This window comes from Bacillus sp. FSL P2-0069 (genome assembly GCF_038593315.1).
GTDB classification, from domain to species: Bacteria; Bacillota; Bacilli; order Bacillales; family Bacillaceae; genus Bacillus; species Bacillus safensis.
This window is the reverse complement of sequence record NZ_CP151984.1, coordinates 1666880-2128252: the sequence shown is the minus strand read 5'-3', so window position 1 is coordinate 2128252 and position 461373 is coordinate 1666880. Positions and strand designations below refer to the sequence as shown.

The following is a 461373-nucleotide window of genomic DNA, read 5'->3' as shown; positions in this document are numbered from 1 at the left end:
ACCTTTCAAGTAGAAGCAAGAAGAGTCTCTCACGGGATTCCAGCTTACGGCTATCGGGTTGTGGAAAAAGATATGCCTGGTTCATTAAAAGCCGAAGACCTAAAAGAAATCGGTGTAAAACCTGGACCTTTGTATCAGAAGTTGAAAAATGGGGAAACCGTGACACTCGAAGATGGAAGAACCATTGATGGAACCGATTATTTGGAACCCCCTAAAAAAGGGAGAATCGTTGCATTTTCAGGAGATACCCGTTTGTGCGAGAATATAACAAGGCTTGCCAAAAATGCGGATGTGTTAGTCCATGAAGCAACATTCGGTAAAGAAGATGCAGATTTAGCCTACAATTATTATCACAGTACAACAGAACAAGCAGCGAAAACAGCAGAGGAAGCAGGCGCAAAAAGGCTCATTTTGACCCATATAAGTGCACGTTACCAAGGAGAAGAGGCACTGAAACAACTGTTGAAAGAAGCCCGCGATATATTCCCGCTGACAGAAGCTGCACATGATTTCTCTTCTTTCCCCATTGAACGCACCCTGTAAAAATTGGATGAATCGTCAAAAAAAGTTGTGTGATTTTTTTGATATTTATGATGACGCTCTTTTTCAGGTAGTGGTAAAATGGTGAAGAAAAAACAAATGACGAATTAAACTATGAAGAATACGGGAGGCACAATCAAAGATGAGCGGTTTTACAGCATTAAGTGAAGCAGAATTGAATGACCTATATGTGGCACTACAAAATGAGTATGAAACTTACAAAAGTAAAAACTTGCACTTAGACATGTCTAGAGGGAAGCCTTCACCAAAACAGCTCGATTTGTCTATGGGCATGCTCGATGTTGTGACATCAAAGGATGCAATGACAGCTGAAGATGGCACAGATGTGCGAAACTATGGCGGCTTGACAGGCCTTCCTGAAACGAAGAAATTTTTTGCAGATGTACTCAATTTAAAGCCAGAACAAATCATCATCGGCGGTAATTCAAGCCTGAATATGATGCATGATACCATTGCACGTGCGATGACTCACGGCGTATGTGACAGCAAAACACCTTGGGGAGAGCTGCCAAAGGTAAAATTCCTTGCACCAAGCCCAGGGTATGATCGTCATTTTGCCATTTGTGAGCTATTTAACATAGAGATGATCACGGTCGATATGAAGGCTGATGGACCTGATATGGATCAGGTAGAAAAATTGGTCGCAGAAGATGAAGCGATTAAAGGCATTTGGTGTGTACCTAAATATAGCAATCCAGACGGTATTACGTATTCAGATGAAGTCGTTGACCGCCTAGCTTCAATGAAAACAAAAGCAGACGACTTCCGCATTTTTTGGGATGATGCATATGCAGTCCACCATCTAACGGATACACCTGATACGTTAAAAGATATTTTTCAAGCAATTGAAGAGGCAGGATACCCGAACCGTGTGTTTATGTTTGCGTCTACGTCTAAAATTACATTCCCAGGCTCAGGTGTTGCACTGATGGCGTCTAGCCCTGACAATGTAAGCTTCACTCAAAAGCAATTATCGATTCAAACGATCGGACCAGACAAAATTAATCAACTAAGACATCTTCGTTTCTTCCAAAATCCAGAAGGTTTGAAGGAACATATGAAAAAGCATGCAGCTATCATTAAGCCAAAATTTGACCTCGTTCTTTCCATTCTTGACGAAAAACTTGGCGGAAAAGATATCGCTGAATGGCACAAGCCAAATGGCGGATATTTCATTAGTTTAAATACACTTGATCATTGTGCAAAAGCTGTTGTGCAAAAAGCAAAAGAAGCAGGTGTCACAATGACAGGTGCAGGTGCAACATACCCATATGGAAAAGATCCGCTTGATCGTAACATTCGCATTGCACCAACATTCCCGACTCTTGAAGAACTAGAGCAAGCGATTGACATCTTTACATTATGTGTTCAGCTTGTCAGTATTGAAAAGCTGCTTTCAGAAAAAAGTCAATCTGCTCCAACGGCATAAATAAAAGAAACTCCTTGACTCATAACGGGTCAAGGAGTTTTTTATTTTAATTAGCAGTTTGATAATAGGAGACAGGTTGTTTGGCTGCGCACCATACATCATAGATAGCAAGCTGTACAATATGCGGTTCATCATGATGAATATAGTGCGAGCTGTTTTGCGCCTGAATCCATCCGCTTTGGGATGACAAAGACAGCATACGTTTATGAAGTCTGAGCCAAGCTTCATGAGCTGGATGAAACAATCGGCTCTTACCTGATGAAATGACAAGAAGCGGCATCATTCCATAATGGGTTTGCTCCTCTTTGATTGTGCTTAGCATTTGCTGAAAGTCCTCATGCGTACATTCTGCTGTAAACTGCGCCATATATGAAGTGCGTTCTTCCTTTGATAAAAGCGGCAGGATCACCTGCTCTTGCTCCTCACTTGCCGGGTCTAACAGCACCATACCAATGACATCATCTCCTCTGCGGCTTGCCCATAACCGGCTGACAAGAGAGCCAAATGAGTGAGCGACAATAAGAAATGGCGGCTGAATATTGGCTTCTTTCAGCAGTGCATCTAAATCATCAGCGAGGTCATGCAAGGTTCTTCCTTCACCGCTCTCACTGCTCTTTCCATTTCCTAAACGGTCGTATAAGAAAACCCCAAGTTCTGGGTCAATATCACGTGCCATATTCGACCACGTATCACTAGAAATGCCGTAGCCTGCTTCAAAGATAATCGTGGCTTGCCTTTTGCCTTGACGATGTTTTGTATAAAAGTGGTGTCCATCTATATGATACATTTTTTCAATCATTGCCGAATTCATTCTTCCATCTCCTCTAAGTGGTTCTTTAGCTAAAAGACGGCACAAAAGGCAGATATGTTTCTCTTAAAAACAAAAAAGATGCCTATTTCGAAAAATAGACACCTTTTTCCTAAGAGCTTTTACCAAGCGCGATCATATTGACGCGGGCTTTCGATGGATGTACGGAGCTCTTGAGCAGCTGTTTTCGGGAAGTATGGATCCCGTAAAAATTCTCTGCCGATAAAGATCAAATCCGCACGCTGATTTTGTAAAATCTCCTCTGCCTGTACACCAGATGTAATCAGACCGACAGCTGCTGTTTGAATGCCAGCTCCTTCTTTTATTTTCTCTGCAAATGTTACTTGGTAGCCGGGGAATGTGTTGATTTTCGCCTGCACGACAGCACCTGAGCTGACATCAATTAAGTCGACACCTTGCTCTTTGAGCCAAGTGGCAATCCCAATATAATCTGCAATATCAAGTCCTTTTGTCGTGTAATCAGAAGCCGACACACGGACAAATAAAGGTCCGTCCCATACGGCGTTGACTGCGTCTACGACTTCTCTTAAGAAACGATAACGGTTCTCTGGTGAACCGCCATAGTCGTCTGTTCGGTGGTTCGCCAGCGGTGAAAGAAATTCATTGATCAAATAGCCATGTGCACCATGAATTTCAATGATGTCAAAACCCGCTTTTTTTGCCCGTACAGCTGCATCCTGAAACGCCTGAACGGTATCTTTGATTTGATCAACAGACATCTCGACAGGGGTTTTAGATGTTTCATCAAATGGGATGCTTGATGGTGCAAGAATGTCTCCATCAAGTTCAGCCTTACGTCCTGCATGGGCTAGCTGGATGGCTGTCTTCGTTCCGTATGCTTTGATTTGTTCGTTTAATGAAGCGAATCCTTCAATGTGCTCATCGCTCCAAATACCGAGGTCTTGATCACTAATTCTTCCTTCAGGAGATACAGCACTTGCTTCCACCATGATGAGACCAGCCTGACCTTGTGCACGGGAAATATAATGTGTGAAGTGGAAAGGCTGTAATTTCCCATCACGGTCATAGGATGAATACATACACATCGGGGACATCACGATGCGGTTTTTCAGTGTAACACCTTTTAATGTCCAAGGTGAAAAGAGTTTTGTTTCCAAATACCTTCGCCTCCTCATGGAATTGTATAGCCGATTATAACAGCCATTCAAACTTTCGTCATAAAAGGTGCTCAAAGAATATAGCTTTTATACGCGTTTTTGTATAATGGAGAGATAGAGACATCAAAGGGGGAGAACGGATGAAATGGCAAACAGAGAGTGAACTAAGGGAGCTCCTGACAGCTCTTATGCAGTATGAAAGCATATCAGGTACAACAGGAGAAGTCGCGTTAGCGGAATATTTATATTATTTGTTAAGGGAGCGGCCTTATTTTGAGCAGAACCCTCATCATTTGGCTTTGCATCCGATGAAAGATGGCCGGTATTATTTAACGGCACTTGTGAAGCGCAGTACGCTGCGGCGTACCGTGCTGCTTCTTAGTCACTTTGATGTAGTCGATACAGAAGATTACGGCGAATTTCAAAACATGGCATGCAAGCCTGAAGAGTTAATGGCTTCCTTTTCACAAAAAAGGGAGCTTCTTCCAAAGAAGGCAAGAGAGGACCTTGCTTCAGGCGACTGGCTGTTTGGAAGAGGGGCCATGGATATGAAAGCAGGTCTCACCGTGCAGCTTTCTATGCTGGAAAGGGCGATGACAGAAACATTTGATGGAAATGTCCTGCTCGTCACAGTTCCTGATGAGGAAGTGAATTCACAAGGAATGCTTGAGGCAGTGCCGAAATTAAAAGAGCTTAAAGAAAAACATGATCTTGACTATAGCGCGTGTTTAAACAGTGAGCCGATGTTTGAAAAGTATCCAGGGGATGAACATCATTATATGTATACAGGCAGTATTGGAAAGGTATTAGCCGGATTTTTCTGTAAAGGGATTGAAACACATGTAGGAGAGCCTTTCTCAGGCTTAAATGCGAATTTTATGGTATCTGAACTAAACAGGCTGTTAGAGCTCAATAGTGATTATTGTGAGGAAGTAGATGGTGAAGTAACGCCGCCTCCAACGAATTTAATGCAAAAGGACTTGAAAGAAGCCTATTCCGTTCAAACACCTCACACAGCCGTATCTTTATTTAATGTGCTCATGATGAAACGTTCAAGTGAAGAACTGCACGGACTTCTCTATGAAACTGCGAAACAAGCAGCAGACCAAATCGAGGCCAATCTTCAGCAGAAAACAGCTGACTTTCAACGCTTTAAACACTTTACTCCAATTGACACTCAGGTGACGGTTCTTACGTATCACGAGCTGTATCAAAAAGCCGCAGAACGCTCTGGAGAACAGGAAGTCGAGCGCATTGTCAATTATGCATTCGCCAACCGAGGTGAACTTGGAGATCGTGATTTTTCAACGAAAATTGTCTCGGAGCTGACGACACTATGTAAGGAAGAAGGACCGCTGATTGTTCTATTTTATAGTCCGCCATTTTACCCTTCGGTGTCCTCAACAGAAGATACGCATATTCAGAAGACATTCAAGAAGATTCAAAAAGAGGCAAAAGAGGTATATGGACTTGAAGTAGAGGAAGTGAAATATTTCCCGGGATTGTCTGATTTAAGTTACTTACAGCTCGAAAAGCAGGAAGTAGGTCATTATACAACCAATATGCCGCTTTACCAAAAAGGCTATTCTTTACCGCAAGGAGAAAAGGAAGCCCTTTACGTTCCAGTCATCAACGTAGGTCCACTAGGAAAGGACCCGCACAAATGGACAGAGCGGCTACACGTCCCGTTCTCTTTTGGCATTTTGCCAGAATTATTAGAATCAACGATTCATGCTTTATTAGAGAAAAGTAAGTAGATGTAATGAAGAGCCCTATCTTAATGATAGGGCTTTTGGTTGTGAATGTTCAGTCTATATTTTCATGGTTATACCAAAAGTTTCATACGTAAATTGTATATAAAACAATAGTCCTTACAAAAAATAGTGAAAATGATTGAAATATTCAGAAAAGTCTATTATAATCAATTATGTAATTAAGTTACAATTTATCTAATTAAAAGGAGGTGATGAAAATGAAGCGTAACGAGTGGATTGCAATCTAATGAATGGAATCAATACTTACTGAAAAGAGTGTTTCGCAGAGAAGTGATTTTCTTAGCTTCTCTGTGAATTTGTATGTGGGATAAAAATAGACGAGAGTTGGGTGAGAGAATTGTCAAATATGAAAAGTTATTATGATGAGCATCCGTCTTTATGGAATTTTCTTTATCCTTTTTTTGGCCAAGCGAGCCAAGAAGGAGCACAATCTCGTGTGACAGAATTCATTCAGAAAGAACGAACATTTCAAAAAGGGAAAAACGCTTTATATTTACATATCCCTTTCTGCGATACGATCTGTTCGTTTTGTCCTTTTATTAAATCTACGAAATATGAGCCCATTATCGGAAAGTATATAGATGCTTTAATCAATGAGATGCGTATCTTATCCCAATCCCCTAATATCCAAAAAATGACGTTTGATGTGGTGTTCGTTGGTGGAGGTACTCCTTCCATAATGCCCCCAGAACTAATCTATCGACTTTCGACCGCTATAAAAGAAAATTTCTCATTATCTGCTGATTATGAATGGACATTTGAATGTGAAGCAAAAACAGCTACACCAGAAAGAGTGGCTGCTATGGCTGAAGGTGGAGCCAACAGAGGGAGCTTTGGTGTCCAAACATTAAATGAACACTATCGGAAAATGTTCAACTTAACGGCTAGTTTTGATCAAATCTCTCAGACTGTAGGCTTAATGAAACGTCATTTCCAATCTTATAACATTGATTTGCTTTATCAGCTGCCTGGACAAACGAAAGAAGAGATGATAGAGGACATAAATGGAGTGATGTCATTAGGAAGCACAAGTATTGATACGTATCCACTAGAATATATTGCTTGTTCGAAGGGATGGTTATCAAAAATTAACAAAGGCAAGGTGCCAATGCCGCCAAATCCTAAAGAAAAATTTGAGTTTAGTGATACATTATATCGTCATTTAAAAAAGAATGGCTGGCATCAAAATTATGTGTATACGTTTATGGCTCCAGAGCATCAGAATAAACGTTTTCAATATGGCGAAGTGATTTACGGGGGATATGAAGATCAATATATTGGTTTGGGAACAGGAGCGATCTCCTACATGCAAGGCATGATATGGTCAAATGAAGGAAATACGCAAAAGTATATCGAAAGCCTGACGAATCAAGAATTACCTATTGTTAAATCTAGAGAATATCATGCTTTTGATAGAAGACTCGTCTTCTTCCCTAAAACAATGAAAATAGAAAAAACGCATCTCAATCGAATGCCAAAGCGTGAGGAAATCTATCGTAAACTACAACTGCTCATAATGAAAGGAGTAGTTGAAGAAGCGGAGCAATATTTTGTAATCAAAGAAGAAGCGAAGCCATGGTATCCGGCGATCTTAGTTGATCTTATACCAGAAAAAGAGAGAGAAAATTATGATCAAGCCGTGGAGTTTATGCAAAAAGAGTTAGGCTGGTACGAGTCGACTGAGGTGCTCCTCTAATGGTTTCAAAGAAAGAAACGACATCTCTTTTCAAAGATCAAAATTTTGTCTGTTTCTTTATTGGGCAAAACTTATCTGCTTTTGGAGATTGGTTTAGAACGATAGCGACGATTGGTTTAATTTATGAGCTTACTGGGAAAGCGACCCATCTAAGCATTCTATTTATTTGTTCCATGCTCCCTCTCATTTTAACATCTATGCTTTTGAGCCCAATTATAGATAAGTTTTCTTACAAAAAAGTTGTGATATTCGCAGATGTGGCACGTTTTATCATTGGACTGGGGTTTGTTTTAGTTGTCACAATGAATGTTACACCGTTTATCCTTTATTTATTATTAGCGTTAAATGGTGCTTTCTCTGGTATATATCTGCCTGCTCGTTCATCTATGATACCTGAAATCCTTGATAAGGAGCAGCTTTCTAAGGGGAATAGTATACTGGCCACATCTTTTAGCGCATCGATGCTCATTGCGACAGGATTAGGCGGGTTGGTGACAGAAATTTGGTCAATTTCCACAATTTATTTAGTAGATGCGCTGACATTTTTATTATCAGCTATGCTGTTAATTCCAATTAAAGCGAAAGAAGCATCTGAAAAAAAAGAGTATGTGTCATATGTTCAAAGTTTTAAAGAAGGAATTAAAGAAATCAAGGGATCACCCAAAATTCAAAGCGCCATATGGATATTGATGTCAAGAGAGTTTGCTTTAAGCATCGTTTATGTTTTATTTAGTCTGTATATTTTAGAAGTGGCAAGAGAAGGGAATTTTGGCTTGGGGCTTGGTCATACAATTAGTGGACTAGGGCAAATTATCGGTGGATTTACACTTGCAGCGTACTTCAAAAAAGTGAAATTCTCCTTTCAATTTTATAAAAGGTGGTCTACATTAGCGGTTATATTGCTTGCGATATTACATGCATTGTCGTATCAACAAACGACTTTTATTGGATTTTTGATTGTTGTTTTATTAGCCAATCTATTATATAGCCCAATCGAAGTTTTGTATTCTACTAATATTATGACATATGCAAGCAGTCATTTAAGAGCCCGTGTGTTTTCAGCAGGTCTTGCATTATCACGCATATTTTATATTAGTGGGTTTATCCTCATGGCATTTATCGGAGATTTGATTCCTATACATGTCATCGCTATAGGGATGGCAGGGCTTGTGATAGTAGCAGGTTTGATGAACAGCTTACTGCTACTAAAAGGAAAGCATCAAGATAAATCAAAAGTAGAAATGCATTCACTGTAAAGGAGACGTTGATTGCGTAATGGAAACTGGGAAATTAACAAAAACAGACATCATCACATCGCTTCAGGAAAGTATGAGTGAACTAGAGAAGATAGTGAAGGCTTGTGATGATTACACACTGGATCAATCTTTGGGGGAGGGGAAGTGGTCAATTAAGCAGCTCGCCGGGCATTTGTATGACACAGAAGAAGTCTGGTCAGAGCGGATAGAGCAAGCGATATCAGATGATCACACGCCCTTTCAATCGTATGATCCTGAAATATACGTGAAAGAAAGAGCGTATGAATGGTATAACGCTGACGATATCAAAGCATTGATCAAACGGATGAAAGAGAGAAGAAACAACACGCTTCGGCTATTAGAAAAAGATATTTGGGAACAATCAGGCCTGCATCCGGAAGAAGGAGTGATGACCGTTCAAATATTAGCTGAAACCATCGCTTTACATGAACAACATCATCTGGATCAAATCAAAGCCATCATGTCAATGAGTGAATCATCTACATGAGGAGGTGCTAAAGTGAAGCATCAAGAATTATTAGTTGATGTGAATTTTTATCAGGCATGTGATTCTTTATTAGAACAAGCCATTTCTAGTAAAGAACAGAAAGAACCGAAGTGTGAATCACGCAATTCACACCCAGTGGCCAGCGAGAAAAAATAGAGGGTCATATGTGAAAAAGCACCTGTCATCAAAACAGGTGCTTTTCAATTTCATTTATACGTGCTTGCTGAAAACATTTCGTTTAATTCTGCTGCGCGTTTAGTGGCTGTTTTGACACAATCGACAACGGCTTCTTCAAATTGATAGGCAGCCAGTGTGTTCAGGCCGGCTTCTGTTGTACCGCCTTCACTTGTAATTTCTTTGCGCAGTTGGGCAGGCTCTTTTCCGCTGTCTTGAAGCATATTGGCGGCGCCTGCAATCATTTGGCAAATGAGTAATTTCGCAGTTGCTTGGTCCATTCCAAGTTCCGAAGCTCCTCGCTCCATTCCTTCAATCAAATGATAAATGAAGGCTGGGCCGCTGCCTGCGATGGCTGTCACAGCATTTAGCTGCGATTCATCTAATACTGTGACATGCCCGATTGTTTCAAACAGCTCGACGGCTTTTTTCTTTTGCCCCTCTGTCACTTCATGACTTACGGCAATACCTGTTGCTGACTGCTGAATCGCCGCTGATGTATTTGGCATCGCACGAACGACTGCTGTCTTTCCGCCAGCATAGTGTTGAATCGTTTCAATGGAAATACCAGCTAAAATAGAAATGATCAGCTGTCCATGTAAATGAGGCTGAACTTCAGAAATTCCGCTTTCTGCATCCTTCGGTTTTAAGGCAAAAACGAGAATATCCGCTTCTTCATAAATAAAGGACCGAGCGAAATCCGTTTTGACCCCATAACGTACCTGTAATTCTTCTAATCGTTTTTCATTCGTTTTGTTTGTAACAATGATATCTTCATTCGACATCATTCCGCTTTTTAATAAACCTTTGATCATAGACTCTGCCATTGAGCCTGCACCGATAAATCCAATTTTACTCATAAGCTGCTCCTCCTTGTAGAAAATAAAAAAACCTCTCGCCTGAAAAGGACGAAAGGTTTTTCGCGGTACCACCCTCAATTAGCATGCAAACCTGCATACTCAGCTCTAGTCCCTTAACGCGGGAAACGTTTAGGTTTGCCTAACAGCTCAAAGGGCAGGTTCAGCAAATAAGAGGATGGTGAAGTCTTTCAGCCGGCGGACCTCACTCTCTTGCATCGTTATTTTGCTTACTAATCCTTATCATCGCGCATCATATATTTGTTGTTCATTATGCAACGATGGACAAGTTTATGTCAATAGGGCAGTTTAAAAAATTGCCCATCTAAACCGCATGACAGTCTGCCTTTTGCAAGATACAATGAAGTATGAAGGCTTAAGTACCCACAATCATGAGTCAAAAAGCAGGAGATGACGTATAAAAGTGAAAGAAAACATCATTCAATTATCCATCCCGACGCCGTTTGCTGTTGGGGATGTGTATGCATATGTATTAAAAGGAGAGGCCGTAACCTTAGTAGATTGCGGGCCGATGACAGAAGAGGCAGAGCATGCTTTTGTCACGCAATTAAAAGAACATCGTTTATCGATAGACGATATTGATCAGGTGGTGCTGACCCATCATCATGCAGATCATGTTGGTCTGTTAAATCTGATGAAACCTCATGTCCGTGTGATCGGACACCAGCTAAATGAGCCGTATATTAGTCAGGATCCAGTGTTTAAGCAGCGCCAAGTGGACTTTATGATTCCTTTTTTTCAGCAGTTAGGTGTCCCGCTTCGGCAAAATGAGTGTGAAAAAATGGTGAAGCAATCTTATACATATTCTTGTACTTCACATGTAGATGAGATCATAAAAGAAGGTGATCGTTTAAGCGGGCATGAACACTTCTTTGTGATGGAAACACCCGGACACGCACAATCTCATCTCTCTTTTTTAGATGAAAGAACGGGGAATTTTATTGGCGGCGACCTGCTTTTGACGACCATTTCTTCAAATCCGTTAATGGAAGCACCGTATGAGGGCGAGGAACGTCAAAAATCACTGCTTCAATATAAAGCATCACTCAATCGGTTATTGCGTCTGCCAATCAAGACGATTTATCCAGGACACGGTCAGCTTATCACGTCCCACCATGAATTGATTGAAGAAAGATTTAAAAAACAAGAGAAACGAGCAAATACGATGTATCAGCTGCTTAAACAAAAAGAAATGACGGCCTTTCATCTTTGCCGCAAGCTATTTCCTGTGATGTATGAAGAGGCCTTGTTTTTAACGATGTCTGAGACAGTCGGGCAGCTGGATGTGCTCTTAGAGGCTGGGCGAATTGAAGAAATGCAAAAAGACGGAATCGTCTATTACAGAGCAAACTAAGGAGTGAGACACATGGGGCGATTGACAGGAAAAAGGATTTGGATTACTGGCGCATCTGGGGGCATTGGTGAAAAAATGGCGTGCTTGGCAGCAGAAGAAGGCGCAGAGGTCATTATTTCAGCAAGACGAGTGGAAAAGCTTACTAGTGTGAAAGAAAAAATTATGAGTGCTGGCGGGGTGTGTCACATCACTCAGCTTGATGTCAGCCAGCTTGAGGACATTGATCGCGCGTATGAAGAAGTGGGGCCGGTCGATATTTTGGTCAACAATGCCGGCTTTGGCGTATTCGATCTCGTCGAAGATGCCTCCATAGAGGAAATGGTGTCGATGTTTGAGGTGAATGTGTTTGGCTTAATCGCCTGCACGAAAAAGGTCATCCCTGAGATGAAACAAAGAGGGCAGGGACATATTATCAATATCGCATCCCAGGCAGGAAAGATTGCGACACCCAAATCAGCGATTTATTCCGCATCAAAGCATGCCGTTCTTGGATTTTCAAACAGCCTCCGAATGGAGCTGGCAGACTCAGGCATTCACTTGACGACGGTCAACCCAGGACCAATTGCCACAGACTTCTTTACCATCGCTGACCGCAGCGGTGAATATGTGAAGAACGTTGATTTTATGATGCTGAGTGCGGACAAGGTGGCAGGGAAGGTCGTATCTGCCATGATGACGAAAAAGAGAGAGATTAATCTGCCCGGCTGGATGAATGCTGGCAGCAAATTGTATCAGTTATTCCCATTTTTATTTGAAAAAGCAGCACGAAAAGCGATGATGAAAAAATAATAAAAAAGAAACCGGTTTTGAACTGGTTTCTTTTTTTGAGGTATGGCTTCATTGTGACACTTTCTATATCCGTCTTGCCGCTTGCTGAAGCGGGTCCCATACACTGTTAAACGGCGGTGCATAGCTAATATCTAAATCTTCAAGATCTGTTATGGTCAGCTCTTGGTAAAGGGCAGCCGCCACGATATCGATCCGTTTATCTACACCGTTTCTGCCGATGATTTGGGCACCAAGCAAGGTATGGTCATCGCTTCTGTAAATCAGTTTCACTTTCATTTTCTGCGCTTCTGGGTAATACTTCGCGTGATCTGTACTATCAATGGTGATGACGGAGAAAGGAATGTCCGCCTCTTTTGCTTCTTTTTCTGATAAGCCTGTTCGTCCCGCTGTCACGTCCATAAATTTCATGACGGCTGTTCCAGTCACGCCTTGAAACGCCCGGTTTGTCCCTGTCATATGAAAGCCTGCGATTCTCCCTTGTTTATTCGCAGTTGTGCCGAGCGGAATATAATCCAGTGATTTTTTGATGCGGTGATAGGTTGCAGCGCAATCACCGGCAGCATAAATGTCTTTTATATTGGTTTGCATGTATTCATTTACTGCAATAGCGCCATTTTGAAGACGCTTGATTCCGGTATTATGTAAAAAGGAGGTTTGCGGAGTGACACCGATGGCCATGATGACCATATCTGTTTGAATGGTTTGTTTGTCTGTGATAACAGCTGTGACATGTGACTTGCCTTCTAATTGCTGTACCGTTTCTCCAAGCGATACGTGAATGCCCTTGGCGTCAGCCTCTTCTTTAAGGTATTTTGCCATATCGGAGTCAAAGCCCGGGCCGAGTGCTGCTCCCCGCTGAATGATATGTACGTTTTTTCCGAGCGCTTTTAAATTTTCAGCCATTTCAAGGCCGATATATCCACCGCCAATGATCGTGACATGTGTGATGTCCTTTTTTAAATGGTCTAAAATGGACAGCGCATGCGGGATGGTTTTTAATACGTGTACGCCTTCTAATGGCTGGCTGTCTAAATCCAGTGTGACAGGGCTTGCTCCTGTCGCAATTAAGAGGCGGTCGTAGCTTTCTGTAAAGGGTTCTTTTGTTTTCGTATGATGACCCGACACTGTTTTTTGCTCTGGGTCAATGGAGGTCACTTCGTGTAAGCATCTGGCGTCAATTCCATATTTCTCACGAAAGGTTTCAGCACTGCGTGCGATCAGCTTTCTGTGATCATCAATGAGACCGCCGATCAAGTAGGGGAGTCCGCACTGTCCATATGAGAAAATCTCTCCTTTTTCAAAAGCAACAATGTATGCATTTGGATCCTCTCTATATATTTGCATAGCGCAGCTCATTCCAGCTGCATCTCCGCCAATCATCACATATTTCATTTAGTGTGCTCCCTTCTATCTATGGTACTGAATACTCTTATTTACCCTCATATTCCTTTTTTTAATGCTTTTTTTTCGCAAAACAAGCAAACTTTCGTTGAAAAATAAAGACAGCGCCTTCATTTTAAGCTACAATCGGATTATCGTCTTTTTGGGTTACGAGTTTAGTGAAGATTGGTGGGAAAGACTTTGAGTGACACGCGACTAGATTTTAATACGCTATACACGCGCCATACGAGAGAGGCCTGGGCAGCTCTTGGAGAATATATGCCGGTATCTGTTTCAGAAGAGGAAGCAAGAGCGCTGCAAGGGTTAAATGACTATTTATCGCTTGAAGAAGTTCGAGATATTTACATACCGCTTATTCGTTTTCTGACATTACATGTCTTTGCAGAAAAACAAAAAAACCAGCATGTGAATGCCTTTTTAAACTACCCGCATCATGCCAAAATTCCCTTTTTAATTGGGATTGCTGGAAGTGTAGCTGTCGGGAAAAGCACAACGGCTCGTATCATTGAAACGCTTTTATCTAGGCTTGGAGATGGGCTGAAGGTGAGTCTTGTGACAACAGATGGCTTTTTATATCCTCAAAAAGAATTAAAGGATCGAGGGCTGATGGAAAAGAAAGGCTTCCCGGAAAGCTATGATGTCAAAGCCCTGCTGTCTTTTTTGAATGAATTAAAATCAGGTAAACAAACTGTGCATGCCCCGGTATATTCGCATCTGACCTATGACCGGCTTGAAGGGGTGTATGAAACAGTAGAGGATGCGGATATTGTCATTATTGAAGGAATCAATGTGCTCCAATCACCAGCGCTGGATGATCTGAAGGATGAACCGCGTGTGTTTGTATCAGATTTCTTTGATTTTTCGATTTATGTAGACGCCGCTGAAACGCAAATTCAATCATGGTATAAAGAACGATTTCGTTTGCTCAGGGAAACAGCCTTCCAAGACCCTGAATCCTTCTTTCATCAATATAAAGATTTGACGGATGAAGAGGCAGATCAAATGGCAAGCACCATTTGGAATACCGTGAACCGCCCAAATTTATATCAAAATATTTTACCGACAAAATATCGGGCTGATCTCATTTTGAAAAAAGGGGATCAGCACAAGGTGGAAGAGATCGCCATCCGCCGGGTATAAAGAAAAAACCGCTCAAACGAAAGAGCGGTTTTTTTAATGATCTCCACTTACTTTAACAGCTATGGCTGCTGCCGATCGCTTTTTTAGACGGTAATATCCAATGAGTAAAAATGGAACGCCTGCGATGGTGATCATTGACAAGACCGTAAAAATGGAGAGGGGATGGGCTGCGCCAAAATAGTCAATGCACAGTCCGCCGACAAATGGTCCGATGACGCTGCCGAGCTGAGAAAATCCCATCGCCCCAAAGTACGATCCCTTCACTTCAGGCTTTGCAATATTGTCTACAAAAAGATCCATCATCGCAAACAGCAGAACCTCCCCAATCGTAAACACGACAATGATGAAAGCAAGCATGCCGAGACTCTGTGAAAAAGCAATGGCAAACAAACTGCCGGCAAGAAGAATATTCCCGGTGGTCAGCGACAAAATGGTGGAGTAGCGCTTCGCAATCATGATGAGCGGATATTGTACAACAATGACAACCACTGCATTTAAAGATAAAAGATATCCAAACAGTTTAGGACCATCCTCAATCATAGGTGACGCTGATAAGTATTGAGGCAGCGTTGAGCTTAAATGCGAATACCCGAACGAACATAAGGTAACGCCGATGAGGATGATGCTAAAGACCGTATCTTTTTGGATAATGGAAAGGGCTTTTTTGACGCTGATTTGTTTCGTACTTTCTGGAGCAGCAACTGGATGCTTCTGAAATTGCCAGGCCAGTGTTAATCCATATAACAAATAAATGAAGGCAGCGACAAGAAATGGAAATGTTGTTTTCGATGATCCTAGATATAAGCCAAGCAGCGGGCCGAAGATCACCCCGATATTAATGGCCGTATACCGTAAATTAAAAACAAACAACCGAATACTTGATGGGGTGACATCGGATAAGAGTGCCTTAGACGTCGGTTCAAACAGTGCCCGGCACAGTCCATTTAAAGCGTTCATGAGAAAGAAGACCCAAATGGCATCTGCAAACGCAAAGCCAACAAAGACAAGTGTCCAGCCGAAGATGGATAGAAGCATGACCTTTTTCCTGCCGATTCGGTCAGAAACATAGCCGCCGTAAAAACTCGCCACGATCCCAATAAGGGAGCTGACGGCAATGATTAACCCAGCTGAAGAAGCTGAAGCCCCTTTGACTTGTGTCAAATAAACGGCCAAAAAAGGAATGCTCATGGACGTCGCCATTCGGCCGAATATGGTGCCGATGATGATCGTCCAACTAAGTGGATGTAAAGTACGTAAGTTATTTTTCATGCTGTTTCTCCCCTGAGTGTTAAGATGTTCCAATCATACATGAAAAATTGTGCAAATTAAATACACAATTTGATGGAGGAGACATCCGCCATAGGACAGAGGAGCCCCAAATAGCTCGCAAATTTGGAGAGCATGTTTTTTTCTGCCGATGCTTCTATGTCTTTTAGATCTTCTGATTCGTATGGTCACTTAAAGACCATTTAATCAAGATCAATCGCGACAATTTGCTGCAAGGACAGGTGGAGAACATCTTCATCATTGACGATTTTTATGCGCTGGGTTTCATAATGAATGGTTTTCACCCAGCCCCAAAACTGCTGTTTCATACCTGCTGCGGCATATGTCACGCAAATCGCTTGGTCCTCTGTAATCGACTGTGTGATCAAAAAATTCATTTCCTCTAGCTGATCAGTACTCAGCGGAGGAGGCGTGTATTCTTTTTTCTTCCGTTTTTGAGCAAGCAGCTGTTCACGGTGCTCTGGGAGCATCATTCGGCTTGATTCCCACATGAGGTTGTATCCAGGTGTTAATTTATTGGGATTCATGGCTGTTCGCCTCCGTTATTTGTAATGTCCACCAATTTTTTCGGCGCGGTGATACGCCTGCCCTGCGCTTGTTAGTGACGAGGCGTGCAAGAGTGCAGCAGGTCCATACTTCATATGGATCGCATCAAATACTTTGCTGAGTCTGTCTTTTTTAAAATGGTGATCAAATAAACTCAGCTGATATTGGCTGTCAGGCTGCAGCTGCGAGAGAGTAATACCTACACTGCGAATGGGCTGGCCGTCCCAGTGCTGCTGGCATAGCTGAATAGCTGCTTCTGCAATATCTGTCCCATACTGTGTGGGTGAATGGAGCTTGATTTGTCTATGAAATCCAGTCGGATGAGAAAAATCAGCACCTCTTACGCCAACAGACACCGTTTGCCCAACATAATGCTTAAAGCGCGCACGTCTTGCCACTTCTTCACTCAATTCAAGAAGGGCGACTTTGATGTCCTCAAAGGACGCATAATCATGGGGAAGGGTCATATGATGCCCAACCGCTTTTTGCTGATCATGTGTGTGAAGAGTGACCGGGGAAGGGTCGTGGCCTAAAGCAGTTCGCTGCAGAAGCTCCCCGTTGATTCCCCAGCGTTTTTTTAGCCGGTCTAACGGATAAGCAGCAAGTGTCCCGATGGTACTGATGCCCATTCGTTTTAAGTGGTGCTCCATCCGTTTGCCGACACCAAATAATTTTCCAATCGGAAGCGGCCATAAATCAGCCGCAACCCGGTCTGCACGAAGTTCATAGATGCCAGATGTGTTTTTTTTAGCAAAATGGTCACAGGCCATTTTAGCGAGCACTTTATTAGGACCAATACCAACACGTGCGTAAATGCCCGTCTGGTTCATAATGGTCGTTTGTATATTTTGAGCGATCTCGCGGGGTGAACCGAGTAGTGTCACACTCCCCGTAATATCGAGAAACTGTTCATCAATTGAATAGGGTTCGACAAGATCTGTGTATTGTTCAAGCAGTTCTGTCATCATGACAGAGACATCAAGGTAGCGCTGCATACGTGGACGTACAACGACGGCTTCAGGGCATTTCTCCTTTGCTTCCCATAATCTTGATGCATTTTGTACGCCCCGTTTTTTAGCGAGCGGGCAGGCCGCAAGTACGACCCCGCTCCGCCGCTCGGGATCTCCTGAAACGATGAGCGGCACATCCTTCAAATGGGGAGCCTCCACTTTTTCGACTGACGCATAAAACGACTGCATATCCACAAGCAGAATGGCTCGTTCATTCATGATTTTCACCTCTTAGAACGTATGTTCTGTATACATTTTAACCGCCAGAAGGTGAAATTGATACTGGTAAATCATTCAAAGAGAAGAGTGTAAATCCATACAAAAAAGACGAAGTGTCTCCACTTCGTCTCATCTGGGTAAAATGAGTCATTTTAAGCATGTGCCAAGTTGTTGGATGTTTGGAGCGGCTCAGAACGCAAACGATAGGCCGTTAGTTTTTTCTTAGGCTTATGGGTAAACTGCCGCACCACATCCACGTGGTCATCGTAATGATACAGATAAAGGGTTACATCATGCTTGCCAAGCTTTGTTTGCATGGTAAGCGGCGCCGGCCCTTCCTGTGGATGAAGAAAACGCTCTTCGTCACCAGGATAAATATAATAGCGTTCAATAAAGATCGCATCATTAAAATGTTGAATAATTTCGGATGTTTGCTGATCATCGAGTGGACGTCCTTGAAACGTCATCGTTGTTTGATCACTTGTTACTTTTGCATGCACCGCATAACGACTAAAAAGGCGTTCAACAACACCCGAAGGCAGCGAAGTGACAAGCAGCTTTAAAAGACTAAACACAACAAGTGAAGTAACAATCCAAACCAATATCATCATCTCCAATAAACATTTGTTACATTTCTTATATGAACAATTTTAACATAACAAAAGAATGGATCTTTCGCATAAAAAGTGAACTTTTTGAAATAAGTGTGAAGATTTAAAAGGAGATGACAGCAAAAGAACGAAGAACCAACAAAACTGAAAGGAAAAAGGCTGTTACATCACCTTTACAAACAATTGATCAGACAGGTAGACTATTGAAACAGTTGATTTTTTGTGAAAAAAGAGCGGTACAGCTAAAAATGAAAAGGGGCGAGGCCATCATGATACGTCAAGTGAAGCCGTCAGATTTTTATGCGGTCACATCCGTCATTCAAAGCTGGTGGGGAGGCAGAGATTTACGCGCGAAATTGCCAAAGCTATTTTTCGAACATTTTCAGCAAACAAGTTTTGTCGTTGTTGAAAAAGGTGAACTGATCGGCTTTTTAGTCGGTTTTTTATCGCAATCGCATTCAGATGAAGCGTATATTCACTTTGTGGGGGTACATCCAGACCACCGGAAATTGAAGATTGGCAAAATTCTCTATCAAGCGTTTTATGAAGCGGCTGAAAAGGAAGGAAGAACAACGATTAAGGCTATTACAGCTCCTGTCAATAAAGTCTCAATTGCTTACCATACAAAGCTCGGTTTTCAGATAGAAAAGGGAGATAAAACAGTGGATGGTATTTCAGTTTTTTCAGATTACGACGGCATTCATGAAGACCGGGTGCTATTTGTGAAAAAGCTGGAGGCGAAAGCATGATCATCAGACTGGATCAAAAAAATGAAGAACAAGCGAAAGAGCTGTTACATATCCAATTGGCTGCATATCAGCGGGAGGCAGAACAAATTGGCTATCAAGATTTACCGCCCTTAAAAGAAACGGTTCAAGACATAATAGAAACAGATGAGATTTTCATAGGCTTTGAAAAAGAGGGGCATTTGTTAGGAATCGCTTCATATGAACTGCATGATGATCGGATCATCCTCAGCCGGTTAGCTGTGCACCCACATCATGTCAATCAAGGAATCGGGACAGCGCTCCTGCAATCCATTATCCAGTATCAAAAAACAGTCGAGCTCACAACAGCAGAGGCAAATACACCAGCAATCAAGCTTTATGAAAAACTAGGGTTTAAACAGAAGGCCCGTTTGCAGGTGGAAAACAAGCTGATGTTAACAAAGATGGAACGTTTGATGCTTCGAAAGGTGGAAGTGATTGAATACCAATCGAGCTGGCCAAAACAATTTCAAGATGAGCATGACAAGCTGAAAAAGATAGTTGGCGACAACTGGGTATATGGCCACCATATTGGCAGTACGTCAGTCATAGGAATGGCGGCTAAGCCAATTATTGATATCTTGCTAGAGGTGAAGCATATCAGCACCTTAGATGAGTGTAACCACCTGTTTCGCCAGCTTGGATATGAACCGCTCGGAGAAAATGGACTCAAGGGAAGACGTTTTTTTAGAAAAGGCGGCTTGAACCGAACACATCACGTTCACGCCTATGAAGCCGGACATGATGATGTAAAAAGGCATTTGGTGTTCCGAGATTATTTAAAAGCTGCACCTGATCGTGCCAAAGCCTATGCAGATAAAAAGCGTCAATTGGCAAAAGCCTATCCTGAAGATATGGCAAGTTATATCAAAGGAAAAGATGAGCTCATTAAAGAAATTGAACAAGAAGCGTACAATTGGTCAGACCAGTTAAAGACAAATGATCAGACATAAGAGCTAACAGGGCGTGAACATGTTTAATTGATGACTGATATGTTACAATGTAACAATCAACGAAAAAAGGATGTTCGGCATGTATATTCATATAACAGAACCAGCAGCAGCGTTCCTTACAAAACAACAAGCAGGGCATGAATCAAAAGAACTGCTCCTTCGATATGATTCAGATGGGTGCGGCTGTGCGGTAAGCGGTGTCCCAATGATTTGGCTTACAGGTGAAAGAACAGGCGAATGGGAAGAACTCAAGCATAATCAGCTCTTTAAGCTGTACATACACACAGCACAAAAGGTCTTTTTTGACGAGGAAATGACGATTGATTTTAACGAAAAAGCCAACACACTTATGTTGAAAAGTCCTCAACAAATACTCAGCCCGAGAATGGGTATACTTGTAAAGTAAGGTGGAAATGTAGTGGATCAAAAGCTAAAAGTGATACAAAATACGGCACAAAATAAAACATGGGTGTCGTTTTTAAATAACAATCATCCCTATAGCCTTTTGCACTGGTCAATAGGTGGAATGGATTCGGTGAAAAAGGACGTTTGGCTTCTTCAAGATGAAGTCACATTTGAAACAGAAGAATTTCCAACGCTCGAATTAGCTGTCAATTGGATCAAAGAGAATATGGACCAAGTAACAGATGTATTATAAAAGCCCTTTTTCGGAAGGGTTTTTTTCGTGCGTTCATCATCTCATCAAACCGCATGGCTGTCTAATCCGGAAAATGATCTTTTGGGAACGGAAAAAGCCGTTTTTCAACAAACAATTCGACAAAATGAGCAAGCTGGAAATAAAAAAATAATGGCTGTAAATGCCGAAAAATAGGCATTTGTAGCGTTAATTGCGGGATACCGAAAACTTTGCGAAAAATGACATTTCATATTTCTTCCATTCGAGGAAATGTGATAGAATACAACATGTATCGTATATGAGAAGGGAGGTGCTAAAGTGAATTGAAGCTCAAGCTGTCATCGCCTCAGGTTGGAATCAAAATAAACGAATGGTATAGGCAGATTTGCGGATTTCATGTAATGAAAGCAGAGAAGCTGAAGGCGGAGATCGAGCAGGAAATCCTGGAGATGGAGCAGGATCAAAACTTGTTATTGTTTTACCAGCTGATGGATTTTCGCCACAAGGTGATGCTTGAATATTTTGAACCGGCAAAGAAAGCCTCGAATGATGAAGAGATTAAGAATTTGCTAGAAACGATTGAACATTCACAAACGAAATTAACGGATATGCTTGAATACTATGTTCATTTTTTCACAGGAATGTTTGAATTTGAACAGAGAAACTATTTAAGTGCCATTGCTTATTACCGCTCAGCAGAAAAAAAGCTCAATCTCATATCAGATGATATAGAAAGAGCAGAATTTTACTTTAAATTAGCAGAAATTTACTACCACATGAAACAAACCCACTTTTCGATGCACTATGCCTTGCAAGCGTTAGATACGTATTCTGCCTACAGAACGTACACGCTGAGAATCATCCACTGTGAATTTGTCATTGGTGCAAACTATGATGATTTGAAATGCTATGAACATGCATTGCCCTACTTTAAAAATGCTCTAAAGCGAGCACGCTCAATTGGAAACCCTCGAGTCATAGGTTCGGCCCTTTTCAACTTAGGTAACTGTTATTATCAAATGAACGATCTTGCGGAAGCAAGCCGTTATCTGAAAGACTCTATTGAAGTGTTTGAAAAGGAGAATTTAACCCATCTTAATCGCTCTCTAGACCCACTATTTATGCTGACACAAATCCTGTTTAAACAAAAACAAATAGAAGAGTCGTTAACCCTCTATCAACAAGGTATTATGAAGGCCTGTGAATTAGAAGATGAGATTTACATCTGCAAATTTCAGTTCTTAAAAGCATTATACGTTGATGCAGACATAACAATCATAGACGATACATTAGACCTGCTCGAGGACAAGCGCTTATACCCAGATATTGAGGAATTGGCACTTGATGCGGCTCATTATTACAATGAGCTTGGACTGTTTGAAGTATCTACCCGGTTTTACGAAAGGAAAATTCAAGCCATATCAAAAATCCAAAATGGGGGTCATTTATATGAAAACGAGTTTGATAGTTCTTTTATTGGCAGCAACTGCAGGATTATCGGTCATGAGTCAGCAGCAATCGGAAGAGAGCCATATGGAGCTTGCGGGCAGACACCATACAACAGTGGTGACTATCGTATAAGTTAGCTCAAAAAGAGGGGACGAACTGCTGTTCATTCTCCTCTTTTATTTTCATTCAATTCAAATCTTTGAAGAAATGCTTGAATTTCTTGCTCATAAGCTTCCTTATTTTCGCTAAAAGACATTGCATGCGCACCGTGTGGCGCAATAAATAACTGTTTGTCACCCTTTTTTCGTGTATATAACTGCTGACTTTGCTCACAGGGGATATAGTCGTCATGGCGGCTATGAATAAAAAGTACAGGTTCTTTCACCTGATCGATCACATCAAGAGGGGAAACTTGCCGGATGCGGTATCCGTCCCGCCATTTTAACACTTGATCACTTAGTGGAAGAATCCATTTTCCTGAAAGGCGAAAATCTGTTTTTAATCGATACAGAAGCTGGTCCTCAAAAGAAGCAAAAGGGCAGTCTGCTATGTAGAAATTGGCGTTTGCTTCCGGCTTTGCAGCATATAACAAGGTCGTGACTGCGCCCATTGATTCTCCGTGTATCCCAATGATGGCACTTTCTCCGAGTTTTTGTCTGAGCCACTTTACGATCTTTGCTAGATCTTCTTTTTCATAATATCCATAACTTGTGGTTTTCCCGCCGCTCATTCCATGTCTTCTATGATCATAAAGCATCACATTCCATCCGAGCTTTTGGAATAATTTCATATACTTAACGGAGTTAATCAAACTGACTGTAACACCGTGGCAAAGGACGATTGTGCGTGTTGTATGGGGATACGGCACAAAATAGCCATGGAGATCATAACCAAATGCTGAAGGAATACACACTTTCTCTTTTTTGAGCTGTTGAAATTCCTCGTGGTGATAATGGCCTCCATCTGATTCTCGTTTGATGAGCTCTTTATCCGTTAATTTTCGAATATACATCATTTTATTGGTGAAAAAAATACCAATTGCAGCGAGTGGACATAATATGAAGGCAAATATAGCGATCCATTTCTTCATCTAGCCGATTCTTCCTTTCCGGGGTTTTTTCTATGACGATCATACCACATCTTGGTAGATTGATGTGCCTCTTGCTCAGAAAATAAAACGGATGATACACTAAGTCAAAAGGAGAGAGGCACAATGAAAAAGACCAATCAGGATCAAGCGAAATTAAAGGACGGCATAAAGGACGATGTCAAACAGCAGCTTCTTCAAATGAAACAGAACCTCGCCGTCGAAACAGAAAAAAGAGAAGAACAAAAACGACAAGACCTCCTTCGGCAGCAGAAAGAAAAAGAAAAAAACAAAAGCTTTTCAGAGCTGCTAGATGAAAGCCATTTAGACTGGAGAAAGTATAAAAGCTAAAAAAGAGGGCGATGATGCTCTCTTTTTTTCTTAAGATAGATCCACAGCAGAAACATAGAAGTGTATAAAGAGAAAAGCACTTCTTCCCCCTTCACATCACTTCATTTCAGAATCGTGACAGTATGATATTTACAGTCAAACGAAACGAAATCCCATAACTTAAGTTTAAGATAGAAGTAAAAAGGTGAGTATTGAATTATTTAAATTCCTTTTTATTGAAAATATGGTTATTAAGACCCTTTTGATAGAGGATCATTCTCCTTATAATGAAGGTGTATTACAAAATTTGGGAATGGAGATGATTCACATGAAATTGAGAAAAACAATGGCTGGAGTCGCTTTATCTTTAGGATTGCTTTTACCTGTTTCTGGACAAGCTCTTGCTACAAATGATTTAACGAATGCTGATTTGAGTACAAAGGCTACTTCAATTGTTGATTGTTCTGTAACCCCTTTTAAAGGCGCAAGTAATCGACTATGTATGTATTCAGATAATGGTTCTTTTGCAAATAGTTTCAGTCGCTTTGGTACTACATTTTATCTTAAAGGCAAATCTGGAAATTATGCATATTATGAAAGTGCAAGATAAGGACAACGGGGCTTTTAGCCCCTCCTCATTTTTAATAGAGAAACACTAGCATCATACATACGCTAAAATAAAAAGATTGTAGAAAAACATGAGTTCTTCTACAATCTGAGAGATCACATCATGTGATCTTTTTTGTTATTTGAACCGGTGCGTTTCATACACAGATGGTTTTGTATAGTAAGTTAATGCTTTGACTTCTTGGTCACTTAATGAACGTGCATTTGCTGCTGCTATATTTTCTTTTAACTGATCCACTGAGCTTGCACCAAATACAACGGAACTGACCGCAGAATGTTTTAGTATATACTGAATGGACAGTTCAGTGAGTGATAGGTCATAAGCGACTTTCTTTAAAGAAGGAATGATCTGCTGAAGCTCTTCAAATGAATATTGAAGATAGCCGTTTTTTTGAATCGCTGCACTTGCTTGAGAAAGTGGCTTTTCAGTTAATAATCCTTTCGCTAAAGGACCTCTTGCGACGACACTAATGCTTTGTTCTTCAAGTAGAGAGAACCATTCTTCTGGGCGGCGGTCGAGTAAACTATATTGCATCATCACGCTTACGATATTGGACTTTTTGGCATATTCTTTAATGACATTTGGACGGATAGATGAAATGCCATAATAGCGAATTACGCCTTCCTCTACCAATTCTTCAAAAGCCTCAATCGTTTCATCAATGGGGTCATCAATCGTGCCTCCGTGCAATTGATATAAATCAATATAATCTGTTTGAAGCCGCTTGAGGCTTTGTTTTACTGCTTCCTTTATGTACGCTTTTGAAGGGTCCCAGTCCCAGCCTGGTTTGCCTTTTTCAAAGCGGTTGCCGCCTTTTGTCGCCAAAATCAAATCCTGACGTCTGTTTTTAATGGCTTCCCCGACAATTTCCTCATTTGTCCCAAAATCATATAAATCGGCTGTATCCAGATAGTTAATTCCGAGATCAATGGCCTCATCTAATAAAGAGAGCGCTTTTTCTTTTTCAGTCCCAAGAGACATGCATCCTAGTGCCGCCTCGCTCACTAAGAGATCTGAGGTGCCAATTCGTCTTTTTTTCAATTCCATCACACTCCTATCCCTTCACATTAAGTGAAAAAAATCAGGAATTCAAGCTAGGTGATTTCAAATGGCGCATTGAAGCAAGCGTTTTGCTTTTCGCTTCTCTTAAATCATCTATGTTAAAATAAATGAAGTAAAAAGTGAAAGTAGAACGAGGAGCTGACAAAATTGAAGGACTTTGAAGAAAAAACATTATCGTCGAAAGAATTATACAACGGAAAAATCATTGATTTGGTTATTGAAGATGTAGAATTGCCTAACGGAAAACAAGGCAAACGCGAAATCATTAAACATCCTGGTGCAGTAGCCGTCATTGCACGTACAGACGAAAATAAAATCATCTTGGTCAAACAATACCGTAAAGCACTAGAGAGAGCCATCGTTGAAATTCCGGCCGGAAAACTAGAAAAAGGGGAAGAGCCGGCACATACAGCATTAAGAGAATTAGAAGAAGAAACAGGATATACAACCCAGCAGCTTCAAAAGCTGACGGCCTTTTATACATCACCTGGTTTTGCAGATGAAATTGTTCACATCTATCTAGCAGATCAGCTAGTTCCGCTTGAAGAAAAAAGAGAGCTGGATGAAGATGAATTTGTCGAAGTAATGGAAGTTTCATTAGAAGAAGCTCTGCACCTCATTGAAAAGCAGCATATTTATGATGCAAAAACAGCCTATGCCATTCAGTACTTACAACTGCAAGAGGTACTTGAGTCAACAAAATGAAGGAATTTTTTGCAGACATCCATATCCATATTGGCAGAACAAGAACAGGCAGAGCTGTCAAAATTACAGGTGCAAGGTCACTGACAATTGATCAAATTCTTATTGAAGCAGCAGAAAGTAAAGGGATGGGGATGATTGGTGTGATTGATGCACAATCTCCAGAAGTCCTAGAAGAATTAATAGAAGGTGTAGAGGAAGGCAGGTACACGGAACTAAATGACGGCGGTTTATCATTTGGACAGACAGTGCTGCTTTTAGGCAGTGAATTAGAAATCAATGATGACCATTCAAAGGGTCCGATTCATGTGCTGGCATTTATGCCCACACTACACAAAATGTCTGAGTTTTCTGCATGGCTTTCGCTTCATATGAAAAATGTGCATTTGAGTTCACAGCGCCTCTATGTTGATGGGAAAATACTTCAGCGCAAGGTTAAGGAGCTGGGAGGATTGTTTATTCCTGCTCATATATTCACGCCGCATAAAAGTCTATACGGCAAAGGGGTCAACACTTCTTTGACGGAAGTATTTGATCCTGACCTTATTGATGCTGTTGAGCTTGGTCTTAGCTGTGATACGTCAATGGCGTCCCAGCTGAGTGAGCTGAACCGGTATCCTTTTTTAACGAATTCAGATGCTCATTCTTTAGGAAAAATCGCGCGGGAATATACAAAAATCAAAATGGATCATGCCTCTTTTGCCGAATTCAAGCTAGCTCTTGAAGAAAAAGATGGCAGAGCCGTCACAGGAAATTATGGACTTGCTCCGCGGCTTGGGAAGTATTATCATACGACCTGCGAGAAATGCGGGGTTAGACCTCACGCACCAGATCAAGAAAAGTGCCATGTATGCGGACATACACGGATGACAAAAGGAGTAAGTGAACGTTTAAAAGAGCTTGCTGACCAAGAAAGTGAAAAAGGAACGAGACCTCCTTATGTTCATCAGCTCCCGCTTCAGTTTATTCCGGGTGTTGGACCAAAAACGCTGGAGAAGCTAAAAGCCGTGTTTCACACAGAGATGAATATTCTACATCAAGCAACAGAACAAGAACTAAAAGCCGTTCTGCCAGAAAAGACAGCGGGCTACATCATCAAAGCAAGGAAGGGCGAAGTCGAACTGATCGCTGGTGGAGGCGGAGTGTACGGTAAGGTGGATATCAATCATGAGTCACATTAAATGGACATGTCAAACGTTTGAACAATTGTCAAAAGAGGATCTTTACTTGATTCTCATGGAAAGAGTCAACGTGTTTGTTGTAGAACAAACATGCCCTTACCCTGAAATTGATCACCGGGACCAAGAGGCGCTTCATCTCATCGCAAAAGAGAACGGCACGATTGTGGCTTATTGCCGAATTTTCCAAAACGGGATCATGTACAAGGAGGCGTCCATCGGCCGCGTGCTTGTGACGCAGGCCGGGCGGAAAAAAGGCTATGGAAAGCTGCTGCTCATCAAGACTTTGGAAAAGCTTAGTGAACTAGGTGAAACAAGTGTCAAAATACAGGCGCAAGCCTACCTGAAGTCATTTTACGAATCATTTGGTTTCAAGGCTGTCTCAGATGTTTATGATGAAGATGGGATTCCGCATCTTGATATGGTGAAAACAGAAAGATAGACGTTTTTACGTCTATCTTTTTTATGTAACATCGTGTATCATAACGTCAACGAAAGGGGTTTTGCCAAATGGGAAAAAGCAAAGCAAAGAAAAAACGAGAGCATATCCAAAGGCAGCAGAGCCGTAATCCAGAACTGTCGAGAGGAAACATGCCGCATTTTAGCACACACGAAAGGAAGACAAAAACAAAACAGGAAGCCTTGCAGCATATGATGAAGAAACATAAAGGACGAAATGCTTATGATCACTATCAAGAGGATCATAAGCATTTTTATTTTGCTTTTTTGTGACAACTAGATCAAATAAATGGAAAAATTTAAAAAATAGGACAAACGGTCGTTTCTTTTTGTCTAAATATGTAGTTAAATGACAAAAAGAAACGAAAGGGAGAGTGAGTATCGTGAACGTCAAGTCATTTGGAGCAGGGCTTTGTATGGCAAGTGTGCTTGTGACATCCGTCATGTTTGGCGCGTCAGATATTTCTGCAAAGGAGCAAACAAAAAAAGAGTACATGATCGGCTTTTCTTCTTCCGTTCAAGACAAAACACAAAAACAGCTTGTAGAAGAAGCTGGCGGGCATGTGAAAGAATCAATAGAGCAAATAGATATGATGAAAGTGTCGCTGAATGAGACTTCGAAAAAGAAACTGAATGAAGCAAAAGAAGTGACCTTTATCGAGGAAGACCAAAAAGCAAAAACAAGCGCTCAAACGATTCCATACGGCGTCAAAAGCATCAAAGCACAAAAGGTACATAAACATGGATACGCTGGACAGAATGTCAAAGTAGCCGTTCTTGACAGCGGCATCGACGGCAAACATGAGGATTTACATGTCACCGGCGGAGTGAGCTTTGTACCGGCAGAGTCTGATCCGTTTGTTGATCCGCATAAACATGGAACGCATGTGGCAGGCACAATTGCAGCATTAGATAATAAGGTAGGTGTCGTGGGTGTTGCACCAAAAGCTTCTATCTATGCTGTCAAGGTGGCAGATGAAAATGGTGACGGCTACTATAGCTGGATCATAAAAGGGATTGAATGGGCCATTGAGAATGACATGGATGTCATCAATATTAGTATGGGGGGAGCAAGTGAATCTGAGGCGCTGAAAGAAGCGGTAGATCGAGCGTATGATAAAGGGATTCTCATTGTGGCTTCTGCAGGGAATGAAGGAAGCTATGGCTCTCTCAATACGATTGACTATCCGGCTAAATACAGTTCAGTGATGGCGGTTGCCTCTGTTGACCAAAAAAAGCAAAGAGCTTTTGATTCATCTGTTGGCGAAGAACTGGAAGTCTCAGCACCAGGCGTTTCAACGCTGAGCACCATTCCTCATAACGAATATGGCTACATGAGCGGAACGTCAATGGCATCACCGCATGTAGCGGGCGCTGCGGCTGTCATTCTATCAAAACATCCGAATCTGACAAACGATGAAGTACGCGAGAGACTGTCAAAAACGGCGACAAAGCTTGGAGAACCTTTTTATTACGGTGCCGGGCTTGTGAACGTACAAAAAGCCGCACGATAAATGAAAAAGAGAAAGCAGTGAGCAGGCTGCTTTCTCTTTTTTCTTTCGAGAAAACTGTCATGTTTCGTAATCTCTCTCATAGAATCTAGTAACCTTACTATTTGGGAGGAAGACACATGCGGAAAAAGTCTTGGAAGGAGCATCTTCTTCAGCACGTAAAAGATCATCTCTCGATTTATTTATTTGTCTCTGTACTCTTTTTAATGGGTGTGATTTTCGGGGCCATCATTGTCAATAGCATGACATTCAGCCAGAAAGAGGATTTATTCTATTATTTAAATCAATTTTTTGGTCAGCTGACAAATGAGAAAGCAGCAGAATCAAAAGAAATGTTTTTACAAAGCTTCCTGCATCATATGAAATATTTAGGCCTTATGTGGATACTTGGAATCTCCATCGTTGGTCTGCCGCTTATCTTTCTCATGATCTTTTTAAAAGGAATTGTTGTTGGGTTTACTGTTGGTTTTCTCGTGAATCAAATGGGGCTGAGTGGATTTTTTCTCTCGTTTGTATCGGTGCTTCCGCAAAACATTTTGCTCATTCCAGCCTATTTAGTGATTGGCACTTGTGCGATTGCGTTTTCCATCCGGCTCATTGGACAGCTCTTCATGAAAAAAACCATCAGTCAAGCACCCGTCCAGTGGTTTGGCCGGTATGCATCTGTTCTGCTGATGATTTTAGCGCTTGCTGCACTGTCGTCTTTTTTTGAATCGTACATATCATTCATGCTGATGAAAAAGCTGGCAGGTGTTCTTTTATAATTGTTATTAATTAATAATCAATTTATTTATCAATTTAAAATGATTATAGTTGGCTCTCAGCACATCATTTGATATAATGATCAAGTAATGTGGCGTAGGAGGGAAAGTCAATGGAAAATAGGATTGATCGAATTAAGAAACAGCTTCATTCTTCCAGCTACAAGCTCACGCCACAGCGTGAAGCCACAGTAAGAGTACTGCTTGAGAATGAAGAAGACCATTTAAGTGCAGAAGATGTATACCTCCTCGTAAAAGAGAAGTCTCCTGAAATTGGTCTTGCTACTGTTTATCGGACGTTAGAATTGCTCACTGAACTGAAAGTTGTTGATAAAATTAACTTTGGAGACGGCGTTTCGCGATATGATCTTCGCAAAGAAGGAGCCGCTCACTTCCATCATCATCTTGTCTGCATGGAATGCGGAACAGTCGATGAGATAGAAGATGATTTATTAGAAGATGTCGAAGAGATTATTGAACGTGACTGGAAATTTAAAATTAAGGATCATAGATTGACATTCCATGGTATTTGCCACCGGTGTCATGATGATGAATCCGGCAAATAATCCGAATTGGAACCTTTTCATTTAAGATGAAGAGGTTTTTTGCATTTTCGCTGTATATTCCTTGTCCCACCTGGCATATGCTGAAGTAATGAGAAGGTGAGAAAGGACTTGAAGTTTATGCGAAAATGGCTCAAAACAACAGGTGAAGTGATCAAAGTATTTATCTTGTTCACTGGTTTTACCGTCCTGTTCTATTATGCTATGATATGGATAAATTCAGAATATGAAAGCTACCATCGTTATGATAAACCAGAGGGTGCAGCAATTAAAGTGATGGAAATGGATCAGCCGAACCAAGACAATTGGCAAGACCGATTGATTTATTTTTATCAAAACGGGGAGTAGAAATCATTGAACGATCAATTATCCGACTTTATTCATTTTATGACCGTAGAGAGAGGACTCTCTGAAAATACCATTGTTTCTTATAAAAGAGATTTACAGAACTACTTGTCTTTTTTAATGACACATGAACAGCTGACGGATATTCGCGATGTCACGCGTCTGCATATCATTCATTATTTAAAGCAGCTAAAAGAGGAAGGGAAATCGAGTAAAACGTCTGTACGGCATCTATCATCGATCCGTTCCTTTCATCAATTTCTGCTTCGGGAAAAAGTGACAACGAATGACCCGTCATGGAACATTGAAACGCAAAAAACAGAGCGGACTTTACCGAAAGTTTTATCATTAGGGGAGGTCGAAAAGCTGCTTGATACACCAAATCAGCACACTCCCTTTGACTACCGAGACAAAGCAATGCTTGAGCTCTTATATGCAACGGGGATTCGCGTCAGTGAAATGCTGGATTTGACCCTTGCCGATGTTCACCTCACAATGGGCTTTGTCCGCTGTTTTGGAAAAGGAAGAAAAGAGCGTATTGTGCCAATAGGTGAAGCTGCTGCAAGCGCAATTGAAGAATATATCGAAAAGGGAAGAAGCAAGCTGTTAAAAAAACAGCCGTCCGATGCCCTATTTCTCAATCATCATGGGAAAAAAATGTCGCGTCAAGGCTTCTGGAAGAACTTGAAAAAACGAGCCATCGAAGCAGGGATTCAAAAGGAACTGACGCCTCATACGCTCAGACATTCATTTGCTACACACCTGCTTGAAAACGGTGCGGACTTAAGAGCTGTACAGGAAATGCTCGGACATGCCGATATCTCAACAACACAAATTTATACACATGTGACGAAAACAAGACTGAAAGATGTGTATCACAAATTCCATCCAAGGGCATAAGTAAAGCATGACACAGTGAACGGGTGTCATGCTTTTTCATGTTTACACCGTTTATGGTTGTCAACTGGCTTGTAAACGGTTTATACTTGAGATGTCTGACCTCTCACTGTTTGTAAGGTCAAAAGACAAGAATATTGAAGGAGGCGCTTTTTAATGCCTGATTATCAGTATAAACGCATTTTCCTCGTCGTCATGGATTCAGTAGGAATTGGGGAAGCACCAGATGCTGCTGATTTTAATGATGTAGGTGCAGATACACTTGGACATATTGCTGAAAAAATGAACGGGCTTCATATGCCGAATATGGCGAAGCTTGGGCTGAGTCATATTAAAGAAATCAAAGGAATTCCAGCGGATGAAAAACCGCTTGCTTATTATGGAAAAATGCAAGAAGCATCAAATGGTAAAGACACAATGACAGGACACTGGGAAATCATGGGTCTTTACATAGACACACCGTTCAAAGTCTTTCCAGAAGGATTCCCAGATGAACTATTAAATGAACTAAAAGAAAAAACAGGCCGAGGTATTATTGGAAATAAACCTGCGTCTGGTACGGAAATTTTAGATGAGCTTGGCGAAGAGCACATGAAAACAGGCGATTTAATTGTTTATACATCTGCGGATTCTGTGCTGCAAATTGCTGCGCACGAAGAAGTTGTGCCATTAGATGAGCTTTACCGTATTTGTGAAATTGCCCGTGAACTCACATTAGATGAAAAATATATGGTTGGCCGGATTATCGCTCGTCCGTTTGTCGGAGAGCCTGGCGCATTTGTTAGAACGCCAAACCGTCATGACTATGCGTTAAAACCATTTGACCGTACAGTCATGAATGAACTGAAAGATGATGGACTCGATGTCATTGCGATCGGAAAAATCTCTGATATTTATGACGGCGAGGGTATCACATCATCTCTTAGAACAAAATCAAACATGGATGGAATGGACAAGCTGGTCGATACACTTAAAACAGACTTTACAGGACTCAGCTTTTTAAACCTTGTTGATTTTGACGCTCTTTACGGACATAGAAGAGATCCAGAGGGTTATGGAAAAGCACTAGAGGAATTTGATGCACGTCTTCCTGAAGTGTTTGACCTGTTGAAAGAGGATGACCTTCTTGTGATCACAGCAGATCATGGTAATGACCCAGTTCATCACGGAACAGATCATACAAGAGAATATGTTCCGCTCATTGCTTACAGCAAAAAGCATCAGGAAGCAAATGAACTGCCAACAGCAAAAACGTTTGCTGATCTTGGGGCAACCGTTGCAGATAATTTCAAGACAACGATGCCAAAATACGGAACAAGCTTTTTATCTAAACTCAAATAGGGGGAAATTTCGTGGGAGCACAGTTTTCAGAAGCGGCGGCATACATTAAACAAGCATCGACATATGTACCAACAGTTGGGCTCATTTTAGGATCAGGACTTGGCATTTTAGCAGAAGAGATTGAAAATCCAATCAAAATAAAATATGAAGATATTCCTGGATTCCCTGTTTCAACAGTAGAGGGACATGCAGGACAGCTCGTGATCGGAACGCTGAAAGGCACTGTCGTTTGCGCTATGCAAGGACGTTTTCATTTCTATGAAGGATATGATATGAAGCAAGTGACGTTTCCTGTCCGTGTGATGAAAGAAATTGGCATTGACACATGCATTGTCACAAATGCAGCCGGCGGTGTGAATACGTCATTACGTCCAGGAGATCTCATGCTGATCACAGATCATATCAATATGATGGGAACCAATCCATTAATTGGCCCAAATGACAGTCAAGGCGTCCGTTTCCCTGATATGTCTGCACCGTACGATAAAGAACTAATGGCACTTGCAGAAGAAACAGCCCAGCGTTTAGGTATATCTGTACAGCAAGGGGTTTATGCAGGGATGACAGGTCCTTCATATGAAACTCCTGCTGAAGTTCGTTTCCTAAGAACACTTGGAGCAGATGCTGTTGGAATGTCGACTGTTCCAGAAGTCATTGTTGCGCGTCATGCAGGAATCAAAGTACTTGGCATTTCATGCATTTCCAATGCGGCATCTGGTATTTTGGATCAGCCGCTGTCTCATGATGAAGTGATCGAAGTAACGGAAAAAGTGAAAGCAAGTTTTCTTGATTTAGTAAAAGACATTGTCAAACAACTTTCATAGCATGTGTCCAGAAGCCTTCTGCTACCCAAGCAGAAGGTTTTTTTTATTTGCAATCATACGATCTCTGAATAAAACAGCCTATATGAGGAAAAAATAGAAAGGATTACGATAATGGAGGTCTGCCACTTGAAACGTCATATATGTGCATTGTTTATTTTAATGATCCTTATCTCAATGGTTTCACCATCAGCGATAGCAAAAGAAAAGATTGAAAAACCAGGAGAAAAACAAACATCAGAATTGGCACACGAAGCCAAATCAGCGATCTTAATAGAACGAGACACGGGAAAGGTGCTTTACAACAAAAACAGCGATGAAAAGCTTGCACCCGCAAGTATGACCAAAATCATGACGATGCTTCTCATCATGGAAGCCATTGATCAGGGTAAACTAAAAATGACAGACAAGGTCAGAACGAGCGACTATGCAGCGTCCATGGGAGGCTCACAAATCTTCCTTGAACCAGGAGAAGAAATGACCGTGAAAGAAATGCTGAAAGGCATTGCGATTGCGTCAGGAAATGATGCTTCAGTTGCCATGGCAGAGCATATTGCAGGATCTGAAGAACAGTTCGTTGAGCAGATGAACAAAAGGGCGAAAGAGCTTGGCCTCACCTCAACGGTCTTTCAAAACCCAACAGGACTTCCTGAAAAAGACCATTACAGCACAGCTCACGATATGGCAAAAATGGCAAAAGAGCTGTTGAAATATGAACAAATCACCAAATTCACAGGTGTCTACGAAGACTATCTAAGGCAAAACACAGATAAAAAATTCTGGCTTGTCAACACAAACCGTCTGATTAAATTTTATCCAGGTGTCGATGGGGTAAAAACCGGTTTTACAGGTGAAGCGAAATACTGTTTAACTGCATCTGCTAAAAAAGGCAACATGCGCGTCATTGCGGTTGTCTTTGGCGCAAGCACGCCGAAAGACAGAAACGCTCAGGTAGTCAAAATGTTAGATTACGCATTTAGTCAATATACGACTCATCCGCTTTACAAACGAGGGCAAGATGTGGCGGAGGTCAAAGTGAGCAAAGGGAAAAAGAAAAACATTCAGCTCGTGACTTCTGAACCGATCTCCCTTTTAACAAAAAAAGGCGAAAATGTGGATCAGATCAAAAAAGAAATCAAATTGTCTCATGATGTCAAAGCTCCATTTTCAAAAGGAACGGAACTTGGTACGATCGTCTTGAAAAAAGACGGAAAAGTGCTGCATGAAAGCCCTGTAGAAGCAAAAGAAGGAATGGAAAAGGCAGGCGTTTGGACTTTCTTCAAACGAGCAATGGCTGATTTTGTGAAATGGAAATAAAAGGCGAAAGGCTGCTGTAATTGGCAGTCTTTTTGCTATGAGGAAAAGAAAAGAACATCTAAATGTGACGAATGGTCACTAGTTTTGTCATGGTGAAGGATTTACTTCATATAAAAGAGAAACATTCTTTATCCGAAATTAGAGCAAGGAGGAATAAAAAAATGAGCCTTGGTATTGATTTTCAAGTAAAAGAGAGCGTACTTTGCATTCGGTTAACAGGAGAGCTCGATCATCACTCCGCAGAAACATTGAGACAAAAGGTGACGAATTATTTGGAAACAGAGGACATTCGCCACATTGTGCTGAATCTGGCTGATTTATCGTTTATGGACAGCTCTGGACTCGGAGTGATTTTAGGAAGATATAAAGAAATTAAGCAGCTTGGCGGGGAAATGGTCGTCTGTGCCATCTCGCCAGCGGTGAACCGGTTATTTGATATGTCTGGTTTGTTTAAAATCATTCGGATGGAGCCTTCTGAGCAAACGGCTTTGCAAACATTGGGGGTGGCATCATGAGAAATGAAATGAACCTGACTTTTTCGGCATTAAGCCAGAATGAATCGTTTGCAAGAGTGACAGTCGCGGCGTTTATCGCTCAGCTTGACCCGACTTTAGATGAATTAACAGAAATCAAGACCGTTGTATCTGAGGCAGTGACAAACTCCATCATCCATGGCTATGATGGGAATCCAGATGGAAAGGTGCATATCCATGTCACGCTAGATGACCATGTCGTTTATCTTACCATTCGTGACGAAGGTATGGGTATTACAGATCTTGAGGAAGCAAGACAGCCGCTTTTTACAACAAAACCAGACTTAGAGCGCTCTGGAATGGGCTTTACCATCATGGAGAATTTTATGGATGATGTCATGGTGGACTCATCACCAGAAATGGGCACGACCATCCGTTTAACAAAGCATCTATCAAAAAGCAAAGCGCTTTGTAATTAAAGGAGCTGCTCATATGGATGTGGAGGTAAAAAAGCAAGCTAAAAAAGCCCAGCTGTCAAATGATGAAGTCAAAGAGCTCATCAAAAAAAGCCAAGACGGTGATCAGCAAGCAAGAGACCTCCTCGTAGAAAAAAACATGCGTCTTGTTTGGTCCGTTGTTCAGCGCTTTTTAAATAGGGGATATGAACCAGATGATCTGTTTCAGATTGGCTGTATTGGACTGCTGAAATCTGTTGATAAATTTGATTTGTCATATGATGTAAAGTTTTCAACGTACGCCGTTCCCATGATCATTGGTGAGATTCAGCGATTCATTCGGGATGATGGAACGGTCAAAGTCAGCCGGTCATTAAAGGAACTCGGAAATAAAATTCGGCGGGCAAGGGATGAATTGTCTAAGTCTCATGGAAGAATGCCGACCGTTCAGGAAATTGCCGAATACCTTGATATCACACCAGAGGATGTCGTCCTCGCCCAAGAAGCGGTACGCTCCCCATCATCCATTCATGAAACGGTGTATGAAAATGATGGGGATCCGATTACATTGCTTGATCAAATTGCCGATCATTCTGAGGAAAGATGGTTTGATAAAATCGCACTGAAAGAAGCGATCAAGGAATTAGAAGAACGGGAAAAACTCATTGTGTATTTAAGGTATTATAAAGATCAGACACAATCTGAGGTTGCAGAAAGACTTGGCATTTCACAAGTACAAGTCTCACGGCTTGAAAAGAAAATTTTAAAACAAATCCAAATGCAAATGGATCAAAAAGACAGCTAGCCAATTCGGCTGGCTTTTTTTGTGTGGTAATTACCGGTAAATCAAGTTCTATCAGTATGAGAACCATTTTTCACCACATACTATTTTTAACCCATCGTATAGGAAGTGACTTGGATGGACGGACAAATCTTTATTCGGCTGCGCCATCGAATCAAAACTGGTATTGATCAGCTCATTTATTTAGAGGATATCGCCCAAATCACTGGTGATGAGTTTGCTGTGCAAAAGCTTAGCAAAATGCCGGTGTATCATGTCAGCAAAAAGGATCGTCACATCGTCGTACTTGATATCATGCATGTCGTCAAAACGATCAAAAAAACGTGGCCGGATATCGACATTCAAACCGTCGGCGGCTCTGAAGCTATTGTTGAAATTGATACAGGCAAACGCCAGCTTTCTCCCGTTTTATTTGTGTTTGTATGGCTCTTATTATTTGTCGGAGCGGCCCTTGCCATTATGAATTTCCACGAGGATGTCAGTATGCGGCTCGTTCATATCCGTCTATATGAAATGATCACTGGAAAAACGGTTGAGCATCCGTATTTATTACAAATTCCATATAGCTTTGGACTCGGCTTTGGCATGATTTTGTTTTTCAATCATGTATTTAAAAAGCGTTTAAATGAAGAACCAAGTCCGCTCGAGGTGGAAATGTTTAAATATCAGCTTGATCTCGATCATTACGTCGCACTCAACGAAAATAAAGAAACATTGAAAGATATCCATGATCGGTAAATGGCTTTTTGTCGTACTCGTTGGACTTGGCGGCGGTTTAACGGTCGGAGCAGGATTTGTGGCATTTCTTACAGTGCTTGGCATCATTCCCCGCTTAATGCAATTAACCAAAACGCAGCGCTTCATACAAGGGTACGAGGCGGCTGTCATTAGCGGTGCGGTCGTTGGCGGCTGGGCCACCTTAAGTCAAATACATCTGCATTTAACCAAATGGCTGGCACTGCCGGTCGGTCTCTTATCAGGTATCTTTGTCGGCATGCTTGCAGCTGCACTCACTGAAGTATTAAATGTACTTCCTATATTAACGAAAAGAATTGGAATGGACGGGAAAATTGTTTTGCTGCTCATGGCCATCGTCTTAGGAAAGGTATTTGGTTCACTATTTCATTGGCTTATTTATATTTAAGAAATTGGAGGGAACAACACGTGTCGAGTTTAAAAGAGAACTATCCATCTAAGGTAAAAACGTATCAGCCCAAACCTCCTTATGTCATCAACTGCATCAAGGCGTTTTTAGTTGGCGGCTTAATCTGTCTGATAGGTGAGGGGCTGCAAAATTTCTATATCCATTTTTTTGATTTTAACGAAAAGACAGCAGGGAATCCGACGGTGGCAACCCTCATTTTAATTTCTTCTCTATTAACGGGTATCGGTATTTACGATAGAATCGGCCAGTTTGCTGGAGCCGGATCGGCCGTACCAGTGACAGGCTTTGCTAACAGTATGACAAGTGCTGCCCTTGAGCATAAAAGTGAAGGGCTTGTTTTAGGTGTTGCCACAAATATGTTTAAACTCGCTGGGAACGTCATTGTGTTTGGTGTCGTTTCCGCATATGTCGTAGGGATCATTCGATACGTCTTTGAAAAGATGTTTTCGTAGGAGGAATGAAAGGTGAAACTAACAGGTAAACAATCTTGGGTATTTGAGCACAAGCTTTATGTCAATGCAGAAGGAACTGCTGCAGGACCGAAAGAAAAAGAAGGCCCGATTGGCCATTTAATTGATAAAACGTATGATGAAATGCACTGTGATCAAAAGAATTGGGAAATGGCTGAAAGGAAGCTCATGGATGATGCGATATCAACCGCTTTATCAAAAGCAAATTTTCAAAAAAGCGATATTGACCTGTTGCTGGCTGGAGATTTACTCAATCAGAACGTCACTGCAAACTATGTGGCAAGAGAGCTGAAGATCCCGTTTCTTTGCTTGTTTGGGGCATGCTCGACTTCAATGGAATCGGTTGCCATTGCGTCAGCGCTCATTGATGGCGGTTTTGCAAATAGAGCCATTGCAGCGACAAGCAGCCATAATGCGACGGCAGAACGCCAATTTCGTAATCCGACAGAATACGGCGGACAAAAGCCCGATACAGCAACAAGTACAGTGACAGGAAGCGGAGCTGTTATTATCAGCCAAGAAATCTCTGACATTCAAATTACAAGCGCAACAGTAGGCAGGGTCATGGATCTTGGCATTACAGATCCATTTGATATGGGATCGGCCATGGCACCGGCAGCGGCAGACACCATCAAGCAGCATTTAGAAGACTTAGGAAGAACAGTAGATGATTACGATCTGATTTTAACTGGTGATTTATCAGGCATTGGTTCACCGATCTTAAAGGATCTTCTGAAAGAAGACGGCATTCAGCTTGGGCGAAAGCACGATGATTGCGGTTTAATTATCTATACACCCGACCAAAACGTATTCGCAGGAGGCAGCGGCTGTGCTTGTTCAGCTATTGTGACATTTAGTCATATTTTTCAAGAAATGAAAGCAGGGAATTTGCAAAGAGTACTTGTTGTGGCAACCGGGGCGTTACTCAGCCCGATGATGGTTCAGCAAAAAGAGACCATTCCAACCATTGCGCACGGTGTCGTATTTGAGCGTGCAGGAGGAGAGAGCTAATGGATTATCTTATCGCTTTTGTGGCAGGCGGACTTATTTGCGTCATTGGCCAGCTTTTACTAGACGTACTTAAACTCACGCCTGCACATGTCATGACTACTTTTGTTGTAGCGGGTACCATTTTAGATGGATTCGGTATTTATGATAAATTTATTGAATTTGCAGGTGCGGGCGCCACCGTACCAATCGTCAGCTTTGGTCATAGCTTGCTTCATGGGGCAATGCATCAGGCAGATGTACATGGATTCATCGGCATCGGTATCGGTATTTTTGAATTAACCTCTGCTGGAATATCAGCTGCGATTTTATTCTCATTTATTGTCGCACTTATCTTTAAACCGAAAGGATAACCGAATATGGGGCAAAGACGGAAAGTCATTTTAGTGACAGACGGAGATATATATGCTGCCAAAACCATAGAGCTTGCTGCTAAAAACGTCGGCGGACGATGTATTTCCAGTTCAAAAGGAAATCCAAGCAAACGGACAGGACCTGAACTTGTTCAGATGATTTTAAAAACGCCGTATGATCCAGTCTTTGTGATGTTTGATGATTCTGGTCTGACAGGTGAAGGAACAGGGGAGACGGCGATGAAACATGTGGCGCGCCACCCTGAAATCGAAGTTATTGGTGCGATCGCAGTTGCATCCAAGACGCATCAAGCAGAATGGACAAAGGTTCATGTCTCGATTGACCGGGAAGGTGAACTGACAGAATATGGTGTCGACAAACACGGTCTTCCCGAAATGGAGCCCCATAAAATGAGCGGGGATACAGTGTATTGCCTTGACTCCCTCAACCTTCCGTTAGTTGTCGGGATTGGAGATATTGGCAAGATGGGACGAAAAGATGATCTGAGCAAGGGATCTCCAATCACGATGAAAGCAGTGGAATTAATACTAGAAAGGAGTGGTTACCATGAAGAAAGACAAGGTAAACGTGTACCGAGACCCGAAGAAAAATGAAGATTACTTCAAGGAAAATGTCGGGATGGGTCTCAGCTTTGACCTTGGTGTTCGGAAAATTTATATACACGATCAGGAAATCCAGCTTTACTATGTAAACGGATTGTGTGATACACAGTATGTCATCTACTTATTAAAAGAGCTAATCGAAATCAATGACAACGAACCTGAATCAGATGATCTTGCACATGTAGTCGAGAACCGCCTTGTCAATCAGCAGGTGTCCAAGGTAGAAACGCTGGATGAAGCAGTGGATCAAGTACTGTCTGGGCTTGTAGCAGTCGTTGTAGAAGGTGAAAACTACGCCTTTATCATTGATGTTAGAAGCTATCCTGGCAGAATGCCTGAGGAGCCGGATACAGAAAAGGTGGTCCGGGGAGCAAGGGACGGCTTTGTTGAAAACATTATTGTAAACACAGCGCTGATTCGAAGAAGAGTACGGGATGAAAAGCTGCGATACAAAATGCTCAAAGTAGGCGAACGTTCAAAAGCGGATGTCTGTGTTTGCTATATTGAAGATATTGCAGACCCTGACTTAGTAGATATTATAGAAAAAGAAGTATCAGGAATCAAAGTGGATGGGCTGACGATGTCTGATAAAACGATTGAAGAATTTATTATTAAGCAAGGATATAATCCCTTTCCGCTAGTGCGTTACACCGAGCGTCCAGATGTCGCCGCTAACCACATATTAGAAGGGCATGTCATCATCATTACGGATACATCCCCTAGTGTCATCATTACACCAACCACTATTTTTCACCACGTTCAGCATGCAGAAGAATACCGCCAGGCACCTGCCGTTGGTACATTCTTAAGATGGGTACGCTTTTTAGGCATTTTATGTTCTACCTTTCTTTTGCCGATTTGGTTTCTTTTTATCCTCGAACCAAATCTCCTGCCAGACAATTTAAGCTATATTGGATTTAACAAACCTTCTCATATCCCTGTGATTCTCCAAGTATTTCTTGCTGATTTCGGGGTGGAATTTTTAAGGATGGCTGCGATTCATACGCCAACCGCATTGTCGACCGCCATGGGGCTGATTGCGGCTGTTTTAATTGGACAAATCGCCATTGATGTTGGTTTATTTACACCAGAGGTCATCTTATACGTCTCGCTGGCAGCGATCGGTACCTTTACAACGCCAAGCTATGAGCTGAGTGTCGCCAATAAGATTGTAAGGCTCATCATCCTAGCACTAGTGGCAATCTTTAAGCTGAATGGACTCATCATTGGTTTTACGTTGTTAATCATTTATTTAACATCCATTCGTTCATTGCAGACGCCTTATATGTGGCCGTTCATTCCTTTTAATGGAAAGGCTTTGTGGCAAGTGCTAATTCGGACGTCTGTTCCTGGCTCAAAAGTAAGGCCGAGCATCGTTCACCCTCAAAACAGATCAAAAATTCCGCCAAATTCTTAACGCTCATTGAAAGTGGCTGAAGATTGTGATATTGTATTTTTAACTTTGAGACACGGCAAAAGGCAGCTCACGCAGCTGCCTTTTTTCAGCCGAAGCGGAGAAAGAGGGAATGACATTGTATTTACACGGCACTTGCAGACAAAATGAACTCGGTCATTTAGAAATTGGTGGTGTTGATGCCGTTTCTTTAGCTGAAACGTATGGGACACCACTTTATGTATATGATGTGGCTTTAATACGGGAGCGCGCAAAAAGCTTTCAAAAAGCGTTTATAGAAGAAGAATTAACGGCGCAGGTAGCATATGCGAGTAAAGCATTTTCCTCCATCGCCATGTTTCAGCTTGCCAAAGAAGAAGGATTATCTCTTGATGTCGTATCAGGCGGTGAGCTTCACACAGCCATTTGCGCTGGATTCCCAGTAGAAAAAATTCATTTCCATGGCAATAATAAAAGCAGAGAAGAATTAAAAATGGCTTTAGAGCATGGGATCGGCTGTATTGTTATAGATAATTTCTATGAAATGAAGCTCATTGAACAGCTTGGTCAAGAGCTGTCAAAAAAAGTCAAAGTATTGCTCCGCATCACGCCTGGTGTCGAAGCGCATACGCATGATTACATTACGACAGGTCAAGAGGATTCAAAATTTGGCTTTGATCTTCACAATGGACAAGCAGATGAAGCGGTGAAACAAGTGCTTGGATCAGAAGTCATCGAGCTTTTAGGAGTCCATTGTCATATCGGTTCACAAATTTTTGATACGGCTGGTTTTGTCCTTGCAGCAGATAAAATCTTTTTGAAGCTGGATGAATGGAGAGAATCATTTGGTTTTATTTCTACAGTATTAAACTTAGGCGGCGGTTTTGGGATTCGTTATACAGAAGAGGATGAACCACTTCCTGCAACAGAATATGTCGAGAAAATTATCCAAGCTGTGAAAGAGAACGTTGCCCGCTATGAGTTTGATATGCCAGAGATTTGGATAGAACCAGGCCGTTCTCTTGTAGGAGATGCAGGGACGACTCTTTATACGATCGGATCATCAAAACATGTACCTGGCATCCGCGATTATGTGGCGATAGATGGCGGAATGAGTGATAACATTCGTCCAGCTTTATATCAAGCGAAATATGAAGCCGCAAGTGCCAACAAAATGAGCCAAACGCATGATCAAACGGTTTCAATTGCCGGTAAATGCTGTGAAAGCGGAGATATGCTCATTTGGGATATCGATCTGCCAGAATTATCACAAGGGGATTTATTAGCTGTCTTTTGTACCGGAGCTTACGGCTATAGTATGTCAAACAACTATAACCGTATCCCGCGCCCAGCTGTTGTTTTTGTAGAAGACGGGGAAGCGCAGCTTGTGGTTGAGCGTGAAACATATGAGGACATTGTCAAACTTGATTTACCGTATCAATCAAAAGTGAAATCATCTACTTAAAAAAGCCGCCTGGTGTTCAGGCAGCTTTTTTTCATGAATTATTTTCCTCCAGTGAATACAGAAACGATCGCATTCCAAATGGAGACAAAGAAATCCCAAATCTTTTGAAGAAGGTTTTTCCCTTCATCCGATTCTATGAATTTAGTAATCTTGTCTTTTGCTTTATCAATTTGAGATCCTACTTGATTCCAATCGATATTGATGTTTTTCATTTTATCAAATAGCGAGACAAGCTGATCTTTTTGATCCTGCGTCAGATTTAAGTTCAAATCAGAAGCAGCCTGATCCACTTTTTCTTCTACTTCTTTTGTGGTTTTAGGAACACCATTTTTTGCAATGTCATCTTTGATTTTTGCAATAAGGGCAGAAGCGTTGTCTTTTCCGATAGAGTCACCCAATTTAGAAGTTGTCACAAGCTCTTCGTTTGCCACCTGCTTCACATCTTCTGGAATGGCTTTGTCGCTTGACACCTCATACGCTTTTAGTAAGCCCGTCAGTGCGGCTGTACCAGATACTTCAAATGGAGCAGTCACGACAACCTTGGCATCTTTGACACCTGCTGTCATTAAAGCATTTAAATACATCTCATCTGTAATGGTCTTGATGTTGTGTGTATCCACAGTCAGACCAGTACCTGATTTTTCAATGGTGATCGATGAAGATGATAATGCTCTCGTCCCGATAGAAGAACGAGGGATATACTTTCCTAAATATTCGTGCTCTTCTTTATTGGTTACTTCAATTTTTGTCGCATTTTCAGGTGGGTTCAACTCGTCAAGCACCTTCTGGCGATCAGCCGGTGTTAGGTCTTGCCCGAGTGTGACGATGACATCGCCGACAGCTGCATCCGCTAAGCTGACTTTTGGCGCACCAATTAGGAAAAGGAGCGCTGCCATCATACCAAGCATCATTTTTTTAAACATGTTGACCTCCTTCAAGTCGAAAGCGTTCCTCTTTCAAGAGAAACTCATCTTTTGAGTACACGTGTTGAAGTGCACTCCATCATATAGACGTAACAAATTGGCTCGACGTTTCAATTTTCTTTTTAAGATGTGTTCCTTTTCCAATAAATGAAGACATGTCATTTAGTCAAATATCATTTTATTAGGAAAAAAGAATCAAGCAACCCTATTTTATCAATCATCAGTTAAGAGGTAAATGACAATCGAAGAGCAGGGGATGTTTAACATCACCGAAAATGTGCTATAATGAGCGTTGTTTAACCTGAAAGGAGAATGTGAAAAATGGCGAAAAAAGGATACATACAATTAACGAATGGAAAGAAAATTGAGTTTGAACTTTACCCAGAGGCTGCTCCAGGTACAGTAGCAAACTTTGAAAAATTAGCGAATGAAGGCTTCTACGATGGATTAAAATTCCACCGTGTGATTCCAGGTTTCGTCAGCCAAGGCGGCGACCCAAACGGTAATGGAACGGGTGGTCCTGGTTACACAATTAAATGTGAAACAGAAGGAAATCCACATCAGCACGAAAGAGGTTCATTATCAATGGCACATGCTGGTAAAGACACAGGCGGCAGCCAATTCTTTATCGTACATGACCCGCAGCCGCACTTAAACGGTGTTCACACTGTTTTTGGCAAGGTAACATCTGGTATCGAGGCTGTACTTGATATGGAGCAAGGCCAAGGCATGGAAAAAGTTGAAGTTGTAGATGCTTAATCTAAAACACCGCTTAATCGCGGTGTTTTTTTATTTTGTTTCTGATTCTACCGTGATTTGTTTCGTTATGCGATAGGTGATGATCCAATACAAAATGGCTAAAGCGCTGATAGAGGCACCAAAAAGACATACTCCGCTCCAGCCATAGGCTGCGTATATGCTGGTTGAAACAATTGAACCGGTCGCACTGCCGATGGAGTAAAAAATCATGTAAGCGGCAGTAAGCCGGCTTCTCGCCTCAGGCCGTACTGTAAAAATCATACTCTGATTGGTCACATGTACTGCCTGCACAGATACGTCAAGAATGATAATGCCAATGACTAATGCAATAAGTGAATATTCAGTCAAACTGATGAAAAACCATGAAATGAATAAGAGGACAAGGGCTATACCGGTTGTGAACTGTCCAAAACCTCGATCAGCAAGGCTGCCAGCCCGAGCAGCTCCTAACGCTCCGGCTGCCCCAGCAAGACCAAATGCGCCAATAGCAGTATGTGAAAGAGAGTATGGCGCTGTACTGAGAGGCAGCACGAGTGAAGTCCATAACGTACCAAAGACAATAAAAATCAGAAGAGCCAGAATCCCACGGATGCGGAGAATTCGTTCTTGTATAAACAATGTAAACATTGAACGAAGCAGATCAGCATAGGATAATGATTCTCTTTTGCTGTTATCATGCGGGAGCACTCGGAACAATACGCCAGTCAGGATAAGCATGATGACGGTAGAAACAAGATAAACAAACCTCCAGCCAGCAAAATCGGTTAATACACTGGCAAAGGTCCGGGCGAGAAGAATACCGATTACAATTCCACTTTGCACCAAGCCGACTATACGGCCGCGCTCTTCTGGAGCAGCCCAACTTGCTGCAAACGCAACGAGTACCTGAGTGACTACAGCGAGCAGTCCGACCACTGCTAATCCTAGAAATAGGACGGCGATGATAGGAGCAATGCCGACTAGAATGAGGGCAAGCACAGATAAAAGCATCTGACCAATGATGAGCCGGCGTCGATTCAACAGATCACCAAGTGGTACTATCAGTAGCAGCCCCGCTGCATAACAAAGCTGAGTAATCGTAATGACAATACCGATGGATGAATACGTGATACCGAACTCGTCTGCCAGTGAATCTAATAACGGTTGTGCGAAGTATATGTTTGCAACAGTCATCCCGCACGATGCTGCAAAAAGTAGTGCCATATAGTGAGTCATTTTTGATCCAGGCTTTATTCGAAAATGAGCCGTTTTCATATCAGGATGATCTCTTGGAGTCATTTTATCTTTAACCATTCATTGCATCCTCTCCTTTTTATACTAAAAAGTATAATATACCGATAAGTATAAATTGATTTCTGTTAAGGATAACCAACAAAATGTTTTAAAGTCAAGAGTTTAATCCAGTTATTCTAAGTTAATTTTGAAAGTAAAAAGGTAGGTTTGACAATTTTACATGAATAAAATAAAATTATAATGTACTGATTGGTAATAAAAAATGATATCCTTACAAATAAATAAATGAATAATTGTTTTGGTGAAATGATTTTATTATTGAAAAGAGGAATTGATGATGGTTCGACAGCGTGAGTTTGATGAGGAAAAAGCGTTGGATGATGCAATGGTGCTTTTTTGGGAAAAGGGATATAGAGCTACAACGTTAAGCGATTTGACTGCAAAAATGGGAATACAGCGGCCAAGCTTATACTCAGCCTTTGGAGATAAAGAGGAGTTATTTGAGGCTGCCTTACGCAAATATACAAAGCAGCATGCAGTCCGTATTCGAACAAAACTTCAAAACAATCAATCTGTAAAGGAAGCATTTCATACATTATTTACAGATGTAGTGGAAGAGGAATACAGGGATGGCCCGAGTAAAGGCTGTTTTTGCATTAATACGATAGTGGAGCTTGCTCCACACGAAGAGAAATTTGAAATTCTGACAAGAGAGCATCAGATGTATCTTTCGGTCATATTTGAAGAAAAGATTGTGCAAGGTATTCGCTCTGGTGAGCTTGAAAGCAGCTTGAATGCTAAAGCCTTAGCACAGACGCTGGTCGTTTCTTTCATCGGGCTTACCGTCCTCATGAAGTCACGTCCAGAGCGTTCATTTGTAGATCATTCTGTAGCGACGATCCTATCCATTTTAAAATAAAATGGACAACACGCTATGACAGCTTCCGTGAAAAAATCATACAGCATAGTGAAAGCGTATTTGATCCATTACATCAAAATACGCTTTTTCTTATAGGGCAGTCATGCACAGAATGTGTTTTTATGATATGATAAGAGAACAAACATTCGTATTCGGGGGGTGCCAGCACATCCAGAATGCAAATGTAGAAAGCGAAAAGAAAGAAGGGGAGACTTTGAAACCACTCACAAAAGAAGAGAGAAATCAAATGACGATGGCTATTCAGCGTTATTTTGCCGAAGAACGAGAAGAAGAGATTGGTGAATTAGCAGCCATTAATATACTAGAATTTATCACAAAAAACCTTGGAAGCTACTACTATAATCAAGGGGTTCGCGACAGCCGCAGCATCGCTGTTCAGCGGTCACAATTGTTAGAGGAAGACTTATTCGCACTCGAAAAAAGAATATAATGAAAAGCTTGCAGTATGGTGTGTTACGAACTAATAAATAGGAAAAAGACCCCCTTAATAAAGAACGCATATTCGTATCATATGTAATGATTAAGAGGTGGAACCAAAGGGCCATCTGAATCGTTATATAAGTAACCATTAATGAAAATATGCTTTTTTGGTTTTATTTCAATAATAGAAGGAATAAAACATACAAATAGGCGAAGTGCAGATGATGGAGGTTCTAAATATGGGGAAAATTAAATTAAAAATTGCGATTTTATTTGTTTTACTGCTTTGTTTAGGCGCAGGTTATTTATACATGAATGGCATGAAAATTGATGATGTGCCAACAGCTATTGGCGAAAGCTTAACAAATAATGATAAAGATTACACCATCTATGAATATACCATTACGAAAATTGATGGAGATGAATATTACGGTCAAGCGAAGAATGGCACAAAAATCATTTTTAATGGTAAGAAATTTGAAGATGATGTGGCCGATCTGAAAAAAGGAGATCGTATTAAAGCCTACTTTAGTAATGAAAAAAGAATAGATGGGCTGATAAAAGTTGTAAAAGTCGTCAATTAACATGTCTCCTTTCCTATAAGGAGGCTTTTTTTGTGAAGAAATCTTGATTGTTGCATTTGACCACAAGGATCGCTATAATAGCCCCTAAGGACAGCTAAATATCGATTGTATCCTTCGGGGCAGGGTGAAAATCCCGACCGACGGTAATAAAGCAAATGCTTTACAGCCCGTGACCCGTTAATTTATTAACGGTTGATTCAGTGAAAAGCTGAAGCCGACAGTGAAAGTCTGGATGGGAGAAGGATAAAGAAAGCTATGAACGAAAAATATTTGTTGATCATAGTCTTATTTCTGATGCAAAAAAACCACAGCCCCGGAATTTTTTCCGGGGCTTTCTGTATGTTTCTGTCTTTAATAGACTGCATACAGTGTTTATTAGGTGATCCCTCATCTACCTTGTATGGACCATAAAAAGCGACGAAGGTGCTCAATCGATCACATGTCCCTAACATCGCTTTTTTTAAAAGTGAGAAATACAAATGAAACGAAAGGGAGGATCACATGTTTACGGGGATAATTGAAGAAGTTGGCACCGTTCAGTCATTAAGTAAAAAGTCAGCAGCTGCCATGGAAATTGTCATTACATGCAGCCGTGTGCTGGAAGATGTTCACCTCGGAGACAGTATCGCCATTAATGGAGTATGTCTCACAGTCACTAGCTTCACAAAAGAACAGTTCGCGGCAGATGTGATGCCAGAGACGGTCAAAGCCACATCGCTGGATCAGCTGACAAAAGGCAGTCCAGTGAATTTAGAGCGAGCCATGTCCTCAAATGGACGATTTGGCGGCCACTTTGTCTCAGGCCATGTTGATGGAACGGCTGTCATTACCCGGATAGAAAAGAAGAGTAATGCCATTTACTATGATTTAAAGATGAACAAGACCCTCACAGATATGCTCACCCAAAAGGGTTCGATCGCAATAGATGGTGTCAGCTTGACCATTTTCGATTTGCGAGATTCACATGTCACAGTCTCTATTATTCCTCACACGCTTGAAGGAACTATTTTCCCGACTAAATCTATGGGGGATATCGTGAATATAGAGTGTGACATGATCGGTAAATACATTTATCGCTTTTTAACAAAAGAGCAGAGCGAAAAACAGCCATCTCGATTGACCCCATCATTTCTAAAAGAGCACGGATTCTAGGAGGCGATTGTATGTATCATTCCGTTGATGAGGCAGTAAATGCCCTTAAACAAGGAGAAATCATTATCGTAGTGGATGATGAAGACAGAGAAAATGAAGGAGACTTTGTGGCACTTGCTGAGCATGCCACACCTGAGGTGATTAACTTCATGGCTTTACATGGAAGAGGCCTCATTTGTACGCCAGTCGATGCGTCGATCGCAAAACACCTGAATCTGCATCCAATGGTTGAACATAATACGGATGCACACCATACAGCATTTACAGTAAGCATCGACCATGTGACAACGACGACTGGTATTAGTGCTTTTGAGCGCTCCACGACCATGCTGGCCATGTTAAATAAAGACGCAAAACCAGACGAATTTGCCCGTCCAGGACATGTTTTTCCGCTTATTGCAAAAGAGGGCGGCGTACTAGAAAGACCGGGTCATACAGAGGCGGCGGTTGATCTTGCTAAACTGGCAGGCTCAGAGCCAGCGGGTGTCATATGTGAAATTATGAATGCAGATGGATCAATGGCGCGCGTCCCTGAACTAAAGGAGATCCAAAAACAGCATGATTTAAAGATGCTGACAATCGAAGCATTACAGACATATTTAAACAACAATCGAACAGCCGCTATTGAAACAAAATAAAAATCACAAAAAAGGATGATCAACATATGAATACAATACAAGGTCATGTAGTAGCAGAAGGACTAAAATTTGCAATCGTTGTAGCGAGATTCAATGATTTTATTACAAGTAAACTGTTAGATGGAGCAGAAGATACATTACTCAGACACGGAGCAAATGGTGATGATATCGATGTTGTGTGGGTACCAGGCGCTTTTGAAATCCCGTACATGGCAAAAAAATTAGCAGAAACCAAAAAATATGATGCAGTCATCACACTTGGAACCGTGATCAGAGGCGCAACGACTCACTATGATTACGTTTGTAATGAAGCTGCTAAAGGAATTGCTCAGAGTGCTATGTCAACAGGGGTACCGATTATCTTTGGTGTACTCACAACAGAATCTATTGAACAAGCCATTGAAAGAGCTGGTACAAAAGCAGGAAATAAAGGCAGCGAATCGGCTGCAGCTGCTATTGAAATGGCGAATCTCAATCGAACGTTCTCTTAATTTAGTGAAAAAGAGTTTAAAAACGGTATAAAAATGTTTATAATGTGTGATGAGCAAATGAATCATAAGACATTTGCTGGAAATTAGGATAATTTGAATATTGAGGGGTATATATGTTAATTCGTTACAAGAGGTCTTTTGAAAAAATTGCCATGGGACTTCTGTCCTTTATGCCGGGTGAGAAAGACGTCAAACAGCTTCAGCAGACGATGAAGTCATATGAAATGGATGAAGATCGGCAGCTGTTCCTATGGAAAGATGGCGAGGATATTGTAGGTGCTATTGGTGTGCTCAAAACAGACGACCAAGTACAAATTGAGCATATTAGTGTGAATCCATCCCATCGTGATCAAGGAATCGGCAAGGAAATGGTTTTAGCCGTGGAAGAAATATTTAAAACCAAAACACTCATTCCAAATGAATTAACGCAAGGCTTCTTTCATAAGTGTCACAGCGAATCAAATTAAATATCACACATGTAAAAGCAGAGGCTACAGTCCTCTGCTTTTTTTACGTTCAATCTGCTTTTTTCGTTCCAGCAAAACTTCTGTCCGGTCACGGAGTCTATGTTTTTCGATTAAAAATGTATGGGATAAGTTGCTTTCCTGTCCAAAGAGCAGTCCTTCTTTTTGGGCCATTTCTTGGCATAAAGAAAGAAGTGCTTCATCTTTGATCGGCAGCATCACACTCTCATAGGGCATATCTTCATCCATTTTCTTTTTCAGCGTTCTCAGAAGCATCAGAAATGCCTCATCATCCAGACCGAGATTCGATAATACTGAACGGTTTGCTTCTAACAAATGAAGACTGTTAGAAATGAGCCGTTTTGCTCCTTTTCCATTTCCCCGTCTTTGATGATACAAGGCAACAGCGAGCTGAATGAGCCCGACCCAATAGTCTTTGCGCTGCTTAGGGGGATCTTCTTTCCAATATTCCTCTAGAATTTCATGACACTCAAAATAATCTCTTGTCGTATGAAATTCGTGTAAAAAAGCCACGTACGCTTCAGGATACACAGCGGTCATCTCCTTTTCCACTCTCAGTCTAACATATCGAAAAGAAAAGAAGAAAGAGCGTCCCTTTAGTGAAAAGGACGCTCTGTTTCTTTAATAAACCCAAGCCGCGCCAACGATGATCAGCAAGATGAAAAGCACGACAATAAGCGCGAATCCTCCGCCGAAGTTATAGCCATCTCCCATAATGATACGGCCTCCTTTTTCATCAGTTCTGATTACAATGGTATTCTATGTATAAATGCCCTTATTGGTATGGGCGGATCCACTGTTTTTCTTGATTTGCCTAAGGCATTATGGCCGAAATTATATTGGACGAGAGCTTTATCCTGTCTTATACTAAAGGTTAGCCGGTGAAACGGTACTTAGAAGACAGTAGAAATGGTGAGAAAAAGATGCTGGAATATCAGGTGAAAATAGATTCGTTCGAGGGTCCTTTGGACTTGCTTTTACATTTAATTAACCGGTTGGAAATTGATATTTATGATATTCCCGTCGCTAAAATTACGGAGCAGTATTTATTATATGTCCACACGATGAGGGAGCTTGAGCTCGATGTTGCGAGCGAATATTTGGTCATGGCTGCAACACTCCTGAGTATTAAAAGCAGAATGCTTCTTCCAAAACAAGAGGAAGAGCTGTTTGATGAAGACCTGCTCGAAGAGGAAGAAGATCCTCGAGAAGAGCTGATTGGCAAATTGATTGAATACCGCAAGTATAAAAATGCAGCACAAGAACTAAAGGAACGCGAAGAAGAAAGGCAAAATGCCTTTACAAAACCACCGAGTGATTTAAGCGAATTTGCAAAAGAATCAGAAGCGAAGGACACAAATTTACACGTAACGGTGTATGATATGTTAGGTGCGTTCCAAAAGGTATTAAATCGAAAGAAAATAACGAAACCAGCACCATCAAAGATTACAAGACAAGAAATCCCGATTGAAGACAAAATGAATGAGATTATGAACCATTTAAGAAAAACAAAAAAGCGGACCAATTTCATGACTCTATTTCAACATGATCAAAAGGAGCACCTTGTCGTGACGTTTCTTGCTGTTCTCGAATTGATGAAAAGTCATCAAATCTTGCTAGAGCAGGAAGGGAACTTTGAAGACATTTATATCATAGGGAGTGAAACGATTCATGACGCTTGATATCGTGAATTGGAAAGCCATCTTAGAAGCGCTGCTGTATGCAGCAGGTGACGAAGGCTTAACAAGAAAACAGCTCATGTCTGTTCTTGAAGTAGATGAGTCGGTATTACTCGACATTATGTCTTCCGTAAAGGAAGAATATCAAAAACAAGAACGAGGGATTGAGCTCATTGAATATGCAGATTCATATATGCTGCTGACGAAAAAAGAATACAGCATGTATTTAAAAAAATTAGTCGAGACACCATCCAAGGGTTTGTCGCAGGCAGCGCTGGAGGTGCTTGCCATTGTTTCTTATAAACAGCCGATTACACGCAGTGAGGTAGAGGAGATTAGAGGAGTCAAATCAGAGCGGGTACTTCATAGCTTAGTAGCCAAAGCACTGCTCTGTGAAGTAGGACGTGCCGATGGTCCGGGACGAGCGATTCTGTATGGGACAACCCCTACCTTTTTAGAGCAATTTGGCTTAAAAGCTTTAGATGAATTACCGCCGCTTCTAGAGAATGTAGAAGCAGATGGAGTACAAGAAGAGGCCGATCTATTTTTTGAAAACTTCAATCAAACATTTGAAGACATAAAATAGTTCAAAAGAATGAAAAATGTATGATAAAATATAAAAAAGATTTTAGGTCTAAAATCTTTTGATGACAGATAAAATGGTGACAAAGCCATGAGGGGAAGGTAAACACGAAACAAATGGCACATATGAATGTAAAGGCTCAAGTTGATCAAGCAGGCGTCTTTTTATCAAAGGTTGCAATTGAAATGAATGGTTTTCTGAACGAAACCACCTTATCAAGCTTGAAACGATTAAACCCCGAAGCGGAAGCCTATTATTGTGACATATTGAGTACATTACGGAAGCTTGCAGTGTACAGCGAGGATGCAGCAGCAGTTTGCAGGAAAATGGGCCAGCAGCAGACATTCCCGCAGCAAGCCGCACAGAAGATGCTCCACCGTATTTATCATCAATGTATTGAAGAATTTTTCACGCCTAAAAAGGATACATGGTATGAAGACAGCCGTTCGGCCTATACAGGAAAAAGCAGCATTGTTTTTCACCATGAAGTATCCGCTGATATGAAACAATTATTTTCTTCATTAGAAAAAGACTTTTTAGCGATGAGAGAAGAGCTGGAATATACGACTTCTCATCAGCAAGTGAAAATGGTATAAGCAATTTGAAGAAGCGCCTCTATATGTAGAGGCGCTTTTTTTTATGGACGAGGCATCATAACTTTTTCAGCTGAGCATACACTTGTACAAAACGGACAAGGACGTGAATGAACATGCCCTATTTAAAAATTGGAACAGCAGTCCTTCTTCTATTTACACTCTTACTGCCTTTTTCCTCACATGCCAAAGCAGACATTTCATTATCAGTGAGTGCAAGAAGCGCCATTTTAATAGATGGACAGTCAGGCAGAGTCCTATTTGGAAAGGACGAGCACGAAAAAAGAAGAATCGCCAGTATTACAAAAATCATGACGGCTGTATTAGCCATTGAATCAGGAAAAATGAAAGATACCGTCAAAGTATCAAAACGTGCGATTCAGGCGGAGGGGTCATCCATTTATTTAAAGGAAGGGCAGAAGGTGAGCTTAGAAGATTTGACATACGGGCTCATGCTGCGTTCTGGAAATGATGCAGCTGTTGCCATTGCAGAGCATGTTGGCGGCAGCTTAGAAGGATTTATCTTTATGATGAATCAAAAGGCGGCTGAACTAGGAATGGAGAATACGAATTTTCAAAATCCGCACGGACTCGATGATCATAAAAATCATTATTCATCAGCCTATGACATGGCGATCCTAACAAAATACGCGATGAAACATAAACAATATCAAAAAATTGCCGGTACAACTTTCTATAAAGCGAAGACAATGGAAGGCTATTGGAAAAATAAAAACAAGCTGCTTACCGGTTTATACGAATATTCCACTGGAGGGAAAACAGGATATACAAAGCTTGCAAAACGAACACTTGTCTCCACCGCTGCAAAGGGTGATGCTCAGCTGATCGCTGTGACCATTAATGCACCTGACGACTGGAAGGATCATATTTCTATGTTTGAATATGCATTTGATCACTATAAAACGTATGTGCTTGCTGAAAAAGGAAGGCTTGCTTCGTTAAAAGGGACCTTTTACGAAAAAAAAGCGTTTATCAAGCGTGATGTGGACTATTTTTTAAATGAAGATGAGAAAAAACTTGTCAAAATTGAAACGGAAATGCTCACCCCTGAAAAGAAGTGGAAAAAAAACGCCGAAGCCATCCCAGATGTTGTAGGAAAAATGACGATTTTGTTAGATGGACAGGTGATCGAGCAATTACCGATTTTTTATGAAAATAAACGAAACCGCATGCCTCAAAAAAGCTTTCAAGAAATGTTTAAGTCTGTCTTTCAGACATCTATAGGCGGATCTTCATGGTCAATCTAATTTGGGTATTTCTCACTGTCATCGGTCTTGTCTATGCGATGTTTAATGGAACGATGCAGGAAGTAAACGAGGCTGTATTTAAAGGCTCAAAAGAAGCGGTTACTATTTCAATTGGTTTGATTAGTGTCCTCGTTTTTTGGCTCGGGCTCATGAAGATTGCCGAAGAGGCAGGGCTGTTAAAATTCTTTAGTAAATTGTGCCGGCCTTTTATTTCAAAGCTATTCCCGGATATTCCGCCTAATCATCCTGCAATGGGGTATATTTTGTCCAATCTCATGGCGAATTTCTTTGGTCTCGGGAATGCCGCTACACCGCTTGGGATTAAGGCGATGGAGCAGATGAAAGCATTAAACGGCGGAAAAAATGAGGCAAGCCGTTCTATGATTACATTTCTAGCAGTCAACACATCCTCTATCACACTTGTGCCAACAACCGTCATAGCAATAAGAATGACCTATGGGGCAGATCAGCCAACAGACATTGTAGGGCCAACCATTTTAGCAACACTCATTTCAGGAATCGGTGCAATTATCATCGATCGTTATTTCCACTATCGCAGAAGCAGGCGGGGGTGATCTTGTGGCATTTATTAACTGGCTGTCACTTGCTTTGATTCCACTGATCATCGCAGGAATTTTGATTGCTGGAACCATTAAAAAGGTACCAACCTATGAAACATTTGTGGAGGGAGGAAAAGAGGGCATTCAAATTGCCTTTTCAATCATTCCCTATTTAGTCGGTATGCTTGTAGCCATTACGATATTCCGTGCATCAGGTGCGCTTGATTTTGTTATGGGACTATTAAAACCAGTCTTTACAGCGATTGGTTTCCCGCCAGAAGTCGTGCCGCTTGCGTTTATTCGCCCGATATCAGGAACGGCTGCACTCGGAATGACATCTGACTTAATAGCGACGTATGGCCCAGATTCTTTTATTGGCCAGCTTGCAGCTGTCATGCAAGGGTCAACAGACACCACCCTTTACATTTTAACGGTCTATTTTGGAGCAGTCGGGATTAAAAAAATGGGAGATGCGCTGAGAGTAGGTTTGCTAGCAGATCTCATTGGTGTCATTGCCTCTGTGATTATCGTCAGTTTGTTATTTAGCGGCGCCTAATCAGGCGCTTTTTTGTATTTCATGGATGGAAAATCGCTTTTTAGCTGAAATTAGACAGACGAAACGCTTATTTTTCCACGAATGCTTGTTTGTTTTAAGTCAAGCAAGTAAGATAGTACATGAGGTGAAAGACAAATGGAACGTTTACAGAAAGTAATTGCACATGCCGGCGTCGCTTCAAGACGAAAGGCTGAAGAATTAATTAAAGAAGGACGAGTTACCGTTAATGGTCAAACAGTGACAGAGCTCGGAGTAAAGGTGGGCTCTTCAGATAAAATTGAAGTCAATGGATTAAAGCTTGAAAGAGAAGAACCGGTTTACTTTATGCTTTATAAACCGCGCGGCGTCATTTCGGCTGCCGAGGATGATAAAGGACGCAAGGTCGTCACAGATTTCTTTGATGATGTCCCGCAGCGCCTTTATCCAATCGGCCGGTTAGATTATGATACGAGCGGTTTGATTTTGATTACAAATGATGGGGAATTTGCCCATAAGCTCATGCACCCGAAATATGAAATTGATAAAACGTATGCAGCGAAGCTAAAAGGCATTCCATCAAAGGAACTGCTTAGAAAGCTAGAAAAAGGGATCATGTTAGATCATAAAAAAACAGCACCTGCTCGTGCGAAAATGCTTTCTATTGATAAACGAAAGCAAACTTGTATTGTTCAATTAACCATTCACGAAGGCAGAAACAGACAGGTGCGCCGCATGTTTGAAGCGATTGGACATGATGTGTTAAAGCTAAAAAGGGAGCAATATTCGTTCCTTCATATTGAAGGTATGAGACCAGGAGACCGCAGAGAATTGTCTCCGCATGAAGTAAAGCGCCTGAGAGCAATTGCCGATCATGGGAAAAGCGCTTTTTAATTTTCACATAAACTTCAAAAAATGAAGAAGCATCAAAAGAAGGAGAATGCTATAATTTACCTGAATGTCTATGGGGAAGGGGTACTTCAGATGAAAAAAAGACGGTTTTTCATACGGACGGGCATTCTCCTCGTGATGCTTGCTGCACTATGTTATACAATGTATAACTCAGTATTTGCCAAACAGGATCGAGTCAAAGAAGGATCTATTGCGCCAAACTTTGTCCTTCAATCTGTCGATGGGGATCGGATTGAGTTAAAGGACTTAAAAGGCAAAGGTGTCTTTCTTAATTTTTGGGGTACATGGTGTGGTCCGTGTAAACAGGAATTTCCTTATATGGCGAATCAATATGAAGTGTTCAAGGATCGCGGTGTGGAAATTGTTGCAGTCAATGTTGCGGAATCCAAGATTGCCGTGAAAAATTTTATGGAGTCCTATGGCGTGAATTTTCCTGTTGCCATGGACAAAGATCGTCAAGTGACAGAGGCATATGATATTACGCCGCTGCCAACCACATTTTTAATCAGTCCTGAAGGCAAGGTAATCAAAGTCATAAAGGGAACGATGACAGAACGTAATGTCTATGAATATATGAATTTGATTAAACCAAAGGGGTCATAGAATGAAAGAGGTAAAGTGCGAGTGTGGACATATTAATCCAATCGGTACTGTTCTATGTGAATCATGCGGGAATCCCATTGCGGCTAAAGAGAAAAACTCTTCAAAGCTGCTTGATATGAGATATGACGGCAGTGCAAGACGCTCGCAAACATACAACAAAACGATTGTTGATAAAGTATGGAACTTTTTTTCTTCCGTTAAAGTGGGTGTGTGGCTGATTGTCATTACACTGCTCGCTTCTTCGCTTGGAACGATTTTTCCGCAGGAGCGATTTATTCCGCCAGGTGCATCTGCTTCCACGTATTATGAAGAGCAATATGGATCGTTTGGCAAGCTGTATTACACACTTGGATTTCATGATCTTTATAATTCTTGGTGGTTTTTAGCTCTTGTCGCATCAATCGGAATCTCCCTTGTCATTTGCAGTCTCGACCGCGTTATTCCTCTTTATCGAGCACTCAAAAACCAAGGGGTTATCAAAAAAGAAGGCTTTATGAGAAGACAGCGTCTGTTTAGCGAGACAGACAAAACATTAGATCAGCATACATATGAAGGCATCATAAGAGCAATGAAACAAAAGCGTTACCGTGTGCGAGAAGAAAATGGGCATATTTTAGCCGAAAAAGGACGTTTTTCACGCTGGGGACCTTACGTCAATCACATTGGACTAATCATCTTTCTCATTGGAGCGATGCTCCGGTTTGTCCCGGGCATGTACGTGGATGAAACGCTTTGGGTCAGAGAAGGGGAAACTGCACCAATTCCAGGTACGGATGGTCAATACTTCTTGAAAAATAATGCGTTTTCAATTGATCGCTATGAAACTGGAAATGAAAAAGAAGTGTTTGAGAATGCCATTGAAAAAGCTGGCGACGGTCAAGTGGTGAAAAGCTATAAAACGGATGCTATTTTATACAAACGTGAAGGAGAAGTTGTATTTGGTGAAAAGCCCAAGCTGAAGCAGGTAACAGAACACGATATCAAAGTGAATGAACCGCTCAAGTTTGACAATTTCTCATTATATCAAGTAGATTTTAAGCAAAATGAACTCGATCAAATGGTCTTTCAGCTGATTCGTAAAGATACAGAAAAATCTTTCGGTACAGTGAAGATTAATCTGCTGGAGCCTAAGTCAGAATATGATCTTGGTAGCGGTTACAAAGTCAAGGTGATGAGCTATCTGCCTGATTTTTATTTTGACGATGATGGAACGCCGAGTACGAAAACAAGGAATCCGAATAATCCTGCTTTCGTGTTTGAAATGATTTCTCCTGAAAAACCTAAAGGTGAAAAAAGCTTTGTCGCCATTCAAGAGACAGTAGAGGGTTCTGATAACAATCTATATAAAATGAAGTTTGATCGGGTTGAAACGAAAAACGTTACAGGGTTAACAGTTAGAAAGGATTTAACACTTGGCGTGCTCATAGTAGGCGGAATCATCTTCATGATTGGTGTCGTGCAGGGGATGTATTGGCAGCATAGAAGAATCTGGCTGTCGGCAAAGGATGGAAAAGTATTGGTGGCAGGACATACAAACAAAAACTGGTTTGGCTTAAAGTCCGATCTTGGTGTGTTACTGAACGGCAGTGGCATCAAACAGCCAGTTGATCAAAAAGAACTGCCTGATACAACAAGTATCAGCAAAAGCAAGGGGGAAGGATTAGATGGCGGCAGTCAGTGAAAATCTGTTATTTGCAGCTTTTCTATTTTATTTAGCGGCAGTTCCTTTTTTTGGTGGTGCCATTAAGGGAAAAAAAGAAGAAGGACCGCGCAGGAATAAGGCGGCACTCATTGGCATTACGCTTACCATCATCGGTTTTTTGAGCCAGTTGGGCTATTTTATTTCAAGATGGATCGCATCTGGCCATGCACCAGTCAGTAATTTGTTTGAGTTCACAACGGCTTTTGGCATGATGCTGGTGCTTGCATTCATCATTTTATATTTTGTGTATCAAGTATCTGTACTTGGTTTATTCACACTTCCAATCGCTTTATTGATTATTGCCTATGCAAGTATGTTCCCATCAGATATTTCACCGCTGATTCCTTCACTTCAAAGTAATTGGCTTTATATTCACGTGACAACAGCAGCACTTGGCCAGGCCATTTTAGCCATCAGCTTTGTGGCAGGTGTCATCTTTCTATTAAAGCATGTGGATCAAACAAAGCCAGGGAAGAAGACGTTTGGTTTAGAGCTTGTCATGTTTATGATTGTGGTCACACTTGCATTTATCGCTGTCACGTCTATCTTTAGAATGACAGGATATGAAGCGACATTTAATTGGATCGATAAAAATAAAGAAAAAAGTGAGATGGTCTATGAGCTCCCAGCTCTTGTCGGACCTCATAAAGGGGAGCTTGTGACGGAAGATCGTTTGGAACCGTTTGTTGAGCTGCCGCCTGTTTTTTCAGGTAGAAAGGTCAATACGGTGTTATGGTCATTTGGCGTAGGGCTGATCATATACGGACTCATTCGATTGATCATTCGCAAACGGCTGAGCGCACTGCTTCAACCGCTAGTGAAACAGGTGAACCTAGATTTAGTTGATGAAATTGGGTATAGGGCTGTTTCGATTGGTTTCCCTGTATTTGCGTTAGGCGGGCTGATCTTTGCCATGATCTGGGCGCAAATTGCATGGACTAGGTTTTGGGGCTGGGACCCGAAGGAAGTATGGGCATTGATTACGTTTCTCTTTTATGCTGCCTATCTTCATCTTCGCTTGTCGCGAGGCTGGCATGGTGAAAAGTCCGCATGGCTTGCTGTGATCGGCTTCGCCATTATTATGTTTAATCTCATCTTTGTCAACCTTGTCATTGCGGGGCTTCATTCTTACGCATAATCACAAGGAAAAGCCAACTTTTATGATTCAATTCGGCTTTTTGTTAAAATGAATGTAACAACGGAGAAAGCAGGAGGACTGTCTAATGGAACACACAACTCAAACGAAAATATTAGTCGTAGATGATGAGGCAAGAATTCGCCGCCTTTTAAAAATGTATTTAGAACGTGAAAATTATGAAATCGATGAAGCGGAAAATGGAGATGAGGCGATTCAAAAAGGGCTTCAAACCGATTACGACCTCATTTTGCTCGATTTAATGATGCCTGGTACAGATGGAATCGAAGTGTGTAATCAAATTCGAGACAAAAAAGCGACTCCAATCATTATGCTGACCGCAAAAGGAGAAGAAGCCAACCGCGTTCAAGGATTTGAGGCAGGAACGGATGACTACATCGTCAAACCTTTCAGCCCGCGTGAAGTGGTTTTACGTGTAAAGGCATTGCTCAGAAGATCGTCTCAAACGTCTTATTTGAATACTGGGACAACAACAAAGGATGTTCTTGTGTTTTCTCATCTTTCTATTGACCATGATGCACATAGAGTGACGGCTGATGGCAAAGAAGTCAGCCTCACGCCGAAGGAATATGAGCTTTTATATTTCCTTGCAAAAACACCAGATAAGGTCTATGACAGAGAAAAGCTGCTAAAAGAAGTATGGCAATATGAATTCTTTGGAGACTTACGAACAGTTGATACTCATGTCAAACGACTTCGTGAAAAACTGAATAAAGTGTCACCAGAAGCAGCGAAAAAAATCGTAACTGTATGGGGTGTCGGGTACAAATTTGAGGTCGGTGCTGAATGAAACTGTGGAAAAGTGTTGTAGGAAAGCTATGGTTAACCATTCTTTTCCTCGTCTTGATCGTTTTATCTATTTTAACTGTGCTTCTTTTAGAGTTCATTGAGAATTATCATGTAGAAGAAGCAAAATCTGATTTAACACAAATGGCAAACAAAGTAGCGGTCATTTTAGAAAGCCATGAGGATCAATCGCTTGCGAGGTCGATTACATCAGAACTCGCTGACAAATTGACGAGTATTGCGATCATCCAAGAGGACGGGCTAGAGTGGTATTCGTCTGAAAAAGACGGGAAGCTTCCTGCGATTACAAAGAAACAAATTGAAGCGGACAACGATTTAAATCAAGCACTGAAAGATCGTAAAAAAATCAGTAAACGTGCAGAACCTGATGCAGGCAATCGAAAAGATGAACGGATTGTAGTCGGTGTTCCATACGAGGCGAACGGAAAAAAAGGCATGGTCTTTCTTTCTCAATCACTCCTCGCTGTAGAACAAACAACGAAACATACGACACGCTACATCTTTTTAGCCGCCGGAATTGCGATTGTACTGACCACTATATTCGCTTTCTTCTTGTCAACACGTGTCACCTATCCTCTCAGAAAGATGAGAGAGGGTGCACAAGATTTGGCGAAAGGGAAATTTGATACAAAGATTCCTATTTTAACGCAAGATGAAATTGGAGAACTGGCAATCGCCTTTAATCAAATGGGGAAGCAGCTTAAATTCCATATCACAGCCTTAAATCAAGAAAAAGAACATTTATCTAATATTTTAAGCAGTATGGCTGATGGCGTCATCACCATCAATATTGATGGAACGATTTTGATGACAAATCCTCCTGCAGAACGATTTTTGCAGGCATGGTATTACGAGCAAAATATGAAGATCAAGGATGGAGATGAACTGCCGCCAGAAGCGCGCGAGCTATTTCATACAGCTGTCAGCACAGAAAAAGAGCAAATGATCGAAGTTACGCTGCAAGGGCGTACCTGGGTTCTTCTCATGTCTCCGCTGTATAATCAGCAGGATGTCAGGGGAGCAGTTGCAGTCCTTCGTGATATGACGGAGGAACGAAGACTTGATAAACTGAGGAAAGACTTCATTGCCAATGTCAGTCATGAACTTCGTACACCAATTGCCATGCTGCAAGGGTACAGTGAGGCAATTGTAGATGATATTGCGGGATCAGAAGAGGAAAAGAAAGAGATTGCGCAAATTATCTATGATGAATCACTTCGAATGGGACGTCTTGTGAATGACCTTCTAGATCTAGCGAGAATGGAAGCAGGTCATATTACACTGAATCTTGAATCAACAGATACGGAAGAGCTGACAGAGAAGATCTACCGTAAGTTTCTCGGGATTGCGAAAGAAAAACAAATCGACCTTACGTATGATATTCAAGTGGATGAACCGCACTTTGTATTCGATCCAGATAAGATTGAGCAAGTGTTTACGAATCTCATTGATAATGCTATTCGTCATACACCAGAGGGCGGCGAGGTTCACTTCTCGGTTCAATCGGTGGAAAACGGACTGAAAATGGATGTAAAAGATTCGGGGAGCGGAATTCCGGAGGAGGATCTGCCCTTTATTTTCGAACGCTTTTATAAAGCCGATAAAGCAAGGACGAGAGGGCGTTCTGGTACTGGACTTGGCCTTGCGATTGTGAAGAACATCATCGAGGCGCATCAAGGCTCTATACATGCTCACAGCAAAGCGGGGGCAGGTACACACTTCACATTCTATATTCCGAGAAAAAAGCAGGAACTCGTCTAATCTTGACGAAGAATCTTGTTACATGAGAAACACTTCTTTTCGTAAAGAAAATGAAGTGTTTTTTCTATTTTAAAATTTTTAAGGAGAAGTTAAACAAAAAGCCCTTTCCAAACTGTCGAACTTGTAATATATTTGTCATAAAGTTGTAATGTAACGTTTTATAAGAGTCACTCGACAAAAATAAGTGAACGGAGGGGTTTCCTATGCATGAAACCTTTCAAAAAATATATGATTCGTACCATCAAGATTTGTACCAGTTTTTATTTTATATGGTTAAAGATAAAAATCAGGCAGAGGATCTCGTACAGGAGGTTTACATTCGGGTACTTCACTCATATAAAACTTTTGAAGGAAGAAGCAGCGAGAAAACATGGCTGTTTTCAATTGCAAGGCATGTGGCGATTGACTGGTTTCGCAAGCAGCAAACCATTAGACAACGGGTACTCGGCACGTTTGATTGGGATAAGCAGGATGTAAAAGACCCAGACTTGCTCCCAGACGAACTGGCTGTACAGGATGAAAATACTAAAGAAATTTATGCCGCGCTTGATCACTGCACGATTGATCAAAGAGCTGTCATCATTTTAAGGTTTATCCAGGGCTACTCAATCATGGAGACGGCAAAGGCGCTAAAGTTCTCGGAAAGCAAAGTCAAAACAACGCAGCACCGAGGCCTGAAAGTGCTCCGAAAACATATGGAGCTTTTGAAGGAGGAGCTAGTGAATGAAAACGAACAGGTCCGATTGGAGCGAAGAACGAATCAAGGTGTTACTAAGTCAGCTTCCAAAGGTGGAGGACAACCGTTCATCTAAGCAGATATACCAGCAGGTGCTGATGGCAAGCGGGAAGAAAAAGAAAAGTGTCAAATGGATCGGTCCAGCGGTGGCAACCGTTGTGGTTTTATTTATGGCGTTTTTAATTTCTCCTCATTTATTTCAGCCGGCTGCTCAAGAACAGCATAAACAGATAAAAATGGACTCAAGTGCTGACAAAGGACAGGCAAATGCCACATTAGAGCCGGTCAAACAGGCAAATGGTACCACACACGTTGTTTCTCATGAAGACAAGCAAAAGTATATGACGGTTGCATACATAGATGAATCAACATCTCAAGTGGTTCCCATTAGTATTGAAAAAGAGAATGAACATGACCATTTGCAGGAAATGATGAACACATATGAACAGGTGCAGCTGCTTGAAATGACAAAGCCACTTCAATCTTATCTTGAGATGGTGGACCTTCGTGAAAATGGGAATACACTTGTTTTTCAGTTAAAAAATGATTTGTCCCTTGATACGATAAAGGAAGCCAATCGATTTAAAGATATGGTAAAAGAAACGCTCAAATGGAGCAGGTATAAACAAGTGGAAGTCAAATCAGTCAAAGGCTCTCATCTTCAATTAGGGGCTAGCAGCATTGGCGCAATATCAATTGATAAACAAACGAAGAAAGCTTATTACGTGTTAGAAAATAAGAGCGGGACTTTTTTGGTGCCCTCCAAAACACATTATTCTTCTTATGAAGAAGCTGTAGAGGCCATGAAACGCACGAGTGATTCTGGACTTGAACCATTAATTAAAGAAGAACCCATTAAAGAAGTGACATCAAAAGGTAAGCATGTAACCATCACGTTTGGAGCATCAGCACAATTATCGGACTCAATTGATCATACTCTACTCATTGAAGGTCTGCTGCTCACAGCGAAAGATTTTGGTTTTACAGATGTCACCATTCAATATGAAGGAACAGATCAAGTAGGACCATATGAATTAAATGAACCAATAGAGGTACCGGCCCTGCCGAATCCAGTTGTCATTAAAGATCGTTAAAGGACGCAAGCATTTCAATGCGTTCTTTTTTGATGTATAGAAAAGGGTCTTCTTGCTGTATACTAAGCTGTCATGAAAAGAACCTCAAAAAAGGGGAGTCACTGATGAAAAGGTATTGCTTCATAGGTGCCAGCTGTTTTTTGCTCTTGATCTTAGCGCCATCTGCCCATGCGCAGAAGACAAACGAATGGGTGGAACCAGTGAAAGGAGAAGTCACTGACTTGTTTGGGACAAGGGGCGGCTCGCATAAGGGATTAGATATAGCTGCGCCAGAAGGAGAATCCATTTTTGCTGCAAGTGAAGGTGTGGTCACGCGTTCGTATGTATCGGCTACATATGGAGAAGTTATATTTATTCAGCATCCAAATGGATACGAAACCGTCTATGCTCATTTACACGAGCGTTTTGTGAAAAAGGGTGACCATGTACAAGCGGGACAGCCGATTGGCATAATTGGCAACACAGGAGCCTCCAGAGGCACTCATTTGCATTTTGAAGTACATCGTGGCAATTGGTCAGTCAGCAAAAAGGATGCGGTAGATCCGCTCAAAATGATTGCTGTGGAACGTTTCCAAGAGCCGGCTCTTCATGTAAATGGACATGAAAAAAATACATATGTCATTAAACAAGGGGATACCCTTTGGTCGATAGCAAAGGCGCATGAAATGACTGTAGAACAATTGAAAAAGATTAATGAGCTGACCACTCACCTCATTCGAACAGGAGACCGTTTAATGGTTTCAACTAAATAAACCTCATGCTTTTGCATGAGGTCAGCGTGTAGACAAACCCTCGCATTCGTTGTCAGGGCTGCGTGCCGGTGCTCACGAATGTCAAATTCGCTCCGCAAAGATAAGCCGCCCTTCCTAGGGCTGCAAAGGTTTTCAATCACGCTGAAAAGAAGACAAAGAGCTAAAATGAAAATCATTTTAGCTCTTTGTCGACAATCTAAAACCTCATGCAAAGCATGAGGTTTATCACTGTTTTTTATAGATCAATCAGGCGGACAGAAAGAATATCCTGCACTTCAGTTAATTTTTTCACAATTTCGTCCTCTAGATGCTTGTCGAAAGAAAGCATCATAATGGCTTCGCCGCCTTTTTCTTTACGTCCCACCTGCATTGTGGCGATGTTGACATCATGGTCGCCTAAAATCTGTCCAACCTTTCCAATCACACCAGGTGCATCTGTATGCTGGATATAGACAAGGTGTCCATCTGGATAAAAATCAATATTAAAACCATTAATAGAAACAACGCGCTCCCCTAGATGCGGGATGTAAGTCGCTTTTAGAGTAAAGGTTGAAAGATCACCTTTGACTTCAATGGAAATACTGTTTTCGTAACCAGATTCGCTGGAAGAAATTTTTTCACTAAAGCTAATGCCTCGTTCTTTTGCGACCATTCCAGCATTTACTTCATTCACAGTCGAATCAACACGCTCTTTTAAAAAGCCTGACAGAAGACTCTTTGTGATAAAGGATGTTTCGAGTTTTGAAATAGAGCCTTCATAAGAAATGCCTACTTCTTTTACAGGTTCTCTCATTGATTGAGAGACAAGACGTCCAAGTTTTCCTGCAAATTGATGATAAGGCTGAATCTTTTTGAACTCGTCTTTTGTCATCGCTGGTAGATTAATAGATGACATGACAGGAAGACCTTTTGCAAATTGAAGGACTTCTTCAGATACTTGCGCCGCTACATTTAATTGTGCTTCTTTTGTAGAGGCACCAAGATGCGGAGTTGCAATGACATGTGGATGATCCACAAGCGGATTATCAGTTGGCGGTTCTACCTCGAATACATCGAGTGCAGCTCCTGCGACATGGCCGCTTTCAAGTGCCTCAAGAAGGTCAGCCTCGTCAATAATGCCGCCGCGCGCACAGTTTACAAGGCGAACACCTTTTTTCGTTTTTGCAATCGTTTCTTTATTGAGAAGTCCTCTTGTTTCTTTTGTTAATGGCGTATGTACAGTAATAATATCTGATACTTCGAGTACTTCATCAAGTGATTTCGCATTGACGCCAATTTTTTCTGCACGTTCCTTTGTGAGAAATGGGTCAAACACGTTGACTGTCATGCCAAATGCTCTTGCACGCTGCGCGATTTCACTTCCGATTCTGCCTAAGCCGACAATCCCAAGAGATTTTCCGTAAAGCTCAGCACCAACATATGCACCTCTGTTCCATTCTTTTGATTTGACAGAAATGTTGGCTTGCGGAATATGACGCATAAGTGATGAAATCATAGCGAACGTATGCTCAGCTGTCGAGATCGTATTACCGTTTGGTGCATTGATCACAATGACGCCGTGTTTGGTCGCTTCATCAATGTCAATATTGTCTACTCCCACACCGGCACGGCCGACAATTTTTAATGAAGTCATTTTTTCATAAAGCTCTTTCGTTACTTTCGTGGCACTTCTGACAAGTAAGGCATCAAACGTGTGTAATTCATCTTCTGCTTCTGCTACATTTTTTTGGACAATTTCAACAAAATCTGATTCTAAAAGTGGTAGAAGACCATCATTGCTCATCTTATCTGAGACTAATACTCGAAACATCGTAAGATTTCCTCCTAAAATAAACGTCATAAATATCTGATAATTTACCATATTCCTTTTCACTGTGTCAATCAAATTAAAGCAGTAAAGTGAAAAAGAAAACACGAACATTTCTTTGTGTCTTTATAAAGAATGAACACCTTTAAACAAAAGATAACCAATTTTTGCGCATTTGTCATTATAATTTTTGTGTTTTTTACGATTTCTTAAAACTGATGAATTTGCTCAGATTTTTATCTGTACAAATGCTCATATATCATATATAATGATGTCGAATTGAATAATGATCAATCTTCGGGGCAGGGTGTAATTCCCTACCGGCGGTGATGAGCATAGTCTCTAAGCCCGCGAGCCTTTTTGGCAGGATTCGGTGTGATTCCGAAGCCGACAGTATAGTCTGGATGGGAGAAGATGGAGGTTCATAAACGTTGAAAACATTGATGTTCACACGTTTATTTGTCTAGCCCAATTTCCCCGCTCCTGTTTTCAAGGGCGGTTTTTTTGTGGCTAAAATGGAACAATCCTCTTTTCGAAAGATTTGATCGAAAAGGAGAGAGAATATTGAATCAAAGTAAAGTAAAGCGTTTAGTTGTAATCAGTATGCTTAGCAGTATTTCATTTGTTTTAATGTTATTAAACTTCCCGTTCCCTGGGCTTCCAGGATATTTGAAAATTGATTTCAGCGATATTCCAGCGATTATTGCGATTTTAATTTATGGGCCGGGTGCAGGGATTGCTGTTGAGGCATTAAAAAATGTACTGCATTATCTCATTCATGGCAGTATGTCTGGTGTTCCTGTTGATCAAGTAGCGAACTTTACAGCAGGTGTATTGTTCATTTTACCAGTGGCCTTCATTTTCAAAAAAATCAAATCGGCAAAGGGCATTGTATGGTCTATGTTCTTGGGCACAGTGCTTATGACTGTGATGATGAGTATTTTAAATTACTTCCTGTTTCTGCCGGCTTACACATGGTTTTTAAATGCGCCTCAACTTTCGGATAATATGCTCAAGGCGACGATAACAGCAGGGATATTGCCTTTTAATCTTATTAAAGGAATCATCATTACCATCGTGTTTAGTCTCATTTTTGTGAAAATGCGTCCATGGTTTGAAAATAAACGCCGACTTCAAAATAGTTAATATAAAAAAAGCCCCTGCATAAGGGGCTTTTATACTATTCATGCTTAAGTGGGTCTCCATCGAAAGATTCGTCCGCAACTTTGATTGAATCTGTTGGACATCCTTCAAATGCATCAAGCATATCTTCTTCAAGCACTTCTGGAACTTCTACAGTCCCTTGGTTGTCATCAAGCGTAACAAATGCAATGCCTTCATCATCATAATCATAAATGTCTGGAGCAGCTGCACCGCATGCGCCGCAAGCAATACATGTGTCTTTGTCTACAATTGTATATTTTGCCATGTTAAAAAAATACCTCCCAGATTGTTCGATGGAACAAATGGTCTAACCTTTTTAGTTTCACCGATAAAAAACAATTTCCTCAAACCTTATTGTAATGATTTTAATTTCACATTTCAACTGTAAAGTGATTGAGAATGCTTATCACATAAGGGTTTGTTCATAACTTTCCCCCACAAATTGAGTTTAAACATTTCTTCTTCTATGAAATCTGTTAAAATAAAGGGAGAAAATATTCGAATTTTGTCAGGAAGACAGGTGCTTTGGCGAATGACTCTTCATTACTTGGATGTCATGTTAATGGACAGCGTACATAAATTGAACGGCGAACGCTCCATAAGTGCTGTCTACCATCTTTTTAAAGGAAAGAAATCATCACAAACCATACAGGATGCCAGTTTGTTTCAGCTTTCAAAGTACTTCGGCTGTTACCCGGGGTTTACGAGGGATCAGCTGAATCGCTCTGCTATAAAGCTTGACGAAAAGCACTACATCGTAAAAACAGGGGAGACATTCACTGTTACAAATGCAGGACAGCGTATGCTAAACCAGTATTTTTCAGAAAAACCGATGCCCGCTTATTTTCATGGTGCCAAATATCATGATAAAGCAAAGGTGCTATGGATGAGGCTTTCGTTACTTGTACAAGTGCTGTCTCACCATCTGGCTGGATCGCATCAATATGTTCCAATACAAAGAGATGTATCTGTACAAAGCTGGACGAAATCCTTCTTAAAACAGCATCACGAGAAGAATAAGCTTTCGGAAGAGCTGCATCATGAACTAGACAAGCTCCTTTCCCGTATAAGTGATCAAGAGGCGCTGATTTTTGTTTACTCATTGACGTCAAATGAAAGAATTGGGCGTACGTATCAGCAAATGGCAGAGTGGCTAAAAGAAGATGTGTGGTATGTGTACCTGCTTTTTTGGAATGTCCTCCATTATTTTATTCATGCTGCCCAAAAAGGTGAAGCGCAGGTCATGCAGCAGCTCGTAGGTGACCTTGAATTCAAACGCGTGCTAACAACCTCTACCCATAAAACGCTCGAGCTTGTGCAAAAAGGCTATGATATTGATCAGATTGCTCACATTCGTTCATTAAAAAAGGCAACGATCGAAGACCATATTGTCGAGCTGTCCATACATGAACCGAGCTTCTCAATAGAGCCGTATGTGAGCGAAGAAGAGCAGCGGGCCATTCATGCAGTAGCCAGGGAGCTTCAAACAAATAAAATGAAGCTGATTAAAGAAAAACTCGAACATCCATTTACTTATTTTCAAATAAGATTGGCTCTGACAAGGATGGTGAAAGCAAATGGATAAGCTTCATCAGACGCTCATGCGATATTTTGGTTACGACTCATTTAAAGCAGGTCAAGAGGACATTATTCAAAGTGTACTGAATCAGAAAGATACGGTTGCCATGCTGCCTACTGGCGGAGGGAAGTCCATCTGCTATCAAATTCCCGGCTATATGACTGAAGGATTAGTTCTCATTATTTCGCCGCTGTTATCGCTTATGGAGGACCAAGTCGAACGAATGAAAATGCGCGGAGAAAAACGAGTGGCGGCACTGAACAGCACATTATCTTTTCAGGAGAGACGGCATATCATTCGGCATTTGCCATCATATAAATTTTTATTCGTCGCGCCTGAGGCATTAATGTCAGAGGTGCTGCTAGAACAGCTCAAATCGATGCATATTGGTCTGTTCGTCGTCGATGAAGCCCATTGTATATCGGAATGGGGGCATGATTTCCGTCCGGAATATTCCAAGCTGGGAGAATGGAGAGAAGCGTTAGGTCATCCTGTTGCCTTAGCACTGACGGCAACTGCAACAAAACAAACGCTAAAAGATACCGTGCAAACGTTAAGATTGCAGCATCCAGACTTTCATATCCATTCTGTCAACCGGCCAAACATCGCATTAGTCAAAGAAGCGCACGAAACGAAAGAAGCAAAAGAGAAACGGGCCATTGAGCTTGTGGAATTCCTGCAAGGCCCTGGCCTGATTTATTGCCCGACCCGGCAAATGACAGAAGATATGGCGCTCATAATGAAACAAAAAACCCATCAGCGTGTAGAGTATTACCATGGCGGAATGGATGCAGGAGACCGCATGCTTATTCAGCAGCAATTTATCAGCGGACAGCTTGACCTCATTTGTTGTACAAGTGCTTTTGGAATGGGAATTGATAAAGCAGATATACGATTTGTTATTCATATGAGCCCGCCGCAGTCTATTGAAGCATTTATGCAGGAAATTGGAAGAGCAGGACGGGACGGGAAAAATAGTGTGAGCATTCTTTTATATACAGAAGAGGACGCGGATATTCAACAGCATTTAATACAAGCAGAGGGCTTTGATGATCCAGAAATTGATTTTTTCTTAGCCAGGCTGACACAAATGCAGACAAATGATGAAAAGAAACTACGTGAACAATTGATGGAATCAGGGCTTCAGGAGACACGTGCAAGAATGCTGATCCATTATTACAGGATGTATCAATCTGACGAGCCGCGTTTGCTCCTGATGAAACTGAAAGAGAAATTGCAGGACAGACAAACTGAAAAACTGAGAAAAGTGTGGCAATTTAAGGAGCGGATCACAGATCATAGCTGCTTTAGACAATCTCTGTTATCATACTTTTACGAACAGCTTGATCAAACGGAGAGCGCATCCTCTGGCAGCTGCTGCTCTTCTTGCGGACTTGACCTGTCTGATTATAAAAAAAAAGATCAACCATTGGAGCTGAATGAAATGAAACACTGGAAGACCGTGCTGGACCGTATGTTTCATCTGACAAAAGAGGCGCAGCATTGATTGAACAACATCGCCGAATCATCGAAAAATTAACCGATCGACAAGTTGTAGAACAGCTGTATTTCACGCAGCTGCTGATGCTGATCATTTCTTTTTTACTAGGTATATTTATGTTCAATCATTGGACAGATTTTACATCCCTTTGGGAGATCCAAGATGCGCAGATACTGACTTATGGAATTGGCGGCGCTGCGGTTGTGATCATTGTGGATGCGATTGTTATGAAGGTGTTTCCTGCTCATATGTATGATGATGGCGGATTAAATGAAAAAATGTTCAAAAATCGCAGCATCCCGCATATTGTTTGGTTAACACTGCTCATCGCCTTTTCAGAGGAAATTCTATTCCGAGGGATCGTCCAGCAGCAATTTGGATTGGAAATTGCCAGTATTGTGTTTGCGCTCCTTCACTTTCGCTACTTATCAAAAATACTCTTGTTTATCCTTGTGGTTTCAATTAGTATTTTTTTAGGACTTTTATACGAGTGGACTGGGAATTTATTTGTTCCTGTCATGACCCATTTTGTCATTGACTTAGTCTTTGCTTGTCAAATTCGTTTGAAATATAGGGGGAGGGATGAACATGGAAGAAATGTCGAGAATGAAGAGAAAGAAGGAGCAGCTGACAAACATCCATGACGATGATGCAGAGAAAATTTTTGAAGAAGAAGTAGAGCCTTCAGATGACTCTCACTTTCCTACACGAGAAGATTTTCATGAATATAAAAAGCAGCGCACGAAAAAGGTGCGTAATCCATTGTTTACAACACTTGCTATTATCTTTCCTATTATCGTCGTCACAGTGTTCTTCCTTTTGATCTACTACACATCAAAGGAAATCAACCATAATAATAATCAAGATGTATATAATATTGATTCTACATCAAGTGCTGACACAGACCCAGTCCCGTCAGCACTTGTCGAAACGAAAAATGACTCAAGCGTTGATAAAGCGGATGCGTCTGATGATGAGAAGCAAAAGAAAGAGAAAGAAAAACAGCGATTGAAAGAAAAAGCTGAACAGCAGAAAAAAGAAAAAGCTGCTAAAGAGAAAGAAGAGCGTGAACAAGCAGCGAAAGAAAAAGAACGCGCGAGAGCCGAAGCTGCCAAAAAGCGTGAACAGCAGCAGCTAGCCTTGCAAAAGCAACAGGAAGAGAAAAAACGAAAAGAGGCCGAAGAGAAAAAGAAGCAGGAAGAAAAACCAGTTCGTGTCGTGCAGCACACCGTTGGTCCAGAGGAAAACCTGTATCGAATTTCAATGAAGTATTACAAAAACCGTTCGGGTGAAGAGAAAATTAGAGCCTATAATCATTTGAAAGGTAACAGCGTGTATAGTGGTCAAGTGCTGAATATTCCACTAGAAAACTAATCACCTGACATGAATGAAGAAGCACGCACATACATATGTAGAAAAAAGGGACAGGGTGTATGTGATGACATTGCACGCAATCAGCCGATATATGGATCAGCCGACACGGAAAATGATGGAAACATTGATCAAAAGAAAGCATAAATATGAGGGCTTTGCCAAGCAGTGCAAAAGATGGCAATGGACAGCCCTTCTATCGCTTGCCATTCTTTTGTTTTATTTTGTGATCACGGCAAATGCGGGAGGCGGTTCGCTTCAGCCGGAAGCCATGATTGCAACACTGCTTGGTCATGAAGTTTTTCTGTTTTGGATCATGGCTGAAGTCTTTGCTTTTTACGCCTCTTATTACTATAAGAAAAAAGAAGAAAAGGCTGAGGATGAATATCATCGGCTTCGATGTGAAATTATACAAAAAAGCACAGATTTATGGCCGCAATCAAATCAGTGGAAAGAGCGCGAGACGGTTTTTCACTATATGCAGAAGCAATACGACATTAATCTCTATTATGAAAGTAAATAAATGAGAAAAAAAGACGTTTAACAATTGAAACGTCTTTTTTCATTCAAGCGTCTTATGAAAGAAAGATATGTAAGGGAGCCATTTGTGATGAAATATGCCATCGGATTTACTGCCGCCATTGCGGCTGTTACAACAGGTGTGTGTGTAACGGCAAAAATGGTGAAAACGGCAAAACAAAACAACATCAAAAAGCATTACTTTACAATAGAAGCACTTCAAACAGACCGGCCTGCTGTCATTTTCTTTATTTCTGATACACACAGACGTCTCATCAGTGACACTTTATTAGCAGAAATCAGACAGGAAGAGCCAGATGTGATTATGATTGGCGGAGATTTAGCTGAAAAAGGTGTACCCTATGCAAGGATTGAAGAAAATGTGAAACGTTTATCAAGAATTGCGCCGGTTTATTTTGTCTGGGGAAATAATGATCATGAGCTGCACCAGCAAAGGTTTAAAGAAATTCTTCATGCATACGATGTCACGACTTTGCAAAATGAAACGGCTGTATGGAATTTTGAAGGGCAGCGAATCAAAATTGGAGGAATTGATGATATTCGGCTTGAAAAAGCAGATTATGAAGCCATACGGCCTGAGTTTGTGAAAGATGATGTCAATATTCTCTTATCACACAATCCAGATGTACATCATTTGATGAGTGAAGAAGAAGGAATCGATCTTGTCCTGAGCGGTCATACGCATGGGGGACAGATCCGAATTGGGAAATTTGGACCGTATGAAAAAGGAAGAACAGGCCAGGTCAAAGGTGCGTTCTTTCTCATTAGTAATGGCTACGGAACAACAAAAATTCCCTTGCGTCTCGGAGCAGAACCAGAAACCCATCTGATCTATTTAATGCCTCTAAAAACGCGTTAACTTGCGGCACCCTCAATATTTTCCATAAAAGTCACCGTAAGCGTAGCTTCGTGCTTGTCTTCCGTCTTGACACAGTGTAAACTGAATACAAAATTAAGAACCTATGACTCATCATCTCATATACTACAGTATGATGTGTGTTTAGAAGAGGCAGGAGGGAACGTTATGCGACTGGAGCGTCTGAATTATAATAAAATCAAAATTTTTCTCACACTAGATGACCTGACAGACCGAGGTCTTACGAAAGAAGACCTTTGGAAAGATTCGTTCAAAGTCCATCAGCTGTTTAAAGACATGATGAACGAAGCGAATCAGGAGCTCGGTTTTGAAGCGAATGGACCGATTGCTGTTGAAGTATTTTCTCTTCAGGCGCAGGGGATGGTCGTCATTGTCACAAAGAGTCAGCAGGAAGATGCTGATGATGAGTTTGATGAAGATTACATTGAGATGCAAGTCAAGCTCGACGAGAGTAAGCATGTGCTCTATCAATTTGCCTCGTTTGAAGATGTGATTCAACTGTCCCATAGTTTAAGTCGTATTGGACTTTTAGGGGGTACAGTTTACCATTATGAAGGTCAATATTACCTCAGCCTGGATGATGTTGGAGAATTATCTGCTGATACAGTCATTTCGATTTTAGCAGAGTTTGGTTCACCTACGACACTCACCATTCACCGGCTAAAAGAATATGGAAAAGTGATCATGCAAGAAGATGCTGTGAAAACGATTCAAATGTATTTTTAATCACTTTTTTCTATTATATTTAATACTGTTGTGATGAAACAACAGTATTTTTTTATATCCTTTTTTATATTTATAAACGCTGATATTTTATTTTGATAAAAAACGCTTTTTACCTTTGCTTTACCAGTACGAAGGTGTATACTATTGCTTGAAAGGGAGCAGTAGATCATGAAAGATTTCTAGGGGGTTTATTTTAATGGCAGCCGATCAAAACGCCGCTCATAACGCAGAAGATAAGCTAGATGTTTTAAAGTCAACTCAAACCGTCATACATAAAGCGCTAGACAAATTAGGGTATCCGCAGGAAGTGTATGAATTGCTGAAGGAGCCAATTCGTCTATTAACGGTCAAAATTCCAGTACGTATGGATGATGGATCGGTGAAAATTTTCACTGGTTACCGCGCACAGCACAATGATGCTGTCGGTCCAACAAAAGGCGGAATCCGTTTCCACCCGAACGTTACGGAAAAAGAAGTAAAAGCGCTTTCAATTTGGATGAGTTTAAAATGTGGAATTGTGGATCTTCCTTATGGCGGAGGAAAAGGCGGTATTATCTGTGATCCAAGAGAAATGTCATTCAGAGAGCTTGAAAAACTAAGCCGCGGCTATGTTCGCGCCATCAGTCAAATCGTTGGACCAACAAAAGATGTTCCAGCACCAGACGTGTTTACGAACTCTCAAATTATGGCATGGATGATGGATGAATATTCTAGAATTGATGAATTTAACTCGCCAGGATTTATTACAGGAAAACCAATTGTTCTTGGAGGATCACACGGACGTGATACTGCAACAGCAAAAGGTGTGACGATCTGCATCAAAGAAGCGGCGAAGAAAAAAGGAATTGACATTAACGGGGCTCGTGTTGTCGTACAGGGATTCGGAAATGCAGGAAGCTACTTAGCTAAATTCATGTATGATGCTGGAGCAAAAATCGTAGGAATTTCAGATGCGTACGGCGGATTATACGATGAAGATGGTCTAGACATTGACTACTTGCTTGACCGACGTGACAGCTTTGGAACCGTCACTAAACTATTTAACGATACAATTACAAACCAAGAGCTGCTTGAGCTGGATTGTGATATCTTAGTACCTGCAGCCATTGAAAACCAAATCACAGAAGATAATGCGGCAAACATTAAAGCCGAAATTGTCGTAGAAGCAGCAAATGGCCCAACGACACTGGAAGGAACCAAAATTCTTTCAGATCGTGGTGTACTGCTTGTTCCAGACGTACTTGCGAGTGCGGGTGGTGTAACTGTTTCTTACTTTGAATGGGTTCAGAATAACCAAGGGTTCTACTGGACAGAAGAAGAAGTTGAAACTCGTTTAGAAGATATGATGGTGAAATCATTTAATAATATTTATGAAATGGCGCAAAACCGCCGAATTGATATGCGTCTTGCTGCATATATGGTCGGTGTACGTAAAATGGCTGAAGCTTCTCGATTCAGAGGCTGGATTTAAGCGGCTGATTTGCATCGCGCCTTAAAATCTCCTATCCTTAAATAGGAGATTTTTTTATGGAATGGAACAAAGAATCAAACAGCCCAGCAATTGTTATTGCAGTGAAATGACAGGAGTGGAACAAATGAAACAAGAAAAAGCGATCATAATAGGAGGCGGCCCATGCGGGTTATCAGCTGCCATTGCATTCAAGCAAATTGGGATTGATGCACTTGTGATTGAAAAGGGGAATGTCGTGAACAGTATTTATCATTACCCAACACATCAAACCTTTTTTAGTACAAGTGAAAAGCTTGAAATCGGTGATGTTGCTTTTATTACTGAAAACCGTAAGCCCGTTCGTATTCAGGCGCTTTCCTATTACCGAGAGGTCGTCAAACGAAAAAAACTGCGTGTGCATGCTTTTGAAAAAGTAAACGCCGTGACGAAACAAGATGGCCGTTTTACGGTGAATACATCAAAAGACGACTATGCATGTGATTACGTCGTCATTGCGACTGGCTACTATGATCATCCAAACTATATGAACGTCAAAGGAGAAGACCTTCCCCACGTATATCACTATTTTAAAGAAGGACATCCATATTTTGATAAAGATGTGACGGTGATCGGCGGGAAGAACTCCAGTGTTGATGCTGCGTTAGAACTTGTGAAATGCGGAAGCAGAGTCACTGTGCTGTATAGAGGAACTGAATATTCATCCAGCATCAAGCCTTGGATTTTACCAGAGTTTGAAGCGCTTGTCCGTAATGGAACGATTCGAATGGAGTTTGGTGCGCAGGTGAAAGAAATCACAGAAGAAGATGTGATCTTCACAAACCAGCAAAATCAAACGGATCGAGTGAAAAGTGACTATGTATTTGCCATGACTGGCTATCACCCAGATCATTCTTTCTTAGAAAAAATGGGTGTCACGATTGACCAAGAATCAGGCCGTCCAGCATTTGATGAAGAGACGATGGAAACGAATGTTGAAGGCATTTTCATTGCAGGAGTCATTGCAGCTGGAAATAATGCCAATGAAATTTTTATCGAAAATGGAAGATTTCATGGCGGACTCATTGCAGAAGAAATCAAAAAAAGAATTAACGGATAAAAAAAGAACTGAATCCTTCAAAGGGGTTCGGTTCTTTTTTTATAAATTGGGATTATATAGAAAGGTATTTTTAGAAAAATGGGCCCGAGTCATATAAAAAAAGGGTAAATCATGGTACGATAATGAAGGATAATGTAGGGAAAGAGGTCTGGTTATGATCGCAATCATCTCAGCAGGTTTAGCTCCCGGCATCGCACTTTTAAGTTATTTTTATTTGAAAGATCAGTACGACAATGAGCCGGTTCACATGGTCATCAGATCTTTTATGCTAGGTGTCATACTTGTGTTTCCAACCATGTTTATTCAATATGTCCTTCAAGAGGAAAATATTGCAACAAATCCTATCTTGATTTCATTTGTGACGTCGGGCTTTTTAGAAGAATCATTAAAATGGTTTATTTTAATGGTCAGCGTTTATGCACATGCCCAGTTTGACGAACACTATGACGGAATTGTGTATGGAACGAGTGTCTCACTTGGTTTTGCAACACTTGAAAATATCCTTTACTTAGTCGGCCACGGGGTCGAATATGCGTTTACCCGTGCTTTATTACCTGTATCAAGTCACGCATTATTTGGTGTTGTGATGGGATTTTATATCGGAAAAGCCCGCTTCTCTGATAAAAAAGAGCAGCGCAAATGGCTGATCCTTTCTTTAACGCTCCCTGTACTGTTTCACGGCCTGTATGATTTCATTCTATTAGGGATGAAAAACTGGGGATATATCATGGTGCCGTTCATGATTTTTTTATGGTGGTTTGGTTTAAGGAAAGCAAAAAAAGCCCGTGCGGTAAAAATGGTGCAAATTTAATTTGGAAAACGTCCTATTTGTTTATAGGGCGTTTTTTTGTCTTTTCCATCCAATTCTCTCCTGTGTTGAATGTATAAAAATAGGGATCGGAAGAAACATATATTCAAACATCAAAAGTACAGGAGGATCAAATATGGATAAAGCTCGTTTCATGAAACAAATTGTTCTTATCTTCTCAATCGTTCTTCTTGCGTCTTCACTTTTGACAGCCAGTAAAAGTGAAGCATTCACCGGCCAAGTCATCCAGCGCGGGGCAACAGGAGAAGATGTAGTCGAGCTGCAAGCGCGGCTCCAATACAATGGGTTTTACAATGGCAAAATCGATGGCGTCTATGGCTGGGGGACGTACTGGGCCGTTCGCAACTTTCAAAGCCAATTTGGCATGAAGAAGGTCGATGGACTTGTAGGTGAGAAAACAAAAAACTTATTAGTTCAAAAGACGAAATACTACAAAGAGTTTGTTCAAAAACAGCTGCAGCAAGGGAACCAGTTTACCCATTATGGCGGAAAGCCTCTTGATCAGCAAACAAAGGCTCCTGCGCAAAAAAGCTCGCAAAAAAAGACAGCCCAAGGTACAAAAGAAAATCAAAAAAGTCAAAGTGGATCATCTGGGAAGTCCGGCAATCAGTCAGGCAGCCAGCAGGGAAATCAAACACCAAAACAAACAGCAGCCAACATGCCTGGTGGTTTTTCTAGTAATGACATTCAGCTCTTGTCGCAAGCTGTTTACAGTGAAGCAAGAGGTGAGCCGTATGAAGGACAGGTGGCCATCGCGTCCGTTATCTTAAACCGCTTGAACAATCCGACCTTTCCAAATACGATCGCAGGAGTCATTTTTGAACCGCTTGCGTTTACTGCTGTAGCAGATGGGCAATTTTATATGACGCCAGATGAAACGGCAAAAAAAGCTGTATTTGATGCAATCAATGGCTGGGATCCATCTGAAAGCGCCATCTATTACTTTAATCCTGATACAGCAACAAGTCCATGGATTTGGGGAAGACCACAAATTAAACGAATCGGGAAACATATATTCTGCGAATAAAAAGGGGTGTAAATAAATGATCAGAGGAATATTGATTGCTATTTTAGGAATTGCTGTCATCTCAACAGGTTACTGGGGCTATAAAGAACATCAAGAAAAAGACGCCGTCCTGCTTCATGCTGAGAACAACTACCAAAGAGCCTTCCACGATTTAACGTATCAGGTGGATCAGCTGCATGACAAACTGGGCGCAACACTTGCGATGAACAGCCAAACATCCATCTCACCAGCACTTGCAGATGTATGGAGAATGTCATCAGAAGCGCATAACAATGTCAGCCAGCTCCCGCTTACATTGATGCCTTTTAATAAAACGGAAGAATTTCTGGCGAATGTCGGAGACTTTAGCTACAAATCATCAGTCAAATCTTTATCAGATGAACCATTAAATAAAGATACACACAAAACCATTACAGCTCTATATAATCAAGCGTCAGATATCCAAAACGAACTTAGACAAGTGCAGCACCTCGTACTTAATAAAAACTTAAAATGGATGGATGTTGAAATGGCGCTCGCTGACGGCGATCGAAAGAACGACAACACCATCATTGACGGGCTGAAAACAGTCGAGAGAAATGCAGATGCATTTGCAGATGTCGATCTTGGTCCTACAAATGTGTCCACAGAAAAAGAAACACAAGGATACAATCATTTAAAAGGCGATAAGATTTCAAAAAAAGAAGCGATCCGCATTGCACAGCAATTCACACCTGACCATAATCAACATTTTAAAGTGAGAAAAAGCGGCAGCAAAACCAATCGCGACGTGTACAGCTTATCGATGTCTGATCCAGACAGCCATGCAAACTTTTATTTAGACTTAACTGAAAAAGGAGGACACCCAGTTTACCTTCTTCAGAATCGTGACGTGAAAAAACAGAAAATCAGTTTAAATGATGCATCAGAAAAAGCACTCAGCTTTTTAAAGAAGCAAGGGTTTGATACAGAATCGTTCCATTTAGATGAAAGTGCACAATTTGATAATATCGGTGTATTTACCTATGTTCCTCTTCAGAAAAATGTTCTGCTTTATCCAGATAGCATACGCATGAAAGTCGCATTGGACGATGGTGAGGTTGTTGGGTTTTCAGCGAAGGATTATTTAACGAATCATAAAACACGTGACATTAAATCACCTAAAATCTCGCAAAAAGAAGCGAAGAAAACATTAAATCAGCATGTAAAGATCGAAGATACTCATTTAGCGATTGTGCAAAATGATATGTCAGAGGAAGTTCTGTGCTATGAGTTCCTTGGAACGATAAAAAACGATACGTATCGCATGTTCATTAATGCAGATACTGGAAAAGAAGAACGAGTAGATAAACTAAAAAACGCAGAACCTATATATAAAGACCTATAGAAAAGGAAACAAGGAAAAGGCTAATAAGTCTTTTCCTTTTGTTTTAGACATGGTTTAATATAGGAGAGGATACGATTTCACAGATGAAAAGAGTGATGAGGAATGTTACAAATAGGGGATGCAATCACAATTGAATATGTCAATGAGAACAAAGAAGTGAAAACAGCAAAATCGAAGGTTTTGGAAAATAATAACGATGATATTTGCATTAATTATCCAGCTGATAAAGAAACGGGACGCACCATCTACTTAAACCAGCAAACAGAAATCACCGTCTTCTTTTTTGACGAAAACCAAATTCCATACAAATGTACAAGCGAAGTCATCGGAAAAAGAAAAGAAGATATCCCGATGATTGTTATTTCCATTCCGCCAAAAGAAGAAATGATTCGGCTTCAGCGAAGAGAATATCTGAGAGTGGATACGATGGTCAAAGCCACCATTATGCAAACGGATGAAGAGGCCTTTGAAACGTTTATTGTGAATATGAGTGCTGGCGGCGTAGCAATCTCTGTTCCTGAGGGCGTGTCATTGAAAGAATATGGAGAAGTGGTCACAGAGTTTGAACTTCCCCTAAAAGAGCCCGTGAAAATAAAAGCGGTTGCAGAGATGAATCGAGTATATCAAGATGAACAGTCTGGCAAAACAAGAGCGATCATGGAGTTTTCAGAGATCACAAATGATCACCAGCAGCACATCATGAAATACTGCTTCCAGCAGCAGCTTTTAACACGTGTGAAAAAAGCATAAGAATAAAGGGTGTAAAAAGCTTCCATACTAGAGAGGAAAGAATCTAGCGTGGAGGCTTTTTGTATGAAGACAATGGAAAGATGGTTATTGAAAGTGGTGCTCATTCAGCTTGTTTTATTGCTAACTGTTCAGATTACACTTCATTTGACGAAAGGAGAGCTTTTTTTGTCAAAAGTCGTGCAGTATGAGGGTGTGAATAACATGAGTATTGAAGAATGGATTGAAACGTTTAAGCAGAAGGATTGATAGAAAATTCCCCCGTTTGAGCGGTGATCGTGTTACAATTCATAAGGGAGATTCAATCAAGGAGAGGTATTATGAAAAAGAAATTATCTATAGCAATTGACGGTCCTGCAGCAGCAGGCAAAAGCACTGTGGCAAAAATTGTCGCAGCCAAAAAATCATATATTTATATTGATACAGGTGCTATGTACCGCGCGATTACACTTGCGGCACTCAATCAAGGTGTAGACCTTGAAGACGAACAGGCACTTGATTCATTACTGAAAAAAACGGTCATTGAACTAGTCACAACAGACGAGGGTCAAAAAGTCCATCTAAACAATACGGATGTCACAGAGGATATTCGCACAGACCGCGTAAGCAACCAGGTATCGGTTGTTGCAAAGCACAGAGCTGTTCGGGAAGAAATGGTCCGCAGGCAGCAAGAGCTTGGCAAACGAGGCGGCGTCGTTATGGACGGAAGAGACATAGGTACTCATGTACTTCCAGATGCTGAAGTGAAAATTTTCTTGCTTGCATCAGTAGAAGAAAGAGCAAAACGCCGCTTTGAAGAGAATCAGAAAAAAGGCTACGATGTCAATTACGATCAGCTGATCGAAGAGATTGCAAGACGCGATAAGCTTGATTCTGAGCGCGAAGTTTCACCTTTGAAGAAAGCGGATGACGCCATTGAAATTGACACCACTTCCCTTTCTATTCAAGAGGTGGCAGGGAAAATTTTAGATGCAGCAGACCGCGTGGAGAAACAGTAAGAAATTTTAGAAAACTTTTATAAGTTAGAGGTTTATCTCTTGACAAACAAGGTCTTTTATTAGAAGTTTATACTAATACTATTTTTATTGATCATTCAAGCAATTATATTGATTTGAATGTTTCTATAATACATATTCGGCTGGCAATCATCATGCTTAAGACACATATTCGCCCAGTCGTTTTAACTAAGCTGTGTAGGTTTGGACCAAGGAGGTTATCGAAATGACAGAGGAAATGAATCAAATCGATGTTCAGGTACCAGAGGTTGGAGATGTAGTGAAAGGGATTGTTTCTAAAGTTGAGGACAAGCATGTTAATGTAGATATCGTCAATGTGAAACAACCTGGTATCATCCCAATCAGTGAATTATCAAGTCTTCACGTTGAAAAAGCATCAGATGTCGTGAAAGATGGCGACGAGTTAGAGCTTAAAGTAACAAAGGTCGAAGACGATGCTTTGATTTTATCTAAACGTGCTGTTGATGCAGACCGCGCTTGGGAAGACCTAGAGAAAAAGTTTGAAACAAAAGAAGTATTTGAAGCTGAAGTAAAAGACGTTGTAAAAGGTGGTCTTGTCGTTGACATTGGTGTGCGCGGATTTATTCCTGCATCTCTTGTAGAAGCACACTATGTAGAAGACTTCACAGATTACAAAGGGAAAACACTCTCACTTGTCGTGGTAGAACTTGACCGCGAAAAAAACCGCGTGATTCTCTCACACCGTGCAGTCGTTGAGCAAGAGCAATTAGACAAAAAGCAAGACTTCCTGCAAAAGCTTGAAGTAGGCAGTGTGATTGATGGTAAAGTGCAGCGGCTTACTGATTTTGGTGCATTTGTTGACATTGGCGGCATTGACGGATTAGTTCACATTTCTCAACTATCCCATGCGCATGTTGAAAAGCCATCTGACGTAGTAGAAGAAGGACAGGAAGTCAAGGTCAAAGTACTTGCTGTTGATCGTGATAACGAACGTATCTCACTATCTATTAAAGAAACATTACCAGGACCTTGGAGCCAAATTGGTGAAAAGGTAAAACAAGGTGATGTGCTTGAAGGAACCGTTCAACGTCTTGTGAGCTTTGGTGCATTTGTTGAAATTCTGCCAGGTGTAGAAGGACTTGTGCATATTTCCCAAATCTCTCATAAACATATCGGCACGCCGCAAGAAGTCCTTGAAGAAGGGCAGACTGTGAAAGTGAAAGTGCTTGATGTGAATGAAGACGAAGAGCGCATTTCACTAAGCATCCGTGATTTAGAAGAAAATCCTGAAAAACAAATCGAAGAAGATTATCGTCAATATCAGGCGAAAGAAGAAAACACAAGCGGATTCCAGCTTGGTGACCTGATCGGCGATAAACTCAATAAACTAAAATAATTTGGTGATCAAAATTGACGCGAGCAGAAAGAAAGAAGCAGCATATTGAGCATGCGTTGTCCACTGGCCAGCATGCAGCAACAGGTTTAGATGATGTTTCCTTCGTTCACGCCAGTTTACCAGATCTTGCGACATCACAAATTGATACACAAACGACAATTGGCGGACTGACTTTCGGTTCGCCAATTTTTATCAATGCAATGACTGGCGGAGGCGGAGAATCCACCTATGAGATCAACCGCTCTTTATCGATCGCAGCGAAGGAGACCAATATCCCAGTAGCAGTTGGATCACAAATGGCTGCACTGAAAGATAAAGAAGAAAGACGAACATATGAAGTCGTTCGTAAAGTCAATCCGGATGGAATTGTATTTGCGAATTTAGGCAGTGAAGCGACAATGAAGCAAGCTCAAGAAGCAGTCAACATGCTCGAGGCGAATATGCTCCAAATTCATCTGAATGTCATCCAAGAGATTGTCATGCCTGAAGGCGATCGCGATTTCAGGGGGGCACTTGAGCGGATTGCAGCGATCGTTGAATCTGTTGGTGTGCCTGTTGTTGTAAAAGAAGTCGGGTTTGGCATGAGCAAGGAGACGGCAGGAAAGTTATTTCATGCTGGGGTTGCAGCCGTTGATGTAGGCGGATTTGGTGGAACGAACTTCTCCAAGATTGAAAATCTCCGACGCCAAAAAGCACTTCGTTATTTTGATCAATGGGGAATTCCAACTGCAGCGAGTCTTGCTGAAGTACATACAGCCTTTCAGAGTCAAACGATTTTAGCCTCCGGAGGTATTCAAGATGCTCTTGATGTAACCAAATCAATGGCTCTTGGCGCATCTGCTGCTGGTCTAGCTGGATTTTTCTTAAAATCATTGACCAGTGGAGGAGAAAGCGGCCTCATCGAAGATATCATGGAACTTCAAGAAGATATCAAGATGATGATGACAGTGCTTGGCGTGAAGACGATTGAAGAACTGAGACAGGCTCAAGTTGTGATCTCAGGGGAAACAAGTCATTGGCTCAAAGAAAGAGGCGTTGACACAACGTACTATAGTCAGAGAGGCATGTGATATCACATGCCTCAGCGCGTAGACAAACCCTCGCATTCGGTGTCAATTCTGCGTGCCGGTGCTCACGAATGTCAAATTCGCTCCGCCCCGGTACTCGCCCTTCCTAGGGCTGCAAAGGTTTTCTATCACGCTGAAAAGAAGACAAAGATCCAAAATAAAGAACATTTTAGCCCTTTGTCAACAAATCTAAGGCATGTGATCATCACATGCCTTTTTTTATTGATTTCTTTTTCGAGCGCTTTCTGGACCTTCTAATGCTGTTGCACCTTTATGATGAATGGATTGATCGCGGTCAGATTCCACTCTTTTTGACGCCTTTAAACGTTTTTCCTGTCTATCTTTTCCCATCATGTATCCCTCCTCAGGTTATTAGGGTGTCACCTCTTGTTTATTTCATACAGAGCCGGTAACGATCCGCATGTTTAAAAATTGGAGATTTTCCCATAATGTAATTGAGGTGATGAGGCGTTGGAGGCTTTGTACTATTATTGGTCTATATGGTTCGTTTGGATTATGGTGACATTTATCATGGAAAAAAGTTTGTGGCGCAGCGTGCTGGGCATCTGTGTACTTGTCCATATTATATTCAGTCATATCATGATATCCGTTTTAGATATGAGCATCAATGCGGGATTCTTGATGACTTTTTTATATGCATGTGCTGCTTTCGTCATATATAGGCCTAGTTACCGAATGATGAGAATCATGCAATTGGGCTCGATGGTGAGCGCGTATGCCTTTTTTATGATGTTTGCATTATATGACCCTGTTTGGTTCACGATAATAAAGGTGGATTGGGTCGTATTTATCCTGCTGATCTTAATGTGTATGACATATGGACAGCCGTTAACGGAAAGAATCACCTTATGGATGATGTCAGTATGTCTCGGCGAAGCCCTTTATGCGCTGACGATTCACCGCCTCACATCATCAATTGTCCTAGGAGATCTCTCTTTTCTTTCCTTCGTTGTACAAGGAGCGGTCTTCCTATTAGGTGTCGATCAGCTTGAAAAGCTCTTAAACGCCCGTTCATCAAGAAAATCAGTAAAAGGGGCTGCAAAATCAACATGACAGACTATACGTTTCCTGTGATTATTGGTGTCATCTTTGGGATGGCGGCCAGACTTTACATGTTAAGAACGGATTACCGGCAATACCCAACGTATATTCATGGACAAGTGATTCACATTGCACTTGGTTTTATTGCGTCAGGATTAGGTGCGATCATTATGCCTGCACTAATTCAGGAGGAATTTACAGCGATTACCTTTCTCACTTTGGCAGCCACACAATTTCGAGATGTCCGAAATATGGAAAGAAATACGTTAACCCAAATGGATTCGTATGAGCTTGTCTCACGAGGCAGTACATATATAGAAGGCATTGCTATTGCCTTTGAAAGTCGAAATTATATTGCCATTCTCACTGCACTTATTACAACGACAGCCTGTATTTTCTTCTCGCTTGTTGTTGGAACAGTAGTCGGTATTCTTTGTTTTTTCATGGCAAAGCTATTAATGTCAGGCAGTCAATTAAAGGATATCGTCAGCATTCAAAAAGGGGAACTTCGCTTTGATGGGGCAGGGCTTTATGTGAATGATATATACATTATGAATATCGGGCTGCCTGAAAAGCAAAAACTCATTTTAGAGCATGGGATGGGCTTTATTTTGACGCCGAAAAATTTCAACTCTGCTACAACGATTGCCAACCTTGGACAGCGGCAAGCCATTTTATTTGATTTATCAAACGTGCTTGGCGTGTACCGCGATTCTGGTGAACCATCGCTCTGTCCGCTCGCAAAACGTGATCTGAATACCGGTACACTTGGTGTGTTCATTTTACCGCAATGGCAGCGTGAAGATTTGGCTGTACGTGTATTAGAAGAGGTGCCTATTTTAGAAAATGCCATAAGAATGCCGACAGATTTCATTAAAAAGAAAGTGAGGTAATAGGGCATGGCGAACACCATTGAACAATTTATATTGGCTGTGGCAACAACTAATAAAGAGCGGGTCATTGGCGGAACAGCGGTTTTTTTCTGTGAAAATAAAGAAGAGCTCGACATGTATGCCATGAATTTAGAGGCCATTTTAGATGGAATTGCACACGGCATTGGAGAAGATCTTTACTTGATTGTCAAACATTTTTAAGTTATTCATTGTGGTCTGATTAAAAATTGATATAATATATAAGTTGAACCCTTCATGTTTGAAGGGTTTATTTCATAAATCTGAATGAAAATTATAAATCCCGGTTGAAACATGATGATGAACATATTGAATCGCGGCTGGATTGAAAGGAAGGGTACTATGGGTAAACCTGTCGTAGCCATTGTTGGAAGGCCCAACGTTGGAAAATCTACAATTTTTAATCGAATCGCAGGCGAAAGAATATCGATTGTAGAAGACACACCTGGTGTAACAAGAGATCGAATCTATAGCTCTGCTGAATGGTTAAATTATGACTTTAATTTAATAGATACTGGTGGAATTGATATTGGAGATGAGCCATTCTTGGCGCAAATTCGCCATCAGGCAGAAATCGCAATGGATGAAGCGGATGTCATTATCTTTATGGTGAATGGTCGAGATGGCGTGACATCTGCGGATGAAGAAGTCGCAAAAATTTTATATCGTACGAAAAAGCCAGTTGTACTTGCTGTCAATAAACTGGACAACCCTGAAATGAGAAGCGATGTGTATGACTTTTATGCACTCGGATTTGGCGAGCCGTTTCCGATTTCTGGAACGCACGGATTAGGTCTTGGTGATCTGCTTGATGCAGTGGCAGAACACTTTAAGAACTTACCGGATACGCAATATGCTGAAGAAGTTGTTCAGTTTTGCTTAATTGGCCGCCCGAATGTAGGGAAATCTTCTTTAGTGAATGCGATGCTCGGAGAAGACCGCGTCATTGTCAGCAACATTGCTGGTACAACAAGAGATGCTGTCGATACGATGTTTACGTACAATCAGCGTGACTTTGTCATTGTCGATACAGCAGGTATGAGGAAAAAAGGGAAAGTATATGAAACAACAGAGAAATACAGTGTACTTCGTGCATTAAAAGCCATTGACCGCTCTGATGTTGTCGCTGTTGTACTTGACGGCGAGGAAGGCATTATTGAGCAGGATAAACGAATTGCGGGCTATGCACACGAAGCTGGTAAAGCTGTTGTCATCATTGTGAACAAATGGGATGCTGTTGAAAAAGATGAGCGCACGATGAAGGAATTTGAGCAAAACATCCGCGAACATTTTCAATTCCTTGATTATGCACCTGTCTTGTTTATGTCAGCTCTTACGAAAAAGAGAATTCATACATTAATGCCGTCCATTATCACAGCAAGCGAAAACCATGCAATGCGCGTTCAAACCAATATTTTAAATGATATCATCATGGATGCGGTGGCGATGAATCCAACGCCGACCCATAACGGACAGCGCCTAAAGATTTACTATGCAACACAGGTGGCCATTAAGCCTCCGTCCTTCGTTGTGTTTGTCAACGATCCAGAGCTTATGCACTTTTCTTATGAGCGTTTCCTAGAAAACCGCATTCGAGATGCATTTGGTTTTGAAGGAACACCGATTAAAATATTTGCGAGAGCGAGAAAATAAAAAGGGTGAGCAGGATGAAGAAAATTTCAGTACTTGGAGCAGGCAGCTGGGGAACAGCTCTTGCGCTTGTATTAGCTGATAATCATCATGATGTACACATGTGGGGACATAGACAAGAGCTCATTGATCAAATCAATGAGAAACATGAAAATCATGATTACTTGCCAAATGTCGAACTGCCAGCGTCTATTCAGGCGACAACCGATATGAAGCAGGCTTTAGAGGGGACAGAGGCGGTTATTGTCGCTGTGCCAACAAAGGCCATTCGTGAGGTATTGAAGCAGGCAAATGAGCTGATCTCATCGAAGGTGCCATTTGTCCATGTCAGTAAGGGAATTGAACCAGATACACTTCTTAGAATTTCTCAAATGATTGAACAAGAAGTCCCATCTGAGAAAAGAGAGGCTGTCGTTGTCCTATCAGGGCCGAGCCATGCAGAAGAAGTAGGTCTGCGTCATCCGACAACTGTCACTGTCTCGTCAGAAAATATTGAAGCAGCTCAATTTGTTCAAGATTTATTCATGAACAATCATTTTAGAGTGTACACAAACCCTGATGTGATTGGGGTGGAAATTGGCGGCGCATTGAAAAATATCATTGCTCTAGCCGCTGGTATCACAGACGGACTTGGATATGGTGACAATGCAAAAGCGGCGCTTATCACAAGAGGACTTGCTGAAATCGCACGTCTTGGCACAAAAATGGGAGGGAATCCCCTTACATTTGCTGGATTGACAGGCGTTGGCGATTTAATTGTGACATGTACAAGTGTTCATTCGCGTAACTGGCGCTGCGGGAATTTACTCGGTAAAGGATATAAGCTCGAAGAAGTGCTTGAAAAAATGGGCATGGTTGTCGAAGGCGTCCGCACAACAAAAGGCGCTTATCAGCTCTCCAAAGAATACAAGGTCAGCATGCCGATCACAGAGGCTCTTTACGGCGTCCTGTTTGAAGGGAAAAAGGTGGACGATGCTGTAGAATCATTGATGGCACGTGTGAAAACACATGAGATGGAAGACCTTGTGAACATGTTTGAAAACCAAACAAAATAAAAGGAAAGACTGAACTTAGGCATGTAGAGGATGCAAGAAGGGGAAGACTTGCATAACATAGCAATGAAGTTTGAATAGAGCTTTGCCTCTACAGAATGAGGAAAATAGTCGATCAATGACTGAAGCAGAGTCCCCCTCTTTGCTTCAGTTTTTTTATGCGCTTTTTTCTGAATGATTGGAAAAATGATTGATATTTACCTTATTTTTGGTTTAAAATGAAATATAAACGCTTACAATTCGTTCGTTTTGAAGGGGGACAGGCACGATGAGTTTTGCTTTAATCAAGATGTGGTTTGCGCTTGGTTCAATGGGGCTCATGTTTTTAGCCGTAGTAACCATTTATCTCAGCAGGTTTAAGCTGAAAAGCAAATTTCTTAAAATAACGGCCTCGACCGTTGCATACAGCTTGATGCTGATATCAGGTATCATTGTGTTTTTAGTTGTCTTTAGCGGACCGGTCAATGAATAAAGAAAAAGGAAGAATGTGATGATCAAAGCAAAAGTCAGTGTCACACTGTTAGCACTTATTTTATTAACAGGATGTCTGTATCCAGAAAATCGCAAAGCTGAGAACCGGGTGCCATACGAAGAGCAGCTGCAAAGTGTACAGACAGCGATTGAGGAATTTCAAAAAGCAACAAATGGTCTTTTGCCTATAGAAACGAAAGAAGCAGACACGCCGGTTTATCAGAAATATGTCATCGACTTTAAGCGCTTGTCACCAAGATATTTACACGATGTACCGTCTACATCTTATGAAGGCGGGGGCGAATATATTTATGTCCTCACAGACGTCGAAAAGAAACCCACTGTGAAACTGCTTGATGTCAAAATGACGCAGACCATCAATGAATTACGGCTTAGAATCAAGATGTATCAAGATGAACATACATATCCGCCATACGGCAAAGTCGTATCAGCCAATTTATATACGTTAAATGAAAAAAAACTAGGATTAAAATCGCCGCCTGCGGTGATAAGTCCTGTGACAGGGAATTCCCTCCCACTACTGATTTCATCAAACGGTGACATCTATGTGGACTACCGCAGTGATTTTGCTCACATTTTGAAGAATACGAAGCAAAAGCTGAAACCAGGTGAAAACATTCAAGATGTATATTGGCAGGAAACCCCGTTTGTACCCGCGTTTTCTGTCCCATATACCATCAACAAAAAAGGTGAGCCTGCCTTTTTAGAAAAAAAGACGTCATAAACAAGAATGAACCTTTTTCCTCTGCATATAAATGAGGAGAAAGGTTTTTTTATGGCTAAACTTACTCTCAAAACAAAAAGGTGTCATATTCAAATAGGACAACGTCATACACATATATTGTCCAGACACCTTTCAAGCACAGTTTGATTGAAGAATAGAGTATTAATTTGAAAACGAGGATAGCAAGTCCGGGAGGGGATCACTTGGAAAAAGTCGATATTTTCAAGGATATCGCTGAACGAACAGGAGGCGATATATATTTAGGAGTCGTTGGCGCTGTTCGTACAGGGAAATCTACGTTTATTAAAAAGTTTATGGAGCTCGTGGTGCTCCCGAATATCAATAATGAGGCAGATCGTGCAAGAGCACAGGATGAATTGCCGCAAAGCGCAGCAGGAAAAACCATTATGACCACAGAGCCAAAATTTGTACCGAATCAAGCAGCATCAATTCACGTGAGTGACGGCCTTGATGTCAACATCAGACTTGTCGATTGTGTGGGATACACTGTCCCTGGTGCGCGCGGGTATGAAGATGAAAATGGCCCAAGAATGATCAATACGCCGTGGTATGAAGAGCCAATCCCGTTTCATGAAGCAGCGGAAATTGGTACACGCAAGGTTATTCAAGAGCATTCAACAATAGGTGTAGTGATTACAACAGATGGTTCCATTGGAGAAATTCCAAGACATGATTATATTGAATCTGAAGAACGTGTAATTGATGAACTCAAAGAGGTTGGAAAGCCGTTTATTATGGTCATTAACTCTGTGAGGCCATATCATCCTGAAACAGAAGCGCTCCGGCAGGAACTTAGCCAAAAGTATGATATTCCAGTACTCGCCATGAGCGTAGAAAGTATGAGAGAGCAAGACGTACTCAGCGTTCTTCGTGAAGCATTATATGAATTCCCAGTTCTAGAGGTGAATGTGAACCTGCCAAGCTGGGTGATGGTGCTAAAAGAAGATCACTGGCTGAGAGAGAGCTATCAGGATTCAGTAAAGGAAACTGTAAAGGATATTAAAAGATTAAGAGATGTCGACCGTGTCGTTGGTCAATTCAGTGAATTTGATTTTATCGAAAGAGCGGGTTTAGCAGGAATTGAAATGGGTCAGGGGATTGCGGAGATTGACCTGTATGCGCCAGATGATCTATATGATCATATTTTAAAAGAAGTGGTTGGTGTAGAAATTAGAGGAAAAGACCATCTTCTAGAGCTCATGCAAGACTTTGCTCATGCTAAGACAGAATATGATCAAGTATCAGACGCATTAAAAATGGTGAAGCAGACTGGTTACGGGATTGCAGCGCCAGCGCTATCAGATATGAGTTTAGATGAGCCAGAAATCATTAGGCAGGGATCAAGATTCGGCGTGAGATTAAAAGCGGTCGCTCCATCTATTCATATGATCAAAGTAGATGTAGAGAGCGAATTTGCACCGATTATCGGAACAGAAAAACAAAGTGAAGAGCTCGTCCGCTACTTAATGCAAGACTTTGAAGATGATCCGCTTTCGATCTGGAATTCAGATATATTTGGCCGTTCCCTCAGCTCCCTTGTCAGAGAAGGCATTCAAGCAAAGCTGTCTCTCATGCCGGAAAACGCAAGATATAAGCTGAAGGAAACGCTTGAAAGAATCATTAACGAAGGATCAGGCGGTTTGATCGCGATTATTTTATAGTAAGTGAGACCTCTCATTGATGGGGTCTTTTTTTGCGTGTAGAATGAGTCATAAAAAGACAATTGTATAAAGATTAGTCAGATTCAGGCTGAAATTAGGAATATTCGTTCGCAAAAGTGCCCTTAATCCTTGACGAATAAGGATTCTTCCCTTTAAAATGCTTGATATGGTATTTCATATGTGTTAATCTACTTACAGAAAATCTTCACTTTGTTGGACAAACATTCCTTCAAAGAGATGTTTTCTAATGAAAAGCCATGTATAACGCTTTCTAGACGCTCTTTTTTTCTGAAAAAGGGTATAGAAAGAAGATGAATTGTGAAGAAATGATAACAATCTACTGAATGCATATTTTTGGGAGGAGGTGAAAGGCATGAACAAGACAGAACTTATTAACGCGGTTGCTGAAGCAAGCGAGTTATCTAAAAAAGACGCGACAAAAGCAGTTGATTCTGTTTTTGATACAATTTTAGATGCACTTAAAAATGGTGACAAAATCCAACTTATTGGTTTTGGTAACTTTGAAGTACGTGAGCGTTCAGCTCGTAAAGGACGTAACCCACAAACTGGTGCAGAGATCGAAATCCCTGCAAGCAAAGTACCTGCTTTCAAACCAGGTAAAGCACTTAAAGACGCGGTGGCAGGTAAATAATCGTTATGTGTAATGATCCTGTTGAAGGAGTTATACATATACAGTTTCACACTGGTCTAGAAAAGCCCCTTTCATAAGGGGCTTTTCCTTTTGAATCAAAAGGTTCGTTTAGAACGCTCTCCTTTGCTTTTAGGATCTGAAGTGTGCTAGAATCTGAATGAAATGTAATCGCCTTTGGAGGATATAATACATGAGTGAAATAAATAAAGAATTAATTGAACACGCGGTACGCGATATATTAAAAGCAATCGGAGAAGATCCGGATCGTGAAGGACTTCTTGATACCCCAAAACGAGTCGCAAAAATGTATGAAGAAGTGTTCTCGGGATTAAATGAAGATCCAAAAGAACATTTTAAAACCATTTTTGGCGAAGACCACGAAGAACTCGTCCTTGTAAAAGATATTGCTTTCCATTCAATGTGTGAACACCACCTTGTGCCTTTCTACGGGAAAGCCCATGTTGCTTATATTCCGCGCGGAGGAAAAGTAACGGGACTTAGTAAGCTGGCAAGAGCTGTAGAAGCCGTGGCTAAACGCCCGCAGCTTCAGGAACGCATTACATCAACCATTGCAGATAGTATGGTGGAAACACTTAATCCGCATGGCGTGATGATTGTCGTTGAAGCAGAGCATATGTGTATGACGATGCGCGGAGTGAAAAAGCCAGGCGCTAAAACAGTCACATCAGCCGTCCGCGGCACATTTGCAAATGATGCAGCCGCAAGAGCAGAAGTGCTTTCCTTTATTAAAAACGACTAATTCAATAGATGGAAGGTGAACAAAATGAGTGAAAATAAAGCATCTGATTTTGTGGTGATTAAAGCCATTGATAATGGTGTAAACGTCATCGGCCTAACAAGAGGCTCTGATACAAGATTTCACCATTCCGAGAAACTCGATAAAGGTGAAGTGATCATTGCACAATTTACTGAGCATACGTCAGCGATCAAAGTAAGAGGCGATGCTGTCATTCAAACAAGCTTCGGCGAAATTCAAAGCGAAGCAAAGAAATAAAGAACTTGTAGCACTTGATAGCATAAAAGTGAGAGCTGATATGGTATAATAAATCTCTATACAATGTGCAGGTCTACATATGAAACTGTAATTTTTGGGACAAGGGTGATATCTTTGCAAGACATCTACGGAATTTTATCTAATCTAAATATAAAATTAAATAAAAAGCTTTCTCATCCTTATTTGGCGAAGCATTTACGCGCACCACTCATCGATGAAGATAAGCTCCTTCTTTTTCATGCAATGTTTGAAGAAGCTCAAATTGATGCAGAGAAAAAAGAAAATTATATTTTAACGGCGATGCTTGTGCAAATTGCCCTTGATACCCATGACGAAGTCACAACTGCTGCAGCCATCAAGCAAGACGAATTCAAAAATCGTCAGCTGACCATCCTGGCAGGAGACTATTTCAGCGGTCTCTATTATTCTCTTCTCTCTGACATGAAAGACATTTATATGATCCGCACGCTCGCTACGGCGATCAAAGAGATCAATGAACATAAAATTAGACTGTATGACCGGTCCATTCAAGATGCAGCGCACTTTTACAAAAGTGTAGCTACAGTTGAATCTGCGCTTTTCCAAAGGATTTCTGAGCATTTTCAATTAACGCATTGGAATGAGATTGCAAGTCGTTTTCTTGTTTATAAACGTTTCATGAAACAAGCAGAAAATGACAAACATTTAAAACTTTTTTTGAACGATCGTTATACAGACGCCTATTCGTGCTTTGACAATTTTGAGAATGAAGGCTATGAAAAGGCCAAACGAACGATCAAGGAGCATCTTGTTTCATCTCCGGTCGTTCAAAAAGAGCTATTAAATCGCTTGGATCATATGAAAAATGAGCCTGCGTACCATCAGAAAGTGGAAGAAGGGTAAGTCATGCAGCAATCAAAAGAACAGCGAGTACACGGTGTATTTGAAAAAATTTATAAAAACTATGATCAAATGAACTCTGTCATCAGCTTTAAACAGCATAAAAAATGGCGCGATAAAACAATGAAACTTATGAATGTGCAAAAAGGGTCTAAAGCATTAGATGTATGCTGCGGGACAGCCGATTGGACAATTGCTCTTGCAGATGCTGTTGGAGAAAAAGGCGAGGTCAAAGGCCTTGATTTCAGTAAAAACATGCTGAGTGTTGGAGAAACGAAGGTGAAGACTGGGGGCTACAAACAAATTGAATTGCTTCATGGCAATGCGATGGAGCTCCCTTTTGAGGACAACTCATTTGATTATGTCACCATCGGTTTTGGACTTAGAAACGTTCCTGATTATTTAACGGTGCTCAAGGAAATGGCAAGAGTAGTGAAGCCTGGCGGAATGGTTGTCTGTCTCGAGACTTCACAGCCTGAGATGATCGGCTTTAAACAGGGCTACTACATCTATTTCAAATACATTATGCCGCTCTTTGGTAAATTGTTTGCCAAAAGCTATCAGGAGTATTCATGGCTTCAAGAATCAGCCAAAACGTTCCCTGGCATGAAAGAGCTGGCGGCTCTGTTCGAAGAGGCCGGGTTGTCTGATGTCTCGTATCATCCATTTACAGGCGGTGTAGCAGCAACACATATCGGAAAGAAGCTTTGAATAAACGATATTTGGGTGAAGATAATGAAATTAAAAGCAATGATCTCTTTTTTAAATCATGATATCGATATAATTGAAAAAGAGCTTGAACAAACAGTTCGCTCTGATTATGCATTATTAAGTGAAGCAGGTCTTCATTTGCTGCAAGCGGGCGGAAAACGAATCCGCCCCGTTTTTGTTCTCCTTTCAGGCATGTTTGGTGACTATGACATTAATAAAATTAAATATGTTGCCGTTGCCCTCGAGCTGATTCATATGGCATCACTTGTTCACGATGATGTCATTGATGATGCAGAGCTGAGAAGAGGCAAACCAACGATAAAGGCAAAATGGGATAACAGAATTGCCATGTACACAGGGGATTATATGTTTGCGAGATCACTTGAATACATGACAAAAATCAATCACCCAATGGCACATGAAATTTTGTCAAAAATGGTCGTCGAGCTTTGTCTTGGTGAGATAGAGCAAGTGAAAGATAAATATAATATGGATCAAAACCTCCGTACATATTTAAGAAGAATCAAACGAAAAACAGCCTTGCTCATTGCAGGCAGCTGTCAATTAGGCGCCATTGCAGCAGGTACAGATGAAAAAACACATAAAGCCCTCTATTGGTTTGGATACTATGTCGGCATGTCCTATCAAATCATTGATGATGTCCTTGATTTCACATCAACTGAAGAAGAGCTGGGCAAGCCTGTCGGAGGAGACCTTTTACAAGGGAATGTCACACTCCCAGTCTTATATGCACTGAAAAATCCGACACTAGAAGGTCAATTGAAGCTGATCAATAGTGAAACGACGGAGAAGCAGCTAGAGCCTGTCATTGAAAGCCTCAAACAAACAGATGCGATCGACCGCTCGATTCGAGTGAGTGAAATGTATTTGAAAAAAGCTTTTGAACAGCTCGACAAACTTCCTCGAGGACGTGCGAGAACGTCACTCGCCTCCATTGCAAAATATATTGGGAAACGAAAATTCTAATCAACGTGATGTTGATTGGTTTTTTTGTGAAATTTTTTGTCAAAAATTGATTATTATAAAAAAAAATGATACGATCACTTTGTAACAATGTAAGCCTATACATACATAACGACGGGGTGGAAAACGTATATGGACAAAACATTTCTTATGGTCAAACCTGATGGTGTGGAAAGACAATTAATCGGTGACATTGTGTCAAGATTCGAAAAAAAGGGGCTTCAGCTTGTTGGTGCAAAACTAATGAGTATTCCAAAGGAAGTAGCAGAAACCCATTACGGAGAGCATAAAGAAAAACCGTTTTTCGGGGAATTGGTGGACTTTATTACGTCAGGACCTGTATTTGCAATGGTATGGCAAGGTGAACAGGTAGTAGACGTAACAAGACAGATTATCGGCAAAACAAATCCAAAGGAAGCGCTTCCAGGCACAATAAGAGGAGACTATGGATTGACTGTTGGGAAAAACATTATCCATGGGTCAGACTCACCAGAAAGTGCTGAAAGAGAAATTAACTTATTCTTCAAACAAGAAGAACTCACAAGCTGGGATCAAACCATCTCAAGCTGGATTTATTAAGTTTCAAGCCAAGGTGTTCATCTAATGAACACTTTGGCTTTTTTTATATTGAACTTTCTACACGAAATTTCTCGTGAGAAGATACAAATTTTCGATAAAAACAGCTATACTAGGACAAAGATAGATGAGACAGGAGAGGACATTGATGGATCCATATCAAGTATTTGTTGGAAAATGGAAAAAACTAACCGGGGTTGATCTAAATTTATATAAAGAAGCACAAATGAAACGTAGATTAACCTCACTTTATGATAAAAAAGGATATAAAGATTTTGAAGCATTCGCGGCCGCGCTTGAAAAGGACAAAGCATTATTAGATGAGACGATGGACCGCATGACGATAAATGTGTCAGAATTTTACCGAAACTATCAGCGCTGGGAAGTACTTGATCAAAAAATCCTGCCGCTGCTTTCGAAAAATGGCGGCACCCTAAAGATTTGGAGTGCAGCATGTTCGACAGGAGAGGAGCCATATACACTCTCCATGCTGCTGTCAAGTCATCCTCTTGTGAAAGACTTCCAAATTATTGCAACTGATATTGATGATAAAGTTCTGCAGTCAGCTCAAAAAGGCAGATATCATGAACGCTCTCTGCAAGAGGTGCCAGATCATATCAAGCAAAAATATTTCACAAAAGAAGATTCTTCATTTTACACTGTGAAGGATGAGGTTCGAAAGCATATTCAATTTAAGAAGCACAACCTTTTAGCAGATCCATATGAAAAACAGCTTGACCTCATCGTCTGCCGAAATGTACTGATTTACTTTACTGAAGAGGCAAAAGAAGAAATTTACTTAAAAATGAGCAGCAGTTTAAAACAAAATGGCGTATTATTTGTTGGTTCTACAGAGCAAATTTTTCACCCAGAAAAGTTTGGACTGACATCTGCTGATACTTTCTTTTATCAAAAGAAGGGTATGTAGCTGACTTTTTAGTAGCAAGTGTGTTATTATATTTTTACTTAAAAGCGTTAATGCGATGAAGGGAGATTGAGTCATGAGGTACTTAACAGCAGGTGAATCACATGGTCCACAACTGACCACAATTATTGAAGGAGTTCCAGCGGGACTTTACATAGAGCAGGATGACATCAATTATGAATTGGCTAGAAGACAAAAAGGTCATGGTCGCGGAAGAAGAATGCAGATTGAAAAAGACCAGGCGAAAGTGTTAAGTGGTGTTCGCCACGGGAGAACATTAGGTTCCCCAATCGCACTTGTTGTTGAAAACAACGATTGGAAGCATTGGACAAAGGTGATGGGGGCAGAGCCGATCACGGAAGAAGAAGAAAGTGAAATGAAGCGTCAAATCTCTCGTCCAAGACCAGGACATGCGGATTTAAATGGGGCGATCAAATATGGACACCGTGATATGAGAAACGTATTAGAGCGCTCATCAGCCCGCGAGACAACTGTTCGCGTAGCAGCGGGCGCAGTTGCCAAACAAATCTTGGCTCATCTAGGGATTAAAGTAGCTGGCCACGTTCTTGAAATTGGCGGAGTGAAAGCAGCTCATACAGCATATGAGTCTATTGAAGATTTGCAGAAGGTAACAGAAGAATCACCTGTTCGCTGCTATGACAGTGAAGCAGGTCAGAAAATGATGGATGCAATTGATGAAGCGAAGAAAAACGGCGATTCAATTGGCGGAATTGTTGAAGTCATCGTTGAAGGGATGCCGGTTGGGGTTGGCAGCTATGTTCATTACGACCGTAAATTGGACAGCAAGCTTGCTGGCGCTGTACTTAGTATCAACGCTTTTAAAGGGGTTGAATTCGGTATTGGCTTCGAGGCAGCCTCTAAAAATGGCAGTGAGGTCCATGATGAAATCATCTGGGATGAAGAAAAGGGCTATACGAGAAAAACAAATCGCCTAGGTGGTCTTGAAGGCGGAATGTCAACGGGTATGCCAATTGTCGTAAGAGGGGTTATGAAACCAATCCCAACGCTTTATAAGCCGCTTCAAAGCGTTGACATTGAAACAAAAGAACCTTTCTCTGCAAGTATTGAACGATCTGACAGCTGTGCTGTTCCTGCTGCAAGTGTTGTTGCAGAAGCAGTCGTTGCATGGGAAATTGCCAATGCAGTTGTGGAGCAGTTTGGCCTTGACCAAATCGACCGCATTAAAGAAAATGTTGAGAAAATGCGCCAGCTTCAGAGGGAATTTTAATGAAAACACTGGAAGTTAAGACGTCTTCAGCCACTTATCCTGTATTTATCGGTGATGGGATTAAACGCAATATCGTCGACTTGATAACTTCCACTGGGCATTCCTATACGAAGCTTTTAATCGTCACAGATGCAGCTGTTGATGCCATTTATGGTGATGAGATGGTTCGCTTACTTCAGCAGAAGTGGCCTGTGAACAAAGTGGTTGTGCCGAGCGGAGAGCAGTCAAAATCCTTTGCCGAATTTGAGCATATTCATACGAAAGCCATTCAATTTCAGCTTGATCGTTCCTCCTGCATCATTGCGCTGGGAGGCGGCGTAATTGGAGATTTGGCTGGCTTTGCTGCTGCCACTTATATGAGAGGCATTGATTTTATCCAAGTGCCGACCACACTGCTGGCACATGATAGTGCAGTTGGCGGGAAAACAGGGATCAACCATCCGCTCGGTAAAAATTTAATCGGTGCGTTTCATCAGCCGAAAGCTGTGATCTATGATACTAGTATGCTTGAGACACTATCTCAAATTGAACGAAGATCAGGTTTTGCAGAAGTCATCAAACATGCACTGATTTCAAGTGAAGAATTTTTATCAGAACTCATGGCCATTCGTTCTTTGACGGATTTATCAAAAAGCGAGCTGGCACATATGCTGTATCAAGGCATTCAAGTCAAAGCGTCTATCGTTCAAGAAGATGAAAAAGAACAAGGTGTGCGTGCATTTTTGAATTTAGGCCATACACTGGGGCATGCCATTGAAGCAGAGTATGGATATGGCGCCATCACACACGGAGATGCCATTGCAATCGGCATGCAGTTTGCGCTGTATGTGAGCGAAAAGCAGCTGGGGCTCAGCCTTAATCGTTTGGAACTAAAAGAATGGATGAAAGATCTCGGTTTCCCGGTCAAAGTCACACAAGATATTTCCACAAAAACTTTTGTTGACCGGATGATTGGAGATAAAAAGGCAAGGGGCGGCAGTGTTCAATTTGTTTTATTAAAACAGGTTGGAGACGTCACCTTGCAGTCTTTCACAAAAGATGAGCTGCACTACTGGCTCGAAGAATGGAAACGGGAGGAGGGATGTCTATGATGTTTCGCGGGATACGTGGGGCTACAACTGTAATAGAAGATACAGAAACAGAAGTGTTAAACAAAACGAAACAGCTGTTAGAAGCGATCATTTCAAGAAACCAAGTAGATCCAGAACGTGTCGTGCAGATTTTGATTTCAGCTACACAAGATATTCACTCCGTTTTTCCGGCAAAAGCACTTCGTCAGTTTGAAGGATGGACATATGTACCAGTTACTTGCATGCAGGAACTGGACATTGATGGCGGTTTAAAGCAATGTATTCGTGTCTTAATGACTGTCCAGACGGATACAAAGCAGGAAGACATACAGCATGTATACTTGGAAGAAGCTGTGACGCTTCGCCCTGATTTACAGTTGACAAAAAACAAGGAATTATAATACGATATGAACAGCCGAAGTTTACACACAGGTGTAAACGGCATTGCCAGCTTAGAGAAGATGAGAATGAGACTAGGGTAGTTGAGATGAGTAGAGTTGAGCAGAGATACGATACTTCTATTTAATCATACTGCCTAAAAGAGCAACCCTCTTTTAGGCTTATTTCGTATACTCATACAAACCCTCTATATGTCCCCTCATTCTCCTTAATCCCATTTAAGGAGTGTGCTTATGAATTCCCAATCAAACCTGACCCAATTTTTAAAGGACAGCGAGTCCTACAAAACGATCCCAATTGTTGAAACCATTACAGTCGATACGCTCTCACCGATTCAAATTGTTGAAAAACTCAAACAAGATATTGTGTATTTGCTAGAAAGCAAAGATGAGTCTTCCAGCTGGTCGAGATATTCCTTCATTGGATTGCACCCGTTTTTAACCTTACACGATGACCAAAACAAATACATTGCACGTGACGCTGCGGGGCAGAAACTCATGCAAAAGCAAGAGCTGAAAGAACTGCTAGATTGGATGAAAGAGCAATATCAAATCAAAACGCCAGATATTGATATCCCATTTACAGGCGGGGCTGTTGGGTACTTAAGCTACGATCTGATCCCAAACATTGAACCCTCTGTCAGGCCTCACCGCAGCGCATCGACGATAGAAAATTGCACATTATTTGTCTGCCAAACGATGATTGCATTTGATCATGAAACAAATCATGTTCATTTTATCCAGTACACGCAGCTAACCGGACATGAAACAGAAGACGAAAAAATACGCGCCTACAAAGAAAAACAAAAGCAGCTTGAACAGATGATTCACAAGCTCCATTCAAAGGTTGATATGAAAGAACTGATTTTATCAGGGAATATGAATGAGCCGCCATCCTTTGAACATGTGACGTCAACCTATGAAAAAGCGCAATTTTTAAAAGACGTAGAAAAAATCAAAGAATACATTCGAGCGGGTGACATTTTTCAAGGCGTACTCTCGCAGCGATTTGATATCCCTGTATCAGTGAGTTCATTTGAGTTATACCGCGTGCTTCGGATTGTGAATCCATCTCCTTATATGTATTTTATGAAATTAAAAGATCGTGATTTAGTCGGCAGCTCACCAGAACGATTAATCCATGCCAAAAATGGGCATTTAGAAATTCATCCTATTGCTGGCACAAGAAAACGAGGAACAACAAGAGAAGAGGATGCTGAACTAGCAAGAGAGCTGCTTGAAGATGAAAAGGAAAAAGCCGAGCATTACATGTTAGTGGATCTTGCCAGAAATGATGTAGGCCGTGTGGCAGAATACGGCAGTGTGTCCGTACCAACCTTTACAAAAGTAGTGAACTTCTCTCATGTCATGCACATCATCTCCATTGTGACAGGAAAGCTAAAGCGGGATACACATCCAGTTGATGCGCTCATGTCCGCATTCCCAGCAGGCACATTAACAGGTGCCCCGAAAATAAGAGCGATGCAATTATTAAATGAAATGGAGCCTGAGCCAAGGGAAACGTATGGCGGCTGTATTGCTTATATTGGATTCGACGGCAATATCGACTCTTGTATTACGATTCGTACGATGAGCGTCAAAAATCATACCGCTTCTATACAAGCAGGCGCCGGCATTGTGGCTGATTCTGTCCCAGAAAATGAATGGGAAGAGACTTGTAACAAGGCAGGAGCACTTCTGAAAGCCATTCAGCTTGCGGAACATATTTTCTCAGAAAAGGAGAGTGTGCAGGATGAATCACCGACTATCAGCTCTTGTTAATGGAGGCTTTCTATCAGAAAATGAAGCAAATAAACTCATGCATGATATGATGAGCGGCTTTTTAACAGATGCTGAAGTCGCTGCTAGTCTCTCGATTTTAGCGCATAGAGGAGAAACCGCTGAAGAAATGACGGGTTTTGTGAAAGCTATGCGGCAAAATGCAGCACCAATGGAACGAGCGCTTGATGTAGTAGATACTTGCGGCACAGGAGGCGATGGACTCTCCACCTTTAATATATCAACTGCCGCTGCCATTGTCGCTTCCGCTGCTGGAGCCAAAATCGCCAAACACGGAAATCGATCAGTTTCTTCTAAAAGCGGGAGTGCCGACGTACTAGAGTGTCTTGGGATTCATATTCAATCCACACCAGAAGAAACAAGAAGACAAATACAAGAGAAAAACATGGGCTTTTTATTTGCACCATTGTATCATTCATCTATGAAACAAGTAGCCGCAGTCCGCAAGCAGCTCGGCTTCCGGACGGTATTTAATCTCTTAGGCCCGCTTTGCCACCCAATGCAAGCCAAAAAGCAAATCATCGGTGTCTACTCAAAGGAAAAGGCAAAATTAATGGCAGAAGCCCTTGCACCGTTAGAGCCAGAACATGTGCTGTTTGTTTGCGGAGAAGATGGACTGGATGAATTAACGATTACAGCAAATTCATATGTGATTGAACTCAAAAAAGATGTCATGACAGAATATACACTCAATCCAGAAGACTTTGGGCTGCAAAAAGGATATTTATCAGAAATTCAGGTCCAATCACCGGAAGAGAGTGCTAAATTGATTCAGAATATATTGAATCATCAAACAGAAGGGGCGCCGCTTCATATTACAGCCCTGAATGCTGGAGCGGCTTTATATGTCGCAGGGAAGTCAGAAAGCCTCATGGCCGGGACATTAAAAGCAATTGAAACGATTAAAAACGGCGCAGCCAAAGAACAATTGGCTCGTTTAAAACAAAAAACGAGAGAGGAAGAGATCTATGCTTAATCAAATCATTGCCCGCAAAAAAGAACATATTCAAACATTGCAGTTACCAGTAGATGGACACTTTGAAAGACGATCATTTAAAGAAGCACTCATGAATCCTCATCGCTCAATTGGTCTCATTGCGGAGGTGAAAAAAGCGTCTCCTTCCAAAGGAATCATTCAACCGAATTTTGATCCTTTACAAACAGCAAAAGCTTACGAAAAATCAAACGCTGATTGCTTATCTGTTTTAACGGATGAACCGTTCTTTCAAGGGAAAAACGAATACTTATCCCTCATTAAAAAACACGTAGATCGTCCAATTTTAAGAAAAGATTTCATCATTGACTCCATACAGGTAGAAGAGTCAAGACGTATAGGGGCAGATGCCATTTTATTAATTGGAGAAGTACTTGAGCCGCAAAAGCTGCAAGAGCTCTATGCTGAAGCGAAAGAGAAAGGCCTTGATGTCCTTGTCGAAGTACATGCAGCAGATACACTGGAAAATATTTTAAAGTTGTTCACTCCTGAAATCATTGGAGTGAACAACCGGAATTTAAATACATTTACAACAACAGTCGAACAAACAAAAGAGATCGCACCCCTTGTTCCAAAAGATGTTTTACTAGTGAGTGAGAGCGGTATTCAAACATTTGATGATCTGGCCTTTGTGAAGAAACATGGAGCGGGTGCAGTTCTTGTAGGAGAATCATTAATGAGAGAACAATCACAAGAAAAAGCTGTTCAGACATTGTTTGGAGAATGAACAGGATGAAGCCTTATGTAAAATATTGCGGGGCAGTGTCACAAGATGATGTGGAATGTATTGCGCAATCTCACGCAGATGCCATTGGATTTATTTTTGCTCCAAGTAAAAGACAAGTCCAGCCAGATCAAGTGAAACAATGGCTCATCCAAACAAAGTGTGAGAAAAAAATTGCCGGTGTATTTGTAAATGAAAAGATCGAAAAAGTGTGTGAGATCACAAAACATATACCTTTAGATATCGTACAGCTTCATGGAGATGAAACGCAGGATGACGCTAAAGAAATCAAACAACAAACAGGGGCTGTCGTTTGGAAAGTGTTCCACCACGCATCCAATATCACAAACACGCTTGAAAAAATGACGGCATTTGCACCTGTTGTCGATGGCTTTCTCATTGATGCGAAAGTAAAAGGGATGAGAGGCGGCTCTGGAACAGCTTTTGCTTGGGAGGCGGTGCCTGCATACGTTCAGCATGCAAAACGGCTGGAGAAAACTTGCATAATTGCAGGCGGCATCACACCAGAAACGATAGCAGAGCTCCTTGCCTATGGTCCAGAAGCGATCGATCTTTCAAGCGGAATAGAAGAAAACGGAAAGAAAAGCAGCGCTAAGATCGAAGCGCTCGAAGAAAGGATGTTAAATGATGTACGCATATCCAAATGAGATTGGCAGATACGGAGAATTCGGAGGGAAATTTGTCCCGGAAACGCTCATGCAGCCACTTGCAGAAATCGAGCAGGCATTTCGTGAATTAAAAGAAGACCCTGCTTTTCAAGCAGAATATGTATCACTACTTCGAAACTATTCAGGCAGACCAACTGCGCTTACATATGCTGACCAATTATCAGCATACCTCGGCGGGGCAAAAATCTATTTAAAAAGAGAAGATTTAAACCACACGGGTGCTCATAAAATTAACAATGCGCTTGGTCAGGCCCTGCTTGCGAAAAAAATGGGGAAATCAAACATCATCGCAGAAACAGGCGCGGGCCAGCACGGAGTAGCTGCTGCAACGGTGGCCGCAAAGTTCGGGTTATCCTGCACGGTATTTATGGGAAAAGAAGATGTGGAAAGACAATCACTCAATGTCTTTCGAATGAAACTGCTGGGCGCTGAAGTCATACCTGTCACAAGCGGAAATGGCACACTAAAAGATGCAACCAACGAAGCCATCCGCTATTGGGTTCAGCACTGCAGTGATCATTTTTATATGATCGGCTCCGTTGTAGGCCCTCATCCGTATCCTCAAATCGTCAGCGAGTTCCAGCGCATGATTGGTGATGAAGCAAAAGAGCAGCTGCTTGAAAAAGAAGGAAGGCTTCCTCATAAAGTCATTGCCTGTGTTGGCGGCGGAAGTAATGCCATTGGAATGTACCGGGCATTTTTAGATGAAGAAGTAGATATCATTGGTGTAGAGGCAGCTGGAAAAGGAATCGATACGCCGCTCCATGCTGCAACCATCACGAAAGGAACCAAAGGTGTGATCCACGGGTCTTTGACATATTTAATTCAAGATGAATTTGGCCAAATTATTGAGCCATATTCTATTTCCGCTGGTTTAGATTATCCGGGAATTGGACCAGAACACGCATATTTACATGCGAGCGGGCGGGTTCAATATGTGAGTGCGACAGATCAAGAAGCACTAGATGCACTAAAGCTGCTGACTGAAAAAGAAGGAATTCTGCCAGCAATTGAATCTGCACATGCGCTAGCCAAAGCGTTTGAGGTAAGCAAGACGATGAATGAAGACGAAATCGTCCTTGTCTGCCTGTCAGGTAGAGGCGATAAGGATGTGCATACATTAATGAACGTGCTCGAAAGTGAGGGGAAAACAAAATGATTAGATTTCAATTAGAGCAAGGCGAAAAATTATTTATCCCATTTATCACAGCTGGCGATCCGTCAGAAGACATCACGATTGATTTAGCTATCTCCCTTCAAGCAGCCGGTGCACATGCGATTGAACTCGGTGTTCCTTATTCCGATCCATTAGCAGACGGTCCTGTCATTCAAAGAGCCTCCAAAAGAGCTCTAAATCATGGCATGAATATCGTAAAAGCGATAGAATTAGCAGGGAAGATGAAAAAAAACGGTGTAAAAATTCCTGTAATTCTATTTACGTATTATAATCCTGTGTTACAATTAGACACAGAATACTTTTTCGCTTTACTGCGCAAAAATCATATTTCGGGACTCTTAACACCCGACTTGCCGTTTGAAGAGAGCAGCGAGCTGCAAAAGAACTGTCAAACACATGACATTTCATATATTTCACTCGTTGCACCAACAAGCAAGGAACGATTAGTAAACATTGTAGAGCAGGCTGAAGGTTTTGTGTATTGTGTTTCATCTCTTGGTGTAACAGGTGTCAGACAATCCTTTGACGCATCAATTACAGATTTTATTCAACAAGTGAAACAGCTGAGTCACATACCGGTTGCGGTCGGTTTTGGCATCTCAACAAGAGAGCAGGTAGACTCAATGAATAAACTGAGTGACGGTGTTGTTGTCGGAAGTGCACTTGTGAAAAAAATTGAAGAGCTTCAAGAACAATTGCTGGCAAGTGATACACGTCAAGAGGCTTTAAGAGAATTTGAAACATATGCAAAAACATTTAGTGCCCTCTATTCATTCAAATGAGGTGAAACATTTTGCAAATCAAAGATCAATTAAAACAGCTAAAACCGTATCAACCTGGGAAACCAATTGAAGAGGTCAAAAAAGAATATCAATTAGACAAAATTGTGAAATTGGCTTCAAATGAAAACCCTTTTGGATGTTCTGTACATGCAAGAGAGGCAATACAAGCTGAGCTCGAACATTTAGCGATTTATCCTGATGGATACAGCGCAAGTTTAAGAACGGAGCTTGCTGAGTTTCTTCAAGTAAGTGAAAAACAATTAATTTTCGGGAACGGCTCAGATGAACTTGTGCAAATTATTGCGAGAGCATTCCTTGACCAACATACAAATACCGTCATCCCATCTCCATCTTTTCCGCAATACCGTCACAATGCAGTGATTGAACATGCTGAAATTCGAGAAGTGCCTCTTTTAGAAGGAGGAGCTCACGATCTGAAGGGCATGCTGGATGCGATCGATGAAAACACGAAGGTTGTCTGGGTATGTAATCCAAATAACCCGACAGGAAATCATTTGTCAGAATCTGAGATTGTGGCGTTTTTAGACGAAGTGCCAGCTCACGTGCTTGTTGTTCTAGATGAAGCGTATTTTGAATACGTTCGTGCGGAAGATTTTCCAAACAGTTTATCTTTATTACACAATTATCAAAATGTCATTGTCCTTCGAACGTTTTCTAAAGCATATGGACTTGCAGCGCTTCGAGTAGGCTACGGAATTGCATCAGAAGAGCTGATTACTGCCATTGAACCAGCGAGAGAGCCGTTTAATACCAGCCGTATCGCTCAGGCAGCTGCTCGTGCAGCGATCAAAGATCAAGATTTCATACAATCATGCAGACAAAAAAACGAAGCAGGTCTCAAGCAATATCAAGATTTTGCAGACCGTTTTGGACTATATATCTATCCATCTCAAACAAACTTTGTGCTGATTGATTTTAAAAGAGATGCAGATGAATTGTTCAATGCATTATTGAAAAAAGGTTACATTGTTCGTTCCGGTAAAGCACTTGGTTTTCCGACTTCTTTACGTATTACCGTCGGAACAAAAGAGCAAAATGAAGACATTCTAAGCACACTTGCCGATTTACTGCAAGGCATTCGTGCGTAGCATAACCATAAAGTCATATCCTAAGGCAGGATATGGCTTTCATTGTACCAACCTCAATACATATAAGCTGTTGAAATAGGTTGTTTAATTTTCGCGAAAAATCAGGTGATGAATATGAATGATGCAAACGAAACAATATTAATCGCTGGACTCGGTTTAATTGGGGGATCCATTGCACTCTCGATTAAAAAAGAGTATCCTCATAAAAAAATTGTAGGATTTGATGTTTCCAAAGAGCAAATGGTTGCTGCAACAAAGCTGGGAATTATTGATGCAACAGCTGATTCGTTTCTGGCTGGTTTAGAAGAATCTTCGACCATTATTTTGGCAACACCTGTCCAGCAAACAGTAAAGATGCTTAGTGATATTGCAGACTCTGGAATTGAAAGAGAGCTCACAATCACTGATGTTGGTAGCACAAAGCAAAAGGTCGTCCATTTTGCTGAAAAAGCGCTGCCTGAGCAGTACCAATTTATTGGTGGACATCCAATGGCAGGCTCTCATAAGTCAGGTGTTATTGCAGCAAAAGACTTCTTATTTGAAAATGCGTTCTACATTTTAACGCCTGCAAAGGAAACAAACCGCCAAGCTGTTGATCGGTTGATGGATTTGTTAAAGGGGACAAATGCTCATTTCATCGAGATGACACCAGAAGAACATGATGCTGTGACAAGTGTAATTAGCCATTTTCCTCACATTGTTGCAGCCAGCCTTGTGCATCAAGCACATCATTTTGAAGAACAATTCCCACTTGTTAAACGGTTTGCTGCTGGAGGCTTTCGTGATATCACACGAATTGCTTCAAGCAATCCTGCAATGTGGAGGGATATCCTGCTGCACAATAAACACAAGATTTTAGACCGATTCCATGAATGGAAAAAAGAGATTAACCGCATTGAAACCTTCGTAGAGCAAGAAGATGCTGAAGGATTGTTCTCTTATTTTCAAGATGCAAAGGAATATCGTGATGGACTGCCTCTAAGGAAAAAAGGAGCCATTCCTGCTTTTTATGATCTGTATGTCGATGTTCCGGATCACCCTGGGGTTATTTCGGAGATTACAGGGCATCTAGCAAGTGAAAACATTAGTATTACAAATATCCGTATTATTGAGACGCGGGAAGACATTAATGGGATTTTACGCATTAGTTTTCAAACAGACGACGACCGCAAGCGTGCAGAAATCTGTATAAAAAATAGAGCGAATTACGATACATTTTATGCTGACTGAGGTGATAAACATGAAAATTCATAAAAATGCTCCTATGAATGGAGCAATTCATATCCCAGGTGATAAATCTATTTCACATAGATCAGTGATGTTTGGTGCAATTGCTGAAGGGACCACAGTAGTGAAAAACTTTCTTCCTGGAGCTGACTGTTTAAGTACGATTGATTGCTTTAGAAAGATGGGCGTTGAAATTGAACAACAAGGGACAGATGTTGTCATTCATGGTAAAGGACTGAAAGAGCTCAAGGAGCCGTCTGACATTCTCGATGTTGGCAATTCTGGTACAACCATTCGATTAATGATGGGAATATTAGCTGGTTGTGAGTTTCACAGTACACTAATTGGTGATGAGAGTATTGCCAAAAGACCAATGAAACGTGTGACGGGTCCGCTGAAACAACTAGGAGCCAAAATAGACGGCAGAGCAAATGGCGAGTATACACCACTGTCTATTCGTGGCGGTCATTTAAAAGGCATCTCTTATGAGTCTCCGGTGGCAAGTGCACAAATTAAGTCGGCTGTCCTTTTAGCTGGGCTGCAAGCAGAGGGTACAACAACATTAACTGAACCACATAAATCAAGAGATCATACAGAAAGAATGCTCTCTATGTTTGGTGTAAAACTAGATGAAGATGAACAAAGTGTTTCCATTGAAGGCGGCCAGACATTAACAGCAACAGATATATTTGTTCCTGGAGACATCTCTTCAGCTGCATTTTTCCTTGTAGCTGGATCAATCGTTCCTAACAGCCGGATTGTCTTAAAAAATGTCGGACTAAACAAAACAAGAACAGGTATTATTGATGTGCTGAAACTTATGGGTGCAAACCTTGAGATCAATGAAGTAGATGCCAAAGGCGGAGAACCGTATGGTGATTTAACGATTTCTACTTCATCATTAAAAGGGATTGAAATTTCTGGTGACATGATTTCAAGACTCATCGATGAAATTCCGATTATTGCGCTTCTTGCGACCCAAGCAGAAGGAACAACGATCATTAAAGATGCTGCTGAGTTAAAAGTTAAAGAAACCAATCGAATTGATACAGTCGTATCAGAACTTAAAAAACTCGGTGCTGATATTGAAGCAACAGATGATGGTATGAAGATTCATGGTAAAACTACGCTTCAAGGCGGCGCAGTCGTCTCAAGCTACGGAGATCACCGTATCGGTATGATGCTGGGAATTGCCGCATGTGTGACAAAGCAAGCAATTGAGATTGAAGATACAGATGCTGTTCGTGTCTCATACCCGAATTTCTTTGAACACATTGAATATTTAACGAAAACAGTCTGAGGAGGTCCTCAGGCTTTTTCTTTCCTTTTGCATATTTGTCAGAAATATAGCATAGCTTGTCTCAAGGTGAAACCTTGAAAAAAAACATTTTGTCCGATAAAAATAGTGTCTGCAGTTTACAAATCATCAGTTTCGTATAGGATGAAATGAAAAACAGTCTTTAAAACACAAAAATGGGTTCATTTTAAAAGAGCAACATATTTGCTGGATGTGTACCTGTCGATTATGATATGAAGTAACAATAGTTTAGGTTTTTGGAAACAGAAAGGAACGGTTTGATTTGAATAGTTCATTACAAGAAGCCATAAAATTAGTTGAGGCGGGTGAGACTGAAAAAGGACTCCAAACACTTGCTCAAGCAGAGAAGCATTTGCATGATGAAGAAAAGGCGCAAGCGGCTCAATTATATTATGATTGGGGAGATATCGATAAAGCACGGAATCTCATCAGTGATTTACATGATTTATATCCAGAGGAAACAGGTTTAACGTGTTTTTATGCAGAGCTGTTGATTGACTCTGATGAAGAAGAGAAGGCGATTTCAGTATTAGAAACGATTCCTGAAGATGATGATGCGTACCCAGAGAGTTTATTGTTAATGGCAGATTTGTATCAAATGCAAGGACTATTTGAAGTCAGTGAACAAAAGCTTTTAAAAGCGAAAGAACTACTTCCGAATGAAGCCATCATCGATTTTGCATTAGGTGAGTTGTATTTTTCTCAAGGCCTTTCAAAAAAAGCGGCCGATTATTTCTACAAAGTGGCAGATCAGCAGCATGAGGTTGGCGGTGTCAATGTGTATCAGCGGCTCGCTGAATCGCTCAGCACAGCTGGAGAATTTGAGGATGCACTTGAATGGTACGAAAAGGCAGTAAAAGATCAGGCAGACCCAAATACTCTTTTTGGCTACGGATTTACAGCAATGAGGGCTGGCAGAACGAAAACAGCCATTCAGCAGCTTACAGAACTGAAAGATATTGATCCGTCCTATTCGTCACTTTATATGCCTTTAGCGAAAAGTTATGAGGAAGAAGGACTATATCACGAGGCTTTAGAAGTAGTAAAAGAGGGTATTAAAGTTGATGAGTATAACAAAGAATTATATTTATATGGTGCTAAGATTGATTTGAAAAATGGGGATTCAGAAGATGCGAAAAAACTGCTTCAAGAAGCACTTGCTCTCGATCCGGGTTATATTGAAGCAGTTCAAACATTGCTGGCGATCTATTTAAATGAAGAGCTGTTTGATGAAATTCTGGATGTTATTAAAGAGGTTAAAAGCTTTGGGGAAGATGATCCAAAATGGAATTGGTATGCTGCATCTGCTTCTGTTGGGCGAGAAGAATACAAAGAAGCTGCCGAGTATTTCAAGCTTGCCCTGCCTGATTTTGATGAGGAACGTGACTTTTTATATGAATACGCCTCGTTCCTTTTAGAAGAGGGCAGACAAAAAGAAGCATTGCCGTTATTACGCAAAGTTCTAGAGAAAGATGGCACGAATGAAGAAATTGAAGAAACGATTTTAAGAATTGAAGACGAAATTTCCTTATAGTTTGCAGGAATGAAGAACTGGTTTGTTGAATAATTCATGTATAGCAATTTAATTTACGATAGAGGAGGGAATAACATGCAGACCCCTGTTTCTGTCAATGAAAAAAAGGAATTTATCCGGTGGTTCTTAAACCATTATCAGCTAAAGCGAAGAGAGTGTGTTTGGATATTAAATTATTTAATGAGTCACGACTCTTTGATGGAAAAGGTTCATTTTGTAGAGCAAGCAGAATTTTGCCCAAGGGGAATCATCATGTCAACACACTGTGTGGATGAAGTTCCCTTTAGATTTTATAAAGAAAACATCATGACGACAGATGCTGAAAAGTCATTTCATGATATTCGTTTGAATAAACAGCAGGATTTGTTTATTCAATTGAATTTCCGTTCTGCTTATCGTTCGCCGGAATATGCAGCTGTTCTTGAAACAAATCCTCATATTCCAAAGGATCTTTATGAGAACGAAAAAGATAAGGATCTTGCTGAGAAAGTGCTTGAGCACTCAATCGCAACTTTCCAAAAAGAACGGCTCATGAAAGAGATAGATGAAGCACTTGACCGTCATGATCAAGAAACATTTAATAAGCTGGCAAAAGAATTAAGCCTATTGTCATAAACTGAGCGAATAAGCCTTGCCCTATACAGGCAGGGCTTATGTCATGAAAGAGGGGAAATTGATGAAGTTTCAAGCAGAGGACGCGGATCGCTTTTTGCAATCTAAAGCTTACATTGATACCGCTATCATTCCATTAGTTGGGATTGATGCCGATCAAATGAAACAAACCGTGTCTTTAGGAGAGTTTACTATTCTTGTAGCAGATGAACTTGAAAGACAGTTAAAAGGGCGGGTTTTTCTTTTTCCGCCACATACATATTTGGAAGTGAGTGACCGGAAACAAGAAGACATACTCACAATGAAGCAGTCGCTCAAAGATCATTTTCAGCATGTCGTATTGATCACATCTGATCACCAGTGGAAAGAGCATACTGAGATCAGTGAATCGCTATTTTTGCTCAAGCCGGTTCCGCTGGAGCATTTGAAGGTTGAATTAAAGCAAAAAGTGATTCAAGACAGTGTAGAACAAATTTTGAACTTTTTGTTACAAAAATGGAACCCTTCATAAAAACCCTTACATTTGCATTGTACATAGCTTTTTAGGATGTTGACCTTGTGAATAGATTGATATATTATGAGGGTGTCCTAGTTTTATGAAATTTTTTCTAATTCAGTTATAAAGTAGCTGACGACCTGAGGGGGGGAGAAAAAAATGAGCGAGAAGAGACATGGAGTGTCCAGGCGTCAATTTTTGAATTACACGTTGACCGGCGTGGGGGGATTTATGGCCGCTGGAATGCTCATGCCTATGGTTCGCTTTGCGCTTGACCCTGTGCTAAAAGGAACAGAGGATCAGGATATGGTTCAAGTTGTCAGTGTAGATGAACTGACAAAGGAACCGAAGCGCTTTGACTTTAAAATTGATCAAGTAGATGCATGGTACGAGTCAAAGGAATCTAGGTCAGCATGGGTGTACAAAGAAGGGGATGAAATTGTCGCTTTATCGCCAATCTGTAAACATTTAGGATGTACAGTGAACTGGAACAGTGATCCGAAAAATCCAAACAAATTTTTCTGCCCGTGCCATTATGGGCTGTACGACAAGGATGGTACAAACGTACCCGGAACTCCACCGCTTGCACCGCTTGACCATTATAAGCAGCAAGTGAAGGACGGATACCTCTATCTTGGAAAAGCTGTGCCGAAAGGGGAAGGGTAACGATGCTTAACAAGATTTACGATTGGGTAGATGAGCGGCTGGACATTACACCAATATGGAGAGATATTGCGGATCACGAGGTGCCAGAGCACGTCAACCCAGCACATCATTTCTCCGCTTTTGTGTATTGTTTTGGCGGTTTAACGTTTTTTGTGACAGTCATTCAAGTCCTTTCGGGCATGTTTTTAACGATGTATTACGTGCCGGATATTAAAAATGCCTGGGAATCTGTCTATTATTTGCAAAATGAAGTGGCATTTGGCCAGATTGTCAGAGGGATGCACCACTGGGGTGCGAGTTTAGTTATTGTGATGATGTTTTTACATACGCTAAGGGTCTTTTTCCAAGGGGCGTATAAAAAGCCTAGAGAGCTGAACTGGATTGTTGGTGTGCTCATTTTCTTTGTGATGCTTGGACTTGGTTTTACAGGTTATCTTTTACCATGGGATATGAAGGCGCTGTTTGCGACTAAGGTTGGTCTTCAAATAGCAGAAGCAACACCTTTCATTGGTAAAGAGATCAAAACGCTGCTTGCAGGTCATCCTGACATTGTAGGGGCACAAACGCTGACGAGATTTTTCGCTATCCATGTCTTTTTCTTGCCAGCGGCATTATTTGGGCTGATGGCTGCCCACTTTATTATGATTCGTAAGCAAGGAATTTCTGGACCGCTATAAAATGCTGCGTTTGATGAATGTTCAATGAGGAGGGGATGACTTTGCATAGGGGAAAAGGGATGAAGTTTGTCGGAGATTCCAGAATACCGGCAGAAAGAAAACCTAACATACCTAAAGACTATTCCGAATATCCGGGAAAAACAGAAGCCTTTTGGCCGAACTTTCTTTTAAAGGAATGGCTTGTAGGTGCCGTTTTTTTAATTGGCTTTCTTGTCCTAACTGTTGTTCATGCGCCTCCGCTTGAGCGGATGGCTGACCCAACAGATACTGGCTATATTCCGCTGCCAGACTGGTATTTCCTATTTTTGTACCAGTTATTAAAATATGAATTTGCTGCAGGAAACTTCACTGTCGTCGGCGCGATGATTATGCCTGGAATTGCGTTTGGTGCACTTTTGCTCGCACCATTTCTTGATTCAGGTCCAGAACGCAGACCGTATAGAAGACCAATTGCAGTCGGGATGATGATTCTTGCAGTCGGCGCAGCAACATATTTAACGTGGGAGTCTGTTGCAACTCATGATTGGGAAGCAGCGGCAAAACAAGGTGAGATTAAGAAAGAAGCAGAGATTGATACTTCAGCTGAAGAATATAAAATTTATCAAGAGCAGACATGTATCTCCTGCCACGGGGATAACATGCAGGGCGGAGCAGCTGGACCGTCACTCGTTGACAACGGTCTTTCGCCTGAGGAGATCGCTAAAATCGCTGTAGAAGGAAAAGGCAACATGCCGAAGGGTGTCTTTAAAGGCAGTGATGAAGAACTTGAGAAGCTCTCTAAATATTTATCTGAGGTCAAATCAAAATAATTCAGTTGTTTAAATGCAAGTACAAGGATATACTCAAAAGAGAAAAAGCTGGCGCTGTCAGCTTTTTTCTGATTTTAACAGATCGTGAGTGAAGAGACATATGAGATGGATTCAATATTTGCTAGCGACGCGCTACATGCTTGTGCTGGTGCTTATGATCAATTTCCTTGGCACTGTGTACGGCTACTATTGGTATATTCCGCAGCTCGTAGAGACACCGGCTGTCTTTTTAGCTTTTGTACCAGACAGTCCAACGGCCAGCTTTTTCTTTTTATTTGTATTACTTGCGTTTTTGATGAAACGAAATGCTCCTTATTTTGAAGCACTTGCTCTTGTGACCTTGATTAAATATGGGTTATGGGCGGTAGGAATGAATATCTTTGTGCTTTTATCTGTTGATGATTTTCCGTGGGAAGGATACATGCTGATTGGGTCTCACTTTGCGATGGCGGTTCAGGCTGTATTGTTTGCGCCATATTATCGTTTTCAAATGCGTCATCTCGTGGTAGCAGGCATTTGGATATTACATAATGATGTAATTGATTATGTATTTGGTATGATGCCCCGTTATTCTATGCTGTCTGCTTACTCAAACGAGATCGGCTACGTGACGTTTTGGCTAAGTATTGCGGTTCTTCTTGTTTCGTATTATCTTGTTCTATCGAAAAAATCGGTCAAGCTGGAACTCCCTTAACAATGTTGGTCTAACCTTGTCCTTTTCTTCATACGCTGTAAGGAGAAGGGCTAGGAGGGACTTGCATGAAACGAAAGCCAATCGCGATGATTCTATTATTTTTTCTCGTATTACAGCCAGCAGTTGTCAAAGGTGAGGAAACAGCTGCTAACACGCTGCAAGAATTAACGGAACTATCAGATTCCATCTTTCAATTAACGAGACAAGCTAAATATGATGAGGCGTTACAAGTCGCATTGTATGTTGAAAAGACATTTAAAGCTGAGAATTGGCGTGGAACTTTGACGAATACGCAGATTCGGCAAATTACACTTGGCTATCAAGATATGATAAAAGGGCTGCCGCAAGAAGAATTGAATGAGCGCGAAAAGCTTCGTTATGCCTCTCAATTTAGAATGCTGCTTGATGCGATCCAGTCGAATTCTGAGCCTCTTTGGGGTTCGCTGGAGAAGCCCATTATGGGGTCTTTTCCTACTTTGAAAAAAGAAGTAAAAGATCCAGAATCGACGACATTTTATGAAACTTGGAATGAGCTGGTTTCTTTATACGATATGATCTATCCAAGTTTAACCATTGATATTTCGTCTGAAAAGTTGCAGACAATTAAGCAGCACATGGAAGTAATTGAGCAAGGTGAGTTTTTAAAAGCATCAAGTGGGACAAAGATTGAACGTCTCACGAAGCTGGAAGAGGATTTATCGAGTGTGTTTGCTCACGTCGATGAAGATGAAGCTGATCCATCGCTTTTATGGGTCATCCTAACAACCGGGAGTATCATTTTATTAACGTTAACGTATGTTGGATTTCGGAAATATCGTGCCGAAAAAGAAAAGAAACAAAAACGTCAGGCTGATTATCCTAAATCATAAAAAAAGAAGCCCAAAACTGGTGCTTCTTTTTTAATGCGGATTGAGCGGCTTTTTGTGTTCATCTAATGTAAAGCCTTCACCGAGTACATCATGCACGTCACTGACAGATACAAACGCATGAGGATCGACTGAGGTCACGACGCTTTTAAGGTGGACAAGCTCGTTTTTCGGAACGACGCAATAAAGGACGTTGCGCTCCTGTTTCGTATAGGAACCGACCCCTTTTAGGATGGTGACACCGCGCTCCATTTCATCTGTGATTTTCTTTTGAATGATGTCATCTTTTTCAGAGATAATCATGGCGCCTTTGGCAGCGTAAGCGCCTTCCTGCATGAAGTCAATGACCTTCGCAGCAACAAACACTGCGACAAGTGTATACATCGCTTCTTTATAATTTAAGTAGGTCAGAGAGATGGTAATGACGCATGCGTCGAAGATGAACATCGTTCGTCCCATGGCCACCTGATAATGCTTGTTGATCAGCCTTGCAATGATGTCCACACCGCCTGTTGTACCGCCGAATTTAAAGATGATCCCGAGGCCTGTTCCGATAAATACACCTGCAAAGAGGGCGGCTAAGGCTAAATCGTGCTGGAGAGGCATATGTATTTGAAAGCGCTGGAAGATGGCAAGAAAGACAGAAAGACTCACTGTTCCTACAATTGTATAAGTAAACATCGTTCTGCCAAGCATTTTCCAACCTATAAAAAAGATCGGAATGTTTAAGACAAGGTTTGAAATAGATGGGTCAATGTGAAATAGAAAATATAAAAGCAGTGTAATACCTGTAAATCCGCCTTCCGCCAAATTGTTCTGCATATTAAAATGAACAAGACCGAAAGAAAAAATCGCAGATCCTATTAAAATAAATACGATATTTTTAAGACGAATTTCTTTTAGCAAGAGACCACTCCTTTTTTTGCTTAGACAGCGATAATATTATATGGTATGGGAGAGAAACAAGCAAACTGAGTCTTAAACATTTGTCAAATATTTATGATTTCGCTAACATGTAAGAGATGGATAGGAGGATGAGCTTCATGACGAAAGAAAAAACGCTGCGTCACGTGCAGCAAGAAGTAGATGATTACATAGGACAATTTAAAGAAGGCTATTTCAGCCCGCTTGCGATGATGGCCCGCCTGACAGAAGAATTAGGGGAGCTGGCAAGAGAGGTTAACCATTACTATGGAGAAAAGCCGAAAAAAACAACGGAAACAGAAAAAAGCATGGAAGAAGAAATTGGCGATGTTTTGTTTGTGTTAACATGCCTCGCTAATTCACTTGATATTTCACTAGAAGAAGCACATGATCGTGTGATGCATAAATTCAATACAAGAGATAAAGACCGCTGGACGAAAAAAGAAGGGAAGTAGAGACGATGACGAACGAAACCATCAAAGTAGTAATCGCTGGAGCAAGAGGAAGAATGGGGATAGAGGCTGTGAAGCTGGCGGATGAAACAGGCCATTTTGAGCTGGTGGCCGCACTTGATCACACGCATGAAGGAAAAAAATTATCTGATGTGATTCATACAACATCTAATGCACCGATTTATACGGATATTGATGTGTGTCTTTCAGAAACAGCACCAGATGTATTAATTGATCTGACAACACCTGAAATCGGGAAAGTACATACAAAAAAAGCACTTGAACATGGCGTGCGTCCAGTCGTAGGAACAACTGGATTTTCAGAAGATGACCTAAAAGAGCTTCAGCAATTAACAGAAGAAAAGGGCATAGGCTGTATTATTGCACCAAACTTTGCTGTCGGTGCGGTCTTAATGATGAAATTTGCTAAAATGGCCGCGAATTATTTCCCTGACGTTGAAATCATTGAGCTTCACCACGATAAAAAACTAGATGCCCCAAGCGGTACGGGCTTAAAAACGGCTGAAATGATTGCAGAAGTAAGAGAAAGCAAAAAGCAGGGACATCCAGAAGAGAAAGAATTAATCGAAGGGGCACGAGGAGCCGATTATGATGGTATCCGTCTGCACAGCGTGAGACTTCCTGGTATGATTGCACATCAAGAAGTGCTGTTTGGAATGGACGGACAGACGCTCACCATTCGTCATGATTCTTATAACCGTGCATCCTTTATGTCAGGCGTGAAGCTTTCAGTAGAGCAGGTCATGCACATTGATCAGCTCGTTTATGGTTTAGAAAATATCATCGACTAATAAGGAGTGGATTCCTGATGAACATTGCTTTAATCGCTCATGATAAGAAAAAAAGTGACATGATTCAGTTTGCCACCGCGTATCGTGATATTTTGGCAGATCATACACTTTACGCAACAGGGACAACAGGTTTGAGAGTGAAAGAAGCGACGGGGCTTCCCATTCATCGTTTCCAATCAGGACCACTTGGGGGAGATCAGCAGATCGGTGCTTTAATTGCTGATAATGCAATGGATCTTGTGCTCTTTTTTAGAGACCCGCTAACTGCGCAGCCGCATGAACCGGATGTATCTGCACTCATCCGGCTTTGCGATGTGTATACCATTCCATTAGCCACCAATATGGGAACTGCTGAAATTTTAGTCAGGAATTTAAATAAAGGTACGTTTGATTTTCGAGATGTAGCAAAAAACGGAGGAACAAATGAAACGACTTGATATCCTTGCATTCGGTGCCCATAGCGATGATGTAGAGATCGGAATGGGCGGAACGATTGCAAAATACGTAAAAAAAGGGGCGCGCGTCGGGATTTGCGACTTGACCCAGGCCGAATTATCTTCAAATGGAACAGTCGAGAGCCGCAAAGAAGAAGCAAAAGCCGCCGCCGCTATTTTAGGTGTCAGAGCGAGAATCCAGCTTACACTGCCAGATAGAGGGCTTTATCTAAACGACGAAGCGATGAAGGAAATTGCGGGCGTGATTCGAACATACAAACCGAAACTGATTTTCGCTCCGTACCACCAAGATCGGCATCCAGATCATGGCCATGCGGGCTCACTTGTAGAAGAGGCCGCTTTTTCTGCAGGTATACATAAATTTGAAGATTCATACAAGCAGCCAGCGCATAAAATAAGCCAAATGTATTATTACATGATTAATGGGCACCATCGTCCAGATTTTGTGATCGATATTTCTGAGGAAATGCACCAAAAAATTGATAGCTTGCACGCGTATAAAAGCCAATTTGTTAAATCGGCAAACTCAGTAGAGACACCTCTTGTGAACGGTTATATTGATTTTGTCAAAATGAGAGAGTCTATGTATGGAAGAGAAGTCAACAAAGCTTATGCAGAAGGGTTTATCACAAAGAAACCACTTTTAATAGACGATGACTTACTTGGGGGGTAATTATGAAAAAACTGAAGATCGGAATTACTTGTTATCCAAGTGTCGGCGGCTCAGGCATTATCGCCACGGAGCTTGGAAAACGTTTAGCTGAAAAAGGGCACGATGTTCATTTCATTACCTCTAGCATTCCGTTTAGGCTTAATAAAGTATATCCGAATATTTATTTTCATGAGGTGGATGTGAATCAATATGCAGTTTTTCAATATCCGCCTTATGACCTTGCGCTGGCAAGTAAATTGGCCGAAGTCGCAAAACGAGAAAAGCTTGACATTATTCACGCGCATTATGCAGTCCCGCACGCTGTCTGTGCGTTTCTAGCCAAACAAATGACTGGACACTCTGTGAAAGTCGTTACGACGCTTCATGGAACGGATATTACGGTTTTAGGCTATGATCCATCATTAAAAGAAGTGATCCGGTTCGCCATCGAATCATCGGACCGCGTAACAGCGGTGTCGCATTCATTAGCTGCGCAGACATACGATCTCATCAAACCAGATAAAAAAATTGATACGATTCATAACTTTGTTGATGAACGGGTGTATTTGCGTGAAGATCACGATTTGTTAAAGACACATTATGGTCTTTTACCGAACGAAAAGGTCATCATCCATGTATCAAACTTTCGAAAGGTGAAACGGGTGCATGATGTGATTCATGTGTTTCAAAAGATTTCTGAACAGGTGCAGGCAAAGCTGCTGCTCATTGGTGATGGTCCTGAGAAATCGGTTGTATGTGAACTCGTGAAAAAATTAGGACTGACAGACCGCGTATTGTTTTTAGGCAAGCAAGAGAAGGTTGAGGAGCTTTATTCAATAAGTGATTTGAAGCTGCTTCTTTCGGAGAAGGAGAGCTTTGGGCTTGTGCTTCTTGAAGCAATGGCATGCGGTGTCCCTTGTATCGGTACGGATGTCGGCGGTATTCCAGAGGTCATTACACATGGAGAAACAGGGTTTCTTGTCCCGCTCGGCGATATAGATGGAGCAGCAAAGCACGCAGTGTCTCTGCTGAAAGACGAAGCGCTTCATGAAAAAGTGTCAGCGGCAGCTCAGTCTAGTGTTCAGGCTCATTTCTCCTCTGATAAGATTGTGAGTGAATATGAGAAGCTTTACCTAGAATTGATCGAAGGTGATGATGAAGATGAATGAACCATTCACACATGCGATCCCTATATTACATACACTGCACGAACATGGGCATCAGGCTTACTTTGTCGGCGGAGCGGTGAGAGATGTTCTATTAGGACGGGAAATCGGCGATATCGATATTGCGACAGATGCAACACCTGATAAGGTTGAGTCCTTATTTGAAAAAACAGTAGATGTCGGTAAGGCGCATGGCACTGTCATTGTGTTGCATGATGGTGTCAGCTATGAGGTCACGACGTTTCGAACGGAATCAGAATATGAAGATTTTCGCAGACCGAAAGAAGTGGCGTTTATCACGTCGCTTAAGGAAGATCTTTTAAGAAGAGATTTAACGATTAATGCGATGGCCATGGATATAAATGGGGAAATTATTGATCATGTAGGTGGAAAACAGGATATTAAGCGGAAACGAATTCAAACCGTAGGAGATCCTGCGTGCCGCTTTCAAGAAGATGCGCTTCGCATGATGAGAGCTGTCCGTTTTTTAAGCCAGCTTGGCTTTGAACTCGCTGATGAAACGGCTGAAGCTATGAAAAAGGATAAGCATCTGCTTGCCAACATATCAGTTGAGCGCAAAAAGATTGAAATGGAGAAGCTTTTAAAAGGCCGTCATTGTGAGAAGGCCATTCAAGTACTCATTTCAACCAAATTATATGAAGAATTGCCAGGTCTCAAAGAGGAGCGTCTTCATGAATTCTTTCAAGCCTTTCCATATTACTTACTGGATGGACTAGAAGAGGTATGGGGGGCTTGCATCCATTTGCTAGGTTTAAATGAAGCGGAGGCTGCGGCCTTCTTAAAAGAATGGAAGCTGTCAACGAAGCTTTTGAAAGACGCAGTAGCTATTAGTCAATACGTTGATTGTGACTGGGATGCGGAAAACATGTTTGAAGCTGGTGAACACGTGCTCTTATCTAGTTTGAAGATTACACAGCTAAAACATGAGCGCCGCATTTTCTTTGATGAACTGGAGGCAGCGAAGCGTTCTTATGATGCACTTCCGATTAAAAAGCTCCAAGACCTCGCTGTTTCAGGAAAAGATTTAATGGCCTTTCGGCAAAAGCCGTCTGGGAAATGGATTGCAGAGGAGCTTGATTTTGTGAAAAAAGCCGTTTTGCAAAACCGTTTAGAAAACCGAAAAGAAGCCATAGAGGAGTGGCTTAAAGCATGCGATCCGCAATTAGAAAACGATTAATTGAACTATTTACAGAATCCAGCCATGATTTTGTCTCAAGTCAGCAGATTTGTGATGAGCTTGGCTGCTCCCGAACAGCTGTGTGGAAGCATATGGAGGACTTGCGAAAAGAGGGGTATGAGGTAGAAGCAGTTAGAAGAAAAGGATACCGTCTGCTTCGTAAACCGGACAAAATTAGTGAGGACGAAATTCTGTTTGGTCTGGAAACAGAGAGCTTCGGCAGGCATATTTACTTTCAGAAAGAAGTCGCTTCCACTCAGCTGATTGCCCATGATCTTGTCAATGAAGGTGCGCCCCACGGCACAATCGTTGTCAGCGATCATCAGACAAACGGAAAAGGGCGTCTTCAAAGAACGTGGCATTCACCAAATGGGACAGGCATTTGGATGAGTCTTATTCTCCGGCCTGAGATCCCGCTGCATAAAGCGCCGCAAATGACGCTTTTGGCATCTGTAGCCATCGCAGAAGCGATTGCGCAGCAAACAGGACTCAATCCATCTATTAAATGGCCAAACGATATTTTGTTGAATGGAAAAAAGGTCGTTGGCATTCTGACTGAATTAAAAGCAGAAGCTGACCAGGTTCATGCGGTCATCATTGGGCCGGGCATTAATGTGAACCAAACAGTTGATGACTTCCCGGATGAACTAAAGGATGTCGCCACAAGTCTGCGAATGGAACTGAATGAAAAAGTGGATCGGGCTGCACTCATACAACAGATGATGTCCACTTTTGAAAAAAGGTATGACGATTACATGAAGCAAGGATTTGCGCCGATTAAACAATTATGGGAATCGTTTGCGATGACGATCGGTCAACATATTGTTGCCCGCACCGTCAATGGGCAATATACGGGGAAGGCGCTTGGCATCAATGAAGAAGGTGTTTTATTGCTTAAAACGGAGGACGGTATCCAAAAAATCTACTCCGCAGACATTGAGATCAAGTCAACTTGAGTGGAACACCCGGCGCATTTTTGATATACTTCGTGTGGGCAGTATCTGCAAAGAACTGTACCTGTTAGGAAGAAAAATTCGATAAATTTCTGCCTTGATCCTAAGGGACTTGGACAGAGGGATGATTCGCCGCACATGAGAAATCAAAGCATGTGATGTGAGGCTAGCCATCTCCTCTCCAGAATGAGGAGGAACAAATGAAGACAAAGCTAGATTTTTTCAAAATGAAAGAACAAAACGAACCTATTGTGATGCTGACCGCATACGACTATCCAGCTGCAAAGCAAGCGGAAAAAGCGGAAGTCGACATGATCTTAGTTGGTGATTCACTTGGGATGGTTGTACTTGGACTAGATTCCACAGTTCAAGTCACGATGGATGATATGATCCATCATACAAAAGCAGTGAAAAGAGGCGCAAAGGACACATTTGTTGTGACTGATATGCCATTTATGTCTTACCATTATTCGTTAGAAGAAACAATGAAAAATGCAGCACGCATCATGCAAGAAAGTGGTGCCGATGCCTTAAAGCTAGAAGGCGGAGATGGAGTATTTGAATCCATTCAAGCTCTAACAAGAGGCGGAATTCCTGTCGTCAGTCATTTAGGCCTCACACCTCAATCAGTTGGTGTACTTGGCGGGTATAAAGTGCAAGGAAAAGACCACGAAAGTGCTCAAAAATTGATTGAAGACAGCTTGAAATGTGAGGAAGCCGGTGCAATCGCTCTTGTGCTGGAATGCGTACCTGGCGAACTGACAAAACGAATTACCGACATGCTGAAGATTCCTGTGATCGGAATTGGTGCAGGAGCTGAGGCAGACGGACAAGTTCTCGTTTACCATGATGTAGTAGGATACGGGGTGTCTAGAACACCTAAGTTTGTGAAACAATACGCGCAAATTGATACTGTTTTAGAAGAAGCGCTCATTCAATATACGAAAGAAGTAAAAGCACGCACATTTCCAGAGGACATGCACACGTTTCATATCAAAGAAGAAGTCCTTGATGGCTTATATGGGGGAATCAAAAAATGAACGTTGTCACCCATATTCACGAGCTAAAAGAATTAATCAAGCAGCATCAAGAAAAACAGCATTCCATCGGCTTTGTCCCAACGATGGGTTTTCTTCATGAAGGACATCTGACGCTTGCGAAAGAGGCAAGAGGTCAAAATGACATTGTCGTGATGAGTATTTTCGTCAATCCGTTGCAATTTGGACCAAATGAAGACTTTGAATCCTACCCAAGGGATATGGAAAGAGACCAGCGTCTCGCAGAAGCAGCAGGGGTGGATATTTTATTTACACCTGATGTGAAGGAAATGTACCAAAATGAACCATCTATTACGATGACGGTTCAAAAGCGGACAGATGTCTTATGTGGAAAAAAACGTCCAGGACATTTTGACGGTGTTGTCACTGTGCTCACAAAGCTGTTTCATCTTGTGTCACCAACAAATGTCTACTTTGGACTAAAGGATGCACAGCAAGTCGCTGTGATCGATGCGATGATCAAGGATTTCTTCTTTGATCTTCACCTTGTTTCTGTACCGACAGTCAGAGAAGAAGACGGCTTAGCGAAAAGCTCAAGGAATGTGTACTTGTCAGAAAAAGAAAGACAAGAAGCACCCGCTTTATACCGCGCATTAAAAAAAGGACGGTCAGCTGTTGAAAAAGGTGAACGTGATGTCAGTCGTGTGTACCAGCTGATTGAAGAGGAACTTGTTCAGACGTGCGGAGAAATAGATTATATTGAGATCTATTCATATCCAGAACTTGAGCCGCTTCAGCAGTTAGCAGGTCAAGTCATTATGGCGGTTGCGGTGAAATTCTCACGGGCAAGACTGATTGATAATGTGATTTTCCATGTTCCTGAAAGCGGTGAAAAACATGTATAGAACCTTTATGACATCTAAGCTTCATAAAGCAACGGTAACAGAAGCAAACTTACATTATGTAGGAAGTATCACAATTGACGAAGATTTACTTGATGCGGCAGGTATGATGGCAAATGAGAAAGTACAAATTGTCAATAATCATAATGGCGCGAGACTTGAAACATATATTATTCCCGGCGAAAGAAAGAGCGGTGTCATTTGTCTAAATGGGGCGGCGGCGAGACTCGTTCAGCCAGGGGATGAAGTCATTATTATCGCTTATGGGATGCTGTCAGAAGAAGAAGCTAAGACACATAAACCAAAAGTGGTCGTGTTAAATAAACAAAATCAAATTGAACAAATGATTGGACAAGAGCCTGCGAGAACGATTTTATAACGCAGGCTCCGTGGAAACAGAACAGTTTCAGAAGAGAGGCTGTTCTGTTTCATCTATTTTGTCCAGAGCGTGTTTCACTTTAGGGTGAAACGAGGAATTGAGGTGTCCATTTTATGACCGATCAAAGGTTTGTTGTCGTTGATATTGAAACCACCGGGAATTCACCTAAAAAGGGTGATAAAATCATTCAAATAGCTGCGGTGGTCATTGAAAATGGACAAATTGTCGAACGGTATTCAAAATATGTGAACCCGGGAAAAGCAATCCCAGGATTTATTGAACAGCTGACAGGCATTCAGCAGCACATGGTTGACGATGCGGTGTTTTTTGAGGACATTGCCCAAGAGGTGTATGATCTCATACAGGGTGCTTATTTTGTTGCGCACAATGTTCATTTTGACTTGAATTTTTTAAATGATGAACTAAAAGCATGCGGGAAAAATGAGCTGGATGTGCTAGCAATTGATACAGTTGAGATCTCTAGAATTCTTTATCCTGAGCTTGAAGGTTATAAGCTCACTGAATTAAGTGAAGAGCTCATGCTTCCACATGACCACCCGCATAGGGCGGATAGTGATGCGGAAGTTACTGCCATGTTATTTTTAACTTTATTACATCAATTAAAACATACACCGAAAAATGTGCTGAAGCAGCTGCGCAGATTATCCTCTTATCTCCTAAGTGATATAGGACTTTTAATTAAGCAGCTTGAAACAAGCCATGATAGCTGGGAAGATTCTTTAGTGGAAGTCGGCTCTTTTGCTGTAAAAAATGTCACCAATCCTATCAGTAGGGCGACACATTCAGTAAGTGAAGATGATGAACAGCTGTTTGAGGAAATCAAAAAGAAGCTTCCGCAAACGGTAGAAGGCTATGAGGTAAGAGAAGGCCAGCTTACGATGATGAATAAAGTGAGAGACGTGTTTCATGAAAGAGCCTATGCATTAATTGAAGCGGCGCCGGGTATTGGGAAAACGCTCGCTTACCTCATCCCAGCAGCTCTAGAAGCGAGGAAATCAGGAAAACCTGTCATTATTAGTACATATTCCATACTTTTGCAGCAGCAAATGCTTCAGCGCGATGTGCCGATGTTGAATCAATTGCTTCCGTTTGAGCCTGCTGCCTGTGTATTTAAAGGTCGGGCGCATTACATTTGTTTAGATAAGTTTGAGCATGTGCTTCATGAGGAAGATGATAACTATGATGTCGTCTTAACGAAGGCGCAAATTTTAATGTGGCTCCTTGTAACAGAAACAGGTGATTTATCTGAACTGAATTTACCGTCAGGAGCTGCCAATATAAAAGACCGCATTTCCTGTGTGCATATGCCGTTTACATCGAAAAAGCGCCGTTTTAAAGAGTATTGCTTTTATGAGCGCGCCAAAAAAAGGGCAAGAACAGCTGATTTAATTTTAACGAATCATCGTCTGCTTTTATCACAAACGGAGGCATCGTCTATCTTTCAGCATGCTGACGTATATGTGATAGACGAAGCCCATCAATTTGAGAAAACAGCCAATGAAACACTAGGGGATAGTGCGTCTTATATCCAGCTTCACGCGAAATTAACGCAGCTTGGCTCCTTGCAAGGCGGACTGTTAAAGAAACTGAAAAAGAGATTTCATCATGCAGGGTTACAGACAGACACCTTTATTGAAATGGATGAGTATCTCAATCAGCTTCAAATGGAAAGTGACGCTTTCTTTAGCACCGTCCATTCATTTGTGAAAAGGACAAAACCAAAAGCCGACATCAATCGTCTCATTCATAGAGTACGTCATCATTCAAAGCATGCTCAGTGGAAACGGATTAAAGAAACAGCAAGTAAGCTTTGTTCCTTGTTAATTGCTTGTGAGAAACTGTATGAACAGCAAAAAAATGAGCTTCTTCAAAAAAGTGATCAGCTGACAGAACACTTTGCCTTTGAAGCAGAGGAATACGACCAAGTCATGTCGTTTATGCATACTTTTTGCAGTACACTGTACCGATTTATCTTTGAACCGAAAAACGATGAAACGGTTTGGATTGAAATTGATGCAAAAGGTGCCAAAAACGCAGTCTTTATGCATGCACAGCCGTTAGATACTGGGGAGCTTTTGGCTGATCGTTTCTTTATGAACAAAAAGAGTGTTGTCCTCACATCAGGGACACTCACCATCAATCACCGCTTTGATTATTGCTTGGAACGGTTTGGCCTGCAAGATTTTTACCCTCATCTTGTGCAAATTGATTCACCTTTTGAACTTGAAAAACAGCTTAAGGTCATTGTTCCAGCAGACATGCCGCCGATTACAAACCGTGATGAACGAGATTATGTAAAGCAGGCTGCGCAATATATAAAGGTTATGGAAAAGCAGCAGCATGCAAAAATATTGGTATTGTTTAATTCACATGAGATGTTAAAAGCAGTCTATGAAGAGCTAAAAACAGAAGGGATGCAGTCAGCGCTTTTTGCTCAAGGTTTGACAGGCGGAAGCCCTGTAAAATTAACGAAAATGTTCAAATTAGCAAAACAAGCCATTTTACTTGGTACGGGTAGTTTTTGGGAAGGTGTTGATTTTCCGGGCTCAGAGCTGACAACAGTCATCATGGCACGTCTTCCGTTCAGGCCGCCTGATTCTCCTCTCATTGAAGCCAAATGTGATGCAGCTAAAAAACAAGGGAAGAATCCGTTTAAAGCCGTCGCTTTACCAGAAGCTGTGTTAACCTTTAAGCAAGGAGCTGGACGCTTGCTGCGCTCTGAAAAAGACATAGGCACATTGCTGATTTTAGACCGCCGAGTGAAAACCGCTTCATATGGAAAACTATTTTTAGAATCACTCCCTCATGCGCCGGTTCACGAGATGTCAAAAGAGTCACTTGAGGCGTATATAGAAAACCTTAACAACGAAAAGCCGCTGTCATAAGCGGCCTTTAGCTGGTGTGGGTTTGGAGTTAATTTATCGTAACGGCTTTTTGTGTTCCGTTGTAAAAATAGTATCGGTTCCCGTGCAGAAAAGTATGACTAACAATATTTACGTACCGAGGAGGAATTAGAAGTGGAAAGTAAAATAGAGGTACTTTCAACTGTTCAAATTAAGCATTCAGAAGACCTATACAAAATTGTTGATTTATTGAACAGAACGCTTAAAAGAGAAGATCTCATGTTTGGATTAGCATTAGATCAAGAAGACCAAAATCAAGCGGTATTTACGATATATCGCACATAGGGGAAGCTTGACATGAAAAAAATAGTCTGGATTATTTCATCTGTAGTGGCTCTCGTTCTGCTTATTGGCATCATCAGCTTTACGTGGATTTATCAAATTGCCATGGGACAAAGAGAACAAGGGCATGAAGCAGCGATCGAACGAGCAAAAGAACAAGCAAACATCGTACAAGTGGAGCAAGTGGAAACCTTTGTCGGGAAAGAAAAACAATTTATTGTTGAAGGGAAAAACAAACAGAATGAAACGATCTACGTTTGGGTTCCTGCCAGCAAAAAAGAAAAAGTGATCGCAAAAAAAGCAAAAGAAGGCATTACCTCGAATCAAGCAGTACAAGCCGTTCAAAAGGAGAACACGGTCTCTAAGCTAAAAGAAGTCAAATTAGCGAGAGAAGGTGACGTACTTCTTTGGGAAGTGACATACTTAAATGAAAACAATCAATATAGCTTCAGCTATGTCGACTTCTCGACAGGACACGTGGAAAAAAATTTAACACCGTAGTTTCTCCTGTCTTGCGTTGACCATGCTGATTTAGAACGGTTATAATAAAATGTATGAAAAAAGATTCACACCTGTCTAAAGGTGAGTTTCTTTCTGGCTTTGGAGGGAATTATGTTGAAAACAACGATTAATCAAGTGTTCAAACACGTCGATCAAGAAGTAACCATCGGCGCATGGATTGCCAATAAACGTTCAAGCGGAAAAATTGCATTTTTGCAGCTGCGTGACGGGACAGGCTTTATTCAAGGAGTCGTAGTAAAAGCAGAAGTGGAAGAGGAAGTCTTTAAGCTTGCGAAATCAGTCACTCAAGAAACATCTGTCTATGTAACAGGTCAAGTGACAAAAGATGAGCGTTCACCGCTAGGTTTTGAATTGCAAGTGAAATCCATTGAAGTGATTCATGAAGCGACAGATTATCCAATTACACCAAAAGAGCATGGAACAGAATTCTTAATGGATCACCGTCATTTATGGCTTCGTTCTAAAAAACAGCATGCCATTATGAAAATCCGTAACGAAATTATTCGTGCTACATATGAATACTTCCATCAAGAAGGTTTCGTGAAAGTAGATCCGCCAATTTTAACTGGAAGTGCACCTGAAGGCACAACGGAACTGTTTGCTACGAAATATTTTGATGAAGATGCATACCTTTCTCAAAGTGGTCAGCTTTACATGGAAGCTGCGGCAATGGCACTCGGAAAAGTATTCTCATTTGGCCCAACATTTAGAGCTGAAAAATCTAAAACAAAACGTCATTTAATTGAGTTTTGGATGATCGAGCCTGAGATGGCTTTTGTCGAATTCAATGAAAACCTTGAGTATCAAGAAAATTATGTGTCTCATGTTGTACAAAGTGTACTTGAAAACTGTAAAGTGGAGCTGCATACACTAGGCCGTGATACAGCGAAATTAGAAAACATCAAAGCACCATTCCCGCGCATCACTTACGATGAAGCGATTAAATTCTTGCAGGAAAAAGGATTTGATGATATCGAATGGGGAGATGACTTCGGAGCGCCTCACGAAACAGCGATCGCCGAAAGCTATGATAAACCAGTGTTTATCACTCATTACCCAACATCATTAAAACCGTTTTATATGCAGCCAGCACCGGATCGTGAAGATGTTGTCCTTTGTGCAGACTTGATTGCACCAGAAGGCTACGGAGAGATTATTGGCGGTTCTGAGCGTGTTCATGATTTAGAGCTTCTTGAAGCAAGATTGAAAGAACATGGGCTTGATCAGGAAACTTACAAATGGTATACAGAATTAAGACAATACGGTTCTGTACCGCATTCAGGTTTTGGTCTCGGACTTGAACGTACAGTTGCTTGGATTAGCGGAGCGCCGCATGTGCGTGAAACCATTCCTTTCCCAAGATTATTAAACCGTTTATACCCTTAAGACGTGAAAGCCTCCAACAAATGGAGGCTTTTTCAAACGTCTTTTTAGAGGGGCACGTGAAATAAAACGTGATATACTTAAAATGAAGAGGTGTATCCGATGAATAGACAGCAATTTATTAATATGCAGCAAATGGGGTCGACAAGTTTGCCTAATTTGCTGATTGCTCATTATGAGCAGTTAGGACTGAATGAATCACAGATGATGGTGATGCTTAAAATTAAAATGAATGAAGAACAAGGCGTTTTCTTCCAAACATTTGAAGAGCTTTCTCAAGGCATGACCATTTCAGCGGAAGAGTGTGCGTATATGGTTCAGCATCTCATTCAAAAAGGATTTATCTCGATTCAGCCATTTGAAGACAGGTCTGGTATTCAGCATGACCGCTATTCAGTAGAACCTTTATGGGGCGTGCTATATGACTTTTTAGAAGCAAAACAGGCGAAAGAAGCGCAAAAACATCATGTGCAGGCTGAAAAATCTTTATATGCTTTATTTGAAGATGAATTCGGCAGACCGCTGTCTCCTCTTGAAGGAGAAACACTTTCGATCTGGATGGATCAAGACCATCATGATACTGAGATGATTCGGCTAGCGCTAAGAGAAGCCGTTTTATCAGGGAAATTAAATTTCCGTTATATTGATCGAATTTTATTTGAGTGGAAAAAGAAAGGGCTGAAAACAGCGGAAGAAGCAAAAGAGCATAGCCAGCATTTCCGGTCTCAGCAGAAAACGCCGCCTTCAAAAGAAGAGACGTCCACCTATAAACGACAAGTTCCTTTTTATAATTGGCTGGAACAATAACCAATAAAGGAGAAGGCATGTTAACAAAAAAACAAATCAATGAGTGTTTAGATATTATAGGAGATATGTTTCCAGAGGCTGAGTGTGAGCTTGTTCATGACAATCCATTTGAGCTTGTGATTGCTGTTGCACTCTCTGCTCAATGTACAGACGTGCTTGTAAACAAGGTCACCAAAACGCTTTTTCAAAAATATAAAACACCAGAAGACTATTTAAGTGTACCGCTTGAAGAACTGCAGCAAGATATTCGCTCGATTGGTCTTTATCGAAATAAGGCTAAAAACATTCAAAAGTTGAGCAAAATGCTGATTGAAGAATATGGCGGTGAAGTACCAAAGGACCGGGATGAGCTTGTTAAGCTTCCTGGGGTTGGCCGGAAAACAGCAAATGTCGTCGTTTCGGTCGCTTTTGGTGTACCGGCAATAGCAGTAGATACACACGTAGAACGAGTCAGTAAACGTCTAGGCATCTGCCGCTGGAAAGATTCTGTGCTTGAAGTAGAGCAAACCTTGATGAAAAAGGTGCCAAAAGAAGATTGGTCTGTGACGCATCACCGTCTGATCTTTTTTGGGAGATATCATTGTAAGGCGCAGCGGCCGCAGTGCGAATCGTGTCCGCTTCTTGATATGTGCAGAGAAGGGCAGAAGAGGCTGAAAAAAGGATTGGTGAAGCTGGCATGAGCGGGGCAGCTGTTTTCACCTCATATGTCGAAAAGCTAAAAGAAAAAAAGGTAGAGATTAAAGGTGATCGAGTAGATATACTGAGGGCCAATCCGCTCGCATATGATCTATCTTCAGAACCTTTAACAGACGAGTTTCCATGGCAGGAAACGGAAGAATTTGTTCCTGTGATGTTTGAGCTGTGGGACGAATTAAAAGAAAAAATGCTTCCTCGTTTCCAAACAAGAAAATCCCGCTGTGAAGAAGATGATATGCTGCAAGGAATCGTCAGTATGATTGCGATGTTTTACTGGATCAAAGGGGAGAGTGTCCAAACGTTTGAATGGGAACATATCAAGCAAGAGACATTTCCTGTTGCTCCGATTAATTGGACGGAACGTTTAGAGTTTATTTTGCTAAAACCAACTCAATATCATTGCTTTATTCAATTGGACGAGCTATACACGGAATTAAAAAAGCAGTATGGAAAATATGAAGCACTTAAAAAAATCAAACAGCAGCGTTAAAAAAAGCACTTGCCATAGGAGGCAAGTGCTTTTTCATTATTCATCTTCTTTTCGAGAAGTAGCATTTGATTGCGAATTGGAACTTTGAGAGTTGGCTTTCTCATCATCTTTCTTTTTATCTTTATTATCAGTTTGCGAGTTGCTGTTCCCATTTGTACTGTCTGAGCCATTATCTGAAGAACCATTATTTCCGTTTTCTGTATTTCCACCTTGGTCCTGATCCTTATCCTTATCTTGATCTTTTTTGTCATCAGGCTTTTGCTCATCAGTGCCAGGGGGCTGATTTTTGTTATCGTCTGTTTGGTCTGTCTGCTCGTCGTCAGGCTGCTGCGGTTCTTCTTCTTCTTTATTCTCATCATCCGCTTTTTCTTCCTCATCTGCGTCATCCTTAATGGTGAGGAAGGTAGATGCCGCTTTACTCGTGACATCATCTACAGTGGCTGTCACTTGGAATTTATATGTGGAGCCAGGCTTCACATCAGAGATGACCGCTTCTTTAGCAGAGCTGTTTTGAATCTCTTTATAGCCGCCATTATCAACCGCTTGCTTGACATTAAATGTAGCATCAGCGTCGTCAGAATAGCCCCAAGTCAGTGTGATGGATTTTTTCTCTTCATCATACACCGCTTTTAAATCAGAAGGCTTATCGGCTTCTTTTTTCTCGTATGTGTCAGAGACTTTTGTTGGTACCGTTCCTTTAACAAAGTATTCTGTTGTCTTCTTGTCACTTGGTGTATTTGGTCCGGCTAATTTTGCTGGATCGGATCCTTTTTCAACCGTAGCTTCAACGACACTGTCTGGTTTTTCAAATGAGCCGCTTCCATCATCAATTTGAGAAATCAATCGCTGGAAGACGATTTTGGCAACACGCTGCTCGTAATCATTCAGCCATATCTTTCCGTCTGCATCTTTTGAATTACCGATTCCAGTCCAAACGGCTGCTGTATATTGCGGCGTATAACCGACAAACCATGAATCTTTTGCACCGCCAGAAGGGATATTGTGTTTATTAATAACATCTTGTGTGAAGTTCGTTGTACCTGTTTTACCAGCTACTTGAACGTTCGGTACTTGTGCAAGTGTACCAGTACCAGATTGGACAGCAGTTTTCAGCATATCTGTAATCATAAATGCTGTGTAATCACTCATTGCTGCTTTTGAGTCCGGCGTAAGGTCAAGCTTTGTCCCGTCATTAAATTCAACAGATGTAACAGCGTGCGGTTCATTATAGTATCCGTTATTACCGAATGCACTAAATGCACCTGCCATTTTTAATGAAGACACACCATCTTCAAATCCACCGATGGAATAAGATTCTGGAATATCAGAAGGTAAGTCCATGCCTAAATTATTAGCAAATTGAGCGGCATTGGCTGAACCAGCTTCTTGGAATGCTTTAAGTGCAGGGATGTTACGCGATTGTGCCAAAGCACTTCTCATCGACATTTTACCTAAATGTCTTCTGTCAAAGTTATTAATCGGTGTACCATCTGAGTACGTATACGGCGCATCATCAATTTGCTGATATGTTGACCATTTTTTGTTTTCAATGACTGGGCCGTAATCTAAGATCGGTTTAATTGTGGACCCTGGCTGGCGTTTTGCATCCGTCGCATAGTTAAAGCCGCCGGCTGGTACATCACGTCCACCGCCAATGGCGCGAATTTCACCATTTTTCGTATCAAGCAGGGTCACACCCGCCTGCATCCCTTTCGTAAATCCAACTGAATCTCCATTGATGATATCATCTAAGTGATCCTGTGCTTTTCGATCAAGTGATGTATAGATTTTTAATCCATCAGTTGATGCATCCACTTTGGCTTTTTTCTGTACTTCTTCCATCACTTCTTCAATGTAGGCAGAGTACTTACTAGAGTTTTGGCTCTTATATTTACTAGCTGAAACAACTGTCTTACTGACAGGGGTTGCTTTTGCAGCGTCATATTCTTTTTCAGAAATATAGCCTTGTTTTTTCATAAGGCTTAAAACAATATTACGGCGTTTTTCCGCTGCCTCGGGATGTTTCACCGGGTTATAGGCAGAAGGACTCTGCGGCATACCTGCAAGTGTGGCAGCCTGTGCAACGGTTAGTTTATTTAAATCTGTGACTCCGAAAAATTGTTCAGCTGCTTTCCCCACACCATAAGCATAAGGAGAGAAGAAAATGCGGTTTAAATACATTTCTAAAATTTCATCTTTAGAGTATTTTTGCTCAAGCTGAATCGAGAGCCATACTTCCTGTACTTTCCGTTTTAACGTCTTTTGATTGCTTAGGAGGGAGTTTTTCACAACCTGCTGTGTAATTGTACTTCCGCCTTCAGCACCAAAGCCGTCCTCAACGTTTGCGACAAGTGCACCGCCGATACGGATTGGATCAATCCCGTGGTGCTTATAAAAACGTGCATCTTCAGTCGCAATAAACGCGTCTTTTACCACATCGGGTATATCTTTTATCGAGACATACGTTCTTTTTTCTGCACCAACTTCTGCAAACACTTTCTTGTCTTTATCATAAAGCTTTGAAGAGTATGGTGTTTTAAGCTTACTATCATCAATAGAAGGAGCGCTTGATGCAAAAACGGCAAAAGTTGTGATTCCGGCAACTAAACAAAGTAGACCGATCACGAGTAAAGATAAAAATATTTTTTTAAATAGACCTGCTTTCTTTTTGCCTTTTTTGTTCTTTTGCTTCTTATTGTTTTCTTGACTTGCTTTACGTCGCTGTTCACGACTTGTAAATTGATCAGACATCACATCTCAACCTTTCGTGTTAAACCTTTTTCGAACGTAATTGCTACTTGCTTTCATCCGAAAAATGAAGTGTCTCCACTACTTTAATATAATCAATTCTTGGCGAATATCCAAGTGTCATTATGTGGCCAGCTTCCATTAATTCGTCTTTACTAATGGATTTACGGCCGTTTTTTTTCTGCCGCTCCCAGAAGAAAAAGAGATCTGAAGCGGGCAAATAATAAACGGAGCCAAAAGCGGATATAATAACGAAACAAATACCGCCTTGCTTTTCAACCTGTTTCATATGCTCAATTTGATGGTCGTGGAAATTTTTGAGCGGAAACGAGGTAGTGCTTTTGGTTTCCTTTGCTTCAAAATCGATATAGCGGCCTTTGTAAACCCCGTTATAGTCTGTTGTGGATGATTGTTTAAAATAGGCTTCTTTAATGACAGCAGCACTTCTTTTTGGATAATCCACATTCACAATTTGAACTGGGGTAGGCTTTTTATGAATGACTGCGATCCCGTTGACCAAATAGTATTGGTTTGTTTCATTTAAATCAGCCTCAAGCGTCATCCCGCGGTTACTATAAGAGGATTCGCCGCTGATTCTTTTTTTTGTCCCAATTTGTTGTATGGGCTGATACGATTTTCCGTTTGGATACCGAATCATCAAGTTTCAGCCTCCTTTTAATGCATTTTGTATTGGAGAGATCACCATGTTGTCCCAAGAAGAGCATATCATCACTCAGCAAATTTTACGTGAAACGAAAGCAAAAAATAAAGACAACCTGACGAGGACAAATGCCTACAAGCGCTTTTATGACCGGCATCCAGAGATGAAATGGTCGCTGCTCGCTTCCTTTGTCTCGAGAAATGCTGGGTGGTCCATGACGGATTTAAAAGGCGAGCTCTTCCATCCAGGTTTAACGGATCAGCAGGGGCACCTTTTTTTCACAGCATATGAAAGAGCGAATTGGCTGATCTTTTCGGATGCTTACCCTCAGCTTCTTTTGTACGAATGGTCTAAGCGATGCAGTAAACCTTTGTTTCATCTGCTTCCTTATTTCTCCGTGTCTCGTTTTATGAGCGCTGAGTGGGAACGCTTCTGGCTAAAGCGTGACACAGAGCGTCTGCTTTATGCACTCATCATAAATGAACAATATACTATACAATCTCCTATTATACAAAATCCTCTTCTGAAAAAGAATGTTTTTCACTCGATTCAATATCTTTTCAGCGAGTGGGGACATTTCCAAACCGTTGTTTTTCCAACGGTGGACGGGCATTTGTACGGCTTAACCATACGGAAGTTTTCCAATGTAAAGGATCGCATTACATTAGGTAAAAAACTAGCGAAACTATTATTTCGAGCCGATTTGTTTTCGGATTTTTATCATTTTTTGCATACCGTTCCGCATACGGGGTCTCGGTTTGATTTTGAACCTTTTTTAGGGATCGCTAGAAGGTCAACACCTTTTCTTAGGACGGTTTATCCGGTGATGACACATTCATTAGACGATCAAAGGGAAGATTGGTTTCAAAAGAAATTGAGTCCATCTTTATTTGAGGCAGAGCCGCTGCCAAAGCAGATTGAGCTGACCGACTGGTATTTTCATAAAAAAAGACAGCTTCGTTTTCTTTTCTCATTAGAGCACTATTTTTTGCATAAATAAAAAGCAGGGGGTGCCTGCTTTTTTTACGTAGATGGACGATTAGGACCGCCGAGCTTTTTATCCAGCTGATCTGGACTGTTTTCTTTCCCTTTTGGCTTTTGCTCTTTTGGTGCTGGCTGCTTTTTCATGAAATCTACCTCCTTTTGTCCTTAGAATTTACACAATCGGACGCAATCATACAAAGAAGGACAAGCATCTGTCGAAAAGGAAGAAATAGCGCTCATCTACACTTAGATTGGCGATTTGCTTCTAGTTTTGTCATGTGTGAAGGAGGGGGAGAAAGAAAAGAGAATGTAACGAGAGACAATAAAGGAGGAATCTGATGATGAGCGAATTTGTATCAAAAGAATCCATTATGCAGTTGTTAGAGGAAATCGAGCGAAAAATTGATGCGGTGGAGGAAGAGCTGTCTCTTGCTGTGAAGCAGACGAAACGTGCAGCGATAGAAGAGCAAGAACAAATCATTGACCGGCTTGAATCAGAAGTAAAGGACTGTGAAGTGAAGCTTCATGCAGCCGAGTATAAACTGGCAGCAAGACCGGCATATCACGCCGGATAGCCTTTCTATTTGAGCAATAGGTAAACGTTTGATAGGATGGTTCATAGAGGTGAACACTTTGGATAATCAAACATTACTTGAACATACACAAAACTTGAGAATATGGATCGAAGAAGCGTATGAGCAGTACCAAAAGGGAAAGGCTGAAGAGGAGTACCCATCGTATGATTTTTATACGGATATTCAGCCGGCCGTTGTTACATTTGATCAGAAAATGGAGGAGTGGCTCACCGCTGCCATTTCGTTTATTGAGCAGGCCAAACCTAGATATTTACACCAAGAACAGCTTGAAGCCGTAAAAGAAAATGGAAAAGAGGTTGTCCTGCAATCTTATTTTGGTAAACAGCACGCACCCCGTGTAAAAAATTTAGTTGAGTCAGTGGTTTACACTCTGAACCTTTTAATAGAAGAAATCAAAAAGCGCAGCTAAAGACATGATGCTGCGTTTTTCTTATGGCTTCTTTAGGCACATCTTCTGCTCTTGGTCATAATATATGAGTGTCATCAATATGTGTTGAGAGCGAGAGGAGCGAGATAGATGTTCCCTTATTCAAACCAGCAGCCTTATGAATTCAATCAATTCAAGCAAAGGCCTTTTCCGTATCCAGAGATGCAGCAGCAGCCTCCGCAGCCTCCAGACTATTTCATGCCGCCGTATCAAGGTGGAGGGGGAATGAATCAGGCACCATCTACTGTTTATCAGCCGCCTTATGGATACCAAGAAAACGTGCCGCCTTTACAGCCGCCTGAAGCGATGAACCCACCCCAAATGCAGCCGCCTCCAGGCATGATGCCCATGCAGCCGCCTATGAACCCTTATCCATTGCCAAGGCCGCAAAAACAGCAGCCATCTCAATTTAAAAGTGTGCTGTCACAATTCAAAAAGACGAATGGGCAATACGATTTTAACAAAATGTTTGATACAGCTGGCCAAATGATGAGTACAATGAATCAAGTAGGCTCATTGGCGAAAGGATTTACAAGCATTTTTAAAGCATAGCTAAAACCCAATAGATTGATCTATTGGGTTGTTTGCTTTGGCGCAGACACATGAAGCGATTGATCTTTCCACTCACTCTTCATTTTCGTTTCATCTATTTTTGCCGGCATTAAAATGGTTTTGGTAAAGCTTGAATACGAAGAAGTCGTATCTGTTTTGATTTTTTCCTGTACTGATAAGTGTAAATATTGGGCTTTTACTTCTAGCGCAATGTCTCCTTCGACAAAATGGTCTGGAAATTGAATCTCGATATACACATTCTGTTCATCCTCTGTCACACCGGTCGTAATGGATGCAAGTGAATGCGATGTGGTCATGAGTGCCTCTGCACTATTTAATATCTTGTGAAACGGGGAGGATGCAAAAAATTGTTCAATCGCTTCATATAGCATATCTTCATTTGCCAGCATTTCATGTTTTTTTTCGCCTTCATGTTTCATCTGAATCACCTCTCATCTACAGCCTATGCAGAGGGGGCTCAGGCGGTTATCAATTGATGAGAGGAAAAAATTATGATTAAATAGTGTTGAATGAAGCAAGGTGTATGGGCGTAAAGTTTCATACACGAAATAGATTTAAGAAGCAAAGCTTGAAGGGAGCAAATTGACATTGCTGAAAAAATTATTCGGTTTCGGAAAAAACCAAGATGATGTAAAGGAAGAAGTCATTTATTCTCCAGTTGATGGAGAGTTAATGGATATGACTGATGTACCAGATCCCGTCTTTTCTCAAAAGATGATGGGAGACGGCGTAGCAGTAAAACCAAAAAGTGGGACGATTGTGTCACCAGTAGAGGGTGAAATCATTCAGCTCTTCCATACAAAACATGCAATTGGCATTCGAACACTCTCGGGGCTTGAGCTTCTGATTCATATCGGACTTGAAACAGTTGGGTTAAATGGTGAAGGATTTGAAGCGCACATGAAAGAAGGGGATAAAGTGAAAATCGGTGATCCTCTTATTACATGTGATTTAGAACTGATTGAAGAGAAAGCATCAAGTACAGTGACACCGATTGTGATTATGAATGGTGACCTTATCGAACGACTTGATAAAGAACCAAAAGGCTCTGTAGAAAAGCAGATGTCCAAGCTCTTTACAGTGAAAATGAAATAATCCATGAATAGAAAAAACTACCCACTGATAGGGTAGTTTTTTATTGTGCTGAGGACATTAATCCTCCATCGGAACCCAGCCTTGACTTGCTTCCATGACAGACCACAATCCTTCTGGAATGAGATACTTGTCTTTTTGGCTGCGTTTAATGACGGTTTCAATCTCTTGTTCTCTGCCTTCTTTAATCTTCTTAGCCCAATCTGGGTCGACGATCAGCTCTCGTGCGACAGCGATGAGAGGAATCCCTTGATTGTAAGCATGGAGTGCATCTTCAGCTGTAATGACACTGCCTACTCCAATAAGCGGAAGAGCATCGCCGCAGCGTTCTTTTAGCAGTTCCATACGAGTTTTATTAGAATCTGCGCCTCGTCTTGCTTTAGAGCCAATCTCCATTAAAGAGATATGCAAATAATCGAGGCTTTTTGTTTTGAGAACATCTACTAATGTAAACGTCTCTGTCATTGTTAAACCAGGTGTTTCTGGTTCTTCAGGAGATAACCGGTATCCAAAGATAAACGGTTTAGCCGCATGTTCTTTGATGGCCTCTTTAACTGCATCTACAACAGCAATAGGGAAAGCTAGACGTTTTTCTTCATTTCCTCCCCATTGATCTGTACGCTGATTGCTATGCGGTGAGTAAAATTGTTGTAATAAATAACCGTTTGCTCCGTGAATTTCCACGCCGTCAAACCCTGCTTGAACCGCTCGTCTTGCCGCTTCTTTAAAGGAGTCGATAATATGCGTAATTTCCTCTTCTTTTAAAGCGCGTGCAATTTGTTTTCCATCTTTAAACACATCACTTGGCGCAACCACATCACCGTTTGGAACTAAATGAGGGAGAGCCTGAGAGCCGCCGTGATGAATTTGAATGATGGCTTTTGTTCCTTTCGCCTGGATAGCTGAAGCCAGTTTTTTCAGGCCAGGGATATCTTCATCTCTTGCGATAGAAGGCTGTCCTTCAAATGCCTTCCCATCTGGAGTCACATTCGCACATGCTGTAATCACCATGCCCATTTCACTTGATCTAGCTGTAATGAAGTCAATTTCGTCTTTTGAAATGGTGCCGTCGTCATGAGAACCAAAGTGTGTCATTGGAGCAACCACTAACCGGCCATCAATAGAGGCGCCTCCTGGAAACGTAAATGGTTCAAATAAAGGCTTAAATTCGTTTTTCAATCTGATCATCTTCTTCCTTGATAAAATCATTTCACTTTAGAAGTGTAATAGATACTGTTACAACAGTTCAAAGTATTTGCTCATAAGTCCCCATCAAAAAATTGCCGCCTAGTCATGCAAACAAATATTCGGTACACTAGAATGAGAGGTGGACGCAATATGAAAAAGAAAACAATGAACGAACTGATAGAAGAATTAAAGAAAGACGAACAGGTAGAACATTGGCATGAAATTGAAGCAAAGCCTGCACAGACCTCACCCGTTCCTGAAAGAGTGGACGACAGGCTAAAAAAGGCGCTTGAAAAACGAGGCGTGAAAGAGTTGTATATTCATCAAAAAGAAGCCTTTGAACGAGTAATGAATGGTGAGCATGTAGTAACGGTTACACCAACAGCTTCAGGTAAAACGCTTTGCTACAATCTGCCTGTTCTTCAGTCGATCGCAGAAGACCAGACAAACCGCTCTCTTTATTTATTCCCAACAAAAGCGCTCGCGCAGGATCAAAAGAGTGAACTTAACGAGATCATCCACGAGATGGATGTTCCGATTCATAGTGAAACATATGACGGGGATACCTCCCCGGCCATTCGGCAGCGAGTCAGACAAGCAGGACATATTGTTATCACAAACCCAGATATGCTGCATTCAGCTATTTTGCCTCATCATACGAAATGGGTCAGTTTATTTGAGAATTTGAAGTATATTGTCATTGATGAGCTTCATACATATCGAGGCGTATTTGGCAGTCATGTGGCTAATGTGATTCGCAGGTTAAAACGTATTTGTGCATTTTATGGAAGTGATCCGATTTTCATTTGTACTTCAGCAACGATTGCAAATCCAAAAGAGCTGGCGCAGCAGCTCACAGGGAGCAAAGTGCATCTTATTGAACGAAACGGAGCGCCCAGCGGTAAAAAGAATTTTGTGTTTTATAACCCGCCAGTGGTGAATAAACCATTAAATATTAGACAAAGCGCTGCCACTGTCGTCAACCAATTGGCTAAAACATTTTTAAAAGAAAAAATTCAAACGATCGTTTTTGCTAGAAGCAGAGTACGAGTAGAAGTGATTTTAAGTGATATTCAAGAGCTTGTGAAAAAAGAAATCGGTCCAAAATCGATTCGCGGGTATCGCGGAGGCTATTTGCCAAAAGAGCGGCGCGTGATTGAAAAGGGGTTAAGAGAAGGAGACATTCTAGGTGTCGTCAGCACGAACGCACTAGAATTAGGGGTAGATATAGGTCAGCTAAAGGTATGCATTATGACGGGGTATCCTGGCAGTGTAGCGAGTACATGGCAGCAGGCAGGACGTGCTGGAAGGCGTCATGAGGAGGCGCTTATTATCATGGTGGCAAGCTCCTCACCCCTTGATCAATATATTGTCAGACACCCTGAATATTTCTTTAATAGACCGCCTGAAGCAGCCAGAATCAATCCTGAAAATCTCATTATTTTAGTGGATCATCTAAAATGTGCTTCCTACGAGCTGCCATTTCGGACGGATGAACAGTTTGGCGGCATGGAAGTAGAAGACATTTTGCAATACTTACATGAGGAAGGGGTTCTTCATTTTAGCGGGAACCGGTATTATTGGTCAGATCAATCGTTCCCAGCGCATGGCATCAGCCTGCGGTCTGCAAGTCAGGAAAATGTGGTGATTGTGGATCAATCCGACGTAGCGAATGTCCGGATTATTGGAGAGATGGATCGATTCAGTGCAATGACATTGCTGCATGATGAAGCGATTTATTTACACGAAGGGGTTCAGTATCAAGTAGAAAAGCTAGATTACGAGCATTTGAAGGCTTATGTGAAACAGGTGGATGTAGAATACTATACAGATGCTAATTTAGCTGTTCAGCTCAAGGTGCTTGAAATCGATCAGACGACAGAGAAAGAAGCGGTATCTGTTCACTACGGTGATGTGACTGTCAACGCAATGCCTACGATATTTAAGAAAATCCGTCTGAGTACTGGTGAAAATATCGGGTCTGGACCGATTCACTTACCGGAAGAAGAAATTCATACGAGTGCGGCTTGGTTTGAATTACACGAGGCAGAGCGGAGATTTGAAGAGAAGACACTTGAACAGCTCCTGCTTGGCATCGCAAATGTTCTTCAGCACATTGTACCTGCTTTTGTGATGTGTGACCGCTCAGATATTCATGTTGTTTCACAAATTAAAGCGGCACATACCGGTAAACCGACAGTCTTTTTATATGACCACTACCCTGGCGGAATCGGCTTAAGCAAAGAAGTCCAAGCTCGTTTCGATGAAATAGCAGGTGCAGCCATTCAGCTGATAGAGCGGTGCCGCTGTGAGAACGGCTGTCCATCCTGCATTGGCATGGAAATGAAAGAGGTGAGCGGAAAAAGCAGCATTGTTGAATTGATGTCTGCATTTTAAGAGGAAGGAGGAAGATACCTACTCATGTCTTTAAAAGGGAAATTAAATCGAATGAAGAAGCACCTATCGCACAACCAGCCAAACGAAAAACGGCAAAAAGCAGTGGAAGGGCAGCCTCAGCCTGTGACGGCCGAAAACATTCCATTTTTAAAGGAATGGGAGAAATTAGGTGCAGCTCCTTATCACTTTGAGGATTCCTTTTGTCTCATTCGAGAAGTCACCTATTCATTAGATGATAAGCATGGACTCTACTCGTTTGCGGAACTGCCAAAGATCATCGAGGCATGGAACAAAAGCAGCATCCAGCATTCTCTATCGGCTAAAGGTTACAAGCCGCATGAACTGTTTTTCTTCGATACAGAAACAACTGGATTATCTGGCGGAACGGGAAATATGATTTTCTTGCTAGGACATGCGCGGGTTTTTGCTGACAAAGTAGTGGTGAAACAGCACCTGCTCACAAATCCGGGAAATGAAGCGGCTCTTTATAAAAGCTTTCTCGATGAAGTGAACGTAGAATCACTCGTTACATATAATGGGAAATCATTCGATTGGCCGCAAGTGAAAACGAGACATACTTTGTTGCGAGATCAAATCCCTGCGCTTCCAGAGTTTGGCCACTTTGATCTTCTGCATGGGTCAAGACGATTGTGGAAGCATAAATATGAACGAATGGCACTGTCTGTGGTTGAAAAAGAAGAGCTGCACGTCCACCGGGAAGGCGACACACCGGGTTTTTTAGCACCGATGATCTATTTTCACTTTTTAAAGGAACAAAAACCGAAGCTCATCGAAGGAATTTTGACTCATAATGAATTAGACGTCCTTTCGTTAATCAGCCTTTACATCCATCTATCCAAAAAAATTCTATCTATGGATGCGGTAAAGGAGCATGATGAGAAATACGCGCTGGCTAGGTGGCATCTTGCGCATCGTGATGTACAGGAAGCTACGAAGCATTTGCGGGAATTAACAGGTGCTGATTTTGAACATGCCAATCAGGCGGCTTTTGATCTCTCATTACAATATAAACGGCTAAACGAGTGGGATGAAGCAGTTCGAATTTGGGAAACATTATTTGAATCAAGTGATGTCCATTTGGCATTAAAAGCAGGTATAGAGCTTGCGAAGTGTAAAGAGCATCGCCAAAAAGATGCAAAGTCAGCTCTTTCCATCACGGAATCTTTATTATCTTTCTCATCGTTAAGCGAGCGAGACACAAAAGAGCTTGAGAAGCGAAAAAAACGGCTATTGAGAAAAGCTGGGCAATGAAATATTATTACCCGGGAAAGCGCAAAAAATGACAACGTTCGGCTCTCGGCCGAAAATAAAAATTGTTTAGCACTTTTATTGTAGAAAGTCCGCGAATCCTGTAAAATAACGTTAGATATTGAATGAGGAGCGTATAGCATGTATAAGGGTCTTTTCTACTTGTTTTTTCTTGTGGTCATTTTGGTCGCTTTTGTGTTTTCAAACTATAAAGATATTTTTCTTGCCAACTTTTAAAATAGGTTAATGCATTAGTACATGTACACCTCTTGATTCATACATTGATAATGTAAGAAAATAAAGGAGAGGGGAATGCTACATGTACCATCATCATTGCCATCCGAATGTTACACAGCCAATTGTTCATCCGACGAATCATTGCTGTACACACAGCGAGTCAACAACAATTGTGCCGCATATCCACCCGCAGCATGTGACAAATGTTCACCACCATAATTTCAAACATGTTCACTACTTCCCGCATACGTTTTCTCAGGTGGACCCGACAACACATCAACACTTTAACTGCGGTGGACCTTGCTGTAACAGATAAAGTGAATGGGACTTTTATAAGTCCCATTTTTTAAAAGCAGGTGAAAAAATGAAAATTATTGCTGTCACAGGGTACAAGCCGTTTGAGCTTGGGATATTCAAACAAGACGAGCCTGCACTTCAATACATAAAAGCGGAGCTTCAAAAAAGGCTGACAGCCCTTATCGAAGAAGGTCTGGAATGGGTGCTCATATCAGGGCAGCTTGGGGCAGAAATTTGGACAGCCGAAGTGGTGTTTGAGCTTCAGGAGGAATATCCAGCGTTAAAACTTGCAGTCATTACGCCATTTTATGAACAGGAAGAGCGCTGGAATGAACAAAACAAAGAGTTGTATGAAGGAATTCTTGCACAGGCCGATTTTGTAGAAAGTGTCACGCATAGACCGTACGAAAGTCCGGCACAATTTAAACAAAAGAATCGCTTTTTTATTGAAAAAACAGATGGTCTTCTCGTCTTATATGATCCCGAGCATGAGGGATCGCCGAAGTATATGATCAGGGAGGCGGAAGCCTATACCGATTACCCCATTATGTACATCACGATGGATGATCTAAGAGCACAGGTTGAGGCGGAAGATCCGTTTTTTGATTAAAAGCAAGAGAAAATTTGACAACGTCACGTATTTCTGAAAAAATATACTATGAATTCACGATATGAGGTGAAAAAGATGCTTGCTGATAAAGTAAAGCTTTCTGCGAAAGAAATTTTAGAAAAAGAATTTAAAACAGGTGTCAGAGGGTACAAACAAGAAGAAGTCGATAAATTTTTAGATATGGTCATTAAAGACTATGAGACATTCAACCAAGAAATCGAAAAACTTCAACAAGAAAACCTCCACTTGTCAAAACAGCTTGAAGAAGCTGTTGAACAAGGGAAAAGACAGCCTGCACAGTCTAATACAACAAACTTTGATATTTTAAAAAGACTATCGAACCTTGAGAAACACGTTTTCGGCAGCAAACTTTATGATTGAGTCTTGCTGAAAAAGCTTGTGTCAGATGTCATTGTCGTTTATAATAACGCTTATTGATTAACGTTCGGGTAATCGCTGTAATGCTATTTAGGGCATTGCAGAGGAAAGTCCATGCTCGCACGGTGCTGAGATGCCCGTAGTGTTCGTGCCTGGCGAAAAAATAAGCCAGGGCAGCCTGGGAAAGGCTGACGGCAGGAAAAATGCCTACGTCCTTTTTAGGATATGGCAAAGTATCCTTGAAAGTGCCACAGTGACGAAGTCTCACTAGAAATGGTGAGAGTGGAACGCGGTAAACCCCTCGAGCGAGAAACCCAAACTTGGTAGGGGAACTTTCTCAAAGGAACCAAACGGAGAGAAGGACAGAGAATTCTGTAGATAGATGATTACCACCTGAGTACGAGGCATTTGCCGTTTGCAGTACGATGGAACAAAACATGGCTTACAGAACGTTAAATCCGTTATCATAAACATGATGAAACAAAGCTCTCCTATTTCAACATATGGAGAGCTTTTATCTTGAATACATAAAAGGACGAGAAAACAGGTGATAAATCAATGAAAACCTATACACTCATCGCAACAGCTCCAATGGGAATTGAAGCAATTGTTGCAAAAGAAGTAAGAGACCTTGGCTATGAGTGCACAGTCGACAACGGAAAAGTGATTTTCAAGGGGGATGCTCTTGCCATTTGCCGTGCAAACCTTTGGCTGCGTACAGCAGACCGGATCAAGGTACAAGTTGCTGAATTTTCGGCAAAAACATTTGATGAGCTTTTTGAACAAACGAAAGCGATTGACTGGGCCGCTTTTTTACCAAAAAACAGTACGTTTCCTGTCATCGGGAAATCTGTGAAATCTCAGCTTGCCAGTGTGCCTGACTGCCAGCGCATCGTCAAAAAAGCCATCGCTCAAAAGCTTAAATCCTCCTACAACATTCAGTCTGAATGGCTTGAAGAGACGGGACCTGAATATAAAATCGAGATCGCTCTTTTAAAAGATAAAGCGGTTCTTACGCTTGATACATCTGGTGTAGGTCTTCATAAACGCGGATACCGCATGGATCAAGGCGGAGCACCTATTAAAGAAACGCTTGCTGCTGCGCTCGTCTTATTAACGAACTGGACACCTGACCGTCCGTTTGTTGATCCTTTCTGCGGATCAGGAACAATCGCCATTGAAGCAGCGATGATAGGACAAAACATTGCCCCAGGATTTAACCGGGATTTTGCGTCTGAATCATGGGAATGGATCGGTGAAGACGTATGGAACAAAGCGCGTGTGGAAGTTGAAGAAAAAGCAAACTATGATCAGCCGCTCCGCATTATCGCAAGTGACATCGACCATCGTATGGTGGACATCGCAAAAATGAATGCAGAAGAAGCAGGACTGAGTGAACTGATTGAGTTCAAACAAATGCAAGTAAAAGACTTTCAAACAAAAGAAGAGTACGGTGTGATTGTTGGAAATCCTCCTTATGGTGAACGACTGAGTGATAAACCAGCTGTTGAAAAAATGTATCAAGGAATGGGTGAAGCGTTTAAGAACCTAGATACATGGTCCATTTACATCTTAACGTCACACGAAAAATTCGAAGAGTGCTTCGGAAGAAAAGCGACGAAAAAGAGAAAGCTGTTTAATGGATTTATTAAAACAGACTATTATCAATATTGGGGAAAACGCCCGCCTAGAAAGCAACCAACCGAATCGTAATAAATGGCCGCACCGAAAAAAGGTGCGGCTTTTTTATGCTGAAAAGGTATAACTCCTCGCGTGGCGGAATAAACTGAACTTGATTTTAAAAAAAGAGGTGTCTTCATGATTCATTATGATCAAATTCAGTTAATCCAAAAAGCACTCAATTCGACTGCTCAAGAAATAGAAGGGCATGAAGGTGGACAATCTGCTCAGCTTACGGCAGCCATCGAAGATTTGGCGCTGGCTCAGGCATACATAGAACGTTCTGAGCATGCATTTTTAATGAAGGAAAGCTATCAACATCGCCTGCGCTCATAAAAAAAGATTGTTTTTCCCCAGCGTAAATGGTACTATTGAATGTCTGAATGATTCAAAAGTTGGGGGTTGAAGCAGGTGACAGCATCTCGTTTGCCTTTTTCATTATCAAAAGAACACAATTTTTACGAAGAACTGGGCAACTGGATTGGTGATGTGTTTTATGACATTTTGCCAGAAAAGGGCTTTGATCTTCGAGATGAACAAATATTTATGGCTTTTCAACTAGAAAGAGCCTTTAAAGAAAAAAGTGTGATGTTTGCCGAAGCTGGGGTAGGCACAGGCAAAACCATCGTCTATCTATTATTTGCCGTCACATATGCAAGGTATACAGGGAAGCCTGCGATTATTGCATGTGCAGACGAAACGTTAATTGAACAGCTCGTTAAACAAGAAGGTGATATCTATAAAATTGCTAATCACCTTGATATTCAAATAGATGCGAGATTAAGTAAATCGCATGATCAATATTTATGCTTAAAAAAGCTGGAGAAAACGATGCAGCGTGAAGATGATGAAAAGTGGCTCGATATTTATGAATCACTGCCTTCATTTGTTCATGAATCACATGGCATGCAAACCTTTTATCCGTATGGCGATCGAAAAGAGTATCCGGAGTTATCAAATGATGAATGGTCACGAATTGGCTATGACTCGTTTCAGGACTGTCTGACGTGCGATATGCGTCATCGCTGTGGTTTGAATTTATCAAGAGATCATTACCGGAAAGCGACAGATCTCATCATCTGTTCACATGATTTTTACATGGAGCATGTGTGGACGAAGGAATCCCGGAAACGTGAGGGCCAGCTTCCGCTGCTTCCTGAGCATAGCTCCGTCGTATTTGATGAGGGACATCTTCTCGAGTTTGCCGCACAAAAAGCGTTAACGTACCGAGTGAAGCAATCAACGCTCGAAACATTTTTGGAACGTCTTTTGCAAAACGACATACGCGAAGAATTTGCAGAGCTTGTTGAAGATGCACTTGCAACAAACGATGAGTTCTTTTATCTCTTAAAAACACATGCCAAAGAAGTCAAAGGCTCGCACCGGCTTGAAATTGGGCGTGTGGATGAGGTGAAGCGTTCTGCAAATGAATTGTGTGACTTGCTTGAAAAAATCGGAGAAGCGCTCGTGTTTGAATCTGAGATGTATACAATCGATCAATACGAATTATCTGTTGTGGAAGAATACATTGAACAAATGGCGTATTCTTTATCGCTTTATCAAAAAAATGCCATTAGCTGGCTGGAAAAACAGGAATTAGATACAACATTTGTTGTGATGCCGAAGACGGTTGCAGAGGTGCTTGGCGAAAAAGTATTCTCGCAAAAAAGACCATATATTTTCTCTTCCGCTACATTGTCTGAGAATCAATCCTTTGATTATTTAGCTGAAAGTCTTGGGATTAAAGATTACTTATCAATGAGTGTCGCTTCGCCGTATGATTACGATGAACAAATGAAGATTTATTTCCATGGAATTCAGCAGCTCGCTGAGCAAGAGGCAAAAGCACAGCAAGTGATTACTCAGCTGAAAGAAAATGGAGGACGATCTCTGATATTATTCCCTTCATTTGACGAACTCCATTTCTTTAGAAAGCAGCTTGAAGCAGCAAATGAATCACTGCCGTTTGACGTATATTTTGAAGGAGACGAGGAAATCAGCACGATTGTTCAAAAGTTCCAAGCTGATGAGACATCGGTGTTATGCTCTGTTCATCTGTGGGAAGGGCTTGATATTCCAGGTCAATCATTAACGAATGTGATCATCTGGGGACTTCCTTATCCGCCGCATGATCCGGTATTTGAAGCGAAACGGAATGAAGCAAAGGATGCACATGCTGAAGTTGACCTTCCGTATATGCTGCTTCGCTTACGCCAAGGTATCGGAAGACTGATCCGGACAAGGCAAGACGCAGGAAGCATTCATATTTACTTTGATCGTCAGGAAGATACTGAGCTTCAAAGTAAAATTGAATCCGTCCTGCCAGTGAAGCCCATCATCACATCTTAAATAGCTGAAAACTTGCAAATGAGGAGGATACCACTGTGTATCCTCCTTTTTCATTGACAAAAGAACATTCATTGAAGTAGCCTTGAAACGTACATACATATTTTATTGATTGGGGGAACAAACGCATGAGTCTTGAAGCAACTGAGAAAGCGTTTTATCAATTACTAGGGAAAATCGCCCATTATACAGAGGCGCTCCATTTACTTTACTGGGACTCTAGAACACAAGCACCTAAAAAAAGTGCGGATTTTAGAGCTGAAACGATCGGTCAATTATCAAGTGATATTTTTAATATGAAGACTTCTGACGAAATGAGAGATCTTCTTCACGCATTAAACAAACATCGAGATGAGCTGTCAAAAGATACACAGAAGGCGCTCGAATTATCACAAAAAGAGTATGATGAAAACAGTAAAATTCCGAAAGAAGAATTTAAAGAATACTCGATTTTACAATCAAAAGCGGAGCATGTTTGGGTAGAAGCAAGGGAGAAATCAGACTTTTCACTCTTTGCACCATACTTAAAACAGCTTATTGACTTTAACAAGCGTTTCATCCAATATTGGGGCGTGAAAAAAACGCCTTATGATGTGCTGCTCAATAACTATGAGCCAGATATGACGGTTGAACAGCTTGATCAAAAGTTTGGTGCACTTCGTGACGCTATTGTTCCTCTTGTGAAAAAAATCGAAGCCTCACCTAATAAGCCGGATACTTCATTTTTATCGAAAAGCTTCCCAATCGATAAACAAAAGGAATTGAGTCTCTTTTTCTTAAAAGAATTAGGATATGACTTTGACGCAGGCCGCCTGGATACAACAGTTCATCCATTTGCTGTAACGTTAAGCAGAGGCGATGTACGTGTGACGACCCGTTATGATGAGCATGATTTTCGAATGGCGATCTTTGGAACGATTCATGAATGTGGTCATGCGATCTATGAGCAAAACATTGATGAAGCACTGAGCGGAACACTTTTATGTGATGGGACTTCGATGGGAATCCATGAATCACAGTCTCTTTTCTTTGAGAACTTTATCGGCAGACACGAAGATTTCTGGAAAACGTATTATCAAAAGCTGCAAGAAGCTTCTCCTGAGCAATTTAAAGATGTTTCTTTAGAAGACTTTGTGCATGCAGTGAATGAATCGAAGCCGACTTACATTCGAATTGAAGCCGATGAACTGACATATCCGCTTCACATTATCATCCGCTATGAAATTGAGAAAGCGATTTTCAATGAAGAAGTAGCAGTTGAAGATCTGCCTGCACTTTGGAATGAAAAATATCAAGCGTATCTTGGCATTACGCCTCCTAATGATGCACTCGGTATCTTGCAGGATGTTCACTGGTCTGATGGAAGCTTTGGCTATTTCCCTTCATATGCTCTTGGTTATATGTATGCAGCGCAATTAAAGCAGCAAATGATCAAAGATATACCAAATTTTGATGAGCTTATTCAAAATGGGTCTTTTGCACCGATAAAAGAATGGCTGACGAAACATGTTCACCAGCATGGAAAACGGAAAAAGCCATCTGAAATCATTCAAGATGCAACAGGCGAAGAATTAAATGTTCAATATTTAATCGACTACTTAACAGATAAATATACAAAACTGTATTTATCATAAAAGAAGGGCACCCTTTCATGAGAGGGGTGCTTTTTTGATGCTTGAATATTCTAAAAACGAACATTTTGTTCTGATCTATTATTTAAGTTCGGTATTTTTCTAGAAAAGTGCTTTCCAAGCGTCTGAAATCTTGTTATAATTTGAACACTATAACACTCATATAATCGCGTGATGATGGCACGCAAGTTTCTACCGGACACCGATACGGTCCGACTATGAGTGAGCAAAATGAAACAGCTCTTGTTTGAGCTGAAGATCCATTGATCGTTTTCGCATTGCTTGCTCCTCATGGACAGCAATGCTTTTTTTATGCCAAAAATTGAATGTTTGCCAATTATGCTAGGGGGAAGAATGATGGAATTGTTACGTCAAAAAATTGAGAACGAGGGAATCGTTCTGTCAAATCAAGTGTTAAAAGTAGATGCTTTTTTAAATCACCAAATTGATCCTGTGTTAATGCATGAGATCGGGCAAGAGTTTGCTAGATTATTTAAGCACGATGGCATTACAAAAATCATCACAATCGAATCTTCTGGCATCGCACCTGCTGTGATGGCTGGGCTTGCTCTTCAAGTACCTGTTGTGTTTGCAAGAAAACGTCAATCACTCACATTAACGGATAACCTGTTAACAGCCAGTGTGTACTCTTTTACGAAAAAAGTAGAAAGCACGATTGCTGTCTCAAATACGCATCTTAGTGAAAATGATTGTGTGTTAATCATCGATGACTTTTTAGCGAATGGTGAAGCTGCGAAAGGACTTGCTGCAATTGCAAAGCAGGCGAAGGCAAAAGTAGCCGGATTTGGCATTGTCATCGAAAAATCATTCCAGCCTGGAAGAAATGCGCTTGTGCAAATGGGCTACCGCGTTGAGTCCCTCGCACGTATTGAATCACTTGAGGAAGGGAAAGTCACGTTTGTACGGGAGGTACAATCATGAGTACCGCTAAAAAAGTCAAAACGCTCTCACTGGGTATTCAGCATGTGCTGGCGATGTATGCCGGTGCTGTTCTTGTGCCGCTCATTGTTGGAGATGCGCTCGGGCTCACGCCTGCACAGCTGACTTACTTAATCTCGGCGGATATTTTCATGTGCGGGGCTGCCACATTGCTTCAAGTATGGAAAAACCGCTTCTTTGGGATCGGTCTGCCTGTCGTATTAGGCTGTACATTTACTGCGGTTTCTCCTATGATTGCGATTGGCTCTAAGTATGGCATTTCGTCTATCTATGGAAGTATTATCGCTTCTGGGTGTATCGTCATTCTTCTTTCTTTTTTCTTTGGGAAGCTTGTGAAATTTTTCCCGCCTGTTGTCACAGGTTCTGTCGTCACTATTATTGGTATCACCCTCATTCCTGTAGCGATGAATAATATGGCAGGAGGAGAAGGAAGTGCGGATTATGGTTCTTTTGAAAATCTAGGGCTCGCTTTCCTTGTGCTATTTATCATTGTACTGCTCTATCGGTTCACGAAAGGGTTTATGAAGGCGATCGCCATTTTAATCGGTATTCTTCTTGGGACAGCAGTTGCTGCGTTTATGGGGAAAGTGGAGACAGCTGAGGTGGCAAAAGCCCAGGTTTTCCGCATGATTGAGCCATTTTATTTTGGCATGCCGACCTTTGAATTTGCACCGATCATGACCATGACGTTAGTTGCGATTGTGTCATTAGTCGAATCAACAGGCGTTTATTTCGCACTAGGTGATTTAACAAACCGGTCATTAAAAGAGAAGGATTTGGCTAAAGGCTATCGGGCAGAGGGGATTGCTGTGTTATTAGGCGGAATCTTTAATGCTTTTCCATACACAGCCTACTCGCAAAACGTTGGATTGATCCAGTTAACAGGAGTCAAGAAAAACCAAGTCATTGTTGTAACAGGAGCATTGCTCATGTTATTTGGTCTTTTTCCTAAGATCGCTGCCTTTACGACGATTATTCCAAAGTCAGTCCTTGGCGGTGCAATGGTTGCCATGTTTGGCATGGTCATTGCATACGGTATTAAAATGCTCTCGCGCGTGGACTTTGCAAAGCAGGAGAACTTGCTGATCGTCGCTTGCTCCGTGGGAATCGGCTTAGGAGTTACTGTCGTACCGCAAATGTTTGAGCATCTGCCAGATTCGATTAAATTATTAACAAGTAACGGCATTGTGGCCGGAAGCTTTACCGCTATTTTGCTTCATATTATTTATCACATGATTCCTTTTAAAAAAGAAGCCGGGCATGACCTGGTAGAAGAACCTAAGCAATCTGTTATGTAAACCCCTCTCTTGGAGAGGGGGTTCAGATTATGGACAAAGAGCTAAAATGACCTTTTATTTTAGCTCTTTGTCTTCTTTTTAGCTTGATAAAAAACCTTTGAAGTCCTAGGATCCTAGGAAGGAGCGTGTGAGGGTTTGTCTACAAGCTGAAAGCCCGCATCTTTTGGATACGGGCTTTTTGTGATTAGCACTATTAATGTTGTACCGGCGGCATTGTTTCGTTAATGACTGCAAATGTATAGCCCCTTGCTTTTAGCTGTATAATCAGGCTATCTAAATAGTTTGTGGTAGAGGGTTGATCATGCATTAATATAACTTTTGGTTCCCATGGTTTATTTTTCTCAAACATTTGCAATTGATTCAATACCTCTGGAACATATTGTGAGTTTTTATATCTCCAGTCAAGACTATCAATCGTCCAGTCCCAGTAAATAAAGCCATTTTGGTTTAAACGTACTTTTTGATGATATGTTAAATTTGGAACACTGCCAAAGGGGGTTCTTACAAGACGGCTGTAGACGCCTGTAACAGAGGCAAGAATACGCTGAGCTTCTCTCATTTCATTTGCTGGAGACTCGCTGTTCTGATAAAAGAGGTTTATATCATGCGTCATGCCATGAAGACCTAATTGATGTCCTTCTTGATAAAGTCTTTTCACAGCTGATTGGTGTGCTTGGATTTGCGGTCCAAGCATGAAGAACGTCGCCTTCACGTGATGTGCTTTTAATACATTTAACAGCTGATTTGATGTAGCAGAAGGACCATCATCAAATGTTAAAAAGACTGTTTTATTCGTTGCCTGTTGGTTTGGATTGGTCTTAAAATGTGTATCCAATGTTCTTGTAGACTGATCTTTTGCTTTCAGACTGATGCTTGTGTCACGGAAGTCACTGCTGGCAGCATTTTTTGCTTGCCCATTGGTCGCCTGCAAATGGGGTTTAGACATATCCCAGATAAAAAAGAGAAACAGTGTAAGAAGCACTAAACCAATTACCTTTGAGAGAAGTATCGTGTTGTAGGGTGTCTTTTTTTTGGAAACCTTTTTCATTACAATCACTCCAGTCAATTAAATTTTGAGCCGAACCATGTTGTAGATTCTTTCTTTTTTCACTGTTTTTCCTGGTACTCATATTGATTAAATATATAGTGGAAAAAATCCTTTTTATATAGAAAATTCAAATGAATTAGAAATTTATGGTTGTTACTTTGTGTTGATCAGCAAAAAAAGGTGATCCATTCATGTTTAAATAAAATCATTCTGAATAATGATCGAAACGTTAATATTTATACGCTAAGATAGCAGCAGATTTGACCATTAATTCGAAGCGAAAGGGAGATTCCGTATGAAAGTGTTGTATAAGTAAAGGGGGGGTGTCTACGTTCTGAACACTTCTCTTTTAGAAGTATTTTTTTGCATAAAAAAAGCAGGTTCGCTTGGCTTAGAACGAACCTGTGAAGGAGGAAAACTACATCATGTTTTCACCTATATTATCCAATATTTATCAATTGTCGTCAAGACAAAAAGTTAGCCGGAGGAAAATATTTTGACTGAATTGTGACGTTTTAAGCATGTATATCCTTTTTTCGATAGGGGATATTAATCGAAAAAAGAGGTGAAGCCGATGGCGTACATTCTTTCTGTTGGAACGAGTCTGCCAAAACATCATGTGGGTCAGAAAAAGGCGGCTGATTTTGCTAGATCCCAATTTAAACGATCGTTTAAAGATATCGACCGGCTGCTGAGAGCTTTTCAAAACGGAGAAATCGAGAGCAGACAGTTTGTACAGCCAATTGAATGGTATCAGACGCACCACTCTTTTGAGGAGAAAAACAATCTCTATTTGGAAAAAGCATTGGCTCATGCAAAAGAAGCAGTCATACACTGTCTTCATGAGAAGGCGTTCCTGAAAAAACCGATTCCGTTTGAAGAGATCGATGCATTGTTTTTTATTTCAAGCACCGGACTTTCGACACCAAGTCTTGATGCAAAACTAATGAACGTTCTTCCTTTTTCGCCTTATACGAAACGAGTGCCGATCTGGGGGTTAGGGTGCGGGGGCGGAGCGGCAGGGGTGTCCCGGGCTTACGAATACATACGGGCATTTCCAGAAGCAAAGGTGCTGGTTGTCGCCTGTGAACTGTGCAGTTTAACCTTTCAGCCGCAAGATCAATCAAAAAGCAATTTAATCGGGACATCTTTGTTCGGAGACGGGACAGCAGCGGTACTCTTAACTGGAGAAAAAGGTGTATCTGAATACGCCGATCTAAAAACAGTTCCTAGAGTGATTGGTACACAATCCGTCACAATGAAAGAGTCTGAGGATGTGATGGGCTGGGAATTTACAAGTGACGGCTTTCGGGTTATTTTCTCCCGTGACATTCCTTCCATTATTTCAGGCTGGTTAAAAGAGCAAGTCGATCAATTTTTAGAGCAGCAAGGGTATTCGGCAGAAGACCTATCAGTTTTTCTTGCCCATCCTGGAGGAAAAAAAGTGATTGATGCCTATATTGAAAGTCTATCCTTACAAGAGGATCAGCTTTTTTCATCAAAAGAAGTACTTAAACAACACGGGAATATGTCCTCTGCCACAGTTTTGTATGTGATCAAACATTATCTTGAACATCAATCCGCTGAAGCGGGAGATATGGGTCTTTGCGGAGCGCTTGGTCCGGGCTTTTCCTCAGAGCTGCTGCTCATGAAATGGGAGGAGGTCTTATCATGATCATTTGGCTCGTCATCGGTTTCTTCGTTTGTCAGCGGCTTATTGAAATGCTTGTGGCTAAAAGAAATGAAAAGAAAGTAAAAGCGATCGGTGCCATTGAATTTGGTGCAAGTCATTATCCTTATATGGTCGCTATGCATGCGGGCTTTTTTGTCTCACTTATGGTTGAGGTATGGGGGTTAAACAGGCCGCCGTCGCCCTATTTTCTTGTGGTGCTCATTTTTCTGCTGGCCGCACAGTTGATTCGATACTGGGCATTATGTTCTCTTGGGACGTATTGGAATACAAAGATTTTAGTTGTACCAAATGCGATGATGGTGAAAAAAGGACCTTATCGCTGGTTAAAGCATCCTAACTATGTCGTGGTGGCGATTGAGCTTTTGCTGATCCCGCTTTTGTTTAATGCTTATTTTACCGCCATTTTGTTCACATGTTTAAATGCATGGATGATGGCTGTGAGAATTCAAACAGAAGAGAAAGCGCTCAATCAGTATTTGTTAAATTAATATTGAAAATCATTATCAATTGTGATACACTTTCATTAATGATAAGCATTCTCAATCACGAAGGATGGACGGTGATCACATGACAATGGTTTTCTTACTCGGTACGGTCTGTGTATACAGCCTATTAATTGGCTTCGTATTAAAAGGTGTTTCTAAAAAATCTGCTTCCTGATCGCAGTCAATTGCGACTGATCGGGAAGCAGATTTTTTTTATTTCCTCAGATCAGAAGAAAAATCTCTTCATTTTGTGTAAAATGGTATCACATACATAACTGACTTTTCTAAAAACAAAGGGGTTTATCGTCATGGAAGACTTGTCTATTCGAGATTCGCTCGTTCAAACTACAGGTGCTTTATATCAAAGCCTTCTTAAAAGGGATGATCATGAACGCGCAGCCAAACTTGCATCGATTATCAAAAAGGAAGCAGAAGAAGAAGTGTATATCGCATTTACCGGCCACTATTCAGCTGGAAAGTCATCTCTTGTGAATCATCTGCTTCATGATCACATCCTGCCAACGAGTCCAATTCCAACAAGTGCCAACTTGGTCGTCGTGAGGAAAGGGAAGAGTGAAGTAAAGCTTCACACCTCAGATGGCCGCTTTGCAAAAATGAGCGGTTCTTATGATAAAGAAGCAGTTCAGCGTTTTTGTAAGGATGGAGAACAGATTGAAATGGTGGAAATTAGCGGGGACTATAGAGGACTGGAAGAAAAGGTAGCAGTGATTGATACGCCCGGAATTGATTCAACGGATCATGCTCACTTTTTATCTGCTGCGTCTATTCTTCATCAAGCAGATGCTCTTTTTTATGTCGTTCATTACAACCATGTTCATTCTGAGGAAAACATTCGTTTCATTCGCTCCATTAAAGAGAAAGTGCCAAATCTTTATTTCATCGTCAATCAAGTCGATCGACATGATGAGCATGAGACAGCATTTGAAGACTACAAAAATCAAGTAGTTGATATGCTTCAAAAAGAAGGCATTGAAGAAGAACATCTATACTTTACATCTGTAACCGATGAATCGCATCCAAGAAACGAAATGATTCGTTTAATCGAGAAACTGCAAGAATTACAAACATTGCCGAAAGCATCGCTTCGCGCCTATACCGAGCAGAAAATAGAGCATGTTTTAAAAGAACATATTGACTCATTAAAAGAAGAGCTGCAGGAAGAGGATCTGGATTTACAGCTTCAAGAAAAAAGAAAAGAAGTGAAGGAACTTGAAGCGAGAAGCAGCTTCATTGAAAATGGAGCAAAACAGTTAGAAGATGAAGTGTCTTCTGAAGTCGAGAACATTTTAAAAAATGCAAATCTAACCCCATTTAAAATGAGGGAGCTCGCAAGTGATTATATTGAATCGAAAGCACCTGGCTTTAAGGTAGGTCTGCTGTTCGCTAAAAATAAAACCGAGCAGGAAAAAGAAAAGCGGGCGAACGAGTTCTTAGCAGATGTCAAAGCAAGAATGAAAGCAGAAGTAGACTGGCATATTGCTGAGCTGCTCAAAAAAGAAGTCAAGAAGCATCAGCTTGGTGAAGAATTATTAAATCAAGTGATGGCGTTTGAAACGCCTGTAGAAGAATCACTGCTTGAAAACGTGATCCATCACGGTGCGACATTTTCAAATGAATATGTTTTGCAATATGCAAAAGATGCTGGTGAAGCACTGAAAAGACAGACGAAACAGAAAGCAATACCATTGATTGAACAAATGACCGAGATGCTGAAAACCCAGCTCCTGAATGAAAAGGGAAAGCAGCAAGATAAATGGGCCCAGGCAGCACAGGAGCTCCAAGCGCTGGAGCAATGCATGGAAAAAAATGATCACATCAGAAAAGATATTGAGCATGTATGGGATATATGGCAAAACGGAACAAATGAGCAGATCGAAGAAGATTGGTTTTATGTGAAAAAACACCGGATGCAGCATGACGAGCTAAATCAGAATCAAACATCAACTCATACCGAAGAAAGCGAAAAAGAAAATCAGCAGCAGACAGAGCTTGATCAAATGCGACAATCACAGCATATCTCGACAGCGCAGTCGATTGACCAGTTTGAGCAGCTTTCTCAAATTTTAATGCCATTAAACGCGCTTGGTTCTCAAAGGAAGTCCTTTGAAAAACGAACAAAGCGGCTGCAAGCGAAGGAATTTACACTCGCCTTATTCGGTGCTTTTAGTTCGGGGAAATCTTCGTTTGCCAATGCCCTTGTTGGGAGAAAGGTGCTGCCATCATCTCCTACACCAACGACGGCCACGATCAATAAGCTGACGCGGCCGACAGAAGACCATCCGCATGAAAGTGTGAAAGTGGTGTTCAAAACCGAGCAGGAAATATTAGAGGAGCTCGATCAAATTCTTGGTTATTCTATAACAGAAGAAAAGGGAGATACGTTTCAAGCGAAACTCGAGCGGACGCTGAAAAAAAGAGAGCTTGAACAGGATCACCGCATCATTGTTGACCATTTTTTAAACGCTCATGAAAAGTTCCGTGATTCGATTCAAAAACAAACGCCGCTCAATGTCACCCTGCAAGAATTAAAGCCATATGTGGCTGAAGAGGCTGTTTCTTGTGTGGTGAAGGAAGTGACGGTCTATTTAAGTACACCTTTAACAGATAAAGGACTGACGATTGTTGATACACCAGGCGCCAGCAGTATGAATAAACGTCACACAGAGATTGCCTTTCAATATATGAAGGACGCTGATGCCCTTCTTTATTTAACTTACTACCAGCATTCTTTCTCAAAAGCAGACCGGTCATTTTTACGTAAACTCGGGCTTGTAAAAGATTCATTTAGCATGGATAAAATGTTTTTTATTATCAATGCAGCTGACCTCGCAAAGGATCAAACAGAGCTTGAAACCGTCTTTGACTATGTGAAAAATGAGCTCACAAAAGAAGGTATCCGGCATCCAAACCTTCATCACGTATCGAGTAAGGAAGAGATCGAAGGAAAGGGACAGTCGCCTTATAACCAGTATGCACAGCTTAGAACACAGCTCGACTATTTTATTGAGGAAGAATTAACGAAAGATGCGATTGAGCTTCTGTATTTTGAAGCCAGTACATTATGTAGAACAGTTCACAAGCTGCATGAGACGCTGCATCAGTCGGAAGATGAAAAGCAAGCAGAAAAGAAAAAGATAGACTCATCCTATGAAGCGATCGTTGATCATATGAGTCATATTAAACGATCTAAGCTAGTGACAGAAAGTGTGAAAAAGGACTTGCACGAACAGCTTTACCACATTGTTCAGCGCTTGTCACTTTATGCAAATGATCTGTTAAAGACAGCCTTTTATCCTGGAATATCTCAAGGGGACTTCAGACAGGAGTTGAAAAAAGCGCTTGAACAGGCGCTAAAGGATTATGAATTTGAATTTGTACAGGAGATAAAAGCGCTTGATATTCGAATGGAATCGTTTATCACTCAATATTTCAAAGAGGAGTGGGAGAAAGGATTACAGGCTGCGTGTGCAGAAGATCCTTACTTTTCTCTCCGGCTGTCGCCGCCAGATGAGAAAAATGCCGAGCTGAAACAAATTGAAGTGGAAGCGGACCTGACGCCGTTTGAGCCGCTCTTAAAGAAGCAAAAATCAGCGAAAGCTTTCTTTGAACAGAACGGGAAGGCAGCGTTTATAGAAGCGATTCGAGATGTTCTTTTCCAGTTAACGACGAAATGGGCAGATAAAGAAAAAGAAGAACTACAGAGCAGATACGATATGATGGTGAAGACCTTTACTGAAAGATATGAAACAGAAGCGCTCAAGCAGCTGAGTGAACAAAAACAAACATTTATCATGAGCTTGACGACAGATGCGAAAGAGCAGGCGATGATAGAACAAGTATACAAGCAAACAAATGAATGGAAGAACCAGTTGAAAACCATTTGATTCATGATAGACTATATAAAAAAGAAAGCAGTTGATAAAAAATGACGAGCGTACACGAAGAAATTTCCGCACATTCACAAAAACAGAATGCTCATATCAAATCGTTTCTTGCGCTTGAGCAGAAAAGAGAGCAGGCAATAGAGACTGCTGTTTTCAAGTGTGAGCAAAACGAGCCATTTACAACTGACGAGATCAATGCGATTACTTCGAAGATGAATGAGCTTGCACGAGGCGGAATTGTTCCGCTGCGTAAGCATGTCACGATTGATATGGTCAGGGAGTATGTCGAACGAAAACAGAAGTAAAGAGTAACTTTCTCTTTTTTGGTCATCTTAACAAGTGAACCGAGAAAGGGGAATGATGATGGAAAAAAAACAGCATGCAAAAAAGCAGGATGAGCGTCATCCTAAACAAAAAGAGATGCCGTCCTACGCAGAAGCAGAATCGAAAAAAATGCAATACGGTCAAAAGTAATCCCCAGGTGCCACTTCTTTTCCAAAAGAAGAAGGCGCCTTTTTTATGTCGAATTCTATGTTCTATGATAGAATAGGAGTATTGTTTTGAAAAAGGGAGTTTATAAGAATGAATAAACACGTATTGCTTGTTGATGGCATGGCGCTTCTATTCAGATCGTTTTATGCAACGGCTGTCCATCGAAATTTTATGATAAATGATCACGGTGTCCCGACGAATGGAGTAAATGGCTATTTGAAGCATTTATTAACCGCTGTTCAAACATTTGAGCCAACCCATATTGTTTGCTGCTGGGATATGGGAAGCCAAACATACCGAAATGAATTGTTTCAAGATTATAAAGCAAATCGAGGAGAGGCACCTGTCGAGCTCATTCCGCAATTCGATTTAGCGAAGGAAGCGACAGAAGAACTAGGAATTGTAAACGTTGGTATAAAGGGCTTTGAGGCAGATGATTGTATCGGCACGCTGGCGGCAGTCTATCAGAATGAAGCACGTGTGACTGTCCTAACTGGGGACAGAGATTTGCTGCAAATATTGAATGAACAAGTGACGGTTGCTCTAATGCAAAAAGGAATCGGGAACTATAAACATTATACTAAAGCTTTATTTGAAGAGGAAATGGGCATCTCTCCAAAGGCGCTGATCGAGATGAAAGCACTTATGGGGGATTCAAGTGATAATTACCCAGGCGTCAAAGGAATCGGAGAAAAAACAGCATTAAAATTTATTCAAACATATCAAACCATTGACGGATTATTAGAAAATGTTCATGAACTAACGGCTGCCCAGCAAAAGAAAATGCAAGCAGGATTAGAAGATTTGAAGCTTTCCCGTTTATTGGCAGAGATCAAATGTGATGTCCCGCTGAGCTGTCCAATAGAAGAGACGAAGGTGAACATCAATCAAGAACGGGCTGCTGCCATGCTGCGATACCATCAAATCAAAGGAATTGAACCGATGGTGAATCGGTTAAGTAAAATAGAGATCAGCTAAGCTGATCCCTACATTCATCTTTTTGTATTGCTTTTCTTCGCTCTATTTTCGAGCTGAGATAGTGGCTGCTTATCTTTTGTTTGCGCATCACCTTGAGGCGTTGTCCCATTTGTGACACGACCTTTATTTTCTTTATCCAATCAGTATCACCTCATACATTAGCATAACCGAAAAAAAGCGATTCATCCTTTAGAAAGGTGAATCGCTTTTCTAGCGAGCTGATCAGCTACTTGATTTTCCTTGCTTGGAATCCACTTAATGAAAAATAAATCAAACTGGCTTTGAAGCTCGATCATCTCTTTTATAAAATGCTGAAAGGCTGGATTTTTAGCAAATCCTGCATTGGCTGCACGGTCAACTACCTGTGAATCTGTTCGAAACGAAACGGATCGCAGTCCTTTTTCTACGCAGATTTTCATCCCTTCAATGAGAGCGGAAAATTCTGCTTCGTGATTGCTCATTGATCCAAGAGGAATCGAGAAAGATTCTGCCTTTCCATCATATTTAATGAAAATGCCGATGCCAGAAGGACCCGGATTACCTGCGCTAGCACCATCAATGTATATTTCAGCTGGCAATTTATTTCACCCTTTCATCAAGCGGAACCATTTTTTTCGCTGCATACGCGTATGGTGTCGCAATCGCGGCGACGATAAATTTAATCACATAAGTCGTGATGAAGATCTCGATCCATACATGAAATGGATAGGTGCCAAGAAAGGCAATTGTTGTGAAGATCAGTGTATCAAGCAGCTGGCTGATCATCGTACTTCCAGCGTTGCGCACCCAGAGCGCACCATCGGAAGGAAATATCCGGCGAATAAACGAATATACATAAACATCTAACATTTGACTGATGATATAAGCAGCAAGACTGCCAAGTGCGACCCTTGGCATAAAGCCAAAAATGGTTTCCAGGGATGTTTGAGAAATGTCGGATGGAGCGGGATGGAAAAGTAAAGCCTCCTGCATGACAACGGTTAGTGTTAAAAGAGTGGCAAAACCAATCCAGACAGCTTTTCTCGCTTCATTTTGTCCGTATTTTTCATTCAATACGTCCGTTGCAAAGAATACACTGCCGTATAAAATGTTTCCAAGTGTTGCCGTTAAGCCAAACAATTCAACGGTTTTGACCACTTGTAAATTTGCAGCAACCGTCGCAAAGCCAATCCAGACGAAAAGGCCCATTTTGCCAAATCCTTTATAAAATAGAAGAACAATGATAAAATTAATGATCGCAAATAAGATCCAAATACCTTCATTAAACAAGTGACATGAACTTCCTTTCTCATTGTGAAATGTAACTTTTTGATTATAGCATAACGAACGTTTACCTTAAAAGCACGGGAAGGCGATGTGATCAATGAAATTAAGAGCACACTATACAATGAAAGTGAAATCGATTGGGTCCATTGCTTTTTTCCAAGAAGATTGGATGGAGCTAAAAGAGGCCTTGATTTTAGCCAAACATATCGACAAAAAAGAACCACAGTCACTCCTATCATTTGAAGATGAAAAAGGGGCGATGTGGTCTATTAAAGAACTTGAAAAACTAAATGAAGAACTAAAGCTTGAACCTGATCAGCTTCAGGTCTATTTTGATGCAAGTTTTCACAAAGAAACAGGCGACTCTGGTCTTGGGGTTGTCGTTTACTATAAGCTCGGAGAAGATGCTTATCGTTTGAGAAAAAATCAGCCCTTCCAAGGAATCACCAATAATGAAGCAGAATATGCGGCTTTATTTGAGGCTGTCAAAGCTTTAAAAGATCTTGGAGCAAGCAGAAATTCTGTCACGATTAGAGGCGATTCACTTGTTGTCATGAATCAATTAAAAGGAGAATGGCCTTGTTATGATGATATACATAACAAATGGCTCGACCGGATTGAAGCGGCTTTAAGGGAGCTGAGGCTTACGCCAACATATGAAGTCATCGATCGTAAACAAAATGCAGAGGCGGATCAGCTGGCAAGGCAGATGCTTGCAGACGTTCCAATTGAAAGTAAATTGAAATTAGAAGCAGACGGAGCTGAATAATGTGGATAAAAAAACAGCAGTACAAGAATTGACGGATCTCCAAGACACGTATTGTTCAGATTGTTTGATTAAGAAGCACTTTCGAAAAGAATATGGAAAAAAATACGCCCACTCCTTTTGTATTCAGCAATGCACAGTAGGAGAGAAAATAAAAGAATACGGACAGACGCTGCTTAAAAAGTAAGCGGCTGCCGCCCCGGTTTTCCCTGCTCAAACATCCGCTCATGAAAAAAAACGGATAGAATGTGTAAAAAGAGAACATATTCTGAAAAATGAGCCGATATAACTATAGAAAGTTTTGGTTGAGTTACTTTTTGACTAAGTGACGGATAATAGAGGAAAAGGGGAAGGCCGGCATGGATAATAAGGATTTCGAAACGGTATTACATCGAACATTTCAAGAGGTATACAGCGATCTAGAGCAGCTAGTAGATGTAGCAAAGAAGGGAAGACCTTTTCTCGAAAAAGATATTTCTGAAATTGAACAACGACTGAAGCAAAATATTTTAGCAATTGAAATTCAGCTGAAAATCAAATAAGAGAGGCATATGCCTCTCTTTATTTTGTCGTTTCATCATTGATTTAGTTGATTAGATTTTTGTTACGTTTGCAGCTTGAGGTCCACGATTACCTTCAACGATTTCAAAAGAAACTTCTTGTCCTTCTTCTAAAGACTTGTAGCCGTCACCTTCGATAGCTGTGAAGTGAACGAATACATCGTCTCCGCCTTCAACTTCAATGAAGCCGAAACCTTTTTCATTATTGAACCATTTTACTTTACCGTTTTGCATATTGCTTTTTCCTCCTAGTACTGTAGCACACCTTTTGGCATACTAAAAAAAATTTTCATCACCTAACGACTTTGCAGTTGTTAAATGATGGTTCCACTATACACCATCAAAAGTAAAGCGTCAAGCAGGCGAGCCAAATTTTGAGCAGAATGTTTGATTTTTTTGTTTTTTTGGTGAATAACAATGAAATATAAAACGTTTTCGGAACCTCACGTGCAGCTTGTCCGTATATAAAAAAAAATACAGAAAGAGGTGCAATCATGAATCGTTATACACTTGAAGAATTTGTTCAGAATACGCAGCAAGAAGATAAAGGAGAAGGGGTCTTCGAACTTGAAACACCAAGACTTTTAGAAATTAATTTGACTGACACGATTTGGGCAAAAACGGGTTCCATGGTTTCCTATCGAGGGAAAATCAAATTTGAACGTGAAGGTGTTTTTGAGCACGGCGTCTCCAAGATGTTCAAAAAAATGCTTTCAGGAGAAGGCACCTCACTAATGAAGGCGACAGGTGATGGGAAATTATATGTGGCAGATCAAGGTAAAAAAATCTCGATTCTTCGTTTGGCACAAGGAGAATCCATTTTTGTGAATGGAAACGACCTGCTTGCGTTTGAACCATCTGTCCGCTGGGATATCAAATTGATGAAAAAAGTGTCTGGTATGCTTGCAGGCGGATTATTTAATGTCAAATTAGAAGGGGCAGGCTTAGTTGCAATCACAAGTCATTATGAGCCGCTGACACTCATTGTTCAGCCGGGTGATTCTGTTTATACAGATCCGAATGCGACTGTTGCGTGGTCAGGGGATTTAAAAACTGAATTTGTGACAGATGTTTCCTTTAAAACGTTTATTGGCAGGGGAAGCGGAGAGTCCATTCAAATGAAGTTTACCGGAAGCGGCTTTGTTGTCGTTCAGCCGTTTGAAGAAGTATACACAACAAATGGAAATCAAGGGTGAGGAAAAAGGTGTCCGTCAATGACGGACACCTTTTTATGATAATGCGCGAGCATATGTTTTGTTATTCATGATGAGATCTGACTGCTCAACGATATCTTCCAAAATGGTTTGAGAAGATTGTTTTAAGTGCAGTTTTTTCATGTTTTGTTTCATTGTTTCTAATTTTTCTTCGTCCTGCAGCAAGTTGGTCACAGATTCTAAAATGTCTTCATGTCGGTTAATGACAATGGCAGCGCCATAATCCTCAAAGAAAAGAGCATTTTCCTTTTCTTGTCCAGGGACAGGCTTATAAAGAATGACCGGGACACCGATTGCAGTTGCTTCTGTTAAAGTAATGCCGCCTGGTTTTGTAATCATACAATCTGTTACTCTGAACAATTCATCAATTTGTTCCACATATCCAAGCGCCTTCAATTGATCTGGGTGTGCTTGTTCAAGAACGCTAAGCGATTGTTTCAGCGCGGCGTTCTTTCCGCATACAACAACAATTTGTACTTCACTGTCGAGAAGCAGCGCCTCACATAATTCCTTCACATTTTTTAGTACACCGTGAGCACCGGCCATGATGAGAAGAACTTTTTTATCTGATGATAATCCATATTTCTTATAGATCATCGATTTTGGCACGTCTGCTTCAAACTGTGGTCTAATAGGAATACCTGTCACCTTGACATCGCTTGGATGTGTGCCGATTTCCACTAATTTTTGTTTCACATAATCGGTTGCAACATAGTATCGGTCGATGTTTTCATGTACCCAAATCTTATGGAGACAAAAATCTGTCATGACATTAAAAGTCGGAATCACTTTACCGGTTTTGTTTCGGTATTCTGGTACAACAATCATCGGGAATGTAATAATGATGATGTCCGGATTGTGTAACTGAATTAATTCATCGAGACGCTTATTTCCCATCTTTAAATAAATGTTAAATTTGCGTTTATTGTAAATTTTATCTACACCGTAATAAAACAAGCGATAAAATTGTTTCCCAATGGAAAAGCTCTTCAAGTATAAATATTGAGTCACTTCTGACACAATGGGATTCGATTCTTGATACAAATTAGAAACTACAACATGTTCAAACCCTTGGGATTTGCATTCATCATACAGTGTTTTTGCTACCTGCATATGTCCATTTCCATAATTTGCGGTCAAGATTAATATTTTTTTATTGGTATTCAAGAATATTCACCTCAAATGTAATCAACAACAACAAAACTTCGTACGAAAACTATTAATCTCATAGGTCTACATATACATAAAGATAACATATAAACAGTTAGAGCATATCATTCGTTACGAAAGAATTAAACTAATTTTAAAAAACAAACAGATTCAATTGATAATGGAAGACAGAGCCATTTGTATTTTAACACATTTTGACGATTTATCATCAGACCACAGTCTATTTTATTCCCAAACGTATGGTGTTTCTTGATAAACATAATAATTTAGCCAATTCATAAACAATAAGGTTGCATGGGCTTTCCAGCGATTTACTGGGATTAATGTGTCACCATCTTCTATAAAATAGTGGACAGGTTTTTGGACTGTATCATGTTTCAACAAATCTCTTTCATATTCCTGCATCAATGTATCTGTATCATATTCAGGATGTCCAGTTAAAAATACTTGTTTATCATCATCTGAAACAATTAAACAAACACCCGCTTCTTCAGACATACTCAAGACTTTCAAATTCGGCGTGTTTTTTAATTGTTCTGTATTAATATCTGTATGCCTAGAATGTGGGACATAGTATACTTCATCAAAACCTCTGACTAATCTTTCTTTTTTCTCTTTCACAATATGCTCAAATACACCAAATTTTTTCTCGGGAAGCTTGATTTTTTCAATCCCGTAATGGTGATATAAACCTGCCTGTGCACCCCAGCAAATATGAAGGGTAGACGTTACATTGGTTTTACTCCAGTCCAAAATGTCCTGCAGCTCTTTCCAATAAGAAACTTCTTCAAAAGGTAAGTGCTCAATTGGTGCGCCAGTGATGATCATTCCATCAAATTTTTTATGGCGGATCGATTCAAAGGTCGTATAAAATTCATCTAGATGCTCTCTCGACGTATTCTTCGGTGTATGTGTACTTGGAATCAAAAACGTGAAGTACACTTGTAAAGGAGAATTTCCGAGCATTCTCAGCAGCTGCGTTTCAGTTTGTATTTTTTTTGGCATTAAATTTAAGATCACGATATTCAAAGGACGGATATCTTGCTTGAATGCCCTTGTCTCATCCATGACGAAAATATTTTCGCTCTCTAGTATTTGTTTTGCCGGCAGATGAACTGGTATGTTAATAGGCAACTCGCCACCCCCTGAACCAAAGCTAATTTCACTTCATTATAGGAACTTTCTGGCGATATTTCAATGTTTCAATTATGTTACAATGAAAAATAGAGCAAAAAAGAATGCTGTTTCTGTAAAAAAAGGAGGCCATTTTGTTATGATCACAAAGCATTTATCTGATATTGACATTGCCCAAAAGGCTAAGCTGAGACCGATTCAAGACATCGCAGCAAAGCTGCAAATACATGACGAAGAATTAGAATGCTATGGTTTCACAAAAGCGAAAATATCTTTGACTATTTTTGACCGTTTAAAGAAACAAAAAGAAGGACACGTGATTCTTGTCACTTCGATTAACCCTACGCCAGCAGGTGAGGGGAAATCCACCGTAACTGTCGGCCTTGGTCAAGCCTTTGAAAAAATTGGCAAAAAAGCGATCGTTGCGATGCGTGAGCCATCATTAGGTCCTACAATGGGGATTAAAGGCGGAGCAGCGGGCGGAGGATATTCACAGGTGCTGCCAATGGAAGAAATAAATCTTCATTTCACAGGGGATTTTCATGCCATTACATCTGCACATAACGCCTTATCTGCATTTATTGATAACCATATCCATCACGGAAATGAACTCGGTATCGACACGCGGCGCATTGTGTGGAAGCGGGTGCTTGATTTAAACGATCGTGCATTAAGACAGGTCGTTGTCGGACTTGGCGGTCAGTTAAATGGGTATCCTAGAGAAGACGGATTTGATATTACAGTGGCTTCCGAAATGATGGCGATCCTCTGTTTAGCAGAAGACTTAAACGACTTAAAAAAACGTCTTTCTTCTATTGTTGTTGCCTATAATCAAGAAGGCGAGCCAGTCACAGTGGGAGCACTTGGATATGAAGGTGTTCTGACGCTACTTTTAAAAGACGCACTCAAACCGAACCTTGTTCAAACGATTGAAGGAACCCCAGCCCTTGTCCATGGCGGTCCTTTTGCTAATATTGCACATGGATGCAATAGTTTAATTGCAACCAAAATGGCAGCTAAATTAGCTGATTATGTCGTAACAGAAGCAGGATTCGGAGCAGATCTTGGAGCAGAAAAATTCCTCCACATTAAAACAAGAGCTGGTGATTTCAAACCTGGTGCAGTTGTCATTGTGGCGACAGTGAGAGCATTAAAGATGCATGGCGGAATGAAGAAAACCGAACTCAAAGAAGAGAATGCACACGCCGTAATAGAAGGTATACATAATTTAGAAAAGCATATTGAAACCGTGCAAGCTTTTGGTCTTCCATATATTGTGGCGGTAAACCGGTTTATAACGGATACAAAAGAAGAGATTCAAGCGATAGAAGATTGGTGCGGCAAACATGGCCATCCAGTCAAAGCCGTGAATGTATGGGAAGAAGGAGGCGAAGGCGGAACAGCTCTTGCCGAGGAACTAGCAGCACTCATTGAAAAGAAAAAGAACAACTTTACCTATTTGTATGAAGAGAACGATTCCATCGAAGAAAAGTTATCTAAAGTGGCCAAAGTGGTTTACGGTGCAGATGGGGTCACGCTCACAACTAAAGCAAGAAAGCAGCTGGCTGCCATTGAAGAAAACGGCTGGGCTCATTTGCCGGTTTGTATGGCAAAAACACAATATTCTCTTTCAGATGATCCAGCTTTAATCGGCAGACCTAAAGGCTTTACCATTACGATTCGAGAGTTAAAGCCGTCTGTAGGAGCAGGGTTTATTGTAGCCTTAACCGGAAGCATTTTAACAATGCCTGGCTTACCTAAAAAACCTGCGGCTCTCGAAATGGATATATTAGAAGACGGCAGTGTGACAGGACTCTTTTAAACGGGAGCATAAAAAGCGATTTTCTAAAAGAAGCATGTTACGATAGGAAAAAGTGAATCCTAGGAGGCTATGAGATGTCAATTTATGATATTCAGGTCAAGACCATTAACGGTCAGGAACAATCGATGGCAGATTATAAAGGAAAAGTGCTCATTATTGTAAATACAGCAAGCAAATGTGGGCTGACTCCTCAATTTAAACAATTACAAGAGCTATATGATCAATATCATGAAAAGGGCCTTGAAATTTTAGGATTTCCGTGTAACCAATTTATGAACCAAGAGCCAGAAGGAGAAGAAGCCATTCAAGAATTCTGTTCTTTGAATTATGGAGTGACCTTCCCTATGTTTGCGAAAGTAGATGTCAATGGCGAAGAGGCGCACCCGCTGTTCAAGCATTTAACAAGTCAAGCGAAAGGTGTGCTTGGGACAAAAACAGTGAAATGGAATTTTACAAAATTTATCGTGGACCAAGACGGAGAAGTTATTGAACGATTCTCGCCGAAAACACCACCAAAAGAATTAGAAAGCTCAATCATCGCTCTGCTCAACAAATAAGATGCTGACAGTCATGCAGCGAAAACAATTGGAGGCAGCTGCCTCCTTTGTTTCAGACAGGCTGAAGGATGAACCGACTGGACACGATGCGGCTCATGTTGCTCGTGTGCGCCAGCTTGCCGTCCGTATTGCAAATCAGGAAGGCGGCTCTCTATTTATCATCGAGATGGCAGCGATTGTACATGATGTCATTGATGAAAAGCTGTCAAGTGAATGGAAGGTCACTGAAAAGCAACTTGTGAACCAGCTCCTTTTGTGGGAATTGGACACGCGGGATGTCCGCTATATCATGGACATCATTACAACGATGTCTTTTCGTCATCGGCATAAGCAGTTTAAGCCAATGACGTTAGAGGGGGCCATTGTTCAAGATGCCGATAGGCTGGATGCGATAGGAGCAAGCGGTATCGCTAGAGTGTTTACGTATGCTGGCGCAACAGGTGAGCCCCATTATACAGAGGACATGCAGCAGGGCTCTGTGCTAAAGCATATGGAAGAAAAACTGCTCAAATTAAAAGACTTGATGAACACTCATGCAGGAAAGCAGCTTGCTGATGAGCGGCATGAATTGATGAGTTTATTTATCAAGAAGTGGAAAGAAGAATGCGGCCTTACAGATGAGTAGGGTCTTTATGTGTGTAAGGAGGATATATCAATGAAAATAACAGCTATTGAACCAACGCCAAGTCCGAATACCATGAAGGTGATTTTGACAGAAGCACTTGCTGGCGGTAAAAGCAACAACTACAAAAAGGATCAAAAAGACGAAGCGCCAGAAATGATCAAGCGTATTTTAAGCATTGAAGGTGTAAAAGGGGTTTATCATGTTGCAGATTTCTTAGCGGTTGAGCGAAATGCAAAGTTTGACTGGCAGGGTATTTTACAACAGGTTAGAGAAGCCTTTGGACAAGAAACAGAAGGTCTTCAGGAAGGATCGCAGTCAGGCGATGACACATTTGGTGAAGTGAAAGTGTTTGTCCAAATGTTTAATGGGATTCCAATGCAGGTCAAACTGTCAGACGGTGAAAGAGAAGAGCGGTTTGGCATGCCTGAACGTTTTCAAGCAGCCATTTTAAAGCTTAGAAGCAGCTCAGACAATGTCGTGTTTGAACGTGTGTGGAAAGAACACGGCGTTCGTTTTGGAGAATTTGCTGATATCGGTCAGGAAGTCACAGAGGAGCTGCAAGCAGCCTATGATGATGAGCGTTTAGCCCGCTTAACAGAGGCAGTGAAAGAAGGGCAGGAAGCTGTAGATAGACAGGTGAACCGAAAGGCATATGATGTAACAGAAGACATGCTGCAAGAGGAAGATTGGAAAAAACGTTTTGCCCATTTAGAGCAAATGCAGCCAGAGCTAAAGGATATACCTGTTTTAATGAAAGCAATGGAGGATCCCAAAACGTCTATTCGCAGACAAGCCGTTGTGAATGCTGGCATGATTGAAGATCCTGCCATTCTGCCTATTTTATATAAAGGGCTCGAAGACAAAACAGTGACGGTCCGCAGAACGGCTGGTGACTGTATTTCTGACCTTGGTGACCCGAGTGCTAGCGAAGCCATGATCGCAGCATTAAAGGACCCGAGTAAGCTCGTCCGCTGGCGTGCAGCTATGTTTCTTTATGAAGAAGGGGACGAAACGGCACTTGAAGCATTAAAAGAAGCAGAGCAAGACCCTGAGTTTGAAGTCAGTCTTCAAGTGAAAATGGCGATTGAGCGCATTGAGCATGGAGAAGAAGCAAAAGGCTCTGTATGGAAGCAAATGACAGAAAGTAGAAAGAATGCATCAGAATGATGAGAAAGATGAACAAGCTGCCAATGAAAAGCAGCTTGTTTTTCTAAAAATGATAGACAGAAAAATTTTTTTAGAAAAATTATTTTGAATATTGTTGAAATATGCGAAAAAACTCTATATAGTAGTACCAATATAGAATATTGGAGGTCAGATTTTATGACACGAACCTTGCTGAGCGCTTGCTTCAGCAGCCATGTTAGTCATCGGTCATTCATAGGTGGCTAAATAAACAGAAAATTTGTAAAATAAAATCAACTCAAAATCATGCAGTCAACAAGACTTGTAGTATAGGAGGCTTTTTAAACAGATGGCAGAACTACGCAGTAACATGATTAAACAAGGAATCGACAGAGCACCTCACCGAAGCTTACTAAGAGCGGCGGGGGTAAAGGATGAGGATTTCGGCAAGCCATTTATTGCCGTATGTAATTCCTATATTGATATTGTCCCAGGACATGTCCATCTTCAGGAATTCGGGAAGATTGTGAAGGAAGCCATTCGTGAAGCTGGCGGAGTGCCATTTGAATTCAATACGATTGGCGTCGATGATGGAATTGCCATGGGTCATATCGGGATGAGATATTCATTGCCAAGCCGTGAAATCATTGCGGACTCTGTAGAAACCGTTGTATCTGCTCATTGGTTTGATGGAATGGTTTGTATTCCTAACTGCGATAAAATCACACCAGGAATGATGATGGCAGCGATGCGCGTGAATATCCCGACTGTCTTTGTGAGCGGGGGACCGATGGAAGCGGGTAGAACAAGTGACGGCAGAAAAATTTCTCTTTCTTCTGTGTTTGAAGGCGTTGGTGCATACCAGTCAGGTAAAATCAATGAAGAGGAATTAAATGAATTAGAGCAGTTTGGCTGTCCAACCTGCGGATCTTGTTCAGGTATGTTTACAGCTAACTCAATGAACTGTTTAGCGGAAGCACTCGGGATCGCTCTTCCTGGAAATGGAACGATTTTGGCGACATCACCAGAACGAAGAGAATTTGCGAAGAAGTCTGCAAAACAACTCATGGAGCTCATCAAAAAAGATATTAAACCACGGGATATTGTCACTGAAAAAGCAATTGATAATGCATTTGCATTAGATATGGCACTTGGTGGTTCAACCAATACCGTTCTTCACACATTGGCAATTGCGAATGAAGCAGGTGTTGAATATTCACTTGAACGTATCAATGAAGTAGCAGAACGTGTGCCTCATTTATCAAAACTTGCTCCAGCTTCAGACGTTTATATTGAGGATTTACATGAAGCAGGCGGTGTTACAGCGGCACTAAATGAATTGTCTAAAAAAGAAGGAGCTCTTCATTTAGATACAATGACTGTCACTGCGAAAACGCTTGGCGAGAACATTGCGGGGCATGAGGTAAAAGATTATAACGTCATTTATCCAATTGACAAGCCATTTACTGAAAAAGGCGGCTTAGCCGTTTTATTTGGAAACCTTGCGCCAGATGGAGCCATCATTAAAACGGGCGGGGTACAAGACGGGATCACACGCCACGAGGGGCCTGCGATCGTATTTGAATCCCAGGAAGAAGCCCTTGAAGGTATCATTAATAGAAAAGTAGAAGCAGGACATGTTGTCATCATTCGCTACGAAGGACCTAAAGGCGGACCTGGCATGCCTGAAATGCTTGCACCTACTTCACAAATCGTCGGCATGGGACTTGGACCAAAGGTTGCTTTAATTACAGACGGACGTTTTTCCGGCGCTTCTCGCGGATTGTCTATTGGGCACGTCTCTCCAGAGGCAGCTGAGGGCGGCCCGCTTGCATTTGTTGAAAATGGTGACCATGTCGTTGTCGATATCGAACAGCGCATTTTAAGCGTAGATGTTCCAGAGGAAGAATGGGAAAGAAGAAAAGCAAACTGGAAAGGCTTTGAGCCAAAAGTAAAAACGGGTTATCTTGCTAGATATTCAAAACTTGTGACATCAGCCAATACAGGCGGAATCATGAAAATTTAATCTGATATCGAACATTTGAAAATTGGCTCTCTCTATAGTATCCTTTATTCACAACATAAGGATTATAGAGGGGGCTTTTTTATGTCAATGGCATATGAAGAATACATGCGCCAGCTCGTTGTACCGATGCGTCAAGAGCTGACAAGTGCAGGATTTCAAGAACTAACAACGGAAGAAGAAGTAGAACAAACGATGCAAGAAGCAGAAGGAACGACATTTGTAGTTGTTAATTCTGTATGCGGGTGCGCTGCCGGCTTAGCACGCCCAGCTGCTACTCAAGCTGTGATGAAGGCAGAAAAAACTCCAGATCGAATTGTCACAGTTTTTGCTGGTCAGGACAGGGAAGCAACGGCAAAAATGAGAGAATACTTCACAGGCGAAGAGCCATCGTCTCCATCTATGGCACTTTTAAAAGGAAATGAACTCGTTCATTTTATTCCGCGTGACGAGATTGAAGGTCATGAAATGGAAGACATCATGAACAACGTCTTATCTGCATTTGAAAAACATTGCTAATACACATGTTGAAATGTCCTGTGATCAAGTCAGGGCATTTTTTCTTGATCATGATGGAGGAACCGCATGCTTATCACAACAAGCTTTAGAGCAAATGAACAAACAATTGAAACAGCAAAAGCCCTTGCAGAGGATTTACATGGTGAGTATGTAGAAAGGCGCAAACAATCCGTCAAGCAGCTGGCGATGAAACGAGGAGATGTCCTTGTTGTGGGGAAAGAAAGATTTGAATGGTATCAGCCAAATGGTGAAAAGTTCTTCTTCCATCCAAGCTCAGCGATGTTCAGGGTGAAGCGGCTCATGCGCGGGGAAAAGGATCCTTTAATCGAAGCCACGCAGCTTCAGCCGGGCGATTCCTTTTTAGATTGTACGCTTGGCCTAGGATCAGATGCCATTACAGCAAGCCTGCGAGTAGGTGCGAATGGAAGGGTCGTCGGTATCGAAAAGAATCCGATGACAGCATTGCTAGTGCGAGAAGGACTAAACACATGGGAGACAGGGGTAAGAGAGGCAGATGAAGCGATGAACCGGATATCTGTTGTAAGTGGAGACAGTATCGAGCAGCTAAAAAAGCTCTCTGATGAATCATTTGATGTCGTCTATTTTGACCCGATGTTTGAGGAGACGATTCAAGAATCTGCAAGTATCGCACCGCTCCGTCATGCGGCAGAGCACCACTTTGACCACGAAACAGCCGTCCAAGAAGCACTGAGAGTGGCGAGAAAAAGAGTGGTTTTAAAAGATCATTGGAAAAGCACCCGATTTCTAGCAGACTCCTATCAATTTCACGTTTTAAAACGAAAAACAGCCCAATTTCATTATGGATATATTGAGAAAGAAAAAAGCCCTCGCTAAAGGTTCAGGTGTGCAGACAATTCTTTTTAATTCCTTGTCAATCATCTAAAAAAGCCCTTATTCAGGGCTTTTAATCTGTAATCTCCATATAGACAAAATAAAATAATGTCAGCAAGGAAGCCGTAATAAAAAAACCTTCAAGCATACCCATTCCTCCCAAATTTTAGTCGTCATTACTGCCATTGTAAACGTTTTATTATGAAAAAGAAAGTCTCAAATCGGTGACCAAATTGAATGACTGAAAATTCATTATATGCTAGAATAGCAGTATGATAACTTATGGAAGGAATTAGATATCATGAAGATGTGGATGAGAAAAACGCTTGTTGCGCTCTTTACGATTGCAACTTTTGGTTTAGTCTCTCCTCCGTCGGCTTTGATGACAGACAAGCCCTCTGAACTTTCTTCATCTGATAAAACGCCTTATACAGCTGTTTATGATACATCAGATGAAATGCGCAGCTGGGAACTAACGCAAGAGGAAAGCAAAGAACAGTTAGATCCCTTTGAGCAATATAAGCAAGAGGTGCTGTCAAGTGCAGAAAATCAATCCTTTCTCAAATTTGGCCGTAAAATCACACCTGTCATTGAGGACGAGTACAGAGAAGAGATTCAGCCGAAGATTGAACAAGTGTTAACCGACTATTTAACAAATTTCAAAGATGACGAAAAATTTCAAGATGTTGTTTTAACTGATCAGCCTTCAAGCGGAAATGGCGAAAAAATCTTCCACATTTACAACCGCAAGACCGGAGAAGATTTGCTCCGTTTTCATGTCAGAAGAGATCAGCCGCCTCACAGCGGATATTGGTTTAACTTTCATTACCATACAGCAGAAGATGGATTCCAGACGCATCACGAACTCGGTAATATTTACTGGGACAAAAACACCCCGCCGAGCTGGATGAGCCACTAGAAGGAGATGTCATGCCAATTGAAAAAATATACAATGAACGAAATGGTGCAAATTACAAAACAAATGTTAAACGATCGCGGAGTGAAAATTGAAGATATCGCACACATTGTGCTGAAGCTCCAAGAAAAATATCATCCAAACCTTCCACTTAGTGTCTGTATTGAAAATGTTGAAAAAGTGCTGAATAAAAGAGAAATTGTCCATGCAGTTTTAACAGGACTTGCCCTTGATCAGCTGGCAGAAAAAAAGCTCTTGCCAGAACCTTTACAGCACTTAGTTGAAACAGATGAGCCGCTATATGGAATTGATGAGATTATTCCGCTTTCCATTGTCAATGTATATGGATCAATCGGTTTGACCAACTTCGGTTATTTAGATAAAGAGAAATTTGGTATTATTCGTGAATTAGATGAAGGCCGTCCAGGTGAAGTGCATACTTTCCTTGATGACCTAGTCGCTGCACTTGCCGCCGCAGCTGCAAGCCGCATTGCTCACTCACACCAAGATATTAAGGATGAAGAGCAGGAACGAGTGAATCAAGCATAAAAAGAAAAACATGTCTGCTCATCATGCAGGCATGTTTTTTTGGTTTCAAGAAAAGCCGAAATAAGGTAAACTACAACAAGAACATAAATAAAGGATGAAAAAAATGAAACAATACAAAGAGTTATGCCGTCATGTATTACAGCACGGGGATGAAAAAGGTGACAGAACGGGTACAGGTACAATCAGCACGTTCGGTTACCAGATGAGATTTGATTTACAGGAAGGATTTCCTCTTTTAACCACAAAGAAATTACACCTGAAATCGATCATTCATGAGTTGCTTTGGTTTTTAAAAGGTGATACAAATGTCAAATATCTTCAAGAAAATGGTGTCCGCATTTGGAACGAATGGGCAGATGAAAATGGAGAGCTGGGCCGTGTATACGGTGCACAGTGGAGATCATGGGCGAGCGGAGACGGCGAGACAGTGGATCAGATCACAAAGCTGATTCATGATATTGAGCACAACCCGAATTCAAGACGACTGATCGTCAGCGCTTGGAACCCGGGGGAAATTGATCAAATGGCGCTGCCTCCTTGTCATTGTCTATTTCAATTTTACGTATCAAACGGGAAGCTTTCCTGCCAGCTATATCAAAGATCGGCAGATATCTTTTTAGGCGTGCCATTTAATATTGCTTCATATGCCCTTCTAACGATGATGATTGCCAAAGTCACAAATCTTGAGCCAGGAGAGTTTATTCACACACTCGGAGATGCTCATATTTATCAAAATCATCTTCCACAGGTGAAAATGCAGCTAGAGCGCGAGGAACGCACGCTTCCTACGCTTCGTATTACAAGAGATGTAAAGAGCATTTTTGATTTTACGTTTGATGATTTTGTGCTTGAGAACTATGATCCGCATCCGCATATAAAAGGAGAAGTCAGTGTATGATTTCCATGATTGCGGCGACAGGAGAAGACAGAGTCATTGGTCTAGATAATCAAATGCCTTGGCATTTACCAGCAGATTTAGCGTATTTTAAAAAAGTCACAGGCGGTCATACAATTGTCATGGGCAGAAAAACCTTTGAATCCATTGGACGAGCGCTGCCTAACCGCCGAAATATTGTGCTGACCACAAGTTCTTCTTTTAAAGCAGAAGGATGCGAGGTTGTTCATTCAATTGCTGATATTTTGGCAATTGGGGGAAGCGAGACAGAGTTATTTATCATTGGCGGGTCTAAGCTGTATGAAGAAATGATGCCATATGCTGATCGTCTCTATATCACGCACATTCACCATGCGTTTGAAGGAGACCGCTATTTCCCGTATTACAATGAAGATGAATGGACGATTGTATCACGCGAAAAAGGCCATCGTGACGAAAAGAACCCCTACAATTATGAATTTGTCGTATATGACAAAAAAGGATAAGTGAGTAGGAGGAGTACGGTTGTTTCGTTATTGGTTTTTAACGATTTATGTTGTTGTATCCTTTTTAAAAAGTATGAGGCATTTGTACGATCATGAATTAACGGATCCACGCATTTCCTATACGAAACGAATGCATCTCATTCATGAGCATGCAAAAAGGTTTTCCCGGGGATGTATTGATCAATCAGGATCAGTCATGACCATTCATCAGCAAAAGAAGCTGCCAGATGGCCCGGTTATTTATGTCACAAAAGAGCTGAATCCAGTCACGACGACATTATTGATCGGCCACCTTGAGAAGCCATTTGCTTTCATGGCAAAGCCGAAGCTCTTTCGGTATCCGATTTTAAAACAATGGCTCAAAAAAATGGCGGTTATCCATCAGAATCAAACGGATGAGGTCTTATTAGAAGAAGCAAAGGAAAGAATCGTGTCTGGGCAGAGTCTATTGCTTTCAGAAGCGTATCGTCATATTGCAGAGGCGCTTGCTGAAGAATACGATTGTCCGCTTGTACCAATTGAAACTAGCGGAACGGATCGTCTTTTAACTGGGAAGATCGTGAAAAGACTGCGTCCTGTTAATGTCGATATTCATATTAAAGCTCCTGTCATGATCAGTGATTACGCACAAAAACGTGCATAGAAAAAACCAGCATCCGAATAGTGGATGCTGGTTTTTTCATTCTATGCAGCAGGAATGTTTACGCAATAGAATAAAATACAGAAGAACATCGATGCGCTGCCGCCAAGAACAAAGCTGTGCCAAATCGCATGATGATAGGGAATTTTCCGCCAAATATAAAAGATGGTTCCGACTGAATATAATATGCCGCCTAACAGTAAGAGGCCAAATCCTGCACCTGTTAATTGGATATAAAGCGGTTTGATGGCGATGATGATCATCCAGCCCATTAATAAATAGACAAGGGTAGATACGATAATAAAGCGTTTGACGAAAAAGATTTTAAAGACAATCCCACCAGCAGCAAGCGCCCATACAATGGCAAGGAGCGTATAGCCGAGTGCACCTTTTAGTGGTCCAAGTAAAAAGGGTGTATATGTACCAGCAATCAATACATAAATAGCCGAGTGGTCGAGGATTTCAAAAATATCTTTTGTTTTTTTGTGCCGAATGCTATGAAGCAGGGTTGAGCTTAAATAAAGCAGCAGCATGGATGCACCAAATATCGAAAAGCTGATAATGTCTGTGACAGTGCCGTATTGAACAGCGAATAAGACGAGAAACACAATGGCTGGGATGGATAAAATAACACCAATGCCATGTGTAATGGCGTTCGCAATTTCTTCTTTTACAGTAAACAATGGATGTCCTCCTTTTATTGAACCGGTATATAACCATCAAGCGACTTCAGGAATGAAAGACCTTCAAGTGTAATCTTCGTTCCGGCCCTGCCTTTTCCTTTCGTCACGTATGCTTTTTTCTCAAGATCATCTAAGCGGTTTCGCACCTGCTGAGGGGTCAGCGGGATATCTCCTTGTTTGCTTAATTCAGATAAGATGCGCCTGCTGGCTGCTTCTCCTTTTTCATTGAGAGATTTAATGGCTTCCAGCAAGAAAACAAACTCTTGTTTTTCCATTAGTGTGAGCTGGTGTTCTTCCTTTTTACCTTTCACGGCTGAGGGAAGAGGTGCTAATACAAAGGGCGGTAAATGATGTAAAAATACCGTGTGGCCCTCGAGTATGGACGCAGCGTAATGAACGATATTTTTGAGTTCTTGGACATTTCCTTCAAATGGATACTGCTGCAAGGCTTCCCAAACACTTGGATCAATATCAGGTGCCATGTTCAGCTCTTGAAAGAAAGCATTTGTTAACACAGGAATATCTGTTTTTCGTTCGGCTAAAGCTGGAAGGGCCAAATGAAGAACATTCAGACGATAAAACAGCTCGGGTAAAAAGGTAGAAGAAACCCTGAGTGCCTCTATTGATAAAGACGAAGAAGCGATTACTTTTGTTGCAGGTGACGTTTCTAGAAAGTGAATGACCTGGTGCTGCATAGAAATACTTAATGCACCGATTTCATCTAAATAAAGAATTTGATTGTTTTTTTCTATGAAGGCTTTCTGTAAGGTTTCTTCATTCAAGATGGGGCAATACATGTGTGTCAGTGATGCATGTGGAACAGATACGTTCGCCATTTCTTGGGCGAATAGCGTTTTGCCTGTGCCGATGTCTCCTGTTATCAAGACCGGCTGTTCGTTTTTCGAAAATTGTTTTGCCAGATGAATTGCATGCTTGATATCTTGATGATCACCATAGATAGATGCGAATGATTGAGTGGCCATTGGGTGATTCCTTTCTTTGTGGTTCTAATTGGTTCAATTGTAACACCCAATTAAAACAAATGTACAGGAAAACGAAAAAGTTTATAAAATTTATGATGGATCGTGATCTATTGGTTTATTTTTTGAATATTCATGTTATAATGACAAATTAAATAAGGTTAAAGAGAAAGGATCTTGTACATGAAACCGTTGCTCAAAGAAAATACGCTAATTCAAGTGAAAGACATCTTAAAAGCCCATCAAAATTTGAAGGATGTAGTCATTCATACACCACTTCAAAAAAATGAGCGACTTTCTGAACGATATGAATGCAATGTCTACTTAAAAAGAGAGGATCTTCAAGTAGTTCGTTCCTTTAAATTAAGAGGCGCTTTTAATAAAATGAGCCAGCTTCCAAAAGATAAACTAGAAAATGGCATTGTCTGTGCAAGTGCTGGAAATCATGCGCAGGGTGTTGCCTATTCTTGTAAATATTTAGGCATCCACGGGAAAATCTTTATGCCTGCTACGACGCCAAGGCAAAAAGTATCACAAGTGGAGCTGTTCGGAAAAGAATATGTTGAAATTATCTTAACCGGAGATACGTTTGATGATTCGTATCATGAAGCCGTAAAATGCGGAGATGAAGAGAAGCGCGAATTTATCCATCCGTTTGATGATCTGGATGTGATGGCAGGACAAGGAACGACTGCTGTCGAAATCTTAAATGATATCGAAGTGGAGCCTCACTTTTTATTTGCAAGTGTCGGAGGTGGAGGTCTGTTATCTGGTGTTGGTACATATATCAAAAATATCTCACCAGAAACCGAAATCATTGCAGTCGAACCGCTTGGCGCAGCTTCACTGCATGCCTCGCATGAGAAGGGCGAGGTTGTGACACTTGATTCGATTGATAAGTTTGTAGACGGAGCAGCGGTTCAGCGAATTGGCGAAAAGACGTTTACATCGCTTCAGTCTGTTGTCGATAAAATCAGTCTTGTACCCGAAGGGAAAGTGTGTACAACGATTTTAGAGCTGTATAATCAATGTGCGATTGTAGCAGAACCGGCAGGCGCATTGCCAATCGCAGCATTAGATGCTCATCGCGAGGAGATCAAAGGGAAAAATGTTGTCTGTATTGTCAGTGGAGGAAATAATGACATCGGCAGAATGCAGGAAATCAAAGAACGCTCGATGATCTATGAAGGGCTTCAACATTACTTTATTGTCAATTTTCCGCAAAGAGCAGGAGCGCTTCGTGAATTTTTAGATGAAGTGTTAGGGCCAAATGACGATATCTCACGCTTTGAATATACGAAAAAGAATAACCGAAGCAAAGGTCCTGCGCTAGTCGGCATCGAATTGAAAGAAAGAGATGACTATGCAGCGCTGATTGAGCGGATGGATAGAAAAGGCTTTCACTATGTTGAAGTGAATAAAGATCAAGATTTATTCCACCTATTTATTTAGGCTTAACAGATAATTGGAAAAGAGGATTGATCGTTTGTGCTGCTCAAAACAATATGTTTTAGACGGATGGATGGAGCTCAGATCAAGGTAACAGAAGTCCCTGTTCTAAAGGGAGATGAGACGTATCGTTTCATGCTCACCTTTAGACTTGAAGCTTTCTTGAAAAAAGTCTATGTATCTAAAGGAAAGAGAACTGTGTACTCTTTCAGAGAGGATGTGAAACGTAACGTCAAGTGGAGCACATATGAACAGATCTATCAGGAGCCTACACTGAAACACAATGCGTAAGCAGGAATCTTTGTCAAAGGGGTAAGCAGCCATTTTGAAGTGGCCGCTGCTCAGTTTGGCAAGGATTTTTTTCTTGACAAGAAGAAAATGTGACAATTTCAAAAACGTTAGGTCAGTTGTTTTCAAGTGTGCAGGAAATAAGGTAATATCATAAGTAAAGACTAAGACAGCAAGGATGAGACGATAGTGAAACAAATTAAAATTGTAACAGATTCAACTGTGGACCTTCCGCAAGAAAAAATCAATGATCTTTCCATTCACGTGATTCCGCTCAATATCTCCATTTCCGGAGTTGATTATATTGACCGGGTGAATATACAGCCAGATGAATTTATTGAAAAAATGGAGGCCGCTGAGGAACTGCCGAAAACGTCTCAACCTGCGATCGGTCAATTCGTCGAATTATATGAAAAGCTGACGGCAGATGGAAGCGAAGTGATCAGTATCCATTTAACTGGTGGTATGAGCGGTACTGTTCAAACTGCTGAAAGCGCTTCGAAAATGGTAGATGGAAATATCACGGTGATTGATTCGAATTTTATTTCCTATGGATTAGGATTTCAAGTCATCAAAGCAGCAGAACTAGCCAAAAAGGGTGCAAGCCGTGAAGATATTATCACAGAATTAGATAAAATCCGTCTTCAAACAAAGCTATATGTCACGATCGATACATTAGAGAATCTCGTCAAAGGCGGCAGAATCGGAAGAGGAAAGGCGCTGATCGGCTCACTTCTTCACATCAAACCAATTGCCAGCTTGACAGACGGGGTATATACGCCAGAAGCGAATGTGAGAAGCTACTCTGCGCTTGTCCGCCATCTGACAAAACAGTATGTACAGGCGGTGAAGGGAAAAACAGTTCAAGCCATTGGGATCGCACATGCAGATGCATTAGAACTCGCTGAAAAGCTAAAAAAAGCGCTGCTTGATCACACACCTGAAGCACTGATTGACATCGCCTACACAACACCGATTATTTCGTGTCATACCGGAAAGGGTGCAATAGGCTTTACTTTTTATACCGATTGATAGAAAAAGGGGATGGACATATCATGTATAGAAAAAGGGGAGCCTTACTTGGTGCGCTTATGATGATAAGCGTGCTTCTTTTAGTCTCATGTTCAAATGGGCAAATCAAGGATGCTTTAAATTATCAAATAGAGCCGTTTGAGTTTGAAAATCAAGATGGCCAAAAGGTGTCATTGGATGATTTGAAGGGGAAAGTATGGGTAGCTGATTTTATTTTCACAAGCTGTGAAACGATTTGTCCGCCGATGACTGCTCATATGACAGAGCTGCAAAAACGGTTAAAAGAAGAAAAATTGGATGCGCATATCATTTCCTTTAGCGTGGACCCAGAGGTCGATTCACCGAAAAAGCTAAAGGAATTTGCAAAAGCCTATCCATTGTCCTTTAAAAATTGGGATTTTCTCACTGGGTATTCACAGTCAGAAATTGAAAAATTCGCAATGAAAAGCTTTAAAACCATTGTAAAAAAACCTGAAGATGAAGACCAAGTGATTCATCAGTCCCTGTTTTTTCTTGTCAATCAAGATGGGAAAGTGATGAAAAATTATGATGGCGTGCAAAACACACCTTATGATGATATCATCAAGGACATCAAAACGCTGAACCGAAGCTAGCATAAGGATGTTCAAATGGGCGAAAACATGATACACTTTTTTAATCAGAAAAAGGAGGGACATCATCGTTTGAAGGCTCGTTTGATTTTGATTGTGATGTCTCTAGCTTTTGTTCTTTCTGCATGTTCCGCGCAAGAGGCTGGCATAAAGGATAAACTAGAAGACACACCAAAAGTAAAAGAACATATTACCATCGCAGCGGTTGGAGATTCCTTAACAGAAGGAATCGGAGATCAAGATAAAAAAGGCTATGCAGGCATAACCCGTGACAAGATAGAAGCAGTGGACGGCGTGCAGTCTGTCACATTAAAAAACTATGCCATTAAAGGCAGTAGAACAGTAGATTTATTAAAAAGATTAAAAGAAAAAAAGGTGCAGGACGGACTGAAAGACGCTGACTATATTTTCTTTACGATCGGCGGGAATGATCTCATGCATGTTGTCCGTCAAAATGTGCTTAATTTGACGTTTGCTCCTTTTCAAAAAGAGCAGGGTCCTTTTGAAGAGCGCTTTAAAACCATTCTTGCTCAACTGAGAGAACAGAATGACCATGCGAAAATCATGTATGTCAGCATGTACAATCCTTTTAAATTCAGTTTGTCTGAGCTGCGAGATATTGATGAAGTCGTTCAAGACTGGAATGCCGCTGCCAAAAAGGAACTCAAAAAAGACGGCAATGCGGATATGATCAATGTAGCAGATTTATTTGAAGAAGGTTCTGATGAAAAATTACTGGCAGAAGATGATTTCCACCCAAACCAAAAGGGGTACTCTCTTATGGCAAATCGTTTATTCTCCGAAGTGAAAAAAGAAGGACTGCCGAAGGAATAGGGTGAAACAGATGAAAAAATGGAAAAGCTTATTTTTTATTTTACTTGCAATCAATCTATTGATTGTGATTGGCTGCGGTATTTTGATGCTGCTGCCAGGCGGTCAATCCGCTTCAACCAAAGAAGTGAAAAGCGAATATGCTTTTAATATATCCAGCTCAAAGGAATCACTCACCAGCTTTGTGAATGATTATTTGAAAAATCAAGGATCAAATGATATGCCAGACTTTCATGTAGCAATCGATCAAGATGTGAAAGTAACAGGCGCAATTAAAGCTTTCTCTTCAACGATTGATGCAAACGTCTCATTTACGCCAACTGTTGAAGATAATGGTGATGTGCTTTTGAAAGTGGATGACTTTTCAATTGGACAATTGAGCATTCCGATTAGTTTTGTTTTAAGCTACATGGGTCAGTTCTATGAGCTGCCAGAGTTCGTTCATGTAAAACCGGATCAAAAAACGGTTGAAGTGCGTCTTTCAGAAATGCCGCTGACGAATGATATGTATGTGAAAGCAAATAAAATTGATCTGCAGAACGATGAAATTGAATTCTCATATTATCATCCAAAGCAATAGAACGTGTGAGTCAGGAGTGAAATCATGAAGCGAGTCTATCAATATTTTAGTTTACTGTCGTTTTTATTTGCTGCGTACTTTGGCATAACAGCTGCCAATGCTTTAAAAGCAGAAAATATCGATCAGTTTTACTTAAATATTGCCTACTGTGCATTATTTCTAGGCACGATGATTCTTGCTTTTGATTTTCAAAAGCAAGAAAAAGCTGAAGATGTCTCGTAAGGAGCCTTTTCCACTTTAGGAAAGGCTCTTTTTTATAATTGCCGAGACAAGACCACCTTTGCCATAAGTTCAGGATCTCCGTTAGCAAAACCATGAAGCAGAATCAGGTATGCACGCTTTGTTTGCAGATGAACTTTTGGGATATCAAGCAGTACACTTTGAGTGCCGGCGGCTTTCAATTCAAAATGATATTTGTTCGGGGAGAAATGATGAATGTGGGTGCTGTTTACATAATCAAGCTCCTTCGATATAACCCCATGGTCTCGTTCGTATATATCTATAGAAGGAAGGTCCGGAGACAGCTGTACAAATGTAAGTGCTGACAGGTCTTCTTGTTTGATCAAAGTAGCCTGCTGCTCAGTCAAGAGTGCAAAGCCTGCACGGGCACCTGTGATACATAATGTGTAGACCTCGCCGCTCTTAAATCGAATGCGGGAATGAAGAATTCTCTCATTTGTAGCCAGTTTGAACACTTCTATTTCATACATTCCCTCATCCCACTCCATATAAGCGGTCAAATGGCTGTAAGGCATTGGTTTCATTATCTGCTTCCGGTTCACATAAACAGCGAGCTCACTGAGATCTGGTGCAGCGTGAAATAATCGAATAAAGGCTTTTGATGAAGGGCTGCTTTGAAGATGCTCGTAGGTGTCAGCGAATGGCCGATATGGAAAGTCATGATAAAAGAGCTGCTGCATGTCATCAATCCCTTCTTTCTCATGCAATGGTGTTTTTTGTAGCGTATGCATGAAAAAGACGATCTGTATAGGCAAAAGAAGCATAGAAAAAAGCCTGACGTTTTCCGTCAGGCCGGCATGTTAAGAAGGAGAAGAATATTGATGATATTCAGCTAGTTTAATGAACGTTTTTTCATCCTCAATTAAACCACAAACACCGCACTGGACTTTCATTTGAGGACCTTGATAGCTCAAGTGAAAAGGAGACAGCTGTTCTCCTTCGTATCTTTCAACAACTGCTCCTGTTGCTGGATCAAGCTTTACAGGTTCTGAAAGCTGCTCAATGAGATTAAAGCGCGTTCTGTTTGTTTTACAGTTTGGACAAAGATAAGGGCTTGTCATGGTTTGTTCCACCTCTTTTTATCCGTAGCATGTCCTGAGCGCTAAAATCTATGCTTAATCCTTTTGACTTTTATCCAGCTTTTTAAATAATTTGATCATGGTTTTTAGTTCTTCGTCATCAAATGATTCAAATCGCTCCATAAAGTATTCGGTTTTCTTTTTCTCAAAATGCTCAGTAATTTCCTTACCCTTATCGGTTAAGTGGATTTTGATGATGCGGCGGTCCTCTTTTGAGCGGATACGGGTGATCCAGCCTTTTTCTACGAGTGTGTCAGTCACAGCGGTAATATGACTTGCTGACACTCCAAGAATGGAAGCGAATTCCGTTACTTTTTTTGCACCTTGCTCACGGAGCAGATTTAAAATAAGAAATTCATTCCGAGATAATTCGTTTTCGAGCAGGCTGTTAATTTCATAACGGATCTGCTTAAATACGGTTCTCAGTAAAGTGTCCATTTCGTACATCATTTGTTTTCTTTGTTCCAATCATTAAACCCCCATTATATTTTAAAGATACGACAGAATGCTTTCTTTTATTTTAGGTAGACAAGTCGTATCATTTTCATTATTTTTTATCATGTTATAATATGATGATACCATTTTTTAAATGAAGGGGGCACTAATATGTCTGAAAAACAAGAATTAGCCACATTTGCAGGAGGCTGCTTCTGGTGTATGGTTAAACCTTTTGATGAACAGCCGGGCATTATCAAAGTTGAATCAGGGTATACTGGCGGACATACAGTGAATCCGACCTATGAGGAAGTATGTACAAATACAACGGGACATAGAGAAGCGGTTCAAATCACGTTTGATCCTGACGTGTTCCCGTATGAGAAGCTGCTAGAGCTGTATTGGCAGCAAATAGACCCAACAGACGATGGCGGGCAATTTGGCGATAGAGGGGAATCTTACCGTACAGGTATTTATGTTCATCATGACGAGCAGCGAAAGCTAGCAGAAGCATCGAAAGAGCAGCTGAGCCAAAGCGGGATTTTCAAAAAGCCAATCGTTACAGAAATTTTAGACGCAGGTCCTTTTTATCCAGCAGAGGAATATCATCAGCATTATTATAAGAAAAACAAAATGCACTACGAACGATATCATGTCGGTTCGGGCAGAGCCGGTTTTATTGAGTCCCATTGGAGTGATAAATAATGGCAAATGAAAAAGAAAAGCGTATAAAAGAATTAAACCGCATGCAGTACGAAGTCACGCAAAATAATGGCACGGAACCGCCATTTCAAAATGAATTTTGGGATCATAAAGAAGAAGGTATCTATGTGGATATCATTTCAGGAAAGCCGCTTTTTTCTTCTTTAGATAAGTTTGATGCCCACTGCGGATGGCCAAGTTTTACAAAACCGCTTGAAGAGGAAGAAGTAGCAGAGAAGGTTGATACGAGTCATGGAATGGTGCGGACAGAGGTTCGCAGTAAAACAGCTGATTCTCATCTAGGTCATGTTTTCCCTGATGGCCCAGGGCCAAACGGTCTTCGGTATTGTATTAACTCAGCCGCTTTAAAGTTTATCCCAAAGGATGATCTTGAAAAAGAAGGCTACGGGAATTTGAAACATCTATTTGATTGATCCATCTAAAAATCGTCACATGGAAAGCAGCTGCTTCCGTGTGACGATTTTTTATTTTTTATGATGTGTATGATGTAATTGTTCGATGATGTGGAACAGCTTTTCTTTTGTAATGAGCGGTGCTTCTTTTGAGGTGTAATTCGTTAAGTCGACTTTTTGAAAGGCAGGGTGCAAATGTGGTCTTGGTAAAATGGCATAAAATTGTTCATGTTCAAACAGTGCATCTGCTTCGTGCGGGAATGTGAGCTCCTCGTGAAGCTTTTCGCCAGGTCTTTTTCCGACTACAAGAACATCTGGAGATTTAGCATTGATTTGAGCGGCATATTCGTGAAACGCTTTTAGGAGATCGGCAAGCTGTAAGGACTCCATCTTGAGAATGAAGGTTTCGCCGCCTTTCATCATAATTGCTGCTTGAAGTGTGAGGGAAACAGCCTCTTCAATAGACATAAAAAAACGTGTCATATGAGGATCAGTCACGGTCAAAGGTTTTTCATTTAATAGCTGCTGGAGCATGATCGGAATAACGGAACCTCTAGATCCAAGCACATTGCCAAAGCGTACAGAGCAAAACCTGGTTTTTTGATTCGGAATACTTTCGTTTGCTTGGAAAAATAGTTTTTCTGAAATCAATTTTGTTGCACCCATAGCATTCGTCGGAGAAACCGCTTTGTCAGTTGAAATGTTGACGACATGACTCACTTCATGTTCGAGGGCGGCTTCAATGACGTGCTGTCCGCCGATGATATTCGTTTGAACGGCTTCGAACGGATTATCTTCACAAGTGGGTACTTGTTTTAAGGCCGCTGCATGGAAAATGATATCCACACCCTTGACGAGCTGTCTCACGCGGCTTGCATCCCGGACATCTCCTAAAGCGAATACGACTTCTGGATGTTCTGCGTACTCATTTTTCATCATGTATTGTTTGCTGTCATCTTTACTGAAGACGATTATCTTCTTTGGAGAGCAACTTGTTAATTTATTCACGATTTGTCGGCCGATTGACCCCGTACCGCCTGTAACCAATATCGTTTTGTCACGAAAAAAGGTCTTCAAAGTCGTTTCTATCTGTTTGGACATATCTAATCCCCCAACTCTCATTTCTCTACTTTGCATCATATGTGAAAGAGCGGCATTCGTTTGAGGAAAAGAACCACTTCATGCATAAATTAGGTGAACAAATTATAACCATCTGCTAGTCGTCTTAATAGAATATGGAGAGATAAGAGATCAACTAGAAAAACGAGAGACCTGAATACTTCAGTACTGCGGTCAGCTCGGGAAGAAAATGGTAAGGGAGCTGTGCGCGAGGGGAGAAGAGAAGACATGTATAGGGGAAATCGTATTTTAGCTATGATACCTGCATTTAGAAGTCACGACGGCCAGCATGATGAACACATACGCATATTGGCAGAGAGGCCGCTTATCTATTGGACCATTCAGCCGTTACTGCAAATGATTGAATTAGATGAAGTCATCGTCTCCTCAGAGGATGTCAATACGCAAATCATTTCATCTCACTACGGAGCAAATGTGATTGAACTGCCAAGCACACATGTGACAGAACAAACGCCGTCACTGTTAGCTGTGAAGCATGCGCTTGCTTATTTAGAGCGGGAGGGAAAAACCTTTGATATTGTGCTGTATCTGCATCCATCGTCTCCTCTAAGACAGCCGGCAGATATCGAGAAGTGCTTGCAGCTTTTAGTGGAAGGGGGATATGACTGCACCGCATCTTTTACAGAGGCGTTAGAAAACCCAAATGAAACTTGGACACTGCATGAAAACAATGAAGCTACTTTATATAAGGACAATCATTACTTTTTCATGCCAAAGCATGAGCAGCCATATACGTATGGCCGGCTAAATGGTGCGGTATATGCTTTTCATGCTCATTATGCAAAAGAATGCATTCATTCCTTTTTAGAAGGATCTGTCGGAGCTTATATGATGGATCGCACGCGGTCGCTTGTGGTGAAACAGGAGGCAGACCGGAAAGAGGCAGAGAAAATCTTATTAGCTCACCGAGATGCGGAAGATCATGCATAAGCTGGCATTCAACGAGAAAAAGCGCCCAGTTATAGGGCGCTTTCAGCGTGTAGACAAACCCTCGCATTCGGTGTCAGGTCTGCGCTCCGGTGCTCACGAATGTCAAATTCGCTCCGCTCCGGTACTCGCCCTTCCTACACTGCAAAGGCTTTCTATCACGCTGAAAAGAAGACAAAGGGCTAAAATCAAGAACATTTTAGCCCTTTGTCAACAATTTGAAAGCGCCCAGTTATAGGGCGCTTTTTACAATGTCATAAAGCCTTTGTGGCATCGTATCAAATGTATTCCAGCGAACGGCTTGCTCATAGTTGTTCAGTGCGGCCGCCTTTCTTTCACCGGCATTTGATCCATAGTATTCCACCTGTTTTATCAAATCATCCTCATCTTTGTAAAAAGCAAAGCTTGAAAAAGCAGGCGGCGGAGGTAGATCCGTCAATTGAAAACTCCCAGTTGCAGCAATGTCAAATGCTCTGTTATTGAGGCTCATATTTTGAATCATGGCTTTGTTTTTGTTATACGCAAATTGAGCCGGCCTATGCGGATTCAGGACAATTGCTGTCTGCTGATAGATGTCCGCCATTTGCTGAGGACTCAGCCAATTCGTTATGAGTGTGAAATCACGATAATGTCTCCGTGATTTATTTAAGTGACGGTGCCATTCCTTACCTGCAACGAGAATACGCCATTTGTTTTGCTGCAAGAGTGTATCGATGGCTTTGATGCGGTTGGGATAAGGGTAGCCAATGAGTGCAATGTCATACGTGCACATCTTTTCTGGCGATTCATTTTTCTGAAAGACACGTGTATTTGCCGGAATGGGAAAGTAGTGCGTATGATCAGCGCCTAATTGTTTATAAAATGGCAAAACCCCTTCATCAATCGTTAATATAAGCTGAGCTTCATGTGCGCAAGCAGCTGACACATCTGTATAAAAGGGATCTTCTGTCATCCAAAGAACAATCGGGATTTTTTCTTGTTTGAATTGATGAAGCACATCTTTCGGAACATGATCACCGATCATCATCAAAACAAAATCCGGAGAAAATGTCCGGATTTTGTGCATGTTCGTGGGTAGAGATTCTCTATCAATCTTTACACATGAAAAGGGGGAATCAATGAAGCTTTCTTCTACCCATTGATCAAACATGTGATAGATTCCGCCGTAGCCAGAACTGATATAAAGAAGCTTCATGATGATCCTCTCACATTAAGATGTGAATGTAACACTTTCAACTTTATCTACATCTAATAGAGTCGTTGCTGAGCCTGTAGGTGTGACAGAGCTTTCTTGTGTAACAAATACAACACCTGTTGAAGCATCGAATGATACAAATTGAACTGGCCCAATTAAATCTCCTGAGTCAGTGACAATGCTAATGACTGTTCCTGGTGCAAGTCTTGCAAAGATCCATCTTGCTGGCTGAGATACATCGAGTGTTGTAGCAGAATCTGAAGGTGATGCCTCAGCTGCCACTTCACTTAATAAATCGTTCAATTTTTCTTCCATTTGAACTCCTCCTTCTTCGAGATTAGCTGTTAATGCATGAGTAATTGGTTTGAAAAACACTTTCAATAGTTCCTTTTTTAATTCAGCACGCTTTTCGCTCATTTTTTCCCCATCCTTTCTTCATCAATTCAAACTCACCCCTATGTATATGCCGTTCTTTTTTTTTGGCATAAGCAGAACGCTGATTCCTGATCTTTTTTTCATTTAATCACTTCACACATTTTTAAAAATGTTTTCAAATGCTGAGGCTAAATGAAGTGACGCTCATACTCTAGTAAAGATTAAATGTGAAGAGAGAGGGATTATGAATGGAATTTGAACAATTATTAGATGGTTGGAACGAAGAATTACTAGAGTCGGAAGGAGTGCTTGAAATCATCTTGATTTTACTTCTTCTTCGTCTTTTAGAAGAAAGTGGGGAAGAGAATGTGTCAGACATCAAAGAATTACTTCGTCCATGGCTTGAGCTTGGCATTCCAGTGCCGCGTGTTCATTTGGTCAATGGAGATGTACTTCAAAACGTGGTTGTCGTGCAATTGTTTGATACAGTTGCAGTCTTTAAAAACGCGACAAATCAGCTAAGAGTGAGTGTTCCTTATGTGAACATTGTCAGCTGGGGGGCTTTTTAATCTAATCAAAAAGGATAATGATCATGAAAGTATCGGTGATTTTAACAAGCTACAATAAACCAGATTTCATTGATCGTGTGCTAAAGAGTATGGTAGATCAAACGTATCCGCATTGGGAGCTTTTGATTATGGATGATGGCTCAGAAGAGGGCACCATTCAAAAGATCCAGCCCTATTTAAGTGATGAACGCATTCAGCTGTATTCGCACACAGTTCATCCAGCAAAACGGCTGTTAACCGCACGATATGCGACGCTTATTAATGAAGCATTAACCCGTATAACAGGTGAGCTCATTTGTTATTTAACCGATGATACCATGTACCATAAAGATCGTTTGCTTAAAATGGTGGATGTTTTTCGGTCGAAGCCTCACATAGATATTGTGTATTCCTCGCAGCGGGTCGTGCATGTTGATCAGCATTTAGTGGAAACGATGAGTTTTATTCGAGAAGCAGATCAAATCTTAGAGCATGCGTCCTTTCAAGTGGACCATTGTTCGGTCATGCACAGAAGCTGCTTGCTTCCACTGATCTATGAAAAATACGGACAATATTGGGATGATGAGCCAAAGCACTGGCATCATGCAGATTCTGTATTTTGGATGAGGCTGAATCATTTCGCTGCGTTTTTTCCATTAAAAGATGTACTGGATACAACGTATAAAACGCCCCATTCCTTTCATCATCTGTTTTCGAGTATGCCGTATGATTTAATTGACGGAACGGTCATTGAAAAAGAAGGAGATTATTATCAAATCGCAGACGGGAAACTTCATGGAATTGAAAAACGCTGGATCAATGAAAAGAACAGGCGTGCGATCCGTGTTCCGCTGTTATGTGAGATGAAATATGAAATGAAAGAGAAGCTGGCAGTACCCAATTATACAGTCGTTACCGCAGATAATGGGAAAACGTTCTTTTATATTGAAGATCAGAAAAAAAGACGGTTTGCTTCAAAACGTGACGTGCAATATTTTCAGTTTCACCCTAAGGAGATCTATACGATTTCAAATGATCAGCTTCAGGCATTTGAGGATGGCAGCATCATTCAAGCTTCTCCAGTTTTCAGTCCGCCAAACAGGCGCCTGTTTAAATGGAAACAAGATGTTTATTTACTTGTGCATTATGCCTTTTGCCGTATTGATCCTGAGGTCGTGAAGCGATTTGCTTTTTATCATCAGCCGATTAAGCTGTACCCATCCCAATTTGCGTTTTTTCAGGAAGGAAAGCCGATTGTGCCGCTGTATAGGGAATCGCTGCAAGAATTCGATATGTCTCTTTATCAAACATCCGGACGAAAGCACTCCTCATAAGAGGGGTGCTTTTTTCGCAATGATTGCAGGAAGTAGAAAGGAAAAAGCGAAACATGAAAAGGACAGGAACCTTTAAGAAATGATCAAGCCGCTGAAAACTTGGCAATTGATGCCGGTTTTTTGGCACTGAAAGTGAGGGGGAAAGAATGGGGAAGGTTGTCGAAAGAGCAGATTGGTTTGAATTGATTTTAGAAGCTATTGATGAAGCCATTCACGTTGTAGATGATCGAGGGATGACGATTTTTTACAATCATAATGCCGCTAAGTTTGACTCTTTACAAAAAGAAGAGGTGATTGGCAAGTACATCCTTGATGTGTATCCCTCTTTAACTGAAAAGACAAGTACGCTCATGCATGTGTTGCGAACAGGAAAGCCCATTTATCATTCGCTGCAAACCTATTTGAATAAAAATGGAGAAAGGATTGAAACAGTGAACACGACATTGCCTATTATCGAAGATAACGAGTTAATAGGCGCGGTCGAAGTCGCAAAAGATGTATCAAAGCTGTCGGCTCTTTCCAATCGGTTAGGGCAAAAAAAGCGGACACAAGACGCGGCTGAGGCCGTACAAATGCATGATTTTGCTTCATTTTTAACAAATGATCCGCTTTTAAAAGAAATGCTTGAAAGGGCAAAAAAAGCAGCTGCTTATCCATCATCAGTTGTTGTCTACGGGGAAACAGGGACAGGAAAAGAAGTGCTCGTTCAAGCCATTGTCCATGAATCTGACCGGAAAAATCAAGTGTTCATTCCGCAAAACTGCGCAGCACTCCCAGAATCATTACTTGAAAGTTTATTGTTCGGATCTGTCAAAGGGAGCTATACGGGCGCACTTGATCGCAAGGGACTTTTCGAATTAGCTGATGGGGGCACACTTTTTCTTGATGAGCTGCAAGCGATGCCGCTCACGCTGCAGACGAAATTATTACGTGTGTTAGAGGATGGCGTTGTCCGCCGCATCGGTGACGCAAAATCCATTCAAGTGGATGTTCGGCTCATTACTGCGCTCAATATGGACCCATTCGAAGCAGTGAAAAAGCAAATTTTAAGAGAAGATTTATTTTATAGACTGCATGTATCATCTTTTCATATCTCGCCGCTTCGTGAAAGAAAGCAAGATATCACGCTGCTATCCCGCCACTTCATTCAAACCTATCATCAGCAGTTTTCAAAAAACGTTACACGCCTTTCTGAAGAAACGGAACGATTGTTTATGGCGCACCACTGGCCTGGGAATGTCAGAGAATTAAAACATACGATAGAGCATGCCGTGTTGATGATGCCAAAGGAAGCGGAAGAGATCATCCCTCTATACCTTCCGGCTCATTTATGTGAGCAAAAGCTGGAAAAAGAAACATCTGAATCCTCCTTAAAAAATCAAGTGTCTTCATTTGAACAAACATTGATTCAAGAAGCTTTACATCAGCATAATGGAAATATTAAAAAAACCGCCGCTGCTTTAAAAATCCCTCGACAAACGCTGCAATATAAATTAAAGAAATATGCAGATGCCGAAATATAGGCACAACATCCAATTGAATATGACGGGTAAAAGCTCCTTTTGTAAAGAATAGGGGCATTTTCCCATGTTGGCACATAACTTGCATAGTATAAAGTGAATGCTGATAGGGGGAATGGATATGAATCAGAAATTGTATGAACCGGCACGTCACTGGAAGGACATTGAGCTTTGGAAGGATGTACCTGAGGAAAAGTGGAACGACTGGATTTGGCAGCTGACGCATACCGTGAAAACGCTTGAGGATTTAGAAAAAATCGTAAACTTAACAGAAGAGGAACGAGAAGGGGTGAAGATTTCCACTAAAACCATTCCACTCAACATTACACCCTACTATGCCTCACTGATGAATCCAGACGATCCAAGATGTCCAATACGTATGCAATCTGTGCCAATTGCAGAAGAGCTTCATAAAACAAAATATGATCTGGAAGACCCGCTGCATGAAGATGAGGACTCACCTGTCCCGGGGCTCACGCACCGATATCCAGATCGTGTACTGTTTCTTGTGACAAATCAGTGCTCCATGTACTGCCGTTATTGTACGAGAAGACGTTTTTCCGGCCAGATTGGTATGGGTGTGCCGAAAAAGCAGTTAGATGCTGCAATTGGATATATTAGAGAAACACCTGAGGTGCGGGACGTGTTAATTTCTGGCGGAGATGGGCTTTTAATCAATGATCAAGTGCTTGAATACATTTTGAAAAACTTACGAGATATTCCGCACGTTGAGATCATTCGGATTGGAACCCGCGCGCCGGTTGTCTTTCCGCAGCGTATTACAGATGAGCTGTGCGAGATTTTGAAAAAATATCACCCAGTTTGGCTGAACACCCATTTCAATACAAGTATTGAAATCACAAAAGAAGCAAAAGAAGCGTGCGAACGTCTTGTGAATGCCGGCGTTCCTGTAGGGAATCAGGCCGTCATCCTTGCAGGTATTAACGACAGTGTGCCGATTATGAAGAAGCTGATGCACGATCTTGTGAAGATTCGGGTCAGACCATATTATATTTATCAATGTGATTTATCTGAGGGCATTGGCCACTTTAGAACGCCGGTTTCAAAAGGGCTTGAAATCATTGAGGGCTTAAGAGGACATACGAGTGGTTACGCAGTACCAAGCTTTGTTGTAGATGCGCCAGGAGGCGGAGGGAAAATTGCCTTACAGCCAAATTATTTATTATCGCAAAGCCCTGAGAAAGTCGTCCTTCGTAACTTTGAAGGTGTCATCACCTCTTATCCAGAACCAGAGCATTACGTCGCAGGCCAGGCAGATGCGTATTTTAATGAAATTTATGAAGAGAAACAAGAGCCGGCAATTGGTATTACCGCACTATTTGAGGATGAAGCGAGATCGTTTACGCCTGAGAATTTAAGCCGAATGAAACGTAGAGAAGCATATGAGACAAATCCTGAGCACGACACACTTAAAAACAAACGTGAAAAACGAGATGAATTAAAAGAGAAGAAATATCAAGCGCAGCTCAAAAAAGAACAAACCGTAAAGGAGGAGAAATAGCCTTGCTGACATGTGATTGGTGTGAGGAAAACAAAGCAAATGCGGAGCAGACAACAGTCTATTGGGAACTGATCACGGGCACACAATCAATTGAAATCATCGAAACGCCGTCCATTTCCTGCACGCACTGCGGGATGATCTATCAAAAAGATGAGACGGTCAAAGAGATTGAGGATCAATTAATTTTAGTGGATCAGACAAAACTTCCAGAAAAAATCTCCTACGAGGAATTAATGAGCATGGAGCGGTTATTAAAGCGAAATTACTTTGACTTTTCATCATAAGTTGTACCTCCGCCTATACAAGTCATCAAATTGCTGTATAATATAACAACAAAATAGTGTGTCGCGGAGGGAAAAACAGGTGAAGTCGTTTTACCATTATTTAATGAAGTTCAGACATCCAAAACCGAAAGATGAAATCAGCCATTTCGCAAATGCTGCGTATGAGGATCACAGCTTTCCTAAAGCTTCCACAGATTATCATGAGCTGTGCGCTTATTTAGAATTAAATGGTGATTATTTAAGCTCAATGACAACATTTGACGAAGCGTTTGAGCAATACGAAGTAGAAGTCAAAAAAAAATAACAAACAACCGCTTATCCGAATGGAGAAGCGGTTTTTTCATGAGAAATAAAACGGCGTTTTGCATGGTGTGGTTGCCCATGCAGAATTCCTTGCGCCGGCATACGATACGTTAAGACCAAAAGTCGGGCAAGGGGGAGACAGAATGAAGGCGAAAGCACCAAAATATCAAGTAGGGGATATTGTCGTCGTTGTCATGTACGGCACAGTCGGAACGATTACAAAAGTCCATCAAATTGACCAGCACTATTTATATGAGGTCAATCATAATGAGGTGCTTTATTTTGAAACATCACTCCAGCTTTACGATGAGTATAGCGGAGTGATTGTCGATACAGAAAAGCTGGACATTGAATATGAGTTCCTCATTGGCGATGTTGTATATGTAAAAGATTACGGAAAAGAGCTATTTAAAATCATCGGTCATCGGACTGAAATTTGGCGCTACCTTGAAGATGGCTGGGAAGATGTCATTTACGAACTCACGAGGCTGAAAGACGGAGAGTGGCTGGAAACAGAAGAGGAAGATTTAACGCTTGTCCTAAGAAAATATGAGATGGACCAGTTTGTTCATCAGCTTCTTTTTGTGCATTACGTCGGAGAAACCTCAAAAGAGTTAGAAGAAGATATGGTCCAAACGGCTCTATTGCAGCTAGAAGAGAAACAAGAAAGCGAATCTTCACTTGAATTTCTGGCTGTATCTATAGTGGATGAGCTTCTTGATATTTATAACGATTATAAAATTCTCTATGAATTTTTCAAAGATCCAGAATATAAGGATATGATGGATTTTATTTTGGAAAGTTTACACGAACATTTTGGTTAAAGAAAGACTTGTCCTAACACGAATAAAAAATAAGGCACACAGAAAAATGCAATCACATAAAACCATCCCCTCAAGATACGGCCCATCACCTGATCAAAAGTTTCTCCATCTAATATGCTTAACCATTTCATTCTTTCAAGCCCCTTTTCTTTTTGTTTACTGCATTTATATGTATGGAATGAGCCATTATGACAAACTGTAATAAAAAACAGCCGGCGTTCATACATCATAAAAAAGGAGGCGGAATGCAATGAAAGAAGCAGATTTGGTGATTGATACAGAGGAAATTGCGGAGTTCTTCTACGTGGAGCTGATCAAAAGAGGGTACATACCTGCTGAGCTTGAAACATTTGAGCTGGCTGACATTACATTTGAATATATGCTGAAAAAAGCAATGATAGTTGAAGAAGAGGCGTGGTAGGCACTATACTTTGAAGAGATTCTGAAGAGAGAGGGAGGGGAATCCTTCGCGTGTACATCCTATTTCTTTTCATTTTATTTGGCGCCATTGCTGCGCTCGTGGCATCTGGGGCTTTTCAAGATTTGGACAACCAGATCCTCTTATGGTTTGAAAGCATCAGACTCCCTTTTTTAAATGATGTCATGCTCGCTTTGACGGACTTAGGCATCAGCGCGCTGCTCGTTCCAATCATGCTCATTTTTAGTGTGGTCTTGTTTATGTATAAGCGCTACTACTCTATCATGATGCTTTTTCTACTATATCTCACAGAAAAAACAATCAATCATGAATTAAAGGGGCTGTTTGCTAGAGAGCGTCCGGCCTTTGATCACCTTGTAGTTGAAACGTATTACAGCTTTCCGAGCGGACATTCGATGAATGCAGCCACCATCTACCCTTTTATTGCTTATCTATTAGTTGAAATGAGCCCATCGCTGAAAGAAAGACAAAAAATCGTCTATTTGATCACAGGGCTTTGCGTTCTGGCCATTGGCATCAGCCGGATGTATATCGGGGTGCATTATTTGACAGATGTTGCAGGAGGCTTTGCGATAGGACTCGCTCTATTTCTCATTTGTAAAAAGATTGACGAAAGATTGCCTGTCATTCGACAAAAATAGAAGAAGGAAATTGACAGATCCCAGCCAATTTTATATAAAAGGGGAGGGATTTGAATGCAATTGACGTTGAGATTTTTTCAAAAGAAACCTTCAGCATTTCACTTAACCATTTATCAGACACCTGAATATGGCGCTGCAAGCGGGCATCAGCCTGTGTACCGGACAAAGATTGGCGGCAGAACACACCTTGATGTATTGGAAAAAGCATTCTCGACATTTAATGTACATGATACAGTCCCTAATGATTACAATGCGCGGTTTATCACAACAGGTGATATTGTTGTGATTGATGATAAGAAAAAGGGGAAGTGCTATTATCAGCTCTCTCCGGCAGGGTGGAAACGTAGTGAACGACTAATGACGATAAGTTGAATAGATCATGAATGATGCCAGCTTGAGATCCAGCTGGTATTTTCCTTTTTAAGCTCGATCGTTTATAATAAATAGGATAAAATACATAGTAAACGTAAGTGGAGGCTAAAAAATGAGTGTACATATTGGAGCAGAAAAAGGACAAATTGCAGAAACGGTATTGCTGCCAGGCGATCCGCTTCGTGCGAAATATATTGCAGATACATATTTAGAAGATGTTGAGTGCTATAACGAAGTGCGCGGAATGTATGGTTTTACTGGAACCTATAAAGGGAAACGTGTTTCTGTACAGGGCACTGGAATGGGCGTACCGTCTATTTCAATTTATGTGAATGAACTCATTCAAAGCTATGATGTTCAAAACTTAATTCGCGTTGGATCTTGCGGAGCCATCAAAAGAGATGTTCATGTACGTGACGTCATTTTAGCCCAGACATCATCAACAGATTCACAAATGAATCGTGTGGCATTTGGACCGATTGATTATGCGCCATGTGCTGATTTTGGCCTGCTCAAGAAAGCCTACGACACAGCAGAAGCAAAAAATGTCGCTGTACGTGTCGGAAATGTATTTACAGCAGACCAATTTTACAATGAAAAACCACTTGAGCTCATGGCTCAATATGGTATCCTAGCGATCGAAATGGAGACAACCGCTCTTTATTCTCTTGCAGCAAAATTTGATCGAAAAGCGTTATCAATTTTGACTGTGAGTGACCACGTTCTAACAGGAGAAGAAACAACGGCTGAAGAGCGTCAAACAACGTTTGATGAAATGATCTTAATTGCGCTAGACTCCGTTTTATAATAGTATAAAGGGTGTGCTACAATGTAGCGCATCTTTATTTTTTTAGAAGAGCAAAAGGAAGGTATGTCATGAAGAAAAGCTACAAAATACTCTCAATCGCATCGATTCTTGGTTTGACAGCCGCGCTATCAGGCTGCCAGTTGCTGGATCAAAAAAGCGGTACATCTGAATCAAACAAAACAAACGAACAAAAAAACGCAGCAAGTTCATCTCCCCAGCACAACTCAAACGATAAGGCAGATTCATCGAATCAAGAGCTGACGTTAAAGAGTGAATATTTCAATGACATCAAGGTTGTGAGCGGTCTGAAAACCATTCAAAATCCTGAAAATGTGCTAGCACTTGTCAACAAAGAATATGCATTACCAGGAACCTATAAACCTTCTGATCTCGTTGTACCAAAAGTAGAATTCTCTTTTTCGGAAGATATTGAAAAGCGATATATTCGCAAAGAAGCAGCGGAAGCGCTTGAGAAGTTATTCAAAGGTGCAAAAAAGGAAAACTTCGAGCTTGCTGCAGTATCTGGCTATCGCTCCTATGACCGTCAAAAAGTCATTTTTGATAGTGAGGTCAAATTAAAAGGCAAAGAAAAAGCACAAGAAGCAGTCGCTTTACCAGGCGAAAGTGAACATCAAACAGGTTTAGCCATGGACATTTCCTCAAAAAGTGCCGGTTTTGAGATCTCTGAAAAGTTTGGTGAAACACCAGATGGCAAATGGGTGGCTAAAAACGCCTATAAATATGGCTTTATCATCCGTTATCCAAAAGGAAAAGAAGACATTACGAAATACGAATATGAGCCGTGGCATCTGCGCTATGTGGGAAAAGAAGCCGCAAAAGCGATGCATGATCATGATTTAACATTTGAAGAATACATGAACAAAGTAAAGAAAATCTAAACAAGTTAAAGGCCTCCCAGCTATTCGGGAGGCCTTCTCTTATTCTTCTTTTAAAAAAAGAACAATCCTGCTAATGCGAAGCCGGTAATGAAACCGAGGCCGATGCCATACGCTGCACCCCAGCCATAATATCCGCCCCAATAGCCAAAGCCAAAGCCTCCGCGAGACCCGCCGACTGGACGAATATAAACTTTGCGGTTTGTCACACGCTCAATGCGTCCGACGTGTACTCTGCCATTACGGTCAGTAATTCTAGCGACTTTCCCCATGTGCTGCTGACAAAGCTTGTAGTAGCGCTCCATGTTTTTCCTCCTTATGACAAACTCTTTTCACTCTTATCCTATGCGAGAGACTTTATAGAGTTTGGACAAAACATATAGGAGATTCGCTCATTTTATACGGTACATTCAAATAGAATGTGGCTTAGCTGCTTTCGGTGTGCTTGAATGAGATCGTAGTGTGTTTGCAGTGTCTCGTAAAGAGAAGGCGGTATGTGTTCAGATAATTCCATCTCTGTCGGTTCCTCCTGCACCATATGTTCATCGAATGAAAGAATCTGAATGTCACGGAAGCCTGCTGCTGTTAACTGTTCCTTCCATTCTTCAAGCGACAAGAGCGAGTGAAAGCCGTAAAAATTTCGAACAGCTGCCAGCTCTTCAGGGGTAAGAGGGGCTTTTAACACAGCTTCATTTGCAATCAGTTGACTGCCAGGAGCAAGCACACGTTTGATTTCAGCTAGTGCATCAGGCAGTTTGGTAAAGCTTAAAACAGATTCACTGATGAGTAGAGAGAACGCTTGATCTGGAAAGGGCAGCTGCTCAATGGATGCCTCTAAAGCACGGATCGGCAGTTCCTCCCGTTTGAATCGCAGGTTCGCCTTTTCAATCATCAATGGATGCGTATCAATGGCCTCCACCTGATAACCTATATTTCCTAAATAGGCGGCGGTCTGTCCTGTACCGCATCCAGCGTCCAGTATTCGTGCATGAGGCGGCAGTTTTATATGCTCAATCATCGTTTTTGTTAACTCAATTCCGCCAGGATGGGCACCTGATACGCCAAAATAAGCAAGCATTTCTACATAATCACTCATATAATCCCTTCTTTCCTTATCCTGTTCCTCTCTAAAGATTATGCAATAGAGGGGCAAATGGCTTATCTTTTCAAATAGAAGTTGATCCTTTGGTTGACGGATGAAGCATCGTCCTTGATAATAATGAAAGGAGATAAAGGTGGTGTTTTTTTGAAAAAACAAATGAAGTTCGTGGTAGCCATTCTCGTGACTGCTGCACTGTCCTCAGCGATTACATTTGTGATCACAAAACAAGGTGCTGTCAGCGTCTCAGGAGACGAGAAGTTTAGTAAACTCATGGCTGCGTATACGAAGGTAAAGGATGAGTATTACGAAAAAACGGATGATCAAAAACTAGTAGATGGTGCGATCCAAGGAATGATTGCATCACTTGATGATCCATACTCTACATATATGGATCAGGAGGAAGCCGAAGGATTTAACAATACCATTTCTTCTTCATTTGAAGGAATTGGTGCACAAGTAGAAGAGAAGGATGGACAAATTTTAATTGTCGCGCCGATTAAAGGCTCTCCTGCTGAAAAAGCTGGTTTGAAACCTCATGATCATATTTTAAAAGTGAATGGAAAAAGCACCAAAGGAATGTCGGTCAATAAAGCAGTCTCTCTCATTAGAGGGAAAAAAGGAACGGATGTTAAGCTGCATCTTAACCGTCAAGGAGTCGGCAATGTAGATGTGACCATCACAAGAGACACGATTCCGCTTGAAACGGTGTATGCAAAACTCACAAAAGACAAAATAGGAGAAATCCAAATTACGTCCTTTGCTGAAACCACATCGAAAGAGCTGGATAAAGCAATTGATGACCTTGAGAAAAAAGGGGCAAAAGGTTTTGTCATTGACCTGAGAGATAATCCAGGCGGCATCATGACAGAAGCCATTGAAATGAGCAATGACTTTATTGATAAAGGGAAAGTCATTATGCAGGTTGAAGAAAAAGGGAAGAAACAAGTGTACAAGGCTGAAAAAGAACGCAAAGTCCATCAGCCGGCAGTTGTCCTTGTAAATGGCGGTTCAGCCAGCGCTGCTGAAATCATGGCGGCGGCTCTGCACCAATCTTCAGGCATTCAAATTGTGGGTGAAAAGACGTTTGGCAAAGGAACTGTTCAAAATGCGCAAAACTATAATGATGGTTCTAGTGTCAAGTTAACCATTGCAAAATGGCTGACACCAGACGGTTCTTGGATTCACAAAAAAGGTATCGAACCACAGGTGAAAGCAGCTCTCCCAAGTTATGCAAAGCTGCCGTACTTAAGCCCGAAAAAATCATATGAGCTAAATGACAATGGAGATGAAGTCAAAGCAGCTCAAAAAATGTTCCAAGCGCTTGGCTACAAAGCAAAAGCAAACGGTGAGTACGATCAAGCATTCCAGTCTATCGTCAAAAACTTCCAAACAGACAACGATCTCAAGGCAGACGGTATTCTGACAGGAGATACAACGACCGTTCTGATGACAAAGATCCAAGATAAGCTAAAGAACAACGATACACAAATGAAAAAAGCCATTGAAGTCTTGAAAAAAGAAATGAAATAAAAAAAAGCAGTCCTCATCAGGGGACTGCTTTTTCTTATCCTTACACTTCGTTTGTGATCGCTTCTGTTTTTTCATGATCCTTTTCAAATAGATCATTCATGACAGAATTGGATGTGACCTTGTTTTGGAAGAATGGATTCAAAATCAAGATGACGATGACGTTTGCTAGTAAACCAAGAAAACCTTCATAAAGGCCGAACGTGACTTGTGAGATATTCGCTGTAAAGGTAACGATGATCCCAATGACTAACCCGGCAATCGTTGCTTCTCTCGATTGTTTTTTCCAGAATAAGCTGATGGCAATAGCTGGGAAGATTTGAACCATTCCTGAAACACCAATGAGCTGAAGCGTGACAAGTGCAGTTGGGAACAGCATCCCGAATAAAAGAGCGAGTCCGATGACGATAAACACCATCGAACGTGTAATGATGGTCAATCTTTTAGGTGACACATTCGGATGAATTAAGTCACGGTATAAATTATTGGCAAATAAATTCGATGCGCCAATGGCCATGATGGAGCATGGAATGAGGGAAGCCAGTGCAATCGTAGAATAGGCGAGTCCCTGCATCACGCCGCCATATGATGTTTGAATTAAATGAAGAAGAGCAAATCTCGGATTTGTATCTTCTGGTAAGACTAAAAAAGCAATAAATCCAAGGAAGATGACCAAAATCAATACAATATTATAAAGAGGCAAAAACATGCTGTTTTTACGGATGGCATCTGCGCTTTTGGCTGTAAAAACCCCAGTTGCTGCGTGTGCCCACATAAACAAAGCAAGAGCAGAAACGCCTGAAGCAGTAATAAACCATAAAATGCCTTTAGGACCGCCTTCAGGGATCGTTAGAAGCTGAGGTGCTTCTTTGGCTAACGTATTCATCATCGGTGTCCAGCCGTTAAAATGAATGATCGGCAGTGAAACGACCATAAACAGCATGATCACCCAAACGAGAATATCTTTAATAATGGCTGTATATGTAGGACCTTTAATACCACTGAAAAATGTATAAAGTGCGACTAAAATAAATGAAATAATAACAACTGCATTCACATTAATATAATTAGTTCCAGCGACAGTTAACGTATCTTGAATCCCGCTCAGCTGAAGACAAATATAAGGAATCAGCATAAGTACTCCAACAATCGCAATCAAACTGGATAACAGCTTGCTGTCAAACCGCTCACGTGCATAATCGGCAAGTGTTGTAAGGTTGTGATTTTTCGCAACAGTCCATAGTTTCGGTAAAAAGAAATAAGCAATAAAATAAGCTAGGACGGAATAAGGAATAGCGAAAAAAGCGACGCTTCCAGCTGTATAAGCTGTACTTGTAAGCCCTAAAAAGGTATAAGCTGTATATAAGTCTGCGCCAACGAGGAACCAGACGAGCAGTCCGCCAAATTTTCTTCCGCCGACAGACCATTCTTCTACTGACTGTCTTGATGATTTGTCACGACCAGCGGCAAATCCGATGACCACGACGATGAAAATAATACTTGCAGTAATCAATAAAGCTGTTAAATTTCCTTGCATTAGTCAGTTCCTCCATTTGAATGTTGCATCTTATAAATGATAAATGTGCAAATTGGTGTGAGTACAATCCATAGCAAGAGCCAGAAGTGGAAAAAGGGCAGGCCGATGACAAATGGATGAATGCGATTTGCAAAAGGCAGCAATGCGAGCTGTCCGATGAATGGAATCGCGATAAGTAGTGCCAGCATCAATTTTTTGTTCATGATTTCCTCCTGAATATTTTGTAATTTCATAATAATAGCAGTTGTCAGATTAGATCACAAGACCATTTTCAGAAAAAACAATCATTTTGGTGAATATCATACTAATATAACGCTTTCATTCTTGTCAAAGGAGAAAGAGTGAAGATGTAAAGAGGGGGAAGGTGAAAGAAAGTATGTAGAAATAATATTTAAAGCAAATAAAAAAGCCCCAGCATAAAGGCTGAGGCTTTTCCAATTTTTAAAGGAAATCAGATACTTCTTCGATGTCGAAACGATTGCTTTTATGAGCTTCTTTCGCTGCTTTACCAACTGAAATCAGCATAACCGGCTCGTAGCGGCCGCTTACATTGAATTCTTTGATGTACGCGTCTTTACTGAAACCACCCATTGCACATGTATCATAGCCCATTGCTTTTGCCGCAATCATTAATTGCATAGCAGCTAATGAAGCATTTGAATACGCTGCTTCGCGTGCATATTGCTCGCTTTGGTATGCGCCATTAATTTGAGTCATCAATGTTTCTTTAATGTCTTCAGTAATGAAGCCTTGTTCTGCCAGTTCACTGTAGATTTTTTCGCCATTTTGGTTAGCTTCAAGGTCACCTAGAACTGCAATAACAGCTGATGCCTGTGATACTTGCTTTTGGTTGTAAGCGATTGGAAGTAATTTTGCTTTTGCTTCAGCACTATGGAAAACAGTGAAATGCCAATGCTGAAGGTTCCAAGCAGATGGTGCTTTTGTTGTGATTTCAAGAAGCTCTGTTAACTCTTCTTTTGTCATTTCATGAGAAGTATCATACTCTTTTACTGAAGCTCTTTGTTTTAAGATATCAATTGTTTTTTGATCGGTCGCCATATGGATATTTCCTCCCGTTTTTGCAAATAATATGGTACAATAACTAAAAAGTGAGAAACTTACTTATTGTAACTAGAGTTATTTTAAATTGTACACCGTTAGTTTGTCAAACAATCATGAAAAGAAAGGCTGAAATTTATGGAATTTCAATTATGTCCACACATTCAGCAAGCTTTTTTACTCCTAGGCAAAAGGTGGAACGGTCTCATTATACATGTATTGCTTGATGGACCAAAGCGTTTTAAAGACCTCACAGACACGATCCCGTCGATCAGTCAAAAAATGCTCGCAGAGCGTTTAAAAGAGCTCGAGCAAGAAGGGATTATAGAGCGGACCGTCCTGCCTGAGACGCCTGTCAAAGTCATTTACAGTTTAACTGAAAAAGGGAATGCGTTACATGATGTGTTTCATGAGGTATCTCGGTGGGCAGGGGAGTATACAGACTCTCACGGGAAAAAGGAGCAAGCCTAGTTTTAGGTTTGCCCAAACATTTTGACTCCTGATGAATATGCTGATGTTAGGCACATGACAAAGGAGGAGAAATGCATGTACCCTCATACTCCGTATTTTCGAGGCGGCGCCCCTGGCATTCCGCCATATGAATCCAGAGTCCCTTTGTTTTTTGGTTTTGGCGCTCCTTTAGTCGGCGGACTGCTTGGCGGATTTCTAGGAAGTGCGATTTTTAATTATCCCCGTCCATATTACCCGCCGCCACCACCGCCTGCTCCACCACCTTATGGCGGCGGATATCCACCATATTATTAAGAAAAAAGAGTAAGCCTGCTTCCGTTCTTAAAGCAGGCTTTTTATAATGGAATATCAATTTCAGAAATTCCTGGATCATCATGCTTTAAAAACATAATTTCCAATATACCGTCTTGATACGACGCCTTCGTTCCTTTTCGTTTCACAGCAGCAGGGAGGACGACTTTCTTCTGCGTCCCTTCTTCAGGAAAATGATCAATAAACAGCAGATTGGCTGTATGTTTGATTTTGACTTTTTCTGTGTTCGGACGAGCAATTTCAATTTTGACAAACACATGATCAGTCGTCTCGAACACTTCGACTTCTGGCTCTTTTTCTTTTTCGACATCAGTTTCTCTCGTTTTTTGATTTTGAGAAAGGGGGTCCTGAAATGGGAACTGAGCAGGATAATTGGAGCCGAATACACTTTCCATGACTTGATTGACATACTGCTCAACGTCTTTAGGATCTGAATTCTTTAAGGCTTCTTTTGAGAACTGCTTTTGAAAAGGGAATAATCGGTTCCAGTCGAACATGCGAATCATCCTTTCTAAATGCCCTGAATTAGTATATGCCCATTCGCCTGCGTGCGTGCTATAATATACGTTAGATTTAGAAAGGGATGGTTACATTGAACGAACAGCAATCAAAAGGTGTTCTCTACACGGCAGCATCTTTTACACTCTGGGGTTTATTCCCGTTATATTGGAAGCTGATGGAACATATTTCGTCAGGCGAAATTTTAGCACACAGAATTTTATGGTCATTTGTGTTTATGTGCGGTATTCTTTTGTATTTAAAACAAGTCCGCCCAGCGATGCAGACAGTAAAGGGTCTCATACTGGATGGTAAAGCATTTTTTTCATTACTTTTATCTGCTATTTTAATTTCAGTCAACTGGTATGTCTACATTTGGGCAGTCAATCATGGTCTTATGCTAGAAGCAAGTTTAGGGTATTATATTAATCCGCTTGTATCCGTTCTATTAGGGATTATTTTCTTAAAAGAACGACTAAATAAATGGCAAACCATTGCCATTCTTATTGCCGCATTTGGGGTGATCCTTTCAACAGTTCAATACGGGTCATTTCCTGTCGTTGCTTTCTTATTAGCCCTTAGCTTCGGCTTTTATGGTTTGATCAAAAAAAGGATGAGCTTCACGAGCGCGATTGGTTTGACGATTGAAACGCTGCTTCTCGCACCGGCTGCACTTGTGTACTTATTATTTTTCTTAAAAGAACCTGTGGTGACTATGAATCCTAACAGCTTCGGGTCGCTCGGTCTCTTATTTTTTGCAGGCGTTTTTACAGCCGTGCCGCTTCTTTTATTCTCAGAAGGCGCAAAAAGAATTCCACTTTATCAAGTGGGCATTTTGCAATACATTGCACCGACAATTACGCTGTTTTTAGGGCTGTTTGTCTATCACGAACACTTATCCGCAGCTAAAATTGTGACGTTCCTTTGTATTTGGGTGGCGATTTTACTGTTTACCACCTCTCAATTACGCATGAAAAAAACAGCGAATTCTCATTAAGCCAAACGAGCAGTTTGCTTTTTTTTGCAGGCGGATCATGTCATAATAAGTTGTTAACAAAACTGTAGAGGTGATCATATGTCGTCAGCTCATGAGCTTGCAGCCGCCTATCAATCTTTATGGAAAAATCGTCAGCTTGATGTTGATGATATGTCTTCTTTACACGAGGCCATATGTGATGATTTACTCGATGTACGAACACATCCGCGGGCGAGGAAATCCTTACACCAAAAGTATGTGCTTGCTGTGGAGAGAATTTTAGAAAGTGAGCTTAAGCATGATCATCAGCTGCAGCTGATCAGCTTACATACGAAAAAGCTGCGAGAATTAATTCAAAATGAAGGAAGGAACCACTAATGAAACCAATTCAAACGGAAGATGTCACAACACATCTTGAATCGTTTTTAAATCGTCCAGTCTTCGTTCATCTTGAAACGACAACTGGTTCTTATTCAGCTCATGTAAATGAACAAAATATGACGGTTGTGGCGTATATCCGCAACGCGAAAGTCGTCTATTCACAGGCGAAAATAAAAGGACAAGGTCCATACCGTGTTGGAATGAAAACAGAAGATGGCTGGATTTACGCAGAAGGATTAACCGATTATGAGTTTGATGACCAAGGCCGCCTGCTATTAGCTGGACACTTGCCAGACGGCAAACTAGCGATCTCATTACAAATTAGTGAAACACCATTTCAGGTGTAGAAGAAAGGGTGACAAGTCATGAACGAACATGTACTAGTGATGCTGCCTCACCCCGATGATGAATCCTTTGGGGTTGCTGGTCTCATTGCACAAAGCAGAAAACGCGGAATTCCCGTCACATATGCATGCGGGACACTTGGGGAAATGGGCAGAAATATGGGAAGCCCAACATATGCTAACCGTGAAACACTTCCTGAATTAAGAAAACAGGAATTAATCAATGCCTGCAAAGAAATGGATATCACTGACTTACGTATGCTTGGACTGCGTGATAAAACATTGGAATTTGAAGACGACGAGTATTTGGCAGATGTGATGGAAACCATCATTGATGAAGTCAAACCGACACTCATTGTGACGTTTTATCCAGGACACGGTGTACACCCTGATCATGATGCGACAGGTGAAGCTGTGATTCGTGCTCTATACCGCAAGAAAAAAGAAGACCGTCCTGTCACATACTGCATGGCCATTACGAAAAATAGAGAAGAAGTGCTTGGACATGCGGATATTGTGATTGATATTACAGATGTGGCAGATATCAAATTAAATGCACTGAGAGCGCATAGAACGCAAACAGAGGGCATGCTGAGAGAGCTTGAACAAAAGCTGAAAAACAAAGAACCAGTCGTCCAAAAATGGTTTGATGAAGAAATTTTCTGGACGTATCATTGGAATGATTAATCAAAAAAGCAGCTGATCTATGTCAGCTGCTTTTTTGTGTTGTATTTAGTGATTCGATACATGCCTGAGTTGACGTTTTTGAATCAACTTAAGACGGATAAAGAGGACGATGGCACCTGCGGCAAGCCCGGCAATCAGTCCGATCCAATAACCAAACGCCCCAAAGGAGGTATATGTGCCAATGAGATAACCGGCAGGAAGACCGATGACCCAGTAAGAGACAAAAGCAGCAATGAGCGTATAATTCACATCTTTATAGCCGCGCAGAGCCCCTTGAATGGGTGCAGCAATCGCATCTGACAGCTGGAAAAAGATCGCGTAAATCAAAAAGTGCTGTGTCATTTGTAAAACAGCTGATTCAGCTGTATATAAACCAGCGATCTCTGGTCTGAATAGCAAGATGAGGGCGGCCGTACATAATGAGAATAAAACCGCCGTTCCAATGCCGATATAGCTGTAGCTTTGCGCGTCTTTATACCTCTTAGCCCCCGCTTCAAACCCAACAACGATCGTTAACGCCATTGAGATGCTAAGCGGTAAAATATAAAGAATAGAAGCAAAGTTCATCGCTGCTTGGTGACTGGCGATTGTAATGGTATCAAAGTGACCCATTAATAGCGTCACTGCTGCAAAGATACTCGTTTCAAAAAAGATCGCAAACCCGATAGGAAGGCCAATTTTCAGTATTTGCCTTATACGGGAGATATTCATTCGAGGCAGTTTTTGAAACAAACGAAATGAGGCAAATGGTTCTGCTTTAATGACAATACAAATACTCATGATGAAAATCGCCCAATACGTCATTGCAGATGCAAGACCGGCACCCGCACCGCCAAGCTTTGGAAAGCCCAAATTCCCAAAAATAAATACGTAATTTAAAACAAAGTTAATAGGAAGTGCTGTGAGCGTGATGAACATTGTCACACGTGTTTTCCCTAATGCATCAATAAATGACCGTAGCACCGAATAACCAAACAGCGGGAGGATGCCAAAAGCAAGAAAGCTGAGAAAATGCCGGGCAATATCCTCTACAGAGTGCTCGAGTCCAAGTCCTCCTAGTATGTAAGGAACGCTGATCGTACCAATCACAATCACAGCGATACTTAAAAGAAAGGACAAATAGATCGCCTGAAAGACAGCCCGGGGAACATCTTCTTTATGCCCAGCGCCCATCAGCTGAGCCACAATCGGAGTAACGGCCATCAAAATCCCGGCAAGTCCCGTATAAACAGGTGTCCAAATACTAGAACCGATCGCAACACCCGCAAGGTCTTCTGCACTCACTTTTCCAGACATCACCGTATCTAAAAAGGTAATAAGCGAAAGACCTGCTTGGGTAATTAAAATCGGAATCAAAATGGTTAAAAATAGTGTCAGCTTTGCTCGAATGCTATTCGTTTCTCTCATTATAAGTTCCTCTCTGAACAGAAATAACGAGAGGAATTATACCACGCTATGTAAAAAAATCAATTCTCCGTCGGATTATTTTTCTTAGATGGCTTCGTTTTTTTAAACATTTGGGCATAAATAAAAGAAAGACTGACAACACCTAAAATGCTGCAAGCATATTGGATGATTTTCTGAATGGTCATATTAAGCTCACCTCCATACAAATAGAATGTGCACAATTTGCTATTTTATAACAACAAGCGAAAGAAGGAGGGAAAAGGTCAGATGATCCATCGGACGAACGAAGAAGTGATATTTAAAGCCGGGATGAGAACACATTTGATGAACATTACAAAGGATGCAAGTGACATCATTGATTCTCTTGATGAAACAGAGCAGTGTTTACTTTGTGATCTCGAAGCATTGCATGATCAGTTTAATGAAATGCATGCAGAGGCCTCGTCGTTTTATTTACAAGCGTATATGGAAGAATTCACACCAGGATTTGCTCAATTTTCTTTAGCCATTGAGAATTTATCAAAACAAAAGCATGGAGCACTCATTGTGATTCAAAGACGCGATGAGGTTGAGGATTTTATTCAAAAAGGGACAAACCTTCATGCGAAAATTAGCGCTTCCTTAATAGAAAGCATTTTCTACCCGGGAAATCCACTGCATGACGGTGCTCTTTTAGTCAAAGAAAATACACTTGTTTCTGCTGCAAATGTGCTGCCGCTTACATCGAAAAAAGTGAGTCCTTCGCTTGGCACAAGGCACAGGGCAGCGATCGGACTCTCTGGTATGACAGATGCACTTGTTCTTGTCGTATCAGAAGAAACGGGAAAAATGTCGTTTGCGAAAGAAGGCGTGCTTTACCCGCTTACCGTAAAAGATCCGGAAATAAGAAAATAAAAACGAACGCTGCATTCTTCATTCGGAAGGATGCTTTTTTATTTGCGGAGAAAAATCGACCAATTAAGTAAAAAGTCATTTGATACAGAAAAATTTGTCATGTAGAATAGAACTATGAAACTAGCAGTGTGCTTGTTTTGACAAATTTCTAAACGTCAACTTAAAAATTCCTTAAAAAATGTTTATAAATACAACAAACAGCCGATAGAAACGATATGGCTTTGTTTTTTAGCATTTTGAGTTGGCTGCTTTAGCCTATTTGTTATTGCCCAACGTCTTCATGTCGAGTAATATAATAGAAATAAAGATAAAATAGTGCAAGAGAAGCAGAACCATTAAATGCTAAACTCGAAAATAGTACATAAGTCTTATTGAACAAAATCATGAAAGGCGGAGATTCCTCTATGAAGAAAAAAGTAGTAACCGGCCTCACAGTTTCAGCGATCGCTGGCTCAGCTGTGTTTGCTGCACCGGCAGAAGCACAGACGATCAAGGTGAAAAGCGGTGACTCACTTTGGAAGATTGCCGAACAGTACAATACAAGTATTTCGGAGCTTCAATCTCTTAATCAATTAAAAACGACAATGATTTTTGCAGGACAAAGCTTGAAAATTCCTGGCGAAAAAAGCAAGAAATCCAGTTCATCAACAGGGTCAAAAGCAACGAAATCAAGTGCTTCAAAGACTTCCAGCTATACTGTAAAGCTTGGCGATTCTTTATGGCTGATTGCAAAAAATCATAAAATGTCAGTTGCGAGCTTAAAAAGCCTAAACAGCTTAAACAGCGACCTGATTCGTCCTGGTCAAAAGCTAAAGGTATCTGGCAGCACGAAGACGAGCGGAAACCAGTCATCAAATTCAAACTCATCTTCAAATTCCAGCTCAAGCAATAAGACAACGAATTCAAATAGTTCATCATCAAGTACATACAAGGTTAAATTAGGGGATTCACTTTGGAAAATTGCGAATTCGCTAAATATGTCGATTGGTGAAATCAAAACATTGAACGGATTAAAATCTGATATGATTTATCCGAATCAAGTATTGAAAGTAAAAGGGACGGCTGCATCAAAACCAAGTCAGCCGAAACCTACTAAACCAAGCAATTCAAACAGTAACCAGTCTTCTAGCGGGAAAACAACCTCTTATACTGTAAAATCAGGTGATTCGTTATGGAAAATTGCGAATCAATTCAAAGTACAGGTTCAATCAATCCGCACAGCCAACAACTTAAAAAGTGATGTGCTTAGAATTGGACAAGTATTAAAAATCAATGGTGCAGCTTCCGGTTCAACTGGATCGAATGGTTCTACGTCTAACGGTTCAACAAAGCCAGTCGACAATAACAAAAATGATGTACCAATGAATGCAAAGATCACGACAATGATTCAAGAGGGGAAAAAGCTGACAGGCGTTCCTTACAGATGGGGCGGTAATACACCAGCAGGATTTGACTGCAGCGGCTTTGTTTACTATCTCATTAACAAAGTTTCATCTGTATCCAGATTAAGCACAGCTGGCTACTGGAATATGATGACTCCTGTAAGCACACCACAAGTTGGAGATTTTGTTTATTTTACAACGTACAAAGCAGGCCCTTCTCATATGGGACTATACCTTGGCGGAGGAGATTTCCTTCATGCAAGTGACAATGGAGTAGGAATCTCGAACTTAAGCAACCCATATTGGAAAAAAGCCTACTTAGGTGCAAAACGCTTCTTCTAAAAAAAGCCGATTTTCGGCTTTTTTTGTTTGCCAGCTGCTGTGATTGTCCATACTGATAACAAAAGGGGGCAGTCATAAATGAAAAAGTCAGTGTGGATGATCATGATATGTTTGATCTTTACCGCATCAGCATGTCATGCACCGCCGAAAAAAGAAACGACAGAAGAAACAAGCGAAGTTTCAGCACCTAAACAAGCACCAGTCACGACGCCACTCATAAACGAAAGCGGGCAAAAAATAGGAAGCATTGAAATAAGAGAGTCCTCAGAAAATGGGCTGGATCTGCATGTGAAAGCGAAAGGGCTGCCGCCAGGTCCTCACGGTTTTCATATTCATGAAACAGGAATATGTGAAACGCCAGATTTTGAAACAGCAGGAGCTCACTTTAATCCAACCCATAGAGAGCATGGTTTTGACAATCCAAAGGGGCACCATGCTGGAGATATGCCTAATTTAGAGGTAGGAGCAGATGGACAAATTGATGTGGTTGTGAACGTACCAGATGTGACGTTAAAGGGAGGCCCGAATCAATTAATCGGTCAAAATGGGCGAAGCTTTATCATTCATGCAGAAGCAGATGATTACTTAAGTAACCCTTCTGGTAACTCAGGGAAACGTATCGCTTGCGGAGCGATAACAAAAGAAATGGCAAAATAACAGAAGTCTAACCTTTATGTATTGAGTGCATAAAGGTTTTTTTAGTATACTTGGTGAGGAAAATGATCGAAGAGAGGAATTAATCATACATGTTTAACGAACAATCACTCCCAGAAGAAATTCAAGCAATGATTAAAGCAAAAGCAAAAGTGCTGGAAGAAGAATTTCGTCCACTTATTGGAACAGGCGGCTATGAATCACAGGATACTTCTATCATTCAAGATGCCATGATTGCATTAGCACTAGGAAAAAACGTTCTTTTAAAGGGACCGACCGGCTCAGGTAAAACCAAACTAGCAGAAACATTATCCGCTTTCTTTCAGCAGCCGATGCACAGTGTGAACTGCTCGGTTGATCTTGATGCTGAAAGCTTGATTGGCTATAAAACCATCCACAATGATGGTCAGGTGGCTTCGATTGAATTCATTGAAGGACCTGTGACAAAAGCAATGAAAAAAGGCCATCTTTTATATATTGATGAAATCAACATGGCGAAGCCAGAAACACTGCCTATTTTAAATGGTGTACTCGATTACAGAAAAATGATGACAAACCCATTTACAGGTGAGGTTGTTAAAGCAGAAGAAGGCTTTGGGGTCATTGCGGCAATCAATGAAGGATATGTCGGCACAGTGCCTCTAAATGAAGCGTTAAAAAACCGTTTTGTGGTCATTGACGTTCCATATATCGGCGGCGGTATCCTGAAAGATGTACTGCAATCTCAATCTGTTTTAAAGGATGAGCGGTTAATTGATCAATTCGTTCAGCTCTCATCAGACCTTATTACACAAGCTCATAACGGACAGGTGAGTGAAGAAGCAGCATCCATCCGCGCGCTTCTAGATACTTGTGATCTTGCGCAATACATCCCGCCGCTTCGTGCCGTTGAACGAGGCATTGTTGAAAAGCTGGAAGATGACCGGGAAAAAGCAGCGGTAAGAAATATCGCCCAAACATTATTCGAGTGAGGTTCTAACTTTTGAAATTCATCAAATTTAATGACAGCAGAATCGATTCATTTTTATTTATGGAATTAACGGATTTAGCCAAAACGTTAGCAAAAAGTGATGATGTCGAGCTTGAATACGGTGTGCAGTCCTACTATGAACCGTTTGAAAAGAAAATTTTCATCAGTCATTTTTGGGATGATCGTAAACAAGAAGATATGCTAGCAGGGCTGAAAAGTGATGTGTTCCTTCGTGCAGTAGGCACGGTTTATAGTGATCTTACGGTATTTCAGGAGATCATTCGCTTTGCTCATACATTATCCATTCCTGATGTATGTAAACAATTGTTTATGCTGTTTGAAGATATCCGGATTGAAGAGCGGATTAAGCATGACCGCCCTGGAACAAAAAAGGTATTTAAACGAAGAAGAGAGCTGTACCGGCGTCACTTTAAGACACAATTAACGATTAACCAAGAACGAAGTATTTTAACAGATGCACTCTTTTGTGCGATTTATGTGAAGCTGACAGCTGATTCTCCGCTCGAAGAGATTCCGCCTCTTCATGAGCAGATCAACCCGATGATTCCGTTTATTGAGTCAAGTCTTGAACGTGTATATGATGCGGGTTCAACAGCAGACATCGCAGCTATTGTCAAAGAATTGATGGAAGGGTTCGATGAACTGCTTGAAAAGGATATGCTGAATACGTACTTTTTCTTCCCTGAATTGGACTATGAACAAGCGGCAAAAGAACCGCTGTTCCATGACTTAAAAAGAAAACCTACATTAAGTGAGGACATCAAAGTCGACCGAGAAAAAGAAGGCGATGAAGACATTCACCAAGAGTATATGGAAGTGTGGCATCGAGAAACCGAAGCGCCATCCAAAAGCTTCCTTCAATTTGATTTAGAGCACGGCGGTAAAAGTGATCTTGGTAAGGATGCGGCAAGAGAAGGTGATGACGGAGATCAGGCACTCGGAACTGTCCAAGGCTCTGCAAAGCAAACACACCGAAAAGATTATTCAAAGCTTGAAGCGCTGGAAGAGGCTGAAGGTGAAGAAAGCGGAGCAGATGGTCATGAGAATGGAAAAGAAAACAAATATGCTTTTCCAGTCATGATTTCACCAGATCCTCCTAAGCCAGAACAAATCGATGCATATAAGCAGCATGCGAAGGAAATTGAGCCTTATCAGAAACGCTTAAAGCAAATGATCCAAAAAACACTTGAACATAAAAAATCATGGCCTAAAACAGACCTTCATGCAGGACGTCTCAGCAAAAAGCTGATTCGCTACTTTACAGAGTCTAACCCGCGTCTTTTCTATAAAAAACAGGCACCGTCTTCTCAGATTGATGCTGTTTTCACCTTATTAGTAGACTGTTCAGCGAGCATGTTTGACAAGATGGATGAGACGAAAAAAGGCATTGTTCTCTTTCATGAAGCGTTAAAATCCGTGCAAGTCCCACATCAAATTGTTGGGTTTTGGGAAGATACAAACGACGCAACAGAAACAAGTCAGCCAAACTACTTCAACACAGTTGTGTCGTTCAAAGATTCTCTATTTGACGCAGGGCCTTCTATTATGTCTCTTGAGCCAGAAGAGGATAACCGGGATGGCTATGCGATCCGCCAAATGACAAAGATGATTTTAAAGCGAAGAGAAGAGCAAAAGTTTCTGATTGTCTTTTCAGACGGAGAGCCAGCTGCGTTCAGCTACGAACAAAATGGGATTGTCGATACACATGAAGCAGTTCTTGAAGCGAGGAAAAAGGGCATTGAGGTGATCAATGTGTTTTTATCCAATTCGCCGATAGAAGAAGCACAGATGAAAACCATTCAAGATATGTATGGCAAGTTCAGCATTTTTGTACCAGATGTCGATACATTGCCAGATGTTTTATATCCATTACTGAAGAAACTGCTGCATAAAAGCATTGGGGCATAAGGTTTTGCCCCTTTCTTCAAATTATTTTTCGGAATGATTTAAATTTTTTGTTTTTCTGTGAATTTTTTATCTTTAATTGAACAAAGAATGTAGAAAGTAATCCAAAACAGTGGTAGAATATTATTGGAAGCGTTTTATTACATAAATTTGGTCATTGTGTTCTGGAAGTTATATCGAGATAGTGTTCAATCACTTGATGATCAAAGTTGGGGGTAGTGTTCAAAATGTTTCAAAATGATGTGAAACAACCGTTGAGTTGGGAAGAATTTCATGGTCCGAACCTCGGCTATGTGCTCGAGCTCTACGATCAGTATGTCCAGGATCCTACTAGTGTTGATGAAGATCTAAGAGGCATATTTGATGAACTTGGTGCACCACCGAGTGAAATGAAGGAGGAAATTGGGAAAAAAGAAAATAGCGTAGTTACTTCTGAACAAATCCAAAAGATAGCATCAGTCGTTAAACTGGCAGAAGACATCAGAACGTATGGCCATTTAAATGCTTCCGTCAATCCTCTTCGCAAAGAAAAGGAATTACAAGAGCTGTTTCCTTTAAAGGAGTACGGTTTAACAGAAGAAGATGTCAAGAATATTCCGATATCTATTATTAGTCCGGATGCACCAAAACACATTTCAAACGGCATAGAAGCCATTAACCATTTGAGAAATACGTATAAACGTACCATTTCATTTGAGTTTGATCACGTGCATGACTTCGAAGAGCGAAACTGGCTCTCAAAATCAATTGAATCTGGTGAACTATTTAAGAAAAAACCAGCAGATAAATTAGTTTCTGTTTTCAAGAGATTAACAGAAGTTGAGCAGTTCGAGCAGTTTCTTCATAAAACATTTGTTGGGCAAAAGCGCTTCTCTATAGAAGGTTTAGACGCACTTGTCCCAGTACTTGATGAAATTATTTCAGAGTCTGTTACACAAGGGACTTCAAATATTAACATTGGAATGGCACACAGAGGCCGTTTAAATGTATTAGCACATGTGTTAGGAAAGCCATATGAGATCATTTTCTCAGAATTCCAGCATGCGCCAAATAAAGAGCTCGTTCCATCAGAAGGCTCTATTGGCATCAGCTACGGATGGACAGGGGATGTTAAGTACCATCTTGGAGCTGACCGTCAAATCAAAGACGAAGATACAAAGAGTGCGAGAGTTACGCTTGCTAATAACCCAAGTCACTTGGAGTTCATTGATCCAATCATTGAAGGAAGCACGCGTGCCGCTCAGGAATCACGTACTCAAAAAGGCTATCCAGTTCAAGACGTTGAAAAAGCGTTAGCCATCTTAATTCATGGGGATGCAGCATTCCCTGGAGAAGGAATTGTGGCAGAAACATTAAATTTAAGCCAACTTGTAGGCTATCAAGTAGGCGGAACCATCCATATTATTGCCAACAATATGATCGGGTTTACAACAGAAAGCAATGAATCCCGCTCGACGAAATATGCAAGTGACCTTGCAAAAGGATTTGAGATTCCTATTGTTCATGTCAATGCAGATGATCCAGAAGCGTGTTTAGCGGCTGTTCAGCTAGCAGTAGAATACCGCAAACGCTTCAAGAAGGATTTCCTTATTGACTTGATTGGTTACCGCAGATACGGTCATAACGAAATGGATGAGCCTTCTACAACTCAGCCAATGCTGTACGATGCGGTCAGAAAGCACAAAACGGTCAAGAATATCTTTGCAGATAAACTTGTCTCAGAAGGTCTTTTGACAAAAGAGCAGCGTGAAGAAATCGAGCAGGCTGTGACAGCAAAAATAGAAGAAGCTTATAAAAAGGTGCCTTCAAAGAAAGAGCATACGATTCAAGAAATCGAACTGCCGGAGCCTGTATCAAACGGCTTCCCAGCAGTTGATACATCAGTAGAATTTGATGTACTCAGAAAGCTGAATGAAGAATTGATCAGCTGGCCGAATGATTTCCAAGTATTTGGTAAGCTGAAGCGGATCCTTGAAAAACGTGCAAAAGTGTTTACAGATGACCGTAAAGTAGAATGGTCACTTGGGGAAGCACTCGCATTTGCATCTATATTAAAAGACGGTACGCCAATTCGAATGACCGGACAGGATTCAGAGCGTGGTACTTTTGCTCAAAGAAACCTTGTTCTTCACGACAGTCAAACGGGAGATGAATTTATTGCTCTTCATGAACTAAGTGATGCGAATGCATCGTTTACAGTTCATAACAGTCCACTGTCAGAAGGCTCAGTCATCGGGTTTGAATATGGTTATAATGTCTATTCTCCTGAAACGTTAGTGATTTGGGAAGCTCAATTCGGTGACTTCGCAAATGCGGCTCAAGTGTATTTCGATCAATTTATCTCAGCTGGCCGTGCAAAATGGGGACAAAAATCAGGTTTAGTCATGCTGCTGCCGCATGGATATGAAGGACAAGGTCCTGAGCATTCAAGTGGAAGAACAGAACGCTTCCTGCAATCAGCTGCTGAGAATAACTGGACAGTTGCGAACCTGACTAGTGCAGCGCAATATTTCCATATTCTTAGAAGACAGGCGAAAATGCTGCTTCGTGAAGAGATTCGTCCGCTTGTCATTATGACACCGAAGAGTCTGCTTCGTAACCCGAACACATTGTCTGAAGTCCAAGAATTAACAGATGGACAGTTCCGTCCAGTTCTTGAACAGCCGGGTCTTGTACATGATCACGAAAAAGTATCGCGTCTCGTGCTATCTAGCGGGAAGGTATCCATTGATATTAGTGATCGTTTTACTCAAATGGAAGAGCCGAAAGATTGGCTTCACGTTGCAAGAGTGGAACAGCTATATCCGTTCCCAGCCAAAGATATTAAAGAAATTTTAACAAAGCTGACAAACTTAGAAGAAATCGTATGGGTGCAAGAAGAACCGCAAAATATGGGAGCTTGGGGATACATTGAGCCATATTTACGTGAAATTGCGCCTGAAAAAGTAAAAGTACGTTACATCGGCCGAAGAAGACGTTCAAGTACGGCTGAGGGTGATCCAACTGTGCATAAAAAAGAACAAGAACGAATTGTATCTGATAGCTTGACTCGCAAAAACTAAGGGGGAAATGAAAAATGGCGGAAATTAAAGTACCTGAATTAGCGGAATCAATCTCGGAAGGAACGATTGCTCAATGGCTAAAGCAGCCGGGCGATTATGTGGAGCAGGGGGAGTACCTGCTGGAACTTGAAACAGATAAAGTCAATGTCGAACTGACTGCTGAAGAATCTGGTGTATTAAAAGAAGTACTGAAAGATTCTGGTGACACTGTACAAGTTGGAGAGGTCATCGGAACGATTGCAGCAGGTGAAGCTGGCGGAAGCGAGTCCGCAGCTCCAGCACCTGAGCAAGCTTCTGCACCAGCTTCGAAAGAAGAACCGGCAGCTGCTCAAAAAGAAGAAGCAGTGAAAGAAGAGCCGAAAGCTGGTAATGGCAGAACTATCGCTTCTCCTGCAGCTAGAAAATTAGCGAGAGAGAAGGGGTTAGACTTATCTGAGATTCCAACCGTAGATCCGCTGGGCAGGGTACGAAAGCAGGATGTCGCTTCTTATCAAAAGAATGAAGCACCTGCAAGTGCACCGAAAGCCGCGCCAAAAGCAAATGCTGCGGTGCAAACTGAACAACCAGGAAAGCCTATTGAACGTGAAAGAATGTCACGCCGCAGACAAACAATTGCAAAACGTTTAGTTGAAGTTCAACAAACGGCTGCGATGCTGACGACATTTAATGAAGTCGATATGACAGCTGTGATGGATTTAAGAAAGCGTCGTAAAGATGCCTTCCTAGAACAAAATGATGTCAAGCTTGGCTTCATGTCCTTCTTTACAAAAGCAGTTGTAGCAGCACTGAAGAAGTATCCGCTGCTTAACGCAGAAATTCAAGGTGATGAGCTTGTCTTGAAGAAATTCTATGACATCGGCATCGCTGTTGCTGCAAACGAAGGACTTGTCGTACCGGTTGTCCGTGATGCAGACAGATTGTCATTTGCGGGAATTGAAAAAGAAATTGGTCATCTTGCGAAAAAAGCAAGAGATAACAAATTGTCTCTTAATGAGTTACAAGGTGGATCATTCACGATCACAAACGGCGGAACATTTGGTTCTCTGCTATCAACTCCGATTTTAAACAGTCCGCAAGTTGGAATTTTAGGGATGCATAAAATTCAGCTTCGTCCTGTGGCGATTGATGAAGAACGTTTTGAGAACCGTCCGATGATGTATTTAGCTCTTTCTTATGACCACCGTATTGTCGATGGTAAAGAAGCAGTTGGATTCCTCGTTACGATTAAAAATCTGCTTGAAGATCCTGAGCAGCTATTACTTGAAGGTTAATCTTCAATTATAAAAAGCTAGCACCTGTTAAGGTGCTAGCTTTTTTTCTTTTCACTGTCATGTTGTCCTCGTTTTGACCAATACGTCGCAAGCCAGGAACCAGATAAATTATGCCACACACTAAAAATCGCACTTGGTACGGCTGCGAGCGGTGAGAAGTGTGCTGTTGCTAGCGCTGCACCGAGCCCGGAGTTTTGCATGCCTACTTCGATCGAGATCGCTCTACGAGAAGGGATATCCATTCTGCACCACTTTGCGATCAGGTAACCAAATAAGAGACCAAGTCCATTATGTAATATAACAACGGCAAATATCAGCAATCCAGATTGAAGAATCTGCTCTTTATTTGCACTGACAACCGCTGCAATGATCAACACAATTCCAGCAACAGATACAAGCGGCAATGCTTGAACTGCATAGTTTACTTGTTTTTTGAAAAATACCTTAACGATAACACCTAGGATAATAGGAATTAGCACAACTTGGACAATCGACAAAAATAATGCCTCCGGTGATACAGGTAACCATGATCTTGCAAAAATATAGATAAAGAGAGGCGTTAAAAAGGGAGCAAGAAGGGTCGATATAGTTGTGACCGCTACGGATAATGCCATATTGCCTTTTGCCAAGAAGGTCATGACATTGGATGCTGTACCGCCCGGGCAGCAGCCCACAAGAATAACGCCTACAGCAATTTCAGATGGCAGCCGTAATCCGTAAGCTAATAGAAAGGCGATCAGCGGCATGAGTGTGTACTGCGCCAAAACCCCGATTAACACATAGAGAGGTTTACGAAAAAGCTCCTTAAAATCTTCACCAGATAACGTAAGCCCCATCCCAAACATAATGACACCTAATAAAAAAGGGATATACGGTCCAATCTGAGAAAATACGTCAGGAAAAGTAAATCCAAGACATGCAAAGATAATGACCCAGATTGCAAAGGTTCTTCCTGCAAATTGACTAATGGTTAAAAGAATGTTCATTCATTGCTTCATCTCACTTTCCTCACATATCTTTCCTATTTTAAACGAATTTTCTGAAAAAACAACCCATTCTTTATAAAGGTGTTAATAATAAAATTATGTAAACTAAAAATACCCCATATAAGCATTAGCCTATATGGAGCATCGTTTTAAAAAGGGGTCCATCTCACTTGTTGTGCCTGCTTAAGCCTAGCTTCTGGCTCACGCCAGTCGACCACACTCCACCAACGATCTACGTATTTCGCTTTTTCATTCAGATATTGAAGGTAGTAGGCGTGCTCCCATACATCAAGGACTAGAAGGGGGATCACGTCCCATTGTGACAAAAATTGATGGCGTTCTGCTTGTAAAATCTCTAATCGCTGAGATCTAGGCGCCCATACGAGAATGGCCCAGCCAACACCTTCTACTTGTTTGGCCGCTGCTGAAAATTGAGATTTAAATGCATCATAGCTGTCAAACGATTGTTCAATGAGACGAAGCATTTGTCCAGTGGGCTTTCGTTTTCCTGAAGGACTCATGGAAAACCAAAAAATACAATGTAAATAGTGCCCCGCACCATTGAAGGCAAGCTCCCGTTCCCAATGCTTAATCATTTTAAAATCATTGGTTCTTCTTGCATTTTTTAATGCAAGCTCAGCTTGGTTCAAACCATCTACATATGATTGATGATGCTTCTGGTGATGCAAATACATAATTTCTTTTGAAATAAACGGTTCTAGTGCATCATACCGGTAAGGGAGAGGAGGTAACTTGTGACTTCCAGCTGCTACCTCCCGCATGTCTTCTTGTGGGTTCATGTCCTCAGCAATACGTTCTGCCAGTTCGTACCACTCTTGTTCACTGGAATGTTCATCATCCATTGAGAACCATAAATGGTCTACTTTCTGACGGATGTTGTCATCTTGAATCGCGGGTTGAATGGAGCTAAGCCACTCTTTGAGCTGCAAACGGTACTCTTCCTTATTCATTCTTACGCCTCATTTCTTCTAAAAATGTGGAACAAGCCATCATCGGAAAGACAAATGGGTAGCTATGATAAGTGATGTAAAATTGCTTTGGCAGGCCAATGCCTACTGGATAGTGCAAGGCTTCATTCGTGTGCTGATGATGGATCAAAAATGAGATGGCTTTTAAAATCGTTCTGTCATCTGGCTTCTCATATTGTAAAAGTGCCTCTGCTGCCCAAGCCGTCTGAACCACTGTGCCAAACGGAAGGGGGACATACGTTTTTACCTCTGCACTTTTACACGATTCTCCGAAGCTGCCATCTTCTCGTTGAATCTGCTTTAAAAATCGGCATGCTTTTTGAACAGCAGGATGGGTGGAGGGGATGCCGGCAGCTTTTAGACCTGTTAATGCTGCCCACGTTCCATAAATATAGCAAACACCCCATCTGCCAAACCATGATCCATTTTTCTCTTGATGATCTAGGAGCCACTTGACACATTGGTCTTTTTGCCTGTGAATAGGCGGTGACATGTTTTTCTCTTCAAGACCCATGAGATGAAGCACGCGGCCTGTAATATCAGGAGTGGATGGATCAATTGCTGCATCCTCCGCAGATTCAAGCGGCAGATGTCGAAGCAGGAAGTGATCTTGATTTTTTTCAAAAGCAGAAAACCCGCCATCACGGTTTTGCATGGAAAGAAGCCAATTGAATCCTCGATTCCACTGAACTGGTGCGTACGTTCGAGGAATGGCTTTTAAGACAATTTGCGTATCATCACAATCAGGGTTATTCGTATTGATATCTGAAAAACCAAAGCCTCCCGGAGCAGCATGCCGGTTATGAATCGCCCAGTCTGCTTTCTTCATTTGCTGCCGGTTCAGTAAGTATGAGAAAGACTTTGTGATGACTGGGTCTTCTTGTTTTTTGCCAGCTTTTTGAGAAGCATAACTGACAAGTGCTGTATCCCAAACTGTGGATGTGGAATTTTCTGCATACATTCTGCCCTGACAGTTTGTGACTAGCTTTTTCATGCCTTTGACTGCTTTTAAAATGAGATGATGTCCCGGGGAGTATCCAAGGCTCATCAGTGCATAGACCATAAAAATACTTGCACTTAAATAGCTGTACAGTGTGCCATCTTTTTCGAGGCGGTCAAACATATATCGCTTTGCTGCTTCATATCCGAAAAAGTCCAGCCGGCTGTCGAGTGCTGTATACGATCGCATGTAAGTCAGAAAGTGATGAGTGGAACGTTCTTCTCTTGCCATAAACCAGTCAAATGGATTCTTAGACATGTTTGCATCAAGGTGTGCTAGGCTTGGAAATTTCTCATGAGAAGTATATCGTTTGTTGAGTGCAATCATCATTGGCACAAAGTGAATTCTTGCATATGCACTAAGATGATAGAAGTGAAGCGGAAAGTATGTAGGGATGAGTAAAAAGGAAAGTGGTGCATAGAAGTACGGCCAAGGGTGCATGCCGTTGACGGCGAGCATCCACTTTGTCATAAAGTGAACGTTCTTTAATCCGCCATTTGATCGAATATATTGCGCTGCTTTTTCCATATGAGGCTCATCTTGTTGAAACCTGCCTGAAACGAGCATTCCGCAATAGCCCTGCACAGTGGCTGTTACATGTCCCGTTTGATCATGATACAAAGAAAAAGACCCATCCTCATTTTGCTTTTCGCGTATCGCTTCTGCTAATTGATCAACGAAAACCTGATCCGTATCGCCGACAGCCTTTAACAGCATAATCAAAAAAGCATTTGTCATCATTGGACCTTCAAAGCAGAAAACAAAGGCGCCATCTTCTCGTTGTCTTCGCTGCATCTCTATGTGCAATTCTTCGATAAATTCGTTTACTTTTAATTTAAAATCTTGCATATGCGGCCATGCTCCTTTCCTTTCATACTATATTCAGGAGCCGGCCTGTCACATGCAAACACAAAAAAAGCCGATGACAGGGTCACCGGCTCAGCGTGTAGACAAACCCTCGCATTCGGTGTCAGGTCTGCGCGCTGGTGCTCACGAATGTCAATTCGCTCCGCGCCAGTGCTCGTCCTTCCTAGACTGCAAAGGTTTTCTATCACGCTGAAAAGAAGACAAAGTGCTAAAATAAAAATCATTTTAGCACTTTGTCAACGATCTGAGCCGATGACAGGGTCACGGCTTTCTTGACGTTATTAGTCTTGGAGATTAATCCATACACTTTTGACTTCTGTATAGTTGTTAAGGGCATATGATCCCATTTCTCTGCCAAGACCTGATTGCTTATATCCTCCAAACGGGGAGGCGGCATCAAAGACATTATAGCAGTTGACCCAAATCGTTCCTGCTTCAAGACGTGCAGCGATATCATGGGCATGCTTTAAGTTTTCTGTCCAAAGTCCTGCTGCTAATCCATATTCAGACTGGTTGGCACGTTCGACCACTTCATCAATGGAATCGTAAGGAATGGCAGATAAGACAGGTCCAAAGATTTCCTCTTTAGCAATGGTCATTTCATCTTCTACATCTTTAAAAATAGTAGGGGAGACGAAATAGCCAGCCTCATAAGGGCAATCGCCCCCGACAACGGCTGTTGCCCCTTCGGATTTACCTTTTTCAATATAGCCTAACACGCGTTCGTGCTGTTCTTTACTTACAAGAGGTCCAATTTGCGTATCTTGATGAAGACCAGCGCCTTGCTTGAGGGATCCTGCATATTTGGCCATTTGATCGACCACTTCATCATATTGGCTCCGATGAACAAAGACTCTGGAACCCGCGCAGCATACTTGGCCTTGGTTAAACATGACGCCATTTAAAGCACCTGGAATGGCTTTCTTTAAATCGGCATCAGGTAAAATAATATTCGGTGATTTTCCGCCAAGCTCTAATGTGACCCTCTTAATGGTTTGAGCCGCTTTCTCCATAATTAATTTCCCAACACTTGTTGACCCTGTGAAGGCCAGCTTGTTCACGTCAGGATGATCAGTTAAGGCTTCTCCGGCTGTTTCGCCAAATCCAGGAACGATGTTAATCACGCCTTCTGGGAAGCCGGCTTTGTCCACTAATTCTGCTAAGTAAAGAGCAGAGAGTGGAGTTTGTTCGGCTGGCTTTAAAACGATGGTGCACCCTGTTGCAAGTGCGGCGCCCATTTTCCACATAGCCATGAGCAGAGGGAAGTTCCATGGGATGATTTGTCCTACAACACCAACCGGCTCATGGCGGGTATAATTAAAATATCCTTGACTGACAGGAAGGGTTTGTCCATTCATTTTTGTCGTCCAGCCCGCATAATAACGCATGTGCTCAATGGCGAGGGGGATATCTGCATTTGTTGTTTCATTAATTGGTTTTCCGTTATCTAAAGTTTCTAGCTGTGCAAGCTCTTCCTGATTTTCTTCCATTAAATCAGCAAGCTTGAACATGAGGCGGGCGCGTTCAGCGGCAGACATGGAGCGCCAAGGACCATGAAAGGCTTTTTTTGCAGCTTTTACTGCCTCATCAATATCTTTTGCACCTGCTTCATAAACATCAATAAGGGTTTCGCCTGTGGCTGGGTTAGGAGTAGCAAAGGTTTTGTTATCGTGACTTGTGACAAACTGACCATTAATGTAGAGTTTTTTCGTCCCTTGGAGAAAAGATTCAAGTTTTGAACTAATTTGAAGTGTTGTAGAGCTCATAAATAAACAAACCTCCTTAAAGATATGGATTGTTTTCTGCGAGTTCTAGGTGGGAAAAGCGGACATGCAACGAAACTTTATACGCACAAAGATGTAAACGTATACAATAATCATATTACACGACATGTTTGAAAGCAATCCATAACACTCATTGCATTTCGCGAAAATTTGGCTACAATAAATGTATAGATGAAAAAAGGAGTTTTTAAATCATGATCCATCAAAACTGGCAAACGGCTCAAACGTTAAAACAAGTAAAATGTGTACATACAAACGCGAAAAAATATATGGTCGACCGGGCATTAACGGTTGGAAACACATATGAAGTGAAAAATGAAACAGAGGAATTCCTGTTTGTCGTTGACAATACAGGTAAAGTAGGCGGGTATTACAAGGAGTATTTCGAAGATATTTCAGCTGAATGATTTTGAGGACCATCACTCATACTAAGAAAAACAGTAAAGGGTGATGATGATGAAAAAGCAGCAAAATGACGAGCAGAAAAGTCAACATGCTTGGCATGAACATGAGGACGCTGATATGGCAATTACGCTTGAACAGATTTCCGACGTGTATGCTGAGGGAACGATTGATACACCAAAAGATGAATAGTCATTTAAAAACAGTGATTTGCATAATCACTGTTTTTTTATTGGAATGAAGCAGCATTTTTTCTCGAAAAGAACTGAAACTTTTTTCCTGCTTTAACAGTCTAAATAAGTAGAGGAAAGAGCATCGGATCAAAAAGAAAAAGTTAAATGAAATTTAATCTATTCGTAATGGAATAACGACCATTTATAGCGTATTCTATAAGTGAGAATAAAACGTACCCACAGAGCCGTGTGGCCGTTTTGTCATAAAGGAATTTGATGCAGGAAGAGGGGGTTTACGTGGGTATTTTTTCTGTCAGTAAACAAAATGATAAGAAATTCGAATCCTTATTGATTGAAGGGGAAAGAATTGAGGCTGTTTACAGACTGCGTCACGACCAAATTTGCTTTACCAATAAAAGACTGATCTTTGGCGATAACCGCGTATTTTCTAAGAAGAAAGTCAGGGTCTCCTTGCCGTATCGATCAATTGAAAGTTTTGCCATACAAGAAGCTGGCGTGTTTGATCAGGACACAGGTATGCTGCTTGTCACAAGCTCAAAAGTATTTGAACTCGACTTTTCCAAAGAGACGGATTTGAGTGATGTGCAAGCCATTTTGACAAAACATCTTTGCTGATCAATCTTGCGATTACATAGATCATATGCACTTTTCTCATTCTTCGTTCTTATTTTTATAGATCGCACATTGCTAAGTCCTTCCCATCTGATGGGAAGGGCTTTTTTCTGCTTAAGTGTTTGAATGATAGCAAAAAAGGATAAAGATGAAACAGATACAGAAAGGAGAATGAACAATGAAAGTGTTAGTTGCAGGAGCAAATGGACATACAGGCAGACTTGTCGTTCGTTATTTAAAAGAAAAAGGACATGAGCCGCTTGCTCTCATTCGAGATGAAAAACAAGCTGATGCACTAAAAGAACTTGGTGCAGCACCTGTCATCGGTGATCTTGAAAAAGATGTGACAGATGCTGTGAAACAAGCAGACGCTGTCATCTTTGCAGCTGGTTCAGGCTCAAAAACAGGTGCAGATAAGACCATTGCGGTCGATCAAGAAGGGGCAAAACGCCTCGTTGATACAGCGAAAAAAGAAAACATACAGCATTTTGTTATGCTTAGTGCTTATAATGCAGATGATCCGAATCAAGGAAAAGGGCAAGGAAGTATGGAAACTTATTATGAAGCAAAAAGAAAAGCTGATGAGCACTTAAAACAGTCTGGTCTTTCCTATACGATTGTCCGCCCAGGTGCCCTACTGCATGAGGAGAAGACAGGAAAGATTGAAGCTGCCGAACATATTCCAGATGATCAAAACATCGAGATTTCAAGAGAGGACGTAGCCATTGTTCTAGTGGAGAGCTTAACAGAATCCAATGTGAAAAATAAGTCCTTTGACTTGATGAAAGGCGATAAACCAATCGAAGAAGCACTTCGCCATCTATAAGAAAAGAAAGCTGCTGCCAAAGAGGCGGCGGCTTTTTTGATGTTTTCTTTTTCCTTTCAGCGGGAAGGTAATGAGAAAGGAGTGATTGACCGTGGGCTTAACGAAAGAACAACAAGCTGATTTATACGAAAGATTGATTCAATTAAAAGAAGATGTGAAGGGATCAAAAAAGAAAGAAGAATCGATGCTCGTTGAATCGAGTGAGATTTCAAATGGTGTTGGGAATCATATCGCTGATCATGGGAGCATCTATTTAGACCGCATGACAGAACAAACGCTGGATCAGGTCGATGATCAGCTTGAAGGTGAAATCGATGCAGCACTGAAACGAATGGAAGACGGAACATATGGGATATGTGAGAAAACGGGAAAAGAGATTCCATACGAGCGTTTAAAAGCAGTTCCATATACACGTTATTCAATAGATGCAAAGAAAAGTGAAGAAACCACTCAAGATCCAAACGAATTTGACCGTTCATTCTCCGATCAAATGCGCGATTTAACAAATAGAGAAACAATGGATCAGATGCATTCAGATACGTATGAAAGATTAGAGGAAGAGCAAGATGCTGATGTAGATGAGGAAAAATAGGATCATAAGCGAAGGTTAAATTTTTTCAGAATAATTTTTTCTTATGTACACATGAACAAATAACTTGTATACATGAGTATTTTATAGAAAAAAGATCTCTTGAAATTTAATAAACTTTCGTGTAATATAGTTTAAAGGCTGCGATGCGCGTAATGTTAATTAAGTTTTAACCTTTAAGCTGTAATAGGGAGTTTTATATTGAAGCCGGAATGTCATGCCTCCTTAGCGAGGAAGACAGGAACGTTTCTGCAAACACCCACTTTGAGGAGTGGTGGTTTAAAACTTTCTTACTTAGATTACGGCATCCGCAGCTTTTCCTAGGATGATTCAAGCCATTTTCCATTTTGGAAAATGGCTTTTTATTTTGTGAAAAAACGAAATTGCACAGTCAGCCGGAAGAGGCATGAATGTATGTTAAAATAGACAAAACAAAAGACGGAGAGGGAATTGGATGTTAGAACAAGCAGAAGCACTCCTGAAACAATACTTTGGCTTTGACGCCTTTAGGCAGGGACAGAAGCAAGCCATTGAATCGATTGTAAACAAACAGAAGGATACCGTCTGTATTATGCCGACAGGCGGGGGGAAATCGGTTTGCTACCAGATTCCTGCCCTGATGATGGAAGGAACAACGATCGTTGTATCCCCGCTAATTTCTTTAATGAAAGATCAAGTCGATGCACTAAATGAGATGGGCATACGATCGTCCTTTTTAAACAGCACACTTTCCGCAGCTAAAATGAATAAAAGGCTGAAAAAATGTGAAGATGGGGAATATCAGCTGCTTTATATCACACCTGAACGTTTACAAAATGAACGTTTTTTTCAGCTGCTTGATCGGTTAACGATCCCTTTAATTGCAATTGATGAAGCACACTGTATATCTGAGTGGGGGCATGATTTTAGGCCGAGCTACCGCTTTATTCAAGAATGCTTAAATCGGCTGACAAAAAGGCCAGTGATTGTCGCATTAACGGCTACAGCCACGAAAAAGGTTCACCGAGATATATGTGAACAGCTTGGCATGAACGAAGAAGAAACCATTTTTACTGGTTTTGCTAGAGAAAATTTATCTTTTCAGGTGGTCAAAGGAGAAAATAGTGACCGCTTTATCACACATTATATGAAGAAAAATAAGCTTGAGTCCGGCATTATCTATACTGCTACAAGAAAAGAAGCCGAAAATATTTACAATCGGCTAAAGAAACAAAAGATCAAAGCGGGCATTTATCATGGCGGGTTAGATGATGATGTGAGAGAAGAGCAGCAAAACCTGTTTTTAAATGATGACATCCAGGTTATGGTGGCTACATCTGCATTTGGCATGGGAATTAATAAGTCAAATGTCCGTTTTGTGATACATCATCAAATTCCAAGGGATATTGAAAGCTACTATCAAGAGGCTGGACGCGCCGGCAGAGACGGGCTCCAAAGTGAATGCATTTTACTGTTTTCGCCGCAGGGCGTACGAATGCAGCGATTCCTCATTGAACAGTCAACAGAAGATGAAGTGCGCTTTCAGCATGAGCTGCTTAAACTTAGACAAATGGTCGATTACTGTCACACTGAGCAATGTCTGCAGCAATTTGTGATGGACTACTTTGATCAATCAGCAAGTGCCCCTTGCCAAAAATGCAGTAATTGCCTTGATGAAAGAGAGCGTGAAGAGGTCACTCGAGAAGCGCAAATGGTTTTATCGTGTACGGTTAGAATGAACGAGCGCTTTGGAAAAATGATGATTGCTCAAGTACTGGCAGGCTCTAAAAATAAAAAAGTGCTTGACCTCGGTTTCGACCGTCTTCCTACATACGCTTTAATGAAGCAGCAATCCGCCCAGCAAATCAGTGATTTCATCGAATTTTTAATTACCGAAGAGTATTTGCACATGTCTGAAGGAGCTTATCCAACATTAAAAGTGACACATAAAGGAAAGAAAGTGTTAGTCGGGCAAGAGGCTGTGTATAAAAAGCAGGCAGTTAAAAGAGAGGCGATTCAAGAAAACGATGCATTATTTGAGCAGCTGAGAGCGGTGAGAATGAAGCTGGCAAGAGAGCAGGGCGTTCCGCCATTTGTTGTATTTTCTGATCAAACCTTGAAGGAAATGTCAGCCGTTCAGCCTAAAACAGAAGAAGAACTTCTCCATATTAAGGGAATAGGCGCTCAAAAAAGAGAGAAATACGGGGATGTTTTTTTAGAAGAAATCCGTTTATTTATAGAAAAAGAGAAAAATAAAAAGGTTGAAGAAGAAAAATAAATTTTTTTCGCTGCGTTTGGACACGTTTTCAACAGGAGGTTTCTGATCCTTTCAAAACCTTGATATGGCGGGTAATCGAGCTGTTTTGTGGTCTGATTTACCAATGGAGAGAGATGTTTCATGTAAAGGAACTGTAATCTAAAACATATCGTTTTGTTATTGAATTGACATTTACATATGTTACGATAGCACTCGTTAGCCGCCATAAAAAGCTAACAAGGGAGGATTTACTTTATGAAGAAGACTATTATGTCCTTGGTTGCTGTTGCAGCAATCTCTACAACAGCATTTGGAGCACAGCAAGCTTCTGCAAAGGAAATCACTGTGAAGAAAGGTGATACACTTTGGGGAATCTCTCAAAAAAATGATGTGTCTCTAAAGGACCTAAAGGGTTGGAACAATTTATCTACAGACATGATTTATGTAGGTGATAAATTGACAATCTCTTCAAAAGAGAAAACTCAGGAGCAGTATAAAGTCCAGAAGGGGGACAGCCTCTGGAAAATCGCTCAAAAATTCAATGTGTCAATTAGCGATATTAAGTCTTGGAATAACTTAAACTCAGATATAATTATGATTGGTTCAACACTAAGTGTTGCTGGTCAAAGCTCAGCTCCGGTAAGCTCAGAGCCTGTACAAAAACAGGAGCCTGTCCAAAAAGAGCAAACAACACAAAAAGCTGCTCCTAAACAGGAAGCACCGAAAAAAGCTGCTCCTAAACAGGAAACAGCTAAAGCAGAATCATCTTCTGCTAGTCAAAGTGTACAAAAAGAAATGACTGTAACGGCTACGGCTTATACAGCAAATGATGGTGGCATCTCAGGTATCACTGCAACAGGGGTAAACTTAAACAAAAACCCAAATGCGAAAGTGATTGCAGTAGATCCTAATGTCATTCCATTAGGAAGTAAGGTTTATGTTGAAGGCTACGGTGAAGCCATCGCAGCAGATACTGGCGGCGCAATTAAAGGTAACAAAATTGATGTTCATGTACCAAGCAAATCCCAAGCAAAAAATTGGGGCGTAAAATCAGTCAAAGTGAAAGTACTTAACTAGTAACTTATTGTTTTTTGGAAAGAAAGCATCAGGTGGCGGCCTGATGCTTTTATTGTACCCTTTTTTTGGTCAAAAAAACACACATTTTTCAGAAAAATTTGCATTTTCGACAAAAAACAGCGTATATTCCATCATACACGCTGTTTTTTTGTCGTTAGCTGTCCACCCAATAAATTTCTCCGCTTTGTTCTTTCCAATTGATTTGGACATCAAATTGGTGCTTTTCATAAAAGTGAATCAATCGGTCCACGTGATTCCAATCTCTTTTGACGAGGTCACCTGTGATGACGGGGATGTTCTGCTCTCTTGCGATTTCTTTTAAATGCTTCATACAGATTGAACCGTATCCATTATCGGGAGGTCCTTTAATATCGGCAATATGAATCTTTCCTTCTTCAGGATATTCAGCAATTAAGGAAAAATCAGATTGTCCGCGAAAAGCTTTTTCACAATCGGTCAGCATGATTTTACATGTATCAGCATTTTCAATAGCAGAAACAATCATCCATTCATCTTCTTTCGCCTGATCAATGCCAATGATCTTTGCCTTTTTCGAAATATCTTTCATATTTTCTTGCATTCGATACATTTGGAACTGCAATTGCTGTAATTCTTGCTCTAACGCCTTCACATCTTTGGGTGTTTCCTGTAAGATTGACAAGTCCATTACTCCTTTCATATAAGAAATGATAAAAATCACATAAATTCCAATTTTAAAGGAAGTGGATGAATCTTTCAACCCGTTAGAACGCCAGTAATCGGCAAGTTTGTCTAAAATTCGACGAAGACAGCGAATTCATTGACTTTATAGAGAAAGTTAAATAACATACTCTTAGTCGGAACTAATAAAGAGAGGTTTTCAAACATGAACGAACAGAATCAAAAACCGAAAAATTTCACCGGCATTGTTGTCATTTTAACAATTGCCATAAACGGATTAATCGCTTTATTATTTTTAATGCCAAAAACAGATAAATTTAGTCATCTGGATATTACATTTCTGCCGTTACTGAATGCCGTGATGAACAGCTTTACGTTTATCTTCTTACTTTCAGCACTCATTATGATTAAACAAAAGAACATTAAAGCACATAGACGATTTATTTTTGCTGCATTTTCAACAACACTTGTCTTTTTAATTTCCTATGTGACATATCATTCAATGGCAGCTGATACACACTTCGGAGGAGAAGGGATCATCCGTCCGATTTACTTCTTTATTTTGATTACACATATTGTGCTCTCAGCTATTATTGTACCGCTTGCACTGATTACACTATTTAGAGGCGCACAGATGCAGGTCGAGCGTCACCGTAAAATTGCCCGCTGGACGATGCCGCTTTGGCTCTATGTTAGTCTCACTGGCGTCATTGTCTATATCATGATTTCTCCATATTACAGCTAACGTATGTCCAACTGGACATACGTTCTTTTATTTACAAGATGAAGTGCTTTGGATAGAATGGAAATTGGATATCCGACTAGCACGGTATCTTCCCATCTATAGATTCACATCATTTCTGGCCGTTTGCTCGTTTGGAGATCAACAATTGGACGAAACGGGGGTTATATGATGACTGAACAATTGCAGTATAAACCGGGGCTTGAAGACATTGTGGCAAGCGAAACGTCCATATCATACTTAGATGTGGAGCAAGAGGAAATTGTGATTCGCGGGTACGACCTCATTGAGCTGGCACAAAACAAGACATATTTAGAAACAGCCTATCTGCTTATTTATGGAAGATTACCAGATCAGATGGAATATCACCAATTTCAGCAAGATATATCCTCACAAACGAACTTACATCCAACCATTCAAACCATATTAACGAATCTTCCAAAAACCACTCACCCTATGGATGCGATGAGAACGTGTTTATCTGCTCTTGCAGGGTATGATGACGCATTACATGATCGATCTGAAGCGTGCCAAGAAAGGCGTGCAGTTCGATTACTAGGACAGCTGCCGGCCATTGTTGCTGGAAGCTATTATATTCTCACAAAAGACGCCGCTATTTCTCCAGATCAGACCAAACCCTACACTGAAAACTTTTTATCCATGCTAACTGGACGCACCCCGACACAAGACGAAATTACCGCTTTTGACCAAACACTCACATTATATAGCGAACATGAGCTGCCGAATTCAACGTTTGCGGCTAGAGTGATTGCATCTACGCATTCTGACATGTACGGTGCTTTTACTGGAGCGATCTCTTCATTAAAAGGTGACCTCCACGGAGGAGCAAATGAAGCTGTCATGCACATGCTTCTTGAAGGAAAAACAACAGAAGGATTTCTTGCGCTCATTGAACGAAAATTAGCCGCAAAAGAAAAAATGATGGGCTTTGGCCACAGAGTATACATGAGAAAAATGGACCCGCGAGCCGCTCTTTTAAAACGTTCATTGAAAACGCTTACTGAATCAAAGGGAGATACAACGCTATATGACATGTGTGTAGCAGGAGAGGCATACATGAAAGAGCAGAAAAACCTTTATCCAAATCTTGATTATTATGCTGCACCGATTTATTACGTGCTCGGAATTCCTATATCACTTTATACACCTATTTTCTTTGCTGCAAGAGCTAGCGGATTAGCCGCACATGTTATTGAACAGCATTTGCATAATCGCATTTTTAGACCGAGAGTCCGGTATTTAGGGCCAAGAGGATTAAAGGTTTCAAATGATGGAAAAACGGGGGAATGAACATGAACAAAACAGCAGTCGCCAATCAAACAGATCAGCTATTAGAAGAAATCGCTGCCTATGCAGTAGACGGAGAAATTACAAGCAAAGAGGCCATTGAAACCGCGCGGTATGTGCTCATAGACACGCTCGGTTGCGGAATGCTGGCTCTTAATTTTCCAGAATGTACGAAGCACCTTGGACCTATCGTACCTGGAACAGTCGTACCTAACGGAGCAAGAGTTCCAGGCACTTCGTTTGTGCTAGATCCTGTTCAAGCGGCTTTTGATATCGGCTGTATGATCCGCTGGTTAGATTATAATGACACGTGGCTTGCACAGGAGTGGGGGCATCCTTCAGATAACTTAGGCGGAATATTAGCTGTAAGTGATTATATCAGCAGAACTCGCCTTGCAAACGGAGAAGAGCCGCTAACGATGAATGATGTACTGCATGCAATCGTCAAGGCACATGAAATTCAAGGTGTCCTTGCTTTAGAAAATTGTCTAAATCGAAATGGATTGGACCATGTGTTATTTGTCAAAGTGGCAACAAGTGCAGTTGTGTGTGCAATGCTTGGCGGAACAAAGGAAGAGGTCCAGCATGTTTTATCACAAGCGTTTGTTGATAATTCCCCGCTTAGGACGTATCGCCATGCTCCAAACACAGGATCGAGGAAATCATGGGCAGCGGGGGATGCAACAAGCCGCGGAGTGAGGCTGGCAATGATGACACGTAAAGGGGAAATGGGTTATCAAACGCCTCTCAGTGCAGAGAAGTGGGGCTTTGAAGATGTTCTTATGAAAGGAAAACCACTTACGCTCGCCCAGCCCCTTGGATCATACGTCATAGAAAATGTTCTTTTCAAAATTGCTTATCCTGCTGAGTTTCATGCACAGACAGCTGCAGAGGCGGCTGTGATGCTGCATGACGCTGTAAAAGATCGTTTAGATGAAATTGACCGGGTAGAGATTACGACACATGAGTCAGCGATTCGGATTATTGATAAGAAAGGTCCGCTTTATAATCCGGCAGACCGTGATCATTGCTTGCAGTATATTACAGCTATTGGACTGATCTATGGTGAACTAACAGCTGACCATTATGAAGAAGAAACAGCGCAAAATCCAGCCATTGATCGTCTTCGTGACCGAATGATTGTGAAAGAGGATAAACGTTACACAGAGGATTATTTAGATCCGAAAAAGAGATCGATTGCCAACTGTGTACAAATTTTCTTTAAAGACGGGACGATGACAGACCGAATTGAAATTGAATACCCGCTCGGTCACCGCAGAAGAAGACAGGAAGGCATTCCGCTGCTTGAAAAGAAATGGGTCTATCATTTAAAGACAAGATTTCCACAAAAGCAAGTGGATCAAATTGTGTCACTCTGCCAAAATCCAAATCAATTAAAAACAACAACAGTACCAGCATTTATGGACTTATTCGTCATATAAGGGGGAGCTAGCGTGTGGATCGTGAATGAAGAAAGAAGTCAGGCTGATTTAGCCGCAGCCTTTAAAGAACAAATGAACAAATCAGCTTTATTTCAAATTCCAGGCGTTCACGATGGAATGTCTGCGCTCTATGCGAAAAAAATGGGCTTTCAAGGACTCTATTTATCAGGTGCCGCTTTTTGTGCCAGCAAAGGACTGCCAGACCTCGGCATGATCCATTCAACAGAAATGGCTGAAAAAGCGAAGGAGATTATTCGAGCTTCCCAGCTGCCGCTTTTGGTCGATATGGACACAGGTTATGGCGGTGTTTTAAATGCAGCAAGAGCGGCAAAAGAAATGGTTGAGAGCAAAGTGGCAGCTGTTCAAATTGAAGATCAGCAAATGCCGAAAAAATGCGGGCATTTAAACGGGAAATCACTCGTTCCAGTAGAAGAAATGGTCGCAAAAATCAAAGCCATCAAACAAGCGGCACCAACGCTTTTGGTGATTGCAAGAACCGATGCAAAGTCCGTAAATGGAATGGAGGATGTCATCCGCCGGGCCAATCTTTACGTAGAAGCAGGAGCTGATGCTATTTTTCCTGAGGCACTCATCACAGCAGAGGACTTCACGCATGCGTCAAACCATATTAAAGGTCCGCTCCTTGCAAACATGACGGAGTTTGGCAAGACGCCTTATTATCATGCAGACGAATTTTCTATATTTGGCTTTCAAATGGTCATTTACCCTGTGTCATCACTTAGAGTTGCTGCAAAAGCGTATGAGCGTTTATTTACAGAAATCATGGAAAAGGGAACGCAGCAGGGGATACTTGGGGATATGCAAACGAGAAAAGAGCTGTATGAAACGATTCATTATGATGAATATGAGGAAATGGACCAGCATTTAGCAAAAACGATCCTCCCGGAAATTGGGAAAGAACAGCGATAAAATGAAAAGCACTTCCTTTACGGAAGTGCTTCAGCGTGTAGACAAACCCTCGCATTCTTTGTCAGTCCTGCGCGCTGGTGCTCACGAATGTCAAATTCGCTCCGCGCCAGTGCTCGTCCTTCCTAGACTGCAAAGGTTTTCTATCACGCTGAAAAAAGACAAAGTGCTAAAATAAAGATTATTTTAGCACTTTGACAACAATCTGAAACACTTCCTTGACGGAAGTGCTTTTTTACGATGATGGTGTGGATGAAGAAGCCAATTTCATCTTTTCTTCAACTGTTTTCGTTTTTTCTTTTACTTTTTCAGCGTAAGTGAAGTCGCCGTAGCAATACGGATAGCGGAAGTTATCTTTGTTGCCGCCGCACGTATAGACCTTGGGGTTTCGTTTCACTTGCTTTTTGGAGTATTGCTTTGCCAGTTTCTCGGAATGTTTTCCCCCGTTTTTTGCAACAAAATCAATATAGCCGATTCCCATGTTATAGCTTTGAATAATGGTTTCCAAATCAACGCCTTTTTTCTTCCCATGCTTGTACATAGTCGAAAAATGATGGACTCCTTGTTTAATGCTTTTCTGAGGGTCATTGATTTCATTTCGTTTCAAACCAAGAGATTCAGAGGCCTGCATTGGATCTCCGCCTCTGCCTTTTGATTCTTGATACATCATACCGAGGATTAACCCGGTATACTGATCTAAATCTTGATCTCTTAACTCTGTTTCTACAAGCGGTTTGTAATCATCCAATCTCGACAAAACAATTGATTCCGTATCAATCGGCAGCTTTTTTAACTCCTTTTGATTAAACGAGATGGCAATGGCTGCTAATACGAAAACAAAGAGAAAAATCGTGAAACAGCCTGAAATGGCAAAACATCCTGTTTTTTTCTTTTTCAAGGTCAGTTCACCCCTGTTTTGCCCCGCTTTTAAAAGGGAAGTACAGCCTTTTTATTATGCCATATCCTGTGCAGGATACCAAGTGAAAACCTTATAATCAATCATATCCAAACGTAAATTCAGGTCGTGTTTTCAGCCTGAAGCAGAAATAAACAAAACCGATAATCAGCCACATCATGCCAATGATTAATGCATTTGTGCTGATGCTCGTTAACAGCCAAAGACAAAACGCCGTCCCGCATAGAGGGATCACTGCATATCTCAATGTATTCAGCACACCTCTTTGTTTTTGTCTGACGAAAAAGTACGCAAAAACAGACAAATTCACAAAGGTAAATCCAATTAACGCGCCGAAGCTGATAAAGGAATAAATGACTTCAAGTTCGCCAACGACTGCGGTTAAGGAGAAAGCTCCGATTAATAAAATATTAAAAACAGGGGTTTTTAATCTCGGATGAATATACCCGAAGAAACGCTTCGGTAACGATTGATCTCTTCCCATTGCATATAAAAGCCTTGCTGCACTCGCATGTGACGATAAGGAGGAAGAAATGACAGCCACCATTGTGCCGGCTAAAAAGAACGAGTGGAGAAATGCGCCGCCCACAAATTCTGCAATTTCAAGTGAGGCTGCATCAGGATGCTTGAACTGCTGAAAATTTGGAAACACCTGCTGCAAAAAATAAGACGTCAAAGTAAACAGTACGCCTCCAATCGCAACTGTTAAGAAAATGGCAAGCGGAATCGTCTTTTTTGGTTTAATGGTTTCCTCAGACATAGTGGAAATGGCATCAAATCCTAGAAAGGAGAAACATAAAATGGTCGCTCCTGAAAAAATAAGCGCTGGATCTAAGCTCGCTGAATAAAAAGGCCGGGCTGACAATAACTGTCCACTGCCAGCGTTTTGCGTGAGCCCATAAATAACAAACCCAACAAAGGTGACGGCGACAATGACCTGAAATGTCACAAACAGCGCCGTAATGTTGGCTGTAAGCCGTATACCGATGACATTGACAGTCGTTATGGCGATAGCAAGTATGATGATCCAAATGTAATGAGGTACATCAGGAAAGGCTGCGGTTAAATAAGCACTTCCGATCGCAAAATTCACCATAGGCAGAAATAAATAATCCAGTAAGAGTGTCCAGCCCACAAGGAAGCCGACATGAGGATGAATACTTTTTTGCGCATATGTATAAGCAGATCCTGCTTTTGGAAAAGCCTTCACCATATTCCCATAGCTAAGCGCTGTCAATAGTAATGCCAGCAACGTAAATATATAAGCTGCAGCGACGTGTCCTTTCGTCAGCTGAGCAACAATGCCGTATGAATCAAATACGACAAGTGGATCCATATAAGCAAGCCCGATCACAACAAGTGGAAAGACAGTCAGGCTGCGTTTTAGTCTTGGCTCTTCAGTCAATTTGCCTATCAGCTCCTCTAAAAATGAATAAATAATGCTCATTTTAAAAAGAATGCTACCAAGTGTCAATGCTATTTGAATAAATCTTTTGTTTAAAGTGTGCCCGCTTTGCACGCCGGACGTTTTAGTATATGATGATACATAGAATAAGTCGTGATTTGACTAACAAGAAAGGTGAAGCGAAATGAAGGAAGAACTGAATACAAATCAAGAACAGGAACGGATGGAGCTGGATGAAGAAAGTTTATTTCTTGTCTCCCAAACGTTTAAAGCCTTATCTGATCCGACACGTATTCGTATTCTGCACCTCTTGTCTCAAGGTGAATACTCGGTAAATGATATCGCAGAAACGCTGAATCTCATGCAATCAACAGTTTCTCATCAGCTGCGCTTTTTAAAAAACCTTCGTCTCGTGAAATCTAGACGAGCAGGGACATCGATCTTTTACAGTCCTGAAGATCAGCATGTGATGGAAGTACTTGAACAAATGATTCATCATGCACAGCATGACTAATAAAAACCTTCCTATATGAGTAGGAAGGTTTTTACGCATGATGCATACGTGTTGATCGTTTACCTGCTTTCATCATTTGATAAGAAAAAACGACATAGTAAGCAGCTAACAGAAAAAAGCTGAGCATGGTCATGGCATCATCACTCACAATATGCTGATACAGTTCAACGACACCAATCTTTGTGAGCGAATGGTTCGTCAGCTCACCCAGCTTAAAACTAAGTCGAGATAAAAATAAACATAAAATGAAGCTTTCAATCCATTTACTCGTTTTCACGTAAAGACGGCCATTTTCTTCTTTCATGCGGATCGTCTCATAGGCATGAACGGCCAGACTGCTTCCAAAGAGCATACCAATAGCGGCATAGATGAAAATGCTGTGATTTTGCCAGCCTTCTAATAAGAGAATAAGGGCAGTGAGTCCAAATACATACATTCTCATCAAAAGACTGATCGGGCGCACAAGCTGATAGCGTCTCATTCGATTCATTCGAAAGATGATGCAGATTAGCATAATGCTCCCAATTATGAATAACTGCCACACGTGATGTGTCATGATGCAACCTCCTCCTGCATGTGCAGGGATGTAAACGAATGCTGGCTGTTCCTTATCTTTACCATTCTTTCATTTTTTATCAAATCAAAACCTACATTTATGAAAAAGAGGAAAAGGCATGAAAATCGATCGTATTTTGTCTATTGTGATGCTGCTCATTAGCAAAAAGCAAATACAAGCGAAAGACCTAGCTGAACTTCACGAAGTGAGCGTAAGGACGATTTATCGCGATATTGAGACCATCAATCAAGCCGGGATTCCTATTGTGACAACACAAGGAGCAGGCGGAGGCATTTCGCTTGTTGACGACTATCGTTTAGAGAAAAAATTATTTACCGATGATGACATTGAGCTTATTTTAACTGCCCTTGAAAGCATGACGAGTGCATACTCCTTTAAAGAAAGTGAACATGTACTGAAAAAAATCAAATCTCTCATTCCTCCACAAAGTGATGAAAGCGAGAAACAGCACCATGTCTTTATTGATTTAAGCTCATGGGGGAAAGACAGCCAGGCAGAAAAGAAGCTTCAACTGATCCATTCAGCTGCTTCCGCGCATCAATTCATTCAATTCACTTATCGCAACGCAAAAGGTGAAACACTTCCACGTAAAGTGGAGCCTTATACGCTTGTCTTAAAAGGAAGGCATTGGTACTTGTATGCGTTTTGTTGTGTGAAACATGATTTTCGTCTATTCAAGCTGACCAGAATGACAGACCTCATCACCATTTCAGCATATTTCAGGCCGAAAAGAATCAAAAATGAAGAGAAGCCTTGGAATGACTCTTGGCATGAAGAACCTTCAGTCACAACCCTCACGCTCAGGTTAACGGAAGCATCAGTTGGCAAAGTGAAGGAATGGGTGGATGAGAACGAATTGATCATATGTTCAGACGGGACCTATCTGGCAGCATTGACTGTGCCGCAAGATGATTGGCTGCACAGTTTCCTATTCCATTTAGGACCGGACGTCGACATTGTTTCACCTCAGCACATCAAGGAAGCATTTGATCTCCAATTAAAACAATTTATGAAGCGATTAGAAACTTGACACACTGTTGTCAGGTTTCTTTTTATATGATGGGAGAAAAGGAGATGAGAATGTATGTACGATATCGTCGCATTAGAGAAACAATGGGTCAAAGGGTTGTCTGTTCGAACAACAAATGAAATAGAGAAAACAAAAGAGCGGAAGATTGCACCGCTTTGGCAGGATTTTTTTGCGCAGCAGCTACATGGGGGGCAAGCTCCAGTCATAGGGCTCTATTCAGATTATGAAAAAGATGAACATGGTTCTTATTTATTTACAGCTGGGCAATTCGCGGATCAGCAGATCGAACATGTAAAAGAGATTCCTGCGTCCACCTATGCAAGATTTCAAACGAGAAAAGGACCGATTGAAGAGGTCGTGCTTGAAACATGGCACAAGATTTGGACGTGGGATCAGCGTCAATACCGCACTTATACAGGTGATTTTGAATGGTATGATGAAAGATCTATTGATCCAAAAGAAGCGCAAATTGATATTTATATTGCGGTTGATGAAAAAATGATTGCTAAAACTAATACCATTAGTTAATATAAAACTAACGATATTAGTTTTAGGAGGACAATCATGAGATTAACAACTTTTGACCGTCTGCACCAGCTTACATTGATGCCGCGATTATTTCCGGTAAATTGCTATGTCTTTGAGGAAGAGGAAGGACTCATCTTAATTGATGCTGCTTTAAAAATGGCGGCGAACTCGATCATCGAATTTGCCCGTAAAAAGAACAAACCAATTCATAAGATTATTCTCACTCATAGCCATATGGATCATATCGGCGCATTAGATGAGGTGAAGAAGGCTTTTCCAGAGGCAGTTGTCTATTTATCAAAACGTGATGCACGCCTTTTTGAAGGTGACTTTTCCTTGCTTCCTGATGAACCTCAGCAAAAAATTAAAGGCAGTTTTATGAAAAATATTCATACAAAACCAGATGTACTTGTCGAAGAAGGAGATGAGATTGGGCCGCTCAAAGTGATTGCAACACCAGGGCATACACCCGGCAGCATTTCTTTATACGATGAAAGGTCAGGAGTTGTCATTGCAGGGGATGCACTTGTGACAAAAGGCGGCTTATCGGTTACGGGTGAGTTTCGGTGGAGCTTCCCGTTCCCGGCATTTGCCACATGGGATGCAGAAACCGCATTAAAAAGCGCTGAAAAATTACTAGCGCTGAGCATATCCTGTCTTGCTGCAGGACATGGTGACCTTATCATAGAGCCTCATGAAAAGCTTCAAGCTGCCGTTAAAAAAAGACAGCACCAGCTAAAAAAAGGAGGGCAGTAAACCGTGTCTCCAAGAATGGGAATTACACAAGAAAAAATTATGGATACAGCGGCTGCAATTGTTGATGAAGAGGGCTTCTCCGCTTTGACTATTGCTACATTGTCTAAAAGGCTGAATATTAGGCCGCCTTCTCTTTACAATCACGTATCCGGCCTTCATGAGATTCAGGCAGCACTCGCAGTAAAGGGGCTCTCCATGCTTTGTGAGGAAGGGATGCAAGTCACAGAGGGGCTAGAAAAAGAAGAAGCTGTTTTAGCCTTTGCCAGACAATATGTGCAATTTGTCCGAACACATCCCGGTCTTTATGAAGCTGCCTTTTCACATATGAACGAAAAAGAAGTACGACTTGCAGCAGAGCGCCTTGTTCAGTTTGTTCAATCCATTATGTCACGCTTTGGTGTAAAAGAAGAAGAAATGACACATGTCGTCAGAGGACTGAGAAGCTTACTGCACGGCTTCGGTGATATTTCTAATAAAAAGGGATTTCAACGAAAAGAACAGCTTGAAGAAAGTGTGAGCTATGCGGTTCGGCTCTATATCACAGGTGTATTGCAAAAAGAAGATCTGTCTATTTGACAGGTCTTTTTTTATAGCAAAACGATATCATAAAGGAGTGACCGTCTGGCACAATTTTTTAGCGAGAAAATCGAATAAAGATTTGACAGTTTTGTGAAACATGGTATGCTTATTATGTGAAATAATTCACATAGAGGAGTAGAGGCAGATGAAAAGAAAGCCTGTTTATGTGGAAACAACCATTCATGCACCTTTAGAGAAAGTATGGGAATATACGCAAAATCCAAAGCTTCATGAACAGTGGGATTTGCGCTTTTCAACCATTTCATTAAATGGACCTCAAGATGAACAGCCCCAAACCTTTTTGTATGAAAAGCATCTTGGTTTTGGGGTAAGTGTCACAGGGACAGGAGCATATCGAACTAGAATGATGGATGAACGGAATGAACGGGCATCCTCGCTTAAATTCAAATCGTCACACCCATTGTCTTTTATCAAAGAAGGCGGCGGTTATTGGAAATATGTGAAAACGAACGATCATATTGTGTTTCAAACGCAATTTGATTATGAACCGAAAGAAGGAAAAGGATGGGCGTGGGCAGATCGATTTCTTTTTCGCCCGATGATGGGTTTTATGACGGCCTTTAGTTTTGGCGCACTAAAGACGTGGCTTGAAAAGGGTACGCACCCTCGGTTGTTACTGGAGAGAACACTTGCCCATTATGGAATTTGTTTGCTGTTTGCCATCGTCTGGCTGTGCCAAGCGGTTATCCCTTTTTCACATTCTGCTTTGGATCATAGCACCGGATTTCGGTTGTTTTATGCCCTTATAGGCGTATCATGGCTGATACCTAAGCTATCAAAGAAATATTTGTTCATTCTTCAAAGTGTGTTTCTGCTGCTGATGCTTTGTATCGGGATCCTATCCCCCCAAACGACACTCCATGAGCCGCTTGTGATGAGTGCATTTTTGATCCTATCCATTGCAGGAATGATTAATTTAAAAGATTGTATAGACGTATTTTCGATCAAACGAAAAAGGGGAGGTAGACATGGTCGTTCATCGTCATCAAGTAAAGGATTACGATAAGCTGCACCCAAAATTAAAAGAAAGATACAATCGTGCATTTACCGCTGAAGGCACCATGGAGGAAATAGGCGGCGGAACGAGGCTCATTCGATTTTTCTTCAAAATTGGTCCACTGTTTCGCTGTTTTTTCCCTGAGAGAGGAAAAAACATTCCTTTCCGGATTGTGAATAAACCCTTTATGACAAATAAGGGAGAGGAAGGCATGCACTGGTTTCGTACGTTTTATTTCCCAAAGAAGGAACGGCACTTTGATGCAGATATGATCATTGATCAGAAGAGTCATAAAGTACTAGACTATTTTGGAAAGCCTAGACTTCTTATGTCAGAGCTTCATTTTACAGTAACAAAGCATGGGTTCCTTCGCATTCAATCCGGCCGGCAGAAGCTGTTGATGTTAGGACGTGAGTGGCCGCTGCCTTCATGGCTTTACGGTGTGTCAGATGTCACAGAAGGCTACGACGAGCACGCGGGTGTGTATACCATTGATGTGCATGTGAAAAACCGATTGTTTGGGACCCTTTTTACATATAAAGGCCGGTTTACTGAAAGGGTGATGTCTCATGATGAATAAATGGCATTTGATATCAAGCCTCGTCTTCATGTGCTGTTTTATCGCCACCCGCTTGATGACAGGTCCGGTAGCAGAGTTATTTGTACTGATAGCCATTCTGTTTTTCCTTCCTGCAATTTTAGCCTTTTTTGTGAAGGAAGAGAGGGAGAGTAAGCCGGGGATACTGCTCGGCTTTTTAATGAAAGCCTTTCCATTAGCTGCTCTTTGTGCAACGGCTGCATTCATCTATCATTCTGCTTTGTTTGCATCGGGATGGTTTTTGTATACGATTCTTTTGGCGTTATATGGCTTTACTCGTTTGCTGAAAAGGGGAATCTTTCCGCTTCATGAATTGATCATCGATGGTGCATGGATGTATCTCGCTTTAGGAGGGCTTTGGTTTTGGCTGTACACGGCAGATATACAGGTGATGACCTTTTCACCAATCATCGTGCTTTTGACCGCTATTCATTTTCATTACTCGGCTTTTTTTATCCCGCTTTTCTATGGATTATTAGGGAGACAGCGAGAAAAAGAGACAGCTTTATACAAAGCGGCAGGCTGGGTGATTTTGCTGTCACCTGTGATGATTGCTGTTGGGATTAGCTTCTCCCGTCTATTTGATACGTTCAGCGTCACGCTATATGTCATTGCACTCTACTTGTACGGTATTCTTTGTATGAAAACAAGGTTTCGATCGACTGTGGCAAAAGTGCTGATTGTGTTTTCTAGCTGCGTCTTAATGGGAACGATCGTGCTATCTCTTCTTTATTCCGCTGGCATGCTCATGCGCGTGACCTACATCAGCATTGATCAGATGATTTGGTTTCATGGCAGTATTAATGCCTTTTTTGTTATTTTACCAGGTTTGATTGGATGGCTGATCGAAGGGCCAAAGGATCAATTGAAGCAGAAGGACTTTCCGATATCAAAAGTGCATGGCCGTTTTCATTTGATCTCTTTTCAAAAGGAAGGAATGCATGATCGAGAGAACCTTGGTTTAGTCGATTCACTTGATGATTTAAATGGAACGACATTTTCAGCTGATAGGGTGTCACCTGTGATTCGAAGGTTTTATGAGAACCCGATGGCGTTTACGTTAAAAGCAGCAGTCTGTTTTCATTGGTGGGTGAGGCCGTTTGTTTTTTTACTTCAGCCAGTTTTTAAGAAAATAGGCCAGCTCTATTTGGGGACATCTCGTATCCCGTATGAAATGAAGGGGCGTCTGACTACATTTCAACATCCTAAAGAAGGGCGAAAGAATGTCAGGGCGTGGATCCGTTATAACGAAAAAGGGGAGCAGGTCTTTTTTGCACTTTATGCTCATCATCACGATGCAGCTGCAGGCTATATGAATATTGCGCTGCCGCTTCCATATTCTCAGATGACCGCCATTTTAAAACCTTTTAATGAAAATGAAGACTTTCTCTTAAAAAGTGCATGTCCAAAAGGCAGTACCGGTGACGAAGGATTGTATTTGCATACACCTTTTATCACCATGAAACTGCCAATGGAAGAAAGCTTTCATATGAAGCCGGAGACAGATAAAAGTCTCACAGCAGTTCATCAAATGAAGCTATTCGATATTCCCTTTTTAACGATTCATTATCAAATTGACAGCGGGAAGCCATCCTGTTAGTCAATGATGTCACATGGTTCACCGTGCCGAATGATGTTCACAATCGCTTGCCCATCACTCGGATGATGATCTGCATACTGGACTGGCAGCAGTGCAAAAAATACATAGTAGACAGAGAAGTAAGCAAATTGATAGAAAAATTGATGTTCTGGCAGGATATCATTGGCGATCATTGTATTCAGTATGAGAACACTGAGCAGGTTGCATAATGATCCGCCTAGGTAGACAAGAATATGCGAGAATCGGTTATTTTTCCTCATTTCTTCATAATGGCAAAATGCATCTAGAAAATAGATTCGTCTAATTTCAACAACACCTATTTTCAATACTTTTTTGCCTCTGCCAAGAGCAAAAGAAACCTTTGCGCCAAACATCCATGCGACCATAATATGGCCAAGCTGATGCAAGATGGCAACGATAGGAAGAATGACGAAAAACGACCAGCAAAATGTCCACATATCTGATAATGTAAACAAGTGTTAACCCCTCCCCGATATATTTGGGAGGAAGCAGTAGGATTATTTGCCATTTTACTGAATTCATTTTCAGGATGCAAATATTTAATACATGACGATAAAAACATTATGTAAACTAAAGGGTAGTTTTTGCGATGAATCGGCTTTTTGACTCACTTTTTTTACGAAATGAATGTGCTACAATGAAAAAAACAATAGATAACTCTAGTAAATGAACCTACCCTTGAATGAAGAGGAGAGAATCAGATGGCAGATATTGAACAGTTTTTGGCGTTAGATATTCGTGTTGGGACGATCATTGAAGCAGAATTCTTTGCAGAGGCAAGAGTACCTGCATTAAAACTCAAGATTGATTTTGGTGAAGAGGTTGGTCTAAAGCAATCCAGTGCTCAGCTGACAAAACGTTATACGGCTGAGAGTCTTATTGGCAGACAAATCGTAGCAGTCGTCAATTTTCCGCCAAGAAGAATTGCAGGATTCAAATCAGAAGTGCTTGTCTTAGGGGGCATGCCGTCAAAAGAAGACGTGGTTTTACTAGCCACAGATGAGTCTGTCGAAAATGGAACAAAAATAGGGTAATAAAAAAGACATCTTCCTGAGAAGATGTCTTTTGCGTATTGAGGCGGAATAACCACACGCCACATTCGTGTGTGTCTCAAGGAGACATGTTACCCGACTTACACAATTCAGCTCATCGCTTGATTAATATAGCATGAGGTGATCGGAATTGCAACCATTAAATGCTTCACTTCAGTTTTTCACGTCATTTCAGCAGAAAAATGACAAGAAATCAATTATTTGGATTATTTTTTCAAAAAATATTGAAAAGTCAGATCAGATTTTATAAAATGAATTCATCTTAGTTTGTTTAGTCGATAAACTAAGATGAATTCCAAGTGATGAGCCGGCCATTAAAGGGGATGATTCCGTCATTCAAATCATTTGCTGTGTATGTGGGCTAAGCTGAAAGGATCAGATGTTCAGCTTCATTTTTACAACAAATTGAAAGCGCTTTATATTCTTTGTATTGACTGCTGCTGCCCTCCATCATCTGTTCATTAGAAGAGGCTAAGAGAAGAAGGGAGAAAGCTCATGGTAAGTGAGAATTTAAAAAAGATTCGTATGTCTGAAAAAGTGGGATATGCTTCAGGAGATTTCGCATGTAACTTAATTTATGCAACTGTCTCTACGTATCTATTATTTTTTTATACAGATGTGTATGGTTTATCAGCGGCGGCAGCAGGAACGATGTTTTTAGTTGTCCGCGCCATTGATGCGCTTGCAGATCCGTTTATTGGTGCATTGGTGGATCGAACGAACAGCCGTTTTGGCAGGTTTAGACCTTACTTGTTATTCGGTGCGTTTCCTTTTGTGGTACTTGCTATCCTTTGCTTTACAACACCTGATCTTTCTGAAATGGGTAAACTCGTTTATGCCTACATCACGTATGTTGGTTTATCGCTTACATACACATTCATCAATGTTCCTTATGGTGCTTTAACATCCGCAATGACAAGAAATAACCAAGAGGTTGTCAGTATTACGTCTGTTCGTATGCTTTTTGCTAATCTCGGAGGTCTAGTTGTTGCTTTTTTTGTTCCTTTTCTTGCGACTTTTTTGAGCGATAAAACAGGAAATACAGCTCTCGGCTGGCAGATGACGATGGCTTTTCTCGGCGTTCTTGGCGGTGCATTACTTATTTTCTGTTTTAAAAGCACGAATGAACGTGTCACGCTTCAAAAGCCGGAGGAAAAAATTAAGTTCAGTGATATCTTTGTCCAGTTACGTGTCAATCGTCCGCTTGTTGTATTAAGCATTTTCTTTATTATTATTTTTGGCGTGAACTCGATCAGTAACTCTGTTGGGATTTATTATGTGACGTATAACCTCGGCAGAGAAGATTTAGTGAAATGGTACGGACTCATTGGCAGTCTGCCAGCATTAATGGTGCTGCCGTTTATTCCAAAACTGCACAAGCTGTTAGGAAAGAAAAAGCTGCTGAATTATTCATTATTGCTGAATATCGTAGGTCTTCTTGCATTACTTGTGATACCGCCGAGTCAAATCACTTTAATACTGATTTTTAGACTCGTTGCAGCTGCAGGAAGCATTACAGCCGGTGCTTATATGTGGGCGCTCATTCCTGAAACTGTTGAATATGGCGAATATAAAACAGGGAAAAGGATGGGCGGGCTCATCTATGCCATCATCGGATTCTTCTTTAAATTTGGGATGGCATTAGGCGGGATTGTGCCAGGGCTTGTACTCGATCGCTTTGGCTATGTTGCGAACCAAATGCAATCACCAGAAGCTTTACTGGGCATTTTAATCACGACAACGGTGATTCCTGTATGCTTACTGATTTTAGCGATGGTGGATATTAATTTTTATAACCTAGATGAAGAAAAACATAAAAAAGTCGTACGGGAACTTGAGAATAGAGACAAAGTGTATCTCGATCATATGGACGATTTTAAAATGTAGGTCTCTGAAAGAGGAGGAAATTCAATGAAGATTATCAATCCAGTGCTCAAAGGGTTTAACCCCGATCCAAGTATTTGCCGTGTTGGAGAAGATTATTATATGGCCGTCTCTACATTTGAATGGTTCCCAGGGGTACAAATTTATCATTCGAAGGATCTAGTCCATTGGCGCCTTGCTGCGCGTCCTTTGCAAAAAACGTCGCAGCTGGATATGAAGGGAAATCCTGATTCTGGCGGGGTATGGGCGCCGTGCTTAAGCTATGCCGATGGACAGTTTTGGCTTATTTATTCAGATATCAAAGTAGTGGATGGTCCATTTAAAGACGGTCATAATTATTTGGTCACGGCAAGCGAAGTGGACGGCGATTGGAGTGAACCGATCCGGCTCAACAGCTCCGGCTTTGATCCATCTTTATTCCATGATCACAGCGGGAAGAAATACGTCTTAAATATGCTGTGGGATCATAGGGAAAAGCATCATTCCTTTGCAGGTATTGCCTTGCAGGAATATAGTGTGGCTGAAAAGAAGCTCATCGGTCAAAGGAAGGTCATTTTTAAAGGCACACCGATTAAACTGACAGAAGCGCCGCATCTGTATCATATCGGTGACTACTACTATTTATTAACGGCAGAAGGAGGTACCAGGTATGAGCATGCAGCAACGATCGCCCGCTCCTCGCATATTGAAGGGCCTTATGAGGTTCATCCTGATAACCCGATCTTAAGTGCCTTCCACGCGCCTGAACATCCGCTTCAAAAATGCGGGCATGCTTCAATCGTTCAAACGCATACAAATGAATGGTATCTCGCTCATCTCACTGGCCGTCCGATTCAATCAAACAAGGAATCTATTTTTCAACAGAGAGGTTGGTGTCCTTTAGGAAGAGAAACAGCGATACAAAAGCTTGAATGGAAGGATGGCTGGCCTTATGTTGTAGGCGGAAAGGAGGGGACGCTTGAGGTTGAAGCGCCAAAGATCGAAGAAAAGGTTTTTGCACCAACCTATCATACAGTCGATGAATTTAAAGAATCAACACTAAATAGACACTTCCAAACATTAAGAATTCCGTTTACCGATCAGATTGGTTCGTTAACGGAGAAACCTCAGCATTTAAGGTTATTCGGCCGCGAATCTTTAACGTCTAAGTTTACCCAAGCATTTGTTGCAAGACGCTGGCAAAGCTTTTATTTTGAAGCAGAGACAGCTGTTTCGTTCTTCCCAGAAAACTTTCAGCAATCAGCTGGTCTTGTGAATTATTATAATACGGAAAACTGGACAGCACTCCAGGTGACATATGATGAGGAACTTGGCCGCACGCTTGAACTATCTGTCTGTGAAAACCTTGCCTTTTCTCAGCCATTGGCACATAAAATCATCATTCCTGACGAGGTCACTTATGTCTATTTAAAAGTGACCGTTCGGAAAGAGACATATAAATATTCTTATTCATTTGATCAGAAAGAGTGGAAGGAAATTGATGTACCGCTTGAATCCATCCATTTATCCGATGATTTTATTCGAGGCGGGGGGTTTTTTACAGGGGCATTTGTCGGTATGCAGTGCCAAGATACGAGCGGCGAGCGTCTTCCTGCTGATTTTCACTATTTTCGCTATGAGGAAACAGACGAATAAGAAAGACAACTCGCTACGAGCTGTCTCTTTTTGAAAAACAAATAGGTCATGTTGTGAGGGTGGCATCTTGCAGAAAAGCTTCTATGACAAGAGATGTCATCCCCAATACTGGCGCATTGTGTCCTAATGATGAAGGGAGCAGCTCTACATGTGAGCTGAATTGCGTATCCATTCGCGAGGATACCTCCTCCTCAATCACATGTAGAACCGCCTGATGTGATTCGATCACTTTGTTTCTTAAAATAATGGCTTGCGGGTTAAAGGTATGCAGGACGTTTGTGAGACCGACACCAAGGTAAAAGCCAAAGTTGCGCAGGGCATTGAGCGTTTTCATATCATTTAACTTGGCCAGCTGTTCCAGGTCTTGATGGGAGATGTGCTGATCATCTGTTTGAAGAGACTGAAACAAGGCTTTCTCAGAAGCATACAATTCCCAGCATCCACGGTTCCCGCAGCTGCATGTCGGTCCGTTAAAATCGATTGTCATATGTCCCATTTCACCAGAAAAGCCGTACGCCCCTCTGTATAAATGATGATCGATGATGATTCCGATCCCGATGCCAGTGCCGATGCTTGCATAGATCAAATGGTCATAATGTTTAGCGGCACCAAAGATTTTTTCACCATATGCACCGGCATTTGCTTCATTTTCAATGAAGATCGGTACTTGGAATGTCTCTTGCAGCGTGGTTTTCAGATCAACATTTTTCCATTTGGAATGAGGCGTAAACACGATTTGTTCACCTGCATCCACTAAACCATGTATGCATAGGCCAATGCCAATGAGCCCGTATGGGGAAGAGGGCATTCGTGAGATGAGCTGCTGTATTAATTCAATTAATTTACGTATTGTGACCTCAGGAGAGCTGGGTGGGAGCTTGATCTGCTCTTCGTAAAGAATGGACCCTTCAAGGTCAGTTAATATGCCATTGACATAATCAACGCCGACATCGATTCCGATGGAGCAGCCAGCACGTTTATTAAACATTAGTAAAACCGGTCTTCTCCCGCCGCTAGACTCACCTTGACCGATTTCATAGACAAGATGTTCTTTCATTAATGTACTTACTTGAGAAGAAACAGTCGATTTATTTAATCCAGTGCGTTCAGATAATTTTGCTCTCGAAATGGGCGCATGCTGGAGAATTTCTTTTAATAATAGTTTTTGATTTATTTTTTTTACAAAGTTCTGATCAGCGATATCCACGTTATCCACTCCATTTGTTTCGTCTTTAGATTAAGTTGAGAAGAGCTGCTTTTTTCAGCATGTATTTAGTAAGATAAATGATTTTAACTTTATTATAACGAAAATATTTTTAAAAAACTAAAAAATATAGAAAATTCAAAGTGATTTTTTCATAGATTGATCATTAGTTTGTTGAATCAACTTACAAAGTGTACTCAGGAGGAATGAAGAATGACCAAATCAAATATGAAAACGTTATACAGCTTAGAAGGAATCGGCAAAATTCAATATGAAGGAAAACAATCAAAAAATCCACTCGCCTTTCAATACTATAATCCAAGCGAAGTGATTGGCGGAAAAACAATGAAAGACCACCTGCGTTTTTCAGTCGCTTATTGGCATACATTAACTGCTGATGGAACAGACATGTTTGGAACTGGCACGATGCAAAGAGCGTGGGACTCTTATAGCGGAATGGATTTAGCAAAAGCTAGATTGGAAGTCGCCTTTCAGCTTTTTGACCTATTGGATGTTCCGTATTTTTCATTCCATGATCGTGACATCGCGCCAGAGGGGGAGACGCTTCAAGAGACCAATCAACAATTAGACATCATTTTAGAAAGAATGAAAGAATACATGAAGCAAAGCGGAGTAAAGCTGCTGTGGAACACGGCCAATATGTTCAAGCATCCTAGATTTGTACACGGTGCTGCGACATCTTGTCATGCAGATGTCTTTGCCTATGCGGCCGCACAGGTCAAAAAAGGCATTGAAACCGCCAAAGAACTCGGTGCAGAAAATTATGTTTTCTGGGGTGGACGAGAAGGGTACGATACGCTGCTCAATACAGATATGAAAAGAGAGCTTGATCACATGGCGGCTTTCTTGCATATGGCTGTTGATTATGCAAAAGAAATTGGGTACACTGGCCAATTTTTAATCGAACCAAAACCAAAGGAACCAACCACTCATCAATACGACACAGATGCAGCGACATCCATCGCCTTTTTAAAACAATACGGATTAGATTCCCATTTCAAATTAAATATCGAGGCCAATCATGCGACACTGGCCGGCCATACGTTTGAGCATGAATTACGTGTCGCAAGAATTCATGGGCTGCTCGGTTCTGTTGATGCAAACCAAGGAAATTCGCTTCTTGGGTGGGATACAGATGAATTTCCAACCGATCTGTATGCCACAACTCTTGCCATGTATGAAATTCTGCAAAATGGCGGTCTAGGGTCTGGCGGTCTTAATTTTGATGCAAAAGTGAGAAGAGCTTCCTTTGAACTTGAAGATATTTTATATGCCCATATTGCCGGGATGGATGCATTCGCAAAAGGACTGCGGGTCGCTCATAGACTCATAGAAGACCGTGTGTTTGAAGATGTTATAAAGCACCGGTATCGCAGCTTTTCTGAAGGAATTGGACGTGATATTTCAGAAGGAAAGGCAAACTTTCATACATTAGAAGAATATGCGCTGAAACATCCTTTGATCAGAAACGAATCGGGAAGAGAGGAACAGCTGAAAGCCCGTTTAAATCAATACTTGTTAGAAGATTAATTGAAGGGGCTGACCTGTTTTGAAGGAGTGAAAACATGAAATATGTGATGGGAATTGATCTTGGAACAAGCGGGGTTAAGGCGATATTAGTGGATGAGAGCGGGAAGGTGTGCTGCGAAGCCTCTAAGCCGTACCGGCTCATTCAAGAGAAGCCTGGATATTGTGAGCAGCACCCCGAGGATTGGGTAAAGCAGACAATGGCTGCGATGAAAGAACTGATGGCAAAGCAGCCTGTTCATTCAAGACGAGTTGAAGGCATCAGCTTTTCCGGCCAGATGCATGGATTAGTTCTATTAAATGAATCTCGCGAAGTGCTCCGCCCTGCAATTTTATGGAATGATACACGGACGACAGCACAATGTACGCACATGACAAAAAAGCTGGGAGACCGGCTGCAAAAGATCACAAAAAACCAGGCGTTAGAAGGATTCACACTGCCAAAATTATTATGGGTAAAGGAACATGAACCACATATTGATCAGCAAATCGACATGTTTTTACTCCCAAAAGATTATGTCAGATTTCGTTTAACAGGCGCAGTCCATATGGATTATTCTGATGCGGCTGGCACCTTGCTGTTAAATATCGGTGAACAGACGTGGAGTGAGGAGATTTGTCAGGCGTTTGATATTTCTCCTCACATTTGCCCGCCGCTTGTCACATCAGAGGCGGAGGTTGGTACACTTTTGCCGCACATTGCACGTGAAGTTGGGATGAAAGAAGGCGCAAAGGTTTTTGCCGGCGGGGCAGATAATGCCTGCGGAGCAATTGGTGCTGGCATCTTGTCCTCTGACCGCACGTTATGCAGTATCGGCACATCTGGGGTCATTCTTTCCTATGAAGAGGATCATGAAAGGGAGCTTCAAGGGAATTTGCATTTGTTTCATCATGCAAAAAAAGACGCTTTTTACACAATGGGTGTCACCCTTTCAGCAGGATATAGCCTGAACTGGGCAAAACACTTACTGGCTCCTGAGGAATCGTTTCAGTCACTTTTAGAAGGTGCGGCTCATGTTGCACCAGGAGCGAAAGGATTGCTCTTTACACCCTATTTAGTTGGGGAAAGAACACCTCATGCGGATTCGATCATTCGCGGCAGCTTGATTGGATTAGACAGCAGGCATGAAAGGGCACATGTTGTCAGAGCAGTGTTAGAGGGAATTACCTTTTCGCTAAATGAATCTATCGCATTATTCCGGCAGGCAGGAAAAAACATAGATTCTATTGTATCTATTGGCGGCGGTGCGAGAAGCCGGACATGGCTTCAAATGCAAGCAGACATTTTTCAGGCTGAAGTCATCCAGTTAGACAATGAACAAGGGCCCGCTTTAGGTGCAGCGATGCTTGCCGCAGTTGGCTGCGAATGGTATCCATCACTTGAAGTATGTGCACATCAGTTGATCCATCAAGCTGCTGTTTATGAGCCAAATCAGCCGCACGCAGAAGTATATGCCGATCTATTTCATTTGTATCAAAGGATTTATACACAAACAAAAGACATCCATGCAGGGTTAAATCAGTATCGTTCCATCTAGCAGAAAGGGCTGCATGAAAGGAGGTGATGGGTTTTTCATCTTAGGGATGACAGAACAATACGGATGAAAAAAGGAGAGGGATGGAAAATGAAATTGAAAAGATTGAGGCTGTTGTTTGTGATGTGTATTGGATTTGTGCTGACACTGACGGCTGTGCCAGCTCATGCGGAAACGATTTATGATAATAGGATAGGGACACACAGCGGATACGATTTTGAATTATGGAAGGATTACGGAAATACCTCGATGACACTCAATAACGGCGGGGCATTTAGTGCAAGCTGGAACAATATTGGAAATGCCTTATTTCGAAAAGGAAAGAAGTTTGATTCCACTAAAACTCATCATCAACTTGGCAACATCTCCATCAACTACAACGCAGCCTTTAACCCGGGCGGGAATTCCTATTTATGTGTCTATGGCTGGACACAATCTCCATTAGCTGAATACTACATTGTTGAGTCATGGGGCACATATCGTCCAACAGGAACGTATAAAGGATCATTTTATGCCGATGGAGGCACATATGACATATATGAAACGCTCCGTGTCAATCAGCCTTCTATCATTGGAGACGCTACCTTCAAACAATATTGGAGTGTACGTCAAACAAAACGCACAAGCGGAACTGTCTCCGTCAGTGAGCATTTTAAAAAATGGGAAAGCTTAGGCATGCCAATGGGAAAAATGTATGAAACAGCATTAACTGTAGAAGGCTACCGAAGCAACGGAAGTGCGAATGTCATGACGAATCAGCTGATGATTCGATAAAAGCATATGAAAAAAGCCAGCAAAAAACGGCTGGCTTTTTTCTATGATAATTTTTCAACTTCCACTCTGCCAGAAAAGAACGTCGCGCCGCCGCCCATATCTGCCAATCGATCAGGTGTTAATCCATTCACTAAATGCTTTTTGCCTTTTTGATCTGCCCATAATCCTTGACTGACCACAACACCAGATAATACATTTTGACCGACTGACACGACAAGCTCACACTCTCCTCGGTCGTTTAGCACACGCACCATGTCACCATCTTCAATTTTTCTTTCCTTTGCATCCTGTTCATTCATGTGAAGCTTCGGAAATTTCTCAAGCTTTTGATGCTTTTCATGAAGTGAGAAGGTGGAGTTCAGAAAATTATGGTTCGGTCCCGGTATAAAGGTAAGCGGATAATCGCTTTCCTGATAAAGGGGCACATAGGTTGGAAGTGCTGGATACCCGTCTTTTTTCATTTGTTCAGAATAAAGCTCAATTTTCCCGCTTGGGGTTTGAAGCTTTAATTCCTGGAAAGGTCCACGTTTCGCTTTGATCCATTTCTTTTCTTTTAATGCTTCGTATGAAATGTTCTCATAATGCGGATTTTCTGGATGATGAAGAGCTTGTTCCATCAGTTCAGCATCTGTCTCGCGGAAGGCTTCATCTTCAAAGCCCATCGCATGGGCAAGCAGGCGGAATACTTCAGTATTGGATTTGCTTTCTCCGTAGCGTTCAATTACGGGCTCCTGAATTTGAATATAATGATGCCAGTATGATGTATAGAAATCCTCGTTTTCAAAGGCTGATGTCGCCGGCAGGACAATGTCTGCATACGCCGCTGTTTCTGTCAGGAATAAATCATGAACCACTGTAAATAAGTCCTCTCTCAGCAAACCTTCTCTGACTTTATTCGCTTCAGGTGTTACAACCGCTGGGTTGCACGAGTAGATAAAGAGAGAATCAACGGAAGGCTCTGCGCTTGTCAGCACGCTGCCCAGCTGATTCATATTAAAGGATCTAGGCGTGCGTTCTTTTAATAAATCCGGCCGCTGAAGGGCTGTTTCATTATAGCTGAGAAAAGAAGAGTTTGATTTCATCGCTCCGCCGCCCTTGTGCAGCCATTGACCAGTCAGGGCAGGGAGGCAGGAGATGGTTCTAATACTCATCCCGCCATTATCATGGTGCTGTAAACCATTCCCGATGCGAATGAGAGAGGGTGATGTCTCAGCGTACATTCTCGCAAGTGTAATGATGTCATCCCTCGGGACACCTGTGATGCGCTCAACTGTGTCTGGATCATACTGCTTTACATGCTCGCGCAGCTCCTTATGGCCGACCGTGTAAGCCTCTAAAAAGGCTTCATCTGTACGTTCCTCTTTAAAAAGGACGTGCATGATGCCAAGGGCAAGCGCACTGTCAGTACCAGGCCGAAGCGGAATGAACCAATCTGCCATCCGGCCGGTTTGGTTCTTGTGAACATCAATTACAACAATCTTCGCTCCTTGCTTTCGTGCTTTTTGTGCCAAGGTAATTTGGTGCATATTGGTCGATACGGCATTGATGCCCCAAAAGATAAATAGTTTCGTATGAATGGTGTCTTCAGGATCTGTCCCAATGCTTGCACCCATTGTATATTTATAGCCAGTTGTTCCCGCAGACTGACAGATCGTTCGGTCTAACTGACTTGAACCAAGACGATAAAAAAAGCGGCGGTCCATTCCTTCTGCGTTGAGATTGCCCATGTTTCCATAGAAGCTGTAAGGCAGAATGCTTTCTGGTCCTTTTTCTTCGATCAGCTTTGTCCATTTTTGCCGAATGGTTTCAATGGCTTCTTCCCACGTAATCGGTGCAAACTGACCTTCGCCTTTTTGGCCAACACGTTTTAAAGGAGTGGTCAGTCTTTTTTCATCATATAAACGGGCTGTGACATTACGCACTTTGTTGCATATGTTTCCTTGTGTGACAGGGTGGTCCGGATCTCCCTGCACTTTCACGATCTTTCCATTTTCTTTATGTATTAAAAGACCGCACTGATCCGGGCAATCTAACGAACAAACTGATTTGAATATTCCGTCTTTCATCGCTGTATAATCGGTCATGAGTTTTTGGCTTCCTTTCTTCATTCCGTTATCACTTTGTATGGATTTTATTTTAGCATGTTCGGAGAAGGAAGGTAAGAAAGAGATGATGAATTGAAGAAAATGAAAAAAAGCCCCTGAAAAGGGACTTTTAATAACGGGTGACTTGTACAGGAAATTCTTTTACCCCAAAAACAAACGTGCTTTGTATAGGTTTTAGCTGATCTGTAGCGCAGGTGATGTCTTGAAACGTATGGAGTAAAACGTCAAGCGCAATGTTGCTTTCAAGCCGGGCAAGCGGTGCACCGAGACAAAAATGAATGCCAAACCCAAAGCTCATATGCGGATTTGATTTTCGGTCAAGCCGGAACGTATCTGGATCTTCAAACTTCTGTTCATCTCGATTTGCTGAAGCAACCCAGCTGATGAGGTAGTCTCCTTTTTCAATGTGCGCGCCTGCAATTTCAACATCCTCTGCGGCGATTCGGCCAATGGCTTGAACAGGCGGATAATACCGCAGCGTTTCCTCAGTCAATTGAGGAATAAGAGAGGGGTCCTGCCGAACTGATTCAGCAATATGCGGCTGCTCTGTCAGTAGTCGTACGGTATTGGTTATTAAATTGGTCGTTGTCTCATTGCCTGCAACGAGTAATAGAATACAAAAGCCAAGCAGTTCATTCTCGGTTAAACGCTCTCCATCAATTTCTGCTTGAATGAGAAGCGAGATCAAGTCATTGGCAGGTGTTTCTTTTCTTTTTTTGATCAAATGAGCAAAATAAACGGACAGCTCCTCTTCAGCACGTTTCTGCATATCTACTACAGCCTGAATAGCTTCTTTTGATTCATCCTTAGCACCTGCCACAAGGGCATCAGAATGTTTTTTAATCAGCTCTCTGTCCTGCACCTCTGCACCGAGAAGCTCAGCAATGATCATCACTGGCAGGGGAGCTGCTAAATCTTGCACAATATCAAACGTACGTTGATCCTTGACTTGATTTAATAGATCATGTGTCAGGTCTTTGATCTTATCTTCTAATTGCTTGATCGCTTTTGGGGTGAATGCTTTATTCACAAGCGCTCTCATCTTTGTATGTTTTGGAGGATCCATCGTTAAAATACTTGTTTTAGACGTGCTTCTTCCTCGCTGTGAAGAGAACACTTTAGGCTGCTTTAGAACAGACTGGATATCCGCATATCGAAAGAGATCCCAGCACTTTCTTGTCTCATCATATCTAATATCACTCTCTGCACGCAGCTCATTGTAAATAGGGAATGGGAAAAGAAGGTCATCGGTAGAACGGATTTCTTTCATTGGAATCACATTGACATAGTTTTCTTTCACTTTCATTATGAACGCTCCTTTTTCACATGATTTCTCTTTCACGGTATCACCAGTAAAATATCATTTCAACGGACATATTTTCTAAAATATGTCAATAGTCTAATCGAAAGATTCAAGCACATTCACCATATAGGAAAATAGAAAGTCATTAAAATGAGAGCGCTTTCTAAAAAATAGAATTGAAGTCACCGAAACCAAAAATAAAATGGTGAATCAAGTCGAATGAAAGGGTCCTATGATTCAAATGATCATAGTTCTTTTGATCTAAATTACTGTATTTGAAAAACACGGCTAACATACTTGCAGCAAGCTGTCGGCCATGCATTCGGGACTTTTGAAAAGCGCTGGCTCTTTCTTGACACGATTTCTCATCATGTTACGATTACTAACGTGCGAAAAACACGAACAAAAAGCGAACAAGGGAGAGGATCAATATCATTGATCAAAAGAAAGTTGCTTTCATTGGAGCAGGTTCTATGGCGGAAGGAATGATTGCAGGGATTGTGCGATCAGGACAGATGCCGCTAGGCCAAATTTACGCAACAAACAGACAAAATCAACTTCGATTGAATGAACTAACGAAACGATACGGAATCCAAACAGCCGCAATGGATTCATTTCCTTTTGAAGAAATGGATATGTTGATCCTGGCCATGAAGCCAAAGGATGCTGAAGCAGCACTTGAATCATTAAAACCTCGTATTCAGCCAGATCAGCTCATCATGTCTGTCCTTGCAGGTGTTAAGCTATCGTATATTGAAGACATGCTGCATGAAGGCCAGCCTGTTATGAGGGTTATGCCAAATACCTCAAGTACGATCGGGGCGTCAGCGACTGCTTTATCTGCTGGACGTTACGTGAAAAACGACCATATGAGTATAAGCCAGGCTCTTTTATCTGAAATGGGCGAAGTCTATACCATTCAGGAAGAGCAAATGGATATTTTCACTGGAATTGCTGGAAGCGGGCCCGCCTACTTTTATTTCTTAATGGAAAGAATCGAAGAAGCAGGAGAAGAGGCAGGTTTATCAAAGGAATTGTCTCGCCAAATTGGCGCGCAGACACTCCTCGGTGCGGCAAAAATGCTGCAAGAAACAGAGGAAAATCCTTCTGTCTTAAGAGAGAAAATTACGTCACCAAATGGAACAACTGCTGCAGGACTGAATGCATTAGATGATTTTGGCGGAGGAGAAGCGATCAAGCAGGCTGTCAAACATGCCGCCAATCGATCAAAAGAGATAAGCAATCAGCAAAAACAAAAAGTATCTATATAAATAGAGCCCAGGTACAGGAGTGATTAGGTGTACGCAGATAAAGAGAGAAAACGAATTGTTGTGAAAATCGGAAGCAGCTCTCTTACTAGCTTTCAAGGTGAGATTAGTTTGAAAAAACTAGAAAACCTCGTCAATCAAATTGTGAAACTCAAAGATGAAGGACACGAAGTCATTTTGGTTTCATCTGGTGCGGTTGCAGCTGGTTACCGAAAACTAGGATTTATTGATAGACCCAAAACACTGCCGGAAAAGCAGGCATCTGCCTCAATTGGGCAAGGGCTTTTAATGGAATCATATTCTACTTTATTTTTATCACACGGTTATATTGCCTCACAGCTCTTAATCACAAGAAGTGATTTTTCTGATGAAACGCGCTATCAAAATGTGCGTAACACAATGAACGTGTTATTGGATCGAGGCATCATCCCAATTATTAATGAGAATGATACAGTGACGATCAATCGGTTGAAGTTTGGAGACAACGATACATTGTCTGCAAAAGTAGCTGGACTCATTGATGCGGATTTCCTTGCCATTTTATCTGATATTGATGGCTTGTATGAAGATAATCCTCATACTAATCCAAATGCGAAGAGAATTCTCGAAGTGACAGACATCACAGAAGACATCGAAGCAGCTGCTGGAGACGCAGGCAGCAGCGTAGGTACAGGCGGAATGAAATCAAAGCTCGATGCCTTTAAAATATCAATGGCCGCAGGGATCAACGGCTTTTTAGGAAAAGCAGATACGCCTGGCATTTTAGACAAAGCGATCAATGGGACAGAGGACGGCACTTATTTTACCGCTGACGAAAATGTAGCGCCGCTCAACTATAAGAAGCAGTGGATTGCCTTTCATTCTGGACCAAAGGGTGAGATCGTGGTTCAAGAGAAAACACAGGAATTCCTCATGCACCGAGAGGGAAGCCTTGATTCTGATGGGATTGTCAATGTGAAAGGTTCGTTTAAAAAAGGCGATGTGGTCCGTATTTTAGATCAAGATGGAAGAGAAATAGGGCTTGGTATTGTGAATTATGCGTCAGATGAACTCGCCCGTAAGAGTGACTTGTTACAAGATGAAATCGTGCATGTCGTCGATCTTGAAGCATTTGTTTGTCATTTAGATTTATCGATTCCAGTTTGTTAACCAAAAGGGAGGAATTCCATGACACTGACAGCTGAAGTTGTCACATCGGTCAAAGAAAAAGCGAAAAAAGCAAAGCATGTTTCAAAAAAACTAAGTTTACTTCAAACAGAGGAAAAGAATAACGCGCTTCTTAAAATGGCAGAAGCATTAGAGCAAAACAGCCGTTTCATTTTACAGGAGAATCAAAAGGATTTAGATACTGGGAAAGAAAAGGGCTTCTCAGAGGCACTCATGGATCGATTAATGTTAAATGAAGAAAGAATTCACGAGTTTGCTGAAAGTTTGCGGCTTGTGACGAGATTAACAGATCCTGTTGGAGAAATATTGGATGAATGGACTCTTGATAACGGCTTACACGTGAAAAGCCGAAGAGTACCGCTCGGTGTGATCGGGATGATCTATGAAGCGAGACCGAACGTCACTGTCGATGCAGCAGGCCTTGCCCTTAAGGCAGGCAACTCAGTGATTTTAAAAGGCGGTTCCTCCGCTATTTCTTCCAACAAAGCCATTGTCAGTGTGATCCATGAAGCATTGGATCAAACAAAGATTCCTCGTGATGCGGTGCAATTGATTGAACAAACAGACCGTTCATCGGTTCAGGCGATGTTTCAACTAAAAGAATGGATCGATGTTTTAATTCCGCGAGGCGGAGCTTCCTTAATCAAAACAGTGGTAGAAGAATCCACTATCCCAGTGCTTGAAACAGGGACAGGAAACTGTCATGTCTATATTGATCAAACCGCGAATGTGAAAAAAGCCATTGAGATTGTGATCAATGCGAAAACGAATCGTCCGGCCGTATGTAATGCACTTGAGACGCTGATTATTCATCGCGATTGGCTGAAAGAGAATGCAGCCTCATTAAATGAAGCTTTGCAGGAGCATCGTGTCACTGTACATGGCGACCAGGCAGCAGAGTCTTACTTCTCAAACGCGGTTCCTGCTTTGGAAGTGGATTGGACAGATGAGTATTTAAGTCTGGATCTTGCGGTAAAGGTAGTCGATTCAATTGAGGAAGCGATCAGCCATATCGATCAGTACGGCACAAAGCATTCAGAAGCCATCGTGACAGAAGATGAAAAAAATGCACTCACGTTTCTAAACGAAGTCGATGCGGCGGCTGTTTATCATAACGCATCGACTCGCTTTACAGACGGCGGCGCACTTGGCTATGGAGCTGAAATCGGCATCTCCACGCAAAAGCTGCACGCCAGAGGACCAATGGGACTTCCTGCACTTACGACAACTAAGCTGCTTCTGTGTGGTGACGGTCAGATTAGAAGCTAGAAAGATTCAAGAAACACTACCTTTTTATGAGGTAGTGTTTTTAACTTTATTTAAAAGAAATACACGTTATCCTACGTTTGCACAATTTTTCTTCATGACCTTCTCAAATTTAAAAAATTCAAATTCCTCAGGTGCTAAAGGTTCATTGCCGTGATGTGCTTCATGATGTGCGTTTGGATCTGGATGGTGTAAGTGATAAAATTCAACTATTTGAAAACCGCATTTATTGACATAAAAATGAATGTTGCGTTTTTCAAAGTATGGAGTCACAACCTCCCATACAATCGTTTCTGGATATTGCGCCTCGATGGCTTTCCATGCTGCCTGACCAATGCCCCGGCCGTGAAAGGATGATGAAATGTATAGCAAATCAACCGAGTTGTGATGTGTCTCTTGGTTGATTTTGATCACAACGCCGCCTGCCTTTTCACCATTTAGCATAATATGATAAACAATGTGGTCATTGGAATGAAAAGATTCATCAATCACTTCATCTGGAGGAATCGGTCCATCCTGCGCATCGCCAAATGCGTCGATCACGCCAGCTGTAAAAGCTTTCTGAAGCTCTTTTTTCATAGAAGGGAAGTCCTCTTTATTTGCATGTGCTAATGTCACTTCATGTTGAGTTATTTTGTTCATTTTCTTATCCTTTCCCTGCGTAGTGGTGTTTCTGCATGTTATGATAAAGGATGGAGTTACTCCATAGTCAAGAAAGGAGCCTTCATCATGATCAATGATGTGCAAAAAACGTTTTTCACTGGAGAATTTGCCAAGCTATTTGATGTCAAAAAAGATACGCTTCTGTATTATGATAAAATCGATTTATTTAAGCCGGCTGGTGTGCATAAAAATGGGTACCGTTACTATACACTTGAGCAATTTGACCATTTTATTGCGATTCAATCCTTGCGAGCTGTTCAATTTCCGATCAAAGAGTTAAAACAATATTTCACAGAACCTTCCCGCGAGAGACTGCAAAGCCTAGCGGCCGACCAAATAAAAAAGGTCAAACAAGAGATTGAAAAGCTTCAAGACATCCAGGCTTTTCTTATGCGGGTGATGGAGACGACACTTGAATTAGCAAATGTGAAAATAGGGGAGGTCCTGTTTCAAGAGCTGCCAGAAGAACCCGTTGTACTAAGTGCATCAAACCCGATCGACTTCAATACACCTGTAGAAGAAATATCACGTATTGTAGGGGAATTTTTAAAGGGAGTTGGCATAAAAGGGGCTGCGGCAAATGGTTCTGTCTTAAAAAAGGAGCAGTTCCGTAAGCGGCACTATCATCAGTCAGATCAGCTGTTCTGCCGAATGGATGGCCCGGGGGCAGTCAAAAAACCTGGCGGGCTCTATGCGGTGATGTATGATCAAGGAACATTTGATCAGATCGAATCTGCTTATTCGCATTTGTTAGATGAAATCGAGAAAGAGGGCATGATGCTGGATGGAGATGTATTTGAGGAGTATTTACTTCATTCGCTCATGTCTAAAGATGAAGCAGAGTATATAACGAAGCTCAGTGTAAAAGTGAAGAAGCGAGCAGATGACAATTGAAAAGAGGATAGACAGCATGTGACATGCGTGTCTATCCTCTTTTTTGATGTTATCCCACTTGATTTTCGGCAAATTGACTCATATATAAGTCTGCATAGAAGCCTTTTTGTTTTAAGAGTTCGCTGTGCGATCCTTTTTCAATGATGCTTCCATCCTTCATGACTAAAATAAGGTCTGCATCCTTAATCGTTGAAAGTCTGTGTGCAATCACGAAGCTCGTTCTGCCTTTCATCAATTCATTCATTGCTTTTTGAATATGCATCTCTGTCCGTGTATCCACGCTGCTTGTTGCTTCATCTAATATCAAGATCTTTGGATCAGATAAAATGGCACGGGCGATGGTTAACAGCTGGCGCTGACCTTGTGACAGGTTGCCGGCATCTTCTGTTAAGAGTGTGTCATATCCATCTGGAAGCGTGCGGATGAAATCATCTGCATAGGCATGTTTGGCGGCTTTGATGACATCCTCTTTGGAAACATTCTGCCTGCCATAGGCAATGTTGTCGTAAATCGTTCCTTCAAAGAGCCACGTATCCTGAAGAACCATCGCAAATAAGTCTCGTACTTGCTGACGGCTGAGGTCAGTAGTTTTGACACCGCCAATGCGTATGGAGCCTTGATCTAATTCGTAAAAACGCATTAAAAGATTGATGATGGTTGTTTTTCCCGCGCCTGTTGGTCCGACAATGGCAACAGTCTGTCCTTCTTGCACATCTAAATTCAAATCTTTAATAATCGGATGATCTTTTTCATATCCGAATTGAACTTGTTCAAAGCTCACATCGCCTGAGAGTGATGCAAGATCAATTGCCGCATCTTCTTCGGTACTTTCTTCTTCTTCATCGAGGATTTCAAAGACCCTTTCAGCAGAAGCGATCGCCGATTGAACTAAGTTTGCGACACTTGATGCTTGCACAAGAGGCTGAGACATTTGCTGTGTGTATTGGATAAACGCCTGCACATCCCCGACACGAATATTCCCGTTAATGACTAGAATCCCGCCGGCTACACTGACTGCCACATAGCCAAGGTTCCCGATAAAGGTCATCATTGGCATCATTAAACCAGAAATGAACTGCGCTTTCCTTGAGGATTCATACAGCTTTTCGTTTAATTCATCAAATGTATCGATTGCTTTCTTTTCGTAGCCATACGCACGAACTGTCTGATGTCCTGTGAACATCTCATTAATATGTCCATTGATCGTGCCAAGCTCTTTTTGCTGCGCTTTAAAATGCTTTTGAGAAAATGACGTAATGCCGCGAATCGCAAACAGGCTGAGTGGCAGCGTCAAACAAACAAGCAACGTAAGCAGCGGACTGATGAAGAGCATCATGACGACAATCCCAATGACTGTAATCACAGAAGTGATCACTTGGGTGAGCGCCTGCTGAAGCGATGTATTAATATTATCGATATCATTCATCACACGGCTTAGTGTGTCCCCGTGGGTTGTTTTATCAAAATAACGAAGGGGGAGACGTGTGAGCTTGTCATTTGCTTCCTGCCGTAATTCAGCGATGGTCTGTTGAGAGACACCAGCCATGACATATTGCTGAACGAATGAAAAGAGGGAAGCAACGACGTACAGCACGACAAGCAGCAAAAGAATCCGTGAAATGACATCAAATTGAACGCCTGTTCCATTCGTAAAGCTGTCAAATAAGGAAGAGGTGGCATCCCCAAGCAGCTTTGGACTAATGACGTTAAAGACAGTTGAACCAATCGCTGCAATAAGGACGATGATCAGCTGAAATTTCCTTGGTTTTAAATAGCCTGTCAAACGAAGCAGTGTTTTCTTAAATTCCTTCGGTTTTGCGACTGGCCCTTTAGGGTGGCCGCCTTTATGGCCCATGCCGGAAGACATTTTCTTACTCATCCTCGCTCACCTCCTGACCTTCCTGAGATGCGACAATCTCTTGGTATACAAGATTGTCCTTTATTAATTGTTCATGTGTTCCGATACCTGCAATTTTTCCTTCATCAAGTACAATGATTTTATCACTATGCTTCACTGTGCTGATTCGTTGAGCCACAATGATGAGGGCTGCATGAGCTTTTTCTGCTTCTAATGATGCCCGCAGCTTCGCATCTGTTTTGTAATCAAGTGCTGAAAAGCTATCGTCAAACAGATAGAATGATGGTTTTCTCACTAGCGCCCTTGCAATGGAAAGCCGCTGCTTTTGGCCGCCGGATAGATTGGAACCACCTTGATCAATTTCTGCATCAATTCCGCCATCTTTTTGCAAAACAAATTCTTCGGCCTGCGCAGTTCGCAGCGCCTGCCAGACGTCTTCATCGCTTGCATCCTGCTTGCCAAAGCGTACATTCTCGGCAATGGTTCCGCTGAATAAAACAGCTTTTTGAGAGACATAGCCCATCTGGTTTCTCAGTTTCTCCTGAGGCAGCTCTCTAATGTCTACACCATCTAGTGTAATCCGGCCTTCTGTCACTTCATAAAAGCGCGTCATCAGCTGGAGAAGCGTTGTTTTCCCAGAACCCGTACTTCCGATGATGGCTGTCGTTTCACCAGTTTTGGTTTCAAACGTGATGCCTTGAACGGCCGGTTTCTCAGCATTTGAGTAATAAAATGACACATCCTCAAAGCGAATGGATTGAGCGGGCTCGTGAAGCTCAGTCATAGACTCTTCTTTGTCTTTAATCTTTGGTTCCATGTTTAACACTTCATTCATGCGTTTAGCTGACGCTTGTGCTCTTGGGACCATAATAAAGCTCATCGACAGCATAATAAGTGCCATTAAAATCATCATCGCATATTGAATGAAGGCAATAAGATTCCCAACTTCCATTTCTCCGGCATCAATTCGGTTTGCACCAAGCCAGACAATACCAATATTCGTGAAGTTCATGATGATCAGCATAAATGGAAACAAGTAAGCCATTAATCGGTTGACTTTAAGACCAGTGTCCTTATAGGACGTGTTGGCTTCTTGGAATCGCTCCTTTTCATCATCCACACGGTTAAAGGCACGAATGACCCGGATGCCTGAAAGAGATTCCCGCATAATTAAATTCAGCCGGTCTGTTTTTTTCTGAAGCTGGCCAAATAGAGGGATGGCTTTTCTTGACACCAAATAGATAAATCCGCCAAGAAGGGGGAGGGCTGCTAAAAAGATAAGAGACAGGACAGCATCCCTGGAAACAGCCAAAATAATTCCGCCCACAAGCATGAGCGGGGCCCGCGTCATCATTTGTAAAATCATGATCGTCACATCTTGGACTTGTTTCACATCATTTGTTGATCTCGTAATAAAGGAAGATGTGCCGATCTTTTGAAATTCTTCTAATGAAAATTGTTCGACATGCACAAACAGCTGTCTTCTCATATCACGGCCGAAGCCAAGTGCTGTCTTTGATGACAAGTAAGACTTCCAAATGGTGAGCAAAATGGCGAGTAAAGAACAAGCCACCATCCAGCCGCCAACCTTCCATATGTAAGCAATATCTCCCTGGACGATACCGACATCAACGATATCTGCTGTTAACGTCGGTAAATACAGTTGGAGCATACTGCTTAAAAAGGTGAGAATGACAATGGACACAACGGACAGCCGATACGGCTTTAAAAACGATAAAATTGATTTCATACGAATACCTTTCTTCCATATAGTCTTTTGTTCTGTAACCCATCATATACAAAGTGGGATTATTTCTACAAATGAAATGTCTTGTTTTAGTGAATTATTTATATTGTTCAATTTTAGAAAAGAAATCCTTCACAAACACATAAAAATCATGGGCAGAAGGAGACATTTCGCGCGTTTTAGATGCAATAATTCCAACCGTTCTTCTCACTTGAGGGAAATCGATCGGAATTTTCACTGTAAATCGCGGTGTTGTTTCATAAAAGGCGCTTTCGGGTAATAAGGTAACGCCCATACCTGCAGATACGAGACCTTTAATGGCATCCAAATCTTCTCCTTCAGATGAAATGGTAGGCTCATAGCCTGCCTGCTTGCAAGCATCAACCGCAATTTGTCTCAGCACATATCCTTCAGGAAATAACACGAAATGATCCTTTCTTAAATCACTTAAATGAATACTCCTTTGTCCGCTAAAGGGGTGGCTAACCGGTAAAAGGGCATATATGCTTTCGGAAAATAAAATATTTCCTTCTATTTGAGAATCGTTTGTCGGTACGGGTCCTAAAAAGGCGAGATCGATATCTCGATTTTTGACCGCTTCAATGAGAAATTTATAGGATCCTTGACGAAGTAAAAAATCGACCTCTGGATATTCCTGCTTAAAGGCGGAGATGACAGAAGGGAGTACTTGGCTTGCTAGACTTGTAGGAAAGCCAATATTCACCGTTCCTTTGTGCGGATCTAAGTATTCATCAATTTGCTCTTTCGCATAATCAATGGCTTTGAGTGCAGTTCTGACATGATCTAAAAATTGTCTGCCGATCTTCGTTAATTTGATATTTCGTCCTTCTCGTTCGAATAAGGCCACTCCAAGTTCTTCTTCTAAATTCGCAATCTGCCGGCTGATGGCAGATTGGGCAACATGTAAGTTTTCAGCCGCTTCTGACACGTGTTCACGGTCTGCGACTTCTACAAAATAACGTAACTGACGAAGCTCCATTTTTGCACTTCACACCCATCTATCTCAAAAAGAGATTGTTTTGATCTAAATTATATATTGTTTATATCAATTTGAAAACTTAAAATAAGTTACAGAGTTTGTGAGATTTTATTACTGTGAAAAAACGGATCTTTTAAACGGGGGAGAGAAACGATGACTTATAATCAACTACCACAACCACAAGGTCTCTACCGTCCTGAATTTGAACATGATGCATGTGGAATCGGACTGTACGCCCATTTAAAAGGGGAGGCGACACATAGCATCGTCAAAAAGGGATTACAAATGCTGTGCCAGCTTGATCATCGCGGCGGGCAAGGCAGTGATCCGTATACAGGTGATGGTGCCGGTTTAATGGTACAGCTGCCAGACGCTTTCTTTAGAAAGAACTGCAAAGAATTTGCACTTCCTGAAAAAGGCCGTTACGGGGTAGGAATGGTCTTCTTTTCAAAAGATGATGACGAAAAAACGCGTCAAGCCATCGAACAGAAAATCAACGGGTTCATTAAACAAGAAGGCCAAACATTAATTGGCTGGAGAACGGTTCCTGTCGATGCCGGAAAAATTGGTACTGTCGCAGCGAAGAGCTGTCCGGTTGTGAGACAGGTCTTTATCGGAGCAAACGACAAGATCACAGATCGTTTGTCATTTGAACGAAAATTATATGTCATCCGTAAACAGGCTGAGAACTGGGGAACAAGAGAAGAAAAACAATTTTACTTTGTCAGCCTGTCGAGTCAAACCATCGTATACAAGGGGCTTTTAACATCAGATCAAGTCGATGCTTTTTATCTTGATCTACAGGATGAAACATTTGTTTCTGCATTTTCACTCGTTCATTCAAGATTTAGTACAAATACATTTCCTACATGGGAAAGAGCCCATCCAAACCGTTACTTAATTCACAACGGAGAAATCAACACATTAAGAGGAAACATCAATTGGATGAGAGCAAGAGAACAACAATTCGTATCTGAAGCCTTCGGAGACGATTTAGACAAGATTTTGCCAGTGCTGAATGCAGACGGAAGTGATTCATCCATTTTAGACAATGCCTTTGAATTCTTTGTGCTTGCAGGCCGTACACCTGCTCATACAGCAATGATGCTGATTCCTGAGCCTTGGACGGAAAACACGCACATGTCGAAAGAGAAACGGGCATTTTATGAATACCATAGTTCTCTCATGGAGCCGTGGGATGGACCAACAGCGATTTCCTTTACTGACGGGAAACAAATCGGGGCCATCTTAGACCGAAATGGATTAAGACCGGCAAGATATTATGTCACAAATGATGATCATATTATTTTCTCTTCTGAGGTTGGCGTAATTGACACAAATGAAGAAGATGTGAAGTATAAAGATCGACTTGAGCCTGGTAAAATGCTGCTCATTGATCTAGAAGAAGGACGAATTATTTCTGACGAAGAAGTGAAATCGACCATTGCGAATGAACTGCCTTATCAAAAATGGCTCGATGAAGAAATGGTTCACGTCAATCGCTCGGAAGAAAATTCAGAAAATTCTAGTATAATGGATGATTTATTGACGCGTCAGCGTGCGTTCCATTATACGTATGAAGACATTCAAAAGTATTTAATTCCTTTACTAGAGGAAGGCAAGGACCCAATCGGTTCAATGGGAAGTGACACACCGCTTGCTGTGTTATCAGATCGTGCGCAGTCTCTTTTTCATTATTTTAAGCAGCTGTTTGCACAAGTCACAAACCCGCCGATTGATGCCATTCGTGAGCAGCTCGTGACATCAACCATGACTTGGTTAGGAGCCGAAGGCGATATTTTACATCCGAATGAATATTCATGCCGAAGAATTAAACTTTATACACCGGTCTTAACGAGCGGACAATTTAACGGCTTGAAAACGATTGTTCATAATGCCTTTAAAAGCAAAACAATCCATACACTTTTCACCGATGATTTAAAGCGCGGACTGGATGCGATGTTTGAAGAGGCGGAAAAAGCGATCAGAGAAGGTGTCTCTTTATTAATCCTTTCAGATCGTGAAATGACAGAACAAAAAGTACCGATTCCACCACTTCTTGCGCTAAGTGCACTTCATCAGCATCTTGTGCGTCAAGGCCTGCGGACAAAGGTCAGTCTGATCGTTGAATCTGGAGAGGTGAGAGAGGTCCATCATTTTGCCGCACTAATTGGCTACGGGGCAGATGCGATCCACCCTTACCTTGTCTATGAAACGTATAAACAGCTGATTGCAGACGAAGCGATTTCGATCAGCTTTGATGAAGCTGTTACAAAGTTTGGTAAAAGCGTGACAGAAGGTGTCGTCAAAGTCATGTCCAAAGTGGGGATTTCCACTGTGCAAAGCTATAGAGGCGCGCAAATCTTTGAAGCAGTCGGGATTAGTGAAGACGTCATTCAAGCGTATTTCACAGGAACAGCTTCTCAGCTTGGCGGAATTGATCTTGACACCATTGCTCATGAGGCAAAACTTCGCCATGATGCAGGGTATCAAGCAGCAACTGACCAGACACTTGAATCAGGCAGTGAATTCCAGTGGAGAAAAAATGGAGAGCATCATGCCTTTAATCCAAAAACGATCCATACGCTCCAGTGGGCATGCCGTAATGAAGATTACGATCTATTTAAACAATATACAAAAGCAGCGGATGAAGAAAGAATCGGCTTCCTCAGAAACTTGTTTGCATTTCAGCCAAAACAAAAGCCGGTTCGTCTGGAAGAGGTTGAATCTGCTGAATCCATCGTGCGCCGCTTTAAGACAGGTGCCATGTCATTTGGATCTTTAAGTAAAGAAGCGCATGAGGCACTTGCGATTGCGATGAACCGAATTGGCGGTAAAAGTAACAGCGGAGAAGGCGGAGAAGATCCTGCCCGCTTTACAGTAGATGAACATGGTGATGACCGCAGAAGTGCAATTAAACAAATCGCTTCTGGCCGATTTGGTGTGAAAAGTCATTACTTGGTCAATGCAGATGAACTGCAAATTAAAATGGCGCAAGGAGCAAAACCTGGAGAAGGCGGACAGCTGCCAGGAAATAAAGTGTATCCTTGGGTTGCCGATGTACGTGGTTCTACGCCAGGTGTCGGATTGATTTCACCACCGCCGCATCATGATATTTATTCCATTGAGGATTTGGCACAGCTGATTCATGATTTGAAAAACGCGAACCGTGATGCACGCATCAGTGTCAAGCTTGTATCTAAAGCCGGCGTTGGCACGATTGCAGCAGGTGTAGCAAAAGGAACTGCGGATGTCATTGTCATCAGTGGTTATGACGGCGGTACTGGAGCTTCACCGAAAACGAGTATTAAACACACAGGGCTTCCTTGGGAGCTTGGATTGGCAGAAGCGCATCAAACCCTTGTGTTAAACGGGCTTCGCGAGAGAGTCGTTCTTGAAACAGACGGAAAGTTAATGACTGGCCGCGACGTTGTGATGGCTGCGATTTTAGGAGCAGAAGAGTATGGCTTTGCGACAGCTCCACTTGTCGTGCTGGGCTGTGTGATGATGAGAGCATGTCATTTAGATACTTGCCCAGTCGGTGTAGCCACACAAAATCCAGAGCTCCGCAAAAAATTCATGGGTAACCCCGATCACATTGTGAACTTCATGATGTTTATTGCAGAGGAAGTAAGAGAAATCTTAGCGGAACTCGGCTTTACATCAATGGATGAATTAATCGGACGCACGGACGTCCTAGCGGTCAGTGAACGAGCAAAAGCTCACTGGAAAGCAGGCCAGCTAAACCTTGAAACACTGCTTTATCAGCCAGAAGGAGCGCGGACATTCAGAACACCGCAAAATCATAAAATTGATGAATCGCTGGATATGAATGAAATCCTTCCTTATGTGCAAGAAGCGCTGAATCATCAAACACCGGTTGATCTATCATTGAACATTCGCAATATCAACCGTGTGGCCGGAACCATTACTGGCAGTGAAGTGTCTAAGCGCTACGGGGAAGAGGGCTTGCCAGAGGATACCATCACACTAAGATTCACTGGTTCAGCTGGACAAAGCTTCGGCGCATTTGTGCCAAAGGGCATGTCTCTCTATTTAACAGGTGATTCAAATGACTATATCGGCAAAGGACTCTCAGGAGGCAAAATTGCTGTTAAAACGTCTGATCATTTTGTACAAAATGGACATGAAAACGTCATTGTAGGGAACGTTGCATTTTACGGCGCAACTAGCGGAAAAGCTTATATTAACGGGCGTGCTGGTGAACGATTTGCTGTTCGTAATTCAGGTGTACATGTGGTTGTTGAAGGAATCGGAGATCACGGCTGTGAATACATGACTGGCGGACGTGTCGTTATTTTAGGAGACGTTGGGAAAAACTTTGGTGCAGGTATGTCTGGCGGTGTGGCTTACATCCATACATCGGATGCAAAACAGTTCAAAAGAATGTGCAATATGGAAATGATCATGTTTGAAAAGCTCACAGATCATGAAGAAGAACAAGAAGTGAAACAAATGATCAAGGAACACCTTGATTATACAAACAGCTCAAAAGCAGCAGCACTTCTTGAAAACTGGGAGCAAGAAAAGGATCAATTCATCAAAGTCATTCCGAGAAATTACAAAATGATGCTTCAAAGCATTGAAGAACAAAAACAAGCGGGCCTCAGTCATGAAGAAGCGGTGATGTATGCCTTTGAAGCAAACACAAAACCGAAAAATCAAGAAACGGCAAACGGGCAAAAAGCAGCCCTCGCTCATTAAGAAAGGGGAGAGGACAATGGGCAAAGCAACAGGTTTTATGGATTATAAAAGAGAAAAGCCAAATGAACGTGACCCTCTCACTCGTCAAAATGACTGGAAAGAATATTCAGCTCCTTATACAGATGACGTATTGAAGAAGCAGGGCGCTAGATGTATGGATTGCGGAACACCTTTTTGTCAAATTGGGATGGAGATCAGGGGCGGCGTGTCTGGCTGCCCGATCTACAATTTAATTCCAGAGTGGAATGATCTTGTCTATCGCGGAAGATGGAAAGAAGCTCTCGAAAGACTTCAAAAAACAAATAATTTCCCAGAGTTTACTGGGAGAGTATGTCCGGCACCTTGTGAAGGGTCATGTACAGTCGCTATCAATGATCCAGCTGTTTCGATTAAAAATATCGAACGTACGATCATTGATAAAGGCTTTGAAAATGGATGGATCACACCAAGAATCCCTTCAAGCCGTACAGGGAAGAAAATTGCCATTGTCGGCTCAGGACCAGCAGGACTTGCAAGTGCTGATCAATTAAACCAAGCAGGGCACGCTGTAACAGTGTTCGAGCGTTCTGACCGCCTTGGCGGACTGCTGACATACGGGATTCCGAATATGAAGCTCGATAAAGAAGTGGTCGAGCGAAGAGTCAAACTTCTAAGACAAGAAGGCATTGACTTTGTGACGAACACAGAAATCGGTGTGGATATTACTGCTGATGAACTGAAAGAGCAGTTTGATGCCGTTATCCTTTGTACAGGTGCACAAAAGCAGCGTGATCTATTGATTGAAGGCCGGGAAGCAAAAGGGATTCACCTTGCGATGGATTATTTAACCCTGGCAACGAAAAGCATGCTTGATTCAGGATTTAAAGACAAAAACTTCATTGATGCAAAAGGAAAAGACGTAATTGTGATTGGCGGAGGAGACACAGGTGCAGACTGCGTTGCAACTGCACTTCGCCAAAAAGCAAAAAGTGTTGTTCAATTCGGGAAGCATCCAAAGCTTCCGGATACACGTGTAGGGGATAACATGTGGCCAGAACAGCCTTATGTCTTCTCGCTGGATTATGCTTATGAAGAAGCACAAGCCAAATTCGGAGAAGATCCGCGTCAATATTCAATTCAAACCACAAAAATTGTGGCAGATAAAAATGGGAAATTAAAAGAGCTTCATACCATTCAAATGGAAAAGGTGAAAAACGAACAAGGGAAGTTTGAATTTCATGAGATTCCAGGAACAGAGAAGGTATGGCCTGCTCAGCTCGTCTTTATTGCAATTGGTTTTGAGGGAACTGAACAGCCGCTTGTGAAACACTTTGGCGTGGACAGCAAAAACAATCGCATTGACGCAAAATATGGGGAATATACAACAAATGTAGAAGGCGTATTTGCAGCGGGAGATGCAAGACGCGGGCAAAGCTTGATTGTCTGGGCAATTAATGAAGGCAGACAAGTGGCGCACGAGGTAGACCGTTATTTAATGGGGAGTTCGGTTCTGCCAAAATAGGTCAAACAAAGGGTGTTACAATATAAAGAAAAGCCATGACCAACGTGTGGTCATGGCTTTTTATGATTCAGAAATGGTATGATTGATCAACACTTTTTTACGTTTAAGCTGCGATACGACTAAACAGAGGAAGACAATCAGAACAAAAAGAGAAATGGTCAAAAAGCCAAACGTATATGAGCCAGTCAATTCTTTTAAACTGCCAAGAATATTAGGTAAAAAGAATCCGCCAATGCCTCCAGCAGCCCCAACAATTCCGGTCACAATCCCAATTTCTTTATGAAATACTTGAGGCACCAGCTGAAAAACAGCGCCATTCCCCATCCCAAGACACATCATCCCGGCAAATAAAAGCGCAATGACCACAGGTAAAGCTGGAAGACTGCTCACTCCCCCTAAGCAGATGCCGATGATTCCGAATAATCCAAGCAGTACTTTCATTCCACCTATTTTATCGGCAATGAGACCGCCTACAGGACGAAAGAAGCTGCCTGCCGCCACACAAAGGGTCACAAAATCACCAGCATGAATCTTCGAAACCCCATATTGATCCACAAAGAAAATACTGAGGAAACTAGAAAGCCCGACAAACCCTCCGAATGTGATCGCATAAAGCAGACAGAAAAACCATGTCGATTTCACTTGAAATACTGAAAAGTACGACCGAATCGGCTGAGGAGCGGGCTGATTTGGTGCATCTTTTGCAGTGAAAATAAAGAACAAAAAGACAAGACTTAACGGAATCAGAGCGAGCCCCATTACGGCATGCCACCCGTAAATCTCCGCAAGCCTTGGACCAAATAATGTGGAGATCAGTGTTCCACTATTCCCCGCGCCTGCAATCCCCATAGCTACTCCTTGTAAGTGAGGAGGATACCAGCGGCTTGCCATTGGCAAAGCAACAGCAAAACTTGCTCCTGCTACTCCAAGCAAAATCCCAATCAGTACGAGCTCTGAAAGGGTTGTACCAGCGATAAACCCCCAAATGAGCGGAATGGTCGTTAAGAGCATTCCCATCACTGCAGTCTTTTTAGGTCCTATTCGATCGGTGAATAAACCGAGCACAATCCGAAAAAAAGAACCAGATAGAATTGGAATGGCGACAATCATGCCTTTCTCTACGGTTGATAAAGCAAAATCTTGCGCAATAAAAGCACCCAGCGCCCCTAACAAAACCCAGATCATAAAGCTCACATCAAAATATAAAAAGGAACCAAACAATGTCTTAGGATGACCACTTGATTTTAATTCTGAGAGTTTCATAAAACGCCTCCTCTATTGAATTTTCTGACTTAAAGATAGCGAGTTCACTTATATAATGAAAGTATTATGTGAGAAAAATTGACATGAATAAACACTTTTTTACAAGTGTGTGCCATAATCAATCCATACAAAGTGCTCGAGCCAGAGGCTTAGAAAGGTTGATTTCAGATGACAAAACGCAAACTTGTGTTTATCGGAAACGGCATGGCGAGTATGAAATGTATCGAAGAGATCATTCAAAAGCAGCCAGAACATTACGCCATAACAGTCATTGGAAAAGAGAAGCACTCTGCCTACAATCGAATAAAACTTTCGCCCATTTTACAAAAAAGCGAATCATTAGCTCAAATTGAACTAAAGGATAAAGAATGGTACACAGCGCATGACATCACATTGTACAAAGGAGAATCAGTTATACATATCGATACAAATCGAAAATGTGTCATGACAGATGCGCGCCGGGAAATTCCCTATGACAAGCTCGTCATTGCAACGGGTTCATCGCCGAATTTTCTTCCTATTCAGGGTGTGTCCAAAAAAGGGATATACGCTTTTCGGACAATTGATGATTATGAGGCCATTTGTGCGGATGCGGTGCATTATCAACAAGCAGCAGTGATCGGAGGCGGCGTGCTTGGTGTGGAGGTGGCAGCTGGTCTACAGATGGCGGGGCTGGAAACCACCATCATTCATCATACGGAGCGGCTCATGCAGCGACAATTAGATGAAACAGCCGCCGGATTATTACAGCGACAATTTATACGAAAAGGGATTCAGGTGAAAACAAATGCCCATACCATTGCATGCTTAGGCGGTGAGAGGGTAGAAGGCGTTCTATTGAAAAATGGCGACATCGTGGAGGCTGATCTTGTTGTTTTTACAACAGGTATCCGTCCGAATATACAGCTTGCAGAGAATTATGGCATACACACGAGAAAAGCCATTGTTGTCAATGACGTGATGGAGACAAATATCCCAAATATTTATGCGATTGGAGAATGTGCAGAGCACAAAGGGATGGTGCACGGTCTTGTTCAGCCCATTTATGAACAAGCAAGCGTGCTCGCTAAGCATCTTTTAGGGGAAAAAATCACACATACACCCAAGCCCATTTACTCAACAAAATTAAAAGTACCTGATTTGCCGATTTATTCTGCTGGATGTATTGAACATCATTCTCCGTTTATGTCAGCTGTGACTTATTTAGATGAAGAGCAAGAGGTATATAAAAAATTCGTTTTTGAACGTGAGGCGCTGGCAGGCATTTTATTCGTCGGAGAGCTGGAGCATGCCGATCAGCTTTTGCAAGATGTGAAAGTGGGACGTGATAAAAGTGTGGTCATGAAATCCCTTTATGAAAAGCAAGCATCCCCACTAGATTCATTAAAAATGGAAGATCTCGTCTGCCAATGTCAAACCGTTACAAAAGGGACGATTTTAAAAAGCATTTCGGTTCATCAGCTGACAAACTTAGAAGAGGTGAAAAAACAGACAGGGGCAGCAACCGGGTGCGGCGGGTGTCAAGAGCTCGTCCGTGCTTGCTGCCAGTTATCATCACATGAACAAACGGAATCGCAGGCCTTTTATTGTCCATGTACAGAAGCAGATGAGCAGACCATTTTTTCGTTTATTAAAAAGCAGCAGCCGGTGAATGCTGAAGAAATAAGAAGACATTTTCAATGGAAAACGAATCACGGCTGCGGCATCTGCCGGCCGGCCATTCAATACTATCTCGAGCAATTTCAAGGATCGGTGGAAAAAATCGGCGCTGCTGAGCAGGAAGACATGTTGATTCCTCAATTATATGGAGGCCGGCTTGATTTGGATTTTTTGAAAATCATTACGTCTTTGTTAGAGAACAGGCTGATTGAGCAGGCAGAGCTGACAAAGCATAAACGAATACGGCTTATCGGTGTGTCAAAACAGGCGGCACAAATCGTCAAAAATCATTGGCCAATTATGCCCAATGAGAAAAGAAGACTATCTCATATCCTTTCATGCGACTGCAGTGATCCAGCAGTCACGTCACTTGTGATAGAGCTGGAAAGACAAGTGGAAGATACACTTTTTCCAGCTGTCACCTCCATTCATATCACCGGTGCTTCCTGCACGTGTAAACTTGCTCCAATTGATGACATCTGTCTGAAAAAGCAGCTGGGTGAATGGAACATTTATATAGGAGGCCAGCTTTTTTACACCTTGGCTCATTCAAGTGAGCTTATTCCTTTTTTAAAAGCGCTGCTTGAAGAGTATAGAAAAAATGCTTACTTTCAAGAATCCATTGGTGATTGGCTTTCCCGGCAAGGGAACATTTCTATTCGAGAAAAGTTACTTGATGAGGAAATAAGAGAAGAGCTCTGTGCGCAATTTGACCAAAGCAGACAAGAAAATGTAAGTCATAAGGATGTGAAGGTATGAGTCAATCTTTTTTACAATATGCCCAGCAAAAATCAAAGCAGGAAGAACAAAAGCGAGTGTTCCCAGCCCAATGTCCTTTTTGCAGTATGCAGTGCAAAATGCAATTAATCGAGCAGCATGTGGAAGGGCGAACACGCTACCAAACGATTGGTGTACACAATCCAACTACGCACGGAAGACTTTGTATGAAAGGACAGCATGCCCACCAGCACGCGCTTCATAAAGATCGCCTGAATCACCCACTGATCAAAAGAAACGGACAATTTGTAAAAGCAACATGGCAGGAGGCTCTTGAGGAAATCAAAACAAACATAGAATCTCTTCAGCTGTCACATGGCCATGATGTGATCAGTGTGTACGGAAGCGCATCAATTACAAATGAGGAAGCGTACTTACTCGGGAAATTTGCAAGAGTGGCGCTGAAAACAAAATACATCGATTATAACGGGAGACTATGTATGTCTTCGGCAGCAACTGCCGCAAATCAAACATTCGGACTTGACCGTGGCCTGACCTTTCCTCTCAGCGACATCAAGCATGCACGAGTGTTGATATTGGTTGGAACGAATATAGCGGAATGTCAGCCAACCTTCCTGCCCTACATCGAAGAGGCGAAAAACAATGGCGCATTTCTCATCGTCATTGATCCGCGCAGAACTCCGACAGCCCAATTAGCCGATTTACATGTCAGCCTAAAACCAGGGTCAGATGCCGCACTGGCAAACGGCATATTGCACATCATGATGCATGAGCATTTAATCGATGAATCATTTATTCATCAACGAACGTCAGGTTTCCAAGAACTAAAGGAGCATATCTCACGCATCTCCCTGCCAGACATAGCTGAGCAAACCGGCGTGACGATTGATGTGATGCAGAAAATAGCAAGGAAATTCGCACAAGAAAAGACAGGCATGATTTTTACAGCAAGAGGCATTGAGCAGCAAATAGACGGTACAGCCTCTGTGCGTAATTTCCTGAATATTCTGCTTGTTACTGGGAAGATCGGCCGCTTTGGATGCGGCTATGGCGCAATAACCGGCCAGGGAAATGGCCAGGGAGCAAGAGAGCATGGGCAAAAAGCAGATCAGCTTCCAGGATATCGAGATATCTCAAACCCTGGTCACAGAAAAGAAATGGCTGAACGATGGAACATTGATGAAAAAGAACTCCCAGGAAAGGGTGTGTCTGCTTTTGAGATGTTTGAAAAAATGGAGGCAGGTGAGATCAAAGCGCTCTTTTTAATGTGCTCAAACCCTGTCCAGTCAGGGCCGAACGCGCACCTGATTCAGCAAGCCATCAAGAACTTGTCCTTTTTTGTTGCCGTTGATTTATTTATGTCTGAGACAGCTGCGCTGGCAGATGTAATTTTACCGACTTCGTCATATTTAGAGGATGAAGGTACCGTGACAAACATAGAGGGGCGCGTTACGCTTAGAGAAGCAACATATCCACTTAAACACCAAAGAAAGCACGATTGGCAAATCATTTGTGAAATAGCAGCTGTATTAGGCAAAGGCAGCCATTTTTCCTTTTCATCCGCAGAAGAGATCTTTGAGGAAATAAGAGCCGTTACGAAAGGTGCAAAGGCTGATTATTCAGGCATAACCTATGAAAGGCTGAGGAAGGAACAAGGCATAAGGTGGCCTTGTACTCATTTAGAAGACCCAGGAACTGAAAGATTATTTGAACATGCATTCTCACATTCTGACAGTTTAGCGAAGTTTGCCGTTGTCACACATGGAAAAAAGGCTGCAAAGGAACCCGTCAGTCAAGAATACCCTCTTTATTTAACGACCGGCAGGGTGATGGCTCATTACCAAACAGGCGTTCAAACAAGAAGGAGCACCTCTCTTGTTGCCAGACAGTTTGAAGCATATGCAGAGCTTCACCCTGACACAGCGAAAACGTATGGACTTCAGCACGGGGAGCTCGTGACCATCAAGTCAAAAAGAGGAAGTGTCATCATCAGATGCCGCATATCAGACACCATTCGAAAAGATACCGTATTTGTTCCATTTCACTGGAGCAAACATCAATCAATTAATCAATTAATTGATGACCAACTAGATCCGCACAGTAAAATGCCAGGCTTTAAATATTGTCCTGTACAGCTGTCAGCCTGCGTGAATGAAAAACTATGTGAGAAATTTTAACATGTATTTTCCATCTATGTTTAGATTATGGTACTTTCTAAAAAATGATCACATGAGGGGTGTTTTATCATGAAAGAAAAACTCGTATTAGTGGGGAACGGTATGGCCGGCATTCGAAGCCTTGAAAACATTTTAAAAACAGACAGCGAACGTTTCGACATGACGGTATTTGGGACTGAACCGCATCCTAACTATAACCGAATTCTTTTATCGAAAGTGCTTCAAGGGGATACGAAGGTCGAAGATATTACGTTAAACGATTGGAACTGGTATCAAAAGCATGATATTCAGCTGTTTACAAACGAGACCATTGTGAAGATCGATACAGAGAACCAAACAGTCACCAGTGATCAAGGACGGACCGTATATTATGACCGATTGATTTTAGCAACAGGGTCACTTCCATTTATCCTGCCAATTCCAGGGAGTGATAAAAAAGGCGTGACGGCTTTTCGTACATTGCAAGACACTGAGGAAATGGTCAATGCCTCTACTATGTACAAAAAAGCAGCAGTCATCGGAGGCGGACTCCTTGGGCTTGAAGCAGCACGCGGTCTATTAAACTTAGGCATGGAAGTGAATGTCATTCACCTCGGCTCTCATTTAATGGAACGCCAGCTAGACCCTATTGCAGGACAGCTTCTTCAAAAAGCATTAGAAGAACAGGGGATGAAATTCCTGCTTGGAAAACAGACAAATGAGATTTTAGGAGATACAAGAGTAGAAGGTTTATTATTTTCAGACGGTACTACACTTGAGGCAGACCTAGTTGTCATGGCTGCGGGAATTAAACCGAGTAAAATGCTTGCAGAAATAAGCGGGCTTGAAGTGAACCGTGGGATTATCGTCAATGATTTTATGGAAACCAGTGTCCCAGGCATTTATGCCGTCGGAGAATGTGTGGAACACAGAGGACAAACGTACGGATTAGTTGCTCCTTTATACGATCAAGCGACTGTACTTGCCAAGCATGTATGCGGCTTGAACCCTGCTCCATATGAAGGCTCTGTTCTGTCAACGCAGCTGAAAGTATCAGGAGTTGATGTGTTTTCAGCTGGTGATTTTATTGAAAACGATGAGAAAAAGGCGATTAAAATTTTTGACGAACAAAAAGGCATCTATCAAAAACTCGTCTTCCAGCAAAACCGATTAGTAGGCGCCGTCATGTTTGGAGAAACAAGCGACGGACCTCGTTTATTCTCGTACATTAAAGAAGGAATAGATATGTCGGATATGGAGAAGGTATCTGTCTTAACCTCCAATGATCCGGCGCAAGAAAGCACGATTGACAGCATGGCAAACGACCATATCGTTTGCGGCTGTAATGGCGTGTCAAAAGGGCAGATTGTAGAAGCCATTCAGAAAGAAGGCTTAACAACGTTTCAGGAAGTCAAGCAATGTACAAGTGCCTCACGATCTTGCGGAGGCTGTCAGCCTGTTGTCGAAGAGATTCTTTGGCATACGCTAGGTGAGGATGCAAGCCGGACAGCCCAAAAAGAAACCATCTGCGCCTGCACCACTCTTTCACGAGATGAAGTCATTCATGAAATCAAAGAAAAAGGCTTGCAGCATGTCAAAGAAGTGATGAATGTACTTGACTGGAATACAGAAGAAGGCTGTTCAAAATGCCGACCTGCACTGAATTATTATTTAGGCATGCTTTATCCACTTGAATACAAAGATGAAAAGAGCTCACGCTTTGTAAATGAACGCATGCATGCCAATATTCAAAACGATGGTACCTATTCAGTTGTTCCGCGAATGTACGGCGGCGTCACCAATGCAAATGACTTGAGGAAAATAGCCGATGTCGTCGACAAATATGAAATACCGCTTGTGAAAATGACTGGCGGTCAGCGTATCGATCTTCTAGGTGTCAAAAAAGAAGATTTACCAAAAGTGTGGGCGGATCTAGATATGCCATCGGGTTATGCATATGGGAAATCTTTAAGAACAGTTAAAACATGTGTTGGAGAACAATTTTGCAGGTTCGGCACGCAGGACTCCATGGCTCTTGGAATTGCACTTGAAAAGAAATTTGAAGGTCTTGCGACACCGCATAAAGTAAAAATGGCCGTCTCTGCTTGTCCGAGAAACTGTGCAGAGTCCGGAATTAAAGACCTCGGAATCGTGGGGATAGATGGAGGGTTTGAATTGTACGCCGGCGGAAATGGCGGCACACACCTGCGGGCTGGAGATTTATTAATGAAGGTCAGTACAGCAGAAGAAGTAGAGCAAATGGCCGCAGCATACCTTCAATATTACAGAGAAACGGCAAATTATTTAGAAAGAACCTCTGCTTGGGTTGAGCGACTTGGGTTAGATCATATTCAATCAGTACTCCTGGATGATGAAAAACGAGCAGCCTTAATCGAAAGAATGGACATTGCGCTTTCAACATATGAAGAGCCTTGGCAGGAGCTTCGCGAGAGCCAAAAAGACACGAGACAATTATTTCAAAAAGCGACGGCTTCCGTATAAATCAATTGAAGGGATGAGATCATATGACAGTTTCAGTTGTTAAAGTTCACATTGGCACCCTATCAGATTTTCCGCTCCAGCTAGGGAAAACAGTTGAAGCCGGTACACTTGAATTAGCTGTTTTTCAAACCTCTAATAAGCAGTTCAAAGCCATTGAAAATCGCTGTCCTCATAAAGGCGGCGTTCTGGCTGAAGGCATGGTCAGCGGGAATCACGTTTTCTGTCCAATGCATGATTGGAAAATTGATCTTTCATCAGGAAACGTACAAGCACCAGACCACGGATGCGTTAAAACATATGAAACATTCGTTGAAGGGGATAATGTCTTTATTTTATTGCCTTCATAAATGGTTTAGATCCTTCCTTTCATGTATATGCTGTATATAAATGCAGCAAGAAAGGAAGGAATTTTTGTGCCGTTCGTTAATATTTTGATTGAACTCTTAATCGGATTTTTCGCTTTATTTTTTATTACAAAATTATTAGGGAAAACACAATTTGCACAAATCACACCGTTTGATTTCATTTCTGCACTCATTTTAGGCGAAATGGTCGGAAACGCTATTTTTGATCCGGAAGTCAGGATTCAGCACATTTTATTTGCTGTTGCAGTATGGGGCGTTCTCATTTATACAGTTGAATGGCTTTCACAGCGCTTTAAATCCATTCGCGCTTTTTTAGAAGGAAGACCTACTCTTGTGATTGATAAGGGGAAGATTCACTACAACCGGTTGAAGAAAAATATGCTTGATATCAATCAGCTGCAGACACTGGTTCGCGCAAAAGGCCATTTTGCCCTGAATGAAATTGAATATGCTATTTTGGAAACGGACGGCTCTGTCAGCGTTCTTCCGAAAATGAAATACGCCCCAGCCACAGCCGAAGATGTGAACGTGAAGGGAAAAGAAGTGAAATTGCCTAGAACGTTTATTATTGACGGCGAAATTTTAAAAAAAGATCTTCAAGAAGCCGGCTTTGATGAATCTTGGCTGAATGAGCAATTAAAAAAGCAGCATATTTCCTCTTATCGAGACGTTCTATTTTGTGAATGGATTGAAAATGAAGGGATTTATGCGATGCAATATGAAAAGTCTAAAAAAACATCCACAACATAAAAACGTGGGTGTTTTTTTGTGCGTGTACGGAATAGGATCAAAAAGAATGTTTGATGAAAACGTTCACAAAATGAGGGGGAGATATGTGATGAAATTTAGAAACATATGGATGGTCATGGTCTTGTCTTTCTTTCTTTTTGACCCAGCTTCACTTCAAGCAGCAGAAGCCGGGCATAACCGTGTCCTTGTTGTTGATCAAAAGGGAAGCGGGACATACCGCACCGTTCAGTCTGCCATTGATGCGATTCCAACAAACAATCAACAACCGGCAACGATCTATATTAAAAATGGCGTATATAAAGAAAAAATATTGCTTCCGCAAAATAAACCACACGTATCCTTTATTGGCGAAAACCAGCACAAGACGATCCTTACGTATGATGATACAAATGCAAGCACTGGGAGTACAACAAACAGCTCAAGCACAATGATTCGTGCAAACGATTTTTATGCAGAAAATATCACCTTTCAAAATACAGCTGGCAGACATGCTGGTCAGGCAGTTGCGCTGTATGTGTCTGGCGACCGGGCTGTGTTCAAACAAATACGCGTGTTAGGCTATCAAGATACACTTTATGCAACAGGCACAGGGCGGCAATATTATGAAAACTGCTATATTGAGGGCACGGTTGATTTTATTTTTGGATCAGCCACAGCTGTGTTTAAAAGAGCTGAAATAAAAAGCCTTGGAAATGGGTATATTACTGCAGCATCCACAACAGAAGCGCAAAGGTACGGCTATGTATTCATGGACTCTACGCTGAAAAAGGGGACGGCAGCTGCGCAATCGGTTTATTTAGGACGTCCGTGGAGACCTCATTCGGCTGTAACATTCCTTCATACAAAAATGGATGATCATGTGAAAGCAGAGGGATGGCATAACTGGGATAACCGTGACAATGAAAGAACGGCCAGATATAAAGAATTTGGATCGACAGGAGCGGGAAGCAGTCCAGCAAACCGCGTAAAATGGTCAACCATTTTAACCCAAAATGAAGCAAGTCAAATCACGGTTCAGGCTGTTCTTCGCGGAACCGATGGCTGGAATCCAGAAAAGAGGTAAGGGGCTTGTCAGTTTTCGTCAAAGAAAGCTGACTTTTCTGTTTAAAAAACCTTTGAGAACAAACGTTCTTTTGTGTATAATGAACATATTCTTCTAAAATTGGCTGCAACAAAAAGGAGGGATTGCGTGAAGCGTTTTTCACAGCTCATGTTTTTACAAATATGTATCCTGTCGATTTTATTTCTCCCTTTTTCAGCGAAAGATGAACAACTCAAAGCTCGTGACGATTCACTTCAATGGATGACAGCTTTAGACGAATTCATACGAACAGCACCTGATTTAGAGGGCGCGATCTCTGGCATCAGCGTCCGCGATACTTCTGACACCTCTCTTCTTTATGAACATCAAGCCGATATTCGTCTTACTCCTGCTTCTAATATGAAACTGCTCACATCAGCCATCGCACTTGATATACTTGGAGAAACACACACATTCCTTACAGACATCTGGATGGATGGTTCCATTCAAAAGAAAACGCTACATGGCAGCCTTTATCTTCGTGGCACCGGCGATCCGACTTTATTAGAGGAGGATTTTGCAGCACTTGCCAAACAAGTCAAAAAGGCCGGAATACATACCATTCGCGGGCAGCTTGCGGCAGATGACACTTGGTTTGATGACACGAGATACTCCATTGACCTGCCTTGGAGTGATGAGGATCAATATTACGGGGCACAAATTTCTGCTCTCACGGCTTCACCGAATCAAGATTATGATGCAGGGACCGTGATTCTCGAAGTAAAACCAGGAAAAAAAGCAGGACAGAAAGCCGCATATGATATGATCCCAAAGACGGATGTCGCTCAAGTCATCAATCAAGTGAAAACAGTTCCAGAAGGTGAAAAAAAGAAAATCTCTTTTAAGCGCTCTCACGGAACCAACAAGATTACGTTGACTGGGACTATTCCTGTTAAAGCGAGCTCATCTAAACAATGGGTAGCTTTATGGGATCCGTCCGCCTATGCTTTAGACTTAATGAAACGAGCGTTAAAGGCGGAAGGGATTCAAGTAAAAGGACCGCTGAAATCAAAACAAGTTCCTAAAAAAGCCAAAAAAATTGCCTCCCATACATCGATGCCATTATCAGAGCTGCTTGTTCCTATGATGAAATTAAGCAACAATACCCATGCAGAAATTTTGCTAAAGGAACTAGGGAAAAAAGTGAAGAACAAAGGGAGCTTTGAAGCGGGTCTGGATGTCATGAATGAACGGCTTCCTGCGTTTGGCATCGATCCTTCGCTTGCAGTGCTGCGTGACGGATCGGGCATATCACCTATTAACCTTGTCTCTGCTAACCAGTTCACTTTATTTTTGACAAACATTCAAAAGGAAAAATGGTTTAAAACCTATGAACATGCGCTCCCTTTAGCAGGGGCAAGTGAACGAATGGTGGGGGGAACGTTAAGAAACAGATTGAAGGAACCAGCTACACTAGAAAAAGTACGTGCAAAAACAGGGTCGTTAACAACGGTCAGCACACTTTCTGGATATATTGACACGCAGGGCGGGAAAACGCTCGCTTTTTCCATCTTATTCAATCACCTTGTTGATGACGAAAAAGGGAAAGAGATAGAAGACCGTATTGTCAGCATACTAGCTGAGAATCTTTAGATTTAGAGAGAGAAGGAGAACCATCATGACGTTAGATAATAATCAATCTTTAGTAAAAACCATGTCCATTTTTCTCATCCCGCTTTTGCTAAGTAATATTTTGCAATCGATCGGACAATTAGTGTCTATTGTTCTTGTCGGAAGATGGATTGGAGAGGATGCAGTAGCTGCCATTTCTGCATTCTTTCCGCTTTTCTTTTTACTCGTTTCTTTTTCCATTGGAATTGGATCGGGAAGCTCGATCCTTATTGGACAAGCGTATGGAGCAAAAAATGAACAGAAATTAAAAGAAATTATTGGCACAACGCTTTCATTCACTTTTTTGATCGGAGTATCTTTAGCGATCATTGGAGGTTTTTTCGCAACAGACATCTTAAACCTTATGGGAACACCCGCTAATATCGTGGAGGAAAGTGCGGGCTATGCTAGAATTCTATTCATCTCAATGCCGATCTTATTTCTTTATTTTGTTTATACGACCTTCTTGCGAGGGACAGGGGATTCGAAAACGCCATTTTATTTCTTAATGATTAGTACGGCAACGAATATTTTGATGCTGCCCATTTTATTATTTGGATGGCTGGGACTGCCAGCGTTCGGCTTATACGGCGCTGCGTATGCTTCTGTGATTTCAACAATTGTGACATTTATCATTCTACACATCTACTTATATAAGACAAAGCACCCGCTTCGCATTGATGCATCGGTGAGAAAGCATTTATTGATGAAAGGAGATCTATTAAAAACGTTATTAAAGCTCAGTATCCCATCAAGCATTAATATGATCCTCATTTCTTTATCAGAAATTGCCGTTATTTCTTTCGTCAACGATTATGGATCACAGGCAACAGCTGCCTATGGTGTTGTCAATCAAGTCGTGAGTTATGTGCAGATGCCGGCAGTGAGCCTTGGCATTGCGGTCTCGATCTTTGCAGCTCAATTCATTGGCGCGGGAAATATGAATCGACTGAAAGATGTCATTAAAATTGGGTTAGGTCTTAACTTTGCCATAGGCGGATGTATCATTATTTTCGTTTATATTTTTGCACCGCAGATTTTATCTATTTTTTTAACAGACCCTGGCACGATAGATATTGCCTATAGTTTGGTCGTCATTACATTATGGAGCTATCTCATTTTTGGAACGGCCCAAATTGTTGCAGCCACAATGAGAGCAAGCGGGACGGTTCTTTGGCCGACGATCTTTAGTATTTGTTCCATTTGGCTTGTAGAAGTACCAGTCGCTTATGTGCTATCGCACTATACATCTCTTGGCATTAAAGGAATATGGATTGGCTACCCAGCTGCTTTCTTTGTGAACTTACTCCTCCAATACAGCTACTATCAGCTCGTATGGAAGAAAAAACAAATTATCTCGCTTGTTCAATCATAATGTAAAGGTGTGAGGCAGCATATACATACGAAGATCTCTCACTTTTAAGGAGGCCGAATCTTCTATGTATTTGAATCAAAGAAGTGAACTGAGCTCGTACAATATCGGTGACTTTTCTTATGCCGGGCCAGATTTCCAAGTGTTGACTTGGGGGGAAGGAACGACATTACATATTGGGAAGTTTTGTTCCATTGCAAACGAGGTGAAAATTTTTCTAGGCGGGGAACACCGTACTGATTGGGTCACAACGTATCCGTTTAATCAAATTTTTAAAGAAGCTGCCCATATTAAAGGACATCCCAAATCGAAGGGGGATGTTCATATTGGACATGACGTATGGATTGGATATGGTGCAACGATTATGTCAGGAGTATGTATAGGAAACGGGGCCGTGATCGGGGCAAATAGTGTGATCACAAAAGATGTGCCGCCATATGCAATTGCCGCAGGAAATCCCCAGCAGCTCATGAAATATCGATTTTCATCTGAAATAATCGAAAAACTGCAGTTATTAGAATGGTGGAATTTAGAGTTTTCAATCATCCAATCTATTTTTCATCTTTTGCAATCGTATGATATTGAACAGTGTATAAATGTAATAGAAGACATAAAAAAGAAAGACTGAAAAAGCCTTTCTTTTTTTAGTTTAGCTAAGACGTATGATGGTCAAGGCTGCTCCAGCAGCACCACCTCCGCCAACTAAAATAGCTGTGACAACCGCCCCAAAAAACTGCAGTGAGATGGTATTACCAGCTGTTAAATTAACAATAACAGTGTTGTTGATTAATGAAGTTGAGATAACAGGTGATTGAACAGAACCAGAAATAGTAGTTGTTCCATTTAAAAGCAAACGTGTATTAATCAAAAGAGCTGTAGTGGTGTTGATTTGATACGTAATATAATATTTACCAGTTTGCAGAACGGTAAAAACAGTACTTGTGCCGTTTGCTGTAAAACCAGTAATGTTTTGAAAGTTTGGCAAAGGAATATTCGTTCCTCCTGCTACAGTAACGATGGTAGGGCCAGAACTATTAGCAGCATAAAGTGCTGTATCTGTAAAACCACCTGTTCCAGTAGCCCCAGTGACACCTGTCACGCCAGTAGGACCTGTTGGTCCAGTAATACCCGTGGCCCCGGTAGGTCCGGTAGCTCCAGTGATCCCCGTGGTCCCGGTAGGTCCAGTTAAACCGGTGATCCCCGTAGCACCAGTAGGTCCAGTTGAACCAGTGATGCCCGTGGCGCCAGTAGGTCCAGTAGCTCCAGTAATCCCCGTGGCACCGGTAGAGCCAGTTGATCCAGTAATACCTGTCGCACCAGTAGGTCCAGTTGAACCAGTGATCCCCGTTGCGCCGGTAGAGCCAGTAGCTCCAGTAATCCCCGTGGCACCAGTAGGACCGGTAGCTCCAGTGATCCCCGTCACACCAGTAGGACCTGTTGGTCCAGTGATGCCCGTGGCCCCTGTATCACCAGTAGCTCCGGTAATCCCTGTCGCACCCGTAGGTCCAGTTGATCCAGTGATGCCCGTGGCACCAGTAGGACCGGTAGCTCCAGTGATCCCCGTCACACCAGTAGGACCGGTAGCTCCAGTAATCCCCGTGGCACCAGTAGGACCCGTAGCTCCAGTGATACCCGTTACACCAGTAGGACCCGTAGCTCCGGTAACCCCTGTCGCACCAGTAGGACCGGTAGCTCCAGTGATCCCCGTCACACCAGTAGGACCTGTTGGTCCAGTAATACCAGTGACACCAGTAGGACCGGTAGATCCGGTAATACCGGTGGCACCAGTAGGACCGGTAGATCCGGTAATCCCCGTGGCGCCAGTAGGACCGGTAGCTCCAGTAATCCCCGTGGCGCCAGTAGGACCGGTAGATCCGGTAATACCGGTGGCACCAGTAGGTCCAGTTGATCCAGTGATGCCCGTGGCGCCAGTAGGACCAGTAGCTCCAGTAATCCCCGTGGCACCAGTAGGTCCAGTTGAACCAGTGATGCCCGTGGCACCGGTAGAGCCAGTTGAACCAGTGATCCCTGTCGCGCCGGTAGAGCCAGTTGATCCAGTAATACCTGTCGCACCAGTAGGTCCGGTAGCTCCAGTGATCCCCGTGGTCCCGGTAGGTCCAGTTGAACCGGTGATCCCCGTAGCACCAGTAGGTCCAGTTGAACCAGTGATGCCCGTGGCGCCAGTAGGTCCAGTAGCTCCAGTAATCCCCGTGGCACCGGTAGGTCCAGTGATCCCCGTCACACCAGTAGGACCGGTAGCTCCAGTAATCCCCGTGGCACCAGTAGGTCCGGTAGCTCCAGTGATACCCGTTACACCAGTAGGACCCGTAGCTCCGGTAACCCCTGTCGCACCAGTAGGACCCGTAGCTCCAGTGATCCCCGTCACACCAGTAGGACCTGTTGGTCCAGTAATACCAGTGACACCAGTAGGACCGGTAGATCCGGTAATCCCCGTGGCGCCAGTAGGACCGGTAGCTCCAGTAATCCCCGTGGCGCCAGTAGGACCGGTAGATCCGGTAATACCGGTGGCACCAGTAGGTCCAGTTGATCCAGTGATGCCCGTGGCCCCTGTATCACCAGTAACTCCAGTAATCCCCGTGGCACCAGTAGGACCTGTTGGTCCAGTAATACCAGTGACACCAGTAGGACCGGTAGATCCGGTTGAACCGGTGGCACCAGTAGGTCCAGTTGAACCAGTGATGCCCGTGGCCCCTGTATCACCAGTAGTTCCGGTAATCCCTGTCGCACCCGTAGGACCCGTAGCTCCAGTAATACCCGTCGCACCAGTAGGTCCGGTTGAACCGGTGATCCCCGTGGCACCGGTAGGTCCAGTTGAACCGGTGATCCCCGTGGCACCAGTAGGTCCAGTTGAACCAGTGATGCCCGTGGCGCCAGTAGGACCAGTAGCTCCAGTAATACCCGTCGCACCCGTAGGACCTGTTGGTCCAGTAATACCAGTGACACCAGTAGGACCGGTAGATCCGGTTGAACCGGTGGCACCAGTAGGTCCAGTTGATCCAGTGATACCCGTCGCCCCTGTATCACCCGTAGCTCCGGTAACCCCTGTCGCACCAGTAGGACCCGTAGCTCCAGTGATCCCCGTCACACCAGTAGGACCTGTTGGTCCAGTAATACCAGTGACACCAGTAGGACCGGTAGATCCGGTTGAACCGGTGGCACCAGTAGGACCGGTAGATCCGGTAATCCCCGTGGCGCCAGTAGGACCGGTAGCTCCAGTAATCCCCGTGGCGCCAGTAGGACCGGTAGATCCGGTAATACCGGTGGCACCAGTAGGTCCAGTTGATCCAGTGATGCCCGTGGCCCCTGTATCACCAGTAACTCCAGTAATCCCCGTGGCACCAGTAGGACCTGTTGGTCCAGTAATACCAGTGACACCAGTAGGACCGGTAGATCCGGTTGAACCGGTGGCACCAGTAGGTCCAGTTGAACCAGTGATGCCCGTGGCCCCTGTATCACCAGTAGTTCCGGTAATCCCTGTCGCACCCGTAGGACCCGTAGCTCCAGTAATACCCGTCGCACCCGTAGGACCCGTAGCTCCAGTAATACCCGTCGCACCAGTAGTTCCGGTTGAACCGGTGATCCCCGTGGCACCGGTAGGTCCAGTTGAACCGGTGATCCCCGTGGCACCAGTAGGTCCAGTTGAACCAGTGATGCCCGTGGCGCCAGTAGGACCAGTAGCTCCAGTAATACCCGTCGCACCCGTAGGACCTGTTGGTCCAGTAATACCAGTGACACCAGTAGGACCGGTAGGTCCAGTTGAACCGGTGATCCCCGTGGCACCAGTAGGTCCAGTTGAACCAGTGATGCCCGTGGCGCCAGTAGGACCAGTAGCTCCAGTAATACCCGTCGCACCCGTAGGACCTGTTGGTCCAGTAATACCAGTGACACCAGTAGGACCGGTAGATCCGGTTGAACCGGTGGCACCAGTAGGTCCAGTTGATCCAGTGATACCCGTCGCCCCTGTATCACCCGTAGCTCCGGTAACCCCTGTCGCACCAGTAGGACCCGTAGCTCCAGTGATCCCCGTCACACCAGTAGGACCTGTTGGTCCAGTAATACCAGTGACACCAGTAGGACCGGTAGATCCGGTAATACCGGTGGCACCAGTAGGACCGGTAGATCCGGTAATCCCCGTGGCGCCAGTAGGACCGGTAGCTCCAGTAATCCCCGTGGCGCCAGTAGGACCGGTAGATCCGGTAATACCGGTGGCACCAGTAGGTCCAGTTGATCCAGTGATGCCCGTGGCCCCTGTATCACCAGTAACTCCAGTAATCCCCGTGGCACCAGTAGGACCTGTTGGTCCAGTAATACCAGTGACACCAGTAGGACCGGTAGCTCCGGTTGAACCGGTGGCACCAGTAGGTCCAGTTGAACCAGTGATGCCCGTGGCCCCTGTATCACCAGTAGTTCCGGTAATCCCTGTCGCACCCGTAGGACCAGTAGCTCCAGTAATACCCGTCGCACCCGTAGGACCCGTAGCTCCAGTAATACCCGTCGCACCAGTAGGTCCGGTTGAACCGGTGATCCCCGTGGCACCGGTAGGTCCAGTTGAACCGGTGATCCCCGTGGCACCAGTAGGTCCAGTTGAACCAGTGATGCCCGTGGCGCCAGTAGGACCAGTAGCTCCAGTAATACCCGTCGCACCCGTAGGACCTGTTGGTCCAGTAATACCAGTGACACCAGTAGGACCGGTAGGTCCAGTTGAACCGGTGATCCCCGTGGCACCAGTAGGTCCAGTTGAACCAGTGATGCCCGTGGCGCCAGTAGGACCAGTAGCTCCAGTAATACCCGTCGCACCCGTAGGACCTGTTGGTCCAGTAATACCAGTGACACCAGTAGGACCGGTAGATCCGGTTGAACCGGTGGCACCAGTAGGTCCAGTTGATCCAGTGATGCCCGTGGCCCCTGTATCACCAGTAACTCCAGTAATCCCCGTGGCACCAGTAGGACCTGTTGGTCCAGTAATACCAGTGACACCAGTAGGACCGGTAGCTCCGGTTGAACCGGTGGCACCAGTAGGTCCAGTTGAACCAGTGATGCCCGTGGCCCCTGTATCACCAGTAGTTCCGGTAATCCCTGTCGCACCCGTAGGACCCGTAGCTCCAGTAATACCCGTCGCACCAGTAGGTCCGGTTGAACCGGTGATCCCCGTGGCGCCAGTAGGACCAGTAGCTCCAGTAATACCCGTCGCACCCGTAGGACCTGTTGGTCCAGTAATACCAGTGACACCAGTAGGACCGGTAGCTCCGGTTGAACCGGTGGCACCAGTAGGACCGGTAGATCCGGTAATCCCCGTGGCCCCAGTAGGACCGGTAGCTCCGGTTGAACCGGTGGCACCAGTAGGTCCAGTTGATCCAGTGATGCCCGTGGCCCCTGTATCACCAGTAACTCCAGTAATCCCCGTGGCACCAGTAGGACCTGTTGGTCCAGTAATACCAGTGACACCAGTAGGACCGGTAGCTCCGGTTGAACCGGTGGCACCAGTAGGTCCAGTTGAACCAGTGATGCCCGTGGCCCCTGTATCACCAGTAGTTCCGGTAATCCCTGTCGCACCCGTAGGACCCGTAGCTCCAGTAATACCCGTCGCACCCGTAGGACCCGTAGCTCCAGTAATACCCGTCGCACCAGTAGGTCCGGTTGAACCGGTGATCCCCGTGGCACCGGTAGGACCAGTTGAACCAGTGATGCCCGTGGCGCCAGTAGGTCCAGTTGAACCAGTGATGCCCGTGGCGCCAGTAGGACCAGTAGCTCCAGTAATCCCCGTGGCACCAGTAGGTCCAGTTGAGCCAGTGATGCCCGTGGCACCGGTAGAGCCAGTTGATCCAGTAATACCTGTCGCACCAGTAGGTCCAGTTGATCCAGTGATCCCCGTCGCGCCGGTAGAGCCAGTTGATCCAGTAATACCTGTCGCACCAGTAGGTCCGGTAGCTCCAGTGATCCCCGTCACACCAGTAGGACCTGTTGGTCCAGTGATCCCCGTCACACCAGTAGGACCGGTAGATCCGGTAATACCGGTGGCACCAATAGGACCGGTAGATCCAGTAATCCCCGTGGCACCAGTAGGACCGGTAGATCCGGTAATACCGGTGGCACCAGTAGGTCCAGTTGATCCAGTGATCCCCGTCACACCAGTAGGACCTGTTGGTCCAGTGATCCCCGTCACACCAGTAGGACCGGTAGATCCGGTAATACCGGTGGCACCAATAGGACCGGTAGATCCAGTAATCCCCGTGGCACCAGTAGGACCGGTAGATCCGGTAATACCGGTGGCACCAGTAGGTCCAGTTGATCCAGTGATCCCCGTCACACCAGTAGGACCTGTTGGTCCAGTGATCCCCGTCACACCAGTAGGACCGGTAGATCCGGTAATACCGGTGGCACCAATAGGACCGGTAGATCCAGTAATCCCCGTGGCACCAGTAGGACCGGTAGATCCAGTGATGCCCGTGGCACCGGTAGGTCCGGTAGGTCCAGTGATCCCCGTCACACCAGTAGGACCTGTTGGTCCAGTAATACCAGTGACACCAGTAGGACCGGTAGATCCGGTAATACCGGTGGCACCAGTAGGACCGGTAGCTCCAGTGATACCCGTTGCCCCCGTAGGCCCAGTAGCTCCAGTAATACCCGTGGCCCCGGTAGGACCGGTAGCTCCAGTGATACCCGTTGCCCCCGTAGGCCCAGTAGCTCCAGTAATACCCGTAGCGCCAGTAGGACCGGTAGCTCCAGTGATCCCCGTCACACCAGTAGGACCTGTTGGTCCAGTAATCCCCGTGACACCCGTAGGACCGGTAGCTCCAGTGATCCCCGTCACACCAGTAGGTCCAGTTGAACCAGTGATACCAGTGGCCCCGGTAGGTCCAGTTGATCCAGTGATCCCCGTAGCGCCGGTAGAGCCAGTTGATCCAGTAATACCTGTCGCACCCGTAGGCCCAGTATCTCCAGTGATCCCCGTAGCGCCAGTAGGTCCAGTTGAACCGGTGATCCCGGTGGCACCAGTAGGTCCAGTTGAACCGGTGATCCCCGTAGCGCCTGCAGGCCCAGTTTCACCTGGTGCTGCTAAAAGTGTGTAATCTGACGACGTATCTGGCGTACCTGAAGGTGGTGCAGAATCCACTATATACGTACCACCACCATAAGTGACCACTTGCCCTACTGAATATGTTGTTGCCATAACAGGGTCATAGGCTTCAACACCAATTAATCCGATCCCAGTAGGCCCCGTAGGCCCAGTTTCTCCAGAAGCAGCCAAAAGGGTATAGTCGGGGGAGAGTCCAGGTATTCCTGATGGAGCGTCAACATTGGCAATGTAAGTACTGCCATTAAACGTGACCACTTGCCCTGCATCGTAATCTTGTGATTGTGAGGGATCAAAAGGAAGAGCGCCGGTTAACCCGCCAGCAGGTCCAGTAGGTCCGGTTGGTCCAGGGGGACCTGCTGGGCCTGCCGGGCCTCTTGGTCCAGCTCTTTGATTTGGTTTTGATTGTTTTATTCCTTTTGCAATCTGGCAAGGTTGATTCCCTTGAGATATCTTTTGTGTTGGATATTCTTGTTTAATGAATGGACAGTCTCTTTTTCGAGGACGGTCATGACGTGATCTTTTGTAATGAGGCTGTTCATGGTATTTACCGCAAAAGGGACATTTGTGTTCGAATTGATTGTACAAATTGCCCATCTCCTAGAATTGATATTTCATTCTATGTGCAAATTTTCAAATTGGAAGTAAAACCTAGGAAATCATCATTTCGAAAATCATCGAATCAAATCATTTAAATCTTTCATGGATTTGTGTTATGGTGTTGAAAGTATAAAATAGTATGATTTTTGACAGAAATGGGGACATCATTTATGAGTCAATCAGTTTTACAAGGCAAAGCCTATTCCGTTTTAAATTTATCCTCAGTGACAGAAGGAGGTACCATTAAAGAATCTTTTGATCGTAGTATGGATTTAGCAAAGAAGGCGGAGAAGTGGGGCTATCATAGATACTGGCTGGCAGAACACCATAACATGGAAGGGGTAGCGAGCTCTGCAACGTCTGTTTTAATTGGATATATTGCGGGAGGAACCGAAAAAATCCGAGTAGGATCTGGCGGGATTATGCTGCCAAACCACTCTTCACTTGTCATTGCCGAACAATTTGGCACACTTGAGACATTGTATCCAGGGAGAATTGATTTAGGTCTTGGCAGAGCACCAGGGACGGATCAGTTAACAGCAAGAGCGCTTAGACGTAATCTTCATAACGGAGAAGATTTCCCAGAGCAGCTTGAAGAACTTCGTCAATATTTCAAGCCGACCGGTCAGGTTAAAAAACATGTAAGAGCTGTTCCAGGAGAAGGTCTGGACATTCCGATTTGGCTCCTTGGTTCAAGTGGTTTTAGCGCCAGACTTGCAGGAGAACTTGGATTACCATTTGCCTTTGCAGCACATTTCTCACCTAAAAATACAATTCCTGCGTTAGAGTTGTACAGACAGTCATTTAGACCTTCTGATGTATTAAAAGAGCCTTATGCCATGGTCGGTGTGACGGTTTTTGCTGCAGATGAAACAGAACGGGCTGAATACTTGGCAACCTCTCATTATCAGCGGTTTTTAAGTCTCATTCGCAACACACCAGGAAAACTGAAGGCGCCTGTCGACAGCATGGACGGTCTTTGGAGTCCATATGAAAAGGCGATGGTGGATGAACAATTAAGCTCGACTATCATTGGGGATAAAGAAAAAGTAAAAATAGAATTAGAAGCCTTTATTGAAGCTACACAAGCAGATGAAGTGATGATTAATTCTGATATGTTCGATCATCAAGAAAGAATGCGTTCGTATGAAATCATCGGAGAGATCTTTCAAGAGGCACAAGAAAAATAAACATAAAAAAAGAACTGCACAGAGCAGTTCTTTTTTATTTAAGCTTTTGTAAAAATGCGAAATGGTTGTCCGATTGGCAGAACAATACGGCCAAAATGTGTATTAAGGACAACAGCTGCAGAACCATAAAATGAAAGCAGGGAAATAATCAATTCTGCAATACCAGCCATGGTATGAGTCACATCGTACATCACACCAAAAGTGCTAAGGGAAAGACCAATGAATAAGAAATCAATAAAGACGAAAATCAAAAATAATACTTTATGTGTTTCCATTGCACCAATCGTCATAAACAAGCTGAAAATCAAATAACCAATAAACGCAAAACCTAACTGTTTTGGATCTGCTGCTCCCGCAAGCGTTTTCCCAAAAACGCCGGCTTGAATGAGCCAAGTTGTTCCAACGCCCATCCAGAAAAGACCGAATGCGCCAAAAGCAGTGGCTCCAAAAATATTATGATGCTTTGAATCTTGTATGGACGCGATCAGCTGCGCGATTCCTCCAAGGAAGATAGCCCAAGGTAAAATAAGGGAAGTGCCATCTGTGATTCCTAGTTTTTGTGAGGACGCAACGAGCGTCACCATTGCTAAACCAAACAAACCAAGTGGTGTTGGGTCTGCAATTGATAATCGAATTGCTTGAACATTCTGTTTTTCCATAATGACCTCCTACAATTTGCACTTACAAAAGATACTCGAATTCGATAGAAACGTCAAGCTCTTTTTTAGTAGACACTTGCATCGTCTTCCAAATAAATCTATATTTAATACATATCAAATGTGATAGAAAAAGAGGGATAAAATGAGGAAGGGCTTATCTGGAAAAACGATTGCCATTTGTGGAACGAGAAAAACAGAAGAAATGCGTACACTTGTCGAAAAGCAAGGGGGACAAGCCGTTATTCGTTCTCTTCAAGGAACCGTATTTTTAGCCAAAGAGGAATTAAAGCCAGGCATAGAAACCTTTGTGAAACAAGGGGCCGACTGGGTGATCTTGACAACAGGCATCGGTACAGATACATTGATTGAGAGTGCACAAGAGCTGCAGCTTGGTAAAGAATTTATGAACATTCTATCAAATGCCCATATTGCTTCAAGAGGGTACAAAACCTTTGCTGCTTTGAAAAAACGCGGAATTCAGCCTGAGGTCTCTGATGAAGACGGTACAGTTCGTGACTTGATTTCAAAGCTTGAAGACAAGGAATTTCAAGGCAAACGTGTGATGGTGCAGCTTCATGGTGAAAATGCACCAGCTCTCATTCAGTTTTTACATGAAAAAGAGGCAGATGTTTTGCCGCTTTTACCATATCAGCACACACCTCCTGAACCAGAGGCAGCTGAAACGCTGCTGAAAGAAATGAAAGATGGACAAGTTCATGCCGTTTGTTTTACAACCGCTGTCCAAGTTCACGCCTTTTTCAAACTAGCTGCAGAATGGGGAAGAAAAGAAGAATTGCAAGCATTATTCGAGCAGCACGTGCTTGCAGTAGCCGTCGGGAAAGTCACTGCTGAAGCTTTAAAAGAAGAGGGAATAGACCGAATTCTTGCCCCGTCACTTGAGAGAATGGGTGCAATGATAATAGAGCTATCCCGATATATGGAAAAACAATCAGCACACTCATAAAAAAACGCCTTTCACCAGATCAGTGAAAGGCGTTTTGGTTAGATTGTCCGTTTTCGATTCGTCCGAATTTTTTTGAGTACAAAGTAGAGAACAATCAGGACAATGGCAATGACCATAATAGGGGTTGTATAAGCATGAGCAACACTTTGAATATGATCCCATTTTGTCCCAAGCTGCATGCCAAGATAGATAAATAAGATAGACCAAGGGATGGCAGCTAATCCTGTTAAGAAAACGAATTTCAAAAAAGGCATCTTGGCAATACCCGCTGGAATCGAGATGGCATGACGGACAACAGGGATAAAGCGGGCGGTAAAGACTACACCGGTTCCATACCGGTCAAACCAGCGCTCTGCAGTCGCGATATGATGTTCATGGATGAACAAATACTTTCCATACTTTGTTAAAAAAGGTCTTCCGCCGTACAGACCGATCCAGTAAATAAAACACTGGGCGAGCGTACCACCGATGACGCCGGCAATCACAGCTCCTACAAAACCAATTGTGCCTGTTGACACCATATATCCGCCATAGGCAAGTACAATTTCACTCGGAATGATTTCAATCATCAGCCCTAGTGCTACACCTACATAACCAAGGCTTGTCAGCCAGGTTAAAATTTCATTAAAAAAGGTTCCCATTCATTTCACTCTGCCTTTAAATACGATTTTTCTTCAAGCATCCTTATAAGAGCCTATGCTTGTTTTGCTTTTCTCATGAGTATGCTTTCTATATATGCCAGCATGGCTTGCGGCTCATACAGACACCACTGAACCTGGCTTTTTCATCAAGTCTATGTTAAAAAGCTCTCGTCTAGCAGATTTTATCATACCATATTTGCCGGCATTTAGACGATCTACTTGCTATGTGAAAAATAGTCACCATAAAAGAATAGGCTGCATCCGTTTTTTCAGCAGAACATGATATAATTTGCTAGATGAAACGAACGGGTGGTGCACAAACATGTATTTAACAATTGCAGAAACAGCTGAATACTTGGAAGTATCAGAAGCGTATATTAAAAAATTAATCCAGCAAAAAAAGATCCGTTACGTATTTGACGGGGAATCTTATCTTATTTATCAAGGGCAGTTTCAAACGCATTTAAAGCAGCTCGAACAATATAAAGAGCTCGTCCAAGAGATCTTAAATGAACCGATTCCGGAAGACCCCGATGTAAAGGATGAAGATTAGAATATTGTCATTTTTTCAATTGATTCAACATGGATCAATGTAGAAAGAATAATCTTTATATTAACTTATGCTCAAATGGTTTCCGCTCTTTCTCGAATGACAATCATTAGCAGTAAAAGGAAGTGAAAATGGTGGGGACAACTACTTTATGTGAAGCCTGTCAAAAAAACGAAATGAATGTTGTAGAAGCGTCTGATGAACCGAAACAGCCTTATCACTTAGCCGTTCTCCGTTCTCCATTCTCCTAACCAATTTTTACTGCACGATGATTTTTATGGAGAGGACGGACAGGCTTTCCAATCAGAGAAGGACGTCATCGTCACCAAAAGTGAGAAAGCACCAACATTACACGTCGTTAGGCATGATTTGGCGTCTTTAATAGACTTTTCAATTACTAGATGGTTTCTTGAGGATGATGTCATCGATGCGCTGAAACAGCACGACCGGCAAAAAATCTTGGATTCTGTTCATAGTAGGTTTTATGAAACGGAGCATGCCGAAGTGAAATCACGAATGTTAGAAATCGCAGCTGATGTTCTAGGTACAGTTGCCGCTGAATGGGTAAGAGAACTTTTGGATCAGGCGGACGAAGAATTCCTTTATCCGCTTTTGTGGGCAGCAGCCAGCTGTTTGCCAGAAGATGAGGGATTACACCATATATTGAAAAAAATGAAATCGATCAGTGAAAAAGAATTGCCGTTAGAGGCTTTTATTTGCCTGCACCGTTTCCGTTCTCACAAAATATTGGATTGGATGGAGTCAAATTGCACCCATTTTCACGATCAGTGGGGAAGGCTGGCAGCCGTCAGCTGTCCAACCTGGGAAAGAATGAAATCTTGGCTAAACAAAGGAAGACCTTTCTGCTTCATTGCACTAGATACAATGGCAAACTGTGCAAAAGGGAATGGACCGGCTCTTGTGGAACAATTTTCACCTAAAATCCTTAAAACTGATAAAAATGAAGTAGAGAAGATTTTACATGATGTTAATCAAAAAGATCAGGTTCCACGAGTGAAAATGAAAGTGTCCAAAATCTTGGAGAACAAACAAGACATATTTGAATAAGCCCTTTTATTGGCTGACTCCCGTTTGAACAATTTTCATGCGGCATTTCACTTTTACATCCGCATCAGGATAAATGTCTTGCCATTTTTCTGGTGTCATTGCCTTGTCTTTTGATCTATATCTAAGGCCCAGTCCAAGCGGGTCTATGTTTTGCTTTTTAAAGGACTGTACAAGATCTTCTCCTTGCTGAGTGATACGTTTTTCAACTTCTTTTTCGACTTGGTCCAATATATTCGGTTTATCGATTTTTTTGGACTTCATGAATTCTTTTAATTCGCCTTTTAGTTTGATATCTATCGTGATATGAGGCTTTTTTGTTAGGTTTTTCGTCGGTTTGATCTGGTAAGACACATGTGATTTGATATTTTCAATGACAACATGAGTCTTCGCTCGATCTTGCAATTGAAACTCATAGATGCCATTTTTATGATTTTCAATCATCGCTTTAAATGTGAACGTGTCTTCTCCTGGAATATGACCCACCATTTTTTCTTGATCAAATAGAGCAACGCCCGAGACCTTGATGGCATTGCTTGTTCTTTCAATGTAAGGGAGATAAGCATCGACCCCTTTTGCCATCATCTGATTCATAAAAATATGCTGATTTGTGACTGGCTCATTGCCATTTCGCATATTTTGCGCTAACAGATCAGAGAGATATACACCTATATTTAAGTTCGTTTGATTCATTTTTGTGTATAATAATTCTTCGACTTCTCCGCCAACAATCGCAAACACTTGGCGTGAACCAATAATAGGATCACGATAAATGTAATTCATTAAATCGATCATGCCGACTTCTTTTGCTAACTTTTCACTGACTAAAATAACGAGCACCTGGCCCATAACCACCGGAAAAGGCGATTTTTCTGACACGAGAAATTGGATATTACTAATCGTGTTTGACTTTGCACTTAATATTTGATAGCTGCCTTGCTCTTCACTTTTAAAGACGGGAAAGACAAAAAAGCCCTTCATTTCGCCATCTTCCATTAAATCAAATCCTGCCGCCTGAGAGATATTTAATTCATCTAATAGCCGGGGCTGTGCACAGCTAGTTAACAAAAGACTAAACAACATAAGACCTATGAGTACATACTGTTTCATGTTCGTTTTTTCACCCACCTTTTTTTCAGCATCAGTCCAATGACCATACAGACAATCAATCCATAGATCAGAATGAATCCGCTATATTCCACCCATTGATTAAAGGTTTCAAAAGAAGTTGCACCGGCAAAAAACGAAAACATGATCAGAATGAGAATGCTGAGACCGATTAAATTGACGCGCTGGCTTGTATGAAATACTTGTTTCGCCATTCGGCTCGCAGCCCATAATGGAATCGCGATATTTGGAATAATAAGAAGCAGCCAAAGAGACACTTCAATAAATTCAAAGCGCTGAATGAAGGGAAGTTTCACAATGCTTGTTAACGTCAATGTTGGCCATTTTGTTAATTTAAGCTGAGCACTCGAATAATACGCAATGGATACGAGAAAGACAAGTAAATTTAAGCATGTCGTGAATAATGCTCCCATGTGGGCAAATTTTTGTGACGTTTGTGCTTTTTTAATAAAGGGATAATAGACAAGCAGCGTTCCAAAACCAAACATGGGTAAGGAGGCATCTTTGAGACCCATTACCAGCTGCGAGAATGTATGATCAAACATTGGAAACATAAAGCGAATGTGACTATATTTCATGACGTAAAAGCAAATAAACGTCATCCAATATGTGAGTATAATGCTAAAAAACGCCCATCCTGCAATGGTTCTAAAGCCGCCGGTATGAATGTAATACACTAGCACAAGCAGTACAGCAGCAAACAAAAAACCCGGAATTTCTTTAAACAGCCACACATGGATTACATCCATATAATGGACGAGGACAGTAAGCGACAAACATGAAAAGTATAAGATGTAGAGAATATTGAATAATTGCCCAATCCATTTACCAAATACGAATTTTGTAATATGAACAAATTCATCCGAAGGAGCCTTTTTAAACATCAAGTAAATCAGAAAGATCATCACATTGACACTGATGCCAGAAATTAGAATGGCGATCCATCCGTCATTATTCATGGAACGGACAAGGTTCGTTTGAAAGTTTAAAATGCCGACACCTACTTGATTGGCATTAATGAGAAAAAACACAAAAAAAGGGGATATTTGAAATTTCTCTTTGACAGAAGAAGAGCTCATGCCTTCACTTCCTTATTCATAAAAATCATTTTTCCCCTTCCGGCCTTGCTTAGGCTTTGGCTGGTGAATGGTTCTATTTTGTCCGCGTAAATTATCCGGCCTTTTATTCAAAAAGCGAAGCTGAGGGCGAATCAAACTGCTCTTTAAATCAGCTAGACGAGGTGGATAAATGGGTTCAAGGTATGGCTGCCCAATAGTGGTTAATTTCATCAAATGGGTGATCAGAAAAGCGCCCATCAGTGAAATTCCTAAGGCTCCCCAAACCTGTGCTGCAAATAGAAAAGGGAACCTCAAAAGCCGGATGGCATTTCCCATTTTATAGATCGGGGTGACAAAGGAAGCTAGAGCAGACAATGCCACAATAATCAGCAGGATATTACTTGTTAAGCCCGCTGCCACCGCCGCCTGTCCAATGACGATCCCGCCAACAATCCCGAGTGTTTGTCCTACCTTTGTCGGAAGCCTGGATCCAGCCTCTCTTAGTAATTCAATCGAAATCTCTAAAAATAGTGCCTCAATGATCGGAGGAAATGGCACAAGATAGCGCGAGGACACAATGGTTTCTAATAAATCCTTTGGGATCAGCTCATAATGAAAGGTTAAAACGGCTACATATAAAGGTGTCGCAAAAATGGAAAATATCACAGCAAATATGCGTAACAGCCTAAAGCAAGAAGCCGCAATCCATGACATATTATAGTCTTCCATAGTGGAAAAATACTCAAGTAAAATAGTCGGGGCAAGCAAGACATGAGGCGAACCATCCACTAATATGGCAATTTTCCCTTCTGATAAGCCTGAAGACACGCGGTCGGGTCTTTCTGTATTCAAAAACAACGGAAAGATCGTATTGGACACATCATAAAGCATTTGAGCAAGGTAATTCGCATCTGAAATCTGATCATAATTAACGTCCTCAATTCGCTGAAGAACCGTTTCGATGTTTTCCGGGTTGGCGATTTCTTCAATATATAACACGGCTACTTTTGTTTGAGACAGCGTACCAACCGTCTTTTCCTCAACTTTCAGGTTAGGCGTCGGCAGCCGCCGCCTGACCAAATTTAAATTGGTATCTAAAACCTCCACAAATGCTTCCTGAGCACTGATAATGCCAAATTCAATCTCAGGCGGACCTACTTGTCTGCCTTTCTTTTCTTCAATCGGCAAAAGAAGCGTTTTGCCCCAGTCTGTCTCAAGTCTAATGGCAATGCTGCCCCGGTGAAGGGCTTCTTCCACTTTTTGAAGATCGCTCGTGATGACAGCCTGCTCAATGGGAATTCGTTCTTTCAGCTCTTCAAGAGTGGGTGTCAGATGCAGTTGTTTGAGGGAGGGGAGGATTTGTTCATGTAGAAGATGTCCATTAATTAACGAACGAAAAAAGGAAATCCTATACAGGAAATCTCCATTTCGAGACAGCTCATTTGTAAAATCAGCAGAACGTGATAATGCTTCAAATACTGAATTTGAGTCCTTGTGTTGTTTGTTTTTCTTCAGCATTTGAACCAGCTCCTTCGGCGATTTGCCTCTATTATCTAACCAATTGTCTAAAGATATGCATGAAAAAAAGCGTTCAGCTTGATGGGCTGGACGCTTTTTTTCCATATAGAACGGCTTCTAATAATAAATCAGCTAAATGGACCGCGCGCATGCTCGGCGAGTGCCCTGAGCGTTTGATGCCTGCTGCCATTTGTAGCTGACAGCCTGGATTAGATGTAACGATGGCAGCCGCCTTTGTTTGGCTGGCTTCTGTCATTTTATGATCTAAAATTTGCATTGACATCTTTGGCTGCAAGATGTTGTAAATGCCAGCTGAACCGCAGCACCGGCCCGCATCCTTCATTTCTTTAGATGATACACCCTGAATGGCCTTCATCAGCACCCGTGGCGCATGCTGTACACCCATTCCGTTCCGCAAATGACAAGAATCTTGGTAAGTGATGACTTGCTCTGGCAAAGCAAGCGGCATGCGGCGGTGAAATTCCAGCTCCACTAAAATGTCTGATATATCCGTGATTTTCTTTGAGAAGTCTTCACTTCGCTTTTGAAAATCCGGATCATCGCAAAGCAAATGATCGTAATCACTTAAAAAAGCGCCACAACCGCCCGCATTCATGACAATGGCATCCGCATCTATCTCTTCAAAAGCTTCAATATTCCGCTTTGCTAACTGTTTCGCTTGTTCTTTTTCACCGCTATGGCCATGGAGCGCTCCGCAGCACGTCTGAATAGGAGGAACGAAGACGTCACAGCCTGCCAGCTGCAAAAGCTGGATGGTTGCTTCGTTTGTACTGGAAAAAACCGTGTCCATTAAACAGCCAGTAAAAAAGGCGACCCGTTTTCTCGCTGGGCCGGCGGCTTTGTATTCCGTCAAACGGCTTTTCTGTTGACGCGGCACCTTTGGAAGCGCCTGTTCCATCAGGCGTAAGTGCGGTGGAAGCACCTTCAGCATGCCAGTTTTGCGGGCTGCCGTTTGCAGACCAGATGTTTGATAAAATCGAAGAAGTCCTGCCGCTTTCCGCATTCGGCTCTGTGAAGGAAAGAGACCTTTAAACACTACACGTCTTACAAGTTTGACAGGGATGGATTGTTTTTTGTGCTGCTGAATGATGTCTCTTGCATCTTCAAGTAACCGTCCATATTTAACGCCGGAAGGGCAGACCGGTTCACATGCACGGCAGCCAAGACAAAGATTCAGCGAATGCTCGACATCTTCATCTGGCTCAATGACGCCGTCTCTCACCGCCTTCATTAAAGCAATTCGGCCGCGGGGAGAGTGTGTTTCTTGCTGACCAGATTCAATATAAGTCGGGCAGGAAGGAAGGCAGAATCCGCAGCGCATGCAATTGAGCAGCTCTTTTTCGTCCATTTGCTGCTGAAATGCTTGCTGAATCTCTGTTTGTTTAGAACTCATGAGACCACCACCCGCTTTCTTGCGGCTTTTCCAAACACTTTATCAGGGTTCATGATATTTTCCGGGTCAAGCGCTTGTTTGATCGCTTTCATTGCCGCAATGCCTTCTTTTTTAACCTTTAGTTCTAAGTAAGGGGCTTTCATAAGACCCACGCCATGTTCACCCGTAATGGTGCCGCCAAGTGAGACTGCTTTTTCAAAAATGGCCTGAAAGGCTTCTTCCACCCGTTTCATTTCTTCTTCATTTCTTGCATCTGCTGCACAAGTAGGATGCAAATTGCCATCACCTGCATGACCAAATGTACAGATTTTCACATCGTACTCTCTCGCAATGTCTTCGATCGCCCGCACCATGCTGGCAATTTCAGACCGGGGGACTGTGGCATCTTCTAAAATGGTCGTCGGGCTTAACCGGGCGAGAGCTGATAAAGCAGATCGTCTCGCTGTTAAAAGGGCATTGGCCTCTTCTTCAGAATGTGCGATATTCACTTCTTTTGCACCGTGCTGCTGGCACACTTTTGCGATGCGCTGCATATCACGGGCAACCGCCTCAGGATGGCCGTCTTGTTCGATTAACAGCACCGCTTGAACGTCAGTCGGCAAACCGATTTTTGCAAAGTCTTCAACGACTTCCAAAGTCGGCTGATCCATAAATTCTAATGTGGCGGGGATGATACGCTCTGCAATAATCGCCGACACTGAAGCGGCGGCTTCCTCTAAACTTTCATATAAGCAAAGCATCGTTTGTTTTGTTTCTGGAAGCGGCAAAAGCTTCAGCGTGGCTTCAGTGACAATCCCGAGCGTTCCTTCTGAACCTACGAACAAACGGGTCATATCATACCCAGCCACGTCTTTTGCAAGCTTGCCGCCTGTTTTGATGATATCACCGTTTGGCAGAACGACTTCAAGTCCAAGTACATAATCTCTTGTCACTCCATACTTTAATCCCCGGAGACCACCTGAATTTTCATTAATATTTCCGCCTAATGTAGAGATTTTCATAGAGCTTGGATCAGGTGGATAGAAGAGGCCTTTCGCCTCTACTTGGCGAATGAGTTCCTGTGTGATCAAACCAGGCTGCACCGTTGCTGTCAGGTTTTCTTCATCTATTTCTATTAATTGGTTCATTCTTGTAAACAGCATCACAAGTCCGCCTTGAGTGGGACATGTGCCTGCACAAAGGTTCGTTCCTGATCCTCTTGGCACGATCGGAATGTTATATGAGGAGCAGAGCCGGACAATTTGCTGGATTTCCTCAGCCGCGTGCGGGCTTACGATGACATCTGGCATATGCTGAAAATTTGGTGTTGCATCATAAGAGTAGGCAAGCCGATCGGCTTTACTGTCCTGCATGAAAGACGCACCGACAATCTTTTTTAATTGATTTAAAAATTCAGAATGTAACATACGCATTCAACTCCTATTGATAAGACGTATCGTTTCTTTCAGTATAAAAAAAGAATCGCCTCATGCCTATGGACGATTCTACAAAATATCGGGCTGTTCGCTTCGTTTTTTTGGATCATGATCTAATAACATGAAAGCTAAATAAAAGAGCATTGCATCTTGCATACGCTTTGGATCAAGTGTCGTTAAATCTTGGATGCGTTTTAGCCTGTAATGCAGTGTATTGATATGGACATGCATCGCTTCTGCTGTATATTTCAATGAGCAATCTGATGTCATAAGCACCCGCAATGTTTTCACTAATTCAGGATAGGGGAGAAGAGGGGCGATTGTTCGATCAAGAAACACTTCTTTTGTTTCCTGACTCACTTCCTCCATAAAAAGTTCAAGCGTTAAATCTTCATCAAATACAATCGGTGTATCAGCATGTGCCATTTTTAATGCTCGAAAGGCTTGTTGAAAGGATTGCTTCATCAAATGAGCAGCTGCTGGTTTGCCTGCTCCAATCAAAACCCCCTGTGTGCCCCGCGCCGTAAGGGAGGCATGGATGTGAAACAGGCGCTGCTGCAAGGCTTTACGATCATCTGCTGTTGTCTGCAGCATGAGCAAAAAACGGGCATGCCCCCAGCGGACGATGATCTCCTGACTAGTGAGATGCAGCGTTTCCTTCCATTCTTTGTATTGATTCTGCTTCATAAATGATTCATCCTGACAATCGATCAGAACAACTGCGCGCTCCTTATTGATATCAAGCTGGAGCCGCGACGCTTTTTCAGTGAGATCAATCGCTGTCTCTGGCAGATGAAGCCAGTCGAATACAAACGCTTCGAGCTGACGTTCATCCGTTTCAGTTTCTTGAAAAAATTCATGTTCATGAATAAGCAGCTCGGTCATTTTTCTTAATATTTCGCCAAAAGGAGACACATGTACAGGATCTCCTGTCATTCCAATGACCCCGATGACCTCTTGCTTAAAATAAATAGGCAGATTGATGCCAGCTTTGACACCTTTCATGTGCTGCTGGTCATCCTTTGTGAGAATTCGTTTCTGTCCTTCAAAAGATGTCAGATACGCTCCTTCATGAAATTGTCCAACGCGTTCTGGATCTGTTGCTGCAATGATGGTGCCGTTTGTTTGTGCGATGATGATTTCCTCAGTCAGCACCTTTTTAACCTCGTCTACGATTTTTTCTGCCAGTGTCATTGTGAGCAAAACGTACCCCTCCGAGATGTTTCTTTTGACACTATCATACCATCATATGCTAGGACATATCTTTCTTTTCATGAGTTATGCTAAAATAATAAACACACATGAAGGAGAAGAAAGGAGACATAGCCATGTCACTGCAAAATCGCTTACAAGACTTACTAAAAGAAGGACAGGCGCTGACCGACTTTGAATATGATGAAGCGGCGCGCCGCAATTGGACATTAGAAGGGGCGAGAATAAAAGAAGAAGCCCGTTTTGGCGATGTATATATAGAGCGTGTAGACAAGGAATCAGAGAACATGATTCAAACAGAAAACGTCTCATTTCTAAACACACCGCTTACATATGTGAAAAAACATCAAAAAGAATTCATTTATATCGAATCCAAGTGGTTTGATGTCGTGAAAGTGGATGGCTTGGCCATTGAATGGGATGAAGTGTTTCAAACGTATACCGTCCTATTCGGTTTAAAACGTCCTAAAAAAGACACGAATATTCTAAAGGACATGCTATCGCCATTAAATGGTGCTCAGCTTCAATTTAATGGACAAGATGGCTTATTTGATGTGAATTTGCAGCTTCTTGAGCTTGAGGATATCCACGAAGATACGGCTTTCATTGACGTCATCTCGGCCGTGTATCGATTTTTATTCCGTATGATCATGCAGCTTGAAATCAATGAATCAAAAAACGGCTCAAATTCCTGAGCCGTTTTTTTGTCCATCTATTCATTCGATGAAGGTGTGACAAACCGTACATCATGCTCTTTTCCATATTGAAGATAATCTTCATTTGGCTCCTGATTGGTCACGACGATATCAATCTCGTGCAAATCACAAAACGTGGTCAAGGCGTAATGATCGAATTTGCTATCATCCACTAATAAAAAGGTTTTGGCACTTTTTTGAACAAGCGTCTTTTTAATATCGGTTTCAAGCGGAGACGAATTCGTGACGCCGTGATCAATGGATAAACCAGTTGATGCGATAAAGGCTTTATTGACATTGTAAGCTTTTAAGCGCTCAACACTTTGATAGCCAACGAAAGAATTCGTTTTTCTTTCAAGCATCCCGCCAGTGGAAAAGATGGTGAGATTTTCATAAGGCATCGCCTGTGTAATGAAATCCACATTATTGGTCACAATGGTCACTTGTTTCTCAGTCAAATAGGGGAGCATCTCAAGCGTTGTCGTACCAGAATCAATAAAAATCATATCCCCGTTTTCCACAAAAGCGGCAGCCGTCTGACCGATCAATTGCTTTTTACTGAGCTGACGGATCTTTCGCTCCTGATACACCACTAACGTTGAGTGGTTCACAGCCACTCCGCCATACACTTTTTTGAGCACGCCAGACTCGACCAATGCCTGTACATCTCGGCGTATCGTGTTTTTTGAGACACCAAAATGCGCCACAAGCTCATCAAGTGAGGCAGATTCCCGGTCAAATACATACTCTTTGATTTGTTGAATCCGTTTTGTTTTTATCATACTTCATATCCCCAATCAATCCGAATGTCCTTTTTCCATTATACCAATAAATTCTCTTACTGGGATTAGGTCAATTGATTCTCTTTTCTCCTTTGATATAAAAGCGTATGATAGAAAAAAGAACGAAACTAGAAAGGACTTTCACTTCTATGAATCAATCAAACAACCCATTTTCAAAGCTTGCGAATTTTAGAGAAGTAGGGGGACTTCAAACAACAGATGAGATGGTAATCAAGCAAGGAATGATTTATCGATCCGCAGACTTATCCCGTTTGACGAAACAAGACATCGAGATATTTTCAGCACTTGGGATTCAAACCGTTTGCGACCTCCGTACAGCCTCAGAACGTAAATCACATCCAGCAAAGATCAAGGAACACGACAAAATCGTTCATATTCCGATGCAGCCTGACAGTAAGATGCCGAGTAAATGGACCATGTTTCGTATGCTGGTAGCAGAAGGGAAGTCTCTCTCATTTACACCGATCATGAAAGATTTATATCAAAGCATGCTGACAGAGCGTAAAGAAGAGATTCGGCAGCTGTTCACACTGCTTTCAGATCAAAGCCATTACCCGCTGATGCTTCACTGCACAAGTGGCAAGGACCGTACAGGTTTTTTATCTGCCCTGATTCAGTTAACAGCAGGTGTACCGCTGGCTGTCGTTTTAAGTGAATATATGCGTTCCAATGAAGGCGTGCAAATGCTCGTCAGAAGGCAGGAACGATTTGTCCGATTGATGAGTTTATACCGGGTGTCAAAAGAACAAATTCAGCCGCTTGTCGGTGTGCAGCAAGATTATCTTGAAGATGTGCTGCACGAAATGCTGGAGACATACGGGAGTGCAGAGCAGTATTTAATTGAAGCCTGCAAAGTCCCTGAAGCTCAGCTCAATGAAATGAAAAACATTCTGCTTACACCATCTGCTGGCATTCCATCACAAAAAGCGGAATAAACTTAAGGTGAGGTGATGCAAAACATGCTGAAAAAGATCAGTATGACAGTTTTAACACTGATGTTGATGTTTGTATTTTTATTGATTCCTTCTAGCAGTCTAGCTGCTCGCCTAGTGCCAAAAGGAAAGCTTGAGAGCACAAGAGAGATGCGCGCGGTATGGATTGCATCGGTTTATAACTTAGATTGGCCCTCAAAGAAAGGGCTGCCCGTAGCAGAGCAGAAACAAGAGTTTATTCGTTTGTTAGATGAGATCAAAGCGATGAATATGAATGCCGTCATTATGCAAATTAAACCAACAGCAGATGCCTTTTATCCTTCAGCATACGGGCCGTGGTCAGAATATTTGACTGGAACACAAGGGAAAGATCCGGGGTACGATCCGCTTGAGTTTATGATCGAAGAAGCTCATAAACGCGGCCTTGAATTTCACGCTTGGTTTAACCCTTACCGAATCACAATGAATCATACTGATCTCAGCCGTTTGTCTGCCGATCACCCTGCAAGACAACATCCTGATTGGACGATTGCGTATGGTAATCAGCTTTATTACAATCCTGGTATTCCTGAAACTCAGGACTTCATTATCGGCGGTATAGAAGAAGTTGTGAAAAACTACGATATTGATGCAGTACATATGGATGATTATTTTTATCCATATAAAATAGCCGGTGTCCCGTTTCCAGATCAAGAAACGTATGAAACATATGGAAAAAAAGCATTTACTCATATAGAAGATTGGCGAAGAGATAATGTGAACCAGCTCGTGAAGCAAATCAATGACACCATTAAAAAAGAGAAACCGTATGTGAAATTTGGTATTAGTCCATTCGGGGTATGGCGCAACATAAAAGATGACCCGACTGGTTCAAACACCACAGCAGGAATGACCAACTACGATGATTTGTATGCTGATACAAGAGAGTGGATTCAGCAGCACGATATTGATTATGTTACTCCGCAAATTTACTGGAGCATCGGCTTTCAAGCTGCCGCTTATGATGTGCTGACGAAATGGTGGTCAAATGAGGTGAAAGGGGAGCCGGTTCACCTGTACATCGGTCAGGCGGCATATAAAATTAATCAAAACAGTGATCCTGCTTGGTCTGACCCGGAAGAATATTTTAGGCAGATTGAGCTGAACAGGCAGTCACAGCTCGTGCAGGGAAGCATGCATTTCAGCCTGAAGGATCTCAATCGCAACCCTTTGAATGTAAAGGATCGATTGATAGAAGAGTCATACCGCAAACCAGCTCTCATTCCAGAAATGCCTTGGCTTCATCAGAAAGCACCTAAAAAACCAATCATTCAATCTGTGAAAAAGACATCGGATGGTGCGGCTTTACAAATCAAAAATGATCATTCTACCGTATCCTATTATGCAGTCTATCGATTAACAAATAAAGGAACATATGAATTACTGCAAACATTTAGAAAAGAAAAAGGCGCCATAACAACGATTAAAGACCTCCCAGTCAATCAAAAGAAAATGGATACTTACAAGATTACGGCTCTTAATCGTCTTCATCACGAAAGCAAGCCTTCTACAAAAATAGTGAAATAACAGAAAAAGCATGAATGAGGATTTTTCTTCAATCATGCTTTTTTTCTATTATTTCTTGTTTTAATTTTCTGAATTCAATCAAGCTTGGCATGAAGCAGCTGCTTGATTAATAAATATGATAGAAAAGAGCCAAAGGGGGAAACAAGATGGATTTTGAATTAACGAAAGAACAACAAATGATCCGCCAGATGGTCAAAGATTTCGCCAAAGCAGAAATTGCACCACTCGCTCAAACCATTGATGAACAGGCCGTATTCCCAGCCAAAACGTTTCAAAAAATGGGGGAGCTCGGCTTTATGGGCATCCCCTTTCCAGAGAAATACGGCGGCTCAGGAGGAGATACGATATCGTATGCACTGGCTGTAGAAGAAATCGGAAAACAGTGCGGTAGTACAGGTCTTAGCTATGCTGCAGCCGTCTCCTTAGGCGCAAGCCCGCTTTATTATTTCGGTACAGAGGAGCAAAAGATGGACCACCTTGTCCCGCTGGCTTCTGGAACAGCACTCGGCTCCTTTGGATTAACAGAACCAAACGCAGGATCAGATGCAAAAGGGACAAAAACAAAAGCAGTCAAAGACGGACAAGAATATGTCATCAGCGGGGAGAAGTGCTGGATCACAAACGCCAATTTTGCCAGAACCATTATCGTCACTGCAGTCTCGGATCATGATGAAAACGGCCGCCCAATCATCTCCGCCTTCATTGTGGAGAAAGGGCAAAAAGGGCTGACCATTACAAATCCATATGACAAAATGGGCGTGCGCGGTTCAGATACAGCAGAAATCATTTTAGACGGTGTACGTGTACCAGCCCAGAATATTTTAGGAGACCCAACGAAAGGCTTTAAACAATTTTTATATACATTAGACGGGGGACGCATTTCAATTGCTGCGTTATCAGTTGGTATCGCACAAGCTGCACTAGATGCTTCGCTCTCGCATGCAAAAGAAAGAAAGCAATTTGGGCAGACCCTTTCTTCCTTCCAAGCGATTCAGTTTAAGCTGGCAGATATGGCGATGCAAATAGAGCTTGCCAGACAAATGGTGTGGAAAGCCGCTTGGCTGAAAGATCACGGCAAGCCGTTTACAAAAGAAGCTGCCTATGCCAAACTCTTCGCTTCTGAAATGGCGACAAAAGCAAGTCTTGATGCTGTTCAAATTCACGGGGGAACAGGCTACATGAAAGAATGTGGTGTAGAACGGCTTGTGAGAGATGCCAAGCTAATGGAAATTGGAGAAGGGACCTCTGAAATTCAGCGTCTAGTCATCGCAAGACAACTGTTAGCGTAATCCGATAATGAAAACGCTTACCATCAATGGAGGAGGAAAGCCATGATGTCGATTCATCCACAGACAATCGGCTCGTTATTAAAAGAGAAAAGGGATCAGCATCCAGCACATGAAGCCATTGTGTATCCAGAACGTTCTTTACGTTATTCATATGAAGCGTTTTATCGAGAAGTCAAGGAAACCGGAAAAGGTCTTATGGCATTAGGTGTTCAAAAAGGCGATCATATCGCCATCATGGTGCCCAATGTACCCGAATGGCTCATGCTGCAATTCGCCTGCGCGTCGATTGGAGCCGTTCTCGTCACCGTGAATACAAACTTTCAATCACAAGAACTCGCTTATTTACTCAAGCACTCTGATAGCAGCATGCTGTTTATCGTAGACGGGTTTAAAGAGACATCCTATGTCAAAATGCTTGAAGAACTCATACCGGAGCTTCAAAACGCTCATCAAGGAGAGATCACATCCTCATCTTTTCCTTATTTAAAAAGTGTCGTCTATATAGGTGAGCACACGCCAAAGGGCATGCGCAGCTGGAACAGTATTCACGCAGCTGCTAAAAGAACAGAGGATCATGAGTGGGAGAAACGAATGGATGAGCTTGCACCGGATGACGTCATTAATATGCAATATACCTCAGGCACAACCGGCTATCCAAAAGGAGTCATGCTCAGCCATACAAACATTGTCTGCAATGCCAGCCAAATCGCAGATTGTATGAAGCTCACCCAAAAGGACCGAATGTGTATCCCTGTTCCTTTCTTTCATTGCTTTGGATCCGTCCTTGGCGTGCTTGCATGTCTCACAAAAGGAGGAACGATCATTCCAATTGAATCCTTCCACCCAGAGCGAGTTCTTCAAACCGTAGAAAAAGAGAAGTGCACCGTCCTTCACGGCGTCCCGACAATGTTCATTGCAGAGCTCGACCATCCGAATTTTCACCAATACGATCTGTCCACATTACGAACGGGCATTATGGCAGGATCTCTTTGCCCATCCCATGTGATGAAGGCCGTCATTGAACAAATGGGACTGAAGGAGCTTACGATTGCCTACGGACAGACCGAAAGCTCTCCTGTCATTACCCAAACAAGAACGGATGATTCATTTGAAAGGCGGGTTCAAACGGTCGGCCGGGCGCTTCCTCACATTGAAGTGAAAATCACCGTTCCAGGCACACCGGAGGAAGTACCAAGAGGAGAACAAGGCGAGCTGTGTACAAGAGGTTATCATGTGATGAAAGGCTACTATAAAAATGAAGAAGCCACAGATGAAGTGATTGATCAGGACGGCTGGCTTCATACGGGTGATTTAGCAGAGATGGATGAGGACGGCTATGTGAAAATCACAGGACGGCTGAAAGATATGATCATTAGAGGCGGGGAAAATGTATACCCAAAAGAGATTGAGGACGTTCTTTATACTCATCCGGACATTCTTGATGCACAGGTCGTTGGTATACCTGACGAGACGTATGGAGAAGAAGCCGCCGCATTCATTCGGCTCAAGCAAGGCAGGGCGGTGACGATTGAGACACTCACCAGCTATTGTCAGTCGCAAATGGCACGCTACAAAATTCCTAAATATTTTTTCATCACTGACGAGTATCCAATGACTGCATCAGGGAAGATTCAAAAATTTCGTCTGAAAAAGCAGGCGCTTGATCTAATAAAGGAGTGAAGGCAGCAATGTTTCAAAAAGTACTGATTGCAAATCGAGGCGAAATTGCCCGGCGAATTATTCGAACGTGTAAAAGGCTCGGGATCTACACCGTCGCCGTTTATTCAGAAGCAGATCAACATGCACTTCATGTGCAAGAAGCAGACAGCGCCTATCCGATTGGAGGCGCGAAAGTATCTGAAAGCTATTTAAACATGGAAGCAATCATTAGGGCAGCCAAACAGACAAATACAGATGCCATCCACCCAGGATATGGCCTCTTATCAGAAAATGCAGCCTTTGCAGAACGCTGCCGCAGCGAAGGAATCGCCTTTATTGGCCCATCCGCACAAGTCATTCAGCGAATGGGGAATAAAATTGAAGCAAGAAAAACGATGGCTCAAGCAGGTATCCCCATTGTACCAGGCGTTTCAGCTCCGCTGCATGATGCAGAAGAAGGGGTCAGTCAAGCGCAGTCACTCGGTTATCCGATCATGCTCAAGGCATCAAGCGGGGGCGGAGGAATTGGCATGCAGCTCGTGCAAAATGACGATGAGCTGTACAGGGCTTTTGAAGGGAATCAAAAAAGAGCGCAAAGCTTTTTCAACGATGGGACGCTGTATATGGAAAAGGTCATTGAAAACGCGCGTCACATTGAAATTCAGGTCCTTTTTGATTCCTTCGGCCATGGGGTCCACTTATTTGAGCGCGACTGTTCACTCCAGCGAAGACATCAAAAAATCATTGAAGAAGCACCAGCCGCCTGTCTCGAAGAATCGGTGAGACATCAAATGGGGGAGATGGCCGTCAAAGCAGCCAAAGCGATTGGGTATGAAAATGCAGGAACGATTGAATGTTTAGTCGATCAGCATCAACAATTTTATTTCCTAGAAATGAACACGAGATTACAAGTAGAGCATCCTGTCACAGAAGAAATTACAGGCATTGACCTTGTTGAGGAGCAGCTGAAAATCGCTGCACGTGAGCCGCTTTCCTTTAATCAGGAGGATATTCATCAAATCGGTCATGCCATCGAGGTTAGAATTTATGCGGAAGATCCCGTCACCTTTTATCCATCACCAGGAACAATCACTCGGCTCTCCACACCTGAAGCTCCGTATATCCGTCATGAGTCAAGTGTGACAAATGGAAGCCTCATTACCCCTTTTTACGATCCAATGATTGCGAAAATGATCGTTTACGGTGATACGCGAAAACTTGCAATAGAACGATTAAAAGGGGCATTACAAGCATATGAAATAGAAGGGATCAAAACCAACTTACCGCTTTTAAGGGAAATGGCCGGATCTTCTGCTTTCTTACAAGGCAGCATCACAACCGATTTTCTCATGAAAAAAAGGGAGGGAAACCGTTCATGAAAACTGTCACGATTCAAATGGCCGGAAACTTATGGAAGCTTCTTGTGAAACAAGGCGATGAAGTGCAAAAAGGACAGGAGGTTGCCATCTTAGAATCAATGAAAATGGAGATTCCGATCGTTGCTGAAGAGACCGGAACCATCAGCAAAGTGCATAAGGCAGAGGGAGAGTTTGTCGATGAAGGAGAGGTTCTTCTAGAACTGACAGAATAGGAGGGAGCCAGATGGCATTACCAAAGAGTGTGATTATCAGGGAGGTCGGCCCGCGGGACGGACTGCAAAATGAATCAGTCTGGCTGGACACAGGCGAGAAGCGAACGTGGATTGACCTGCTCGCAGCAGCCCAGCTCCCTTATATTGAAGTCACATCATTTGTTCATCCTAAATGGGTTCCAGCCTTAAAAGATGCCAAAGAACTCACCCAATCCTTTAACAAAAAAGACGACATCACCTATGCAGCACTCATTCCCAATGAAAAAGGCTTAGCTCATTTTTTTGAAGCCAATCTTGACACAGGCGCTATGTTTATCTCTTCGAGTGAAACACATAACAAGAAAAATATGAATCAATCCATCCATGAAACACTTCCTGTTATCAAACAAATGACAGCTGATTTAAAAGCAGCAGGAAAAAACACGCGCGCGTATATTTCCACTGTGTTTGGCTGCCCGTATGAAAAACAAGTGCCAATGGATCAAGTCCTCCGGTTAACGGAGATTTTGCTTTCTTATGGCATTGATGAAATATCTCTCGGTGACACCATCGGTGAAGCCCATCCGCTTCAAGTAGAAAGGCGCTTAGACATTTTACTTGAACGTTTTCCTGCTGATAAAATCGCTCTTCATTTTCATGATACGAAGGGGATGGCTCTTGCCAATATTTATACGGCATTAAAAGCAGGGATTACCATATTTGACTCCTCCAGCGGCGGGCTTGGCGGATGTCCTTATGCACCTGGTTCCAGCGGAAATGTGGCGACAGAAGATGTGGTGCATATGCTTCAAAAACTAGGAATTGAGACAAATATTCACCTTCCTGCATTAATTAAAGCGGCAGAATGGATTGAAGCAAAAGTAGATCGAACCCTGCCTAGTCACTGTTTACGCGCTTTTCACTCTCAGACTACTTCATAAAGGATGAATAACATGACATCATTGGTCCATTTTTCGATACAAGATGAACAGATCGGCATCATGACCTTAAACAGGCCAGAACAAGCGAATTCCCTATCTGCTCTAATGCTGGAGGAGATCAATCAAATCATTCAAGAAATCAAACACGATGAAAGCATTCGCTGTCTGCTCATTACAGGAGCCGGTTCTAAAGTCTTTTGCGCTGGAGCAGATTTAAAAGAACGACGATTGATGACAGAAGCAGAAGCAAAAGGCGCTGTTCTTTCGATTCAGCAAACGTTTATCGAGATTGAATCTATTCCTGTACCTGTCATTGCAGTGATGAACGGACACGCACTAGGCGGAGGACTTGAGCTCGCGCTCGCTTGTGATCTCCGCATTGCACGAGCCGGAGCAAGACTCGGCCTGCCAGAAACAGGACTAGCTATCATACCAGGAGCCGGAGGGACGCAGCGGCTTCCGCGCCTCATTGGACTCGGTAAAGCAAAAGAACTTATTTTCACAGGCGCATCATTACAAGCAGAAGAAGCCATTCAAATTGGGCTGATTGAGCATATCTCTGTAGCAGATTCCCTCATGAACGATGCCATCTCTCTTGCAATACAAATCATCAAAAATGGCCCGCTTGCCTTAAAAGAAGCGAAACAAGCGATTCAATCAAGCCTTGATCACGATTTGCATACAGGTTTGACAAAGGAATACGAAGCCTATCTACGGCTCATTGAGACAGAAGATCGAACGGAAGGTCTTCAAGCCTTCCAAGAAAAACGCACGCCTCAATACAGAGGCAGGTAGCAAGAAAGGGGAATGGGTATGATCGAAGAATATGAACTGAAAAAACAACGGATTGTAAAAGGCGGGGCTGAGCGATACCATCAAAAAAACAAAGAAAAAGGAAAATTGTTCGTCCGTGACCGCCTCCAGTTGTTATTAGATGAAGATTCTTTCATTGAGGATGCCATGTTTGCCGAGTGTCAAGATGAACATTTACCAGCAGATGGTGTTGTCACAGGGACGGGGCGGATGAATGGGCAGACTGTTTGCGTCATGGCAAATGATTCTACCGTCAAGGCAGGATCATGGGGCGTCAAAACGGTAGAAAAAATCATTAGAATCCAGGAAACAGCCGAAAAGCTCAACTGCCCAATGCTGTATTTAGTTGACTCTGCGGGTGCTAGAATCACCGATCAAATCGCCATGTTTCCAGGCAGAAGAGGCGCAGGCCGCATTTTTTATAACCAGGTGAAGCTGTCTGGACGTATTCCGCAAATTTGTTTACTATTTGGTCCTTCGGCAGCCGGAGGTGCTTACATTCCTGCTTTTTGTGACATCGTCGTCATGGTCGAAGGGAATGCCTCAATGTACTTAGGCTCACCGCGAATGGCCGAAATGGTGATTGGAGAGAAAGTATCACTTGAAGAAATGGGCGGGGCAAAAATGCATTGCAGCATTTCTGGATGCGGCGATATTTTAGCAAAAACAGAGGAAGAAGCCATTCAAACCGCCCGCACTTATTTAACTTACATGCCTGCCAACTATACAGAAAAACCAAAACGGGCAGCCGCAATCGCACCTAAACCATCAGAGATCACCCTCCAGGACCTTATCCCTAAGGGGCAGAATACCCCTTTTGATATGTATCAGCTCATTGATTTACTTATTGATGAAGGATCATTTTTTGAAATCAAAAAGCTGTTTGCCGCAGAATTGATCACAGGCTTTGGCCGTATGAATGGTCAGCCTGTCGGTCTTATTGCCAACCAGCCGAGGGTAAAAGGCGGCGTTTTATTCCATGACTCAGCCGACAAAGCCGCTAAGTTTATTCAGCTATGTGACGCCTTTCATATTCCACTCCTTTTCCTTGCCGATATACCGGGGTTTATGATCGGAACAAAAGTGGAACAAGCAGGCATTATCAGGCACGGGGCGAAAATGATTTCCGCCATGTCAGAGGCAACCGTTCCGAAAATATCCGTCATTGTTCGTAAAGCATACGGTGCAGGTTTATATGCAATGGCAGGGCCAGCCTTTGAACCGGACTGCTGTCTCGCACTTCCATCAGCACAAATTGCTGTCATGGGGCCAGAAGCCGCTGTAAATGCTGTCTATGCGAATAAAATTGCCGAACTGCCTGCTGAGGAAAGAGCAGCATTTATTCAAGAGAAACGCAAGGAATACCAGGAAGACATGAATATATATGAGCTTGCCTCTGAAATGATTGTCGATGGTGTCATCCCATTTGACCATTTGCGAGATGAGCTTTGTCATAGATTACAAGCCTATACCTCTAAAGAGATGACATTTACAAGACGAAAACACCCGGTTTATCCGGTCTAAAGGGGGCGGCCTCATGATGAACCTAAAACCAGCGTGGATACCCGAAGAACAGATGATGAAACAAACACGCCTTTACAAATGGATGCATTCACTTGGTTTTTCTACTTATGATGCGTTCTATCAAGCTAGTATCGAGCGGACCGATTGGTTTTGGAGAGAAGCCGAAAAGGCGGTCGGCATCGTGTGGAAGGAGCCCTATGAAGCCGCATTAGGCCAAGATTCATTCATGTGGCCCAATTGGTATAAAGGCGGCCGGCTCAACGTGGTCGAAACGGCTGTTGACAAATGGGCAGAGAATGAAGAAACCCAGCATCAACCAGCTGTGATGTGGAGAAATGAAGCGGGGGAAGAGAGAAGATGGACGTTCCTCGAACTTCAAGAAAAGGTCAATCGTCTCGCTGCTGGTTTTTTGAAGAAGGGAATACAAAAAGGGGATGTAGCGGTCATTTATATGCCGATGCTTCCGGAAACGGCTGCTGTCATGCTTGCCTTTGCAAAGATTGGTGTCATCTTTAGCCCGGTTTTTTCTGGCTATGGAAGCGAGCCTCTTGCCGTACGTATTCGTGCATCAGGTGCAACCATTGTCGTCACAGGCTCAAGCGTGACGCGCCGGGGAAAGACGATCAACATGCGTAAATGTGCGGCAGAAGCGATCGACAAAACCAAGACTGTCCAAACAGTCATTGTACATGCTTCCTCTTCTACTGGATATAAAGAGGATATTCAGCTAAACGATTTGTTAAAAGAGGAACCACTGAGTAAAACGACTTATCTTTCAAATGAAGATCCACTTATGATCTTATACACGTCTGGAACAACCGGTACACCAAAAGGGGCTGTTCATACACACGCAGGCTTTCCTGTAAAAGCGGCTTTTGATGCCGGTCTTTGTATGGACGTTGCAAAAGGAGATCGTTTGTTTTGGCTCACAGACATGGGATGGATGATGGGGCCCTTTCTCGTCTTTGGCGGCTTGATCAATGGAGCTGCAATTGTTTTATATGACGGCGCCCCCGATTATCCAGATGAACAGCACCTTTGGTCATTCATCCACGAGCAAAAAGTCACCCATTTTGGACTTTCACCTACTTTTGTTCGATCTGCGATGCAGCAAAACCTTTCAGACATTGAGCTGCCGCATGTGAAAGCCATCATATCTACAGGTGAACCGTGGAATGAAGCACCATGGCAATGGCTTTTTGACACCATTGGTCAAAAGCACATTCCAATCTTAAATTACTCAGGGGGAACAGAGGTTTCTGGCGGTATTGTAGGAAGTACGCTGCTTCGTCCAATCAAACCGATCCTTTTTAATGCGGCAATCTTAGGAATGGCGGCAGATGTGTATAATGAGGCAGGAGAGAGCGTTCTGAATGAGGTAGGGGAGCTTGTTGTGAAAAAGCCGTGGGTCGGCATGACATGTGGATTTTGGAAAGATCCGGAGCGATATGAAGACACCTATTTTAAACGATTTGATGGGGTGTGGACGCACGGTGATTGGGTGATGCAATCAGAGGATGGCTCATTCCATATCACGGGCAGATCGGATGATGTCATTAATACAGCAGGTAAACGCATTGGTCCAGCTGAAATTGAATCCATTCTTGTCGGGCATCCAGCCGTACATGAGGCTGCTGTGATTGGAGTAAAGGATGAGGTGAAGGGAGAAGCACTAGTTTGTTTCATTGTGGCCAGTTCACAGACTTTTGAAGAAGCAGCACTCATTCAAGAGCTCAAAATACATGTTGGTTCATATGCGGGAAAAGCGCTCACACCAAAGGAAATTCATCTCATTTCAGCTTTACCGAAAACAAGAAACGGAAAAATCGTCCGGCGTTTATTAAAAGGAGCTTATGAACAGCAGCCTTCACCAGATCTTTCGTCTCTAGATAATCCTGATGTGTATAACAGCATTTGCGAATACTTGAAAAGAAAACAAAGTCCATAAAAAAAGACAGGAGAGCATCCTGTCTTTTTTATTGCACATGAAAATTCGTGCCATCTGTTGTTTCTTTTACAATACCTGCCCGAATCACAAAATCACCGAAATGTTCATGCTCCTTGCGTTCTTTTGCATAGCGGGGGAGAAGCGAGCCAAGCTCGTTTAAAATGTCTTCTTCTCCTACATTTTCTCGGTACAGTTTACTTAATCTGCTGCCATCAAACGCAGCGCCAAGATACATGTTGTATTTGCCAGGTGATTTCCCGATAAAGCCAATTTCACCAAGCGCATGACGGGCGCATCCATTTGGACATCCAGTCATACGAATCGTGATTTCTTTATCACTTAAGCCATTTTCTTCGACAATCTCTTCAATTTTGTCAATTAAGCGCGGGAGGTAGCGTTCTGCCTCTGCCATCGCTAAGCCGCATGTCGGAAGAGCAACACAGGCCATTGAACTGCGGCGCAGTGCAGAGTGCTGCTGTCCATCTGACAAACCAAACTCCTGAATGAGCTGCTCGATTTGTTTCTTTTTATGAGATGTGACGTTTCCAATGATCAAATTTTGATTCGCTGTTAAGCGGAAGTCACCTGTGTGAATCTTTGCGATTTCACGAATGCCTGTCATCAGCGGATAATCATCGTAATCCGTGATACGTCCGCCTTCTACAAACATCGTATAATGCCATCTGCCATTGAATCCTTTTACCCAGCCATAGCGGTCACCGTTATGATCGAAGTGATAATCTCTTGCGTCTAATAGGGTAAATCCAAGGCGGCGCTCAAGCTCTTCTTTTACATTCTCAAGACCAAGGCGGTCCACTGTATATTTAAAGCGGGCATTTTTTCTCACCGAACGGTTTCCGTAGTCCCGCTGGATGGTGATCACTTGTTTGGCAATCTCTACAACTTGTTCCGGTGTACAAAAGCCAATTACTTTTGCAAGCTGAGGATAGGTCGCTGTATCACCATGAGTCATGCCCATTCCACCGCCAATCGCGACATTAAAACCGACTAATTGATCATTTTCAATAATCGCAATGAAGCCTAAATCCTGCGAAAAAACATCAATATCGTTAGCAGGAGGGACCGCCACACCAATCTTGAATTTTCTTGGCAAATAAAGTGGACCATACATCGGCTCAACCTCTGTATCAGGCGTTGCTGCTACCTTTTCCTCATCAAGCCAAATTTCATGATACGCTCTTGTTTGCGGAAGCAGGTCATCACTTAATTTTTTGGCGAGCTCGTATACATCATGGTGCACTTCTGATTGATAGGGGTTTGATGTACACATGACATTACGGTTCACATCGCCGCAAGCAGCGATCGTATCAAGCATAGTGGAATGAATGTCTTGAATGGTCTTTTTCATGTTCCATTTTAAAATACCGTGAAGCTGAAAGGTTTCACGAGTTGTCAGCTTTAACGTACCGTTTCCATATTTATGAGCAAGCTTATCCATCACAAGCCACTGTTTGGATGTAGCGATTCCGCCAGGCAGGCGGACGCGCAGCATAAATTGATAGGCAGGCTCAAGCTTTTGTTTTTGCCGTTCATTTCTCAGGTCACGATCATCCTGTAAATAACTGCCGTGATGCTTCATCAGACGGTTATCATCATCAGGAATACCCGCTGAAATCGGATCAAGCATCACTTCTTTTAAAGTACCCCGTAAATAATCACTTTTTTCTTTGATTTCCTCTACGTCGCTCGGAGGTCCATCCGGCGCTGTTAATGCTGTCTTCACCATGTAAGTAAAAGCTCCTTTCTTTCAAGCATTCAATCAATATACGTCACGCTGATAGCGTTTTTGCTGCTGCAAGTTGGCTAGATAGCTTTCTGCTTTCTCTTTGCTCATCGCACCTTCTTCTTGGATGATTGATAGAAGGGTATTATGAACATCATGCGCCATATGTTTTTCATCTCCGCAGACATATACATAGGCACCTTGCTCCAGCCATTCGAATAATTCTTTACTTTGTTTCTTCATTTGGTGCTGGACATATACTTTTTCCTCTGAATCTCTTGAAAAAGCCACATCCATTTTCGTTAACACACCATCTTTTAACCACTTTTGCCATTCGGTTTGATATAAGAAATCCGTCACAAAGTGCTGATCACCGAAGAACAGCCATGACTTTCCGTCTGCACCGACTTCCTCGCGCTCCTGCATAAAGGAACGGAAAGGGGCGATGCCTGTGCCTGGTCCTACCATAATGATCGGTGCTTCAGGGTTTTCAGGAAGCTTAAAGTTTTGATTGTGCTGGATATAAACAGGCAGCTTATCACCTGGCTCTAAGCGCTCCGCACATAAGATTGAGCAGACACCTTGACGTTCTCTTCCGTGAGCATCATATCTCACAGCACCGATCGTCAAATGAACTTCTTCTTCATTTGCTTTCAGGCTGCTTGCAATGGAATAAAGGCGAGCCGGAATTTTTCTTAAAATGGCAGTGAAGTCTGCCGCTGTTCCTTCAAAAGGACCGAAATCACGAGCAGCATCTACTAAATCTCTTCCTGCTATATATGCTTTTAACTTTTCTTCGTTTCCTTCTTTTAAAAGGGCCTGCAAGGCTTCGCTTTTTGTAAAGGACGCCATCTTTTGAAGAAGAGGTTTTGTCAATACGGTAATCTCAAAATGAGAGGTAAGTGCTTCTTTTAAAGGAAGCGTGTCGCCGTTTTTATGAACGGTTACGGCTTCCTCTGCATTCCATCCGCATGTTGTGATCAATTCATCAACAAGCGCAGGATCATTTGTTGGATAAATACCAAGGCTGTCACCCGGCTCATAAACAAGTCCTGATCCTTCAAGAGAAAGCTCCAAATGACGGGTTTCTTTGTTAGAACCGCGGCCATTTAGATTGATATTTTCAAGCACTTCAGCATAAAAAGGATTTGTTCTTGAGTATTCAGATGCAGCTGTTTGAGTGTTTGCTCCCGCTGATTCCTGCGGGGCTGCGGCTCCGCCTTCGTTAAGTGAAGATGCCACCCCTTGAAGCCATTCAGAAAACGGCTCATCATAATCAAGATCACAGTCCACTCGATCTAAAAGACGCGTTCCGCCAAGCTCTTTTAAGCGCTCATCAAATTCTTTACCTGTTTGACAGAAGAATTCGTAAGAGCTGTCACCAAGTGATAGGACAGAAAAGCTTAAATGATCGAGCTTTGGTGCCCGTCTGCCGTGAACATATTCATGGAAAGAAAGGGCATTATCAGGCGGATCTCCCTCGCCATGTGTGCTGACGATAATCAGTAAATTGTTTATTTTTTTCAGACTATTTGGTTTAAAATCTGACATAGAAGAGAGCGTCACTTGAAAACCTTTCTCTTCAAGATGCTGCGCTGTCTTTTTTGCTAACCCTTCAGAATTGCCTGTTTGTGAGCCATAAAGGACGGTCACATCTTTGCTGATAGGCTGCGCTGGTGCTGCGGCAGAAAGAGAAGGGGCTAGGGCAGTATTTTCTGATCCGGCTAAAGCTGCCTGTGCTGATAAATAACCGGTAAGCCAAATTTTTTGCTGATCTGTTAAAGTCGGAAGCAGCTGATTAAGCAGTTCTGCCTGCTCCTGACTAAACGGACTGTTCAATACATGAAGTTGCAACGATATCCACCTCACAAGGAATATAAACATAGATTAATTCGATAGGAATTATATATATAGGTTCAATTTGAACTTTACCGAAAGTTTGCCATTAAGTAAAATATATAATATTGATTGTCATGATTAAGATTTCTAATACCTTTGCAAAGTGACAGAACTTGAAGGTCAATCGCTTAACTGTATAAAGAACCTTAAGAAAAATGGGCCGTTTTGAATGAAGAGACGATCGTAAGGGATTGAAAAGGGGTGTATGAAAGTTGATGCAGATAAAGTTTAAAAATATAAAATGTTTTCGGCTTGTCATCTTGATTTTTCTCATTTTATTAGTAGCGTGCAATTCTCCAAAGGACAATATAAAAGATTCATACAATCAGAATAAAACAACAGCATCTTTTTCAAAAAAAGGCATCCTGCTAAGAAAAGGGGAGACGAATTTACTTCTTATAAACAATAAAACGCCATTAAAAAGCGATGATTCATTGAAAACCCATCTTCTTATTGAAAAGTATAAAAATGATCTCATCGTTATGGATTTAACAAAAGTAGATTCTAAAGAGCTGTCACAGGGTCAAACGATTGAGGTTTGGTTTGATGAGTTACAAGAATCGTTTCCTCCTAAAGCAAAGGTCGAAAAATATAAAATCATGATGGATAAGTAGGGGAGCAGGGGGCAGATTCTTTCTATCATGAAAAAAGGAGAAAAACCTTAGAGTTTTTCTCCTTTTTCAAATTATGCTGTTGGAAGTCCCATCACAGCTTTCACTTCTAAATATTCCTCGATCCCAAAGTCTCCCCATTCTCTTCCGATACCAGATTGCTTAAAGCCGCCAAACGGGGCAAAGTAATCTGTTTCGGCGTTGTTAATGGTAATTTGACCGGCACGAATATGTTCAGCTACATATTTTAGTGTTTTTTCATCTTTTCCAACCACATAGCCAGCAAGACCGTACACTGTATCATTGGCAATCTCAAGGGCATGATCCAAGTCTTGATATGTGATCACACTCATGACGGGTCCGAATATTTCCTCTTGCGCAATGGTCATATCATTTTTCACATTTGTGAAAATAGTATGCTTGGCGAAATATCCTTTGTCTAGTCCGTCCGGCTTACCAGTTCCCCCAGCAAGCAGGTGAGCACCTTCTTCAATTCCTTTTTCAATATAAGACTGCACGGTATCCCATTGCTTTTTGGAGACAAGCGGGCCAGTGGCGTGATCTTCTCTCGGATCACCAACTGTAAACTTCGGCAGGGCATTCAGCAGCGCTTTTTCAAATGCGTCTTTCATTGATTCTGGAATCAGCACACGTGTAGCTGCGGAACACACTTGACCTGTATTCATCGCAATATGATGAACGGCTGTTTCGGCTGCCTCATCCACATCTGCATCATCTAAGACGATAAGAGGGGATTTCCCGCCGAGCTCAAGAGCCACTTTCTTAATATTGTCTGCAGCATTTTCCATTATTTTAGAGCCGACAGCACCTGATCCCGTAAATGAAACAAAGTCAATATCAGGGTGTGAGCTAATGCCGTCACCAATGACATCACCAGTTCCGTTAACTAGGTTGAAGACGCCTTTCGGTACGCCAGCTTCATCAATGATGTCTGCAAGAATCATTGCGGCAAAAGGTGTAATTTCCGCAGGCTTTAAGACAACTGGTGAGCCAGCTGCAATGGCACCCGCGATTTTAAGTGATGTTTGATTTGTTGGGAAATTCCAAGGTGTAATCAATCCGCTGACACCAATCGCTTCTTTTATAATGGTGTGCCCGCCGCGGTCCTCAGTAAATGTATACGATTTAAGTGCTTCCGCTGCTTTAGAAAAATGTTCATGTCCCATTTTGTAATGAACCTCTTCCGATACTTTCAGCGGTGCACCGAGCTCTTGTGTCATGACTTCAATTAGTTCATCCTTACGCTTTTCGTAGCCACGCACAATGTTTTCCAGCATCTTTACGCGTTCATTTCGAGATGTTTTTGAGAAAGAAGGGAAGGCGGCACGAGCAGCTTTGACTGCCTTATCTAAATCTTCTTTTGTTCCTAAACTAATGGTGCCAATGACTTCCTCTGTAGCAGGATTGATGACTTCCGTCGTTTCGTTTCCTGTTGATGCGATCCATTCTCCGTTAATAAAATGTTTCTCTTGATTTCTCATTCTGACATGTCTCCTTTTTATATGTGATTCCATTCAATATTCTGTTTTCAGGTGATATAAAACTGTACCCACTGTGAAAAATCTAAAACGATGCAACTGTAAAAGAAAAAGTTTCTGATATAATACGCAAAGTGGGACATATGTCCTTTTCAACATCAGGGCATCTATCTTTTAATGGAACTAGACTGAAAAAGAAGGAGCATTTGAACGAATGAAAGGTGTTATTTTCGCTTTATTAGGAGGCGCTTGTATTACACTGCAAGGCGTAGCAAACGCAAGGATCAGCCAGGATATCGGCACATGGCAGGCGGCAACCATCACGCAGCTGACCGGCTTTATGATCGCACTGATCATTTTACTGATCGTACGTGACGGACACTTCAGGGAATATCGAAAGGTGAAGCCACTGTATTTAATTGGAGGCGCATTTGCAGCCATTATTATTTTCAATGAAGTGACTGCGATTCAAATGATCGGTGTCACACTGACCATCGCTGCTTTACTCATTGCTCAGCTTGCTTTCACCTTTGCAATCGATGCAAAAGGATGGTTTGGTGTACAGAAGAAGAAAATGAAATGGCAGCATTATGCAGGAATTCTATTGATGATCGCAGGCGTCATCATTTTAAAGCTATAAAGGAGGGCGTCAGATGGAGGAGCTTCATGATGAATCTCTATTTTCCACTTATCTCAAGGCACATGAATTAGAAAACGTCTTTCATCAGAAACTCATATCACACGTCAGCTTATGGCGCTATGAGCAAGGTGAGCTGATTTGTTCAAAGGGAGATCAGAGGGAGCACTTGTACTTGTTAGTAAAAGGAAAATTAAAGATTTTCACCACCACAAAAGAAGGAAAGACCTTCATTCTTTGTTTTAAACATCCTCTTGAAGCGATTGGAGATATTGAATACGTTCAGCAGACTGATATGGTCAATACAGTGGAGGCTGTCACAGAAGTACATATGCTAAGGATTTCTCATCAAGCGCTCATGCGCCATGCGAAGGATGACCCCCGCGTGTTAACCTTTTTACTAAAGGGCATCACAAACAAATTTTATACGAAATCAAACGATTTGAGCTTCCACCTTTTATACCCTGTAGAGGTCAGACTCGCAAGCTACTTATTGTCTGTGTTAACAGGGGATAACAGCGCGAGCGCACTGCGTCTTACTGATGCGGCGAGCTTAATTGGTACAAGCTACCGTCATATTAACCGGGTGATTCAGCAATTTTGTGAAAAAGGGCTGATAGAGAGGCGAAGAGGGAAGATTACGATTCTTGACCGGGAAGGACTCTTAGAAATAGCGGAGCGAAACATTTATGAATAGAAGAAATGAAGGGATTCAGACATGATCATAGGAATAGGATTAGCCATCACGGCTGGCGCACTCGTCAGCTTACAAACCATTTTTAACAGTAAGGTCAATGAGCAGACAGGCTCTTGGTCAACGACCACTCTCGTTCTAGGTATGGGCTTTATTGCTTCACTTTTGATGGGTCTTTTGCTAGAAGGAACCGGCATATTTCAATTAAGACATATGGAAGCGTGGTACTGGATGAGCGGAGCCATTGGAGTAGGGGTGGTCATCTGCCTCGTTCAAAGTATCAAACGTCTTGGTCCGACTTATGGAATCTCGATTGTCCTGATTTCACAGCTCGGTTCTGCGCTTTTGTTCGATTCGCTTGGCTGGCTTGGGTTAGAGAAAGTGGAATTTTCTCCCGCAAAACTACTAGGTGTCATTGTGATTGTTGCGGGGATCCTAGTGTTTAAATTGACCAAATTGGAGTCAGCAGAAGAGGATCAATCAGAAGAAAAAGGGCTGCCACAAGAGTAGCTGCCCTTTAAATCAACCGCCGCCATAGAACGGTGATCGCGGATAAACCATTTAAAAGGAGCCTTTTCATCAAAGGCTTTTTTTTCTGCCCATAGGACTGCGCTTTATAGGCTGTTTTGTCCTTCGCGACAAGTATACTATAGGCAATTTTACGTTCTATTGCCTGAGTAAGTGATAGCGCAAAAGGGGCACTATCAATGACCAAAATTGACTCTGTATTTAAAAAACTAGACCTCGCATCTAAATTATATGTGCCAATAATACTTAAATAATCATCAATGACCATTGATTTCGCATGAATGGAATACGGGCCTTCATATTCGTACAAATGAATGCCTGTTTTCATCAGTTCCTTTTTCGTGCTTAAGTAACCTGCAAAAGCTAACGGATTTGGCGTCGCTGTAAGAGAATTCGTAACAACTGTCGTTTGAATCCCGCTGGCTAAGGGAGTGAGGCCGTCTTTCATGGGTCGTGTCGGGATGACATAAGGCGTCTGTATGAGCACAGAACGCTTTGCCCGGTGGGCTAGATCGTTTAGTTTTTTGAGCACAAGAGGACGCTTATTGAAGCGCTCCACAGGATTTGTAAAAAATGCAATCTGCTTTACTGAGGTGCCATCTGCTGCCCAATTAAAGGACGACATCACAAAAGGTTCTTTCGCATGCACGGCCTCCTGATAGGATCTAAGCAGTTTCTTTCTTAGTTTTAAGCCTTTCTTTGCTTTTTGTTTGGAGAACACAGCTTTTGTTCTTTTCGTAAAGTCATGATTCCATAAATAAACGAAGTATTGCTCCATTTCATCTAATACTTTTCCTTTTTTGTCGTTATAAAGCAGCACATCGCGGTCAAATGCAAAATCTTTCGGGGGCTGATCTGCAAAGTATTTATCACCGATATTTCTTCCGCCCATCACAGCCACTCGGCCATCTGCCAGCAGCAGCTTATCATGAAGGCGGTTATGCCACGTCCATGGCTTAAATAACCGAAAGGGCTCATAAAAACGAATGGCCATGTTCGGGTGATTTGCCACGGCATATCGTAAATGCTTCAGCGGTCCACGCAAACTGTGGCAGATGCCGTCTAAAAGTAGCTGAACTTTCACCCCTCGATCAGCAGCTTCAATTAAAGCACCTAGTACCCATTCGGCTGTTTTTCCCTTTTGAATGGAATAATAACTTAGGCGGATCATCCTCTTTGCCTCACGAATCATTTGGATTCTGGCCTGACCAGACTCAAATCCATCGTCAAGAAGCATCACTTGATTTGTGCCCTGATCGTCTCCTGAGATCGAAGAGGCTTTATAGATACAATGTTCTTTGCATGTTTTTTGGATCGGTAAATAAAACAAAACAAATGCGGTCAAAAAGACATAAACGACATAGAGAAGGATCAGAAAAAACAAAAGATGAAGCATACGGATCAGCTCCTTTCACATAGACACAACTTTTCCTTAGTTTATGTCAAAAATAAAATTCCACTCATTTTCGCCTTTTATCTAAATACATGACAAAAGAATCATCTTGTTTTTATTGGGCATTTAATTATAGTATGAAATGAATAAGGGGGAATCGAATTGAATGAATCATTATTTAACATCCCAAGTGATGTTTATCAAACGTTAAGTGAAACAGAACGATATTTACTCAATTATATTCACCAGCATTTAGAGGATATCTCCACCTTATCCATTGTCACTTTAAGCGAAAGAGCCAATGTATCAACGGCCACGATTGTCAGACTGATGAAAAAAATTGGCTATAACGGCTATACATCCTTTAAATATCGATTGAAACAAGAAAAGAAAATGACAGATGCAAGCGACCAGCTCAAAAATATTGATGAAGACATCAAACTAGCAATTCGGAAAAATGAAGAAGAGGTTTTAAAAACGATACAGCTGCAAAGTATTGGACAAATTGAAGATGCCGTTCAAAAAATACATAATGCAGACAAAATTTATATTTTCGGCAGGGGCTTCTCAGAGATGATCGCCAAAGAGATGACCATCAAATTACAGCTCATCGGGAAAACATGTGAAGTACACGACGATCCGAATATCATTCGGCTGAAATCGCGAGACATTGATAAAAGTGAGCTTGCCATCTTTGTTTCATTAAATGGCGAAACAGCTGAGCTTGTTGAAGCGTGTCAAAACCTCAGCATGAAGCAAGTCACAACTATTACGCTTACGACAAGAATAGATTCTACATTAAGCAAAATATCAGATATGACACTAGTCGGATATAAAGGGGAACAATCTTTCTTCCCAGATTATGAAGTCAGGTCCCGCCTGTCTCTTCATGTCATTGCCCGCATTTTACTTGATGCTTATGTGATCCGGATGAAATAACCAATAAGAAAACCTTCGAGACTTTGATCTGGAAGGCTTTTTCTCATGAAAACCTTTACACATTCTGAAAACATTTTCACTGAATCGTATGAGATACTTTCTTTAGAGAAAAGAAAGAAGGTGAAACCAATTGATTTATACCTGCACCTTAAATCCTGCTATTGACCTATATATTGCATTAAAAGAAATGCGGGCAAATGCAGTCAACCGGACGGAAGATGAAGATTATCAGCCGAATGGAAAAGGCGTGAACGTGTCAATTATGCTAAAGAAATATGGCTTCACCAGCACTGCATTAGGATTTATCGCTGGGTTTTCAGGCTCTTATATTGAACAATCTTTAAAGGATCTCTCCATTCAGACCGATTTTATCTCGGTTGAAGGAATCACACGAATTAATGTTTTTATCAATACGACAGAAGAATACAAGCTCGTGAATCAGGGCCCTGCAATTGAAGAAAAAGCGCTTCACGCCTTTCGTGAGAAAATTGCGGCTATCCCGCAGGGAGGCATCCTCATCATGTCAGGCAGTCTGCCAAAAGGCGTTCCTGCCAGCATTTTTTCAGAAGTAGCAGCTATCTGCCATCAACAGAAGGTCAAGTTCATTTTAGACACAAGCTCAGCAGCAGTTCTTGAGACGCTTCAATACAAGCCGTATTTACTAAAACCGAATGAAGAAGAAATTGCTGCTTTTTTCGGCAAAACACATCCTTTGTCAGAAAAAGAACTCATTCAATCAGGAGAAAAGCTCATTGAGATGGGTGCAGAGCAAGTGCTTATTTCCCGAGGCGAGGAAGGGGCTTTATTCATTACGAAGGACGCAGTGTTTAAAGGAAATGCACCAACAGGCACTGTCGTAAACACAGCTTGTTCTGGAGATGCGATGCTCGCAGCTTTTCTTAGTAAACATCTTGAAGGACACTTACCTGAAGAGTGCTTACGCTACGGGATTGCAACGGGAGCATCCACTGCGTTTTCAAAAGGCTTAAGTGATTTACATGATATTGATTCATTGATTGAGCAAGTACACATTCAGAAGATCTAAGGGGGAATAACACATGAGCCGTAAAAAAATTGTCGCTGCAACCGGCTGTCCAACAGGCATTGCACACACATTCATGGCAGCTGAAGCATTAAAAATCGCTGCTGAGCAGCTAGGGGTCGACATTAAAGTCGAAACGCATGGTCAAGTAGGAATTGAAAACGCTTTAACTGATCAAGACATTATGGAAGCAGATGGGGTCATTGTGGCAGCTGACAAAGATGTAAATACAGATCGTTTTCACGGCAAACCACTCATTGAAGTGCCTGTAGCCAAAGGCATTCGCACGCCGGCTGAGCTGATCCAGAGCATTATAAATGGAGATGCTCCCGTTCATCAAGTGAAAGGAAGAGCTTCTGGAACAGAAAAACCATCTGCTCCTTCATCCTCTCAACAAAAGTCGGCAAATAAATGGATACACACCATCTATAAGCACTTAATGAATGGTGTATCACACATGCTGCCATTTGTCGTTGGAGGCGGGGTCTTAATTGCCCTTTCTTTCTTATTTGGTATCTACTCTGCTGATCCTAAGCACGAAACGTATCATCCGTTTGCTGCCTATTTGAAAAGCATTGGCGGACTTGGCTTCAGCTTAATGGTGCCAATTTTAGCAGCATTTATTGCTGATTCGATCGCAAGACGCCCAGGGATGGTCGTTGGATTTATAGGGGGTCTCCTTGCAAATGATGGAGGTGCTGGTTTCTTAGGCGGTATTATCGCAGGTTTTGCAGCAGGATATATCATTTTATTGCTTCAATTCTTGCTTCAAAAATTACCAGCATCACTTGATGGATTAAAATCGATCTTCATCTATCCTGTCATCGGTATTTTCTTAATCGGGGCTGTCATGACCCCGCTGTTAGTTCCAATCACAGGGCTAAATAATTCCTTAATGGATTTTCTCTCATCTGTACAATCCACAAACCCTCTGCTTTTAGGCTTAATTGTTGGAGCGATGTGTGGATTTGATATGGGAGGACCTTTTAACAAAGCAGCCTATGTCACAGGAACGGCTTTACTTGCAGAAGGTAACCTTTACTTCATGGCAGGTGTGTCAGCAGCATGTATCACACCACCGCTTATCATTGCGATTGCTACAACGATTTTCCGAAAACATTTCACGCCACAAGAACGAAATGCAGGGGCAATCAACTATATTCTAGGAGCGACACATATTACAGAAGGAGCCATCCCATTTGCGGCCAAAAACCCGGTTGTTGTCCTGCCAATTATCATGTTTGGCTCGGCTATCTCTGCTATATTGACGTATCTCTTTGGCGTACAGGTTCCAGCTCCGCATGGCGGGTTCCTTGTCCTCCCAGTTGTCACAGGTGCATTCCAATGGGTGCTTTCCATACTAATCGGATCACTCGTAGGTGCGATTCTCTACGGACTTTACCGTAAAAAAATAGACAAACCAGCAGTTTAAAAGGGAGGAAGAGAAATGATGGAACATATCTATATGAATCTTCACGAAACAGCTTCTTCACAGGCTGGCGTGTTCGCAGCCATTGCAGACATTGCCTATAAAGCAGGTATTTGCACCTCACCAGAGGATGTCAAAAAAGGCTTAGCGGAAAGGGAAGCACTTAGTACAACCGGATTTCAAGATGGATTTGCCATTCCGCATACACAAACAGAAGCCATCACGAAACCAGCACTTGTGATCGTCCGCACGGAAACAGGAATTGAATGGGACGCTTTTGATGGGAAGCCTTGCTTTTTCTTCTTATCCTTACTGATCCCTAAAAGTGAGGCAGGGACGACTCATTTAAAAGCTCTTTCAGCCCTTTCACGAGGCTTAATGGATGAAACGAAACGTCAAAAACTGCTGGAAACAAGAACAAATGAAGACATGCTTGCTGTATTAGAAACGGATATTTTAACTAGAGAGGATGTTTGATCATGCCTTTACTTTCAACAACACCAATGCTTGAGGCTGCGAAAAAAGAAAAATACGGAATTGTGGCATTCAATGTACACTCCTTTGACAGTATCTATTGGGTGCTCGAAACTGCTGCAGAATTAAAGTCACCTGTGATTTTGCAAACAACGGTTGGAACGGTTCAATCTCTTGGAGCAAAAGCGATTGCAGATACAGTGAAGGCGGCGGCTGATCAATATCAAATCCCAATCGGTCTTCACCTGGATCACTGCACAGACTTTGATGTGATTCTCACCTGTATCAGGGCTGGATATACATCCGTTATGATCGATGCATCTATGCACTCATATGAAGAAAATGTACGCCGCACAAAAGAAGTCGTAGATCTTGCCTTAAAAGTCGGTGTAAATGTCGAAGCAGAGCTAGGCAAGGTAGGCGGCGTAGAAGATGATATCGTCGTCGACGAAAAGGATGCTGAAAAAGCCGTTCCATCAGAATGCCGCCAATTTGTAGAAGAAACTGGGGTGCCTACTTTAGCGCCTGCGATTGGTACTGCCCATGGCATTTATAAAGGGGTGCCGGATATTGACTTTGCCCGCATTGAACAAATTGCAGCGCTGGTCGATGTACCACTTGTCCTGCACGGTGGTTCCGCTGTACCAGATGAGGATGTCAAGCGATGCGTTGCACTTGGTATGGCAAAGGTGAATGTCTCAACTGAACTGAAAAATGCATATTCCGAGGCGATACGTGATCATTTCTCAAACGAACCTGAAAGTTTAGATCCGCGTATGTATTTACAAAAAGCAAAACAAGCAGCAAAAGACATGGTCCAATCGAAAATACGAATCGTTGGCAGTGAGGGCAAAGCCCATCCGTTATATCAATAAGAAAAAAAGCAGAGCCGCTATCGCTCTGCTTTTTCCCTTTATTCGTTTTCCTTCATTTCATTAGATGTGCGTACCCGTGCATTTCCCATAAATACGACCGTAATCGCCGCAAGTGCAATCGGGAATAATGCAAGCAAAAATACGTACGTAATACTTTGTGACATCGCATCGATGACTTTATTTAAAATATCAGGCGGAATTTGTGAGCGGGCACCTTCTTGGAAAATAGCCTGTGGATCGCCTACTTGAGAAGGAGCTCCTTTCATTCCGCTAAAGGCATCAGCTAAACGATTTGTCAGCACATTGGTTTGAATCGTCCCGAAAATCGTTACACCGAGCGTCATTCCAAGTGATCTCATAAATGAATTGGTCGAGTTTGCACTGCCTCGGTAGCGCGGCTCAAGATCATTCATTGAAGCTGACGGCAGAAGGGAGAAGCTGAACCCGACGCCAAAGCCTGATATCATCATAAAGAGTGTGAGCCACAGTCTTGCTGTATCTGGTGACATATTGGCAAGCAGCAGCATCCCAGCGAAAAATGAAATGACAGAAATAGTCATAAGACGTCTGAAAGGCACTTTCGTCTGCATCGTTCCGCCAATCATACTGCCAATGACTGATCCAATCATCATCGGTGTTAAAATGAACCCTGCACTTGTCGCAGATTCACCGTACACAGCCTGCACGAAAATAGGAATAAAGACAGCAAGAATAATAAATGTCCCGCCATATAAAAACGCCAAAATTTGAGATGTTGCAAATAATCGATTTTTAAACATCCAAAATGAGATAATCGGTTCCTCAGCTTTACGCTCGACAATAAAGAAGATCGTACCGAACACAAGAAACACAGCAAAAAGTGTGAGGATTTGCACCGAATCCCAAGCATAAGATTTACCGCCAAGCTCAAGCGCGAACATTAAGCTGACAACCGCAACGACAAGTGTAATAGCACCTGACCAGTCGATTTTCTGCTTACGATGTTCAAGCGATTCCTGATAGTATCTGGCGATCAAGAAGACACTGACAATACCAATTGGCACATTAATATAGAAAACCCAATGCCAGCCGATCGAATCCGTAATAATAGCACCTAAAAGCGGTCCGAGTACACTTGATAAACCAAAGACTGCTCCAAACATACCAGACATTTTTCCGCGCTTTTCAGGCGGGAAGATGTCAAAGATAATCGTAAATGCGATCGGAAGAAGTGCACCGCCCCCAAGCCCTTGAATGGCTCGGTAAATAATGAGCTGATCCATCGTTTGCGCGATACCGCACAGCGCTGATCCAATTAAAAAGAAAATAAGTCCAAACAGAAAAAAACGCTTTCGACCATACATATCAGAAAGCTTTCCGTAAATCGGCATTCCCGCCATCACTGCCACCATATAAGAAGCCGTCACCCAAGCAAATTTATCAAAACTGCCTAAATCTGCTACGATGCTTCCCATTGCTGTTGCAACAATGGTATTGTCCATCGCTGCCATAAAAATCCCTAACAGCAAACCGATGACAACAAAGCGAGTGGATGCCTTGCCTTTATCCACATGATTCATTTCATTTACCTCCTGCTTACGTTCTCTCATTATTTTTGCTATGATCAACTTAACCATAAAGTAAGAGAACATTTATCTTGATGATCAAGATAAATTGATTTTAAAGGGAGGAGAACAAGTTGTCAATAAAGAACGAGGCTGAAGACAGAGCAGCCCAGATCATCCATACAATGAGGCGCCTCGCCACACGAACCGTCTTGTTCCACCAAGCGGCCGCTCAATCGCTCGGCCTTTTTCCAACAGATCTCAAATCCGCCGATTTATTAAACGAACTCGGTCCTCTCACAGCAGGAGAATTAAGTGAAAAAACAGGTCTTAGCTCAGGTGCGGTCACAGCTCTTATTGACCGCCTTGTCAAAGCGGGCTACGCCAAAAGAGAAAAAGACCCAAAGGACAAACGAAGAGTCATCATTGTCCCACTAACAGCAGGAAAATCACAAGTGAAAGAACTTTTCCAATCCTTATCAGCATCAACTAAACAGCTTACAAACGAATACAAAGCAGAAGAATTAGATTTAATTATTCAATTTATAACTGAAGCAGCAGATATCATGGAGCAAGAGCTGCAATTGCTGAAGTCTAAATCGTAAAAAGTACACTGATGCGGGTGTGCTTTTTCTAAGTGCATTCCTAATTCATGTAGGGATTGCCTCGACTAGTGACATCTTCCTTACCATGGAAGTGCTCTATAACAATTTTATAATGAAGTAGCTTAAAAAAATATTTATTTAAAAGATGTTCTAAATATCGCATCATAATTATTACTGACAAAAGTGGAGCTAAAGTATTCTATTGAAACATTGTTCATTTACATAATAAGTACTGTTTTTTGTATCAATATTCCTATTTAATGACAAAATTTTTATTGGTAAAATTGACCTTGTCAATGAATAGGAAGGAGTGAATTCTGCTGGGGAAGATACTTGATGCAAAAGCACTAACCAGTGCCATGGACACAAGGGCAAAACACTACCAGGAACTCCGCGAACAAATGGTGGATTTAAAAAAGGCATTACAAGGTGTGGCCAATCTCGGTGATGATTTTACTGGGAAAGGTGCCGATAACATTAAAAGCTTTTATAAAGAGCTCGCTGGAAATGTAGACATGTTTATCAGCTTCATTGATAAGCAAAAAGCCTTTCATGAAGGTGTTTCTGGAACACTGGATGATACAAACTTTGGCGGCGATACCTTTGTAGAAGAACACTTTTTAGACAATGCGGTACATATGGGTATCAAGAATGCCAAAAGCATTGTGAAGGATCAAAAAAAGGCACTCAAAACCATTTTTCAAGACATTGATGACCTCATTTCCCTAGAGGTATTTGATAGCCAAACCTTTGATGAAAAAATAGAAGATGCGGAAGATGAACGAAAAAAGACGGTCAAAGAACTAAGAGAACTTGATCAAAATTTAAAAGATGAATATGCTTTGTCAGAGACGGAGCAACAAGCTACAATGGCATTGTATGCTGAAATGATGAATGCGACAAATGACGGAAAAGCGATTTCACCTATGAATTTTGATAAGAAAGCGTATCAAAATAGCGACATCTACAAGGCAAAAAGCGATATTGAGAAGCAAACTTCTGAATATCTGAAAATCAAAAAAGAACAAGAAGAAGCCCGAAAGATTGCGAAGGAACAAGAAGCCCTCGCCAACCGCCCTTGGTATGAAAAAGCCCTCGATTATGGTGGAAACATCGTGAATGAACTGACCGGCGTGAACGATGCAAAACGTGCCGCAACGGGCGTTGATCCAATCACAGGCGAGGAACTCACCGCAGGACAGCGAGTCGCGGCAGGCGGCATGGCAGCGGCCGGCTACATCCCAATCGTCGGCTGGGCAGGCCGCATTTTCAAAGGCGGAAAAGCTGTCTATAAAACCACCCAAGCCACATCAGCCGCGGTCAGGGCAGTCGACATTTACAAGACATCACAAAAATCCTTTGACGCCCTGAAAACATCGCAAAAAGGCTTATATGGTCTCACCGCCACCAACGGTTTCAGCGAAGCGATCACAGGCCGAGACATGTTTGGAAATAAGATCTCGAAAGAACAGCAGGAAGCGAGTATGAACGCGGCGCTTGGAATGCTTTTGCCGTTTGGGGTGAAAGGGTTTCATGGGAAGATGGGGATTAGGGGTATAGATGATGCTTCTTTAACCAACAAAAGTAATTTATATAGAGGGGATAGTTTACTACACTCTCCAACTAGACCAAATGGAATTGGTAAACCTCATATATCAAGTTCAGGTGATTTAGTACCAGCTAGTAAAGAAGGTTTATATAAAGGACGAGAAGTGACTGTTACAGAGCATATACTTGGAGGTTATAGAAAAGGAGCTAAATCTAATAGCCCTTATACTAGTTTTACAAATAACAAAAATGTTATTGGAAATTATGGAGAAAATGCAATTGAACTAAACATATCAGCTTTAAGGAAAGATATACAGTCTGGAAAGCTAAAAGGTGTTGTTATACTTTCTCCAAAACAAATTCAAAAGTTGATTGAAAGAGATGTTACTTGTTCTGATTTTTGGAAGAAAAGAGCGATTAATTGGACTAAAAGGGATAATGAGTATTTGATTAAAAGGGAAGTTCCAAGCCAATATATTAAGGTTTCACCTAAGGAGTGAGAATTGTGAAATTATACTTTCTAAACGAGTTTTTAGGAGATATACGCGATATTAATGTTGATGGTATGTGGGTTAATGGTGAGATTATCCCTTCAAATAATATAGACAAATTTAATGATTTTTTCGCAGCACTTGTTGATGAAGAAAATGATTTTGTAGAAACAAATTTTAATGAAGAATGGTTAGAGGATAACAATTGGTACATTATTGATGATGAAAATAAAAGAAGGGGGATATATATACCTGCAGTTTATCCTGATAGGGAAATTAGCTGGCGGTGGAGATGATTTACAGAATTTATAGATTATATAAAACCTTGATGGGCTAATGCTTCAAGGTTTTTGGTGTTTATTGGACTCTGGACTCCTATCCGAGAAAAAACCGACCAAAAGGAGAATGGGGATCTTTTTTCCTGTGTGGGTCATCGTATGATAGAGACAAGCAAAACTAGGCACTCACAGCTTTTATGGTGAGTGTTTTTTTGAATGAGGGATACTTCACATCATTTTCTTTGAATATAGGTCTGAAAAAAGTATAGATGTTAAACAGTGCAATAGCCAAGCCATTTTAACGGCGAACTTCTTCATAAGAAAATGAAGTTGGTACAATAAACAGAAAAACATCCTCTAATAATGCATAGAGAATGCTGCTCTGTTTAGAAGGGGGAAATAATTTTAATTTATTTGTTTCATCAGATTCACAAATTCGAGTTCAATATTCCCCTTTAATTTTAAAAAATGACCCACGAATCGTTCCAGCTAGTTTAGACTTCTGCCTAGCAAATTTAAATTTCCCTTCTAATTCCTTTGGTACTTCCATCCCTTCAGAAAGCTTAAAACCAACAGCACGTTTTTTTGGGTCATCGACTGTATACAGGACGTTAATTGCAAGACCATCTTCATAAAAGACGTAGGTCCATTTGATATTTTCTACTTGAAAACTTGCCGTTTCTAAAGGTTTGGCTGCAAACTCTAGTTCACGTTCTTCTTTTAACACTCGGTTCACATAATCAAGGGTCTCCTGACTTTCGCTGGCAGGTAATACTGTAAATTCATGCTTATATTTGTTCATAAAGTAACGAGCCTCATTCGCTCGTAAGCCAGCAAGTGCGTCTGCTACAGGTGAAGACTCTAAACCAATCGTAGACACATTTTTAAAATCAACGATATAGGCCATTTCTATCCCTCCATATCCTTCTTATTTTCGTACAACAGGAATCCACATCTCACCAAGTAATAAGCCGTTTCGCTGCCCCATCTCTACCACTGCATTTGGTCCACCAACATAGGCGAAATTCTTTGCTTCAGGCAAGACTTGACCAAATGCAGTGCCAGTAAGCGTTTGATGCAATTCATCAGCGGTTTTAGCTTCCCCTTTAACGATTAGATATTCCCCTTTAGGAAATTGAATCACTCTGTCCGCTTCTGGTAACGATTTCTCTGTCATGACCCCGACATAATGCATCAGCTTGTTATTTACCGCTTCGTTTACGATAAAAATATAGTCATTTGAGGCAATGGCTTTTAAGGTGTCAAGCTTACCTTCTTGTGTGACTGCTTGCCAAAAGTCTGCTTTTTCCTTCGTTATGCCCGCATAGTCTGTGTAATGACTCTTAAGTTCAGTTCCAATACCTAACACGTGAAAGCTGTCTTTTTGTTCTAGTATATAATCTGCCATATTCAACACTTCCTTTTGAAAAATTGATCAAATGTTTTTTCTTTTCACTTGATAAATATATAATAGGCTTAAATCATGTCAAAAAATGATACTGTTTAGGGGGATCAGATGAAAAAAGTTGAACGGATTAATACCATCATGCGGTATATAAACAACCGCGCCAACTTTACAATTTCTGAAATCATGAGAGAATTTAATATCTCTCGTTCGACAGCAATTAGAGACATCAGAGAAATTGAAGCTATGGGGATGCCGCTTGTCGCAGAAGTCGGAAGGGACGGGGGGTATTTTGTGATGAACAATTCCGTTCTGCCAACTGTTCGTTTTACCGATAATGAGATTAAAGCTCTTTTTATTGCCTTTATGGCCACAAGAAACCAACAACTCCCTTATTTAAAGAGTCGTCAGTCTTTAGCTGAAAAATTACTAGGACTCATCTCAGAAACCCAGCAAGATGACCTTGTTCTGTTAAATCGCCTCTTGCTATTTGAAGGGACTAATCCGAATAATCCTGATCTGCTTGATTTGGCAGATCTCCCTCATCCCATGTTAGAAAAATTAATCCAACTGCTTATTTTGGATCGATATTTACTGATTACCATAAGAGAGGAGAACGTGATAAAGTCCTATCCTATTTACCTCTTGAATCTTTATCGTGAAAAAAGCCTGTGGCTGATCGAAGGCTTTGATTTAAAGGAGGAGAAGAAACGGATTTTGCCTGTCGACCATCTCACAGATGTAGAACCATGCTCTACAAATATTCGATTAAGCAGGAAAAAGATTTTAGAAAAACTAAGTAAACAGGAATAAGTAATTAACCTTGTCCTTGAACTTGGTCCAAAGGCAATTGCACAGTTCAAAAAATACCATCCTTTCAAAATGTCAATTTCTTATACGAATCCTTACCAAACTACAGCCATTTTAAAGACTTTTATCGATGTTAATCATTCAGAAGAAATAACCGAAATAACAAATTGGCTATTTTTCCTAGGCGATGATATCAAGGTCAGGGAAATGCCTGTAGAAATCTTGGAAGGTTTACAAGAGAGACTCCTCCTATATTGTCCATAATCAATGCTGGTTAGACCTCACAGCGATTCCTATGAATTTTGACAAGAAGGTAGTTAAATAAATACATTTAGATAAAGGGGTTCATTTTATTGAATTCTTATGATGAAGATCTAATAAAGGATTTGGAATTAAAAGACCTACTTAAATATGTCAAAGTACATGAAAATCCAGAAATTTATTTAGATTTAATAGAACAAAAATTTGTTTTTGCTGGTTCAAAAATAAATTGGTTACAAACCAATAAACACCATAGTAAGAGCTCAAATAATGAATCGTTACTTTCTGATGCTCTTCTATTTATAACTGAATTAAAAGAAAAATATTTAGCTAATGACTTACAAGTAATTTACATAGGGGATAACCTTACAGAGTTTGGGTACCAGTTTGAATTAAAACATTTAAAAGAGTTACTAGTCTATTTTTTAGATATCCCACAGCATCACTACTTTATATCATTAGAAGGGGATTGGTGTATCTGTCTTTCATTTGAAAACTATTTGGATTTCGGATTTAGTTTAAACAACAAATAATTTTGATCGTCACGTATAGGAAAAATAAAAGATGATAAGAAGTGAAAAAACCTTGAATGGCTTTATACCAATCAAGGTTTTTTGCTTTTATTGCTCCTTAAACACGTAAAAAAGACAAAGGACTCTTTGTATACAAGCCTTATAGTGTGTTTTTCTTAATGAAAAGAGCACACAATCGCTGCACAGCACGTGCTGAAGACATTTGGGCTTCTTTGATGCATGTGAGTTGATTAGACTTATAACCAAAGGGAAGAAGGGAGGAATTCCAACTGTACTTAACCAAAAGGGGCACGACGTTACTATCTATGCTGCTTCATACGACATCTTATCTATCAATAGAAGATTTACAGAATCGAATGAATGTCTCGACTCGAACCGTTTACGCTGAAATCAAACGAATGAACAGCTGGCTGGAAACTCATCAGCTTAGTGGTGTGCAGCGAAAAGGCCAACTTGGCTATTATTTAAACCCTCATGAAAAAGAAGTCATTATTCAAAAAGCTGATACCATTCTTATTGGTCACGATTATGAACCATGTGTAAAGGAACGAAGGGCCATTTTGCTTTTATCCATTGCATGCAGCCAGCATTGCCTAAGAATTGATGATTTTATGAAGATGACAAAGGTGAGCCGAAATACATTGCTCGAGGATATGAAACAGCTAAAAGAAGCGCTTTTAAAGCAGGAGATCACACTCCGCTATCAGGCAGCAAGCGGCTATGTCATTTCAGGAGACGAAAGGGCCATTCGATTGGCACTCAAACCTTATATACATTTCATTCGCACCATGATAAAAAACGAAAAAACGTTTCCGTCGTTTTGGTTAAAGGGACCTATTTCATCCAAACGGGTACACCATCTCCTCCAGCAGTCAGAACAAGAACTTAAGCTTGAATTTGCAGATGAGATGCTGGAACAGCTCTCTTTGGATCTCTTTTTCTACTTCAAGCGGATGAAGCTGGGGCATGCTGTACACATTTCAAACGAAGAAAAGCGAACATTGCAGGAAACAGAGGAATGCTTGGCTGCTATTCGTTTCATGGCGCAGATTCAAAAAGAGGCCAGTCTCATTGTTCATGATGATGAGATCTATTTTCTTAGCACCTTATGGCTCAGTGCCAAAAAACAAAAACTTCCATCAATTAAAAAACCAGAAGAACATCTCATTCGCACGATCGCCAGACAAATGATATTTGACTTTCAGAGATATGCTTGTATTACCTTTCAAGAACCAAAAGCATTGGAGCAAAACTTAACAATGCATTTAATTCCAGCTTATTACAGGCTCATCTATCACATTGGTATCATCAATGAATTGACGGATTCTATAAAAAAGGCACAGCCAGAAGTGTTTGAAATCACTCAAAAAGTTGCTTGTCATTTAGAAAAGGCGGTCTGTTCAAAGTTGAGTGACCATGAAATTGCATATCTCGCCATGCATTTTGGCAGCTGGATGAGAAGAGAAGGAATTTCATCCATTGTCAGGCGTTCTGTATACATTGTCTGCGGAGAAGGAATCGGCACAAGTAACATGCTGAAAACTCAGCTTCTCGAATTAATCGGCTACATTGAAGTACGCGGACTGTTATCAAAGCGTGCATATGAAGAATTAACAGCCGTTGATGCAGATTTCGTTGTGTCCACAACACCTATTTCGTTTAAAGGAAAACCAGTTCATCTCGTTCATCCTATTTTAACTGCCTATGAGAAAAAAACATTACTTCAATACGGGAAAGGCTCAGAAACGAAGATTGAAGAGGGGCATGTAAACGCTTTATTTAACATCATTCAGCAGCATACCATCGTACAAAATAAACAAGCACTGCTTCATGATATTCAGGAGCTGCTTTATCCCACATATGTATCCTATCAGAAAGGGTGGAATCCAGTGTTAAATGATTTATTAACAGAACAAACCATCAAGCTCCACCAAACAGCAGACACATGGCAAGAGGCGATTACAAAAGCGGCGCAGCCTTTACTTGATCAACATGCTATTAAACCAAGTTATGTAGAAGCCATGATACAGTCTGTTCATCAAAATGGTCCTTATATTGTCATTGCACCACAAGTGGCCATTCCACATGCAAGGCCCGAGGACGGCGTGAACAAATTGAGCATGACACTCATGTCATTCAAACAGCCCATTTCGTTTTCAAAGGATGGAAAAAAACAGGTGCGGCTCGTCATAGTGCTAGCGGCTATTGACAGCATGAGCCACCTGAAAGCACTCAAACAGCTGACCATGCTGTTAAGTGAAGAGAAACAGACGAAACAATTGATTGAAGCAGAAGATTTAGCATCGGTTCAAAAACTAATTGATCAATTTTCACAAGTATAAAGGAGGAAAAAGAAAATGAAAAAAATTCTTGTTGTATGTGGAAACGGGTTAGGAAGCAGCTTTATTGTAGAAATGAATGTCAAAAAAGCATTAGAAGAATTAGGTCTTAAAGCTGAAGTGGATCATACCGATCTCAGTACAAGTAAAAATGAACAAGCAGACCTTTATATCGGAGCAGCTGATATTATTGACCAGCTGAATGACGGCACAAGAAATGTGGCTGGCTTAAACAATTTGTTAGACCAGGAAGCCATTAAAGACGTCCTTCGTCAACATATTTAAGTCATGAAAAAGGGGGATTCACATCATGATAGAACTGATCATGAACGATATATTGGGCACACCTGCCATTCTCATCGGTTTGTTTGCACTAGCCGGTTTACTTTTACAGAAAAAATCAGCTGCAGACACTGTGTCAGGCACCTTGAAAACAACCATGGGTTTCTTAATATTAGGGGCGGGCGCTACAGTCGTCTCTGATTCACTCGGGGTTTTTCGAAAGATGTTTGAAGCAGCCTTTCACATTCAAGGGGTTGTCCCAAATACAGATGCTATGGCCGCCATTGCTCAAAAGGAATTCGGTACACAGACAGCACTTATCATGATTTTTGGTATGCTGGTCAATTTGTTACTTGCAAGATTCACACCCTTTAAATACATCTTTTTGACTGGTCACCACACGTTGTATATGGCGGCTATGCTCGCCGTCGTTCTCTCGACAGCCGGCCTGCACGGATGGCTGCTCATCTCTACTGGCTCAATGATATTAGGTGCAGCTATGGTCATTGCACCCGCAATCCTTCAGCCGTTTACGAGGAAAGTCACCGGAAGCAATGATCTCGCGCTCGGACACTTCAGTACTTTCGGGTATTTTACTGCGGGAATGATCGGCAAATGGGTTGGTTCTCCTGAAAAATCAACGGAAACCATTCAAGTGCCTAAATCACTCGGTTTTCTAAGAGATACATCTGTTGCCATTTCGATTACGATGGCTTTACTGTTCTTTGCAATTGCACCGTTTGCAGGAATTCCTTATATAGAACAAATTAGCGGGGGCACGAACTTCGCTGTCTTCATTCTCATTCAGGCGATTACGTTTGCTGCTGGTGTGTACATTATTTTAGCAGGGGTACGGATGGCCATTGGCGAGATCGTGCCTGCATTTAAAGGGATTGCCGATCGATTCGTGAAGGGGGCAAAGCCGGCACTTGATGCGCCAACCGTTTTTCCATTTGCGCCAAATGCGGTCATTATCGGTTTTTTATGCAGCTTTGCAGGAGGCATCGTATCCATTTTTCTTTTACCTTTGTTTGGTTTAACTGTCATTGTCCCTGGTCTTGTCCCGCACTTTTTTTGCGGTGCTACAGCAGGCGTGTATGGCAATGCAACAGGAGGGGTTAGAGGGGCTGTCGCTGGGGCCTTTGTAAATGGATTGCTTCTTTCCTTTTTACCTGCTTGTTTATTACCTGTGTTAGGAACCCTTGGCTTTGAAGGGACAACGTTTGGAGATACAGACTTTGGTATCATCGGAATCTTGATTGGATTGATCAAGTTTTTATTTCAACTGTAAAAAGGAGGAGCCTGAGAATGACAGCCGTTTTTTCACCTTCACTGATGTGCATGGATCTAACGCATTTCCGTGAACAAATTCATCTTCTCAACACGAGAGCAGACCGGTACCATGTCGACGTGATGGATGGGCATTATGTGAAGAATATGACGTTATCACCCTTTTTCATTGAACAGCTTCGGAAACTGACAAATTTACCGATTGATGTTCATCTAATGGCCGAACATCCGCAGGAATTTTTAATCGATGCATGTATTGATGCAGGCGCAACGATGATTTGTTTACACCCAGAAGTCGTGCAAAAAGATGCCTTTCGAATCATACGCCATATTCACCAAAGAAAATGTGAGGTTGGCTTTGTTCTAAATCCCGCCACACCTGTTGCAGCATTAGATTCCTTTATTCATTTAATAGACAGAGTGACGATCATGACGATCGATCCAGGCTTTGCCGGACAGCCTTTTATTAAAGAAATGCTTCAGAAAATTAAACAGGTGAAAGATATCAAAAAACACGAAGGATACTCGTTTTCAATTGAAGTAGACGGCTCTTGTAATGAGAGCACGTTCCGGCTGCTTGCTGAGGCTGGAAATGAGATCTACATCATCGGCACCTCAGGTTTATTTGGACTTCATAAAGAACTCGACACTGCTTGGGAAAGAATGAAGCAAATATTTGCAAAAGAAACAGCCTCAATCGAATCACGTTAGAAAAAGAGAGGATGAAAACCATCCTCTTTTTTTACGCAAATTTTACTAAAACACAATTCATTCACCAAAACTTACCCAAAAACAAAATAAAAATCAAAAATTCATAATTGAAAGCGCTTTATTTATGTGTTATCCTTCAAATATCTTTAGTAAATATTTAGTCAAATAACGATGAGGAGTTTGCCTATGACCACACTCAAAGATATTGCTCATGATGCAAAAGTGTCCGTTTCCACTGTTTCCCGTGTGTTAAATGGCGATCAAACGCTTGCCGTTTCACACACAACGAGACAAAACATCCTCGACATTGCTAAGAAATTAAACTATACCCCAGTGAGAGCAAGAAAAGCCGATCAAGCAGAAGAAAAAAGCCCATCTGAATCCCCAGTCATCGGTGTTGTTGTCGCTCAATCCATTGACGAAGAATTAAATGATCCCTTTTTTTCATCGATTCGAAAAGGAATTGAAAAAGAATATGCCAAACAAGGCCTGTCCACTCTCCATACCTTTCGTCTAAGAAGCATGGATAAAGGGGCGATGCTAAAGGATATTGACGGCTTGATCGTCATTGGACGAATCAGCCCCGATACGGTTGAAAAAATGACAAATCGAATGGAACACATTGTTTTTATCAATCATTATGCAGATGAAGATTTGTATGATTGTGTACATGTGGATTTTGTCAGAGCGGCAGATCGTGCCATTCGTCATCTGCAATCTCTCGGCTATACACATCTAGGCTATATTGGCGGGAAAGAGCGGGAGCATTATTTTGAAGGTAATGCTGTGATTGAGGACGAAAGACAAACGACGTTTATGAAAAGAATGCAGGAGGCGGGCGCTCTTCATATGGAAGACATCCACATTGGTGAATACTCCATGCAAGAAGGCTATACGCTTATGCAGCAAGCGATCAAAAAGGGAAAACTGCCGCAAGCCTTTTTCATTGGAAGTGACTCTATGGCAATCGGCGCAATGCGCGCTCTGCATGAAGCCGGTCTACACGTACCTTCAGATGTATCCATTGTTGGGTTTAATGACATTGAAGCCGCGTCATTTTCAAGTCCGCCGCTTACGACCGTCAAAGTATATACAGAAGAAATGGGGGAAGTCGGTCTGAAGCTTTTGCTTGAGAGAATAAACGGAAGAAAACTTCCTCTAAAAGTCGTCGTGCCAACAACACTCATCGAGCGAGGCAGTACATGTCTCATCCATGAAAGGGGGTGAACCATAGATTTCAGCACACAAAAAAGAGACAAAAAAGCAGAAAGCAAGCTGCTTAGCATGATGGCCAGATCATGCTAAGAACAAGGCAGCCTGCCGGTATGCTCTCTTATCTCTTAGAAAAGAATAGAATTCCAGTATAATGGACTTCCTTTGTTTCCGCAACTGCATGAATTCTACCGATTATCGTCTGAATTTTCAGTGATTAAAAGGAGGAAACCATGAATAAAAAAATCATGCTGCTGACTGCTGCCATGTTCTTGACCATGATTTTGTCTGCTTGCGGTAATAACAGCTCATCTGAAGCAAATGGAAAGGTCACCTTGACGCTATTTTCAACGATGAGTAACAGCGGGGAAAGAAAAGCGTTTGAAGAAGTCATTCGCGAGTTTGAGAAGGAGCATGAGCAGATTCGAATCGATGCTAATTTCCCAGGCAACAGCTATGAAGATATGATCCGCGTCAAAATGGGAGCAAACGATATGCCAGACCTGTTTGATACACATGGCTGGGCCAAACTGCGTTATAGCGAGTATGTGGCTGATTTAAAAGAGATGGATTGGGTCAAACAGCTTGATCCTTCACTCGACCAGATTTTAAAAGACCAAGATGGCAAAGTGTACGCTTATCCGCTGAATCAAGCAAAAGACGGGCTTAGCTTTAATGCCAATCTATTAAAGGAATATGGCATAGAAGTGCCTAGAACACTTGATGAATTAAAATCTGCTTTGCTGACAGTGAAAGAAAAGAGTAAAGGAGATGTTGTGCCGCTCTGGATACCAGGAGGAGATAACTCAAATATTGCCCAAGTCTTTGATGAGCTGGCGACGCCTTTATTAATCACCGATCAAAAGCATCAATACGGAAAAGAACTTGAAAACGGATCATTTGATTGGTCTCTCTATACCCCGCTTGCACAATTCATGAAAGATCTGAAGGATCAAGACCTTTTAAACAAGGATGTCCTGACAGCGAAACTATCTCAAGCGCCTGAACTCATGGCACAAAACAAAATCGCCTTCACCTTTGTCGGAGGATCCTTAGGACCTGAAGCAACAGAGCTGAATTCATCGATCAAAGTAGGCACGATGCCTGTTCCAGCCATTCATAAAGGAGATGAACAAAGCTGGATTGGCGGAGAACGTTTTACTGTTGCTGCTTGGAAAGACTCTAAGCATCTAAAAGAAGCAAAACAATTCATCGATTTTTTAGCAAAACCTGAAAACGCAAAAAAAATCGCAGAGGGCACATCCTCTGAAACAGCTCTAAAACAAGTGAAAGCGAAAAACTATTACTCTACATTTTACGATCAATACAAACAGGTGAAGATTGAACCGTATTTCGATCGAAAATACTTACCAAGCGGAATGTGGGCGGTCATGGCAACAACCGGTCAAGAATTATTAGCAGGCTCCATCACACCAGAACAGTTATCAAAGAAAATGGAAGAGGAATATAAGCGTTTGAAAAAACAATAGCCGATGGATGCTGAAACAGGAGTGAAGCCAATGAATGACATCACAAAAGCAAAGCAGCCAGCCGCATTCACCTCTTTACCAAAAGAAAAGATGCAAAAACAACAGAATTCCTCACTTTGGTGGATGTACATGCCAGCTGTTCTCGTCGTCAGTACCTTTATCATTTATCCTTTTTTGAACGGCATTCAGCTTTCTTTTACGAATTGGAACGGTTTCTCACAAACTTATCAATGGATTGGTCTTGAGCAATATCAAAGACTGCTTCAGGATCAAGCGACATGGCTTGTTGTCAAAAACACGCTTCTCTATGGAATTGGGAGCACCATCTTGCAAAATATCATCGGACTTGGATATGCTCTTTTATTAAATCAAAGCTTAAAGGTGAAAGCCATCACAAGAACGGTCATCTATTTACCTGTCATGATCAGCCCGATTGCGATGGGCTATATTTGGTATTTTGTGTTTGCTTACCAAGGCGGTGCCTTAAATGATGTGGTGACGCTTTTTGGATTCGATCAAATAAATGCGCTCGGCAATCCGGAATTAAACACATGGATCATTGTGCTTGTCAACACATATCAATTTGTGGGGATTGCGATGATCATTTATTTAGCAGGACTTCAAAGTATTCCTAAGGATTATTATGAAGCGGCTCAATTAGACGGCGCATCGAGCTTCCAGCAATTCAGGCGGATTACATTGCCGCTGCTTATGCCGTCGATCACCATTAATGTTGTGCTGAATGTCATTGGAGGGCTCAAGCTCTTTGATGTCATTGTAGCACTCACGGGCGGCGGACCTGGAGATTCCTCGCAATCCATGTCGACCTTTATGTATGATCTGTATTTCAAACGTCAGGATGCAGGCTATGCAGCGACGCAAGGGGTGTTCATGGCGGTCATCATCCTTGTCATTAGTGTCGCAGCGCTGATTTATTTCAAACGAAAGGAGACCGAGGGGTGATGGATAACGCCTATAAACGCAAGAAAAGATGGTACTCTGTCCTCGCACTATTGATCACATTGCTGCACCTCATTCCATTTTATATTTTGGTGACAACATCATTAAAGGGGATAGGAGATTTCAGTTCAAAATGGCTGTTTCCGAAAGCACTGCATCTTGAAAACTTCCGCACAGCATGGACAGAGGCTCAGCTTGGCCAGTCCTTTTTGAATACAGTGATCATTACGTTCAGTTCCGCTGTATTGCTCATTATCTTTGGATCTCTTGCAGCCTATCCGCTTGCAAGAAGGAACACAAAGCTGAATAAAGCAGTCTATGTTTTATTTATTGCCATTATGGTCATTCCACCGCTTACAGCCCTTGTCCCGCTCTATAAAATGGTCGTTCAAATCGGGATGATGAATACCTATCAAATTGCTATTTTAAATAATGTGGCTGCTTTTTTGCCGCTGACAATTTTCTTATACGCAGGCTTTATCCGGTCGACAATTCCAAAGGAGCTTGAAGAAGCTGCTCGTATTGATGGAGCAGGGACACTCAGAGTTTTTTTCACAGTCGTTTTTCCGCTTTTGAAGCCCATTACCGCTTCTGTATTAATCATTGCCTGCGTGTATATTTGGAACGACTATCAATTTGCTATCTTCTTTTTGCAAGATAAAGAGATGCATACACTCACAGTCGCCTTATCCCATTTTTTTGGTCAAAATCAGCATCAGCTTCAGCTCGTTGGGGCAGCTGCACTCATTGCGATGCTGCCAATGGTCACGATGTTTTTACTTTTGCAAAAATATTTTATCGCAGGGCTTTCACAAGGCTCTGTCAAAGGCTAGCCCAATATGGATGTAAAAAGGAGAGTCGTCTATGTCTAAAATTACATTTATCGGTGCAGGGAGTACCGTGTTTGCTAAAAATATATTAGGAGATTGTCTGTTTGTTCCCGCCCTTGCAGGGTATGAATTTGCATTATATGATATCGACCACAACCGGCTGAAAGAATCAGAAACAATGCTGTCGCATTTAAAAGCAAATTACGGTGCAAACGTGACCATCCAGTCCTATCACAACCGCAAAGAAGCCTTAAAGGATGCAAAATATGTCATCAATGCCATCCAAGTTGGAGGCTATCGGCCAAGTACTGTCATTGATTTTGAAATACCTAAAAAATACGGATTAAGACAAACGATTGCGGATACGGTAGGGATTGGCGGCATCTTCCGCTCCCTTCGAACGATTCCTGTCATGCTAGACTTTGCAAAGGATATGGAAGAGGTTTGTCCAAATGCTTTATTATTAAATTACACGAATCCAATGGCCACACTGACTGGTGCGATGCTTCGCTATACTCAGATTCAAACGGTTGGTCTCTGTCATAGTGTGCAGGTGTGTACAAAGGACCTATTTGAATCTCTTGAAATGGAACATGGAGGCATTGAAGAAAAAATCGCCGGCATTAACCATATGGCATGGTTATTAGAAGTAAAACGGGACGGAAAAGACTTGTATCCAGAAATCAAAAGACGAGCAAAAGAAAAGCAGCAATCGCGGCATCATGATATGGTTCGTTTTGAACTGATGGATAAATTCGGCTACTATGTCACAGAATCCTCAGAGCACAATGCCGAATACCATCCATATTTCATCAAATCACGGTACCCTGAACTAATCGGTCAGTTTAACATTCCGCTCGATGAATACCCGAGACGCTGCGAGGAACAAATCAACAATTGGAATACAATGAAGCATGACCTGGTGGGAAACACACAGATCACACATACCCGCTCAAAAGAATATGGTTCACGTATCATTGAAGCGATTGAAACGAACGTTCCCTTTAAATTTGCCGGGAATGTGCTGAACACAGGTGGCCTCATTCACAACCTGCCTGAAAAAGCGTGTGTCGAAGTGCCGTGTGTTGCAGACCGGAGCGGTATCATGCCATGCTATGTCGGAGAAATACCTGAACAACTGGCGGGACTGAACCGGACCAATATCAGTTCACAGCTCATGACCATCGAAGCAGCAATCAGCGGAAAAAAAGAACACATTTATCAAGCGGCATTACTAGATCCACACACAAGTGCTGAACTGTCGATTGATGACATCATCAAATTATGCGATGAACTCATTGAAGAACATGGTGAGATGCTCTCGCATTTTGCAGATCCGAATCAATATGCCGCATCAACCAATTTACAGAAATAAACCAGCCTCTACCTGATGCAATGCGCATCAGGTTTTTTTATGCTGCAAATAGAGGATTGACTGAAAGCGTTTTTAATATTATGATTTTTCTAAAGTTAACCAAAAGTTAATCAAAAACAAATCATGAGTGAATCACATTCCGGAATCATTTCTCACAAACAAATGGCTGGGCGGCAACCTATCACATGTTAGAGCAAGCTTTTATCACAACGTAAACCAAAACAACAATAATATTTGACAAAGAGTGTATACAGATGGGCGCCCGTTAGATGAGACAATGACAACTAAACAAATCCTACATTTTTTCATAAAAAGGAGAGAGGGAACATGACCAAAACAGATGTACAAATGTTGAAAAATTATATTGGCGGACAATGGATTGAGGCAGAAACTAGTCAAACAGAGGAAGTATATAACCCAGCTACTGGCGAGATCATCGCAGAAGTGCCGCTTTCAACAAAAACAGATGTCGAACATGCGGTACAGGCAGCACAAGAAGCATTTGCCACTTGGTCGAAAACTCCCGTTCCCCGCCGTGCACGCATTTTATTTAAATACCAACAGTTACTCGTTGACAAATGGGATGAGCTGGCTGAACTCGTAACGATTGAAAACGGAAAAAGCATCACAGAAGCAAAAGGAGAAGTGCAGCGCGGAATTGAATGTGTCGAATTTGCCGCTGGTGCACCAACCTTAATGATGGGAAAACAATTACCAGATATCGCATCTGGACTCGAATCTGGCATGTACCGCTATCCAATTGGCGTCATCGGCGGAATTACACCATTTAACTTTCCGATGATGGTTCCTTGCTGGATGTTCCCGCTTGCCATTGCCTGCGGAAATACGTTTGTTTTAAAACCTTCAGAGCGCACGCCGATTCTTGCCGCACGATTAGCCGAATTATTTGAAGAAGCTGGTATTCCAAAAGGGGTTCTCAACATTGTCAATGGAGCTCATGATGTCGTCAATGGTCTGCTTGAACACCAAAAGGTCAAAGCCATTTCATTTGTCGGCTCTCAGCCAGTTGCAGAATACGTCTATAAAAAAGGCACAGAGCATGGCAAACGTGTCCAAGCACTTGCAGGAGCAAAAAATCACTCCATTGTCCTCAAAGATGCAGATTTAGACGCGGCAACGAAACAAATCATTGGTGCTGCCTTTGGATCAGCAGGAGAGCGCTGCATGGCCGCGGCCGTTGTCGCAGTGGAAGAAGAAGTGGCAGATGATCTCATTCAAAAATTAGTTGATGAATCGAATGAGCTTGTCATTGGAAACGGAATAAATGAAGAGGTCTTTCTTGGTCCAGTCATTCGAGAGGAACATAAGGAGCGAACGCTTCAATACATTCAGTCAGGGATTGAAGAAGGCGCAAGTCTCATTCGAGATGGCAGGAAAGATCACGAAACAAATGGAAAAGGGTATTTCGTTGGACCAACGATCTTTGACCATGTGACAAATCAAATGAAAATTTGGCAGGACGAGATTTTCGCCCCAGTCTTATCAATAGTTCGTGTCTCTTCACTGACAGAAGCGATCGACCTGTCTAATCAATCAAAATTTGCAAACGGTGCCTGCCTGTACACAGACAGTGCATCAAGCATCAGAGAATTTCGCGAAAATATTGAAGCAGGAATGCTCGGCGTCAATATCGGTGTTCCCGCACCAATGGCATTCTTCCCGTTTTCCGGCTGGAAGGATTCCTTCTACGGAGACTTGCATGCCAATGGAACAGACGGAGTAGAGTTTTACACAAGAAAGAAAATGGTCACCGCTCGTTATATGTAAGCTACATGCAACGAATCATGAAGAAAAAATGCAGCCCCAGCATGGGAGACTGCATTTTTTGTTGTCTTCTAGTCAAAAAGTAAGGGTTTTCATCGTGATTCCAGCAAGGATTTGCACTAGAAATCATTCTTTCTATTCATTCTTCATCAGTATCTATCAACATATTTTGAAATTGGGCCTAAACCCCAATATTAGGAAGATGAAAACAGGAGGAAATGAAACGATGAGGACGAGGATGAAGTGCGGCGTTGGTTTATTGATTTTTGTTTTGGTACTGAGTTGTTTATCGGTATATGATGCGAGTGCGGCAAGCACAACAATTGCAAAACGTGTAGGAAATGCAAACCCGCTCATAGACCACCACTTGGGCGCTGATCCGTTTGCGCTCACCTATAACGGAAGAGTGTACATTTATATGTCGAGTGATGACTATGAATATCACAGCAACGGTACGATTAAAGATAATTCTTTTGCCAATTTGAATAGGGTCTTCGTCATCTCTTCAGCAGATATGGTGAACTGGACAGATCATGGCGCGATTCCAGTAGCCGGTGCAAATGGGGCAAATGGCGGCAAAGGGATTGCTAAATGGGCAGGTGCTTCCTGGGCTCCATCAGCGGCGGTGAAAAAAATCAATGGGAAGGATAAATTTTTCCTTTATTTCGCAAACAGCGGCGGAGGGATTGGGGTTCTGACAGCAGATTCCCCAATCGGTCCATGGACAGATCCTATCGGAAAAGCGCTTGTCACGCCAAATACACCAGGAATGTCCGGGGTTGTATGGCTGTTTGATCCAGCCGTTTTTGTAGATGATGACGGCGCTGGTTATTTATATGCCGGTGGAGGCGTACCAGGCGGTTCTAATCCAACGCAGGGACAATGGGCCAATCCTAAAACAGCAAGAGTCCTAAAACTAGGGCCTGATATGACAAGTGTTGCCAGTAGCGCCTCGACCATTGATGCTCCTTTTATGTTTGAAGACTCAGGGATGCATAAGTATAACGGAACCTATTACTATTCCTATTGCATCAACTTTGGCGGCTCCCACCCAGCAGATAAACCACCTGGTGAGATCGGTTATATGACGAGCTCAAGTCCGATGGGTCCATTTACGTATAGAGGGCATTTCCTGAAAAATCCGGGTGCATTTTTTGGCGGCGGCGGTAACAACCATCATGCGGTGTTCAATTTTAAAAACGAGTGGTATGTCGTGTATCATACCCAAACGGTCAGCTCTGCTTTATACGGGGCAGGAAAAGGCTACAGATCTCCGCATATTAATAAGCTTGTGCATAATGCTGACGGCTCCCTTCGAGAGGTTGCAGCCAATTTTGAAGGGGTCAAACAGCTTTCCAACCTGAATCCTTATCAGCGGGTAGAAGCTGAAACATTTGCATGGAATGGACGCATTTTGACAGAGCCCTCTTCAGCTCCAGGCGGACCGGTCAATAACCAGCATGTCACAAACATTCAAAACGGAGATTGGGTGGCTGCCAGTAACGTCGATTTCGGATCAAACGGCGCAAGAACATTTAAAGCGAATGTAGCATCAAATACAGGCGGAAAAATAGAAGTACGCCTCGGAAGCCCTGACGGCAGACTCGTCGGAACACTAAATGTCCCTTCCACAGGCGGAACAAACAATTGGCGAGAAGTAGAAACGACAGTAAACGGAGCAGCTGGCGTGCACAACGTATTTTTTGTCTTTACTGGAACAGGTGCAAACCTATTTCAGTTTGATTCCTGGCGGTTTACTCAATAACAAAGGATGAGAAAATGATAGGAGAGTGGAAAAATTTGATGTCAATGATCAAAAAAACAATCTGTACTTTATTGATCTGCTTCACCATGCTGTCTGTCATGTTCATCGGACCTGGCGCAACTGAAGTTTCAGCAGCAGATGCCAATATTAATATCAATGCAGAAAGACAAGTGATTCGCGGCTTTGGCGGAATGAACCATCCGGCTTGGATTGGTGATTTGACCGGACCTCAAAGGGAAACCGCCTTTGGCAATGGGCAGAATCAGTTAGGGTTTTCCATTCTAAGAATTTTTGTAGATGAGAACAGAAATAATTGGCACAGAGAGGTCGCCACAGCCAAAAGAGCAATAGAGCATGGAGCTTTAGTGATCGCTTCACCTTGGAATCCTCCAAGCCATATGGTCGAGACTTTCAACCGTAATGGTACAACTGCAAAGCGGCTGAGATACAATCAATACGCTGCATATGCTCAGCATCTGAACGATTTTGTGACGTATATGAAAAATAATGGCGTCAATCTCTATGCGATATCAGTACAAAACGAGCCCGATTATGCACATGAATGGACATGGTGGACTCCTCAGGAAATCCTGCGTTTCATGAGAGAAAATGCCGGCTCTATTAATGCCCGCGTGATTGCGCCAGAATCCTTTCAATACCTTAAAAATATATCAGATCCTATCTTAAATGATCCGCAAGCGCTTAGAAATATGGACATTCTCGGAGCCCATTTGTACGGAACCCAAATCAGCCAGCTTCCATATCCTCTGTTCAAACAAAAAGGAGGGGGGAAGGAGCTTTGGATGACAGAGGTCTACTACCCGAATAGCGATAACAATTCAGCGGACCGCTGGCCTGAGGCATTAGGGGTTTCAGAGCATATTCACCATTCGATGGTAGAAGGGGACTTTCAGGCATATGTTTGGTGGTACATCCGCAGATCCTACGGCCCTATGAAGGAAGATGGCCTGATCAGTAAACGCGGTTACAACATGGCGCATTTCTCCAAGTTTGTACGCCCAGGATACGTCAGAATTGATGCAACGAAAAGTCCTGAACCAAATGTTTTCGTATCTGCCTACAAAGGAAACAATCAGGTTGTCATTGTCGCGATTAACAAAAACAATACAGGAGTCAATCAGCACTTTGTGATGCAAAATGGAACTGCTTCGCAAGCATCAAGATGGATTACAAGCAGCAACAGCAACCTTCAGCCCGGTACAGACTTAAATATATCAGGTAATCAATTTTGGGCTCATCTCCCGGCTCAAAGTGTGACAACATTTGTAGTCAAACGCTAGAATCAATTGAATCACCAAAAGCCAATTTTCTTATTTCAAAAGAAAATTGGCTTTTTTTATGCAAATAGGAAGTTGATTTTTTCACTATGTTCTTACATTGGGTATAATAATGGCAATGACTTCAGGAGAGTGATCAATGTATGCCAAAGCATCAAAGCAAAGTATTAATGATCGATGACGAAAAAGAAATTTTGGAATTAATCAACACAGTATTAACAAGAGAAGGCATTGATCGCGTTATAACAGCTTCAACTGCCCGTGATGGGCTCACGAAATTCCATCAAGAACAGCCTGATCTTGTCATACTTGATATTATGCTGCCAGACGGTGAAGGCTATGATATTTGCAGACAAATCAGAGAGACCTCCCATGTTCCGATTATCTTTTTATCAGCAAAGGGAGAGGAATCAGACAAAATTGTAGGTCTTGCCATCGGCGGGGATGACTACATTACAAAACCGTTCAGTCCAAAGGAAGTCGCCTACCGGGTGAAAGCGCAGCTGAGACGGCTCTCATACTTGCAGTCATCTCAAGCGGATCCCGTCATCAAAAAAGGGCCGTTTGAGTTAAACGAGCAGCAAGCAGAACTGAAGAAAAACGGCGCGGTCATTGAGCTCACACCGAAAGAGCTTCTGCTGATGACCTACTTCTTGCAGCATCCGAACCGCATCATCAGTAAAGAAACGCTTTATCAAACTGTTTGGGGGGAAGACTTCTTCGGTTCTGACAATACGGTAATGGTTCATATCCGAAGACTTCGGGAAAAAATAGAAAATTCCCCGTCCACACCAGAGTTTCTCGTCACAGTCAAAGGGCTTGGCTATAAATTTGTTGTAAAGGATGCGTAAGGATGAAATGGCGATTAACAGGCAGGTATATGGTCTCTGTCATTATCGTGACCATTATCACGGTCTTTATCAACTTATTCGTATTTATGATTTGGCTCGTACTTCAGGCAAACAGCCAGCATAACGAGGAAAATACGCCCGAAACCTTCACAAGATCATTTGAACAATACATCTCTTTTTCTGATCAAGGAATGACCGTAAACAAAGAAGGGCAGAAAGCCTTAAAACAACAGAATGCATGGATTCAAATTTTAGACGAAAATGGCCAAAACGTGTATCATGCGCAAGCACCTAAAGGATTAAAGAACAAATATACACCGATAGAAATCGTGAACTTACATAAATATAAAGATAAGCAATTATTATCGACCATTTATGCTGGCGGAAAAAAAGTAAAGGGCAAAGAATACAGCTACTTTATCGGTTTTAAAGACCCTTCCATCGGAAAATACCTATTCTCGTTTGACACGAAGGATTTAGTAACAAGATTCAATATCGGGACGATGATTTTATTATCAATTGATGCCATCATAGCGTTACTCATTGGTTACTTATTCAGCCGGCAGCTCACAAAACCGCTCGGCCGTGCCATTCATAGCATCCAGCGGCTGGCAAACGGAGATTACACGACAAATCTGCCTGCTAAAGGAATTTATAAAGATGTCTTCTATAATGTCAATCACTTATCAGAGCAGCTCGCTTCAAGCAAAAAAGAAAAAGACAAACTAGAACAAATGCGTGAAGAATGGATCAGCCATATTTCTCATGATATTAAAACGCCATTATCCTCTATTCAAGGCTATGCTGAAATCATGAAGGATCGAAATTATCCTCTTTCAGATCAAGAGATGATGCATTATGCCAGCATCATAGAGAATAAATCACTGTACATTAAAGATGTCATGGAGGATCTAAATTTAACAACAAGGCTGAAAAATAACGACGTGATGCTACATAAAGAGCTTGTGAACATTGTGCCGTTGCTGCGTAAAACGTTAATTGATATCCTAAACGATTCGAGATATGCAGATCAAAGCATTGAGCTGCAAACGAATGTAGACAAGCTCATGCTGAATATTGATACGGTCCTCATACGAAGAGCAGTCACCAATCTCATTTTAAATGCCCTTGTCCACAATGATGCTGATGTGAAAATCATTGTACAGCTTGAGCAAAAAGAACATACCCATATCACAATTAAAGACAACGGCAAAGGAATTGAAGAGGCAGAGCTAGAAAAAGTGTTTGACCGCTACTATAGAGGGACGAATACAGCAGGGACACATGCTGGCTCTGGTCTTGGAATGGCGATTGCAAAAGATATTATCCAAAAACACGGCGGAGATATTACGATACAAAGTATAATTGGAGAAGGAACAACGATTGATATCCAATTACCCACTTGAATAGACATACAAAAAACGGTTCTGCTCAATGACAGAACCGTTTTTTCATCTATTATTATTCTGAAAACACTTTAATGCCTTTCACAATGTTCCAAATGAAGAAGTAAATCGCCACAAGGAATGTCAGAGCATACGTAGCAATTAAGAACGGACCAGCATGACTGATATCGTTCATGCCAAGTAAACCTGAACCGACAATACCAATACCGAAAATCAAATAAGGAATAACATGCGTCCATAGTGACTTTTTCGCATGATATTTCACTTCATCCTTTCCTAAGAAGTAGACGATAATCGGAAACAGAAACGGTGCAAAAAAGATACTGAAGTAACATAATGAAGACAAAATTTTATTTTCTCTCAAAACTTTTCACCTCTATGATTAATTTAGAAGGGAGGAGAATCATTCGACTCATCCCTCACTTCCTTACAAACCCATTGTACAACCTCAACCTTAACCTGTATTAATCCGAACCTTACAGCAACCTTAAAAATGAATAAATAGTGGCATTTCCGTTTCAAAAGGCTAAATTGAAAATCACATATCCATATTTTTGACCTTATTCTTGACCTTGTAGTATACTTCAACCTTTATAATGGAAATATCAACAGGTGACTAACCTATACATGAAAAATACGAACATAGGAATAGAGCTGATGACAAAAGGTGAACTTGCAAAAAGAACAGGAATAAGCGCTGCTGCCATTCGGTACTATGAAGAAAACGGCATTTTACCTGTCCCAATACGCTATTCTAATGGTTATCGATTATATACAGAAGATGACCTATTAAAAATTGAATTCATAAAAGGGGCTAAATCGTTAGTTACTCCCTGAATATGCTGAAAAAAATCAGATGCTGGCTCGTGAAGGAATGGAAGTCATTACAAACATATGGGCTGCTGATAAACACCCAACAGACTCATTGATCAGCCCAATCTACGGAGATTTTAAAGGATTGGGGAAAATCACTCATTTATTGGCACACACGAAGCTTTATATCCAGATGCGATAAAACTTGATGAAAAACTAACAGAGCAAGGAATTGAGATCAACACCTACGTTTATCTGGAAATGCTTCATGTGTTTGTTGTCATGCTAATCCCAGAAGCAAAAGATGCTAAACAAAAAATCATTCAGATCATTAATAGCTAGGTATCGTCCTTTTATGTCACGAAATAAATGAAACACACTCAATTTAATATTTGATGGAAACACCTTTCCCGAATCCTGAAAAAATTAAATCAGTGTACTCCGATAGAATACCGTCACACACTGGCAATTTTAAGTTTTTTATATTCGCCAAGTTGACAAGGCTAAGAACAGATTAGTGATCTTTTTCAATGAATATTCACAAGTAAAGAAAACCTGTAAAAATTGCAGGAAAATGAGACATGCATAAGTTTTCAAGTGTTGTTTGCGTTTTCATGAAGATTGTTGGCGCATACATTGACTTTGCCAAACGAAATCATCATCTTCATAATGAAAAGAGAATGAAGCATAAAGGGGTCATGAACTTTGAAAAAAAATGTTCAAGCTATGCTGAAAGAACTCAATCGTGCCATGAAACAATATGGAGAAGCTATCATTAAAATTAAATCCAATGTATAGCCTTTAATTTTAATAGGTGTCTAGTCTGGTGCAATTGCATCAGGCTTTTTTTCGTGATGAATAGTTAAAATAATGAAAAAATTTCGAAAAACAATTGACTGAAAGCGCTTTTGATATTATGATTATTTCAAAGTTAACCATAAGTTAACCAAAAATATGATTATTTTTTGAAAAACTTATGGTTAACTCTATTTTTCAAGTATTTAGTCATAAAGGAGGCTGACAAACGCGTGACCAACCCGAACTGTATTTCGTGGGGCATTGCTCCGATTGGCTGGAGGAATGATGATATTCCAACGATAGGAGCTGATAATACATTATCTCACTTATTAAGCGATATATGTGTCGCTGGTTTTCAAGGAACTGAAGTAGGTGGTTTTTTCCCCGAACCCAACATTTTAAATAAAGAGCTTCAATTACGTAATCTAAAAATTGCAGGCAAGTGGTTTAGTAGTTACATCATACAAGACGGACTAGAGATGACGAAAAAAAAATTTACTGATCATTGTCGATATTTACAAGAAGTAAATGCAAGTGTAGCGGTTGTATCTGAACAAACGTACTCTATTCAAAAAAAAGAAGTGAGTGTTTACAAAAATCAACCCACTTTTTCGGATAAAGAATGGGACTTACTCTGCACAGGAATAAATGAGTTAGGCAAAATTGCTAACGCTTTCAATCTGAAACTTGTGTACCATCATCACCTTGGCACAGGGGTTCAAACCTTATCAGATATTACTCGTTTATTAGAAGGAACGGACGAAAAATATGTTCATCTTCTATATGATACTGGTCATATTTTCGTATCAGATGGCGATTATATGCCCCTATTGCATACACATATTGACCGCATACATCATGTTCACTTTAAGGATGTTAGAAAAGAAATAATGGACCTTTGTAAGCAAGAAGATTTGCCTTTTCTACAATCCTTTCTTAAAGGTATTTTCACTGTTCCAGGTGACGGATGTATTAATTTTGAAGAAGTATACCGCGTTCTATTAGAAAATGGTTATAACGGATGGATTGTGGTTGAAGCTGAGCAAGATCCTTCAATTGCACATCCACTTGAATATGCGCTGTTGGCTCGTAAGTATATTGATGAGAAATTAGTGATCCATACTTAAAATAGAACAGGAGAAAACGAGCATGAATAAACAAGTCAACCAACACCAAAATCTTAGGGCGATTATTTTAATTTCGACTTTTGGCGGACTTCTTTTCGGATATGATACTGGCGTCTTAAATGGGGCATTACCATATATGTCACAACCAGGGCAGCTCAATTTAACAGCGCTTACACAAGGTTTAGTGACAAGTGCATTACTTTTTGGGGCAGCATTTGGGGCAGTGATATGCGGTCGGTTATCAGACCGTTATGGCAGGCGTAGAACGATTTTTTCTCTCGCAGCGATGTTCTTTTTTTCCACGATCGGTTGTACAGTTTCACCGAATGCAGAAATTATGATTATTTTCCGATTCCTCCTTGGCCTAGCAGTTGGGGGAGCATCTGTTGCAGTGCCAACTTTCTTAGCAGAAATGTCACCTGCGAATCAGCGCGGAAGAATCGTTACACAAAATGAATTGATGATCGTAACAGGTCAATTACTTGCGTTCGTTTTCAATGCTATCATTGGTAACTTATTAGGAGAGAACCCATTTGTATGGCGAATTATGCTACCGATTGCTGCTCTTCCAGCGATCATTTTATTCTTTGGCATGTTGAGAGTCCCTGAAAGCCCAAGGTGGCTTGTCACTAGTGGGAAAAGAGATGAAGCCCTGCAAGTGCTACAAAAGATTCGCTCAAAGGTAGATGCAGAAAGAGAGCTTAGTGAGATTGAAAATGCCTATGAAAAAGAAAAGAACCTTGACAAAGCAACCTTTAAAGATTTCTCTATTTCTTGGGTTAGAAGACTTGTACTCATCGGAGTAGGGATTGCGATTGTCCAACAAATAACTGGTGTCAACTCTATTATGTATTATGGAACCGAGATATTAAGAGGTGCCGGCTTTGATACAAAAGCAGCGTTGATTGGTAACATTGGAAATGGTATTATTTCGGTTATCGCGACAATTGTAGGAATTGTCTTGCTAGGCAAAATCGGACGCCGCCCTATGCTCATTACAGGATTAATCGGTACAACGACAACATTACTTTTTATCGGAATTTTTTCAAATCTTTTTGCTGGGTCAGAATTACTTCCATATATCGTGTTATTATTAACCATTACCTTCCTTGCGTTCCAACAAGGTGCAATTTCTCCAGTGACTTGGCTCATGTTGTCTGAGATATTCCCACTCCGCCTTAGAGGGCTCGGCATGGGTGTCACAGTTTTCTGCCTTTGGATTGTTAATTTCTTAGTCGGTCTAACGTTCCCTATTCTACTATCTCAACTTGGGTTGTCTGTGACATTCTTTATCTTCGTTGGATTCGGTATCTTGTCAATATTGTTTGTTACTAAATTCTTGCCAGAAACGAAAGGGCTTACATTAGAAGAACTTGAAGCGAATTTCCGAAATCATGGTCATTCAGGCGTTGATGTTACATCAAATAATAAAACGATTTCTTAATGAAAGAGGTATATAAATGAAACTTGCATTTAACCAAGCGACAACTCTCAAAAATTCTAATTTATCAAAAGATTTAAACCTTTGCGAAAAACACGGTTATGATTTTATTGAAATTCGAACAATGGATAAATTACCAGAATACCTTGAGACTGCTTCACTTGAGGATCTAAACAACTATTTTCAATCAACCACAATTAAACCACTTGCCTTAAATGCTCTCGTCTTCTTCAATAATCAATCAAAAGAACAATACGAAGCGACAATTCAAACATTTAAAGACATGCTTGAAACGGCCAAAACAATTGGTGCACCTTACATAGTTGCCGTTCCACTTGTAACAAAAGAAAAATTTCTCAAATCAGAGATTCATAAAAGTTGTGTAAGCGTGTTAAAGGAACTTTCTACGCTCGCTTCTCCTTATGAAGTAAAAATCGCTTTAGAATTCGTAGGTCACCCTGAATGTACTGTCAACACATTGTCTCAAGCATACAAAATCATTGAAGAGGTTAATTGTGACAACGTAGGGCTTGTTCTAGACTGTTTTCATTTCCATGCAATGGGCTCACGTTTAGAGGATTTACAAAAGGTTGATATTTCAAAAATTTTTATCGTCCATATCGATGATACAGAGGATTTCCCAATCGGCTTTTTAACAGATGAAGATCGCGTATGGCCAGGTGAAGGCGCCATCGATCTTCAAGGGATTTTCAGCATCTTAAAAGAAAAAGGATATGACGGTGTGGTATCTGTTGAGCTATTTAGACCCGATTATTACAACCTTGATGCAGAAGTAGTCATTAAAAAAGCCAAACAAACGACAAACAACGTACTTACAAAAATGGGGGTCTAATTGCCATGAAGGAGTGTTCATAATGACTGTAACTGATGTGAAATTAGTTTCAATGAAAGAGATGTTAAAAGAAGCGAAGCAAGCAAAATATGCTATTGGGCAGTTTAATATCAATGGATTGCAATGGACGAAAGCCATTCTACTTGCCGCAGAAGAAGAGAACTCTCCTGTCATTGTTGCAGCTTCTGATCGACTTGTTGATTACCTAGGTGGCTTTCAAACGATTGTTGGAATGGTAGAGGGATTGATGAGAGATTTATCGATTACAGTTCCAGTTGCTTTGCACCTTGATCACGGGGCGAGCGTTGCTAGGTGCCAATCAGCCATTGAAGCAGGTTTCAGCTCTGTCATGATTGATGGTTCATCCTTTTCTTTAAAAGAAAACATCCGTATGACAAACGATGTTGTCAGCTATGCGATGAAAAGAGGTGTATCAGTAGAGGCAGAAGTTGGCTCAGTCGGTGGTATGGAAGATGGGATGATTGGCAACATTGTATATGCTAATCCATTAGACTGTCATCGACTTGTACAAGAAACCAATGTAGACGCACTTGCGGCAGCACTTGGTTCAGTACATGGGCCATACCAAGGTGAACCAAAGCTTGGATTTGAAGAAATGAAAGATATTTCTGAACGCACAGATATCCCATTAGTACTCCACGGTGGTTCTGGGATTCCGGTCGAACAAATTCAGCGAGCGATTTCATTAGGGCATGCGAAAATTAATGTCAATACAGAATGTCTACTAGCTTGGAATCAAGCTATACGCTCTAAATTAAAAGAGGATGCTGACATATACGATCCACAAACCATCCTAACGCCAGGTACAGAGGCTATTAAAAGTGTGGTCAAAATGAAAATGAGGGAATTCGGATCTAGCCAGCGCATCAGATAAAAAACCCATCACATCACATGAAGCCGCCTTCCATAAGCCATGATGAAAAGGAAGATCACGATGTTAAAAATGAAAAGAATTCAACAAATCAAAGAATATATCTTGAAAAATCAGTCTGTATCTTTAGACGACCTTGTCGAGACATTTGACGTTTCCAAAAATACCATTCGGCGTGATGTCCAAAAATTAGTAAACGAAGGACATATTCAAAAGGTCTACGGAGGAGTTGCTGCAAATCATGCGAAGCTTGAAGCCTTTCAAGACAGACAAATTAGAAATCAAGCGCAAAAACGTCTGATTGCAAGAGAGGCAGCAAGCTGGGTGAAGGATGGAGATGTGATCTTTATTGATTCTGGTACGACAACACTGGAGCTCATACATTTCATTCACAACAAACAGGTAACAGTTGTGACAAATAACGTGGATTTCATCGTTCAAGCAATGCCTTATAAACAGCTACAAGTGATTTCGACAGGGGGACAATTAGAACGAAAGACGAAATCCTTTTCCAACTATTCTATAGCTGAGGAGTTAAATCTATATAACTTTGATAAAGTATTCATGGCATCTACAGGTGTCTCCATCTCTAATGGTGTCACCAACTCATCACCTGTCGAAACAACTATGAAGGAGCTAGTTGTAAAAAAAGGAAGAGATGTTTTTTTACTTGTCGATCATACGAAGTTCGACAAATATGCAATGGTTACCTACTGCGGTTTGGATGAGATAGACTATTTAATCACTGATGATCCATTAAATACACAGTATGTCAACTTTATTGAACAAAACGATATTAAATTGATTGTAGCGACAGACAAAGAATAAGTATTGACATGATGATTGACACGTTTGAAACAAGCGAGGCTGTTTGAGTAAGAGAGACCCTCTCAAGAGCAGAAATAAATTTATACGATAAGGTAGGGAGTACGATGGAAACAATTAGATTGACAATGAGTCAGGCATTGGTCAAGTTCTTAAATGCCCAATATGTTGAGTTCGATGGAAAGAGAGAACCATTTATTAAAGGAATCTTCACCATTTTTGGTCATGGAAACGTTGTAGGAATTGGTCAAGCACTTCAAGAAAACCCAGGAAGACTCGAAGTCTATCAAGGAAGAAATGAACAGGGAATGGCTCATGCGGCAATGGCTTTTGCAAAGCAAAAACACCGGAAACAAATTATCGCTTGCTCTTCATCCGTTGGCCCGGGCTCAGCCAATATGGTGACAGCGGCAGCAACAGCAACAGCGAACCAAATTCCACTTCTTCTTTTGCCAAGTGACGTCTTTGCTACTCGTCAGCCAGATCCAGTGTTACAACAAATGGAACAAACGCATGATCTGAGCTTATCTACAAATGATACGTTTCGAGCCGTCAGCAAATATTGGGATCGCATTACACGTCCAGAACAGCTGATGAGTGCAATGGTCAGCGCCATGCGCGTGTTAACAAATCAAATGGATACAGGTGCTGTTACCATCTCTTTACCTCAAGATGTACAAGGCGAGGCATGGGATTATCCTATGTCATTCTTTAAAGAACGTACGCATTACTTAGATCGGCAGGCGCCTTCTACCAGAAGCATCGAAGAAGCGGCTGAGCTGATCAAAACGAAGAAAAAACCACTCTTAATTCTTGGCGGAGGCGTTCGCTATTCAGAGGCTGCTGACGAATTCAAACAATTTGCAGAAACGTTCAATATTCCATTTAGTGAAACACAAGCTGGCAAGAGCGGAATTGAAAGCACGCACCCATTAAACGTTGGCGGACTTGGTGTGACAGGAAATAGTTCGGCAAACGAAATCTCACATGATGCTGATCTGATCATCGGTGTAGGCACTCGTTTCACTGACTTTACGACATCATCCAAACGTTTTTACGCAGAAAGAGATGTCCTGACAATTAATCTATCAGACTTCCATGCTTCTAAACTAGAAGCGACAAAAATCATCGCTGATGCGAAACTAGGACTTCGTGCATTAAGAAAAGCGCTAGACGGCTATCAATCTGGTTATACGAACGAGATTAAAGAAGCAAAAGCGAAGTGGGAGCAAGAACTTGAAAGACTCCGCAACATCGAATACTCAGGCGATGACTTTGAGCCAGAGATCAAAGGGCATTTCAAAGAAGAAATGGAAGAATACAAAAAAGAATTAAACACAACACTCCCGCAAACAACCGTTCTTGGTTGCATTAACGAATGGATTCCAAAAGATAGCATCATCACTTGCGCAGCAGGGAGTTTACCAGGTGACTTGCAACGTATGTGGGTCGCAAAAGAGAGAAATACGTACCACTTAGAGTATGGCTATTCTTGTATGGGATACGAAGTCGCATCTGCATTCGGTGCAAAAATGGCTGCACCTGACCAAGAAGTATATGCGATGACTGGAGACGGGAGCTACTTAATGCTACACAGTGAGCTTGTCACGAGTATTCAAGAAGGTTATAAAATCAACATTATGCTTTTTGACAACTCAGGTTTTGGCTGTATCAACAACCTTCAAATGGATAACGGAATCTCCAGCTTTGCAACAGAATTCCGTATGAGAAATAAAAAGACAGGTCAGCTTGATGGCGAGATCATGAAAATCAATTTTGCTCAATCAGCAGCAGCTTACGGTGCAAAAACGTATGAAGTGTATACACTTGATGAGCTAAAAGCAGCGATTGAAGATGCAAAACATCAAACGGTCAGCACATTGATTGATATCAAAGTGCTGCCAAAAACGATGACAGACGGTTACGGTGGTTCATGGTGGCATGTTGGCATCGCAGCTGTATCAGAGCAGGAGTCTGTGCAAAAAGCATTCGAAGCAAAGGAAAATCAACTAAACAAAGCAAGAAGATATTAAAAAGCTAAAAAAACGAAAGGTGTGATCATCATGACTGATCTAATCGTACCAGGACAAAAACGTGATAAAGAGGGAAAGGTGCTGAGCATCACGCCTGAATCTGCAGGTTGGACGTATATTGGATTTGATGTGTATACCCTCTCAAAAGGTGAAACGCTTCATCACGAAACGGGAGACAAAGAGGTTTGTGTTGTCATTCTTTCTGGTAAACTCCACCTTTCAACAACAACAGAAAAATGGGAGAACATCGGAGAGCGCATGGATATTTTTGAAAAGATTCCTCCATATTCTGTATATGTACCAAATGGTGACAAGTTTGATATCAAGGCAACAACAGATGTAGAAATAGCCATTTGCTCTGCTCCAGGAAAAGGCACATACAAAGCGCGCCTCATTACCCCAGAACATATAGGGGTTGAACATAGAGGAGCAGGCAATATTGCAAGGCAGGTTCATAATATTTTACCAGAGCAAGAGCCTGCAGATCATTTGCTTGTAGTCGAAGTATTTACACCAGAAGGAAACTGGTCGAGTTACCCGCCACATAAGCATGATCAAGATCATTTACCATATGAATCTTACTTAGAAGAAACGTATTATCATAAGGTAAAACCAGATCACGGATTTGCGCTCCAAAGGGTGTATACAGATGACCTTTCTTTAGATGAAACAATGGCTGTCAAAGATGGCAGTGCTGTTTTAGTACCAAAAGGGTATCATCCAGTATCAGCGCCCCCTGGTTATGACATTTACTATTTGAATGTGATGGCAGGGCCTGTTCGGACATGGAAGTTTCATAACAGCAAGGAACATGAGTGGATTATGGAACACAAATTAGCTGCGAGCAAGGAGAAGTGACAATGTCCTATTTAACTTTTGAACAAGATAGAAAACTAGACGTCATTGCGATCGGTAGATTATGTATTGATTTAAATGCAAATGAAATCAACTGTCCAATGGAAGAAACAGTGACATTTACTAAATATGTCGGCGGGTCTCCTGCGAATATTTCCATCGGTCTTGCGAGACTTGGCATGAAGTCAGGCTTTATCGGAAAGGTTGCCGATGACCAAATGGGGCGTTTTGCGACACACTATTTGCAAGAAAACAACATTGATACTGAAGGAATTGTCATTGATCGAACAGGCGCGGTGACAGGCCTTGCATTCACTGAAATTAAAAGCCCTGAAGAATGCAGCATTTTAATGTATAGAGACAATGTCGCTGATCTTAAACTTGAAATCAGCGAAGTGTCTGAAGATTACATCAAACAAGCGAAAGCCATTCTTATCTCAGGAACAGCGCTAGCAAAAAGTCCTTCTAGAGAAGCCGTTTTCGTTGCGCTAGATTATGCAAGAAAACATCAAGTGACCATCATTTTTGATGTCGATTATCGTCCATATACTTGGCAGTCCGAAGAGGAAACATCAATTTATTATAACCTTGCTGCTGAAAAATCAGATTTGATCATCGGGACAAGGGAAGAGTTTGACATGATGGAAAAATTGACAGTTGACGGCCCATCAAACGATGAATCCACTGCAAATAAATGGTTTTCACATCATGCAAAAATTGTCATCATTAAACATGGAGGAGAAGGATCAATCGCCTATACAAAAGATGGTCTTTCCCATCGCGGGGGCATTTTTAAAACGAAAGTACTGAAAACATTTGGCGCTGGCGATTCATATGCATCTGCTCTCATTTATGCACTAATGAATGGGTTGACAATTCAAGAAGCAATGCGCTTTGGCAGTGCTTCAGCATCAATTGTTATTTCAAAACATAGTTCATCTGATGCGATGCCATCTGTAGAAGAAATCAAAGCGTTTATGGCAACAGCAGAAGAATTCATTCTAAATCAACCATAACAGTAGTAGAGGAGAGAGAAAAAACATGGCAAAAACAACCTTAAAAACAGTGAAAAATTATATTGGTGGCAAATGGACCGAAGCTGCAACAACGCAAACAGAAAAGGTTTTCAATCCTGCAACCGGTGAAGTAATTGCAGAAGTACCTTTATCAACAATAGAAGACGTAGATCGTGCTGTCCAGTCAGCAAACGAAGCATTCAAAACTTGGTCCAAAACAGCTGTACCAAAACGTGCGCGTATCCTTTTCAAATACCAGCAATTGCTTGTGGAGAAATGGGAAGAATTAGCTGAGCTTGTGACGCTTGAAAACGGAAAGAGCTTAACAGAAGCTAAAGGAGAAGTACAACGCGGCATAGAGTGTGTGGAATTCGCTGCTGGTGCACCAACCCTCATGATGGGGAAACAACTACCTGACATTGCAACAGGACTTGAGTCTGGTATGTATCGCTACCCCATCGGTGTCATTGGCGGGATTACACCGTTTAACTTCCCTATGATGGTTCCTTGCTGGATGTTCCCACTCGCCATTGCTTGTGGAAACACATTTGTCTTAAAGCCATCTGAAAGAACACCAATCCTTGCCGCAAGATTAGCAGAGCTATTTGAAGAAGCTGGTCTCCCAAAAGGCGTACTTAACATTGTGAACGGTGCACATGATGTGGTAAATGGGTTGCTTGAGCACAAAAACGTCAAAGCGATTTCATTTGTTGGCTCTCAGCCAGTGGCAGAGTATGTATACAAAAAAGGAACAGAGCACGGCAAACGCGTTCAAGCGTTAGCTGGAGCGAAAAACCATTCTATCGTCTTAAAGGATGCTGATTTAGATGGGGCAACAAAACAAATCATCGGTGCTGCGTTCGGATCAGCTGGTGAGAGATGTATGGCAGCTGCTGTTGTGGCAGTAGAAGAAGAGATTGCGGATGAATTCATTGAAAAATTAGTAATTGAATCAAATCAAATTGTCATTGGTAATGGCATTGAGGAAGATGTGTTCCTTGGACCTGTCATCCGTGAAGGTCATAAAGAGCGCACGTTACAATACATTCAATCAGGAGTAGACGAAGGCGCATGCCTCATTCGTGATGGAAGAAAAGACAGTGAGACAGAAGGCGAAGGCTACTTCGTTGGACCAACGATTTTTGATCACGTTACAGAAGAAATGAAAATTTGGCAAGACGAAATTTTCGCACCTGTTCTTTCTGTTGTACGTGTGAAATCACTTGGTGAAGCGATTGACATTGCCAACCATTCAAGATTTGCAAACGGTGCTTGCCTTTACACTGACAGTGCATCAAGTGTCCGAGAATTTCGTGAAAACATTGAAGCAGGTATGCTAGGCGTTAACGTGGGTGTCCCAGCTCCAATGGCATTCTTCCCATTCTCCGGTTGGAAAGATTCATTCTACGGTGATCTTCACGCCAACGGGACAGACGGCGTAGAATTCTATACTAGAAAGAAAATGGTTACAGCTCGTTATATGTAAACGAGCGAACAGGCGGCTGTGTCCCTTCTGATCACAGCCTGCCAAATAAATGGATGTGGTCATCGCGAAAGACAAAGTCCTATTTTCTATCATTTCATTTTTCTTTTGGTTTACACAGTTTCTCTATGTCCCGATTTTATCACCTTATTTAAAAACACTTGGTGGACACTATACCTTTATTGGTATCGTGTTAAGTAGTTACGGGCTCATGCAGCTTTTTTGCAGGCTACCTGTGGGGATCTTTTCCGACTTCTTAAACATGAGAAAACCGTTTATTGTCTTCGGCATGATGACGGCCACTTGTAGCTGTCTTTTATTTGCCTTAACGGACGCCTTCATATGGGGGCTTATTGCGAGGTGTCTTGCTGGCTTAGCAGCAGCAACATGGGTTGCCTTCACAATAATGTATGCGAATTATTTCAAAGAAAATGAATCACAGAAGGCAATGAATTACATTTCATTTATCGTTGTCCTCGCGCAGTTGTTAGGTATGAGCTTTAGTGGTTATATCGTCGATATCTTTGGATGGAAAGCACCGTTTTGGATTGGATCCTTCATCGGCTTGATTGGTCTTGTTTTATCACTTTTTATTCTCGAACAAAAAACAGAAAACAAGACCCAATTGAAAATGAAGCAACTCATTAAAGTCGCGAAAGAACCAGCGTTACTAAAGATTTCACTGTTGTCTATTTTAGCGCACAGTATGATTTTTACGACGATGTTTGGATTTACATCAACGTATGCACTCACCATCGGCATGAAACAAAGTGAACTTTTTTACGTTGTCTGTTCTTTTATGATGCCGCACACCTTAGCACCTTTATTACTTGCGAGACTGCTTAAGGAGGCGAATAAAAGAAACATCTTAATCGGTTCATTTACGGTTGCCTCATTTTCGATCTTTATGATTCCTTTTATTCAACAAAAGGTCATCTTTTATATCAACCAAGGAGTAGGTGGACTTGCATTAGGTTTTATTTTTCCAATACTTCTAGGAATGGCCATTGAATCTGTGTCACAAAGTTTTAGAGCGACTGCCATGGGTGCATATCAAGCATTATATGCACTTGGTATTTTCGGTGGTCCGTTTATTGCAGGAATGGTCAATCATGTATTTGGCATCGCATTTGGATTTTATTTTGAAGCCATCTTAGGGGTATGTGCAGTCGGACTTATTATGACAAAGACTTTTGAAAAGATACAAAATCATGATACACACACGATTAAGCGCCATACATAAAGCGCTTTCATTCAGGGGGACTCTCAAATGAAATTAAGAATTGGTGTTATTGGTACTGGAGCAATTGGTCAAGAACATATGAAAAGAATCACAAATACATTGTCAAAAGGAAAAATTGTGGCAGTAACAGATGTGAATCAAGCGCAAGCCCAAGCGATTGTAAACGCATTACATTTAGATGCAACAGTCTACAACGATGGCCATCAACTCATTCAAGCTGATGATGTTGATGCGATTATCGTCACTTCTTGGGGACCAACACATGAAGAGTTTGTATTAGCTGCGATACAAGCAGGAAAACCTGTTTTCTGCGAAAAACCACTTGCGACAACAGCAGAAGGGTGTAAGCGCATTGTGAATGCTGAAATCGAAGCAGGGAAGTTATTCGTGCAGGTTGGATACATGCGCCGTTATGACCCAAGCTATCTAGCATTGAAAGCAACTCTTGATCAAGGAACTGTTGGTGAACCATTAATCATTCATTCTGCACATAGAAACCCAACAGTACCTGAAACTTATACTGGTGATATGTCAATTGTCGATACATTTATCCACGAAATTGATATTCACCGCTGGTTACTAAACGACGACTATGTGTCAGTACAAACAATTGCACCAAAGAAAACAAGTCAAGCAGCCGATCACCTTCAAGATCCAATCATAGTCTTGATGAAAACAAAACGTGGGGCACTCATTAGTGGAGAAATTTTTGTCAATTGTGAGTATGGATATGATATTCAGTGCCAAGTCGTTGGAGAAAAAGGAATTGCCAGTCTTCCTGAGCCTGCTACGGTTGTTTTGCGTACTGATGCAAAACATTCAAAAGATATTTTAGTAGACTGGCAAGCTCGTTTTAAAAGCGCGTATGATGCTGAACTACAAGATTGGATTGATTCTACATTAAAAGGTGAAGTCAATGGTCCAACAGCATGGGATGGTTATGTCGCAGCAGTCACATCTGATGCATGTTTAGAAGCGAAAGTATCTGGTGAAGTCACTCCGATTCACCTTGATGACCGCCCAGCATTTTATGATCAAGCATTAACAACCGTCCAAAAATAAATACTTAGCTGAAAAAGAAAGGGAGATTGAACATGATTTTAGCATACGACCCGTCTCATTACCGTGATCATACAAATTTAAAAGATACAATTGATAACGTTGCAAGACTCGGCTATGAATATGTAGAGCTGTCCCCGCGTAAAGATTTCATTTGGTTTTATGAATATCCAAAAGTTGATAAACATTTGATCAGAGACTTAAAGAGATATTGTCGTGATGCAGGTGTAAAAATTTCTTCTGTACTTCCTGTTCAACAATGGTCTTCACCAAATGAGCAAGAGCGGCAAGCGGCAGTGAGAAACTGGAAAAGATGTATTGAGATCACATCAGAACTTGGTGTTGATCTCATGAACAGTGAATTTAGTGGAGACAAAACACGCCCTTTAGAAAGTGAAGCAGCATTTGTCAGATCAATGGACGAACTGATGCCAATCTTTGAAAAAGAAGGGATTAAGCTAAACCTTCAGTCACATCCACATGACTTTATAGAGTTGAACATTGAAGCGATCCGCATGATTCGTGCACTAGATAAAGAATGGATCAAACTTGTGTATTCTGTTCCCCATGCGTTCTTCTATGACGATGGGATTGGTGATGTAGAGAAGCACCTTGATGAGGCAGGAGATCTGCTTGCACATGTATTAATCGCAGATACACTAAATCATAAAGCAGCTTACGGGCTACGTTATATCGTGAATCCACCAGATGCCAATGTAACCGTTCACCAGCACTTGAATCCTGGTGAAGGAGAAATTAATTTTGAAGCACTTTACCGGAAATTACGCGAAATGAAATTCGATGGAATCGTTACAAATGCAGTCTTTGCATATTCTGATCGCCCAGAATGGTCGAATGAAATCACGTTAAAGTCCATTAAAGAAGGATTAAACATCAAATAATAAAAAAAACCAGCGTTTATTCTCAAATAAGGGAACGCTGGTTTTTCATATGTGTCGATTGCATATTTTCAGTGCTTGTGCTCGATGCAAATGTGTCTTTAACACCACGGTCGCGATGGCGCCATTCGACCTTGAGAAAAGTTCCAATGGATTTGTCAAATCGAATAACACAAAAGTCTTTTATCATAAAAAGTGAGAGGTTAAGCAGCCGGGCTTCCCGATTGCTTTGCTTGTTTATAATTGAAAAAGGAGATGATTAAATGAATTACTATAAATTACTTGTATCAATTTGCACCATAAAGAAGAGGAGATGCATACGATGACGGCATTTCTTTCATCCATAGCGTAAAAGAAGAAATGTTTGCAGGTGATACCGTATCAATGGAACGGTTCAGGTGGGGAATTGAAGTCATTTTGTATGGAATCCAGCAAGAAATCAATTAGAAAGGAGCACGAGCAAAAAGCAGTCAATGGCTGCTTTTTTTACATTTTCTCAACCTTTTCAACATATATAAAAAAATCTATATATTGTTTTTATATATAAAAAATTATATAATCTAGTGGAATAAATAAATGAGGTGCTTAGGCATGGAAAATACGAAGAATTTATTAGAGAGCTATATTCCTTTAGCAAAATCTACGGCAAAAATGTTTGGACCAAATTGTGAAGTAGTGATTCATGATTTAACGAACCCTCAAGCATCTGTCATGTTTACAGTCAATCATCATGTGACGGGAAGAAAAATCGGTCAATCATTTGATCATTTGGTAAAGACTGTTTTACAATCCGGAGATTTTAAAGAAGATTATCTTGCTGGGTATACATTTAAAACAGAAGACAACCGTACCATTCGTTCTTCGACTTCATTAATTCGTGATTCTAAGAAAAAGGTGGTTGGAGCATTCTGTATCAATTTTGATGTTGAAGCATTGAATCAAATGCAGCAATTTATGGATACTCTTCTTTCTACAAAAGTTGAAGTTCAAGAAAATGAATCAACATCAAATGATGAACTTGAAAATGTGGAAGGAATAGTAGATCAATTGATTCAACAGATCATTCAAAACAGTGTCCACCCAGTTATGAAACGTCATGAAAAAATTGAATTAATAAGGTTCATGGATGAAAAGGGAATCTTTTTAATGAAAGGTTCGGTTGAGAAGGTCGCATCTATGTTAGGTATTTCTAAAGTCACCGTCTATAGCTATTTGGATGAAATCAAACATAAATCGAATGAAGGGGAAACGAAATGAAAAGTATCCTTGAGGTAGGGAATCTAAAATCCAACGGACACTATGCATTCGCAACCATTCATCAAAACACGGTCTACGTTTCAGGACAATTTGCCATCAATCCCGAAACGAGAGAAAAAGAATTCGGCCATTGAAGAAGAGACATTGCAAGCGCTTAAGAATGTGGAGATGATTGTAGAAACAGCCGGAAGTAAAAAAGAAAAGATTTTGCGTATGACATTATACATTTCGGATATTGAACTATGGGACAAAGTAGATGCGGTTTATACTGAATTTTTCGGGGAACATCAACCAGCACGTACTGTTGTACCAACGAATGAATTACATTTTGGTTTCAAAATTGAAATTGATGCGATTTCTTATATTTAGAATATTTTTTTGCCCATGTTATATAAAAAAATATATTTCATATAAAAAATTATTTAAAGGGGCTGATGATTGATGAATCAATTGATTTGCAACCATTGCGGGAAAAGGTATGAGATGACACCAACTTTATGGAAATGTGATTGTAACGGCGTATTAAACCTGGTGAAAGATACCCCTAAAATAAATATTGCGGCTTGGGATCACTATCCAAACTCCTTATGGCGTTATGTTGAAACCATGCCATTTTCAAAAGGTTCTAAGACTTGGGAATCTGTGACCATGGGTGAAGGTCAAACTCCGTTAATCGTTTTAGATCCTAATGAGCCAAACACTTATGTAAAAGTTGATTATATGATGCCTACGCTATCCTTTAAAGATCGAGGAGCTGCTGTTTTAATGACAAAGGCAAAGGAATTAGGGGTATCAAAAGTCATTGCGGATAGCAGCGGGAATGCAGGAACGGCGATTGCCGCTTATGCAGCTCGTTGCGAGATTGCATGTGACATCTATCTAAGCGATGAAACTTCACCTAAAAAGATCGCTCAAATAAAAGCCCATGGAGCAACGATTAAAGAAATTCGCGGTACACGAGAGGATATTGCAGCCGCGGCCCAAAAAGCAGTAGACGACGAAAACGTCTTTTATGCAAGCCATGTGTATCATCCTTATTTTTTTGAAGGAACAAAAACATACGCCTATGAAATTTATGAACAAATAAAAGGAGCACCTGATGCTATAATCATTCCGGTTGGAAATGGTACTCTCCTCCTAGGTGCGTATTATGGTTTTAAAGAGTTATTTGAAAATGGTTTGATTCATCAAATACCGAAAATCATTGCCATACAAGCGAAAAACTGTGCACCTCTTGTGAAAGCTTATCAAAATGCGAAAGAATCAGCATCGCCTGTTACGAATACAGGAACCTTGGCAGAAGGGATAGCCATTGCTGCCCCGGCGCGCTCCAAACAAATTCTAGAAGCTGTACAAAATACCAATGGCACATTTATAGATATTGAAGAAGAAGAGATATTGAATGCACGCTCTAAGCTAAGTGAGAAAGGATTTTATGTGGAAGTGACATCTGCAGTCAATTTTGCTGGCTACATGAAATATAAAAAGAAATCAAAAGAAACAATCGTCATACCTCTTTGTGGTGCAGGAATTAAATCAAAATAACCCAAACTTGAAATCGGAGGAATGTTTCATGGGTTTGGATTTTACTCATTGCGAAGCACATTGGTCATACAGTGACTTCCATGGTTTTAGAAAAAGATTAGCTGCTTGTATTGGTATGAATTTAGATGATATGGAGGGGTTTGGTGGGGAAATACCCTTTGAAAACTACCAGGATGACATCATCCCATTGCTGGAACAGCCCGATTCTGATCGTTACTTATCACCAGATGTTTGTCAGACCGTTGCAGCTAGATTGCGTCAACTGATCCGCCATTGGCCAGATGATGATATAGATAAAATGAACGCTCTCTATCTAGCAGAGGGAATGGAACTAGCACATCAACAAAATGAGATATTGGGATTTATATAGGAAGAGGATATGTTGTCATATGCCAGATCTTCAATATATATATGAAGGGTATCTCAAGAGAGATGCTCTTTTTCTTGCCTGAATGTACAATCCCTTTTGCCCAAAAGTACAATTTTACTTCACTATTTCATTGCGTAGAATAAAGAGGTGAATATCATGAATTCGATGAAAAAGGAGTAAGTGAATGGCTAAATTTTTATATAACTTAGGAAACTTTGCTTTTATGAAGCCTAAACGAATGTTAATCGGTTGGTTACTTATTTTAGTAGCTGTAGTTGCAGCAACAATAGGGACAGGCGTTTCATTTAATGGAGATATGTCGATTCCAGGAACAAAATCTGAAAAGGCGATGGATCTCTTGGAAAAGAAGTTCCCAGCAGGTGATGATGGGGGAACAATTCGTCTGATATTTAAAGCACCTAAGGATGAAACATTAGAAGCAAAGAAAGTAAAACATAAAATAAATGAGACGATGAAAGAAATTAAAAAGGATAAAGCAGTTAAGCAGGTGACCGATTTATATCAAAACTTCACGATAAGTAAAGATAAGAAGATAGGATATGCGGATATTACGTATCGAGTGAAAGCGGATAAGGTAAAGGAATCCTCAAAAGAGAAAGTATTAAATAGCATAAAGATTTCAAGAGATGCCGGCATCCAAACGGAATTAGGCGACTCCGTCACATTCTCTGAAATTGAAGTAGGTGGGATTTCTGAAATCATAGGGATTGTCTTCGCCTTCTTGATTTTAGTCTTTACATTTGCTTCACTTTTGGTCGCAGGATTACCAATATTGACGGCTGTGATCGGGTTAGTCATAGGTGTTATGGTCATTTTAATCACCTCAAACTTTGTAGAAATGTCTGCATTTAGTCTCACATTAGCGGTGATGATTGGTCTTGCAGTAGGAATTGATTATGCACTGTTTATCATTTCAAGATATCGACAGCTGTTAGCAGAAGGCTACAATTTGAATGAGGCTGCTGCTAGAGCAGTGGGTACCGCAGGAAGTGCTGTATTATTTGCGGGCGTCACTGTTATTGTTGCATTATGTGGACTTGTATTAGTTGACATACCGTTTCTAGGTATCATGGGCCTTGTGGGAGCCTTTATGGTACTATCTGTTATGCTTGTTTCTCTGACGATTGTTCCAGCTATACTAGGGCTTCTTGGAGATAAGGTGAGTCCTTCCAGACAAAATAAGTTATTTTCTAAATTACAGCCAAAAAAAGAGAAAAAAACAATGGGCTGGGGAAGATTTATTCAAAAGCATCCGGGTAAAATAATGCTAGGTGTCATTTTATTGACAGGATTGGTAAGCTGGCCAGCACTTCATATGGAGCTTGGCCTTCCGGATAACGGTATGAAAGGCAAAGAAACAACTGAACGTAAAGGATACGATCTTTTAGCAGAAGGATTTGGCAAGGGGTTTAATGGACCACTTGTTGTCATCATAGATGCCTCTCAAGCAGATGAAACGAGGAAGTCCAAGTCCATCGAGGAATCATCAAAATTGTTAGAAAAAATGGATGGTATCAAACAAATCACGCCGGCGATCCCTGATCAATCGGGTGAGTACGCAATGTTAACAATCTTACCTAGAAGTGGTCCGGAGGATAAAGAAACGAAGCAATTAGTAAAAGACATTCGAAATGAATCGAGTGTGACTGACACAAAGTTTCTTGTGACTGGTTCTACTGCCGTGAATATAGATATTTCAGATAGACTCAGTCAAGCATTGCCAAAATTTGCAGGAGTCATTATTGGATTTGCTTTTGTGTTAATGATTCTTGTATTTAGATCATTCCTTGTTCCATTAAAGGCTGTACTAGGGTTTTTAATGACATTAACTGCTACATTAGGTTTTGCTGTCTTTGTTTTACAGGATGGACATCTTGCCCCATTGTTTGGAATACCTGCAGCAGGTCCTCTGTTGAACTTTATGCCTGTACTAGTAACAGGAATATTATTTGGTCTTGCAATGGATTATGAAGTATTTTTAGTTAGTAGAATGAGGGAAGAATTTCTTCTATCTCAGGATGCAAAGAAATCTGTTATTTCTGGATTACAGCATAGTGGCAGGGTTGTAACTGCAGCAGGCTTAATTATGATTTTCGTTTTCGCAAGCTTTATTTTTGCTCAAGACTTGATTATTAAAACAATGGGATTAACATTGGCATTTGGGGTTTTATTCGATGCATTTGTTATTAGAATGACCTTTATCCCCGCTTGTATGATGCTATTAGGGCGTGCAAATTGGTACTTACCTAAATGGCTGGCACGATTGCTTCCGCATATTGATATTGAAGGAGAGTCAATTGCCCAAAAAGAAAAGAAGATTATATAATTTATTCTTCTTTAAATGTTAAAATTCTAATACCGCCATTGCCTCTTTCAAAGGCGGGCGGTATTTTTCGTGTTATGATGGGGTTTGGAAGGTGAACGTTTATGGATAAGAAACGGATAGACCCATTTAATGAAATGATCTATTCCCGAATTCCCACGTTATTATGGGGTATTCTTGTGTATGTTGCAGCGATGATTTTTCAGTTTTTAACAGTATCTCTATCGCTTTCAAGTTTGTTTTTTTCTGGCCTTTTTGCAATTCATCTCATTTTTCATTGGTGGTCTTTTTATTGGTTCCAGAAGAAGCCTTGGATTTATTTCTTCATACAAGGAATCGTTATTCTACTTTGTGTTTTAGCTATGCCAGCTGCCTCTCCTGTTATTTTAATTGGTCTTTTACCGGTATTAATTGCTCAGAGCATCGGTGTATACTATCATACATTAAAGATTATTTTGACAGGACTTTGTTTTTATGTGCTTTTTTTTCTAGCTCTTATTTTGGCTAATGATACAGATGATCTGACTGTCTACATTCCGATTTTATTTCTTATCCTTATTGTGGTCGTTGCATACTCTATCTTATTTTTTAGACAAGTAAAAGCTAGAATTCGAACTCAAACGTTTCTAAAGGAACTCGAACTCGCACATCAGCAGGTGGAAGAGTTAACCCTTGCTAATGAGCGTCAAAGAATGGCTAGAGATTTACATGATACCCTTGCACAAGGGCTTGCAGGCATTATTATGCAATTGGAAGCTGTTCAAGCACATTTAGAGAATCAAAATACCCAGCGTGCTCAAAGCATTATCAAGGGCTCAATGAGCCAAGCGCGAAAAACACTAGGTGAGGCACGGATGGTGATTGATGATCTTCGGAAGGATCGTCATGATCAATACGATTTAACCGAAACAGTAAAAAATGAAGTAAATCGATTTACGACAGCAACGAATATCCCAATTCGCACAAAGATCTCTGTACTTCAGAATATGTCGCCTTTTTTTATTGAACATACTGTTTACATAATAAAAGAATGCTTAACGAATGTTTCAAAACATGCCAAAGCAAGCCATGTCGAGTTAGTGATCGTACAACAAGGTGATCACATCCATTTGGAAATAGCAGACAATGGAGTGGGGTTTGATGAGAAAAAACGAGAATCCACTTTTGGACATTACGGCATCATTGGTATGTCAGAACGTGTCCGGCTGCTTGGTGGAGAGATCCATTTGAAAAGTAAAAAAAATGAAGGTACACAAGTAATAGTAAACATACCTTTGAAAAAGGAGTAAATACAGTGTCTTATCGAATTGTGATTGTGGATGATCATTATGTTGTGAGAGAAGGATTAAAATTAATTCTTGAAACAGACGAAAGATTTGAAGTTGTTGGAGAAGCAGAAGATGGAGGAAAGGGGTTAGATGTCATAAAAGAAAAATCCCCAGACCTTGTATTACTTGACCTCAACATGCCTATGATGAGCGGGCTTGATATGCTTAGAGAAATGCAGTCTCTTCAAATAAAAGTTCCCGTACTCATTCTGACTACTTATAATGAAGAGAACTTAATGATTCAAGGGTTACAGCTTGGTGCAAAAGGCTACCTCTTAAAGGATACCAGCAGAGAAAACTTATTTAATACAATTGAAGCAGCCATCAGAGGAGACATTTTACTTCAATCAAATGTGGCCTCAAAGGTGTTTGAATCAACCGCACACAAAGAACCTCAAGAAAAATTGAAAACAGACAACCACTCGCTTACCGAAAAAGAGATGCTCGTTTTGCAAGCAGTAGCTAGAGGGTTCCGGAGTAAGGAAATTGCATTTGATATGGGAATTTCCGAGAGAACTGTAAAAGCACATTTAACAAACATTTATCAAAAACTAAATGTGACATCAAGAGCTGAAGCAATTAAAACATCAATAGAATTAGGAATCATTCATTTTTAGATTTCATTCTCTTCATAGGGGCATAGGGGAAGTCGAATAAGTATAAGATTGTGAAAGTGCAATAAGGATTTACCCGAATGAGCTATATATTGATCTGCAAAACATAACCTCAAGCAGGTACAAGAAAGGAAGGACAAAATGTCCTTCTTTGTTCGCATTGATACAAATTCCAAGTGGTACCGTTGTGCAGCAGCTTCTTAAAAGGCACCCTTCAAGACAAAAACTGGTTTATCGTATCCTCACACTCAATCAGGAACAAACTCTTGGGAGAGAGGGGCCTCGAACCACAAAGCCAAGAACGAAATTGGGTGGATTCTTAAATATCCCACATGGAGAACAGGCTTTTCAAAGTCTTAAGATCAACTTTATATGATTAACAATAAGGAGCCAGCAAAGGCTCTTTTTTTGTGCTCATCAATTGCAACACAAAAACTTCAGCCTCTGTTATGCAACCAGAAAGAGATTTGGTCAAACGGATAGCTCAAATTGTCATCGGAACGAGGAAAGATATAGCACGTTTTGAGAGAAATGAACTTAAAATTAAAAAGGATGTGTTTGAGGAGAAAGATTTGCCAGCCTAACTATTTCATTTTTATTTGTTCTTCCCCCCAATAACAAATCGCATCTAATACAGGTATCAATGATAATCCCTTTTCCGATAAACTATATTCTACTTTTGGAGGCACTTGAGGATATTCTTTACGATTAATTAACTGATCTGCTTCAAGTTCTTTTAGTGTATTGGTTAATGTTTTAAAAGAGATTGCCCCAAGCAATCGCTTCAACTGATTATAGCGAATAGGAGCATTGTTTGCATATAAAGCATACAGTACCGTCATCTTATATTTCCCACCAATTAATGATAAAGTGTACCCAAATCCAGTTTCTTTTAGATCAACATGAGCTGTAAAGGATTCTTCGGTCATTTTACACTCTCCTTTAGGTTAGTATCGCACTTTAATTACCGTACTTGTAGTACGTTATAGCATACAATAAAATGAATGTACATCAAAATATGATGAAAAAAATAATAAAAAAGGGTGAATGAATCATGAAAACAATTGTCTATGCACATCCTTGGGACGGAAGCTATAATCATGCCATTTTGACTTCCATTACAGAAAATCTAGAAACAAAGAGAGAACCATTTCAAGTGATCGATTTATATAAAGATGGGTTCAATCCCGTTTTTTCAGCTGAGGAATTGAAATATTTTCATAAAGGAGAAACGCCTTATCAATTAGTTAAGGATTATCAAAAGAAATTAAGTCAGTCAACTGAATTAATATTTATATTTCCTGTCTGGTGGTGGGATTTACCTGCAATTTTAAAAGGATTTATTGATAAAGTCATGTTAAGAGGTTTCGCATTCTTGGAAGATAAAAACACTGGGGCTTTAAAAGGTTTATTGACAAATATTAAAAAAACAACCGTCATCTCAACATCTACAACAGATAAGGATTATATAGAATCTGAAGGCGGGAATGCGATTCAAAGCGTTTTTATTAACAGAACTCTTGCTGACTTGGGAATTAAAAATGAAGACACCAAATGGATTCATTTTTCGGGAGTTAACTTAACAACTGATGAAAAGAGAAAGCAATTTTTAAAAGAAATATCACAGAATATTTGATTTACAGTACCAACAAATTCGGTAACAAATCAAGGAAGCCCAAAAAGGCCCAACCTCTACGACCGATTTAATTTATTGAGAAGGTCGTAGAGGTTTTTGAAATTTAAAAGAGGTATTTTTAGCTCTGCCAGCTCAAACAGAGTGCTAACAGCAGAATGCCCACTGCCAATTACAGCAACTGTTTTATTCTAATAACGATTTGTTGCGTAATTTATTAATAAAGGCTACTTTAAAATAGCTGAAAATAATTGATATTCATTAAAGAAAATACTTACTCATACCATTTTTAAAGATAGGCAGGGTCTTAGTCACTAGCTCTTCTGATAAAATAGGTCTACCATCCTTATTCCATGTGTATGCAGCTCCGTATATCCCCCAACTTAGCATAGTAGATAGGATTGTTATCAATTGTTTATCCTCTAATTCAATCGTATTTTCAGTTCCTTTTAGCACAAGATCAGCTATGAGCTTCTGTAACTCCTCTTTAATTTTACTTTCTATAATCGTTCCTAAAGAATGATAACCTTTAGGACATAATTCGCTTAGCTCTTTATGGTGATCACACATGGCTAGAAAAATATTTGCAATGACTTTTTCATTGAATCCATCGTGATCATTTAATCTTTTTTTCAATTTGTCTGTAAATGTATTGGTGATTGTAGAATGTAATAAATCAAATTTATCGTCAAAGTGCGCATAAAATGTAGCGCGGTTAATAGTAGCCTTTTCTGTGATATCACGTACCGTTATATTGTTGAAATCTTTTTCACTAGCTAACGAAAGAAAAGAGTCTACAATCAATTGTCTTGTACGAAGTGTTCTTGGATCTTTTTTTGGCATAATCATTTTTTCTTCTCCTTTTAAGGGTTCATATGGTGTTTAAAAACGACAATACAATAGAAGTGTTGCGTAAACAACATATTGGCTATTTTGGTTATTGTTTATTATTCTTTTTCATCTTATTATCAAATTATACAACGCGCGTTGCTTAAATAACACATGTTATTACGAAAAAGTTTTGATCAAGGAAATAATTGTGATCATTCAGAATAACAAAAGGAGATAGAAGACCATGAACATCACTATTTTTGGGGCAACTGGTGCAATCGGTCAACTTTTAACACAGTTTGCATTAGAAAACGGAGATTTCGTTACGGTATATGTTAGAAACCCTGAGAAAATCAAGCAAAAGCATTCGAATTTACGCATTGTAACGGGGGAACTAACGAACAATTCAGCTATTGAAACGGCAGTTTCAGAAGCTGATGTCGTGATAAGCACCTTAGGCCCTGGGATTGATTTGTCGCGAAAACGAAAAGGCACACCGATTGCCGACGGACATAACCGGATTGTCAAAGCGATGAAGAAGTTCACCAAAAAAAGGTTGATTACACTCGCGACGCCAGCCTTGCAATCTGAAGACGATAAGAAAAGCTTATCGACGATACTGCCGAGAATACTGCCTAAACTTTTCATGCCAAATGGTTATGCCGAAATGAAGAAGATAGGAGAACTGATTAAACAATCAAACCTGGATTGGACAGTCGTTCGAATCATTAATCCTAATATCAAATACAAAGGGCAATCTTACGGTTATTCATTCGGCGATCAGCCAGCTAAAATGTCCGTATCAAGGGAGAATGTCGCTAAACTCATGTATGACGCCGCTAGGCAAAGCCAATTAATCGGAAAAATGCCCATTGTCTATAATCATTAATTCAGCTTTTTGTGTGAGGGTGTTGATTCAGCAAAAATTATAGGAATCATACCGAAAATATTGTTTAGATGAAACGTGTAAATTCTTTTAATAAGTATTCAAAAAGTGTTTAGGAACAAAAAACATTCATCAAAATCATAAAGGGGAAATGATCATGTCAAAAGTATTATTTGTTAAAGGAACACCCCAAAGTGAGGAACAATCAAGAAGTACGCAAGTTGCTAGAGCATTTATCAATGAATATAAGGAAGTAAATCCAACGGATGAAATAATAGAAGTAGATGTCTATTATGCAAATGTTCCATTAATTGATGCTGATTTTTTAACTGGACAAAAGAAGTTAAGAAGTAGCGAAGCGCTAACAGATGTTGAAGCACAAAAAATAGAAGCAGTGAATGCTTTCACAAAGCAATTTATGGAAGTAGATAAATACATCATTCAGTCTTCAATGTGGAATTTAGGAATCCAACCATTATTAAAAGCCTATTTTGATACAATCATGAGTGCTGGAAAAACGTTTAAATATACAGCAGAAGGTCCAGAAGGATTGATGAAAGGAAAAAAAGCAATCCATATTCATGGAATGGGAGGATTTTATTCGCAGGCAATTGGAATGGAACATTCCGATTCTTACGTGAGAGGTGCGCTAAAGTTTGTTGGAATTGAAGTGGAACCAACGATTTTTGTTGAAGGTATTGACTATGATCCAACTAAGAAAGAAGAAGTTGTTGCTGCAGCAATTGAAAAGGCAAAAGCGGCAGCACGAACTTTTTAAAAAAGAGCTTTGGTGGGATTAGTTAAAAAGATGTTTATTAACATAATCCCCCTCGCACATTCATCAAAATCATAAAGGGGGAACATATGATGAAAGTAGAAATTTGGTCTGATTTTGTTTGTCCGTTTTGTTATATTGGCAAACGTCAATTTGAAATAGGGTTAGAACAGTTTGAATATAAAGAAGAGGTAGAAGTCTTATTTCGTCATTTTCAATTAGATCCATATGCGAAAAAAAATACAGGAATGGATATCCATCAAGTATTATCCTCCAAGCATGGTGTCCCATATGAAAAAGCAAAAGTACTGAACAATCAATTGAAACAGAAAGCAAAAGATGTTGGATTAGATTATCAATTTGATACAATGATTCCCACGAATTCATATGATGCACTTCGTCTTTCTTATTATGCAAAAGAGAAAGGGAAGATACGGGAGTTTATGGAGCGTATTTTGAAAGCTCATTTCACGGATTCACTAGATATCGGTGATCACGCAACACTTGTTCAACTTACAAGTGAAATAGGTCTTGATGGCAACGAAGCTTTGGATGTTTTAGCAAATGATAAATATAGCGAGAATATTGCAGCTGATAGAGCCGAGGGATCAAAAATTGGGATTCAGGGCGTTCCCTTTTACGTAGTGAATGATAGATATGTCATCTCAGGAGCACAACCTAGCGAAGTATTTTTAGAAACATTACAACAGGTTTGGAAAGAAGAGTACGCGAATGCTAAGGTTGAAGAGCATAAATTAGAGTCGTCGCTCGATGATTATTGTTCAGATGGAACATGTAAATTTTAATGGATAATCAAAAAAGATAGAAATTACAAAAAAATCATATAGTATCTCAAGGCTTAGGTATTGTTGTTCTAAATCTTGTAGTAGTGCCAACATCATCGGTGCTTGTGTTATATAGCTGCATTAAATACTACTTTATAATTAATCGTTTACTTCCAAAAAAATCAAAGGGGTTTAGCGATATGAAAAATACAATTTTTCAAGGCACAATAGAGCATTCAGGATTTGTAGTACCCGATATCGAAGCAGCAGTTGAATTCTTCACTAATATTTTGGGTTTTGAAGTCTTGTTCCGGCCAGGACGGATGCACTTTGAAGACGATAGTTTTAAAAGATACTTTGGGGTTCACGATCATTCAGTTGTAGAAGGGGCGGCATTTTTGCAATACGGCGGTAGAAAGATCGAACTGGTCCAATGGTCGACGCCAGATCAACAGAATGTTCACCTAAAACCGAGTGATATCGGTGTAGCTCATTTAGCTATTACAGTGACCAATATAGAAGAGGCTTTGAAATATTTTGCAGAACAGCCTGATGTTAAAGTTAGAGAGCTGAGCCCTCTTGGATTTTTCTATATCACAACATCATGGGGGATGGAGATTCAAATAATGGAATGACGCTAATATGTATTCTCATTTCCTAGTTTACATAATATATATTCTAGGAAGTTATCCATTAAACGAATTTCTCTTGTCTCATAATTAAGTATACTTATCTTATTGAGACAAAATAGAAAAAATCAAAATCTGCCGTTTATTCGCCAGATTTTGATTCATCAAGATATTTAATGATTTTCGCAGGATTTCCGCCAACCACCACGTTTGCTGGAACACTTTTTGTCACAACGGCACCAGATGCAATGACAGCATTGTCACCAATTGTGACACCTGGATTAATAATAGCACCGCCGCCAATCCATACATGGTTTCCAATGGTGACTGGTTTGCCGAATTCAATGCCCTTTGCACGTTCTATCGGATCAAGCGGGTGTCCAGCCGTATAAATATGTACATTCGGACCTAATAAACAGTGATGTCCAATGGTAATTTTGCAAACGTCTAAAAATACTGCATCAAAATTTGCAAAAAAATGCTCACCAATCTCGATATTGTATCCGTAATCGCACTGCAGTCTTCCTTCAAAAACGACATCATTTCCGCAAGCGCCTAATAATTCCTTTAAAATGGATGTTCTTTTTTCTTGCTGATTGGTTTGCTGATATGCGTATGTCAATTGTCTGGCTCTTTCACGATCTGCGATCAGTGTTTGGTCACTAGATACATAATGTTCTCCTTGGATCATTTTTTCCTTTTCACTTTTCATGTTGATCTCCTCCTCCCTTCTATTTATACCGATGCGATATGATTACATCCTACCGCCCCCTTTATGTTTATTTTACCTTCTCATCATAAGAATTGGGAAGGAATGATTTCTTTTGACTAGAATTGACCTTGTTCCTCCAGCAAGTTATTTACGAATCAGCAAGTCTCATTTATAATCGAGTAGATTTGTTCAATAACATATATATCTTTAAATGTGAGGGATTAGATGGAATTAAAGTGGTATAAAGCAATTATTGTGATCTTTACGATGTCTGGAATCTCCATTTCTACATGGTTTTCACGGACACCGGAAGTGAGAGATTTATTACAAGCAAACACAGGAACAATGGGACTTATTTTACTCGGTTTATCTGTTGGTTCAATTGTTGGGCTTGTTCTTTCAAATGTATTCGTCCGCAAAAAAGGCGGCCGAGTGGCGATTGTGATCAGTGCTTTTTTGATGTTCCTTGGATTCACTACTCTTGCCATTGGTTCAACGCTCTCTTCTATCTTTGTCGTCACTGCCGGTCTTTTTCTTTTTGGCGCAGGCTCTGGCATGTGTAATGTAGCGATGAACTTAGAAGGAACAGAGATTGAATACAGCATCAAGAAAACCATTCTGCCTATATTGCACGCTTCCTTTAGTATTGGGACTTTAATTGGAGCAGGTGCTGGTATTCTTTTTATCCATCTAGGCATCTCTGTATTGATACACCTTCTCGCTATTGCCCTTCTGCTGTTCCTCAGCATATTGATTTGTACACGGTTTATCCCGCATGGGACAGGAAAGGATCAGCATGAGAAGCAGCCCGATACAGTTGAGTCTAGTCAAACGGCATGGCTGAACAAACGAACGATATCTCTTGCGATGATCGCCTTATGTCTTGCATTTGTCGAAGGCTCGGCCAATGATTGGATTCCACTTGCAATGGTAGATGGCTACCAAGTTTCACATTCCATGAGTACAGTCATCTATGCTTTGTTTTTGTGCGGCATGATTAGCGGCAGACTGATCAGCGGACGTTTGATCGATCGCTTTGGCAGAGTGTTATTGCTAAGAGTTGCGATTTTATCAGCAGCTGCCGGCCTATTTTTAGTCATTTTAAAAATTTCACTTGTTGTATATATGATATCGATCTTTTTATGGGGACTTGGCGCATCTTTAGGCTTTCCGCTGACCATTTCTGCAGCTGGCGATGATAGCCGGTACGCTGTCAAACGCGTCAGTATTGTGACCTTATCTGGTTACACAGCCTCCCTTTCCGGTCCTCCTATATTAGGGCTGCTTGCCAATCAAGTAGGACTGCTTCATGCCTTTATCTTTGTTCTATTTGCCATATGTATTGCAGGAATCTTTACTAAAGCTGTAGCAAAACCGCATTCATTACAAACTCACTAAAAGTGTCTGATCCATGATCATGGCACTTTTTTTAAATTTAAAAAATAAAATTGAAACCTTTCATGAAGTGAAACAGTCCTATAGATGTCGTGATGTTTATCGCTTTTTTAAAGAGGGAAAGTAAAAAAATAAGACTTTTCAAATAACTGAAAACGTGGTAAGATCATGAAAATAACCAGGAAGGGGTGAGAAAAATGAAAAAAAATATGCTATTAAAATTAGGTGTTTTATGCATAGCACTTGCAAGTTTTCATTTGTTCTCAATGCCTCATTCCGTTCAGGTATACCATCATGCTAAGGTGGTTGCCGATCAAGAATCACATGAAATGAAAATCGTCCAGACAATGGGCGATGAAAAGAAACAAAAACATGTGAACGCAGTATTTGCCGCATTTACAGCACTGCTGATTATTGGCAGTATGACAGCTGGATTTGCACGCCTCACTCATACTGATCGATTTGACCGGAAAAAGAAGCATTTACTTGCAGTGTTCTATCAATCTTCTTATTTCCGACAAGCTCGTGTTTAACCCAACCATCTAAATCAAAACAAAAATTGGGAGGTTTTACACGATGTTATTTTTCTTAAGAATTTTCATTCTAGGTCTTTTCTCTGTCACTTCACTTTCTCTTTTCGTCTACCAAGGAATTGAAGTAGTGCACGCCATTACAAGCATGTTTGGCAACCACGAGAGCTAAATGACCCGTATATAAAAGAAACCCCCTGCCAGTCGCAGGGGGTTTTCGTTTGCTTATTTATTATCATCTGGTGCAGGTTCAGGTGTCAGAAGGACATGAGTCACTTCTCCCTGCTCTTCCTCATCTACAATAAATGATCCATTGCTATAGCGGTCATTTGCTCTTAAAGTAGAAATATCAAGTGGAATCGTTGTACCTTTTTCGGTATCTATCTCAAGTGTATCGTGCAGCGCTGCAGCGATCACAGCCACAATACGGTGCGGGTTTTTCTTTAATTCTCTCAGCATAAGAACTCCGCGTTTCGCTCTTGATGTTTTATCAAATTCAGAGAGGTTCATTCGCTTTACAGCCCCTCTTTGTGTCGTGAGCACAAGGACATCGTTTTTCGGATCAATGATCTGGCCAGAGACTACCTCGTCCCCTTCCTTCAAGTTGATTCCTTTGACACCGGCCGCTCTCGGTCCAACAACACTTACTTCTTCTTCATCAAACCACAAACCGTAACCATTTTTCGTTGCAATAAACAATTCCTGCTGTCCTGTTGTGACATGAACATCGACGAGTTCATCGTCACCTTTTAGGTTCAAGGCGACAAGCGGTTTCGAATAACGCTGCGCTTTATATTGAAGAAGCTCTGTTTTCTTCACCATTCCGCCTTTCGTAAAGAATAAAAGATATGATGTTTCATCAAATTCTTTTATTGGAATGGCTTTTTGGATTGATTCCTCGCGATCAATCGAAATGATATTCGTAATATGCTGCCCCATGTCTTTCCAGCGAATATCTGGCAGCTGATGAACAGGACAATAAATGTAGCTTCCTTTATTCGTAAACAGCAGAAGAACATCCGTTGTATTCATTTCAAACTGATGAATCAAACGGTCAGTATCCTTCATGCCAAAGTCCTTACCGTTAGAGGCAGCATAGGAGCGCTGGCTTGTTCGCTTGATGTAACCATCCTTCGTGACTGTCACATAAACATCCTCTGATGCGATCATCACTTCAAGGTTAATCTTAATTTCTTCGATTTTTTCCTCAATAACGGATCTTCTCTCATCAGCATATGTCTTTTTGAGCTTTTTCAGGCTGTTTGTAATGACCTTCAGCAGCTTTTTCTCGTTCGCTAAAATGTCTTCAAGCTCTGCTATCCGCACATCTAGCTCTCTTGCTTCGTCTCTTAATTGCGTAATATCTGTATTCGTTAAACGATATAACTGGAGTGAAACAATCGCTTCTGATTGTGCTTCTGTAAAGTCATATTTCGCCATCAAGTTGTTCTTTGCATCACGCTTATCATTAGAGGAGCGGATTGTGGCAATGACTTCATCTAAGATGGAAAGTGCCTTAATTAAACCGTCGACAATATGGTGGCGTTCCTTCGCTTTTCGAAGCTCGTACGCTGAGCGGTTCGTCACCACTTCTTTTTGATGGGCAATATATGCATCTAGTATAGTTGTCAGCGTCATTAAGGTCGGTCTTCGATTATGTATCGCTACCATATTAAAGTTATATGGGATTTGCAGATCTGAGTTTTTATATAAGAAATTCAGCACACCATTTGCATCTGCTTCTTTTTTCAGCTCTACTACGATTCGAAGCCCAGTACGGTCTGTCTCATCTCGGACCTCTGAAATGCCTTCTACTTTTCTTTCAATTCGGAACTCGTCCATCTTTTTGACAAGGTTCGCCTTATTCACTTCGTAAGGAATTTCTGTAATCACGATTTGCTGGCGTCCGCCGCGGATGGTTTCAATCTCCGCTTTGCCTCGAATCATAATCTTTCCTTTTCCTGTTTCATACGCCTTCTTAATACCGTCTACACCTTGAATGATACCGCCTGTTGGGAAATCTGGCCCTTTGATGACCGTCATTAAATCCTCAACCGTACAATGCGGCTGTTCGATTCGTTTAATAACGCCATCAATGACTTCTCCCAAGTGATGCGGAGGGATATCTGTGGCATACCCGGCTGAAATCCCTGTTGATCCGTTTACAAGAAGGTTTGGGAACATCGCTGGTAATACAACGGGCTCTTTACTTGTATCATCAAAGTTTGCGACAAATTCGACCGTTTCCTTGTCTAAGTCCTTTAAAAGCTCTGAAGCAATAGCAGACAGCCTTGCTTCCGTATAACGCATGGCAGCAGGCGGATCTCCATCGATACTCCCGTTATTCCCATGCATCTCAATCAGTACATTCCGTACTTTCCACTCCTGACTCATTCTTACCATCGCTTCATAAACAGATGAGTCCCCGTGCGGGTGATAGTTACCAATCACGTTACCAACTGTTTTAGCGGCTTTACGGAAGTTTTTATCCTGCGTATTTCCTTCTGCATACATCGCATATAAAATTCTTCTTTGTACAGGTTTTAGTCCATCACGTGCATCTGGAAGCGCACGGTCTTGGATAATATATTTACTATAGCGGCCAAAGCGGTCGCCGATTACTTCTTCTAATGGTAAATCATGAAATCGTTCTTGTTGTGCCATGTTTAAACCTCCTCAGCTAGCGACAAGTTTTCATTTTCAAGAATGTTGCTTTCCTCATCAAGTCCAAAGGCGACATTCTTTTCAATCCATTTACGGCGTGGTTCTACTTTGTCACCCATTAGAGTTGTGACGCGGCGTTCCACACGTGCAGCATCATCAATTTTGACCCTGACAAGTGTTCTCGATTCTGGATTCATTGTCGTTTCCCATAGCTGGTCGGCATTCATTTCACCTAAACCTTTGTAGCGCTGAATCGTGTACCCTTTTCCAACTTTCTTCAGTACGTCATCCATTTCTTCATCAGACCATGCGTACTCAATAATCTCTTTTTTCCCTGAGCCTTTGCTGACTTTATATAAAGGCGGGAGTGCAATAAACACTTTGCCATGCTCAATCAGCGGCTTCATATAGCGGTAGAAGAATGTTAAGAGAAGCACTTGAATATGCGCTCCATCCGTATCCGCATCTGTCATGATCACGATTTTGTCATAATTGATGTCTTCTACATTAAAGTCGACTCCGACGCCTCCACCAATTGCATGAATAATGGTGTTGATTTCTTCGTTTTTGAAAATATCAGCAAGCTTTGCTTTTTCTGTATTGATGACCTTTCCGCGCAGCGGCAGCACCGCCTGGAATTTACGGTCGCGCCCCTGTTTTGCTGACCCGCCCGCAGAGTCACCCTCTACTAGATATAGTTCGTTTCTTGCTGGGTTTCTAGATTGAGCAGGTGTTAATTTTCCGCTCAGCGTGGCTTCAGACTTTTTCCTTTTCTTGCCGCTCCTTGCCTCTTCACGGGCTTTTCTAGCAGCCTCTCTTGCCTGCTGCGCTTTAATCGCTTTTTTCACGAGAAGAGTGGCTGTTTCCCGGTTTTCTTCAAGGAAATACGCAAGTTTTTCAGAAATGACAGCATCAACAGCTGAACGTGCCTCACTTGTCCCAAGCTTTCCTTTTGTCTGCCCTTCAAATTGAAGCAGCTCTTCAGGAATTCTGACAGAAATAATAGCTGACAGTCCTTCGCGAATATCAGTGCCTTCTAAATTTTTGTCTTTTTCTTTTAAAAGAGCGACTTTGCGAGCATATTCGTTAAAGGCTCTCGTCATGGCCGTTTTGGCACCAGACTCATGTGTTCCGCCATCTTTTGTTCTGACGTTATTAACGAAAGAAAGGATATTTTCCGAATAGCCATCATTAAATTGAAAAGCAAAATCTACTTCAATGGACTGATGCTCTCCTTCAAATGAGACGACTTCACTCAGAACATCTTTTTCTTCATTTAAATAAGCAACAAAGGCTTCAATGCCTGTCTCATAATAAAACGTTTCTTGTACATCATGCCGTTCATCGATCAGCTCTATTTTTAACCCTTTTAATAAAAAGGCAGATTCTCTTAAACGCTCTGATAATGTATCGAAATTATAGGTCGTAACACTGAACATGGTAGGGTCCGGCTTAAAATGAATCAGTGTCCCCGTTTTTTTCGATTTTCCGATTTTTTCGAGTGATGTGACAGGTTTACCGCCGTTTTCAAACCGCTGATGATAAATAAATCCGTCACGTTCAATTGTGACAGTGAGCCATTCTGACAGCGCGTTCACAACAGATGCCCCAACTCCGTGAAGTCCACCACTTGTTTTATATCCGCCTTGACCAAATTTTCCGCCTGCGTGCAGGACCGTTAAAATGATCTCAGGTGTCGGTTTTCCAAGCTTATGCATACCAGTAGGCATTCCACGCCCTTTATCTTGGACGGAAATGCTGTTATCTTTATGTATTTTGACAATGATATGATCTCCATGGCCAGCGAGCACTTCATCGACAGAGTTGTCTACAATCTCATAGACAAGGTGATGAAGACCGCGCGAATCTGTAGATCCAATATACATCCCTGGACGTTTACGGACCGCTTCAAGCCCCTCTAGCACCTGAATAGAATCATCGTTATAATCTACTTGCTGCTTTTTAACCAAATGCTTAATCCCCTTTCACTAACAAACATAACCGGCTAATCATCAAATGATCTCTCTAGATTTTAATGATGATCATGCTGCTCATTACTGTCCACTTTAATAAGCTGCATCATCATCATGCATGTGTCATTCACCAATACATGCTCTTTTGCACAGCTATGAGAATCATTCTACATTCTGCAATCAGAACTAGAAGTCCATTATAAACAAGACTGTTTCATAAGCCAAATGCAATCATATGATGGTTTTAGCAAAACAGAACAAATGTTCTATATTTATCTTATCGCTCTTTTTCTCGATATGCAAGGCCGCCGATATGTCCCTGTCGCCTTATTTTATCGCTTTCTTTCAGAATCGCAAATATATTTCTGCAACAAAAAAGCAAAAATCCTTGAAAAACCAAGGATTTTTGACGATTTAATGAGTTTTTGTCATCGCATGAGCCACCTTGATACATAAATCCATGATGGCGACCTTGCCATTTTCCTCAATCAGCCTTTTCGCTTCTTCGTGATATATGCCTTGCTGCGCCCAAAAAACAGGTGCGTCTATTTCGAGAAACTCTTCTGCCACCTCTGGTAAAAACTCTGAACGTCTAAAGACATTGACGATATCAACAGGCTCTTTTATATCTTTTAAAGAAGCGACTGCTTTCACACCGAGTGCTTCATCGATCGTTGGATTCACTGGGATCACCTCATACCCGGCATCCTGCATCGCCTTAGACACCATATAAGACGTCCGGTGCGGCTGATCTGATAATCCAACAACAGCAATTCGTTTACTGCTTTTTAATATACGGCCGATTTCTTCTTTCGTAGGATTGTTCATCAAGACACTCCTTTTCCTCCATTTTAGCGAATTTCTGCTTAAAAACAAAGCCGAATCCATCTGCTTTCGATTTTTTCAAAAAAAGTTCCCCATGTTTTTCACAAGATCATGTTAAAATGTAAGACAAGAGGGAGAATATAAAGGAGTTATGCAGATGTTAATTGCTTTGATGTTTATTTTGGCTTATCTTCTCGGCAGTATTCCATCCGGTCTCATTGTCGGGAAAGCTGCAAAGGGTATCGATATCCGTGAACATGGCAGCGGAAACCTAGGTGCGACGAATGCATTTCGTACACTTGGCGTAAAAGCAGGGTCTATTGTGATTACTGCTGATATCCTAAAAGGGACGCTTGCTTCAGCTTTACCGTTTTTCATGCAGCTGGACATCCATCCCTTATTAGCAGGAGTTGCTGCTGTTATCGGTCACAGCTTTCCTGTCTTTGCAAAATTTAAAGGGGGAAAGGCAGTCGCTACATCAGGCGGTGTGCTGCTATTTTATGCCCCATTCCTATTTATCACGATGATCGCTGCTTTTTTCTTATTTTTATACATTAGTAAATATGTTTCACTATCATCTATGCTGACAGGGATCTATACATTCATTTACAGCATATTCACCAAAGACCTATTCTTAATCATTGTTGTTGCCGTTCTTGCTGGCTTTGTGATCTACAGACACATCGCCAACCTCAAACGAATTCTCAACAAAACTGAACCGAAAATCAAATGGCTCTAGCCGTTTCATCCATTTAAATATGTGGTAAAAGTAAAGAAAAGCTGTTTTTGCATCCTGCATTTTAAAAACAGCATGACTTCAAAAAGGGGCGATCACATTGAAATTAACGATAAAAGAAGATGCACTCAATTGGTACAAGGATGAATTAGATTTAGAAAAAGGTGATCAAGTTCGCTTTTTTGTGAGATATGGCGGGTGCAGTAATGTACAAAAAGGCTTTTCTCTCGGCGTCGCAAAAGATGAACCTCAAAATGCCGGCGCAACCGCTGAAATAGAAGGTATTACTTTCTTTATTGAGGAAAGTGATATTTGGTACTTTGACAACCATGATCTGCATATTGATTATAACGAGTCCGTGAAAGAACCAGAATTTCATTATGAATAAACAAAAAAGATACCTCATCCCTCGGGTATCTTTTTTGTTTTACACTTCAATATACAGCCCATACTCCTGAATCTTCCCTAAAGATCGTTCCTTTTGCAGAATTCTTTTTTGCGGCTCACCGATCAAGTCAAAATGAGGAAACCCTTCGCGGTCATGAATCCATTCTTTTTTTAGTCCATGTCTTTCTCCCCACTCAACTAACCGCTTCATATCCTGACAGGCTGCTTTTGTGACAGTATTGGCATTTGGAAAACGGTCATCGAGCCAGTAGTGTGTTAAAAAAGCAACTTTTCCTTGCTGGACAGCTGATTTCCAAGCGTTTAAATCGCTTCGTTTAATACCAAAAGCCATAAATTAAACCTGCTTCTTCGACTGTTCATATACTTTATGCCAGGCAGGAAAGGCTTTTCTAAATTGAATAGGTCTAAAGGTGTCTTTATCCACACATATATGTGAGGTTGTCCCTGTAATCGCTGTTTGTCCATCAGGTTTTTGAATTTCATAGCCATACACCGTTTTGACACCATTATATTCTTCAATCCATGTATGAACGGTTGCTGTTTCACCGTACAGCAATGGTTTTTTATATTGAACCTGCAAGTCTATCACAGGTGCAAGAGCACCATCTGCTTCTAGCTGCGCATAGGAAAACCCTAATTCTTTAATCAATGCTGTTCTGCCGACTTCCATCCAAATTAAATAATTGGCATGATACACGATGCCCATTTGATCTGTTTCTGCATAACGGACTTCTATTTCTTTTTTGGATACATACACGTTTTCATCGCTCTCCTATCAAAACCTAAGGTCTGTCTCTGCCATTTTACCACATTCCAAATGGTTCTTCTAAAAAGAGGCAATAAAATAAACCAGGAATCCCTGGTTTATTCGGTATAGCCATTCTTTCTTGCCGCTTCTTCGTCCTTGATCTCAGAACGCATCGCGTCAATACTCATTTTGCGGTTTTCGTTTTTTTGTTTGATCATTTGCTTTTCTGTCTCTGTCGAAACGGACATCGCTGCTTCAGATTCATCGATATTGTCAAGTGTGTTCTCGATCATATCTTGCAGCTTTTCAACATTATCAGAACGATCATCTGGATTGGATTGATATGACTCGTTATTCATGATGATTCCCCTCCTTATTCGCCCTTCGTCTGTATCACATCAGGCTGTTCATTTGATTTATTATGCATCTTTTTACCTTTATTCCGTTTGTATGCTACAGGTTTTGTCCCTAAATGGTCTGGTGTAAACTGCGCTTGTTTATCATGCTCTCTACCCATTATTCATCCCTCCCTCTTCTTTAGGATGAACGAAAACGGATAATTCATAACTTATTTCTGTCTAAATCGCTCTTCCAACTTTTCTTCAAGCTGGTTTAAAAATTCCTCATTGCTTAATAATTCTTTTTTATTTTCAAGCACAAGCTCTTCAAATGTGCGTCGTTTTCTTCTTCTCATTCCACTCACCTCCATATATGTATGATTACATTTTCGCCAAAACAGTTAGAAAATAAGCAAAAGAGCTGAATCATTATAGATCCAGCTCTTTTTCAATTTCTTTTTTTGTCAGCATTTGATGCTTCACAGACATGATGCGTCCTTTTTCATCTAATATGTATGTCGTTGGGTATGAAAGCACCTGATATCTTGCTTGAATGCCTTTTTGGTCCAATAAAACAGGAAAGCTCACCTTTAATTCTTTTGTGAATGCTGCCACATGATCCACACTCTTTTCAGTGGTCGTTAAATTCACTGCTAGTACTTCAACTTGGTCATTTTCGCTCCTAATCGCGTCTAGATCCGGCATTTCCGTCCTGCACGGCTTACACCATGTCGCCCAGAAATTGACGAGCACCTTTTTCCCTCGGTAATCAGATAACGAGGCGGTTTTGCCATCAAGGGTTTTCAGTTCAAAATCAGGGGCTTGATCACCTTTTTCAAGACCGATTGCGGGCTCTTTTGGCCCAAATAAATTCCACGCAAGTAAACCAATCAACACAAGTAAAACAGCGCTTGCCATTCCTTTTTTCCACATGATTGATCCTCCACTATTTTAAAAAAGAAGAGAAAGCTGTTGGATCGCCTTCTCTTCTTTGCTGTATTAGTTGCTTGCCAATTTTTCGCGAAGTACCATTTGAAGGATACCGCCATGACGATAGTAGTCAATTTCGACTTCACTGTCAAAGCGAACCACCACTTCAAACGTTTTCTCGTTTCCATCTGTGTCAATTGCTTTCACAGTGACGAGATCACGTGGACGAACTGTTTCGTCAACATGAACTTCAAATGTTTCTGTTCCTGTTAGACCATGAGTTTCTGCACTTTCTCCATCTTTAAACTGCAGAGGAAGTACGCCCATGAAGACAAGGTTACTTCTGTGGATACGCTCAAAGCTTTCAGCTAGAACAAATTTAATTCCAAGAAGGTTTGTTCCTTTAGCAGCCCAGTCACGTGAAGAACCCATTCCGTAGTCTTTACCTGCTAAGATCGCAAGACCTGTTCCATCCTCTTTATAACGCATGCATGCATCATAAATCGATGTCACTTCACCAGTTGGCCAGTAAGTTGTATAACCGCCTTCTGTTCCTGGTGCAATTTGGTTCTTAATACGGATGTTTGCAAAAGTCCCTCTCATCATGACATGGTGGTTACCACGGCGGGATCCATATGAGTTAAAGTCTCTAGGCGATACGCCTCTTTCTTGCAAGTATTTGCCCGCCGGTGTGTCCTTACCAATCGCTCCAGCAGGAGAAATATGGTCAGTTGTGACAGAGTCACCGAACTTCGCAACGACGCGCAAGCCTTTAAGCGGTTCAACTTTACCAGGTTCAACTGATAAGTTTTCAAAGAATGGCGGGTTATCAATGTATGTGGAATTTTCATCCCATTTGTACAATGCATCATCCGTCGTTTTAATTTCATTCCATCGTTCATTGTTGTCAAAAACTGTTTCATACTCTGAACGGAATAGCTCAGGTGTGACAGTGCTTTTAACGACGCTGTTGATTTCATCCATTGATGGCCAAATGTCATTGAAATAAACGTTCTCGCCATTTTTATCGACACCGATAGGATCTTTTGTTAAATCAATATTCACCGTACCAGCAAGTGCATAAGCCACAACTAATGGTGGAGATGCAAGATAGTTCCCTTTCACAAGCGGATGAATACGACCTTCAAAGTTACGGTTACCTGATAAAACAGAAGTGATCAGCAGGTCATTTTCAGAGACTGCATCTTCAATTTCTTTCTCAAGCGGTCCAGAGTTTCCGATACATGTTGTACAGCCATATCCAACAATGTTAAATCCGAGGTCTCTTAAATATGGAAGAAGTCCCGAATTCACAAGGTAGCCTGTTACAACTTTAGAACCCGGTGCTAGTGACGTTTTGACGTAGTTTGGCACTTTCATACCGAGCTCACTTGCTTTCTTCGCAACAAGACCTGCTCCGATTAACACGTATGGGTTCGATGTATTCGTACAGCTTGTAATCGCTGCAATCGCAATCGCACCTGTCTTCATCACAGCTTTTTCACCGTTTGCAAGATTAAATTCGATTTGTTTATCAAGCTCTGATTTATCTAAGCCAAACCCTTGGTTACCAGCTGGGCTTTCGATGTGTTGATGGAACGTTTCTTTCATTTGAGAAAGTGGAATCAAATCTTGTGGACGTTTAGGACCAGATAAGTTTGACTCAATTTTAGAAAGATCAATTTCCACAACATCAGTAAAAATTGGTTCTTCTGCATCTGGCGTATAGAATAAGCCATTTGCACGAGAATATTCCTCAACGATATTAATTTGCTCTTCATCACGTCCAGTGAGGCGCAGGTAAGCAAGCGCTTCTTCATCTACTGGGAAGAATCCGCAAGTAGCACCGTATTCTGGCGCCATGTTCGCAATTGTTGCACGATCTGCTAACGGCAATTGTGCAACACCAGGTCCGAAGAACTCAACGAACTTGTTCACTACGCCTTTTTCACGAAGGACTTGTGTGACTTTTAATGCAAGGTCGGTTGCAGTTGTTCCGTTTGGAAGCTCTCCAACTAATTTAGCACCAATCACTTCTGGGACTGGGAAGTATGAAGGCTGACCAAGCATACCAGCTTCCGCTTCGATACCGCCAACGCCCCATCCAAGTACACCGATACCGTTAATCATCGTTGTATGAGAGTCAGTTCCAACTAATGTATCTGGGTAAGTGATGATCTCGCCATCTTCTTCAATCGCATGAACAACACTTGCAAGATACTCTAAGTTCACTTGGTGAACAATTCCTGTTGCAGGCGGAACAGCTTGGTAGTTATTAAACGCTTTCTTTGCCCAGCTAAGGAAGTTATAACGCTCTGCGTTACGTTCGAATTCTAAGTCCATGTTAATGTTTAATGCATCTTCAGTTCCAGCTTTATCAACTTGTACTGAGTGGTCAATAACAAGGTCAACTGGAATTTCAGGGTTGATTTTATCCGGATCCCCGCCTACATCTGCCATTGCTTTTCTTAAAGAAGCAAGGTCAACGACTGCTGGTACACCCGTGAAGTCTTGTAAAATAACTCGAGAAGGTTTAAATGGAACATCAATTTCTTTTACCTCGGCAGTTCCCCATTTTGCCAAGTTTTCAACGTGTTCCTTCTTGATCACTCTACCGTCTACTTGCCGAAGCACTGATTCTAAAAGTACCTTAATGGAATAAGGCAGCTTAGAAACATTTCCAATTCCTTGTTTCTCTAGTGCTTCTAACGAATAATAGTGATACGTTTTCCCATTTGTCGAAAACGTTTTTCTAGATTGAAAAGCGTCTTGTTTAGCGACTTGCTGCTGTTTCGACATGTCCAAAATCCCCCTTTTGATGATCAAGATCAATTTCAATTCTCAGAAAAATCGTCGTATTTCACCACAATTTTCTCACAATTTCATCTTAAAACAAATTCATACATAAGTAAATAACAATGCTTTTATTAAATTCAATAAGTTTAACTTATCATTAGGAAATGATTACTCTTCATAAACGAAGCGGGGCGGGCTCATACTACAAATGAGGTGATAAAACATGACAAAACGCAAAGCGAATCATGTCATGAATGGCATGAACGTAGCCAAAAGCCAGGGTAATGGCGCAGGCTATACGGAAGATGATCAGCTCGTTTTAACAGAAGAACAAAGGCAAAACAATAAAAAACGTAAAAAGAATCAATAAGAAGGAGCCAAACATCATGACGAATAAAAACACAGGGAAAGACATCCGTCAAAACTCTCCTAAGGAGCATCAAGGCGGTCAGCCTGAGCCGTTATCAGGCAGTAAAAAAGTGAAAAACCGCAACCATACAAGACAAAAGCACAATTCTCATCATGATATGTAATGATCCCCCTCTCATCCCGTGACCACACGGGATGTTTTAGGTCTTTCACACATTTCTATTTTCATCATATGATTTATTATGAGATGTGATGGAGGAGTGTTTATGGAGAATGAAAAGCAATCGAATTCCTCTGATTTTATTGAAATAGATGATTGGCTCAATGTTTTAATGGATGATCCATTTGCCTGGTATGATGAACACCTCCCAATTGATCTTTATGAAACAAGCCGTGATTATATTATCGAAATCGATGTCTCCACCTTATCGATCACTGATGTAAAGCTGACCTTCGCTGGACATGAGCTGACGTTGACTTACACAGTACAACATGCAAATGGTGAAGGCGAACAGCCAATTGAAAAAAGCGTGATGCTCCCTTTTTATTTAAACGACAAAGACATTGAAACAGATTATGAAAACCGAGTCATATCGATCAAAATTAAAAAATGTTCCGACCATCCAAACGGTGCATTTTCCTTTCAAATCCCGCACTTCAAACATTAAGAGCCCACCTTTATATAGGTGGGCTCTCTTCCCGTTCGTTTCAAGTCAATACCTTTTGCGAACCACCATGGCCAAATAGTAGAGTCGCTATATGATAATGTATTCTTTTTCTATTAATTGGTTTGGGTCATTCTAGTAAATGGGCGGCTATCAATGAAAAAGGGCATTTATAGAGATCATAGACATACATTTTTGTTATTTTCTTCTATCCTCTCTTCATGTAATATAAAATAGAGAGATAAGGGGTATAAGGAGTGAGAACATGTTAAGCGGCTGGTTTATGTGGTTCATTTTATTTTGGGGTACAGTGATGATCGGATTACTCGCAATCGGTGGCTTTTTTATGTTTCGCAAGTTTTTAAAACGATTGCCAAAGGAAGATGGGAAATCAGAGCTTGATTGGCAGGATGAATATATTCAAAAGAGCCTTCACCTATGGCGGGATGAGGACAAACAGCTGTTAAATGAACTCGTATTACCTGTTCCAGAGCTGTTTAGAGATGTTGCCAAAGAAAAAATTGCAGGTAAAATCGGTGAGCTGGCATTAAAAGAACAGGCTGCCAGCATTAATTTAGACTTAATCATTCGCGGCTACATTATGGCCACACCAAAGCGGGATCATAAGTTTTTACTGAAGCGCCTTCAAGAAAAAAACATTGATCACTCGCCATATGAATCGTTATTAAAATAACCTCCTTTAAAAAAGGAGGTTTAATTCATTTGAATCTGCTGCGGATCTAATTGTTTAGACAGCTTTCTAAACGATAAATACATGGCAACCCGCCAAGGCACGATCATGCCAAAGGCAAGAATCCAAAACATCCCGCTTAATGAACCATAATCAATAGAAGAACTCAAGATGGTCTTCATCCCGATACGAAGGACAAGAAGTCCAATGAGAATGAACACAAATGCTTTTGACCGTTTTAAGTAGATGTCATTACCTCTAATTTCAAACTTAGATGTTTTGATTAAAAATATAGAGAAAAACATCCCCACTGTGATCGCTTCTAGAAATTCAGCTCCAGTTACCCGAAACATAGGAACAAAAAACATCAATGCGCCAGTGCTCATGAAAATAGGAGGTAAAATAATTTTTTTCGCAGTTGCAGGTTTTGCAGATGACTTAATGCGAATAAACATGACGGCCACCGCCATACATACCGCAATTATAGAAGAGATCAAGATCATCATATCAAATCATTCCTTTATTCTTTAAGGTCAGCCTATGTATAATATACTCCAATTGACGAAAAAAAACCATTCGCCTCGCCGCGACTGTAGAAAACGATTTCAAAAGCCTGTAAAGCCGCCAAACAATGATGAGAACATGATGATAATCCATGTCAGAAGATCAAAGAACAGCAAAATCCCTACCACAATCATAATGATTCCGCCAATTCGCATGATGAGCTGCTGACGTTTTCTGATCCAAGCCATTTTCGTAATGAAAAAGGAGAGAATAAAAAACGGGACGGCAAATCCAAAAACATACGCAATCATATACATAACCGCCGACTCAGGATGGTTACTCGCCAGTGTGATGACAGCAGATAAAATAGGTCCTGTACAAGGTGTCCATCCAGCGGCAAAGCCCATTCCGATGAGAATAGATCCAAAAAAACCAGCAGGACGGTTTTTGAACTGGATTCTCTTTTCGCCCATGAGGAAAGAGGGCTTGAATACGCCAAGAGTCATAAAACCAAAGAAAATAATGAGGATGGCTCCAATTTGACGAATCGCTTGATGATAATCATTAAAAAACTTCCCGACAAACGATGTCCCAAAGCCAATCGCAATAAATATAATAGAGAACCCAACTAAAAAGAATAAAGTATGAAGCAGACTTCTTCTTCTCAGCATCACCTTCTCTGATTTCACTTCATCTATACTAACGCCCGTAATATAAGATAAAAACGCTGGATAAAGCGGCAGACAGCACGGTGAAATAAAAGAAAGAAATCCTGCTCCAAATGCTAAAAAGTAATTCAAATCTGTCAAAAGAACACCCCCTTCTTACAATATACAATAAGAGATGACAAAATCATTTCATTTTTTTTACATCATCTCAATAAAGATGGTCTATTCTCTTAAAACCTTATATAATTTAATTTGACATCAAGATAATGAATCCTTTAAATTTGAAAATAAACCTTAAAATGGATATAATAGAATCGATTCTTTTTATCAAGATTTGCATGAAAGGAACATGACTTTGGTAAAAACATCATTATTAACTCAAATCGAAGAAAAAAGAGAAGAGCTGATGAAAGTTGTCTTGCATAATGGGATGACATCAACAGTGACCATCGAACATAGCCAGCAGCTAGATCATCTCCTCTTACAATATCAACGACACTTACACTCAAACTCAGCCAACTAATCATACTTCATGATATCAAACATGCCGCACCATTTTTAGAACAGTTGATATGTGTGACCATAAACGAAACAAAAACCTCTGACATAGGGGTTTTTTGTTTTTCACATACTCTTGACGCCATAATAAAAACCACCTTCCCTGCTTCATTCATGCAAGTACAGTGGTTTTAAGCGTCTGATGAAGGTGAATTGAATAAAGAAAGGACAACGCTTGTCCATTCTTTAAAACCATGTTCCATCTATGATCATAATATCGTACGTATTATTTCGCTTGGTTGTTCATGGCTTTCATCATTTGATTGATTTTCTTCTGGGACGGTTTCATGCCCATTTGCATCATCATCATTCGAAGCATTTGTTCATTAATCGGTGGATTCTTTTTCAAATAGCTCATCATATACTTACGAGCAATAAAGAATCCGAGTGCAACTCCTGCAAGCAGTGCAACAACGCCTACAAGGATGACAACCCATAAATCCATAATTCTTCCTCCTTCATGTTGTCTCGTATAAAGTGTACTAAACAAAAGGCTATTATACAACATTTCACGTTCAATTTTATTTTTTTAAACAAAATTCCTCACTTTTACTGGATTGAGCCATCCGTGTTTCTTTGAACTAAAGTCCATCGCAAGAAAACAAGGGCTGATTTTTCTCAGCACTTCAAAAAACACCGCTTCTGCCTCATAACTGCCAGTGGCAGACATTTGAATATACCGGTCTTTAATAATAAATGCTGCAGTTCCTTTTCCATCTGGTAAGGAAGCGCTGTAAATCGAGCCTATTTGTGTATAGTGAATGTTCGTTAAGTTATTCATTAGACGCTGGTGCATATGAAAAGCAGGGATTCGTTTCGTCACATAATCCACTTGCTTCACAAGCATAACCAACTCATCGTCAGTGCGGTTCGTCCAATGTAACGACTCAAACAAATGAAACAAAATCGATTCTCTGCCAAAATAGTGATGCGCAAATTCATCCTCAATCCAATAAATATAATAATGACGTTCCATGTCTATCCCTTCCTTTCACATTTCGTCAATCTCGTTTATTGCTTGTATTATACAAAAATGTGAAAGAAAGAATTGTCTATATATGAAGCAAGAAGAAACTAGTTTTGTCAAAAAAACAAGAAAAAAGAAAAAAGTTTGCAGAGCGGATGAAAATGCTCTGCAAACAGATAGCAAAAAAGCATGATGCTTGGAGTCCGTTTATTTATTCAGCTTCGCTTTCACACGGCTGACTACATTGCTGACAGTAAAGCCGTATTTCTCGATAATGGTTTCTCCTGGTGCAGAAGCGCCAAATTTATCAATTGCAATCACGTCACCATCAAGACCAGTGTAACGCTCCCAGCCAAGTGAAGCACCCATTTCAATTGCAATACGTGCACGTACTGCTTTAGGAAGAACGGATTCTTTGTATTCGTCTGACTGCTGATCGAAGCGATCCCATGCAGGAAGGCTGACAACAGATGCGCGGATACCTTCTTTTTCAAGTGCCTTTTGCGCTTCAATGGCTAAACCAACCTCAGATCCTGAAGCGAGTAGAAGTGCTTCTGGCTGTGCATCAGCTGCTTCAACCACAACGTATCCACCTTTTTCTACTCCCTCATATGCCTTCTCTGGTGCCTGGTCAATCGTTGGAAGGTTTTGACGAGTAAGAACTAGTGCTGTCGGTTTATCCGTTGAAGATACAGCTAGTTTCCACGCTGCAGCTGTTTCATTTCCATCTGCTGGGCGGATAACGGAAAGGTTAGGCATCGCACGCAGTGAAGCAAGCTGTTCAACCGGTTCATGCGTCGGACCATCTTCACCAACAGCGATACTATCATGAGTAAAGACGTAAGTGACTGGAAGTCCCATTAAGGCAGCAAGACGAATTGCTGGTCTTAAGTAATCTGAGAAAACAAAGAACGTTCCGCCGAATACACGAAGACCGCCGTGAAGTGCCATACCATTGAGCGCTGCACCCATTGCAAACTCTCTGACACCGAACCAAATGTTTTTGCCGGCATAATTATTTTTACCGAAATCATCCGTGTTTTTAATCGTTGTTTTATTTGATCCAGCAAGGTCAGCAGACCCGCCAATAAAGAAAGGTACTTGCTTTGCAATGCCATTTAACACTTCGCCAGAAGATGCGCGGGAGGCAAGGCTTGAACCTGCTTCATAAACAGGAACCTCTTGATCCCAATTTTCAGGAAGCTTTCCTTCAATCGCAAGCTTCAGCTGTGCTGCCAGCTCTGGATATTCTTTTTCGTATTGCGCAAACAGCTCATTCCACGCTGCTTCTTTTTTCTGTCCAGCGTCTTTGACAGCTTCTTTGAAATGATCGTACACTTCAGAAGGTACATGGAAATCTTCTTCAAACGTCCAAGAGTAAGCTTCCTTCGTCAGCTTTGCTTCCTCGCTGCCAAGCGGTGCACCATGCACACCAGACGTTCCCGCACGGTTTGGCGATCCGAAACCGATCGTTGTTTTCACTTCGATTAATGTAGGTCTGTCTGTGCTTTGCTTCGCCTTTTCAATAGCAGCTGTTACTTCTTCGATGTTGTTGCCGTCTTTCACGTAAAGAACTTCCCAGTTCATCGCTTCAAAACGATTCTTCACATTTTCAGAGAATGAACGATCTAAGTCGCCATCTAAAGAAATGTCATTTGAATCGTAAAGAACGATTAAACGGCCTAAGCCTAAATGACCAGCAAGTGAAGCTGCTTCAGAGGAAATTCCCTCCATTAAGTCTCCATCTCCGCAAATGCTGTATGTATAGTGGTCTACAACATGAAAGTTGTCTTTGTTATACGTTTCCGCAAGATGTCTTTCTGCAAGTGCCATTCCTACTGCCATAGCAATTCCCTGGCCTAGTGGACCCGTTGTCGCGTCTACGCCTTCTGTGTGTCCAAATTCAGGATGTCCAGGTGTTTTGCTTCCCCATTGGCGGAATTGTTTTAAATCATCAATGCTCAGATTGTATCCGCTTAAATGAAGCATGCTGTATAGAAGCATAGAACCATGGCCCGCAGATAAAACAAAGCGGTCTCTGTTAAACCAATTTGGATTTTGCGGACTTACGTTTAAGTGATTCGTCCATAAAGCGTACGCCATTGGTGCAGCACCCATCGGCATTCCTGGGTGACCGGAATTCGCTTTTTCAATTGCGTCTATGGAGAGAGTACGTATTGTTGCAATAGATTTCAATTCAATCGTTTCCATATAAATCCCCTTCCGTATCTTGTGTACACCATTATCATAAATCTACTGTCCTTTTTTCACAACTATTTCACGCTGAAAAAGAAGGATTTTGTCACATTTAGTTTATCGATCACCTAAAAAGTTATGCAAATATGAAAAAAGACGAGAATATTCTTCCCATCTTTTCAAAATTCAAGAAATCACAGCCTTAATGAAGGTTCTGATCTTTTTCTCTTTTTAATTTTTCTGGTGTAACATCGTTTCCTTCAGGGTCAACGATTTTAACAGTTTTAAGTGTATTTTTCATAGAAGAACGAAAAGCTTTCAAATACTCTTCTCTCAACTGCTTTTGTTCTGTTTTTTCAGCGTCTGATAAACCGGTCTCTTTCGATTTTTTTGAAAGCTCATTTATTCTTGCAAGCTGTTCTTTAGAAATCATGACAAACTCCTTTAAAGCATTTTCTCTACATACTACTAAATATCAATCATTTTGACAACAAATTACGCTTTAGGTGGTAAAGCCTTTTTCATATTCTTGATACCTTCTATGCACCGTTGCTTTTGAAATGTCAAAACCTAATGCCTGAAGAGTTGCGGCAATTTCGGCGAACGTCATGTTATTTTTTCTTAATCGAACAATTTCTGAAATCGGCACTTCAATACGCTCACGGCCAGGTGCATGGTTCTGCTGCCTTAAATTCAGTTCAGGCTGATATCCGCGCTCAACAGCCCTTTTCATCCCCCGCTTGATTTTCAGGTTATGAATTTTCCGTTGGTACTCTTCGACGACTCCTACAATCTCGATGACCATTTCATCTGCTTCTGAAAGCTCAAGCTCTCCTCTATGAAACACGCTGTATACCTTTACGTTCTCTTTAAATAGACAATGAAGAAGCGCAATTTTTGCTTGTCCTCTTCCAAGACGTGTTTCATCTTGGATAAGAACGGCATCGATCGACTCTTCCTTCAGTGCAGCAAGCATTTCAAACACGCCATCACGATCTAGCTCATATCCACTTGCTTTTTCTTTGATGACTTTGACCACATTCATCTTGTGCATGGCAGCTAAAGCCAGCAGTTCTTCTTCTTGTCTTTTCAGCGAGGTTTCCTGCTCTTCTTTCACAGTGCTTACTCTCGCATAAATGATTGCGTTCATGTCTTCAATCGACCTTTCTACTGTACTGTTGCAAGCTGATATACGACTGGATGCTCTTTTTTCACGGGTATGACAAGAATGTCTCCAGGCTTGATTTCTGTTGAAGCAAGATCATTGTGTTCTGTTACCCAGTCAATAAATGCATTTTTGTCGATTGATTTGCTGTCATTTACTTGATCAGCTAACCCCCACAGAGTATCTCCTGATTGAACCTCTATTTTAACATATTGATTTGAATCATTATGGCTTGTGACTGCAATAAGTGAGAGAAATATGCCAACGATGAATGAGAATACCCCAATAAAAATAATAGATTCTTTTAACCTCATAATGTCATCTCTCCTAATAGAATATGTGTTCGCTCTTTCTGTCTCTCATTATAAATACGAACAAACGTTTCTGTCAAACGTTTTTTCGAACCTATGTTTGTACTGTTAGGAAAAACATGCTATAATTTCTTTAAAATTGACGTTTTGAGGTGCAAAAGATGACGAAGCTATCAAAAAGACAACTCGATATCCTGAAATTCATCAAAGATGAAGTAAAAAGCAAGGGTTATCCCCCATCCGTCCGTGAAATTGGAGAAGCTGTCGGTCTAGCATCCAGTTCAACGGTCCATGGACATTTAGCTAGACTAGAAACAAAGGGCTTAATTAGAAGAGACCCGACAAAACCTAGAGCGATCGAAGTACTAGATGAAGAGGAAATGAATATTCCAAAGAGTGCTGTAATGAACGTTCCAGTCATCGGAAAAGTAACGGCAGGCCTTCCTATCACAGCTGTTGAGAATGTAGAAGAATACTTCCCTCTTCCAGAGACATTTGCTGCACCAGACGAACAAGTGTTTATGCTTGAAATTATGGGAGAAAGTATGATTGATGCAGGTATTTTGGACAAGGACTATGTCATTGTGCGTCAGCAAAGCACTGCTAACAATGGAGATATTGTGGTCGCCATGACAGAGGAAGATGAAGCGACAGTGAAACGTTTTTATAAAGAAGATACACACTTTAGATTACAGCCAGAAAATCCATCAATGGAACCGATTATTTTACAGAATGTGAGTATACTAGGTAAAGTGATTGGCGTTTTTCGAAATATTCATTAAAAAAAGCCGGTATTCATCAGCTGCTGATGAGAACCGGCTTTTTCTTATGCACAAGAATAGGCAAGAATACTTGAGCTTGGGAAGGAACCAAATGTAAAGTTCGGCCATATAAAGCCAGTTGTTCGGCCAAAAGGCTGTGAGGAAAGAACGAACATTAAAAATACTTGGCCGTTTCTCAAAAGCACAATCGTCCATCTTCTATTACAGCCCGCTGCAAAATGAACAGCTTGATGGCCTCCTGCACTTTGCGCAGATATAAGCGACTGCATACTTTGAGGCTGAGAGAGTGCTTGCTGATACTGCGAAATGATATGCTGCGGCGGAGCTGGCGGTGCCGATTGCCCGCCTGACCCTTGACCTGGCCAAGTACCTCCTCCAATCGGAAACCCAGGAAAACCTCCAATTTGAGGAATAGAAATCGATGGCAATCCCTGCATCTGCCTATCATATGAGTAACCATTCCACATATCTTCATACGGTTGATACATACGAAACACCACTTTCTTTAGACTTTCATCACGACAGTATATGTCATAAATAAAAAAGAGTGTTAAACGTCTAAATAGAAATTTTTCCAAAAGACGTTTCGTTCTTCTTTAGAACGGTTAAATAATGATTAAGAAGAAAAATAAAAAAAATGAAAACTTTTTGTCTCCCTCAAACGTTATATAATTAGAAACAAAAGAAATAAAAAACATTTAGATTTAATACTTGTAATATCACTGTAATTATTGTAACATTTGTAACATAAGAAGTTTTCATTGAGAAAAGGAGGCAATCGCCTTGAAAAAATTATTTGTTTTATTAACTGCTATTATGCTTATGATCTCATTACAAACAACAACATTGGCCGCTTCCAAGAAATCAGCCGCTTTGACAAATAAAGAAGCGTTACATATTGCCCTTGATGCAAGAGAACATTTTTGGAGTGCAATGTCAGGCTACAAAATTAAAGACCATTCTAATGTCAAATTAAAATCATTTACCTATAAAGATATGACGTACAACTATCTTTCTAAAACATTTGATACAAAGAAAAAATTAAACAGCTACCTATCTCAAGTTTTCACTCAAGATGCCATCAAACATGGTTTAAAAGATTATCAGTTCATTGTTCATAAAGGCAAAATGGCTGTTCCAGTCGGTGATGGAGACAACATGCTCAATTGGGAAAAAGCCACACCTAAACTTGTTTCTAAAAAACAAACGGTCCGCACATATGAATTTACTGTCCCAACACTTGATGGACGCAAAGTAAAACGAACTGTTACGTACGAAAAAGTACAAAAAAATTGGAAAGTCACACAAATTGACGCTGTCATCTAAATAAAAAACCAGGCCTTTCATCGGCCTGGTTTTTATATTGAAGAAAATTCAGTCATTCGGTCCAGCGCGTGAGCAAGTGATGATGCCGTGCGAAATTCATTAAAAGGAAGCCCAAGCTGCACTGCTGTTTGGGCAATTTCTGGTCTAATCCCTGAAATGGTCGTCTCTACTCCAATTAACCGAAGTGACGTGACAAGATCAAAGATTTGATGAGCCACCATTGTATCAATCATGACGACACCCGATAGATCAATACATAAATGCTGAACACCTTTTTGCGAGCACTGATTTAGCGTATTTTCTAAAATAATCTTGGCTCTCGCTGTGTCAATGTCACCTACTAATGGCAATAACGCAATCTGGCTTTTTAGGACAATTACCGGCGAGCTCAATTCATAAATCATATCTCTTTGAGCCACGAGTTTTTCGGTTGTATTTTTCACATATTGCTGGATAAACACATGGATTGAAATATTAAACGCTTCGGAAATTAAATCATACCAATAAAAGATGCGGTCAATATCAATTTCATCTTGACGCTGTTTGATAAATTCTTTTAAGTAATGCAGAACCACTCTTTGATTGGACATGTATTCTCTCACGACATAATCTAATGGTGTATTTAAATGCTTTGGGTCACTGGCTAATGCCTCAGACCATTTTTTAAATTCAGTATGTAAATACGTCTTATCTTCAATAATAGCTCGTATAAAATGCTGGTAATAATCTTGATTCTGCCGTTTTAGCTCAGCTATGATGCTGGAATCTGTTGAACGATATATGGATTCTGGATCATCGTCCTCAATTGATTCATACCATGTTTCAGTCAGCTTCTCTGCATGCTGCATAAAAAAATCGTATAATGCACGGTTCTTATCCATAAGCAAATGTCCCTTCACATTTTCTTCTTGTCAGTCTTTGTACCTTATAGATTGATTGTACCACTGAATCTTTTGACCCTGCTAGCTCGAATAGGCTCTGATGATAAACAAAAGAGCTCCCCACTCAAGGGAGACTCTTTCCGATTTATTTCACAATGAATAATATTCTTTTCCCATCAGGAAACCCGCTGATTTGATGCCCGACCCATGAGCCTGCCCCCCTATTATCAGATGGACTGACATATTGAACGCTTGCGCCTTTTCCTCCCTCAAGACAAACCGCCATTGGCCATTCATCCCGGTCAAAGCCAGGTTTTGTCGGAATTCCTTTTAATGATTCTTGCCTGCGGGCATCTGCTCCATTTCGGTCAATGGTACACACATCTGAATGCCCTTTTCGAATGGCTTCTTGAATATGACTGCCTGTTTCAGGGTACCTTTCCTTTGGAAATTGAACGACATGATCATATCGATCAGCCCCTTTTGCTGCCTGCTTCTCTCCAAATCCGCCAAACAACGTGCCCATCCATATCACAAAACATAAGGCGACAGCAGCGATCCAGCCTCTTTTCATCTTCAAAAGCGTGTGACCTCCTCATCCATCTTCAGCATCATCTTGACTGAAAGGAAATGTGTCATTTTAATGTATGAGTGGTGCGCAGATGACATGAGAAAAAAATGATGAGGCTCTCAATCTCAAATCTCTCAGGTTAGAAATATGAATCCTATCAAATCGATTCATACAAAAAAGCTTGTCCCCTATGAAGGAAACAAGCTCTATTTTTTATTGCGCTTTCGCATAGTTTATAAACTCAACAAAGGCAGCTGTCGCTTTCGGCCCGCCATTTATCGTTCCGTTTGAATACCCAGCGTTATGAACTCCAACGATTTGCTGGTTCTGATCCAGCATGGCAGAACCTGAATTTCCGCTGAATGTATCAATCGTATAGTATGCTAGATTCGTATCTTCTCTCGTCACAGGACCCGACATCTCCCATTGTGACACCTTGCCAGTCGATCTCATTTTATCACCAGGATATCCTGAGATTTTAATGGTTGTCCCAGTCAAGTTTGTCACCTGACGGATGGATCGGTAGCCGACCGTATTGCCAATGTTCGTATCGGTTTTAATCACGGCAAAGTCATATTGGCTTGCACCAGTATTAATATACCCGCTTGGCACATAGAACTCAGTCATTTTTGCTGAACCGTTCACCGCAGTACTATCATTCATACCAGGATATACAGTCCCTTTCTCACTATAGCTTCTCGATGCCGTATTGTACACACAGTGTCCGTTTGTCAAAATTTTGTTAGGAGCAATGAGTGTTCCCGTACAGCTTGAGCCGCCAAATGTAATATAAGCAATCGAATTGTATGGTGCCACTCTTGTATTTGCTACTTTGGTTCTACCATCGTCTCCAATGACGACTTTCGTTTGAAAATCTTTTAAATATTTTGATAGTGGTTTTACTTTTTCGCCAACAGTAGAAGAAAGATCATCCACTTTGTCAAAGGATGAGGGGGCTTTCGTATCATTGTGGAAATCACTTGAAGAAATCACTTTACCATCAGAAGTCACCATGTCATAATCAGACGTTAGTACTGAATCCGATGCGGCATGGGCAAAACTAGGCACACTTAAAGCACCAAAAACGAGAAGAGAAGGGAGTAACATTTTCACCTTTTTCATCATATTCCTCCTTTATGTCCTATATCAAAAATCATACGATTGTTTCATATTGGAGTAAATGAGAGAATATTCTTATTTTTTACAAAATATTTCATTTCCAAATTAGGTGTTTTGTAACTTCCCAACCTTCATTCTATCGATCTCTTTCTATGAGAATAGAAAAAACCGCCTAATAGGCGGTCTTTCCTCTTTGTCAGCTCCACACATCTTTTACATATCTATTGTCATTTGCGAGGGTTGTCAGCCAATTTTCAGCTGTTTCTCTCGAGCATTGTTTCTCGTTTTGATAAAGATCGATCAGTGTAGCCTCTACATCTGGGGCCATAACTTTTCCGTCTCCGCACACGTACAGATAAGCACCTTGATCAAGCAATTCGATCAGCATGCCGCCGTCTTCTTTCAACAAATGCTGAACATATACTTTTTGCTCATCGTAACGAGAATAAGCACGATGGATATGGACAATGCCGTTTTGCGCTGCAAGCTTCATTTCATCAAAATATAGATCATCTTCCTGAGGGTGACGGCAGCCAAAATATAGGTGGGCTTCGCCTAGCTGCTTCCCTTCCTTCTGCCACACTTCTCTTGCCTGAACAAATCCTCTAAATGGAGCGATTCCTGTACCTGGTCCAATCATAATCATCGGTATGTCTGATGAAGGGGGCAGCTGGAATCCGTCTTGGGCTTCATGCAGGAAGCAGGCTACTTCTTCCCCTTCTTTCAGACCACATAAATAGGTTGATGCGACTCCGGCATATTCTCCGCTGCCGCTCCATGCTTTACCTTTGACAACTGCCACTGTGATACTGACTTTTTCTTCATCTACCTTTGGCGAGCTTGAGATCGAATAATAACGCGGCTTTAAAGCTGGTAAAAGCGCCAAAAAGTGTACAAATGGCAGCTCGCATGCTTCATATTGATCTAATAAATCCAGCATGGTTACTCGTTTCTTTAAGATGGCTTCTTGATATGCTTCACCAGCCATTTGTTCAAGTTCCACGCGGTGAGGCGGACATACCGTATGTGCTGCAAGCTCTCTTAGCTGTGTACGTGTCGCAGGTTCTTGAAGCTCAACATGCGAGGCGAGTAATTCTTTGATTGGAATCGGCTGATCTAATGGTAAATGACTTGCCTCTTTATCAGATGAAAGCTTAATGTGCTGCTCTGGATCTAGTTTAAAGCGGCGGGTCACACGCTCAACGAGTGCATCACTATTTTTCGGCACAATCCCGATATGATCCCCTTCTTTGTATGCTTTGCCAGCAGGCAATTTCAGTTCAATATGCCTTGTCTGCCGCGTGCTTGTTTCTGATTGTAATTCTTCATTTTTCAATACAACAGCTGAAAAGGCATCATATATTTTAGCTACAGGACGCTCCACTAGCTCATTCGTATAAGAAACTGATAGGTTTGGTTTTTCCTTCCCCTTTTCTTGGAAGGTGAGCTTAAATTCTTTTGCAAGTTGTTCGAAGACTGTTTTCTGGAAGATTTCTTTATCCTCATCCATATCACCGCCTGCATCCCCTTCTCCTAAATCAGCTACACGTTTGGCTCCTTTTCTTTCTAGAGCTTCATCAATTAGACGGGGGATCCGCTGGTACGTACTCGCCCAATTTCGATCTCCGCATCCAAAGACAGCAAATGTCACGTTTGATAAATCCTGCTCTTCATCCTGCGCCAGCCAATCCACAAATTGCTTCGCATTGTCAGGCGGATGTCCGTTGTATGAAGCGGTCACGATGAAGACAGCACCTGTGTCTGGCAATTGGCGTGTAAAGTCATCAAGCGGCGCAGTGGTTACATCAAATCCTTTTGCTTTCCCGTCTTCAGCCAGTTCGTTCGCTATTTGCTTTGCCGTACCAAGATTTGATCCGTATAAAACTAGCAGCGGTGTACCGTGACTCGCCACTTTTGACTCACTAGATTTGGTGCTTTTCTTCGATTCTTCTTTCGGCGGTGCCATAAAGAATTGCTGCTTCCTTGGCCGCACTTTGATTTTAAAATCGTTAGGTTTAATTGTGAGAGATTCTTTTAAATCAAGCTCATAAGATGTGTGATCAATTAACTCTAAATTGTGCAGAACCATCGCGAGAACCATCGTAGCTTCATGCAGGGCGAACTGCATACCGATACATGCACGCTGTCCATTCCCAAAAGGCTTGTAGGCATGTTGCGGGATTTTCTCAGGATGTGTAAACCGCTCTGGTTTAAATTCTTCAGCATCCTCGCCCCATACCGCTGGATCACGGTGTAATTTAGGGAGCAGAACAGAGACACTTTGATTTTTTTGAATCGGATATTTTCCCCCGATTACTGTGTCCTCTTTCGCATAAAGAGAGAACGTAGGCGCTGTTGGCCAGAGGCGGAGAGCTTCATTTAACACCATACGAGTGTAGCTTAGCTTTTGCACCTGTTTAAATGCCGGAAGCCCGCCCTGCAGCACCTCATCTGCTTCCTGAACGGCTTTCTTTAATTTCTCTGGATTCTTCAGTAAGAAATAAATCGCAAATGATAGCAGCCCGCTTGTTGTTTCGTGGCCTGCAATTAAGAAGGTGATGATTTGATAACGGATATTTTCATCGGATAAACGTTCACCTGTTTCAGGGTCCTCTGCATGCAGCATAAGAGACAGTAAATCATCGCCCGCTTTATCTTGTTTTCTTCGTTCCTGAATAATGTCATCTACTAATTGCTTCATAAAATCGACATGCTGGTCAAATTCTTTTCTTCTTTTGATCATGAGTTTATCTGCAATTGGCAATCGACTCGACTGCTCCATTGCTTCATTTAAGCCTTTCAGCATGCTGTCGATGAACGGATGTTGATTTTCTTTATAAAAGCTGTTAAAGCGAAAATCAAAACCGCAAAGGCCGATCGTATCTAAAGTCAGCTTTGTCATATCCTCAGCTACTTCAATTTCTTCATCGCGGCCTGTTCTTTGCCATTTTTGAACAAGCTGTGTGGCAATATCGAGCATCATCTCATGATAGCCCTTCATGGCCTGCTGGCTGAATGCAGGCATCAAAATTTGATGAGCCTTTCTCCAGTTCGGTTCTTCTGTCCAGCTTGTAAATAGTCCGTCCCCTGCAAATGCTCTTACTTTACTCAGACTAGTTCCAATAAATTTATCAAAACGACTTTCGTCGCAAACTTCTTTGACAAGTTCATGGCTGGAAACAAAAATACTTGTTGCATTTGAAAATTCAAACTGAAAGATCGGTCCTAATTCATCTGCCAGCCGCCAAAAGGTTTGAGCAAGCTCTCCCTTTTTTATATGGGGAATATTTTTTAAAGGTCCGTATGTTTTTGGTTTTGGAATGATTGATGTTTGCTTCATATGCCCACTCCCTTTATTTCTTTAAGATGCAATGCTAATGGCGCGCCATAAACATTGCTCAATATCCTCTAAAAATTCAATCGTTGGCTCTATTTCTTCTGCAAGAATTTGCTTATGCAGCTGCACAAAAGCACCAAATACAATAGATAAAATGGTTCTGCCTGAGAGGTTTGGGTGAATCCCATCCTTTTTTCCTTCTTCAAAGATAAGGAATAGCTCATGTAACAAATGCTGCATTTTCTCTTTGCTCGTCTCGTCTAAGTAATGGGATCGTTTATCAATCTCTAAGAAATACAGCCCGCTTGGATTCTCCTTTGTAAATAAAACCAAGCAATAAAATACATGCTTAAAGTACGCCCGAATACTTAACTTTGGATCTGGACTGTTTGTGTTCATTTTTTCGATAAATGCTGAGAGGCTGCGCTGGTACAAAATATTGACGAGTGCCTCCTTGCTGTCGAAATAACGGTAAATGGTGCCCGCTCCGACGTTTGCTCTTTTTGAAATCATCGGCATTGTGGTGCCGTCAAAGCCTCGTTCAATAAATAGTTCCAGCGAAGCCTTCATGATCTGTTCTTGTTTATCAGTCACTGCTGGCATTTCATCCCCTCCTTATAAAAATATAGGAATGAACGTTCATTCCGCTTTCGGTATATTATATTAATATTTTAATTCCATCTATTTATACTTAAACATACTTATTTTAATCCGTCATCACATTTTCTGAAAATAATAATAATTGAGAAATGCTACCTAGTCGTATGACACCCAAAGGACTTATAAAGTTTGTCAAATGTGTGTCACACAGGTGTCATCAGCACTACACATTCATTCCTGATCTATTGGAGAATGAATATGGTCGTCATATGTATCAATATATAAGTTTCCATTACTTGAACGAACAGCATAAACAATGTCCTTTAAGGACAGCTGCCTTTTTTTAAGCTCTTCTTCTATCCATTGCTCTGTTAATTGATTTTCTTGTATGTTCTTTTGGATGAGTTTCCCGTCCATGATGACTTCAATCGGCATGTAACGCTCTGCCTCCATGAATAAATGTAGGTCTTTCCGCGTGACTTTTTCAAACGAAGGGTATTTTTTCACTGACATATGCCCATCTGTTTCAATCATCGCAAATTCAACTTCGCTAATATCAAAGATGTCTTTTTCTCTCAGCTGTTGATTTAAATAATCAAGGGTATATCTCATCCCTTTCATATTTCCTTCAAGAATTTTTCCATTTTGTATGACAAGGGTTGGTTTACCAGCCATAAACCCTCTCATCTTCCGGCTTCTTAATGCAAGCAGGGAAATCACATAAATAATCATGACAAGTGACACAAAGGAAATCGTTGTGTGCTGAAGCGGGAGCGTTGTATTAAACGCCAGGTTCGCTGCAATTGAACCTAAGCTGATGGCTGCTATAAAATCAAAAATATTCATTTGCGCAATGGTTTGTTTTCCTAAAAGACGTGCTCCTCCAAATAAAATTGCAAAAGCAAACATCGTCCGAAGAATGACTTCAATATGGTCAGGCATGCAAGTGTCCACCTTTCAATTGCATCAAAAAAAGCCTTTTCCTTAGAAAAGACTCTTTGTTAGACTATGCATTTATCCCACCATTATTCAATTGGGCAGTACCGCTTTGTTCAAATTGTGACCGCAGTTCAATAATTGTGCTATTCCTCACATGATCTGCTTCTTGCTCAAGAAGCCACGTATAGAACCTAGCTTGCTCCGCTGTCTGCAACGCCTGCATAAATTTTTGCGAGGAACGCTTCTCTGCAACGCGCTGCTTCATCCCGCGCATCTGCTTCCAGAATTGATAATAAGGAAGCTTGAGTTTGGTCATAAAGCCGCGAGCATCCTCAATGACATATCCCTCTTCTTTTATTGTGTCATCATGAGAGACCGCCTGATACCATTTATAAAAAGACGTCCAATCATGGAAAACAGCCACTTCCTGCTTACAGGATATTCCCAGCTGTTCACTTAATCTTTTCACTTCAGCGAATGGTGCTTTTTCATAGCTTAACTGCCGCTTCACTATATCGAGTAAAATGAGTTGATCTTGTTCATATGTGATAATATGCGGATCTTTTTCTGGCAAAATGACTTCAAACACAAGAGATACATGGTGGTCACGGACGTATGATTTGATGTAGTCAGCCTGGACATCACTGAAGGTTTTATAAAATAGCTCTTCGACCCAGGAAGCATGCTGATTTTGTTTCACATGTGATGTATACGATTTGGACGTAAACACCAATTCATCTTCCATTTCGTTATACCCAACAGTTCCTAAGTATCCATTTGCTTTATCATATACGGCGACAGGGAATTGAAGATGGTTCACTAAATGCTGCATTCTTGTCTCCGGACGCTCATCAATGTTAAAAAATTTATTATAGCTTCTAGACACAATCTGCTTTGAAACCATATTGACAAACAAACCTCTTGCCTTCACATTCACATCATCCCACTGACGTTCACTAAAAGCCTTTTTCGTAAAATTAAAAGATGAAATATGGTGTGGAAGCTTTAATTCCTGAACGTATTCATGCTGATCTAAATGAGCTAAAAAATCATCCAGTGAAATATCTGATTGAACAGCAGCCAATTGTTTTTTCTCAGAGGCTCTGTAGACTGGATTGTCAATTTCATGAGTCTCAATCCCCTCAGCTGTGATTTTTAACACCCGCAGCTGCCCCCCAAATTCAACCTGGCCTTCTAGGTTATAAGATCTTTCCGCTGCGTGAATAGGCAGTCTGTATAAATTGCGATGCCCGTGAATTTGGATGATATCCAGCCCAGCTGTGTTTTGAACAAATAAGTGATCAATGTCATCTGAATATTCTCCTACGCCGTGAATGAGCTGCTGTGTTGAGACATGAAGAAGCTCTTCCGGCAAATGAGCAAGTCCGCCATGGGTAACAAGAAATGTCTGATCATGGTACGTAAAATAAGTCAGCTGATGAAAGGTTCTGACAAACTTTCGTACTTCCTTCAAATCAAAGTCTGCTGCTTCGATTTCAGGCGCAGTATGCCGGTTAAACATATTGCTTCTGACTTTTTCACCATGTGCAAACCGGTATAAATGCTGATCATGATTGCCTTCAATGACGATGACATTCCGGCATTCTCTATGGGCGAGCATCCATTCTAATACTTCTTTGTTTTCTATTCCCCTATCAAGCAAATCCCCTGTAAAGATATAAAGTTCGTTTTCTTTGATGTCTCCTTGCAAATAGGTGGTAAGTGCGGTGTAACAACCGTGAATATCTCCGAAAACATGAATGGCCTCATATTGATCAAAGGATCGAGGCTGATAGGTCATCACTTGCGGATATTCCTCCGGCTGCAAAACAGTCACCCATGACGGGACCTTTTCTGTTTTTAACCGCTCGTTCATTTGATACAAAACAGATTCCCGCACCACTTTGTGAGATTCACGTGAGCGATTTTGCAAAAGAGCTGTTTCAAGGGGCACCTGCGTGAAATCGACGACATATACCCTGTAACGATACGAAGTCGCTAAAGACTTATATTGAGAAATCGATTTACTTGAAATATGTGTCGCATCAATCACAGTAAAGTCTCCGCGTTCCATACGGGCCGTGAGTAGATCGAATAATAAAGACCAAACTTTGTGGTCATGCTTGCTTGAAATGTCTAGTTTCCCATTGACTGATAGCTGCGGCGGCTGCGTTAACAGCCGGATTTGATCCGCTGATAAAGTGTAAGGCTCTAAGCCTTGTTCTTTGATCCATGTTGATTTACCTACGCCTGGGAGACCTCGTAAAAGGACTAAAGTTCTCATATTGGTTCTCCTTTAATGAGTGATATTTTACCTATTATAGATAAATTATGGATAAATCTCAATCTTTTAATGATTATGGTAATATATAGATAGAAAAGGAGGTTTTACGTATGTCTAATAGAGAGGATATGGCATTCAACATGGGAGATCTTCTATTTCAAATGTTCTCTCTTCTATTCATTGCCTTTATTGTGACAATCATTGTCATCGCGTTTCGCATGATCAGAAGAAAACGAATGGAATTGAAAAAAATCGAGGCAAGATTAAACAAAGTGATTGAAAAAAACGATTTAAAAGAGTAAAAAATCCGGAAGTTAACCGGATTTTTTTGTTTTCATCACGATTCCTTGACGCTGCTGCATCAAAAAGAAAAAGACGCCTAAAAGAACAAGCAGGCCGCCAAGCATTTGAAGCAGAGTGACTTTCTCTCCAAGCAGCCATACAGCAAGGATCGTTGCCCCAACAGGTTCACCAAGAATACTCATTGAAATGGTTGTCGCATTCACATAGGTTAAAAGCCAATTATTAATGACATGAGACATGGTGGGAATGATGGCGAGCAATAAAAAGATTCCCCACTCTTTACCCGGATAGCCTGTGAAAGGGGTTTGCTGAAGCAGGTTGAATAAAATTAAAAAAAGACCGGCAAAACCAAATACACAAAAACTATAAATCCAATGAGATATTTTTCTTACAGCCTGTTGGCCTATTAACAAATAACAAACAACAGCAATCACACTCAAAAAGGATAAAATATCTCCTAAGATGGCTTCCTTGCTATGACCAATATCTCCCCAGCCTATCATGAGGGCACCAACAATCGCTGCACACATCGTCAATAGAGCAGACATTGTTGTTCGTTCACGGAAAATGAGGAATCCGCCTAATAAGGAGACCATCGGCTGAAGGGCGATAATAATGGTAGAGCTTGCCACTGTCGTCAGTTTCAGTGAGCCAAACCACAACACAAAATGGAGCCCTAAAAAGAAGCCTGACATACATAAGAAAAACCAGTCTCTTCGCTTTATCGAGAGAAATTCTTTTTTTCTAGGTAGGATAAACGGCAGCATGAGAGCCGCCGCAAAGATCATTCGATACATACTTAAAATAGCAGCAGGTGCATTTGACCATTTCACAATAATTGCAGAAAACGAAATGGCAATAATTGAAATCACAAGCGGTAGTGCAATTGATTTCGTTTGAGCAGTTGTCTTCATTTCCATTAGCAGCTTCCTTTACATCAGCAGTAGATGAGCAGTTCATCTTGTATGTCGTCATCTTACTATGTCCATTCACCTAGTGGCAAGATGATTTTTTAAAACTGGCGCGAGCTTTCTGGATGAAAAAAAGCTTTCATGACGAAAGCCTTCATTCATCATCTATTAACAGATAAACGGCCTGAACTGGGCCATGAACCCCCACCACTAAATTCATTTCAATATCGGCAGAATTACTTGGACCTGATATAAAATGGATGGCGCCTTTCGCCTGCTCCCCCTCTTCTACTGAGCGATTGAGAGCCGAAACAGCCTGAATCATCCGCGGAACAATTGAGCTTTTCTCTATACACACGATATACATCATCGGTAAAAAATGCAGCGCTCTTCCTTGACCTTGGTGGGATGAAAGGACAACTGTACCTGATTCTGCAAGGGTATAATCACTGAACACAACTGCATATTTCGCTTGTTCTGCCTGCCTTAATTTTTCTTCTCTTGATGCATCTGTATTCCAGCTGGTGATGGAGATTCCTTCCTGTTGCAAGCTGTCAAACATAGGGAGGAAACCATATTGTTCAAAACGCCGATCACGCGATGTCATCACAGCACCCTCACCATATTCTGTTATCAATAATCGTAATACAGAGGGCGCTTCCTCCGGTGTTGTTTCGACCACTCTTGTGTGAATTTGCTGACATTGCTTTTTCAATTGCTCGACTAGCTCTTCTTTAGACAAACTTCCGTTTGTTTCCCACTGGACTTGATGCCTCCATTCCGGACGCTGAATTGCTGCAGTTGGGGAGGAGTTTTTGCCTAATTGCTGCTGGATATGAGATAGAAACGACTCTCGGTGAGATATGGTCCCCTTCATCACTTCTCCTCCCTTTGTCTCTTTTTAAACCAATCCCTGAATCTTTCTTTACTTGGAACTGGCAGGTCACGAATATCTGTCCAATTCTTTAAAGGGCCTATCCCTTTTGAAATTTGTCCGTTTGAAGCCATACGATTCAAGAGCGCAGGGGCTGCTTTTGTTCCAAATTGATACATTCCGGGAGACGATGCCCCCATACCAAACATTTTCATCGCCATCATTTCAGCTTTAGGCGCTCTGCCCTCTTTTTCTACGATCACCTGTCTATGTTTAATCAATAACTCGTGAAGCGGAATCTTCACTGGACAAGCATCCGTGCAGGCTGCGCACAGACTTGATGCAAAGGGGAGCTCTTTATAGTCATCATAGCCGCCAAGAAGCGGCGAAAGAACAGCTCCGATTGGCCCCGGATAAATCGAACCGTACGAATGTCCGCCAACATGCCGGTAAACCGGGCATACATTGATGCAGGCTGCGCACCGGATACATTGGAGAACAGGCTGAAAGGCCGTTCCTAATATATTTGACCGCCCATTGTCCACAATGACCAAGTGAAATTCTTCTGGTCCATCTAGTTCTCCTTCTCCTTTTGGTCCCACGACAGAAATATAACTAGTTAATTTTTGACCGACTGCGCTCCTGCACAAAAGACCCACAAGGACATCCAGTTCCTCCATTGTTGGAACAAGCCGCTCCATTCCCATAACGGCAATATGCGTCTTCGGTATAGCCGTGACAAGATCCGCATTCCCTTCATTTGTCACAAGGCAGATGGACCCTGTGTTGGCCACTGCAAAATTACAGCCGGTCACACCAATATCAGCTTCGAGGAATTTTTCACGCAAGAGGGCTCTCACAAAACTCGTCATTTCTTCAGGTGTGTCTGACATCTCATACCCAAGCCTTTCATGAAATACTTCCCGTATTTGTTCTTTCGTCATATGAAGGGCGGGTGCCACAATATGTGAAGGCGGTTCATGGTCATCCACTTGCAGAATATATTCGCCAAGATCGCTTTCGACCACCTCACAGCCGATCTCTTCAAGCGCTTGATTCATCTCGATTTCTTCTGTGACCATTGATTTTGATTTGACGACCTTTTTGCCTGCTTTCTTCTGTGCCACGTTTTGAATATATGCTGATGCCTCTTCCTTTGTTTTCGCAAAAAAGACATGACCTCCGCGTGCACTTACACTTTCACTTAATTGATATAAGTAATCATCAAGATGCGTCAGCGTATGCTGCCTGATTTCCTCGCCAAGCTCACGCCACTTTTCCCAATTGCCAAGCTCCTCGCTTGCAGTCAGCCTTCTTTTATACAGGCGTTCCTGTGCTGAGGAGACAGCACCTCTCATGACAGCGTCTTCTAAGCCATCCCCGATCCGTTCTTTAAAGGCCTTTTCTCCAATTTTCATACTCATGTGCCGTTCCTCCTCTTAAAGTCCGCGGCTGTTTAATACTTCTGCGATGTGCATGACCTGAATGGGTTTATCAAGACGGTTCAGCCTCCCGCCAATGTTCAGCAGACACCCGCAGTCAGCACCAATGATATATTCGGCGCCTGTCTCCTCTATGCTTTGTACTTTTTCATCAACCATCTGCTCAGAAATAGGGGTCATTTTCACTGAAAAGGTTCCTCCAAATCCGCAGCAATTTTCTGCGCGGGGCAATGGTTTCATCGTCAAATCTTTGACATTTGACAATAGGGTAAAAGGTGCCTCCTTAATGCGCAGCAGTCTCGTCATATGACAAGAGGTGTGATAGGTTGCGTTTCCTTTCAGGCTCGCGCCTACATCTGTCATGTGTAATATATCAACAATAAACTCTGTTAATTCATATGTTTTTGCGGCAAGTGCCTCAGCCTTGGCCGACCACACTCGGTCTTCTCTTAAAAGATGAGGGTATTCTAAAAACATCGCCTTGCACGAACCTGATGGTGTCACAACATATTCAGCTGATTCAAAGGCTTTGATCATGTTTTTCGCTGCTTTGATTGCCTCTTTTGTATAGCCGCTGTTAAAGGCTGGCTGCCCGCAGCACACTTGTGTTTCTGGAAATTCCACTTCAACACCGAGTCTTTCCAATACTTCCACTGTCGCCTTTCCTACATTTGGCTGCATCGTGTCAATTAAACAAGTAACGAATAAATGGGCTTTCATCGGCGAACTTCCCTTCTATTGCTGCATTTTGATTCATCATTCTGGTCATCTGATGACTAAATAACAGACCCTAATTTCATTTTAATCCCAAATTTCTGAAATTTCAACGAAGTGATTTGTCTAAAATTTGTCCTTATGATTCGTGTGACTAAATGAAAAAACGCCCTTTTCATAGGGCGTTTTTGATGTTTATTTTTTGGAATTAATTATAGGTGTTAATGAAAAAGCGCTTTTAAATCCTTATGTTCCCTTTTATGAAGAATGTATCTTTGTTTACTAGTGTTGTAATCAATGTTATTATGTGATTTTTCAAACCAATCACTTTTTAAAATTACTATAAGAATGTGTCAACATATGAAAAACTTCTTCTAAACTAAGAGTATTTCCATTCATTTGACTGTCTTGCAATCTTATTTCCTCTAAGCTACCGGTGGCAATACAATTTCCTTTTTCAATTATTACTAGTCTGTCACATAATTTTTCTGCTACTTCAAGTATATGAGTACTGAAGATGATGGAGTTTCCTTTATGAGTAAAGGCTTTTAAATAATCTTTAATTGCCTTTATGCTTTCTGGATCTAATCCTGTAAATGGTTCATCCATAATCAAGAGAACCGGATTATGAACTAAGGCACCCATTAATATAATTTTTTGACACATACCTTTTGAATAGGTTTTGATTAAGACATCAATTTTTCTTTCAAGAAAGAGTAGTTGGGATAGATCGGATATAAAAAGATCAATTTGATTGGAAGGAACTCCTCTTAATTCACCCATGAAGGTTACGTATTCTCTACCTGTTAAATAATCATATGGACTTAAGTCATCGAATACACAGCCAATCTGTGACTTATATTCATTGGGATCCTCAACCTCATATAAACTTACAAATCCGCTGTCAGGTTTCATTAATCCCGATAATATAGATAAAGTTGTTGTTTTACCCGCACCGTTTGAACCCAATAAGCCTAAAATTTCACCGGAACGTATGTGGAAGCTTATTTCTTTTATCGCAGGTATACTGCCATATGACTTGGAAATATTCACTACATTTAACATATAATCATCCTTACTCACTAAATTCACTTAAAGATGAGAAGTTTTTAAATTCTGAATTAGTTAATTTTTTACAGCACAAATGGAAGAGTATTGAGCTAATCATAAATGCCATGGACGAAAATAATATTACGGTTAACAAAGAATTTTTGGAGAGCATGATGATTAAACTCCCAATGATAATAAACAAACTCGACAAAAATTTACTCATGATACTGGACCTTGTACTAGGCAAATCCAGATAGGTTTCTCTTTCATAATTCGGGAAGGTAATACTGGAGACTAGAGCAATTAGTATTGTAACAACCGTAGTAAATAGATTTAAAGGAAGAATTAATAAGAAATTGACGTCAAATACTAAACAGGTTGCTGAACTAACAATAATTGAAAAAGGCAGTGCAACTCCTAACAAACTAAGCACCTTCGCTAAGCAAATTTCTTCTACTCTCACAGGAGTAAGTAAAAGGTAAACGAAACTTTTTCCTTCAAAGTCAGGCGAAAATCTATTAAAGAGTCTATGGATTACCATGACGGCTCCTGAAAGATGGAGAATAGCAAAGATCGATAAATGATTTCCCTCTATAAAAGAAATATTTTTGGAGGCTAAAAGATAATAAGGTATAAATATCAATATGTATTGAAAGATAATTAATAAAAATGTTTGATTAAATCTATACATCTGGATTCTTTGAAAATGTTTATAATCTTTTTCAACAATTTTCCTTGTTAAAATTGGAATAAATTTAAGGTATTTTAGAACCATGGACAATCTGGACAAATACAAATTAAATAAACTGTTTCTTATCTCTGTTCCAGTGACATTGGAATTATTCCGCTGAAAAAAAACAATATATGTATAGACTTCTAAATGTTTTAAAGATTTACCCATTAACCAACAAATACAAATCCCTATAAAAAAGGAGATAGAGAGAATTGTCCATTCATCACTTATAAAATGAAATGGGTTAAAGAACACTAGTAAAGACTGGATAATATAATGGTTGTAAATTAATAAGTAATTTTCCCTCACCAAGCTACTAGGTATATATTCAATAAAAGGAAAAAGAATAGAAAAAAAGAGTATAGTTATTATTATTTTTGTGAATAAAAGAAACAGGCTATAATTCAATCCAATTCTTTTACTTACTTTAGCCGAAATTATTTTCATCACTATATAGATTTTTAACGTCGCTACAATTAATATTATAGGAGTTATAAAAAGAAATAAAAACATCCCAGTTGCTAAACTAAAGTTCAGCTTTGTGGCTATATGAATGAAAAAGAGCACGAATATTACGAATAGTAGTAAACTTTTAAATAATTCACGCCCAATTAACTTACTGAGTATTATTTTATTAACAGATGGAACAATAGAAGATAGTAACTTAAAGTCTTTAAGTTCTAGCATACGGTACACATTAGAATAAACATTGCTAGTCAGAATGAACAATATTATTAATAAAAATAGTCTATAGGCCCATTCACTTTGCTCTTTTCTAGTTAATGGTTCTAAATTTTCAAGCATAAATTCAACTGTATAAGAAGTAAAAAAATTAATAATAGTCAAAGTAACAGTGATGATGATACTTCCTACAAGAAATGGGAGATAAACACTATGCATTCCCCCATTTTTATGGATATACAAAAATCTGTTTAAGATGCTTCTAAATTTATATTTGTTAATCAAATAAATTTCTCTCATATCCATCTACCTCTAAACATCAAAATGATATTTAAAACTAACATCATATACTTAGGAGTATTATTCCCTCAATCAATGACGCTGTGAATAAAAAAATAATATACATAATAAGTAGGACAACCATATCTATTAAGTCCTGCTTCTGTATAAATTTCCGATTTCCACGAATGGATTCAATCGTTATTTCACCAGGTTTTATAGCAAATGCAGTGACTAGAGCTATAGCAATCATCTCAAAAATCCCATGAAATATTGTGAATGTAATTACAGTTGAAATTGACATTGTTTGAGAGATGCTATAGATGGATACTCCAAGTAAATATCCTTGTAAGGAAACATATATTATTGATAAAAAACCGAGCGAAAAAACTCCAATTAACGCTGGCAGCAAGATAATGAAATTATGCGAAAAAATTGAGAAAACAGCAAATCCATCATTCTCACTATCACTAACCCCTTCCTCCAAATAACTAAGGGGAATGGTAGTCACGTTGATATCATTGTTAATCGATAAGAATAATATAGTACCGAAAAAGCTAATAAAAACAACTAATAAAGCCAACTTCAACACCCGGAAATTTCTCTTTATAAATAGTTTTAGCCAATTATATTTGGAATGGTTCAGTTTAGCCTTCATATAATCACCTTGTTGAATCAATTGGTTTTCTTTATGTTCTCAATTCGTTTTTCAAAAGAGGGGTGACTTTCACGCCATTCAGACTTTCTTCCATAATCTCCTTCTTCTTCTTCAATAAGACTACTTAATTTAATCAAAGTATTGAGATACAGTGTTTTATTCTCAAGATGGGAAACAGCAAAGTTATCAGCCTGAATCTCAAATAACCGGCTGATTTTCTTTGGCAACCATTCCGTAATGAAAATCATGAGAATTACTCCTACTGGGAAAATAAGAACATATTGCCACCATCCGTTAGCAAGCATAACCTGTCTGGCATAATACATACTGATGCCCATAAATAATGTTACGATCAAAGTTAGAAACATGGTATAATGCGCATGTTTTAACTTCGCATGCCCCATTTCATGGTATAAGATAGCACGAATTTCATCTTTATCAAACTTATCTAACAACCCTTCTGTCACATACACATCGACTCTTCTTTTAAATGGAAGTTTAAAAGAATATATCCATGCATTCACATCCTGTTGAGAGTCTTTTTTCACCCAAATATTTACCTTTTGGTTTGTCTTATTCTCAATATCCTTGCGAATATTCATGAATGCTTCCGTATTTAAAAGTTCATATTTGTTTATTATTTTTTGAATGATTGAGTAACCAAAAATAAATAATAGGATTAGGGCGAAGTACCAGCCACAAAATAGAAAAAGGTTATCCATCATCTTCGCTTGAAACGACAAAGGAAGTAATAAATATGATCCGAAATATAACAAAGATAAGGTGGCAGCACCAAACAAAACAACTTGCTCCCTAACATTCATTAAAAACGAATTTCCTGACGCGCCTTCATTTTCTTCTAAATCTTCAGGCGTATCTTTTGTAGTATACTCAAATGAATAAGCTGTCAATAAAATTGACAGGAAACTAGGTACAAGTATAGAGAAAATAATGCTTAATACATAAGATCCTGTTATTGATAGCACATATCCCATTAAGAAATAATAATTTAATCCCAAGGGAAGAAAAATGGCTAAAACAAAGGGAATAAATAATGTGAATAGGTTTTTCATAGATTCATGAAGATTAAAAAATAAAAATAACATAGCTGGAAAAAGAATTCCCATTAACGTAATTAATATAATATATGTGGTATTATGCTTAAAACCTGTTTTGACCTTAGTAGTTTCTGTTAAATTCGTTAGATTGTATTTAGAGAAAAAAGGATTTTGCGATACCTGTTCCATCTTGATTTTATCATCATGAATAGGTACAAAACCTCTTCTTAGAAAAACTGTTGCCTTATCTTTCATTAATTTGTCAGTTTCAATTGTGCTAATTCCATCCCTAGATGGAATCTCCGTGAAATGTATGTGCTTTCCCCCCAATTGAAAGGCTGCTTCTGATCGATCTTTGGAGTGACCTTCTTGATAAGTTAATAAAAAATCACCTTGATAAAGGGAATGGGAGATTAATACTTTTGGATTGTTATCTTTGTTCGAATCAAGTAGAACAAATGGAGAAACAACTGCTGAACGGATACCAACTTCAATCAAAATGACTATTATTGTAATAATGCTTGCAATAAAATAAGAAAGTGAGGCTTTTCGTAACATTTTATCACATCCTACTAACTGATTATAGGGTTAAAACAATTACATAAATGAAGTGAAAATCTCTGGAATTATTTTTAAAATTGTGTTTAGTAAGAAGGTGAAAGCGATAATCATTATGGACATCCACTTACTAGAACCCCTTAACAAAATTTTCACACCTAAATACATGATTATGTACTGCCAAATAACAAAAAAATCTATATTTTTTAAAAAGCTGCTTAAAAGAGAATTATCGGTATCTTTTAATATACCAGAAAATCCTTTAATCTCGTACAATTCTCCAGAAAACATAACTAATAACGAGAAAGAAAACACCTTAATGGCTATAGGAACCCAACTATAACCGATAATACTGGATACCGCTCTGAATTCCCGGTTTTCAGTAGAAAACAGTGATACCATAAAATAGATGACAATTGCTTGAATCAACCACTCTATAAGTAATCCCCCACTTATAATAAAAGTGAAAATACCAATTATAATAGCTGAATTAGACAACTTTTCTTCTAATTCAAACAGGTGAGAAATTTCCTGTATTAAAAATTGTGAGGTGGATAGCACTAAAAATATTCCTATTAGCATAATTAAAATGAACGGATAAAAATTCTTAGGTTTTTCAATTAATTTATTAAATAAAGATATTGGTTCAAATAATACAGATACGAATGATTTGACGCCCTCTACAATTCCTTTCACCACACGGCTCCCCTTATACGTAATTAGTAAAGAAGAAGTAGTTATGAGAATCATAACTACTCTTCATTACTTACCATGTAACAGCTGCTTTTTTACCTTTTCGTTTGATATACCACTTTAATGACATCCTTGCTGCCCAAGCGATAGCCGTTACGGTTCCAAATGAAAAGGCACCTAACACTATAGATATTGCCGAAGCAACGTCAGACCCCGTCATCACCATGTTGACAATTTTGGATGCCTTTTTTTGAGCCTGGTTCCAAGTAGTCTTTTTACTATATTTATTAATGATTTTGGCAAGGTTCACTTCTAATGATGATTTTTCTAAAGTCTGAATATTAGAATTACTAAATTCGTTTTGATTATACTTCACTGGTGACCCAATAGTTCCAAACATCACTAAAATAGATAAAAAGACCATCCCAAAAGCGGCTAGGATTTTAGAATGTTTACTATTAATTTTTCCCACAATTACCACCTCCTTCTATTATTATATAATATTACTATAAATAAAATTAGAGTTCAACATTATCATATGAAAAAAAGATACTTTTTTACTATTTTTTGTTGGTTAAAAGATTGTTAACTCCTACGGGTATAAAGCTGATGTAAGAGTAGAAAAAATAAGAGGGAGATTAACCATTGAGTTGATCTGTTTATATAAAAAAACGTTATATTGACAGGGCTACAGTTGGAGAGGAACTTAATGATGCTTGAAGCATAATCCACATGAGAAAACGCCCTTTTAAGAGCGTTTTCAATGTTTATTTTAAAATCAATTCACGAATTCTTTCTTCAATAGGTGTTAACGGCCGGCCTAGTAATGTTTCGAAATCTTGGCTTTCGATGGCTAAAGCACCATCGCGTATGCCGCTTTGAATGGCTTTGACAAATGGCACTGCTTCTTTTGGTACACCATTTGAAGCTAAAAAGTCTCCAAATGTGTCTACATCTATTTTTTCTACTTTGATTTCTTTTCCACTCACCTTACTAACAATTTGTGCAAGTTCACTATGCGTCCGAAGCGGTCCTGACAGTTCATATATCTCCTGATCATGTACGGCAAGTGTTAACGCATTTGCTGCCGCTTCTGCGTAGTCATTTCTTGTTGCCCAGCCAACCTTTCCTTCGCCAATAGGGCTTAAAAATGGTGCGCCGCTGACTGACGCCAGAATCGTATCTTTTTCGTTTTCAACATACCAGTTGTTTCTTAAAAATACATGAGGAATGCCAGAGGCCACAATGGCTTCTTCTGTTTTAGCATGGTCATTTGCAAGGATAAGCTGACTCTCTCTTGCATTGACAACACTTGTATAAGCAATAAATGCCACATTTGCTGCTTTTGCCGCTTCGATTGCCGCTTTATGCTGCTCGACGCGGTCACCATCCGCTGTTGAAATGATCAACAGACGATCAATGCCCTTAAATGCTGATGTCAGAGTGTCTGGCTGAGTAAAATCTCCACGGCGTACATCCACCCCAGCATCCTTCAAATGTGCTGCTTTTTGCGGATTTCGAACACTGACTGCAATTTGTTCAGCCGGTACTTTTGTGAGCAAATGCTTGACGACGAGCGTCCCAAGTTGTCCTGTTGCACCTGTTACTAATAATTTCATTTGTTTGACCTCCTCATTTTTCGTTCAACGGTGATGTGCATACGTTATAATCAAAATGGTTACAACAAAGGTGTAAAAAAAGCTCCAAAGTACGAGCTTTTTTATTCCGCCTCTGTTAATAATTGCTGAATTGTCACTTGCTTTAGGTGATTCTCAAGTGCAGCTTGTGCTTCTTTTAGTTCATGCCGCAGTCTCGTATCCATCGCTTGACCAATCGGGCATGCGATGACGGGCTGATGAAAGTTAAATAATTCTTCATCCTCGCTTACATCCACAGCACGGTACACATCTAAGAGCGTGATGTCCTCAGCCGGTCTTTTTAAATAAGCACCGCCTACTCCGCGGCGAATTTCAATAAGACCCGCCCGTTTGAGCATTGCCATCATTTTTCGAACAATGGCTGGATTTGAATTCACGCTCTCTGCAATAAAATCACCTGTACACTCTTTTGGAACACCTGCAATAAATGACACAATATGAACAGCAATCGGATACCTGCTGCTAATTTGTTTCACAATCTTTCACCACCGTTGTAATCAATATAGTTACAATGAGTGATTTTGTCAATCAATAAACGGATGTTTCTTTCGATCCCAGTTCTCATATGTCATGATATCGTAGTTGTCTGCTGTATCAAGTTCAAGCGGCGCAATGCATTCAAGCAGATTCTCATCTGGGTCAAGAAAATAGATCGCTGCATGAAATTGCGGCGGATTATCGAGAACTAAAGGCTGCTTTTCTTCTGAAAAACCAAACATTGGGTGAATGCTGATGTCTCTTTCAATCAGCCAAGTCTTAATCTGTTCGATACTGGACGTTGTAATTTGAAAGGCAACGTGCCGAGTCGAGGGATGGTATGGAAAATTGTTTATATCTACTTTCCACAGGCCAAGCCAGCTTTTTCCTTTCTCAATCCATAAAAAAGCAACTCGTTCATTTTCATGAGCAAGTGTCAATTCCAATTTTTCATAAAACGCAATCGATGCCTTCAAATCACTCACAGGTAAATGTGCTTCATACAAACCTTTCATCATCATCAAAATCACTCCTTTTCTACCTTCTATTCTGCGGGAATTGATGAGATTCTGCCTCAGCAAAACGATGTATTTTATCCCCAACATTGGATTGAGAGAACTTGAATGTTTGATCCATTACAGATGGGGGAAGGTGTTCAAATAAAAGAAAGGAGCGTTTCTTATGCCTTGGACAATGAACGATTATCCAGCTTCATTTCAATCATTAGACAACGTCATTCGAAAAAAAGCGCTTGAGATTGCTAATAAAATGATTCAGGAAGGCTATGAGGAAAATAGAGCCATTCCAATTGCAATCAGTCAAGCGAAAGAGTGGAAAAAGAACGCAACGGAGAAAGAGGTAGAAAATTTCTCCTCTCATGGTTCTGTCAAACCTTCTGAGAACAGCAGCTCCGCAAGACCAGAGCTCATGGATCAGGCGCAGCATGTTGTGAAACACGAGGAAGGCTGGGCGGTTCAAACAGAGAAAGCGAAACGAGCAAGTGAGGTCAAAGAAACAAAACAAGAAGCAATTGACCGGGCAAAGGAGATTTCAGCTAATAAAGGAACTTCCGTTGTCATTCACCGAAAAGATGGGACGATCCAGGATGTGTTAAAGCCGCAATAAGACCGCTAGTCAGCGGTCTTTTTTATGCATTCCTTTCTTTTTTCGCTGGTGTTTTTCTTTTCTTAGGTGCTGCTTTTTTCGCTTTGGCTGGTTTTGATCGGTCGATCGAAGCCTGTAGTGCGGCCATTAAATCAGTCACATTGGATGCAGGATCTTTTTTGCCTGTCGTTTCTGGTTGAACGGTATGTTCTCCAGATATTTTATCGCCAATTAAATTCATCAGCTGTTCTCTGTATTCATCTTGATATGCCGCTGGATCGAATGTCGTGGTCAGCTGCTCGATTAAAAGGAGCGCTGTATCTAACTCTTTCTTTACAATGTTCTCCTCTTGGGGGATATTCGGTACATCTGATACTTGTCTAATTTCGTCAGGGAAATGAATGGTTTCCATCAGCAAAATATGTTCATAGCACCTAACGATCGCTAATTGCTCCTTTGAGCGGATCATAATTTTTGCGACACCAATTTTTCCCGATTCCTCTAAAGCTTTTCTTAATAATGAATAAGCCTTTGCTCCGCCAGTATCCGGTGATAAGAAGTAACTTCTTTCATAATAGATGGGATCAATCTCTTCAATCTTCACAAAATCAATGATTTCAACGGCTTTTTCTTCATTTTCTTTTCGCAGTTTTTCCAGCTCTTCATCGTCCAATTCAATAAATTTATTTTTCGCATATTCATACGCCTTGACGATTTGTTCCGGCGCTACCTCTTCACCGCAATTGGCACATACTTTCTTGTAGTTAATGGGCGTGTGACACTCTTTATGCAGCTGTCTTAATTTAATGTCTTTGTTCTCTGTAGCGGTAAACAGCTTGACTGGAATATTGACCAATCCGAAACTAATGCCGCCTTTCCATACTGTATGCATCGCGCTTCCTCCGTTCTTTTCTCCTTACTATGTAATGTTTTCATCAGACTTATGTATGTGATTGAAAATTTCATCCCACTCTAAGAACACATGATATAAGGAAGTGACATGCACAATGAAACCTATGCGATTAACACCTGCACATGATATACCTGCCGGTGCAGACTGGGTGTATGAATTAAAATATGATGGATTTCGGGCTATTCTTGTATGGGAAGAAGACGAGATTCGTTTAGAAAGCAGGACCGGAAAACAGCTGAATAAGCAATTTCCTGAAGTGATGGATCAGTGCGAACAATTAAGAGACCAATTTGCTCCTTTTTTACCGCTGACACTTGACGGAGAATTGGTCTTTTTACTAAGTGAACAGCAAAGTGAGTTTGCGAAGGTTCAGCAAAGAGGCAGGCTGAAAAACAAAGAAGCCATCCAAAGACAGGCTGAACGATTTCCATGTCATTTTATTGCATTCGATCTATTAAGCTGCAAAGGGAAACCTATCGTTGATTCACCGTTGATGGAAAGAAAAAATCAGCTGCAGCAATTATTCCAAGAAGCAAAGCTCCCCTCATCAGTTCGACTTGAGCACCCTTCCCTTTTGCAGGTCATTCATACAGATCCAGACTCTGAATACATGAAAAACGTGATGACGATGTATTTAGCAGAAGGACTAGTAGCGAAAAAAAAGATGAGTAAATGGCATGACAATACTCGTTCAAAAGAATGGCTGAAAATGAAAAACTGGCGGTATGTCTCTGTCATTGTCACCCGTTTTGACAAAGAAAATGGCTATTTCCAAGGTTCCATTTATCAAGATGCGGCTCTCATCGAGGTTGTACAATTCAAGCATGGATTTTCTAAAGAAGAAGAACAAACGCTGCGTACGCTATTTCAGACAAAAGGCCAGTTAACAGGAGGATCATTATACGAAATCCCTCCTTCTATCGTTGCCAGCATTGCTTGTATATCCTTTGATGGATCGGCGTTAAGAGAGCCGCGTTTTTCTTCCTTTTTACTAGATGCTGATCCAGCAGCATGTACATTTCAGCAAATGCTCAAACAGCTGTATCCACTCCCTGCTGCTATAGAAGTCACTCACCCTGAGAAACCGATTGTCCCGGCTCTTCAACTAAACAAGGCAGATTACTTACTTTATTTAAGACAAGCGGCTCCCTACCTTTTGCCCTTTTTACGTGAAAGGCGTCTTACTTTAATTCGGTATCCACACGGCACTGGAGATGAATTCTTTTATCAAAAGTCGACACCTGATTATGCGCCGGATTTTGTTTTGACAGATGAAGTTGATGATATTTCTTATACGGTCTGTAATGATCCTCGTACGCTTCTTTGGCTTGGCAACCAGCTGGCAATGGAATTTCATATCCCTTTTGAAACAAGAGATACGAATCGGCCGACAGAAATCGTCTTTGATCTGGACCCGCCATCTGTAAATGAGTTTCATCTAGCCATAGAAGCGGCTAAACGCATAAAAGCGCTTTTAGACGGGCTTTTCCTCACAGCCTTTATTAAAACAAGCGGAGGTAAAGGGCTTCAAGTCTATATTCCTTTAAAGAAAAACGCCTTCACATACGAAGAAACAAGACAATTCACCGCGTTTATATGCCAATTTTTATGTGAGCAAGCACCGGATCTTTTTACTCTGGAACGTCTTAAGAAAAACCGCGGCAATCGCTTGTATTTAGACTACATTCAGCATGATGCTGGGAAAACAATCATCGCTCCATATTCCCCAAGAGGAAATGAGCTTGGACTTGTTGCGACACCGCTTGAATGGGACGAACTCTATCATGATGAGCTTCATCCTTCTCTTTTTACGATGCCGGCTGTTATAGAGCGTTTAAAGGAAAAGGGCGATCCGTTCCGCCGCATGAGGCACCTTGTGAATGATGATACTTTTAGACAAGTCTTACATCAGCTTGCACACATGTGACCATCTCATCAGATGGACATTCGCGGTCATAAAGCGTTACACTTATTCATTAGAGAGGAAGAAAGGAATGACTATTTTGACCGCACATTCATTTCGAAATACAGCTTTGGTTTTCTTATGTCTTTCCGCAGGAATTGTGGATGTGATTGGCTATTTAAGCCTAGGGCATGTGTTTACAGCCAATATGACAGGTAATATTGTGCTGCTTGGCATTGCAGCAGGAAGCTCCTTGCAGCTAACAGCTCTTCATTCCATCACTGCTCTAAGTGGATTCGTTTTAGGGGTTTTACTGGCAGTTGTAATAGGCGGGAAGCACGAGAAAACGTTTTGGCCAAAAGCCGTAACACGCATTTTTATCATCGAATTGATGATTTTGCTTCTATTTGCTCTCATGACCATTTTCCCTTATACACAAGGTGCTTACTTTATGCTGATCATCCTTTTAAGTATGGCTATGGGCATGCAAACGGCGGCCGCTCGTAAATTGAATGTTGCTGGCATTTCCACAACCGTTCTCACGAGTACACTTGCTAACCTATTTGAAGATGCAGCCCAGCGCATATCATACCGGGAAAAAAGAAAGGCCCCTATCCAGCTTGTAAGCTTGATGCGAATAGGCTCGATTGTCTTCTACTGCCTAGGAGCGGCTTTAGCTGCATATACAGATCGTTACGATCCGTTTATCATCATTTGGCTGCCTATCTTCATCCTAGGCGTCATTGTGATCACTGCTGGATTGAAGCACTTTCACCAATTGAAATAGCCTATCTTTAGATGGCTATTTCAATTATTGTAATCTTACACTAACTAATAACTCCTGACATAAAAACCAGGAGGACGTCCCATGATGAACGTGGAACCATACGGATATCCAGAAAATGTCCCGAATCCCCCATACCCAGGGAAACCGCCTAAGCCAGAGAACACACCAGGGCTCAAATAATACCCGCCGAAGCCGATATGGGAGCCAACCGGCCCAATATGTGCTCCTCCTCCTGTAAATCCGCCTCCATGAAAACCACCATAAACCCGTGGATACATACAATCACCTGCCTTCGAATCAGACCTTATCTCATCATATGCATGACAAATGGGGCGGTGCCCCTGCTTTTTCTTTTTCTATGTACATTAGACTAATTTGATAAAATTTGAATGAAAAGTCCTGCAAAAAATTAAATTAAGCAAAGAAAAGTGACCTTTTTAACTTGTTGCTCTGCCCTATGTTTATTTAGAATAATGGAGCAGGTAATAAATTTGCACACCCCCTTTGTTGCGAATTCTTCTTATTAAACGTTCTTGCAGCGTTTAATAAGAAGAGCCTATTAAAACACAAAAAACCCTTGCTGACGATATCAACAAGGGCGAGAGATAAATGGTATTAACCACCAATGATTTTTTCTGCAACTTCGAATGAACCTGCAACGTTTTGCGTCAGAACAGTCGCAGCGACCGCTAAACCAACAACGAATAATACTTTTAATCCTGTTTTCATCTTAAATCAACCCCATTCTTTTCATATGTAAATCCGCTTCTAAACTTTTGTTCAAGTAAAAAACAGACTGCTCATAAAGTGCTTGCTTTTCACAATATTTTGCTGCAAATTGTGATAGCTCTTTTACTTCATGATATTCATTCTTCTCTTCTAACTTTCTTAATTTCTCATCAATTTGCTTAAATCTTTGCGGTGCATGCGTTAAGTAAAGATCATGTACGATGCCTATTTTTAGCTGAAACACTTCATGAGAAGCATCTTTCATTCTGGCATATGCAGCCTCTATATATTGGCTTGCACGCTGCTTTTCACCAATCACACAGAGTTCCCGGCTGATCAGATACGTAGAATGGAAAAAGAAATCTGAATCATAATACTCTTGATGGGACAGTGCTTTTTCAAGATGACGTATCGATTCCTTCGGTTTGTTCCAAAATGAATATAAAATGGCCACATTGTGATGATGCTGAGCCAGCATAAAATCATCCTGCTCGCTTGTCAAAACCTCTTCTGCCAAACGATAATTCTCAAGCGCCTCTTCATACCGGCCGATCTCTGTTAGATTCGCTGCTATGAGGGAGTATGAAAGGGCCGTTCTTCTTTCATACTGCTTGTGCCGCTTATAGACGTGCAGCGCTCTGCGGATATAGGTTAATGAGAGCATGATATGACTGAGCCGGTAATAAAGCCATGCCACTTTAAAATCGAAATCAGCACGTTCGATCTCACTTGGAATTTTATCTAAGAGCTTTTCAGCACTTTGATACATTTGCAATGCAACCTCATAATTACCTTGATGCTGCTCATACACACCCTCATAAAAATCAAAATAATAGGCAAGACGGTTAGACAGGTCATCTTCTTTTTTTCCATAATGACCCTCTATGCTTTTCGTTGAAACATTGCCCTTTTGCCCTCTTAAATTGTACATAAGAATGTGATGCCTCTTCTCAAGAAGAGAATAGTAAATGAGAATATCCGCATCGTCAATTTCCTCTACCGCTTGTTTCGCTTTGGCAAATAACCGTTCTGCCTCATCTGCATGATCTTTTTTGATTTCCATGTTCCAGTCATTTAATAGTGATGCCAATTCCGCAACAGGAACTTTGCTCATTCTACACCCCCAATCACCTTCAGCTGCAACACATGATTTCACTAAATATGGAACTTCTATTAGCAATTGCTAATTAGTCCATTTGACATCATTTTAATATGAATCACTTGAATCTTCAATAACCGTTTCCATTGAAAGTGCGTTTCTTTCTCCTAGTCAATGATATTTGCGAAAAAATTCCGCCTTTTTTTAAAATAAACATCTTGAGATGAAATGAAAAAAGCCCAATGTCAAGGCTTTCTAATCTGATGATGGTCCATAGCAGCTTTTCATTTATCCAGTTTCTTTATATAATATGATCAATCACTTACACGCCTCAGTAGCTCTAGAAGGGAAGAGCGCCGTAAAACAAATTGTAGCTGGCGGGTCGCAAGGCAAGGGTTTCAGAAGCACCGAAAAGCACATGAGCTGAGACAGGTGAAATTCCTGTCGGTGAAATTCCGTAGGGAAGCGTGTTGCCCCTAGCCTATGCTTACGAAAGGAGTGCGGGTTCGAATCCCGTCTGAGGCTTATGAGGTAGATGGATTGGGAGGATAAAATATTATGCATGTGTTTGAAGAATATATCAGCAAAATCGGTAACCCCGAGCTGAAGCAGCGCACTCAAGCCATCTTACAATGGGTAGAAGACACATTCCCTCAATTAGAGCCAAGAATTGCTTGGAATCAGCCCATGTTCACAGATCACGGCACATTTATTATTGGGTTTAGCGTGGCAAAACATCACATTTCTGTCGCACCAGAAGCAAAAGGAATTGATCAATTTTCAGCTGACATTGTACAAGCTGGGTACGATCATGGGAAAAATCTGTTTCGCATGAAAGAAAGCTTGCCAGTTGATTATCCTCTCCTAAAAAAAATCATCGAATTTAATATCGAAGACAAAGCGGATTGTTCAACGTTTTGGCGAAAATAAACAGTACCCCGATCTCAGCTTTACAGATCGGGGTATTTTGCTGCAACAATATTATTTTGTTCTCTTCCCCACCAATTTTTGTTCAAGCCATTCATAACATGACAAGAGGGCATCAACGCTCTTTTGGCATATCGGCAAATATACAACGGCGACGGCTGTTAAACACGCTATAACAGCTCCTGCTAAGACATCAAATGGATAATGAACACCTACCCAAATCCTTGAAAAACCAACAGCACAGGCAATGATTAGCCAATACATATGGCGTTTGTGAAACAGCCAAAAGATCACGCAAATCGAAAAAATAAAGATGGTATGATCACTCGGAAACGAGTTATTCACTTCCTTTTGAATCAAAAGATTGACGCGGCTCATTTCTGCAAAGGGCTGCTGATTAAAATAAAACCCCCCAGCGATTTTCCCAAGTAACTCGGCGAGTACGAAGGTCAGTCCGGCAGAAACAACCATCGCCCTATTGTACCTGCTGCGATTTTGAAACCATACGAACAGACACACGAGCGCTGCCAGCAGCACTGTATATTCAGCTAGTCCAATAAATATTGGATTCAAGTAACCATGATCGATACTGAGTTCATTCACCCACCTAAATAAATCTTCATTAAGTCCCCGCATCTCATTTCATCCCTTTTTACTTGATTTACGATAAGGATAATTGTAATGAGATGTCTGCCTCCATCGATCGAACGAACAAACCATGGAATCATATGACATGTTTGTCACTTTGCTGTCACCTGAACTCATGTACTAACTAAAAACTCATCAAAAGCTATTAAATCACAGGAACAAAACTGTTATAATAGAACATAAGTTTGCATTTTATCAAAAAGGGGTTACTGCATATGATCAAAACGGTAGACGGCAATATATTAGAGGCAAGCGAAGACATCATTTGTCACCAGGTGAACTGTAAAGGAGTCATGGGAGCTGGATTAGCGAAACAGATCAAAAGCAAATATCCGAATGTGTACAAAGATTATAAACAGTTATGTACAGAACAAGGAGATGACTTGTTAAGCTCCGTTCAACTCATCACAACAAAAGACGGAAAAACAATGGCCAACTTATTTGCCCAAGCTGGATACGGAAGAACAAGACAGCAAACAGACTACGATGCCTTACGCAACTGCTTTCAACACCTAAAGGATACAGTGACACAATCACCTGAAGAGAAAAACCCAACGTCCATCGCCATTCCATACGGGATCGGCTGCGGATTAGCAGGCGGCGATTGGACGATTGTGGAAGAGATGATTGAAGAGGTGCTGGGTGATTGTGAAGTGACGGTTTATCAGTTTAGATAATGGAAATGAGATTTTATGAAACATATATGAGAAATACCCTCCTTAAATTGGAGGGTATTGTGCGTTAGTTATCGTCTTTATTTTTTATATAATTTAATACGGCTTCTTTATCTTCCTCATCTTCAGGGAGATATCCCAAATTTTCATATTCCCAAATAGCCATTCGTTGATAGGTATTGTAATGAGAGTTCAATACATCATCATAATTAAAATCAATGGTAAATCGATTCCTATTCTTGATTTTCAGCGTTAAATTTGTCCAAGTTTTTTGCTCATTAATTTTAAATTCATCTCTGAGTTTCTTAAAAGAATCCTGTAAATTAATTAATAAGTCATCATATATATTTTCACTGACCTCAAATATATCAGGAATATCATGAGAATAAATATATTCTTGTTGTTTGTTTGTATTAAAGAAAAAATAAACTTCACGAGAGTCATCCAGAATTTCCGCATATAGCAAAACATTCTCCCAATCAACAGGTATTATTTCATTTATTGTATTCAAAATTTCTTGATAAACTTCATTCGATGGTTCCATTTCCATTGAATTAACCTCCTGGCTTATTTTCAATCGATACCTTTTTAACTCTCCTAGCTCCAATTTTATACTTAATTTTAAATAAAGTTGGTCGCATAGAATCTCCTTCATATCTAATGCTTTCTATGGAAACTGATACTGTCTGAGGTGGATCTTTCCTCAAGGCTGCCAACCATTCCTGCTCCAACTGATACCATTTCCCACCACTACGATTAATCTGTGAACTCATCGGAACAAGGTTATCAATATCCCCGGAACCTTTAAAAATAGACGCTATCAAATGACCTCCATCATCATCCATTAATCGATCCGGCTTCCCTGAATTGGATTGGGCATATTGGTTTCTTTTAACCTCTCCGTATTTTAAATCACTTGCTTCGACTTTGACAATACGTCCGTAGTGGTCGGTTGTGTAGGTGTAGCCTTGCTTTGTTGAATAAACAACATTTGGTTTTAACACTTTTTTACGTTTCCATCTCACATAGTGATCTCCGTAACTGACAACGGTTGGTGGTGATTTTGGTGCTGGTAAGCGTCTGCCTGTCTTAGAGATGCCGTATCCTGAATTGTTGTCTAGACGCTTCGCCATAGAGAGGAGTTTATTTTTGAGATTTTCTCCGTCAAACACGTTATACGGCAGCTTCGGGCCGCCAGCCATTTGAAATTTTGGTGAGTATGGCAATAGATTCGGAATAGAAACTCTGTCTAATGATTTTGCTCCTTGCTCAAGGCCTTTCTTCACCGTCGTTTTGGCTGCTGTTGTTCCCGTTTTTGTTATGGCACCTGCCCCTTTAGAACCAAAGACGATTTCTGCTAGAGAACCGGTCGCATAGGCAAACCAGTGTGATCGAGAATATGCATCACCATCGATAACTTCTTTTTGGAATGAGTCTGAAATCGACTTTCCAATCGCTTTCGACGTTTCAATTGGATGAGAAACAGCCGTTACGACCGATTCAACGGCACCTCCAGGATCTGTCACAAGATCGTAGATGCCAACTACTGTATCTTTGGCCACATCATACAGACCAACTGCTGCTCCTTTTACAACATCAACGAACCCCTCTGATGCTTCTTCCTGCGCTTTGATCTGGAGAAGCTGGCTGTAATACATTTTTTGATCGTAAGAAAGATTTTCATATCCAATTTCGTCTACAATCTCAAAGTATTTCTCTTCTGATATACACGAAGGATCGTTGAGTTTTTCTTTCAATTCTTTGATTCTTCGTTTCTCTTTTTCTTCTTTTTTCACCTTTAAATATGCTTTCACCTGTGCATCGATTTTATCATGATTCTTGTACACATCTGTCTCATGAAATGCTTTTGCATCGTAATACATGGGCTGCGCATTTTTCCCTTTTCCTGTAGCAGCCATCATTTTTGCATAAAAAGTTGAGAGGTGTTTTTCAATCGCTTCTGATTTTGCGTATTCTGTTTTTAGCTCATGGTCTATTTTATGTAAAGCATCAATTGCCTCTTTTCTTTTTTTGTTCGCATCATCTAAATGTTCATTGACCTCTTTACTTGAAAATACATTCAGTTCTATGAGATCACTGATGTCATCAAAAATAGTGGATAGGGCTTCTTTTTGTTCCTTGACCATATCTTTATTATTCTGAATCCCTTGTTTCAGTTGAGCGTCTAAGAAATGCTCATCAATAAATGTACTCCCGCCTAACGATTCATCATCAAGCTTTCCTTTTACCCCATCTAAAAACGCTTTTTGCATATCGATAAAGTCAAGATAAGTGTCTGTGTAAAGCGCAAGATCCTCATAAAAGGCTTTGATATTGTCTGCACCTTTTCCAGTAAATTCATTACCTAATCCCGACACACTTTTTAATGCTTTTTTCACATGCTGCATTTCGTCTCGAAGCTCCTGATAGACTTTTGACCTTTGTTCGACAGCTGACAGTAAAGATGGAGCATCTAATATTTTCATATAAAAAAGACTCCTTTTATGGCGTATTCTTTTACTAGAATACCATAAGGAGTCTTACACTTTAATCCACTTTATCGTTTTTTAACCAATTATCCTCCAGAGCTCCTTCTTGATGCGACGGTTTGGACATCATCATGTTGAGGTTGAATGAAACCACTTTTTATTTTATAAAAAGAGTGCTCTGAGTTTCTTTAAACTGTTTTTCGTTTAGATAGAACCTTGTCAAGAACTGTGACTCCGACAGCAATAGCAAGAGTAAAAGCCCCAATCCAAGGAAGATAATTCAACAAACCATTTTTGACAGCAATACCGCCGATACCAGCTCCACCTGCCATTCCAAGTTGTCCCAAAGCACTGTGCAAACTAAGCACAATGCTTGCCGCAGCAGGGGCAAGGCTTATTAACTGAAATTGTATTGGCGAGCCGGAAGACCAAGCTGCAAGCGCCCAGAAAATAAGTAATACATAGAAAAGAAAAGCAAACTGACCGATAAACGGGAAGAGCAATAGTGCAATAGCATGGAGTAACATTCCTCCAGTTAATGTACGAAATGCCCCCCACTTATCTGTACTAAAGCCTCCTAATTGAGCTCCAATAGCACTAGCAATCCCAAAAATAAAGAGTGCTGTCGTTACCCCATGATTGCTCATGCCGAATATATCTAGGAAATATGGTGAAATATACGTAAATACAACGGAATATGCACCTAACCATAGAAAAGTTATAAGCAAGTATGCTGCGATACGTGGTCTCATAAAAAATTTAAACTGCTCACGTAAAGGTACGGGTTTTTCAGCAACTGTTTTTGGTATAGCAAACAAAGTTAAGACAGAGAAAAGTAATCCTACTGCCCCAATTCCAATGAATATGACATTCCAATCATAATGTGAAGCCACAACTCTTCCTATAGGTACACCTGCAACCAAAGCAGAACTTTGTCCCATAATAACTGTAGCAATCGCACCTCCTTGCTTTCCTGGAGCTGCTAAAACTGCAGCAAGGGTTAGAACTGTGACTTGCATAACACCAGCACTAAGGGCAGAGATTATTCTAGCTGACATTAGCATTTCATACCCTGTTATTATCGCAATAAGAATATTAATGACAGAGAAAACGGTTAAAGCATAGACAAGAAGTTTTTTTCGGTCCATTCGAGCAAACATAGCAATTAGAAAGGGTGTCCCTGCACCAAAAGCTACTGAAAACACAGTGATTAACTGTCCTGCAGATGAAACTGAAATGTGATTAGCCTCAGCAATTTTGTCTAAGATTCCCGCAATAACATATTCTGATGTACCATTAAGAAAACTAATGGCAGCTAATAAATAAATTTTCCACATATTTGACAAAATAATTCACACCTATTTGTTTTATATTTCGATATTTCTAGAAATACAGATTTATTTTCATAAATTAACCGAGCGCTTGAAAAATTAACTGTAAAGAGCTTAAAGTGTTACGCTTCTTATACTTTTGGAGAACTTGCTTTGACAGCCGTTGTTATACTGGCTTTTACAATGTAGACAGGAACAAGTTCCAATTCAGTTACAGGTTCTGAAAAAGCAGTGGTAGTTGAAAATGTAACTCTCAAACAAGATAAGTAAAAGCTATGGGCGCCTTCCTCGGTAGAGAAAAGCCACTTTTTTGCAGATTTTTACTTGTTCTTAAGATACAGTCCATCCTCAAAAGCATCCCCTGCTTTTTCTCCTATTTTATGGTAATTCCTACTTCCCCTATCAAATACAAGTGGGCTGAATTTATCCAGATTGATTTTACCTTTCTCATCTAGTATATCCTCCTCAACACTGATGTTCACGATTTCAGCAATCATGCGCCATTCTTTTTCATTATAACTTTTCACTTTACACTCTAACGCAAATGGAAGTTCCTCAATCAGTGGTGCATCAACAAAGTCCGCCTTAACTGCATGAAATCCAGCTCTTGCAAATTTATCTGGAACCTCATTTCCAGTTTCATTTCCAAGATAATCACATGCCTCAAGAAAAGACGCATCTGACATGCTTACGGTAAATGCACCATGCAGCATAATATTCTTTAACGTCTTTCGTTCTGAACTAATGCAGATTGAAATTTCATTTTCATTACTAATACCGCCCCATGTAGAAGCCATGGCATTCGGAATTCCATTTTCGTCATACGCTGCAATAATAAAAACTGGTTGTGGTAACACGTAAGATTTTGCTCCAATATTTTTTCTCATTATCTTTCTCCTTTTGGTTTTATTTCGGTATTTCTAGAAATTTAGATTTAATTTCATAAATTAACCGAACGTTTGAAAAATTAGCTGTAAAGAGCTGATTTTTGCATGTAGAAAAAGTGATCTTTACAGTTTCTTTAAAAATGTTTTATAAAGGTGACACCCTTGAATTTAACGCACTTATGATAAAGATAGATGGTTCGCTTTAGCTTTTTTATATAAAGTACTAGTAATGGATCTACTCAAAATTTAGATGAGGATACCTATCGAGTAATTTAGCCATAATCCGGACAAGAAAAATCATACCTCTTATTTCTATATTTCCTTAAGTATAGAAATAAGAAAAATTACTCCATCACATATGGAGCATACTTTCCAATCAACTCACGGTCTAGGCTGTAGTATATATATGTGCCTTCTTTATAAGTACTCATTAGCCCGCAATCAGTTAATTGTTTTAAGTGATGGGATAAAGTTGATCCAGCAATTGATTCAAGTTTTATTCCTATATCTGAACAACATAAATTTGCTTCATTAGCAAGCAAACGAGCAATTTTTAATCGGGTTGGTTCACCGAGTGCTTTATATATTTTTGTCGCCTGCTGTAACTTCGAGTTATTCTCCATCATTATCACCCCCTTTCCTGAATAAATACTTCAAATGAGTACTAGCTAACCTTACAGTTATAAGAATAGATTTATTTCACAGATAACCCCTCTTCATTAGCATGAGCTGACTTAGTGATTTTCCATCCCAATAACATAACAATGAAACCTAAAAGTATAAGAAGATATAATGTTGGAACGAAACTGCCTAGAAAATCATGGAGAAAACCGATGATAAACGGGCCCGTTGCACCAATCATGTATCCAATTGCTTGAGTCATTGCTGACCAAGTACTTGCTTCCATAGGGGACGATGCCTTATCTATCGGTAATAATAAAGTGAGTGAGACAAGACCGCCACTGCCAATCCCTAGACATATACTTGAAACAATAGGTGTCACGTTTGTAAAACATAAAAGAGATAATCCAGTCATTACACTAAGGGTAAAGACTAAAATCCAAAGTCTTCTACTTGGCAGCTTCTTCAAGAGACTAGGCAATAAAAGAGTAGCTGGCAATTGTGCAATCATAGCTATTGTACCTACAAGACCACCAAATGCTGACGTCCATCCTTTTTCCTCTACGATGGCTGGTAGCCAAGCTGCAAAACAATAAAACATAAGAGTGACAAGCCCTACAAAAGAGGTTAATAACCACGCCTTTTTATTTTTTAATGGCAAGGAGGCACTTCTCTTTTGTGATGCTGTATGTGTATGAGAATGTTTAATGACCATAAGCCAAAGTGGAACAGCCATTAGAGCAAGAATACTCCAGAACGCTAATCCGTTTTTCCATGAATTATTGAGCCAGTGTTGAAGTGGTGTCGTCAGCCCAATAGAAATGGATGCTCCAACTACCATTGAAGTAGAATATACGCCTATCATGGAGGCTGCCTTCTCCGGAAAGTAACTTTTGATGAAACCAGAGAGCAAAGGACTTACAATCCCAATTCCCGCACCAATGAATAAAGCCGTTATCAATAGATAGATAGACGAATTTGTAAAGACACGCGAAAGCGTTACAATACCTATAAAAGCGATAAAAAATGTGATGGTTTTCTCTGATTGATAGCGATTTGCTAAACGACCAGCGAATAACGAGCAAAAGCCAAAACATAATAAAGGAATAGATGTAAGTAGACTAGCTGAAGCAGAACTCATGCCTAATTCATTTGATATTCCGTGCAAAACTGGACTAACTGAAGTTATACCAGGCCTAAGATTAAATGCAGCTAATATAAGTGCAAATAGAAATAATATATGACGACTGATCAAATTTGTTACCTCCGATACTTTTCTTGATGTGTAATCCTATTTAATGGTACATGAAGCCACAACATAAATAAAATGCATATTAATCATGCAACACATAAACAAATTGATATGACATTTTTAGTATAAAAGCAAAAAGCTGAAGCCTCCACCGCTGGGAGTCATCAGCTTTTTTGCTTTAATTAGGGCAAAGGATCTATCCTATCTTATAAATCTGGCATCGATAAGATTTTAATGGTTCGGAACCTGATATGGGGTCAATCTCATCGGTACCTATTAATTGATTGACATTTGCACCTTCTACTGAAAATGGATCAAATCCAGCTAATTCAAGTTCATCACACTCATCCCACCAGCCCGCTTGAGTATATATTGTCCCCACGGGTATACTTTCTGTCAGTCGAGCGACTGCCTTCATCCTGCCGAAAGGAGAGGCTAAATAAATCCATTCACCTTCATTTAGCCTATACATTTGAGCTGTTTGGGGATGGATTTCAGCAAAAGGATCGGGATGCAGTTTTCTTAGTCTAGCAATATTACGATGCTGGCTATGACAAAAACTTTTTAATTTAAAAGAAGAAAGAACTAACGGAAAATCATTCGATTGATTCTGATATTGCGGAACAGTTAATGGTTTTTCAAATTGAGGCAGTGGAGCATATCCATGCTCTAACAAAAACTCGGAATAAATCTCCAGCTTTCTTGTCGGAGTAGAAAAACCTTTGACTCTTTCATTCATTTTTTCTCTATATTTACAATATTTTATTTTTAAGGGCACAGACAGACCTTCAGGGTGAGATCGAAGTTGGTCTAATGTGACATTCACTGGTTTAAGATAGTCATTAAACGCTTTCTCAATATTTCCATTCCAAAACTCTTCTTGATAACCCATTTCAACCGCTATTTCCATGATTATTTGTAGATCAGGACGAGCTTCCCCAGGAGCCTTTGACATTGCAGGTTTGTATTGAATATGTTGATCCGTTTGTAAATTCCCTTCAAAGCCTGCCAACAAACTTGGGGACTCCCATGCATGTGCAGCTGGTAATACAATGTCTGCAAACTTCGTCATTGGACTATGAAACATGTCAACGTGTACATGAAATTCTAATTTTTTCAAGGCTTCTATCATATTCTTGGTTCCAGGGTTTTGAGTGACCATATTACCCCCAAAACTTAACAAGCCTCTCATATAATACGGAGATTCGTTTAATACAGCATGAACAAAATCATACCCTGAAGCAGATATTTTGGGAGCACCTAAAGGTCTCTGATCTAATCCTAAACGCTTCTGCTCTTGTGAAGTTGGCAGTAAATCTTGACCTTTTATTAAGTTTACTGGTAAAGACGGGAGGATAATATTCCCCCCTTGCTTATCAAAACAACCGGTCAGACTATAAAGGATACATAATGCTCGATTGGTAGATGAACTATTTACATGCTGTTCTAATCCATTCCATGAATAATAGGTTATCGGATTTTCTTGGCTTAATAATTCCCCAAGTTCCGTTAATTTCTCAGCTGGAATACCCGTTATTTTTTCCACATGTTCCATTCTAAATGAAGATACTTGTTTCAATAATTGAGAAAAAACGGTTTCTGAAGAAACGTCCTCATTTTCGTATTCGCCTGAAAGTAAAATATGTTCTGACCATGTCTCAGGATCTGCCCGAGTATCGATTTTAAATGGCTTCTGTTTTTGATCAAGAACTAAAAATTCATATGGCTGATGATGTGCTGGTCGAAGGAATTTTCCTGTTCGCTTATCCACTAAGAAAGGGGCATTGGTCCATTGGAGAAGAAATTGCTCATCATACGAATGGTTCTCAATCAAAAATTGAAGACACCCTAATATTAAAGCGATATCAGTTCCATGATTCGGAGAAATCCATAAATCTGCTGCGGCAGCTGTCGTTGTTCGGCGTGGATCGATGACTACTAGTTTACTGCCTCTTTTTCTAGCTGCCATGAGCCTTTTCCAAGTCTGAAGATTCGTATCTGCTGGATTGTGCCCCCATATCAATATCAAGCTAGCACGTTCAAAGTCGGGTTGAGGCAATCCAACACCATATGTGTATTTTGATCCCTCGTCCCTTGTCCACTGGCAGACATTGGTATGAGAAATATAGTTGGGGGTGCCGTATAGATTCATCAAGCGCTGTAAATATGGCCCCCAGCTAAAACTTCCGCTTGCACCAACTGTTGGAAAAGTGTAAGAAACTGTTTCTGCCCCTGTTTCAGAACGAATCTGTTTTAGTTTACTTGCAATGGTTTGGATGGCTTCTTCCCATGTGATTTTCTCCCATAGTGGATCTTGCCCCTTTGGGTTAGTTCTCTTTAAAGGAAAAACGATGCGATCAGGATGATTGACGATTTGAGGTGCTGCTGCTCCTTTTGGACAGATTCCCCCATTCGGATGATTTTTATCCGGGAGCACCTTTACTAACTGATTATTTTGTGTAACGGATATCACTCCACATTTTGAAACGCATTGCGAACAAAATCCCGCTCTTCTTTTTTCACTAGTACTCATCATCCTTCTCTCCTTTTTAAGATTGAAGTCATTGGTCAAAAACTAGGAATTTTTTCGGGTGAATGGTGAAGCATACATCTCAAATACGGATTTCTGTCATTTTAAGATAAAGAAAATATCTCTTCTAAATGCTGATCCGTCTTTTCAAATACTTTCTCCATGTCAGGCTTGAGCGCCGAATGATTTGAGAGTGTTTTTAATGGTTTCATCCCTATGAATTGCTGTGCTTTGTGCATTGCAACTAGGACCTCGTCTACTTCCTTCCCCTCAAAGAAAGGCTGCTCTATCGGATTATCGAACACCCATTCACCTGCACCCCAAGTAACAGAAAGCATGTAATGACGTCCTTCTAATAAACCTCCTTCACCATAAATATCTGTCCCTCTATAAAAAATTCCGTGCTCATATACAGTATCCATGTACTTCTTAAATGCAGCAGGATAGTGATACCAATAAACTGGTGTTTGAATAATCACAAAATCAGCCCATTTGAATTTTTCCTGTTCTTCTTTTACATCATAGTGATTTGCAACAATTGTGGTTTTAACATGATAAAGTGGGCTTAGCTTGTCTACCATTCTTTCTACTAATGTCTGGTTTAATTGGCCTTTGGCCATCTCATGGTACTCATGTGCGTTAATGATTAAAATATTTTTCACGTTAATCCTCCTATAAAATTCAAACCCAAAATGATAAGGTTATGATGATCATCACCTTAATGAGTATGATTAGCCTCACTTATTGTCTCGGATTATATCTTGAAGTTCTATTTTCTTTTATGGTACATTAAGTTCCAATATAAATGAAATGCATATTAATCATACAGGAGATAACAAAAACGCTATGAATAGATCGCAAATTCAACTAATTGTCCAAATTTCTGAAACAGGAAGTTTTACAAAAGCCGGTGAGGAATTACATATGACACAGCCGGCTGTAAGTCGAGCCGTAGCTACAATTGAATCGCAACTAGGAACAAAGTTAATTGAAAGAGATAAGAAAAATGGCTTATTTTTCACAGATATAGGAGAACGTATATTAGTTATTTTCAGGAAGGTTCTAAGTGAATTACAAAAAGTAGATGAATTAGTTGCAGCTGAACAAGGGTTAGAGATTGGGAAGATACATATAGGAGCTTACCGAACTGCTTGTACTAGATTTATTCCTAAAATCATACGTGCAATGGAGAATCAATATCCAGGCCTAGAAATCAAACTTTCAGAAGGGAGTGTAGATCAAGTTAAAGAGTGGTTACGTTCTAAATACATTGATGTGGGCATTATTATTCCTCCTGATAAAGATTTTGATACCGTACATTTAATGAAAGATCAACTGATTGTACTGATGCATTCAAGCCATCCTTTATATCAGAAAGAAATAATAAGTATTCCCGACTTACAAGGTGAAGATATACTATTGGGGAAAGGGGGTTATGAGGTACAAGTTCATGATTTATTTAAAAAGTATAACGTAACTCCTCACGTTCGGTTTGAAATGGAGTATATAGAGACAGGATTAAGTATGATACAAGAAGGTTTAGGAATAACCATTACAACTAAAAAAAATATTTGGTCACTGCCAGACCAAGTCGTTTTTCGTGAATTAACACCAGATACGTTCAGAGATATCAATATTGCAGTGCTTGATATGAAAGATATATCCAAAGCAACAGATGCCTTTATTCAAACAGCTCTTAGGCTTTTTGCTACCGAAGATGGTTAACTGTCTCTGGATAATTTTTAGTATTGCAGCATACCAGAAAGTTGATGATTCGACTTTTCGATTTTATCAACGAAGTCTGCAATAGATAAAGACCGCTGCTGTGAGGATTTTATATTAACAAGCATAAGCTGATGGCGGAAGCAAATTAATTGATAGTAGATCAGTAAATCCTGGTCTTCTTCTATTTATTCAATCTTTTGTTCTACCTCAGCTTTCAAAATCTCTGCGTCTGGAACACTGAATTGCCGGATCATTTTATACCATTCATTTATTTTCACACCAACATGTGAAAGAACTGTCTCCATGCCTCACTCTCCTTCCACCAAATCTCCTTATGTGACATTTATTATGACTTGCAGAAATTTACAAATCATCGAACAGAAACCGCAAAAAGGCTCCAGTAAAAGAGCTTTTTTGCGGTTATGGATTTAATATGAAGCTTGTTTATAAAAATACATCATTGAAAATTATTTATAATTGTATTCAATGCTTTCTTTAGCACAACCTTATCATGTTTTGACAAGTTTTGAAGCGCTGTTTTGTTCAGCTCAATTGTTGCTGCTTCAACTTTATCTCTAATGACTAAAGATTTTTGAGTAGCATCTACTAAAATATTTCTTCGATTTTTTGGATCTATTGTGCGTTCAATTAAGTCAGCTTTTTGCATTTTATCTAAAATTCCAGAAACTGTTGAGGCTTCTAAATACACAAGTTCTCCAATTTGTTTGGGAGATAGCTGGCCCTCTCTCCACAAACAGTTCAACACACCATATTGAGCGGGTGTCAAATCACATTCCTCTAAAAGCTTACTAAAGTACTTAAACACTTTATTTTGACTAACACTTAGTAAAAAATTTATGCACTCTGATAATTCCATCGTATCTCCCCCACATTGACTTTACCTATAATATCATGGTAGTTTTTTAATTGAAATACTTTTGCACCGGAAATGTTTTGTCATAATATATTTTTAGAGAGGAAGATAAATAATGGATTCATTTAAAGCGATTCTAGTTACAGAAAAAAATGATCAAGTTAGTTACGATCTTCAAAATGTAAGTGTTAATGATTTATCTGAGGGAGAAGTATTAATTAAAGTTGCATATTCTTCAATCAATTATAAAGATATGCTGGCCGTTCAAAAAAATGGAGGTGTTATTCGTAACTATCCAATGATTCCCGGAATTGATCTAAGTGGAACTATCGTTCATACAACAGATAATCGTTTCGTAGAGGGTCAACAAGTTATTGTCACAGGTTTCGCATTGGGCATGAGCCACACTGGAGGTTTTTCAGAATATGCTAGAGTACCTGCGGATTGGATTGTTCCTTTGCCAAATAACTTGACTTTAAAAGAAGCAATGATTTTTGGAACAGCAGGCTTTACTGCTGCTCTTTCGATCAT

468 protein-coding genes, 2 other RNA genes, 6 pseudogenes, 3 riboswitches and 1 other annotated feature (2 of these 480 only partly in view) are annotated in these 461373 nt (G+C 41.3%); of the genes and pseudogenes, 340 read left to right on the top strand and 136 right to left on the bottom strand.

From position 1 onward, the window contains the following. Both rnz and NSQ34_RS10775 read left to right on the top strand, forming a co-directional pair. Window positions 1-543 carry the 3' portion of a ribonuclease Z gene (gene rnz / locus NSQ34_RS10780; protein ID WP_024422900.1) on the top strand. Its footprint begins 387 nt before the window's first position, so the window shows 543 of its 930 coding nt (coding positions 388-930); the start codon falls outside the window, past its left edge; it ends in the stop codon at window positions 541-543. A gap of 139 nt (window positions 544-682) precedes the next feature. Next, window positions 683-1990 carry an aminotransferase class I/II-fold pyridoxal phosphate-dependent enzyme gene (locus NSQ34_RS10775; RefSeq protein WP_176967010.1) on the top strand — a complete coding sequence of 436 codons (1308 nt, stop codon included), beginning with the start codon at window positions 683-685 and terminating at the stop codon, window positions 1988-1990. A 46-nt stretch (window positions 1991-2036) separates the two neighbouring features. Here NSQ34_RS10775 and NSQ34_RS10770 read toward each other — a convergent pair whose 3' ends face one another. Then, window positions 2037-2801 (bottom strand): alpha/beta hydrolase, encoded by a 765-nt coding sequence (locus NSQ34_RS10770; protein ID WP_024422899.1) that lies wholly within the window; start codon window positions 2799-2801, stop codon window positions 2037-2039. A gap of 119 nt (window positions 2802-2920) precedes the next feature. Then, window positions 2921-3937 carry an NADPH dehydrogenase NamA gene (namA, locus tag NSQ34_RS10765; protein ID WP_080708051.1) on the bottom strand — a complete coding sequence of 339 codons (1017 nt, stop codon included), beginning with the start codon at window positions 3935-3937 and terminating at the stop codon, window positions 2921-2923. A gap of 140 nt (window positions 3938-4077) precedes the next feature. Between namA and NSQ34_RS10760 the strand changes: the two genes are divergently transcribed. From NSQ34_RS10760 to NSQ34_RS10740, 5 genes are all read left to right on the top strand, one after another. Beyond that, complete coding sequence (locus tag NSQ34_RS10760; RefSeq protein WP_176967011.1) at window positions 4078-5694, top strand: M20/M25/M40 family metallo-hydrolase; 1617 nt, start codon at window positions 4078-4080, stop codon at window positions 5692-5694. Window positions 5695-6058: 364 nt separating this feature from the next. Further along, the gene (locus NSQ34_RS10755) at window positions 6059-7408 is read left to right on the top strand and encodes a radical SAM protein (RefSeq protein WP_176967012.1); all 1350 of its coding nucleotides are present in this window, start codon (window positions 6059-6061) and stop codon (window positions 7406-7408) included. Continuing rightward, window positions 7408-8664, top strand: coding sequence for an MFS transporter (locus NSQ34_RS10750; protein WP_065214655.1), 1257 nt, complete (start codon window positions 7408-7410; stop codon window positions 8662-8664). The genes NSQ34_RS10755 and NSQ34_RS10750 overlap by 1 nt, the downstream gene beginning before the upstream one ends. Before the next feature lie 19 nt (window positions 8665-8683). Beyond that, window positions 8684-9172 (top strand): DinB family protein, encoded by a 489-nt coding sequence (locus tag NSQ34_RS10745; RefSeq protein WP_046311693.1) that lies wholly within the window; start codon window positions 8684-8686, stop codon window positions 9170-9172. A gap of 12 nt (window positions 9173-9184) precedes the next feature. Further along, on the top strand, window positions 9185-9328 hold the full coding sequence (locus tag NSQ34_RS10740) for a hypothetical protein (protein WP_176544468.1): 144 nt from the start codon (window positions 9185-9187) through the stop codon (window positions 9326-9328). A gap of 50 nt (window positions 9329-9378) precedes the next feature. On the opposite strand, the gene proC (NSQ34_RS10735) is transcribed toward NSQ34_RS10740, so the two are convergent. Beyond that, complete coding sequence (proC, locus tag NSQ34_RS10735; RefSeq protein ID WP_098677449.1) at window positions 9379-10206, bottom strand: pyrroline-5-carboxylate reductase; 828 nt, start codon at window positions 10204-10206, stop codon at window positions 9379-9381. 41 nt (window positions 10207-10247) lie between these two features. Further along, window positions 10248-10459: a binding site (T-box leader), on the bottom strand. 168 nt (window positions 10460-10627) lie between these two features. Between proC (NSQ34_RS10735) and NSQ34_RS10730 the strand changes: the two genes are divergently transcribed. Further along, window positions 10628-11578 (top strand): MBL fold metallo-hydrolase, encoded by a 951-nt coding sequence (locus NSQ34_RS10730; protein ID WP_286098624.1) that lies wholly within the window; start codon window positions 10628-10630, stop codon window positions 11576-11578. A gap of 12 nt (window positions 11579-11590) precedes the next feature. Further along, window positions 11591-12367: an SDR family oxidoreductase gene (locus tag NSQ34_RS10725; RefSeq protein WP_251232024.1), complete on the top strand. Its 777-nt coding sequence runs from the start codon at window positions 11591-11593 to the stop codon at window positions 12365-12367. Window positions 12368-12430: 63 nt separating this feature from the next. Here NSQ34_RS10725 and NSQ34_RS10720 read toward each other — a convergent pair whose 3' ends face one another. Further along, window positions 12431-13759 (bottom strand): CoA-disulfide reductase, encoded by a 1329-nt coding sequence (locus NSQ34_RS10720; RefSeq protein WP_025093018.1) that lies wholly within the window; start codon window positions 13757-13759, stop codon window positions 12431-12433. Between the two features lie 189 nt (window positions 13760-13948). Here NSQ34_RS10720 and coaA point away from each other — a divergent pair, with 189 nt between their 5' ends. Continuing rightward, on the top strand, window positions 13949-14908 hold the full coding sequence (coaA, locus tag NSQ34_RS10715; RefSeq protein WP_024428044.1) for a type I pantothenate kinase: 960 nt from the start codon (window positions 13949-13951) through the stop codon (window positions 14906-14908). A gap of 33 nt (window positions 14909-14941) precedes the next feature. Here coaA and NSQ34_RS10710 read toward each other — a convergent pair whose 3' ends face one another. From NSQ34_RS10710 to NSQ34_RS10695, 4 genes are all read right to left on the bottom strand, one after another. Further along, a complete protein-coding gene (locus tag NSQ34_RS10710) occupies window positions 14942-16177 on the bottom strand; it encodes an MFS transporter (RefSeq protein WP_024428045.1) in 1236 nt (411 codons plus the stop codon). 200 nt (window positions 16178-16377) lie between these two features. Then, the gene (locus tag NSQ34_RS10705; protein ID WP_176967013.1) at window positions 16378-16722 is read right to left on the bottom strand and encodes a YolD-like family protein; all 345 of its coding nucleotides are present in this window, start codon (window positions 16720-16722) and stop codon (window positions 16378-16380) included. 15 nt (window positions 16723-16737) lie between these two features. Next, complete coding sequence (locus NSQ34_RS10700) at window positions 16738-17970, bottom strand: DNA polymerase IV (protein ID WP_061109317.1); 1233 nt, start codon at window positions 17968-17970, stop codon at window positions 16738-16740. Window positions 17971-18122: 152 nt separating this feature from the next. Beyond that, complete coding sequence (locus tag NSQ34_RS10695) at window positions 18123-18572, bottom strand: YfmQ family protein (protein ID WP_024422888.1); 450 nt, start codon at window positions 18570-18572, stop codon at window positions 18123-18125. Between the two features lie 278 nt (window positions 18573-18850). On the opposite strand from NSQ34_RS10695, the gene NSQ34_RS10690 reads away from it, so the two are divergent. The 6 genes from NSQ34_RS10690 (at window position 18851) to NSQ34_RS10665 (ending at window position 22524) form a co-directional block, all read left to right on the top strand. Next, a complete protein-coding gene (locus NSQ34_RS10690; protein ID WP_024428048.1) occupies window positions 18851-19330 on the top strand; it encodes a GNAT family N-acetyltransferase in 480 nt (159 codons plus the stop codon). Beyond that, a complete protein-coding gene (locus tag NSQ34_RS10685) occupies window positions 19327-20301 on the top strand; it encodes a GNAT family N-acetyltransferase (protein ID WP_125587269.1) in 975 nt (324 codons plus the stop codon). Before NSQ34_RS10690 ends, NSQ34_RS10685 begins: the two co-directional genes overlap by 4 nt. A 79-nt stretch (window positions 20302-20380) precedes the next feature. Continuing rightward, window positions 20381-20707: an iron-sulfur cluster biosynthesis family protein gene (locus NSQ34_RS10680; protein ID WP_025093021.1), complete on the top strand. Its 327-nt coding sequence runs from the start codon at window positions 20381-20383 to the stop codon at window positions 20705-20707. Window positions 20708-20719: 12 nt separating this feature from the next. Then, the gene (locus NSQ34_RS10675; RefSeq protein WP_024422884.1) at window positions 20720-20959 is read left to right on the top strand and encodes a YqkC family protein; all 240 of its coding nucleotides are present in this window, start codon (window positions 20720-20722) and stop codon (window positions 20957-20959) included. A 27-nt stretch (window positions 20960-20986) separates the two neighbouring features. After that, window positions 20987-21133 (top strand): hypothetical protein, encoded by a 147-nt coding sequence (locus NSQ34_RS10670; protein ID WP_155762198.1) that lies wholly within the window; start codon window positions 20987-20989, stop codon window positions 21131-21133. A 128-nt stretch (window positions 21134-21261) separates the two neighbouring features. Then, window positions 21262-22524: a tetratricopeptide repeat protein gene (locus NSQ34_RS10665; protein WP_024428051.1), complete on the top strand. Its 1263-nt coding sequence runs from the start codon at window positions 21262-21264 to the stop codon at window positions 22522-22524. Window positions 22525-22550: 26 nt separating this feature from the next. Here NSQ34_RS10665 and NSQ34_RS10660 read toward each other — a convergent pair whose 3' ends face one another. After that, window positions 22551-23477, bottom strand: coding sequence for an alpha/beta hydrolase (locus NSQ34_RS10660; protein ID WP_065214660.1), 927 nt, complete (start codon window positions 23475-23477; stop codon window positions 22551-22553). Window positions 23478-23600: 123 nt separating this feature from the next. Here NSQ34_RS10660 and NSQ34_RS10655 point away from each other — a divergent pair, with 123 nt between their 5' ends. After that, window positions 23601-23825 (top strand): YqkE family protein, encoded by a 225-nt coding sequence (locus NSQ34_RS10655; RefSeq protein ID WP_047202235.1) that lies wholly within the window; start codon window positions 23601-23603, stop codon window positions 23823-23825. Window positions 23826-24009: 184 nt separating this feature from the next. After that, window positions 24010-24414, top strand: a complete 405-nt coding sequence (locus NSQ34_RS10650) for an antimicrobial peptide LCI (RefSeq protein ID WP_224426704.1) — start codon at window positions 24010-24012, stop codon at window positions 24412-24414. 135 nt (window positions 24415-24549) lie between these two features. On the opposite strand, the gene NSQ34_RS10645 is transcribed toward NSQ34_RS10650, so the two are convergent. Further along, window positions 24550-25473, bottom strand: coding sequence for an aldo/keto reductase (locus tag NSQ34_RS10645; RefSeq protein WP_024422879.1), 924 nt, complete (start codon window positions 25471-25473; stop codon window positions 24550-24552). A gap of 168 nt (window positions 25474-25641) precedes the next feature. Between NSQ34_RS10645 and NSQ34_RS10640 the strand changes: the two genes are divergently transcribed. The 23 genes from NSQ34_RS10640 to lysA all read left to right on the top strand — a co-directional run bounded on the left by NSQ34_RS10640 (window position 25642) and on the right by lysA (window position 43597). After that, window positions 25642-26199, top strand: coding sequence for an NUDIX hydrolase (locus NSQ34_RS10640; protein ID WP_070326527.1), 558 nt, complete (start codon window positions 25642-25644; stop codon window positions 26197-26199). Next, entirely contained in the window at window positions 26196-27377 is a 1182-nt protein-coding gene (locus NSQ34_RS10635) for a TIGR00375 family protein (RefSeq protein ID WP_176967016.1), read from the top strand. Before NSQ34_RS10640 ends, NSQ34_RS10635 begins: the two co-directional genes overlap by 4 nt. Continuing rightward, window positions 27364-27816, top strand: coding sequence for a GNAT family N-acetyltransferase (locus NSQ34_RS10630; protein ID WP_176967017.1), 453 nt, complete (start codon window positions 27364-27366; stop codon window positions 27814-27816). The genes NSQ34_RS10635 and NSQ34_RS10630 overlap by 14 nt, the downstream gene beginning before the upstream one ends. Before the next feature lie 68 nt (window positions 27817-27884). Further along, the gene (locus NSQ34_RS10625; protein WP_034280349.1) at window positions 27885-28106 is read left to right on the top strand and encodes a hypothetical protein; all 222 of its coding nucleotides are present in this window, start codon (window positions 27885-27887) and stop codon (window positions 28104-28106) included. Window positions 28107-28216: 110 nt separating this feature from the next. Then, window positions 28217-29347, top strand: a complete 1131-nt coding sequence (locus NSQ34_RS10620) for a S8 family peptidase (protein ID WP_081279475.1) — start codon at window positions 28217-28219, stop codon at window positions 29345-29347. A 116-nt stretch (window positions 29348-29463) separates the two neighbouring features. After that, window positions 29464-30108 (top strand): stage II sporulation protein M, encoded by a 645-nt coding sequence (gene spoIIM, locus NSQ34_RS10615; protein ID WP_024422873.1) that lies wholly within the window; start codon window positions 29464-29466, stop codon window positions 30106-30108. A gap of 110 nt (window positions 30109-30218) precedes the next feature. Further along, a complete protein-coding gene (fur, locus tag NSQ34_RS10610) occupies window positions 30219-30671 on the top strand; it encodes a ferric iron uptake transcriptional regulator (RefSeq protein WP_003215577.1) in 453 nt (150 codons plus the stop codon). A 117-nt stretch (window positions 30672-30788) separates the two neighbouring features. Beyond that, a complete protein-coding gene (locus NSQ34_RS10605) occupies window positions 30789-31016 on the top strand; it encodes a YqzK family protein (protein ID WP_024428058.1) in 228 nt (75 codons plus the stop codon). A gap of 6 nt (window positions 31017-31022) precedes the next feature. Continuing rightward, window positions 31023-31913, top strand: a complete 891-nt coding sequence (gene xerD / locus NSQ34_RS10600; protein ID WP_254001359.1) for a site-specific tyrosine recombinase XerD — start codon at window positions 31023-31025, stop codon at window positions 31911-31913. A 153-nt stretch (window positions 31914-32066) separates the two neighbouring features. After that, window positions 32067-33251, top strand: a complete 1185-nt coding sequence (gene deoB / locus NSQ34_RS10595; protein WP_041117869.1) for a phosphopentomutase — start codon at window positions 32067-32069, stop codon at window positions 33249-33251. A gap of 11 nt (window positions 33252-33262) precedes the next feature. Beyond that, complete coding sequence (locus tag NSQ34_RS10590; protein ID WP_254001358.1) at window positions 33263-34075, top strand: purine-nucleoside phosphorylase; 813 nt, start codon at window positions 33263-33265, stop codon at window positions 34073-34075. A 126-nt stretch (window positions 34076-34201) separates the two neighbouring features. Continuing rightward, a complete protein-coding gene (locus NSQ34_RS10585; RefSeq protein WP_034280356.1) occupies window positions 34202-35389 on the top strand; it encodes a D-alanyl-D-alanine carboxypeptidase family protein in 1188 nt (395 codons plus the stop codon). A gap of 161 nt (window positions 35390-35550) precedes the next feature. Beyond that, entirely contained in the window at window positions 35551-35904 is a 354-nt protein-coding gene (gene spoIIAA, locus NSQ34_RS10580; protein ID WP_024422866.1) for an anti-sigma F factor antagonist, read from the top strand. Continuing rightward, entirely contained in the window at window positions 35901-36341 is a 441-nt protein-coding gene (spoIIAB, locus tag NSQ34_RS10575; protein WP_024422865.1) for an anti-sigma F factor, read from the top strand. The genes spoIIAA and spoIIAB overlap by 4 nt, the downstream gene beginning before the upstream one ends. Before the next feature lie 13 nt (window positions 36342-36354). Continuing rightward, window positions 36355-37122, top strand: a complete 768-nt coding sequence (gene sigF / locus NSQ34_RS10570) for an RNA polymerase sporulation sigma factor SigF (RefSeq protein ID WP_024422864.1) — start codon at window positions 36355-36357, stop codon at window positions 37120-37122. A gap of 114 nt (window positions 37123-37236) precedes the next feature. Next, window positions 37237-37857 (top strand): stage V sporulation protein AA, encoded by a 621-nt coding sequence (locus NSQ34_RS10565; protein ID WP_034280357.1) that lies wholly within the window; start codon window positions 37237-37239, stop codon window positions 37855-37857. Beyond that, the gene (locus tag NSQ34_RS10560) at window positions 37847-38263 is read left to right on the top strand and encodes a stage V sporulation protein AB (RefSeq protein ID WP_034280358.1); all 417 of its coding nucleotides are present in this window, start codon (window positions 37847-37849) and stop codon (window positions 38261-38263) included. The genes NSQ34_RS10565 and NSQ34_RS10560 overlap by 11 nt, the downstream gene beginning before the upstream one ends. 20 nt (window positions 38264-38283) lie before the next feature. Continuing rightward, the gene (gene spoVAC / locus NSQ34_RS10555) at window positions 38284-38736 is read left to right on the top strand and encodes a stage V sporulation protein AC (protein ID WP_034280360.1); all 453 of its coding nucleotides are present in this window, start codon (window positions 38284-38286) and stop codon (window positions 38734-38736) included. Between the two features lie 12 nt (window positions 38737-38748). Beyond that, window positions 38749-39765, top strand: a complete 1017-nt coding sequence (gene spoVAD / locus NSQ34_RS10550) for a stage V sporulation protein AD (RefSeq protein ID WP_176967018.1) — start codon at window positions 38749-38751, stop codon at window positions 39763-39765. Next, the gene (gene spoVAE, locus NSQ34_RS10545; protein ID WP_024422860.1) at window positions 39765-40115 is read left to right on the top strand and encodes a stage V sporulation protein AE; all 351 of its coding nucleotides are present in this window, start codon (window positions 39765-39767) and stop codon (window positions 40113-40115) included. The genes spoVAD and spoVAE overlap by 1 nt, the downstream gene beginning before the upstream one ends. A gap of 6 nt (window positions 40116-40121) precedes the next feature. After that, window positions 40122-40730, top strand: coding sequence for a stage V sporulation protein AE (locus NSQ34_RS10540; RefSeq protein ID WP_046311665.1), 609 nt, complete (start codon window positions 40122-40124; stop codon window positions 40728-40730). After that, window positions 40675-42156: a spore germination protein gene (locus NSQ34_RS10535; RefSeq protein ID WP_087975842.1), complete on the top strand. Its 1482-nt coding sequence runs from the start codon at window positions 40675-40677 to the stop codon at window positions 42154-42156. The genes NSQ34_RS10540 and NSQ34_RS10535 overlap by 56 nt, the downstream gene beginning before the upstream one ends. Window positions 42157-42271: 115 nt before the next feature. Next, window positions 42272-43597: a diaminopimelate decarboxylase gene (gene lysA / locus NSQ34_RS10530; RefSeq protein ID WP_041117865.1), complete on the top strand. Its 1326-nt coding sequence runs from the start codon at window positions 42272-42274 to the stop codon at window positions 43595-43597. A 38-nt stretch (window positions 43598-43635) separates the two neighbouring features. Here the strand turns inward: lysA and NSQ34_RS10525 are convergent, their stop codons facing one another. Next, window positions 43636-44520, bottom strand: coding sequence for a DUF1002 domain-containing protein (locus NSQ34_RS10525; protein ID WP_024422856.1), 885 nt, complete (start codon window positions 44518-44520; stop codon window positions 43636-43638). A gap of 321 nt (window positions 44521-44841) precedes the next feature. Here NSQ34_RS10525 and NSQ34_RS10520 point away from each other — a divergent pair, with 321 nt between their 5' ends. After that, the gene (locus NSQ34_RS10520) at window positions 44842-45279 is read left to right on the top strand and encodes a peptidylprolyl isomerase (RefSeq protein ID WP_008359679.1); all 438 of its coding nucleotides are present in this window, start codon (window positions 44842-44844) and stop codon (window positions 45277-45279) included. A 30-nt stretch (window positions 45280-45309) separates the two neighbouring features. On the opposite strand, the gene NSQ34_RS10515 is transcribed toward NSQ34_RS10520, so the two are convergent. Next, on the bottom strand, window positions 45310-46572 hold the full coding sequence (locus tag NSQ34_RS10515; RefSeq protein ID WP_342500935.1) for an MFS transporter: 1263 nt from the start codon (window positions 46570-46572) through the stop codon (window positions 45310-45312). A 277-nt stretch (window positions 46573-46849) separates the two neighbouring features. Between NSQ34_RS10515 and NSQ34_RS10510 the strand changes: the two genes are divergently transcribed. From NSQ34_RS10510 to NSQ34_RS10480, 7 genes and pseudogenes are all read left to right on the top strand, one after another. Next, entirely contained in the window at window positions 46850-47431 is a 582-nt protein-coding gene (locus NSQ34_RS10510; protein WP_176967020.1) for a TetR/AcrR family transcriptional regulator, read from the top strand. 214 nt (window positions 47432-47645) lie between these two features. Continuing rightward, window positions 47646-47882, top strand: a complete 237-nt coding sequence (locus tag NSQ34_RS10505) for a DUF2164 domain-containing protein (protein WP_061109305.1) — start codon at window positions 47646-47648, stop codon at window positions 47880-47882. 229 nt (window positions 47883-48111) lie between these two features. Beyond that, a complete protein-coding gene (locus NSQ34_RS10500; protein ID WP_176967021.1) occupies window positions 48112-48456 on the top strand; it encodes a hypothetical protein in 345 nt (114 codons plus the stop codon). 106 nt (window positions 48457-48562) lie between these two features. Further along, a riboswitch (FMN riboswitch) is annotated at window positions 48563-48704 on the top strand. Window positions 48705-48957: 253 nt separating this feature from the next. Further along, window positions 48958-49608: a riboflavin synthase gene (gene ribE / locus NSQ34_RS10495; RefSeq protein WP_065214669.1), complete on the top strand. Its 651-nt coding sequence runs from the start codon at window positions 48958-48960 to the stop codon at window positions 49606-49608. Between the two features lie 11 nt (window positions 49609-49619). Next, a pseudogene (ribB, locus tag NSQ34_RS10490) lies at window positions 49620-50198 on the top strand (3,4-dihydroxy-2-butanone-4-phosphate synthase); the annotation flags it as partial. Window positions 50199-50272: 74 nt separating this feature from the next. After that, a complete protein-coding gene (ribE, locus tag NSQ34_RS10485) occupies window positions 50273-50737 on the top strand; it encodes a 6,7-dimethyl-8-ribityllumazine synthase (RefSeq protein ID WP_029706184.1) in 465 nt (154 codons plus the stop codon). Between the two features lie 113 nt (window positions 50738-50850). Continuing rightward, the gene (locus tag NSQ34_RS10480) at window positions 50851-51204 is read left to right on the top strand and encodes a GNAT family N-acetyltransferase (protein ID WP_024422850.1); all 354 of its coding nucleotides are present in this window, start codon (window positions 50851-50853) and stop codon (window positions 51202-51204) included. A 24-nt stretch (window positions 51205-51228) separates the two neighbouring features. On the opposite strand, the gene NSQ34_RS10475 is transcribed toward NSQ34_RS10480, so the two are convergent. Further along, a complete protein-coding gene (locus tag NSQ34_RS10475; RefSeq protein WP_034280377.1) occupies window positions 51229-51753 on the bottom strand; it encodes a DUF309 domain-containing protein in 525 nt (174 codons plus the stop codon). A gap of 90 nt (window positions 51754-51843) precedes the next feature. Continuing rightward, on the bottom strand, window positions 51844-51936 hold the full coding sequence (locus NSQ34_RS10470) for a YjcZ family sporulation protein (RefSeq protein WP_012010430.1): 93 nt from the start codon (window positions 51934-51936) through the stop codon (window positions 51844-51846). 209 nt (window positions 51937-52145) lie between these two features. On the opposite strand from NSQ34_RS10470, the gene NSQ34_RS10465 reads away from it, so the two are divergent. From NSQ34_RS10465 to NSQ34_RS10395, 15 genes are all read left to right on the top strand, one after another. Further along, complete coding sequence (locus NSQ34_RS10465) at window positions 52146-52904, top strand: segregation/condensation protein A (protein ID WP_034280379.1); 759 nt, start codon at window positions 52146-52148, stop codon at window positions 52902-52904. Next, window positions 52894-53487, top strand: a complete 594-nt coding sequence (gene scpB / locus NSQ34_RS10460; protein WP_268456465.1) for an SMC-Scp complex subunit ScpB — start codon at window positions 52894-52896, stop codon at window positions 53485-53487. The genes NSQ34_RS10465 and scpB overlap by 11 nt, the downstream gene beginning before the upstream one ends. A gap of 113 nt (window positions 53488-53600) precedes the next feature. Then, window positions 53601-54080, top strand: coding sequence for a YpuI family protein (locus tag NSQ34_RS10455; RefSeq protein ID WP_149126504.1), 480 nt, complete (start codon window positions 53601-53603; stop codon window positions 54078-54080). Between the two features lie 113 nt (window positions 54081-54193). Further along, window positions 54194-55345 (top strand): D-alanyl-D-alanine carboxypeptidase family protein, encoded by a 1152-nt coding sequence (locus tag NSQ34_RS10450; RefSeq protein WP_024428069.1) that lies wholly within the window; start codon window positions 54194-54196, stop codon window positions 55343-55345. Beyond that, window positions 55333-55920, top strand: a complete 588-nt coding sequence (locus tag NSQ34_RS10445) for a nucleoside recognition domain-containing protein (protein ID WP_024428070.1) — start codon at window positions 55333-55335, stop codon at window positions 55918-55920. The genes NSQ34_RS10450 and NSQ34_RS10445 overlap by 13 nt, the downstream gene beginning before the upstream one ends. 4 nt (window positions 55921-55924) lie before the next feature. After that, window positions 55925-56461, top strand: a complete 537-nt coding sequence (locus NSQ34_RS10440) for a spore maturation protein (protein WP_176967082.1) — start codon at window positions 55925-55927, stop codon at window positions 56459-56461. A gap of 135 nt (window positions 56462-56596) precedes the next feature. Next, on the top strand, window positions 56597-57331 hold the full coding sequence (gene rluB / locus NSQ34_RS10435) for a 23S rRNA pseudouridine(2605) synthase RluB (protein WP_024422842.1): 735 nt from the start codon (window positions 56597-56599) through the stop codon (window positions 57329-57331). A gap of 90 nt (window positions 57332-57421) precedes the next feature. Then, window positions 57422-57952, top strand: a complete 531-nt coding sequence (locus NSQ34_RS10430) for a thiol-disulfide oxidoreductase ResA (RefSeq protein WP_024422841.1) — start codon at window positions 57422-57424, stop codon at window positions 57950-57952. Between the two features lies 1 nt (window position 57953). Next, a complete protein-coding gene (locus tag NSQ34_RS10425; protein ID WP_025093041.1) occupies window positions 57954-59633 on the top strand; it encodes a cytochrome c biogenesis protein ResB in 1680 nt (559 codons plus the stop codon). Continuing rightward, window positions 59617-60792 (top strand): c-type cytochrome biogenesis protein CcsB, encoded by a 1176-nt coding sequence (gene ccsB / locus NSQ34_RS10420; protein WP_044332831.1) that lies wholly within the window; start codon window positions 59617-59619, stop codon window positions 60790-60792. The genes NSQ34_RS10425 and ccsB overlap by 17 nt, the downstream gene beginning before the upstream one ends. Before the next feature lie 85 nt (window positions 60793-60877). Next, window positions 60878-61600: a response regulator transcription factor gene (locus NSQ34_RS10415; RefSeq protein ID WP_003215596.1), complete on the top strand. Its 723-nt coding sequence runs from the start codon at window positions 60878-60880 to the stop codon at window positions 61598-61600. Continuing rightward, a complete protein-coding gene (locus NSQ34_RS10410; RefSeq protein WP_034280386.1) occupies window positions 61597-63378 on the top strand; it encodes an ATP-binding protein in 1782 nt (593 codons plus the stop codon). The genes NSQ34_RS10415 and NSQ34_RS10410 overlap by 4 nt, the downstream gene beginning before the upstream one ends. Before the next feature lie 203 nt (window positions 63379-63581). Next, entirely contained in the window at window positions 63582-64190 is a 609-nt protein-coding gene (gene sigX / locus NSQ34_RS10405; RefSeq protein WP_024422837.1) for an RNA polymerase sigma factor SigX, read from the top strand. Next, the gene (locus tag NSQ34_RS10400) at window positions 64102-65208 is read left to right on the top strand and encodes a sigma X negative regulator (protein ID WP_144496196.1); all 1107 of its coding nucleotides are present in this window, start codon (window positions 64102-64104) and stop codon (window positions 65206-65208) included. Before sigX ends, NSQ34_RS10400 begins: the two co-directional genes overlap by 89 nt. Window positions 65209-65312: 104 nt before the next feature. Next, window positions 65313-65960: a M23 family metallopeptidase gene (locus NSQ34_RS10395; RefSeq protein WP_046311648.1), complete on the top strand. Its 648-nt coding sequence runs from the start codon at window positions 65313-65315 to the stop codon at window positions 65958-65960. 235 nt (window positions 65961-66195) lie between these two features. On the opposite strand, the gene serA is transcribed toward NSQ34_RS10395, so the two are convergent. After that, window positions 66196-67770 carry a phosphoglycerate dehydrogenase gene (gene serA, locus NSQ34_RS10390; RefSeq protein ID WP_024422834.1) on the bottom strand — a complete coding sequence of 525 codons (1575 nt, stop codon included), beginning with the start codon at window positions 67768-67770 and terminating at the stop codon, window positions 66196-66198. A 286-nt stretch (window positions 67771-68056) separates the two neighbouring features. After that, window positions 68057-68187: riboswitch (FMN riboswitch) on the top strand. Between the two features lie 144 nt (window positions 68188-68331). Here serA and NSQ34_RS10385 point away from each other — a divergent pair. Then, window positions 68332-68913: an ECF transporter S component gene (locus NSQ34_RS10385; RefSeq protein WP_024428075.1), complete on the top strand. Its 582-nt coding sequence runs from the start codon at window positions 68332-68334 to the stop codon at window positions 68911-68913. A 34-nt stretch (window positions 68914-68947) separates the two neighbouring features. Here NSQ34_RS10385 and NSQ34_RS10380 read toward each other — a convergent pair whose 3' ends face one another. Then, window positions 68948-69196: a ferredoxin gene (locus NSQ34_RS10380; protein ID WP_008361239.1), complete on the bottom strand. Its 249-nt coding sequence runs from the start codon at window positions 69194-69196 to the stop codon at window positions 68948-68950. 267 nt (window positions 69197-69463) lie between these two features. Here NSQ34_RS10380 and NSQ34_RS10375 point away from each other — a divergent pair, with 267 nt between their 5' ends. The 17 genes from NSQ34_RS10375 (at window position 69464) to fni (ending at window position 85504) form a co-directional block, all read left to right on the top strand. Continuing rightward, window positions 69464-70516 (top strand): helix-turn-helix domain-containing protein, encoded by a 1053-nt coding sequence (locus tag NSQ34_RS10375; RefSeq protein WP_251232032.1) that lies wholly within the window; start codon window positions 69464-69466, stop codon window positions 70514-70516. Continuing rightward, window positions 70509-72017 carry an ATP-dependent DNA helicase RecQ gene (locus tag NSQ34_RS10370; protein ID WP_214755538.1) on the top strand — a complete coding sequence of 503 codons (1509 nt, stop codon included), beginning with the start codon at window positions 70509-70511 and terminating at the stop codon, window positions 72015-72017. The genes NSQ34_RS10375 and NSQ34_RS10370 overlap by 8 nt, the downstream gene beginning before the upstream one ends. Continuing rightward, complete coding sequence (locus NSQ34_RS10365) at window positions 72014-72655, top strand: CPBP family intramembrane glutamic endopeptidase (protein ID WP_214755539.1); 642 nt, start codon at window positions 72014-72016, stop codon at window positions 72653-72655. The genes NSQ34_RS10370 and NSQ34_RS10365 overlap by 4 nt, the downstream gene beginning before the upstream one ends. After that, window positions 72600-73385, top strand: coding sequence for a LysM peptidoglycan-binding domain-containing protein (locus NSQ34_RS10360; protein WP_268456462.1), 786 nt, complete (start codon window positions 72600-72602; stop codon window positions 73383-73385). Before NSQ34_RS10365 ends, NSQ34_RS10360 begins: the two co-directional genes overlap by 56 nt. Window positions 73386-73449: 64 nt before the next feature. Next, window positions 73450-73905 (top strand): DUF2663 family protein, encoded by a 456-nt coding sequence (locus NSQ34_RS10355; RefSeq protein ID WP_070326536.1) that lies wholly within the window; start codon window positions 73450-73452, stop codon window positions 73903-73905. Window positions 73906-73992: 87 nt separating this feature from the next. After that, the gene (locus NSQ34_RS10350; protein WP_268456627.1) at window positions 73993-74781 is read left to right on the top strand and encodes a metallophosphoesterase; all 789 of its coding nucleotides are present in this window, start codon (window positions 73993-73995) and stop codon (window positions 74779-74781) included. 165 nt (window positions 74782-74946) lie between these two features. Then, window positions 74947-75525 carry a genetic competence negative regulator gene (locus NSQ34_RS10345; protein ID WP_024428080.1) on the top strand — a complete coding sequence of 193 codons (579 nt, stop codon included), beginning with the start codon at window positions 74947-74949 and terminating at the stop codon, window positions 75523-75525. Window positions 75526-75721: 196 nt separating this feature from the next. After that, the gene (locus NSQ34_RS10340; protein ID WP_268456460.1) at window positions 75722-76996 is read left to right on the top strand and encodes a Glu/Leu/Phe/Val dehydrogenase; all 1275 of its coding nucleotides are present in this window, start codon (window positions 75722-75724) and stop codon (window positions 76994-76996) included. A gap of 124 nt (window positions 76997-77120) precedes the next feature. Continuing rightward, on the top strand, window positions 77121-78092 hold the full coding sequence (locus NSQ34_RS10335) for a YpdA family putative bacillithiol disulfide reductase (RefSeq protein WP_268456626.1): 972 nt from the start codon (window positions 77121-77123) through the stop codon (window positions 78090-78092). A gap of 154 nt (window positions 78093-78246) precedes the next feature. Next, window positions 78247-78903, top strand: a complete 657-nt coding sequence (gene prsW / locus NSQ34_RS10330) for a glutamic-type intramembrane protease PrsW (RefSeq protein WP_024422824.1) — start codon at window positions 78247-78249, stop codon at window positions 78901-78903. Between the two features lie 133 nt (window positions 78904-79036). Next, on the top strand, window positions 79037-79948 hold the full coding sequence (gene sleB / locus NSQ34_RS10325) for a spore cortex-lytic enzyme (RefSeq protein WP_101676905.1): 912 nt from the start codon (window positions 79037-79039) through the stop codon (window positions 79946-79948). 16 nt (window positions 79949-79964) lie between these two features. After that, window positions 79965-81314, top strand: coding sequence for a germination protein YpeB (ypeB, locus tag NSQ34_RS10320; protein ID WP_046311625.1), 1350 nt, complete (start codon window positions 79965-79967; stop codon window positions 81312-81314). 102 nt (window positions 81315-81416) lie between these two features. Next, window positions 81417-82064 carry a flagellar brake domain-containing protein gene (locus NSQ34_RS10315; protein WP_024422821.1) on the top strand — a complete coding sequence of 216 codons (648 nt, stop codon included), beginning with the start codon at window positions 81417-81419 and terminating at the stop codon, window positions 82062-82064. Window positions 82065-82127: 63 nt separating this feature from the next. Beyond that, window positions 82128-82310, top strand: coding sequence for a DUF5359 family protein (locus NSQ34_RS10310; RefSeq protein WP_024422820.1), 183 nt, complete (start codon window positions 82128-82130; stop codon window positions 82308-82310). Between the two features lie 71 nt (window positions 82311-82381). Continuing rightward, complete coding sequence (gene cmk, locus NSQ34_RS10305) at window positions 82382-83059, top strand: (d)CMP kinase (protein WP_024428083.1); 678 nt, start codon at window positions 82382-82384, stop codon at window positions 83057-83059. Between the two features lie 223 nt (window positions 83060-83282). After that, window positions 83283-84434 (top strand): 30S ribosomal protein S1, encoded by a 1152-nt coding sequence (rpsA, locus tag NSQ34_RS10300; protein WP_024422818.1) that lies wholly within the window; start codon window positions 83283-83285, stop codon window positions 84432-84434. A gap of 14 nt (window positions 84435-84448) precedes the next feature. Further along, entirely contained in the window at window positions 84449-85504 is a 1056-nt protein-coding gene (fni, locus tag NSQ34_RS10295) for a type 2 isopentenyl-diphosphate Delta-isomerase (protein WP_120208147.1), read from the top strand. Between the two features lie 216 nt (window positions 85505-85720). On the opposite strand, the gene NSQ34_RS10290 is transcribed toward fni, so the two are convergent. Continuing rightward, complete coding sequence (locus tag NSQ34_RS10290) at window positions 85721-85852, bottom strand: YpzI family protein (RefSeq protein ID WP_064497540.1); 132 nt, start codon at window positions 85850-85852, stop codon at window positions 85721-85723. A gap of 180 nt (window positions 85853-86032) precedes the next feature. Here NSQ34_RS10290 and NSQ34_RS10285 point away from each other — a divergent pair, with 180 nt between their 5' ends. The 36 genes from NSQ34_RS10285 (at window position 86033) to ypjB (ending at window position 117710) form a co-directional block, all read left to right on the top strand. Then, complete coding sequence (locus tag NSQ34_RS10285; RefSeq protein ID WP_254001354.1) at window positions 86033-86575, top strand: hypothetical protein; 543 nt, start codon at window positions 86033-86035, stop codon at window positions 86573-86575. Then, complete coding sequence (locus tag NSQ34_RS10280; RefSeq protein WP_024422816.1) at window positions 86572-87456, top strand: YIEGIA family protein; 885 nt, start codon at window positions 86572-86574, stop codon at window positions 87454-87456. The genes NSQ34_RS10285 and NSQ34_RS10280 overlap by 4 nt, the downstream gene beginning before the upstream one ends. A 6-nt stretch (window positions 87457-87462) precedes the next feature. Next, on the top strand, window positions 87463-87657 hold the full coding sequence (locus tag NSQ34_RS10275; RefSeq protein ID WP_008344527.1) for a hypothetical protein: 195 nt from the start codon (window positions 87463-87465) through the stop codon (window positions 87655-87657). 159 nt (window positions 87658-87816) lie between these two features. Continuing rightward, a complete protein-coding gene (gene der, locus NSQ34_RS10270) occupies window positions 87817-89127 on the top strand; it encodes a ribosome biogenesis GTPase Der (protein WP_034280419.1) in 1311 nt (436 codons plus the stop codon). Window positions 89128-89141: 14 nt separating this feature from the next. After that, window positions 89142-90179: an NAD(P)H-dependent glycerol-3-phosphate dehydrogenase gene (locus NSQ34_RS10265; protein ID WP_024428086.1), complete on the top strand. Its 1038-nt coding sequence runs from the start codon at window positions 89142-89144 to the stop codon at window positions 90177-90179. A 265-nt stretch (window positions 90180-90444) separates the two neighbouring features. Next, window positions 90445-90648 (top strand): DUF2768 domain-containing protein, encoded by a 204-nt coding sequence (locus NSQ34_RS10260; protein WP_024422813.1) that lies wholly within the window; start codon window positions 90445-90447, stop codon window positions 90646-90648. 18 nt (window positions 90649-90666) lie between these two features. After that, on the top strand, window positions 90667-91392 hold the full coding sequence (locus tag NSQ34_RS10255) for a hypothetical protein (protein WP_024428087.1): 726 nt from the start codon (window positions 90667-90669) through the stop codon (window positions 91390-91392). Between the two features lie 203 nt (window positions 91393-91595). Continuing rightward, entirely contained in the window at window positions 91596-93074 is a 1479-nt protein-coding gene (gene spoIVA / locus NSQ34_RS10250) for a stage IV sporulation protein A (RefSeq protein WP_008344534.1), read from the top strand. A 373-nt stretch (window positions 93075-93447) separates the two neighbouring features. After that, window positions 93448-93726, top strand: a complete 279-nt coding sequence (hbs, locus tag NSQ34_RS10245) for a non-specific DNA-binding protein Hbs (RefSeq protein ID WP_003215863.1) — start codon at window positions 93448-93450, stop codon at window positions 93724-93726. 190 nt (window positions 93727-93916) lie between these two features. Further along, window positions 93917-94486 carry a GTP cyclohydrolase I FolE gene (gene folE, locus NSQ34_RS10240; RefSeq protein WP_003215789.1) on the top strand — a complete coding sequence of 190 codons (570 nt, stop codon included), beginning with the start codon at window positions 93917-93919 and terminating at the stop codon, window positions 94484-94486. Between the two features lie 24 nt (window positions 94487-94510). Beyond that, on the top strand, window positions 94511-94741 hold the full coding sequence (gene mtrB / locus NSQ34_RS10235; RefSeq protein WP_008344541.1) for a trp RNA-binding attenuation protein MtrB: 231 nt from the start codon (window positions 94511-94513) through the stop codon (window positions 94739-94741). 114 nt (window positions 94742-94855) lie between these two features. After that, entirely contained in the window at window positions 94856-95623 is a 768-nt protein-coding gene (locus tag NSQ34_RS10230; protein WP_024422811.1) for a heptaprenyl diphosphate synthase component 1, read from the top strand. Window positions 95624-95626: 3 nt separating this feature from the next. Next, window positions 95627-96331, top strand: coding sequence for a demethylmenaquinone methyltransferase (locus NSQ34_RS10225; RefSeq protein ID WP_268456456.1), 705 nt, complete (start codon window positions 95627-95629; stop codon window positions 96329-96331). A 24-nt stretch (window positions 96332-96355) separates the two neighbouring features. Then, entirely contained in the window at window positions 96356-97318 is a 963-nt protein-coding gene (gene hepT, locus NSQ34_RS10220; protein WP_024422809.1) for a heptaprenyl diphosphate synthase component II, read from the top strand. A 129-nt stretch (window positions 97319-97447) separates the two neighbouring features. Further along, window positions 97448-97894 carry a nucleoside-diphosphate kinase gene (ndk, locus tag NSQ34_RS10215; protein WP_024422808.1) on the top strand — a complete coding sequence of 149 codons (447 nt, stop codon included), beginning with the start codon at window positions 97448-97450 and terminating at the stop codon, window positions 97892-97894. Between the two features lie 145 nt (window positions 97895-98039). Then, complete coding sequence (locus tag NSQ34_RS10210; protein WP_024428089.1) at window positions 98040-98819, top strand: protein-glutamate O-methyltransferase CheR; 780 nt, start codon at window positions 98040-98042, stop codon at window positions 98817-98819. Between the two features lie 73 nt (window positions 98820-98892). Continuing rightward, a complete protein-coding gene (gene aroC / locus NSQ34_RS10205) occupies window positions 98893-100065 on the top strand; it encodes a chorismate synthase (RefSeq protein WP_024422806.1) in 1173 nt (390 codons plus the stop codon). Then, window positions 100065-101156 carry a 3-dehydroquinate synthase gene (gene aroB / locus NSQ34_RS10200; RefSeq protein ID WP_171464482.1) on the top strand — a complete coding sequence of 364 codons (1092 nt, stop codon included), beginning with the start codon at window positions 100065-100067 and terminating at the stop codon, window positions 101154-101156. Before aroC ends, aroB begins: the two co-directional genes overlap by 1 nt. Further along, complete coding sequence (aroH, locus tag NSQ34_RS10195; protein WP_024422804.1) at window positions 101153-101536, top strand: chorismate mutase; 384 nt, start codon at window positions 101153-101155, stop codon at window positions 101534-101536. Before aroB ends, aroH begins: the two co-directional genes overlap by 4 nt. A 231-nt stretch (window positions 101537-101767) precedes the next feature. Continuing rightward, window positions 101768-103315, top strand: a complete 1548-nt coding sequence (gene trpE / locus NSQ34_RS10190) for an anthranilate synthase component I (RefSeq protein ID WP_268456455.1) — start codon at window positions 101768-101770, stop codon at window positions 103313-103315. Next, the gene (gene trpD, locus NSQ34_RS10185) at window positions 103287-104309 is read left to right on the top strand and encodes an anthranilate phosphoribosyltransferase (RefSeq protein WP_024422802.1); all 1023 of its coding nucleotides are present in this window, start codon (window positions 103287-103289) and stop codon (window positions 104307-104309) included. Before trpE ends, trpD begins: the two co-directional genes overlap by 29 nt. Further along, on the top strand, window positions 104302-105054 hold the full coding sequence (gene trpC, locus NSQ34_RS10180; protein WP_025093058.1) for an indole-3-glycerol phosphate synthase TrpC: 753 nt from the start codon (window positions 104302-104304) through the stop codon (window positions 105052-105054). The genes trpD and trpC overlap by 8 nt, the downstream gene beginning before the upstream one ends. Beyond that, complete coding sequence (locus tag NSQ34_RS10175; protein WP_103131999.1) at window positions 105051-105719, top strand: phosphoribosylanthranilate isomerase; 669 nt, start codon at window positions 105051-105053, stop codon at window positions 105717-105719. Before trpC ends, NSQ34_RS10175 begins: the two co-directional genes overlap by 4 nt. Then, window positions 105700-106899 carry a tryptophan synthase subunit beta gene (gene trpB, locus NSQ34_RS10170; protein ID WP_122631040.1) on the top strand — a complete coding sequence of 400 codons (1200 nt, stop codon included), beginning with the start codon at window positions 105700-105702 and terminating at the stop codon, window positions 106897-106899. Before NSQ34_RS10175 ends, trpB begins: the two co-directional genes overlap by 20 nt. Continuing rightward, the gene (trpA, locus tag NSQ34_RS10165) at window positions 106896-107699 is read left to right on the top strand and encodes a tryptophan synthase subunit alpha (protein WP_212051737.1); all 804 of its coding nucleotides are present in this window, start codon (window positions 106896-106898) and stop codon (window positions 107697-107699) included. Before trpB ends, trpA begins: the two co-directional genes overlap by 4 nt. Window positions 107700-107710: 11 nt before the next feature. Next, on the top strand, window positions 107711-108808 hold the full coding sequence (hisC, locus tag NSQ34_RS10160; RefSeq protein WP_024422797.1) for a histidinol-phosphate transaminase: 1098 nt from the start codon (window positions 107711-107713) through the stop codon (window positions 108806-108808). A gap of 114 nt (window positions 108809-108922) precedes the next feature. Further along, window positions 108923-110038 carry a prephenate dehydrogenase gene (locus tag NSQ34_RS10155; protein WP_024422796.1) on the top strand — a complete coding sequence of 372 codons (1116 nt, stop codon included), beginning with the start codon at window positions 108923-108925 and terminating at the stop codon, window positions 110036-110038. A 10-nt stretch (window positions 110039-110048) separates the two neighbouring features. Continuing rightward, the gene (aroA, locus tag NSQ34_RS10150; protein WP_268456453.1) at window positions 110049-111335 is read left to right on the top strand and encodes a 3-phosphoshikimate 1-carboxyvinyltransferase; all 1287 of its coding nucleotides are present in this window, start codon (window positions 110049-110051) and stop codon (window positions 111333-111335) included. Between the two features lie 280 nt (window positions 111336-111615). Further along, window positions 111616-112887: a tetratricopeptide repeat protein gene (locus NSQ34_RS10145; protein WP_024428100.1), complete on the top strand. Its 1272-nt coding sequence runs from the start codon at window positions 111616-111618 to the stop codon at window positions 112885-112887. A 75-nt stretch (window positions 112888-112962) separates the two neighbouring features. Beyond that, window positions 112963-113502, top strand: coding sequence for a ReoY family proteolytic degradation factor (locus tag NSQ34_RS10140; protein ID WP_008344562.1), 540 nt, complete (start codon window positions 112963-112965; stop codon window positions 113500-113502). Window positions 113503-113563: 61 nt separating this feature from the next. Continuing rightward, on the top strand, window positions 113564-114010 hold the full coding sequence (locus NSQ34_RS10135) for a YpiF family protein (protein ID WP_034280438.1): 447 nt from the start codon (window positions 113564-113566) through the stop codon (window positions 114008-114010). 144 nt (window positions 114011-114154) lie between these two features. Continuing rightward, window positions 114155-114661 (top strand): ubiquinol-cytochrome c reductase iron-sulfur subunit, encoded by a 507-nt coding sequence (locus NSQ34_RS10130; protein WP_007500911.1) that lies wholly within the window; start codon window positions 114155-114157, stop codon window positions 114659-114661. A 2-nt stretch (window positions 114662-114663) separates the two neighbouring features. Beyond that, complete coding sequence (gene qcrB, locus NSQ34_RS10125; protein ID WP_003215804.1) at window positions 114664-115338, top strand: menaquinol-cytochrome c reductase cytochrome b subunit; 675 nt, start codon at window positions 114664-114666, stop codon at window positions 115336-115338. 41 nt (window positions 115339-115379) lie between these two features. Then, on the top strand, window positions 115380-116147 hold the full coding sequence (locus tag NSQ34_RS10120; protein ID WP_024422792.1) for a menaquinol-cytochrome c reductase cytochrome b/c subunit: 768 nt from the start codon (window positions 115380-115382) through the stop codon (window positions 116145-116147). A 100-nt stretch (window positions 116148-116247) separates the two neighbouring features. Beyond that, window positions 116248-116841 (top strand): DUF1405 domain-containing protein, encoded by a 594-nt coding sequence (locus NSQ34_RS10115; RefSeq protein ID WP_024428102.1) that lies wholly within the window; start codon window positions 116248-116250, stop codon window positions 116839-116841. 65 nt (window positions 116842-116906) lie between these two features. Continuing rightward, window positions 116907-117710 carry a sporulation protein YpjB gene (gene ypjB, locus NSQ34_RS10110; RefSeq protein WP_176967031.1) on the top strand — a complete coding sequence of 268 codons (804 nt, stop codon included), beginning with the start codon at window positions 116907-116909 and terminating at the stop codon, window positions 117708-117710. Between the two features lie 30 nt (window positions 117711-117740). Here ypjB and NSQ34_RS10105 read toward each other — a convergent pair whose 3' ends face one another. After that, a complete protein-coding gene (locus tag NSQ34_RS10105; protein ID WP_024422789.1) occupies window positions 117741-118613 on the bottom strand; it encodes a YitT family protein in 873 nt (290 codons plus the stop codon). Between the two features lie 137 nt (window positions 118614-118750). Between NSQ34_RS10105 and NSQ34_RS10100 the strand changes: the two genes are divergently transcribed. From NSQ34_RS10100 to NSQ34_RS10020, 17 genes are all read left to right on the top strand, one after another. After that, window positions 118751-119086, top strand: coding sequence for a nucleotide pyrophosphohydrolase (locus NSQ34_RS10100; RefSeq protein WP_024422788.1), 336 nt, complete (start codon window positions 118751-118753; stop codon window positions 119084-119086). Between the two features lie 5 nt (window positions 119087-119091). Further along, entirely contained in the window at window positions 119092-119895 is an 804-nt protein-coding gene (gene dapB, locus NSQ34_RS10095) for a 4-hydroxy-tetrahydrodipicolinate reductase (protein WP_176967032.1), read from the top strand. 17 nt (window positions 119896-119912) lie between these two features. After that, the gene (gene mgsA, locus NSQ34_RS10090) at window positions 119913-120332 is read left to right on the top strand and encodes a methylglyoxal synthase (RefSeq protein ID WP_034280445.1); all 420 of its coding nucleotides are present in this window, start codon (window positions 119913-119915) and stop codon (window positions 120330-120332) included. After that, window positions 120319-121023: a bacillithiol biosynthesis deacetylase BshB1 gene (gene bshB1, locus NSQ34_RS10085; RefSeq protein ID WP_046311596.1), complete on the top strand. Its 705-nt coding sequence runs from the start codon at window positions 120319-120321 to the stop codon at window positions 121021-121023. The genes mgsA and bshB1 overlap by 14 nt, the downstream gene beginning before the upstream one ends. Window positions 121024-121025: 2 nt before the next feature. Next, window positions 121026-122171, top strand: a complete 1146-nt coding sequence (gene bshA, locus NSQ34_RS10080; RefSeq protein WP_081124530.1) for an N-acetyl-alpha-D-glucosaminyl L-malate synthase BshA — start codon at window positions 121026-121028, stop codon at window positions 122169-122171. Then, the gene (locus tag NSQ34_RS10075) at window positions 122164-123366 is read left to right on the top strand and encodes a CCA tRNA nucleotidyltransferase (RefSeq protein WP_176967033.1); all 1203 of its coding nucleotides are present in this window, start codon (window positions 122164-122166) and stop codon (window positions 123364-123366) included. Before bshA ends, NSQ34_RS10075 begins: the two co-directional genes overlap by 8 nt. Next, window positions 123339-124322, top strand: coding sequence for a biotin--[acetyl-CoA-carboxylase] ligase (locus NSQ34_RS10070; RefSeq protein WP_176967034.1), 984 nt, complete (start codon window positions 123339-123341; stop codon window positions 124320-124322). The genes NSQ34_RS10075 and NSQ34_RS10070 overlap by 28 nt, the downstream gene beginning before the upstream one ends. Window positions 124323-124519: 197 nt before the next feature. Further along, entirely contained in the window at window positions 124520-125359 is an 840-nt protein-coding gene (panB, locus tag NSQ34_RS10065; protein ID WP_024422781.1) for a 3-methyl-2-oxobutanoate hydroxymethyltransferase, read from the top strand. Continuing rightward, window positions 125356-126222: a pantoate--beta-alanine ligase gene (gene panC / locus NSQ34_RS10060; protein WP_103132006.1), complete on the top strand. Its 867-nt coding sequence runs from the start codon at window positions 125356-125358 to the stop codon at window positions 126220-126222. The genes panB and panC overlap by 4 nt, the downstream gene beginning before the upstream one ends. Further along, a complete protein-coding gene (gene panD / locus NSQ34_RS10055) occupies window positions 126215-126598 on the top strand; it encodes an aspartate 1-decarboxylase (RefSeq protein WP_176967035.1) in 384 nt (127 codons plus the stop codon). Before panC ends, panD begins: the two co-directional genes overlap by 8 nt. A gap of 113 nt (window positions 126599-126711) precedes the next feature. Then, a complete protein-coding gene (gene dinG, locus NSQ34_RS10050) occupies window positions 126712-129504 on the top strand; it encodes an ATP-dependent DNA helicase DinG (protein ID WP_176967036.1) in 2793 nt (930 codons plus the stop codon). A gap of 132 nt (window positions 129505-129636) precedes the next feature. Further along, window positions 129637-129807: a YpmA family protein gene (locus NSQ34_RS10045; protein WP_065214698.1), complete on the top strand. Its 171-nt coding sequence runs from the start codon at window positions 129637-129639 to the stop codon at window positions 129805-129807. A gap of 12 nt (window positions 129808-129819) precedes the next feature. Beyond that, the gene (gene tseB, locus NSQ34_RS10040) at window positions 129820-130305 is read left to right on the top strand and encodes a cell wall elongation/penicillin-binding protein regulator TseB (protein ID WP_056767115.1); all 486 of its coding nucleotides are present in this window, start codon (window positions 129820-129822) and stop codon (window positions 130303-130305) included. Window positions 130306-130419: 114 nt separating this feature from the next. Continuing rightward, complete coding sequence (asnS, locus tag NSQ34_RS10035; protein WP_087975939.1) at window positions 130420-131712, top strand: asparagine--tRNA ligase; 1293 nt, start codon at window positions 130420-130422, stop codon at window positions 131710-131712. Window positions 131713-131811: 99 nt separating this feature from the next. Further along, window positions 131812-132516 carry a DnaD domain-containing protein gene (locus NSQ34_RS10030; protein WP_034280461.1) on the top strand — a complete coding sequence of 235 codons (705 nt, stop codon included), beginning with the start codon at window positions 131812-131814 and terminating at the stop codon, window positions 132514-132516. 17 nt (window positions 132517-132533) lie between these two features. Then, window positions 132534-133196, top strand: coding sequence for an endonuclease III (gene nth / locus NSQ34_RS10025; protein ID WP_034280464.1), 663 nt, complete (start codon window positions 132534-132536; stop codon window positions 133194-133196). Continuing rightward, complete coding sequence (locus NSQ34_RS10020; protein WP_065214700.1) at window positions 133193-133702, top strand: YpoC family protein; 510 nt, start codon at window positions 133193-133195, stop codon at window positions 133700-133702. The genes nth and NSQ34_RS10020 overlap by 4 nt, the downstream gene beginning before the upstream one ends. 36 nt (window positions 133703-133738) lie before the next feature. On the opposite strand, the gene NSQ34_RS10015 is transcribed toward NSQ34_RS10020, so the two are convergent. Both NSQ34_RS10015 and recU read right to left on the bottom strand, forming a co-directional pair. Beyond that, window positions 133739-136453 (bottom strand): PBP1A family penicillin-binding protein, encoded by a 2715-nt coding sequence (locus NSQ34_RS10015; protein ID WP_065214701.1) that lies wholly within the window; start codon window positions 136451-136453, stop codon window positions 133739-133741. 43 nt (window positions 136454-136496) lie between these two features. After that, window positions 136497-137108 carry a Holliday junction resolvase RecU gene (gene recU, locus NSQ34_RS10010; protein ID WP_065214702.1) on the bottom strand — a complete coding sequence of 204 codons (612 nt, stop codon included), beginning with the start codon at window positions 137106-137108 and terminating at the stop codon, window positions 136497-136499. A gap of 46 nt (window positions 137109-137154) precedes the next feature. Here recU and NSQ34_RS10005 point away from each other — a divergent pair, with 46 nt between their 5' ends. Further along, window positions 137155-138111, top strand: coding sequence for a DUF2515 domain-containing protein (locus tag NSQ34_RS10005; RefSeq protein ID WP_061109278.1), 957 nt, complete (start codon window positions 137155-137157; stop codon window positions 138109-138111). 23 nt (window positions 138112-138134) lie between these two features. On the opposite strand, the gene sspM is transcribed toward NSQ34_RS10005, so the two are convergent. Beyond that, window positions 138135-138239, bottom strand: a complete 105-nt coding sequence (gene sspM, locus NSQ34_RS10000; RefSeq protein WP_024422772.1) for an acid-soluble spore protein SspM — start codon at window positions 138237-138239, stop codon at window positions 138135-138137. A 197-nt stretch (window positions 138240-138436) separates the two neighbouring features. On the opposite strand from sspM, the gene NSQ34_RS09995 reads away from it, so the two are divergent. From NSQ34_RS09995 to NSQ34_RS09985, 3 genes are all read left to right on the top strand, one after another. Then, window positions 138437-138670 (top strand): DUF5446 family protein, encoded by a 234-nt coding sequence (locus tag NSQ34_RS09995; RefSeq protein WP_223251001.1) that lies wholly within the window; start codon window positions 138437-138439, stop codon window positions 138668-138670. A 49-nt stretch (window positions 138671-138719) separates the two neighbouring features. Beyond that, the gene (locus tag NSQ34_RS09990) at window positions 138720-139100 is read left to right on the top strand and encodes a YppE family protein (protein ID WP_224426683.1); all 381 of its coding nucleotides are present in this window, start codon (window positions 138720-138722) and stop codon (window positions 139098-139100) included. 108 nt (window positions 139101-139208) lie between these two features. After that, entirely contained in the window at window positions 139209-139670 is a 462-nt protein-coding gene (locus NSQ34_RS09985) for a YppG family protein (protein WP_061109277.1), read from the top strand. 20 nt (window positions 139671-139690) lie between these two features. Here the strand turns inward: NSQ34_RS09985 and NSQ34_RS09980 are convergent, their stop codons facing one another. Further along, the gene (locus tag NSQ34_RS09980; protein WP_176967037.1) at window positions 139691-140110 is read right to left on the bottom strand and encodes an Hsp20/alpha crystallin family protein; all 420 of its coding nucleotides are present in this window, start codon (window positions 140108-140110) and stop codon (window positions 139691-139693) included. A gap of 169 nt (window positions 140111-140279) precedes the next feature. On the opposite strand from NSQ34_RS09980, the gene NSQ34_RS09975 reads away from it, so the two are divergent. Then, window positions 140280-140786, top strand: a complete 507-nt coding sequence (locus tag NSQ34_RS09975; protein ID WP_034280784.1) for a PTS glucose transporter subunit IIA — start codon at window positions 140280-140282, stop codon at window positions 140784-140786. Between the two features lie 57 nt (window positions 140787-140843). Here the strand turns inward: NSQ34_RS09975 and NSQ34_RS09970 are convergent, their stop codons facing one another. After that, complete coding sequence (locus tag NSQ34_RS09970; RefSeq protein ID WP_024428115.1) at window positions 140844-141962, bottom strand: NADH-dependent flavin oxidoreductase; 1119 nt, start codon at window positions 141960-141962, stop codon at window positions 140844-140846. A 159-nt stretch (window positions 141963-142121) separates the two neighbouring features. Between NSQ34_RS09970 and NSQ34_RS09965 the strand changes: the two genes are divergently transcribed. From NSQ34_RS09965 to pbuX, 12 genes are all read left to right on the top strand, one after another. Then, entirely contained in the window at window positions 142122-144368 is a 2247-nt protein-coding gene (locus NSQ34_RS09965; RefSeq protein ID WP_176967038.1) for a DEAD/DEAH box helicase, read from the top strand. Window positions 144369-144392: 24 nt separating this feature from the next. Further along, entirely contained in the window at window positions 144393-145640 is a 1248-nt protein-coding gene (locus tag NSQ34_RS09960) for a ribonuclease H-like domain-containing protein (protein WP_176967039.1), read from the top strand. A 316-nt stretch (window positions 145641-145956) separates the two neighbouring features. After that, a complete protein-coding gene (locus NSQ34_RS09955) occupies window positions 145957-146190 on the top strand; it encodes a CotD family spore coat protein (protein WP_335371220.1) in 234 nt (77 codons plus the stop codon). Window positions 146191-146238: 48 nt separating this feature from the next. Further along, on the top strand, window positions 146239-146781 hold the full coding sequence (locus tag NSQ34_RS09950) for a DUF1273 domain-containing protein (RefSeq protein ID WP_029706022.1): 543 nt from the start codon (window positions 146239-146241) through the stop codon (window positions 146779-146781). 75 nt (window positions 146782-146856) lie between these two features. Further along, window positions 146857-147162, top strand: a complete 306-nt coding sequence (gene gpsB, locus NSQ34_RS09945) for a cell division regulator GpsB (protein WP_012010336.1) — start codon at window positions 146857-146859, stop codon at window positions 147160-147162. Between the two features lie 60 nt (window positions 147163-147222). Next, window positions 147223-147609: RNase P RNA component class B (gene rnpB, locus NSQ34_RS09940), an RNA gene on the top strand. 108 nt (window positions 147610-147717) lie between these two features. After that, window positions 147718-148872, top strand: coding sequence for a class I SAM-dependent RNA methyltransferase (locus NSQ34_RS09935; RefSeq protein WP_024428118.1), 1155 nt, complete (start codon window positions 147718-147720; stop codon window positions 148870-148872). A gap of 105 nt (window positions 148873-148977) precedes the next feature. Then, window positions 148978-149175, top strand: a complete 198-nt coding sequence (locus NSQ34_RS09930; RefSeq protein ID WP_024428119.1) for a hypothetical protein — start codon at window positions 148978-148980, stop codon at window positions 149173-149175. A 75-nt stretch (window positions 149176-149250) separates the two neighbouring features. After that, window positions 149251-151188 carry an ATP-dependent DNA helicase gene (locus NSQ34_RS09925; RefSeq protein ID WP_176967040.1) on the top strand — a complete coding sequence of 646 codons (1938 nt, stop codon included), beginning with the start codon at window positions 149251-149253 and terminating at the stop codon, window positions 151186-151188. Window positions 151189-151313: 125 nt separating this feature from the next. Continuing rightward, window positions 151314-152819: a carboxypeptidase M32 gene (locus NSQ34_RS09920; protein WP_176967041.1), complete on the top strand. Its 1506-nt coding sequence runs from the start codon at window positions 151314-151316 to the stop codon at window positions 152817-152819. Between the two features lie 136 nt (window positions 152820-152955). Continuing rightward, window positions 152956-153055: riboswitch (purine riboswitch) on the top strand. A gap of 118 nt (window positions 153056-153173) precedes the next feature. Next, entirely contained in the window at window positions 153174-153758 is a 585-nt protein-coding gene (xpt, locus tag NSQ34_RS09915) for a xanthine phosphoribosyltransferase (RefSeq protein ID WP_024422759.1), read from the top strand. Next, window positions 153755-155074 (top strand): xanthine permease PbuX, encoded by a 1320-nt coding sequence (gene pbuX, locus NSQ34_RS09910; protein WP_034280495.1) that lies wholly within the window; start codon window positions 153755-153757, stop codon window positions 155072-155074. Before xpt ends, pbuX begins: the two co-directional genes overlap by 4 nt. 193 nt (window positions 155075-155267) lie before the next feature. Here pbuX and NSQ34_RS09905 read toward each other — a convergent pair whose 3' ends face one another. Continuing rightward, window positions 155268-156122, bottom strand: coding sequence for a polysaccharide deacetylase family protein (locus NSQ34_RS09905; RefSeq protein ID WP_065214708.1), 855 nt, complete (start codon window positions 156120-156122; stop codon window positions 155268-155270). 574 nt (window positions 156123-156696) lie between these two features. On the opposite strand from NSQ34_RS09905, the gene NSQ34_RS09900 reads away from it, so the two are divergent. The 6 genes from NSQ34_RS09900 (at window position 156697) to NSQ34_RS09875 (ending at window position 163675) form a co-directional block, all read left to right on the top strand. Next, window positions 156697-157797: a 3-oxoacyl-[acyl-carrier-protein] synthase III C-terminal domain-containing protein gene (locus NSQ34_RS09900; RefSeq protein ID WP_024428125.1), complete on the top strand. Its 1101-nt coding sequence runs from the start codon at window positions 156697-156699 to the stop codon at window positions 157795-157797. Further along, window positions 157794-158303, top strand: a complete 510-nt coding sequence (locus NSQ34_RS09895) for an isoprenylcysteine carboxylmethyltransferase family protein (protein ID WP_029708080.1) — start codon at window positions 157794-157796, stop codon at window positions 158301-158303. The genes NSQ34_RS09900 and NSQ34_RS09895 overlap by 4 nt, the downstream gene beginning before the upstream one ends. 64 nt (window positions 158304-158367) lie before the next feature. After that, complete coding sequence (gene fbpC, locus NSQ34_RS09890; RefSeq protein WP_306299200.1) at window positions 158368-158475, top strand: Fur-regulated basic protein FbpC; 108 nt, start codon at window positions 158368-158370, stop codon at window positions 158473-158475. Window positions 158476-158608: 133 nt separating this feature from the next. Next, a complete protein-coding gene (locus NSQ34_RS09885; protein ID WP_342500934.1) occupies window positions 158609-162205 on the top strand; it encodes a dynamin family protein in 3597 nt (1198 codons plus the stop codon). 41 nt (window positions 162206-162246) lie between these two features. Then, window positions 162247-162510 carry a YpbS family protein gene (locus NSQ34_RS09880; RefSeq protein WP_041109561.1) on the top strand — a complete coding sequence of 88 codons (264 nt, stop codon included), beginning with the start codon at window positions 162247-162249 and terminating at the stop codon, window positions 162508-162510. 277 nt (window positions 162511-162787) lie between these two features. Next, on the top strand, window positions 162788-163675 hold the full coding sequence (locus tag NSQ34_RS09875; protein WP_342489491.1) for a 5'-3' exonuclease: 888 nt from the start codon (window positions 162788-162790) through the stop codon (window positions 163673-163675). A gap of 14 nt (window positions 163676-163689) precedes the next feature. On the opposite strand, the gene NSQ34_RS09870 is transcribed toward NSQ34_RS09875, so the two are convergent. The 3 genes from NSQ34_RS09870 to NSQ34_RS09860 are packed head-to-tail and all read right to left on the bottom strand — an operon-like array spanning window position 163690 to window position 164944. Further along, complete coding sequence (locus NSQ34_RS09870) at window positions 163690-163815, bottom strand: hypothetical protein (protein WP_003215584.1); 126 nt, start codon at window positions 163813-163815, stop codon at window positions 163690-163692. Between the two features lie 42 nt (window positions 163816-163857). Beyond that, on the bottom strand, window positions 163858-164253 hold the full coding sequence (locus NSQ34_RS09865; RefSeq protein WP_041109559.1) for a reverse transcriptase-like protein: 396 nt from the start codon (window positions 164251-164253) through the stop codon (window positions 163858-163860). A gap of 1 nt (window position 164254) precedes the next feature. Continuing rightward, window positions 164255-164944 carry a queuosine precursor transporter gene (locus tag NSQ34_RS09860; RefSeq protein WP_024422750.1) on the bottom strand — a complete coding sequence of 230 codons (690 nt, stop codon included), beginning with the start codon at window positions 164942-164944 and terminating at the stop codon, window positions 164255-164257. 94 nt (window positions 164945-165038) lie between these two features. Between NSQ34_RS09860 and NSQ34_RS09855 the strand changes: the two genes are divergently transcribed. From NSQ34_RS09855 to NSQ34_RS09845, 3 genes are all read left to right on the top strand, one after another. Beyond that, the gene (locus NSQ34_RS09855) at window positions 165039-165710 is read left to right on the top strand and encodes a ribonuclease H family protein (protein WP_120208118.1); all 672 of its coding nucleotides are present in this window, start codon (window positions 165039-165041) and stop codon (window positions 165708-165710) included. Window position 165711: 1 nt separating this feature from the next. Further along, window positions 165712-165894, top strand: a complete 183-nt coding sequence (locus tag NSQ34_RS09850) for a zinc-finger domain-containing protein (protein ID WP_024422748.1) — start codon at window positions 165712-165714, stop codon at window positions 165892-165894. Window positions 165895-166066: 172 nt separating this feature from the next. Next, window positions 166067-166249, top strand: coding sequence for a hypothetical protein (locus tag NSQ34_RS09845; protein WP_008346368.1), 183 nt, complete (start codon window positions 166067-166069; stop codon window positions 166247-166249). A 51-nt stretch (window positions 166250-166300) separates the two neighbouring features. Here the strand turns inward: NSQ34_RS09845 and cspD are convergent, their stop codons facing one another. After that, complete coding sequence (gene cspD / locus NSQ34_RS09840; RefSeq protein WP_003215784.1) at window positions 166301-166501, bottom strand: cold-shock protein CspD; 201 nt, start codon at window positions 166499-166501, stop codon at window positions 166301-166303. A gap of 260 nt (window positions 166502-166761) precedes the next feature. Between cspD and NSQ34_RS09835 the strand changes: the two genes are divergently transcribed. After that, entirely contained in the window at window positions 166762-167463 is a 702-nt protein-coding gene (locus NSQ34_RS09835) for an AIM24 family protein (RefSeq protein ID WP_024428131.1), read from the top strand. Window positions 167464-167496: 33 nt separating this feature from the next. On the opposite strand, the gene NSQ34_RS09830 is transcribed toward NSQ34_RS09835, so the two are convergent. Together NSQ34_RS09830 and metA are read right to left on the bottom strand one after the other, a co-directional pair. Next, window positions 167497-168648 carry a diglucosyl diacylglycerol synthase gene (locus tag NSQ34_RS09830; RefSeq protein ID WP_024422744.1) on the bottom strand — a complete coding sequence of 384 codons (1152 nt, stop codon included), beginning with the start codon at window positions 168646-168648 and terminating at the stop codon, window positions 167497-167499. Between the two features lie 228 nt (window positions 168649-168876). Then, the gene (gene metA, locus NSQ34_RS09825; RefSeq protein ID WP_024428133.1) at window positions 168877-169785 is read right to left on the bottom strand and encodes a homoserine O-succinyltransferase; all 909 of its coding nucleotides are present in this window, start codon (window positions 169783-169785) and stop codon (window positions 168877-168879) included. Between the two features lie 139 nt (window positions 169786-169924). On the opposite strand from metA, the gene NSQ34_RS09820 reads away from it, so the two are divergent. The 12 genes from NSQ34_RS09820 to NSQ34_RS09765 all read left to right on the top strand — a co-directional run bounded on the left by NSQ34_RS09820 (window position 169925) and on the right by NSQ34_RS09765 (window position 180796). After that, window positions 169925-171607, top strand: coding sequence for a formate--tetrahydrofolate ligase (locus NSQ34_RS09820; RefSeq protein ID WP_065214712.1), 1683 nt, complete (start codon window positions 169925-169927; stop codon window positions 171605-171607). A 74-nt stretch (window positions 171608-171681) separates the two neighbouring features. Continuing rightward, complete coding sequence (locus tag NSQ34_RS09815) at window positions 171682-172164, top strand: glutathione peroxidase (RefSeq protein ID WP_024428135.1); 483 nt, start codon at window positions 171682-171684, stop codon at window positions 172162-172164. A gap of 13 nt (window positions 172165-172177) precedes the next feature. After that, window positions 172178-172789: an HD domain-containing protein gene (locus NSQ34_RS09810; RefSeq protein ID WP_235046712.1), complete on the top strand. Its 612-nt coding sequence runs from the start codon at window positions 172178-172180 to the stop codon at window positions 172787-172789. Window positions 172790-172819: 30 nt separating this feature from the next. Further along, on the top strand, window positions 172820-173956 hold the full coding sequence (locus tag NSQ34_RS09805) for a conserved virulence factor C family protein (protein ID WP_024428137.1): 1137 nt from the start codon (window positions 172820-172822) through the stop codon (window positions 173954-173956). Window positions 173957-174263: 307 nt separating this feature from the next. Continuing rightward, window positions 174264-175940 (top strand): dihydroxy-acid dehydratase, encoded by a 1677-nt coding sequence (gene ilvD / locus NSQ34_RS09800; RefSeq protein WP_024422739.1) that lies wholly within the window; start codon window positions 174264-174266, stop codon window positions 175938-175940. Window positions 175941-176021: 81 nt separating this feature from the next. Continuing rightward, a complete protein-coding gene (locus tag NSQ34_RS09795) occupies window positions 176022-176456 on the top strand; it encodes a BrxA/BrxB family bacilliredoxin (protein ID WP_024422738.1) in 435 nt (144 codons plus the stop codon). 66 nt (window positions 176457-176522) lie between these two features. After that, window positions 176523-177311, top strand: a complete 789-nt coding sequence (locus NSQ34_RS09790; RefSeq protein ID WP_065214715.1) for a class I SAM-dependent methyltransferase — start codon at window positions 176523-176525, stop codon at window positions 177309-177311. Between the two features lie 298 nt (window positions 177312-177609). Next, a complete protein-coding gene (locus tag NSQ34_RS09785; protein ID WP_024428139.1) occupies window positions 177610-178227 on the top strand; it encodes a YpjP family protein in 618 nt (205 codons plus the stop codon). 18 nt (window positions 178228-178245) lie between these two features. Continuing rightward, on the top strand, window positions 178246-178773 hold the full coding sequence (locus NSQ34_RS09780; RefSeq protein ID WP_024428140.1) for a phosphatidylglycerophosphatase A: 528 nt from the start codon (window positions 178246-178248) through the stop codon (window positions 178771-178773). Between the two features lie 103 nt (window positions 178774-178876). After that, window positions 178877-179671 carry a thymidylate synthase gene (locus NSQ34_RS09775; protein ID WP_024428141.1) on the top strand — a complete coding sequence of 265 codons (795 nt, stop codon included), beginning with the start codon at window positions 178877-178879 and terminating at the stop codon, window positions 179669-179671. Further along, on the top strand, window positions 179668-180153 hold the full coding sequence (gene folA, locus NSQ34_RS09770) for a type 3 dihydrofolate reductase (protein ID WP_098677482.1): 486 nt from the start codon (window positions 179668-179670) through the stop codon (window positions 180151-180153). The genes NSQ34_RS09775 and folA overlap by 4 nt, the downstream gene beginning before the upstream one ends. 19 nt (window positions 180154-180172) lie before the next feature. Then, the gene (locus tag NSQ34_RS09765) at window positions 180173-180796 is read left to right on the top strand and encodes an acyltransferase (RefSeq protein WP_034280522.1); all 624 of its coding nucleotides are present in this window, start codon (window positions 180173-180175) and stop codon (window positions 180794-180796) included. A 41-nt stretch (window positions 180797-180837) separates the two neighbouring features. Here NSQ34_RS09765 and NSQ34_RS09760 read toward each other — a convergent pair whose 3' ends face one another. After that, the gene (locus NSQ34_RS09760; protein ID WP_024428144.1) at window positions 180838-181476 is read right to left on the bottom strand and encodes a hemolysin III family protein; all 639 of its coding nucleotides are present in this window, start codon (window positions 181474-181476) and stop codon (window positions 180838-180840) included. Window positions 181477-181490: 14 nt separating this feature from the next. Then, window positions 181491-182459, bottom strand: a complete 969-nt coding sequence (locus tag NSQ34_RS09755; RefSeq protein WP_217008836.1) for a sigma 54-interacting transcriptional regulator — start codon at window positions 182457-182459, stop codon at window positions 181491-181493. Between the two features lie 180 nt (window positions 182460-182639). Between NSQ34_RS09755 and ilvA the strand changes: the two genes are divergently transcribed. The 7 genes from ilvA (at window position 182640) to ypmT (ending at window position 187469) form a co-directional block, all read left to right on the top strand. After that, on the top strand, window positions 182640-183908 hold the full coding sequence (gene ilvA, locus NSQ34_RS09750; protein ID WP_024428146.1) for a threonine ammonia-lyase IlvA: 1269 nt from the start codon (window positions 182640-182642) through the stop codon (window positions 183906-183908). A 36-nt stretch (window positions 183909-183944) separates the two neighbouring features. After that, complete coding sequence (locus tag NSQ34_RS09745; protein ID WP_024428147.1) at window positions 183945-184196, top strand: YpmP family protein; 252 nt, start codon at window positions 183945-183947, stop codon at window positions 184194-184196. A 186-nt stretch (window positions 184197-184382) separates the two neighbouring features. Further along, window positions 184383-185225 carry a DegV family protein gene (locus NSQ34_RS09740; protein ID WP_024428148.1) on the top strand — a complete coding sequence of 281 codons (843 nt, stop codon included), beginning with the start codon at window positions 184383-184385 and terminating at the stop codon, window positions 185223-185225. Between the two features lie 59 nt (window positions 185226-185284). After that, window positions 185285-185839, top strand: a complete 555-nt coding sequence (locus NSQ34_RS09735; protein WP_029708084.1) for an SCO family protein — start codon at window positions 185285-185287, stop codon at window positions 185837-185839. 69 nt (window positions 185840-185908) lie between these two features. Beyond that, window positions 185909-186670 carry an SGNH/GDSL hydrolase family protein gene (locus NSQ34_RS09730; protein ID WP_024428150.1) on the top strand — a complete coding sequence of 254 codons (762 nt, stop codon included), beginning with the start codon at window positions 185909-185911 and terminating at the stop codon, window positions 186668-186670. A 10-nt stretch (window positions 186671-186680) separates the two neighbouring features. After that, window positions 186681-187247 carry a YpmS family protein gene (locus tag NSQ34_RS09725; RefSeq protein WP_024422724.1) on the top strand — a complete coding sequence of 189 codons (567 nt, stop codon included), beginning with the start codon at window positions 186681-186683 and terminating at the stop codon, window positions 187245-187247. 24 nt (window positions 187248-187271) lie between these two features. After that, complete coding sequence (ypmT, locus tag NSQ34_RS09720) at window positions 187272-187469, top strand: protein YpmT (protein WP_024422723.1); 198 nt, start codon at window positions 187272-187274, stop codon at window positions 187467-187469. A gap of 32 nt (window positions 187470-187501) precedes the next feature. On the opposite strand, the gene NSQ34_RS09715 is transcribed toward ypmT, so the two are convergent. The 3 genes from NSQ34_RS09715 to NSQ34_RS09705 all read right to left on the bottom strand — a co-directional run bounded on the left by NSQ34_RS09715 (window position 187502) and on the right by NSQ34_RS09705 (window position 189034). After that, window positions 187502-188218 (bottom strand): DUF4397 domain-containing protein, encoded by a 717-nt coding sequence (locus NSQ34_RS09715; RefSeq protein WP_235046713.1) that lies wholly within the window; start codon window positions 188216-188218, stop codon window positions 187502-187504. A gap of 69 nt (window positions 188219-188287) precedes the next feature. Beyond that, the gene (locus tag NSQ34_RS09710; protein ID WP_024422721.1) at window positions 188288-188548 is read right to left on the bottom strand and encodes a hypothetical protein; all 261 of its coding nucleotides are present in this window, start codon (window positions 188546-188548) and stop codon (window positions 188288-188290) included. Between the two features lie 54 nt (window positions 188549-188602). Continuing rightward, window positions 188603-189034, bottom strand: a complete 432-nt coding sequence (locus tag NSQ34_RS09705) for a MarR family transcriptional regulator (protein ID WP_007500780.1) — start codon at window positions 189032-189034, stop codon at window positions 188603-188605. Window positions 189035-189172: 138 nt separating this feature from the next. On the opposite strand from NSQ34_RS09705, the gene msrA reads away from it, so the two are divergent. Both msrA and msrB read left to right on the top strand, forming a co-directional pair. Further along, window positions 189173-189706: a peptide-methionine (S)-S-oxide reductase MsrA gene (gene msrA, locus NSQ34_RS09700; RefSeq protein WP_024422720.1), complete on the top strand. Its 534-nt coding sequence runs from the start codon at window positions 189173-189175 to the stop codon at window positions 189704-189706. Continuing rightward, window positions 189706-190137, top strand: coding sequence for a peptide-methionine (R)-S-oxide reductase MsrB (gene msrB, locus NSQ34_RS09695; protein ID WP_061109260.1), 432 nt, complete (start codon window positions 189706-189708; stop codon window positions 190135-190137). Before msrA ends, msrB begins: the two co-directional genes overlap by 1 nt. A 51-nt stretch (window positions 190138-190188) precedes the next feature. On the opposite strand, the gene NSQ34_RS09690 is transcribed toward msrB, so the two are convergent. Continuing rightward, window positions 190189-191217 carry an SDR family NAD(P)-dependent oxidoreductase gene (locus tag NSQ34_RS09690; RefSeq protein WP_061109259.1) on the bottom strand — a complete coding sequence of 343 codons (1029 nt, stop codon included), beginning with the start codon at window positions 191215-191217 and terminating at the stop codon, window positions 190189-190191. Window positions 191218-191463: 246 nt separating this feature from the next. Between NSQ34_RS09690 and NSQ34_RS09685 the strand changes: the two genes are divergently transcribed. After that, on the top strand, window positions 191464-192186 hold the full coding sequence (locus tag NSQ34_RS09685) for an acylneuraminate cytidylyltransferase (protein WP_046311519.1): 723 nt from the start codon (window positions 191464-191466) through the stop codon (window positions 192184-192186). A 229-nt stretch (window positions 192187-192415) separates the two neighbouring features. On the opposite strand, the gene NSQ34_RS09680 is transcribed toward NSQ34_RS09685, so the two are convergent. Then, window positions 192416-193378: a DUF3880 domain-containing protein gene (locus NSQ34_RS09680; RefSeq protein ID WP_176967045.1), complete on the bottom strand. Its 963-nt coding sequence runs from the start codon at window positions 193376-193378 to the stop codon at window positions 192416-192418. 15 nt (window positions 193379-193393) lie between these two features. Beyond that, window positions 193394-193795, bottom strand: a complete 402-nt coding sequence (locus NSQ34_RS09675) for a hypothetical protein (protein ID WP_024422714.1) — start codon at window positions 193793-193795, stop codon at window positions 193394-193396. 206 nt (window positions 193796-194001) lie between these two features. On the opposite strand from NSQ34_RS09675, the gene cgeC reads away from it, so the two are divergent. The 12 genes from cgeC to NSQ34_RS09615 all read left to right on the top strand — a co-directional run bounded on the left by cgeC (window position 194002) and on the right by NSQ34_RS09615 (window position 203247). Then, complete coding sequence (gene cgeC / locus NSQ34_RS09670; protein WP_034280536.1) at window positions 194002-194322, top strand: spore maturation protein CgeC; 321 nt, start codon at window positions 194002-194004, stop codon at window positions 194320-194322. Window positions 194323-194339: 17 nt separating this feature from the next. Next, window positions 194340-195635, top strand: a complete 1296-nt coding sequence (locus NSQ34_RS09665) for a glycosyltransferase family A protein (RefSeq protein ID WP_326847822.1) — start codon at window positions 194340-194342, stop codon at window positions 195633-195635. 146 nt (window positions 195636-195781) lie between these two features. Next, window positions 195782-197158: a sigma 54-interacting transcriptional regulator gene (locus NSQ34_RS09660; RefSeq protein ID WP_342500933.1), complete on the top strand. Its 1377-nt coding sequence runs from the start codon at window positions 195782-195784 to the stop codon at window positions 197156-197158. A 118-nt stretch (window positions 197159-197276) separates the two neighbouring features. After that, window positions 197277-198677, top strand: a complete 1401-nt coding sequence (gene ablA, locus NSQ34_RS09655; RefSeq protein ID WP_034621297.1) for a lysine 2,3-aminomutase — start codon at window positions 197277-197279, stop codon at window positions 198675-198677. A gap of 2 nt (window positions 198678-198679) precedes the next feature. Then, window positions 198680-198961 (top strand): YokU family protein, encoded by a 282-nt coding sequence (locus NSQ34_RS09650; protein ID WP_024422710.1) that lies wholly within the window; start codon window positions 198680-198682, stop codon window positions 198959-198961. Between the two features lie 79 nt (window positions 198962-199040). Continuing rightward, complete coding sequence (locus NSQ34_RS09645) at window positions 199041-199265, top strand: YozE family protein (RefSeq protein ID WP_024422709.1); 225 nt, start codon at window positions 199041-199043, stop codon at window positions 199263-199265. Between the two features lie 142 nt (window positions 199266-199407). Then, window positions 199408-200088, top strand: a complete 681-nt coding sequence (locus NSQ34_RS09640) for a hypothetical protein (RefSeq protein ID WP_024422708.1) — start codon at window positions 199408-199410, stop codon at window positions 200086-200088. A 250-nt stretch (window positions 200089-200338) separates the two neighbouring features. Then, on the top strand, window positions 200339-200509 hold the full coding sequence (locus tag NSQ34_RS09635) for a YozD family protein (RefSeq protein WP_065214722.1): 171 nt from the start codon (window positions 200339-200341) through the stop codon (window positions 200507-200509). 50 nt (window positions 200510-200559) lie between these two features. Further along, window positions 200560-201168 carry a phosphatase PAP2 family protein gene (locus NSQ34_RS09630; protein ID WP_176967047.1) on the top strand — a complete coding sequence of 203 codons (609 nt, stop codon included), beginning with the start codon at window positions 200560-200562 and terminating at the stop codon, window positions 201166-201168. 54 nt (window positions 201169-201222) lie between these two features. After that, window positions 201223-201540, top strand: a complete 318-nt coding sequence (locus NSQ34_RS09625) for a hypothetical protein (RefSeq protein ID WP_056767072.1) — start codon at window positions 201223-201225, stop codon at window positions 201538-201540. Between the two features lie 112 nt (window positions 201541-201652). Beyond that, window positions 201653-202348 (top strand): purine-nucleoside phosphorylase, encoded by a 696-nt coding sequence (gene deoD / locus NSQ34_RS09620; protein ID WP_041117720.1) that lies wholly within the window; start codon window positions 201653-201655, stop codon window positions 202346-202348. 68 nt (window positions 202349-202416) lie between these two features. Continuing rightward, window positions 202417-203247 carry a M15 family metallopeptidase gene (locus NSQ34_RS09615; RefSeq protein WP_024422705.1) on the top strand — a complete coding sequence of 277 codons (831 nt, stop codon included), beginning with the start codon at window positions 202417-202419 and terminating at the stop codon, window positions 203245-203247. Between the two features lie 50 nt (window positions 203248-203297). On the opposite strand, the gene NSQ34_RS09610 is transcribed toward NSQ34_RS09615, so the two are convergent. Together NSQ34_RS09610 and NSQ34_RS09605 are read right to left on the bottom strand one after the other, a co-directional pair. Beyond that, window positions 203298-203549, bottom strand: coding sequence for a hypothetical protein (locus NSQ34_RS09610; protein WP_024422704.1), 252 nt, complete (start codon window positions 203547-203549; stop codon window positions 203298-203300). A 92-nt stretch (window positions 203550-203641) separates the two neighbouring features. Continuing rightward, on the bottom strand, window positions 203642-204340 hold the full coding sequence (locus NSQ34_RS09605; RefSeq protein WP_024422703.1) for a class I SAM-dependent methyltransferase: 699 nt from the start codon (window positions 204338-204340) through the stop codon (window positions 203642-203644). 150 nt (window positions 204341-204490) lie between these two features. On the opposite strand from NSQ34_RS09605, the gene NSQ34_RS09600 reads away from it, so the two are divergent. After that, complete coding sequence (locus tag NSQ34_RS09600; RefSeq protein WP_034621308.1) at window positions 204491-205876, top strand: S41 family peptidase; 1386 nt, start codon at window positions 204491-204493, stop codon at window positions 205874-205876. 40 nt (window positions 205877-205916) lie between these two features. Here NSQ34_RS09600 and NSQ34_RS09595 read toward each other — a convergent pair whose 3' ends face one another. The 3 genes from NSQ34_RS09595 to NSQ34_RS09585 form a co-directional block, all read right to left on the bottom strand. Then, window positions 205917-207410 carry a sodium:solute symporter gene (locus tag NSQ34_RS09595; protein WP_254001350.1) on the bottom strand — a complete coding sequence of 498 codons (1494 nt, stop codon included), beginning with the start codon at window positions 207408-207410 and terminating at the stop codon, window positions 205917-205919. Beyond that, entirely contained in the window at window positions 207410-207613 is a 204-nt protein-coding gene (locus NSQ34_RS09590; protein WP_024422700.1) for a DUF3311 domain-containing protein, read from the bottom strand. The genes NSQ34_RS09595 and NSQ34_RS09590 overlap by 1 nt, the downstream gene beginning before the upstream one ends. A 238-nt stretch (window positions 207614-207851) precedes the next feature. Further along, on the bottom strand, window positions 207852-208469 hold the full coding sequence (locus NSQ34_RS09585) for a nitroreductase family protein (RefSeq protein WP_024428323.1): 618 nt from the start codon (window positions 208467-208469) through the stop codon (window positions 207852-207854). 138 nt (window positions 208470-208607) lie between these two features. Here NSQ34_RS09585 and NSQ34_RS09580 point away from each other — a divergent pair, with 138 nt between their 5' ends. Both NSQ34_RS09580 and NSQ34_RS09575 read left to right on the top strand, forming a co-directional pair. Continuing rightward, complete coding sequence (locus tag NSQ34_RS09580; RefSeq protein WP_024428324.1) at window positions 208608-208940, top strand: winged helix-turn-helix transcriptional regulator; 333 nt, start codon at window positions 208608-208610, stop codon at window positions 208938-208940. A 75-nt stretch (window positions 208941-209015) separates the two neighbouring features. After that, window positions 209016-209234 carry a hypothetical protein gene (locus tag NSQ34_RS09575; protein ID WP_024422697.1) on the top strand — a complete coding sequence of 73 codons (219 nt, stop codon included), beginning with the start codon at window positions 209016-209018 and terminating at the stop codon, window positions 209232-209234. A gap of 41 nt (window positions 209235-209275) precedes the next feature. Here NSQ34_RS09575 and NSQ34_RS09570 read toward each other — a convergent pair whose 3' ends face one another. Then, window positions 209276-209749: an Hsp20/alpha crystallin family protein gene (locus NSQ34_RS09570; RefSeq protein ID WP_034280567.1), complete on the bottom strand. Its 474-nt coding sequence runs from the start codon at window positions 209747-209749 to the stop codon at window positions 209276-209278. An 86-nt stretch (window positions 209750-209835) separates the two neighbouring features. Between NSQ34_RS09570 and rarD the strand changes: the two genes are divergently transcribed. The 4 genes from rarD to bshB2 all read left to right on the top strand — a co-directional run bounded on the left by rarD (window position 209836) and on the right by bshB2 (window position 212138). Continuing rightward, complete coding sequence (gene rarD, locus NSQ34_RS09565) at window positions 209836-210747, top strand: EamA family transporter RarD (RefSeq protein ID WP_029705997.1); 912 nt, start codon at window positions 209836-209838, stop codon at window positions 210745-210747. Window positions 210748-210825: 78 nt separating this feature from the next. Then, window positions 210826-211104, top strand: coding sequence for a hypothetical protein (locus NSQ34_RS09560; RefSeq protein WP_268456430.1), 279 nt, complete (start codon window positions 210826-210828; stop codon window positions 211102-211104). Then, a complete protein-coding gene (locus NSQ34_RS09555) occupies window positions 211104-211454 on the top strand; it encodes a YojF family protein (RefSeq protein WP_101676936.1) in 351 nt (116 codons plus the stop codon). Before NSQ34_RS09560 ends, NSQ34_RS09555 begins: the two co-directional genes overlap by 1 nt. A gap of 18 nt (window positions 211455-211472) precedes the next feature. Next, window positions 211473-212138: a bacillithiol biosynthesis deacetylase BshB2 gene (gene bshB2 / locus NSQ34_RS09550; RefSeq protein ID WP_041117710.1), complete on the top strand. Its 666-nt coding sequence runs from the start codon at window positions 211473-211475 to the stop codon at window positions 212136-212138. A 45-nt stretch (window positions 212139-212183) separates the two neighbouring features. Here the strand turns inward: bshB2 and NSQ34_RS09545 are convergent, their stop codons facing one another. Together NSQ34_RS09545 and NSQ34_RS09540 are read right to left on the bottom strand one after the other, a co-directional pair. Further along, complete coding sequence (locus tag NSQ34_RS09545) at window positions 212184-213545, bottom strand: MATE family efflux transporter (RefSeq protein WP_120208098.1); 1362 nt, start codon at window positions 213543-213545, stop codon at window positions 212184-212186. A 59-nt stretch (window positions 213546-213604) separates the two neighbouring features. After that, entirely contained in the window at window positions 213605-213730 is a 126-nt protein-coding gene (locus NSQ34_RS09540) for a hypothetical protein (protein WP_008359993.1), read from the bottom strand. 82 nt (window positions 213731-213812) lie between these two features. Here NSQ34_RS09540 and cdaS point away from each other — a divergent pair, with 82 nt between their 5' ends. The 7 genes from cdaS (at window position 213813) to odhB (ending at window position 224046) form a co-directional block, all read left to right on the top strand. Continuing rightward, entirely contained in the window at window positions 213813-214439 is a 627-nt protein-coding gene (gene cdaS, locus NSQ34_RS09535) for a sporulation-specific diadenylate cyclase CdaS (protein ID WP_120208096.1), read from the top strand. A 404-nt stretch (window positions 214440-214843) separates the two neighbouring features. Beyond that, on the top strand, window positions 214844-216163 hold the full coding sequence (locus NSQ34_RS09530; protein WP_041117706.1) for a peptidoglycan endopeptidase: 1320 nt from the start codon (window positions 214844-214846) through the stop codon (window positions 216161-216163). A gap of 78 nt (window positions 216164-216241) precedes the next feature. Beyond that, complete coding sequence (locus NSQ34_RS09525; protein ID WP_061109250.1) at window positions 216242-216820, top strand: superoxide dismutase family protein; 579 nt, start codon at window positions 216242-216244, stop codon at window positions 216818-216820. Between the two features lie 89 nt (window positions 216821-216909). Further along, window positions 216910-217788 (top strand): MoxR family ATPase, encoded by an 879-nt coding sequence (locus NSQ34_RS09520; protein WP_034280579.1) that lies wholly within the window; start codon window positions 216910-216912, stop codon window positions 217786-217788. Between the two features lie 11 nt (window positions 217789-217799). Further along, entirely contained in the window at window positions 217800-219716 is a 1917-nt protein-coding gene (locus NSQ34_RS09515; RefSeq protein ID WP_041109486.1) for a VWA domain-containing protein, read from the top strand. 224 nt (window positions 219717-219940) lie between these two features. After that, the gene (sucA, locus tag NSQ34_RS09510) at window positions 219941-222775 is read left to right on the top strand and encodes a 2-oxoglutarate dehydrogenase E1 component (RefSeq protein ID WP_326136284.1); all 2835 of its coding nucleotides are present in this window, start codon (window positions 219941-219943) and stop codon (window positions 222773-222775) included. Window positions 222776-222789: 14 nt separating this feature from the next. Further along, window positions 222790-224046 (top strand): 2-oxoglutarate dehydrogenase complex dihydrolipoyllysine-residue succinyltransferase, encoded by a 1257-nt coding sequence (gene odhB / locus NSQ34_RS09505; protein ID WP_024422686.1) that lies wholly within the window; start codon window positions 222790-222792, stop codon window positions 224044-224046. A gap of 35 nt (window positions 224047-224081) precedes the next feature. Here odhB and NSQ34_RS09500 read toward each other — a convergent pair whose 3' ends face one another. The 4 genes from NSQ34_RS09500 to NSQ34_RS09485 all read right to left on the bottom strand — a co-directional run bounded on the left by NSQ34_RS09500 (window position 224082) and on the right by NSQ34_RS09485 (window position 229654). Next, window positions 224082-225032: a bile acid:sodium symporter family protein gene (locus tag NSQ34_RS09500; protein WP_034280586.1), complete on the bottom strand. Its 951-nt coding sequence runs from the start codon at window positions 225030-225032 to the stop codon at window positions 224082-224084. A gap of 149 nt (window positions 225033-225181) precedes the next feature. Then, entirely contained in the window at window positions 225182-226003 is an 822-nt protein-coding gene (locus tag NSQ34_RS09495; RefSeq protein WP_327826347.1) for a superoxide dismutase, read from the bottom strand. Then, window positions 225996-227870: a prenyltransferase/squalene oxidase repeat-containing protein gene (locus NSQ34_RS09490; RefSeq protein WP_342500932.1), complete on the bottom strand. Its 1875-nt coding sequence runs from the start codon at window positions 227868-227870 to the stop codon at window positions 225996-225998. The genes NSQ34_RS09495 and NSQ34_RS09490 overlap by 8 nt, the downstream gene beginning before the upstream one ends. A gap of 299 nt (window positions 227871-228169) precedes the next feature. After that, window positions 228170-229654, bottom strand: coding sequence for an aldehyde dehydrogenase family protein (locus NSQ34_RS09485; protein WP_342500931.1), 1485 nt, complete (start codon window positions 229652-229654; stop codon window positions 228170-228172). 212 nt (window positions 229655-229866) lie between these two features. Here NSQ34_RS09485 and NSQ34_RS09480 point away from each other — a divergent pair, with 212 nt between their 5' ends. The 8 genes from NSQ34_RS09480 to NSQ34_RS09445 all read left to right on the top strand — a co-directional run bounded on the left by NSQ34_RS09480 (window position 229867) and on the right by NSQ34_RS09445 (window position 235608). Then, window positions 229867-230079 carry a DUF6501 family protein gene (locus NSQ34_RS09480; RefSeq protein ID WP_034280596.1) on the top strand — a complete coding sequence of 71 codons (213 nt, stop codon included), beginning with the start codon at window positions 229867-229869 and terminating at the stop codon, window positions 230077-230079. A gap of 49 nt (window positions 230080-230128) precedes the next feature. Further along, the gene (locus NSQ34_RS09475; protein ID WP_080701155.1) at window positions 230129-230266 is read left to right on the top strand and encodes a DUF4025 domain-containing protein; all 138 of its coding nucleotides are present in this window, start codon (window positions 230129-230131) and stop codon (window positions 230264-230266) included. A gap of 278 nt (window positions 230267-230544) precedes the next feature. Further along, window positions 230545-230883: a PH domain-containing protein gene (locus tag NSQ34_RS09470; RefSeq protein WP_024422682.1), complete on the top strand. Its 339-nt coding sequence runs from the start codon at window positions 230545-230547 to the stop codon at window positions 230881-230883. Between the two features lie 175 nt (window positions 230884-231058). Then, window positions 231059-231706: an SDR family oxidoreductase gene (locus NSQ34_RS09465; RefSeq protein ID WP_044332919.1), complete on the top strand. Its 648-nt coding sequence runs from the start codon at window positions 231059-231061 to the stop codon at window positions 231704-231706. 91 nt (window positions 231707-231797) lie between these two features. Further along, entirely contained in the window at window positions 231798-232298 is a 501-nt protein-coding gene (locus NSQ34_RS09460) for a TraR/DksA family transcriptional regulator (RefSeq protein WP_098677501.1), read from the top strand. Window positions 232299-232430: 132 nt separating this feature from the next. Further along, window positions 232431-232616, top strand: a non-coding RNA gene (gene ssrS / locus NSQ34_RS09455) — 6S RNA. Window positions 232617-232749: 133 nt separating this feature from the next. Further along, entirely contained in the window at window positions 232750-234552 is a 1803-nt protein-coding gene (recQ, locus tag NSQ34_RS09450; protein ID WP_098677502.1) for a DNA helicase RecQ, read from the top strand. A gap of 234 nt (window positions 234553-234786) precedes the next feature. Further along, window positions 234787-235608 (top strand): 3D domain-containing protein, encoded by an 822-nt coding sequence (locus NSQ34_RS09445; RefSeq protein WP_024422678.1) that lies wholly within the window; start codon window positions 234787-234789, stop codon window positions 235606-235608. Between the two features lie 154 nt (window positions 235609-235762). On the opposite strand, the gene NSQ34_RS09440 is transcribed toward NSQ34_RS09445, so the two are convergent. After that, a complete protein-coding gene (locus NSQ34_RS09440) occupies window positions 235763-236275 on the bottom strand; it encodes a GNAT family N-acetyltransferase (RefSeq protein ID WP_029708157.1) in 513 nt (170 codons plus the stop codon). A 198-nt stretch (window positions 236276-236473) separates the two neighbouring features. Between NSQ34_RS09440 and NSQ34_RS09435 the strand changes: the two genes are divergently transcribed. The 4 genes from NSQ34_RS09435 to prpB all read left to right on the top strand — a co-directional run bounded on the left by NSQ34_RS09435 (window position 236474) and on the right by prpB (window position 240690). Beyond that, window positions 236474-237013, top strand: a complete 540-nt coding sequence (locus NSQ34_RS09435) for a DUF420 domain-containing protein (protein WP_024422676.1) — start codon at window positions 236474-236476, stop codon at window positions 237011-237013. A gap of 168 nt (window positions 237014-237181) precedes the next feature. Further along, window positions 237182-238321 carry a citrate synthase gene (gene mmgD, locus NSQ34_RS09430; protein ID WP_342500930.1) on the top strand — a complete coding sequence of 380 codons (1140 nt, stop codon included), beginning with the start codon at window positions 237182-237184 and terminating at the stop codon, window positions 238319-238321. A gap of 2 nt (window positions 238322-238323) precedes the next feature. Then, a complete protein-coding gene (locus NSQ34_RS09425; protein ID WP_024422674.1) occupies window positions 238324-239760 on the top strand; it encodes a bifunctional 2-methylcitrate dehydratase/aconitate hydratase in 1437 nt (478 codons plus the stop codon). Window positions 239761-239772: 12 nt separating this feature from the next. Then, the gene (prpB, locus tag NSQ34_RS09420) at window positions 239773-240690 is read left to right on the top strand and encodes a methylisocitrate lyase (protein WP_024422673.1); all 918 of its coding nucleotides are present in this window, start codon (window positions 239773-239775) and stop codon (window positions 240688-240690) included. 232 nt (window positions 240691-240922) lie between these two features. Here prpB and NSQ34_RS09415 read toward each other — a convergent pair whose 3' ends face one another. Together NSQ34_RS09415 and NSQ34_RS09410 are read right to left on the bottom strand one after the other, a co-directional pair. Next, window positions 240923-241585, bottom strand: coding sequence for a lysozyme family protein (locus NSQ34_RS09415; RefSeq protein WP_041117684.1), 663 nt, complete (start codon window positions 241583-241585; stop codon window positions 240923-240925). 97 nt (window positions 241586-241682) lie between these two features. Next, window positions 241683-243008 (bottom strand): APC family permease, encoded by a 1326-nt coding sequence (locus NSQ34_RS09410; protein WP_098677749.1) that lies wholly within the window; start codon window positions 243006-243008, stop codon window positions 241683-241685. A 184-nt stretch (window positions 243009-243192) separates the two neighbouring features. On the opposite strand from NSQ34_RS09410, the gene czrA reads away from it, so the two are divergent. After that, window positions 243193-243522: a Zn(II)-responsive metalloregulatory transcriptional repressor CzrA gene (czrA, locus tag NSQ34_RS09405; protein WP_024422670.1), complete on the top strand. Its 330-nt coding sequence runs from the start codon at window positions 243193-243195 to the stop codon at window positions 243520-243522. A gap of 31 nt (window positions 243523-243553) precedes the next feature. Here the strand turns inward: czrA and NSQ34_RS09400 are convergent, their stop codons facing one another. Continuing rightward, window positions 243554-244078, bottom strand: coding sequence for a hypothetical protein (locus NSQ34_RS09400; RefSeq protein WP_024422669.1), 525 nt, complete (start codon window positions 244076-244078; stop codon window positions 243554-243556). A 118-nt stretch (window positions 244079-244196) separates the two neighbouring features. On the opposite strand from NSQ34_RS09400, the gene NSQ34_RS09395 reads away from it, so the two are divergent. The 7 genes from NSQ34_RS09395 to NSQ34_RS09365 all read left to right on the top strand — a co-directional run bounded on the left by NSQ34_RS09395 (window position 244197) and on the right by NSQ34_RS09365 (window position 250208). Continuing rightward, window positions 244197-245129 carry a YafY family protein gene (locus NSQ34_RS09395; RefSeq protein WP_098677746.1) on the top strand — a complete coding sequence of 311 codons (933 nt, stop codon included), beginning with the start codon at window positions 244197-244199 and terminating at the stop codon, window positions 245127-245129. Between the two features lie 54 nt (window positions 245130-245183). Further along, the gene (locus tag NSQ34_RS09390) at window positions 245184-245657 is read left to right on the top strand and encodes a GyrI-like domain-containing protein (RefSeq protein ID WP_098677745.1); all 474 of its coding nucleotides are present in this window, start codon (window positions 245184-245186) and stop codon (window positions 245655-245657) included. 36 nt (window positions 245658-245693) lie between these two features. Further along, window positions 245694-246413, top strand: a complete 720-nt coding sequence (locus NSQ34_RS09385; protein WP_098677744.1) for an MBL fold metallo-hydrolase — start codon at window positions 245694-245696, stop codon at window positions 246411-246413. 3 nt (window positions 246414-246416) lie between these two features. Next, the gene (locus NSQ34_RS09380; protein WP_098677743.1) at window positions 246417-246989 is read left to right on the top strand and encodes a TetR/AcrR family transcriptional regulator; all 573 of its coding nucleotides are present in this window, start codon (window positions 246417-246419) and stop codon (window positions 246987-246989) included. A gap of 148 nt (window positions 246990-247137) precedes the next feature. After that, on the top strand, window positions 247138-248019 hold the full coding sequence (locus NSQ34_RS09375; RefSeq protein ID WP_056767050.1) for a hypothetical protein: 882 nt from the start codon (window positions 247138-247140) through the stop codon (window positions 248017-248019). After that, entirely contained in the window at window positions 247982-248590 is a 609-nt protein-coding gene (locus tag NSQ34_RS09370; RefSeq protein WP_098677742.1) for a DUF4166 domain-containing protein, read from the top strand. The genes NSQ34_RS09375 and NSQ34_RS09370 overlap by 38 nt, the downstream gene beginning before the upstream one ends. Further along, window positions 248580-250208, top strand: a complete 1629-nt coding sequence (locus NSQ34_RS09365) for a YndJ family protein (RefSeq protein ID WP_255291001.1) — start codon at window positions 248580-248582, stop codon at window positions 250206-250208. The genes NSQ34_RS09370 and NSQ34_RS09365 overlap by 11 nt, the downstream gene beginning before the upstream one ends. Here the strand turns inward: NSQ34_RS09365 and NSQ34_RS09360 are convergent. Further along, window positions 250205-250684, bottom strand: coding sequence for a hypothetical protein (locus tag NSQ34_RS09360; protein ID WP_024422662.1), 480 nt, complete (start codon window positions 250682-250684; stop codon window positions 250205-250207). The genes NSQ34_RS09365 and NSQ34_RS09360 overlap by 4 nt on opposite strands. Window positions 250685-250930: 246 nt before the next feature. Between NSQ34_RS09360 and csaA the strand changes: the two genes are divergently transcribed. From csaA to NSQ34_RS09345, 3 genes are all read left to right on the top strand, one after another. Beyond that, a complete protein-coding gene (csaA, locus tag NSQ34_RS09355; protein WP_024428355.1) occupies window positions 250931-251263 on the top strand; it encodes a chaperone CsaA in 333 nt (110 codons plus the stop codon). 513 nt (window positions 251264-251776) lie between these two features. After that, window positions 251777-253168, top strand: a complete 1392-nt coding sequence (locus NSQ34_RS09350; protein ID WP_342500929.1) for an MFS transporter — start codon at window positions 251777-251779, stop codon at window positions 253166-253168. Window positions 253169-253192: 24 nt separating this feature from the next. Next, window positions 253193-254800, top strand: a complete 1608-nt coding sequence (locus NSQ34_RS09345) for a glycoside hydrolase family 43 protein (protein WP_342500928.1) — start codon at window positions 253193-253195, stop codon at window positions 254798-254800. A 46-nt stretch (window positions 254801-254846) separates the two neighbouring features. On the opposite strand, the gene NSQ34_RS09340 is transcribed toward NSQ34_RS09345, so the two are convergent. Next, a complete protein-coding gene (locus tag NSQ34_RS09340; RefSeq protein ID WP_111926563.1) occupies window positions 254847-256007 on the bottom strand; it encodes an ROK family transcriptional regulator in 1161 nt (386 codons plus the stop codon). 210 nt (window positions 256008-256217) lie between these two features. Here NSQ34_RS09340 and xylA point away from each other — a divergent pair, with 210 nt between their 5' ends. From xylA to NSQ34_RS09325, 3 genes are all read left to right on the top strand, one after another. Then, window positions 256218-257555: a xylose isomerase gene (gene xylA / locus NSQ34_RS09335; protein WP_024428359.1), complete on the top strand. Its 1338-nt coding sequence runs from the start codon at window positions 256218-256220 to the stop codon at window positions 257553-257555. A gap of 35 nt (window positions 257556-257590) precedes the next feature. Further along, window positions 257591-259090, top strand: coding sequence for a xylulokinase (xylB, locus tag NSQ34_RS09330; protein ID WP_061109239.1), 1500 nt, complete (start codon window positions 257591-257593; stop codon window positions 259088-259090). An 87-nt stretch (window positions 259091-259177) separates the two neighbouring features. Next, window positions 259178-259861, top strand: coding sequence for a glycoside hydrolase family 11 protein (locus tag NSQ34_RS09325; RefSeq protein WP_034280656.1), 684 nt, complete (start codon window positions 259178-259180; stop codon window positions 259859-259861). A gap of 41 nt (window positions 259862-259902) precedes the next feature. On the opposite strand, the gene NSQ34_RS09320 is transcribed toward NSQ34_RS09325, so the two are convergent. Continuing rightward, window positions 259903-261945, bottom strand: coding sequence for a molybdopterin oxidoreductase family protein (locus tag NSQ34_RS09320; RefSeq protein ID WP_342501085.1), 2043 nt, complete (start codon window positions 261943-261945; stop codon window positions 259903-259905). A gap of 130 nt (window positions 261946-262075) precedes the next feature. After that, window positions 262076-263272: a cytochrome P450 gene (locus tag NSQ34_RS09315; protein WP_342500927.1), complete on the bottom strand. Its 1197-nt coding sequence runs from the start codon at window positions 263270-263272 to the stop codon at window positions 262076-262078. Between the two features lie 422 nt (window positions 263273-263694). On the opposite strand from NSQ34_RS09315, the gene proC (NSQ34_RS09310) reads away from it, so the two are divergent. The 3 genes from proC (NSQ34_RS09310) to NSQ34_RS09300 are packed head-to-tail and all read left to right on the top strand — an operon-like array spanning window position 263695 to window position 266973. Further along, window positions 263695-264540 carry a pyrroline-5-carboxylate reductase gene (gene proC, locus NSQ34_RS09310; protein ID WP_076841053.1) on the top strand — a complete coding sequence of 282 codons (846 nt, stop codon included), beginning with the start codon at window positions 263695-263697 and terminating at the stop codon, window positions 264538-264540. A gap of 27 nt (window positions 264541-264567) precedes the next feature. Then, complete coding sequence (gene proB / locus NSQ34_RS09305; RefSeq protein WP_041109421.1) at window positions 264568-265686, top strand: glutamate 5-kinase; 1119 nt, start codon at window positions 264568-264570, stop codon at window positions 265684-265686. 18 nt (window positions 265687-265704) lie between these two features. Continuing rightward, window positions 265705-266973 (top strand): glutamate-5-semialdehyde dehydrogenase, encoded by a 1269-nt coding sequence (locus NSQ34_RS09300; RefSeq protein WP_098677739.1) that lies wholly within the window; start codon window positions 265705-265707, stop codon window positions 266971-266973. 66 nt (window positions 266974-267039) lie between these two features. Here NSQ34_RS09300 and NSQ34_RS09295 read toward each other — a convergent pair whose 3' ends face one another. Then, window positions 267040-267612, bottom strand: coding sequence for a GNAT family N-acetyltransferase (locus NSQ34_RS09295; protein ID WP_046311408.1), 573 nt, complete (start codon window positions 267610-267612; stop codon window positions 267040-267042). 87 nt (window positions 267613-267699) lie between these two features. On the opposite strand from NSQ34_RS09295, the gene NSQ34_RS09290 reads away from it, so the two are divergent. After that, window positions 267700-268527 carry a MerR family transcriptional regulator gene (locus NSQ34_RS09290; protein WP_101676946.1) on the top strand — a complete coding sequence of 276 codons (828 nt, stop codon included), beginning with the start codon at window positions 267700-267702 and terminating at the stop codon, window positions 268525-268527. Between the two features lie 49 nt (window positions 268528-268576). Here NSQ34_RS09290 and NSQ34_RS09285 read toward each other — a convergent pair whose 3' ends face one another. The 3 genes from NSQ34_RS09285 to NSQ34_RS09275 form a co-directional block, all read right to left on the bottom strand. Continuing rightward, on the bottom strand, window positions 268577-270406 hold the full coding sequence (locus NSQ34_RS09285; protein ID WP_098677737.1) for an ABC transporter ATP-binding protein: 1830 nt from the start codon (window positions 270404-270406) through the stop codon (window positions 268577-268579). After that, complete coding sequence (locus tag NSQ34_RS09280; RefSeq protein ID WP_098677736.1) at window positions 270399-272135, bottom strand: ABC transporter ATP-binding protein; 1737 nt, start codon at window positions 272133-272135, stop codon at window positions 270399-270401. Before NSQ34_RS09280 ends, NSQ34_RS09285 begins: the two co-directional genes overlap by 8 nt. Before the next feature lie 94 nt (window positions 272136-272229). Then, window positions 272230-273132: a LysR family transcriptional regulator gene (locus NSQ34_RS09275; protein ID WP_034280677.1), complete on the bottom strand. Its 903-nt coding sequence runs from the start codon at window positions 273130-273132 to the stop codon at window positions 272230-272232. A gap of 153 nt (window positions 273133-273285) precedes the next feature. On the opposite strand from NSQ34_RS09275, the gene gltB reads away from it, so the two are divergent. Both gltB and gltD read left to right on the top strand, forming a co-directional pair. Further along, window positions 273286-277857 carry a glutamate synthase large subunit gene (gltB, locus tag NSQ34_RS09270; RefSeq protein ID WP_098677735.1) on the top strand — a complete coding sequence of 1524 codons (4572 nt, stop codon included), beginning with the start codon at window positions 273286-273288 and terminating at the stop codon, window positions 277855-277857. A gap of 16 nt (window positions 277858-277873) precedes the next feature. Next, entirely contained in the window at window positions 277874-279358 is a 1485-nt protein-coding gene (gltD, locus tag NSQ34_RS09265) for a glutamate synthase small subunit (RefSeq protein ID WP_024428371.1), read from the top strand. Window positions 279359-279418: 60 nt separating this feature from the next. On the opposite strand, the gene NSQ34_RS09260 is transcribed toward gltD, so the two are convergent. Next, window positions 279419-280621, bottom strand: a complete 1203-nt coding sequence (locus tag NSQ34_RS09260) for a nitrate/nitrite transporter (RefSeq protein ID WP_034280687.1) — start codon at window positions 280619-280621, stop codon at window positions 279419-279421. A gap of 168 nt (window positions 280622-280789) precedes the next feature. Between NSQ34_RS09260 and NSQ34_RS09255 the strand changes: the two genes are divergently transcribed. The 9 genes from NSQ34_RS09255 to NSQ34_RS09215 all read left to right on the top strand — a co-directional run bounded on the left by NSQ34_RS09255 (window position 280790) and on the right by NSQ34_RS09215 (window position 293483). Beyond that, window positions 280790-283039: an FAD-dependent oxidoreductase gene (locus NSQ34_RS09255; protein ID WP_098677734.1), complete on the top strand. Its 2250-nt coding sequence runs from the start codon at window positions 280790-280792 to the stop codon at window positions 283037-283039. Next, entirely contained in the window at window positions 283036-285195 is a 2160-nt protein-coding gene (locus tag NSQ34_RS09250; RefSeq protein WP_070326590.1) for a molybdopterin oxidoreductase family protein, read from the top strand. The genes NSQ34_RS09255 and NSQ34_RS09250 overlap by 4 nt, the downstream gene beginning before the upstream one ends. A gap of 69 nt (window positions 285196-285264) precedes the next feature. After that, window positions 285265-287676 (top strand): nitrite reductase large subunit NirB, encoded by a 2412-nt coding sequence (gene nirB, locus NSQ34_RS09245; protein WP_098677733.1) that lies wholly within the window; start codon window positions 285265-285267, stop codon window positions 287674-287676. A 23-nt stretch (window positions 287677-287699) separates the two neighbouring features. Further along, window positions 287700-288023, top strand: a complete 324-nt coding sequence (gene nirD, locus NSQ34_RS09240; RefSeq protein ID WP_024422642.1) for a nitrite reductase small subunit NirD — start codon at window positions 287700-287702, stop codon at window positions 288021-288023. Between the two features lie 66 nt (window positions 288024-288089). Further along, on the top strand, window positions 288090-288791 hold the full coding sequence (locus NSQ34_RS09235) for a DUF421 domain-containing protein (RefSeq protein WP_024422641.1): 702 nt from the start codon (window positions 288090-288092) through the stop codon (window positions 288789-288791). Window positions 288792-288879: 88 nt separating this feature from the next. Then, window positions 288880-289854, top strand: coding sequence for a pectinesterase family protein (locus NSQ34_RS09230; RefSeq protein ID WP_098677732.1), 975 nt, complete (start codon window positions 288880-288882; stop codon window positions 289852-289854). Window positions 289855-289980: 126 nt separating this feature from the next. Beyond that, window positions 289981-291465, top strand: coding sequence for a D-alanyl-D-alanine carboxypeptidase/D-alanyl-D-alanine-endopeptidase (gene dacB, locus NSQ34_RS09225; RefSeq protein WP_098677731.1), 1485 nt, complete (start codon window positions 289981-289983; stop codon window positions 291463-291465). Between the two features lie 25 nt (window positions 291466-291490). Beyond that, window positions 291491-292858, top strand: a complete 1368-nt coding sequence (locus NSQ34_RS09220; protein WP_098677730.1) for an MATE family efflux transporter — start codon at window positions 291491-291493, stop codon at window positions 292856-292858. A 64-nt stretch (window positions 292859-292922) separates the two neighbouring features. Continuing rightward, window positions 292923-293483 carry a CatB-related O-acetyltransferase gene (locus NSQ34_RS09215; protein ID WP_098677729.1) on the top strand — a complete coding sequence of 187 codons (561 nt, stop codon included), beginning with the start codon at window positions 292923-292925 and terminating at the stop codon, window positions 293481-293483. A gap of 21 nt (window positions 293484-293504) precedes the next feature. On the opposite strand, the gene NSQ34_RS09210 is transcribed toward NSQ34_RS09215, so the two are convergent. After that, window positions 293505-300548: a hypothetical protein gene (locus NSQ34_RS09210; RefSeq protein WP_342501077.1), complete on the bottom strand. Its 7044-nt coding sequence runs from the start codon at window positions 300546-300548 to the stop codon at window positions 293505-293507. Between the two features lie 173 nt (window positions 300549-300721). Here NSQ34_RS09210 and NSQ34_RS09205 point away from each other — a divergent pair, with 173 nt between their 5' ends. Then, a complete protein-coding gene (locus NSQ34_RS09205; RefSeq protein ID WP_034284055.1) occupies window positions 300722-301741 on the top strand; it encodes an LLM class flavin-dependent oxidoreductase in 1020 nt (339 codons plus the stop codon). Between the two features lie 38 nt (window positions 301742-301779). Here the strand turns inward: NSQ34_RS09205 and NSQ34_RS09200 are convergent, their stop codons facing one another. Further along, window positions 301780-302400, bottom strand: coding sequence for a GPR1/FUN34/YaaH family transporter (locus NSQ34_RS09200; protein WP_024425703.1), 621 nt, complete (start codon window positions 302398-302400; stop codon window positions 301780-301782). Window positions 302401-302542: 142 nt separating this feature from the next. Between NSQ34_RS09200 and NSQ34_RS09195 the strand changes: the two genes are divergently transcribed. Further along, on the top strand, window positions 302543-303364 hold the full coding sequence (locus NSQ34_RS09195; protein WP_098677244.1) for a uroporphyrinogen-III synthase: 822 nt from the start codon (window positions 302543-302545) through the stop codon (window positions 303362-303364). Window positions 303365-303402: 38 nt separating this feature from the next. Here the strand turns inward: NSQ34_RS09195 and NSQ34_RS09190 are convergent, their stop codons facing one another. Then, window positions 303403-304005, bottom strand: a complete 603-nt coding sequence (locus NSQ34_RS09190; protein WP_034284052.1) for a DedA family protein — start codon at window positions 304003-304005, stop codon at window positions 303403-303405. Window positions 304006-304327: 322 nt separating this feature from the next. Here NSQ34_RS09190 and NSQ34_RS09185 point away from each other — a divergent pair, with 322 nt between their 5' ends. Together NSQ34_RS09185 and NSQ34_RS09180 are read left to right on the top strand one after the other, a co-directional pair. Continuing rightward, window positions 304328-304558, top strand: a complete 231-nt coding sequence (locus tag NSQ34_RS09185) for an excisionase family DNA-binding protein (protein WP_034284049.1) — start codon at window positions 304328-304330, stop codon at window positions 304556-304558. A gap of 366 nt (window positions 304559-304924) precedes the next feature. Further along, window positions 304925-305623, top strand: a complete 699-nt coding sequence (locus tag NSQ34_RS09180; RefSeq protein WP_254001727.1) for a hypothetical protein — start codon at window positions 304925-304927, stop codon at window positions 305621-305623. Window positions 305624-305629: 6 nt separating this feature from the next. On the opposite strand, the gene NSQ34_RS09175 is transcribed toward NSQ34_RS09180, so the two are convergent. From NSQ34_RS09175 to NSQ34_RS09150, 6 genes are all read right to left on the bottom strand, one after another. After that, on the bottom strand, window positions 305630-306730 hold the full coding sequence (locus NSQ34_RS09175) for a Ger(x)C family spore germination protein (protein ID WP_046311370.1): 1101 nt from the start codon (window positions 306728-306730) through the stop codon (window positions 305630-305632). After that, a complete protein-coding gene (locus NSQ34_RS09170; RefSeq protein ID WP_041117651.1) occupies window positions 306727-307827 on the bottom strand; it encodes a GerAB/ArcD/ProY family transporter in 1101 nt (366 codons plus the stop codon). Before NSQ34_RS09170 ends, NSQ34_RS09175 begins: the two co-directional genes overlap by 4 nt. 12 nt (window positions 307828-307839) lie before the next feature. After that, window positions 307840-309324 carry a spore germination protein gene (locus NSQ34_RS09165; protein ID WP_098677260.1) on the bottom strand — a complete coding sequence of 495 codons (1485 nt, stop codon included), beginning with the start codon at window positions 309322-309324 and terminating at the stop codon, window positions 307840-307842. A 73-nt stretch (window positions 309325-309397) separates the two neighbouring features. Continuing rightward, window positions 309398-310738, bottom strand: coding sequence for a (Fe-S)-binding protein (locus NSQ34_RS09160; RefSeq protein ID WP_098677245.1), 1341 nt, complete (start codon window positions 310736-310738; stop codon window positions 309398-309400). Beyond that, entirely contained in the window at window positions 310735-312144 is a 1410-nt protein-coding gene (gene glcD, locus NSQ34_RS09155; RefSeq protein WP_098677246.1) for a glycolate oxidase subunit GlcD, read from the bottom strand. The genes NSQ34_RS09160 and glcD overlap by 4 nt, the downstream gene beginning before the upstream one ends. 78 nt (window positions 312145-312222) lie before the next feature. Then, window positions 312223-313356 (bottom strand): sugar diacid recognition domain-containing protein, encoded by a 1134-nt coding sequence (locus tag NSQ34_RS09150; protein WP_342501076.1) that lies wholly within the window; start codon window positions 313354-313356, stop codon window positions 312223-312225. A gap of 125 nt (window positions 313357-313481) precedes the next feature. Between NSQ34_RS09150 and NSQ34_RS09145 the strand changes: the two genes are divergently transcribed. After that, window positions 313482-314060 (top strand): branched-chain amino acid aminotransferase, encoded by a 579-nt coding sequence (locus NSQ34_RS09145; RefSeq protein WP_098677248.1) that lies wholly within the window; start codon window positions 313482-313484, stop codon window positions 314058-314060. A gap of 17 nt (window positions 314061-314077) precedes the next feature. On the opposite strand, the gene NSQ34_RS09140 is transcribed toward NSQ34_RS09145, so the two are convergent. Next, complete coding sequence (locus tag NSQ34_RS09140; protein ID WP_070325915.1) at window positions 314078-314842, bottom strand: DeoR/GlpR family DNA-binding transcription regulator; 765 nt, start codon at window positions 314840-314842, stop codon at window positions 314078-314080. Window positions 314843-314991: 149 nt separating this feature from the next. On the opposite strand from NSQ34_RS09140, the gene NSQ34_RS09135 reads away from it, so the two are divergent. From NSQ34_RS09135 to NSQ34_RS09090, 10 genes are all read left to right on the top strand, one after another. Continuing rightward, a complete protein-coding gene (locus tag NSQ34_RS09135) occupies window positions 314992-315798 on the top strand; it encodes a tyrosine-protein phosphatase (RefSeq protein WP_061109562.1) in 807 nt (268 codons plus the stop codon). A gap of 24 nt (window positions 315799-315822) precedes the next feature. After that, window positions 315823-317361 carry a family 10 glycosylhydrolase gene (locus tag NSQ34_RS09130; protein WP_342501075.1) on the top strand — a complete coding sequence of 513 codons (1539 nt, stop codon included), beginning with the start codon at window positions 315823-315825 and terminating at the stop codon, window positions 317359-317361. A gap of 146 nt (window positions 317362-317507) precedes the next feature. Further along, window positions 317508-318650 (top strand): acyl-CoA dehydrogenase family protein, encoded by a 1143-nt coding sequence (locus tag NSQ34_RS09125; protein WP_342501074.1) that lies wholly within the window; start codon window positions 317508-317510, stop codon window positions 318648-318650. A 42-nt stretch (window positions 318651-318692) separates the two neighbouring features. Beyond that, window positions 318693-320330 (top strand): AMP-binding protein, encoded by a 1638-nt coding sequence (locus NSQ34_RS09120; RefSeq protein ID WP_342501073.1) that lies wholly within the window; start codon window positions 318693-318695, stop codon window positions 320328-320330. Window positions 320331-320338: 8 nt separating this feature from the next. Next, entirely contained in the window at window positions 320339-321688 is a 1350-nt protein-coding gene (locus NSQ34_RS09115; protein ID WP_061109558.1) for an acetyl-CoA carboxylase biotin carboxylase subunit, read from the top strand. Further along, window positions 321685-321900, top strand: a complete 216-nt coding sequence (locus NSQ34_RS09110; RefSeq protein WP_034284022.1) for an acetyl-CoA carboxylase biotin carboxyl carrier protein subunit — start codon at window positions 321685-321687, stop codon at window positions 321898-321900. Before NSQ34_RS09115 ends, NSQ34_RS09110 begins: the two co-directional genes overlap by 4 nt. A gap of 11 nt (window positions 321901-321911) precedes the next feature. Then, the gene (locus NSQ34_RS09105) at window positions 321912-322820 is read left to right on the top strand and encodes a hydroxymethylglutaryl-CoA lyase (protein WP_098677250.1); all 909 of its coding nucleotides are present in this window, start codon (window positions 321912-321914) and stop codon (window positions 322818-322820) included. A 12-nt stretch (window positions 322821-322832) separates the two neighbouring features. Next, the gene (locus NSQ34_RS09100; protein WP_342501072.1) at window positions 322833-323615 is read left to right on the top strand and encodes an enoyl-CoA hydratase; all 783 of its coding nucleotides are present in this window, start codon (window positions 322833-322835) and stop codon (window positions 323613-323615) included. An 18-nt stretch (window positions 323616-323633) separates the two neighbouring features. Next, window positions 323634-325157 (top strand): acyl-CoA carboxylase subunit beta, encoded by a 1524-nt coding sequence (locus tag NSQ34_RS09095; protein ID WP_098677251.1) that lies wholly within the window; start codon window positions 323634-323636, stop codon window positions 325155-325157. Between the two features lie 13 nt (window positions 325158-325170). Then, on the top strand, window positions 325171-327105 hold the full coding sequence (locus NSQ34_RS09090; RefSeq protein ID WP_342501071.1) for an AMP-binding protein: 1935 nt from the start codon (window positions 325171-325173) through the stop codon (window positions 327103-327105). 28 nt (window positions 327106-327133) lie between these two features. Here the strand turns inward: NSQ34_RS09090 and cysI are convergent, their stop codons facing one another. Further along, window positions 327134-328852 (bottom strand): assimilatory sulfite reductase (NADPH) hemoprotein subunit, encoded by a 1719-nt coding sequence (gene cysI / locus NSQ34_RS09085; RefSeq protein ID WP_268437427.1) that lies wholly within the window; start codon window positions 328850-328852, stop codon window positions 327134-327136. A 33-nt stretch (window positions 328853-328885) separates the two neighbouring features. Next, a complete protein-coding gene (locus NSQ34_RS09080) occupies window positions 328886-330703 on the bottom strand; it encodes an assimilatory sulfite reductase (NADPH) flavoprotein subunit (protein ID WP_268437428.1) in 1818 nt (605 codons plus the stop codon). A gap of 260 nt (window positions 330704-330963) precedes the next feature. Here NSQ34_RS09080 and NSQ34_RS09075 point away from each other — a divergent pair, with 260 nt between their 5' ends. Then, the gene (locus NSQ34_RS09075; protein ID WP_255290977.1) at window positions 330964-331362 is read left to right on the top strand and encodes a DUF3221 domain-containing protein; all 399 of its coding nucleotides are present in this window, start codon (window positions 330964-330966) and stop codon (window positions 331360-331362) included. Between the two features lie 71 nt (window positions 331363-331433). Here the strand turns inward: NSQ34_RS09075 and NSQ34_RS09070 are convergent, their stop codons facing one another. Next, a complete protein-coding gene (locus NSQ34_RS09070; RefSeq protein WP_025093179.1) occupies window positions 331434-332861 on the bottom strand; it encodes an aldehyde dehydrogenase family protein in 1428 nt (475 codons plus the stop codon). Between the two features lie 211 nt (window positions 332862-333072). Here NSQ34_RS09070 and NSQ34_RS09065 point away from each other — a divergent pair, with 211 nt between their 5' ends. From NSQ34_RS09065 to NSQ34_RS09055, 3 genes are read left to right on the top strand one after another with little or no spacing between them, the layout of a single operon-like run. After that, entirely contained in the window at window positions 333073-333498 is a 426-nt protein-coding gene (locus NSQ34_RS09065; RefSeq protein WP_098677255.1) for a DMT family transporter, read from the top strand. Between the two features lie 13 nt (window positions 333499-333511). Next, a complete protein-coding gene (locus tag NSQ34_RS09060) occupies window positions 333512-334192 on the top strand; it encodes a cyclic nucleotide-binding domain-containing protein (RefSeq protein ID WP_098677256.1) in 681 nt (226 codons plus the stop codon). Between the two features lie 21 nt (window positions 334193-334213). After that, on the top strand, window positions 334214-334699 hold the full coding sequence (locus NSQ34_RS09055; protein WP_101676635.1) for a DMT family transporter: 486 nt from the start codon (window positions 334214-334216) through the stop codon (window positions 334697-334699). A 7-nt stretch (window positions 334700-334706) separates the two neighbouring features. Here NSQ34_RS09055 and NSQ34_RS09050 read toward each other — a convergent pair whose 3' ends face one another. After that, window positions 334707-336113, bottom strand: coding sequence for a phospholipase D family protein (locus NSQ34_RS09050; protein ID WP_101676634.1), 1407 nt, complete (start codon window positions 336111-336113; stop codon window positions 334707-334709). Between the two features lie 159 nt (window positions 336114-336272). Here NSQ34_RS09050 and NSQ34_RS09045 point away from each other — a divergent pair, with 159 nt between their 5' ends. The 5 genes from NSQ34_RS09045 to NSQ34_RS09025 all read left to right on the top strand — a co-directional run bounded on the left by NSQ34_RS09045 (window position 336273) and on the right by NSQ34_RS09025 (window position 340869). Further along, window positions 336273-337049 carry a MurR/RpiR family transcriptional regulator gene (locus tag NSQ34_RS09045; RefSeq protein ID WP_034284000.1) on the top strand — a complete coding sequence of 259 codons (777 nt, stop codon included), beginning with the start codon at window positions 336273-336275 and terminating at the stop codon, window positions 337047-337049. Between the two features lie 130 nt (window positions 337050-337179). Continuing rightward, the gene (gene pfkB / locus NSQ34_RS09040; RefSeq protein WP_070325906.1) at window positions 337180-338094 is read left to right on the top strand and encodes a 1-phosphofructokinase; all 915 of its coding nucleotides are present in this window, start codon (window positions 337180-337182) and stop codon (window positions 338092-338094) included. Between the two features lie 13 nt (window positions 338095-338107). Further along, window positions 338108-339523 (top strand): PTS fructose transporter subunit IIBC, encoded by a 1416-nt coding sequence (locus tag NSQ34_RS09035; protein ID WP_034283995.1) that lies wholly within the window; start codon window positions 338108-338110, stop codon window positions 339521-339523. A gap of 15 nt (window positions 339524-339538) precedes the next feature. Beyond that, on the top strand, window positions 339539-339997 hold the full coding sequence (locus NSQ34_RS09030; RefSeq protein WP_024427781.1) for a fructose PTS transporter subunit IIA: 459 nt from the start codon (window positions 339539-339541) through the stop codon (window positions 339995-339997). Window positions 339998-339999: 2 nt separating this feature from the next. Continuing rightward, entirely contained in the window at window positions 340000-340869 is an 870-nt protein-coding gene (locus NSQ34_RS09025) for a class II fructose-bisphosphate aldolase (protein ID WP_065214439.1), read from the top strand. Between the two features lie 38 nt (window positions 340870-340907). Here NSQ34_RS09025 and NSQ34_RS09020 read toward each other — a convergent pair whose 3' ends face one another. Further along, on the bottom strand, window positions 340908-342428 hold the full coding sequence (locus NSQ34_RS09020) for an MDR family MFS transporter (protein WP_041117607.1): 1521 nt from the start codon (window positions 342426-342428) through the stop codon (window positions 340908-340910). Between the two features lie 170 nt (window positions 342429-342598). Between NSQ34_RS09020 and NSQ34_RS09015 the strand changes: the two genes are divergently transcribed. The 3 genes from NSQ34_RS09015 to NSQ34_RS09005 all read left to right on the top strand — a co-directional run bounded on the left by NSQ34_RS09015 (window position 342599) and on the right by NSQ34_RS09005 (window position 345353). Further along, complete coding sequence (locus tag NSQ34_RS09015; RefSeq protein ID WP_051627375.1) at window positions 342599-343018, top strand: MarR family transcriptional regulator; 420 nt, start codon at window positions 342599-342601, stop codon at window positions 343016-343018. 317 nt (window positions 343019-343335) lie between these two features. Further along, window positions 343336-345066 carry a T7SS effector LXG polymorphic toxin gene (locus tag NSQ34_RS09010; RefSeq protein ID WP_342501084.1) on the top strand — a complete coding sequence of 577 codons (1731 nt, stop codon included), beginning with the start codon at window positions 343336-343338 and terminating at the stop codon, window positions 345064-345066. 5 nt (window positions 345067-345071) lie between these two features. Further along, a complete protein-coding gene (locus NSQ34_RS09005) occupies window positions 345072-345353 on the top strand; it encodes a hypothetical protein (protein ID WP_101677119.1) in 282 nt (93 codons plus the stop codon). Between the two features lie 424 nt (window positions 345354-345777). Here NSQ34_RS09005 and NSQ34_RS09000 read toward each other — a convergent pair whose 3' ends face one another. Continuing rightward, entirely contained in the window at window positions 345778-346242 is a 465-nt protein-coding gene (locus NSQ34_RS09000; RefSeq protein ID WP_081124465.1) for a phage tail protein, read from the bottom strand. Between the two features lie 21 nt (window positions 346243-346263). Then, window positions 346264-346743, bottom strand: a complete 480-nt coding sequence (locus NSQ34_RS08995) for a GyrI-like domain-containing protein (RefSeq protein WP_101677120.1) — start codon at window positions 346741-346743, stop codon at window positions 346264-346266. Between the two features lie 108 nt (window positions 346744-346851). Between NSQ34_RS08995 and NSQ34_RS08990 the strand changes: the two are divergent. The 16 genes and pseudogenes from NSQ34_RS08990 to NSQ34_RS08915 all read left to right on the top strand — a co-directional run bounded on the left by NSQ34_RS08990 (window position 346852) and on the right by NSQ34_RS08915 (window position 365938). Next, window positions 346852-347814, top strand: a pseudogene (locus NSQ34_RS08990) (HTH domain-containing protein). An 89-nt stretch (window positions 347815-347903) separates the two neighbouring features. Continuing rightward, window positions 347904-348344, top strand: coding sequence for a rhs-associated protein (locus tag NSQ34_RS08985; RefSeq protein WP_101677122.1), 441 nt, complete (start codon window positions 347904-347906; stop codon window positions 348342-348344). 269 nt (window positions 348345-348613) lie between these two features. After that, window positions 348614-350686: a BglG family transcription antiterminator gene (locus tag NSQ34_RS08980; protein WP_120206938.1), complete on the top strand. Its 2073-nt coding sequence runs from the start codon at window positions 348614-348616 to the stop codon at window positions 350684-350686. 15 nt (window positions 350687-350701) lie between these two features. After that, complete coding sequence (locus NSQ34_RS08975) at window positions 350702-350968, top strand: PTS sugar transporter subunit IIB (RefSeq protein ID WP_024425192.1); 267 nt, start codon at window positions 350702-350704, stop codon at window positions 350966-350968. A 25-nt stretch (window positions 350969-350993) separates the two neighbouring features. Continuing rightward, a complete protein-coding gene (locus tag NSQ34_RS08970) occupies window positions 350994-352256 on the top strand; it encodes a PTS ascorbate transporter subunit IIC (RefSeq protein WP_101677124.1) in 1263 nt (420 codons plus the stop codon). A gap of 17 nt (window positions 352257-352273) precedes the next feature. Then, window positions 352274-352966: a D-allulose 6-phosphate 3-epimerase gene (gene alsE, locus NSQ34_RS08965; RefSeq protein ID WP_254001716.1), complete on the top strand. Its 693-nt coding sequence runs from the start codon at window positions 352274-352276 to the stop codon at window positions 352964-352966. Window positions 352967-353152: 186 nt separating this feature from the next. Next, entirely contained in the window at window positions 353153-354193 is a 1041-nt protein-coding gene (locus NSQ34_RS08960; RefSeq protein ID WP_254001715.1) for a LacI family DNA-binding transcriptional regulator, read from the top strand. A 218-nt stretch (window positions 354194-354411) separates the two neighbouring features. Beyond that, window positions 354412-355668, top strand: a complete 1257-nt coding sequence (locus NSQ34_RS08955; RefSeq protein ID WP_254001714.1) for an ABC transporter substrate-binding protein — start codon at window positions 354412-354414, stop codon at window positions 355666-355668. Between the two features lie 30 nt (window positions 355669-355698). Continuing rightward, the gene (locus tag NSQ34_RS08950) at window positions 355699-356631 is read left to right on the top strand and encodes a sugar ABC transporter permease (protein WP_268456149.1); all 933 of its coding nucleotides are present in this window, start codon (window positions 355699-355701) and stop codon (window positions 356629-356631) included. Further along, window positions 356631-357461, top strand: coding sequence for a carbohydrate ABC transporter permease (locus NSQ34_RS08945; RefSeq protein WP_024425187.1), 831 nt, complete (start codon window positions 356631-356633; stop codon window positions 357459-357461). Before NSQ34_RS08950 ends, NSQ34_RS08945 begins: the two co-directional genes overlap by 1 nt. A gap of 31 nt (window positions 357462-357492) precedes the next feature. Beyond that, a complete protein-coding gene (locus tag NSQ34_RS08940; protein WP_268456151.1) occupies window positions 357493-358833 on the top strand; it encodes an alpha-glucosidase/alpha-galactosidase in 1341 nt (446 codons plus the stop codon). 327 nt (window positions 358834-359160) lie between these two features. Continuing rightward, window positions 359161-360621 carry a CoA-acylating methylmalonate-semialdehyde dehydrogenase gene (locus NSQ34_RS08935; RefSeq protein WP_176967396.1) on the top strand — a complete coding sequence of 487 codons (1461 nt, stop codon included), beginning with the start codon at window positions 359161-359163 and terminating at the stop codon, window positions 360619-360621. A gap of 223 nt (window positions 360622-360844) precedes the next feature. Next, entirely contained in the window at window positions 360845-362383 is a 1539-nt protein-coding gene (locus NSQ34_RS08930; RefSeq protein WP_176967397.1) for a glycoside hydrolase family 43 protein, read from the top strand. A 35-nt stretch (window positions 362384-362418) separates the two neighbouring features. Next, window positions 362419-363684 carry a glucuronoxylanase gene (locus tag NSQ34_RS08925; protein ID WP_041117582.1) on the top strand — a complete coding sequence of 422 codons (1266 nt, stop codon included), beginning with the start codon at window positions 362419-362421 and terminating at the stop codon, window positions 363682-363684. A 140-nt stretch (window positions 363685-363824) separates the two neighbouring features. Then, window positions 363825-364532: a response regulator transcription factor gene (locus NSQ34_RS08920; RefSeq protein ID WP_061109948.1), complete on the top strand. Its 708-nt coding sequence runs from the start codon at window positions 363825-363827 to the stop codon at window positions 364530-364532. A 2-nt stretch (window positions 364533-364534) separates the two neighbouring features. Further along, window positions 364535-365938 (top strand): HAMP domain-containing sensor histidine kinase, encoded by a 1404-nt coding sequence (locus NSQ34_RS08915; RefSeq protein ID WP_111927450.1) that lies wholly within the window; start codon window positions 364535-364537, stop codon window positions 365936-365938. Between the two features lie 55 nt (window positions 365939-365993). Here the strand turns inward: NSQ34_RS08915 and NSQ34_RS08910 are convergent, their stop codons facing one another. Next, window positions 365994-366302, bottom strand: a complete 309-nt coding sequence (locus NSQ34_RS08910) for a DUF4870 domain-containing protein (RefSeq protein ID WP_034283494.1) — start codon at window positions 366300-366302, stop codon at window positions 365994-365996. A 263-nt stretch (window positions 366303-366565) separates the two neighbouring features. On the opposite strand from NSQ34_RS08910, the pseudogene NSQ34_RS08905 reads away from it, so the two are divergent. From NSQ34_RS08905 to NSQ34_RS08805, 21 genes and pseudogenes are all read left to right on the top strand, one after another. After that, window positions 366566-366697, top strand: a pseudogene (locus NSQ34_RS08905) (MerR family DNA-binding transcriptional regulator); the annotation flags it as partial. A gap of 55 nt (window positions 366698-366752) precedes the next feature. After that, a pseudogene (locus NSQ34_RS08900) lies at window positions 366753-367093 on the top strand (alpha/beta hydrolase); the annotation flags it as partial. Between the two features lie 686 nt (window positions 367094-367779). After that, window positions 367780-368676 carry a myo-inosose-2 dehydratase gene (iolE, locus tag NSQ34_RS08895; RefSeq protein WP_024427121.1) on the top strand — a complete coding sequence of 299 codons (897 nt, stop codon included), beginning with the start codon at window positions 367780-367782 and terminating at the stop codon, window positions 368674-368676. Window positions 368677-368698: 22 nt separating this feature from the next. Next, window positions 368699-370120 carry a sugar porter family MFS transporter gene (locus tag NSQ34_RS08890; protein WP_024427120.1) on the top strand — a complete coding sequence of 474 codons (1422 nt, stop codon included), beginning with the start codon at window positions 368699-368701 and terminating at the stop codon, window positions 370118-370120. Between the two features lie 16 nt (window positions 370121-370136). After that, window positions 370137-370970 carry a sugar phosphate isomerase/epimerase gene (locus NSQ34_RS08885; protein WP_024427119.1) on the top strand — a complete coding sequence of 278 codons (834 nt, stop codon included), beginning with the start codon at window positions 370137-370139 and terminating at the stop codon, window positions 370968-370970. 37 nt (window positions 370971-371007) lie between these two features. Then, on the top strand, window positions 371008-371865 hold the full coding sequence (gene fba / locus NSQ34_RS08880) for a class II fructose-1,6-bisphosphate aldolase (RefSeq protein WP_024427118.1): 858 nt from the start codon (window positions 371008-371010) through the stop codon (window positions 371863-371865). Window positions 371866-371925: 60 nt separating this feature from the next. Continuing rightward, complete coding sequence (locus tag NSQ34_RS08875) at window positions 371926-372690, top strand: DeoR/GlpR family DNA-binding transcription regulator (RefSeq protein WP_024427117.1); 765 nt, start codon at window positions 371926-371928, stop codon at window positions 372688-372690. 104 nt (window positions 372691-372794) lie between these two features. Beyond that, complete coding sequence (gene iolD / locus NSQ34_RS08870; RefSeq protein WP_024427116.1) at window positions 372795-374720, top strand: 3D-(3,5/4)-trihydroxycyclohexane-1,2-dione acylhydrolase (decyclizing); 1926 nt, start codon at window positions 372795-372797, stop codon at window positions 374718-374720. A 30-nt stretch (window positions 374721-374750) separates the two neighbouring features. Continuing rightward, window positions 374751-375578: a 5-deoxy-glucuronate isomerase gene (gene iolB / locus NSQ34_RS08865; protein ID WP_024427115.1), complete on the top strand. Its 828-nt coding sequence runs from the start codon at window positions 374751-374753 to the stop codon at window positions 375576-375578. 2 nt (window positions 375579-375580) lie between these two features. Next, window positions 375581-376591: a 5-dehydro-2-deoxygluconokinase gene (gene iolC, locus NSQ34_RS08860; protein WP_024427114.1), complete on the top strand. Its 1011-nt coding sequence runs from the start codon at window positions 375581-375583 to the stop codon at window positions 376589-376591. Window positions 376592-376616: 25 nt separating this feature from the next. After that, window positions 376617-378077 carry a CoA-acylating methylmalonate-semialdehyde dehydrogenase gene (locus NSQ34_RS08855; RefSeq protein ID WP_024427113.1) on the top strand — a complete coding sequence of 487 codons (1461 nt, stop codon included), beginning with the start codon at window positions 376617-376619 and terminating at the stop codon, window positions 378075-378077. A 49-nt stretch (window positions 378078-378126) separates the two neighbouring features. Then, complete coding sequence (locus tag NSQ34_RS08850; protein ID WP_024427112.1) at window positions 378127-379317, top strand: MFS transporter; 1191 nt, start codon at window positions 378127-378129, stop codon at window positions 379315-379317. Window positions 379318-379344: 27 nt separating this feature from the next. Continuing rightward, the gene (locus NSQ34_RS08845) at window positions 379345-380379 is read left to right on the top strand and encodes a Gfo/Idh/MocA family oxidoreductase (RefSeq protein WP_024427111.1); all 1035 of its coding nucleotides are present in this window, start codon (window positions 379345-379347) and stop codon (window positions 380377-380379) included. A gap of 32 nt (window positions 380380-380411) precedes the next feature. Further along, window positions 380412-381278 carry a sugar phosphate isomerase/epimerase gene (locus NSQ34_RS08840; protein ID WP_034283486.1) on the top strand — a complete coding sequence of 289 codons (867 nt, stop codon included), beginning with the start codon at window positions 380412-380414 and terminating at the stop codon, window positions 381276-381278. A 588-nt stretch (window positions 381279-381866) separates the two neighbouring features. Continuing rightward, window positions 381867-382532 (top strand): helix-turn-helix transcriptional regulator, encoded by a 666-nt coding sequence (locus tag NSQ34_RS08835; protein WP_034283483.1) that lies wholly within the window; start codon window positions 381867-381869, stop codon window positions 382530-382532. Then, window positions 382529-382901: pseudogene (locus tag NSQ34_RS08830) on the top strand (RidA family protein). The gene NSQ34_RS08835 and the pseudogene NSQ34_RS08830 overlap by 4 nt, the downstream one beginning before the upstream one ends. A 72-nt stretch (window positions 382902-382973) precedes the next feature. Further along, entirely contained in the window at window positions 382974-384077 is a 1104-nt protein-coding gene (locus tag NSQ34_RS08825; protein ID WP_176967398.1) for a threonine synthase, read from the top strand. Between the two features lie 28 nt (window positions 384078-384105). Further along, window positions 384106-384447, top strand: coding sequence for a hypothetical protein (locus tag NSQ34_RS08820; RefSeq protein ID WP_176967399.1), 342 nt, complete (start codon window positions 384106-384108; stop codon window positions 384445-384447). 184 nt (window positions 384448-384631) lie between these two features. Next, on the top strand, window positions 384632-386794 hold the full coding sequence (locus tag NSQ34_RS08815; RefSeq protein WP_176967400.1) for an MMPL family transporter: 2163 nt from the start codon (window positions 384632-384634) through the stop codon (window positions 386792-386794). Window positions 386795-386895: 101 nt separating this feature from the next. Next, window positions 386896-388080, top strand: a complete 1185-nt coding sequence (locus NSQ34_RS08810; RefSeq protein ID WP_034283474.1) for a sensor histidine kinase — start codon at window positions 386896-386898, stop codon at window positions 388078-388080. A gap of 5 nt (window positions 388081-388085) precedes the next feature. Further along, entirely contained in the window at window positions 388086-388736 is a 651-nt protein-coding gene (locus tag NSQ34_RS08805) for a response regulator transcription factor (RefSeq protein ID WP_034283472.1), read from the top strand. 581 nt (window positions 388737-389317) lie between these two features. Here NSQ34_RS08805 and NSQ34_RS08800 read toward each other — a convergent pair. Then, window positions 389318-389662 carry a helix-turn-helix domain-containing protein gene (locus NSQ34_RS08800; protein ID WP_120206946.1) on the bottom strand — a complete coding sequence of 115 codons (345 nt, stop codon included), beginning with the start codon at window positions 389660-389662 and terminating at the stop codon, window positions 389318-389320. Between the two features lie 125 nt (window positions 389663-389787). Between NSQ34_RS08800 and NSQ34_RS08795 the strand changes: the two genes are divergently transcribed. Further along, window positions 389788-390369, top strand: a complete 582-nt coding sequence (locus tag NSQ34_RS08795; protein WP_046311235.1) for an NAD(P)H-dependent oxidoreductase — start codon at window positions 389788-389790, stop codon at window positions 390367-390369. 258 nt (window positions 390370-390627) lie between these two features. Here NSQ34_RS08795 and NSQ34_RS08790 read toward each other — a convergent pair whose 3' ends face one another. Then, window positions 390628-391215 carry a TetR/AcrR family transcriptional regulator gene (locus NSQ34_RS08790; protein WP_242026056.1) on the bottom strand — a complete coding sequence of 196 codons (588 nt, stop codon included), beginning with the start codon at window positions 391213-391215 and terminating at the stop codon, window positions 390628-390630. Window positions 391216-391441: 226 nt separating this feature from the next. Here NSQ34_RS08790 and NSQ34_RS08785 point away from each other — a divergent pair, with 226 nt between their 5' ends. The 4 genes from NSQ34_RS08785 (at window position 391442) to NSQ34_RS08770 (ending at window position 394278) form a co-directional block, all read left to right on the top strand. After that, on the top strand, window positions 391442-392086 hold the full coding sequence (locus NSQ34_RS08785; RefSeq protein WP_061109932.1) for an NAD(P)H-binding protein: 645 nt from the start codon (window positions 391442-391444) through the stop codon (window positions 392084-392086). A 154-nt stretch (window positions 392087-392240) separates the two neighbouring features. After that, the gene (locus NSQ34_RS08780; protein ID WP_176967401.1) at window positions 392241-392861 is read left to right on the top strand and encodes an NAD(P)H-dependent oxidoreductase; all 621 of its coding nucleotides are present in this window, start codon (window positions 392241-392243) and stop codon (window positions 392859-392861) included. 89 nt (window positions 392862-392950) lie between these two features. Beyond that, window positions 392951-393664, top strand: coding sequence for a DsbA family oxidoreductase (locus tag NSQ34_RS08775; RefSeq protein ID WP_176967402.1), 714 nt, complete (start codon window positions 392951-392953; stop codon window positions 393662-393664). 179 nt (window positions 393665-393843) lie between these two features. Beyond that, on the top strand, window positions 393844-394278 hold the full coding sequence (locus tag NSQ34_RS08770) for a VOC family protein (RefSeq protein WP_046311224.1): 435 nt from the start codon (window positions 393844-393846) through the stop codon (window positions 394276-394278). A 136-nt stretch (window positions 394279-394414) separates the two neighbouring features. Here NSQ34_RS08770 and NSQ34_RS08765 read toward each other — a convergent pair whose 3' ends face one another. Continuing rightward, a complete protein-coding gene (locus tag NSQ34_RS08765) occupies window positions 394415-394984 on the bottom strand; it encodes a sugar O-acetyltransferase (protein ID WP_065214409.1) in 570 nt (189 codons plus the stop codon). A 225-nt stretch (window positions 394985-395209) separates the two neighbouring features. Here NSQ34_RS08765 and NSQ34_RS08760 point away from each other — a divergent pair, with 225 nt between their 5' ends. From NSQ34_RS08760 to NSQ34_RS08750, 3 genes are all read left to right on the top strand, one after another. After that, window positions 395210-396382: an MFS transporter gene (locus NSQ34_RS08760; RefSeq protein ID WP_342501070.1), complete on the top strand. Its 1173-nt coding sequence runs from the start codon at window positions 395210-395212 to the stop codon at window positions 396380-396382. A gap of 194 nt (window positions 396383-396576) precedes the next feature. Beyond that, entirely contained in the window at window positions 396577-396912 is a 336-nt protein-coding gene (locus tag NSQ34_RS08755) for a hypothetical protein (protein ID WP_176967404.1), read from the top strand. 43 nt (window positions 396913-396955) lie between these two features. Continuing rightward, a complete protein-coding gene (locus NSQ34_RS08750; RefSeq protein ID WP_254966705.1) occupies window positions 396956-397081 on the top strand; it encodes a hypothetical protein in 126 nt (41 codons plus the stop codon). Between the two features lie 53 nt (window positions 397082-397134). Here NSQ34_RS08750 and parC read toward each other — a convergent pair whose 3' ends face one another. From parC to NSQ34_RS08735, 3 genes are all read right to left on the bottom strand, one after another. Continuing rightward, window positions 397135-399573, bottom strand: coding sequence for a DNA topoisomerase IV subunit A (gene parC, locus NSQ34_RS08745; protein ID WP_041117532.1), 2439 nt, complete (start codon window positions 399571-399573; stop codon window positions 397135-397137). A gap of 2 nt (window positions 399574-399575) precedes the next feature. After that, the gene (gene parE / locus NSQ34_RS08740) at window positions 399576-401543 is read right to left on the bottom strand and encodes a DNA topoisomerase IV subunit B (protein ID WP_024425148.1); all 1968 of its coding nucleotides are present in this window, start codon (window positions 401541-401543) and stop codon (window positions 399576-399578) included. Window positions 401544-401960: 417 nt separating this feature from the next. Next, entirely contained in the window at window positions 401961-402374 is a 414-nt protein-coding gene (locus NSQ34_RS08735) for a CoA-binding protein (protein WP_025093244.1), read from the bottom strand. Between the two features lie 154 nt (window positions 402375-402528). Between NSQ34_RS08735 and plsY the strand changes: the two genes are divergently transcribed. Beyond that, the gene (gene plsY / locus NSQ34_RS08730; RefSeq protein ID WP_024425146.1) at window positions 402529-403110 is read left to right on the top strand and encodes a glycerol-3-phosphate 1-O-acyltransferase PlsY; all 582 of its coding nucleotides are present in this window, start codon (window positions 402529-402531) and stop codon (window positions 403108-403110) included. Window positions 403111-403207: 97 nt separating this feature from the next. Further along, the gene (locus NSQ34_RS08725) at window positions 403208-403495 is read left to right on the top strand and encodes a HesB/YadR/YfhF family protein (RefSeq protein WP_024425145.1); all 288 of its coding nucleotides are present in this window, start codon (window positions 403208-403210) and stop codon (window positions 403493-403495) included. 39 nt (window positions 403496-403534) lie between these two features. Here the strand turns inward: NSQ34_RS08725 and NSQ34_RS08720 are convergent, their stop codons facing one another. From NSQ34_RS08720 to acnA, 7 genes are all read right to left on the bottom strand, one after another. Continuing rightward, window positions 403535-403846, bottom strand: a complete 312-nt coding sequence (locus NSQ34_RS08720) for a hypothetical protein (RefSeq protein ID WP_149126618.1) — start codon at window positions 403844-403846, stop codon at window positions 403535-403537. 3 nt (window positions 403847-403849) lie between these two features. After that, window positions 403850-404272, bottom strand: coding sequence for a thioesterase family protein (locus NSQ34_RS08715; RefSeq protein ID WP_024425143.1), 423 nt, complete (start codon window positions 404270-404272; stop codon window positions 403850-403852). A gap of 107 nt (window positions 404273-404379) precedes the next feature. Beyond that, on the bottom strand, window positions 404380-404622 hold the full coding sequence (tlp, locus tag NSQ34_RS08710; protein WP_024427090.1) for a small acid-soluble spore protein Tlp: 243 nt from the start codon (window positions 404620-404622) through the stop codon (window positions 404380-404382). 14 nt (window positions 404623-404636) lie between these two features. Next, window positions 404637-404780, bottom strand: coding sequence for an acid-soluble spore protein N (locus NSQ34_RS08705; protein WP_008357830.1), 144 nt, complete (start codon window positions 404778-404780; stop codon window positions 404637-404639). Window positions 404781-404831: 51 nt separating this feature from the next. Continuing rightward, window positions 404832-404957 (bottom strand): FbpB family small basic protein, encoded by a 126-nt coding sequence (locus NSQ34_RS08700; RefSeq protein WP_003211002.1) that lies wholly within the window; start codon window positions 404955-404957, stop codon window positions 404832-404834. Window positions 404958-405030: 73 nt separating this feature from the next. Then, window positions 405031-405534 carry a TlpA disulfide reductase family protein gene (locus NSQ34_RS08695; RefSeq protein ID WP_024425141.1) on the bottom strand — a complete coding sequence of 168 codons (504 nt, stop codon included), beginning with the start codon at window positions 405532-405534 and terminating at the stop codon, window positions 405031-405033. A gap of 66 nt (window positions 405535-405600) precedes the next feature. Beyond that, entirely contained in the window at window positions 405601-408330 is a 2730-nt protein-coding gene (gene acnA, locus NSQ34_RS08690) for an aconitate hydratase AcnA (protein ID WP_101677143.1), read from the bottom strand. A 220-nt stretch (window positions 408331-408550) separates the two neighbouring features. Here acnA and sspO point away from each other — a divergent pair, with 220 nt between their 5' ends. The 4 genes from sspO (at window position 408551) to NSQ34_RS08670 (ending at window position 410055) form a co-directional block, all read left to right on the top strand. Further along, a complete protein-coding gene (sspO, locus tag NSQ34_RS08685) occupies window positions 408551-408697 on the top strand; it encodes a small acid-soluble spore protein O (RefSeq protein WP_342501069.1) in 147 nt (48 codons plus the stop codon). 16 nt (window positions 408698-408713) lie between these two features. Continuing rightward, the gene (locus NSQ34_RS08680) at window positions 408714-408860 is read left to right on the top strand and encodes a small acid-soluble spore protein P (protein WP_003211331.1); all 147 of its coding nucleotides are present in this window, start codon (window positions 408714-408716) and stop codon (window positions 408858-408860) included. 102 nt (window positions 408861-408962) lie between these two features. Next, complete coding sequence (locus NSQ34_RS08675) at window positions 408963-409364, top strand: Hsp20/alpha crystallin family protein (protein ID WP_041117524.1); 402 nt, start codon at window positions 408963-408965, stop codon at window positions 409362-409364. Between the two features lie 262 nt (window positions 409365-409626). Further along, window positions 409627-410055 carry a DUF2621 domain-containing protein gene (locus NSQ34_RS08670; protein WP_144496662.1) on the top strand — a complete coding sequence of 143 codons (429 nt, stop codon included), beginning with the start codon at window positions 409627-409629 and terminating at the stop codon, window positions 410053-410055. A gap of 20 nt (window positions 410056-410075) precedes the next feature. Here the strand turns inward: NSQ34_RS08670 and NSQ34_RS08665 are convergent, their stop codons facing one another. After that, on the bottom strand, window positions 410076-410558 hold the full coding sequence (locus tag NSQ34_RS08665) for a CcdC protein domain-containing protein (RefSeq protein WP_024425136.1): 483 nt from the start codon (window positions 410556-410558) through the stop codon (window positions 410076-410078). Between the two features lie 99 nt (window positions 410559-410657). Beyond that, entirely contained in the window at window positions 410658-411365 is a 708-nt protein-coding gene (locus tag NSQ34_RS08660) for a cytochrome c biogenesis protein CcdA (protein WP_024427084.1), read from the bottom strand. Between the two features lie 214 nt (window positions 411366-411579). Between NSQ34_RS08660 and NSQ34_RS08655 the strand changes: the two genes are divergently transcribed. Further along, on the top strand, window positions 411580-411747 hold the full coding sequence (locus NSQ34_RS08655; protein ID WP_008343814.1) for an aspartyl-phosphate phosphatase Spo0E family protein: 168 nt from the start codon (window positions 411580-411582) through the stop codon (window positions 411745-411747). A 261-nt stretch (window positions 411748-412008) separates the two neighbouring features. Here NSQ34_RS08655 and NSQ34_RS08650 read toward each other — a convergent pair whose 3' ends face one another. From NSQ34_RS08650 to yneA, 6 genes are all read right to left on the bottom strand, one after another. After that, complete coding sequence (locus tag NSQ34_RS08650; RefSeq protein ID WP_003212379.1) at window positions 412009-412227, bottom strand: YneF family protein; 219 nt, start codon at window positions 412225-412227, stop codon at window positions 412009-412011. 84 nt (window positions 412228-412311) lie between these two features. Further along, window positions 412312-412758 carry a sporulation inhibitor of replication protein SirA gene (gene sirA, locus NSQ34_RS08645; RefSeq protein WP_024425134.1) on the bottom strand — a complete coding sequence of 149 codons (447 nt, stop codon included), beginning with the start codon at window positions 412756-412758 and terminating at the stop codon, window positions 412312-412314. 198 nt (window positions 412759-412956) lie between these two features. Beyond that, on the bottom strand, window positions 412957-414960 hold the full coding sequence (gene tkt / locus NSQ34_RS08640; protein WP_024425133.1) for a transketolase: 2004 nt from the start codon (window positions 414958-414960) through the stop codon (window positions 412957-412959). A 187-nt stretch (window positions 414961-415147) separates the two neighbouring features. Continuing rightward, complete coding sequence (locus NSQ34_RS08635; protein ID WP_024425132.1) at window positions 415148-415378, bottom strand: DUF896 domain-containing protein; 231 nt, start codon at window positions 415376-415378, stop codon at window positions 415148-415150. Window positions 415379-415447: 69 nt separating this feature from the next. Continuing rightward, a complete protein-coding gene (locus tag NSQ34_RS08630) occupies window positions 415448-416095 on the bottom strand; it encodes a recombinase family protein (RefSeq protein WP_025093247.1) in 648 nt (215 codons plus the stop codon). A gap of 17 nt (window positions 416096-416112) precedes the next feature. Then, window positions 416113-416424 carry a cell division suppressor protein YneA gene (gene yneA, locus NSQ34_RS08625; RefSeq protein ID WP_041117521.1) on the bottom strand — a complete coding sequence of 104 codons (312 nt, stop codon included), beginning with the start codon at window positions 416422-416424 and terminating at the stop codon, window positions 416113-416115. Window positions 416425-416582: 158 nt separating this feature from the next. Between yneA and lexA the strand changes: the two genes are divergently transcribed. Continuing rightward, entirely contained in the window at window positions 416583-417203 is a 621-nt protein-coding gene (gene lexA, locus NSQ34_RS08620; protein WP_024425129.1) for a transcriptional repressor LexA, read from the top strand. 44 nt (window positions 417204-417247) lie between these two features. Here lexA and NSQ34_RS08615 read toward each other — a convergent pair whose 3' ends face one another. Further along, entirely contained in the window at window positions 417248-417691 is a 444-nt protein-coding gene (locus tag NSQ34_RS08615) for a hypothetical protein (protein ID WP_034283419.1), read from the bottom strand. Between the two features lie 295 nt (window positions 417692-417986). On the opposite strand from NSQ34_RS08615, the gene NSQ34_RS08610 reads away from it, so the two are divergent. Then, window positions 417987-418529, top strand: coding sequence for an IseA DL-endopeptidase inhibitor family protein (locus NSQ34_RS08610; protein WP_041109224.1), 543 nt, complete (start codon window positions 417987-417989; stop codon window positions 418527-418529). A 32-nt stretch (window positions 418530-418561) separates the two neighbouring features. Here NSQ34_RS08610 and NSQ34_RS08605 read toward each other — a convergent pair whose 3' ends face one another. The 7 genes from NSQ34_RS08605 to NSQ34_RS08575 all read right to left on the bottom strand — a co-directional run bounded on the left by NSQ34_RS08605 (window position 418562) and on the right by NSQ34_RS08575 (window position 428260). Beyond that, window positions 418562-419410, bottom strand: coding sequence for an STAS domain-containing protein (locus tag NSQ34_RS08605; protein ID WP_176967406.1), 849 nt, complete (start codon window positions 419408-419410; stop codon window positions 418562-418564). 145 nt (window positions 419411-419555) lie between these two features. Then, window positions 419556-419936 carry a NucA/NucB deoxyribonuclease domain-containing protein gene (locus NSQ34_RS08600; protein ID WP_051149980.1) on the bottom strand — a complete coding sequence of 127 codons (381 nt, stop codon included), beginning with the start codon at window positions 419934-419936 and terminating at the stop codon, window positions 419556-419558. A 258-nt stretch (window positions 419937-420194) separates the two neighbouring features. Next, window positions 420195-421103, bottom strand: a complete 909-nt coding sequence (locus NSQ34_RS08595) for a trypsin-like serine protease (protein ID WP_024425124.1) — start codon at window positions 421101-421103, stop codon at window positions 420195-420197. A 193-nt stretch (window positions 421104-421296) separates the two neighbouring features. Beyond that, on the bottom strand, window positions 421297-424440 hold the full coding sequence (locus NSQ34_RS08590) for a cytochrome P450 (RefSeq protein ID WP_176967407.1): 3144 nt from the start codon (window positions 424438-424440) through the stop codon (window positions 421297-421299). A gap of 21 nt (window positions 424441-424461) precedes the next feature. Further along, window positions 424462-425040 carry a TetR/AcrR family transcriptional regulator gene (locus NSQ34_RS08585; protein ID WP_024427074.1) on the bottom strand — a complete coding sequence of 193 codons (579 nt, stop codon included), beginning with the start codon at window positions 425038-425040 and terminating at the stop codon, window positions 424462-424464. A gap of 228 nt (window positions 425041-425268) precedes the next feature. Next, complete coding sequence (locus NSQ34_RS08580; RefSeq protein ID WP_061109909.1) at window positions 425269-425979, bottom strand: DUF421 domain-containing protein; 711 nt, start codon at window positions 425977-425979, stop codon at window positions 425269-425271. Between the two features lie 64 nt (window positions 425980-426043). Then, window positions 426044-428260 carry an RNA ligase gene (locus tag NSQ34_RS08575; protein ID WP_176967408.1) on the bottom strand — a complete coding sequence of 739 codons (2217 nt, stop codon included), beginning with the start codon at window positions 428258-428260 and terminating at the stop codon, window positions 426044-426046. 110 nt (window positions 428261-428370) lie between these two features. Here NSQ34_RS08575 and NSQ34_RS08570 point away from each other — a divergent pair, with 110 nt between their 5' ends. Then, window positions 428371-428562, top strand: coding sequence for a hypothetical protein (locus tag NSQ34_RS08570; RefSeq protein WP_034283400.1), 192 nt, complete (start codon window positions 428371-428373; stop codon window positions 428560-428562). Window positions 428563-428574: 12 nt separating this feature from the next. Here the strand turns inward: NSQ34_RS08570 and NSQ34_RS08565 are convergent, their stop codons facing one another. From NSQ34_RS08565 to NSQ34_RS08505, 13 genes are all read right to left on the bottom strand, one after another. Next, window positions 428575-429483: a DMT family transporter gene (locus NSQ34_RS08565; protein ID WP_034283398.1), complete on the bottom strand. Its 909-nt coding sequence runs from the start codon at window positions 429481-429483 to the stop codon at window positions 428575-428577. A gap of 145 nt (window positions 429484-429628) precedes the next feature. Beyond that, window positions 429629-430351 (bottom strand): lactate utilization protein C, encoded by a 723-nt coding sequence (locus tag NSQ34_RS08560; RefSeq protein ID WP_061109907.1) that lies wholly within the window; start codon window positions 430349-430351, stop codon window positions 429629-429631. Beyond that, a complete protein-coding gene (locus tag NSQ34_RS08555) occupies window positions 430351-431772 on the bottom strand; it encodes a LutB/LldF family L-lactate oxidation iron-sulfur protein (protein WP_061109906.1) in 1422 nt (473 codons plus the stop codon). Before NSQ34_RS08555 ends, NSQ34_RS08560 begins: the two co-directional genes overlap by 1 nt. Before the next feature lie 15 nt (window positions 431773-431787). Next, window positions 431788-432510: a (Fe-S)-binding protein gene (locus NSQ34_RS08550; RefSeq protein ID WP_176967409.1), complete on the bottom strand. Its 723-nt coding sequence runs from the start codon at window positions 432508-432510 to the stop codon at window positions 431788-431790. A gap of 318 nt (window positions 432511-432828) precedes the next feature. After that, window positions 432829-433569 (bottom strand): ABC transporter ATP-binding protein, encoded by a 741-nt coding sequence (locus NSQ34_RS08545; protein ID WP_176967410.1) that lies wholly within the window; start codon window positions 433567-433569, stop codon window positions 432829-432831. 10 nt (window positions 433570-433579) lie between these two features. Continuing rightward, window positions 433580-435268, bottom strand: coding sequence for a hypothetical protein (locus NSQ34_RS08540; protein ID WP_176967411.1), 1689 nt, complete (start codon window positions 435266-435268; stop codon window positions 433580-433582). Between the two features lie 43 nt (window positions 435269-435311). After that, window positions 435312-435830, bottom strand: a complete 519-nt coding sequence (locus NSQ34_RS08535; protein WP_176967412.1) for a stage II sporulation protein M — start codon at window positions 435828-435830, stop codon at window positions 435312-435314. Window positions 435831-435922: 92 nt separating this feature from the next. Continuing rightward, entirely contained in the window at window positions 435923-437521 is a 1599-nt protein-coding gene (locus NSQ34_RS08530; protein WP_176967413.1) for a M48 family metallopeptidase, read from the bottom strand. A 39-nt stretch (window positions 437522-437560) separates the two neighbouring features. Further along, window positions 437561-438217, bottom strand: a complete 657-nt coding sequence (locus NSQ34_RS08525; RefSeq protein ID WP_065214394.1) for a YIP1 family protein — start codon at window positions 438215-438217, stop codon at window positions 437561-437563. Window positions 438218-438287: 70 nt separating this feature from the next. Further along, complete coding sequence (locus NSQ34_RS08520; RefSeq protein WP_065214393.1) at window positions 438288-438686, bottom strand: uberolysin/carnocyclin family circular bacteriocin; 399 nt, start codon at window positions 438684-438686, stop codon at window positions 438288-438290. A gap of 295 nt (window positions 438687-438981) precedes the next feature. Continuing rightward, complete coding sequence (locus NSQ34_RS08515) at window positions 438982-439833, bottom strand: SDR family oxidoreductase (protein WP_176967414.1); 852 nt, start codon at window positions 439831-439833, stop codon at window positions 438982-438984. Window positions 439834-439934: 101 nt separating this feature from the next. Continuing rightward, on the bottom strand, window positions 439935-440348 hold the full coding sequence (locus NSQ34_RS08510; RefSeq protein ID WP_034283385.1) for an Rrf2 family transcriptional regulator: 414 nt from the start codon (window positions 440346-440348) through the stop codon (window positions 439935-439937). Between the two features lie 48 nt (window positions 440349-440396). Beyond that, entirely contained in the window at window positions 440397-440870 is a 474-nt protein-coding gene (locus NSQ34_RS08505; protein ID WP_176967415.1) for a VOC family protein, read from the bottom strand. A 160-nt stretch (window positions 440871-441030) separates the two neighbouring features. On the opposite strand from NSQ34_RS08505, the gene NSQ34_RS08500 reads away from it, so the two are divergent. Further along, window positions 441031-441474, top strand: coding sequence for a DUF2188 domain-containing protein (locus NSQ34_RS08500; RefSeq protein WP_041117496.1), 444 nt, complete (start codon window positions 441031-441033; stop codon window positions 441472-441474). 22 nt (window positions 441475-441496) lie between these two features. Here the strand turns inward: NSQ34_RS08500 and NSQ34_RS08495 are convergent, their stop codons facing one another. Next, window positions 441497-442345, bottom strand: a complete 849-nt coding sequence (locus NSQ34_RS08495; RefSeq protein WP_176967416.1) for a Ku protein — start codon at window positions 442343-442345, stop codon at window positions 441497-441499. 115 nt (window positions 442346-442460) lie between these two features. Here NSQ34_RS08495 and NSQ34_RS08490 point away from each other — a divergent pair, with 115 nt between their 5' ends. Further along, window positions 442461-444293 (top strand): DNA ligase D, encoded by a 1833-nt coding sequence (locus tag NSQ34_RS08490; RefSeq protein ID WP_176967417.1) that lies wholly within the window; start codon window positions 442461-442463, stop codon window positions 444291-444293. A 67-nt stretch (window positions 444294-444360) separates the two neighbouring features. Next, window positions 444361-445056, top strand: coding sequence for a YoaK family protein (locus tag NSQ34_RS08485; RefSeq protein WP_176967418.1), 696 nt, complete (start codon window positions 444361-444363; stop codon window positions 445054-445056). A 730-nt stretch (window positions 445057-445786) separates the two neighbouring features. Here NSQ34_RS08485 and NSQ34_RS08480 read toward each other — a convergent pair. Further along, window positions 445787-446899, bottom strand: coding sequence for a tetratricopeptide repeat protein (locus NSQ34_RS08480; protein WP_254001698.1), 1113 nt, complete (start codon window positions 446897-446899; stop codon window positions 445787-445789). A gap of 543 nt (window positions 446900-447442) precedes the next feature. On the opposite strand from NSQ34_RS08480, the gene NSQ34_RS08475 reads away from it, so the two are divergent. Further along, window positions 447443-447814 (top strand): iron chaperone, encoded by a 372-nt coding sequence (locus NSQ34_RS08475; protein WP_024427060.1) that lies wholly within the window; start codon window positions 447443-447445, stop codon window positions 447812-447814. A 51-nt stretch (window positions 447815-447865) separates the two neighbouring features. Here the strand turns inward: NSQ34_RS08475 and NSQ34_RS08470 are convergent, their stop codons facing one another. Beyond that, window positions 447866-448447 carry an undecaprenyl-diphosphatase gene (locus tag NSQ34_RS08470; protein WP_024427059.1) on the bottom strand — a complete coding sequence of 194 codons (582 nt, stop codon included), beginning with the start codon at window positions 448445-448447 and terminating at the stop codon, window positions 447866-447868. A gap of 227 nt (window positions 448448-448674) precedes the next feature. Here NSQ34_RS08470 and NSQ34_RS08465 point away from each other — a divergent pair, with 227 nt between their 5' ends. After that, the gene (locus tag NSQ34_RS08465) at window positions 448675-449136 is read left to right on the top strand and encodes a macro domain-containing protein (RefSeq protein ID WP_176967419.1); all 462 of its coding nucleotides are present in this window, start codon (window positions 448675-448677) and stop codon (window positions 449134-449136) included. Between the two features lie 64 nt (window positions 449137-449200). Here the strand turns inward: NSQ34_RS08465 and NSQ34_RS08460 are convergent, their stop codons facing one another. The 8 genes from NSQ34_RS08460 to NSQ34_RS08425 form a co-directional block, all read right to left on the bottom strand. Next, on the bottom strand, window positions 449201-449683 hold the full coding sequence (locus tag NSQ34_RS08460) for an antitoxin YezG family protein (protein ID WP_024427057.1): 483 nt from the start codon (window positions 449681-449683) through the stop codon (window positions 449201-449203). Window positions 449684-449687: 4 nt separating this feature from the next. Next, window positions 449688-451619, bottom strand: coding sequence for a T7SS effector LXG polymorphic toxin (locus NSQ34_RS08455; protein ID WP_061109899.1), 1932 nt, complete (start codon window positions 451617-451619; stop codon window positions 449688-449690). A 191-nt stretch (window positions 451620-451810) separates the two neighbouring features. Next, window positions 451811-452959: an MFS transporter gene (locus NSQ34_RS08450; protein ID WP_051149977.1), complete on the bottom strand. Its 1149-nt coding sequence runs from the start codon at window positions 452957-452959 to the stop codon at window positions 451811-451813. Window positions 452960-453273: 314 nt separating this feature from the next. Next, window positions 453274-453840 carry a flavin reductase family protein gene (locus NSQ34_RS08445; RefSeq protein WP_024427054.1) on the bottom strand — a complete coding sequence of 189 codons (567 nt, stop codon included), beginning with the start codon at window positions 453838-453840 and terminating at the stop codon, window positions 453274-453276. A gap of 344 nt (window positions 453841-454184) precedes the next feature. Further along, window positions 454185-454466, bottom strand: coding sequence for a metalloregulator ArsR/SmtB family transcription factor (locus NSQ34_RS08440; RefSeq protein ID WP_024427053.1), 282 nt, complete (start codon window positions 454464-454466; stop codon window positions 454185-454187). Between the two features lie 68 nt (window positions 454467-454534). Then, on the bottom strand, window positions 454535-455716 hold the full coding sequence (locus NSQ34_RS08435) for an MFS transporter (RefSeq protein WP_051149976.1): 1182 nt from the start codon (window positions 455714-455716) through the stop codon (window positions 454535-454537). A 193-nt stretch (window positions 455717-455909) separates the two neighbouring features. Further along, complete coding sequence (locus tag NSQ34_RS08430; RefSeq protein WP_061109898.1) at window positions 455910-458246, bottom strand: molybdopterin-dependent oxidoreductase; 2337 nt, start codon at window positions 458244-458246, stop codon at window positions 455910-455912. A 101-nt stretch (window positions 458247-458347) separates the two neighbouring features. Next, window positions 458348-458905 (bottom strand): NAD(P)H-dependent oxidoreductase, encoded by a 558-nt coding sequence (locus NSQ34_RS08425; RefSeq protein WP_024427050.1) that lies wholly within the window; start codon window positions 458903-458905, stop codon window positions 458348-458350. A gap of 184 nt (window positions 458906-459089) precedes the next feature. Here NSQ34_RS08425 and NSQ34_RS08420 point away from each other — a divergent pair, with 184 nt between their 5' ends. Then, a complete protein-coding gene (locus NSQ34_RS08420) occupies window positions 459090-459968 on the top strand; it encodes a LysR family transcriptional regulator (RefSeq protein WP_024427049.1) in 879 nt (292 codons plus the stop codon). A 20-nt stretch (window positions 459969-459988) separates the two neighbouring features. On the opposite strand, the pseudogene NSQ34_RS08415 reads toward NSQ34_RS08420, so the two are convergent. Beyond that, a pseudogene (locus tag NSQ34_RS08415) lies at window positions 459989-460273 on the bottom strand (aspartate phosphatase); the annotation flags it as partial. Window positions 460274-460425: 152 nt separating this feature from the next. Further along, on the bottom strand, window positions 460426-460845 hold the full coding sequence (locus NSQ34_RS08410) for a MarR family transcriptional regulator (RefSeq protein ID WP_024427048.1): 420 nt from the start codon (window positions 460843-460845) through the stop codon (window positions 460426-460428). Between the two features lie 112 nt (window positions 460846-460957). On the opposite strand from NSQ34_RS08410, the gene NSQ34_RS08405 reads away from it, so the two are divergent. Beyond that, window positions 460958-461373 carry the 5' end (the start) of a YhdH/YhfP family quinone oxidoreductase gene (locus tag NSQ34_RS08405; protein WP_098676905.1) on the top strand. It continues 571 nt past the right edge of the window, so 416 of the gene's 987 nt are visible here — the first part of the coding sequence; its start codon is at window positions 460958-460960; the stop codon falls past the right edge of the window.

What these genes read in the sequence shown, in the direction of transcription:
- NSQ34_RS10775 (WP_176967010.1), top strand. Translation starts at nt 683, where the DNA reads ATGAGCGGTTTTACAGCATTAAGTGAAGCAGAATTGAATGACCTATAT.
- NSQ34_RS10770 (WP_024422899.1), bottom strand. Translation starts at nt 2,801, where the DNA reads ATGAATTCGGCAATGATTGAAAAAATGTATCATATAGATGGACACCAC.
- NSQ34_RS10760 (WP_176967011.1), top strand. Translation starts at nt 4,078, where the DNA reads ATGAAATGGCAAACAGAGAGTGAACTAAGGGAGCTCCTGACAGCTCTT.
- NSQ34_RS10755 (WP_176967012.1), top strand. Translation starts at nt 6,059, where the DNA reads ATGAAAAGTTATTATGATGAGCATCCGTCTTTATGGAATTTTCTTTAT.
- NSQ34_RS10750 (WP_065214655.1), top strand. Translation starts at nt 7,408, where the DNA reads ATGGTTTCAAAGAAAGAAACGACATCTCTTTTCAAAGATCAAAATTTT.
- NSQ34_RS10745 (WP_046311693.1), top strand. Translation starts at nt 8,684, where the DNA reads ATGGAAACTGGGAAATTAACAAAAACAGACATCATCACATCGCTTCAG.
- proC (WP_098677449.1), bottom strand. Translation starts at nt 10,206, where the DNA reads ATGAGTAAAATTGGATTTATCGGTGCAGGCTCAATGGCAGAGTCTATG.
- NSQ34_RS10725 (WP_251232024.1), top strand. Translation starts at nt 11,591, where the DNA reads ATGGGGCGATTGACAGGAAAAAGGATTTGGATTACTGGCGCATCTGGG.
- NSQ34_RS10720 (WP_025093018.1), bottom strand. Translation starts at nt 13,759, where the DNA reads ATGAAATATGTGATGATTGGCGGAGATGCAGCTGGAATGAGCTGCGCT.
- NSQ34_RS10710 (WP_024428045.1), bottom strand. Translation starts at nt 16,177, where the DNA reads ATGAAAAATAACTTACGTACTTTACATCCACTTAGTTGGACGATCATC.
- NSQ34_RS10705 (WP_176967013.1), bottom strand. Translation starts at nt 16,722, where the DNA reads ATGAATCCCAATAAATTAACACCTGGATACAACCTCATGTGGGAATCA.
- NSQ34_RS10700 (WP_061109317.1), bottom strand. Translation starts at nt 17,970, where the DNA reads ATGAATGAACGAGCCATTCTGCTTGTGGATATGCAGTCGTTTTATGCG.
- NSQ34_RS10690 (WP_024428048.1), top strand. Translation starts at nt 18,851, where the DNA reads ATGATACGTCAAGTGAAGCCGTCAGATTTTTATGCGGTCACATCCGTC.
- NSQ34_RS10685 (WP_125587269.1), top strand. Translation starts at nt 19,327, where the DNA reads ATGATCATCAGACTGGATCAAAAAAATGAAGAACAAGCGAAAGAGCTG.
- NSQ34_RS10680 (WP_025093021.1), top strand. Translation starts at nt 20,381, where the DNA reads ATGTATATTCATATAACAGAACCAGCAGCAGCGTTCCTTACAAAACAA.
- NSQ34_RS10660 (WP_065214660.1), bottom strand. Translation starts at nt 23,477, where the DNA reads ATGAAGAAATGGATCGCTATATTTGCCTTCATATTATGTCCACTCGCT.
- NSQ34_RS10655 (WP_047202235.1), top strand. Translation starts at nt 23,601, where the DNA reads ATGAAAAAGACCAATCAGGATCAAGCGAAATTAAAGGACGGCATAAAG.
- NSQ34_RS10635 (WP_176967016.1), top strand. Translation starts at nt 26,196, where the DNA reads ATGAAGGAATTTTTTGCAGACATCCATATCCATATTGGCAGAACAAGA.
- NSQ34_RS10630 (WP_176967017.1), top strand. Translation starts at nt 27,364, where the DNA reads ATGAGTCACATTAAATGGACATGTCAAACGTTTGAACAATTGTCAAAA.
- NSQ34_RS10625 (WP_034280349.1), top strand. Translation starts at nt 27,885, where the DNA reads ATGGGAAAAAGCAAAGCAAAGAAAAAACGAGAGCATATCCAAAGGCAG.
- spoIIM (WP_024422873.1), top strand. Translation starts at nt 29,464, where the DNA reads ATGCGGAAAAAGTCTTGGAAGGAGCATCTTCTTCAGCACGTAAAAGAT.
- fur (WP_003215577.1), top strand. Translation starts at nt 30,219, where the DNA reads ATGGAAAATAGGATTGATCGAATTAAGAAACAGCTTCATTCTTCCAGC.
- NSQ34_RS10605 (WP_024428058.1), top strand. Translation starts at nt 30,789, where the DNA reads ATGCGAAAATGGCTCAAAACAACAGGTGAAGTGATCAAAGTATTTATC.
- deoB (WP_041117869.1), top strand. Translation starts at nt 32,067, where the DNA reads ATGCCTGATTATCAGTATAAACGCATTTTCCTCGTCGTCATGGATTCA.
- spoIIAA (WP_024422866.1), top strand. Translation starts at nt 35,551, where the DNA reads ATGAGCCTTGGTATTGATTTTCAAGTAAAAGAGAGCGTACTTTGCATT.
- spoIIAB (WP_024422865.1), top strand. Translation starts at nt 35,901, where the DNA reads ATGAGAAATGAAATGAACCTGACTTTTTCGGCATTAAGCCAGAATGAA.
- sigF (WP_024422864.1), top strand. Translation starts at nt 36,355, where the DNA reads ATGGATGTGGAGGTAAAAAAGCAAGCTAAAAAAGCCCAGCTGTCAAAT.
- NSQ34_RS10565 (WP_034280357.1), top strand. Translation starts at nt 37,237, where the DNA reads ATGGACGGACAAATCTTTATTCGGCTGCGCCATCGAATCAAAACTGGT.
- NSQ34_RS10560 (WP_034280358.1), top strand. Translation starts at nt 37,847, where the DNA reads ATGATCGGTAAATGGCTTTTTGTCGTACTCGTTGGACTTGGCGGCGGT.
- spoVAE (WP_024422860.1), top strand. Translation starts at nt 39,765, where the DNA reads ATGGATTATCTTATCGCTTTTGTGGCAGGCGGACTTATTTGCGTCATT.
- NSQ34_RS10540 (WP_046311665.1), top strand. Translation starts at nt 40,122, where the DNA reads ATGGGGCAAAGACGGAAAGTCATTTTAGTGACAGACGGAGATATATAT.
- NSQ34_RS10525 (WP_024422856.1), bottom strand. Translation starts at nt 44,520, where the DNA reads ATGTTTAAAAAAATGATGCTTGGTATGATGGCAGCGCTCCTTTTCCTA.
- NSQ34_RS10520 (WP_008359679.1), top strand. Translation starts at nt 44,842, where the DNA reads ATGGCGAAAAAAGGATACATACAATTAACGAATGGAAAGAAAATTGAG.
- NSQ34_RS10515 (WP_342500935.1), bottom strand. Translation starts at nt 46,572, where the DNA reads ATGGTTAAAGATAAAATGACTCCAAGAGATCATCCTGATATGAAAACG.
- NSQ34_RS10510 (WP_176967020.1), top strand. Translation starts at nt 46,850, where the DNA reads ATGGTTCGACAGCGTGAGTTTGATGAGGAAAAAGCGTTGGATGATGCA.
- NSQ34_RS10500 (WP_176967021.1), top strand. Translation starts at nt 48,112, where the DNA reads ATGGGGAAAATTAAATTAAAAATTGCGATTTTATTTGTTTTACTGCTT.
- ribE (WP_065214669.1), top strand. Translation starts at nt 48,958, where the DNA reads ATGTTTACGGGGATAATTGAAGAAGTTGGCACCGTTCAGTCATTAAGT.
- ribE (WP_029706184.1), top strand. Translation starts at nt 50,273, where the DNA reads ATGAATACAATACAAGGTCATGTAGTAGCAGAAGGACTAAAATTTGCA.
- NSQ34_RS10480 (WP_024422850.1), top strand. Translation starts at nt 50,851, where the DNA reads ATGTTAATTCGTTACAAGAGGTCTTTTGAAAAAATTGCCATGGGACTT.
- NSQ34_RS10470 (WP_012010430.1), bottom strand. Translation starts at nt 51,936, where the DNA reads ATGGGAGATGGCTATAACTTCGGCGGAGGATTCGCGCTTATTGTCGTG.
- NSQ34_RS10465 (WP_034280379.1), top strand. Translation starts at nt 52,146, where the DNA reads ATGCTGGAATATCAGGTGAAAATAGATTCGTTCGAGGGTCCTTTGGAC.
- scpB (WP_268456465.1), top strand. Translation starts at nt 52,894, where the DNA reads ATGACGCTTGATATCGTGAATTGGAAAGCCATCTTAGAAGCGCTGCTG.
- NSQ34_RS10455 (WP_149126504.1), top strand. Translation starts at nt 53,601, where the DNA reads ATGGCACATATGAATGTAAAGGCTCAAGTTGATCAAGCAGGCGTCTTT.
- NSQ34_RS10450 (WP_024428069.1), top strand. Translation starts at nt 54,194, where the DNA reads ATGCCCTATTTAAAAATTGGAACAGCAGTCCTTCTTCTATTTACACTC.
- NSQ34_RS10445 (WP_024428070.1), top strand. Translation starts at nt 55,333, where the DNA reads ATGGTCAATCTAATTTGGGTATTTCTCACTGTCATCGGTCTTGTCTAT.
- rluB (WP_024422842.1), top strand. Translation starts at nt 56,597, where the DNA reads ATGGAACGTTTACAGAAAGTAATTGCACATGCCGGCGTCGCTTCAAGA.
- NSQ34_RS10430 (WP_024422841.1), top strand. Translation starts at nt 57,422, where the DNA reads ATGAAAAAAAGACGGTTTTTCATACGGACGGGCATTCTCCTCGTGATG.
- NSQ34_RS10425 (WP_025093041.1), top strand. Translation starts at nt 57,954, where the DNA reads ATGAAAGAGGTAAAGTGCGAGTGTGGACATATTAATCCAATCGGTACT.
- ccsB (WP_044332831.1), top strand. Translation starts at nt 59,617, where the DNA reads ATGGCGGCAGTCAGTGAAAATCTGTTATTTGCAGCTTTTCTATTTTAT.
- NSQ34_RS10415 (WP_003215596.1), top strand. Translation starts at nt 60,878, where the DNA reads ATGGAACACACAACTCAAACGAAAATATTAGTCGTAGATGATGAGGCA.
- NSQ34_RS10410 (WP_034280386.1), top strand. Translation starts at nt 61,597, where the DNA reads ATGAAACTGTGGAAAAGTGTTGTAGGAAAGCTATGGTTAACCATTCTT.
- sigX (WP_024422837.1), top strand. Translation starts at nt 63,582, where the DNA reads ATGCATGAAACCTTTCAAAAAATATATGATTCGTACCATCAAGATTTG.
- NSQ34_RS10400 (WP_144496196.1), top strand. Translation starts at nt 64,102, where the DNA reads ATGAAAACGAACAGGTCCGATTGGAGCGAAGAACGAATCAAGGTGTTA.
- NSQ34_RS10395 (WP_046311648.1), top strand. Translation starts at nt 65,313, where the DNA reads ATGAAAAGGTATTGCTTCATAGGTGCCAGCTGTTTTTTGCTCTTGATC.
- serA (WP_024422834.1), bottom strand. Translation starts at nt 67,770, where the DNA reads ATGTTTCGAGTATTAGTCTCAGATAAGATGAGCAATGATGGTCTTCTA.
- NSQ34_RS10380 (WP_008361239.1), bottom strand. Translation starts at nt 69,196, where the DNA reads ATGGCAAAATATACAATTGTAGACAAAGACACATGTATTGCTTGCGGC.
- NSQ34_RS10375 (WP_251232032.1), top strand. Translation starts at nt 69,464, where the DNA reads ATGACTCTTCATTACTTGGATGTCATGTTAATGGACAGCGTACATAAA.
- NSQ34_RS10370 (WP_214755538.1), top strand. Translation starts at nt 70,509, where the DNA reads ATGGATAAGCTTCATCAGACGCTCATGCGATATTTTGGTTACGACTCA.
- NSQ34_RS10360 (WP_268456462.1), top strand. Translation starts at nt 72,600, where the DNA reads ATGGAAGAAATGTCGAGAATGAAGAGAAAGAAGGAGCAGCTGACAAAC.
- NSQ34_RS10355 (WP_070326536.1), top strand. Translation starts at nt 73,450, where the DNA reads ATGACATTGCACGCAATCAGCCGATATATGGATCAGCCGACACGGAAA.
- NSQ34_RS10350 (WP_268456627.1), top strand. Translation starts at nt 73,993, where the DNA reads ATGAAATATGCCATCGGATTTACTGCCGCCATTGCGGCTGTTACAACA.
- NSQ34_RS10345 (WP_024428080.1), top strand. Translation starts at nt 74,947, where the DNA reads ATGCGACTGGAGCGTCTGAATTATAATAAAATCAAAATTTTTCTCACA.
- NSQ34_RS10340 (WP_268456460.1), top strand. Translation starts at nt 75,722, where the DNA reads ATGGCAGCCGATCAAAACGCCGCTCATAACGCAGAAGATAAGCTAGAT.
- NSQ34_RS10335 (WP_268456626.1), top strand. Translation starts at nt 77,121, where the DNA reads ATGAAACAAGAAAAAGCGATCATAATAGGAGGCGGCCCATGCGGGTTA.
- prsW (WP_024422824.1), top strand. Translation starts at nt 78,247, where the DNA reads ATGATCGCAATCATCTCAGCAGGTTTAGCTCCCGGCATCGCACTTTTA.
- sleB (WP_101676905.1), top strand. Translation starts at nt 79,037, where the DNA reads ATGGATAAAGCTCGTTTCATGAAACAAATTGTTCTTATCTTCTCAATC.
- ypeB (WP_046311625.1), top strand. Translation starts at nt 79,965, where the DNA reads ATGATCAGAGGAATATTGATTGCTATTTTAGGAATTGCTGTCATCTCA.
- NSQ34_RS10315 (WP_024422821.1), top strand. Translation starts at nt 81,417, where the DNA reads ATGTTACAAATAGGGGATGCAATCACAATTGAATATGTCAATGAGAAC.
- NSQ34_RS10310 (WP_024422820.1), top strand. Translation starts at nt 82,128, where the DNA reads ATGAAGACAATGGAAAGATGGTTATTGAAAGTGGTGCTCATTCAGCTT.
- cmk (WP_024428083.1), top strand. Translation starts at nt 82,382, where the DNA reads ATGAAAAAGAAATTATCTATAGCAATTGACGGTCCTGCAGCAGCAGGC.
- rpsA (WP_024422818.1), top strand. Translation starts at nt 83,283, where the DNA reads ATGACAGAGGAAATGAATCAAATCGATGTTCAGGTACCAGAGGTTGGA.
- NSQ34_RS10290 (WP_064497540.1), bottom strand. Translation starts at nt 85,852, where the DNA reads ATGGGAAAAGATAGACAGGAAAAACGTTTAAAGGCGTCAAAAAGAGTG.
- NSQ34_RS10285 (WP_254001354.1), top strand. Translation starts at nt 86,033, where the DNA reads ATGGAAAAAAGTTTGTGGCGCAGCGTGCTGGGCATCTGTGTACTTGTC.
- NSQ34_RS10280 (WP_024422816.1), top strand. Translation starts at nt 86,572, where the DNA reads ATGACAGACTATACGTTTCCTGTGATTATTGGTGTCATCTTTGGGATG.
- NSQ34_RS10275 (WP_008344527.1), top strand. Translation starts at nt 87,463, where the DNA reads ATGGCGAACACCATTGAACAATTTATATTGGCTGTGGCAACAACTAAT.
- der (WP_034280419.1), top strand. Translation starts at nt 87,817, where the DNA reads ATGGGTAAACCTGTCGTAGCCATTGTTGGAAGGCCCAACGTTGGAAAA.
- NSQ34_RS10265 (WP_024428086.1), top strand. Translation starts at nt 89,142, where the DNA reads ATGAAGAAAATTTCAGTACTTGGAGCAGGCAGCTGGGGAACAGCTCTT.
- NSQ34_RS10260 (WP_024422813.1), top strand. Translation starts at nt 90,445, where the DNA reads ATGAGTTTTGCTTTAATCAAGATGTGGTTTGCGCTTGGTTCAATGGGG.
- NSQ34_RS10255 (WP_024428087.1), top strand. Translation starts at nt 90,667, where the DNA reads ATGATCAAAGCAAAAGTCAGTGTCACACTGTTAGCACTTATTTTATTA.
- hbs (WP_003215863.1), top strand. Translation starts at nt 93,448, where the DNA reads ATGAACAAGACAGAACTTATTAACGCGGTTGCTGAAGCAAGCGAGTTA.
- folE (WP_003215789.1), top strand. Translation starts at nt 93,917, where the DNA reads ATGAGTGAAATAAATAAAGAATTAATTGAACACGCGGTACGCGATATA.
- mtrB (WP_008344541.1), top strand. Translation starts at nt 94,511, where the DNA reads ATGAGTGAAAATAAAGCATCTGATTTTGTGGTGATTAAAGCCATTGAT.
- NSQ34_RS10225 (WP_268456456.1), top strand. Translation starts at nt 95,627, where the DNA reads ATGCAGCAATCAAAAGAACAGCGAGTACACGGTGTATTTGAAAAAATT.
- hepT (WP_024422809.1), top strand. Translation starts at nt 96,356, where the DNA reads ATGAAATTAAAAGCAATGATCTCTTTTTTAAATCATGATATCGATATA.
- ndk (WP_024422808.1), top strand. Translation starts at nt 97,448, where the DNA reads ATGGACAAAACATTTCTTATGGTCAAACCTGATGGTGTGGAAAGACAA.
- NSQ34_RS10210 (WP_024428089.1), top strand. Translation starts at nt 98,040, where the DNA reads ATGGATCCATATCAAGTATTTGTTGGAAAATGGAAAAAACTAACCGGG.
- aroC (WP_024422806.1), top strand. Translation starts at nt 98,893, where the DNA reads ATGAGGTACTTAACAGCAGGTGAATCACATGGTCCACAACTGACCACA.
- aroB (WP_171464482.1), top strand. Translation starts at nt 100,065, where the DNA reads ATGAAAACACTGGAAGTTAAGACGTCTTCAGCCACTTATCCTGTATTT.
- aroH (WP_024422804.1), top strand. Translation starts at nt 101,153, where the DNA reads ATGATGTTTCGCGGGATACGTGGGGCTACAACTGTAATAGAAGATACA.
- trpE (WP_268456455.1), top strand. Translation starts at nt 101,768, where the DNA reads ATGAATTCCCAATCAAACCTGACCCAATTTTTAAAGGACAGCGAGTCC.
- trpD (WP_024422802.1), top strand. Translation starts at nt 103,287, where the DNA reads ATGAATCACCGACTATCAGCTCTTGTTAATGGAGGCTTTCTATCAGAA.
- trpC (WP_025093058.1), top strand. Translation starts at nt 104,302, where the DNA reads ATGCTTAATCAAATCATTGCCCGCAAAAAAGAACATATTCAAACATTG.
- NSQ34_RS10175 (WP_103131999.1), top strand. Translation starts at nt 105,051, where the DNA reads ATGAACAGGATGAAGCCTTATGTAAAATATTGCGGGGCAGTGTCACAA.
- trpB (WP_122631040.1), top strand. Translation starts at nt 105,700, where the DNA reads ATGTACGCATATCCAAATGAGATTGGCAGATACGGAGAATTCGGAGGG.
- trpA (WP_212051737.1), top strand. Translation starts at nt 106,896, where the DNA reads ATGATTAGATTTCAATTAGAGCAAGGCGAAAAATTATTTATCCCATTT.
- NSQ34_RS10155 (WP_024422796.1), top strand. Translation starts at nt 108,923, where the DNA reads ATGAATGATGCAAACGAAACAATATTAATCGCTGGACTCGGTTTAATT.
- aroA (WP_268456453.1), top strand. Translation starts at nt 110,049, where the DNA reads ATGAAAATTCATAAAAATGCTCCTATGAATGGAGCAATTCATATCCCA.
- NSQ34_RS10140 (WP_008344562.1), top strand. Translation starts at nt 112,963, where the DNA reads ATGCAGACCCCTGTTTCTGTCAATGAAAAAAAGGAATTTATCCGGTGG.
- NSQ34_RS10135 (WP_034280438.1), top strand. Translation starts at nt 113,564, where the DNA reads ATGAAGTTTCAAGCAGAGGACGCGGATCGCTTTTTGCAATCTAAAGCT.
- NSQ34_RS10130 (WP_007500911.1), top strand. Translation starts at nt 114,155, where the DNA reads ATGAGCGAGAAGAGACATGGAGTGTCCAGGCGTCAATTTTTGAATTAC.
- qcrB (WP_003215804.1), top strand. Translation starts at nt 114,664, where the DNA reads ATGCTTAACAAGATTTACGATTGGGTAGATGAGCGGCTGGACATTACA.
- NSQ34_RS10115 (WP_024428102.1), top strand. Translation starts at nt 116,248, where the DNA reads ATGAGATGGATTCAATATTTGCTAGCGACGCGCTACATGCTTGTGCTG.
- ypjB (WP_176967031.1), top strand. Translation starts at nt 116,907, where the DNA reads ATGAAACGAAAGCCAATCGCGATGATTCTATTATTTTTTCTCGTATTA.
- NSQ34_RS10100 (WP_024422788.1), top strand. Translation starts at nt 118,751, where the DNA reads ATGACGAAAGAAAAAACGCTGCGTCACGTGCAGCAAGAAGTAGATGAT.
- dapB (WP_176967032.1), top strand. Translation starts at nt 119,092, where the DNA reads ATGACGAACGAAACCATCAAAGTAGTAATCGCTGGAGCAAGAGGAAGA.
- mgsA (WP_034280445.1), top strand. Translation starts at nt 119,913, where the DNA reads ATGAACATTGCTTTAATCGCTCATGATAAGAAAAAAAGTGACATGATT.
- bshB1 (WP_046311596.1), top strand. Translation starts at nt 120,319, where the DNA reads ATGAAACGACTTGATATCCTTGCATTCGGTGCCCATAGCGATGATGTA.
- bshA (WP_081124530.1), top strand. Translation starts at nt 121,026, where the DNA reads ATGAAAAAACTGAAGATCGGAATTACTTGTTATCCAAGTGTCGGCGGC.
- NSQ34_RS10075 (WP_176967033.1), top strand. Translation starts at nt 122,164, where the DNA reads ATGAATGAACCATTCACACATGCGATCCCTATATTACATACACTGCAC.
- NSQ34_RS10070 (WP_176967034.1), top strand. Translation starts at nt 123,339, where the DNA reads ATGCGATCCGCAATTAGAAAACGATTAATTGAACTATTTACAGAATCC.
- panB (WP_024422781.1), top strand. Translation starts at nt 124,520, where the DNA reads ATGAAGACAAAGCTAGATTTTTTCAAAATGAAAGAACAAAACGAACCT.
- panC (WP_103132006.1), top strand. Translation starts at nt 125,356, where the DNA reads ATGAACGTTGTCACCCATATTCACGAGCTAAAAGAATTAATCAAGCAG.
- panD (WP_176967035.1), top strand. Translation starts at nt 126,215, where the DNA reads ATGTATAGAACCTTTATGACATCTAAGCTTCATAAAGCAACGGTAACA.
- dinG (WP_176967036.1), top strand. Translation starts at nt 126,712, where the DNA reads ATGACCGATCAAAGGTTTGTTGTCGTTGATATTGAAACCACCGGGAAT.
- tseB (WP_056767115.1), top strand. Translation starts at nt 129,820, where the DNA reads ATGAAAAAAATAGTCTGGATTATTTCATCTGTAGTGGCTCTCGTTCTG.
- NSQ34_RS10030 (WP_034280461.1), top strand. Translation starts at nt 131,812, where the DNA reads ATGAATAGACAGCAATTTATTAATATGCAGCAAATGGGGTCGACAAGT.
- nth (WP_034280464.1), top strand. Translation starts at nt 132,534, where the DNA reads ATGTTAACAAAAAAACAAATCAATGAGTGTTTAGATATTATAGGAGAT.
- NSQ34_RS10020 (WP_065214700.1), top strand. Translation starts at nt 133,193, where the DNA reads ATGAGCGGGGCAGCTGTTTTCACCTCATATGTCGAAAAGCTAAAAGAA.
- NSQ34_RS10015 (WP_065214701.1), bottom strand. Translation starts at nt 136,453, where the DNA reads ATGTCTGATCAATTTACAAGTCGTGAACAGCGACGTAAAGCAAGTCAA.
- recU (WP_065214702.1), bottom strand. Translation starts at nt 137,108, where the DNA reads ATGATTCGGTATCCAAACGGAAAATCGTATCAGCCCATACAACAAATT.
- NSQ34_RS10005 (WP_061109278.1), top strand. Translation starts at nt 137,155, where the DNA reads ATGTTGTCCCAAGAAGAGCATATCATCACTCAGCAAATTTTACGTGAA.
- sspM (WP_024422772.1), bottom strand. Translation starts at nt 138,239, where the DNA reads ATGAAAAAGCAGCCAGCACCAAAAGAGCAAAAGCCAAAAGGGAAAGAA.
- NSQ34_RS09995 (WP_223251001.1), top strand. Translation starts at nt 138,437, where the DNA reads ATGAGCGAATTTGTATCAAAAGAATCCATTATGCAGTTGTTAGAGGAA.
- NSQ34_RS09985 (WP_061109277.1), top strand. Translation starts at nt 139,209, where the DNA reads ATGTTCCCTTATTCAAACCAGCAGCCTTATGAATTCAATCAATTCAAG.
- NSQ34_RS09980 (WP_176967037.1), bottom strand. Translation starts at nt 140,110, where the DNA reads ATGAAACATGAAGGCGAAAAAAAACATGAAATGCTGGCAAATGAAGAT.
- NSQ34_RS09965 (WP_176967038.1), top strand. Translation starts at nt 142,122, where the DNA reads ATGAAAAAGAAAACAATGAACGAACTGATAGAAGAATTAAAGAAAGAC.
- NSQ34_RS09960 (WP_176967039.1), top strand. Translation starts at nt 144,393, where the DNA reads ATGTCTTTAAAAGGGAAATTAAATCGAATGAAGAAGCACCTATCGCAC.
- NSQ34_RS09955 (WP_335371220.1), top strand. Translation starts at nt 145,957, where the DNA reads ATGTACCATCATCATTGCCATCCGAATGTTACACAGCCAATTGTTCAT.
- NSQ34_RS09950 (WP_029706022.1), top strand. Translation starts at nt 146,239, where the DNA reads ATGAAAATTATTGCTGTCACAGGGTACAAGCCGTTTGAGCTTGGGATA.
- gpsB (WP_012010336.1), top strand. Translation starts at nt 146,857, where the DNA reads ATGCTTGCTGATAAAGTAAAGCTTTCTGCGAAAGAAATTTTAGAAAAA.
- NSQ34_RS09935 (WP_024428118.1), top strand. Translation starts at nt 147,718, where the DNA reads ATGAAAACCTATACACTCATCGCAACAGCTCCAATGGGAATTGAAGCA.
- NSQ34_RS09930 (WP_024428119.1), top strand. Translation starts at nt 148,978, where the DNA reads ATGATTCATTATGATCAAATTCAGTTAATCCAAAAAGCACTCAATTCG.
- NSQ34_RS09920 (WP_176967041.1), top strand. Translation starts at nt 151,314, where the DNA reads ATGAGTCTTGAAGCAACTGAGAAAGCGTTTTATCAATTACTAGGGAAA.
- xpt (WP_024422759.1), top strand. Translation starts at nt 153,174, where the DNA reads ATGGAATTGTTACGTCAAAAAATTGAGAACGAGGGAATCGTTCTGTCA.
- pbuX (WP_034280495.1), top strand. Translation starts at nt 153,755, where the DNA reads ATGAGTACCGCTAAAAAAGTCAAAACGCTCTCACTGGGTATTCAGCAT.
- NSQ34_RS09905 (WP_065214708.1), bottom strand. Translation starts at nt 156,122, where the DNA reads ATGAAAAAGGTTTCCAAAAAAAAGACACCCTACAACACGATACTTCTC.
- NSQ34_RS09900 (WP_024428125.1), top strand. Translation starts at nt 156,697, where the DNA reads ATGGCGTACATTCTTTCTGTTGGAACGAGTCTGCCAAAACATCATGTG.
- NSQ34_RS09895 (WP_029708080.1), top strand. Translation starts at nt 157,794, where the DNA reads ATGATCATTTGGCTCGTCATCGGTTTCTTCGTTTGTCAGCGGCTTATT.
- fbpC (WP_306299200.1), top strand. Translation starts at nt 158,368, where the DNA reads ATGGACGGTGATCACATGACAATGGTTTTCTTACTCGGTACGGTCTGT.
- NSQ34_RS09885 (WP_342500934.1), top strand. Translation starts at nt 158,609, where the DNA reads ATGGAAGACTTGTCTATTCGAGATTCGCTCGTTCAAACTACAGGTGCT.
- NSQ34_RS09880 (WP_041109561.1), top strand. Translation starts at nt 162,247, where the DNA reads ATGACGAGCGTACACGAAGAAATTTCCGCACATTCACAAAAACAGAAT.
- NSQ34_RS09875 (WP_342489491.1), top strand. Translation starts at nt 162,788, where the DNA reads ATGAATAAACACGTATTGCTTGTTGATGGCATGGCGCTTCTATTCAGA.
- NSQ34_RS09855 (WP_120208118.1), top strand. Translation starts at nt 165,039, where the DNA reads ATGAAATTAAGAGCACACTATACAATGAAAGTGAAATCGATTGGGTCC.
- NSQ34_RS09845 (WP_008346368.1), top strand. Translation starts at nt 166,067, where the DNA reads ATGGATAATAAGGATTTCGAAACGGTATTACATCGAACATTTCAAGAG.
- cspD (WP_003215784.1), bottom strand. Translation starts at nt 166,501, where the DNA reads ATGCAAAACGGTAAAGTAAAATGGTTCAATAATGAAAAAGGTTTCGGC.
- NSQ34_RS09835 (WP_024428131.1), top strand. Translation starts at nt 166,762, where the DNA reads ATGAATCGTTATACACTTGAAGAATTTGTTCAGAATACGCAGCAAGAA.
- NSQ34_RS09820 (WP_065214712.1), top strand. Translation starts at nt 169,925, where the DNA reads ATGATCACAAAGCATTTATCTGATATTGACATTGCCCAAAAGGCTAAG.
- NSQ34_RS09815 (WP_024428135.1), top strand. Translation starts at nt 171,682, where the DNA reads ATGTCAATTTATGATATTCAGGTCAAGACCATTAACGGTCAGGAACAA.
- NSQ34_RS09810 (WP_235046712.1), top strand. Translation starts at nt 172,178, where the DNA reads ATGCAGCGAAAACAATTGGAGGCAGCTGCCTCCTTTGTTTCAGACAGG.
- NSQ34_RS09805 (WP_024428137.1), top strand. Translation starts at nt 172,820, where the DNA reads ATGAAAATAACAGCTATTGAACCAACGCCAAGTCCGAATACCATGAAG.
- ilvD (WP_024422739.1), top strand. Translation starts at nt 174,264, where the DNA reads ATGGCAGAACTACGCAGTAACATGATTAAACAAGGAATCGACAGAGCA.
- NSQ34_RS09795 (WP_024422738.1), top strand. Translation starts at nt 176,022, where the DNA reads ATGTCAATGGCATATGAAGAATACATGCGCCAGCTCGTTGTACCGATG.
- NSQ34_RS09790 (WP_065214715.1), top strand. Translation starts at nt 176,523, where the DNA reads ATGCTTATCACAACAAGCTTTAGAGCAAATGAACAAACAATTGAAACA.
- NSQ34_RS09785 (WP_024428139.1), top strand. Translation starts at nt 177,610, where the DNA reads ATGAAGATGTGGATGAGAAAAACGCTTGTTGCGCTCTTTACGATTGCA.
- NSQ34_RS09775 (WP_024428141.1), top strand. Translation starts at nt 178,877, where the DNA reads ATGAAACAATACAAAGAGTTATGCCGTCATGTATTACAGCACGGGGAT.
- folA (WP_098677482.1), top strand. Translation starts at nt 179,668, where the DNA reads ATGATTTCCATGATTGCGGCGACAGGAGAAGACAGAGTCATTGGTCTA.
- NSQ34_RS09755 (WP_217008836.1), bottom strand. Translation starts at nt 182,459, where the DNA reads ATGGCCACTCAATCATTCGCATCTATCTATGGTGATCATCAAGATATC.
- ilvA (WP_024428146.1), top strand. Translation starts at nt 182,640, where the DNA reads ATGAAACCGTTGCTCAAAGAAAATACGCTAATTCAAGTGAAAGACATC.
- NSQ34_RS09735 (WP_029708084.1), top strand. Translation starts at nt 185,285, where the DNA reads ATGATGATAAGCGTGCTTCTTTTAGTCTCATGTTCAAATGGGCAAATC.
- NSQ34_RS09725 (WP_024422724.1), top strand. Translation starts at nt 186,681, where the DNA reads ATGAAAAAATGGAAAAGCTTATTTTTTATTTTACTTGCAATCAATCTA.
- ypmT (WP_024422723.1), top strand. Translation starts at nt 187,272, where the DNA reads ATGAAGCGAGTCTATCAATATTTTAGTTTACTGTCGTTTTTATTTGCT.
- NSQ34_RS09715 (WP_235046713.1), bottom strand. Translation starts at nt 188,218, where the DNA reads ATGCATACGCTACAAAAAACACCATTGCATGAGAAAGAAGGGATTGAT.
- NSQ34_RS09710 (WP_024422721.1), bottom strand. Translation starts at nt 188,548, where the DNA reads ATGACAAGCCCTTATCTTTGTCCAAACTGTAAAACAAACAGAACGCGC.
- msrA (WP_024422720.1), top strand. Translation starts at nt 189,173, where the DNA reads ATGTCTGAAAAACAAGAATTAGCCACATTTGCAGGAGGCTGCTTCTGG.
- msrB (WP_061109260.1), top strand. Translation starts at nt 189,706, where the DNA reads ATGGCAAATGAAAAAGAAAAGCGTATAAAAGAATTAAACCGCATGCAG.
- NSQ34_RS09690 (WP_061109259.1), bottom strand. Translation starts at nt 191,217, where the DNA reads ATGTCCAAACAGATAGAAACGACTTTGAAGACCTTTTTTCGTGACAAA.
- NSQ34_RS09685 (WP_046311519.1), top strand. Translation starts at nt 191,464, where the DNA reads ATGTATAGGGGAAATCGTATTTTAGCTATGATACCTGCATTTAGAAGT.
- NSQ34_RS09680 (WP_176967045.1), bottom strand. Translation starts at nt 193,378, where the DNA reads ATGAAGCTTCTTTATATCAGTTCTGGCTACGGCGGAATCTATCACATG.
- NSQ34_RS09675 (WP_024422714.1), bottom strand. Translation starts at nt 193,795, where the DNA reads ATGAGCGAAAAGCGTGCTGAATTAAAAAAGGAACTATTGAAAGTGTTT.
- cgeC (WP_034280536.1), top strand. Translation starts at nt 194,002, where the DNA reads ATGGAATTTGAACAATTATTAGATGGTTGGAACGAAGAATTACTAGAG.
- NSQ34_RS09665 (WP_326847822.1), top strand. Translation starts at nt 194,340, where the DNA reads ATGATCATGAAAGTATCGGTGATTTTAACAAGCTACAATAAACCAGAT.
- NSQ34_RS09660 (WP_342500933.1), top strand. Translation starts at nt 195,782, where the DNA reads ATGGGGAAGGTTGTCGAAAGAGCAGATTGGTTTGAATTGATTTTAGAA.
- ablA (WP_034621297.1), top strand. Translation starts at nt 197,277, where the DNA reads ATGAATCAGAAATTGTATGAACCGGCACGTCACTGGAAGGACATTGAG.
- NSQ34_RS09640 (WP_024422708.1), top strand. Translation starts at nt 199,408, where the DNA reads ATGAAGGCGAAAGCACCAAAATATCAAGTAGGGGATATTGTCGTCGTT.
- NSQ34_RS09635 (WP_065214722.1), top strand. Translation starts at nt 200,339, where the DNA reads ATGAAAGAAGCAGATTTGGTGATTGATACAGAGGAAATTGCGGAGTTC.
- NSQ34_RS09625 (WP_056767072.1), top strand. Translation starts at nt 201,223, where the DNA reads ATGCAATTGACGTTGAGATTTTTTCAAAAGAAACCTTCAGCATTTCAC.
- deoD (WP_041117720.1), top strand. Translation starts at nt 201,653, where the DNA reads ATGAGTGTACATATTGGAGCAGAAAAAGGACAAATTGCAGAAACGGTA.
- NSQ34_RS09615 (WP_024422705.1), top strand. Translation starts at nt 202,417, where the DNA reads ATGAAGAAAAGCTACAAAATACTCTCAATCGCATCGATTCTTGGTTTG.
- NSQ34_RS09610 (WP_024422704.1), bottom strand. Translation starts at nt 203,549, where the DNA reads ATGGAGCGCTACTACAAGCTTTGTCAGCAGCACATGGGGAAAGTCGCT.
- NSQ34_RS09605 (WP_024422703.1), bottom strand. Translation starts at nt 204,340, where the DNA reads ATGAGTGATTATGTAGAAATGCTTGCTTATTTTGGCGTATCAGGTGCC.
- NSQ34_RS09595 (WP_254001350.1), bottom strand. Translation starts at nt 207,410, where the DNA reads ATGCAAGGAAATTTAACAGCTTTATTGATTACTGCAAGTATTATTTTC.
- NSQ34_RS09590 (WP_024422700.1), bottom strand. Translation starts at nt 207,613, where the DNA reads ATGAACAAAAAATTGATGCTGGCACTACTTATCGCGATTCCATTCATC.
- NSQ34_RS09585 (WP_024428323.1), bottom strand. Translation starts at nt 208,469, where the DNA reads ATGGCGACCGATCAAAAAACAATTGATATCTTAAAACAAAGAGCTTCA.
- NSQ34_RS09580 (WP_024428324.1), top strand. Translation starts at nt 208,608, where the DNA reads ATGGAATTTCAATTATGTCCACACATTCAGCAAGCTTTTTTACTCCTA.
- NSQ34_RS09575 (WP_024422697.1), top strand. Translation starts at nt 209,016, where the DNA reads ATGTACCCTCATACTCCGTATTTTCGAGGCGGCGCCCCTGGCATTCCG.
- NSQ34_RS09570 (WP_034280567.1), bottom strand. Translation starts at nt 209,749, where the DNA reads ATGTTCGACTGGAACCGATTATTCCCTTTTCAAAAGCAGTTCTCAAAA.
- rarD (WP_029705997.1), top strand. Translation starts at nt 209,836, where the DNA reads ATGGTTACATTGAACGAACAGCAATCAAAAGGTGTTCTCTACACGGCA.
- NSQ34_RS09560 (WP_268456430.1), top strand. Translation starts at nt 210,826, where the DNA reads ATGTCGTCAGCTCATGAGCTTGCAGCCGCCTATCAATCTTTATGGAAA.
- NSQ34_RS09555 (WP_101676936.1), top strand. Translation starts at nt 211,104, where the DNA reads ATGAAACCAATTCAAACGGAAGATGTCACAACACATCTTGAATCGTTT.
- bshB2 (WP_041117710.1), top strand. Translation starts at nt 211,473, where the DNA reads ATGAACGAACATGTACTAGTGATGCTGCCTCACCCCGATGATGAATCC.
- NSQ34_RS09545 (WP_120208098.1), bottom strand. Translation starts at nt 213,545, where the DNA reads ATGAGAGAAACGAATAGCATTCGAGCAAAGCTGACACTATTTTTAACC.
- NSQ34_RS09540 (WP_008359993.1), bottom strand. Translation starts at nt 213,730, where the DNA reads ATGACCATTCAGAAAATCATCCAATATGCTTGCAGCATTTTAGGTGTT.
- cdaS (WP_120208096.1), top strand. Translation starts at nt 213,813, where the DNA reads ATGATCCATCGGACGAACGAAGAAGTGATATTTAAAGCCGGGATGAGA.
- NSQ34_RS09530 (WP_041117706.1), top strand. Translation starts at nt 214,844, where the DNA reads ATGAAGAAAAAAGTAGTAACCGGCCTCACAGTTTCAGCGATCGCTGGC.
- NSQ34_RS09525 (WP_061109250.1), top strand. Translation starts at nt 216,242, where the DNA reads ATGAAAAAGTCAGTGTGGATGATCATGATATGTTTGATCTTTACCGCA.
- NSQ34_RS09520 (WP_034280579.1), top strand. Translation starts at nt 216,910, where the DNA reads ATGTTTAACGAACAATCACTCCCAGAAGAAATTCAAGCAATGATTAAA.
- sucA (WP_326136284.1), top strand. Translation starts at nt 219,941, where the DNA reads ATGTTTCAAAATGATGTGAAACAACCGTTGAGTTGGGAAGAATTTCAT.
- odhB (WP_024422686.1), top strand. Translation starts at nt 222,790, where the DNA reads ATGGCGGAAATTAAAGTACCTGAATTAGCGGAATCAATCTCGGAAGGA.
- NSQ34_RS09500 (WP_034280586.1), bottom strand. Translation starts at nt 225,032, where the DNA reads ATGAACATTCTTTTAACCATTAGTCAATTTGCAGGAAGAACCTTTGCA.
- NSQ34_RS09495 (WP_327826347.1), bottom strand. Translation starts at nt 226,003, where the DNA reads ATGAATAAGGAAGAGTACCGTTTGCAGCTCAAAGAGTGGCTTAGCTCC.
- NSQ34_RS09490 (WP_342500932.1), bottom strand. Translation starts at nt 227,870, where the DNA reads ATGCAAGATTTTAAATTAAAAGTAAACGAATTTATCGAAGAATTGCAC.
- NSQ34_RS09485 (WP_342500931.1), bottom strand. Translation starts at nt 229,654, where the DNA reads ATGAGCTCTACAACACTTCAAATTAGTTCAAAACTTGAATCTTTTCTC.
- NSQ34_RS09480 (WP_034280596.1), top strand. Translation starts at nt 229,867, where the DNA reads ATGATCCATCAAAACTGGCAAACGGCTCAAACGTTAAAACAAGTAAAA.
- NSQ34_RS09475 (WP_080701155.1), top strand. Translation starts at nt 230,129, where the DNA reads ATGAAAAAGCAGCAAAATGACGAGCAGAAAAGTCAACATGCTTGGCAT.
- NSQ34_RS09465 (WP_044332919.1), top strand. Translation starts at nt 231,059, where the DNA reads ATGAAAGTGTTAGTTGCAGGAGCAAATGGACATACAGGCAGACTTGTC.
- recQ (WP_098677502.1), top strand. Translation starts at nt 232,750, where the DNA reads ATGTTAGAACAAGCAGAAGCACTCCTGAAACAATACTTTGGCTTTGAC.
- NSQ34_RS09445 (WP_024422678.1), top strand. Translation starts at nt 234,787, where the DNA reads ATGAAGAAGACTATTATGTCCTTGGTTGCTGTTGCAGCAATCTCTACA.
- NSQ34_RS09440 (WP_029708157.1), bottom strand. Translation starts at nt 236,275, where the DNA reads ATGGACTTGTCAATCTTACAGGAAACACCCAAAGATGTGAAGGCGTTA.
- NSQ34_RS09435 (WP_024422676.1), top strand. Translation starts at nt 236,474, where the DNA reads ATGAACGAACAGAATCAAAAACCGAAAAATTTCACCGGCATTGTTGTC.
- mmgD (WP_342500930.1), top strand. Translation starts at nt 237,182, where the DNA reads ATGACTGAACAATTGCAGTATAAACCGGGGCTTGAAGACATTGTGGCA.
- NSQ34_RS09425 (WP_024422674.1), top strand. Translation starts at nt 238,324, where the DNA reads ATGAACAAAACAGCAGTCGCCAATCAAACAGATCAGCTATTAGAAGAA.
- czrA (WP_024422670.1), top strand. Translation starts at nt 243,193, where the DNA reads ATGAAGGAAGAACTGAATACAAATCAAGAACAGGAACGGATGGAGCTG.
- NSQ34_RS09400 (WP_024422669.1), bottom strand. Translation starts at nt 244,078, where the DNA reads ATGACACATCACGTGTGGCAGTTATTCATAATTGGGAGCATTATGCTA.
- NSQ34_RS09395 (WP_098677746.1), top strand. Translation starts at nt 244,197, where the DNA reads ATGAAAATCGATCGTATTTTGTCTATTGTGATGCTGCTCATTAGCAAA.
- NSQ34_RS09390 (WP_098677745.1), top strand. Translation starts at nt 245,184, where the DNA reads ATGTACGATATCGTCGCATTAGAGAAACAATGGGTCAAAGGGTTGTCT.
- NSQ34_RS09385 (WP_098677744.1), top strand. Translation starts at nt 245,694, where the DNA reads ATGAGATTAACAACTTTTGACCGTCTGCACCAGCTTACATTGATGCCG.
- NSQ34_RS09375 (WP_056767050.1), top strand. Translation starts at nt 247,138, where the DNA reads ATGAAAAGAAAGCCTGTTTATGTGGAAACAACCATTCATGCACCTTTA.
- NSQ34_RS09370 (WP_098677742.1), top strand. Translation starts at nt 247,982, where the DNA reads ATGGTCGTTCATCGTCATCAAGTAAAGGATTACGATAAGCTGCACCCA.
- NSQ34_RS09365 (WP_255291001.1), top strand. Translation starts at nt 248,580, where the DNA reads ATGATGAATAAATGGCATTTGATATCAAGCCTCGTCTTCATGTGCTGT.
- csaA (WP_024428355.1), top strand. Translation starts at nt 250,931, where the DNA reads ATGGCAGATATTGAACAGTTTTTGGCGTTAGATATTCGTGTTGGGACG.
- NSQ34_RS09350 (WP_342500929.1), top strand. Translation starts at nt 251,777, where the DNA reads ATGGTAAGTGAGAATTTAAAAAAGATTCGTATGTCTGAAAAAGTGGGA.
- NSQ34_RS09345 (WP_342500928.1), top strand. Translation starts at nt 253,193, where the DNA reads ATGAAGATTATCAATCCAGTGCTCAAAGGGTTTAACCCCGATCCAAGT.
- xylA (WP_024428359.1), top strand. Translation starts at nt 256,218, where the DNA reads ATGACCAAATCAAATATGAAAACGTTATACAGCTTAGAAGGAATCGGC.
- xylB (WP_061109239.1), top strand. Translation starts at nt 257,591, where the DNA reads ATGAAATATGTGATGGGAATTGATCTTGGAACAAGCGGGGTTAAGGCG.
- NSQ34_RS09325 (WP_034280656.1), top strand. Translation starts at nt 259,178, where the DNA reads ATGAAATTGAAAAGATTGAGGCTGTTGTTTGTGATGTGTATTGGATTT.
- NSQ34_RS09320 (WP_342501085.1), bottom strand. Translation starts at nt 261,945, where the DNA reads ATGACCGATTATACAGCGATGAAAGACGGAATATTCAAATCAGTTTGT.
- NSQ34_RS09315 (WP_342500927.1), bottom strand. Translation starts at nt 263,272, where the DNA reads ATGAAAGTGAAAGAAAACTATGTCAATGTGATTCCAATGAAAGAAATC.
- NSQ34_RS09300 (WP_098677739.1), top strand. Translation starts at nt 265,705, where the DNA reads ATGACACTGACAGCTGAAGTTGTCACATCGGTCAAAGAAAAAGCGAAA.
- NSQ34_RS09295 (WP_046311408.1), bottom strand. Translation starts at nt 267,612, where the DNA reads ATGAACAAAATAACTCAACATGAAGTGACATTAGCACATGCAAATAAA.
- NSQ34_RS09290 (WP_101676946.1), top strand. Translation starts at nt 267,700, where the DNA reads ATGATCAATGATGTGCAAAAAACGTTTTTCACTGGAGAATTTGCCAAG.
- NSQ34_RS09285 (WP_098677737.1), bottom strand. Translation starts at nt 270,406, where the DNA reads ATGAGTAAGAAAATGTCTTCCGGCATGGGCCATAAAGGCGGCCACCCT.
- NSQ34_RS09280 (WP_098677736.1), bottom strand. Translation starts at nt 272,135, where the DNA reads ATGAAATCAATTTTATCGTTTTTAAAGCCGTATCGGCTGTCCGTTGTG.
- NSQ34_RS09275 (WP_034280677.1), bottom strand. Translation starts at nt 273,132, where the DNA reads ATGGAGCTTCGTCAGTTACGTTATTTTGTAGAAGTCGCAGACCGTGAA.
- gltB (WP_098677735.1), top strand. Translation starts at nt 273,286, where the DNA reads ATGACTTATAATCAACTACCACAACCACAAGGTCTCTACCGTCCTGAA.
- gltD (WP_024428371.1), top strand. Translation starts at nt 277,874, where the DNA reads ATGGGCAAAGCAACAGGTTTTATGGATTATAAAAGAGAAAAGCCAAAT.
- NSQ34_RS09260 (WP_034280687.1), bottom strand. Translation starts at nt 280,621, where the DNA reads ATGAAACTCTCAGAATTAAAATCAAGTGGTCATCCTAAGACATTGTTT.
- NSQ34_RS09255 (WP_098677734.1), top strand. Translation starts at nt 280,790, where the DNA reads ATGACAAAACGCAAACTTGTGTTTATCGGAAACGGCATGGCGAGTATG.
- NSQ34_RS09250 (WP_070326590.1), top strand. Translation starts at nt 283,036, where the DNA reads ATGAGTCAATCTTTTTTACAATATGCCCAGCAAAAATCAAAGCAGGAA.
- nirB (WP_098677733.1), top strand. Translation starts at nt 285,265, where the DNA reads ATGAAAGAAAAACTCGTATTAGTGGGGAACGGTATGGCCGGCATTCGA.
- nirD (WP_024422642.1), top strand. Translation starts at nt 287,700, where the DNA reads ATGACAGTTTCAGTTGTTAAAGTTCACATTGGCACCCTATCAGATTTT.
- NSQ34_RS09230 (WP_098677732.1), top strand. Translation starts at nt 288,880, where the DNA reads ATGAAATTTAGAAACATATGGATGGTCATGGTCTTGTCTTTCTTTCTT.
- NSQ34_RS09220 (WP_098677730.1), top strand. Translation starts at nt 291,491, where the DNA reads ATGACGTTAGATAATAATCAATCTTTAGTAAAAACCATGTCCATTTTT.
- NSQ34_RS09215 (WP_098677729.1), top strand. Translation starts at nt 292,923, where the DNA reads ATGTATTTGAATCAAAGAAGTGAACTGAGCTCGTACAATATCGGTGAC.
- NSQ34_RS09210 (WP_342501077.1), bottom strand. Translation starts at nt 300,548, where the DNA reads ATGGGCAATTTGTACAATCAATTCGAACACAAATGTCCCTTTTGCGGT.
- NSQ34_RS09205 (WP_034284055.1), top strand. Translation starts at nt 300,722, where the DNA reads ATGAGTCAATCAGTTTTACAAGGCAAAGCCTATTCCGTTTTAAATTTA.
- NSQ34_RS09200 (WP_024425703.1), bottom strand. Translation starts at nt 302,400, where the DNA reads ATGGAAAAACAGAATGTTCAAGCAATTCGATTATCAATTGCAGACCCA.
- NSQ34_RS09195 (WP_098677244.1), top strand. Translation starts at nt 302,543, where the DNA reads ATGAGGAAGGGCTTATCTGGAAAAACGATTGCCATTTGTGGAACGAGA.
- NSQ34_RS09190 (WP_034284052.1), bottom strand. Translation starts at nt 304,005, where the DNA reads ATGGGAACCTTTTTTAATGAAATTTTAACCTGGCTGACAAGCCTTGGT.
- NSQ34_RS09185 (WP_034284049.1), top strand. Translation starts at nt 304,328, where the DNA reads ATGTATTTAACAATTGCAGAAACAGCTGAATACTTGGAAGTATCAGAA.
- NSQ34_RS09175 (WP_046311370.1), bottom strand. Translation starts at nt 306,730, where the DNA reads ATGAAACAGTATGTACTCATAGGTCTTATGTTGTTTAGTCTTTTGTTA.
- NSQ34_RS09170 (WP_041117651.1), bottom strand. Translation starts at nt 307,827, where the DNA reads ATGAGCTCTTCTTCTGTCAAAGAGAAATTTCAAATATCCCCTTTTTTT.
- NSQ34_RS09165 (WP_098677260.1), bottom strand. Translation starts at nt 309,324, where the DNA reads ATGCTGAAGAAAAACAAACAACACAAGGACTCAAATTCAGTATTTGAA.
- NSQ34_RS09160 (WP_098677245.1), bottom strand. Translation starts at nt 310,738, where the DNA reads ATGAGTTCTAAACAAACAGAGATTCAGCAAGCATTTCAGCAGCAAATG.
- glcD (WP_098677246.1), bottom strand. Translation starts at nt 312,144, where the DNA reads ATGTTACATTCTGAATTTTTAAATCAATTAAAAAAGATTGTCGGTGCG.
- NSQ34_RS09145 (WP_098677248.1), top strand. Translation starts at nt 313,482, where the DNA reads ATGTCACTGCAAAATCGCTTACAAGACTTACTAAAAGAAGGACAGGCG.
- NSQ34_RS09140 (WP_070325915.1), bottom strand. Translation starts at nt 314,842, where the DNA reads ATGATAAAAACAAAACGGATTCAACAAATCAAAGAGTATGTATTTGAC.
- NSQ34_RS09135 (WP_061109562.1), top strand. Translation starts at nt 314,992, where the DNA reads ATGAATCAATCAAACAACCCATTTTCAAAGCTTGCGAATTTTAGAGAA.
- NSQ34_RS09130 (WP_342501075.1), top strand. Translation starts at nt 315,823, where the DNA reads ATGCTGAAAAAGATCAGTATGACAGTTTTAACACTGATGTTGATGTTT.
- NSQ34_RS09125 (WP_342501074.1), top strand. Translation starts at nt 317,508, where the DNA reads ATGGATTTTGAATTAACGAAAGAACAACAAATGATCCGCCAGATGGTC.
- NSQ34_RS09120 (WP_342501073.1), top strand. Translation starts at nt 318,693, where the DNA reads ATGATGTCGATTCATCCACAGACAATCGGCTCGTTATTAAAAGAGAAA.
- NSQ34_RS09115 (WP_061109558.1), top strand. Translation starts at nt 320,339, where the DNA reads ATGTTTCAAAAAGTACTGATTGCAAATCGAGGCGAAATTGCCCGGCGA.
- NSQ34_RS09110 (WP_034284022.1), top strand. Translation starts at nt 321,685, where the DNA reads ATGAAAACTGTCACGATTCAAATGGCCGGAAACTTATGGAAGCTTCTT.
- NSQ34_RS09105 (WP_098677250.1), top strand. Translation starts at nt 321,912, where the DNA reads ATGGCATTACCAAAGAGTGTGATTATCAGGGAGGTCGGCCCGCGGGAC.
- NSQ34_RS09100 (WP_342501072.1), top strand. Translation starts at nt 322,833, where the DNA reads ATGACATCATTGGTCCATTTTTCGATACAAGATGAACAGATCGGCATC.
- NSQ34_RS09095 (WP_098677251.1), top strand. Translation starts at nt 323,634, where the DNA reads ATGATCGAAGAATATGAACTGAAAAAACAACGGATTGTAAAAGGCGGG.
- NSQ34_RS09090 (WP_342501071.1), top strand. Translation starts at nt 325,171, where the DNA reads ATGATGAACCTAAAACCAGCGTGGATACCCGAAGAACAGATGATGAAA.
- cysI (WP_268437427.1), bottom strand. Translation starts at nt 328,852, where the DNA reads ATGGTGAAGACAGCATTAACAGCGCCGGATGGACCTCCGAGCGACGTA.
- NSQ34_RS09075 (WP_255290977.1), top strand. Translation starts at nt 330,964, where the DNA reads ATGCAGATAAAGTTTAAAAATATAAAATGTTTTCGGCTTGTCATCTTG.
- NSQ34_RS09070 (WP_025093179.1), bottom strand. Translation starts at nt 332,861, where the DNA reads ATGAGAAATCAAGAGAAACATTTTATTAACGGAGAATGGATCGCATCA.
- NSQ34_RS09065 (WP_098677255.1), top strand. Translation starts at nt 333,073, where the DNA reads ATGAAAGGTGTTATTTTCGCTTTATTAGGAGGCGCTTGTATTACACTG.
- NSQ34_RS09060 (WP_098677256.1), top strand. Translation starts at nt 333,512, where the DNA reads ATGGAGGAGCTTCATGATGAATCTCTATTTTCCACTTATCTCAAGGCA.
- NSQ34_RS09055 (WP_101676635.1), top strand. Translation starts at nt 334,214, where the DNA reads ATGATCATAGGAATAGGATTAGCCATCACGGCTGGCGCACTCGTCAGC.
- NSQ34_RS09050 (WP_101676634.1), bottom strand. Translation starts at nt 336,113, where the DNA reads ATGCTTCATCTTTTGTTTTTTCTGATCCTTCTCTATGTCGTTTATGTC.
- NSQ34_RS09035 (WP_034283995.1), top strand. Translation starts at nt 338,108, where the DNA reads ATGAGCCGTAAAAAAATTGTCGCTGCAACCGGCTGTCCAACAGGCATT.
- NSQ34_RS09030 (WP_024427781.1), top strand. Translation starts at nt 339,539, where the DNA reads ATGATGGAACATATCTATATGAATCTTCACGAAACAGCTTCTTCACAG.
- NSQ34_RS09025 (WP_065214439.1), top strand. Translation starts at nt 340,000, where the DNA reads ATGCCTTTACTTTCAACAACACCAATGCTTGAGGCTGCGAAAAAAGAA.
- NSQ34_RS09020 (WP_041117607.1), bottom strand. Translation starts at nt 342,428, where the DNA reads ATGAATCATGTGGATAAAGGCAAGGCATCCACTCGCTTTGTTGTCATC.
- NSQ34_RS09015 (WP_051627375.1), top strand. Translation starts at nt 342,599, where the DNA reads ATGAGGCGCCTCGCCACACGAACCGTCTTGTTCCACCAAGCGGCCGCT.
- NSQ34_RS09000 (WP_081124465.1), bottom strand. Translation starts at nt 346,242, where the DNA reads ATGGCCTATATCGTTGATTTTAAAAATGTGTCTACGATTGGTTTAGAG.
- NSQ34_RS08995 (WP_101677120.1), bottom strand. Translation starts at nt 346,743, where the DNA reads ATGGCAGATTATATACTAGAACAAAAAGACAGCTTTCACGTGTTAGGT.
- NSQ34_RS08975 (WP_024425192.1), top strand. Translation starts at nt 350,702, where the DNA reads ATGAAAAAAATTCTTGTTGTATGTGGAAACGGGTTAGGAAGCAGCTTT.
- NSQ34_RS08970 (WP_101677124.1), top strand. Translation starts at nt 350,994, where the DNA reads ATGATAGAACTGATCATGAACGATATATTGGGCACACCTGCCATTCTC.
- alsE (WP_254001716.1), top strand. Translation starts at nt 352,274, where the DNA reads ATGACAGCCGTTTTTTCACCTTCACTGATGTGCATGGATCTAACGCAT.
- NSQ34_RS08960 (WP_254001715.1), top strand. Translation starts at nt 353,153, where the DNA reads ATGACCACACTCAAAGATATTGCTCATGATGCAAAAGTGTCCGTTTCC.
- NSQ34_RS08955 (WP_254001714.1), top strand. Translation starts at nt 354,412, where the DNA reads ATGAATAAAAAAATCATGCTGCTGACTGCTGCCATGTTCTTGACCATG.
- NSQ34_RS08950 (WP_268456149.1), top strand. Translation starts at nt 355,699, where the DNA reads ATGAATGACATCACAAAAGCAAAGCAGCCAGCCGCATTCACCTCTTTA.
- NSQ34_RS08945 (WP_024425187.1), top strand. Translation starts at nt 356,631, where the DNA reads ATGGATAACGCCTATAAACGCAAGAAAAGATGGTACTCTGTCCTCGCA.
- NSQ34_RS08940 (WP_268456151.1), top strand. Translation starts at nt 357,493, where the DNA reads ATGTCTAAAATTACATTTATCGGTGCAGGGAGTACCGTGTTTGCTAAA.
- NSQ34_RS08935 (WP_176967396.1), top strand. Translation starts at nt 359,161, where the DNA reads ATGACCAAAACAGATGTACAAATGTTGAAAAATTATATTGGCGGACAA.
- NSQ34_RS08930 (WP_176967397.1), top strand. Translation starts at nt 360,845, where the DNA reads ATGAGGACGAGGATGAAGTGCGGCGTTGGTTTATTGATTTTTGTTTTG.
- NSQ34_RS08920 (WP_061109948.1), top strand. Translation starts at nt 363,825, where the DNA reads ATGCCAAAGCATCAAAGCAAAGTATTAATGATCGATGACGAAAAAGAA.
- NSQ34_RS08915 (WP_111927450.1), top strand. Translation starts at nt 364,535, where the DNA reads ATGAAATGGCGATTAACAGGCAGGTATATGGTCTCTGTCATTATCGTG.
- NSQ34_RS08890 (WP_024427120.1), top strand. Translation starts at nt 368,699, where the DNA reads ATGAATAAACAAGTCAACCAACACCAAAATCTTAGGGCGATTATTTTA.
- NSQ34_RS08885 (WP_024427119.1), top strand. Translation starts at nt 370,137, where the DNA reads ATGAAACTTGCATTTAACCAAGCGACAACTCTCAAAAATTCTAATTTA.
- NSQ34_RS08875 (WP_024427117.1), top strand. Translation starts at nt 371,926, where the DNA reads ATGTTAAAAATGAAAAGAATTCAACAAATCAAAGAATATATCTTGAAA.
- iolD (WP_024427116.1), top strand. Translation starts at nt 372,795, where the DNA reads ATGGAAACAATTAGATTGACAATGAGTCAGGCATTGGTCAAGTTCTTA.
- iolB (WP_024427115.1), top strand. Translation starts at nt 374,751, where the DNA reads ATGACTGATCTAATCGTACCAGGACAAAAACGTGATAAAGAGGGAAAG.
- iolC (WP_024427114.1), top strand. Translation starts at nt 375,581, where the DNA reads ATGTCCTATTTAACTTTTGAACAAGATAGAAAACTAGACGTCATTGCG.
- NSQ34_RS08855 (WP_024427113.1), top strand. Translation starts at nt 376,617, where the DNA reads ATGGCAAAAACAACCTTAAAAACAGTGAAAAATTATATTGGTGGCAAA.
- NSQ34_RS08850 (WP_024427112.1), top strand. Translation starts at nt 378,127, where the DNA reads ATGGATGTGGTCATCGCGAAAGACAAAGTCCTATTTTCTATCATTTCA.
- NSQ34_RS08845 (WP_024427111.1), top strand. Translation starts at nt 379,345, where the DNA reads ATGAAATTAAGAATTGGTGTTATTGGTACTGGAGCAATTGGTCAAGAA.
- NSQ34_RS08840 (WP_034283486.1), top strand. Translation starts at nt 380,412, where the DNA reads ATGATTTTAGCATACGACCCGTCTCATTACCGTGATCATACAAATTTA.
- NSQ34_RS08835 (WP_034283483.1), top strand. Translation starts at nt 381,867, where the DNA reads ATGGAAAATACGAAGAATTTATTAGAGAGCTATATTCCTTTAGCAAAA.
- NSQ34_RS08825 (WP_176967398.1), top strand. Translation starts at nt 382,974, where the DNA reads ATGAATCAATTGATTTGCAACCATTGCGGGAAAAGGTATGAGATGACA.
- NSQ34_RS08820 (WP_176967399.1), top strand. Translation starts at nt 384,106, where the DNA reads ATGGGTTTGGATTTTACTCATTGCGAAGCACATTGGTCATACAGTGAC.
- NSQ34_RS08815 (WP_176967400.1), top strand. Translation starts at nt 384,632, where the DNA reads ATGGCTAAATTTTTATATAACTTAGGAAACTTTGCTTTTATGAAGCCT.
- NSQ34_RS08810 (WP_034283474.1), top strand. Translation starts at nt 386,896, where the DNA reads ATGGATAAGAAACGGATAGACCCATTTAATGAAATGATCTATTCCCGA.
- NSQ34_RS08800 (WP_120206946.1), bottom strand. Translation starts at nt 389,662, where the DNA reads ATGACCGAAGAATCCTTTACAGCTCATGTTGATCTAAAAGAAACTGGA.
- NSQ34_RS08795 (WP_046311235.1), top strand. Translation starts at nt 389,788, where the DNA reads ATGAAAACAATTGTCTATGCACATCCTTGGGACGGAAGCTATAATCAT.
- NSQ34_RS08790 (WP_242026056.1), bottom strand. Translation starts at nt 391,215, where the DNA reads ATGATTATGCCAAAAAAAGATCCAAGAACACTTCGTACAAGACAATTG.
- NSQ34_RS08785 (WP_061109932.1), top strand. Translation starts at nt 391,442, where the DNA reads ATGAACATCACTATTTTTGGGGCAACTGGTGCAATCGGTCAACTTTTA.
- NSQ34_RS08780 (WP_176967401.1), top strand. Translation starts at nt 392,241, where the DNA reads ATGTCAAAAGTATTATTTGTTAAAGGAACACCCCAAAGTGAGGAACAA.
- NSQ34_RS08775 (WP_176967402.1), top strand. Translation starts at nt 392,951, where the DNA reads ATGAAAGTAGAAATTTGGTCTGATTTTGTTTGTCCGTTTTGTTATATT.
- NSQ34_RS08770 (WP_046311224.1), top strand. Translation starts at nt 393,844, where the DNA reads ATGAAAAATACAATTTTTCAAGGCACAATAGAGCATTCAGGATTTGTA.
- NSQ34_RS08765 (WP_065214409.1), bottom strand. Translation starts at nt 394,984, where the DNA reads ATGAAAAGTGAAAAGGAAAAAATGATCCAAGGAGAACATTATGTATCT.
- NSQ34_RS08760 (WP_342501070.1), top strand. Translation starts at nt 395,210, where the DNA reads ATGGAATTAAAGTGGTATAAAGCAATTATTGTGATCTTTACGATGTCT.
- NSQ34_RS08755 (WP_176967404.1), top strand. Translation starts at nt 396,577, where the DNA reads ATGAAAAAAAATATGCTATTAAAATTAGGTGTTTTATGCATAGCACTT.
- NSQ34_RS08750 (WP_254966705.1), top strand. Translation starts at nt 396,956, where the DNA reads ATGTTATTTTTCTTAAGAATTTTCATTCTAGGTCTTTTCTCTGTCACT.
- parC (WP_041117532.1), bottom strand. Translation starts at nt 399,573, where the DNA reads ATGGCACAACAAGAACGATTTCATGATTTACCATTAGAAGAAGTAATC.
- NSQ34_RS08735 (WP_025093244.1), bottom strand. Translation starts at nt 402,374, where the DNA reads ATGAACAATCCTACGAAAGAAGAAATCGGCCGTATATTAAAAAGCAGT.
- plsY (WP_024425146.1), top strand. Translation starts at nt 402,529, where the DNA reads ATGTTAATTGCTTTGATGTTTATTTTGGCTTATCTTCTCGGCAGTATT.
- NSQ34_RS08720 (WP_149126618.1), bottom strand. Translation starts at nt 403,846, where the DNA reads ATGGCTTTTGGTATTAAACGAAGCGATTTAAACGCTTGGAAATCAGCT.
- tlp (WP_024427090.1), bottom strand. Translation starts at nt 404,622, where the DNA reads ATGAATAACGAGTCATATCAATCCAATCCAGATGATCGTTCTGATAAT.
- NSQ34_RS08705 (WP_008357830.1), bottom strand. Translation starts at nt 404,780, where the DNA reads ATGGGTAGAGAGCATGATAAACAAGCGCAGTTTACACCAGACCATTTA.
- NSQ34_RS08700 (WP_003211002.1), bottom strand. Translation starts at nt 404,957, where the DNA reads ATGAGAAGAAGAAAACGACGCACATTTGAAGAGCTTGTGCTTGAAAAT.
- NSQ34_RS08695 (WP_024425141.1), bottom strand. Translation starts at nt 405,534, where the DNA reads ATGTGGAAAAAAGGAATGGCAAGCGCTGTTTTACTTGTGTTGATTGGT.
- acnA (WP_101677143.1), bottom strand. Translation starts at nt 408,330, where the DNA reads ATGTCGAAACAGCAGCAAGTCGCTAAACAAGACGCTTTTCAATCTAGA.
- sspO (WP_342501069.1), top strand. Translation starts at nt 408,551, where the DNA reads ATGACAAAACGCAAAGCGAATCATGTCATGAATGGCATGAACGTAGCC.
- NSQ34_RS08680 (WP_003211331.1), top strand. Translation starts at nt 408,714, where the DNA reads ATGACGAATAAAAACACAGGGAAAGACATCCGTCAAAACTCTCCTAAG.
- NSQ34_RS08675 (WP_041117524.1), top strand. Translation starts at nt 408,963, where the DNA reads ATGGAGAATGAAAAGCAATCGAATTCCTCTGATTTTATTGAAATAGAT.
- NSQ34_RS08670 (WP_144496662.1), top strand. Translation starts at nt 409,627, where the DNA reads ATGTTAAGCGGCTGGTTTATGTGGTTCATTTTATTTTGGGGTACAGTG.
- NSQ34_RS08665 (WP_024425136.1), bottom strand. Translation starts at nt 410,558, where the DNA reads ATGATGATCTTGATCTCTTCTATAATTGCGGTATGTATGGCGGTGGCC.
- NSQ34_RS08650 (WP_003212379.1), bottom strand. Translation starts at nt 412,227, where the DNA reads ATGGATTTATGGGTTGTCATCCTTGTAGGCGTTGTTGCACTGCTTGCA.
- sirA (WP_024425134.1), bottom strand. Translation starts at nt 412,758, where the DNA reads ATGGAACGTCATTATTATATTTATTGGATTGAGGATGAATTTGCGCAT.
- tkt (WP_024425133.1), bottom strand. Translation starts at nt 414,960, where the DNA reads ATGGAAACGATTGAATTGAAATCTATTGCAACAATACGTACTCTCTCC.
- NSQ34_RS08635 (WP_024425132.1), bottom strand. Translation starts at nt 415,378, where the DNA reads ATGATTTCTAAAGAACAGCTTGCAAGAATAAATGAGCTTTCAAAAAAA.
- NSQ34_RS08630 (WP_025093247.1), bottom strand. Translation starts at nt 416,095, where the DNA reads ATGAACGCAATCATTTATGCGAGAGTAAGCACTGTGAAAGAAGAGCAG.
- yneA (WP_041117521.1), bottom strand. Translation starts at nt 416,424, where the DNA reads ATGAGGTTAAAAGAATCTATTATTTTTATTGGGGTATTCTCATTCATC.
- lexA (WP_024425129.1), top strand. Translation starts at nt 416,583, where the DNA reads ATGACGAAGCTATCAAAAAGACAACTCGATATCCTGAAATTCATCAAA.
- NSQ34_RS08615 (WP_034283419.1), bottom strand. Translation starts at nt 417,691, where the DNA reads ATGTATCAACCGTATGAAGATATGTGGAATGGTTACTCATATGATAGG.
- NSQ34_RS08605 (WP_176967406.1), bottom strand. Translation starts at nt 419,410, where the DNA reads ATGGATAAGAACCGTGCATTATACGATTTTTTTATGCAGCATGCAGAG.
- NSQ34_RS08600 (WP_051149980.1), bottom strand. Translation starts at nt 419,936, where the DNA reads ATGGGCACGTTGTTTGGCGGATTTGGAGAGAAGCAGGCAGCAAAAGGG.
- NSQ34_RS08595 (WP_024425124.1), bottom strand. Translation starts at nt 421,103, where the DNA reads ATGAAAAAGGTGAAAATGTTACTCCCTTCTCTTCTCGTTTTTGGTGCT.
- NSQ34_RS08590 (WP_176967407.1), bottom strand. Translation starts at nt 424,440, where the DNA reads ATGAAGCAAACATCAATCATTCCAAAACCAAAAACATACGGACCTTTA.
- NSQ34_RS08585 (WP_024427074.1), bottom strand. Translation starts at nt 425,040, where the DNA reads ATGCCAGCAGTGACTGATAAACAAGAACAGATCATGAAGGCTTCGCTG.
- NSQ34_RS08580 (WP_061109909.1), bottom strand. Translation starts at nt 425,979, where the DNA reads ATGCCTGACCATATTGAAGTCATTCTTCGGACGATGTTTGCTTTTGCA.
- NSQ34_RS08575 (WP_176967408.1), bottom strand. Translation starts at nt 428,260, where the DNA reads ATGAGAACTTTAGTCCTTTTACGAGGTCTCCCAGGCGTAGGTAAATCA.
- NSQ34_RS08570 (WP_034283400.1), top strand. Translation starts at nt 428,371, where the DNA reads ATGTCTAATAGAGAGGATATGGCATTCAACATGGGAGATCTTCTATTT.
- NSQ34_RS08565 (WP_034283398.1), bottom strand. Translation starts at nt 429,483, where the DNA reads ATGGAAATGAAGACAACTGCTCAAACGAAATCAATTGCACTACCGCTT.
- NSQ34_RS08560 (WP_061109907.1), bottom strand. Translation starts at nt 430,351, where the DNA reads ATGAAGGGGACCATATCTCACCGAGAGTCGTTTCTATCTCATATCCAG.
- NSQ34_RS08555 (WP_061109906.1), bottom strand. Translation starts at nt 431,772, where the DNA reads ATGAGTATGAAAATTGGAGAAAAGGCCTTTAAAGAACGGATCGGGGAT.
- NSQ34_RS08550 (WP_176967409.1), bottom strand. Translation starts at nt 432,510, where the DNA reads ATGAAAGCCCATTTATTCGTTACTTGTTTAATTGACACGATGCAGCCA.
- NSQ34_RS08545 (WP_176967410.1), bottom strand. Translation starts at nt 433,569, where the DNA reads ATGTTAAATGTAGTGAATATTTCCAAGTCATATGGCAGTATACCTGCG.
- NSQ34_RS08540 (WP_176967411.1), bottom strand. Translation starts at nt 435,268, where the DNA reads ATGAGAGAAATTTATTTGATTAACAAATATAAATTTAGAAGCATCTTA.
- NSQ34_RS08530 (WP_176967413.1), bottom strand. Translation starts at nt 437,521, where the DNA reads ATGTTACGAAAAGCCTCACTTTCTTATTTTATTGCAAGCATTATTACA.
- NSQ34_RS08515 (WP_176967414.1), bottom strand. Translation starts at nt 439,833, where the DNA reads ATGAAATTATTAGTAACAGGTGCAACAGGACAACTTGGGACGCTCGTC.
- NSQ34_RS08505 (WP_176967415.1), bottom strand. Translation starts at nt 440,870, where the DNA reads ATGATGATGAAAGGTTTGTATGAAGCACATTTACCTGTGAGTGATTTG.
- NSQ34_RS08500 (WP_041117496.1), top strand. Translation starts at nt 441,031, where the DNA reads ATGCCTTGGACAATGAACGATTATCCAGCTTCATTTCAATCATTAGAC.
- NSQ34_RS08495 (WP_176967416.1), bottom strand. Translation starts at nt 442,345, where the DNA reads ATGCATACAGTATGGAAAGGCGGCATTAGTTTCGGATTGGTCAATATT.
- NSQ34_RS08490 (WP_176967417.1), top strand. Translation starts at nt 442,461, where the DNA reads ATGAAACCTATGCGATTAACACCTGCACATGATATACCTGCCGGTGCA.
- NSQ34_RS08485 (WP_176967418.1), top strand. Translation starts at nt 444,361, where the DNA reads ATGACTATTTTGACCGCACATTCATTTCGAAATACAGCTTTGGTTTTC.
- NSQ34_RS08480 (WP_254001698.1), bottom strand. Translation starts at nt 446,899, where the DNA reads ATGAGCAAAGTTCCTGTTGCGGAATTGGCATCACTATTAAATGACTGG.
- NSQ34_RS08475 (WP_024427060.1), top strand. Translation starts at nt 447,443, where the DNA reads ATGCATGTGTTTGAAGAATATATCAGCAAAATCGGTAACCCCGAGCTG.
- NSQ34_RS08470 (WP_024427059.1), bottom strand. Translation starts at nt 448,447, where the DNA reads ATGCGGGGACTTAATGAAGATTTATTTAGGTGGGTGAATGAACTCAGT.
- NSQ34_RS08465 (WP_176967419.1), top strand. Translation starts at nt 448,675, where the DNA reads ATGATCAAAACGGTAGACGGCAATATATTAGAGGCAAGCGAAGACATC.
- NSQ34_RS08460 (WP_024427057.1), bottom strand. Translation starts at nt 449,683, where the DNA reads ATGGAAATGGAACCATCGAATGAAGTTTATCAAGAAATTTTGAATACA.
- NSQ34_RS08455 (WP_061109899.1), bottom strand. Translation starts at nt 451,619, where the DNA reads ATGAAAATATTAGATGCTCCATCTTTACTGTCAGCTGTCGAACAAAGG.
- NSQ34_RS08450 (WP_051149977.1), bottom strand. Translation starts at nt 452,959, where the DNA reads ATGTGGAAAATTTATTTATTAGCTGCCATTAGTTTTCTTAATGGTACA.
- NSQ34_RS08445 (WP_024427054.1), bottom strand. Translation starts at nt 453,840, where the DNA reads ATGAGAAAAAATATTGGAGCAAAATCTTACGTGTTACCACAACCAGTT.
- NSQ34_RS08440 (WP_024427053.1), bottom strand. Translation starts at nt 454,466, where the DNA reads ATGATGGAGAATAACTCGAAGTTACAGCAGGCGACAAAAATATATAAA.
- NSQ34_RS08430 (WP_061109898.1), bottom strand. Translation starts at nt 458,246, where the DNA reads ATGAGTACTAGTGAAAAAAGAAGAGCGGGATTTTGTTCGCAATGCGTT.
- NSQ34_RS08420 (WP_024427049.1), top strand. Translation starts at nt 459,090, where the DNA reads ATGAATAGATCGCAAATTCAACTAATTGTCCAAATTTCTGAAACAGGA.
- NSQ34_RS08410 (WP_024427048.1), bottom strand. Translation starts at nt 460,845, where the DNA reads ATGGAATTATCAGAGTGCATAAATTTTTTACTAAGTGTTAGTCAAAAT.